The organism is Rhizobium sp. BK512 (assembly GCF_014194915.1).
Taxonomy (GTDB): Bacteria; Pseudomonadota; Alphaproteobacteria; order Rhizobiales; family Rhizobiaceae; genus Rhizobium.
The window spans coordinates 56,882-498,410 of sequence record NZ_JACIAS010000007.1; the positions used below are offsets into that span (position 1 = coordinate 56,882).

Genomic DNA, 441,529 nt, shown 5'->3' on the forward strand with positions numbered 1-441,529 from the left:
TTCGCTGTTAACATCCCTGATTTCTAACCCCATATAGTCCGGCTATACGAATGATTCAAATCATGGCTGTTATCTTTGCCAGTGCCAAGAGGAGCCCGGGCCACTCGGGATAAAGAGATGCGTTTTTCCATGCTGCCGGTTTTCGCGCTGCTTCTGCCGCTTGCCGAGATCGCCGGCTTCGTGATTGTCGGCCGCGCAGTCGGACTCGCCGCGACGCTGGCGCTTGTCCTGCTTGGCTTTGTCATCGGTTCGTTCCTCTTGCGCCGGCAAGGTATCAGCATCCTGCGCCGCATGTCTGCCGAGGGGCGTGGTGGTACCATGCCCGGACGGGAATTGCTCAATCCGGCAATGAACGTGATCGCGGCGCTGCTCTTCATCATCCCCGGCTTTCTCTCGGATATTCTGGCGATCCTGCTTCTTATCCCGCAGGTTCGCAACCTGCTCTGGCGGTCGATTGCGAAGCGTTTCGTCGTCGTCGGCACCAGCGGCGGAGGCTTCTCCGCATCGTCGCGTCCGGATTTTGAGAACCGGCCGGGCAAGCCAAGCGATTCAAAGGTGGTCGATCTCGATGAAGAGGACTATCATCGCCAACCGAACGAAAACTCACCTTGGTCCGGAAAAAGGCTCGGCGACTAGGGCCGAGGCACGTTAACTGCCCCGGAGGCCCAGGGTTGTAAGCCCCTCCCCGAAATGTTAGATGGCGGCACCATCCAATGCCCCTCGAGGAAAAGCCCATGGCAGACGACAACAACAGCAACGGCGCAACGAGCCCGACCCTTTCGATCCTTGCCCAGTACGTCAAGGATCTTTCCTTCGAAAACCCGGGCGCACCGCGCTCGCTTCAGGCCCGCGACAAGGCACCGGCGATCAACATCAATGTGAACGTCAACGCCAATCCGCTGTCCGACACGGATTTCGATGTCGTGCTTTCGCTGATTGCCGAAGCCAAGGAAGGCGACAAGACGGTCTTCCACACCGAGCTCGTCTATGGTGGCGTCTTCCGCGTTGCCGGCTTCCCCCAGGAACACATGCTGCCGGTTCTCTTCATCGAGTGCCCGCGCATGCTTTTCCCGTTTGCGCGCCAGATCATTGCCGACGTCACGCGCAATGGTGGCTTCCCGCCGCTGATGATCGATCCGATCGACTTCGCGCAGATGTTCGCGCAGCGTGTTGCTGAAGAGCAGGCCCGTTCCAAGGTTCAGGCCGTTCCGAACTAAGCCGCTCTTCACAGGCCCTCGAAATCAGATGCCCGGCTTTGTCCGGGCATTTTTATTTTCAATTGAGCTGTTCGTATTTCGACCAAACCGCCTTTTGACCAAGCTTGGCGACCAGGGCCTCATGGGCCTCGGCTTCCGCTTCGCTCAATCGCGGCGCCAGGGGCCGCGGTCTCTCCATGATGGCTGCGACCACAACTTCGTCTGCCTCGGCATTGTCCTTGTTCTGGCTCACAGATCCTGCGACGCCGAGCCCCAGTGCAGCCTGCCGGCCGCCGATCATTTCTATGTAGACTTCGGCGAGAAGTTCGGAGTCGAGGAGAGCACCGTGTTTGGTACGGTGCGAGTTGTCGATGCCATATCGGCGGCAGAGAGCGTCGAGCGAGTTCGGTCCCATCGGATGCTTGCGGCGAGCAAGAGAGAGCGTGTCGATCACGCGATCCGGCAGGATCGGCGGCTGGCCAAGCCTGGCAAGCTCGGCATTCACGAAGCCCATGTCGAAAGTGGCGTTGTGGGCGATCCACTTGCCGTCGTCGCCGAAGAATTCCAAGATCTCCTCGACGACGTCGGCAAAGGGCGGCTTGTCCTTCAGGAACTCGTCTGTGATGCCGTGAACGGCGAGCGCATCCGGATGGACCTTCTGATCACCCGGATTGACGAAAAGGTGAAGCGTCCTTCCTGTCGGGAAATGATTGAAGAGTTCGATGCCGCCGATTTCGATGATGCGGTCCATGCGGTTGTCGAGGCCGGTGGTTTCCGTATCGAAAATAATCTCACGCATGCGGGACTTCTTCCTTCGCTATCCGCTTCTTCAAGTCGGCCACTATATCTGCCACCTGTTCTCTCGTCGTCTCTATGGCGTGGCTGCTATCCACGATGTAGTCGGCCCGACGGCGTTTTTCCGCATCCGACATCTGGCGGGAGAGAATCATATTGAATTTTTCTTCCGTCATGTTCGGTCGCGCAAGCACCCTCTCCCGCTGAATCTGTGGTTCGGCGCTGACAACGACAATGACATCCACCCTCTTTTCCGCGCCGGTTTCAAAAAGCAGGGGGATGTCGAGCACGACCATATCTGCTCCCACCTCTTTCTGCCGTGCCAGGAATTCACTCTCCCGCTTGCGCACCAGGGGATGAACAATCTCTTCGAGCCGCTTGAAGCCAGTTGGATCTCGAGCGAGTTGGCGGCCAAGTTGCTCACGGTCGACGACACCGTTCTTCATCGTACCGGGGAAAGCAGCGTTGACCAAAGGTGCTGCCTCGCCGGCATAGAGATCGTGTACGACAGCATCCGAATCGTTGACCGCGACACCGGCTTCGGCAAAGAGCTTCGCCGTTGTCGACTTGCCCATTCCGATAGATCCGGTGAGGCCGATCTTCAGCATCAGTGTCTTTCCATATCGGCAATGATCAGTGCGCGTAGCGTTTCATCGACGACGGGCCGCCTGCCGAACCATTTTTCAAATCCCGGAACCGCCTGATGCAGGAGCATGCCGAGGCCATCGACGATAGCAAAACCCTGTTCTTCTGCCTGTGCGAGGATCGGTGTTTTCAGCGGCACATAAACAATGTCGGTAACAACCGCGTCCAAAAGCATTGGAGAGAAATCGATGGCGGGCGCTGCCTCGCCGTCCATGCCGAGAGAGGTGGTGTTGATGAAGAGGCCTGCCCCTTTCATCACTTCGCCGAGAGCTGCGGTCGGGTGGGCGTGGACTTTTGAACCGAAGCGATCGGCCAGTTCTTGCGCCCGCTCTACGGTGCGGTTGACGACATGGATTTCCTTGAAGCCGCGGTCGCGGACCGCTTGGATGACGGCGCGACTTGCACCGCCGGCACCGAAGATGACGACCTGGTCATGCCGGTCCCATCCCGGATGGCGCTCATCGAGATTGGCGGTGAAGCCGCGACCATCGGTGTTGGTAGCGAGTATTTTCCCGTCCTCCAGCCACAGCGTATTCGAGGCGCCCAGTTCTTCCGAAAGCTCATCCGGTCTATCAGCGAGTTTGAACGCCATCTCCTTATGGGGAATCGTGACATTGCCGCCGACGAAACCGGCGCTGCCGGTTCTTAAAGAGACGATAAAATCTGCAAAGGTTTCCGGTGCGACCTCATGCGCGCGGTAGCTGCCGGGCAGATCGAGGGTCTTCAACCAGTAGCCATGGATCAATGGTGAGCGGGAGTGCTTGACGGGAAAGCCCGTGACAAACGCCGTCGGCCCATGTGTTTCACGTGAATCATCCATCGATCGCATCCAGTTCCCGGAGTTTTGCAAGGAGGGGCAACATGGGTAGGCCGAGGATCGTGAAGTAATCTCCGTCGATCTTCTCGAACAGTTGGATCCCCTCTCCCTCAAGCTGATAGGCACCGACACTTGCCAGCGCCTTTGATCCGACGCGGTTCAAATGACGCGCAATGAAATCATCAGTCAGCGGGCGCATCGCCAGTTCAGCATGCGCCACATGCTGCCACAAGACCTCGCCGTCTCTGACGATGGCGACTGCGCTATTCAGACGGTGCGTTTTGCCGCCTAGCATGCGCAGATGGTTAGTGGCATCCGCAATGTCCCTCGGCTTGTGAAAGACCTGGGCACCGAGAGACATCGTCTGGTCCGAACCGATGACGAGGGCACCACCGAAGCGCCGGCTGACTTCACCCGCTTTTGCCTCGGCTAGAACGAGTGCCACCTCGTCCGCCGTAGCGCCCGATTTTTCCAGAGGTGCTTCGATTGCCCGTTCGTCAATGTGAGCGGCATGGGCTTCAAAAGCCAAGCCAGCATTTTTCATCAGCATCTGCCGGAACGGGCTCGATGATGCGAGAACGAGCTTCGGTGTCATCCAGGTCCTCGAGAGCGATTCAGTCGTTCAGCGCTTAACGCAGCTTTGGGCGCAGGGCAACGATTGCCGCTGCGGTTTCCTCGATCGAGCGCCGGGTGACGTCGATCATTGGCCAATTGTGGCGAGCGCAAAGGGAGCGCGCATATTTCAGCTCCTCCGAGATTGCGGCACGGTCGGTATAATGTTCCCGGTCGAAACCAGGGGTGGATCCGAGAAGGCGATTTTCCCGGACCTGAGAAATCCGGTCCGTCGTGGCGATGAGGCAGACGATCAAGGGTTTCGTCGCGGTCGCCAAAGCTTCGGGCAAAGGTACGCCATAGACGATCGGGATATTCGCAGTCTTGATGCCACGGTTTGCGAGATAGATGCTGGTCGGCGTCTTCGACGTGCGGCTGATGCCGACGATGACGACATCCGCTTCATTATAATCCTCCGGCATCTGGCCGTCGTCGTGATCCATCGTGAAATTAAGTGCTTCGATGCGCGCGAAGTAGCCGGCATTCATGACGTGCTGCGCCCCGACCCGCCTTCTGGAGGGAGCTCCAAGATAGATCTGGAACGCGCCGATAACAGGTTCCAGCACGTTGACGGAGGCAACGCCCATTTCCGCGCAGCGTTCATCAATGATGCTGGCAAGCTCAGGATCGACGATCGTGTAGAGAACAATGCCGGGTTCACTGTCGATCGCCTGAAGGACAGGCATCAGCTGCTTGCGGTTTCGGATCAGCGGATAGACGTGCTCGATCGGCTGAGACGACTTGAATTGAGCCGAAGCGGCGCGGCCGGCGGAGATCAGAGTCTCCCCGGTCGAGTCAGAAATCAGATGCAGATGGAAGAAGTTCGTTCTGTTCTCCACGCTATTTTCCGCTGCCTGTTGAAAAGACTGGACAGCAAAGAGCTAATGGCGGGGCGGGGATCGAGGCAAGGGAAAACATGCCCGATTATCCACATCCGGAACTTTCGAGTGTCACTCCGGAGACGCTTGTGGACTGTGGGGATGATATTCATGCCTTCCGATATGATGCACAGCTTGTCCACAAGTTGAGGGTCAAAGTGAAAGCTTGGAAGGCTTTGGAATCTTTGCCGGATTCGAAGCGATCACCATTTTCTTCAGAAGTGCAGGAATTTCGATCCTCGTCGGCGCCACGGGCGTGACAAATCGCGCTGTCAGTGGATGGATTTTAGTCCTTGATAGACACCGACTCTAAGAAATAGAAACCTTTTAAAATATCTTTGGATTTTTATAGGGAAGAAGCGCTTGACCGAAACGCGCCGGAAAATCATGCGGGTTCTCGACGGAGAAACCCTGTCGCCCCCTCCCCTCTGGCTCATGAGACAGGCAGGTCGCTATCTGCCCGAGTACAGGGAAACGCGCGCGAAGGCAGGAAGTTTCCTCGATCTCTGTTATTCGCCTGACCATGCAGTCGAGGTGAGCCTTCAGCCGATACGGCGCTACGGTTTTGACGCCGCTATCCTGTTTTCGGATATCCTCGTCATTCCCGATGCGATGAAGCGCAATGTGCGTTTTACCGAGGGGCATGGGCCGGAGATGGATCCGATTGATGAGACAGGTATCGCTGGTCTCGACGGGGAAAATGTCGTCGATTACCTGCAGCCTGTGCTGGAGACGGTAAAGCGTCTGAGGAATGAGTTGCCTTCAGAGACGACGCTCCTCGGCTTCTGCGGCGCTCCCTGGACGGTTGCGACCTATATGATCGCTGGCCGAGGCACGCCTGACCAGGCGCCTGCGCGTCTGTTCGCGTATAGGCATCCGCGTGCGTTCGAGCATTTGCTGATGCTGCTTGCGGATGTCTCTGCCGACTATCTCGTGGCCCAGATCGATGCGGGCGCTGATGCGGTGCAGATCTTTGATTCCTGGGCCGGTGTTCTCGGCGAGAAGGAGTTTGAAGCTTTCGCAATCCGTCCCGTGGCGCGCATGATCGCTTCAATCAGGTCGCGGCGACCGCAGGCGCGGATCATCGCTTTCGCCAAAGGTGCGGGCTATATGCTGAAGACTTACCGGCAGAAGACCGGGGCTGATGCGATCGGGCTCGACTGGTCGGTGCCGCTTGCCTTTGCGGTCGAGCTGCAGAAGGACGGACCAGTGCAGGGCAATCTCGATCCAATGCGTGTCGTGGCTGGCGGTCGCTCACTGGAGGAAGGTATCGACGATATTCTTCAGATGCTCGGAAATGGACCGCTGATCTTCAATCTCGGTCATGGCATTACGCCGCAGGCGGATCCGGAGAATGTACGCCGTCTTGTCGAGCGCGTGCGTGGCGCGAGGGCAGCGTAGTGGAGAAGCAAACGGATAAGCGACCAGGTGTCTATGCGCGCCGGCGCGCCCATTTTGCGCTGATCTTCTTTGCACTTCTGGCCGTCGGGCTTTTCGCCTGGAACCCGGATAATCTCTATCTGTGGATCAAGGCGCTTCACATCATCGCGGTGATTTCCTGGATGGCGGGGCTGTTTTATATGCCACGGCTTTTCATCTATCATACGGATGCGGAGCCCGGTTCGGCGCAATCCGAGACCTTCAAGGTGATGGAGCGGCGGTTGCTCAGGATCATCATGAACCCGGCGATGATGCTGACCTGGATTCTCGGCCTTTATCTCGCCTGGTCAGTGTATGGTTTCCAGGGCGGCTGGCTGCATGCCAAGATTGGGCTCGTGGTTCTTCTGACGCTGGTCCATGTTTTCTTCAGCAGGGCCGTAAGCGCCTTTGAACGTGACGAAAACCGCCGTTCGGCCCGCTATTGGCGCTTCATGAACGAGGCTCCGACAGTCTTGATGATCCTCATCGTTATCCTCGTCGTGGTAAAGCCTTTTTAAGGTCGGAGGCGGCTGCGGTTAAATTTCAGTCATTTTAAGCAGCCCCCTTGCGGGCCGGGTTGTGACTCGCTATTTTCCGCGCATCTCATCTTCGTGGCATGTGTGTAGAGTTCAGTCGCCTGCGAGCCCCTTTCGCAGTACCGAATACGACCCAACATCGCCTTTCCCCTTCTAAAATAAAGAGTATTGGTCACTTCATGGCTGAAATGAAGCTTCAGGAACTTAAGAGTAAATCCCCGACGGATCTTCTGGCTTTTGCCGAATCGCTCGAGGTCGAGAATGCGAGCACGATGCGCAAGCAGGAGCTCATGTTCGCAATCCTCAAGGTTCTTGCCAGCCAGGACATCGAAATCATCGGCGAAGGCGTCGTTGAAGTCTTGCAGGATGGTTTCGGGTTTCTGCGTTCCGCAAATGCTAACTACCTTCCCGGCCCGGACGATATCTACATCTCGCCCTCCCAGATTCGCCGCTTCTCGCTGAAGACCGGCGACACGGTCGAGGGTCCTATCCGCGGTCCGAAGGAAGGCGAACGCTATTTCGCACTCCTCAAGGTCAACACGATCAATTTCGACGATCCCGAAAAGATCCGTCATAAGGTTCACTTCGACAACCTGACGCCGCTCTATCCGAACGAGCGGTTCAAGATGGAACTGGATGTTCCGACGTCGAAAGATCTTTCGCCGCGCGTCATTGATCTCGTAGCGCCTCTCGGCAAGGGCCAGCGCGGTCTTATCGTTGCTCCCCCGCGTACCGGTAAAACGGTTCTCCTGCAAAACATCGCGCACTCGATTACCGCGAACCATCCGGAATGCTATCTAATTGTTCTGCTGATCGACGAACGCCCGGAAGAAGTCACGGACATGCAGCGTTCGGTCCGTGGGGAAGTTATCTCTTCCACATTTGACGAGCCAGCGGTTCGGCACGTGCAGGTCGCCGAAATGGTGATCGAGAAGGCCAAGCGTCTCGTGGAACACGGCCGCGACGTTGTCATCCTGCTCGATTCCATCACCCGTCTCGGCCGCGCTTACAATACCGTCGTTCCTTCGTCCGGTAAGGTTCTGACGGGTGGTGTCGACGCCAACGCGCTGCAGCGCCCGAAGCGCTTCTTTGGCGCGGCCCGCAATATCGAGGAAGGCGGCTCGCTGACCATTATCGCGACGGCTCTTATCGATACCGGCAGCCGCATGGACGAAGTCATCTTTGAAGAGTTCAAGGGCACCGGCAACTCTGAAATCGTCCTCGACCGCAAGGTCGCTGACAAGCGTATCTTCCCGGCCATGGACATTCTCAAGTCCGGTACGCGTAAGGAAGACCTGCTCGTGCCGCGCCAGGATCTGCAGAAGATCTTCGTTCTGCGTCGTATTCTCGCTCCGATGGGCACGACGGATGCGATTGAATTCCTTATCGACAAGCTGAAACAGACGAAGAATAATGGTGATTTCTTCGACTCGATGAATACCTGATTATTAGCCGGATTCCTCAGATTGAGGCTGGTGAGTCGTTTATGCGACCGCCAGCCTTTTCTGTTTCAGATAGATTCGGAAGCGAACCGATAGGCCGAGGTCCATGGAAGCGTGGAACGATACCATATTTGCTCTTTCGAGCGGTGCGCCGCCGTCAGGCGTGTCCGTGATTCGTGTCAGTGGCCCGCAAACCACTGTGATCCTGGAGGCATTGGCTGGTGAGATTCCATCGCCGCGAATGGCGTCATACCGAACGATTCGGACTCGGAACGGTTTTCCCATCGATACAGGTCTGATCCTCTTCTTTCCCGGCCCGGCCTCTTTTACCGGCGAGGATTCAGCAGAATTTCAGATCCACGGCTCAAGAGCCGTTATATCGGCTCTGTCCCAGGAGCTGGCGGAGTTCCCAGATACCCGACTTGCACTGCAAGGCGAGTTCAGCCGCCGTGCCTTTGAAAATGGCAAGCTTGATCTTGTCGAAGTCGAAGGTCTGGCAGATCTTATCGCCGCCGAGACGGAGATGCAGCGCCGGCTGGCGCTCGAACAGAGTTCGGGAGGACTGTCGCGACTATACGATTCGTGGGCGGAACGAATTACGCGTTCTCGTGCCCTAATTGAAGCCGAACTCGACTTTCCGGATGAAGACGACGTTCCAGGCTCCGTTTCAGATCAAATCTGGATATCCCTCACAGAACTTCGCCAAGAGATCCGGGATCATCTTTCGCATGCGGATATGGGTGAAATCGTTCGAGACGGCTTCAAGGTTGTTATTGCGGGCGCACCAAACGCCGGGAAGTCGAGCCTTATGAACTGGTTCGCGCAGAAAGACGTGGCAATCGTCACCGAAATCGCGGGCACGACGCGCGACGTTCTCCATGTCGATATCAATTTGAACGGCTATCTAGTTAGGCTCTATGACACTGCCGGCCTGCGGGATACGGCCGATATCGTGGAGCAGGAAGGTATCAGGAGAGCGCAGGTAGCATTGACCAACGCGGATCTCGTACTTTTTCTGGCAGACATCGGATCATCGAATCCGATAGACGCCGCCGACTTGGAACGCGCACCTTCGCATGTTATTGTCGGGACCAAGCGAGATCTATATCCTTCGGCTGCTTCCTACGATCTTCAGATCTCGACATTGACGGGTGAAGGTCTTCCGGAACTTCGGGACTTCGTTTTCTCCTCTATTGAACAGAAGTTTGGGGGATTGTCCCTTGCTGTTCCAACACGGGAGCGCCACAGGGATTCGCTTGCGAAGTGCCTGACTGCCCTCTCGGTGGCGATCGATCAGACGGAGCAGAGTTTGGAGATCAGAGCGGAGTCGTTGAGGCTCTCGGGTGACTATCTGGGACGTATTACCGGACGAGTGGATGTTGAAGATCTTCTCGGCGTCATCTTCTCTGAGTTCTGTATCGGTAAATGATTCACGTGGAACACGGATCGCAGTAGATGCAGAGTTTCACGTGAAACCTTTTGTGGAGTAGCGCATGAGCGCCTGCAGTTATGACGTTATCGTAATCGGAGGCGGTCACGCCGGATCCGAAGCAGCTGCTGCGGCTGCCAGGATGGGTGCAAAGACTGCCTTGATCACGCATCGACGCGATACAATCGGAATAATGTCCTGCAACCCAGCCATCGGCGGCCTCGGTAAAGGCCATCTCGTTCGCGAGATAGATGCGATGGACGGTCTTATGGGCCGTATTGCCGATGCAGCGGGCATCCAGTTCCGAATGTTGAACAAGAAGAAGGGTGCGGCTGTACGCGGTCCACGCACACAGGCAGATCGTAAACTCTATCGTCTTGCTATGCTGGATGCCATTGAAGCGATCGAGAACCTCGACGTGATCGAGGGCGATGCTTTTGATCTAGACATCAGAGACAATCGAGTCGCCGGCGTAATGATGAAGGACGGGAGGCTCATCGCGAGCCCATCTGTTGTCATAACGACCGGCACGTTCCTTCGGGGGCTCATCCATATAGGAGGCGTAAAGACACCAGCAGGCCGGACGGGAGAGCCGCCGTCGATGGGACTTTCGATGACCTTTCTCCGATTGGGTTTGAAACTGGGACGCCTTAAGACCGGGACTCCAGCTCGACTGAACGGGAAGACGATTGATTGGGAATCAGTCGGGCGCCAGGCTGCGGATGATGAATTGATTCCGTTCTCCTTCATGACGGACCATATTACAAATCCACAGGTCGAATGCGGTGTAACGAGGACCACGGAAGCGACGCATCGGATCATCGTCGACAATCTGCAGAAATCGGCGATGTATTCTGGTCAGATCGAAGGTGTCGGTCCGCGCTACTGTCCATCGATCGAGGATAAGCTCGTCAAATTTGGCGAGAGAGACGGGCACCAGATCTTTCTCGAGCCAGAGGGGCTCGATGACGACACCGTTTATCCGAATGGAATTTCAACATCTCTACCGGCAGATGTGCAGGCCGCGTTTATTGGCACTATCCCAGGCTTGGAGCGCGTGGAGATATTGCACCCGGGCTACGCGATTGAATATGATCATGTCGATCCACGTGAGTTAACGGCGACGTTAGAAGTCAAGAAGCTTCCCGGGCTCTTCTTGGCGGGGCAGATCAATGGAACGACAGGTTACGAAGAAGCAGGTGCCCAAGGCCTTGCCGCGGGCCTCAACGCGGCATTGTTGAGCGGGAACTCGAAGCCTTTCATATTCAGCCGCACAAACTCCTATATCGGTGTTATGATAGACGACCTGACTTCGCGAGGTGTTACGGAACCGTACCGAATGTTCACGTCTCGAGCTGAATATCGATTGACGCTTCGTGCGGACAATGCCGATGCGCGGCTTACGCCCGCCGCAATCGAACTGGGTTGTGTGTCCTCTGAACGCCGCGTTCGTTTTGCGGCATTCCAGGACGAACTGGAGAATGGGAGGGCATTGCTTCAGTCTCTGTCAGTTACGCCGAATGAGGCCCGAAAGGTTGGGCTTAACATTAACTTGGATGGCCAGCGCAGAACCGCCTATGAACTCCTGTCCTATCCCGAGTATACGTTCTCGGATTTGGGACATGTCTGGGGGGATTTGCACGCTTTCTCACGGAAGGTTTCGGAGGCCTTGGAGATTGAGGCGGGTTATTCGGTCTATATGGATCGTCAGGCCGCTGCCATAGAGGCGCAGCGGCGCGATGAGGCGCGAGCGATTCCTATGGACTTTGACTACAGTAGCCTGTCTGGACTTTCGAACGAGTTGAAGAACAAGCTGAACATCCAGAAGCCCGCGAATATAGCGCAGGCTCTGAAGGTGGAAGGCATGACACCCGCAGCGATCTCGCTTCTGTTGGTATATCTGCGCCGCGACGAAAGTGTTCGGACACAAGTCGCCTAATTGCTGCAAGGTTTGAGAGTCTTCGGGAATGGAATTAAACGGATTACGTGTTTCACGTGAAACACAAGAACGTCTGCAGCATTTTGCGGATCTCTTTACGAAATGGGCAAAGGCGATCAATCTTGTAGCGCCTTCCACAATGAGCGATATGTGGAGCCGGCATATTGCGGATAGCGCACAGATATTTCAGATCTCTCCTCAGCCTCAAACCTGGATCGATCTCGGAAGCGGCGGCGGTTTTCCTGGTGTGATTACTGCGATCTTTCTTTCGGAACACCAGCAGGGCTGGGTTCATTTGGTCGAGAGTAACAATAAGAAGGCAGCATTCCTGCGAACAGCGTTGCGAGAAACCGGCGCTCGCGGTGAGGTACATGCGACCAGGATAGAGGATGCGCCAGCAGCAATAGCTGCCTGCGACGCTATTTCCGCCCGTGCATTGGCCGATCTCGATAAGCTGATTGAATATGCGGCGCCCTGGATGGTTGGAACGGAAAATAATCACGCATATTTTCACAAAGGCCGGGATTACCAGAGAGAGATCCAGAAAGCACGTGGTCGCTGGGCTTTTGATCTGCTAGAACACAATAGCGCTGTCGAGCAAGATTCTGTTATTCTCGAAGTATCAAATCTCCGGCGCCTGGTTTAACAACGCGGATATTGCGGCAATGGCTGGCGAACGTAATCGGATTATCACCATCGCAAATCAAAAAGGTGGTGTCGGCAAGACTACCACGGCAATCAATTTGGCAACGGCTCTTGCCGCTATCGGCGAACGAGTACTGATTATCGATCTGGACCCACAGGGTAATGCAAGCACTGGTTTGGGTATTGATCGGCGCAATCGGAAGCTTTCTTCCTATGATCTGATGGTCGGCGAGACTGGCGTCGTCGAAACCGCCTTGGAAACAGCGGTTCCCAATCTCTTTATTGTCCCCTCGACCATGGATCTTCTCGGCGTCGAGATGGAAATCTCCCAGCAGAGCGACCGTGTCTTCAAACTCAAGAAGGCATTGTCTTCAACCGAGGCGAAGTCCTTTTCTTATATCCTTCTCGACTGCCCGCCTTCCTTCAACTTGCTGACGATGAATGCCATGGCGGCTGCTCATTCGGTGCTGGTGCCTCTACAGTGTGAATTCTTTGCACTTGAAGGTCTGAGCCAGCTTCTGGAGACCGTCAACCAGGTCCGCGGGACGGTCAATCCACAACTCGACATTCAAGGCATCGTGCTGACGATGTTTGATGCTCGTAACAATCTGGCGCAACAAGTCGTAAACGACGTGCGGACCCATCTCGGTGAGAAGGTCTATCACACGCTTATTCCGCGGAACGTTCGCGTTTCGGAAGCGCCCTCTTACGGCAAGCCTGCGATTCTCTACGATCTCAAGTGTGCCGGCAGCCAGGCCTATCTGCAGCTCGCATCGGAAGTTATCCAGCGGGAGCGGCAGAGGCTAGCAGCCTGAACGCGTGCATGACAGAGTAAGCGAGTTTTGAACATGAATGATGATACATCGAAAAGACGGCTCGGCCGTGGTCTCGCAGCCCTTATAGGCGAAATGGATCAGCCTGTTCCGGCGGAAACGGAAAGACCTGCGGTCAGCGCAGACCGGATGATTCCGATCGAGTTCGTCACGCGCAATCCTCGCAATCCTCGCCGTTTTTTCGATGACGCTGAACTTCACGATCTTGCGAGCTCGATCCGTCAGCATGGTATTGTGCAGCCAATCGTCGTCAGGACGCTCGCGCGGGATCGTTATGAAATTATAGCCGGCGAAAGACGCTGGCGTGCCGCCCAATTGGCGGGCTTGATTGAAATCCCCGTTATCATCCGGGATGTGGATGATAAAACGGCGCTGGAAATTGCGATCGTTGAGAACGTTCAGCGATCCGATCTCAATGCTCTCGAAGAGGCGCTGGGCTATGAGCAGCTCATTGCCGAGTACGGATATACCCAAAACGATCTCGGTGAGATCATCGGCAAGAGCCGCAGCCATGTCGCCAATTCGTTGCGCCTGTTGAAACTGCCTGATCCTGTTCGTGACATGCTGGCTGCCGGCAGCCTTTCTGCGGGACATGCGCGCGCGCTGGTGTCGACATCAGATCCCGCCGCGCTTGCACGCACAATCGTTTCCAAGGGCATGTCAGTCCGCGATGCGGAAAAGCTTGCGCAGAACGACATCAAGGCTCAGTCAGAGCCGCAGGTGGCTGTTCAAAAGAACCAGAAGGATTCCGATACGCTGGCTCTGGAGCGCACGCTGTCGGATACGCTTGGTCTCGACGTATCCATCAACCACAAGGCCGGTGGTGGTCAGATACGAATTTCCTATAAGTCTCTGGAGCAACTCGAGGAAGTCTGCCGGCTTTTGGAACGCCGCTGATCAGGCTTGTGGTCGCCGTGCCGACTGCAGTGTCGTGGAGAGCAATGTCTGCACAGCGATGCTGTCTTCCAATATTTGACGCTGCCTCGTTTGCAGGATGGCGGCCTGCAGGCGCTTCGTTTCACGGGTGATGGCGTCTGCGCTCCAGCTTTTTAGTGCCTGTTCGATGATCGGCTTACGTCGGAAATGAAGATGCCTGCCCTGCGTCTGCATGATCTGTGCGGGCGGCACTCTCTTTTCATCCATTTCGGCCCGCATTGTGTCGAGAAGCTGAAACTGCCGCAGGCAAGCCTGGAGAACCAGGAAGACCGAGGTCTTGGAACTGGTAATCTTCTGCATCGCATGCAGGAAATTGGTGCTGTTACCGCTTAATATCGCGTCAACTGCATCGTCGACCGAAATGGCGCTGGCGTCGCCAATTATTTCGGTAACGTGATGATCGTCAACCGTTTCCATGCCCCTGCAATAAAGCGCCAGTTTGCGAATTTCGTTTCTGGAAGCAATTCTGTCGCCGCCGATCAGCGCCACGAGAGCTTGCCTCGCAGCAGGCGTTATGCCCAGCCCCTCGGCAGAAAGTTCATTGTCGATCAAGGCGTTTAGAGCGCGGCCGTCGTCGGCATAACAAGGGATTGCCACAGCTGTGCGAGCGGCTTCGACTGTCTTGCGTAACGCCGATCCCTTCTTCAGGTCACCCGCTTCGACGATGATGCTGGCTGCGTCAAGGGAAGCTCCGGACAGAAATGCGACAGCATCGACGAGATATTTCTCGTTTGCGGCTCCCCTCACCCATATCAGCTTTTCGCCGCCGAAAAGACCGATAGACTGGGCTTCATCGACCAGGCGACCGGGCTCTTTCTGCAGATCGCCGACGTCGAGCTTGGTGACGGAGAACGGATCATTCTGATCTATGCCAGTCTTTCCGGCGATCATACCGGCGCGCTCGGAAACAAGTCCGCGGTCGGGGCCATAGATCAGATAGATGCGGTGCAGGCGTGCAGATTTCTGCAGGAATCCGTCGAATTCATGGGATTTGATTTCCGCCACGCCATGACTCCCTTAGCGGCTGAGCGCGGCGGCGAGGTCTGCTCCCACGAATTCAGCGGCCTGGTTGGCGGCGCGATTTTCGGCATCGAGGATCGCGCGCTGCTTGGCGAATTCCTGACGCGGAAAGTCCACCAGGGACGTCGCGTCGCGTCTGCCCGCCTTGATCACTTGATTGTCTTTGGTAGTGCGCAAAATGAAGCTGACCGAAACATTCACGCGCCCCGCGCGAGACGTGTCCGATGACTGAACGAGCAAGGTATCTGCAACGTAGGACGAAACCTGCAATGCAACCATGTATTCCGGCTTCTCGACTTCGCCGGCGCCCCGGGAAGCCAGGAAAATCAGACGATTGCGAACTACCTGTCCGACACGTGTGCCCGCTTCGGAAAAGCCGACGGAGCCGAGCTTCTCGGTAACGCCGGTACTTTCGGAATAGAGCGGCCGAACCTGGCAGGCGGAAAGAAACGCCGTGGAGACAAGGATCGTGACGATGCCGGCGCGACGCGCAAGCTTGCGGGCGAAATCAGACGACAATGTTTACAATCCTCTGTGGAACCACGATGATTTTTTTCGGTGCCTGACCGTTCAAGACATTCTTCACCGCGTCCAATTCCAGCACGGCTTCGGTGACGGCATTCTGATCTGCGTCGCGAGAAATTGTCAATTCGGCGCGCTTCTTGCCGTTAATCTGCACGGGAAGGATCACGTCGTTTTCAACGACCAGAGATGCGTCATAGTCCGGCCAGGCCGCATGGGCGATGAGTTCCTTGTTGCCAAGGGTCATCCAGCATTCCTCGGCCAGATGCGGCGTCATGGGCGCGACGAGCTGGATCAGGATCTCGGCCGCGTTTCGGATGGCAGCCCGATAGGCTGCATCGCCCTCGCCGGATGCCACCTTCGTCAGCGGGCCTGCCAGCGCGTTGACGAGTTCGTAGATGCGGGCAACCGCCTTGTTGAACCAGAGCCTGTCATAGTCGTTCTGGACCGCCTTCAGCGTCTTGTGGGCGAGCTGCGAGATCGCCAGTGCTTCGCCTTCCTTTGCCGGCTTGGAATCGACAACGGAGAGTGCTTCAGCCGCTTCCGAAATCAGGCGCCAGAGGCGCTGCGTGAAGCGATGAGCACCTTCAACACCGGCTTCGGACCAGATGACGTCTCGATCGGGCGGAGAGTCCGACAGTACGAAGAAACGTGCGGTATCGGCGCCGTACGAGGCGATGATATCATCCGGGTCCACAACGTTCTTCTTCGACTTCGACATCTTTTCGATCGAGCCGATCGCGATTTCCTCGCCTCCATCAAGCAGATAGGCGCTGCGCCTGCCGTCTATTTCCTCGATGCGGATATCGGCGGGCGAAATCCATTCGCGATGCATGCCGGCGCCGCGGCTGTAGGTTTCATGAACCACCATGCCCTGGGTGAACAGGCCCTTGAAGGGCTCCTTGACATCCACATGGCCGGTCTCGCGCATCGCCCTGGTAAAGAAACGCGAATAGAGCAGATGCAGGATCGCGTGCTCGATACCGCCGATATACTGGTCGACGGGCAGCCAGCGGTTTGCCGCAGTCGGATCTGTCGGCTGCTTCTCCCAGGGTGCCGTGAAGCGGGTGAAATACCAGCTCGAATCGACGAAGGTGTCCATCGTATCCGTCTCGCGGCGCGCATCCTTGCCGCATTGCGGGCAGGCGACGTGACGCCAGGTTGGGTGACGGTCCAGCGGATTGCCGGGCTGATCGAAAGTCACATCCTGCGGCAGCTCTACCGGCAGGTCCTTCTTTGGAACCGGCACGACGCCGCAATCATCGCAATGAATGACCGGAATCGGGCAGCCCCAGTAACGCTGGCGGGAAATGCCCCAGTCGCGCAGGCGGAAATTGACCTTGCGTTCGCCCTGCGGCGCATTGCCGAACAGCGTTGAAGACAGTTTGTCGGCAACAACCTGGAAGGCTTCGTCCGTCGTCTTGCCATCGAGGAAGCGTGAGTTGATCATCACGCCCTCGCCGTCATAGGCGACATCACCGACGGTGAAGCTCGCCACATCGCCGTCCTTCGGCATCACGACGGGTACGACCGAAAGGCCATACTTGCGCGCAAAATCCAGGTCTCGCTGGTCGCCGGAGGGGCAGCCGAAGATGGCGCCTGTGCCGTAATCCATCAGAACGAAATTGGCGACATAGACCGGCAATTCCCAGGAAGGATCCAGCGGATGCTTCACGCGGATGCCGGTGTCCATGCCCTTCTTCTCTGCCGTTTCGAGGGCAGCAAGAGAGGTGCCGGCTCGGCGGCATTCCTCGCAGAAGGCCTCGATGTCCGCATTTCTTCCTGCCGCTTCCTTGGCGAGTGGATGATCGGCGGCGATTGCCAGGAAGGAGGCGCCAAACAGGGTATCCGGGCGCGTCGTGTAGACCACAACCTCGGTTTCGCCGGCAGGTGCGGTTTCCGGGACGATCTCCCAGCGGATCGTGAGACCTTCAGAGCGGCCGATCCAGTTCTTCTGCATCAGCCGTACTTTTTCCGGCCACTGGTCGAGCGTATCGAGCGCGTCCAGCAGGTCCTGGCTGAAATCGGTGATCTTGAAGAACCATTGCGTCAGCTCGCGCTGTTCCACCAGCGCGCCGGAACGCCAGCCACGACCGTCGATGACCTGTTCGTTGGCGAGAACCGTATTGTCAACCGGATCCCAGTTCACCTTCGACTGCTTGCGGTAGACGAGACCCTTTTCCAGGAAGTCCAGGAAAAGATGCTGCTGTTGCTGGTAGTATTCGACGTCGCATGTCGCGAATTCGCGCGACCAATCCAGCGAAAGGCCCATCGCCTTCAGCTGTGCCTTCATTGAGCCGATGTTCTGATAGGTCCAGGACGCAGGATGCACGCCACGTTCCATCGCGGCATTTTCGGCCGGCATGCCGAAGGCATCCCAGCCCATCGGATGAAGGACATTATAGCCGCGGGCGCGCTTATAGCGCGCCACGACGTCGCCCATGGCATAGTTGCGGACATGGCCCATATGGATACGGCCCGACGGATAGGGGAACATCTCTAGGACGTAATATTTCTCGCGCGGATCGGAGTTGTCAGTCTCGAAGACCTTCTCCTCGTTCCATTTCTGCTGCCAGCGGGGCTCAGCATCGCGCGGATTGTAACGTTCGGTAGCCATAGTATCAGAATTTCCGGAAAATCAGGGGAGGTTGGCCGAGACCTTCACCATGAAACCAACCAAGCGTCAAGTTTTGCGGGCGCTTCATGCGTTCGATCTTGGTATTGGGGCGATTTCAGAGATATCAACCTTGGCAATGCCACGGCAGCCCAGTAGTGGATTGCCGGTGGACAAGCCGGATGTTGGGGCAGAGCGATGGAACTTCAAGAGCGGTTGAACGAAGTACGGTCCAGGATCGATGCGGCTGGGCGGGATGCAGGCCGTCAGGACCGCGCGGTGCAGTTGGTGGCCGTCTCGAAGACCTTTGAGGCCGATACCATTCGGCTGGCAATCGAAGCCGGCCAGCGCATCTTTGGAGAAAACCGCGTTCAGGAAAGCCAGGGAAAATGGCCGGGGTTGAAGGCGGAAACGCCAGACATTGAGCTGCATCTCATCGGTCCGCTGCAATCGAACAAGTCTGCAGAAGCAGTTGCGCTCTTCGACGTGATCGAGACCGTGGACCGCGAGAAGATCGCACGCGCCATTGCCGAGGAGATGAAGCGACAGGGCAAGGCACTGCGTCTCTATGTTCAGGTCAATACAGGCCTGGAACCGCAGAAGGCCGGCATTGCACCTGACGGTACGCCAGCTTTCGTCGACTTCTGCCGCGGTGAACTCGGCCTTGGCATTGAAGGACTGATGTGCATCCCGCCGGCGGATGAAAATCCCGGCCCGCATTTCGCCCTGCTCGCCAAGCTCGCAGAAAAGTGCGGTGTCAAGAAACTCTCCATGGGCATGTCTGGTGACTACGAGACTGCCATTGCCTTCGGTGCGACCAGCGTACGGGTCGGCTCGGCAATTTTCGGCGCGCGTTAACAAATAGCGGAAACTGCTTCTTCGAATCAGAGGATTACTCATGATTCGGACAGGGATCTTGTGGCCGTTGTTTGGAAAGCGATAATATTTATTAATCCGAAAAAAGTTTTAAACGGGCGATTTTTCCCGTTAACGTTTGACCGTGGAGACTCGCTGTAATTCTATAACCTATTTAAATTGCTAGATAATATTTGCCGCTTTCGAGCCTCTTTCAAAACCCGGTCGGGAGCACTTAAAGGCCCTAACAAGAGCTTAAATTAAATTTTCCGCAACGCTAATTGAGGAATTATTAACTATGTTGGGCGCAACCATTCGTTAACGGCAATGACCTGGCTCTCGGGTTTTGCATGAAGCGTCGCCGTTACCGGACTCGTCCGGATGACCCCTTTCACTTTGATTGCGGAAAACGGAACATGACAAGCATCCTCACCAACAACGCTGCCATGGCAGCGCTGCAGACCCTGCGCGGCGTAAATGACAGCCTGAAGGACACCCAGGGCCGCGTCTCCTCGGGCTATCGTATCGACAAAGCTGCCGACAATGCTGCCTACTGGTCGATCGCGACGACAATGCGTTCGGACAACAAGGCTCTCGGCGCGGTTTCCGACGCCCTCGGCCTCGGTGCAGCAAAGGTCGACACTGCCTATACGGCCATGGACAACGCCATCGACGTCGTCACGGAAATCAAGGCGAAGATTGTCGCTGCCACGGAAAAGGGCGTCGACAAAACCAAGATTCAGGAAGAACTCGACCAGCTGCAGGAGCAGCTGGTGAGCATCGCCCAGTCGGCCTCCTTCTCCGGTGAAAACTGGGTTGCCGGCGCTTCGGGCACGAAGAGCGTCGTCTCCTCCTTCGTCCGTGACGGTTCCAATGCCGTTTCAGTCAAGATGACGGATTACATTCTCGATGCGGGTACGCTGGGTAATGTCCTGTTCGGCATGAACAGCAACGGCACGATCCAGACGACGAGCGGCATCATCGGCACCGCATTCAACGGGACCTATGGCAACACCGTTATTGTCATGCCATCGATTTACGCGCTCGATATCACCAACTTCACGCAAGGCCAGCTCGACGGGGCGCTTTCTGGCGTCGAGCTCGTGCTCCAGGCCATGACCAATGCAGGTTCGCAGCTTGGCTCGATTTCGACCCGAATTCAGTTGCAGGAAACCTTCGTCAGCGCCCTGACCGACTCGATCGACTCGGGTGTCGGCCGCCTCGTGGACGCTGACATGGAAGAAGAGTCCTCCAAGCTCTCGGCGCTGCAAACGCAGCAGCAGCTTGCAATCCAGTCGCTGTCGATCGCAAATTCTTCGGCACAGAACATTCTCTCGCTCTTCCGCAGTTAACGCCTGGCAGAAGAACGGAACAAAAAACCCCGCCATCGGCGGGGTTTATTCATTTCAGGAGATGGCGATCTCAGAACTGATCGTCTTCATCCTCGTCCTTCGGCGTCGAGCGCAGCGAGCTCAGCTTGCGGAAGACGGCATCGGCGTCGATTTCCTTTTCTTCCTCGCGCTCGTAGCTCGGCGTCAGGCGCTCGGTTTCCTGAGCAGACTGCAGCGTTGCACCGAGTTCTGCCGCGGTCGGCAGCGGACGGCCCTTGGAAGCCTTTTCCACTTCCATATCGAGATCGATCTGGCTGCAAAGGCCGAGCGTAACCGGGTCCATCGGTGCCAGGTTTGCCGAATTCCAATGAGTGCGCTCGCGGATCTGCTCGATCGTCGATTTCGTGGTGCCGACGAGACGCGAAATCTGCGCATCCTTCAGTTCCGGATGGTTGCGAACCAGCCAGAGAATAGCGTTCGGGCGGTCCTGGCGCTTGGAAACCGGTGTATAGCGCGGACCGCGGCGCTTGGATTCCGGCACGCGGACCTTCGGTTCGGAAAGCTTCAGCTTGTAGTTCGGGTTGCCTTCGGCGCGGGCAATTTCATCGCGGGAAAGCTGGCCGGTGGCGATCGGGTCCAGGCCCTTGATGCCCTGCGCGGCTTCGCCATCGGCAATAGCCTTGACTTCGAGCGGATGCAGTTTGCAAAACTGAGCGATCTGGTCGAAAGACAGGGCTGTATTGTCGACGAGCCAGATGGCAGTCGCCTTCGGCATGAGCAGCTGTTGAGCCATGGATATAGTCCTTCTATCGTCCGCGCCGGTCGCGGTCCGTGGATTGTCACCACAATGTCCGGGAAATATGGCGGTATATAACCGCACTGTCGCAGAATTGCAATTCTTCAGAAATGAAATGACCTTTGTCTAATTGCCGTCATCAGACTACCTGATATGAATTGCGCAATTCGAGTCCCGGTCGATGCGTCGAAGCGTAGGCCGTTGCATAGCCTTGTGAGGAGGAGTTCCCATGTCGGAGAAGATCTATCCGGTTTCCAAACCGGTGAAGACCCCCGCGCTGATCGATCAGGCCAAGTACGAGCAATGGTACGAGGAAAGCATTGAAAACCCCGACAAGTTCTGGGGCAAGCACGGCAAGCGCATCGACTGGTTCAAGCCCTATACCAAGGTCAAGAACACGTCCTTCACCGGCAAGGTGTCGATCAAGTGGTTCGAGGACGGCCAGACCAATGTTTCCTATAATTGCATTGATCGTCACCTGAAGACGAACGGCAACCAGACCGCCATCATCTTCGAAGGCGACAATCCCTATATCGACAAGAAGATCACCTATAACGAGCTCTACGAGCATGTCTGCCGCATGGCGAACGTGCTGAAGAAGCATGGCGTCAAGAAGGGTGACCGCGTCACCATCTACATGCCGATGATCCCGGAAGCGGCCTATGCGATGCTCGCCTGCGCCCGCATCGGCGCGGTGCATTCCGTCGTCTTCGGCGGCTTTTCACCGGAAGCGCTGGCCGGCCGTATCGTCGACTGCGAATCCACCTTCGTCATCACCTGCGACGAGGGCATTCGCGGCGGCAAGCCGGTTCCGCTGAAAGACAATACGGATACGGCCATCCACATCGCCGCCCGTCAGTATGTGGCGGTCAACAAGGTGCTCGTCGTGCGCCGTACCGGCGGCAAGACAGGCTGGGCGCCGGGGCGTGACCTCTGGTACCATCAGGAAATCGCCACGGTGAAGGCTGAGTGCCCGCCGGTGAAGATGAAGGCGGAAGATCCACTTTTTATCCTCTATACTTCGGGTTCCACAGGCAAACCGAAGGGTGTCCTGCACACGACAGGTGGTTACCTCGTCTATGCGGCGATGACGCATGAATATGTCTTCGATTACCACCCCGGTGACGTCTACTGGTGCACGGCCGATGTCGGCTGGGTTACCGGTCATTCCTATATCGTCTACGGGCCGCTCGCGAACTGTGCGACGACACTGATGTTCGAAGGCGTGCCGAATTTCCCGGACCAGGGCCGTTTTTGGGAAATCATCGACAAGCACAAGGTCAATATCTTCTACACGGCGCCGACAGCGATTCGCTCGCTCATGGGTGCCGGCGACGATTTCGTGACTCGCTCTTCGCGCGAGAGTCTGCGCCTGCTCGGCACGGTCGGTGAGCCGATCAATCCGGAAGCCTGGGAATGGTATTACAATGTCGTCGGCGACAAGCGCTGCCCGGTGATCGATACCTGGTGGCAGACGGAAACCGGCGGTCACATGATCACGCCGCTGCCGGGTGCGACCGACCTCAAGCCTGGTTCGGCCACGAAGCCGTTCTTCGGCGTCAAGCCGCAGCTCGTCGACAATGAGGGCAAGGTGCTGGAAGGTGCCGCCGACGGCAATCTCTGCATCACCGACAGCTGGCCGGGCCAGATGCGTTCGGTCTATGGCGACCATGAGCGCTTTATCCAGACCTACTTCTCTACCTACAAGGGCAAGTATTTTACAGGTGACGGCTGCCGCCGCGATGAGGACGGTTATTACTGGATCACCGGCCGCGTCGATGACGTTCTGAACGTTTCCGGTCATCGTCTCGGCACTGCGGAAGTCGAATCTGCTCTCGTCTCGCACAATCTTGTTTCGGAAGCCGCCGTTGTAGGTTATCCGCATCCGATCAAGGGCCAGGGCATTTACTGCTACGTCACGCTGATGGCGGGCAATGAGGGCACAGACGAACTGCGCCAGCAGCTTGTCAAACATGTGCGCGCCGAAATCGGCCCGATTGCCGCACCCGACAAAATCCAGTTCGCGCCCGGTCTTCCGAAGACGCGTTCGGGCAAGATCATGCGCCGTATCCTGCGCAAGATTGCCGAGGACGATTTCGGTTCGCTCGGCGATACTTCGACGCTCGCAGATCCGGCTGTCGTTGACGATCTGATCGCCAACCGGCAAAACAAGGCTACGGCTTGAGACTAAGGGCCGCTCCGCTATCGGGAGCGGCCCTATTCGTCCGCACAAACAACCTGTGGCTTGCGGCCGCCGTCATAGGCGCGGACCAGTCCTTCCGAAAGAAGATCCTGTGCGGGATTGCGCCCGTCCGCGAAGGTGACGTTGGCGAGAATTCGTCCGAAATATTTGTCACCGGCTATCTCTCTCAACTGGATAGTGGCGGCGCCTGATATCATTTGTTCAAGTGCTACTCGTGCCTCGAGAGCGGCTTTCCGGACTTCAGCGCATTTCGAATGGATTTCGGGCGCATCTATACCGCGAATGCGGACATAGACTTCCATGGTTTGCTGCGGCCAGGGTGTTGCCGCAACCAGCAGCGTATCGCCGTCAATGATCCGGATAATCTTCGCCGATACGGGACCTTCAATCTCGTCGCGTGCGGCAAAAGCCGGCACAGACGAAAAAAATAGCAGGACAATTGAAAACAGCTTGAGCATAACAGGAATAAATTCCGATCATGCGGGAAAGTCAATGGGAATATTTACCTAAAAATCGATCGCGCGGCCATTGATTTCATAATCGCCGAAGCGGGAGGGCTCAGCTCCGCCGCGTCCGCCGATCTCCGGCGGGAGTTCGGCAGGCCTGGCGTTCTTCCGGCGTTCCTCAGCTTCGGCCAGCGCCCGCTTGGCAGCTGGAGAGAGCATCTTGCGCGGCGGCTCCGAACCTTCAGGCACCGGAATTTCCACATTGTCGTTATCGGCCGTCTGCATGCTGCACTCCCGCCTGAGAATATTGAAAATGGCTGGCGAATAACCAAATCATAGTGCGTCGGCGCCGGGATTTAAAGCATTACGCCGCAATCTGGAGATGGAGACCTCTGATGAACCTCATGCGTACTGCCATGTTGCTTGCCTTCATGACGGCGCTTTTCATGTTTGTCGGCTTTTTGATCGGCGGCCGGGGCGGCATGATGATCGCCTTTCTCATCGCTGCCGGCATGAATTTCTTCTCCTACTGGAATGCCGACCGGATGGTGCTGTCGGCCTATCGGGCGCAGGAGGTCGATGAGCGCAACGCCCCGGAATTTTACCGGATCGTGCGTGATCTCGCCCGCAATGCCGGCCTGCCGATGCCTAAGGTCTATCTCTATGACAGCCCTCAGCCGAATGCCTTTGCGACCGGCCGCAATCCGGAGAATGCTGCCGTCGCTGCCTCGACCGGCCTGCTTGCCGCTCTCTCGCCAGAAGAGGTTGCGGGCGTGATGGCGCATGAGCTTGCCCACGTCCAGAACCGCGATACGCTCACCATGACGATCACCGCCACGCTTGCCGGCGCGATCTCGATGCTCGGCAATTTCGCCTTCTTCTTTGGTGGCAATCGTGAAAACAACAACAATCCGTTGGGCTTCATCGGTGTGCTCGTCGCGATGATCGTGGCACCGCTTGCCGCCATGCTGGTGCAGATGGCGATCAGCCGTACCCGCGAATATTCGGCAGACAGGCGGGGTGCTGAAATCTGCGGCAATCCATTGTGGTTGGCCTCGGCGCTCGGCAAGATCGCCCGCGGTGCGGCACATGTGCCGAACTATGACGCGGAGCGCAACCCAGCCACCGCGCACATGTTCATCATCAATCCGCTTTCCGGCGAGCGCATGGACAATCTGTTTTCGACCCATCCGAACACCGAAAATCGTATTGCCGCCCTGCAGGAAATGGCACGGGGAGGTTTCGACGTCTCGACGCCGCCGGTTCGCGCTGCTAATCCGACACGCAAATCGCGCTCGGTTCCCAATACCGGTTTCGGCCGCGATGACTCGCAACCGCCGAAGGGTCCGTGGTCTTGAATTCAGACGGCAAGAAGAAGCCAACGCGCAAACATAAGCCTGCTGCAGAAGGCTCAGCACCGGCGCCGGTGAAACCCGGCCTGCAGACGCGTGCGGCTGCCGCCAAGATCCTTGCGGCCGTCGTAGATAAAAAACTGCCGCTCGATGGGGCGCTGGATCATGAGCATGGAAATCCGGCCTACAAGGCGCTTGGGGAAAGCGATCGCGCGCTGGTCCGCGCCATCCTCAACACGACGCTCAGGCATCTGCCGCGCATCGATGCCGCCATTGCCTCGCTGCTCGAAACGCCGCTCCCGGAAGGTGCCCGAGCTTTGCATCATGTGCTTGTCGTCGGTGCTGCGCAGATCCTCTATCTCGACGTTCCCGATCATTCCGCCGTCGACCTCGCCGTCGAGCAAGCCAATCAGGATCCTCGCAATCGGCGTTTCGCGAAGCTCGTCAACGCCATCCTGCGCCGTCTTAGCCGTGAGAAAGAGCGCATACTTGGCGAGATCGCCGACATTCCGCCAATGCCGACGTGGTTCATCGAGCGGATGGCAAAAGCCTATGGAAAAGAACGGGCACTCGCCATTTCCGAATCCCAGCTTGAGCCGGCAGCCATCGACCTTACTGTCAAATCCGATGCCGCAGGCTGGGCGAAGCGCCTGAACGGCGCGGTGATACCCACTGGCGGCGTGCGGCTTTCCGCGTTTGAAGGCAGCATTCCCTCGCTTGACGGATTCGAAGAGGGGGAATGGTGGGTTCAGGACGCGGCTGCCAGCATTCCTGCAAAGCTCTTCGGTGACCTCACCGGCAAGCGCGTTGCCGACCTCTGTGCCGCACCAGGCGGCAAGACCGCCCAGCTCATCCTTGCCGGTGGCCGCGTGACGGCGATCGACCAGTCCGAAAACAGGCTGAAGCGCTTGCGCTCCAATCTCGAGCGGCTTGGTCTTGAAGCCGAAACCATCGCGGTGGATCTTACGAAATTCGAACCATCCGAGCGTTTTGACGCAATTCTTCTCGACGCGCCCTGCTCGTCGACAGGCACGACCCGCCGGCATCCCGACGTGCTCTGGACGAAGGGTGCCGGAGATATCGCCAAGCTCGCGACACTGCAGGAGCGCCTTCTGCGCCACGCAGTTACCTTGCTGAACCCGGGTGGCGTTCTTGTCTTTTCCAATTGCTCGCTCGATCCACAGGAAGGCGAAGAGGTTGTGGCTCGTGTTCTTGAGGATATGAAGAACCTGGAACGAGTGCCAATCGACGCCGCAAAATGGCCCGGCATGGAGCAGGCTATTACGCCGATAGGCGAGTTTCGCACGCTCCCTACAATGCTGGATATGCCAGATGGCTTTGCGTCGGGCCTTGATGGCTTCTACGCTGCGGTACTCAGACGCATCTGATTGCTATTATATTCTAATTTCATCACAAAATAATACATCGTAGCTAATGAAATCGGTTTTGATTCATCTATTCTTAACCACGAGGGTCAATAGACAATTGATATGCAGTCCGGTCGGCGTCTTGCGAGCATATATGTTCGGGAAGCTTGGCGGCGCGGTACGCGCCGTGCCGCGCTTCTGCGTTTGCGCTTCTCGCGCCATGCCATATCGGTACCGGAACGCCTGATCGTTGCTCCGACGGATCTGAGGGGCATCGATTCCCACGTTGCCGAAGAGATCATGGACGGCCGGTTTCCGCTTGCCGGCCGTATGCTGGAAACCGACGGGAAATCGCCCTTCACGCTGACCCTTCCCTCGCGTGCGTTCGCAGTCAGGCTTCACAGTTTCGGTTGGCTACGGCACATGCGCGCCAACAAGAGCGAGCGCGGCTCGGCCGTCGCCCGTGTCATCGTCGATAGTTGGCTCTCGATCCATGGAGGCCGGATCGAAGGCATCGCCTGGGAGACCGACGTCGTTTCGCAGCGTGTCATTGCCTGGCTGGCGCATTCTCCGGTCGTCCTGCAAAACGCCGATCGCGGCTTCTATCGCCGCTTCATGAAGTCGCTCGCCTTCCACATCGGCTATCTGCGCCGCATGGCGCCCTATTCGACTGGCGAAGTCCGCTTCCGCCTGCGCATCGCCCTCGCAACGGCGTCCGTTGCCATGCCCGTGCGTGCTTCGACGGTGCGGCGGGCAGCCCAGGCGCTCGACCGCGAATTCGATAGCCAGATTCTCCCCGATGGCGGCCATATCTCCCGCAATCCACGCATCGGGCTGGAGCTGCTGCTCGATCTGCTGCCTCTCCGGCAGACTTACGTCAATCTCGGCCATGATCTGCCGCAGAAGCTGATCTCCGGTATTGACCGCATGTACCCTGCCCTGCGCTTCTTCCGCCATCAGGATGGTGATCTGGCACTCTTCAACGGTGCGACATCCACGCTGGCGGATGAGTTGATGTCCGTACTGCGCTACGACGAGACGGCGGGTCAGCCCTTCAAGGCATTGCCGCATTCGCGCTATCAGCGACTTGCAGCCGGCAAGACGGTGATCATTGCCGATACTGGACCGCCAGCGCCCGGCTGCTTCAGAACAGCTCATGCAGGCAGTCTCTCCTTCGAAATGTCCTCCGGCCGTTACCGCTTCATCGTCAATTCAGGATCTCCCAAATTCGCAGGCCAGCGCTATGTCCAGATGGCCCGCACTACCGCTGCTCATTCCACCGTGGTCCTGAACGATACATCCTCCAGCCGGTTCTCCCCCTCGGCTTTTCTGGCCCACATGATGACGGAGCCGGTGGAAACGGTTGCTGCCGAGCGCGTGGAAACCGAGGATGGCCGCGAAGGCATCAAGGCCAGGCATGACGGCTATCTCGATGCTTTTGGTGTCATTCATGAGCGAGAGCTGACGCTGAACGCGGCCGGCTCCATCGTGACCGGTATGGACCGTTTCGTGACCGACGACCGGTATCACAGCGAAGGACCGCTGCGCGCGGTTGCCCGCTTCCACATCCATCCCGCCATCGTGCCGCGGCAGAATGATACGGAATCGGTGCTGCTGACGGCCCCGGATGGCGAAAGCTGGCTGTTTTCCTCTCCCGGCAATGAAGTGCTGATTTCGGAGGATATTTTCTTCGCCGACAGTGCCGGCATCAGCAGCTCCGACCAGATAGAGGTGGATTTCGATCTGGCGGAAAAACCCGAAATTCGCTGGTTTTTGTCACGCAAGAGCTAGCGACTGTTTGCGCCGGCTCCAAGCTGTGCTAACGCGGCCTCATCAAAACGTCCCTCGCCCGGATGTCTCCCGCGAAGCCCGAACGGAGAAGGTTCATGGCCGTCATTTCCAAGAAAATCCCCGCCCCCGACAAGGTCGAGATCAAGACTGCGCTGCTTTCTGTCTTCGACAAGACCGGTATTATCGAACTTGCCCGCGCGCTTTCGGCGCGTGGCGTGCGCCTGCTTTCGACCGGTGGCACCTACAAGGCGATCGCGGCCGAAGGACTTGCCGTCACCGATGTTTCCGAAGTGACGCAGTTTCCGGAAATCATGGATGGCCGGGTGAAGACCCTGCATCCGAAGGTGCATGGCGGCCTGCTCGCGATCCGTGACGATGCCGAACACCAGGAAGCCATGAAGGCGCATGGGATCGACGGCATCGACCTGCTGGTCGTCAACCTCTATCCCTTCGAGGATGTGCGTGCGGCCGGTGGCGATTATCCGACGACGGTGGAGAATATCGATATCGGCGGCCCGGCTATGATCCGCGCTTCTGCCAAGAACCATGCCTATGTCACCGTCATCACCGACCCGGCGGACTATTCCGAGCTGACCGAGCAACTGTCGGCCGATGCCGGCAAGACGGTCTATGCCTTCCGTCAGCGCATGGCGGCCAAAGCCTACGCCCGCACTGCCGCCTATGACGCCGCGATTTCCAACTGGTTTGCCGAAGCGCTTTCGATCGATACGCCGCGTCACCGCACCATTGGCGGCGTACTGAAGGAAGAGATGCGCTACGGTGAAAACCCGCACCAGAAGGCCGCCTTCTACGTGACGGGCGAAAAGCGCCCGGGCGTTTCGACTGCCGTCCTGCTGCAGGGCAAGCAGCTTTCCTATAACAATATCAATGATACCGATGCGGCCTATGAGCTCGTGGCCGAGTTCCTGCCGGAGAAGTCGCCGTCCTGCGCCATCATCAAGCACGCCAATCCCTGCGGCGTCGCGACCGGTTCGACGCTTCTCGAAGCCTACAAGCGGGCGCTTGCCTGCGATTCCGTCTCGGCCTTCGGCGGTATTATCGCGCTGAACCAGACACTCGATGCAGCGACGGCCGAAGAGATTATCCAGCTCTTCACCGAGGTCATCATTGCACCTGACGTCACCGAGGAAGCCAAGGCAATCGTCGCCCGCAAGCCGAACCTGCGTCTGCTCTCAGCTGGCGGTCTGCCGGATGCGCGTGCGGCCGGCATTACCGCCAAGACCGTTTCGGGAGGCCTGCTCGTCCAGAGCCGCGACAACGGCATGGTCGAGGATCTGGAACTGAAGGTCGTTACCAGGCGTGCGCCGACGGCTCAGGAGCTTGAGGACATGAAGTTTGCCTTCAAGGTCGGCAAGCACGTGAAGTCGAATGCTGTCGTCTACGCCAAGGACGGCCAGACCGCAGGTATCGGTGCCGGCCAGATGAGCCGTGTCGATTCAGCACGCATTGCGGCGCTGAAGGCCGAGGAAGCGGCCAAGACGCTCGGACTTGCCGTTCCGATGACGCATGGTTCGGCAGTCGCCTCGGAGGCATTCCTGCCCTTCGCAGATGGCCTGCTGTCGATGATTGCTGCCGGCGCCACCGCCGTGATCCAGCCGGGCGGCTCGATGCGCGACCAGGAAGTCATCGATGCGGCAAACGAACATAATGTCGCGATGGTCTTTACCGGCATGCGTCACTTCCGCCACTGAGCAGATAACGGACAGATCCCCGGCTTTGCGGCCGGGGAGTTCTCAGGCGCGGTCCGCCGGATAGGGAGTGCGGATCAGAAGCACCAGACCTCCGGCGAGGAACAGGATCAGCGTCGACATGCCGAGATGCGCCGATCCGGTCAAATAGGTCACGATCGAAAACAGGAGCGTCGCCATGAAACTCGTGGCGCGGCCGGATAGAGCATAGATGCCGAAATAGCGGCCGGCCTCTTCGAGACTGACGCTGCGCGCCAGATAGGAGCGCGATGAGGCCTGCACCGGGCCAAAGGCAAGGCCGATCAACAAGCCATAGAGGATATAGGCCTTTTCCGCCATCGTGCCGAAAAGCCCGCCGCTGTCGGCAGTCGAAAGCGGCATCAGCCCGAAGAAAGTGTAGCCCGGGCCGGTGGAAATAATACCGATCGTGGCCAGCAACAGCATGGTCAGGCTGATGATAACGGTCACCTTGGAGCCTATCCCCCTGTCTACTCGTCCGGCGATCAGGCAGCCAAGGATTGCCACGATGTTGAGGATGATCCCGTAAATGCCGATCTCGATCGTTGCCCAGCCAAACATGCCTGCCGCGAAGGCGCCACCGAGGATCAGCAGGCCGTTGACGCCGTCCTGATAGATCATGCGGGCGATGAGGAAGGTCAGGATACCGCGACGCGTCCTGAGTTCGCCGAGCGTATTGCGCAATTCCTTGAGACCGAAGCGCACCGCAAAGCCGAAAGGCAGGCCTTTGCGGGCATCCGGCGTGAAGAAAAACATCGGCAGGATGAAGATCAGATACCAGACAGCCGAGATCGGGCCGGTGACGCGCGCGTCCTCGCCCGTATGAGGATCGAGACCGAAAAGCGGATCGAGACCCAGAATGGTCTTGCCGCTTTCCGGGCTGCCGGCCAGCAGAGCCACGACGGCGATCAGCACGATCATGCCGCCAAGATAGCCGAGACCCCAGGCGGTGTTGGAAAGCCTGCCAACGTCGTCCTTGCTGACGAGGCGCGGCATCATGGAATCGTTGAAGACGATCGAGAACTCTGCCGAAATCGAGGCGAGGATCATGAAGATGACGGGATAGATGATCGGCGAGCCCGGAGCAGCAAACCAGAGGCAGCAGAGGCTGACGATCTTGATGACCGCGAAGAAGGCGATCCAGGGTTTGCGCGCACCGGACTGGTCGGCAATGGAGCCCAGTATGGGGGAGAGGATGGCGATAATAACAGAGGAGATCGTCGCCATGTTGCTCCACATCGTCTGCGCGGCGACCGGATCGGACGTCAGCCGCGAGACGAAGTAGGGGCCAAAAATGAAAGTCGTTACTACGGTGAAGAAGGGCTGGGCTGCCCAATCAAAGAGCATCCAGCCCCATATGCCCTTCTCCGTGGCTTTCGGCGGCTGCGTTCCTGTCCAGTCTATGCGATTCAAACGTCCGCTCCTTTTTGGGGCGGACTGTCTCATCTCGCCCGGTCGCGCGCAAGATCGGTGAGGATGCCTGCGGCAACAGTGATGCGGGCGAGGTTCGGATCGGCTCCATCGCTGAGGCTTGCAAGCTCCTCGACGATGCGGTTGATGCGCACCCTGTCCTGCGCATGCCAGGCCTGGACTGGCTGCTTTTCCTTGCCGTGATCGGAAAGCGCGGAGATCACGATATCGCGACGGGCGCTGGCGATCTGGTCGATACTGCGGGCAAGAGCGAGGTTTTCATAGTGGTCGGAGGTGATGATGCGGTTGCCCGCAGCCAGCAGCCGGCCGACACGGAAAGTCTGGGTGACAGCAAAGTAGTTTTCGGCTGCGCGCGGCAGCGCCTCGCCGGTGCGAGCGGCGATCTGCATGATCTCCGGTACCAGAGCGAAGGTGGGCAGAGCCGCGATTTCGGCCGCCAGTTTTTCCGGCAGACCGGCCTGTTGGTACTCCTCCTGGCGCGCGGCGACGTCAGCTGCGGCCTGATCGGCGAAGGAAGGCTTAAGTTTCTTCAGCGTCGCCCGAAGCCGGCTAATGATCTCGGCCATGTCGCCCTTGGTCATGCCGGTCTTTAGCAGCAGGCGCGTCAGCACCGTGAAGCTGTTGCCGATCTCTTCATAGATGCGGTTCTGGATCTGGCCGGAAACCTTGTTGTCCAGGGCATCCGTTTCGGCCCAAAGCCGGTTGAGATCGAAGCCGTCGCGGGCAACGATGGCGGCGCGCACGACTTCCGGAGCAGATGCAGCGGTTGCATCCATCATGCTGACGGCAAAGCCCGGCCCGCCGCGGTTGATCGCCTCGTTTGCGAGCACCGTCGCGACGATTTCCCGCTTCAGCCGGTGGCTGTCGATATCGGATGCGTTGGATTTCTGCATCTTCGCCGGGAAGTAATGGAAGAGCGTGTCGACGAAATAGGGATCGTCAGGCAGTTCGCTGGCGATCAGCGCATCGAAGAGTACGATCTTGGCATAGGAGAGCAACACACCGATCTCGGGGCGTGCCAGTGGCCGGCCGGCAGTGTAGCGCTCGGACAGCGAGGCGTCGTCGGGAAGCGTTTCGACCTTGCGGTTCAGCTGTCCCGACGCCTCCAGGACGCTCATGAAGCGGCCGAGTTCAAGGCCGTTTGCCGTTCCCTTGCGGGCTGTCAGCGAGATTGCCAGGGACTGGAGGTAGTTGTTGCGCAGTACGAGCGCAGCCACCTCATCGGTCATGCTGCCGAGAAGCTGGTCACGTTTGGTGCGGCTGAGCCGCTGTTCGTGCATAGCGTTCGCCAGCGCGATCTTGATATTGACTTCGACGTCGGAAGTATTGACGCCGGCCGAGTTGTCGATGGCGTCGGAATTGCTGCGTCCGCCCTTCAGGCCGTAGGCAATTCGGCCTTTCTGCGTGACGCCGAGATTGGCGCCCTCCCCGATCACCTTGGCGCGCACTTCGTCGGCCGTAATGCGGATCGGATCGTTGGCGCGATCGCCGACGTCGGTATCGGTCTCGGATGCCGCCTTTACATAAGTCCCGATGCCACCGAACCAGAGCAGGTCGACGGGGCTTTTCAGGATCGCGGTCATGATTTCGAAGGGCGTGGCGACAGCCTTGTCGATGCCGATCGCGGCCACGGCCTCCGGCGTCAGCGTAACCGACTTTGCCGAGCGCGAAATGATCATCGCACCTTTCGAGAGCACGGACTTTTCGAAGTCCTGCCAGCTCGAGCGCGGCAGGTTGAACAGGCGCTGGCGCTCGGCGAGGGTTTTTTCCATATCGGGATCGGGGTCGATGACGATATCGCGGTGATCGAAAGCGGCGACCAGCCGGATCTTCGGCGAGAGCAGCATACCATTGCCGAAAACGTCGCCCGACATGTCACCCACGCCGGCCACCGTAAAGGGCGTTGTCTGGATGTCGATATCCATCTCGCGGAAGTGGCGCTTTACGGTTTCCCAGGCGCCGCGCGCGGTGATGCCCATCTTCTTGTGGTCGTAGCCGGCGGAGCCGCCGGAAGCGAAGGCGTCGTCCAGCCAGAAACCTGCTTCCTGAGCAAGCGCATTGGCGGTGTCGGAGAAGGTTGCCGTGCCCTTGTCCGCGGCGACGACGAAATAGGGGTCATCGCCATCCAGGCGCACCGTATTGTCAGGCGGGATGATATCGGCGCCGGAGATGTTGTCGGTGATGGAAAGCAGCGTGCGGATATAGGTTTTGTAGGCTTCACGACCTGCGTTGAAGAGTTCTTCGCGGCTGCCGCCGACCGGGAGTTTCTTGGGATAGAAACCACCTTTGGCGCCGACGGGCACGATCACGGCGTTCTTGACCTGCTGCGCCTTGACGAGGCCCAGAACTTCGGTGCGGTAGTCCTCGGCGCGGTCCGACCAGCGCAGGCCGCCACGGGCGACGCGGCCGAAGCGCAGATGTACGCCTTCGACTTCGACGCCATAGACGAAGATTTCACGGAAGGGCCTGGGTTCCGGCAGGCCATCCACCAAGTGCGGGTCAAGCTTGAAGGCGAGCATCGCTTTCGGTGTTCCATCGGCATTGCGCTGGAAATAATTGGTGCGCAGCGTTGCATCGACGATATTGACATAGCGGCGTAGGATACGGTCGTCATCCAGGCTCGGCACGTCGGCAAGCTCGGCTTCGATTGCCTGATGCAGTTCGGCGAGCTTCTTGATACGTGCCTTTTCCGACAGCTTTGTGTCGAGCGTGTCGTGGAACAAGCGGAAGATCGAAGCGGCGATCGCAGGGTATTTGTCGAGGGTGGTTGCGATATAATCCTGCGAGTAGGCGATGCCGGCCTGGCGCAGGTAGCGCGCATAGGCGCGCAGCACATTCGCCTCGCGAGCCGAGAGGCCAGCTGACAGGATCAGCCCGTTGAAGCTGTCATTGTCGATCGTGTCGCTGAAGGCTGCGACGAAGGCTTCTTCGAGCGGTGCGCCAAAACGTGCGAGGTCAATGTCCGCACCGCTGCGGGCCTCGAGTTCCATGTCGTGCAGCACGACGATGTTGATCGCGCCGTCGGCGGCCGGAACTTCGATATCGAAGGTACGTTCGCTCAGGACGTTGAAGCCGAGGTTTTCGAGGAGAGGCACGCGGCGCGACAGCGGCAGCTGCTCTCCGCTATGGAAGATCTTCAGCGACAGGATGCGGCCGCGTTCGTCGTCCTGGCGATAGTAGAATTCGATGCGGATCGGCTCGCCGGCGGCGCATGCGGTGATGTCGGGCAGATCGCCGACCGCTTCATCCGGCGTGAAGGCTTCCTGGAAGGCGTTGCTGACGCCGAGCTTCGGCGCCTTGGGGCCGGCGAGCATCTCGAAACGGCTGTCCCAGCGCGCGGTGATCTGGCGGATCGTCTCCTCGAGCTTGGCCTGATGGATGCGCGGCGTCTTGCCACCCGAGCGGCCGATGATGAAGTGAACGCGTGCGACACCGCCTTCTGGAAAGGCCGGATAGTAGGCGGAAACGCGGCCATCATAGACAGTCTTCAGATAAGTGCCGATGCGCTCTCGCACGATCGAGTCATATTCCTCTCGCGGCACGAAGACGATGACGGAGACGAAGCGGTCGAAATGGTCGATGCGCGGCAGCACGCGTACGCGCGGGCGGTCGGCGAGATCGTTGATCTGCTCGGCGAAGGTCGCAAGCAGCGGGGTATCGATCTGGAAGAGATCATCGCGGGGGTAGGATTCCAGTGTATTGTCGAGCATGCGGCCGGAATGGCTCATCGGGTCGAAGCCGAAATGCTCCTTCACCTTCTCGATCTTGGAGCGCAGCAGCGGAATTTCAGATGCCGAGGAGGTGTAGGCAGTCGAGGTGAAGAGGCCGACAATGCGCAACTCGCCTGTCACATTCCCCTGGGAGTCGAAGCGCTTGACGCCGACATAGTCCATATAGGCGCGGCGATGGACTATGGATTTCACATTGGCCTTGGTGACGATCAGGAAGTCTGGACCGTCGAGGAATGCGAGGATTTCCGGCGTGGTCGTCACGGCGTCCTTGCCGGTGCGCAGCACGAGAACTTCGGGATTGGAGAGAATGCCGAGACCCGTTCCCTTGTCGCGTTCGACATTCGCATCCGGGCCTTTGCCGGAATAAACGTAGTCGCGCATACCGAGGAAAGTGAAGTTCTCGTCGCGCAGCCAGGTCAGGAAGGCGATCGCTTCGTCGCGGTCGACCTTCTTGCGGCTGGCGCTGTAGTTCGAGAGCTCTGAAATGACCTCATCGACGCGGGCGAGCATTGGCTTCCAATCGGAAACGGCAAGTTCCACCTGCTCGAGCACTGCCTTGATCCGCTTGATCAGGTCGGCGGCCTGGGAGGGGCTGAGCGGCGAAACGTGAAGCTGGATGTGGCTAACGCGCTTAGCCGGGTCGCTCGCTACATCAGCGGAATAGAGTTCCGGGGCCTTGCCGTCCTCCAGGATCAGGATCGGATGAACTGCCATGCAGATGTCGCGATAAGTGCTGGTCACCTCGCCCATGACGGATTCGTACAGGAAGGGCTTGTTGTGATCCGTCACCGAAAGGATGGAGACTGCGATGCCATCGGGGGTGACATCGGCGACCGTGTCGATGCTGACACGCGGTGTCTTGCCGCTCCAGGCGGCGATTTCGGCTGCCGAGTGTACGGCGGAAAGCGCAAGCATTTCCGGCGTGTAGAGTTCGAGATCGTCGCCGCTTGCGCGGCCGAAGAGGATTTCGGGATCGAGATGCGGCTCACCGGTCGCGGCTGCGATCTTGCGCGCGCTCTCGATCTGCTTTTCCCGTTTCGGATTGTTTCTGGCGGCCATGGATCATCCCCCCGATTGTTTTGATGTGGGCAAGTTAGCAGAAGGTTCTTCGAAAGAATCTCTAAAAGAGGGCCTCGAAAAGTCGTTTTCGTGCTTTTTTGGCTATGCTTACGAGAGATTTCGAAAGTTTTTGGGTCGTTTCATGCCGACGGACGGTAAAATCACTTTATCCGGCTTTTCCGTCCCGCCGCACATTTCCACGCTCGCATGAAGAATGGTTGACAGCGCCTCGTCAAAAAGATCATCAACGGCAGTCGAAATTCGGAACCGGATGCCATGTCGGAAAACGCAGCGGGCGCAGTCATCGTCATCTCCAGCCATGTCGTGCGCGGGTCGGTCGGAAACCGTGCCGCGGTCTTCGCGCTGGAAACGCTCGGCCACCAGGTTTGGGCGCTACCGACGATCGTGTTGCCCTGGCATCCAGGCCATGGCCGTTCGACACGGCTTACTTTCGCCGAGGCTGATTTCGAAGCCGCGATCGATGATCTCATCCGCGCGCCGTGGATCGGCGAGGTCAAGGCCGTCCTGTCGGGCTATTTCGGAAACGCGGCCCAAGCCCGTTCCGTCGCGAAGCTCGTTGCGTCGTTGCGCGAGAGGAATCCGGAACTGCTCTATGTCTGCGATCCGGTCATGGGCGATCTCGGTGGCCTCTACGTGCCCGAAGCTACAGCCGAGGCGATCCGTGATCACCTGATACCACTTGCTTCGCTCGCCACGCCCAACCGATACGAACTTGCCTGGCTGTCGGGCGCCGCCCTCGATGACAACAACGCGGTCATGGAGGCCGCCCTTTCGCTCGGTCCCTCGCGCATGCTGGTCACATCGGCGGTGCCGATGATGGCGGGCGGCACGGGCAATCTCTATCTCTCCGGTAAGCATGCTCTGCTTGCAGAACATCGTGTCGTCGAGAACGCGCCCAACGGCCTCGGAGATCTGCTGGCCGCTCTTTTCCTCTCTCGTCTGCTCTCGGGGATGGAGGATGAGAAGGCGCTGCAGCTGGCGACCGCCAGCGTGTTCGAAGTGCTGGCGCGCGCCGTCAAGCGCGGCAGTAACGAACTGATGCTGGCAAGCGATGCCTCCAGCCTCTTGACGCCCATGGCGATGGTGCAGATGCGTCATCTCTTCCACCCTGCGCAACGGCGGAAAAAATAGGGCTGATGCTTTTGCAGCGCAGCAGTTGATCTTGGCTCGCTCGCGCGCTAATCCAAGAGCATGACGAGATTTCCCAACTCCCTCCTGGACGGTTATCGCAACTTCATGAGTGGGCGCTATGCCGATGCCCGCGACAGGTATCGGCAACTTGCGGAAAATGGGCAAAGTCCGACAACGCTCATGATTGCCTGTTCCGACTCCCGCGCGGCGCCCGAACTGATCTTCGATGCCGGGCCAGGTGAACTCTTCGTCATCCGTAACGTCGCCAACCTGGTGCCGCCTTATGAGCCAGACGGCCATTTCCACTCCACCTCGGCAGCGCTTGAATTTGCCGTGCAGGCGTTGAAGGTCAAGAATATCGTCGTCATGGGCCACGGCCGCTGCGGCGGTATCCGCGCGGCACTCGACCCCGATGCAGAGCCATTGTCGCCCGGCGATTTCATCGGCCGCTGGATGTCGCTCGTGCGCCCTGCCGCCGAGCAGATCGGCAGCAACGACATCATGACGCCAGGCGAACGACAGACTGCGCTGGAGCGGGTGTCCATTCGCAATTCAATCAACAATCTCAGATCTTTCCCTGAAATCAAGACGCTCGAGGAAGAGGGCAAGCTGGAGCTTCATGGTGCCTGGTTCGACATTTCGACCGGCGAACTCTGGGTGATGGATTCTGAGACACTCGATTTCGTCCGTCCCGAAATCTAGGGATAGACCGCTTTATCGGTTTTTTAAGATATTCCACTAAGCTCGCCTACGAGGAGCAGCTGGACGTGGATTAAACATGAATTTCGAAGCGGTGAAATTCAAGAATATCAGAAGGGCCGTGCTCGCCGCCATTCTGCTGCCCTTCGTCTTCATGATTGTCGAAGGCGTCGTGTTGATCCGCTCCTCGCTCATGCAATACCACGCGCTCGAAAATGACCATCTCTTTGCCGATGTTCTTGCTCGCGGAGGATCGATTGCGGCCAATGAGATCCTAGCGGAACTCGTCGCAACGCGAGCCTATATCAACGATCGCGATGAGATCACCAGGGCGTCGATGATCGAAAGGCGAAACTCACTCGATAGCGAACTCGCGCGTTTCAACGCAAGTCTTCCAGCCGCTGGAGCAATGGATGTCGGTCTGCAGTCGCAGCTTTCCAATCTCCGTCTCGCTTATAGTCGTATCGTTGCGGCACGATCGGCAGTCGATCGCGGCTATTACGGCAAAGGCGGCAACCCCGTTCATATCTATGGGCAGGCTGGATTAAAGCAGCTTGGACTTGTCGAGTCGCTTTCGTCGAGGATCCATGATCCCGTGTTGATGCGCAAATCCAGCGAGCTGATGAGCATCCTTCTCACCTATTACGGCGAGCGGCTGATCGGCAGTCTTGGCCAGCGTTATCTCGACCGGACCGATTTTTCTGCCATGTCGCACGAGCAGCTCGTTCAAGGCGAAATGATGCTCGGCAACGGTATGGATCGCCTGCGCTTTCATTCTTCTTCGCCTGTCATCCAGGAGATTCTCGACTATAGGGCGCAGCCCGATGAAGTCTGGGCCGATACTTTCACCCAGGCAATGGTTTCCGGGGTGCTGCGGCCGGACAAGGCGATCCGGGACAAATGGATCGGCATCCAGAACGAACGGCTGGATTATCTGCGGCAGAAGATCGCGTCCGTCACCGATGACATTCACGTGACTGGGCAGAGGCTGTCGATGCGCTCTCATATCCACATGACGATCGTGCTTGCTCTGTCAGCCGGGCTGGTGCTGCTCGTCGCCCTTATTGCAGCGCTTGCGGTTCGCGGTATCCGTCTCGTCGCCCGCGTTACCGAAGAACGTGAACTGCTCGTCAACGAACTGCGCAATGCCGCCCAGACCGATCTTCTGACAGGCCTTTATAACCGGCGCGGTTTCGAGGCTGCTGCTTTAGCGCTTCTGATGCAGGCTGGTTCACGCTGGATTTCCGTCGTGCTGTTCGACCTCGATCACTTCAAGAAAATCAACGACGTGCATGGCCATGACGCGGGTGATGTCGTGCTGAAGCATGTGGCCGGCGTCGCAAGGGAGAGCTTCCGCTCCTTCGATCTATTGGTGCGCCATGGCGGCGAAGAGTTCATGGCGCTGCTCCCGGACTCGACACCCGAGGATGCGGCCATCGTCGCGGAACGTGTCCGGTTGGCGATCGAAGCTGCCGACATCGAACTGCCCGGCGGCGAGCGCCTGCGGGTTACGGCAAGCTTCGGCTGCGCGGGGCGCACAAATGCCGTAAGCAATCGCAATTTCGATGATCTGGTAAAGCGCGCCGACCTGGCGCTCTATGCGGCCAAGGCCTCGGGACGCAATTGCGTTGTTGCCGGGCCGATTGTTCCTTCCACGGCACCGCAGGAAGAGCGGCGCAAGGCTGCCGGCGGGAGCCACGATATCCGCATATGAAAAACGCCGTATTCGCATGCGGCGTTCCTGACATTTCCTATCGAACGTCTCTTCAGTTGCCGTCGATCTGCTGGCCGATATAGGCGATTGCCTGCTGATAGACCGTTGCGGCATTCCATCCCTCGATGGCGACGAAGTTCGGTTCGCCCGGCTGGTAGCCTGCGCCGGCGCGCCAGCCGTGACCCTTGAGGAAATTGGCAGTCGAAGCCAGTGCATCAGCGCGAGAGCCGACCATGTCGACGCGGCCGTCGCCGTCGCCATCAGCGCCGTAACGCACCACGTTGCGCGGCAGGAATTGCGTCTGGCCGATTTCGCCATGGGCAGCGCCTCGGGCTTGCGGGCTCAGATAACCCTCCGAAACGAGCTGTAGGGCTGCATAAAGCTGGTCGGTGAAATATTCCGAACGGCGGCAGTCATAGGCGAGGGTCGAGACTGCGGACATGGTATGCTGGTTGCCCATATAGCTGCCGAAGCCGGTTTCCATGCCCCAGATGGCAATCAATGGGCCGGCCGGAACGCCGAAACGGCGCTCGATCGAAGCGAAGAGAGCCTGGTTGGCGGCCTTCATCGACCGTCCGCGAGAGATAACGGCGGCACCGCCGCGCTTCTTCATGAAAGCATCGAAGGAGAGCTTGAAGCTCTTCTGGCCGCGGTCGGCCGAAATCGTCGGCTTGTTGTAGCTGACATTGGCGAAGGCGCGGCTCAAGACGGACTGGCTCACACCATTGGCTGCCGCCGTCTGTTTGAAATCGGCGACCCAGGCCTCGAAACCGGCACTGGTGTTACCGCACTGGGCACCCTGCGCGAACGCCGGTACCGCATGGAGGACGCCCATTGCCGCGGCGGCCGCCAGAATCAATTTTGTCATGCGCATTGAGAAACCCCGCTCTCGATCTGCATAGCTTTCAGGCCAGGCAAGAGAATGCCAGTCACCGGCGATTTTGTCACGGTCGCCCTTTAGCGAACGCTTATACGGCGGTATTTGCCCGAAAAAGCCCCGCTCGTCGAGCAGGGCTTTAGCATATTATGGTTTACAAATGGTATCAGGCTGCCTGCTTGCGCGGCTTGACGAGGCCACGATTGATGAGCAGTTCGGCAATCTGGATGGCGTTGAGAGCCGCACCCTTGCGCAGGTTGTCGGAGACGACCCACAGGTTGAGACCGTTCTCGACGGTCGCATCTTCGCGGATGCGCGAGATGTAGGTCGCGTCCTCGCCGGCAGATTCATACGGCGTGATGTAGCCGCCGTCCTCATGCTTGTCGATGACGAGGCAGCCCGGCGCTTCGCGCAGGATATCGCGGGCCTGATCTGCGGTGATCTCGTTTTCGAATTCGATGTTGACCGATTCCGAATGACCGATGAAGACGGGAACGCGTACCGCAGTGCAGGTCACCTTGATCTTCGGATCGAGCATCTTCTTCGTTTCAGCAAGAACCTTCCATTCTTCCTTCGTGTAGCCGTCTTCCATGAAGACGTCGATGTGCGGAATGACGTTGAAGGCTATGCGCTTGGTGAACTTCTTGTTCTCGATCGGATCGGCAACGAAGACGGCACGCGTCTGGTTGAAGAGCTCGTCCATGCCCTCCTTGCCGGCGCCGGAGACCGACTGATAGGTCGAGACGACGACACGCTTGATCTTGGCGAAGTCATGCAGCGGCTTCAGCGCGACGACGAGCTGGGCAGTCGAGCAGTTCGGATTGGCAATGATGTTGCGCTTCGTGAAGAGCGAGATCGCGTCCGGATTTACTTCCGGAACGATCAGCGGCACGTCGGCGTCGTAGCGCCAGGCCGAGGAATTGTCGATGACGACGCAGCCCTGCTGGCCGATCTTCGGGGAGACGCGCTTGGAAACCTCGCCGCCGGCCGACATCAGGCAGATATCGGTGTCAGAGAAATCGTAATTCTCCAGATTGGAGACCTTCAGCGTCCGGTCGCCATAGGAAACCTCGAGGCCCTGGGAGCGGGAGGAGGCGAGTGCTACGACTTCATCGGCTGGGAAACCGCGCTCGGAGAGAATGTTGAGCATTTCCCGCCCGACATTTCCGGTGGCTCCGGCAACTGCAACTTTGAAACCCATTTCTCAAGCTCTCTTTCTCTTCTCTCCTCTTGTCCGGTGAGGGGGGAAGCGCGACATCATCGCGACTTCCTGTCCCCGGCCGGGCCGGGGAGAGAGCGGCAGGCCAGAGACGTCAGACGGTTTTCGTCGTCGTTTTGGCCTTGGTTTTGGAAGAAACCGGAACGGCAAAATCCAGCCCGGCACTTCCTGCCAGGTTGTTGCGCTCAGCGATGGCATGCTCGTGGCGAACCATGGATATTCCTTTTCCGTCGTTGCTCATAAAACGTTTTCCACAGGAGTCAAGGTTTTTGCGTATGTGGCGAGCGGAGGAGAGGGGGTTGCCATGCTGCGGCGTTTTGTCATCCCTCTGTCATTGCCGAGGGGTATCCCCGACCCGTTGTGATGACTGCAACGAAAAACGGGGGTTTTTCCATGCGTATGCTTCTCGCCGCTTTTGCGGCCACCACGATTCTGGCCGGTGCTGCTCAAGCAGCCTCGATCTATCCGCTTGATCGTGCTACGATTCTCGCCGGTTCGCCTTTCGACTTCAAGGTCGAGCTTTCCAAGCAGGTCAAGCCGGAAGACGTGAAGATCACGGTCAATGGCCAGGACTACAAGACTGTCCTCGGGGGCGAGGCACAGTTCGTCGAGCTGGAAAAGGGCAAGGAAGACAAGGCTCTCGGTTCCGCTCTCCTGCTGCGCGGCCTGAAGATTGCCGCTCCGGGCACCTACAAAGTTGAAGTCGCCGCCGGCGACGAAAAGAAGGCCGTGACCTGGGAAGTTTTCGGCACTTCCGCACAGCCGAAAGCCAAGAATATCATTTTCTTCCTCGGTGATGGTCTTTCCGTCGCTCACCGCACCGCAGCCCGTATCATGTCCAAGGGCATGACCGAAGGCAAGGCGAACGGCCGCCTGAACATCGACGATCTCGATCATATGGCCTTTATCGGCACGTCCGCCACCGATTCGGTTACCACCGACAGCGCCAATACGATGTCGGCCTACATGACCGGCCATAAGGGCGCCATCAACTCGCTCGGCGTCTATGCCGACAGGACACTCGACACGCTGGACGACCCGCGCGTCGAAACTTTTGGCGAAGCCCTGCGTCGCCAGACTTCGAAGTCGATCGGCGTCGTTACGACCTCCGAACTTCAGGACGCGACGCCCGCTGCCGTCGTCTCCCATACCCGTCGTCGTGATGACAAAGCCGAAATCACCGGCATGCTGTTCGACGTGAAGCCGGATGTCATCCTCGGTGGCGGCTCGGCCTACTTCCTGCCGCAGGCGACTGCCGGCTCGAAGCGCAAGGACGACAAGGACTATGTCAAGATGTTCCAGGACGCCGGCTATAAGCTCGCGATCGACAAGACGGAACTCGCCGCCGCTGCCAGCACTAACGAAGGCAAGATCCTCGGCCTGTTCCACACTGGCAACATGGATACGACGCTCGACCGCGAATTCCTGAAGAAGGGCACTGTCGGCAAATTCCCGGCCCAGCCCGGCCTTGTTGAAATGACCAAGGTCGCGCTCGACAAGCTCTCGAAGAATCCCGAAGGTTTCTTCCTGATGGTCGAAGCTGCCAACATCGACAAGATGTCACATCCTCTCGATGGCGAGCGCGCTGCCATCGATACGATCGAATTTGACAAGGCCGTCGGTCTGGCGAAGGAATTCGCCGCCAGCAATCCCGACACGCTGATCGTCGTCACCGGTGACCATACGCACGGCATCACGATCGTCGGCACGATCGACGATACGATTGAAGGTACGGAGATGCGAGAGAAGGTCGCTGGCCGCAGCTTCACCAACTATGTCGATGCCAATAATGACGGCTATCCCGACAGCGTTGACGTCTCCAAACGTCTCGCCCTGTTCGTCAGTAATTATCCTGACCACTACGAAACTTTCCGCCCGAAGCTGGATAATCCATACACTCCGGCCATCCAGAACGAGAAGAAGGACTACGTCGCCAACGAAGTCTACAAGGATGTTCCTGGCGCCGTCTTCGTTCCGGGTAACCTGCCGAAGAGTGCGGCCACCGGCGCGCATACCGTCGATGACGTTGTCCTGCAGTCGACCGGCCCCGGATCGGAGGGCTTCAAAGGCTATATGGAACAGAGCGACGTCTACCGCGTTCTCGCCGACGCTTTCGCGCTCGGCGCCAAGCAGACGAACTAAGCACCTGTGTCCCAGGCCGCTTGCCGGTCTGGGACTTTTCATCGATCCTCATCCCGGTCGCTATGCGGCCGGGTATCCGTTTTTGGAGACCGCTATGGAAAGGCTCGCTTTGCTGAATCTCAGCCGCCGTCGCCTCATGGGCGTCATGGCTGCGGTTCCCTTCGCTGTCGCCCGGCCTGTGATTGCCGATGATTCCTCGATCAGCTTCGATGAACTCTACGGAAAATTTGGTGTGCTTGGTCTCGAATTTTCCGACAAGGTAAAGCGCCTTGCTGGCAAGGAAATCAGTATCAAGGGCTTCATGGCGCCGCCGTTAAAGGCTGAGGCGCAATTCTTCGTACTTACGGAGATACCGATGTCACTCTGCCCCTTCTGCTCTTCCGACGCAGACTGGCCGGACAATATCGTCGTCGTTTATCTCGGCGAGAAGCAGACCTTCGTACAGCCGAGCCAGACTATCGAAGTGCGTGGCACGCTCGAGTTCGGGTCGTGGAAGGACCCGGAAACCGGCTTTGTAAGCCTGCTGCGTATCCGCCAGGCCGAATATTCCAGCGTCTGAGCATCGATGCTAGCTCTTGAAATCGAACAACTGGCCATGACGTTTCCTGGCCTTTCGGCACCTGCGCTCGCCGTCGATCATCTGTCGATCGACGCGGGCAGCCGTGTCGTGGTTACCGGCGCCTCGGGATCCGGCAAAAGTACCTTCGTCAATATCGTCACCGGACTGGAGCGGGTTTGCGAGGGCCGTGTCCGCTGGAACGGTGAGAATATTGCCGCGCTCTCCGAAAGTCGCCGTGACCGCTTTCGGGCCGCCAATATCGGGTTGGTCATGCAGGAGTTTCACCTTTTCCCCGGCCTGTCCGCTGTCGAAAACGTGCTGTTGCCTGCGCGTCTCGCGCGTGCCGCGACGTCGACGATAATCGAGCGCGCCCACGATCTCCTCCACACTGTCGGTCTTGAGCGCGCCGCACAGAGGATCGAAACCATGTCGCGTGGCGAAATGCAGCGCGTGGCGATTGCCCGGGCGCTCCTGCGCAAACCCGGTGTCATCGTCGCCGACGAACCGACCGCGAGCCTCGATGCCGACAGCGGCGATGCCGTCGGTGATCTGCTGCTCGATCTTGCCATGGCCGAAGGCAGTACCCTGATCGTCGTGTCGCATGATCCCCGCCTCGCCACTCGTTTCGACCGATGCCTGACGTTTCGTTCCGGCCGCATTATCGACGATTCCGCGATCAAGGGAGCGGCCGCATGATCCGCTTCATCCTTGCCGATCTGCGCCGTTTATGGGCCGGCTCTCTCGTTGTTGTACTGCTCGTGGCGCTTGCGACCGCGCTCGGCGTTTCCGTCATCCTGCAGGAAAGGGCTCTTCGTCTCGGCAGTGCGCGGGCGGCCGACAAGTTCGATCTCGTCATCGGCGCGGGCGGCAGCGAGACCCAGCTCGTGCTCTCGTCCGTTTTCCTGCAGCCGTCCGCGCTGCCGCTAATGTCCGGCGACGTCCTGGCAAAACTCGCTGCCGATCCGCGCGTCGAATGGGCTGCCCCCGTTGGTTTCGGCGATTCCTTCTCAGGCTATCCGATCATCGGCACGACGACAGCGTTGACGGAAACGATTTCCGGCGGCTTTTCCGAAGGTCAAGGTTTCGCCAGCGAGGGCGAGGCTGTCATCGGCGCAAGCGTTAACTTGGCTATCGGCAGCGAGATCAAACCGATGCACGGCACGATCGAAACCGGCGGCCATACGCATACGGAACTTGCCTATCGCGTGATCGGGCGCCTACGACCGACAGGCACAGCATGGGACCGGGCCATTCTCGTTCCGATCCAGGCCGTCTGGCATATTCATGGGCTGGAAGCGGGCGAAGAGCACGACCATGACCACGCCGCCACGGAGGGCGCTCATGAGGAAGCCGACCATCATGCGGAGGCTGAAACCCATGCCGGCCTGAACGAGAGCTGGACTGCGGAAACGCCCGGTCTTCCGGCCATCCTCGTCAAGCCGAAGACGATTGCCGATGCCTACAAACTGCGGCAGGACTATCGCAATGGCACGACGATTGCCGTCTTTCCCGGCGAAGTCCTGACCAATCTTTATGCGACGCTCGGTGATGCCAAGCAGTTTCTTGTTGCCGTTGCCTCTGGTGCGCAGGTGCTGGTCGCAGCCTCGCTGATCCTTGTGACTGTCATCCATATCGGCCAGCGCCGCAGGCAGATCGGTGCGCTGCGTGCCTTCGGTGCTCCCCGCAGTGCCATATTCGGTATTGTCTGGCTGGAGTTTTTTATTCTTGTTGCCGCTGGGGTCGGGCTTGGTTTTACACTCGGCTACGGTGCCGCGCTCATTCTTTCCGGCTTCTTCTCGCAAAGCAGTGGCGTCAACCTGCCCGTCGGCTTCGCCCGTGAAGACGGAGCGCTTGCTATAATGCTTCTTGCCTTCGCCACTGTCCTCGCCGCCTTGCCGGCGGTGCTCGCCTATCGGCAGTCTCCGGCCCAGGCTTTGCGGGGGTGAGCATTGCGGCGGGCCTGTTCCGCCATGCTGTGACCATCCATGCACAAAAATTAGACTAAAGTCATAATCCCAAAGCATCCCTCTTTCTGACTCGTCTTTTCTGTCAAACTCTCGTCAGGCGTGTCGTGGCCAGGGGTATGCTTTGAGGAGAGTAGGCCGCGACCGTTGCTCATCACTCTGTGGAGGACAGACAATGGCAAATGTCGCAAGCGTCGACGGTGCGAAAGCCGGTCCGATGACGGGCGAGGAGAAGAAGGTCATCTTCGCCTCGTCGCTCGGCACGGTTTTCGAATGGTATGATTTCTATCTTTATGGTTCGCTCGCCACCTATATCGGCGCGACCTATTTCACCCAGTATCCGGAAGCAACGCGCAACATCTTCACGCTGCTCGCTTTCGCTGCGGGTTTCCTGGTGCGCCCATTCGGCGCGCTGGTCTTCGGCCGTCTAGGCGACCTCGTCGGCCGCAAATACACCTTCCTGATGACCATTCTCATCATGGGCTTCTCGACCTTCCTGGTCGGCATCCTGCCGGGGGCGGCCTCGATCGGCATTGCCGCTCCGATCATCCTGATCGGCTTGCGTCTGCTGCAGGGTCTGGCACTCGGCGGTGAATATGGCGGTGCGGCGACTTATGTTGCCGAACACGCGCCGAACGGCCGTCGCGGTTATTTCACGTCCTGGATCCAGACGACGGCAACGCTCGGTCTCTTCCTGTCGCTGATCGTCATCGTCTCGGTCCAGTCGATCATGGGACCAACTGCCTTCGCCGCCTGGGGCTGGCGTATTCCGTTCCTTGTCTCCGTCGTCCTGCTCGGCATCTCCGTCTGGATCCGGTTGAAGATGAACGAGTCGCCCGCCTTCCAGCGCATGAAGGCCGAAGGCAAGGCATCGAAGGCGCCGTTGACGGAAGCCTTTGGTCAGTGGCGGAATGCCAAGATCGCGCTGATTGCGCTTTTTGGTGCCACCATGGGTCAGGCGGTGGTCTGGTACGGCGGGCAGTTCTATGCCTTGTTCTTCCTGCAGAACGTGCTGAAGGTCGATCTTCAGTCGGCCAATATCATGGTCGCCATCGCACTCTTCCTTGGCACTCCGTTCTTCGTCATCTTCGGCGGACTGTCGGACAAGATCGGCCGCAAGCCGATCATCATGGCGGGTCTTCTAATTGCAGCGGTCACCTACTTCCCGCTGTTCAAGGCGATGACTTATACGGCAAACCCGGCCCTTTACGAGGCGCAGGCGACGATCCGGGCAACGGTTACGGCCGATCCGGCGGATTGCAAATTCCAGTTCAATCCGACCGGTACGTCGAAATTCACCAGCTCCTGCGATATCGCAACGGCGTTCCTGACCAAGAACTCTGTGCCTTATGACGTGGTGCCGGGTCCGGCCGGCCAGCCTGCAACCGTGAAGGTCGGTGACGATACGATCACCAGCTACGACTCCGTTGCAGCCGGTGCTGATGCGGCCAAGACCGGTGCCGCGTTCGAAAAGGGTGTCAATCTTGCCCTTCATGATGCTGGCTACCCGCTGAAGCGCGGTGCTGCCAAGGTTGCCGATGCCAAGCTCGATGCCTTCATCGCTGCCAATCCGGAGCTCACCCTCAATGCCGATGCGATACGTGCCGGCCAGAAGGAAACGCTGCCGGCCGACAAGCTCGTTGCCGGCAAGCTGCTGACGGCGGATGAAGCAAAAAGCGTGACGGATATGGCGGTCTACACGATCCCCGGTGCCGGTTCGTTCGCAATGACGGCCGATCCTGCCCGCGTCAACTGGGTGGGGACGATCGCCATCCTCTTCGTGCTCGTGTTCTACGTGACGATGGTCTACGGCCCGATCGCGGCACTGCTGGTCGAGCTCTTCCCGACCCGCATCCGCTATACCGGCATGTCGCTGCCCTATCATATCGGCAACGGCTGGTTCGGTGGTCTGCTGCCTGCTACGGCCTTCGCGATGAGTGCTGCCGCCGGCAACATCTATTATGGCCTCTGGTATCCGATCGTCTTCGCAGCGATCACGCTGGTCATCGGTATTCTGTTCCTGCCGGAAACCAAGAACCGCGATATTCACGCAATGGATTGAGACGCGGTGGATATCCTGAAATCAAAGACCCGGCGCCCGAAAGGCGCCGGGTTTTTCATGTGTCATTTTCTCATGCGCATCTCTTATGCGTCCGGGAAGTATCGCTTGGACATCGGCCAGCCGTCCGGCGCGAGCCTGAAAAGCAGGCCGTAGCGGGCATAGACGATCGCCGTCAGCAGCGAGAACCAGGCGCCGAAGGCGAGGCCGGCTATGACATCGCTCGGATAGTGCGCGCCGACCATGACACGCGTCATGCCGAGCCAGATGGCGCCGGCGATGAAGGGAACTCGGTAGCGCGGGAAGAGCAACGCGAAGGCGGCAAAGAAAGCGCCTACCGTGGTCGAATGGCCTGACGGAAAACTCTCCAATGCAGCACGGCCGGAGAAGGGCGTGAAGGAAAGCACGCCGAGATCCTGGAAATGTTCAGGGCGCGCACGACCGATCGTGCGTTTCAGAAGATTTGCAAGCAGGCCGGAAAAGACGACAGTCGTGAACAGATAGGCGCCGATCCAGCTCACATAGAGCGCCTGGGCTCTTGCCTTTGCGCTTTTCAAGAGTTTGTAGCCGGCTCTGCCGTGAAAGAAGAGCAGGACACTGGTGAGGATCAGCCAGGCGGAATCGCCGAAATCGGTCAACATTTCCCCAAAGCGCTGAATGGGTTCCGGCAGGTGACCGGCACCAATCGGTGCATCGAAGATCAGCATGGAAAGGATGACGGCATTCAGGGTAACGAAAAGGCATGCGCGCCAGCGCAATGGTGGCATGACGCATCTATTTCTGCGCCAGCGCCTGTCCAGTGAGACTAAAAGTGCCCGCATCCATACTACCCATATAATCCTTTAGGAGTAGGAATAGGCAGTGAAGATGCACAGGATTACGACAGAGACCGGGTTTGGTCAGATAATTCTCTTCGATCCTGGTAACGACCGCTCTTGGCGCTGATGGATGAGACCGTGCCAAATAAAAGGCCCTCCGCACGGGTGCGAAGGGCCGAAAAACGTTTCACGTGAAATATCAGGCGGAAAGCGCCTTGAATTCGGCGAGGATGGCTTCGCCCATTTCGACGGTGCCGACCTGGCGGCTGCCCTGTGCCATGATGTCGCCAGTGCGGATGCCCTTGTCGAGCACGTTTGCTATCGCCTTTTCCAGGTTATCCGCTTCCTTGACCATGTTGAAGGAGTAGCGAAGGCACATGGCGAAAGAGGCGATCATGGCGATCGGGTTGGCGATACCCTTGCCGGCGATATCGGGCGCCGAGCCGTGCACCGGCTCATAGAGCGCCTTGCGCTTGCCGGTCTTGCCGTCCGGGGCGCCGAGCGAGGCAGACGGCAGCATGCCGAGTGAGCCCGTGAGCATGGCGGCCACGTCGGAGAGCATGTCGCCGAAGAGGTTGTCGGTGACGATGACGTCGAACTGCTTCGGCTGGCGCACGAGCTGCATGCCGCCGGCATCGGCCAGCATATGCTCAAGCTGGACGTCGGAATATTTCGCCTTGTGGGTTTCCGTCACGACCTGGTTCCAGAGCACGCCCGACTTCATGACGTTGCGCTTTTCCATGGAGCAGACGCGGTTGTTGCGAGTGCGGGCCATTTCAAAGGCGACGCCGGCAATGCGCTCGATTTCGTAGGTATCGTAAACCTGGGTATCGATACCGCGCTTCTGGCCGTTGCCAAGGTCGATGATTTCCTTCGGCTCGCCGAAATAGACGCCGCCCGTCAGTTCACGGATGATGAGGATGTCGAGGCCTTCGACCAGTTCCGGCTTCAGCGAGGAAGCGGAAGCAAGCGCCGGATAGCAGATTGCAGGGCGCAGGTTTGCGAAGAGTTCCAAGTCCTTGCGCAGGCGCAGCAGGCCGGCTTCCGGGCGAACTTCATAGGGAACGCTATCCCACTTCGGGCCGCCGACGGCACCGAAGAGCACGGCATCGGCAGCAAGCGCCTTCTTCATGTCGTCTTCGGAGATCGCCGCACCATGCGCATCGTAAGCAGAACCGCCAACGAGGCCTTCATCGGTGACGAAACCGGCATTCATCGCTTCGTTCATGTAAGCGATGATCTTGCGGACCTCGCCCATCGCTTCGGGGCCGATGCCGTCGCCCGGCAGCAGGAAAAGATTGCGCACTGTCATGAAAGCCTCCGCGGAAAAACAAGCTGCGGCTTCTTAGACCCCGGAAATGGGCATTTCAAGCGAGAGAAGGGGTGAATCGGTACGCCTGGCTTGGTGTCATGTGATGTCCGACACGGTTGCTCCCGTGCTCGCAAACGGGCTAGAACGATAACCCTGCCCATTCTTTTTCGGATATTCGTCCATGTCTTTCGCGCCTCTCCATCTCGACACGCCTCTCTTCCAGACGGCACCTGATTACAGCGCCAGTGGCAAGCCGCTCTGGCTGAAGCTCGATGCGCTGCAGCCTTCCGGCAGCTTCAAGCTTCGCGGTGTAGGCCGGCTTTGCCAGCATGAGGTTCAAAACGGCGCGCGGGAGATCTTCTGCGCTTCGGGCGGCAATGCCGGCATTGCCGCGGCCTATGCCGGACGGGCGCTCGGCGTGCCTGTTACCATCGTCGTGCCCGAGACGACCGCGCCGGACGTGCGACGGACGATTGCCGCAACAGGTGCCAAGGTGCTCGTCCATGGATCTGTCTTCGACGAGGCTAATGCGCATGCAATCGCTCTCGCTGAGAGCCGCAAGGCAACCTATGTGCATCCTTTCGATCATCCGCTCCTGTGGGATGGCCATGCCACGCTTATCGACGAGGTGGTGGCGAAAGGGGCCAAATTCGACTGCGTCGTTACCAGCGTTGGCGGCGGCGGGTTGCTTGCCGGAATCGTCGAGGGACTGAGGCGGAATGGGATTTCCGACGTGCCTGTCATTGCCGTCGAGACGGAGGGAGCGGCATCATTTCATGCCAGCCTCAAGGCCAACGAGCGTATTTCGCTACCGGCCATTACATCGATTGCCACCTCACTCGGCGCACGGCAGGTGGCGCAGCATGTTTTCGATCTGCCAAAGCACCATCCGATTGAAAGTGTTCTCGTCAGCGATGCCGATGCCGTTGCCGCCTGCCGGAAATTTGCCGATGCGCAGCGCATCCTGGTCGAACCGGCCTGTGGTGCAGCACTTGCCGTTGCCGATATCCACGCTGGCCTGCTGTCGCGCTTTAATAATCCGCTCATCGAAGTCTGTGGCGGTATCGGCGTGTCGCTCGAAAAGCTTGACCTCTGGAAAGGGAAATTTCTCTGAGACCAGGGCAAGAAAAAGCCGGGCAGAAAGCCCGGCTTGATCTAAAAGCAATTTGATAGGGCTCAGGCAGCCCAGGGGTGCGAAGCGGCGTTCTTCTTTTCGAATTCGTCGATCGCCTTGCCCTTTTCCATGGTCAGGCCGATATCGTCGAGGCCGTTCAGCAGGCAGTGACGCTTGAATTCGTCGAGATCGAACTTGATCGAGCCGCCGTCCGGACCGGTGATTTCGAGGTTTTCGAGGTCGACGCTCAGAACGGCGTTGGAACCGCGTTCGGCGTCGTCCATCAGCTTGTCGAGGTCTTCCTGACTGACCTTGATCGGCAGGATGCCGTTCTTGAAACAGTTGTTGTAGAAGATGTCGGCGAAGCTGGTGGAGATCACGCAGCGGATACCGAAATCGAGCAGTGCCCACGGAGCATGTTCGCGCGAGGAGCCGCAACCGAAATTGTCGCCGGCAACCAGGATCTTTGCCTCGCGGTATGCCGGCTTGTTCAGCACGAAATCAGGGTTTTCGGAACCGTCTTCATTGTAGCGGGCTTCGGCGAAAAGGCCCTTGCCAAGGCCGGTGCGCTTGATGGTCTTCAGATAGTCCTTCGGAATGATCATGTCGGTGTCGATATTGACGACCGGCAGGGGCGCTGCAACGCCCGTGAGCTTCACGAATTTATCCATGACCCATGCTCCATTTCAGCAAAACGTACTTTCTGAATTTGCATCTATTCCAGTTTTCCGCCGAAATGAAGAAGAATCTTTCGCCGATGCAGGCCACGCGACGTTTCGCGTGGCCTGCCGATTGCGTATGTCTTCTTACTAGGCCTTTACTTGGATGGGGCGTTCAGGCCCCAGAGCACGCCGAACGGATCACGAAGCTGGCCGTAGCGATCGCCCCAGAACATCAGTTCGACCGGCATGACCACTTCGGCGCCGGCAGCCACCGCGCGATCCCACCAGAAATCGATATCATCGATGACAAGCTGGATGGCGAAACCTTCATGGCCTTTGAAGGGATGACCGTATTCCGGATAGGCATCCGACAGCATTAGCGAGCTGCCGTTGATATAGAGGTGTATATGCATCGTACGGCCGCTTTCATCGGGCGGCACGATATAGGCCTGTTCGGCGCCGAAAGCCTTCTTGTAGAATTCCGCAGCCTTTGCCGCGCCATCGACCGTCAGATAAGGAAGCAGGCCATTCTTGACCGGCGGCATCTTGGCCTGGTTGCTCTCCATCGCGTCCATGCTCGTCCTCCATTCGTTTTTTGAAGTGCCGGCTGAATGCTCGGCTGCTTCAAGGACGTAGCAAGGGAGTGTGAGCCGACAATGTCGGTCAGAATTTTCAGGAAAAGCGATCAGAGATCGATGATGGTGCCGCGGCCGTCGTTCCAGATGCGCATTTCGCGCTTGCCGTCGGCGCGGGCGCGGACGGGAGCGGGCTTCATCTTCATCGAAAGGGCGCGACCGACCATGAGCACGGTCAGGATGCCGCCAACGGCGAGCGTGACCGAGAAGGTGAGAAGCAGCATGGCTACGAAAACCGTGGCGCCGGCAAGCATGAAGAAGATGGAGCGAATGTTCTGCATTGGTTAGAGACCTTTCTACGGAAAGGAATGTGGTCCTTCTTTTTTCTCTCTGCAAGCCAAGCATGGCTTTTTGTTGTCTTGCCGGGTTTTGCGAAGCTTGGCACTAATAATCCATGAGCCGAACACCACCTCTCCGTTCCCTGCGTCTGCGCCGCTCTGTACTGAGCGTGCCCGCCATCAATGCGCGGGCGCTTGAAAAGACCTATTCCCTTGATTGCGATGCAGTTATTTTCGATCTGGAGGATTCCGTAGCCCCCGATAAGAAAGCGGAAGCCCGAGACAATCTGAAAGCTTTTTTTGCCGGACCGCCGCTTGAGGGCAAGGAAAGGATCATCCGCATCAACTCTTTGTCATCCGGATACGGGCTGGCGGATCTGGAACTGATAAAGACATTATCGCCCGATGCCGTTCTCCTGCCGAAGGTGGACGAACCGCAGGACGTCATGGCCATCGGTGATCTGCTTGCCGAAGCCTATGCGCCGGACGAATTGCGCATCTGGGCGATGATCGAGACGCCGCGCGGCGTGCTGAATGCCGCAGCAATCGCCGAATCCGGCCGCACACCGGGATCGCGGCTCGATTGCCTGGTCGTCGGGCTCAACGATCTGCGCAAGGAAACGGGCGTCTTGCCGCAGCCAGGGCGGACCTATCTCGTGCCCTGGCTGATGCAGGTCGTTCTGGCGGTAAAAGCCTACGGTCTCGATGCGCTCGACAGCGTGTTCAACGATTTCCGGGATGGCAATGGCTTCGATGCCGAATGCGGGCAGGGCCGTGCCATGGGTTTTGCCGGCAAGATGCTGATCCACCCGACGCAGATTGCAGCCGCCAACGTGCATTTCGGACCTGACGAGGAGGAGATCGCGGAGGCGGAGGCCATCATCGCCGCCTTTGCCGACCCGGCGACCGATGGGCTCAACGTCATTAATGCGAACGGGCGGATGATCGAGCGGCTGCATCTTGTCCAGGCGGAAGCTCTGGTCCATAAAGCGCACCTGATTTCCGCAAGAAAGCCCGCCTGATGAAACTCTACCGCTTCCTGACCGGTCCCGACGACGCTTCCTTCTGCCACAAGGTGACGGCTGCGCTGAACAAGGGCTGGTCGCTGTCGGGCTCGCCCACCTATAGCTTCAACGCTGCGACCGGCCAGATGCAGTGTGGCCAGGCCGTCGTCAAGGACGTCGAGGGTAAGGATTATCACCCGGACATGAAGCTGTCCGAGCAATAAGGTCAGCGTTCGGCCGCTTCTTCGGCGCTTGCCTCGATGCGTTCCATGTCATCGTCGCTGAGGCCGAAGTGGTGGCCGATCTCATGGATCAGCACATGGGTGATGATGTCGCCCAGCGTTTCGTCGTTTTCGGCCCAGTAATCGAGGATCGGACGGCGATAGAGGCGGATGCGGTTCGGCATCTCGCCGGTTTCCACGGTAAAGCGCTCCGAAATGCCGCGTCCCTCGAAAAGGCCGAGCAGGTCAAAGGGTGTTTCAAGCGCCATATCCTCGAAAACTTCGTCATCGGGGAAGTCTTCGATTTCGATGGTCAGATTGGTCGTCAGCTTGCGAAATTCGTCCGGCAGATGGCTGTAGGCCTCCATTGCCAGCGACTCGAAGGTGCTGATCGTCGGCGCATGGCGATCCCGCCAATCATCGCTCCGGTCTACGTGGGCCATGAATATTCCTTCCTTTGCCGGCCCATATAGAACCTTTATCGCCGATTTTCGAGTGCGGAATCAAAGGCAGGAATAAATTCTTATAAAATGACGGTTGACTCTTTATTAGAGCTCTGGAATCCATAGGAACATAACAGGAACAAGACGAATGGAGAGACCGCCATGGCGCAGACCGCCCTGGCGCGCGAGCGGCTTTTTGCGCTCCGCGAAACCATTGCCCGACTGGAGGGAAAGTCCGCGCCGGCGCTAGCCGCAGCGGAACGGGAAGCCCTGTCGGAAGGGCGCGAGAGGCGGCAGGGGCGCATTATGCCGCGCCTGCCTTTCGGTGTGGAGCAGTTCGATGACGCCTTGGAAGGTGGCCTTCAGCTCGATGCAATTACCGAATTTCGCGCGGCGAGTTCTTGCGATGCAGGGGCGGCAAGTGGTCTGGCGATGGCCATTGCGGCGCGATTGCAGAAGCAGGAGGAGGAGACCAGCAGGCTGCTGCCGCTGCTCTGGATCGGTGATGTTGTCGGCACATTGGAGGCGGGGCGCCCTTATGCTCCGGGGCTGAGGGATTTCGGGCTGAAGCCGGAGAGGTTTTTCCATGCCGCGCCGCGCAAGCTGGAAGATGCGCTCTGGCTGGCGGAAGCAGCCATCGAAAGTGCTGCCTTCTCGGCCGTCGTCTTCGAAGTGCGCGGCAATCCCCTGCATTTCGGCTTGACCGAAAGCCGCCGGCTCAGTCTCAGGGCGCGTGCGGTGCAGCGTCCGCTCTTTCTCCTCCGGCAGGCGGGAGAGGAGGAAGCGAGCAGTGCCGCCTTCCGCCTGCATGTCGAGCCGGCGCCGTCGGATCTGCGACCGTTGCCGGACGGATCAAAACTTTCCGGCAGCATCGGCAATCCGATTTTCCGTCTCACGCTGGAGAAGAGCCGCAATCCGGCCCCGCTCTCCTTTCTTCTGGAGTGGAACCCCCATGAACGCGAATTTCTCCCCGTCAACGAACCAAGCTTCGCTCGCCCTCCAGGCGAACAATCAACGCATTCTGTCGCTCAGCTTTCCGCATCTGCCAACGGACCGTATCGCCCGCAGGCGATGGGGGCTGTCCTGGCGTTCGAAAGGGCGTCCTGAAGCGGCGGCCCCACTCGTCTGTTCCGGCAAGCTCAACAATGCCATGCGGCTGACGGCGCTGGATGAATTCGCCGAGAAGCTGGGATTGCGGAAGGAGCAGGGCGTTGCCGAGGCGCGCGCCATGTATCCGGCGCTCGATGTCGTGGAAGAGGATCCTGCGGCCGACCGCCGGCTGCTGGAGGCGATTGCTGACTGGTGCGACCGCTATACGCCGATGGTGGCGCTCGACGGCAAGGATGGGCTGTTTCTGGATATTACCGGCTGCGCTCATCTCTTCGGCGGGGAAAGGGCGCTGCTTCAGGATATCCTGTCACGGCTCTTTCATATGGGGCTTGATGCGCGGGGCGCGATCTCCTCGTCGCCTGGTCTTTCCTGGGCTGTCTCCCGTTTCGGACAGGGTGGCGTCGTGGATGACGAGGAGAGTGAGCGCATGCTGATGCCGCTGCCCGTCGCGGCCCTGCGGCTGGAAGGCCAGACTGTCGATGCCTTAAGGAAGCTCGGTCTCAAATATGTCGGTGACGTTATCCATGCGCCGCGGGCGCCGCTGACCCGCCGCTTCGGGCCGGCACTGCTGCTGCGCCTCGATCAGGCGCTGGGCCATGAAGAGGAGCCGATTTCGCCCCGGCTTCCCGTTGCCAGCCTCTCTTCCGAATGTCGCCTGGCCGAGCCGATCGGAACGGAGGAACAGATCCTCGCCGTTACCGGGCAGGTTGCCATATCACTGAAACCCTCTCTGGAAGCGCGTGGCGCCGGCGGGCGGGTGTTCGAACTGGTGCTGTTTCGTGTCGATGGCAGGGTTTACCGCATTTCCGTCGGGGCCTCGCGGCCGCTTCGCGAACCGAAGCTTATAGCGGGATTATTTTCCGAGCGCCTACAGGTGATCTATGACGATATCGACGCCGGCTATGGTTTTGAGATCCTGCGCCTGAATGTATTGCGGCATGATCCGTTCAACGATGCGCAGGGTGATTTCGAGGGAGATCGACAGGGGGAAATCTCGCTTTCGAGTTTTGTCGACCGTGTCGCGGCCCGGCTTGGCGCGGATTGCCTGCAGAGCTTCCAGCTTCGGGAGAGCCACGTGCCGGAGCGCGCCGTCATAACGGTACCGGCAATGGAGAACCTTCCGGCACGGCGCAAATCAGAGCAGAGGCGCGCGCTGCCTTTTCGTGAGGAACGTCCGCTGCGGCTCTTTGCAACGCCGGAGCCGGTCGAGGTCGCATTTGCCGAAGTGCCTGACGGCGCGCCGCAGACCTTCCGCTGGCGGCGCCTGCAGCATCAGGTGGCAAGAAGCGAAGGCCCTGAACGAATTGCCATGGAATGGTGGATCGATGGCGATGATGCCGAAGCGCGGGATTATTTCCGGATCGAGGATGAGGCCGGTCACCGCTTCTGGATCTATCGCCGGGGTCTCTATGGAGACAGCCCCGATCCTCGCTGGTTCATGCATGGGGTCTTTGCATGAAACCCGAACCGGCATTTTTCGAGATCGGCGCGAAGACGAATTTCTCGTTCCTAGAAGGCGCTTCGAAGCCTGAAGAGATGGTCGTACAGGCGGCCTGCCTGAAGCTCGGCGGTCTCGGCATCGCGGACCGGAATTCGGTTGCCGGCGTGGTGCGGGCCCATGCGCAGGCACAGCAGCTTGAGGAGAGATACAGGAACAGGGATGCGATTTTAGCCGAAGCGAAGAAGAAGGGAAAAACGGAGATCATTTTCGATCCTATCCGGGTTCAGCCGGGTGCCCGCTTCGTTTTTTCGGATGGAACACCTGATGTCCTTGCCTATCCGTGCAACCGAAAAGGTTGGGCAAATCTCTGCCGTCTGCTCAGTGCCGGCAATCTGAAGGAAGAAGCGGTCAAGGGAACCTGCATCCTGACGGAAGCGGAGCTTATGGAATGGGGTGACGAGATGATGCTCGCCCTCGTCCCCGATCGGGCTGTCGTAAATGATCCGGGTTGCCAGCCTGCTCTTGAAGAATATCTGGACCGGTTCCGCAAACGGTTCCGCAAGGCGTTTTTCATGGCGCTGTCACCAGCCTATGACGGCCGCGACCGGCAGGCCTTTGCGGTCCTTTCCATGCTTGCCGCCCGCAACCGGGTGCCTCTGATTGCGACCAATCAGCCGCTCTATCATAACACGGAGCGCCGGCCGCTTTCGGATATCGTGATCGCCATACGGGAGCATGTGGAGATATCGGAAGCCGGATTCCTTCTGGCACCGAATGCAGAGCGCTATCTCAAGGATTCACGTGAAATATCGAGGATCTTCCGGGATTATCCGGATGCGGTCGAGAATGCGCAGCTGTTCTTCGGGAAGCTGAGCTTTTCGCTGAATGAATTGAAGCACAATTATCCGCCTGAAAACGATCCTGGCGAAACACCCCAGGAGACGCTTGAGAGGCTTACCAGAGCGGGTGCGATAAAGCGCTACCCTGATGAGGTTCCGAAAAAGGTTGATGAACAGATCGCCTACGAGTTGGATCTGATTAAGCGCAAGAATTACGCCTCGTACTTTCTGACGGTCCATAAGATCATTCATCACGCCCGCCATGTGCTCAAGGTCCTCTGTCAGGGACGTGGTTCGGCGGCCAACTCAGTCATTTGCTATTGCCTTGAGATCACGGAAGTCGATCCTACAAAGACCACGCTTCTCTTCGACCGGTTCATTTCGATGGATCGGGACGAACCGCCCGATATCGATGTCGATTTCGAGCATGAACGGCGGGAAGATGTCATTCAATCCATTTATGAAAGATACGGTCATGAGCATGCCGGTCTGACAGCAGCTGTTACTAGCTACCGCACCCGTTCGGCCGGTCGCGAGGTCGCCAAGGCCTTCGGTCTGTCGGAAGATGTCCAGTCGGCAATCAGCAGTCTGGTCTGGAGTTGGTCCGAGGACAATCTTTCGGAACGGGATGCGAAGGCGGCCGGCCTCGATATGAAGGATCGGGTGACGTGGAACGTGCTGAAATACGCCTCCGAGCTTTTGAGCTTTCCGCGTCACCTTACCCAGCATGTCGGCGGTTTCGTTATTACGCGAGACCGGCTCGATGAGGTGGTGCCGATCATGAAGACGGCAATGCCGGATCGCTACATGATCGAGTGGGACAAGGATGACCTCGATAATGTCCAGATCCTCAAGGTGGATGTGCTGGCGCTTGGTATGCTGACTTGCCTGCGAAGGGCCTTCACGCTGCTTGAACTACACTACGATGTAAAGAAGACGCTCGCTGATCTCGGCAATAAGGAGCATGGAGAGGAGGGTGAGCCCGTCTACGACATGATGGGCCGCGCCGATACGCTTGGCGTTTTCCAGATCGAAAGCCGAGCTCAGATGAGCATGCTGCCGCGCCTAAAACCACGCGTGTTTTATGACCTTGTCATTGAAGTGGCGATTGTCCGGCCAGGGCCAATTCAAGGCAACATGGTACATCCTTATCTGAAGCGTAGAGAGTTGCGGGATAAGAATCTTCCCATCGAATATCCAAGTGAGAAACTAAAAACTGTTCTTGAAAGAACCCTTGGGGTTCCCCTGTTTCAGGAGCAGGCCATGCAGATCGCCATTACCGCAGCAGACTTTGAACCAGCAGAAGCAGATCGGCTCCGACGGTCGATGGCGACATTCAAGAGAACCGGCACCATTGATAGTTTCCAAAAACGGTTCGTGGATGGAATGATCAAAAATGGCTACGACCCTGAGTTCGCGGAGCAATGTTTCAACCAGATCAAGGGTTTTGGTGAATATGGCTTTCCAGAGAGCCATGCGGCCTCATTTGCTCTGCTCGTCTATGCATCCTCGTGGCTGAAAGCCTATTATCCCGACGTCTTCTGCGCGGCGATGCTGAATTCGCAGCCGATGGGTTTTTATGCGCCGGCGCAACTGGTGCGGGATGCACGTGAGCATGGGGTGAAAATCCTGCCGGCAGATGTCAATCTGTCGAATTGGGAGTGTACGCTTGAAGAGGCGGCTTTTGAGCCGGCAGCAATCGATTTTCGCCACGGCGAGATGCGGGATATCATCAAGACTCGCCATGCTGTTCGGCTTGGTCTTCTGCAGATCAAGGGTGTTTCCTCTAAAGATATGGGAAAGCTCGTCGAAAACCGCGGTGAGAGTTACCATTCTGTACGTGACCTCTGGTTACGCTCCGGCCTGCAGAAATCTGTCATCGAACGGCTGGCAGATGCAGATGCTTTTCAATCCATCGGACTATCACGACGCCAAGCGTTGTGGGCGGTCCGAGCACTGGATGTGAAAAGCGCGACTGAGGAACTGCCGCTCTTCGAGAAGGTTCGCCACATCGATCTTCAGCCTGAGCCGGCTGCCAAACTCCCTGACATGCTGCCGGGCGAACACGTCATCGAGGATTACCGCTACCTGTCGCTCTCTTTGAAAGGGCATCCCGTTTCCTTCCTGCGTGAAGAGCTAGGCAGGACGGGCGTCACGCGCAATGTCGATCTGCTTCGCGTTACGAATGGGAGGCGCGTGATCATCGCGGGATTGGTGCTGGTACGCCAGCAGCCGGGTTCCGCGAAAGGTGTGATCTTCATGACGCTGGAGGACGAGACCGGCGTTGCCAATGCCATCGTCTGGAAGAAAGTCTTCGAAAAATACCGCGCCGTGGTCATGGGCGCCCGGCTCGTGAAAATCTATGGCAAATTACAAAGCCAGAGCGGCGTCATCCATACCGTTGTCGAACATATCGAGGATATGACGCCGCTGCTCGGTATCCTTCAGCGAGAGACGAAACGCTTCGGCGTCAGCGAACGCTCGGACGAGGTGTTGCGCGCGACACAGGATCACCGGCAGCGGAAGGAGGCGGATAGCCTGGCGCGGGACAACCTGCTCAGGAAGATCGGCGAGAAAAGACCATCAGAGAGGGCGAGGGACGGTGATATCGCGGAGACCGCGAGCGTGATGCCGCGCGGGCGCAATTTCCACTGATTGATCCTCGCGGCCTGGAAATTGATGTTTCTTAAGGACTTACGAACAAGCTCGCCAGTGTGTGATGTCCCGCGGCGGAATCGTGATCGAATGAGGGTCGCGAATTTTCTTGACAGTTCCTATCTTCTTTTGCAGAAAACACGATAGTAAGTGTCATGTTTGGAATGAAGACGTGCTCGTCTGCAGTTGCAATTACATAACCGACAAGGAAATCCGGGACGTTATCAACAATCTTCTCGATGAGGATTGCTGGCAGCTTATCGTACCTGCGAAGGTCTATCACGCCATGGCCAAGCGCGGCCGTTGCTGCGGTTGCTTCCCGAACGTTGTCGATATCATCATCCAGACAACCGAAGATTATCACGCTCGCCGCCACTCGACGGAAGCGGAAATATTTGATTTCATGTCCCGCCTCAGAGAATTCCATGAAGAAAACAGGAGAGCGGACATTGAAAGGCGACAAAAAAGTCATCGAGCGGCTTAACGAGGCCCTCTTTCTAGAGCTCGGTGCAGTCAACCAGTATTGGGTTCATTATCGCCTTCTTGAAGATTGGGGTTATACCAAACTCGCCAAGAAGGAGCGCGCCGAATCGATCGAGGAAATGCACCATGCCGACCGCCTGGTCGCGCGTATCATCTTCCTCGAAGGCCATCCCAATCTGCAGACGCTTGCACCGCTGCGCATCGGTCAGAACGTCAAGGAAGTGCTGGAAGCCGATCTTGCCGGAGAATACGACGCCCGCACCGCCTACAAGAAGTCTCGCGACATCTGTCATGACGCCGGCGATTACGTTTCCATGAAGCTCTTCGAAGAGCTGCTGGCAGACGAAGAAGGCCATATCGATTTCCTCGAAACCCAACTCGATCTGCTCGAGAAGATCGGTGAAGCCAAATACGGCCAGCTCAACGCAGACTCGGCGAACGAAGCCGAGTAATTCACCATCGACATCCTATCTCGGCCGGTCGCCTTTCAGGCGGCCGGCATCGTTTATTGCGCATCGATGACAGCTTCGTTTGACGCTCAGTCTTCCGGGATCAGGCCGGAAAGATGACGGAATTCCGCCACGACCCGTTCATAGACAGTGCGCTTGAAGGGAACGATCAGGCCCGGCAGTTCCTCCATCGGCTTCCACTCCCAGGCGTCGAATTCCGCCTCATGGCCGCCGGGGGGCGGGTTGATGGCGACCTCGCTTTCATCGCCTTCGAAGCGGAAGGCAAACCAGCGCTGCGTCTGGCCGCGATACTTGCCCCTTAAGCCGATGCCGATCAGTTGCGGCGGCAGGTCGTAATTGATCCAGTCTTTCGCCTCGGCAAGCAGCGTCACGGTCCGGATACCGGTCTCTTCGTAAAGCTCGCGATAGGCCGCTTCCAGCGGGTCCTCACCCTTGTCGATGCCGCCTTGGGGCATCTGCCAGAGCTGCGGCGAGCCGTCATATTCAGAATTGCCGTCAGGGATGCGCCGTCCGGCCCAGACAAGGCCCTCGCGGTTCAGGATCATTACGCCGACGCAGGGGCGATAGGGCAGGTCCTCGGCTCTTACAGTCGCCTGGCTCATGGTTCTCTCCGCTCAGGGATTCTTGGGGTCGTTGACGAGTGCTGCAACGCCGACAATCTCAATGCCGCGCATGGCCGCTTCCTCGCTCCATTTGGAGATCGCGTCAATGCTCTCGTCGAAAGCCGAGGCAACCCCGATTGCCTGGCCGTTGCGGCGAGCGATACGCTCCAATTCGTCGAGTTTCTGCAGGATCGTGTTCACGTCGACCTGGCTGTCCAGTTGCAGATCGGCGAAAGCATAAGGAAGCTCCGTGCCTTTGGCGACCGCAGCCGTCTTGGATTGTGCCGAAGTGCCGTCGTCGAGGAACAGCAGCCCGCGCTTGCCGATATCGCGCATGATCGGCTCCATGGCCTTGGGATCGGAGAGGAAACGTCCGCCAAGGTAGTTCATGATGCCGGTATAGTTCGTGATCTCGCCCATGGATCGGTGCAGGCTTTCGATATTGCGTGCCACTGGCTTCGAGGTCAGTAGCGTATCCGGACCTGGATCATTCGCCGGGTAATCGAATGGTTCCAGCGGCACTTGCAGCAATATTTCATGGCCGCCACGACGGGCATCCTGCATCCAGCGCTGCAGGCTGTTGCCGCTGGCAGCAAAGGCGAAAGTGATTTCTTCCGGCAATTGCTTGATGGCGCGCTGCGTGCCGGTCTGGCTGAGACCGAGGCCGCTGAGGACGATCGCGATGCGTGTGCCGCGCGTGCCGGACCAGGGACGCGCATATTGATCCATCGGCCGTTTGCCGTCGGGGCCCGTGATCGGCAGCCGGCCGAAGGGCGTATCTTCCAACAGATTGTCGTTGGGGATGGCCGCCATGCGGGGATCCTGACCCACCTGCATGGCGTCGACCAGAACCGGGCCGTTGCCGTAGCGTGGGCGCGGACTGTATTTGGTGACGACGGAGCCGTCTCCGGTCACCATGCGTTCCACGTTGGCGCCCGAGCTCGGTTCTGAGCGTGGCATGCCGTTTGCTGTCTGATTGCCCGAGGTCGGCGGTTGCTGGATCGTGTCGGTCGGCGGAGCGGCCGTGACATCCTGCGATGCCGGCGGTATCGACCGCTCGAGGCCATCGTCGTGAAATGCCGTGTAAAGAGAAAACCCGCCGATCGCGACAAGACAGATGCTCGCGACTATCTGCCCGATCCGCAATATGCCGGGGCGTTTGCGCGCAGCCTTGCGGTTGCGGCCTAAGGGTGCATGCAGGTCCGTTCCCAATTCCTTGCCCGCTCCAAAACCGGGAAACAGCAGAAAGCCTCAAGGCCGGACAATCGCCCGGCCTTGAAATCGAAGAATTACTTGGCGACCACGGCCTTTTCAGGGTCCGGCGGGAAGGACGGATCGGTCTTCTTGCCGCGCAGCAGGTCGAGTGCGTAGTTGAGCTGGACGTCGTCCTTTGGATCCGGCGGGACATAGGCGACCGAGCCCGAACCTTCCTCAGTCTCGCTCTGGCCCTTGATGTGGCCGCGCAGGGCGGATTCGCCCTCGGTCACCATCTTGCCTTGGAGATCGGCCGGAAGGGGCTCTTCCACCTTGATGTCAGGCGTAATGCCGGTGCCCTGGATCGAGCGACCCGATGGCGTGTAGTAGAGCGCCGTCGTCAGGCGCAGCGCGCCGTTTTCGCCGAGCGGAATAATCGTCTGGACGGAGCCCTTGCCGAAGGAGCGGGTGCCGAGAACGGTGGCACGACGCAGATCCTGCAGGGCGCCGGCAACGATTTCCGACGCGGAAGCCGAACCGCCGTTGATGAGAACGATGAGCGGCTTGTGGTCGGTCAGGTCACCAGGGCCGGCATTGAAGCGGCGCGTCTCATCCGGATTGCGGCCGCGGGTGGATACCACTTCGCCGCGCTCCAGGAAGGCATCGGATACGTTGATCGCCTGATCGAGCAGACCGCCGGGATTGAGACGCAAGTCAAGAACGAAGCCCTTGAGTTTGTCGGCAGGAACGGTCGCCTTGATCTTCTGGATCGCCTTTTCGAGATCCGGATAGGTCTTTTCGGTGAAGGAGATGACGCGCAGGTAACCGACATCATCCTCGACGCGCGACTTGACGGCCTGGACAGCAACGACGTCACGCACGATCGTCAGTTCGATCGGCTTGTCAGCGCCCTTGCGGATCAGCGTCAGCTTGATCGGCGTGTTGACGGCGCCGCGCATCTTCTCGACGGCGTCTTCGAGCTTCAGCCCGCGGACGGACTGGCCGTCGATCTCGGAAATATAATCGCCGGCGAGAACGCCAGCCTTGGCAGCCGGAGTATCGTCGATCGGGGTGATGACCTTGACGAGCTCGTCTTCCATGGTGACTTCGATACCGAGGCCGCCAAACTCACCCTTGGTCTGGGTGCGCATGTCTTCGGCGTCCTTCGCATTCATGTAGCTGGAATGCGGATCGAGCGAGGACAGCATGCCGTTGATGGCGCTCTCGATCAGCTTGTCCTCGGCCGGCGGCGTTACATATTGCGCACGCACGCGTTCGAAGACGTCACCGAATACCGAAAGCTCCTTATAGGTCGATGCTCCCGCCGCCTCTGCAGGCACGCCTGCGGAGTAAATGACGCTCATCGCGGTCGCGCCCATCAGTGCGCCGACCAGAACAAGAGAAGCCCTACGAATCATTGCGTGCCTTTCCAGTGTCTTTGGCGGTCCACCACGGTCGGGAATCGACCGGTTTACCGTCCTTTCGAAACTCAATGTAAAGCGTTGGCCGATCTGTTTCCAGCGCCAATGCGGTTGCGCTTGCCACTCTTTTAGCACCCATCACGGCCAGCGGTTCGCCGGAGAAAACGAATTTTCCCTGACGAGTGCTGATCGTATCCATGCCTGAGATAACCAGGTGGTATCCGTCGCCAGCGTCGAGGATGATCATCTGGCCATAGCTGCGGAAAGCGCCGGCAAAAACCACCAGCCCGTCAGCAGGCGCAGTCACCACCGTTTCCGGATTGGTCGCAACAGTCATTCCCATGGCCTCGTGTCCGGTGCCATCGGCATCTCCGAACTGGCGCAGAATATCGCCCGCCACAGGCAACTCCAGCTTCGCCTTCAATTCTCCGAAGGGATATGCGGGCGCAATGCGGTTTTTATCGGGCACTCCGCTGTCGGCCAGGGCCTTTGCCTGGGCGCGCTGCTCGTCGGTCAGGAGCTTGCGGTTTTCCTCTGCCTGCCGGGCGGCAGCGGCGGCGTCGCGCACGGAGGCGATCTCCGTTTCCATCGAGGCAACGAGGCTTTCGAGCGTCGTTGCCTTGCTTGCCAGTTCCTGGGATCGCTGCTTCTCGGCTTCCAGTTCGGCGGCATTGGTGCGGCTCAGCTTGTCGTTTTCGGCAAGCAGCAAGTCCATGCGCCGCTCCTCCTCCAGGCTGTTTGCCATGGTGATGGTCAGATCTTCCTTCTCCTTGGCGCTTGCCGTCTGCAATGCTGAAAGATTGGCAAGATCGGCCGCCAGCTTTTCGGTCTCCTTGCGGATGCCCGGAACGACGGCGCCGAGCAGAATAGCGCTGCGGACCGAGGCAAGGGCGTCGTCGGGTGTGACGAGAAGGGCGGGCGGCGGGTTGCGGCCCATACGCTGCAAGGCGGCAAGGACTTCGGCCAAAACGCCGCGGCGCTCGTGCAGCGAACGGCGAATGCCGTCTTCCTTGACGCCGATGTCAGCGAGCTTCTTTTCGCTGTCGAGAATCTTGCCTTCCAGGCCTTTGCGGCGCGCGGCGGAATCGATCAGTGCCTGGCGAATGCTTGCAGTGCTCTTTTCCAGATTGTCGATGCTGCTTTGAAGCTCGCTCACCTTGTCCGAGGAGAGGTTGATCGTCTTCGACAGCTTGTCGAGTTCGGCCCGCGTCTCGTCGCGCTTCTTCGCCAGTTCGGCCGCGGGGTCAGGTGGCGGTTGCTCGGCTGACGTGACCGGGGCGGTCTGTTCGGCTGCTGCGGGCGGAGGCGGCGCGTCCTGCGCCTGTACGGCAAAAGGGTTTCCCGAAATGGCAATGACGGCCGCACCGAGCCCTGCGGCAACGGCCGGCAAAAACAGGCGGGATCGCTTGGGGGCAGCTCTCGTCATGCGTGTCGGGGTTTACTCGTTCAAATCGCCCGGAACCTAAGCTGATTTGGGGCCGTTGGCCAGAAAGTTTGAAGGAGAAGAGGTCGTCACGCAAAACACGGCTGCGTGAGTGTTTTTGGCCGCGTCACACACGATGGTAGGGGTGGCCGGAAAGGATGGTCACCGCCCGATAGAGCTGTTCGGCAATCAGCGTGCGGACGATCTGATGAGGCCATGTCATCTTGCCAAGGCAAAGGGTCATGTCGGCCCGGTCGTAGAGGGAAGGATCGAGGCCATCGGCACCGCCGATCGCGATCGTTAGGTCGCGTTTGCCCTGATCGCGATAGGTGCCGAGGAGATTGGCGAAAGCTTCGCTGTCCAGCGCCTTGCCGCGTTCATCGAGGAGAATGAGGATGCTGCCTTCAGAGAGCGACTTCTGCAGCATGGCCGCCTCCTCACGCTTGCGGGTCTCCGCATTGGAGGCGCGGCTTTCAGCCACTTCGGCGATACGAGAGAATTCCAGGCCAACCGCAGGGCCGGCCTTGGCAAAACGGTCGAAATAGCGGGCCGCAAGATCCTTTTCGGGGCCGGACTTCAGCCGACCCACCGCAAAAAGACCAATCCGCATTCATCCACTCCTGCTATGCCGCGCTTCAAGAAGCGCAATGTGGACTTACCGGCCAGCGATCGAAAGCTGGCCCGGCCAGTTACCACGTCTCAGGCGCCGGGCGAATGCCGGGCTGCCTGTCAGTGCCGCGTTTCCTCGTCCATATCCGGAGCCGCCCACATCTTTTCGATGTTGTAGAACTCGCGAATTTCGGGACGGAACACATGCACGATGATGTCACCGGTGTCGATGAGGATCCAGTCACCGCCTTCCTGACCCTCGACGCGGGCTGTACCGAAACCCTCGTCCTTGAGATCAGTCAGAAGATGATCGGCGATCGCCATGACGTGCCTGTTCGAGCGGCCGGAGACAACAACCATGTAGTCTCCCAGCGCCGATTTTCCGGCAATGTTGATGGTGACGATATCTTCAGCTTTGGAGTCCTCGAGGCTGACGAGGACGGCTTCCAGAGCACGGGCGGCGGCATCGGCGCCACGTTCCGAACCCTTCGGGAGAACGGCAAGCGTTTTTCCCTTGGCGTGTACTGTTGTCAGTGCTTTCCCTTTCCTGGAATGACAAACCATGCACAACACAGATCCGGCGTCACCGGATCATGGTTAAGATAGGCATCAAACCATTAACGTTTCAAGACGCGGCGCAGCGCGCGAACGGCCAAAAGCCGCATTTGGCGTCACGAAATCGAGATTTCGACCCCAGGTCGAATGGAGTTGCGATGTACAGCGTCTGCGGTCGGGCGTAAAGTGCCGATAATGTCTCCAAATTCCGACCGATATGACCGAACCCGCCAAAAATTCCCTTACGCCCGTCCTGCGAATCACCTTTCCCGATGACGATCGCCTCGGCCGCGGCAAGATGGAGCTGCTCGAGCATATCCGCGAGACAGGTTCGATCTCGGCTGCCGGCCGCGCAATGGACATGTCCTATCGCCGCGCATGGCTGCTAGTTGCCGAGATGAATCGCATGTTCAAGGCGCAGGTGGTTGAATCACAGCGCGGCGGCCAGAAGGGCGGCGGTGCGGCATTGACGCCATTCGGGGACCAATTGCTGGCGCGCTTTCGCAACATGGAAAAGACCGTGCGCAGCAGTCTTGCCGATGATCTCACCTGGCTGGAAAATAACCGCAATCCGCAGCCGGACGACCGGCGTTGATCAGGCTTCCAGCGCGACAGTCTTGATAACGGCGAAAGCGGGCATACCCGGATTTAGCCCCAGGCGCTCGCAGGACAGTGCGGTGATGCGGGAGAGCACGGCATCGCCGGCGCAATCGAGGCGGATCTCGACGGTTCCATCCTCCGCCGGTGAAACCTGCGAGATGGTCCCTTCCAGAATGTTGAGAGCGCTCAACCCTTCCGGCTTTTGTATTGCCAGCATCACGTCTCGGGCGGGGATGCGGATGCGCACGGCTCTGCCCGCGGCCGGCGCGGCACCTGGAACATAGAGCCTGCCGGCCTTCAGCAGCACCACCGAAATTCGATTGGTCAAATCGATACTCTCGACTGTGCCTTCCAGCACGGCACCCGCCTCTCTTCGGTCTTCCGGCAGCAGCGAGGAGCGACTGAGGACTTCTGTCGCAAGACCTGCCGCTTCCACCTTGCCGTCACGCATGACGACGACCTGATTTGCGAGGCGCGCGACTTCCGCGATCGAATGGCTGACATAGACGATCGGAATATCCATCTCGTCGCGCAGACGCTCGAGATAGGGCAAGATCTCGCCCTTGCGGGCTTCATCCAATGCGGCCAGGGGCTCGTCCATCAGCAGCAGGCGCGGCGAAGCAAGCAACGCGCGACCGATCGCGACACGCTGCTTCTCGCCTCCCGACAGCTTTGAAGGGCTGCGGTCGAGCAGCTGGCCGATGCCGAGCAGATCGACGACGCGATCGAAATTTTCAGTATGTGCGGATTTCGGCGTGAACCACCGGCCATAAGAGAGGTTCGAGCGGACGCTCAAGTGCGGAAAGAGGCGTGCTTCCTGGAAGACATAGCCGAAGCGACGGCGATGCTGGGGAATGAAGATGCCCTTTGCCGTATCCGTCAGCGCCTCGCCGTCGAGCAGGACCCGGCCATCAGTCGGTCGAGTGAGGCCGGCAATGATACGGATCACGGAGGTCTTGCCGGAGCCGGAACGGCCGAAGAGAGCGGTCACCCCGCGTTCGGATGTAAAGGCGGCATCAAGCCCGAAGGCACCAAGGCGATGTCTTGCTTCGACGATGAGTGTCATTCCGGATCGATCCTCCGGCCGGCGAGATAGGCGAGAAATTCCGAAGCGAGAAGAGCCAGCATGGAGATGGCGATGGAAATAAGGGTAAGCCGCATGGCGACGGCATCACCGCCCGGCACCTGGGTAAAGGTGTAGATGGCGGTCGATAGTGTCTGCGTCTCGCCCGGGATGTTGGAGACGAAGGTGATGGTGGCGCCGAACTCGCCCATCGCTTTGGCAAAGCAGAGGATCATGCCGACGATGACGCCGGGAATGATCAGCGGCAGCGTGATGGTCAGGAAAACCCAGACCGGGCTCGCGCCGAGCGTCCCGGCAGCTTCCTCCAGTTTCCGGTCGACGGCTTCGATGGAGAGACGAATGCTACGCACCATCAGGGGGAAACCCATGACGCCGCAGGCGAGTGCCGCACCGGTCCAGCGGAAGGCCAGTACGATGCCCAGATATTGATCCAGCAGGCTGCCGATCGGGCCACGGCGTCCGAAAAGGACGAGGAGGATAAAGCCGGTAACGACCGGCGGCAGGATCAGCGGCAAGTGGACGATGCCGTTCACTACGGACTTTCCCCAAAAGCGACCGCGCGCGAGCAACAGGGCGACCAGGATGCCGAGCGGCAGGCTCGCCACAGTGGCGACCGAGGATATACGCAGGCTCAGCAGGATCGCTGTCCATTCCTCATCGCTCAAACCAAACATTTCCAAGCGTCATCTTCTCCGAAACAGTGAAGGCCCGCCGAAGCGAGCCTTCACGCTAAGCTCTGGGCGCCAATTGCGCAATTATTTCAGGATGGTGAAGCCCTGTGCAGTGAAGAAGGGAGCAGCCTTGTCCGACTTCAGGAAGTCGAGATAGGCAGCAGCATCCGGGTTCTTGCTCTCGGCAAGCAGGGCGATCGGATAGATGATCGGCGGGTGGGAATCAGCCGGGAAGGTGCCGACGATCGCAACGCCCTTATCGGCGGCCGCATCGGTCTGATAGACGATGCCGTAAGGCGCTTCGCCACGGGAAACGAGGGCGAGGGCAGCACGCACGCTTTCAGAATAGGCCACCTTGCTTTCCACGGATTTCCAGACCCCAAGCTTGTCGAGCGCTGTCTGGCCATACTTGCCGGCCGGAACCGACTTCGGTTCGCCCATTGCGAGCTTGCCATCCCCGATCAGGCTGGCGAGATCGAAGCCCGATTTGATCTCGACCGGCTTCTGCTTGCCGTTTTCGGCGACCAGGACGAGTCGGTTGCCGAGCAGGTTGGAGCGGGTGTCGGCCTTGATCAACTTCTTGTCGGCGACGTAATCCATCCAGTTGAGGTCAGCGGAAATGAAGACGTCGGCTGGGGCGGCGTTTTCGATCTGCTTGGCAAGCGCACCGCTTGCGGCGTAGGAGGCGACGGCTTCCTTGCCGCTTTCCTTCGCCCAGGCTGCGTTGGCTGCGTCGAGCGCATCCTTCAAGCTTGCAGCTGCGAAAACGGTGACCTTTTCGGCGGCTTCAGCGGGCGCGGAAAGCGCTGCTGCGCCAAGCCAGATCGCCGAGATTGCGGCGGTTGCCAGTTTCATCCAGCGGCGGCGATTGTGCATGATTTTCTCCCCAAGAACGAAATATCTAGACGGATATAACGGCAGGTAAGGTTTGGCTAGGGCTGCGTTTCATAAAATATATCGGCAGCAAAAAAGCGTAGGTTTCACGCACGGCTCCTCACGCATTCGTGAGATGCATGGCTCATGGCGAGCCAAAAATTGCCGAGGCATAAATGTGGCAGTTCAGCCTTGCAAATGACAAGCTGAGAGAATGGAAAGCCTAAATCGATCTGTTATTGCTGATTAAAATGGCAGCCGTCGTCGTCGTATCTCGACGAGGCTTGCATGATATGCATTGCTGCAATGCACTTGTATATATTCACCTTCTGAACAAATGTGCTAAAAGACAATCATCCGACGGCTTCTCCTCCTCCCATAGCCGTCCGATAGGATCGACAACACTCCTCCTCCCAGTTGTCGATCAAGTTTTAAGCCCGACGCACCTCCTCCCGCGTCGGGCTTTTCATTTCTGGAAACTTCTAAAACAATCCGATTATTCCGCGGCCTTGTGCTGGTCGCCGTTGCGGATGGCTGTCGAGCTCAAGGTTGAGCGTGGACCGTGAATGAAGGTCCAGGCGGGCGCCGGCTTCTTCCAGAGCACACGGGCGTCATCTTCATCGATGCGCGCAAAGGCAAAGGTCTTGGCCATTTTCGAGGAAAGGTACGAGAGCGTCGAGCCTGGCCGGTCGATGACGGCGATCGGGAAGGTGCGCGCGATATTCTGCCATTTCTGCCAGCGATGGAAATTTTCCATGCTGTCAGCGCCCATGATCCAGATGAAATGCACATGCGGATTGCGCGCCTTCACGCGGGCGAGCGTACTGGCCGTGTAGCTCACGCCAAATGCCTGTTCGAAGGCCGTGACCTTGATGTGTGGGTCGGTGGCGATCGCCTCGCTGCGCGCTATGCGCTCCGAAAGTGGTGCCAGATGATATCGACTTTTGAGTGGATTGCCCGGTGTCACCATCCACCAGAGCTGATCCAGCCCCAGACGGCGAATGGCGATTTCGGCGACCAAGGCATGGCCTTCATGCGGCGGATTGAAGGAGCCGCCGAATAGGCCGACGATCATGCCGCGTTCGCAATGCGGCATGCGCAGATACTGCCGGCCTATATGCTCCGTGGTCACGTCAGGGCCGCGTCTGTCCGTTGCCGCGAACGCGGTATTTGAAAGAAGTAAGCTGCTCGACGCCTACAGGGCCGCGCGCATGCATCTTGCCAGTGGCAATGCCGATCTCCGCACCCATGCCGAATTCACCGCCATCAGCGAATTGGGTGGAGGCGTTGTGCAGCAGGATGGCCGAGTCGATCTCGGTGAAGAAGCGCTCGACGACTTCTGGGTCTTCGGCAAGCACGGCTTCAGTATGGTTCGACGAATATTTCTGGATATGACCGATCGCGCCGGAGATGCCGTCGACGACAGCAACGGAAATGATGGCATCCAGATATTCGGTCGACCAGTCTTCTTCGGTCGCAGGCTTCAAGCCCGGCACGACGTCGATAACGGCGGCCGAGGCGCGAACCTCGCACCCGGCTCGGCTCAGAACCTCGATCAATGGTTTCAGATGCGTGGCGGAGACGGCCTCGTCAACCAGCAGGGTTTCGGCTGCACCGCAGACGCCGGTGCGGCGCATCTTGGCATTGACGATGATATCCTTCGCCATTTCGAGATCGGCGGAGGCATCGACATAGATATGGCAGAGGCCTTCGAGATGGGCGAAAACCGGCACGCGCGCTTCGCTCTGCACGCGGGCAACGAGGCTCTTGCCGCCACGCGGCACGATGACGTCGATCGTGCCATCAAGCCCGCGCAGCATGGCGCCGACGGCTGCGCGATCGGTGACAGGTACGAGCTGGATCGCATATTCCGGCAAGCCGGCTTCCTTCAGGCCCTCGACCATGCAGGCATGGATCGCAGCCGAGGAACGGCGCGAATCCGAACCGCAGCGCAGGATCACCGCATTGCCGGCCTTCAGGCAGAGCGCACCGGCATCGGCCGTGACGTTCGGCCGGCTTTCAAAGATGACACCGATGACGCCGAGTGGCGTGCGGACACGTTCGATCTTCAGGCCGTTCGGCCGGTCCCAGGCGGCGATGACTTCGCCGACAGGATCGGGAAGAGCGGCAATCGCGCGAATACCCTCGGCCATTTCGATGACACGCTTGTCGTTCAGCGTCAGGCGGTCGATGAAGGAGGCGAGCATGTCCGTCCCCTCCACATCCTTCAAATCCTTGGCATTTTCCGAAAGGATACGGGCCTTGTTCGCAAGGATGGCATCCGCCATCGCGTTCAGAGCCTTGTTCTTGGCATCGGTGGAAGCAAAGCCCAATGGTCGCGCGGCGGCCTTGGCCTTGCGGCCGATGTCGTTCATCAGCACGTCAATGTCAGGGCTTAGCGCAACAGTATCAAGCATAGCTTGCGTCCTTCTTCTGCCTTTCCGATTTCGAGCCGATCTGCGCCGTCATTACCATATCGTCGCGATGGACCATGGCGGCGCGGCCGGGATAACCGAGGATTGCCTCGATCTCAGCCGATTTGCGGCCGGCGATCTGGCGGGCTTCCTCTGCGTCGTAGCTGACGAGCCCACGGGCAATCTCGCGTCCGGAGGGAGCGATGATCGCAACTGTATCGCCGCGGGCGAAATTGCCGGAGATGCTGCGCACGCCAGCGGGCAACAGGCTCTTGCCGGCGCCGAGGGCCGTGACGGCACCCTCATCGAGCTGCAGCATGCCGGCCGGCTGAAGCTGGCCGGCGATCCAGGTCTTGCGGGCGGTGACGGGCGTGCCCGAAGGTGCAAACCAGGAGGAGCGCGCACCGTTTTCGATTGCCGACAGCGGACTTTCCGTCTTGCCTGACGCGATGATCATGGCGCAGCCGGAGGTCGTCGCGATCTTGCCGGCATCGATCTTGGTGCGCATGCCGCCGCGTGAGAGTTCCGAGGCCGCACCACCGGCCATGGCCTCGATCTCGGGCGTGATTTCCGCAATGGTCTCAAGGAATTGCGCATCCGGATCGAGATGCGGCGGAGCTGTGTAGAGACCGTCGATATCGGAGAGAAGGATCAGCAGGTCAGCGCCGGTCATGGTGGCGACACGGGCAGCGAGGCGATCATTGTCGCCATAGCGGATCTCGCTGGTCGCGACCGTGTCGTTCTCATTGATGATCGGCACGGCGCCGATCTTCAGAAGTTGATTGATGGTGGCGCGGGCGTTGAGGTAACGGCGGCGCTCTTCGGTGTCGCCCAAGGTCAGCAGGATCTGGCCGGCGACGATCTCATCGTGTGACAGGCTTTCGGACCAGGCACGTGCCAACGCGATCTGACCGACGGCCGCTGCCGCCTGACTTTCCTCCAGCTTCAGGGCGCCGGAGGGTAGATCGAGCACCGAGCGGCCGAGTGCGATGGCGCCTGACGATACTACGAGAATATCGACGCCTTTGGACTTCAGCGCAGCGATATCGGCGCACATGGCATCGAGCCATGATTTCTTCAGGCCGGTCTTGCGATCGACCAAGAGCGCCGAGCCGATCTTGATGACGACGCGGCGATAGCGATCCAGCGGTTTGCGGCTACTCATCGCTCTCGTCCTCGTCGCTGAGGATCATGTCGCGATGGCGCAGCTTGGGGGTCTTGGCCGGCTTTTCCTCGGTATTGGCTTCGACGATGATGTCGCGCAACGCGCGCAGCACTTCCGTCATTCCCTTGCCGGTAACGGCCGAAATCAGGAACGGCGTCTTGCCGCAGGCCTTTGCAAGTTCCTTGGCCTTCTTCTTCAGCGTCGCGTCGTCGAGGACGTCGATCTGGGATAGCGCAACGATTTCCGGTTTGTCGGTAAGGTCGTTGCCATAGGCTTCGAGCTCGTGCTTGACCGTCTTGTAGGCCTTGCCGACCTTTTCCTCCTGGGCAGAGACGAGATGCAGCAGTACGCGCGTGCGCTCGACATGGCCGAGGAAACGGTCGCCGATGCCCACGCCCTCATGCGCACCTTCGATGAGACCGGGAATATCGGCAAGGATGAATTCCCGCTCGTCGATAGTCGCGACACCGAGGTTGGGGTGCAGCGTCGTGAAGGGGTAATTGGCGATCTTCGGCCGGGCGCGGGTCACGGAAGCGAGGAAGGTGGACTTGCCGGCATTCGGCAGGCCGACGAGGCCGGCATCCGCAATCAGCTTCAGGTGCAGCCAAATGGTCTTTTCTTCGCCCTCGAGGCCGGGATTGGCCCAGTCCGGCGCCTGATTGACCGAAGACTTGAAGTGGGAATTGCCGAAGCCGCCATTGCCGCCTTTTGCGAGGCAGAAGCGCTGGCCTTCCTCGGTCAGGTCGCAGATGAGGCTTTCCTGATCCTCCTCGAGGATCTGCGTGCCGACCGGAACCTTGAGTGTCACGTCATCGCCATTGGCGCCGGTGCGGTTCTTGCCCATGCCGTGCATGCCGACCTTGGCCTTGAAGTGCTGCTGGTAACGAAAATCGATCAGCGTGTTGAGGCCATTGACGGCCTCAACCCAGACATCGCCGCCGCGCCCGCCGTCACCTCCGTCGGGCCCGCCGAACTCGATGAATTTCTCACGGCGGAAGGAGACGCTGCCCGCGCCACCATCACCCGACCGGATATAGACCTTTGCTTCATCGAGAAATTTCATTTTACTTCCAGTACTCAGTGCGTTTGGGCGACCCCTCTTGGCCCATTCGATATAGGCGGTTCAGGCGGAGGTCAAAGAATATCGTGATTTTTGCGAGCTATAACATACAGTACGGCTTCGGTCTCGACGGCAGATACGATCCGGAACGTATCGCCGGAAGCCTCGAAGGTGCTGATGTCATCGCGCTCCAGGAGGTGACGAGAGGCTTCGTTCGGAACGATTATGCCAATATGCCGGATATTATCGCGGCTCTGTTTCCCGACCATTTCTGGGTCTATGGACCGGCCTGCGACATGCATGTCGAGGCGCCGAAGGGCCGGATTTCGCTGCCGCGCGATACCCGTTTTCAGTTCGGCAATATGGTCCTGTCGCGCTGGCCTATTCTGTCGACGCGCACGCTGCTTCTGCCGCGCAGCCGTACGATCGACAAGATAAACCTGCAGCGTGCTGCTACGGAAACCGTTATTGCGACCCCCGGCGGCGCTGTCCGCGTCTATTCCGTCCATCTCGATCATGTCTCAATCGACGAACGCCTTGCGCAGCTTCGCCATCTCCGCGAGCGCATCAATGCCTTCGTTCAGGAGGGCGCATCGCTGAGCGGGGGCAGCGAATTCGGGCTTCCAGAGCTGCCGCTGCCGGAGGATTACGTCATCATGGGCGATTTCAACATGGAGCCGGAATCGCCGGAATACTGCGCCTTCGCCGGATCCGTCGACGGATTTTACGGCCGTACGGCGCGGATCGGCACGCCGATCGACGCCTTTGCGGCGCTTGGAGCCTATACGCCCGGAAGCTACAGCTGGATGGATCCGGAAGATCACGGCAAGCGGATGCATATCGATTACTGTTTCGTCAGTTGCGGCCTCAAGGACCGGTTGAAATCCGCTGTCATCGATACGGATTCGCCAGGGTCCGATCATTTTCCCCTGCGGGTCGAGATCGGCGATTGAAAGGACGCCGCCCTTAAAGCGTGCCGCGATCTTTCAGATCGCTCACTCGCCTTAAGGTCTTTGTTTCGTGCATGCCGTTACCGCAAAACCACTGCACGCTTTTGCGCGACAGGCATCATAGCGGCGTCCTTCTATATCAGGCGACCTTTTTCTGCTGCAGAGCGCCAGGCTGCAGCACGGTTTCGATATGGGCGACCATGGTGTTGCGGGCGAAAGAGTAGATTTCGCTGCAGCCGGTCATCCGGAAACCGAGCTTTTCCTGCAGCCGGAGGGATGCAGGATTGTCGGCAAAGACGCCCGAATGAACGGGGACGTCAGGCATGCGCCGCGAGAAACGTTCCAGCACGGCTTCCGCCGCCTCGCTCATATAGCCGCGCTGCCAGTAGTAGCGGTTCAGCCAATAACCGAGGTGCCAGCGGCCGTGACGAAGTTCGATCGACACATTGCCGATATGAACATCATCACTGCCGGTGATCGCCAAACTCCAATCAGGCATTACGCCTGACGTAACCGGGATCAGCCAGTCCAACGCATCCTGCCGGTCGTAGGGGGCGGGAACGCGGGCCAGCATGCGGGTGACCGCGAAATCGGAAAGCGATTCCGCGATCGCCGGAGCGTCACTCAGCCTGTGCGGGCGAAGCGTCAGCCTTGCCGTGGTGATGACCGGCGCAGGGCCGGGCATCATGGGCTTGCTCTTGGGCCGCTGAAGGGTAACCGAACTCATGAGATTGCCCCCCAGCTTCTCAGCGACATCCAGGTCTTGCGGTCGAGCCGGTACCATTCGACCGGCACGTTGCTGCCGAGCGCCAGCGATGCGGCAAGGCCGGACCCCTGGAACTGGAAGCCGCACTTCTGGATGACGCGGCGCGAAGCGACGTTCATGACCCGGCAGCGGGCATCGATCTGCTCGACCTGCTGCCGCGTCCTGAACACCATGTCGACGAGGGCATGGCATGCCTCGGTCATATAACCCTGGTTCCAATAGGGTTCGCCCAGCCAGTAGCCGATCTCGACGGTCTTCTCGTCGGTATGCGGCTCCACCCCGCAGCACCCCATGAAGGCACCGTTTTCGGCTTTGGTGATGGCATAGACGCACTTGCCAATCTCGCCATTTCGCGTACGCCAAACAAAGTCGGCGGCATCATTGGCGGTATATGGGTGCGGCATACGCGATACCATGGTGGCGACTTTGGCGTTGTTGGCGAGATGGGCAAGGGCGTCAATGTCTTCCTCGTGGGGCGCGCGCATGACGAGCCTTTCCGATAACAAGACAGGGCAATCGGTCCTTAACCGCTCCGGCCTCAGCCGTTCCATGGGAGACTTTTGGTCCTCCCTGGTCGACCGTGATTGGTCAACCCTTATCAATTCGCCTTGCATGTTCAGTCCTCCTGTTTGGACAAAGAAAAAGGGGAGATGGCGCCCCATCTCCCCTGTTTTCTGGACTGAATCTGGTACGGTCAGCCGGGTCGATGAGACGCCGGCTGTTTTAGAGCGCTACCGGCTTATTCCGCTGCTTCCGCTTTCGGCATTACAGACACGTACACGCGACCATTGGCCTTCGTTCGGTAGTCCACATTGCCAGCCGTAAGCGCAAAAATAGTATGATCCTTGCCGAGGCCGACATTGGCGCCCGGATGCCACTGCGTACCGCGCTGGCGAACGATGATGTTGCCTGCTACGACATTTTCGCCGCCGAACTTCTTCACGCCGAGGCGCTTGGAATCGGAATCGCGACCGTTACGCGAGGAACCGCCAGCTTTTTTATGTGCCATTGGAGTTCTCCTTTAAACCTGAAACCCGTTGATCTTACTTGGCGGCCACGATGTCCGTGATACGGACAACCGTGTGATGCTGGCGATGGCCGCGCGAACGCTTCGAATTCTGACGACGACGCTTCTTGAAGGCGATAACCTTCTTGCCGCGGGTCTGGTCGACGACTTCCGCCTTGACGGAGGCGCCGGCTACGAAGGGCGCACCGATCGCTGCGTCGGCACCTTCGCCGATCACGAGGACTTCGGTGAATTCAATGGAGTCGCCAGCGGAGGCTTCAAGCTTCTCGATGGTCAGCACGTCATTGGCTGCCACACGGTACTGCTTACCGCCGGTCTTGATGACTGCGAACATTATTTTATCCTTTCATGTTCGATCCAGCTCTCCCCGCAAAGCGCAGGTGGCTGTCTTCTTATCAGTCGAAGTTAAGCAGGGATTTCAGGGAACTAGCCCGGAACTCTGGTCTGCCGGTGAAACCCCGCGCGAGCGCGAGGCGGGCAAGGGGCGGATTACTCCGCTCCTATTGCGGATGCGGGATACGCGAGTGACAGAAAGGTGTCAAGGCAAAAGGATGGAAAAGCTTGAGATTTCGGCTTGCCAGCCTGTCATTTGCTCGTTATGAGAACGCCCGCGCCGAACAAGCGCCGACCAAATATGCGGAGAGGTGGCAGAGTGGTCGAATGCACCGCACTCGAAATGCGGCATACCTGCAAGGGTATCGTGGGTTCAAATCCCACCCTCTCCGCCATTACAAAATCCGGCGATCCGATCACACCGAAAGCCTGCCCAAGGTCCCGGCATTCAACGCGCCGTGCGGACGTCTTCAAATCTCAATCCGAAGCGCGCCAGATATTTCGACAGGCGATCTGCGTCGTTACTGCTCTTTTTTTCAAGGCGTGAGCTTGCGAACAGGGCTCGGCCTGCGGCGCTGATGTTAGCATGTTCCCGGCATATGCGGACGACGGCTGAAAGCTGGGCCGAATCGAAAAGGTCGAGCCCGGCGACCGCGTCTCGGCCGAGGACCTCGATGAGAATATCGTCATTCGACAGGCTCTGGGCCGAATTCCTCCATGAGGCTTTCAGTCGGCGAATTTCGTCCTCGACCGCTTCCACGGTGATCCGTCCTTGTGGGGCAAGCGTCGCCATGCGGGTGATCGAGGCGGAAAGATCGCGGAAATTGGCGCTCCAGAGAGCCTCTGGGCTGTTTGCGAAGGAAAGGTAGCGCTGGCGAGCCTCCTTGTTGAAGGTGATGTTCTGACCTTCCAATTCTAGAAAACGCCGCAGCTCGAATTCGAGGTTGGGCTCTATGTCTTCCCGGCGCTCGCGCAGGGCAGGAAGCCCGAATGTCCAGAGGTTCAATCGCGCAAGGAGATCTTCGCGAAACTGCCCCTTCTGCACGGCTTCGCGCAGATCCCTGTTCGTGCCGGCGAGGAGCTGGAAGTCGGCGGACACCTCTCGGTCCGCGCCAACCGGCAGGAAGCGCTTTTCCTCGATGGCACGCAGGCACATGGCCTGTTCATCTGCACCCAATTCACCGATCTCGTCCAGAAAGAGAACGCCCTTGTCGGCGGATTTCAAGAGACCCGCTCGTTCGCCGGCGGCACCGGTAAAGGCGCCTTTGACGTGGCCGAAGAGGGTGGACATGGCCTGGTCGCCGCGTAACGTCGCGCAGTTCACCTCGACGAAAGGTCCGGTTACCTTACGCTGGGCCTTTTTCAGTTCGTAGATCCGCTTGGCAAGCTGCGATTTGCCGGCGCCTGTCGGCCCTGTGAGCAGCACAGGTGCGCTCGAGCGGATGACGACGCGTTCGATTTCATCGATCATCCGGTTGAAGGCGGCATTGCGCGTAGAAATGCCGGATTTCAGGAAGGAGGTGGCATCGGCCCTTTCCGAGGCAAAACGCTTAGCGATTTCATCGTATCGTGAGAGATCAAGATCGATAATGGCGTGCGTGCCTGCAAAGTCCCGATCCGGTTCGCGGCCGCGCGGCGGCGAGAGCTGTAAAAGGCGGCCTGGAATTATCCGCGCCTCGGTCAGCAGAAACCAGCAGATCTGGGCGACATGCGTGCCGGTAGTGATATTGACGAGGTAATCCTCGCTCTCCGGATCGAAATTATAGTTGCGGGCAAAGTCTCGTAGGCTCGTATAGACCTCGGAGAAATCCCAGGGATCCCTGAGATTGATGATGTTCTGGCGGACTTCGGTTGCCGGTGAGACGGTTTCAATATCCGTAATAATCCCTTTTGCCAGCCATTCCGAATGGTTGTCGTGAATGAGCTCAAGGCGATCGATGAACATTCCGGGCTGCCGGCACAGACCAACGTTCGGCCGCCATCGGGTCCAGCGCTCTTCGTGGCGGCCGAGATCAAGCGTCGTTCCAAGGATGCTGATGGCAACTCGACGTTTCATGGGCTATCCAATTTTATAAGGTTTTATATTTTGAGATAAGATATGAAAACTCGAATGAAATCGCAATTCTAGGCTGAAAGATCTTTCCGAAGTTTTTATCCGTTTTAAAACAATTGGATAGCAGTAAATTTCTGCTGTTTCTGTGCTTTGGGCGTCCAATTGGCACACCACTTGAATTGTATCCGGCGTCACTTTGCGTGACACGCCTTTGGTTAAAGTCTGATGCGAAAAGATCGTCGCCTGGGTGGTGTGGAAAAACGAACGAATAGAAGGACTGCAGAAGCAGAAAAGATAATGGTTAAAGTCGTAAGCGGACAGGATCTGATCGACGCAGGCATGCTGCAGGGCAAGTGGTTTCGCCCGGCGCTCGATGCTGCCAATAAGGTTCTGAGCGAAAATGGTTCGATGGATGAGGCGATGGCGGCTGCGCGGACATTCCAGCCGGGGCCGACGCTCGCGCTGCGCACGTCTGGCGACATCGAGATCTATTCGAACATCCGCGCTGAAAACACTTGCGAGCAGGACAATGTCGAGAAGGTGAATGCGACGATGCGCGAGCTTGTCCGCACGCCCGTCATCCGTGCGGCAGCAATCATGCCGGATGCCTGCCCGGCCGGGCCTGTTGGAACCATTCCGGTCGGCGGTGTCGTCGCATCGGAAGGAATCCATCCGGGCATGCACTCTGCGGATATATGCTGCTCGATGGCGATCTCTATCTTTCCGAGCGTCGATCCGAAATCGCTGCTGGATGCCGTTCATGCCGTGACGCATTTCGGTCCGGGTGGCCGTCCACGCGGTGCGCAGATCAAGCCGTCTGAAGCCACGCTTTCTGCTTTTCAGCAGAATCCGTATTTGAAGGATGGTGCGTTCAGCGCGGGAATTGAACACTTCGGGACGCAGGGTGACGGAAACCACTTTGCCTATGTCGGAACGATGAAATCGACCGGCGAGACGGCTCTCGTGACCCATCACGGTTCACGGGCCCCGGGTGCGCGTCTCTATGATCGTGGGATGAAGGTTGCAAACCGCTTCCGCGAACAGATCTCGCCGGAAACGCTGCGCGATAATGCCTGGATTCCCAGCGATACCGAGGAGGCAGAACTCTACTGGGCGGCACTTCAGACGGTGCGTCAGTGGACGAAGGAGAACCATTATGTCATCCATGACATGGCGGCGGAAAATCTCTCCGCCAAGGTCGCTGATCGCTTCTGGAACGAGCACAACTTCGTTTTCAGGAAGTCCGATGGCCTCTTTTATCACGGGAAAGGTGCGACCCCGGCGTTCGACAAATGGGCGGCAGATGCAACGGATCTGACGATCATTCCGCTCAACATGGCGGAACCGATCCTCATCGTTCGCGGTTCGAATGCCGCGCATGGCTTGGGCTTCTCACCGCACGGTGCCGGCCGTAACTTCTCGCGCAGCGCCCATCTGCGGCGTCTTGCAGAAGAATACGGTGCCGACTCCCGCGGGCTCAGCCCGAACAACATCGCCGATATTCTGGCGAAGGAAGCGGCTGGGATCGACGCGCGTTTCTTCTCCGGCTTCGCGGATATTTCCGAATTGCCGGGTGCCTACAAATCGGCTGCCAATGTCCGGGCGCAGATCGAACAGTACGGTCTTGCCGAGGTGGTCGACGAGGTGATTCCTTACGGAAACATCATGGCGGGCGACTGGCAGAAAAACGCGCCTTGGCGGAAGAAGCGCCGGTAGTCCGGATGTGCGCAGATGTGGCCTGTACAAAGAAAAAGGGCGGAGTAATCCGCCCTTTTGGGTTTTGGATATTAGATTTATCTCGGCGGATACAGGTCGTCGATTTTTAGATCAACATCGAGGTCAGCGGGTTCCTGCCGGGCAGCCGAATTCGGTTGGAGGTTTCCGAGCAGCGAAGAAACCGCGTTGTCTCCAGCAAAGCCCGCTTCTTTCAGAAGCTGGTCGAGGACGGGCTTGTTGGCCTGATAATTCAGCAATTGGCCCGCAAGTCCGTCACCGAGCCCTATGCTTCCGCTTCGGGCGTCGCCGCCGCGTCCCAGCATGCCGCCGGTGTCGAAAATACGGATATCGGAAATCTTCTCGATCGGCTTCACCGCCTCAGCCAGCGCCTGCGGGATGATACGGATACGCTCGCGCAGGATTTCGTAGTCGATGATCGCCGCACTCAACCGGTTGCGTGCTTCGTTCAGCAGGGCTTCGCTTTCGGCCGCCGCCTTGCCGGTCTCCAGAACGCCCTTCGCTTTGATGACCGCGGCGTCTGCCTCTGCCACCGCGAGCGTCTTGATGGCGTCCGCCTGGTCGACTGCGGCCTGTTTTTCAGCTTCGGCACCGACGGTCACGGCCGTCGCGTCGGTTTCCGCCTTCTTGCGGGCGTCGATGACGGCGATCTGACGTTCGCGTTCGGCAATTTCGACGGCCTTTGCGGTCGAAACCTTTTCCTCCGCTGCGATAGCCAGGGCCCTTGCCTGTTCCGCCTTAGCCTTGGCTTCGGACTCCTCGCGGCTCTTGGTGGCGACGGCAATGGCGCTTTCCTGTGAAACGATCTGCAGGTCGCGGCGGGCTTCGGTATCGCGCTGCTGCACGGCGCGGGATGCGTCGATATTCGCGCTTTCGCGGACCTGCTTGGCGAGGGCCTCACGCTCGGCAATCGCCTGCTCGGTGGTGATGCGGGCCTCTTCTTCCGCGCGCTTGGCAGCCTGCTCCTGCTGGGCGGTTTCTGCGCGCGTTGCGGCCGACTTATTGGCGATGTCACGCTCCTGGTTGAGCTCGGCTTCGCGCTTGGTGCGCTCGATTGCCAGTGACTGCTGGCGCGCTTCGAGATCTTTCTGGGCGATGGCGACTTCCGTATCGCGGACGATCTCGTTGCGTTCCTTCTTGCGGCTTTCGGTGATGCGGGTCAGCGTTGCAAGGCCCTGCGCATCGAAGAAGTTGTTGGCATTGAAATGCTTGATGTCGGTCTGGTCGAGGCGGGTCAGGGAGACCGATTCCAGCTCGAGGCCGTTCGATTGCAGGTCAGCGCCGACGGCCTCCTGCACCGCCTTGACGAAATCCATGCGCTGTTCCTGCAGCGCATCGAGGTTCATGGTGGCGGCGACAGAGCGAAGACCGTCCACGAATTTCGCCTCGATCAAAATCCGAAGCTGTTCCGCATCGTTGGTGCGATTGCCGAGGGTCTGCGCAGCGAGCGCGATCGATGAGGCGTCGGGTTTGACGCGCACATAGAATTCCGCACCGATATCGACCCGCATACGGTCCTTGGTAATGAGTGCGTCACCTTCGCCGCGCCGTACCTCAAGCCGCAGCGTCTTGAGATTGACGCGCGCTATCGATTGAAAGATCGGAAGGACGACCGAGCCGCCATCAAGGACAACCTTCTGGCCGCCGAGACCGGTGCGAACATAGGCCTCGTCCCGGCTGGATCGAGTGTAGAGTGTTGCGAAAACCAGGCCGATGCCCAGTATCAGCACAAGGCCGATAATGGCCGGCAATAGCAGATCGAATATCATGGTGATTCCCCGGTATATGTATCTGGCGCCTTCAGCATGTTTGACGGCGGAGTGATGGCTATGAAAACATTGGATTTATGGTCGACAATGAGGACCTGGGCGCCGATCGCCATGGGTCGTTCGTTCGGCGCGGCTCTAGCCCTGAACGTATGCCAATTGCTGTGCCGGTCCTTAATGCGAACACAGCCGGGCAGCCCTTGATCCAACGGGCCGACTGTCACTTCGCCAGTCCTTCCAATGAATTCGGCGAGGTCAACGGCATAGGTCTCATCACGTGGTACGAGCCGCCCGACGATCCTGGTCAGAGATCGGACTTCAGGGATCGCGACAAGAAAAGCAGGCACCGCAGCCGCGAGTGTCGGCAAAGGCAACCAAAGGGTTCGGGCAATCGCCTGGAAAACAAAGCCGTTTATGGCAAACATGCCGAGAAACAGCATCAGCAGCACCAGAACCGGAACTCCACCATAGTTGAGCCATGACAGAAGCCCCGACACGCCGCTGCCGTGATCGTCGGGTAATGCCTTTCCGATCAGCTCGCTGAGCGAAAACCCAATCAAAAGGCAGCACATTTCCAGAAAGGTTAGTGCAGCCAGTATGATTGCCGCAACCGCAAAGGGGGTGGAGTGAGGGTCGAGGAAAAGATCCATCGGCGCTTAATTCTGGCCGGCCTTGAGCTGGGCGAGCCGGGCTTCGATTGCCTGTTCCCGATGCAGACGGTCAAGTTCATCCAGTTCCGCGCTTGCAGCCTTATTCTCTGACGGAACTCCCGTAAGGCGTGAGACGGCCGCGGCCGCGCGGGCTGCCCCGTCAGTCGGCCGGTTTCGGCCGGCTGCAGTGTCGGAAGCCTCATGTAGATGCTGAAGACTACGCTTCAAAGCGGCCAGCTTCTCTTGTGCCTCACGGCGTGTCGCCAGGATTGCCTGAAGCGCTTGCTGGCCCTCATCCAGCTGTGTTCTGGCGGCCGATAGGGCATTGTCGAGTGCAGCAAGCTGCGCCTCCAGATCGATCTGTCTTGCCACGCCCGCCTTCGCAAGGTCATCTCGATTGGCCGACATTGCTGTGCGGATCTTGTCATCGAGGGCGCGCCGATCAGCTTCGATCTCGCTGCGTCGGGTCTGGATGCGATATTCTTCCGCCCGTGATTTGCCGAGGTCCACACGGGCCTCATCGGCAGCAGAATCGATGTCACGAAGCGCCTGTTCGACGACCGCGATTTTGTTTGCTCCTTCGGCCTTGTCGACGGCAGCATTCGCAAGTCCGGCGATAAGGCGACCTACGCGCGACAATATCCCTTCACTTGTCATGATATTGATCTCCCTTCGGTTTGCATGCGGAGTGACGCCGATATCGATCTGAAAGGCACCGTTGGTGGCAACGAGTTGAGCCGCAAAGATGTTGATCGACCCGTTCGAATAGCCCGCCACGTCGTAAGGAACGATCATTCGGCCACGAACGGTCGCGAGTGACAGCGTTGCGGGTCCCTTTATCGAGAACAGTTTTTCATCCAGAGGCAGTTTTGCCGGTGATATCGGATGGTTGCGATTGGATGCGAAGTCGCGCAGACCGAGGGTGACCAGCCTAGCCGGCAGACCGGTTTTCTCCCGAACGGTCTCATACGCCAGTTCGTGAAGCGTAACGAGATTGGCTCCGTCTTCTTCCGTCAGCATCTCGTCGAGCATGGCGAGCATTTTTGCGTAGGCGGCAAAGGTCTCGTCCAGAGCCTGTTTTGCCTCAGGGTCAGGCGAAAGGTCATAGCGCAAAATCGATGTGTGAGCGGTTTGGGCCATGCCTTTAAACATAAAGCACTGCTTTTGTGCTTTCAAGTCCAGGTTTCAGTTTTTAGTTGAAATTTTATTCGGCGAATGAATCCGTAGGTATGTATGGCGCATTCAGGGCCTAAATGATTTTATCAAGCGTGGCGTGTAAGAGGGAGGCTCTCGCAACGATCGGAAAAGAGCTTTTCGCTGAGGAAATCGACAAGCACGCGGACCTTGGGCGAAAGGTGCCGGTTGGATGGCCAGAGCAGGTGGAACTGGGCGGGGGCATCGATATGGGCATCGAGCACCGTGCGCAGCCTGCCATCGGCGAGCGGATCGCGGGCGAGGAAATCCGGCATGCAGCCGATGCCCATGCCGCTGATTGTGGCGCCGCGAAGGGCTTCCATGTTGTTGCAGGTCAGCACCGTGCGGGTTCTGATTTCCGGGTGGTCGGCGGTGAGGCTGAGCGGCCAGGGCTGCAGTTTTCCGGAATTGGGGAATCGGAAGCGGACGCCTAAGTGACCTTCCAGGTCACGTGGGCAATCCGGAGTGCCGTGTTTTTCAAGATAGGCGGGAGCCGCGCATAGCAGGAGCTGGAACGGGCGAAGTGCACGCGACATCAGCCGCGAATCCGGCAAGGTTCCGCTGCGGATGGTGACATCGACGCCCTCTTCGATCAGATCGACAATCCGGTCGTTGAAGTCGAGATCGAGTTCGACCTCCGGGTAGAGGTTCACGAATTCCGGCAGGATCGGCAGGATCAGATGGTAGCTGACCAGCGGTACGCTCACGCGCAACCGTCCTCGAGGGGTCGCAACCGCCTGAGCGAGCGAGGCTTGGGCATCTTCCAGGTCATCAAGGATGCGCCGGCAGCGCTCATGGAACAGGCGACCTTCTTCCGTCAGCCGCAAGCTCCGCGTCGAGCGCTGGAACAGGCGGACGCCGAGCTGTTGTTCAAGCGCGGTTACGGCCTTGCCGACAGCGGAGGGCGAGAGACCAAGCGCGCGGCCAGCGGCAACGAAACTTCCAAGGTCAGCGGTTCTGACGAAGGCTGTCAGGCCACCCAAAGGCTGATCCATCCGCAGATCCTTTCGAGCGATTTATTCCGCTATGGGCGGAACAAACTATAGGTTATCGAAGAATTACACTCAATTTATGCTGCTTTCCGCATTCGAAGTCCAGGCGTTTCGATGCCTGCCTGCGCGAACTTCCCAAGCGCGTCCTCACACTCGAACCAGCGGATATCTTATGACTGCTACCCATAAATCCAAACCAACCGGCATCGCGGAGAGAATCTTCGTTCTGATTGCCGTATGCTCGGCTGCTGCTGCAATGCCTCTTACCTTTACAGGTCCCGCCGTGGCCCTGCCGGCAATCAGTGCCGAACTCGGCGGCAGCCCCATTGCCCACAACTGGGTCACCAATGCCTTCATGCTGACCTTTGGCAGCACGCTGATGGCCGCCGGTGCGCTCGCGGACAGCTATGGCCGCAAACGCATCTTCCTGTGCGGCCTTGCCGCCTTCATCCTGTTTTCCGGCGGGCTTGCCTTTTCGCCTGATATCGTCTGGTTCGACGGCCTTCGCGCGCTCCAGGGTTTCGGCTCGGCCGCGGCTTTCTCCGGCGGGATGGCATCGCTGGCGCAACAGTTCGACGGAAAGGAACGCATGCGTGCCTTTAGTCTCGTCGGCGCGAGTTTCGGTATTGGCCTCGCCTTCGGACCGATGGCGTCGGGCATGATGATCGAAGCCTTCGGTTGGCGGGCGATCTTCGCACTCGTTGTTGGCCTCGCCATCATCGCTTTCATATTCGGTGCGGTATTCCTGACGGAAACCCGCGATCCCGAGGCAAGGGGGCTCGATTGGCCGGGCGCAATCAGCTTCACGCTCGCTCTGTCGCTCTTTACTTATGGCGTGCTGCGGGCGCCGGAGAGCGGCTGGGGCGATGCCTTTACGCTTGGGCTCCTTCTGGGCTCGGCGCTGCTGATGGCTCTCTTCTGCTTCATCGAGCACCTCGTAAAGCGGCCTATGCTCGATCTAACGCTTTTCCGGTATCCCCGTTTCGTCGGCGTGCAACTCCTGGCGGCTGCTCCAGCCTATGCATTCGTTGTCCTGCTGATCCTGCTGCCGGTGCGTTTCGTCGGTATCGAGCGTTTGAGTGCGGTTGCTGGGGGACAGATGATGATCGCGCTTTCCGGCCCGCTTCTCATCCTGCCGATCGCGGCCGGGTTGCTGACCCGGTGGTTGCCGGCAGCGACGATCTGCAGCGCCGGTCTCGTCATCTCGGCTGCCGGTCTCTTCTGGCTCGCCCATATTCCCGTCGGTTCGGACCATGTGGCGCTTGTTGCACCCCTGCTGACGATCGGTATCGGCATCAGCCTGCCCTGGGGTCTCATGGACGGGCTTGCCGTCAGTGTCGTGCCGAAGGAGCGTGCCGGCATGGCAACCGGGATCTTCAGCACGACCCGCGTCGCTGGTGAAGGAGTGGCGCTCGCCATCGTGAGTGCGGTCCTCTCCGCGCTGACGCAGTCCTATCTTGGAACAAGCCATGAAGCGATCGTGGCGGCACAGCGACTGGTGACGGGCGATCTCAAGGGTGCAAGCCAGGCTCTTTCCGGAATGGGCGAACTGGAACTCATCCATGCCTATAATGATGCTTTCGGCCTGCTTCTGTGGTTTCTAACCGGCATCACGGTTCTGACGGCAATCGTCATTTTCACTTTCATGGGACGAGGTGTCGGCAAAGCCGGCGAAGCGGCTGAAGAGCCTATTGCTGTTTGAACGGAAAAGGGCGGACAAACGTTTCCGCCCTTTTAACTATAGCCACTGAAATACTACTCTTTCCGACGCAATTTATCCTGCAATATTACATCCCGCAGTAACGACTCCTAAAGTCCGGGCTGTCACTTTTATTTCCATTGGCATTGCGTGAACATATTTGCTGGCTGGGGTTTTGAAATGAATCGTAATCGGGATGATTGGGTCAACCAGCGGGCATATGCCATCTGGGAAGAGGAAGGCCGGCCGCATGGTCGGGGCGAGAGCCATTGGGCGCAGGCGCTCAGGGAGTTCGAACAGCTCGAAGCTACCAAGGCTTCCGCCGACGGCAGTGATCTCATCGAAAAACTGAAGGCAGCCGGGCGCTTGATGCGGACCTATGACGAGGCCGACGCACAGGATAATCAGAGCAGTAAGCGCAAGACGGCAGGCCGCTAGGTTGAATCCGGCCGCGCGGCAAAAGTGATTTTCATACGAGCTTGTATAAGCCGCCGACCATCAGGCCGGCGGCTTTTGCATTATTGCGCCAGGCTATCCGCAAGCGTGATGTGGACGTTCTTCAGCTCCGAATATTCATCGAAACCATGACGACCGAGCTCGCGGCCGATCCCGCTTTGCTTGTAGCCGCCGATCGGCATTTGCGGCGTGCCGTCGCCCATGCCGTTGATCCAGGTACGGCCGGCCTTGATACGGCGGATCGCCTGCAGGGCAATCGATAGATTGCTCGACCAGACGCAGGCAGAAAGGCCGAAAGGTGTATCATTGGCCAAGCGGATTGCCTCTTCTGGATCCTTGAAGCGGAAGCTGGCAAGAACCGGGCCGAAGATCTCCTCACGAGCAATCGACATATCCGGCTTCACGCCGGTGAAGATCGTCGGCGCGTAGAAGGCACCGCCTTCGCCGAGAATGGTGCCACCGCTATAGATCTGTGCGCCATCCGCCTTGCCTGCGGCCACGTAGCCGGAGACCTTCTCGAGATGGGCTTTGTGGATCAGCGCGCCGACGGTGCTGGAATCGTCGAGCGGATCACCGGTGACGATCCTTGCCGCCAGAGCCTCGACCTTTTCCAGAAGCTTGTCGGCGACAGACTCGTGAACGATCAGGCGACTACCGGCAATGCAGACCTGACCCGAGCAATGAAAGGCGCCGCCTGAAATCTTCGCGGCGGCGGCATCGAGATCGGCATCGGCGAAGACAACCTGCGGACCTTTGCCGCCGAGTTCCAGGCCGACCCTTTTGATGTTCTGGCCGGCAATCGCGCCGATGATGCGGCCGACGCGCTGCGAACCGGTGAAGGTGACCATGTCGACATCGGGGTGCTCGGCGAAGATCTGGCCGACATCGGCGCCAAAGCCTGTTACGACATTCAACACACCGTCCGGCAGGCCAGCCTCGCGGGCAAGCTCTGCGAGGCGGATGGTCGAGCCCGAGGTGAATTCGCTGGGTTTGATGACGACGGTGCAGCCTGCGCCGATCGCCCAGGGAATGCGCTCGGAGCCGATCAACAGTGGGAAATTCCAGGGCGTGATGATGCCGACGACGCCGGCTGGCTCGCGCAGCACGAGACCGAGCGTATTGGCGCCCATATCATTATGCGTTTCGCCTTCCAGGCCCTGTGCGTGGCCGGCGGCATAGTGCCAGAGCGTCGCGGAAAAGCCCATCTCGCCGCGCGCCTGGTTGATTGCCTTGCCGACCTCCAGCGCCTCGATGGTGGCAAGCTCCTCGATGTTCGCTTCGATCAGATCGGCGACGCGGCGCATGATGCGGGCACGCTCGCCACCGGTCATTTTCGGCCAGGGGCCATGGTCGAAGGCTTTGCGGGCAGCCGCAATTGCAGCCTCGGCGTCGGCACGCGAACCTTTCGGAATGGCGCCGACGATATGGCCGGGGTGAGCAGGGCTTTCGCGGTTGATCGTCTCTCCTGACTGGGCGGGAACGCTCCTGCCATCGATCAGCATGGAATAGCGGCGATCCTGCAGAAGGCGCGGATCGTCTAGGCGCGGCGCGATGAAGCGATATTGGACGGTCATGACTTTGTCCTCGATTGCTGAATGGGACTGCTGATGGGCGACTACTGTCGGGCGGCCCAACTGAGGCCGCGCCGGAGAATGAGGGGCATGTAGGGATGGTTGAATTCGGCGGCGACATGGCCGAGTGCCGAATAGAAGATGCGACCCTCGCCGAAGTGCCGCTTGAAGACTACCGGCATCGCGATATTGCGCGCGGCCGGATCGTACTGGCCGGTAAAGGTTGTGGTGGCGAGGATTTCGACCGAAGGATCGTAGTGCAGGTAATATTGCTCCGAGCGGTAGTCGAAATCCGGGATGCCTTCCATCAGCGGATCGTCCTGCCGCGTCACCGCGACCCGGAAGTCAATAATATTGCCGGGATGGGCGACCCAGGTGACGCCTGAGACGTAGCGGAAGGGGGCGCTTTCCTTGAAGGACGTGGCAAGGCAGCCATGATGGCCGCCGAGGCCAAGCCCGCCACGTACCGCTTCAACGAGCGCATTGGCATGCGGTTTTTCCAGCGTCTCGCCGGTGATGACAGGGACCAAAAGGTCGGCTTTTGCAAGCTGCGGAGAGCCGAAGATGTCGAGATCATTGGTGATCTCGACCGCAAAGCCGTCTTCACGCAGCAACTCGCCGACGATATTGGCGCATGGTTCCGGCTCATGGCCTGCCCAGCCGCCCCAGACGATGATCGCCTTCTTCATCCTTCCTCCTTTAGAGCGTTTCCGTTTTTTCTTTTGAACTACGAAAATTCTCTATCTCTTTGTCTTCACGCAATTCCGGAGGTAAGACCGCTGCCTGCTTTCACCGGAATTGCTCTAGGCCTGATGCAGCAGACCTTCGATGGTAACACTATGGCGCAACGGCTCGCCGGCCAGATAGCGTTCTATCTCTTCGACCACGAGGCGGCCAAGACGATGGCGCTCGCATCCGATGGCGCCAGCAATATGTGGCGTCATCAGTACATTCTCCAGCGTATAAAGAGGGGAATCGACCGGCGGTGTTTCCGGCTCCGTCACATCGAGAATTGCCCAGAGCCGGCCACTGACGAGTTCGGCCTCCAGTGCTGCGCTATCGACAATGCCGCCACGGGCGGTATTGATCAGCGTTGCGCCGTCGGGCATGCGGGCCAGCATGCCGGCGTCGATCATGCCGCGGGTGGATGCGAGCAACGGCGCGTGGATGGAAATCGTGTCGCAGCTTTTCATCAGTTCGTCGAGAGGAACAAGCGTTGCGCCCATGCGGCGCGCCTCTGACGCATCGACCAATGGATCGTGCAGCAGGATTTCGATGCCGAACGGTCGCAGAAGCTCAATGACACGACGGCCGATGCGCGAGGCGCCGATGATGCCGACACGCTTTTCCCAATTGCCGGCGTCGCCTTCATACTGCTGGGAAACGCCGATGAAGCTGCGCTTCGACGTATAGTCCCGGCGAAACCGGAAAACCTGCTTGTTCGCAAAAAGAATGGCGGCAAGTGTAAATTCGGCGACAGGAACGGCATTCGCATCCGCAGCATTGGTAACGACCACGCCACGCTCGAAAACTTCCGGCGCGACGAAATGCTTCACCGACCCGGCCGCATGAGCGATCAGCCGCAGTTTGGGTGCAGTGTCGAGGACCGCTGCATCGATCATCGGGCAGCCCCAACCGGTTACGAGGATCTCCGCATCCGCGAGAATCTGCCTTGCTGCAGCGGTAGAGAAATCGCCAATCGGCAATTCGCCTGGCATTCGGCAGGCCTGCTTCAGCCTGGCAGTATCAGCAGCGGCAAAGAGCTTTTCAATGCCAAAGGGTCCGAAGGCGAAAGCAAGGGCCGGGCGGGCTTTCTCTGCGATCGAAGCATCCTGAAGCAATTGCACTCTCCCTTGCGCCAAGAAGAACTTCGCGCAGTACCGGAGCGGTCAAGCCGCCTCCCGCATCAGATCGCATGGATGCGCAAGTTGCGCAAGTTAATTACGCATGTTTCTCAAGTTTGCGCAATTTGCGCAACGGTCTCACCGCGCTGCAAGTTGACGCCGCATTCTATCTGCAGGGGCGTGGCACTGGGATCTGCAAGCCGCCGCTGTACAAGGCCGATGGCCTGCCGGGCCATCTCGGCACAGTCGACGCGCATTGTCGTCAGCCTTGGATGCATGAGCGCGGCATAGGGAAGGTCGTCGAAACCAATGACGGAGATCTTTTCCGGCACGGGAATGCCGGCCGCCCCGAGGGCGTTCATGAGACGGAAAGCACCCATATCGTTGGCGCAGAAAACGCTCGTCCAACCGGCTTCGCCGCGGGCACGCTTCTCCACCTCAGCCAGCAATTCCGCATCGGTGCCGCCAGCAACGCTGATTGCCGTAGAGACCGCATCGGGACAGGCTTCCAGCGCTGAATAGAAACCGCGGCGGCGCTGGGTCGTCGTCCAGCGCGTATGATCATGGATATAAAGAAGATTCCGGTGACCCGCGTTTAGCAGGGTGCGGCCTGCGAGTTCAGCTCCAAAGAAATTGTTGGGCGCCACGCAGTCAAAGCGCATGGCGGGATCATAACCATTGACCAGCACGGCGTGGCGCGTGCCATCGAGGAAATGCGATGCAAGATTTTCGGAGAGGTCGATGCCGACAAAGATCGTCATGTTCGCTTCTTCATTCTCCTGGTCGCGCAGCATGCGCTCTGGACCAAGGGAGGTCTCGTCCACCATGCGGATGGAGAGCGTGAAGCCGCCGTCGCGGGCGCTGCTCTTCAGGCCGGCGATGACAGCTTCGTAGAAGGGCGCAAGGCCGCCCGTGGCAAGGCTTCCCGTCACATAGGCGCGCAGGTGGCGCATTTGCGCGGCCGGCTGGCGTCCGCGTCCGAGATAACCGGCATCCTGCGCAAGTTTGCGGATTTGCATGCGGCGCTCGTCGCTGATGCCTCGCGCATCGGACAGTGCGCGCGAAACCGTGCTGACGGAAACGCCCGCTGCTTTTGCGATCGCAATTTGGTTCGCGTCGGGCTTACCTGATTTCTTCACTACCTGTCCTCCTGAACCCTTCGATCAAACGAGGATTCCCGCGACAAATCCACCCTTTGCCACGCATTTTCAATAGCTCTCCGCAGCTTATCGCAGCGCAAGAGGCGATGTATTGCGCAATCAAATTTGCACAGAACTGAAATTTGCGCAATTGACAACGCAAATTGCGCATGCAGAATTGCGGCCCTGTAGAAGGATGGTCCCGCGGCCGCGCATTGCGTTTGCGCTCAGTCCGGTGCCGTCGATTTCGGGAGGAGGAGTTCCATGACAGACGACATGAAACGCGAATTCATTCAGGCGATGATCAGTCGCCGCCAGCTTCTGCAGGCTGCCGGCGCCGGTGCTACGGCTGCCGCCATGTCCGGCTTCGGCTCGGTTGCGAGCGCGCAGGAGAAGGTGGAGCTGACCATCTGGGCCTGGACGCCTAACACGCAGAGCGAGATCGACCTCTTCACCAAGGCCTTCCCGAATATCAGCGTGAAGCTCGAGAATGCCGGCCAAGGCCCGGATGAATATGTGAAACTGCGCAACGCTATCCAGGCCGGCAGCGGCCTGCCCGATGTCGGTCAGGTCGAATTCACGAACATTCCGGGTTTCCGCCAGCTGCAGGCGCTGCTTGATATGGGCCAGCATGGCGCCAACGAGGTCAAGGACAAGTTCATCGACTGGACTTGGGCTTCTGCTTCGGATGGCGATGCCGTCTACGGTATTCCGTGGGACTCCGGCCCGATGGGTATTCTTTACCGTGCTGACGTGCTTGACCAGCACAAGATTGCGGTTCCGAAGACCTGGGCCGAATTTTCCGCCAACTCCAAGGCGCTCTCCAAGGCCGCGCCCGGCACTTACCTTACCAATTTCGGCGGCACGGCAGACGGCGGCTGGGTGATTGCACTTCTCGCGCAGGCCGGCTGGAAGCCCTTCGAGCTCAAGGGCACGGATCTCAAGCTGAACCTCAACGATGCGATCGCCAAGAAATGGGCCGTCTTCTGGCAGGACCTGATCGATGCCGACGCCGTCGGCGTCAAGACGCCGGTCTGGACCACCGACTGGTTCACCGGGCTCGATGAAGGCACCTATGCGTCGTGGATGACGGGTGCCTGGGGCGCCGTCTTCATTCCGCAGTTTGCCAAGAAGAGCAACGGCCACTGGCGCGCAGCACCTCTTCCGCAGTGGGAAGAGGGCAAATATGTCTCCGCCAATCTCGGCGGATCCACCTTCGCCGTCTTCAACACGACGAAGCATCCGAAGGAAGCCACGCAGCTTGCCGTCTTCCTCGGCAGCAATCCGGAAGTGGCGCGCATGTGGACGACCAAGCAGTTCCTCTTCCCGGTTCTGAAGGAGCTTACCTCCGATCAGGAGCTGATGGGCCACAAGTACGATCTCTATGGCGGCCAGGCCGTCAACGAGGTCTTCGCCGAAAGCGCCAAACACGTCGACTCTTCGTTCCAGTATGCGCCGTTCCAGGATTATCTCGCTGCCCAGGTGCAGCAGGAATTCTCGGCCTCCATCGGCGGCAAGGGCTCGCTCAGCGATGCCTTCGATCGCTTGCAGGAAGGGGTCAGCGCCTATTGCTCCGACCAGGGCTACACCGTCTCCCAAGGATGAGCCGCGGGGATGCGGGATTTTCTTCCCGCATCCTTTTGCATCACGCGCGCCATGCCGGCGCATTTCGCATTGAACTGCCGGAGACGGATACATGGCCGGTTTGAAAAGCCGCAAGCGGCGATACCGGGTGAGCAAGGGAATTGCGCCCTATCTCTTCCTCGCGCCTTTCGCACTGCTTTTCATCGCCTTCCTGATCGCGCCGATGGCCTATGCCTTCACGCTGGCAATCTACAAGACAACAGTGGTTGCCGGGACGAAATTCGTCGGCGCGGAGAATTTCGTGCGCGCGCTCGGCGATCCCAAATTCTGGCAGGGCGTCATCGTGCTGGTGAAATTTGCGCTGATCCAGATCCCCGGCATGGTGGCAGCGGCGCTACTTATCGCTCTCATTCTCGATAGCGGCACGGTTTATGCGAAGAGTTTTTTCCGCATCAGCTTCTTCATTCCCTATGCCGTGCCGGCCGTTATCGCGACGTTGATCTGGGGCTATCTCTACGGCCCGTCGTTTGGACCGTTCACACAGCTTGCCACGGCCATCGGTCTGCCGCCGCCGAATTTCCTCGGGCCGAGCACGATATTGCCGTCGATCGCCAATATCGCGAACTGGGAATATACCGGCTATCAGATGATCATCTACTACGCCGCCCTGCAGGCCATTCCGGCCGATCTCGAAGAGGCGGCCTCCATGGACGGGGCGAACAGCTTTACCTATGCGATGCGGGTGAAATTGCCGCTGATCGCTCCGATGGTCGTCGTCACCATCATCTTCTCGATCATCGGCTCGCTGCAGCTCTTCTCCGAGCCCTATTTGCTGCGCAATCTGGCGCCCACTGTCATCAACAATGCCTTTACGCCGAACTACTACGCCTACACGCTCGCCTTTACCAACCAGCAGTACAACTATTCGGCTGCGGTTTCCTTTGTGCTCGGCGGCGTCACGGCGGTGATCTCCTATGCCTTCATGCTGATCGTCAACCGCGGAGGCCGCAAATGACCATCGTCGGCAAATCGAAACGCTCTTCGGCCTTTCGCCGCAATCGCTGGACGCTGACGGCAATCCTCGCCGTGATCTGGCTTTATACGGCGCTGCCGCTGTTTTACGTCCTGGTGGCGGCGTCCAAATCGAACAACGACCTCTTTACCACGTTCGGGCTGTGGTTCTCGGGCGACTTCCGGCTTTTCGAGAATATCCGCCAGGTCTTTTCCTATCAGGGTGGCATCTTTGCCCGGTGGCTGCTCAATACCGTTTTCTATGCAACGGTTGCCGGCGTCGGCGCGGCACTGTTTTCAACCATGGCCGGCTATGCGCTGGCAAAATATGACTTCCGCGGCAAGCGCCTGATCTTTGCGATCATCCTCGGCGCTGTCATGATCCCGCAGACGGCGCTGGTCGTGCCGCTCTTCCTGCTGATGTCGAAGGTCGGCATGGTCAATACGCCGTGGGCAGTCATCCTGCCGTCGCTGGTCTATCCCCCGGGCGTCTTCCTCATGCGGGTCTATGCCGACGATGCAATTCCGAATGAGTTGATCGATGCCGGTCGAGTCGATGGCGCTGGTGAATTCCATATCTTCTCGGCGCTGACGCTCAGGCTTCTGATGCCGGGCTTTGCCACCGTGCTGATCCTCTCCTTCGTGGCGACCTGGAACAACTACTTCCTCCCGCTCGTGGTGCTGAGTTCGGCCGAGTATTTCCCCGTCACGGTGGGGCTCGCGCAATGGTACGCGACGGCGACCGTCGGTTCGGGCGGCGGGGCGGCTCTCTTCACGCTGGTACTGGCCGGCGCACTCATCAGCATCGTTCCCGTCATCATCGCATTCATCGTCATGCAACGCTTCTGGCAAGGCGGCCTCGGCGCCGGCGGCGTCAAGGCGTGAGGAGACTGGCACATGGCCGTCATTGAACTTCGCAAGATCCGCAAATCCTTCGGTGCACTCGACATCATCGGCGGACTGGACCTCCATATAGAAGACGGCGAATTCGTCGTCTTCGTCGGTCCGTCGGGCAGCGGCAAGTCAACGCTGCTGCGCCTCGTCGCCGGTCTGGAGGAGGCCACCTCCGGCCAAATCCTGATCGACGGCGAGGATGTTACGGAGCTCGGCCCGGCAGACCGCAGTCTGTCCATGGTCTTTCAGTCCTATGCTCTCTATCCGCACAAGACCGTGCGCGCCAATATGGCCTTCGGGCTGGAGGTGGCGCGCACGCCGAAGGCGGAGATTGCGCGGCGCGTGCAGGCGGCGGCGGCGTCGCTGAGGCTCGAACCGTATCTCGACCGCAAACCGAAGGAGCTTTCCGGCGGGCAGCGGCAGCGCGTGGCGATCGGCCGTGCCATCGTGCGCGATCCTGTCGCCTTCCTGTTCGACGAGCCGCTATCGAATCTTGATGCGGCACTCCGCGCGGAAATGCGCATCGAGATCGCCAAGCTGCACCAGCGGCTGAAAGCGACGATGATTTACGTCACCCATGACCAGGTCGAGGCGATGACGCTTGCCGACAAGATCGTGGTCTTGAAAGACGGTGAAATCCAGCAGATCGGCTCGCCGATCGATCTTTACGAGAAGCCGGCCAATCTTTTCGTCGCGCAATTTCTCGGCTCGCCGAAGATGAACGTCTTCGACGCGGAACGCGTGAATGGTGGACTACGCGTGGCCAGTTCGGGGCGCCTCGACCTCGCTTCGGCGCCCGCCAATGCAGCCAAGCTTGGCGTACGGCCGGAAGACATTACCGTGACCGCTGTCGGCCAGGGTAATCTCGACGGCAAGGTGGACGTGGTGGAGCGACTGGGCTCAGATACTTACGCCTATGTCGCCCTTTCCGACGGTGCGCTGGTAACGGTGCGGCTTGCCGGAAATGCCCGGCTCACCGTCGGCGAGGCCATCAGCCTTCAGTTCGACAGGAATGAACTGCATCTTTTCGACGGGACCGGCCAAGCAATCGCCCTGTAAACACGTGCATTTTCATATACAAGCCGCCTCTAATCTTCTTATTTTTGCAGATATGTAACCGAGATAACTTTTTACTGACGTGTAACTTGGCTAAGGTCCGCGCATCTGTGGCTTGCAAAAGGTGAGATGCATGGCAGGTGAAACGGTACTCGTCGTCGGCGGTGCGGGATATATTGGCTCGCATACGTGTCTTGATCTGGCGAACAAGGGTTACAAGCCCGTCGTCTTCGATAATTTTTCCAACGGCCATCGCGAATTCGTCAAATGGGGACCGGCGGAAGAGGGCGATATTCGCGATAGGGCCCGTCTCGATGAGGTGCTGGCAAAGCATAAGCCGTCGGCAATCCTGCATTTCGCGGCGCTGATCGAAGTCGGCGAATCGGTCAAGGATCCGGTCTCGTTCTATGAGAATAATGTCATCGGCACGCTGACGCTGTTGTCGGCGGCGCAGGCCGCCGGCATCAATGCCTTCGTCTTCTCGTCCACCTGCGCGACCTATGGTCTGCCGCAGAGCGTGCCGCTCGATGAGACGCATCGCCAGGAGCCGATCAATCCCTACGGCCGTACCAAATATATCGTCGAGCAGGCGCTTGCCGATTACGACCAGTACAAGAGCCTTCGCTCCGTCGTGCTGCGTTATTTCAATGCCGCCGGTGCCGATTTCGAAGGCCGGATCGGCGAATGGCACCAGCCGGAAACGCATGCGATCCCGCTGGCGATCGATGCAGCGCTCGGCCGTCGCCAGGGGTTCAAGGTTTTCGGCAGCGATTACGAGACGCGCGACGGCACCTGCGTGCGCGACTATATCCATGTTCTCGATCTTGCGGACGCACATGTGCGCGCCGTCCAATATCTGCTTGATGGCGGTGAATCCGTCGCGCTCAATCTTGGCACGGGCACCGGCACGACGGTGAAGGAACTGCTCGGCGCCATCGAAGACGTCTCCCGAAAGCCGTTCCCAGTCGAGTATATCGGTCGTCGCGAGGGCGATTCGCATACACTGGTTGCCAATAACGACAAGGCGCGGGACGTGCTGGGCTGGGTGCCGCAATATGATCTCTCGCGGATCATCCAGTCGGCCTGGAACTGGCATGCGCGATCAAACCATCACTGAACGCGGCTCAAAGCCCAACGTTCTCGTCATCACTGCGGACCAATGGCGCGGCGATTGTCTCTCTTCTGTGGGGCACGCCTGCGTCAGGACGCCCAATGTCGATGCCCTGGCTAAAGACGGGACGCTCTTCCGGCGGCATTACGCCGGTGCCGCGCCCTGTTCGCCGGCGCGGGCCACGCTCTATACCGGCCTCTACCAGATGAACCACCGGGTCTGCCGGAACGGCTCGCCGCTCGACCGGCGTTTCGACAATCTGGCGCTGGCAGCAAGGCGGGCGGGTTACGACCCGACGCTGTTCGGCTATACGGATACGGCGCCCGATCCGCGCGATATGGATGCCAATGACCCGCATTTGACGACCTATGAAGGTGTGTTGCCGGGTTTCACTGTCCGCCAGCTTCTGCCGGAGCATGAGAGGCAGTGGCTCTCATGGCTACGCTCACGCGACCGCGCGGATGCCACCAGCCGCGATGTCCATATTCCGGTCGGGACTGTCGGAGGGGAAATCTCGAATGCGGCGCCAGCCTATTCACGCGAAGAGACGCAGACCGCCTTCCTGACAGGGGAATTCATCCGCTGGATGGGCGAGCAGGATGCGCCATGGTTCGCGCATATTTCCTTTTTGCGGCCGCACCCGCCTTTCTCCGTGCCGGAGCCCTTCAACCGGATGTTCGGGCCTGGGGAAGGCCCTGCTTTTGCGCGTGCGACGGACCGTGAAAGGGAACAGCAAGGCCATCCCTATCTCGCCTATGCCATGCCGCGAACTCAAAAGGGCAGCTTCATCCATGGAGCGGAGGGACCGCTCAGCGATTTGAGCGCTGCCGACTTCGACGCCATCCGGTCGATCTACTATGGGATGATCGCCGAGGTGGATGACCAGCTCGGTCGGATCTGGCAGGCGCTGAAGGATGCGGACGAATGGGACAACACGATCGTCGTCTTCACGTCCGATCATGCCGAGATGGCGGGTGATCACTGGACGCTCGGCAAGGGCGGCTATTTCGAGGGCAGCTATCATATTCCTCTCGTCATCCGCGATCCTCGCGCGGCTTCAGCCGGCGGTATCGTCGAGAGTTTCACCAGTGCTGCCGATGTGTTCCCGACGCTCTGCGATCGGCTCGGCATCAGACCTGCCAATGATATCGACGGGCGCTCGCTTGCGCCTTTCCTCGATGGCGGTATGGCGCAGGGCTGGCGGGATGCGGCGTTCTGGGAATTCGATTTTCGGGATATCGCCCATGGCGAAGCGGAACGGCATTTCGGCCTTCGGCCGAACGAGCTGAATCTTGCCGTCATTCGCGACGAGCGATTCAAATATGTACATTTCACTTCATTGCCAGCACTGCTCTTCGATCTCGTCAAGGATCCGATGGAGCTGCGCAATCTTGCCGATGATCCGGCCTATGCTTCGGTGCGGCTCCACTATGCCGAACGGCTGCTGTCGCTCAGAGCGCGACATCTGGATCAGACGCTTGCCTATACCGAGCTGACGGAAAAAGGGCCGGTGATGTACCGGCCCTGAGCGGCGTCAGAAGTTTCCGAGGAAGTCCCGCTTGCCGACCGGCGCACCCTGATTGCGCAGGATGGCGTGTGCCGTCGTCACGTGGAAATAGAAGTTCGGCAGCGCGAAGAGCGCGACATATTCGATGCCGGGAACGACAGAGCCGTTGCGGCCCGGAACCGTGATTTCCCTTAGATCGCTGCCATCAAGAGCTTCGGCAGAAAAGCTCGCAAGGTAAGCTTCGGTCTTGGCCATACGCTCCCGCAGGTCGGCGATCGTCGTTTCATTATCTTCGAACTTCGGCGCCTCAGTTGCCGTCAGGCGGGCGAGCGCGAACTTCGCGCTATCGCTGGCGCGCTGATACTGGCCGGAAAGCGGCAGCATATCCGGGGCAAGGCGTGCATTTATGAGGATGGCCGGGTCGATTTTCTTTTCCTCGGCATAGGCTTCCGCCTTGTCGAGATAGGTCTTCATACTGGCAATGCCGCGCTGGAACATCGGCACGGTCAAACGATACATCGAAATGGACATTGGTCCTCTCTCCAAATTCTTTAAAAAACGGCTGTGTGCGCAGGCCGTTGGGGCTCCGCCTAGATGGGGATCTCTACGGCTTTCGCAATACGCGCCTGTGACGGTCCTTTCCCATGATGGCCAGATTGCAACAGGCCAATCATGCACAATTCACCTTGGCAGAATGGCTTCTACTCCGCAGCGACAGCGGAAATCGGCAAAGAGACTTGACGTCGTTTCGATAAAATGGAATGAATATTCCGCGAAGCAAATTTTACGGTTTGTTTGTTCCGTTTTAACGGAACCGCCACGGGAGAGGCGGCATGGGATTGAGGTTCGCAGACGGATGTCTGGGACCCCGGCGTGAGGAGGGTGCAGCCGGGCACCGCTTTGTGGAGGAAATGCAATGAAAAGATTTATCCTGGGCACCGCGATGGCGCTCGTCCTGTCGACGGCCGCACATGCGGAAACCGTTGGCGTTTCGATGGCGAAATTCGACGACAACTTCCTGACCGTTCTGCGCAACGGCATGACTGATTATGCAAAGACGCTGAATGGCGTCACCCTGCAGGTTGAAGACGCGCAGAACGACGTTTCCAAGCAGCAGAGCCAGATCCAGAATTTCATCGCCTCCAAGGTCGATGCAATCATCGTCAACCCTGTCGATACCGATGCGACGACGGCAATGTCGAAGCTCGCTGCCGATGCCGGCATTCCGCTGGTTTACGTCAACCGTCAGCCGGTCAACGTCGACACGCTGCCCGAAAAGCAGGCTTTCGTCGCTTCCAACGAACAGGAATCCGGCACGCTGGAAACCAAGGAAATCTGCCGTATTCTCGGCGGCAAGGGCAAGGCCGTCGTTATCATGGGCGAGCTTTCCAACCAGGCTGCGCGCATGCGCACCCAGGACGTTCATGATGTCGTCAAGACGGACGAATGCAAGGGACTGGAGATCGTGGAAGAGCAGACGGCCAACTGGGATCGCACCCAAGGCGCCGACCTGATGACCAACTGGCTCTCCAGCGGCATCGAGTTCGACGCCGTGATCTCCAACAACGACGAAATGGCGATCGGCGCCATCCAGGCGCTGAAGGCAGCCGGCAAGGATATGACCAAGGTCGTCGTCGGCGGCGTCGACGCCACGCAGGACGCGCTTGCCGCCATGCAGGCGGGCGACCTCGACGTCACCGTGTTCCAGGATGCCGCGGGCCAAGGCAAGGGCGCGCTCGACACGGCACTCAAGATTGCCAAGGGCGAAAAGGTCGAGAAGAAGGTCTACATCCCCTTCCAGCTCGTCACGCCTGCCAACGTCAAGGACTTTGTCTCCAAGAACTGAGGCAAACGCCAAGCAGGATGCGGGTTCTGCCCGCATCCTTTCAGCCTGTCCGTATCCGGAGGAGATGATATGGTCGTCAGCCCGTCAACCATGGCCGCCGTGCGCGCAAGCGGCGCAGTTCCGAATGCGGAATATCTCTTGAGCGCAGCGGGCGTTCGCAAGGAATTTCCGGGCGTCGTGGCGCTCGACGATGTGCAGTTCCGGCTGAAGCGCGCTTCCGTGCATGCGCTGATGGGTGAAAACGGCGCCGGCAAGTCGACTCTGATGAAAATCCTCGCCGGCATCTACACGCCCGACAAGGGCGATATCCGCCTGAAAGGGGCGGAAATCCGGTTGAAATCTCCGCTCGATGCGCTGGAGAATGGGATCGCCATGATCCATCAGGAGCTGAACCTGATGCCGTTCATGACGGTCGCCGAAAATATCTGGATCCGCCGCGAGCCCAAGAACCGCTTCGGTTTCGTCGACCACGGCGCGATGCATCGCATGACCGAGGCGCTGTTTGCCCGGCTCAATATCGCGATCGATCCTGATATCGAGGTCCGCTACCTCTCGGTCGCAAACCGGCAAATGGTCGAGATCGCCAAGGCAGTTTCCTACAATTCCGACGTCCTCATCATGGACGAGCCGACCTCGGCGCTGACGGAGCGCGAGGTCGAGCATCTTTTCCGCATCATTCGCGACCTGAGATCCCAGGGCATCGGCATCGTCTACATCACCCACAAGATGAACGAGCTCTTCGAGATCGCCGACGAGTTCTCCGTTTTCCGTGACGGCAAATATATCGGCACGCATGCCTCCACTGATGTCACCCGCGACGACATCATCCGCATGATGGTCGGCCGCGAGATCACCCAGATGTTCCCGAAGGAAGAGGTGCCGATCGGCGAGGTGGTACTGTCGGTGAAGGACCTCAGCCTGTCCGGCATCTTCCGCGACGTTTCCTTCGAGGTGCGCTCGGGCGAAATCCTCGGTGTGGCGGGCCTCGTCGGCTCCGGCCGATCGAATGTCGCCGAAACGCTGTTCGGCGTGACACCGGCAAGCTCCGGCACGATCGAGCTTTTCGGCAAGCAGGTACAGATCACTTCGCCGACGACAGCGATCCGCAATCGCATGGCTTTCCTCACGGAAGACCGCAAGGATACGGGCTGTCTCCTGATCCTCAACGTGCTCGAAAACATGCAGGTCGCCGTGCTGCACGACAAGTTCGTCAAGGGCGGCTTTGTTCAGGAGGGCGCGATTGAGGAAACCTGCGAGGACATGGCGCGCAAGCTGCGCGTCAAGACCCCGACCCTCTATGAGCGGGTCGAGAACCTCTCGGGCGGCAATCAGCAGAAGGTGCTGATCGGCCGCTGGCTGCTCACCAATCCGAAGATCCTGATTCTCGACGAGCCGACACGCGGCATCGATGTCGGGGCCAAGGCGGAAATCCATCGGCTGGTCACGGAAATGGCGCGCAACGGCGTCGCCGTCATCATGATCTCTTCGGAGATGCCCGAGGTTCTCGGCATGAGCGACCGTATCATGGTGATGCACGAGGGGCGCGTCACCGGTTTTCTCAATCGCGACGAAGCAACGCAGATCAAGGTGATGGAACTCGCCGCGCAGTGATTGCGCGTGACAACGATCGCCAAAGGGAGGTTTGACATGACTATCAAGGCAGCAGAGGGCACAGCGCCCCTCGCAACCCGGCCGAGACGGCGGCGTGTGCCGCCGGAACTCAGCATCTTCCTCGTGCTGGTCGGTATTGCGCTCGTTTATGAAATTCTCGGCTGGATCTTCATCGGCCAGAGCTTTCTTCTGAACTCGCAGCGCCTGACGATCATGATCCTGCAGGTCTCCGTCATCGGCATCATCGCTGTCGGCGTCACCCAGGTGATCATCACCGGCGGCATCGATCTTTCGTCGGGCTCGGTCGTCGGCATGACGGCGATGATCGCAACCAGCTTCGCCCAGTCCTCTACCTGGGGACGAGCTGTCTTCCCCTCGCTGACCGACCTGCCCGCTCTCGTGCCGATCATGATCGGCCTGCTGATCGGGTCGGCTGCCGGTCTCATAAACGGCGCGCTCATCGCCTATACGAAGATCCCTCCCTTCATCGCAACGCTTGGCATGTTCGTTTCGGCGAGAGGCGTGGCGAAGTGGTATACGAAGGGGCAGCCGGTTTCCGGGATCACCGAGCAATTCCACTTCATCGGAACTAAGGCGTGGCCCGTCGTCGTTTTTCTGGTTGTTGCGCTGATCTTTCACATTGCGCTGCGCTACACCCGCTACGGCAAGTTCACATACGCCATCGGTGCGAACCCGCAGGCCGCGCGCGTCTCGGGCATCAATATCGAGGCGCATCTCGTCAAGGTTTATGTGATTGCGGGATTGCTTGCCGGTCTTGCCGGCATCGTTACGGCGGCTCGCGCTGAAACCGCCCAAGCCAGCATGGGTGTCGGATATGAACTCGACGCGATTGCCGCGACCGTCATCGGCGGCACTTCGCTCACCGGCGGCGTCGGACGCATCACTGGCACCGTCATCGGCACCGTCATTCTCGGCGTCATGACGTCAGGCTTCACCTTTCTTAGGATCGACGCTTACTACCAGGAAATCGTCAAGGGCGTCATCATCATCGCGGCCGTCGTTATCGACGTCTACAGGCAGAAGAAACGAACCAAGCACTGAACCGGGAAAAGGGGGCTTCGGCCCCCTTCACTGTTTATGGAGAATGGCTGTGGTCACAACGAAGGATCCAGGGCTCCGGATATCTTCAGATGGTGCACGAGTTTCTGGCGATCCCCCAAAATCATCTCGGGAGGAATATCGGCCGGAAAGAAGAGATCGATTTCCAATCCCTCGGCGAGAGCGTCATCTGTCGGTCCAGGCAGTTGTCTTTCAGCTATGCGCGCTTCGAAGACCGCAAGCAGGAAGCCGAAGGTTTCGCCTTTCGGTGAAATAAACTTTTTTCGCTCGAGTTCGATCAGATCCACGCGATCCAGGGACACGCCAATCTCCTCCGATATCTCGCGGCGAAACGCGACCGAAAAATCCTCGCCTTCTTCGACCGTTCCACCCGGCAGGGACCAGCCCGCGTGCATGCCGCTTCTCTTCGCGAGGACGATTTGACCGCTGGCATTGTAGATGATGCCGATCGCCCCGCCCCGCGCCCGACGGGAAAAGTGCTTGTGTTTCTGTGCCTCAAAATCAGCTTCCGGTAGGGGCTGATCAGCCGCCGTCAGCCTGGCATTCGGGTATTGTCGAGTAAGCGCGTGGAAAATTTCCTCACTCATGAAGTTCTTTCAGATCATTGGCAGAAAGACCGTCTGCGGTGATTGAGGCTGCGGATCGCAGCATGCAAGGTATCTGCGGCGCCGCCCTTTTGCATCGCAAAATTGCATGGTTTCCACATTGCGCATTTGTAAAAAAAGAGGTGGCGCTTTCTGTCAGCTTTTCTATTGTTGCCGCTTCGGTCCGCCCGTTCGGGCAGTGCAGGAAAGCAGATGCAACTCGTATTCGACGGTCATAACGACGTTCTCCTTCGACTCTGGTCCCATGCGAAAGACGGAAGCGATCCGGTCGCGGAATTCGCAAACGGTACGACGGCAGGCCATATAGATGCCATCAGGTCAAAGGCTGGCGGTCTGGCGGGTGGCCTTTGTGCCATTTACGTTCCATCGGGCGATCTCGTGTTTGCCGATCCTGATGTGAACGGCCACTATGCGACGCCGCTTGCTGCTCCCCTCGACCCGCTGCCCTCGCTTGCCATAGCCACGGAGATGGCGGCGATTGCGCTCAGGCTCGACCGTGCCGGCGCCTGGCGGCTCTGCCGAACGGTGAAAGATATCCGCAAGGCGATGGCATCGGGCATTTTTGCCGCTGTCCTGCATATCGAGGGCTGTGAAGCAATCGGCGCCGATCTCGCTGCTCTGGATGTTTTTTATGCCGCCGGGTTGCGTTCGCTCGGCCCGGTGTGGAGCCGGCACAATATCTTTGGGCATGGCGTGCCCTTTGCCTTCCCGAGCTCGCCGGATACGGCGCCGGGTTTGACGGAAGCCGGCTTCGCGCTGGTGCGCGAGTGCAACCGTCTCGGAATCATGATCGATCTTGCCCATATCACCGAGAAGGGTTTCTGGGATGTGGCGGAGACGAGCGACCAGCCGCTCGTCGCCAGCCATTCCAACGCCCATGCGCTGACACCGGTCGCCCGCAACCTCACCGACAGGCAGCTCGACGCGATCCGTGAGCGTCGCGGTCTTGTCGGTGTGAACTATGCGACGGCGATGCTTCGTCCGGATGGCCGCTCCGATGCCGATACGCCGCTTTCCGACATGATCCGCCATATCGATTACCTCGTGAACCGGGTCGGGATCGATTGCGTGGCGCTCGGTTCGGACTTTGACGGTGCTACCATTCCGGAAGAAATCGGTGATGCCTCGGGCAACCAGAGGCTGATTGCCGCTCTCCGGCAAGCTGGCTATGGTGCGGAGGACTTGACCAAAATGGCCAGCGAAAACTGGCTTCGCATTCTGGCCTCGGCGTGGAGGGAAGAGGACGCCTGAGACCAAATAATACTTAGTAATCAATCAAAACAGGGGAACAAACCATGATGATTACCAAACTGAACCGCAGCTTCCGCCTTCTTTCCGCAGGGGCGGCACTTTCGCTCCTGATGGTAGCAGCGCCTGCTGCCTTCGCAGAGACGCCGAAGGACACGCTCGTCGAAGGTTTTGCCATCGACGACATCATCTCGATGGATCCGGGCGAGGCTTTCGAGCTTTCGACGGCCGAGGTTACCAGCAACACCTATAGCCTGCTCGTTCGTCTCGACATGAACGACACCTCGAAGATCAAGGGTGACCTCGCCGATAGCTGGACGGTTTCCGATGACGGCCTGACCTACACCTTCAAACTGAAGCCGGACCTGAAGTTTGCGTCCGGCAATCCGATCACCGCCGAAGACGTTGCCTGGTCCTTCGAGCGCGCCGTGAAACTCGACAAGAGCCCGGCCTTCATTCTCACCCAATTCGGCTTGACCGGCGACAACGTCACCGAGAAGGCCAAGGCTGTCGACCCGACCACCTTCACCTTCACTGTCGACAAGGCCTACGCGCCGAGTTTCGTGCTGAACTGCCTGACCGCAACGGTTGCTTCCGTCGTCGACAAGAAGCTGGTGGTGGACCATGTGAAACCGGTCACGGTCGATGCCGACCACAAGTACGACAACGATTTCGGCAATGACTGGCTGAAGACAAATTATGCCGGCTCGGGCGCTTACAAACTGCGTGAGTGGCGCGCCAACGAAGTTGTCGTCATGGAGCGCAACGACAATTATTATGGCGAGAAGGCGAAGCTTAACCGCGTCATCTATCGCTACATGAAGGAAAGCTCGGCGCAGCGCCTGGCGCTCGAGGCCGGTGATATCGATATCGCCCGCAACCTCGAGCCCAATGATCTCGACGCTGTTGCCAAGAACGCAGATCTGGCGACGACCAATGCGCCGAAGAGCACCGTCTATTACGTCAGCCTCAACAGCAAGAACGAGAACCTGAAGAAGCCTGAGGTCCAGGAAGCCTTCAAGTATCTCGTCGACTATGACGCGATCGGTGCGACCCTCATCAAGGGCATCGGCGAAATCCACCAGACCTTCCTGCCGACCGGCCAACTTGGCGCATTGAACGAGAACCCTTACAAGCTCGACGTTGCCAAGGCGAAGGAACTGCTTGCCAAGGCCGGCCTGCCGGACGGTTTCTCGGTCACCATGGACGTGCGCAACACGCAGCCGGTCACCGGTATTGCCGAATCCATGCAGCAGACGCTCGCCCAGGCCGGCGTGAAGATGGAGATCATCCCCGGCGACGGCAAGCAGACGCTGACGAAGTACCGCGCCCGCACGCACGACATGTATATCGGCCAGTGGGGCTCGGACTATTTCGACCCGAACTCCAACGCCGATACCTTCACCTCCAATCCGGACAATTCCGACGCGGGCACGGTGAAGACCCTTGCATGGCGCAATACCTGGGAAGCGCCCGAGCTTGACAAGGAAACCAAGGCTGCCCTGCTCGAACGTGACGCCGCCAAACGCGCCGGCATGTACGAGGACGTGCAGAAGAAGTTTCTCGCCAACAGCCCCTTCGTCATCATCTTCCAGCAGATCGAAGTGGCCGGCTATCGCAAGAGCCTCAAGGACTTCAAGTTGGGTCCAAGCTTCGATACCAACTATGTAGGCCCGATCTCGAAGTGATGAGCCGGTCAGGCTGATCCAGTGAGTATTGTCGAAACAAGACAGGAGGTGCGGCCCCGCAAGGGCCGTGCACTCTCCTTCGCAAAGGCGTTGGGGCGTTTCCTCTTCGCCGCAGTCACCACCTATCTCGGCCTTCTGGCCGTCACCTTCTTCATCGGCCGCGTCGTGCCGATCGATCCCGTGCTCGCCATACTCGGCGATCGCGCGCCGACCCATGTCGTGGAGCGCGTTCGCCGCGAGATGGGATTTGACCTGCCGCTTTACGAGCAGTTCTACATCTATCTGAAAGGCATTCTCTCCGGGGATTTCGGCAATTCCGTGCTGACGACCAATCCGGTCATGGTCGATATCCGCCGCGTTTTCCCCGCTACGCTGGAGCTTGCGACCGTCGGCACGATCATCGGTTCGGTCATCGGTGTCCCGCTTGGCGTACTCGCTGCCGTGCGCCGCGGCAGCATTGTCGACCAAATCGTGCGCGTCATCGGGCTTGTCGGATATTCGGTGCCGATCTTCTGGCTGGCGCTGATCTCGCTCGTCGTCTTTTATGCGCAGCTGCGCTGGGTAGCGTTCCCTGGTCGCATCGACATCGTCTACGAATACAGCTTCACCCCGGTTACCGGCTTCTACCTTCTCGACAGCGCCTGGCAGGGCCAATGGGATGTCTTCTACGACGTCTTCCGTCACATCATCCTGCCGGCCTCGCTGCTCGGTTATTTCTCGCTCGCCTATATCAGCCGTATGACCCGCAGCTTCATGCTGAACGAGCTGTCGCAGGAATATGTGGTGGCGGCCCGCGCGAAGGGGCTTTCGGAAACGCGGGTGATCTGGGGCCATGCGCTGAGGAATGCGGCGGTGCCACTCGTGACCGTCATCGCGCTTTCCTATGCAGGCCTGCTTGAGGGCTCGGTGCTGACGGAGACGGTCTTTTCCTGGCCCGGGATCGGCTTCTACATCACCAACTCGCTGCAGAGCGCAGATATGAACGCCGTGCTTGGCGGCACGATCGTCATCGGCACGGTTTTTGTCGGCATCAATCTCATTTCCGATCTTCTCTATCGGATACTCGACCCGAGGACGCGAAACCGATGACGGTTCCGACCACGCCTTCCACGCCGATCAGCCGCCGCGAGTGGCTTCTGTCCGATCGACCGCAGTCGCGCACGCAGGCCCGGCTCGGCCGCGCCTATGTTACCTGGCGGCAGTTCACCGCCAACCGGCTCGCCGTCGTCGGTCTGCTCATCATCTTGGCGCTGCTGCTTGTCGCTGCTTTTGCCGATGTCATCGCCACGCATAATCCGGTCATGGGGGACTTGAAAAATGCCCGCCTGCTGCCGCCCGGCAGCGCCGGTTATCTGCTCGGTACCGACGACCAGGGTCGCGATATCTTTTCGCGCCTCGTCTACGGCTCCAGGCTGACGCTGCTCGTCGTCGTGCTGGTCGCCATCATTTCCGCGCCGATCGGACTCATCGTCGGTACGGTATCGGGTTATGCGGGCGGATGGGTGGATGCGACGCTGATGCGCATCACCGATATCTTCCTTGCCTTTCCGAAGCTCGTGCTGGCGCTCGCCTTCGTCGCGGCCCTCGGGCCTGGCATCCAGAACGCCATCATCGCGATCGCCATCACCTCCTGGCCCCCTTATGCGCGTATCGCCCGCGCCGAGACCCTGACCGTGCGGCGGTCCGACTATATTTCGGCGGTCAAGCTGATGGGCGCCTCGCCCCTGCGCATCATTGTGCGGCACATCATGCCGCTCTGCATCTCCTCGCTGATCGTGCGCGTTACGCTCGACATGGCCGGCATCATCCTGACGGCGGCCGGCCTTGGTTTCCTCGGCCTTGGCGCTCAGCCGCCGCTGCCGGAATGGGGCGCGATGATTGCTTCCGGCCGCCGCTTCATCCTCGACCAATGGTGGGTCGCGGCCATGCCCGGCATCGCCATCCTCGTCGTCAGCCTCGGCTTCAATCTCCTGGGTGACGGCCTGCGCGATGCGCTCGATCCGAAGGAGGCCGGGCAATGAGTTCGCTTCTAACCGTGAAAAACCTGCGCGTCAGCTACCCGACCCGGACTGGCGTCATCGAAGCCGTGCGTGGTGTCTCCTTCACACTCGGCAAGGAGCGGCTGGGCATCGTCGGCGAATCCGGCTCCGGCAAGTCGCAGACTGGCCGCGCCATCATGGGCCTGACGCCGAAGCACGGTGTCGTCACGGCCGACACACTGGATTTCAGCGGCATGGATCTGCTGAAGGCATCGGCGGCCGAACGGCGCAAGCTGCGCGGCAAACGTATCGCGATGATCCTGCAGGATCCGAAATATTCGCTCGATCCGGTCATGACCATCGGCAAGCAGATTTGCGAAACCCTGCGCACGCATGAGAGGATCGGCAGAGGCGAGGCGCGAGACCGTGCGCTCGACATGCTGGAAGCGGTGCAGATCCGCGATCCCCAACGCGTCTTCGATTTGTATCCCCATGAGGTTTCGGGCGGCATGGGTCAGCGCGCAATGATCGCGATGATGCTGATCGCCGGGCCGGAACTCCTGATCGCCGACGAGCCTACCTCGGCCCTCGACGTAACAGTCCAGCTCGATGTCCTGAGGATCATGGACCGGCTGGTGTCCGAGCGTGGCATGGGATTGATTTTCGTCTCTCACGACCTGAGGCTCGTTTCCTCCTTCTGCGACCGCGTCATCGTTATGTATGCTGGCCGCATTGTCGAAGAGATAGCCGCATCCGAGCTTCGCAATGCGAAGCATCCCTATACGCAGGGCTTGTTGAACTGCATGCCGCAGATCGGTGAAGATCGGCATCCGCTGCCGGTCCTTGACCGTAAGCCGGAGTGGGCAGCATGAGTACAGCGCTGTCTGCAGACCATCTCGGTGTCGTCTATGACCATTTCCATGCGTTGAAAGACGTGAGCGTTTCCATCGAGAGCGGCGAATCCTTTGGCCTCGTCGGTGAGTCCGGCTCGGGCAAGTCGACGCTGCTGCGCGCGGTCGCCGGGCTTGCGCCGGTCAGCGAGGGAACGATCCACATCCATGGCGAGGTGCTTAAAGGCTCGAAGCGAAGCAGAAGCTTCTACCGAGGCGTCCAGATGGTCTTTCAGGATCCCTATGGCTCGCTGCATCCCCGCCAGACCGTCGACCGGCTGCTTCTTGAGCCGCTCGCCATCCACGGTATCGGCGACGGCGAGAAGCGCATTGCCAGGGCGCTCGACGAGGTCGGGCTCGGCAACGGTTTTCGCTTCCGCTACCCACATCAGCTTTCCGGAGGCCAGCGGCAGCGCGTGGCGATCGCCCGCGCCCTGATCGTCGAGCCGTCGATCCTGCTGCTCGATGAGCCGACGTCGGCGCTCGACGCCTCCGTCCAAGCCGAAGTCCTCAACCTTCTGGAACAGATCCGCCGTGACAGGAAACTGACCTTCGTCATGGTCAGCCACGATCTCGGGGTCATCACCCACATGTGCGAGAGGCTTGCCGTGATGCGCGGCGGCGCTGTTGTTGAACGGCTGACATCGGCCGAACTTGCCGCCGGGAGCGTTCACGAGGAGTACACGCGAAATTTGATGATCGCGAGCAAGGGTTTCGTGAAGGCTTGAAGTCCAATGTTTTCAAGCCTTTGAAAAACTTCGCACGGCATCGGCGTTAAGGATAATGTTTTCCTAAAACACGACCATTCGACTAGACTATTGACAGCTGCCTTGGTTCTGTCATGATCCCGTTAACGACCGTTAGCTTTCGTGATCGATGGAGGTTGAGGCATGTTCTTTCTCGGTGGGATGACCATGGGTTACCTCGATCCTCCGGTTAAGGCCGAGCGGAGGGATACCTCCTCTGTGACCATCCCGGCGGAAAAGGATCGCCGGTTGATCGAAACGTCCCCCAATGCACCCCAGAGCGATGGCGCCGTCGAGCGCTCCTGGATCTGGGCATGGCGCACGCTGTGCTGAGTTGACGCCTGGGTGGATTTTCTCTTCCGTCTGCTCTGGACGGAATTTTATCTCTACCTACCTTATAGGGAATATAAGAATATAAATGCGAGCCAGCAATTCGGCCGCAATACAAACAGACGGAGGCGACACATGGCAAATCTGGGTATTTCGCATACTCACGTGAACCAGTACGGATCCGTACCGGCGAAGAAGCCGGTCACCACGCGGCACAGAATCCAGACCGCGATCCATGCAACACTTTTCACGGCGGCTTTCCTTTTCGTCGTCGCCATGGTTTGCGGCGTCGTCGGCTGATGCCGGCACGTCCTCGAGCGCCACTCTGATGGTGCTCGTCTGATCGAGCATATGTCCGTCCGGAACAATTAGGATACATCAGCATTCTCCTGACACTTCGGTGTTCATAGGAGAATGGTCATGAAAGGCATCCTGCTGTGGTTGCTCGGTATTCCGATCCCCATCATCATCCTTCTTTACCTGTTCCACGCAGTCTAGCCCATTGCCGAAAGTAGGCGTGGGGCGCGGATCGCGCCGGGAACGCCGCGCAGGCGCATGGATATGTCCATGCGCCTTTTTCATGCCGACGGCGGAAAGCGCGAGATGGTCACTGCCTTGAATTATTTTGATCGTGTCCAAGTTTCCCCAGTGGCTTCGCAGGGGCGTCGGATAGCCATGACCATCCGCAAAGTCATGCCATGGAGCCGGACGATTTATCGCCGAAAAGTGTGCGAACCGTCTGATGATCCTGCTTTTGCCGGCCGTCGAAGATGACTGACCCGTTCATGCGACAGTCATCGCAAGCAGTGCAGACCTAGCCAAAATCGCAGAGTTGTTTGGATCCAGAACCGAACCCATGAACATTTCCAGCCCGTCTCCAAGCCTATCGCGCGAGTCCGACAAGAAGCAGATCGACCAAGGCGACTCGATCCGCTCGACCTATCTGTCCAACGAAGACATCAGGGTGCTGGGCGAAGATGTAGCCCGCAATGCCGTCAGCGCGCTGCCTGCCTTCGCACCTTTCGACTTCTTCGCGCGCAACAGGGAGAACGAGAAGGAAATCCTCCGCGTCTACCGCACGACCGCAACCGATGTCGAAGCCGGAGAGACGATTACGCCAGCGGCGGAATGGCTGCTCGACAACCATTATATCATCGAAGAGGCCATTCACGAGGTCCGCCGCGATTTCCCGCGCCGCTTTTATCGCGAACTGCCGTTGATGAAGGTCGACGGTGTCGGGATTCCACGCACGCTTGTCCTCGCCTGGCTCTATGTCGCCCATACCCACAGCACCGTCTCAGAGGAAAGCCTGACGGCGCTGGTCGAAGGCTTCCAGCAGCATGAGACGCTGAAGATCGGCGAGCTTTGGGCTTTGCCGACGCTGGTACGCTTCGTGCTCGTCGAAAATCTCCGGCGTATTTCGAGCCGCGTCGAGCGTAGCCGCCGCCTGCGCCGCCGTGCCAATGAGGCCGCGGACGAGCTGGTGCGCCTTGCCGATACGGCAAAGGCCGCTGCCTATCTGAAGACGCTCGAGGAGTTTGCCGAGGACAATACGTTTTCGACGCAGTTTCTCTATCGCATGCGTGATGGCTCGCGGACTTCGAGCCTCGCCCTTTCATGGCTCGATGAGCGGCTCGAGAAACTCGGTCGTGACAGCGAAGAAACGCTGATGGCGGAACACAGCCGGCTCTCCTCCGGCAATGTCATGATGGGTAACATCATCCGCAGTCTGCGGGAGATAAACGATGCGGACTGGTCCGTCTGGGTCGAGCAGGTCAGTCATGTCGACAGGCTGCTCTGGGATCATTCGGATTATGGCGATCTCGATTCCGGCTCGCGCAATACCTATCGCAAACAGATCGAGAAGCTTGCCATGCACTCGCCGCTGAGCGAAGTGGAAATCGCCAAGCTTGCCGTGGACATGGTCGCGGAATCGAGGCTTTCCGATGAGCGACCACTGCAGCAGCCAAATGTCGGCGAGTTCATAGCAGGCACTCAACGCCTGAAGCTCGAGGCGCGCGCAAACTATCGTCCAACGCTGGCGCAACGTCTCGCCCGCTCGGTGCGAAAGTTCAACTGGATGGCTATCGCCGTTCCGATCGTGCTCGTCACCATCGCCGCCATGACCGTCATTGGAAGCTTCATGGTCAGTGCCGGCATGGGGCCGATTGAAATCGCCTTGCTGCTGATCCTCTTCTCGCTGCCCGCTTCCGATGGAGCGAGCGGCCTGTTCAATACCGTCCTCTCTTTCTTCGTCACGCCGGCGCGGCTTGTCGGCTATGAATTCAAGCAGGGCATTCCCGAGGACGCACGCACGCTCCTCGTCGTGCCGTGCTTGATTTCCAATCGCGATAGTGTCGACGAGATGGTACGCAATCTCGAGGTCCACTATTTCGCCAATCCGCGCGGTGAGATCTATTTTGCGCTGCTGAGCGACTGGCCGGATAGCGAGGTCGAGGAAACTTCGGCCGATCTCGAAGTGCTGGAATATGCGCGCCGGGAAGTCGCCAATCTCTCGGCCCGCTATGCCCATGACGGCAAGACGCGCTTTTATCTGCTGCACCGCCGCCGCCTCTATAATCCCTCTGAAGGCGTATGGATGGGCTGGGAGCGCAAGCGCGGCAAGCTGCACGAGCTGAACCTGCTATTGCGTGGTGATCGCGATACGACCTATCTGCCGGGCGCCAACACCGTCCCGGCTGATGTCGAATATGTCATGACGCTCGATGCCGATACGCGCCTGATGCGTGACAGCGTCACCAAACTCGTCGGCAAGCTCCACCACCCGATCAATCGCCCTGTCATCGACCCGGAAAGCGGACGCGTTGAAAGCGGCTATGGCATCCTGCAGCCGCGCGTCACGCCGTCACTGACGACAGGCAAGGATGCGTCGGTCTTTCAACGCATCTTTTCGATCAATCGCGGTCTCGATCCCTATGTCTTTACGGTTTCGGATGTCTATCAGGATCTTGTCGGCGAAGGCACGTTCACCGGAAAAGGGCTCTATCACGTCGATGCCTTCGAGGGTTCACTGAAGGGGCGGATCGAAGAGAATTCGGTGCTCAGCCATGATCTTCTCGAAGGTTCGATGGCGCGTTGTGCGCTCGTCACAGATCTCGAACTCGTCGAGGACTTTCCTATACGCTACGAAGTCGAAACCTCGCGCCAGCACCGCTGGGCGCGGGGCGATTGGCAGCTCCTGCCCTACCTTTTCAATCCGAAATACGGCGTCACCGCGCTTGGGCGCTGGAAAATGTTCGACAATCTGCGTCGGTCGCTGACACCGATCGCCTGGTTTCTTGCATCGGTGCTCGGCTGGTATCTGATGGAGCCTTTCGGGGCATTGATCTGGCAGATCCTTTTGATCTTCTGCCTGTTTGTGGCCCCGACCCTGTCGCTCATCAGCGGCATCATGCCGCGCAGCAGTGATACAGTCGCCAGCGCCCATCTTTATACTGTCTGGTCGGATATCGCTGCCGCCAACGCTCAAGTGGCTTTGCGCATCATCTTCATCGCCGACACCGTCTGCATGACGGTGGATGCGATCGGCCGATCACTCTACCGCCTCTTCGTCAGCCGCAAGCTACTCTTGCAATGGCGTACCGCTGCCAGTGTCGGGGCCGGGAAGCAGGGCACCATCCTCTCCTATTACAGAGCGATTTGGCACGCTCCGGTTCTGGCGATTTTGTCGGTCGCCCTCGCCGCCTTGTCCGGCAGTGACTCTTTCCTTGTCGGCATTCCCTTCGCGCTGCTCTGGATCTGTTCGCCGGCTGTCGCCTGGTATGTGAGCCAGTCGGCCGAGACGGAAGACCGGCTCGACGTGCCGGATTCGGTTTCCAGCGAGTTGCGCAAGATCGCGCGACGCACCTGGCGCTACTTCGAGACTTTCACGACGGCGGAGCAGAACTATCTGCCGCCCGACAACGTGCAGGAAACGCCCCACGTCATCGTCGCGACGCGCACTTCGCCCACAAATATCGGCGTTTATCTGCTGTCCGTCATTTCGGGACGCCATTTCGGATGGTTCTCCTTCCAGGAGACGATCGAGCGCCTGGAGCAGACCATCTCCACGGTCGACCGCATGGAGAAGTTCCGTGGCCATCTTTTCAACTGGTATCACACCGATACGCTTGAGGCGCTTGCACCGCGTTATGTCTCTGCAGTCGACAGCGGCAATCTCGCCGGTCACCTGATTGCCATTTCCTCAGCCTGCCGCGATTGGGCGGAAGCACCTTCGGCGCATGTCCAGGGCAATCTCGACGGTGTGGGTGACACCGTCGGCATTCTCGGTGAAGTGCTGGCCGACCTGCCTGATGATCGCAAGACCGTGCGGCCGTTGCGTCGCCGTCTGGAAGAGCGCATAGCCGGCTTCCAGAATGCGCTTGCTGCCGTCAAACGCGAGCATGAATTTGCCTCCATCCGTGTGATCAACCTTACGGTCCTGGCGCGCGACATTCAGAACCTCGCCGGCAACCTGCATCACGAAGTGAAGTCGAAGCAGACGGAAGAAGTCACGGCCTGGGCGGTGTCGCTGGTCAAGGTCTGTGAGGCACATATCGCCGACAGTACCTTCGACCTTTCCAATATCGATGCATTGCGGCCCCGCCTGGTAGCGCTCCGCGACAAGGCTCGCGATCTCGCCTTTTCGATGGATTTCGGCTTTCTGTTTCGTCCGGAGCGTCGCCTTCTGTCGATCGGTTACCGCGTGGAAAGCGGCGAGCTCGACGCGGCATGCTATGATCTTCTGGCTTCGGAATGCCGTCTTACGTCGCTCTTCGGTATCGCCAAGGGCGATCTGCCGACGGAGCATTGGTACAAGCTCGGCCGCCAGGTCGTACCGGTTGGTGCTCGCGGCGCGCTGGTCTCCTGGTCCGGCTCGATGTTCGAATATCTGATGCCGCCACTCGTCATGCAGGAGCGCGGTGGAGGCATCCTCAACCAGACCAATAATCTCGTCGTTGTCGAACAGATGAACCATGCCCGCAAGCTCGGCACACCATGGGGCATCTCGGAAGCGGCCTTTAATGCCCGCGACCGTAACCTCAACTATCAGTACACGAACTTCGGCGTGCCGACGCTTGGCCTGAAGCGCGGTCTCGGCCACAATGCCGTCATCGCACCCTATGCTTCGCTGCTCGCCAGCCAGTACTATCCGGAAGCATCGCTCGAAAACCTGCAAAGGCTTCGCAAGCTTGGCGCTCTCGGCAAGTTCGGCTTTCACGACGCCGTCGACTTCACGCCGACCCGCGTACCCGAGGGCAAGAAGTGTGCGGTCGTCTACAATTACTATGCCCACCACCACGGCATGTCGATCGCGGCTGTCGCCAACGTTGCCTTCAACGGCCACCTGCGTGAGCTCTTCCACTCTGATCCGGTCATCGAAGCGGCTGAACTGCTGCTGCAGGAAAAAGCACCGCGCGACATTCCGGTCATGAGCGGCAAGGATGAATCCAATACGCCTGCCAGCATCCAGGACGATCTGATGCGCCCCGTCATCCGCAAAGTCGACGATCCGGCTTCGCGCGAACGAGAGCTCGTTTTCCTGTCGAACGGTCATTATTCCCTGATGTTGACGGCAACAGGTGCGGGTTACGCCCGTTGGAACGGTCTATCCGTTTCTCGTTGGAAGCCAGATCCGACCGAAGACCGCTGGGGCAATTTCATTTTCCTGCGCGATACGGAGACCAATGAATGGTGGTCGGCGACAGCGGAGCCGAAGAGCGTGGAAGGTGAGGCGGTCAGAGTGGAATTTGCTGACGAGAAGGCCGTGTTCACAAAGGTTCTTGGCGAGCTCCTGAGCGAGGTCGAATGTATCGTTGCCACCGAGCATGATGCGGAGGCCCGCCGCCTGACATTGTTCAACATGGGTGCCGAAGATCGCTTCATCGAAGTAACCTCCTATATGGAGCCGGTCATCACATCCGACGAGACGGACAACGCGCATCCGGCTTTCGCTCGCATGTTCGTCAGAACGGAGATCGATAAGCGCGGTGACGTCATCCGCGCCGAACGCAACAAGCGTGATCCGAACGAGCCGAACATGAGTATCGCGCATCTGATCGTCGACAACGCCGGCGACACGCGTCACACCGAATTCGAAACCGAGCGGCGGGCGTTCATCGGTCGTGGTCGCAGCCTTTCGAATGCCGCTGCCTTTGATCCGGGTGTCCGCCTTTCCGGCATTGACGGTTTCACGCTGGATCCCGTCCTGTCGTTGCGCCGGACAGTGCGCGTGCCGGCCGGCAAGAAGATCAGCGTGATCTTCTGGACGATTGCAGCACCTGATCGTGCCGAGGTGGACAAGGCCGTCGAACGCTACCGCCACCCGGATGCCTTCAATCATGAGCTCATCCAGGCCTGGACGCGCACACAGGTGCAGATGCGCCATGTCGGTGTCAGCTCGCAGCAAGCGGTAGCATTCCAGCATCTCGGCCGTCATCTCGTCTATCCCGACATGCAGCTTCGCGGCGACTACGGCGCCGTCAGTGCGGGCATGCAGTCGCAGTCGGCGCTCTGGCCGCTGGCGATTTCGGGCGATTTCCCGATCTTCACGCTGCGCCTCGATGACGACATGGATCTTGAAATCGCCCGCGAAGCGCTGCTGGCGCAGGAATATCTGCGTTCGCGCGGGGTGGCCGCCGATCTTGTCATCATGAACGAGCGCGCCTCGTCCTATGCGCAGGATATGCAGCACGCTCTCGACGCCATGTGCGAAAACGTGCGGCGCCTCGGACAGGCCGACGGGTTGCGTCAGCATATTTTTGCGGTCCGCAAGGACTTGATGGAAGACAGTACCTATGAGGCGCTGATCGCCGCCTCACGCGTGACGCTACATGCAAAGAACGGCAAAGTGGTCGACCAGATCAACCGTGCCCGCGTCCTGTCTGTGCCCCTTAAGGAAGTGCCGGAGATCGCGGAAAAAGCCGAGCGTGCCCTAACGCCGGTCAAGCGCATACCGCCACTGCCGGCTCCGTCCATCAAGACCGTTGCCATCGAGGAGGAGGGCGATCTCGACTTCTGGAATGGTATCGGCGGCTTTGCCCGCGACAGCAATGAATATGTCGTGCGCCTGCCGGGTGGACAGGCAACGCCGCAGCCTTGGATCAATGTCATCTCGAACGAGCGGTTCGGCTTCCATGTCTCGACGGAAGGTGCCGGTTTCACCTGGAGCGTCAATTCGCGCGATTACCAACTCACTCCCTGGTCGAATGACGCAGTCATCAACCGTCCCGGCGAGGCTCTCTACCTAACGGATCTCGAAAGTGGCGCGGTTATGACGCCATTTGCGGGCCTTTCCCGTCGTAACGATATTCGTTTCGAAGCGCGTCATGGTCTCGGTTATTCCACCTTCTCCACCACGCAGCACGAGATCGCGCTCGAGGTGACGCAGACCGTAGATCGCGAAAAGCCGGTGAAACTGCAGCGCCTGCGCCTGCGCAACGCCGGTTCTGCAAGCCGCAAGCTCAGGCTCTACGCCTATGTCGAATGGATCCTTGGGAATAATCCGCAGAAGACCGCTTCTTTCATCCTGTCGAAACTTGACGAGGAGACAGGGGCGCTGTTTGCGACGAACCCCTACAGCATCGACTATTCGGGTCGCACCGCTTTCTTCGCCGCAAGCGAGACGATTTCGAGTTTCTCGGCAAGCCGTCGCGAGTTCATAGGCAGGAGCGGGAGGATTGAGGCGCCCGTTGCCGTAACGACAGCTACCGCTCTTTCCGGCTCGGTAGGCCTCGACGGCGATCCGGCGGCGATCCTCGCGATCGATATCGAACTCGGCACCGGCGAGGAGCGCAACATCACTTTCTTCCTGGGTGATGCCTCCACCGAAGAGGACGCTCGCACCCTGCTTACCAATATCAGAGAGTCCTCGTTCGATGAGGCGGTGAAGGCAAACCGGGATTTCTGGCAGGAATTCACCGGCAAGCTGCAGATTTCGACGCCGGATCAGGGCATGAACAAGCTCATCAACATCTGGCTGCCCTATCAGAGCCTCGGCTGCCGCATCATGGCCCGCACGGCCTTCTACCAGGCAAGCGGGGCCTTCGGCTTTCGTGACCAACTGCAGGATACGCTGGCATTCGTGCTGCAGGAGCCTGAGCTTGCACGAAGACAGATTATCAATGCGGCCTCCCGACAGTTCCGCGAGGGCGACGTGCAGCACTGGTGGCTGCCGGGGACTGGAGCCGGCGTACGCACCACTATCTCCGATGATGTCGTGTGGCTCGCCTATGCGATTGATCACTATTGCAGCGTCAGTGGCGACAAGAGCGTGCTCGACGAACAACTCGCCTTCCTCGAAGGTCCGGCGCTGCTGGAAGGCCAACATGACTCCTTCTTCAAACCGGAAGTATCCGAGGATACGGCAAGCATCTATGAGCATACGGCTCTGGGGCTCGATCTTGCCATTGCACGCAAGGGGGCGAACGGCCTGCCGCTCTTCCTCGGCGGCGACTGGAACGATGGGATGAACCGTGTCGGCATAGACGGCAAGGGTACGAGTGTCTGGCTCGGCTGGCTGCTTGCCGGCACGCTGCGCTCCTTCATTCCTTATGCCGAGGAGCGGGGCGACAAACCCCGTGTCGAGCGTTGGAACGCGCATCTCGTCGACCTCAAAAAAGCGCTCGAAACCGTTGCCTGGGACGGCGACTATTATCGTCGCGGCACTTTCGACGACGGTACGCCGCTCGGCTCGAAGGAGAGCCTGGAATGCCAGATCGATTCGATTGCACAATCCTGGAGCGTGCTCTCAGGTGAAGGTGATCCAGGGCGGGCTGCCAAGGCGATGGATGCGGTACTCGACCGGCTGGTTGACGAAGATGCCCGGATCATTCGCCTTTTCACACCGCCTTTTGAAAGATCGCTGAAGGATCCAGGCTATATCAAGGCCTATCCGCCCGGCGTTCGCGAAAATGGTGGCCAGTATACGCATGCCGCGACCTGGGTGGTCATGGCGCTGGCGGAATTGAAGCGGGGCGACGATGCCTTGCGCTGTTTCCAGATCCTCAACCCGATCACCCATTCGCTGAATAAGGCGGCCGCCGAACGCTATCGCGTCGAGCCATATGTCGTGGCGGCCGATGTCTATGGACATGCCCCCTATGTCGGGCGCGGCGGCTGGACCTGGTACACCGGCTCGGCCGGATGGCTCTACCGCGCGGCTGTGGAAGGTATCCTCGGTATCCGGCTAAAGGGTGGACAACTTTTTGTGAACCCGTCGCTCCCTTCCAATTGGGACGGGTTTGCGGCAGAGATCGAACGCGACGGAAGCAAATACCGCATTTCGGTCTCAAAAGCGTCCAATGCTGGCGGCTACAGTGTGTCGATAGACGGCAGCGAAGTCGCCAATCCCCAGGAGGGATATCCGGTCGGGCAACAGCAATCTCCAAGCTGATTTTCCGGCGATTCGTGCGGCCAAACGGGGAACCCTTTTGGCCGGCGTAGCGTTTGCAAAACGGATAACAGGAGAGACACCATGGCAGGTATGCCGACCAAAGCCATTGGCGCCCAACGAACTTCCATGTCAGTAGCGGCGTCCAAGCGTGATACGAGGCTCGACGTCATTCGTGGTCTTGCACTCATAACGATCTTCATCAATCACGTTCCGGGGCAAATTTTCGAATATATTACGACCAAGAATTTTGGTTTTTCAGATGCCGCCGAAGCCTTCGTGCTGATCTCGGGCATCGCAGTCGGCCTTGCCTATGGTTCGCGCTTCAAGGCGGGTAAGCGCCTGGAGGTGGCGATCAAGGCGGCAAAGCGTGCCTTCACACTTTATCTTGCCCATATGATCACCACTTTCGTGACGCTCGCGCTCTTCATCTGCGGCGCCTGGCTGTTTCACCGACCGGGCCTGTTGGTCGAGATCAACATTCTGGCGGTGCTCATGAACCTGAAGGAGGGCATTCCAGCGCTGCTCCTGCTCGGCCATCAGATCGGCTACAACAATATCCTGCCGATGTACGGTGCGCTTATGCTGATGGTGCCGCTGATCCTGCTTCTGAACGAGAAAAGCACGTTGCTGGCGCTTGCCGTTTCCGGAACGGTCTGGCTTCTTGCAGGTATCTATCAGATCGCGCCGCAGAACATGCTGTTCGAGGGAGACTGGTTCCTCAATCCCTTCTCCTGGCAGTTCCTTTTCACGATCGGCATCGTCTCGATGATGCATATAAAGCGCGGCGGCACGCTTCCCCACCATCCGCTGCTTTTCGCGTTGTCGCTGGGCTATGTCGTGCTCTCTTTCATCTGGGTGACGGCACGTCTCTGGGATCTCGGCAACTATCTGGCCGCGCTTGGCCTGCCTGCAGTGCTGACCGGTTTCGACAAGACATTTCTGTCGTTGCCACGTCTTCTGCACATACTGGCGCTGGCCTATCTGGTGATCAACATTCCAGCGGTGTCACAGGCTTTCCGTCGCCCGGCCGATCACCCGCTGACAATCCTCGGCCGCCACTCGCTGAACATCTTCGTCGCCGGCACCATCCTTGCAATGGTCGGCCAAGTGCTGCTCTACATCACCAATCGCGACCAGATCATCGGCCCGATCTTTGTGCTTGCCGGCATCGCAGCGCAGTTCGCCTATGCCTATTATCTTGAATACAAGCGCGAACAGGATAAGGCCCGGCCACTCGCCGGCGGCGCCATCCCGGTGCCGGTCCGCGTCAACCGCACCGTGGATACTTACGGCCACAACAAACGGAAATAGGCAAGGCTTCCTGGGGTCTGAGTAAGCCGGCAGTCGAGAGGCTGCCGGTTCGATGCAGACGGCCACGGGCCTGCCGCGAGACGCGTGCAAGGCTACGATAGAAACCGTGACGACGATACCTCGGCGATCACTATGAGATTTTGATTTTTTCGCTGTTCATCAGGAATGGAACGGCTACGAGCCTCGATCCATCTTTGCTCCCAAAGGCAATGCCAATGATAGGGAGCACGACGATGTACTTCGAACTCAAGGACGCCACCGCCGACATTCTCGCGAAGAGCCGTTGGCGCAACGAACTCTGCGACCTTCCGCTTGATCTGATCTCCTCGGAACGTGAAGCTTACGACATTCAAGCGATTGCGCAGGATGCGCTGGGCTTTGAGCGCAAGGGCTATGCGCTTGTCGGTACCAGCGAGGAATCGCGCCGCGTCCTCGGCCTTGAGAGGCCGATCTACTCCGAGATTCCCGCTTCCGCGCTGCTTGCCGCTACCAAGGAATTCCGGCTTCCGACCGGTACAATCGGTATCCAGTGCGAACTGGTTTTCACGATGTTGCGGGCCTATCCGGAGGCCGGAGAACCGATCAATCTCGATACTGCTGCCGACGCCGTGCTCGACTGCCGGCCGGCCATCGGCATCCTCGGGCGGCGGACGCGGCGTGTCTTCGTGGGAGACAACGCCGCGATCGCCGATTTCGGCCTGCATGTCGCGACCATCTGTGGTGATCATACCGGAGCGTTGTCGCCCGCTGACCTTGCTGCCATCGAGATTACGACTTTCCTGTTCAAGCAGACGGTCTTTGCCGGGACAGCAGCTTCAGTCATGGGCAATCCGCTCAATGCGATTGTCTGGCTGGCAGATCGGCTCTCTGCAAACGGCAGGCAGCTTCAAGCCAACGATATTGTCGCCACGGGATCGTGCACCGCCATTCTCCAGGTCTGGCCCGGCCAGCATCTGGCCGCCGATTTCGGGCCACTTGGACAGGTCGAATGCATCTTCGGGTGACACTCACTTCAATCTGAAAGGACAGATCATGAGGCCGCAGCGAAAGCCGTTCGTTGTCGAGATCAAGAAGACGAAACAGTTTGTCCGCAAGCCCGCTTCGACTGAGACTGGACGGGTAGATGTCGTGCTGCACGCGGGAACCAAGACGACCGCGAGCACGATCATCCGGAGCGGGGGCCGCACCTGATGGTCAGCCGTAATGTCCCACACGAATATTTCCTGATAGACGCGGCCAAGACTGACGGGCCTGTGGTCGGCCATCTTCGCGGCAAACCGATTTCCGCTCTGGTTATAGACAGGAACGGCAGCCGCTACCGCTTCGTTGGCGTCGCTGCGAGAGACGGCCGCGGCAGACTGGATGTCCTGTCTCTCAAGCAGGGTGAATGGATCGTCGCGCCCGATCTTGTCTATGAAGAGGCAGCTTAGGTCAGCTCGGTACTGCGATCGACGTCGCAAATGACGAGTGGGCCTGACGTCAGTGTTTCACGTGGAATTCCAACCAACAAAAAAGCCGGAAGAGCGATGCCCTTCCGGCTTTTTGTCATTCGCTTGCGAGCCGATCAGGCTGCTTCCGTCGCATGAGCCTTGCGGACTTCGTCGTCCGTCAGGATGCCACTGGCGCGGAGCAGAGCAGCGAAGCGGCCGTTCGAATGGCTGAGCTCATCGAAGCTGCCGTGCTCGACGATGCGGCCATTGTCGAGGAACAGCACCATATCCGCCTCGCGGACCGTCGAGAGACGGTGAGCGATGATGAAGGTGGTGCGGTTCTGGCGCAGGTTGTCGATTGCCGCCTTGACGCGCGCTTCCGTCTCGACGTCGAGGGCGGAAGTCGCCTCGTCCAGCACCAGGATCGGCGCATCCTTGAGGATGGCGCGGGCAATCGCAATACGCTGGCGCTCACCACCGGAGAGCTTGTTGCCGCGCTCGCCCACATGGGTTTCGTACTGCTCGTCGCGGTTCTCGATGAAGTCGGCAGCGGCAGCGGCTTCTGCGGCACGGCGCATATCCTCTTCCGACGCGTTCTCGCGGCCGAGGCGGATGTTGTCGCTGATCGAGCGGTTCAGCAGGCCTGCGTCCTGGAAGACGGTAGCGATATAGCGGCGCAGCGACTTGCGCGTGACCTTGCTGATATCATGGCCGTCGACGAGGATCTGGCCGCCCTGCGGGTCGTAAACGCGCTGGAGCAGGTTGACGAGCGTCGTCTTGCCGGCGCCGGTCGGGCCGACGATCGCAACCGTCTGGCCGGCCTTCACCTTGAAGGAGACGTTGTGCAGGCCCTGCGAGCTGTTGGCGAAGCCAAAGGAAACGTCGTTGAATTCGACATCGCCCTTGACGTCCTTGATCTCGCCGTTGCCGGCCGGTTCCTCGCGTTCACGAACGGAATCTTCCAGATTGTAGAAGTCTTCCAGCTTCGAACGGGCTTCGAAGATCTGCGTGGCGAACTGACGCATCAGGTCCAGGCGGGCGATCAGCAGGTTGGCAAAGCCGATGAAGGCAATGACGTCGCCGACACGCAGTTCGCCGTTCTGAACCAGCACTGTGCCAATGACGAGCACGATCATCATGGCGATCGTGGAGGCCATGCGGTTCAGCGCGCTCGCAAGCGCCCACCAGTCGAGCACCGGATACTGCGCCTGCAGCAGGCGGTCGGCAAAGGACTTCAATGCACGCGTTTCAGCATCGATGCGGTTATAGCTATGCAGCACCGATACGTTACTGATGGAATCGCTGACGTGGCCGAAGACGGTATGATAGTGGTTTTCGACCGAAGCCTGGCCGTCCTTGGTGCGGCTCATGACCACGCGGCCGATGATCCAATAGGCGATACCGAGTACGATCAGGACTGCGGAGAGACGCAGATCCATCGACATTGCAGTCGGGATAAGCAGGCCAAGCGCAATGACCGTCGAAAGATGGTTGCGCATGAATTCCAGCCACAGGCCGAACAGGGTTTCACAAGCGCGCAGCAGCGTATGCAGCGCGTTGGATGTGCCCCGCTGGTGGTGCCAGGAAAGCGGCATGGAGATGATGCGACCGAAAGCCTCCGTCAGAAGCGTTGCGCGGCGGCCATGGGCCAGCCTGTCGGCTTCGCGCGCCACGAGAACGAAAGCTATGGTGTTGAAGACGGCAAATGCCGCCCACATCATCAGGATCGGCTTGACTTCACCCTTGCCGGAAATCGCGTCGATGATACGACCGAACAGGATCGGCTCGGCGATGGTGATGGCCGCCAATACGATATTCGCGATAACGACGAGGGATACGCGGAGCTTGTAGGCGCCAAGATAGCGCAGAGCCCTTGCATAGACCTTGAATAACGACACGTCGGGACCTCTTTTGCATCTGCGAAAAACGGGATGGTGCGATGCTACAGAAATCTATCTGAACCGACGATTAACAGGATATTCAGGTTTGGGGTCCGGCTTCGAAATTCGCCTTCTGGCGCAGTCGCCAGTGCGATAACTGGCCATAGTTTCGAAATTGTTGCTTAGGCTTAGATCGTAACAATTTGCGCTTGCATTACCTGGAGCGTCTAGCGCACCATCCAGTTTGTGAACTGTAATTTTTTGTAAAGACCGTTCTGTGGCGGGTTATCAAGGCCTGCTCCGGCGGCCTCATTGGTCCGGGCAAGGGGCATTTTGTGCAAATTCATTCTTTAATTCAATTGCTTGTCACGCTAGAGGAACATTCGGACAGCGAACGTGCTGTCGACGAACTCGACAAGGTGATCCGCGCGAGCGGATTCGATTTCTATGGGCTGCTTCGCCATCCCAAGCAGGGAGACAACCCATGGAGTGTGACTATGGCCAGTCGATGGCCGGACAGGTGGTCACACGTTTATGCAGCAAAAAAATATGTGCTCGTCGATCCGACCGTACGGTATCTTGCTCGTGCGCAACGGCCCTTCCGCTGGCGCGACAGCATGGCCGCCTTTCGCGATGATCCGCATCAGCGCCGCATGGAGCAGATGATGGTCGATGCCTTCGGCCATGGTCTGGAAGACGGCTATGTCTTCCCGATCTACGGACGAAACGGCATCCTCGGCAGCCTCAGCCTCGCTGGCAAGCCCGTGGAGTTCTCACCAGCGGAAATCTCCCTTTTCGAGGCGATTGCGCGCAAGGCCTTCTGGCGGCTGCTCGATCTGCAGGGAGAGGCTGCAGCACTGGAAACGGTGCCGATAACCGATACGCAGCTGACCCGGCGCGAAATGGAAATCCTGCATTATCTCGCCGAAGGCATGACCTCGATGGAAATCAGCAAACATCTGAAGATCTCCAACCATACGGTCGACTGGTATATGAACGGCCTGCAGGATAAGCTCAGGGCGAAGAACCGGCAGCAGGCCGTGGCACTTGCTTTCCGGTATGGTCTGATTACCTGAGATCTGGAGAAATTCTATTTCTTCGAGATGAGGGAAATTGAACTTTCTGTAACAGCACGTTAAGAATTCTCTTCGCGGGTGCAGCATTGCCCGTTTTTTCGTGCTTTGAGGAGAGTACATTGCCCATATCGAAGATCCTTGTCGCCAACCGTTCCGAAATCGCCATCCGCGTCTTCCGCGCGGCCAATGAGCTCGGAATAAAAACGGTCGCGATATGGGCTGAGGAAGACAAGCTAGCGCTGCACCGCTTCAAGGCCGACGAGAGCTATCAAGTCGGCCGCGGCCCGCATCTTTCCCGCGATCTCGGACCGATCGAAAGCTACCTGTCGATCGACGAAGTGATCCGTGTTGCCAAGCTTTCCGGCGCCGATGCCATTCATCCCGGCTACGGCCTGCTTTCGGAAAGCCCCGAATTCGTCGATGCCTGCAACGCTGCGGGCATTACCTTCATCGGCCCGAGGGCCGATACGATGCGTCAGCTCGGAAACAAGGTGGCGGCACGCAACCTTGCCATTTCCGTCGGCGTTCCCGTTGTTCCGGCGACCGAGCCGCTGCCGGACGACATGGCGGAAGTTGCCAAGATGGCCGGTGTGATCGGCTATCCCGTGATGCTGAAGGCATCCTGGGGCGGCGGTGGTCGTGGCATGCGCGTCATCCGCTCCGAAGCCGATCTGGCCCGCGAGGTAACGGAAGCCAAGCGCGAGGCGATGGCCGCATTCGGCAAGGATGAGGTCTATCTCGAAAAGCTCGTCGAGCGCGCCCGTCACGTTGAGAGCCAGATCCTCGGCGACACACATAACAATGTCGTGCATCTCTTCGAGCGCGACTGCTCCATCCAGCGCCGCAACCAGAAAGTCGTCGAACGCGCCCCTGCCCCATATCTTTCGGAAGCGCAGCGCCAGGAGCTTGCTGCTTATTCATTGAAGATCGCGCAGGCGACCAACTACGTCGGCGCCGGCACCGTCGAATACCTGATGGATGCCGATACCGGCAAATTCTACTTCATCGAGGTCAATCCGCGCATCCAGGTCGAGCACACAGTCACCGAAGTCGTCACCGGCATCGATATCGTCAAGGCGCAGATTCATATCCTCGACGGCTTTGCGATCGGGACTGAGGAATCCGGCGTGCCGAAGCAGGCGGATATCCGGCTCAACGGCCACGCGCTGCAGTGCCGTATCACGACGGAAGACCCGGAGCACAATTTCATCCCGGATTACGGCCGCATCACCGCCTATCGCTCGGCATCGGGCTTCGGTATCCGTCTTGATGGCGGCACCTCCTATACGGGCGCGATCATCACGCGTTACTACGATCCGCTGCTGGTGAAGGTGACGGCCTGGGCGCCGAATCCGCTGGAAGCCATTTCGCGCATGGACCGCGCACTGCGTGAATTCCGTATCCGTGGCGTTGCTACCAACCTGACCTTCCTCGAAGCGATCATTACGCATCCGAAGTTCAGGGATAACAGCTATACGACCCGCTTCATCGACTCGACGCCCGAACTTTTCCAGCAGGTCAAGCGTCAGGACCGCGCCACCAAGCTTCTCACCTATCTCGCCGATGTCACCGTCAACGGCCACCCGGAAGCAAAGGACCGCCCGCGCCCGTCGGAGGACGCTGCCAATCCGATCGTGCCCTATATTGATGGCGGCAAGATCCCCGATGGCACAAAACAGCTTCTCGACCAGCTCGGCCCGAAGAAATTCGGCGAGTGGATGCGCGAGCAAAAGCAGGTGCTGCTAACGGATACGACAATGCGCGACGGCCACCAGTCGCTGCTCGCCACCCGCATGCGCACCTATGACATTGCCAAGATTGCCGGCACCTATGCGCATGCGCTGCCGAACTTGCTGTCACTGGAATGCTGGGGTGGCGCCACCTTCGACGTCTCGATGCGTTTCCTGACCGAGGATCCGTGGGAGCGCCTGGGGCTGATCCGCGAGGCGGCACCGAACCTGCTTCTGCAGATGTTGCTGCGCGGCGCAAACGGCGTCGGCTACAAGAACTATCCCGACAATGTCGTCAAATATTTCGTCCGTCAGGCCGCCAAGGGCGGCATCGATCTCTTCCGTGTCTTCGACTGCCTGAACTGGGTGGAGAACATGCGCGTGTCGATGGATGCGGTGGCCGAGGAGAACAAGCTCTGTGAGGCAGCGATCTGCTATACGGGCGATATCCTCAATTCGGCCCGCCCGAAATATGACCTGAAATATTATACGGACCTTGCCGTCGAGCTCGAAAGGGCCGGTGCACATATCATCGCACTGAAGGACATGGCAGGTCTCCTCAAGCCGGCCGCAGCCAAGGTGCTGTTCAAGGCGCTGCGCGAAGCGACCAGCCTGCCGATCCATTTCCACACGCATGATACGTCGGGCATTGCCGCGGCCACTGTTCTTGCTGCAGTGGATGCCGGCGTCGATGCTGTCGATGCGGCAATGGATGCGCTGTCAGGCAATACCTCGCAGCCATGCCTCGGCTCTATCGTCGAAGCGCTGCGCGGTTCCGAGCGGGATCCGGGCCTCGATCCGGAATGGATCCGTCGCATCTCCTTCTACTGGGAAGCAGTTCGCAATCAGTATGCAGCCTTCGAGAGCGATCTGAAGGGCCCAGCATCGGAAGTCTACCTGCACGAAATGCCGGGCGGTCAGTTCACCAACCTCAAGGAACAGGCTCGTTCGCTGGGGCTCGAAACCCGCTGGCACCAGGTCGCCCAGGCTTATGCCGACGCCAACCAGATGTTCGGCGATATCGTCAAGGTGACGCCATCCTCCAAGGTCGTTGGCGACATGGCGCTGATGATGGTGAGCCAGGACCTGACGGTCGCCGATGTGGTCAGCGCCGAGAAGGAGGTTTCCTTCCCGGAATCGGTCGTCTCCATGCTGAAGGGCGATCTCGGCCAGCCGCCGTCGGGATGGCCGGAAGCGCTGCAGAAGAAGGCTCTGAAGGGTGAACAGCCCTATACGGTGCGCCCCGGATCGCTGCTTGATGATGCCGATCTCGATGTGGAGCGCAAGACTATCGAGACCAAGCTGGAACGCGAAGTCAGCGACTTCGAGTTCGCCTCCTATCTCATGTATCCGAAGGTGTTCACCGATTTCGCGCTGGCTTCGGACACTTATGGCCCCGTGTCGGTTCTGCCGACGCCTGCCTACTTCTACGGTCTCGCCGATGGCGAAGAGTTGTTTGCCGATATCGAGAAGGGCAAGACGCTCGTCATCGTCAATCAGGCAATGAGCGGCACCGACAGCCAGGGCATGGTCACCGTCTTCTTCGAGCTCAATGGCCAGCCGCGCCGCATCAAGGTGCCGGATCGGGCCCATGGCGCTTCGGGCGCTGCTGCCCGCCGCAAGGCGGAGCCGGGCAATGCTACCCATGTGGGTGCGCCGATGCCAGGCGTCATATCACGCGCCTTCGTTGTACCGGGCCAGGTCGTCAGTGCCGGTGACGTACTCGTCTCCATCGAGGCGATGAAGATGGAAACGGCACTGCATGCGGAGAAGGACGGGACCGTTTCGGAAGTCCTCGTCAAGGCCGGCGACCAGATCGATGCCAAGGATCTGCTCGTCGTCTACGCGGGATGAGCTCGGAACGGGCGGCCGTTTCCGCGATCACCCGAATGTGTGCGATCGGCCGATCAAAAAGCTGATTTTTCGATAAGTTAGCAGCCTTCTCGCCTTGTCGGGCGGGGAGGCTTTCTCATAGAGTTCGGCTCCCCTCACCGCCCCCAAGACCAATCAGGGATCATTTCATGAGCAAGTTGAAGATTGCCGTCATCGTCGGCAGCACGCGTATTGGCCGTTTTGCCGAGCATCCGGCCAAGTGGATCGCCGAGCTCGTCGGCCAGCGTTCCGATCTCGAAGTCGAAGTTCTCGATCTTCTCGACTACCCCATGCATTTCTTCGGCGAAGAGCGCGCCACTACGGCGGAAAGCGAAACCGCCGAGCGCTGGAAGAAGAAGCTGCGCGAATTCGACGGCTTCATCTTCACGGTCGCCGAATATAACCATGCTCCGACGGCCGTTCTGAAGAACGCGATCGATCTCGGCGAATTCATCCAGAAGCCGGTCGGCTTCGTCGGTTACGGCGGCGTCGGCGGCGCACGCGCCGTCGAGCAGCTTCGCCTGGTCTTCGTCGAAATGAGTGCAGCTTCCGTCAGGACGGGGGTTCACATCGCGTTCAGCGAATATCTTGCCGTTCTGAAGGAAGGCAAGAGCCTCGGCGATTACGCGCATCTGAACGAAGCCGCCAAGAACCTGCTCGATCAGATGACCTGGTGGGGCAACGCGCTGAAGGCAGCGCGTGCCGTCGTTACGTCCGCCTGATCGGAATTCCGTATGCCGGGATGCTCACATCCCGGCATTGGCTCAGATATCGTAGGTATGAGCGGCGTTGATGGTGGAGATGAAGCGCTTGGTGCGTTCCTTCTCCGGTGTATTGAAGATCGCCCTGGCGCTGCCGGTTTCGACCACGCTACCGGCCTCGAGAAAAACCACGTCATTGGCGATCTTGGAGGCGAGGCGAAGATCATGGGTCGCCATGACCATGGTCGTGCCCTCGCGGGCAAGCTGGCCCAGCACGTCTACCACTTCGGCCGAAAGTTCCGGATCGAGCGCGGATGTCGGCTCGTCACAGAGCAGGACACGCGGTGACGGCGCAAGCGCGCGGGCGATCGCCACGCGCTGCTGCTGGCCGCCGGAGAGTGTCGAGGGCCAAGCGTCGGTCTTGTGCGCCATGCCGACCTTGGTCATCAACTCCATGGCGCGTTCGCGCGCCCTTTCCTTTGGCCATTTCAGGACCGTGACCAGACCTTCCATGACGTTTTCGATCGCCGTCTGGTGCGGAAACAGCTGAAAGTTCTGGAACACCATGCCGGTCTGGCGACGGATCTTCTGGATCGCCTGCCAGCCGACACGCTTTCCGGGCGTGAAAGAGAGCGTTTCTTCGCCGAGGCGAATGGTGCCAACGGTGGGGATCTCCAGGAGATTGATGCAGCGGAGCAGGGTGCTCTTGCCGCCACCGGAGGGGCCGACGAGGGCGGTGACGCTGCCTTCGGGGATGCGGATACTGATATCCTTCAGGATGACCGCGTCGCCGAAGCGCTTTTCGATATTGGAAAGCTCGATCATGCATTTGCCTCCAGCATCCCACCATAACGCGCGAAGCGGCGCTCCAGCCGCTGCTGCAGCGCCGAGAGTACGGAGCTCAAGGCGAGATAGATCAGCGCCGCTTCAATATAGAGGATCAGCGGTTCGTAGGTGGTCGCGACGATGCGCTGGGCGGCCTGGAAAAGCTCCGGCACGGTAATGGCGGCAGCGAGCGAGGTGTCCTTCACCAGCGAGATGAAGGTATTCGAGAGCGGCGGCACTGCGACACGGGCGGCCTGCGGCAGGATGGTGCGGCTCATGGCCTGGCGCCAGCTCATGCCGATCGAATAGGCTGCTTCCCATTGACCCTTCGGCACGGAAGATATGACAGCACGGATGATTTCGGAGCTGTAGGCGCCGATATTCAGTGTGAAGCCGATGAGTGCTGCCGGAAAGGCGTCAAGCAGGATGCCGATGCTCGGCAGGCCGTAAAAGATCACGAAGAGCTGGACGAGCAGCGGCGTGCCGCGGATGACCCAGACATAGAAGCGGGCAATGGCTGCAACGGGTCCAGGGCCGAACAGGCGGGCAATCGCAGTGATCAGGCCCAGGATCAGCCCAAAGGCGAAGGAAAGCAGAGTGAGGGGAATGGTGAAGATCAGCCCGGCCCAAAGGAGCGAGGGAAGCGATTCCGCCATCAGTTGGAGCCAGTGCGGCAAGGGCGTATCCTCAAGAAAAGATGCGTCCGGCGAGGGTTCGCCGGACGCTTTTCATGCAGCTATAAAGGATATGGCGGCGGCGGGAAACCGCCTGTGTCGCGACTTACTTGGAAACGTCCTGACCGAAGTACTTGTCAGCGATCTTCTTGTAGGTGCCGTCGGCCTTGATGTCGGCGAGCGCCTTGTTGATCGCTTCGACCAATTCCGGTTCGCCCTTGCGGATGATGATGCCGGAGTAATCGGCATTTTCCTGCTGAGCGACGATCTTTACGGGAGCGTCCGGCTTGTGCTTCTTGAAGTCGAGGAAGGAGAGGCTGTCGTTGATCGTTGCGTCGGCGCGCTTTGTCAGCACGAGCTGGATCGACTGGTCGAAACCGTCGGTGCCCACAAGTTCTGCGCCGGCTTCGGTCGCCAGCTTGCCGAAGTTGCTGGTCAGCGACTGGGCGGACTTCTTTCCCTTGAGATCGGCGAAGGACTTGATGCTGTCGTCGCCGTCGCGGACGATCAGAACGGCCTTGGAGGCGATGTAAGGCTCGGAGAAGTCGTATTTCTGCTTGCGCGCATCGGTGATGCCGACCTGGTTGATAACCGTGTCGTAGCGGTTGGCGTCGAGGCCGGCGATCAGTCCGTCCCACTTGCCCTCGACGAACTGGGCTTTAACGCCGAGCTTGGCAGCGACCGCTTCGCCGATCTCGACGTCGAAGCCGACCAGCTTGCCGCTTTCGTCGTGATAGGTGAACGGGGCGTAGGTGCCTTCCGTCCCGATCTTGAAGACACCGGCAGACTTGATGGCGCTAAGGTTTTCACCGGCATGGGCGGGAATAAGGGCTGCGGCCTGAATAAGGGCTGCGGCGGCGACGGTTTTCAACCAGTTCATTGTTCTTTCCATCCTTGGGAAAAGCTGTTCGGATGGCGATACATCGCAGAAAATTGCGGCGACGGAAGCGTAGAAAACTGCAAATAAAAGCGGCAACTGCGAATATTTTTCTCAAGCAGTCGTTCTAGTCCCGAATTCCGCAGAAACCGGTCTCAGGCCGCGACGCGGCGGCGCAGTTTTTCGCTGACGATAATGATGAAACCCGCGCCAAGGATCATGATCGCTCCGACGATAACGTTGTGCGGCGGAATGTCGGCCCAGATCAGATAGCCAAGGATGAAGGCCCAGACGAGCGATGTATATTCGAATGGTGCAAGCACCGAGACCGGTGCCTGACGCATGCCTTCAAAGAGGGCGAATTGGGCACAGCCGGCCACGACACCGGTGCCGACGAGCAAGCCGAGTTGCGTCAAGGTTGGTGTCTGCCAGGTGTAGACGACAGCGGTGCCTGTCATAATGAGAAAGAAAACATTGGAGACCACAAGCTGGATGATTGTCTTTTCATGCAGCGAGGTCTTGCGCAGCAGCACCATGGCGGAGGCCCAGAGTACGGCTGCCTGCAGCGCCAGATAGACGGACCAGGAGATCGTGAGGCCGGCGGGATTGCACGCAATGAGAACGCCCACGAAGCCGATGCCAACGGCGAGCCAACGCGCGGGTGTCACCTCTTCTCTCAGGATGAACCAGGCAAGTACGGTGCCGACGACGGGAGCGGCGTAATAAAGTGTGGTGACTTCAGCGAGCTGCAGATGGCTTGCGGCGGTATAATAGGAAAGCCACGCGCAAAGCAGCAGAATGCTTCGGGCAATCATCGGCTTGATGATCGGTGAGGTAATTGTCTTATGGACAAGCTGGCCGCGGCCATAGGCGAGGCAGCCGACGAGAATGGTTAGGCTGCGGAAAAACAGGATCTGCCAGACGGGAATGCTCGCCGTCAAAACCTTGACGATCGCATCATGGAAAGTGAACGCCATGTAGGCTGATGTCGTGAGCAGAATGCCCAGGCTGATGGAGTTTTTCACGGAGATGTACCAGAGGCGGGTAACGCCGGCGGGAATCGAGGATGCCCGATCGATAGTCCCGCGCTCGGAGGCGGTCAATATGCGAGATTTCGCCTGCCGGCGGCACTTTGTTTCAGAGCGTCAGAAAATGTGTGGCTGTGCATGTTGCATGCACGATTATCAGTGTTTATGCATGATTTCCGATTCTGAGATATTGATCCGGTATGAACATGCAAGATTTCCTGTTGCGGGAACGCCAGACTGTGATTTCCGAGCGGCTCAAGACGCATGGTCGGGTGCTGGCCGCGGAACTGGCGCTCGAATTCGGCGTCTCGGAAGATACGGTGCGGCGCGACCTGCGTGAGATGGCTGCAGCAGGGCTCTGCGAGAGGGTATATGGCGGAGCCTTGCCGATTTCGCCGGCGCACGGAAGCCTGACCCAGCGCATGAGCTTTGCCACTGAGCGAAAGCAGGCACTGGCGCGTGCTGCTGCGGAGGAAATCGTCGCAGGGACGACGGTGTTCTTTGATGCGGGCAGCACCAATCTGGCGATTGCCAACGCTTTGCCGACTGATCTTGCGCTGACGGCGGCAACCAATGCGCCGGCGATTGCTGCCGCGTTGATCGAGAAGCCCGGTGTCAATGTCATCCTGATCGGTGGTCTGGTGGACCGCCAAACCGGCGGTTCGCTTGGCGCCAAGGCATTGCGAGACATGGAGCAGCTGGCCCCCGATCTCTGCATCCTGGGCGCCTGCGGCGTCGATATCGAGGCGGGATTGACGACATTCGGCTTCGAGGATGCGGAGTTCAAGAGATTCGCCACCTCCAGAAGCAAGCGGGTCATGGTCGCTGCGACATCGGAAAAATTCGGCACGGCTGCACCACACAGCGTCCTGCCGGTCGCTCATTGCGAATGCCTCATCGTAGAGCACGATGCGGATGCCACCATGCTTCGGGAATACCGTGCACGCGGGTGCCGGACGATCATTGCGGACAAGACTGCCTGAGGCCGTTCCGCCTGTTATGGGGATCGGGCACGCATGCCCGATCAAGAGGAAAGACAAGGAAATGGATAGTAGCGTGGGTGCAGTGCCGAGGGCACGGAGCGGTTTCATAACCAAGAGCAGAGCAGCGGTCTCGCTGCTCTTTCTCATGAATGGTTTCGTCGTCGGCTGCTGGGCGCCAAAGATTCCCGACTTTGCCGAGCGGCTGGGACTGACCAAGTTCGAGCTCGGGCTGATGATCCTCGTCTTTGGTTTAGGCTCGCTGGTCATGATGCCGATCGCCGGTGCGCAGATCGCCAAACATGGTTCGCGCGTTGTCGTGCGGGTGCTGGCTCTCTGCGTGCTGCCGCTGCTTCTGGCGCTGACGCTTGCACCGAACGTCATAACCGGGGCGATCTCGCTCTTCCTTTTCGGCGGTTTCATCGGGGCAATGGACGTGGCGATGAATGCCAATGCTGTGGCGGTGGAAAAATCCATGCGACGCGCCATCATGTCGTCCTGCCACGCTTTCTGGAGCCTCGGCGGCTTGATCGGCTCCGGCCTCGGCGGCCTGGTGATTTCCAGACTCGGTATTCTTGGTCACGCGGAACTGGCAACCGTGCTTGCCGCGATCTTCGTTGCTATCGCCTGGCCGATGATCCTGGCCGACCCGCCGCATCCCGAAGACAAGAAGGAAAAGACGCGGTTGCCGATGGTGCCGCTCCCCTGGCTGCTCGGCCTGATGGCCTTGTTCTGCATGGTGCCGGAGGGCGCGGTGCTCGACTGGGGTGCGCTTTATCTCCGGCAGGAAATGGACGCATCGGTCGCGCTGTCCGGCCTCGGTTTTGCGGCCTTCTCGGCGACCATGGCGATCATGCGCTTTGCCGGCGACCTGGTCCGCGATCGTCTCGGTGGTGTGAAGACGCTGCGTATCTGCACGCTGTTCGCGATTGCCGGCATGCTGCTTGCAAGCCTTGCGCCTGACGCCGAGATCGCCATCCTCGGCTTCGCACTCTGCGGTATCGGTATTTCCAACATGGTGCCGATCGCCTTTTCGGCAGCGGGCAACATCCCCGGCTTGAAGCCTGGCATCGGTATCTCCGTCGTCACGACCATGGGCTATTCCGGCATGCTGGTGGCGCCCTCGGTAATCGGCTTCGTCGCCGAGCATGTGGGTTTTGCTGCCGTCTTTATGGCGCTGCCGGTGCTGCTGCTCGTGGTTCTCGCATTCTCCAAACTTGCGCATTATGCCGACGGTGTCTCGGGTGGCGGCCACTGAGCCGCCTCCAAACAAAAGTGATATACGGGGCGGTTGACAAGCTCGCGGGCTTGATCCACCTGAAAGGCTCTGTTTTCCGGGTGTAGAGCTCTTCATGTCTGCTTTCGATTTCGATCCGAAACCGCGCCGCGCCTCCGTTGCTGTCGAGGTCGGCGGCGTCATTGTCGGCGGTGGCGCGCCGGTGGTTGTGCAATCCATGACGAACACCGATACGGCTGATGTGGATTCCACCGTCGCCCAGGTGGCCGCACTTCATCGTGCAGGTTCGGAGCTCGTCCGCATCACCGTCGATCGCGACGAAAGTGCTGCCGCTGTGCCGAAGATCCGCGAGCGCCTCTTGCGCCTCGGCATGGATGTGCCGCTGATTGGCGACTTCCACTATATCGGCCATAAGCTGCTTGCCGATCATCCGGCCTGTGCCGAAGCGCTGGCGAAGTACCGCATCAATCCTGGCAATGTCGGCTTCAAGGACAAGAAGGACAAGCAGTTCGCCGAAATCATCGAGATGGCGATCCGCTATAACAAACCGGTGCGCATCGGCGTCAATTGGGGTTCGCTGGACCAGGACCTGCTGACGCAGCTGATGGACAAGAACCAGGCCGAGGGTTCGCCGCTTTCTGCCCGGCAGGTGACGCACGAGGCGATCGTGCAATCGGCGCTGCTGTCGGCACAGCTTGCCGAAGAGATCGGCCTGCCGCGCAATCGTATCATCCTGTCGGCCAAGGTCAGCCAGGTTCAGGACCTGATTGCCGTCAATTCCATGCTCGCCGAACGCTCAAACCATGCGCTGCATCTCGGCCTGACCGAAGCCGGCATGGGCACCAAGGGCATTGTCGCGTCTTCGGCTGCCATGGGCTATGTGCTGCAGAACGGCATCGGCGATACGATCCGCATTTCGCTGACGCCGGAGCCGAATGGCGACCGCACCCGCGAGGTTCAGGTGGCGCAGGAACTGCTTCAGGTCATGGGCTTCCGTCAGTTCGTGCCCGTCGTTGCGGCCTGTCCCGGTTGCGGGCGTACGACCTCGACGGTGTTCCAGGAGCTCGCACAGAACATCCAGAACGACATCCGCAAAAACATGCCAATCTGGCGTGAGAAATATCCGGGCGTGGAAGCGCTTAATGTCGCGGTCATGGGCTGCATCGTCAACGGACCGGGTGAAAGCAAGCACGCTGATATCGGCATCTCGCTCCCCGGCACCGGAGAGACGCCGGCTGCCCCCGTCTTCATCGACGGCAAGAAGGCCCTGACGCTGCGCGGCCCGAATATCGCTTCGGATTTCGAAGCCCTCGTCATCGACTATATCGAGAAGCGCTTCGGCCAGAAGACAGCAGCGGAATAATCACTCCGCCTTTCATCAGCCTCAGCTCTTGCGCTCGGCTATGAAGTGGGCCGCCGTAATCAATAATGCGGCGTGCTCGCCATAGGGGGCGAGCAGTTCTTCCGCGTCCTCGACATGCCGGCGCAGCTGCTTTTCTGCCCATTCCATGCCGTGAAGCGCCACGAGCGTTCCCTTGCCGCGGGCCGCATCCTTGCCAGTCGCTTTGCCCATTGTCTGGGAATCGGAAGTCAGATCGAGAATATCGTCGGCAAGCTGGAAGGCGAGGCCGATTTTCTCACCGAAGCGGCGTAGGCGCAGACGGTTCTCTGCAGATGCTCCGGCGATGATGGCGCCGGCCTCGCAGGCAAAGCGGATCAGCGCCCCTGTCTTCATCGCCTGCAGGCGGACGATGCCTGCTTCGTCCGGCGCCTGCTTTTCTGCGGCAAGATCGAGCGCCTGGCCGCCGGCCATTCCGCCGAGACCGGCCGCGCGGGCAATTGCCAGCACGAGTTCCGTCTTGCTGCGGTCCGGCAGATCGGTTTCCGGTGCGGCGATAATGTCGAAGGCGTAGGTCAATAGACTGTCGCCGGCCAGAATGGCAGTCGCTTCGTCGAATTTGATGTGTACGGTCGGCTTGCCGCGGCGCAGATTGTCATCATCCATGGCCGGCAGGTCATCGTGAACAAGCGAATAGCAATGGATGCACTCAAGGGCCGCACCGACGCGCAGCGCCGCCTGCCTGTTGCCGCCGAGAAGCGTGGCGCTTTCGACGACAAGAAAAGGACGCAGTCGCTTGCCTCCGTTGAGCACTGCATAGTGCATGGCATTCCGCAGCAGGTCCGGGCGGGCAATCTCATGAGGTAACACGGCGGGAGAGAGCAGGAGATCGAGCAGCGCCTCGATCTCGGCGGCGCTGTTTTTCAACCGTGTCTCGAATGTTTCCCGTTTGGCGTCCATGCGCGCTCTTTGGCACGGCGGAATGGCTGCTGGCAACGGAATTGTCGATCACTGAGCCAAGATTTCCGCTGCACTCTGGCAATGCGGGTTTTCAGGCGGTATGACAGCGAAGAGGGCGAAAACGGACTGGGACATTGGATATAGCGCCGCAGACAGAGGAGAGCGTCGAGGCGCCGGTTCGCCGGCGCTGGCTTGGAGACCGCCAGGTGCTGAAACGCGTTGTTCTTGCCGTTCTGGCGGTGCTGCTTTTGCCCTATGTGCTGATTTTTATCTATCTGCTGCCCTTCATCCATCCCGTTTCGACGCTGATGCTGCGTGATCTGGTGCTTCTGCGCGGTTACGACCGGCAGTGGGTGTCGATCGACGACGTTGCGCCCGTTCTCGTTCAGTCGGTGATGATGTCGGAAGACGGGCAGTATTGCTTCCACGGCGGTGTCGACTGGGACGAGATGCGTATGCTGGTCGAAGACACGCTGAAGGGTCAGGAGACGCGCGGCGGCAGCACGATCCCCATGCAGACTGCGAAGAACCTCTTCCTCTGGAACAGCCGCTCCTTCATCCGCAAGGGATTGGAATTGCCGCTGGCTGTCGGTTCCGACTTCGTCTGGTCGAAGCGACGGCTGATGGAGATCTATCTCAATATCGCCGAATGGGGGCCAGGAATCTACGGCATCGAGGCGGCGGCACAGTATCACTTCAAGGTGCCTGCCTCGAAGCTGACACGCCGGCAGGCATCGCTGCTTGCGGTTTCGCTGCCGAACCCGATCGACCGCAATGCCGGAAAACCCGGGCGAGGGCTGCGCAGGCTCGCGGCGATCATCGAGCGGCGGGCGCAGGGTTCGGGCGATTACATCAAGTGCATCTATGAATGATATCAGAACTTGTCGTTGGAAGCGGCAAGCGTCATCTGACATTCTTGGTTCTGCCATATGGGCGATGCATCAGCAACCAAAGCCCCGAGTCGCCCATGACATCTACGACGCTTTCGCCCGAGCTTCTCCACTATTCGAAGACGCACAATCCCGCTCCGCCAGTGCATCTCGGCTCCCGCTACCACAAACTCGGGGGCTTCCAGCCGGAGCAGGGGAACACGATTGTCTGCCATCCCCCGCGGAGCTCACAAACGCTGCAGGTGCTCATCGAAGCGCGTGAGAAATATCTGGCGATGCCGGAGGCCGCGCAATTCATCTTCACGCCCATCACCAGTCTCCATATGACGCTTTTCGAAGGTGTGATCGAGACCGGCCGCAAGAAGAACCACTGGCCCGATGACATTCCACTCGATGCGCCGATCGACGACATGACGGAGCTCATTGCGGCACGGCTCGAAGGCTTCACGATGTTCGATCCCTTCAAGGTGGCAATCGTCGAAGCTCGTCCGTCCGGCCTGCTTCTCGAGGGGGCGACAGAGGGTGACCGCAAGGTGATGCGCGCCTGGCGCGACGCATTCGCAAATCTCCTGGGTTATCGTCAGCCCAACCATGAGAACTATAAGTTCCATATGACTTTTGCCTACCCGATCGAGCGGCTGGAAGACGAGGCGCTGCCGCGCTGGCAGGCGATGCTTGACGAGGTGACAGATCATATCCGCACCAGGGCGCCTGTGCTGGAGCTCAATCCGCCCGCCTTCTGTGTGTTCGAGGATATGAACCACTTCCACGAAGTGCTGATTTTCGATTTCGAACCCTGACAGGAAAACACCATGCACAAGCTGACGCTTTACATCGCCAACAAGAACTACTCTTCCTGGTCGTTCCGGCCGTGGATGGCGCTAGCGGGCGTCGGCATTGATTTCGAGGAGGTGTTGATCCCCTTCGACTATCCTGATGGTAATCCCAAAATCAAGGCGGTCTCGCCGAGCGGCCATGTGCCCCTGCTGCAGCATGGTTCCCTTAAGATCTGGGAATCCTTCGCGATTATCGAATATGTGGCCGAGCTTTATCCCGAAGCAGGATTGCTGCCCGGCGATCGTGCCAAGCGGGCGCTTGCCCGCTCGGTTTCCATGGAGATGCTTTCGAGCTTCCGGGCATTGCGCAGTGCCTGCCCGATGAATATCCGCCGGCCCAAGGGTAAAATCGCGCTTCCCGACGGGGTTTCCGCCGATATCAGCCGTATCGAGACGATCTGGCGCGATCTTCTGCAGAAATCCGGTGGGCCGTTCCTCTTCGGTGAATTCAGCGGGGTTGATGCGATGTTTGCGCCTGTCGTCAACCGCTTCGATATCTATGATCTCGTCAGCAGTGCCGATATACTGCCTTATATGAATGCGATGAAGGCGCATCCCGCCTGGCGGAAGTGGGAAGAAGCAGCCCGCGCAGAGCCGTGGATCGTCCCGGAAGACGAAGTCTGAGCGGAGAATCAGAGGCATCGCAAAAAATACATATGGGGACTGGTCAAGGCGGCCCCTTGCATGTATAAGCGCGCAAAATTCCGAAATCGCGACATGTCCGTTTCGGCCGCCAGTCTGGCCGCGGATATGTTTTGCCCGCAAGTGGAGTAAGAGAAATGGCTGTACCGAAGAGAAAAACGAGCCCGTCCAAGCGCGGCATGCGCCGTTCGGCCGATGCGCTGAAGGCTCCGACCTATGTCGAAGACAAGAACTCCGGCGAACTGCGCCGCCCGCACCATATCGATCTGAAGACCGGTATGTACCGTGGCCGTCAGGTTCTGACGCCGAAGGAAAGCGCATAATTCTTTATGCGGCTTGTCCGATGAAGTTTTGAAGGCCGGCTCAACGCCGGCCTTTTTCTTTTCGAGATATTATAATCTTCGGTGTCTTGAAGTGAGACGCTGATATCAGGCAGTATTCCCGCGAGATCGGGGAGATATTTCTGCATGATTAACACAATACCGCTGATGGTTATTCCATTTATTCTTTACAATCTGGCGATGTTGGGCCTGATGGGCGGTGGCGGCATTCCGTCGCTCCAGCATGACGTGATCGTACTGTCGATGCTTTCGGGCGCAATCTGGAGTATGGCGCTCGGCGACCTCTTTATCGTCGTAGCGCTCGTCGTCCTCTTCTTCGAGATCCTGAAGGCAACCCGGAACGGTTCCGGCAACCTCATCAACCATATGCTGTCGATGTTGGTCTTCATCGCCTTCCTGGTCGAGTTTCTCCTCGTCCAGGACGCAGCGACCCAGGTCTTCTTCATCCTGATGACCATTGCGCTGATCGATGTGATTGGCGGCTTTGCGGTATCGATCCGCAGTGCCAACCGGGACGTTTCGATCGGCCTATAGGCTGTCGAGCTTGTTCTGCAGCGCGCGAAGCTGTTCCTTCAGCTCATCGATGTCCTTGGCTTCCGCCTTGCGGGTTTCCTTGGGCGGTGGCGTCATGAAGGGCGAGAACATCTGCATGGCCTGCTGAAACATCTCGGTATTCCGGCGGACCTGATCTTCGACCATCTGCATGGGAAGCTGCAGGTTCTTGCCGAGCGGTGTTTCGCCAAAGGCGCGGTTTACCTGCTCGCGGATCTGTGACTGCTGCTCCGTGAAGGCGCGCATGGAATGTTCGAGGAAGCTCGGTACGACCATCTGCATCTGGTCGCCGTAATAGGTGATCAGCTGACGCAGGAAAGAGATCGGAAGCAGCGTGTTGCCGGTCTTCGATTCCTGCTCGAAAATAATCTGGGTCAATACCGAATGCGTGATGTCGTCACCGCTTTTGGCGTCCTGAACGACAAAATCCTCCCCCTTCTTCACCATCTCCGCCAGGTCTTCCAGCGTCACATAGGTGCTGGTGCCCGTATTGTAGAGGCGGCGATTGGCATATTTCTTGATTACGATCTGACCCTCAGTCTTCGCCATATCAGTCTCCCAAACCCCGTCTGATTGTATGGATACTCCCCCGCCAGAGACTGTAGACGCAAAAGAAGGGCGGTGACAATCTCTTTGTGCGATGCGGCAAGCCCTTTCCCTGTACGGATAAATCCATTCGAGGGCGCTGCAGCAAAAGGTGGAACGGTGTTGGCATTTGACTTGCGCCTGCAGCTTTGTCAGTTTCCACTTATATGTGTGACGAGAAACGAGGAAACCACCCCATGAGCAGTTCATCCGTCGTCATCGCCTCTGCAGCGCGCACCGCTGTCGGTTCCTTCAACGGTGCTTTCGGCACAATTCCCGCTCACGAGCTCGGCGCAGCCGCCGTCAAGGGCGCGCTCGAGCGGGCAGGTGTTTCCCCTGAAGATGTGGACGAGGTCATTCTTGGCCAGGTCCTGCAGGCCGGCGAAGGCCAGAACCCCGCTCGTCAGGCAGCAATGAAGGCAGGCGTTCCCAAGGAGGCGACGGCCTGGAGCGTCAACCAGCTCTGCGGTTCAGGTCTGCGTGCCGTTGCCCTCGGCATGCAGCAGATTGCGCTCGGTGATGCGAAGATCATCGTCGCCGGCGGTCAGGAATCCATGTCGATGGCGCCGCATGCGGCGCATTTGCGCGGCGGCGTGAAGATGGGCGACATGAAGATGATCGACACCATGATCAAGGACGGTCTGACCGACGCCTTTTACGGCTATCACATGGGCGTTACCGCCGAAAATATCGCACGCCAGTGGCAGCTTTCGCGTGACGACCAGGACCAATTCGCCGTCGGCTCGCAGAACAAGGCCGAAGCCGCGCAGAAGGCTGGCCGCTTCAAGGACGAAATCGTTCCCTTCATCATCCAGGGCCGCAAGGGTGACGTAACCGTTGATGCAGACGAATATATCCGCCACGGCGCGACGCTGGAGGCGATGACGAAGCTGCGGCCGGCGTTCGACAAGGACGGCACGGTGACCGCGGCAAATGCCTCCGGCCTCAACGACGGCGCTGCTGCAGCCGTCCTGATGAGCGAAGCGGAAGCGTCGCGACGCGGCATCCAGCCGCTCGCCCGCATCGTTTCCTGGGCAACAGCAGGTGTCGATCCCCAGGTCATGGGCACTGGCCCAATCCCTGCTTCCCGCAAGGCGCTGGAAAAGGCCGGCTGGTCTGTCGCCGACCTCGACCTTGTCGAGGCCAATGAGGCCTTTGCGGCCCAGGCCTGTGCCGTGAACAAGGATCTCGGATGGGATTCTGATATCGTCAACGTCAATGGCGGTGCGATCGCGATCGGTCATCCGATCGGTGCTTCGGGTGCCCGCGTTCTCAACACACTGCTCTTCGAGATGAAGCGCCGCGGCGCCAAGAAAGGCCTTGCCACATTGTGCATCGGCGGCGGCATGGGCGTCGCCATGTGCTTCGAAGCAATGTAAATAGCACACGATGTATGTTCATCGAGTGCGACTGAGGGCGAGTTGACAACAAGAGGGAGCGAAGCATGAGCAGAGTGGCTTTGGTCACTGGGGGTACGCGCGGCATTGGCGCGGCGATTTCGATGGCTCTAAAGAATGCCGGCTACAAGGTTGCTGCCAACTATGCCGGCAATGATGAAAAGGCCAAAGCATTTCATGGTGTTACCGGCGTGCCCGTCTTCAAGTGGGACGTCTCAGACTATGTTGCCTGCGGCGAAGGCATAGCAAAGGTCCAGGCCGATCTCGGCCCGGTCGAAATCCTCGTCAACAATGCTGGCATCACTCGTGATGCTATGTTTCACAAGATGACGGCCCAGCAGTGGCACGAGGTGATCAATACCAACCTCACCGGCCTCTTCAACATGACGCACCATGTCTGGAGCGGCATGCGCGACCGCAGCTTCGGCCGCATCGTCAATATCTCCTCCATCAACGGCCAGAAGGGCCAGATGGGGCAAGTGAACTATTCTGCCGCGAAAGCGGGCGACCTCGGATTTACCAAGGCACTTGCCCAGGAAGGGGCGGTCAAGAATATCACCGTCAATGCCATTTGCCCCGGCTATATCGGGACGGAGATGGTGCTTGCGGTGCCGGAAAAGGTACTGAACGAGAAGATTATTCCGCAAATTCCGGTCGGGCGCCTCGGCGAACCCGAGGAGATCGCGCGCTGCGTGACCTTCCTCGTTTCCGACGATGCCGGGTTCATTACCGGTTCGACTTTGACCGCCAATGGCGGTCAGTTCTTCGCCTGAATTATTTCTTGTGGCTGTGAGCGTAGTTGCTCGGGAAGCTGCCGGTTCCGTCATAGGGGCCGGCAGATGCGCCATAGGCGGCAAGCACAATGGTGATGAGGGCGGCGATCGCGATGATCCTGTTCATGGTGATGTCTCCCCGCGGACGAGCGCTCGGATAGTTGCCGTCCGCGGCTTCGGTTTCGTTGATGCTGTCAGGCGTTTGGATTGCGCCGTTTATTGGCTCTGACGGGCACTTGCTGAACGGCGCGGTCGTGGCTGCGGAGAGCGGCGATTGCCGTCGTCAGGAAGGCTGAGGCGAGCAGGATAGCGACGGCGGAATTCAAGAAAATCTGGGCCATGGTAAGCGCTCCTTTCTCTTCGCGGGCGGCACATGCTCTGCCTGCGATCTTGAAAGGGATATGGGCTCAGGTATGCCAAAGCGGTAGATTTGACTTCAGCGACCGATTGTCAACGCCGCGTTGACGACCATAGCGGGCAACAAAAACGGGCGCCGAAGCGCCCGTCCAAAAATTCCGATGGGCCAGGATCGATCAGCGGCAACGCGCTTCGTAGCGGCGACCGTAACGGTCGCGATAGATGCAGTAACCCTGACGTTCGACCGAATGGCCGATCAGCGCGCCTGTCAGACCGCCGGCGACTGCGCCAACTGCCGCGCCACCCCAGCTGTTGGTGACAGCGCCACCGATGATTGCGCCCGTGCCGGCGCCAATCGCCGTGCCCTGCTCCGTCGGAGTGCAGGATGCGAGAGCGCCAATGAGAGCGCAGCTAAGGATGATCTTCTTCATGTCTAAACTCCCCAGGTTATCGGCCTTTAAATTCGGCCCATCAGCACAAGAATGATAATGATGACGAGAACTAACCCCAAACCACCTGAAGGTCCATAGCCCCATCCGCGGCTATAACCCCAATTCGGCAAGGCGCCGACCAATAACAGTATAAGGATAATAAGAAGTATCGTGCCAAGCATGGTATTTGTCCTGCCTCATCCTCATTTCGACTGGACTAGAAACCCACATCGGCGAATTTTGTTCCCGGCTAAGCTCTCAGAATATCACGGCGGCGTTATCAGCTGTTGCAACGGAAGCCGACTTTAGCCGGTTTCGTGGAAAGCAAGTCGGCGAAATGCCATCGGACATTTTCTAAGTATGGTTAAAAATATCTTTTAATACAATATGTTGCGGTGAACAAAGCGGGAAAATGGAGATGTCTCCGATTCGTCAGCGATTCGTTCCGGCTTTGATCGGCCATGACCTTTTACCGGATCGTCGGCACCGGCCGGTTTAATGCTCCGTAAATTTGGCATGTAAAAGATTAATGGCTTCCGGCGGTCCGGAGTGGCCATAGCAAATCCGGAATCCGTATCTTGGGATCGGTGCGAAAATGCGCACAAGATCTCGCCGTGAACGAAAAGGGAAAGCCTCGGCTTTAGCGATTCGTCTCCGGTTCGTTCCGGCTTTGGTCGAAGCGTTAATTTCAGGCTTGACCTTTGCGCCTTTACGATTCGGCAACAAGCGTTAACGGCAGCTGCCGCCACCAGTCCTCAGGTAATGTTGCAGATTCAGTATCTAGTGTAAAAAAGCGATTCAAAATCAATACTTAGCCGTGAACAAAAGCTGAATCAGCCGGAGTCAGCGATTCGTCTCCGATTCGTTCTCAAGCTGTTCCGAATCTTAAATCAAGGACTTAGCGGGCTGTGACTTCTGTGCTCAATCCAAAGTCTATTTCAAATCCGCCCTTGCGTTTGGAGCTTTGGCTGTCCATGTGTTCTCTGCCTCATCCGAAGCTCCGACTTGACCCTGGGCGCTATCGCCTCACTTGCATGGACCATGACCCTGACTTCGCAGCCGATGATACTGAGCGGGCGCGGTGTGACCGCGGTGCTCGGACCGACCAATACCGGCAAGACCCATTATGCAATCGAACGCATGGTGGCGCATGGCACTGGTGTGATCGGCCTGCCGCTCCGATTGCTGGCGCGTGAGGTCTATACGCGCGTGGTCGAAAAGGTCGGCGCCCAGAACGTGGCGCTGGTGACCGGCGAAGAAAAGATCTCGCCGCCGAACGCGCGTTTTTCCGTTTGTACAGTCGAGGCGATGCCGCGGGAAACCAAGGCTGCCTTCGTCGCCATCGACGAAGTGCAGCTTGCGGGCGATCTCGAGCGCGGTCACATCTTTACGGACCGGATCCTGCATCTGCGCGGCCGCGAGGAGACGCTTCTATTGGGCGCCGGCACCATGCGGCCGATCCTGCAGCAGCTCCTGCCGGGAATTACGGTCACGGAGCGGCCGCGGCTTTCTCATCTTCTCTATGCCGGGCAGAAGAAGATTACTCGGTTGCCGCAGCGTTCGGCGATCGTCGCCTTCTCGGCTGATGAAGTTTATGCGATCGCGGAGCTGATCCGGCGCCAGCGCGGCGGTGCGGCCGTCGTGCTCGGAGCGCTCAGCCCGCGTACCCGCAATGCCCAGGTAGCGCTCTATCAGGCGGGCGACGTCGAATATCTCGTTGCGACCGATGCGATCGGCATGGGCCTCAATCTCGATGTCGATCATGTGGCCTTCGCGCAGGATCGGAAGTTTGACGGCTATCAGTTCCGTAATCTCAATCCAGGCGAACTCGGCCAGATCGCCGGTCGCGCCGGTCGCCATGTGCGCGATGGAACCTTTGGTGTAACCGGCCAGGTTTCACCCTTCGACGAGGAGCTCGTGCAGCGCATCGAGGGCCACGAGTTTGACAACGTCAAGGTTCTGCAGTGGCGGACCAAGGATCTCGATTTCTCGACGATACAATCCCTGCGGGCAAGCCTTGAGACCGGTCCCCGCGTGCCGGGCCTGACGCGGGCGTTGCCCGCTGTCGACCAACAGGCGCTTGAACATTTGTCGCGTTATCCGGAAATCGTCGACCTCGCCAATACGCCTGCGCGGGTCGAAAAGCTCTGGGAGGCTTGCGCTTTGCCGGACTATCGGCGCATAACGCCTGCGCAACATGCCGATCTTATTTCTACCCTCTTTTCCGATCTGGTGCGCTATGGCACGGTGAATGAGCAGTTTCTCGCCGAACAAGTTCACCGTTCGGATCGGACAGATGGAGAAATTGACACGCTTTCGGCGCGAATCGCGCAGATAAGAACCTGGACCTATGTATCGAATCGGCCCGGCTGGCTTGCCGATCCGACACACTGGCAGGAAAAGACGCGGGAAATCGAAGATCGATTGTCCGATGCGTTACATGAAAGGTTGACGAAACGCTTTGTTGATCGCAGGACATCTGTGCTCATGAAGCGCCTGAGAGAGAATGCGATGCTGGAAGCTGAAATCAGTGTGAATGGCGATGTCTTTGTTGAAGGACATCATGTGGGGCAGTTGACCGGGTTCCGCTTTACGCCTGTCGGTGGAACGGACGGGCCGGACGCCAAGGCGGTTCAGGCTGCGTCGCAAAAGGCGCTTGGGCTCGAATTCGAAGCTCGCGCCGCGCGCCTGCATGCCGCGGGCAATGCCGATCTGGCGATCGGCTCGGATGGACTCGTGCGTTGGCTCGGCGATCCCGTTGGCCGTCTTTCGGGCAGCGACCATGTGATGCGTCCGCGCGTCATCCTGCTTGCCGACGACCAGCTTACGGGCAACGCGCGCGACCATGTCGCCGCCCGTATCGAACGTTTCGTCAATCATCATATCAGCACGGTCCTGAAGCCGCTCGACGATCTGTCGCGTGCCGAAGACCTGCAGGGCCTTGCCAAGGGGCTTGCCTTCCAGCTCGTCGAGAATCTCGGCGTGCTCTTCCGCCGCGACGTGACGGAAGAAGTGAAGTCTCTGGATCAGGATGCGCGCGCCTCCATGCGTCGCTATGGTATCCGCTTCGGCGCTTATCATATCTTCGTGCCGGCGCTTCTGAAGCCGGCACCGGCAGAGCTCATCACCCTGCTTTGGGCGCTGAAGAACGATGGCCTCGACAAGGCAGGTTATGGCGACCTCATTCCGGTGCTCGCTGCCGGCCGCACCTCAGTGGTCACGGATCCGAGCTTCGAGCGCATGTTCTACAAACTGGCGGGCTTCCGGTTCCTCGGCAAGCGCGCCGTGCGTATCGATATTCTCGAGCGTCTGGCCGACCTCATCCGTCCGCTCCTGCAATGGAAGCCGGGTCAGGGCACGCGCCCGGAAGGCGCATATGACGGTCGCCGCTTCACGACGACGACGGCGATGCTGTCTATTCTCGGCGCGACGCTCGAAGACATGGAAGAGATCCTCAAGGGTCTCGGCTACCGCGCCGATGCCGTGAAGGCTGAGGAAGCGGCCGCATTCCTTGCGACACAGGATGCATCATCTGCCCCGGCGGCGACGGCGGAACCCGCGGCAGAAGAAACGGCTGAAAAGGCCGACCATGATGACGCAGACGGTGCTTCGGAAGAAACGCCGGTCGTCGAAGCTGCATCTGTAGCTGCGGAAACGCCTTCTGTCGCCGAAGGTTCGGCAGAAGCCGGCGAGACCGAGGCTGCAGAACCGAAGCCGGTTCTCCTGTGGCGCCTTGGTGGCCGAAACGAGAACCCGCGGCAGGCACGCGGCCATGGCGATCGCCGTGGCGGACAGAGCCAGGGTCAAGGCCAGGGTCAGGACCGCGGTGAGCGCAACAATCGCCGTCAAGGTGGTGAAGGCGGCGAGGGCCGGGACGGCAATCGCAATCAAAACCGCAACCGGGATGGCGGCAATCGCGACGGCAACCGGGACGGCGTCAATCGCGATGGGGGCAGGCCTCAGAACGCGCGTAATGACCGCAACGAGCAGCGCGGCGATCGCCAGGACCGTGGTGACCGCAAGGATCGCGGTGATCGCAACGACCGTAACAACAATCGCGGCAATTCGCAGCCGCTGCGCTTCGAAGCCAAGCCGCCGCGCAAGGAGAAGCCGATCGATCCGGATTCACCCTTCGCCAAGCTTGCAGCTCTCAAGGAGCAGATGAAGAAGTAATCATGGGCGCAGAGACACAGCCAGGAAGCGGTTCGCGCCAGCGCATCGACAAATGGCTGTTCTTCGCGCGCATGGTGAAATCGCGCTCGCTGGCGCAGAGCCATATCCAGTCCGGCCACGTCAGCATCAACGGTACGCGCTGTGGGCAGCCGAGCCAGACGGTCAAGGTAGGCGATCGGGTGGAGCTGACGCTGGAGCGAAGGGACGTCGTTCTCGTCGTTCGCCTGCCGGGCGACCGGCGCGGACCCTATGAGGAGGCGAAGCTGCTCTATGAGGATCTGTCGCCACCTCCGGATGAGGCAAAACGCCTCACCCCCTATGAGCAGGCCATTCGGGCGACCGGCTCCGGAAGACCGACGAAAAAGGAACGGCGCGCAATTGACAGGCTTATGTCGGACGAGGATTAGAAAACTCTTCCTGCCGTGGGCTTTTCGAAGATCGTTTGTCCTTGAAATCCTGCCGTAAAGTCGATACGTCACACACAACCTGCCGGGTAGCGTGCTTGCCTCCCAAGCCTGTACACGCTTTATCTCCGGCTTAGGGGACAGGCGCGACGTTCCAGGTTGCCCGGCCCCGCCCGCATGGAAAATCCTGGAGTTCTTCATGACCTATGTCGTGACCGACAATTGCATCCGCTGCAAATACACCGATTGTGTTGAAGTCTGCCCCGTCGACTGTTTCTACGAGGGCGAGAATTTCCTCGTCATTCATCCCGACGAGTGTATCGACTGTGGCGTTTGCGAGCCGGAATGTCCCGCTGAGGCGATCAAGCCCGATACCGAGCCGGGTCTCGACAAATGGCTGAAGATCAACGCCGAATATGCGAGCATCTGGCCGAACATCACCGTCAAGAAAGAGCCGATGGCCGAGGCCAAGGAACTGGACGGCGAGGCTGGAAAATTCGAGAAATACTTCTCGGAAAAGCCTGGCAGCGGCGACTGAAAATCGCGGCGTGCAATGCTGTTGAAACCGGGTTCAGCGGCAGGTTAAACGTTTCAGATTACGCGTGAGTCACATGGAGGCTATGTGTTGCCGACATGACTCACGTTAAGCAAATTATTGATTTCCTCATATTTTTGTGATACGTTCACCACACTGTTCCATTTGTGGCATGACGCATGCCCAAAACCATCACGAAAGTAAAACAAATCCGCACGCGGTTTCCGTGACATATCAATAACTTGAGCTGTCGGATCCCAAGATCGCGCGCAAGGAGACCTTTTGCTTCTGTCTGGTGGAACCAGAGTGAAGTCACCCGACGGATTTAACCGTCTCATCCGGGCCTGACTGACCCGGCTCCGGCCGCCGCCGGAAGCGTAACAGGGAGTTTTTGATTAGAATGACCACCCAGCAGAAAAAACCTTCTACCGCACGTCACGGCTTCAAGACTGGTGAATCGATCGTGTACCCCGCACACGGCGTCGGTACCATCACGGCTATCGAAGAGCAAGAAGTCGCCGGCATGAAGCTTGAACTTTTCGTCATCGATTTCGAAAAGGACAAGATGCGTCTGAAGGTTCCGGTCGCGAAAGCCATGAGCATCGGCATGCGCAAGCTTTCCGAGACCGATTTCGTCGAGCGCGCTCTCAAGGTCGTGCAGGGCAAGGCTCGCGTCAAGCGCACCATGTGGTCCCGCCGCGCCCAGGAATATGATGCCAAGATCAATTCCGGCGACCTGATTTCCATCGCAGAAGTCGTTCGTGACCTTTACCGTGCCGAGAACCAGCCGGAGCAATCCTATTCCGAGCGCCAGCTTTATGAAGCAGCTCTCGATCGCATGGCTCGCGAAATCGCTGCCGTCAACAAGATGTCTGAAACCGAAGCTGTTCGCCTCGTCGAGACCAACCTTAACAAGGGTCCGAAGCGTGGCAAGGTAATCGAGGAAGACGACTCGCAGGACGAAGCCGCTTGATAGAGCTTTGTTTTTGCTGACAAAAAAACCCGGCCTTGGAGCCGGGTTTTTTATTGGAACTTTTTTGCCGTTGCGACGTTCATACACAGTAATGCGGACTCACCAGAGCTCATGAAGCTCGGTCTGAAGCCGCTGGAGCTGTCAGCGTTCGATGAGGAGCGGATCATGATTTCCAGAATTTGCCTTTGCGGCAACCTCAAGAAACAGATCCAACCCTGCCGTCTTGCCGGCACATGAAGAGAGATAGGGCCTCCTCCTGAAAAGTCCAGGAGGAGGCCTTTATGCATTCAAGACCCTGTTTTGCTCTGGTTCAGTGATGTTCCGGAAACGGTGTTTGCTTGTTCATTTTTAGGCACGTGGCCCATTTAGGAGAGCGATTATGAAGAACATGTCTGCAGATCGGCGCATGATCAAAATAGCAATGGCGGCTCCCTATCTTGCCCGTGAAGAAGAGCACAATCTGGCGATCCGCTGGAAGGATCACGAGGACCGTGGCGCTCGCAACCAGATTGCCATGGCGCATATGCGCCTCGTCATTTCCATGGCAGGCAAGTTCCGCAATTTCGGCCTGCCGATGAGCGACCTCGTACAGGAAGGTTATGTCGGGCTTCTGGAGGCAGCAGCTCGTTTCGAACCGGCACGCGATGTTCGCTTTTCCACCTATGCAAGCTGGTGGATCCGCGCCTCGATCCAGGACTATATCCTGCGCAACTGGTCGATCGTGCGCGGTGGCACGAGTTCGGCTCAGAAGGCGTTGTTCTTCAATCTGCGCCGTCTGCGCGCCAAGCTCGCCAAGGGCGACACGCAGTTGACGCTGCAATCCATTCATCAGGAAATTGCCGCTGCTCTCGGTGTCAGCCTTGCCGACGTGCAGACCATGGATGCGCGCCTTTCCGGCAACGACGCCTCGCTGCAGGCGCCTTCCGTTTCGGGTGATGCCGACAGTGCCGAGAAGATGGATTTCCTCGTCAGCGATGAACCGCTGCCGGATGAGCAGGTTTCCAACATGATTGATGGCGAACGTCGCCGGATCTGGCTTGCATCTGCCCTCAAGCATCTCAACGAGCGTGAAATGAAGATCATCAGCGCGCGCCGGCTGGCCGAAGACGGGGCGACACTCGAAGAACTCGGCGCTGACCTTGGCATTTCCAAGGAGCGCGTGCGCCAGATCGAAAGCAGGGCGATGGAAAAGCTTCGTACAGCACTCGTCAGCGCCGATCCGCACATGGCAGCCTATGCCTGACCAGGAATTACTCCCCAGCAGCACAGACTGGCCCGGTATAAGCCGGGCCTTTTTTATTCGGAGATGATCTTCACGCGGTCGCCAGGAGAAACGGCAGCGCCCGTCGGCAGGGCGTTGATCAGCTTGAAGAGATCGAGCTTGCGATCGGTGCCCATCATGCGGGAGGCGAGCGTAGTAATATTGTCGCCGGGGCGGACCGTGACCACCCGCACGCGCAGGGGTTTCAGCGAAGCTGCCTCATCCGGCGTCATACGGCGGAAGCTCGTACGTAGAACGTTTGCCGTCGGCTCCAGTGAAGGGTTTCCCTTCGGCACTGCTGTCAGAAAGCGGAAGATCTGGTTGTTGTTTCTGATGACAGTGACGTCGAAGTCCCAGCGGTCGGCAGTGGCGCGCGCGGTCGCAGCCTCCATGCCATTGACGTTGATCGGCTGGATGGTCGAAGGATCGAGGCCGGTAACCCAGCCGCTGGAAATGTAATTCGTCAGGCTCTGGTTCTGGTTGTCCGCCACGCCGTCAAAGCGGATGGCGATATCGTTCGGACCGGTTGCCATGACGGCCTCGACCTTGTTGTCGATGCTGAAGTCGGGCGGCACGTCAAAGCGGATGCCGAGGCCGCCGTGCAGGAATGTCTGGCCGCGCACATATCCCTCTTCCGGGCTGTCGCCATAGAGAAGGCCATCAATGCCATCGAGATAATAGTCACGGCCCTTGTCGCCGACCGAGCCCTCTTGGCCGAAGGCGCGGGCATGGCTGCGGGCAAGCTCGATGCGTTGGGCGGAGTTCGGATGGCTCGACAGGAAGTCCAGGCTCTGGTCGGCCTCGGGATCGACCGACATGAAGCGGCTATAGGCAGCCATGGAATCAAGGAATCGGGCTGCGGCATAGGGATCATAGCCGGCTTCGCCGAGCATGCGTACGCCGATAACGTCTGCCTGCAGTTCCTGCTGACGGGAGAATGCGGCGAGACGCAGCTTGCCGCGGGCAAGCGCCTGTTTGCCGGCTATATCACTCGATAGCACTTCGGCGACGACGCGGCTGGCGATGACTTCCGCCTCTTCGCGCTTTTGCCGTTCGATGCCGTGGTTTGCAGTGACGTGGCCCATTTCGTGCGACAGCACGGCCGCGACTTCCGAGGCGTCGTTGGCGAGCGCCAGCAGGCCGCGGGTGACGTAGAGATAACCGCCTGGCAGCGCGAAGGCGTTGATGGCGGGTGAATTCAGGATGGTGATACGGTAGGACTGGCTCGGATTTTCCGACACCGCCGTCAATGCGCCGGCGATGCGGGCAACAAGACGTTCGGTCTTGGCATCCTTGTATTCGCCGCCATAGCTCGCAACGATGCGCGGATGCTCGCGGGCGCCCATGGCGGCCCGCGGGTCATTCTTCTGCACTTCATCGACGATTTGCGGATTGGACGAAGGACCGACGGTCGGCTGATAGGATTGTTCGATCAGCGATTCGCAGCTGTTCAGTGCGACTGCACAGGCCGACAGCAACAGAAGACGGCGCCCCCAACGGAGCGGCACAAAAATGGCATCACTGGAAAGCGCGGGCGATTTCCACGTCGTCATGCTGTCCAGTCTGTCTCTCCGCACCATCTTAAGTCGCCGGTCTGCCGCGTCTTCGGGCCGGCCGTTGCCAGGAAAATTCAATAGGCTTCCGCCTCGGTTCTCGCACTGCACAATCGGCCCATCCAAGTCTTTGCTGTAGCCGATTTCCGCATGGGTTGCATAGCGAGACTCTATCTAAATGTGGCGCCGTTGCATTTCGGCAATGCCTCGCTTGTCGAGGCACTTCTGGCTCCGATGAAATTATGGCGAAAGTTCCATCGCAAGTGCAGATTCCGGCCGCACTGCGGAAAAAATCGGTCGGTACGGCGACCGATACGGGCAACTATAACGCCTGCGCGAAGAATGCAATTAATGGTTGCTCTGATTTGACTGAGTTGAGCAGACTCAGGGCTGGTCGTGCGCCTCCTGCTTATTCCGCAGCTTCGGCGGTGGCGCTGGCCGGGCTGGCCTTCTGTTCTCCGGCGCGGGGCAACTGTACAGGCTTCAGCATGATGGCGGCGACCAGACCGATCAAAGCAATGCCGCACGAGGTCATGAACAGCGGCGAGAAGGCGGAGGCATAGGCGTCTGCCACGGCCTGACGGCTGGCGTCGGGAAGCGCTGCCATCATTTTCGGTGTCAGTTCCTCGATATTGGCTACACCCGGTATGGAGGAGCCGAGTCTGCCGAGCTGCGATGCAATGATCGCACCGTAGATGGAGATGGCAATCGATGCGCCGCCCATGCGCGACAGCGTCACCGAGCCGGTCGCAGCACCCACATCGCGGGCCGGTGCGGCGTTCTGAACGCCGATGACTGGAACCTGCTGGGCAAGACCGATGCCAATGCCGTGCAGCAGCATGATCGCGCCGATGAAGACAATCGGCGTACCGGCATGAACCTGAGAGATCAGCGCAAAGGCGATGGCGCTGCAGGTCATGCTGGCGATCGCAAAAGGCTTGTAGCGGCCGGTCTTCGAAATGATGCGGCCGGCATTCAAAGAGCCGACGACGAGACCGCCCGTCAGCAGGATGAAGAGCAGACCAGCGCCCGAGGGTGTTAGACCCGTCGTCGTCTGCAGGAAAAGGGCGAGGTAATTGACCATGCCGATGGCAATGCCACCACCCATGATCGAGATCACCAGCAGCAGACTGAACGTGGAATTGCGGAAAAGCGGCAGCGGCACGATCGGCTCCGACGCGCGGCGCTCGACGAAAACCCAGGTGATGGCGCAGATCACGCCGAAGGTGACGATGCCGATGCTCTGCGGCGAGATCAGCGCACCGAAAAGCTCGCTGCTGTCGGTCGCAAGTACGATGCTGGTTGTCGTCAGCGCCAGCAGGAGCGCGCCGGCATAGTCGATCTTCGGTCGGCGATGCGGCTTGCGGTAGGGCAGCATGAAGGCAAGGCCGGTAAGCACGATGAAGCCAATCGGGACATTGACGAGGAAAATCGAGCGCCAACCGAAGAGATCGCTCATCGTGCCTCCGAGGACCGGGCCGATCGCGCCTGAAGCCATCAGTACAAGGCTGGAATAGCTTTGATAACGGGCGCGTTCGCGTGGCTCGAAGAGGTCGGCATTGACGGCGAAGATCGAAACCATGATGCCGCCGCCGCCGAAACCTTGCAGCACGCGCGCAGCGATCAACGTGTTCATGGATACAGCGAGACCGCAGACCGTCGACCCGATCGTGAAGATCGCGATTGCCGTCATCATCACATATTTGCGGCCGAAGAGATCACCGAGCTTGCCATAAAGAGGCATGACGGCACTCAGTGACAGCAGATAGGCCGAACCGACCCAACCGAAGCGATCCAGGTGACCAAATTCGCCGACGATGGTCGGCAGTGCGGTGGACACGATCTGATTATCCAGCGTGGCCATGAACATGGCGGTCATCAGGAAGAAGAAGAGGATGAGCCGTCGACGGGGATCCGTTACGAGCGGTGCGGGGGTGAGTTGCATATCCATGGGATGCCATTTTCATTAGGTCGGCTTTTTATGTGCTAATGTCATGTATTTGTCAATGGCACGTTATTGACATTGGCATATTTTAATTTTGATTCCCGTCTGTTATGGTTCCGTCATGAATGAAACCTTGACCAAGACAAGACCGACCGAGCTTGATGATCCTTCCATGGATAGCGTGCCGCGCATCGGCCGCACCATGACGCGCATGCGTATGATGACGGGCCGCCGGCTGATTGGCCGGCTGGCGATTCAGAGCGTGGCGCCCGATCTGGAACTCTCGCATCTCGATGTGCTCGATGCCGTGAGGCGGGCTCAGGCAAACGGCGAAGCAACTGTTGGTGCCATTGCCGAGACGCTGCGCATCGATCCATCGCGGGCGAGCCGGGTCGTGTCCGATATGGTCGGCCGCAACGTCCTGCGCCGCGAGGCCTCACAGGCGGATGCACGACGGATCGTCGTCGTCATGACGCCGGTCGGGCAGAATTTGCTGGCAGAAATCCAGGCTCAGAAGCTCGCCTTCGTTTCCGAGGTCGTGCGGGACTGGCCACAGGAGGAAATCGACACCTTCTCGCGGCTGTTCGAGAAATTCATCGGCGGCTACGAGACGATCTTCCTTTCCCGCGACAAGGATACGCCGGGCTGAAGAAAATAGTCCGGGCGTTTGATCTCGCTCAAGCTGACCCGTCCGAGGCAAGCCTAAGTCTCTCTCCGTTCGACGAGATCAGGAGAGATTCACATGAAACATCATCCGCTTCGGCTGCGGGGTATTTTCGCCGCCATCGTTTTCGTGTCCTTCGGGCATGCGGCGCTTTCCGCCGATCTGGCGCCTCCACCGGCTGCTGTACAAAGCGCATGGCAGATACGCCTGCGTGCGCTCGGCGTGATCACGCGCGACAATGGTTCGGTCGATGGCATTTCCGGATCCGGTCTGTCCTATTCGGACACAGTGGTTCCGGAAGTGGATATCTCCTATTTCTTCACCGACAATATTTCGGCGGAGCTCATTCTCGGCACGACCTATGCCAATGTGCAAGGCGAAGGCTCGATTGCCGGCCTCGGAAAAATCGGCAAGGCGTGGCTTTTGCCGCCAACGCTGACGCTTCAATATCATTTTACCGATTTCGGTGCCTTCCAGCCCTATCTCGGTGCCGGTGTGAACTATACGGTCTTCTACAACCAGTCCGGCAAGAGCGCCGACAGGCTCGACGTGAAGAACACGTTCGGCGTGGCGCTGCAGGCGGGCTTCGACTACATGTTCGATGAACACTGGGGGGCGAACCTGGACGTGAAGAAGATATTCCTGCGCCCGGATTTCGATGCGACAGTCGGCGGCGCCGATGTCAGCGGCAAGGCAAAACTCGATCCCTGGCTGATTGGCGCCGGTGTAACCTACCGCTTCTAAACTGAAGGCGCCGGATTCGCGCCGCCTCTTCCCCTTCACCCCCCGTTTGCGCTATGGGCAATGCCCATGAGCCAATCCACCTTCACCATCCTGCTCGGCGGGGCACTCAGCCTGACGGATCGTCTGCGTGACGCCGTGCGGGACAGCCGCTTCATCGCGGCTGACGGCGGCATGCGCCACGCAGCGGCGTTGGGGGTGGTGCCGGAATTGTGGGTTGGCGATTTCGATTCCACACCGCCGGATCTCGACGGTGCATTTCCTGACGTGCCGCGCCAGCCCTATCCGGCCGCAAAGGCCGCGACTGACGGTGAAATCGCCGTTTCCGCGGCGATCGATCGTGGCGCCAAACGGCTGATCCTTGCCGGCGCCCTGGGTGGCGAACGCTCCGACCACGCGCTTCAACATTTGCTATACGGTGTCGAACTGGCCCAGGAAGGCTTTGACGTCCTGCTCACGTCGGGCAGCGAGGAGGCAGTGCCTTTGCTTCCCGGCTCGCTCGAGATCGATCTTCCCCAAGGCAGCCTGTTTTCCGTGCCAGGGTTCAGCGAATTGAAGGGGCTATTCATAGAGAATGCCCGCTATCCGCTCGCTGACTTCCATTTGCCCTTCGGCTCGTCGCGCACCATTTCCAACGTGGCGGAGGGCCCTGTGCGCTTTTCGCTCGCCAGCGGCAGGGCCATCGTGCTCGCGCGGCCTTATGATCTTTCCGGAGTCTGATACTTGGCGCCCCCCATTCTGAAACTTGACGACATCTTCCTGAGCTTCGGCGGCACACCGCTCTTGGCAGGCGCCGCCCTGCAGGTGGAAGCCGGCGACAAGATCTGCCTTGTCGGCCGCAACGGCTCGGGCAAATCGACGCTTCTGAAGATCGCTGCCGGCCTCGTCGACGCACAGTCGGGCGACGTTTTCCGCCATCCGGCGTCGACGGTGCGCTACCTGGAGCAGGCGCCGGATTTCGCCGGTTTCCAGACCGTGCAGGCCTATGCCGAGGCTGGGCTCGGACCGGGCGACGATCCCTATCGCGTTACTTACCTGCTATCGCATCTCGGACTGACCGGGGAAGAGGACCCGAATAACCTTTCCGGCGGCGAGGCGCGCCGCGCGGCCCTCGCTCGCGTGCTGGCGCCGGAGCCTGATATCCTGCTGCTTGACGAGCCGACCAACCATCTCGACCTGCCGACCATCGAATGGCTGGAAGGCGAGCTGCAGAAGACGCGCAGTGCGCTGGTCCTGATTTCGCATGACCGTCGCTTCCTCGAAAAAGTCTCGACGGCGACAGTCTGGCTGGATCGCGGTACATCGCGGCGGCTCGACAAGGGCTTTGCGTTTTTCGAAGCCTGGCGCGATCAGGTGCTGGAGGCGGAAGAGCTGGAACAGCACAAGCTCGGCAAGGCGATCGAACGTGAGGAGCACTGGCTGCGCTACGGCGTAACCGCGCGGCGCAAGCGCAATATGCGGCGCCTCGGCGAATTGCAGACGATGCGGGCGCAATATCGCGGTCACAAAGGGCCGCAGGGAACGGTCCAGGCGAGTGCTTCCGACGCGCAGGAATCAGGCAAGCTGGTCATCGAAGCGGACAAGATCACCAAGAGTTACGATGACAGGCCGATCGTCACGCCATTTTCGATCCGCGTGCATCGTGGCGATTGCATCGGTCTCGTCGGGCCGAACGGCGCCGGCAAGACGACGCTCCTGAAGATGCTGACGGGACAGCTTTCGCCTGACAGCGGCACGGTGAAACTCGGCACCAATCTCGAAATCGCCACCCTCGACCAGAAGCGCGAGGATCTGAATCCTGACGATACGCTTGCCAATTACCTGACGGACGGGCGCGGCGAGAATCTGCTGGTCAATGGCGAGCAGCGGCATGTGACCGGCTATATGAAGGAATTCCTGTTCCAGCCGGAGCAGGCGCGCACGCCGATCAAGAACCTCTCCGGCGGCGAGCGCGCCCGGCTGATGCTGGCGCGCATCCTGTCACGACCGGCAAACCTGCTCATTCTCGACGAACCGACCAACGACCTCGACATAGAGACGCTGGATCTGCTGCAGGAGATCGTCACGGGCTTTGTCGGCACCGTCATCCTCGTCAGCCACGATCGCGATTTCCTCGACCGCACGGTGACCTCGACGATTGCGCCTGCCAATCCGGAAACACCGGATGGGCGCTGGATCGAGTATGCCGGCGGTTATTCCGACATGCTGGCACAACGCAAGGGTGCGGCCGAGGAGCGTAGGCGGGCCGAGAAAGCGGCGGAAAAGCCGAAGGCGCAGGAGGTTGCGGCTGCCGCTCCTTCGGCTTCAAAGGGCAAGCTCTCCTATAAGCAGAAATTCGCGCTCGAAAACCTGCCGAAGGAAATGGCCAAGGCGGAAGCGGAGATTGGCAAGCGGGAGGAGAGGATGGCTGATCCGAACCTCTTCACCAAGGATCCGGCGGCCTTCAATCGGCTGGCTGGCGAGATGGAGAAGCTGCGCGAAAGTCTGGTCAAGATGGAAGAGGAATGGCTGGAACTCGAAATGTTGCGCGAGGAGCTGGAAGGCTGATCCGAAAAAAATTCTTCCGTTTGTCGGATCGGGTGGTTTTCGTCCGTCCTTGAGCCGAACGTGATCAACGGCATGGCGCCGTTACACCAAAGGGAGATTTTTCATGCGCATGATTTTCGTGAACCTGCCGGTCAAGGATCTCGTCAAGTCGAAGGAATTCTTCTCGGCGCTCGGCTTTTCCTACAATCCGAATTTTACCACAGACGATGCCGCCTGCATGATCGTCGAGGAAAATATCTATGTGATGCTGCTGACCCACGCCCACTTCCAGCAATTCATCGAAGGCGATATCGCCGATACGTCGAAGGGTAAGGAAGTCCTAACCTGCCTTTCGGCCGGCAGTCGCGGCGAAGTGGATGACTACTTGAAAAAGGCATTAGCGGCCGGCGGCAAGCCCTGGAAGCCGATCCTCGACATGGGGCCAATGTATGGGTGCAGCTTCCAAGACCCCGACGGCCATGTCTGGGAAATCATGTACATGGATATGTCCGCGGCCGGCTGAGGCGGTCTCTGCGGACTCGGGCAACGACCGGTTTGCCGGGGTCCGCTCCCTCACTTTTCCTTGATTCGCACGTGTCGCGACACGCGGCATACACTGCTTTCCGGCAGCCGGGGATTGTGCCGATCAATGGCGATAAGGAAGAGTCACATGTCTCGCAAATCCTATACCAGAATAATCATGGCGCTTGCAGCCAGCAGCTTCCTCGTGCTTGGCCTTTCGCAGGCGGCGAGTGCGCAGGAAAGCCAGCGCTTGCGCGTGCGGGGCACGATCGAGAGCCTCAACGGCGATACCCTTGTCGTCAAGACGCGCGAAGGCAGCGATGCGACGGTTGCGCTCAAATCGGGCTGGAAAGTCGCCGGTATCAAAAATGCATCGGTCGACGACATCAAGGTCGGCGATTTCGTCGGAGTTGCCTCGCTGCCGAAAGGCACCGGTCCCGATGGTGCCATCGAAGTACTGATCTTCCCCGCGTCGATGAAAGGCACCGGAGAAGGCAACCGTCCGTGGGATCTGCAGCCGAATAGCTCGATGACGAATGCGACCGTCAGCAATGCGGTGAAGGCCGTCAATGGACATACGATCACGCTGACTTATCAGGGCAAGGAAAAGACCGTCTCGATTGCCGACGGCACGCCGATCGTCACCTTTGCTCCAGCGACGAAAGCTGATCTGAAGCCGGGTGCCGGTGTCATCGTCATGGCGGAAAAGGCAGCCGACGGGGCCATCTCGGCTTCGCAGGTCACCGTCGGCGTGAATGGTGTGACGCCGCCAATGTGAGCTCGTCCGGAGCTCCCGGACACCAAACGCCGCACATTTTGCAGGAGTTTTGCTAGAGCGCCGGGGCAGGAGCTGCCGCGGCGCTCGATCCGGCCGCGGTTGCCGGTGATTGCTCCTCCGGTTTGGAAGGCAATGCCTGCAGGTGCAGCGTGCGCGGGTGCAGTGCCTCCATATAGGTTTCCGAACGGCCGATATAGATCATGCTGGTCTCCGGCATGGTGGTGAGCAGCTTGTTCATCGTGTGCTGCCATTCGGGCTCCATGCCTTCGAGCACTTCGTCGAAAACGACCCAGCGCGGCTTCACGAGCAGCAGGCGGGCAAAAGCGATTGCCTTCTGCTCATCGGCATCGAGAAGCTTGTCCCAGCGTGCGCGGCTATCAAGGCGGGCTACAAGCGAATGCAAGCCCGCAGCCTCAAGCGCGGCTTCGATGGCCGTCCTATCAAAGGCCTCGGGTTTTCCCGGGAAAGCGATTGCCTCGCGCAGCGTGCCGCCCGGTACATAGGCGACCTGGGGGATGAACAGAATGTCGTCAATCGGGGGCAGGCCGATCGTGCCCTTGCCGCAGGGCCAAAGGCCTGCCATGGCTTGGAAGAGCAGGCGGCGGTTCACGCTGTGATCGCCGTTGATCATGACCTTTTCCCCGGCCTTGATCACCACGTCCGTCTCACGCAAGCGGAAGCCGCCGCAATCATCGATCTCCTCGCCAAGCTTGGCGACGATGACGATATCCTTCAGCGTCAACGTATCAGGTGCGGTTTTCTCATAGACGATGGAATCCTTCAAATCGAAGCCATCATCCATCTCCTGAAGCGCCTGGCGGAAGTCGGTGACACGCATCAATGTCGCGCGCCATTCGGCGATCGGGCCGAAATTCGCGACATACCAGCGCAACGCGGTATTGACCTGGTTGAACGCGCCGACCGACATCATCAGCTGCCCGAAGGTCAGGCCGCCGGAAAAATAAGCGGGCGCGGCGACGATGATCGGAATGACGATGACCAGCCAGCCATAGCCTGCCGAAACCCAGGTCAGGTTGGTATTGGCCATGGCGAGCCGCTTGATGACCGCGAGAACGTTGCTGATATCGTTGTTGATCCGCTTGCGCTCGTTCTCTTCGCCGCGCGCCACTGTGATCGCCGGCATATTTTCGTTGGCATGCATCAGCGCAAAGCGCAACTCGGCTTCCTTGGAAAACCGGTCGGCATTGAGCTTGACGAGCTTGCGGCCGACGACCTGGCTCAATACCGAGGCCGATGCAGCATAAAAGATTGCCGCCCAGACCATATAGCCGGGGATGGTGAAGTTGTAGCCGCTGATCCGGAAGATGAAGCCGCTCGAAAGCTCCCACAACACGCCGATGAAGCTGACGAGCAGAATGGTCGACTGCAGGAGGCCAAGGGCGAGGTTGGTCGTGCTTTCAGCGAGATTGCGAGAATCTTCGTGCAGGCGCTGGTCGGGATTAACGCCGAGGATGCCGATGGTGGAGAGTTTGAGGGCACGCTTGCGCTCCAGCCACTGATCGACGAGATCGCGCGAAAGACCTTCGCGCATGTAAAGCGCCGTCATCTGGTTCAGCCATGCCTGCAGCACGTTGAGCAGCAGCAGCGCACCGGCGATCATCGCGAAGACTTCGAGCTGGCGGAAAAACTCGCCAAGATCACGACGCTCAAGGGAATCGTAGAAAGGGGCGTTCCATTCGTTGAGGATCACCTGTCCATAGGCGGTCGCCAGGATGATGACCACCAGCAGGATCGCAAGCGCGACGACCTTGCCGCGGACCTGCGAATTCCAGAATGCGGAGAACATCACTCCAAGCCGATATGTCAGGCTGAGATCGTATCCCACCCGGTCCTGATTCTGGATGCCCTTCCCCCCTTTGACGTCAGTTTTCATTATTTTTTCCAAAATCGCCCATCACACCATTAATACCATGGGGGCGTTACTGGTCCATCAACAGATTCCACCACCCATAAAGAAAGCGTGATGGTTTGGACAGTTGTTCTTATTGACAGTTGATTCGCGGGCGCACTGGCGTTAATTATGATGTCTCGTGGTGATTTGGCCGGCCGGCTTGCAGCCACGTTAAATAAGTCGCTAAAGGGCCGCGTGCGGACCGGTAGCGATTCTTTCGCCGCCGGTTTTTTATTTTGATCGAGTTGACCGCAATGCCCATCAAAATCCCCGATACGCTGCCAGCCTTCGAAACCCTCGTCAACGAGGGCGTGAGGGTGATGACCGAAACGGTGGCGATCCGTCAGGATATCCGCCCGCTGCAGATCGGGCTGCTCAACCTCATGCCGAACAAGATCAAGACCGAAGTGCAGATGGCGCGCCTGGTCGGCGCTTCGCCGCTGCAGGTGGAATTCTCGCTGATCCGCGTCGGCAACCACAAGGCCAAGAATACGTCTGAAGAACATCTGCTCGCCTTCTACCAGACCTGGGAGGAAGTGAAGCACCGCAAGTTTGACGGCTTCATCATCACGGGCGCGCCAATCGAGACGCTGCCTTACGAGGACGTTACCTATTGGAAGGAAATGCAGCAGATTTTCGACTGGACGCAGACAAATGTCCATTCGACCATGAATGTCTGCTGGGGCGCGATGGCGGGGATTTATCATTTCCACGGCGTGCCGAAGTATGAGCTGAAGGAAAAGGCCTTCGGCGTTTACCGCCACCGCAATCTCAAGCCGTCTTCCGTTTATCTCAACGGTTTCTCCGACAATTTCGAGGTTCCGGTGTCGCGCTGGACCGAGGTGCGCCGGGCCGACATCGAGAAGATCGACGGCCTCGAGATCCTGATGGAATCGAGTGAGATGGGCGTCTGTCTCGTGCACGAGCCGAAGGGCCGGCGGCTTTATATCTTCAATCACGTCGAATACGATTCCACGTCTCTTTCGGACGAATATTTCCGCGACGTGAATGCCGGCGTGCCGATCAAAATGCCGCACAACTATTTCCCGCATAACGACCCGGCGATCGCGCCGCAGAACCGCTGGCGCAGCCATGCGCATCTGCTTTTCGGCAACTGGATCAACGAGATCTACCAGACGACATCCTACGATATCGAAGAGATCGGCTCGGACATCTGAGCGTCACCAGTCAGGTTTAGAAATGACGCCGTCGCATTTCTGCGGCGGCGTTTTGTTTTCCGGCCCTGCCCGGTTGCGGTTTGCGGCGAATGGGGGCAGGTTCCGGTTCCTGAATCCTAGGGATGGAGTGAGCGTCGATCATGGCGGACAAATTGGAACGGGAAGTTTTCGGACAGACGAAGGACGGAGAGACCGTCCATCGTGTCGTCATCCGCGGCGGCGGACTGACGGTCAAGGTATTGAGCTGGGGCGCGGTCATCCAGGATGCGCGGCTGGAGGGTCATGACGCACCGCTCGTCCTCGGCTTCGAGGATTTCGAAGGCTATCTTGCTCATTCGCCCTTCTTCGGCGCGACGCCGGGACGCTGTGCAAACCGCATCGGCGACGGAAAGTTTTCGCTCGACGGCAAGAACTACCAGCTCGAACTGAACGAGAAGGGCGTCACGCATCTTCACGGCGGCAGCAACAATATCGGTACGCTCGTCTGGACGATCGTCGAGCACGAGAGCGACCGTGTCGTGCTGAAGATCGTCGATCCCGATGGCCGCGCCGGTTATCCCGGCAACTGCACGATCCAGGCGACCTATCGCGTGCATGGCAACGGCGAGCTTTCGGTCAACTACGAGACGGTGACGGATCAGCCGACGATCGCCAATGTCTGCCAGCACTCCTATTTCAATCTCGACGGCCGGGACGATGCACTGGCGCATGACATCATGATCGCCGCCGACCACTACCTGCCGACCAACGAGAAGCAGATACCGACCGGCGAGATCCGCTCCGTCGAGGGCACCGCGTTCGACTTCCGGGTGATGGCGCCGATGAAGCGTTTCGACGGTCAGGAGCAGGCGCTCTATGACCATAATTTCTGCTTCTCGCGCGAGCGCACGGCCAAGCGCTCGGTCGTGCTTGCCCGCAGCCTGCACTCCGGCGTCTCGCTGGAGGTGCGCACGACCGAGCCGGGCGTACAGTTCTATGCCGGTTTCAAACTCGGTGTGCCGGTGCCTGGTCTTGGCGGCCGCAAATATGGTCCTTTCGCCGGCTTTTGCCTCGAGACGCAGATCTGGCCTGACGCCATCAACCATGCGGGCTTTCCGAACGCGGTTCTGCGTCCCGGTGAGGTGCTGCGGCAGGAAACGGACTACATCTTCACGAAGAGCTGAGCTCAGCCTTCCGGCCTAGATCAATGAAACCCTCGCGGTGTCTCGCGAGGGTTTTTCTTTTTCGGCGGAATGAATCTGCTTGCCGATTGGTTCTAAATAGGTTCTATTGCGTGTCCATGGATAGAACCAGTCTGATAGCGGAACTGAATGGCCGTGGGCTGCGCGACGAGGCGGCGACTGGACCGCTTTACAAGCGGCTGGCACAGGCGCTCACCGGTCTCATCCAGGAAGGTCTGCTGAAACCCGGAACAGCGCTGCCCGGCGAACGCGACCTGGCGGAAGCCCTGAAGCTTGGCCGGGTGACGGTTCGGACAGCCTATCGCGACCTCATGACATCGGGCGCGCTGGAATCGCGCCATGGCAGCGGCACTTTCGTTTCCAGCAGGGTGGAGCGCATGGAGCAGTCGTTGTGGCGGCTTTCCTCCTTCTCCGCGGACATGCGCTCGCGCGGGCGCTCGCCGGCGGCGAAGATCCTGTCGCGCACCATCAACAATCCCTCCCCGGAAGAATCCTTCCTGCTTGGTCTCGGTGTGGATGAGCCGGTTTTGCGGCTCGATCGCCTTCGTCTGGCCGACGGGCTGCCGCTTGCGATCGAACGCGCCGTCGTGCCGGTCAAATTTCTCGGCGAGGATGCCGGCGGCGAAGGCTCGCTCTATGATGCGCTTGCCCAGAGCGGCCACAAGCCGGTGCGCGCCATGCAGCGCCTGACCGCCGTCACGCTCGATCCTTCATCGGCGGCTATTCTTGCCGTGAAGGCCGGTGCGCCGGCGCTTCTGATCGAACGCGTTTCACGCCTGGAAGACCAGCGTGTCGTCGAATACACCCGCTCGCACTATCGTGGCGACGCCTATGACTTCGTTGCCGAATTGAGAATTGGAGATGACCTATGAGTGAGAACCAGTCGCTGATGCTGCAGGAAGCGGGCCAGTCGCCCGAGGTGGTCGCCACCCTGCTCGAAAAGGAAAAGCCGGCCTTCGCCGAAATCGCCCGGCTGTTCTCGTCCGCTCGCCCGAGCGTCGTGACGACGGCGGCGCGCGGTTCTTCCGACCATGCCGCGACCTTCTTCAAATATCTGTTCGAGATTACTTGCGGTGTGCCGGTCGCCTCGATCGGCCCGTCTATCGCCTCTGTTTATAACGCGCCCCTGCATCTGAAGGGCGGCATCCATTTCACCGTCTCACAGTCGGGCGCGAGCCCTGACATTGTGGCGCTGCAGGATGCGGCCAAGAAGGGCGGCGCAACGACGATTGCCGTGGTCAACGTCACAGACAGCCCCCTTGCGAACCAGGCCGATATCGTCCTCGGCCTCAATGCCGGCGCTGAAAAGAGCGTTGCAGCGACCAAGTCCTTCATTGCATCTGTTGCCGCCCTCACCGGCGTGACGGCTGCGATCGGCAGCAAGGCCGATCTGCAGGCGGCGCTCGAAAAACTGCCGGCCGCACTCGCTGCGACATCGGGCATCGATACGGCTGCTGCCGAGGAAGTTCTGTTCAACGCCGCCTCGCTCTATACCGGTGGCCGCGGCACGGCTTTCGCCATTGCTCTCGAAGCTGCGCTGAAGGCCAAGGAGACTGCCGGCCTTCATGCCGAAGCCTTCTCTCTTGCGGAACTGATGCACGGGCCGATGCGCCTGGTGCAGCCGGGCTTCCCGATTGTCGGCTTCGTGCCTGAAGATGCGGCCTTCGACAACAACGTGAAGGCCCTCGATCGGCTGCAGAAGCTCGGCGCTACCACCGTGCCCTTCTCGACGAAGCCTCTTGCCGGCGTTAATCTGCAGGTTCCGACGACCGGCAACGGTCTCGTTGATCCCCTGGTTTCGCTGCTCGTCTATTACCGTCTGATCGAGTCCGTCACGCGTCGCAAGGGTTTCGACCCCGACAAGCCGGCAAACCTGCTCAAGGTGACGGAGACCGTCTGATGCCCCACAAGATCTTCACCGGCGCTCGTATCTTCGATGGCGAACGCTTCCATGACGAGCGGGCGCTGATCGTCAAGGACGGACGCGTCGAGGCGATCGTCGGCCTGAATGATCTGCCCGAGGGCGATGTCGTGACGTTGGCAGGCGGCATATTGTCTGCCGGTTTCATCGATGCGCAAGTCAATGGCGGTGGCGGCCGCATGCTGAACGACGAGCCGTCGCCGAACTCGATGTACATGATTGCCGACGGACATCGGCCGTATGGAACGACGGCCCTGCTGCCGACGCTTATTACCGATACGGCAGAAGCGACGGCTGCCGCGATCGCGGCGGCAAAGATTGCGGTGAAGACGAACCGGGGCGTTGCCGGCCTGCATCTCGAAGGTCCGCATCTGGCGCCGGCGCGCAAGGGTGCGCATCTCGCCGAGCTGATGCGTCCGGTCGAAGACAGGGATGTCAAATCCTTCATCGCCGCGCGCGAGGAAATCGGCACGCTGCTCGTCACCGTGGCCGCGGAGCAGGTGACGGTTTCCCAGGTGCGCGAACTCAGCGAAGCCGGGGTCATCGTCAGCATCGGCCATTCCGACAGCACGAGTGAGGCAGCCGAAGTGCGTTTCGATGCGGGCGCACGTGGTGTCACGCATCTTTTCAACGCCATGAGCCAGCTGGCGCACCGCGCGCCGGGTCTTGTTGGTGCCGCGATCGATCATCCGTCCGTCTGGTGCGGCATCATTGCCGATGGACATCACGTCGATCCGAAGGCGTTGCGAACGGCACTGCGTGCCAAGCGCGGCGAAGGCAAGCTTTTCTTTGTGACCGATGCCATGTCGCTGGTCGGCTCCGAGATGGATACGTTCACCCTGAACGGCCGTACCGTGCGGCGCGAAAGGGGCGGTTTCTGCTCCAAACTCGTGCTGTCGGACGGCACGCTGGCGGGTTCGGATGTCGATATGGCTTCGACGATCCGTTACGGCGTCACCTATCTGGAGCTGACGCTTGCCGAGGCACTGAGGATGGCGACGCTGTATCCGGCGCGCTTCCTGAAGTTTGCCGATCGTGGTCAGCTCTCGCCGGGCGCGCGCGCTGATCTCGTGCATTTCACCGATGCGATAGAAGTGACGGCAACTTGGCTCAACGGCGAAATGGCGTGAAGGAGAGTGGCCGATGACTGACATTACGGACGCCTATTTCTCCAATCTCATCGGCCGGCTTGAGGAGCTGAAGCGGGCGCTTGCCGCGCCGATGGCGCAGGCTGCCGCTGTAATCCTCGAGGCGGCCCGTGGCGACAAGCGCGTCTATGTCTTCGGCACCGGCCATTCGCATATGCTGGCGGAAGAGGTGCATTATCGGGCTGGTGGGCTTGCCTTCACTGTGCCCATTCTCGTCGGCTCGGCCATGCTGCATGAGGGGGCGGTCATCAGCTCGGTCTATGAGCGCACGCAGGGCCTGGTGCGGCCGATGCTGGAGCGCTACGGCATGCAGCCGGGCGATGTCATTATCATCGCCTCCAATTCGGGCGTAAATGCCGCGCCGATCGAGGCGGCCGACTATGCGCGCGAGATCGGAGCAAAGGTGATAGCCATTACCTCGATCGCCTATTCGACGGCGATTGCCAATGGCCGCCGGCGGCTTGCCGATGTGGCCGACGTGGTTCTGGATAACGGGCTGCCGCCGGGTGACGCCGTCCTCGATCTCGAAGGTACGGGTCTTCGTGTCGGTCCGGTGTCTACGGCGGTCGGGGTGACGGTCATCAACGCCATCTTCGCAGATGTTGCTTCGCAGCTTTCGAAATCCGGTGACGCGCCCGTCTATCTCAGCGCTAATATGCCGGGTGCCGCTGAGATCAATCAGAAGCTGGTGAAGAAGTACCGGCCGCGTAATCCTCATCTCTGAGCAAATAGGCCGGCATGCTGCTGGCCTATTTGCTGTCTGGCCATCGGCAAAAATGAAATCGGCCCGAAGCGGTTGCTTCAGGCCGTTTTAAACTCTGAAAACTGATGCAATCAGTCCTTGGCGCGCTCGACGTAGGAATTGTCTTCCGTCGCGATGACGACGCGGGTGCCGGCATCGATATGCGGCGGAACCGAGGTGCGGATGCCGTTCGAAAGCATGGCCGGCTTGTAGGAAGAAGAGGCCGTCTGGCCCTTGACGACCGGTTCGGTCTCGACGATCTCAAGCGTGACGTGACGCGGCAGTTCCAGCGCCAGCGGATTGCCTTCGTGGATCGACAGGATGCAGGTCATGCCCTCCTGAAGGTAAGCCTTCTGGTCGCCCATGGTTTCGGCGCTGACCACGACCTGGTCGTAGGTGGCCGGGTTCATGAAGTGGAAGCCTTCGCCATCTTCGTAGAGGTACTGGAAGTTGACGTCTTCCACGAAGGCGCGCTCGACCTGTTCGGTCGTACGCCAGCGTTCGGAAACCTTCACGCCGTCGACGATGCGACGCATGTCGACCTGGGTGACCGGCGTGCCCTTGCCCGGGTGGAAATTCTGAGCCGTGAGAACGACGTAGAGCTTGCCGTCGACATCGAGAACGTTGCCCTTGCGGACCGAAGAGGCGATGACCTTGACCATAAGACTTCCTTGTAAGTCGGCTTTCGGCGTCGTAGAGGACAGTCAGAATAGTCCTGAAGACGCAAAATGTTTTTTCTTCGGGGCGGCACTAACCTAAAATCGCGGAAATAGCCACCCCATCCCCGCCGAATCCGGCAAGGAAGCGTTGTATGAACCTCACGAGCGCCAAGGCGTCTCCCTGGTGGACACCATCAGTGCATGCCGATCGCCGTCCGTTCCTTATCGGGCGCAACGCGATCCAGTCAGCGCTGCGGGGTTATTTTGCCCGTGAGGACTTCATTGAGGTCGATACGGCGACGCTGCAGGTGTCTCCCGGCAATGAGGCGCATCTGCATGCCTTCGCAACGCAGGCGCTGACGACGGACGGACAGGCTGCGCCCTTTTACCTACACACATCGCCGGAATTTGCCTGCAAGAAGCTTCTGGCCGCCGGTGAAGAACGCATTGCCTGCTTTGCGCATGTCTACCGCAACCGCGAGCGCGGGCCGCTGCACCATCCGGAGTTCACTATGCTCGAATGGTATCGGGCGGGTGAAAGCTATGAGAGCCTGATGATGGATTGCGTGCGCATGCTTGCGCTCGCTGCCGAGACGGTCAAGACCGCAATGCTTGCCTATCGCGGGACCGAGTGCGATCCCTTCGCCGGGCCGGAGCGTATCAGCGTCGCAGAAGCGTTCGCCCGCCATGCCGGCATCGATCTTCTGGCTTCTGTATCTGCTGACGGCTCGACCGATCGCGCGCATCTTGCCGCCGAAATGCGGCGGATCGGCATGCGCGTTGCCGATGATGATCATTGGGCCGATCTTTTCAGCCGGGTACTGGTGGAAAAGGTTGAGCCGCATCTCGGCTTCGGCCGCGTCACCATTCTCGACGAATATCCTGTTTCGGAAGCGGCTCTTGCGCGACCTTCGGCAGGCGATCCGCGCGTGGCGGAGCGCTTCGAGCTCTATGCCTGCGGGGTCGAGCTTGCCAACGGCTTTGGCGAACTGACCAATGCCGCAGAACAGCGGCGGCGTTTCGAGATCGAGATGAGCGAGAAGATGCGCGTCTACGGCGAGACCTATCCGCTCGACGAGGATTTTCTGGCTGCGCTGGCGATCATGCCGGAAGCTAGCGGCATCGCGCTCGGCTTCGACCGGCTTGTGATGCTGGCGACGGGAGCGTCGCGGATCGATCAGGTGCTCTGGGCGCCTGTTGCGGAGTATGGTCGATGAACGTCTTGCGGCCGATCAAGAGTGTCGACGATCTCGTCAGATCGGGCCTGATCGAGGACGCCGAGCGACTGGCGCTCGATGAGGTTGCTGCCCGCTATGCCATTGCGCTGACGCCTGCCATGGCAAGGTTGATCGATCATGCTGATCCGGCCGACCCGATTGCCCGGCAGTTTGTGCCCGATGCGGCGGAACTGGTGACCACGCCGGAGGAACGGGCCGATCCTATCGGCGACCATGCGCATAGCCCGGTGGAAGGCATCGTGCATCGCTATCCGGACCGCGTGCTGTTGAAAGCCGTGCATGTCTGCCCGGTCTATTGCCGCTTCTGCTTCCGGCGCGAGATGGTGGGGCCGCAGGGGCTTGGCACTCTCGAGCCGGCGGCGCTGGCTGCCGCCTTCGACTATATTCGCGGCCACAGCGAGATCTGGGAGGTGATCCTGACCGGTGGCGATCCGCTGGTGCTTTCACCACGTCGTCTCGGCGACATTCTAAGCGAGCTTGCGGCAATCCAGCATGTAAAAATCGTGCGTTTCCACACGCGGGTGCCGGTTGTCGACCCGCAGAAGATCAATGGGGCGCTGATCGCCTCACTGAAGGCGAGCGGCAAGACAGTTTATGTCGCGCTGCACGCCAACCATCCGCGCGAGCTGACTGCGGAAGCGCGCGCCGCCTGTGCCCGTCTTGTGGATGCCGGCATCGTCATGGTCAGCCAGTCGGTGCTTCTGAAAGGCGTCAACGATGATCCCGATGTTCTGGCGGAACTGATGCGAGCCTTCGTCGAGGCGCGGGTGAAGCCCTATTACCTGCACCATCCGGATCTTGCGCCCGGCACCAGTCATTTCCGCCTGTCGATAGAGGAGGGGCAGAAAATCGTCTCCTCGCTTCGCGGTCGTATCTCCGGTCTTTGCCAGCCCACCTATATTCTCGATATTCCCGGCGGCTACGGCAAGGCCGTGATCGGCGAAAGCGCCGTGCAGGCAGCCGGCGAGGGTTGTTATTCGATTTCGGACTATCGTGGCAACGAGCATCCCTATCCGCCCGCAGTTTGACGTAGCAGCGGGCTCCTGGCGTACCATTTCTGCACTTCGCACGGCTTGAGCGACTTGCTGCCCGATTTCTCGGGCTATATCAAACTATTGATAGAAATGAAGTATTAGGCCCCAACTAAGCATAATCCGTAAAATGCAAAGTATGAGTCTTAGTCATATTTAACTAATTATATTAGCGGAATGTTCTGTTTTCCGCACTAAAAGCACTCCCATGAAAAGGCGATGCATGCCGGCTCAGGATCATGAAAATCTGGAGTGAATGGGATGAACAAGACAGTCCGCGACCTCGTAGCCAAGTTCGGTAAGCTTCCTGTGCCCGTTGATCAGGTTGCCGACGATGCGGATCTCTACGCCGCGGGTCTGACGTCCTTTGCTTCCGTGCAACTCATGCTCGGCATCGAAGAGGCCTTCGACATCGAGTTTCCCGATAATCTCCTGAACCGCAAGTCCTTCGCGAGCATCTCGGCGATCGTCAAGACGGTCGATCTCATCCAGGATAGCCGAAAGGTCGCCTGATGAATTTCCCGGTCAAGATCACGGAAGACAGCCTGGTCGCAAGGGCTGCCCGCGTCGCCGAAATTGCGGCAAGACATGCGGATGCCGTCGATTTCGAAGGCCGTTTCCCGCAGGAAGCCGTCAACGCGATGAAGGCCGAGCGGCTGCTCGGTATCCAGATCCCCCGCCATCTTGGCGGCGAGGCTGCTTCCACGACCGATATTGCCGAATTGTGCTCGATGCTCGGCCAGGCCTGCGCGGCAAGCGCGATGGTCTTCGCCATGCACCATATCAAGCTTTCGAGCCTCGTCGAACACGGCGTCGACAGCGAATGGCATAGCGCTTTCATGCGCCGTATCGCCGCCGAACAGCTTCTGATCGCTTCCGCCACTACCGAAGGGGGGATTGGCGGCAACCTGCGCAACAGCATCTGCGCGATCGAAATCGACGGCGATGTCTGCAGGCTGCAAAAGGACGCGACCGTCATTTCCTACGGCTCGCATGCCGATGCCATTCTGATTACCTCGCGCAGCCATCCGCAGGCCGCTTCTTCCGATCAAGTCCTGACCGCCTTCTTGAAAGATCAGTACACACTCGAAAAGACGCATGCCTGGAACACGCTCGGCATGCGCGGTACCTGCTCCGACGGCTTCCTGTTCAAGGGTGAAGCACCGGCTAAACAGATCCTGCCCAAACCCTTTGCTGAGATCGCTGCCCAGTCGATGCTTGCCTCTTCGCATCTGCTCTGGAGCGGCGTGTGGTATGGTATCGCGGTTGACGCCGTTTCCCGCGCGCAGGCTTTCGTGCGCGCTGCTGCCCGCAAGTCTCCCGACGCTACCCCTCCCGGCGCGCTTCGCCTCGCTGAGGTTTCCAACCTCCTGCAGATGGTGAAGTCGAATGTGGTTGCCGGCCTCAAGGCCTATGAGGACGCCAAGGCTGACGGCGACAAGCTTTCCTCGATGGGCTTTGCCGTGGCGATGAACAACGTCAAGATCGCTTCCTCGGAAACGATCCTGGAGATCGTCAATCATGCCATGCTGATATGCGGCATCATGGGCTACAAGAACGGTACGCCCTTCAGCCTCGGACGCCATCTGCGCGATGCGCATTCCGCGCAGCTCATGATCTCGAACGACCGCATCCTCGGCAATACGTCGAGCATGCTCCTTGTCCATAAGCAGGACACTAGCCTACTGGGGTAAAGCCATGGATATGCAGACTTCGTTTCTGGACCGGCTCTTCGAGTCCGGCCTGCTGATCGATACCGGCGTTGACGGTCTTTATGGCCGCAGCGGCCAGTTCGAAGACGTCATCGCCGCTTTTGAACGGCTGATCGACAGGTTCGGTGGCGCCGATGGCGCCGAAGCGATGCGTTTCCCGCCCGGCATGAACCGTGCGCTCTTCGAAAAGAGCGGCTACATGAAGAGCTTCCCGCAGCTTGCCGGCACGGTGCACAGCTTCTGCGGCAGCGAACTCGACCATATGAGCCTGCTGCAATGCATGGAAGTCGGCGAGGATTGGACCAAGGATCAGAAGGCAACCGATATCGTTTTGACACCGGCCGCCTGCTATCCGCTTTATCCGACAGTTGCCAAGCGCGGCAACCTGCCGGCCAAGGGTGGCCTCTTCGATCTCCAGTCCTACTGCTTCCGCCATGAGCCGTCCAAGGATCCGGCTCGCCAGCAGCTTTTCCGCATGCGCGAATATGTCTGCATGGGCACAGAGCAGCATGTCACCGATTTCCGTCAGAGCTGGATGGACCGCGGCGTCGAAATGATGAAGCAGGTCGGCCTCGATGTGACGATCGATGTTGCCAACGACCCGTTCTTCGGCCGCGCCGGCAAGATGATGGTCAACAACCAGCGCGACCAGAACTTGAAGTTCGAGCTGCTGATCCCGATCACCTCGTCGGCAAACCCGACCGCGTGCATGAGCTTCAACTACCATCAGGACTCTTTCGGTGTGAAATGGGGCCTGAACCTCGAAGATGGCAGCGTGGCTCACACGGCTTGCGTCGGCTTCGGCCTCGAGCGCATCGCGCTCGCGCTCTTCCATCACCACGGCCTCGACGTCAAGGAATGGCCGGCCAGCGTACGGAAAGTCCTGTGGGGCTGAGCGGTTCCATGACCTCGGTTTTTGCGGGTATCGATCCCGATACCTACAAGCCGCATGCGCTGCATTCCGGCGAGCGCATGTGGCCGGAGACCAATTGTTATATCGATCTCTGGATCGAGGTGCTCTCGACTTTCGGCGTCGCACCCGAAGCGATGCTCGGCTTTACGCTGACGCAGGATTTCGAGGGCGACCAGTTCACCTTCTTCAAGGTACCGCTGGAGGATCTCGAAGCGCTCTATGGCATCCGCACCACCGAACTTGCGATCTACGACCGCGTGGAACGGCATGCCGAAGTGCAGATCGCCCGCGGGCGGCTCTGCCTGATCGAGATGGATTCCTTCTATATGCCGGATACGCGGGGCACTGCCTACCGGCAGGAGCACGGCAAGACCACGGTTGCGATCAACCGGCTGGACTTTGCCGGCAAGCGCGTCGACTATTTCCACAATGCCGGTTATTTCCGTATCGAGGGCGAAGATTTCGACGGGCTGTTCCAGTCGCATCTGACAGCTGAGGATGCGCCATTCCTGCCCTATACGGAATTCGCCAAGTTTCCGGAGCAGCCAGTAGGTGAAACGCATTTGCGTGAGGTTTCCCGTCGACTCCTTCACTTCCATCTCGCCCGCCGCCCGGGTGCCAATCCAATCCGCGCCTTTGCAGAAGTCTTCCCGCTGCAGGTTGAAGCGGTGGCTGATCGGTCCTTCGGCTTCTTCCACAAATATGCCTTCAACACGCTCAGACAGGTGGGGGCGAATTTCGAATTAGCGGCCGATCATCTGGCCTGGCTTTCGGCCGGCGAGTTCGGGGTCGCGATCGATGAAGCACGCCGCATCTCGGAGGTCGCGAAGTCTGTTCAGTTCCAGCTGGCGCGTGCTGTCACCCGCCGCAAGTTCGAGCCGTTGAAAGCGGCCCTTGATCCGGCTGCCGATGCATGGGATTCGATGATGGCATCGCTCGCGGAGCGGGCCTGAAGCCGGAGATCTGACCATGCGGGGGCGGTTGGCAAGCATAGGGGCTGAGGAAAGCCTTCTTACCGAAGGCTGGAATCTGGTTCTGACCGAGCCTGATGCTTGTGCGACGCCGCACGATATCCATCTGTCGGCGCAGTTCATTCCGGCACCCGTACCGGGCACTGTCGCAGCTGCGCTGGAAAGAGCCGGGCTTTTTGATCGGGAAAATCCTCAGGCGCTCAACACCAGGGACGCCTGGTATCTGACCCGCCTCTTCGATGCGGAGCCGGGCGAGGCGCTCCTGCGTTTTCAGGGGCTGGCGACGATCTGCCATGTTTTTCTGAACGGCGTTGAGATCCTTTTCTCCGAGAGCATGTTCACCGCCCATGAAATACCGGTGACGCTCGCAGGCGGTGATGAACTGGCGCTCTGCTTCCGGGCGCTCGCCCCGCGCCTTGGAGAACCCGGACCGCGAGCCCGCTGGCGCCCGCAGATGATCACGCCGCAAGGGCTGAAGAACATCCGCACGACGCTGCTCGGGCATATGCCCGGCTGGTGCCCGGAGATCCATGCGGTCGGGCCGTGGCGGCCGATCTCGCTCGTGCGCCGAAACGTCGCCTCTGTCGACAATGTCACGGTGCGTGCCGTTCTGGATGAAATTGGGACAGGACGGCTCAGCGTTTCTCTTCATGCAGATGGCGACGAGCCTGTGATGTTGCTGCGCTGCGCCGGTATCGAGCAGGGTTTCGAGAAGATCGGCGACAGGCATTATTCGGCAATCCTCAAGCTGCCCGAGGTCGAGGCCTGGTGGCCGCATACGCATGGCGCGCCGCATCTCTATGATGTGACGCTGGTTCTTGACGGCGAGGAACAGTCGCTCGGCAGGACGGGATTTCGGCGTATCGAGGTCGACCACGGCGCTGACGGCAGTGATTTCGCGCTTTGCGTCAACGGCGAACGGATCTTCTGCCGTGGCGCAGTCTGGACGACTGCCGACATAGCGCGGCTGCCGGGCGAGCGCGCCGATTATGAGCCCTTTCTGCGGCTTGCTGCCGAAGCCGGCATGAACATGATCCGCATCGGCGGGACCATGGCCTATGAGACGCCGGAATTCTTCGCGCTCTGCGACGAACTTGGGCTGATGGTCTGGCAGGACTTCATGTTCGCCAATTTCGACTATCCGAAGAACGACAAGGCCTTTATCGGCCATGTGCATGCCGAGGTGGAGGAATTCCTCCACGGCGTACAGCTTTCGCCGTCGCTCGCCGTGCTCTGCGGCGGCAGCGAAATCCACCAGCAGGCGGCGATGTTCGGCCTGCCCTCGGATTTCTGGAGCGGGCCGATTACCGACGAGATCATCCCGGCGATCTGCCAGCGCATGCGGCCTGACGTCCCTTACGTGCCGAATTCGCCTTATGGCGGAGCGATGCCCTTTTCGCCCAATGCGGGCGTCACGCATTATTACGGCGTCGGCGCCTATATGCGGCCGCTTGAGGATGCGCGCCGCGCGGAGGTGCGGTTTGCGGCGGAAAGCCTCGCCTTCGCGCATGTGCCGCAGCAGAAGACCTTGCAACGGCATCTCGACGTGCCCTCAGTTCACAGTCCGCTCTGGAAAGAGCGGGTGCCGCGCGACCGCGGCGCTTCCTGGGATTTCGAGGATGTCAGGGATTTCTATCTCGGGCTTCTCTATGACGTCGACCCCGCCAAGCTTCGCCGTGAAGATCCCGAACATTATCTCGACCTGTCGCGCGCCGTCACAGGTGAGGTGCTGGAGGAAACCTTTGCCGAATGGCGGCGCAAGGGATCGACCTGCAATGGCGCGCTTGTCTGGACCCTGCAGGATCTGTTGCCGGGTCCCGGCTGGGGCGTGATCGATTCCACTGGCGAGCCCAAACCTGTCTGGCATGCGATGCGCCGGGCCTTCCGTCCTGCGCAGGCAGTCTTTACGGACGAGGGGACGAATGGCCTCTATGTCCATGTCATCAATGAAACCGACAAGGTGGTGGCTCTCGAACTCGATGTCGCCTGCCTCCGTGAGGGGCGCCAGCAGGTCGCGAGCGGTAGCAAGGCCTTCAATCTCGATCCAAGAAGCGTGGAGCGGATTGCCTGCACCGATCTCTTCGGCGGCTTCTTCGATGCCACTTATGCCTTTCGTTTCGGCGCGCCATCGCATGACGTTAGCGTGGCGTGGCTGCGCTCGACGATGGACGGCGCGCTGCTGGCGCAGGCTTTTCATTTCCCGCGTGGCCGGGCGAAAGCCTTCCACGACGCGACGATCGAGGCGTCCTTCCTGCGTGAGGGCGATGATTGGTTTATCACGCTTACGACCGACAGGCTTGCCCAGTCGGTGCATATCGACGTCGAAGGCTACCGGGCCGAAGAGGACTGGTTCCATCTGGCACCAGGCCCTGCCAAGCGAGTGAAGCTCATCGCCGCTGCGGGCATTGATCGCGATGCATTGCCGGCAGGCGAAATCAGGAGCGTCGGCGCCTTGCGCCGTTTCGCGCTTTAGGGACCAGGGAGCGGTCATGACGATCAGGGTGCAGGCGGAAGAGGCTTTGCGGGGCGTCTATCGAAGCGTGCGTGGGCATCTGTTGCAGCGGCTGATTGTCAAATCGCGGCTTGCCTTCAATCCGCGCCGACCGGTCGAGATCGTCGGTTATCTGTCGATGGCGGCAGGTGTGGGCGAATCCGCACGGCTTTGCACTGCCGCGCTTTCCCAGGCAGGCCGTGAGATCATGCTTGCGGATGTCAGCACACATCCGGATGAAGGCAAGCTGGTCGAATGGACGTCCGAGCAAATCTCCGGCGGACAGCCGGGAAGCCGCATATGGCATCTCAATCCGCCCATGCTGCCGCGCGCGATCCTGAAGAAAGGTCTCGGCAATTTCACCCGTGCGTTCAATATCGGTTATTGGGCCTGGGAGCTGGAAGTTGTGCCGGCGGAATGGCGCAATGCCATGCACTATATGAACGCTGTCTTCGTTCCCTCGGAATTCACCAGGCGGGCAATCGCGCCACATACGACTGCACCTGTCATTGTCGTGCCGCACCCGGTGACCGAGCGGCCGGCTGCTGACGGCATCAGGCAGAAGTTCGGGATTGCCGAGGATGCTTTCCTCGTATCGTTCGTCTTCAGCGCCGGTTCCTCGATCAACCGTAAGAACCCGCAGGCGGCGATTAAGGCCTTCAGGCTCTTCAGCGCCGAATGCCCCCATGCCTTCCTGCTGATGAAGGCGAGTGGCAATCCGGTCCGGGACGAGGCACTTCGCGCGCTCATGCAATCCGTGGAAGGCGACCGCAACATCAGGATCGTTACCGACAATCTGGCGAGTTCGGAGATCAACGGCATCATTCGCGATTCCAATGTCTATCTTTCGCTGCATCGTTCGGAGGGTTTCGGCCTGACGGTGGCTGAAGCGATCATGCATCGCACGTCCGTCATCTCGACCGGTTGGTCAGGCACGGCTGATTTCTGCGATCCCGAGAATATATGGCTGGTCGAGCCGTCGCTTATTCCCGTCGTCGACAGCCATCCGGAATTTGCCGATCTCACGAATGCCGTCTGGGCCGATCCTTCACCCGCGACCGCGGCGGCGCATTTGAAGAGCATCTATTCCAATCCCGAGGCTGCGCAGCAGAAAGCAGAGGCGGCGCGGACCTATCTGGTGCGCCACCTCGCCGAGCATAGCTACGACAAGGCGCTTTCACGGCTTTCTGCGATGCAGGCGAGCTAAGCTGAGCGCTTTACTCCCCTTTATTTTAACATTTCCAATTTAGTGATGACTTGTTTTCGGCCGCGGTGCGGCTTCTGGCGGATGGACGGATGTCGAAGGGCATTATTGCAAATTCGGTGATGAATGCGGCGGCGGGCATGCTGCTTCTGGTAACGGGGTTCGTTTCCTCGATCATAACCGCGCGTCTGCTCGGTCCGGAGGCGAACGGCATAGTTGCCTTTTCGCTCTGGCTCGTCGTCACGGGTGCCTCGATTGCCGAACTCGGCTCCAGCATCACGCTGCTGAAGACGCTGCCGCAGCTTTCGGCACAGGGCTACAGTTTCGAGCAACGCAAGGGGTTTGCCTCGATCCTGGTCGCCTTCATGGTCTGTTCCACGTTGGTGCTGCTGGGGCTCTACGCCCTGTTCTTCCTGACATCGGAGGAAATGCACTGGGCCGACACCGCGCCGTCTGTGGCGCTTGTGACAGGTATGCTCTTCTTCATCCAGGCGATCGGCTCCTTCGTCAAATTCTACCTGATCGGTGAAAAACGGCTCGGCACGTTCTTCCAGCTGACGCTGATCGTCTCGGTTTTCCAGCTAGCGGGCGTGGCGGTCGGTGCCGTCTTCTACGGGGTGGAGGGCGTGCTCGTCGGCTACGCGCTCGGCCAGTTGGTGCTTTTCGTTGCTACTTTGCCGATTCTTTTTGCCCGGCGCGATCGCTGCGGCGTATCGCTCAAATATCTGGCCTCGTCGTCCGTGATCCTGTCGATGCAATTCATCATCGACTCGATCTTCCTCAATCGTATCGAACTGCTTTTCCTGCAGCAGTTCTGGTCGGTGGAAATGGTCGGCTTCTATGCGGCGGGTCTGTCGATCGCCAATATAGCGTTGCAGCTTCCGATCCAGATGAGCGGCAGCCTGCTGCCCTATTATTCGGAACGGCGGCACACCAGCGCCGACTCGAAGTTCCCGGTCGAGGCCTTTGCAGCCGTCATCCGCAGCATGGCCTATATCGTGCTGCCCATGAGCCTCGGGCTCGCCGCAATCTCCAGCGAACTGGTGCACGTGGTCTTCGGCGAAGCCTTCGATCGAAGCGGCGGAGTTGTTGCGCTGCTTGCGCTTGTCGCGCCAGCCTACACGCTCATGCAGGTTCTCAGCCTATACCTGCTTTCAATCGACAAGGCCAATGTACGGTTGAAAATCAGTGTGATAGGTGGCCTTCTTATGGTAGTGGGTTGTTTACTCATCGTACCTAGGCTGGCCGCCGAGGGTGCCGCACTTGTGCGCATCGCCGTATTTGTTGCGATGTCGGTAATGATGGTCAGACAAACGGGCTTCGGAACTCAGCTTTCGGGTCTTTATCTCAGCCTTGCGAAGATTGCGCTTGCGGCGGTATTTTGTGCTTGCGGCGCCATCACTGCGCTTGAGCTCATCCAGGGTCCGATCGGTCTTGTTGCTGCGATGATCGCCGGCGCGTTTGCTTACTTCGCTGCGTTGAAAGTCCTCCGTGCCGTTCCGGTCGAAGATATCCAGGTGCTGCGCTCGATCCTCGACAAGATACCGGCTCTCCTGCAGGGACCAGCAAGGCGTGTCGTCAATTTCATCTCTACGCCGACCCCCGAACGTGGGGAGAAGAAGCCTGATAACGAAGAGTTCTCGCGCGAGCCGGCCGAAGGCGCCGGCCGTGCCGCTGCCCTTCCTGTTGTGTTCGACGGGACGATCGGTCTCTTCATGCCGGAAAAGGCTGATGTTGAAAAACGCTCGGCTGCCGTTCTTTTCGTGAGCCCCTGGGGCTTCGAAGAAATGTGCACGCGGAAATTCTATCGCGTCGCGGCGGAGCATTTCTCTGACATTGGCGTGCCGAGCCTGCGTTTTGACTATACGGGAACGGGTGACGCGCTCGATTTCGGCGATCAGGCACCCGGTCTGGAAATCTGGAAGAATTCCATCCGCGCGGCAGCTTCAAAATTGAAGATGCTCAGCGGTTGCTCGCAGGTCATTCTTGTCGGCCAGGGTCTCGGCGGCACGCTTGCTCATCTGACCTGCCACACGATCGAGGGCGTCGACAGCATCGTGCTGCTGGCGCCTGTCCTCAGCGGCAGGGGGCATCTGCGCGAAATCAACATGTGGTCGCGGATCATTCATGCCGACCTCGGTCTCGGCAAGGAGCATGCGCAAAGCGCCCAGGTTCAGATCGCCGGCCTGACCTTGCCGGACACGATTGCTGCCGAAATCGGCAAACTCAATATCGGTTCGCCGCAGGAGCTTGCGGCGCCGAATTACCTTGTCCTCGAACGCCCGGCTCGGGTTGATGACACGAGTTTCGCGGACGCCCTGAAGGCACTCGGCGGCAATGTCGAGCAGCGCGTTTTCGAAGGCTATGACGAACTGGTCACGAACCCGCTGTTTGCCAAGACGCCGATGGCAGTCATCGAGCTGCTTGCCGAATGGCTTGTCGAGACAACCGCTCCTGCCCCGTCCGTCGGTCGCTCTTCGCAGGAGGTCGAAAACCGGCCGCTCGCAGGTGATGGTTTTGAGGAGATTCCGGTTCGTTTCGGCGCCTTCCAGCATCTGATCGGCGTCGTCAGCCGGCCGCAGGGCGAGATCAAGGGTAACGCCGTGCTCTTCATGTCGACGGCCTATGACCGCCATGCCGGCTGGGGCCGGACGACTGTCGATATGGCGCGCGAGCTCGCTCGCCAGGGCGTCGTTTCGCTGCGCTTCGATTCTGCCAATGTCGGCGACAGCGTTCCGCGTCCGGATGCCCCGGAACAGGTTCTCTATTCCGCGACACAGACGGACGATGCGCTGGCCTCCATCGATTTGCTGGAAAGCTTCGTCGCCGGCCCGATCATGGTCGCGGGTCGCTGTAGCGGCGGTTATGTGGCTTTTCGCGCGGGTATCGAGGACGAGCGCCTGAAGGCGATCGTTTCCATCAATCCCTTCGTTTACTACTGGGATCCGGAAATGCCGGTGCGGCGCGAGCACGTCGTCTCGGTTCCTCGCAGCGTCGACGATTACGGCCAGCGGATGATGCGGCTCGACACGGTCAGGCGGCTGTTCCGCGGGGAGGTCGATGTTTTCGCTGCTTTGCAGAATATCTTTATCGCGGTCGGCCGCCGGCTTTCGCCGCGCATCGCGCCGCTTGTGGAACTCATTCCGGGCCGTCGTCATATCGCACGCCAGGTGCGTCAGTCTTTTGCGGCGCTTGGCAAACGCAAGGTGCCGCTGACGCTGATCTACAGCGAAGGCGATGTCGGTCTCGACCACATGTATTTCCACTTCGGTCCGGGTGGCCACAAGTTCGCCCGGCATCCGAACGTGCGTCTGGTGATGCTGCAGGATGCAGACCACAATCTGACGCCGCCGGAATCGCGCAAGCTGGTACTGGACGAGATCGTCCGGCTGGCGAAAGCCTAGGAATTTCCGGATCTTTTAAGTGGCAATGCCGATTGAGCGGTAGAGGTCGATATAACGGTCCGCAACGGCATCCCACGAATAGGCGTGGGCGGCCTGCATGAGGCTCTCCCGCAAGGACGAACCCTCGACGGTGACGTCGCGATAGGCTTTCTCGATCGCATCCGCCGCGAGTTCCGGCTTCGTGAAGTCGGCAAGGATGATTTCCTCATGCCGTCCTGCGAGCGCGCGATAGGCCTCGTTGATGTTGAGGACCGGCTGCAGGCCAGCGCTCATCGCTTCCAGCGCAACGATGCCGAAGCCTTCATATTCCGATGCCGAAGCCATGAGTGATGCCTCGGCAATGATGCCGCGGATCGCGTGATTGTCCGGCGAAATGGTCAGGGTTACGGATGCTTCCAACGATCTTGCGGCAATCTCCCGCCTGACGTCAGCAGCATCGAGATCGGATTCGGCGCCGACAACGTCCAGATGCCAATCGGGATTGCGTTTTACGAGTGCTGCCACCGCATCCAGCAGAAGATCGAGCCGTTTGTTTACGGAGAAGCGCCCGATCGTGATGATGCGTCGCTCGGGCGTGCGCGAGGCGGCATCGGCGAATTTGCCGATATCGGCGCCATTCTCGATGGTCATGCCATCGGGGACGATCTGGATGAACTGGCTGAGGTCCGACGCGCTGCAGCAGACGACGCGGCGATAGGCGATCGCCGAGAGGCGTGTCAACGTTCGGAACCATATCTTCTTGATAACAAGAAATTTCTTCGTGTGAAAGAAACCGCCATGGGTCGTGACGACCATGGGCTTGCGGTGCCGGAACCTGCCCCAAGCGAGCGCGTCGAAGAAGAAGTCGATCGCATGGACATGGATAAGATCGGCGTCGCCGATATGGCGGAAGACCTGTGGTGCTACCGGATAGCGACTGCTGCCGGACCAGGGGATACGGACAACCTCGATGCCGTCGATGGTTTCGCGCGCGGGAAGCTTGTCGTCGGGAGCGGTGAAGAGGGAATCAAGCGTGACAACACGGACGCGGTAGCCGCGTTTCAACGTTTGCCGGGCAAGATTGGCGACCACATCCTCAAGGCCGCCACGGTTGGGCAGAAACTGCCGTACGACGTGCACGATGAGGGGCGCAGCTTTCGGCTGCGGGCTGTTCTCGACGGTCTCTACCACGGAGAGGGACATTTCCCACCTGTTCTCTATGGGAATGACCAGCCATACCGAGCCTTAAGGTGCGGTATATGAGGAAGTGACCCTCCGGCTTTATTGGTGCGATGGTTAACCGCTTTAGAATGCCTTGAAGGTCAATGTCGTCAGCGAGCGAACGATGCCGGGGATATTGGCGATGTTGTCGTTGATGAATTTGCCGATATCCTGGCCTTCCTCGATGTAGACCTTGAGCAGCAGGTCGTAGTTGCCTGATGTCGAATAGAGCTCCGAGACCAGCTCGGTCTTGTAGATGGCGTCGGCGACCTCGTAGGTCTTGCCGGGGGCGCACTGGAGCTGGACGAAAATCGGCTTCATGGGAATTTCCTGCATCGAATTCTGATGGCGCGCATAATGGTCGAAAGCGCGTCCGCGATGCAAGCCTTCCTTACGTGTCGGAACCCGAATGGGCTTCGGAGACGATCCAGTCGCGAAAAGCGGCAAGCGGCGCGTAATCGGCGCGCTCCGGCGGAAAGGCGAGATAATAACGCTCGCGGCTCTCCATCTCGCGGTCGACGGCAGCAACGAGATCGCCGCGCTCCAGCTCATCCTGGATGAGGAAGGTTGGCAGAAGGGCGACGCCTAGGCCCGCGATGGCCGCCTGTGCTGCGGTGGCAAACTGGTCGAACAGCATGCCATGCACGCTTTCGAAGGCGACGCCGTTATCGGCAAACCAGCGCTCCCAGGCGTCGGAACGGGTCGTCAGATGCAGGAGCGGCACCGAGAGCAGATCTTCCGGCCGGGTGATCTCGTTGCGCTTGAAGAAATCCGGACTGCAGGCGGGCAGCGTGCGCTCCGACATCAGGAAGGCGAGTTCGGCGCCCGGCCAGTGCGGATGGCCGAAGTGGATGGCTGCATCGATGGAATCGAGACGGAAATCGAAGGAGGAGAGCCGGGTGACGAGGTTGATCGTGACACCGGGGTTGGCACCGAGAAAACGGCCCAGGCGTGGCGCCAGCCAGCGTGTGCCGAAGGTTGGCAGGATCGCAAGGTTCAACGTGCCGCCGTGCGGGTTGGCGCGCAGGTTCAGCGAGGCGCTGGAGATGCGTCGCAGCGCTTCCCGGATTTCGCGGGCATAGGCATCGCCGGCAAGAGTAAGGCGCACGGTCTGGCGCTCGCGCAGGAACAGTTCGACCCCAAGATGTTCCTCAAGCGCCTTGATCTGGCGGCTGACGGCGCTCTGTGTCAGGTCAAGCTCGCGGGCGGCAGATGTTACGCTGCCGGTGCGGGCGACCGCTTCGAAGGCGGCAAGATGAGCAATCGATGGCAGAAAGCGCCTTGGTGCAAGCATGATCATTCCATTTTAGAATGAGCTATTTCCGAAACGTCGATATTCACCGCCTAAGAGCCCTTGTAAAGAACTTCATCCTGCAAAATCGGAATGAACGCGGAGTTTTCTTCAATGCCCGGCGCTTTCGTCTCCACGGACCGCATCCGTTCGCTTTTCACCGAAGCCATGTCACAGATGTACCGGACGGAGGTGCCGCAATACGGGACGCTGATCGAGCTTGTGGGGGAGGTCAACGCCGAAGTCCTCGCGAAAGACCAGGAACTTAGCGAGCGGCTTCGGCGTGCAGGTGAGCTCGAGCGCATCGATGTCGAGCGCCACGGTGCGATCCGTCTCGGAACGGCTGAGGAACTCTTCACCATCCGACGGCTCTTTGCCGTTATGGGCATGCAGTCGGTCGGTTATTACGATCTCTCGGTCGCCGGTGTTCCCGTGCATTCTACCTGCTTCAGGCCTGTCGAAGAAAAGGCGCTGAACGTCAATCCGTTCCGTGTCTTTACCTCGCTGTTGCAGCTGGAATTGATCGAGGACGCGGAATTGCGCGCCGAAGCCGCTGATATCCTGGCCAAGCGGCAGATCTACACGCCGCGCGCCATCAAACTCATCGAGCAGCATGAGAAGGCTGGTGGACTGACGGAAGCGGAAGCTGCAGAATTTGTCGCCGAGGCGCTGGAAACCTTCCGCTGGCATGGCGAGGCAACCGTCAGTGCCGAGACCTACAAGCGCCTGCATGACGCACACCGCCTCATTGCCGATGTCGTCAGCTTCAAGGGCCCACATATCAACCATCTCACTCCGCGCACGCTCGATATTGATGAAGTGCAGCGGCGTATGCCGGAGCGCGGCATCACGCCGAAGGCCGTCATCGAAGGACCGCCGCGGCGCAATTGCGATATCCTGCTGCGGCAGACGAGTTTCAAGGCGCTGGAAGAGCCGATTGCCTTCACGGATGCTGCCGGCACGAAGGCAGGCACGCATACGGCTCGATTTGGCGAGATAGAACAGCGTGGCGTTGCGCTGACGGCCAAGGGCCGGGCGCTCTACGATCGCTTGCTCGCCTCGGTGCGCGGCGAAGTGCAGGTCGGCGCATCCGGGGCCAAGGCCGGCGACTATGGTGTCGAGCTCGCGGGACGATTCAAGGCATTGCCGGACGGTTGGGACGAGTTGCGGCGCGAAGGACTGGCCTTCTTCCACTATTCGGCGACGCCTGAAGGTCTTGCTGCGAAGGGCCAATTGCCGTCCGATCCGGAGGCCCTGATCGCCAAAGGTTATCTGCGTTTCGATCCTGTCATCTACGAGGATTTCCTGCCCGTCAGCGCGGCCGGTATCTTCCAGTCGAATCTCGGCACGGACCAGCAGCAGAATTATGCGACACGTTCGAACAGGGCGGCTTTCGAGGAGGCGCTTGGCGCCGACGTGCAGGACGAGCTCGCGCTTTATGCCGAGCGGCAGGCCGCATCGCTTGATATGGCCATGGAAGAGCTCGGCCTTTCGGGCCTGAAGCTGAAGACGGTCGCCTGACAATCGGCCGCTTCCGCAGGGGCGGGAGCGGCGCTAGAGTACCGATTTCGATCCAGACTGGACTGTCCGATGCTCAATGATCCGCGCTCCCACGGCCTGTGGGAAAAGACTGCTCCCCAGCCACCCGTCACGTCTGTACTGTCAGGCGCCGTCGATGCCGATGTTGTCATTGTCGGCGGCGGCTATACCGGCCTTTCTTCCGGCCTGCATCTGGCCGAGGCCGGATCGCGGGTTGTGCTCCTAGAGGCGAAGGAGATCGGCTTCGGCGGCGCAGGCCGCAATGTCGGGCTCATCAATGCCGGCATGTGGGTCATGCCTGATGATCTGCCCGGGGTGCTCGGCCCCGTCTACGGCGAGCGGCTGCTCGACCTGCTCGGCAATGCACCGCGGCTGGTGATGGAGCTGATCGAAAAGCACGGGATCGCCTGTGAGCTCGAAAAGCAAGGTACGCTTCATTGCGCCGTCGGCGTCGACGGTCTGAAGGAAGTCGAGGAGCGCTACAAGCAGTGGTCGGCGCGGGGTGCGCCTGTCGCACTGCTCGATGCCGATGAGACTGCAAAACGCATTGGCACGAATGCCTATGCCGGCTCGCTGCTCGACATGCGGGCCGGCACGCTGCAACCGCTTGCCTATGCGCGCGGGCTGGCGCATGCCGCCCAGAAGGCGGGCGTTGTGCTGCACACGGCAAGCTCTGTCATTGCGACCGAGCGGCAAGGCAGCCGGTGGGTGGTGAAGACGGAGCATGGGCAGGTAACGGCTGATTGGATCATCGTGGCGACGGATGCCTACAGCACCGGCCCGTGGGAACAGGTGCGCAACGAACAGGTATTTCTGCCCTATTTCAATTTCGCCACCGTCCCACTCGGCCATAATCTGCGTCAGTCGATCCTGCCCAATCGCGAGGGCGTATGGGATACGAAGGAAATTCTCTCGTCCTTCCGGATGGATCAGGCTGGCCGCCTGGTCTTCGGAAGTGTCGGGGCGCTGCGCAATACCGGCCTGTCCGTGCACAAGGGCTGGGCCAAGCGCGCGCTGAAGCGGCTCTTCCCCGAGATCGGCGACGCCGAATTCGAGTGCGAATGGTACGGGCAGATCGGCATGACTGACAACGCCCTGCCGCGTTTCCACAAATTCGCCCCCAATGTCATCGGCTTTTCGGGCTATAATGGCCGCGGGATTGCGCCCGGCACGGTGTTCGGCCGCACATTGGCGGAGCATATTCTTGGCCGGATTGGCGAAGCGGATCTGCCTTTGCCGCTGACCGACCCTCGTGAGCAGAGCTTCCGCGCGCTTAGGGAACTATGGTACGAAGCCGGCGCTCAGGTCGCCCATTTCGCCGATGCCCGTTTCTGAGAACAACAAGACTGGAACCACGACAATGAACATCGCCGTCCTCGATCTCGCCACCGAAACCGCCAAGCTGCTCGCCGATCTCGGCGTCGATGCCAGGAGCTATACGGGCGGTACGCTGTCCGTCACCTCGCCGATCACAGGCAAGGAAATCGGCAAGCTGAAGGAGCATTCCGTCGCCGACGCCAAGGCGGCGATCGATGCGGCACACAAGGCTTTCCTCGAATGGCGGGCCGTTCCGGCGCCGAAGCGCGGCGAGCTGGTCCGCCTGCTCGGCGAGGAACTGCGCGCCTCCAAGGTGGCGCTCGGCCGCCTGGTTTCGATCGAAGTCGGAAAGATCACTTCGGAAGGCCTTGGCGAAGTACAGGAAATGATCGATATCTGCGATTTCGCCGTCGGTCTTTCCCGCCAGCTCTACGGGCTGACGATTGCTACCGAGCGGGCCGAGCATCGCATGATGGAAAGCTGGCATCCGCTTGGCGCCATCGGTATCATTTCGGCCTTCAACTTCCCGGTTGCCGTCTGGTCCTGGAATGCCGCGCTTGCCATCGTCTGCGGCAATTCCACCGTCTGGAAGCCTTCCGAAAAGACGCCGCTGACGGCTCTTGCCGTGCAGGCCCTGTTTGAGAAGGCGTTGAAGCGTTTCGTCGCCGAAGGCGGCAAAGCACCGGCAAATCTCTCTACTCTGTTGATCGGCGGCCGCGAGATCGGCGAAGTGCTGGTCGACCATCCGAAGATCCCGCTGGTTTCGGCGACCGGCTCCACCGCCATGGGCCGCGCCGTCGGCCCGCGCCTGTCGCAGCGCTTTGCCCGCGCGATCCTGGAACTTGGCGGCAACAATGCCGCGATCGTCTGCCCAACGGCCGATCTCGACCTGACGCTGCGCGGTGTTGCCTTTGCGGCCATGGGCACGGCCGGCCAACGCTGCACGACGCTGCGCCGTCTCTTCGTGCATGAGAGCGTCTATGACCAGCTCGTTCCGCGGCTGAAGAAGGCCTATGGCTCGGTGACGATCGGCAATCCGCTGGAAACCGGTACACTGGTCGGCCCGTTGATCGATGGTCAGGCCTTCGAGAAGATGCAGACGGCCCTCGTCCAAGCAAGGGCTGCCGGTGGCGCCGTCGTCGGTGGTGAGCGTGTCGACAACGGTTCGGCAGAAGCCTTCTATGTTCGCCCCGCGCTCGTCGAAATGCGGGAGCAGACCGGCCCGGTGGAGCACGAAACCTTCGCACCGATCCTGTACGTCATCAAGTACAGCGATTTCGATGCCGTGCTGGAACTGCACAACGCTGTCCCACAGGGCCTGTCGTCCTCGATCTTCACCAACAATATGCGCGAAGCGGAAACCTTCCTCTCCTCGCGTGGCTCGGATTGCGGAATCGCCAACGTCAATATCGGTCCATCCGGTGCTGAAATCGGCGGAGCCTTTGGCGGGGAGAAAGAGACGGGCGGCGGCCGTGAATCGGGTTCGGACGCCTGGAAGGCTTACATGCGCCGTTCCACCAACACCGTCAATTACGGCAAGACCTTGCCGCTGGCGCAGGGCGTCAAGTTCGACGTCGAATAAGCTGACGCATTGGAACCACAAAAGCGACGCCTCACCGGCGTCGCTTTTTTTTGACGAAATCCGGATTTATTCCCTGCGAAGATGAAAAATTGAGTCAAGATAATGTGATGATTTTTTTGACTTCGAAACTTGAACTAAGCAGTCAACAAAAATATACGCCTGCCATCACCCTTGGGAGCTCGGGTGACATCGCCACGGAGGCCATCATGAAAATTGCTCTTAACCGTCTTTCCGGCGCGTTCGCGCTTGCCGCTTCACTTCTCGCCGCCACCGCGCTCGCAGGCAGCGCCTATGCGCAGGAGTCCGAAGGTATCGTCGTTTACAATGCCCAGCACGAAAGCCTGGGCCGTGAATGGATCGACGCCTTCACCAAGGAGACCGGCATCAAGGTCACCATGCGCCAGGGCAGCGACATGCAATTCGCAAACCAGATCATCCAGGAAGGCGATGCTTCACCTGCCGATGTATTCCTGACGGAAAACTCGCCGGCGATGACGCTGGTCGACGGTGCCGGCTTGTTTGCGCCGATCGAGAAGGACACGCTGGATCAGGTTCCCGAGCAGTATCGACCGGCTGACGGCATGTGGACCGGCATTGCTGCCCGCACCACCGTTTTCGCCTATGACAAGACGAAGCTGACGGAAGACAAGCTGCCGAAGTCGATGCTCGACCTGCAGGATCCGGCCTGGAAAGGCCGTTGGGGCGCGGCTCCCGCCGGCGCCGACTTCCAGGCCATCGTTGCCGCTCTGCTGCAGCTGAAGGGCGAAGACGCCACCAAGGCCTGGCTAAAGGGTCTCAAGGACAATGCCACGCCTTACAAGGGCAACAGCGTCGCCATGAAGGCCGTCAATGCCGGCGAGGTCGAAGGCGCGATCATCTATCACTACTACTGGTTCGGCGATCAGGCCAAGACCGGCGAAAACAGCAAGAATGTCGGCCTGCATTATTTCAAGAACCAGGATCCGGGCGCTTTTGTTTCCGTTTCCGGCGGCGGTGTCCTGAAGTCCACGCAGCACATGAAGGAAGCTCAGGCTTTCATCAAGTATCTGACCAGCAAGGCCGGTCAGGCGGTTCTCAAGGATGGCGATTCCTATGAATACGCCGTCGGCAAGGACGCCGCTTCCAACGACAAGCTCACTCCGCTTGCCGACCTTGACGCGCCGAAGGTCGAAGCCTCGACGCTGGACAGCAAGAAGGTCGTGGAGCTGATGACGGCCGCCGGCCTCATCTAACCTTTCTGCCGCAGGCTTCTTCCGGCCAAAACTATTGCTTTTGGCTCAAGAAAACCTTAGGGCATGACGAAATCCGGCAACCGCTCTTCAAAAGCGGTTGCCTTCCTTTTTCAGCGTGTGAAGGCATCGGCCTTGCTGCAGGACAATAGATTGCTTGCATCCGGCAAGAAGGCGCCGGTGACGCCAGGGGCCGCGCGAATGAGTTTGCCGCGCGGACGCATGCCGCACGCTTCCGTCGTTCTCCTCGCCTCCATCGTCGCGGTCTTCAGCCTTGTGCCGCTCGGCTTCATTGCCTGGGTGACCTATGATGTCGGCTGGGAAACGGTGAAGACGCTGGTTTTCCGCCCGCGCGTCGGCGAGCTTCTCGTCAATACGGTTCTCCTGGAATCGATCACCATTCCGCTGTCGATCGTGCTTGCCGTCACCCTCGCCTGGCTGACGGAGCGGACGGACATCCCTTTCGCACGGTTCTGGGCATGGCTGGCGATCGCCCCGCTCGCCGTGCCGGCCTTCGTGCATTCCTATGCCTGGGTGAGCCTGCTTCCGGGCATGCGAGGGTTGCAGAGCGGCGTTTTCGTTTCGGTGCTCGCCTATTATCCTTTCCTATACCTGCCGGTTGCCGCCGCCCTTCGCCGGCTTGATCCGGCAATCGAGGATGCTGCGGCCTCGCTTGGCCTCGATCCGTGGCGCGTCTTCTTCCGCACGATCCTGCCGCAGCTGCGCCTTGCCATCTGCGGCGGCTCGCTACTGATCGCACTGCACTTGCTGTCGGAATACGGACTGTTCGTGATGATCCGCTTCGACACGTTTGCAACCGCGATCGTCGACCAGTTCCAGTCTTCCTACAACAGCCCGGCTTCCAACATGCTCGGTGGCGTGCTCGTCGCCTGTTGCCTGTTCCTGCTCGGCCTCGAGATCCTGTTGCGCGGCAATGAGCGATATGCGCGCGTCGGCTCCGGTTCGGCGCGCCCTGCCGATCGCCGCCGGCTCGGCTGGTTCGTGGCGCCTGCCTTGGCACTGCCGATCATCCTCGCAGTGCTGACGCTCGGCGTGCCGCTGATTACGCTCGGTCGCTGGCTTTATCTCGGTGGGCTCGGCATCTGGCGCCTCGAGGTCGTGAGCGCCTTTGTGCAGACGATCGTTCTCGCCATTGCCGGCGGCGTGCTGACGACAATCGCCGCTGCCCCCATGGCCTGGCTCTCGGTGCGCGCGCCGGGCCGCCTCCAGCGTATTCTCGAAGCCTGCCACTATTATGTCGGTTCGCTGCCGGGCGTCGTCGTGGCGCTCGCGCTGGTTTCCATCACCGTCCGACTTATTCTGCCGCTCTACCAGACCTTTGCAACGTTGCTCGTTGCCTATGTGCTGCTGTTCCTGCCCCGCGCCATGGTGGGCTTGCGCGCCAGCATCGCGCAGGCGCCTGTCGAGCTGGAGCGCGCGGCAATGGGGCTTGGCCGCACGCCGGGACAGGCAGTGCGCCAGATCACCATGCGTCTTGCAGCGCCGGGGGCTGCCGCCAGCATGGCCCTTGCCGCGCTCGGCATCACCAATGAATTGACGGCCACGCTGATGCTGTCGCCGAACGGCGTCGATACACTCGCGACGAAATTCTGGTCGCTGACCAGCGAGATCGATTATGTCTCGGCAGCACCCTACGCCTTCATGATGGTCGTGTTGTCACTGCCGCTCACCCTCATGCTCTATGCCCAATCGAAACGGACTGCCGGCCAATGACGCTGCTTACCATCGACACTATCAGCAAGCGTTATGGCCCGGTTCAGGCCCTGAAGGATATTTCGCTCGAAGTTCAGGCAGGCAGCCGCACGGCGGTCGTCGGTCCCTCCGGTTCCGGCAAGACGACGCTGCTGCGCATCATCGCCGGTTTCGAACAGCCTGATGTCGGCAGGGTGATGCTCGATGGTGAGGTGCTCGCCGACGGGCCGGCCTGTGTTCCCGCCCACAAGCGCGGCATCGGCATCGTTTCGCAGGATGGCGCTCTCTTTCCACATCTGAGTGTCGCTGAAAACATCGGTTTCGGTTTCGAGCGCGGGGCGCCCGATCGCGAAAAGCGTATTCGCGACCTTCTGGAAATGGTGGAACTGGAAAACAGCATGCTGGATCGCCGGCCGCATCAGCTTTCGGGCGGCCAACAGCAGCGTGTGGCGCTTGCCCGCGCGCTCGGTCGTCGTCCGCGCCTCATGCTGCTCGATGAACCCTTTTCCGCGCTGGATACAGGCCTTCGGGAAAATATGCGCAAGGCGGTTGCCCGCGTCCTGCAGACGGCTGGCATCACTGCCGTTCTCGTGACCCATGATCAGGGCGAGGCCCTTTCCTTTGCCGATCAGGTTGCGGTACTGCGCGAGGGCAAGCTGGTGCAGGCCGGCACGCCGCAGACGCTCTATCTCAAGCCGCGGGATCGCGAGACGGCGCTTTTCCTTGGTGATGCGGTGATGCTGCCCGCTATCATCAAGAACGGCTTTGCCGATTGCGCGCTTGGTAGTGTGCCGGTTGAGGGGGCCCATCAGGGCAAAGCGGAAATCATGTTGCGGCCGGAGCAGATCCGTGTCGTCGTCGACGAGGCCAACGCGAAATACGGCGGGCGTGTCGTGGATGTGGAATTCGGCGGCGCGACTTGCACGGTGGCAGTGTCGCTTGCGGCTGTCGCCCTGCCGCCGATCCTGATCAAGACATCAAGCGTGGCATTGCCGACGCGAGGCGATCTCGTTCGCCTCGATATCGCCGGCAAGGCGCATGTCTTCGTGCGGTAAGTTCAGCCCGCCTTCAGAACCAGCTCTTCGGATCCCTCACCGGCCAGCCAGCCACCGGTAAAGCCGGCACGCTCGAGACCGAGACGGATGACCGGGTTCTTGCGCATCAGCTTCCAGATGAAGTCGGAGCGGTCGTTCTCGACCGTCATGACGAGGAGGCCCTGGTCGATAGCCACGGTGCGGTCGTCGACCCAGCCTTCCGGCCGCTTGGTCTGGACCGTCGGGTTGAAGCCACCGGGAAAGCCGCCTTCCAGAAGCAGGTTCGGATAGGTGGTCAGCAGAGCCTTGGTGCCATCGAGGGCGGCCTGCCGGTCGTAGGGCAGGCAGCCGAGTGGCGCCCAGGGTGCGATCGTGCCGTCATCGGGGCCGAGCGGAGCACCGCGTGCGGCATAACCCAACACTTTCGGGCTACGGCCACCGCGCATCCGGCGTGTCGGCGGCGGGCCATCGCAGGCCGTGAAGCCCCAGATGTCCTTGCTATAGCCGACGAACTGACCGGGATTGCGTTCCGCATAATCGCGCTGGACGTTGATGACGACCTGCGTATTACGGAAATAATCCCAGTTCCGCTCGGCCATCGGCTTGTCCTGGATGCCGCGGAAATCGATCCAGGCATGGGAGAAGAGATGAATGAAGAGCGGGCCGGCATAGAGATAGGGCTGTTCGTTGAAGATCATCCACGAATAGCTTGCCGTGAAGGCATCGTAAGACGACTGCGGGATCGGATGCGTCGGCGATGCCAGCGCCAGCGTATAGAGGATGATCGCCTCGTCGAAACCGTGATAGCGCCAGCGCAGGAAGCCGGAAGAAGGCTTCCAGCCCATCGAGATGCAATCGCCCTTGTTCAGAGCCCAGCGCCAATCGACCCGCTCGTAGATGAATGTTGCGAGCGCGCGGATTTCGGTCTCGGTTTGATCCTCGCCGTCGAAATATTGGGCGGCGGTCAGGATGCCTGCAATGAGCAGAGCAGTGTCGATCGTCGAAAGCTCGCTATTCCAGGCGCGGTTGCCGGTATCCACGTGCAGGAAGTGATAGAAGAAGCCGCGATGTCCGGTCGCGTGACGTTCCGTACCCTGCTTGGCATTGGCGAAGAAATGCAGCGTATTGAAGACGCGCTCGGCGGCTTCCTCACGGCTGATCCAGCCGCGTTCCACACCAACGGGATAGGAGGAAAGCCCGAAGCCGACCGCGGCGATGCTTGCCGGCACGCCAGGGATCGAGGTATCCGGCACGAGGCCGTTTTCGGGATTGGAATATTTCAGGAAATACTTGAACGCTGAGTGCTGCAGCCTGTCGACTAGCGCGGCATCAATGTCTTCAATCCGTTGCAGCATGTGCTCCTGCCCAACTGTTTGATCGCCCCATGCTTCAACATGGTGGCTGTCCCCATGCAAATCAAACCTTTTTGATTCGCAGGGATAAGAGATCACAAACGGCCGCAGTTGGCGTTAATAATCGTCAGTGAAATAATATCTGGAATAAATAATATAAGCGATGCAGCAAAATGGATTAACCGCACCCCCTCGGATGCTATCCACTTCCTGCAATACTTGCGCTCTTTGGCCGTCGCCTAAACCTCCCGGACTAGCTCAAGCGGCTTGCTCCAGGCGCACCAGATGGCCTGCAGCGACCTCGCGATATTGACGCTTTGGCGGAATATAACCCACAGGGCGGACCGGGCTCTTCAATTCGTCAGTGCCGAGGTTGCGGCGGATCCCGCGGCGAGCAGGATCCGGCACGGGCACAGCCGCCATCAGCTTCCTGGTATAGGGATGCTGGGGATTGCGGAAGAGCTCTTCGCGCGGACCGATCTCGACGATCTCGCCGAGATACATGACCGCGACGCGATGACTGACTCGTTCGACCACCGCCATGTCGTGAGAGATGAAGAGGAAGGCGAGGTTCAGACTCTGCTGCAGATCCATCAGCAGATTGCACACCTGCGCCTTGATGGAAACATCGAGTGCCGACACGCTCTCGTCGGCGACGATCACCTTCGGGTCGAGGGCAAGGGCGCGAGCGATGCAGATGCGCTGGCGCTGGCCGCCTGAAAACTCGTGCGGGTAGCGCTTCATCATGTCAGGCTTCAGGCCAACACGTTCGAGCAGGTCGGCAGCCTTTTCACGGGCCTGGGTGCGGGTGCCAAGCCCGTGTTCGGTGAAGGGCTCGGCGACAGCGGCACCGATCGTCATACGCGGATTGAGGCTCGCGAAGGGGTCCTGGAAGATCATCTGGATGCTGCGGCGCATATTGCGCAGGCTGACCGCATCGAGGTTCAGGACATCATAGCCATCGAGGCTGACGGAGCCTGCATTTGGTTGCACCAGACGGGTGATCGAGCGGCCCGTCGTGGATTTGCCGCAACCGGATTCGCCGACGAGCGACAGGGTCTCGCCCTGAAAGAGTTCGAAAGAGACGTCCTCAACAGCATGGATGGCGCCGGTTCTGCGGCCGAAGAGACCGCCGCGAATATCGAAGCGGGTGACGAGGTTCTTCACTTCGAGGATCGGCGTCTTTCGGCGATCGACGGTTTCGGCGACTTCCACCGGATCGCATCGTTCGCCGGTCATCGTGTCGACGACGGGGAAACGCAGCGGCCATTTGCGGCCATCCATCGAGCCCAGGCGCGGCACGGCGGAGAGCAGGGACGCGTATAGGGGTGTTTGCCGCGATTGAAGATATCGTCCGTCGTGCCGGTTTCGACGGCTTCGCCGCGATACATGACGATGGTGCGGTCGGCGATCTCGGCGACCACACCCATGTCATGGGTGATGAAGAGAACGGACATGCCCTCTTCTTCCTGCAGCACTTTGATGAGATCGAGGATCTGGCCCTGGATGGTGACGTCGAGCGCGGTGGTTGGCTCGTCGGCAATCAACAGCTTGGGCCGGGAGGCGAGCGCCATGGCGATCATGACGCGCTGGCGCATGCCACCTGAAAACTGGTGAGGATATTCGTCGAAACGGGATGCAGCATTGGGAATGCGTACCTTCTCGAGAAGTCGGATTGTTTCGGCGCGCGCGTCGGCTTTGCTGATATCACCATGGCATGTCAGCGCTTCGGAAATCTGCCGGCCGATGGTGAAGATCGGGTTCAGGCTGGTCATCGGCTCCTGAAAGATCATCGCGGCATCCTTGCCGCGCACGGCCCGCATCTCCCGATCAGAGAGGGAGAGGACATCGCGGCCGGTCAACGTGATGCTGCCTTCGACGCGGCTTGAGCCCTTGGCGAGCAGGCGCATGATGGAAAGCGAGGTGACGCTTTTGCCGGAACCGCTCTCTCCGACGATGGCGACCGTTTCCCCCGGCATGACATCGAAGGAGACATTACGAACAACCGATCTCCATTCGCCATCGGAGAGAAAGGAAGTTGTCAGGTTCCGGACGGAAAGGACCGGAGAGACGGATGCTGCAGGCTGATCACTCATATCGTTCCCGTGTTCTTTTTGTGCCGGAGGCAGGTTCTTTGCCGGAGAGGCTTCAAGTCTTCAAAGACGTGGCAAGTGAGGCGGACGGTCGTCCTTTCGCAATGCGCGCGGCTTCCAGCGCCGCGATCCTTTCATCGATCTCGCGCCTGTCGATCATTCCATTGGGATTGGCCTTCGTCGCCATCGTTTCGGCAACGTGCATGTAGCGTTCCTGCGCTACTGCATAGAGCCGGCGCAATTCCGCGAGCGGATCGGGATGATCGTCTGCCCTGATGCTGAGCCAGGGATAATCCTGATCACGGTGGACGAGGAGGGCGGCAGACTGTTTGCCACGCTTGTCGCCACCGGCATCCTCGCCGGCCTGCATGGATTCCAGCAGGCGCTCGATGAAAGGCTTGTCCATTGCCTTCTTGTAGGTCGCAAGCGTCTCGGCGACGACTTGAGGACCTGCCAGCATATTGCCGGCGACGGAAACATTATCGTCGACCAGGTGACCGGCCCAATCGATGCATTTGGCGCCGGTGAAGGCCGCGTTGCGGCCCTGGGCATCGATCAGATGAAGTTGGCGCTGGTCGCGGCCGACGTCACGGCCAGTCAGTTCGGCGATGATCTCATTCGGCGCCTTGCCCTCGGCAAGCATGACGAGCCCGTCGGTGCCGTAGAGCGGGCTGACGAATGCCTGGGTGGCGACCGCGCCGATAGCGCCGCGGATATGCGGCACCAAGCCGCCGACCGCAAAGAAGCGGGTAGCGACGGCAATGCCGAGATAGCCTGTGCCGGGATCACGGGCGACGATGGACCATGTCATGCCTATCTCCCGATCGCATAGGCCTGCATGAGGCGTGGCGTTGCAGCGGCACGCAGCAGTCCATCTGCATCGCGGCGCGCGGCGGTCAGGCGGCCGATAGTCCAGGGGTCGGATACTGTGAGCGCGTGGCCGCGGGCGCGCAGGCTCTCGAGCACGTCGGCGCTGAAATTGCCTTCCACCATCAGGCCGCCCGGCTCACGTGTGCGCGGATAGAAGGAGCCAGGGAAATGCGAAGTGTGGAAGAGCGGCTGGTCGATCGCCGCCTGCAGGTTCATCTTGTGGTGCACATAACGCAGGAAGAAGGAAAGCTGCCACTGTTCCTGCTGGTCGCCGCCGGGGGTGCCGAAGGCGAGTGTCGGCCGGCCTTCGTAGAGGGCAAGTGAGGGCGTCAGTGTCGTGCGCGGGCGTTTGCCGGGAGCGAGCGATGTCGGCAGGCCGGGCTTCAGCCAGAACATCTGGGCGCGCGAATTCAGGCAGAAACCAAGACCCGGGATGATCGGCGAGGACTGCAGCCAGCCGCCCGAGGGCGTGACAGACACCATGTTGCCTTCGCGGTCGATGACGTCGATATGAACAGTGTCGCCGCGCTTTTCCCTCAGGTGCGCCATGGTCGGCTCGTAGACGGCCCCGGTCTTGGAATCGGCGCCGAGCATGTCCATCGTCACATCGTATTGCTGCTCGAAGCCGGGCAGCTTCCCAGGACGCAGGTCGAAGGAGGCCTCGTCTGTGATGAGTTTGCGGCGGGCGGCGGCGTAGGTGTCCGACAGAAGCTGATCGAGCGGCACCTCGGCGAATTTGGGATCACCATAGTAGATCTCTCGATCGGCGAAGGCGAGTTTCATGGCTTCGGTCACGGTATGGACGAAGTCGGCTCCATCAGGCGCCATTGCGGCGATGTCCATGCCCTTGAGGATCGACAGGGTCTGCAGGAAAACCGGACCCTGGCCCCAGGGGCCGATCTTAGCAACCGTCCAGCCGTGATAGTCGTAGGTCTGCGGTTCCTCGATCGTTGCCGACCAATTCGCCATGTCGTCGGCCGTCAGCACCGCATTGTGGCTGTTGCCGCTCGCATCCATCACTTCGGCGGTCTTCAAGTAGTTTGCGATCTTTTCGGCGACGAAACCGCGGTAGAAGGCGTCGCGGGCGGCTTCAATCTGGGCCTCGCGACCCTGCTTGGCTTCGGCCTCGGAAATGATGCGCTTCCAGGTCTCGGCCAGAACCGGGTTCTTGAAGTTGGAATTGGGTTCGGGAACGGAACCTCCGGGCACCCAGGTTTCGTAGGAGGTCGGCCATTCCTTTTCAAAGAATTCGGCAAGACCCCTGATGGTCGCGGAGACGCGCGGCAGCAGCGGATGGCCGTTTTCGGCGTAATAGATCGCCGGCTCCAGAACGTCACGCACGCTCAGCCGGCCGTAATCGCGCAGCATCAGCATCCAGCCATCGAAGGAGCCGGGAATGACAGTTGCCAGCAGGCCGTCGCCTGGGATCAGTTTCAGGCCCTCGGACGTATAGTGTTCGATAGTGGCGCCGGCGGGCGCAGGGCCTTGGGCACAAATAACCTCGACCCTGTCCTTTTTCTTGGAATAGATGATTGCCGGCATGTCGCCGCCGGGGCCGACGAGATGCGGCTCCAGGATCTGCAATGTGAAGCCGGTAGCAACCGCCGCATCGAAGGCGTTGCCGCCCTTTTCCAGGATGCTCATGCCAACGGCGGAAGCGATCCAATGCGTTGAGGTAACGACGCCGAATGTGCCCAGAATTTCGGGGCGGGTTGTGAATACGGTCATTTCATATGTCCTTTCGAGAGGTCATGCTTCGCGCGGATCGAGCGCATCGCGCAGGCCGTCGCCCAAAAGATTGAAACCGATAACGACGAGGAAGATGGCAATGCCTGGCCACATCGCCATCCACGGTGCCTGGCTCAGGAAGTTCTTGGCAACATTCAGCATCGAGCCCCAGCTTGGTGCCGGTGGCTGCTGGCCGAGGCCGAGGAAGGAGAGACTGGCTTCGGCGATGATCGCGGTTGCGATCGTCAACGTCGCCTGTACGAGGATCGGCGCGAAGACATTTGGCAGGATGTAGCGGGTGATGATGCTGGAGTGACGCAGACCGATGGACCGCGCACCTTCGATATATTCCTCGGTCTTGACCGCCAGCACTTGCCCGCGCGTCAAGCGTACGAAGATCGGCATGGCCGAAAGGCCGATCGCGATCATAGCATTGCTCAGGCTCGGGCCGAGAAAGGCCGCGAGCGCAATCGCGGTGATCAGGAAAGGCATTGCCAGAAAGGCCTCGGTGATGCGGGAGATGATCATGTCGATCCAGCCGCCGAAATAGCCTGAGATCAGGCCAAAGGGTACGCCGATGAGGACGGCAATCGCTACGGAAAAGACGCCCGCCATCAGCGAGGCCTGCGCGCCCCAGATCATGCGGGAGAGGATGTCGCGACCGATGTCGTCCGTGCCGAGCCAGTGGGCGGCCGACGGGGCCTTGCGGATCGTCGACCAGCTTGTGGCATTCGGGTCGGGGAGCGGCAGGAGTGGCGCGATGATGGCAAGGATTGCGAAGAAGGCGATGATGGCGAGGCCGACGAGCGCGCCTTTGTTGGCCTTGAGCTTGCGCCAAGCGCGGCTTGGCGAGCGTTGCTCGGTCGAGACAACGGGTGTGGCCGCGACTTGATCGATGGCGGTCATAGCGAAGCCCTCATGCGCGGATTGAGGAGAACGTAGAGGATGTCAGCGACGAGGTTCATCAGAATGAAGCCGATGGCCGTGCAGATGACGACGCCCTGGACGACGGCGTAATCGCGATTGAAGACGGCATCGACAATAAGCTTGCCGAAACCGGGAATGGTGAAGATCTGCTCGGTGAGAACCGCACCAGCGAGCAACTCGCCGAAGAGCAGGGCGCTGAGCGTTACGATCGGCAATACGGCATTGCGAAAACTATGCTCCAGCACCACCGAACTCTCCGGCAGCCCCTTGGCGCGGGCCGTCCGGATATAATCAGCGCTCAGGACGCTCAGCATGGCCGAACGGGTGTGGCGCATCAATGTGGCAGCGAGCGCATTGCCGAGCACGAAGGCGGGCATGATCATGGTTTCGATCGAGCGCAGCGGATTGGAGAAGAAGGGCTCGTAACCCGAAGCCGGAAGCCAGCCGAGGTTCACCGAGATCAGCAGGATCAGCATGATGCCGAGCCAGAAATTGGGGATCGACAGGCCTGAGAGAGCGATGATGTTGGCGAGATAATCGATGATGGTGTTCTTCTTGACGGCGGCCAGAATGCCCATCGGCACGCCGATCACGAATGCGAAGATCATCGACATGATCGCGAGCTGAATGGTGACCGGCAGTTTCTCGGCCACGAGCTCGAGAACCGGCTGGTTGGTACGCAGCGATATGCCGAGATCACCCTGAAGCGCGGAGCCTAGCCAGTAGAAATACTGATAGGGAACAGGGTCGTTGAGATGATATTTTTCCCGCAGGAATTCCAGCACCTGCGGATCGCGCTCTTCGCCGGCCATGGCCAGAACCGGGTCGCCCGGCAGAAGTTTCTGCAGGGAGAACACGAAGACCGAAATGATCAGCAAAGTTGGAATGGCGACCAGCAGCCGCTTGGCGATGAACCTGTACATAGGCGCTCCGATACCATCAGCGGTACGCGGCGACAGGCGCCGCGTACCTGACGCGTGTGGCTGTCAGCCTTCCTTCTTCACACCGACGAGGCGGATCATGCCGTCGGGAGAAGCAACGAAGCCGGTGATGTTCTTGTGCAGCGCCCAGATCCAGGACTGGTGGCCAATGAAGATGATCGGCAAATCGTCGTTGAGGATTGCGGTCGCGGCATCGTATTTCTGCTTGCGCACGGAGTCATCCGTGGACTGGCGCGCTTCGGTCAGAAGCTTGTCGACGTCAGCGTTGCAATATTTGCTGTCGTTCAGGCCGGCGCCGCAGGTGACGAACTGCTGGATATTGCCATCGGGATCGACGCGGCCGGACCAGTCAGAGCGGCTGAGCTGGTAGTTGCCGGCGGTCTGCTCATTGAGCAGGGTCGCAAATTCCGTCGCTTTCAGGCTGACATCGAAACCGGCTTCGGCAACCATCGACTGGATGATCTGCATCATCTGCATCGTGACCGGGCTGTTCGGAACCTGCATTTCGACCGGCACACGGTCGAAGCCTGCAGCCTTGACAAGGGCCTTCGCCTTTTCGACATCACGAGCGGGTACCGGGACATCCTTGTCGAACCAGGGGCTGCTCGGCGGGAAAGGTTGGTTGCCGGCAACGCCCGTGCCTTCGAAAACGATCTGCATGGCGGCATCACGGTCGATTGCCAGCGAGAAGGCCTGGCGCAGGCGCTTGTCCTTGCCGATCGGATTGTCCGCACGCGCGCCATTGCCGACATTGGCATAGATGCCGAGCCAGCCGGTGTTGACGACATCCTTGTAGACGAGGTTGGCGTCGCTCTTGACCGTCTCGGCGTCGGTGGCGGCCAGGCGTTCGATCATGTCGAGATCGCCGGAGCGCAGATTGGCCAGGCGTACGGTCGAATCCGGGATCGGCAGGTAAGTCAGCTTGTCGATGAAGACATTGTCCTTGTTCCAGTAGTCCTGGAACTTCTCGAGCACGATACGGTCCTGTTGGACACGTTCGACAAATTTGAACGGGCCGGCGCAAACAGGATGGTCGCCGAACTTTGCGCCGAGTTCCTTTGCAGCCTTCGGCGAGACGATCATGCCCGCGCGGTCAGAAAGCTGGGCGAGCAAGGTGACATCTGGGCTCTTCAGCGTGAACTTGACTTCATATTCGCCTGACGCCTCGACCTTCTGCACGGAGCTCAACTCGCTCTTGCGACGCGATTCCGGCAGGGTCATGTTGCGCTCGATGGTGGCGACGACGGCTTCGGCGTTAAAGGGCGTTTCGTCCTGGAACTTCACGCCCTGGCGGAGCTTCATCGTGAGCTCCTTGCCGTCAGCCGACCAGTTCCATTCGGTTGCGAGCTGCGGCACGATCTTCAGGTCCGGCGAGACGTCAACGAGCTTGTCGCACATCGCGGTATAGACGATGCGACCGACGAAGGTGCGCGACTGTGCGGGATCGAGCACGTCGGCGTCGTCCTGGAGGCCGATCTTCAGTTCGACCGCGAAAGCGGGAAGCGCAAAAAGCGCTGCTGCCGTGGCGGTCGTCAGCAATCTGGCGAGTTTCATTCCATTCTCCTCTTTTATGTTTTTGTTTCACGTCTGTCGTGTCGAGCCGGCGGTTATCTCTGCCGTGCCGATTTCTCCGCTCAGCTGGGCTCCTTCTCGGCCACCAATTCGCCATGGTCGAGAGAGGTGATGCGGATGAGGCTTTCCTGCAGCGTCAGCAGGTGTTGGCGCATGGCTTCGCCGGCCTTTCCTGGATCACGGGCGGCGATAGCGTCGACGATGGCCGTGTGCTGGCCATGGGTGACTTCGCGCGTGCGGCTGGCGCTGCGGGCGCGCTCGCGGATCGCCTGCCAGGCTTCGTCCTGGCGCACGCGGTTGATGACGTCGAAGATCGTGAGAAAGAATGAGTTGCCGGCGCATTGGGCAATCTGGCGATGCAGCGCGCCATCCCAGAGTTCGCGGCCGTCGGCATCCGTGCTTTCGTAGATCTTTTTCACCAGATCATACATGCGCTCTATATCGGCTGCCTTGGCGCGCATCGCGGCAAGCTGTGCGAGCTGCGGCTCAACGCGCAAGCGCACTTCCATGATCTCCATGAGATCGGTGTCGGCGATGATGGAATCGACATGGTTGCTCCAGCCATCCGGCCGCTTGCCGGCAAAGGTGCCGGAGCCTTGCCGGCGCCAGATGCGGCCTTCGGCTTCCAGTACTTCCAGTGCACGGCGGATGGAGCGGCGGCTGACCCCGAGGATTTCGGAGAGCGTACGTTCGGTTGGCAGCTTGCCATCGGCATCGAGACTATCCGACTGCAGGAGAGCCCTTAGCTTCTCCAGCGCATAGTTCGAATTGCCTTGTGCTTCGTCCATGGCTGTCTGAACCAATTTGATATTGGTTCAATGCAAACCAAATCAATGGCATCGTCAAGCGCTTTTTTGTGCAGATAAATACCTGCACGTTTTTTGATCGCATCGCGCAGATTTAGAGCAGGTATAAGGAGTGGATGCACGTTTTCCTGCGTGCTGAATGCTGAGCAAGCCCCCGATACCAAAAATTAATTGGTTCGCTTGTCGTGGTTCAGCGGTTCGTGGAGCGCGCGGAAAGGAAGGTCTGCGGGTCGAAGCTGAAATCCTTGTCGAAAGGATAGGTCGGGTGCGCTTTGCGCAGGCGCGGAAGGCGCTCGACGAATTGATCGACGACGCCGGGGGACAGTGCCATGAGGCTCGGATTGGCAATCGGCGCGATTTCCGGCGACAGGTAGCCTGACTTGACGACAACGATGCTTGCCGTGCGCGGCTCGAGCCCGAGGCGGGTGAAATCGACGATATTGTGGTAGGGGCGGCGCTTGGCCGAGAGGACCAGATCGATGCCGCTGATGGAGACGACAGCCTGGCGGTCGGTAGCGTCGGTGGTCTCGTGCAGGAACTTCACCGTGAACTGTCCCGTCACCGGCTTGCTGCCCTTGGCATCGAGCGAAGCGCCGACCGTCAGCTCCAGCGTCGTGCCGATACCTGCCGCATAACATCTCTCCGTTGCGGCCTTGTCGGCGATGCCGGCAAAAACCACACCGGTGGCGCCTCTTGCGATCAGCTCGGCCAGTACGTCCGCCCGGTCGCCGACGCCGCCGCCGGTCGGATTGTCCCCGGATTCGGCGAGCACGACGGGGCCGGTCGGGCTGGTGATCGCCTTGGCGACGCATTCTTCGACCGAACCGGTTTCGCAGCCGAAGACGAATTCTTCGCGCACATCCCAATAAGCCTTTGCCAGACGTTTTGCCTCGCGCTCCAGTATCGCGCGGTCCGTGCCGGTCATGATGGCGGCAGCCGTGGCCCGCGGCTCGTCGGCCCAGACATAGCCGACCATCAGCGAGGCATCCCAGACGCCGTCGAGCGCATCGATGCCGGGCAGTTCGGCATAAAGGCTCTTTGCCGGTTCATCGACGGTGCTGGTGCGTTCACCCGGCAGGACGACCGGGATCGGCGCCCAGAGCAGGGTGGGTTTTTCGCCCGTCTTCAGGCTCTTCACCAGCATGGCGACAGAACGGCGCATCGTTTCTTCGACATCGATATGCGGCGCAGTGCGGTAGGTGGAATACATGTCGAGCGCGTCGATGATGCGCTGGGTAACATTGCCATGCAGGTCGTAACTTGCCGAGACCATACAATCATCGCCAACGAGCGCACGGGCTGCGCTGATCCAGTCGCCTTCCGCATCTTCCATGTCTTCGACATACATGGCGCCATGCATTGCCAGATAGAGTCCGTCGAGCGGCAGCAGCGGCTTCAAGCGCTCCAGGAAGTCAGCCTTGAAGGCTTCGTAGGTGTGACGGGCGACAGGGCCGCCGGCAATGGCGCGGGCATGGATCGTCGGCAGGAATTCAGCCTCGTAATCCTTCAGAAAGGCAAAATAGGGGGCTGCCAGCAGGTCCTCGCCGCGTACCACCCGGAAGTCTGCCTCTTGGTTCAGGACGGGGTTGTACGTGCTGCATTCGATGTGAATGCCACCGACGGCGATGCGCATGGGAGACCTCAGCTAATATTGGGACCAATCAGAAAATTGTGAGCGGCAATGCTGGCTGCGCCGCGCGACCAGACGTCGCTATCCACGCGACGGGTGCGGATTGGGGTCTGGCCTGCATAACGCGGAAGAACATTGGCCTCGATCGCCTGCTGCACGACCGTGCCGAACAGGCCGTCGAACGAGCCATCGACATGGGTCACCAGGATCATGCCCGGGTCGTTCATCTGGATCAGGTGCGAGATAGCAAGGCCGAGGGCTGCCCCGGCCTTGTGGATGATGGAGATCGCCTCGGCTGTGCCGAGCGAGGCTTCCGCTTCCAGATCGGAGAGCGACGTGCATTTCAAGCCGGCGGCCCGCGCCATCTCCTTGATCGCCTTCATGGAGGCGATCGTATCCAGGCAGCCGCGCTTGCCGCAGCGGCAGGGGGCGCCGCCGGGCTCGATCGTCGCATGAGCGATTTCGCCCGCACCGCCATGATTGCCGCGATAAAGCCTGCCGTCGATGACGTGGGCGCAGCCGATGCCGTCTCCGAGCGACACGACCGAGAAATTCGGCGTGTCGCGAGCAATGCCGAAGAGCTTTTCGCTGACGGCGACCGCCTTGGCATCGTTCTCGATAAAGGTATCGACGCCGCTTGCGTGGCGGATGATTTCGGCAAGCGGCACATCCTGCCAGCCGAGCAGGGTCGACTGTACGCAGGTTGCCTGCCTTTCATCGACGAAGCCCGATAGCGCCACACCGATGCCGGCCAGTTTCGAGCTTGCCTGAGGATGGGCCCTAGGCGATCGCGTTGGCAATGACCTTGGGATCCCGGGAGTAGGGCAGCTGCTGACGGGCGATGATGTTGCCGTTAAGATCGCTGAGGATCATCGGGGCCGGATCTTCCAGAAGCGAAATGCCGATGAAGAACGCGCATTCCGGTTTCAGGTCGAGCAGCACGGAGGGCCGGCCCTGACCGTAGACGGTTTCCGTCTCGTGCAGAACGCCGCGATCAATGAGCTCGCGGGCAATGCCACTCATCGCCGCTTTGCTAAGCCCGATCGCAGAGGCAAGATCTGTCCGGCTGAGGGGACCGGACTCACTTATGACCCGCAGAAGCTCGCGCTGCGATGAATTGAACATAAAAATCCTGATCCTGTCGCCCGTGATCTCACACTGACAATAAGTTCACAAAATGAACTAATCAACCGAAATAAATTACGAAAAATTGATCAAGCCATCGATTGGCCGGTTTCAAGAATCATCGACAGAGTGAACCAATGGAAATCATTCGCAAGAGATTTGTTCGCACGCCAATTCATATTGAGCTGTGCCGTCGCTGGAGCGCGGACATCAAGCGGCCTGGTGGGTTGAACGTCGGCGCGATCTGCTTGAGACGCGAAGTAGCAAATAGATGCAGCGCGTAACATATCGCGCTGGATCGGTCGCCCGCGCGCGCCATCCTGAAGTCTCTCCGTCGCCTGCATTTCACGCTATAATTCGTTCCAGGGGCAAGCGGGGGAGACGAGCATGGGCCAGCAGCAAATTCCGCTCAGGGTGACGGCAACACGGTTCGTCCGCGCGATCAAATTGTTCATGACATCCGATGTCGCCGGGAGCGCCCGGTTCCTTCTCGTCTCTCTGATTGTTCTTTTTGGCAGTATCAGTGCTTTGAATGTCGTCAACAGTTTCGTCGGCCGGCACTTCATGACTGCGATCGCGGAACGGCAGACTGCCGAATTTGTTCGCCAGGCGATCCTCTACACTGGTGCTTTTGCTGCTTCGACGATCGCGTCGGTGTTTGCCCGCTTCGCCGAAGAGCGACTGGCCTTGCTTTGGCGACAATACCTCACCCGTCGTGCGGTCGGCGTTTATATGGCCGACGGTACTTTCTACCGGCTCGGCATTCAGGGCAAAGTCTCCTATCCTGATCAGCGGATTGCCGAGGATATCAAAGCGTTTACGACGACGACGCTCTCCTTCCTGCTCATGCTGCTCAGCAGCGTGCTGACGGTCTTCACCTTTTCGAGCGTCTTGTGGCTGATCAGCCCGCTTCTTTTCTTCACGGCTGTTATCTACGCGGCTTGCGGATCGTTTATGACGATTGTGTTGGGACGGCCCTTGATCCAGTTGAACTATAGTCAGCTCGACAGTGAAGCCGCCTTCCGGTCCGGGCTGATCCAAGTCCGGGAAAACGCAGAATCGATCATGATCGAGGACTCCCAGCAACGCCACGCAGATCGGCTGCTGAGGCAGTTTGATAGCCTTGCCACTAACTTCAGGCGGATCATTGGCATCAATCGCAATGTCGGCTTCTTCGCCACCGGCTACAACTGGATGATACAGATCATTCCGGTCGTCATTATCGCACCGGCCTTCATGCGCGGTGACATGGAATTTGGCGTCATCACGCAGTCGGCGGCAGCATTTGCCATGCTTGTCGGTGCATTCTCGTTTATTGTCGCACAATTCAACTCGATCTCGAACTTCGCGACCGTCGTCGCACGTATCAGTTCCTTTTTGGAAGCGGTCGAGGAGACCCGCCGCCAGACCGATCACAGTGTCGAACTCATCGAGGCTGAGGGGAACCTTGGCTATGAACGCCTGACGCTGACGTCGCGGACAGGAACAGTACTGGTGAAGGATTTGTCCCTTGTCATCCCGCCCGATACACGAGTGATCGTTGCCGGAGAAGACGATGCTGCGGGCGCTGCTTTGTTTCGGGCCACGGCAGGACTGGGTACACCGGGGACTGGGCGCATCGTCAGCCCACCTCGTCAGCATGTGCGGTTTCTCGGCCAGCGGGCCTGTGCGGGTCCGGGAACTCTCCGCCAGATTCTTGCGCCACCGAAGCGCTCGATCGAGACAACGGATGAGCAAATCCTGGCTTTGCTGAGAGATCTCGGCCTTGCACACGATTTGACACTCAGCGACCTGGATAGCGAGCAGGACTGGTCCACATTGCTGTCACCGCGCGAACAGCAACTCGTCATACTTGCAAGCGCGATCATAGCCGCTCCGTCACACATTGTTCTGGAAAAGGCCGATACCATTTTCGGTCACGAGCTTCTGCTCGCAATCCTCGCGCTCTTGGCTGAAAGAAGGATCGCGTGCGTCAACTTCGCCGAGCCGGGTGCGCCGCGCTCGGCCTACGATGCAGTTCTCGAATATGGTTCTGACGGCTCCTGGACGTGGATCGATCAAAAACAGAAGGCCTGACTGCCGCGCAGCCTGGTTTTGAAGACCTGAGCCGCCCTAGACCTGTCGTTCACGGCAAGTCCGTTGCGCGTTGGGAAGCTCGGGCGACTGCACGGTCGTCACAACCAGCCGCCTGAGAACCCCGCTCGTCTTAGTCCGACGACCACCGGCTCGCATCGACGCATAATGTTCCACAGCAAGCCGGTTCGATAGTTTTCGATCATCAGGACGACGGGACCTTGGTCGATCCCGAAATGGTAGGGGCTGACCCACCATCCTTCGTTCCTGTCTTCCATCGCAAAGGTCTGGTTGAACGATGGCCTGAAGCCATAAAGGCGCGTCATGCCAAGCTGCATTCGAGCGAAATTTCGTACGGTCGGAATGACGATTTCCGGAGCGAATGGCAGTGAGGCGACCACGGCCCAGGGAGATACGGTTCCGTCATCCGGCCCATAGGGTGCGCCGCGCGCAACATAGTCGAAGAATTCCCTGTCGATCCCATCGACAGTCCGCTTCGTCCAACCCGGCCCGTCACTTGCAGTGAAACCCCAGCAATGTTCGCCGTAGCCTTTGAAGTTCAGCGGATTGCGGATTGCGTATTCCTGCTGAACGAAAGTGGCGTGGCGGCTGTTGCGAAAATAGTCGCTGTCATGCTCGCGCATGAATTCGTCGCGAATTTCACGGAAATCGATCCACATATGCGAGAGCTGGTGTGTAAAGAGCGGCCCGGAATAAAGGAGTTCGCGACCGAAGATATTCCGCCATTCGTAGCTCTCGGTATACGCTTTGAAGCTTTCCGGAGGCAGCGGGTGGCTCGGTGAGCCCAGACCAAGAATGTAAAGAAGCAGGCCTTCGTCATAGCCGCGCCAACGATAGGGAATGAAGCCGTTTTCCGGTCGCCAGCCGTGGGTAAGCGTGGCGCCGTTGTCGCGCGCCCAGTTCCAGTCCACGCGCTCGTAGAGCGACATGGCAAGTGCGCGTACCTTAGCCTCGTCCTCGGTGTCCGCATCGAAATATGCCGCGACGGTCAAAGCGCCGGCAAAGAGAAAGGCAGAATCGATCGTCGACAATTCGCACTGCCAGACCCGCCGTCCCGTTTCGATGTCCAGGAAATGGTAGAAGAAGCCCTTGTAACCTGATGCGTCCGGTTCCGGCCCTTGATGGCAGGAGATCAGGAATTCCAGTCGCCGCCGGGCGATCTTGGCGGCAAACTCACGAATGACGATACCGCGTTCCACGACGACGGGAATGGTGGCAAGCGCCATACCTACAGCCGCGATGCTTGCCGGGGCGCCGGCCTGCGTCTTGTCGCGCACCAATCCGTTATCCGGATTCGTGCATTGCAGATAGTAGAGCAACGTCGTGAACTGAAGGCGGCCGAGATCTTCATCCGTCGGCATCCGGTTCAGTTCGGGATCGGTGGACAGCAGTTCCGACATCATAGGCAAACCGAAGAAGTCAGATGGTTTCGTCGAGCATCCGGAGGCGCCTCTGATAGGACGCCTGCCGGCATGATTTGTGCGCAACGTGTCGTCTAGGCATTGTCTCCCTCAGTGGAGGTCGCTGCCTTCACTTTTCCCGTGCTCTTAACGCCCCATGTCCAGCCGCTGATCTGTGGCATGTCATCGCCATGCGCCTCGATATATTGCCGGTGCTCGATCAGCCTGCCGCGGATTGCCTGCTTGAAATAGGCCGCACGGGCTCCGAGCTGTGGCAACCGATCGATGACATCCTCAACGAGATGAAAGCGATCGAGCTGGTTCAGAACGACCATGTCGAATGGGGTCGTGGTCGTTCCCTCTTCCTTGTATCCCCGGACATGCAGATTTTTGTGGTTGGTTCGCCGGTAGGTCAGCCGGTGGATCAACCAGGGATATCCATGGAATGCGAAGATGATCGGTTTGTCCTTCGTGAAGAGCGCATCGAAGTCGGGATCCGAAAGCCCGTGGGGATGTTCGCTCGAGGGCTGGAGCTTCATCAGATTGACGACATTGATGACGCGCACCTTCAAGTCAGGAAGGTGCTCACGGATCAGCTGCACAGCGGCGAGCGTCTCCAGGGTCGGCACATCGCCGCAGCAGGCCATAACCACATCCGGTTCCGAGCCGCGATCATTGCTTGCCCATTCCCAGATGCCCAGACCTTCGGCGCAATGTTTGATCGCCTCATCCATCGTCAGCCATTGCGGTGCCGGCTGCTTGCCTGCGACAACGACGTTCACATAGTTGCGGCTGCGCAGGCAATGATCGGTAACGGACAGGAGTGTATTGGCATCCGGCGGTAGATAGACCCGGATGACCTCCGCCTTCTTGTTGATCACGTGGTCGATGAAACCCGGATCCTGGTGAGAGAAGCCGTTATGATCCTGCCTCCACACATGCGAACTCAGGAAATAATTGAGCGATGCGACTGGCCGCCTCCAGGGAATGTGGTTGCACACTTTCAGCCATTTGGCGTGCTGGTTGAACATCGAGTCGATGATGTGAATGAAGGCTTCGTAGCAGGAGAAGAAGCCATGTCGCCCCGTCAACAGATAGCCTTCGAGCCAGCCCTGGCATTGATGCTCGCTTAACACCTCCATGATGCGTCCGTCGGGCGACAGGTGATCGTCCTCTGGATAAATCTCGGCCATGTAGCAGCGATCCGTCACTTCCAGCACGTCCTGCCAGCGATTGGAATTGTTCTCGTCAGGGCTGAACAGCCGGAAGTTCTTGCTGTTAAGATTGAGCTTCATCACATCGCGCAGGAACTTGCCCATGACACGAGCGGATTCCGCGGTCACCGATCCGGGTTTGGGCACCGAGACGGCATAATCGCGGAAATCCGGCATCTTGAGGTCGCGAAGCAACAGGCCGCCGTTGGCGTGCGGATTATCGCTCATCCGTCTATGTCCTGCCGGCGCCAGCGAGGCCAATTCAGCTCGCAGCCTGCCTTCGTCATCGAAAAGCTCTTCGGGTCTATAGCTCTTCATCCAGTGCTGAAGCACCTTGATATGCTCCGGCTTGTCCATGTCGCCCATCGGGACCTGGTGCGAGCGCCAGTAGTCTTCGCATTTCTTGCCGTCGATTTCGGAAGGGCAGGTCCAGCCCTTCGGCGTGCGGAAAACGATCATCGGCCACGCCGGACGGCGGACAATCTTCTTATCCCGCGCTTCTGCCCAGATCTTCTTGATCGTCGCGACGGCAGTATCCATGGCTTCGGCAAGCTGCTGCTGTACCTGATCGGGCTCATGGCCCTCCACGAAGAGGGGTGCATACCCCATGCCCTCGAAGAATTTCATCAATTCTTCCTTGGGAATACGCGCAAGGAAGCAGGGATTGGCGATCTTGTAGCCATTGAGGTGCAGGATCGGCAGAACACATCCGTCGCGGGCCGGATTGAGGAATTTGTTGCCATGCCATCCGGTGGCAAGAGGGCCGGTTTCGGCCTCGCCATCACCGACGACGCAGGCGACGATCAGATCGGGATTATCGAAGGCTGCACCATAGGCATGGCTGAGCGCATAACCGAGTTCGCCACCTTCATGGATGCTCCCCGGTGTTTCCGGAGCGACGTGGCTCGGGATGCCGCCTGGAAAGCTGAACTGTTTGAACAGCCTTTTCATGCCCTCTTCGTCCTGGGCAATATTCGGGTAGAATTCGCTGTAGGTTCCCTCCAGATAGGCATGCGCAACGAGCGACGGTCCGCCGTGGCCAGGGCCGATCACATAGATCATGTTGAGATTGTCGCGCTTGATCACCCGATTGAGGTGCACGTAAAGCATGTTCAGGCCGGGAGACGTTCCCCAATGGCCGAGCAACCGCGGCTTGATATGCGCGCGCGCCAGAGGCTTTTTGAGCAAGGGATTGTCGAGCAGATAGATTTGTCCGACCGACAGATAGTTCGATGCCCGCCAGTAGGCATCCATCAGGCGGAGTTCCTCGGACGAAAGCGGTGCTTTTCCATGCGCTGCCGCCGAGGCGGTTTTTTTCATCACTGCCGTTTCAGGTGAAGCCATCTGAGTCTCCGATCAAAATGACATTGCTGAATTCGCCGGCCCGTTTCGGGCCGGTGCAGTCTCCGGTCGTTACGGCTGCACTATTGAGGAGGAGATTCCGGGAAATGCTCCACCACGCCGCGGACACCGTTGACGCCCTCCGCCAGGATCCGCGCGGCCCTGCGGCGCGCTGCCGTCTCGAGGTTACCCCAAAAATGCACGATACCGTCAGCGACCGTGACGGACAGATCCAATCCCTCCAGGCCGGTGTTTTCGCCGAGCCGAACGAGAATGCTGCGTCGAATCGCTTCGTCACCAGTTGCCGTATCGTCCGGCTTTGCCGAATAAATCACCTGCAGGAGATCGGCGCGGCTGACGATGCCGATCAGCTTGCCGGCCCGAAGAACCGGAATGCGCTTGATGTTGCGGTTCTGCATGAGCTCGGCAACACGAGAAAGGGGGGCATCTTCGTCGATCGTGACAGCATCGGGCGTCATGACATCCCCCACTCTCCATGCGCATCGCTTAACGAAAGCGTTTGCCCTGTCGTCGGGACCAAGTTCCATGTTCGCATTCGGGGCGAACGCGCCGCTTGAGAGTTCCGTTCGACGGATCAGATCACCCTCGCTGATGACGCCTGCCAAGCGCCCTTCATTGTCGACCACGGGAAGACCGCTCACCCGCTGGTCGGACATCAGCTTGGCCGCATGCCGAACGCTATTGTCAGGTGACAATGTGACGACCGCTGTCGTCATGACATCTTTGACAAGCATGTCGATCTAGCTCCGGCTACATTAAACTCATCTCGGCGATCTGGCAAAAATGTCTGCAACGCCTATCGAGGCCGAACGATTGTGAACCTCATTCGCCAGCGCCAGGAAAACCTAGCCAGATACTGGCGTGGTTTGCATTGAGTAAGATCAATCGGGCGCCGCAACTTGTACCGGGAGCGATAGCCGATAACGCGATGAGGAGTGATTTGGCCGGACGCTGTCAGGGCGATCGGATGTCGCCAGTATCTCACGAAGGCAGAAAGCGGAACCACCTGTGATGAAAACACCGGATGCACCCGTGTTGCATCACAAGATCATGTGACGCAACAGCACTTACTGACGTAAAAGGAGAAACTGGAGCGGGCGAAGGGATTCGAACCCTCGACCCCAACCTTGGCAAGGTTGTGCTCTACCCCTGAGCTACACCCGCTCAAATCCGCACCGGTCCGGGGTAGTAAGTAGCGGACCGTGGGCGCCACCTTGCGGCGACGGGCGCTATATCGCCCAAACGATTTTCAAATGCAACAGGGAAATGACGGAAAAACGAAGAAAAGTTCTGGCGGTGGAAAACAGGCTTCGAAAACGCCGCGAATGCAGGGCAAAGCGTCGGTCCTGATGATTGCCAAGCGCATGAGGCGGACGTAAGCAGACAGTCCAATCTGCTTTTCTCCTGTCTGACGGAATGACGATGACCGAAAACAAGCCCAGGACTCGCCAGGATCTTCTCGCTTTTCTCGATGGCCTCGGCATCGTCCACACGACCAAAGACCATGCACCAGTATTTACGGTGGCCGAATCGGTGGCGCTGCGGGACGAGATTCCGGGCGGCCATACCAAGAACCTGTTCGTGAAGGACAAAAAGGACCGTTATTTCCTGCTGACGGTGGAGGAAAATGCCGTTGTCGACCTCAAGCAGGTCCATACTCTTATCGGCGCTTCCGGCCGGCTCTCCTTCGGCAGGGCCGAGAAGCTGATGGAATATCTTGGTGTCATTCCGGGCGCTGTCACCGCGCTCGGCGCGATCAATGATACCGGCAATAATGTCACCTTCGTGCTCGATGCGGATCTGATGCATGACGAGATCATCAACTGCCATCCGCTTTCCAATGACGCGACGACTTCGATCGCCGGCGCCGATCTGATACGATTCATGGAAGCGACAGGGCATAAGCCGCTTGTCTTGAAAGTGACGTCCTGACATACGATTTTAGCGCTATCAGAGACGCCGGCAGATCGGCGCGGCGGGAGATACCTATGAGCGGCAGCGACAATCCTTACAACGGTTCCTTCGGCAACCAGATGTCGGCAACGGCAAGTTATGGCGCAGTATCCCAGCCTGAGGCGGGCGGCAGCCATATCAAGGACACGACGACGGCGAATTTCGGGAAGGACGTCCTAGAGGAATCGCGCAATCAGCCGGTCCTGGTCGATTTCTGGGCGCCATGGTGCGGCCCGTGCAAGCAGCTGACGCCGGTTCTGGAAAAGGTCGTCAATGAAGGTCAGGGCCGCGTCAAGCTGGTCAAGATGAACATCGACGATCATCCCTCGATCGCTGGCCAGCTCGGCATCCAGTCCATTCCGGCCGTCATCGCCTTCGTCAACGGCCGTCCGGCCGACGGCTTCATGGGTGCGGTGCCCGAAAGCCAGGTTCGCCAGTTTATTGATCGGCTCGCAGGTCCTGCGGATGCCGACCAGACCGCAGAGATCGAGGCTTATCTGACGCAGGCTGGCGAATTGCTCGCTGCCGGAAACATCAATGAAGCGGGCCAGCTTTATGGTGCCGTCATGCAGGCCGATCCGGAAAATGCCAAGGCCCTTGCCGGCATGGCCGAATGCCTGATCGCAGCCGACCAGCACGGCGAGGCCCGCCAGATGCTGAGCGAGCTGCCGGAGGAGCTTGGCAAGGATGCCGGAATCCAGGCGGTCCTGAAGAAGCTCGACCAGATCGAAGAGGCCCGCAAGCTCGGCGATCCCGTCGCCCTGGAGCGCGAGCTGGCATCGAACCCTGACCATCACGAGGCTCGGCTGAAGCTTGCCAAGATCCTCAATGTAGAGGGCAGGCGTGAGGAGGCGGCTGAACACCTCCTCACCATCATGCGCAAGGATCGTGCCTTCGATGATGACGGTGCGCGTCGCCAGCTTCTGCAGTTCTTCGAGGTCTGGGGCTTCAAGGACCCGGCGACCGTTTCTGCCCGCCGGAAGCTGTCCTCGATCCTGTTTTCCTGAGTTTGCCGCATCCACCCTTGCGTTTTTGCGCAAGGGCACCACATTTCTCGTGAGGACGGGCGCCGAAGATGCGCCCGCCGAAAGAGTGCGGGACTAGTCTTCATGCAAGTCGGCAATGCGAGATACCTGAAGCCCGGCGATCTACCGGATGAAATTGCAGTTTTTCCCTTGACCGGCGCGCTTCTCCTGCCCGCCGGCCAGTTGCCGCTCAATATCTTCGAGCCGCGTTATCTTTCGATGTTCGATTCCGCCCTGACTGGAAACCGTCTGATCGGCATGGTGCAGCCGGCACACGGCGAGCATGAAGACAAGACGCATGCTCCGGAGCTCGCGGCTGTGGGTTGCCTCGGCCGGATTACCTCTTATGCCGAAACCGGTGACGGGCGTTATATCGTCTCGCTGACGGGCGTCTGCCGCTTCCGGCTGCTGGAGGAGCGATCGCATGGCCAGCCGTTCCGCAGCTTCCGTATCGCGCCGTTCATATCGGATCTTTCTGCCGAGAATGAAGAAGAAGCCGTCGACCGCGGCGCGCTGCTGACGGCCTTCAAGGCCTATCTCGACGCCAACAAACTCGAGGCGGACTGGGAGAGCGTGGAGCGGGCTAGCAACCTTACCCTCGTCAATTCGCTCGCCATGATGTCGCCATTTGGCCCGGCCGAAAAGCAGGCGCTGCTGGAAGCGCCGGACCTCAAGACGAGAGCGGAAACCCTGATCGCCATCACCGAAATCGTGCTTGCCCGCGTCTTCGGCGATTCCGATACCGTGCTGCAGTAGAGGGCGGGATGGACGAAAAACTCAGTCGGGTCGATCCCAAGCTTCTCGAACTTCTCGTCTGCCCGCTCACCAAGGGACGGCTTTCCTACGACCGCGAGCATAATGAACTGGTCTCGGAAAAGGCGCGTCTTGCCTATCCGATCAGGGACGGCATTCCGATCATGCTGGTCTCGGAAGCCAGAAGCCTCGAAGACTAAGCTTCAGCTCTAGATTGCCTCACCTGCGAGCAGCTTCGGATTGTCCTTGGCAGTCGTTCCTGCCGCTTGGCCGATGAAGAAGGACTTCAGGCGGGGCAGGCGATCGACGATGCCGAGGCCGAAATCTCGGGCGATGCGGATCGGGGTCGCGTCATTGGAAAACAGCCGATTCAATACGTCAGTCGTGACGCCCATGCGGAACGTGTCGAAACGGCGCCAGCTCTGGTAACGCTCCAGGATGTTGATGGCGCCGATATCAAGCCCAAGGCGATCAGCTTCCACGATGGTTTCGGCAAGGGCGGCCACATCCTTGAAACCGAGATTGAGACCCTGGCCGGAGATCGGGTGAATGCCGTGTGCGGCATCGCCGGCAAGCGCAAAGCGCGGGGCGACGAAGGAGCGGGCGAGCGTGAGACCGAGCGGGAAGGCGCGCTTGTCGCCGACCACTTTGAGAGCGCCGAGTTTGTGACCGAAGCGTCGTTCCAGTTCCTCCTCGAAAACCAGATCGTCGGCGGCAACAAGGCGGTTTGCGTCATTTGTCCGCTCGGTCCAGACCAGCGACGAACGGTTGTTGCGCAGCGGCAGGATGGCAAAGGGGCCGGATGGGAGGAAATGTTCTTCGGCACAGCCGTGGTGCGGGCGCTCGTGCTCGACGGTGGTGACGATGCCGGATTGGCCGTATTCCCAGGTCACTGTCTTGATACCGGCAAAATCGCGCAGCCTGGAACGTACACCGTCGCAGGCAACCAGCAGGCGCGATTGCAGCGCGCTGCCATCGGACAGGCTGACTTCGATATCGATATCGCTCGTCTTCAGGCCGGTGGCGCTCAGGCCATGGCGGAGCTCGATGCCGAGCCGCTCGCAGGCGCTGCGCAGCGCGCCGACCATAACGACATTCGGGATCATGTGGGCAAAGGGCCGGCCTTCGGCAACTTCGCCGTCGAAGGTCAGGAAGATCGGGCGAACAGGATCGGACATCTTGGAATCTGTCACGATCATCTTGGTGATCGGCTGAGCCTCCGGCTGGATCTCGTCCCAGATGCCGAAGACTTCGAGCATCTTTGTCGCGGCCGCGATAATGGCGGAAGCGCGCATATCTTTCTTCCAGGCATGTTCGGGAGCGGCCTCGACGACCGCGACAGCGAGATGCGGCGCCGCCTGCTTGACCGCCACTGCCACGGACAGGCCGACATAACCTCCGCCTACAACCAGCATGTCCAGCATAGCCCGCTCCTCTTACATTCTACGATCAGATGCGATCTATATAGAGCATCAGGTTACCACTTCCTACCGCCGGGAGCCGAACAAATGACGGAGCAAACGGGCAAGTCCACCGCCATGGAAACATTGATTTCGACGCTCGATATCGAGCCGATCGAGGTCGATATCTTCCGCGGCCGTAGCCCGCAGGTGGGGTGGCAGCGGGTGTTTGGCGGGCAGGTGATCGCACAGGCGCTGATGGCGGCGCAGCGCACTGTGGACGGCGACCGGTTCATTCACTCGCTGCATGCCTATTTCATGCGTCCTGGCGATCCCTCCGTGCCGATCATCTACCAGGTCGAGCGCATCCGGGATGGGGCGAGCTTCAACACACGCCGGGCCGTCGCGATCCAGCACGGCAAGGCGATCTTCGCGCTCTCTGCCTCATTCCAGGTGGAGGAGCCGGGATTCGACCACCAGATCCCGATGCCGCCTGTACCGATGCCGGAAACGCTGCTCGGAGAACAGCAGATCAAGGAGCAGTATCTTGCTCACGCTCCGGCGGCGGTGCGAAAATATTGGGAGCGAGAAAGGCCTATCGAAATCCGTCCGGTCTCGCTGAAGCACTATTTTACGCGTGAGAAGCTCGAACCGCGGCAGGACGTCTGGGTGCGCGCCACCGGGCCGGTGCCGGACAGCAGGCTCTATCAGGCTGCGGTGCTTGCCTATCTCTCGGACATGACGCTGCTTGATGCATCGCTGCATGCCCACGGAACGTCCATCTTCGACCAGAACCTTCAGGTTGCAAGCCTCGACCATGCCATGTGGTTCCACCGTCCCGACAAGCTCGATGACTGGCTGCTCTACACGCAGGACAGTCCGTCGGCTTCGGGCGCACGGGGATTGACCCGCGGCAGCCTGTTTACCCGATCCGGTGTCCTGATCGCGTCGGTGGCGCAGGAGGGCCTGATTCGGAAAAAGGCAAATGAATAAATAGTGTGCATCTTTATAAATTTGCGCATTATTTGTGCGCTTATTGGCCAATCATTTGCCTGTTTATTGGCGCCTCCAATTATAGTCTTTATATTTCAATAACTTATGTAGTTGTCACGAATCTGGCACGCCCTTTGAATGTCTATCGCCGGTCGCTGGTCAGAAACCGTCAGCGGCAAGGAGAGTCGGCTCCGCGCCGAGGATAACGAAGGATGGGAAACCAGATGAAAATTGTGATGGCCATTATCAAGCCGTTCAAGCTCGATGAGGTCCGCGAAGCCCTCACGGCGATCGGCATTCAAGGCCTGACTGTGACTGAAGTGAAGGGCTACGGTCGTCAGAAGGGGCACACTGAAATTTATCGCGGCACTGAATATGCGGTCAGCTTCCTGCCGAAGCTCAAGATCGAAATCGCGGTCGCATCGGAGATCGTCGACAAGGCGGTCGAGGCCATCGCAGCATCTGCCAAGACCGGCCAGATCGGTGACGGCAAAATCTTCGTCTACTCGATCGACCATGCCGTGCGCATCCGTACGGGCGAGACCGATTCAGAAGCGCTGTAAAGAACGGCAGATCAAGGAGCCATTTCCAATGTCAATTTCGAAGTTTTCCTCCAACATCGCACGGATTGGCGCCCTTTCGGCCGCCCTCCTGGCGCCGGTCGTTGCTTTCGCGCAGGAAGCCGCCCCGGCCGCCGCCGATGCTGCAGCCGCTGCTGCTCCGGCCATGACGATGGATAAGGGCGACAATACGTGGATGCTCATCTCCACGGTGCTCGTTCTGCTGATGACCATCCCGGGCCTTGCGCTGTTCTACGGCGGTCTGGTCCGCGCCAAGAACATGCTGTCGGTGCTCATGCAGGTCTTCATGATCACGGCTGTCGTCATGATCATCTGGGTCACATACGGCTATTCGCTCGCCTTCACCGATGGCGGCTCGCTGAACAGCTTCGTCGGCGGCTTCTCCAAGGCTTTCCTGGCAGGCGTCACACCGTCTTCGCTGGCTGAAACCTTCACGAAGGGTGTAGCCATTCCGGAACTCACCTTCATCTGCTTCCAGATGACCTTCGCCTGCATCACGCCGGCCCTGATCGTCGGCGCCTTCGCCGAGCGTATCAAGTTCTCGGCTGTCATGCTCTTCGTCATCCTGTGGGTCACCTTCGTCTACTTCCCGATGGCGCATATGGTCTGGTTCTGGGGCGGTCCGAGCGCTTACACTGCTCCGGCTGGCTTCATTTACTCGCTTGGCGCGATCGACTTCGCGGGCGGCACGGTCGTTCACATCAATGCCGGTATCGCTGGCCTCGTCGGCGCTATCATGCTCGGGAAGCGCACGGGCTATAAGAAGGAAATCATGGCTCCGCACTCCATGACCCTGACCATGGTTGGTGCCTCGCTCCTGTGGGTCGGCTGGTTCGGTTTCAACGCCGGCTCCAACCTAGAAGCCAACGGCTATGCATCGCTCGCCATGATCAACACCTTTGTCGCAACGGCTGCTGCCGCTGTTTCCTGGTGCATTGTTGAAAGCTTCTCTCGCGGCAAGGCTTCCATGCTCGGTGCTGCTTCTGGTGCCGTCGCTGGTCTCGTCGCCGTCACCCCGGCAGCCGGTTTTGCCGGTCCGATGGGTTCGATCGTTCTTGGCCTCATCGTCTCGCCGGTCTGCTACTTCTTCGTCGACGTCGTGAAGAACAAGTTCAACTATGACGACTCGCTCGATGTTTTCGGCGTCCATTGCGTTGGCGGTATCTTTGGCGCCATCGGCACCGGCATCCTCGTCAACCCGGCTCTCGGCGGCGCTGGTATCGTTGACTATGGGACGCCGGACTTTGCGGCAACCTATCTCGGCACCGGAGCTCAGGTATTCAAGCAGCTTCAGGGTGTGCTGGTCACGCTCCTGTGGTCGGGCATTGGCTCTGCGATCCTCTACAAGGTCGTCGATGTCATTATCGGGCTGCGCGTTTCGGTCGAAGCCGAGCGCGAAGGTCTTGACCTCGCAACGCACGGCGAAGCTGCCTATCACGCCTGATCAAAGGGTTTGCGGCGCCCGGCACAAGGGCGCCGCCGCACAGCCCGTCGCGGCCTATCTAACCATAAGCCGCTCTTGGCCCGGACCTCTCAAGGTTCGGGCCCTTTTCTTTTTAGCGATCCGGCATATGCATGGTTAACATCGCTTTAACCCTACTTTGATTAGGTAGAGCGGACGCATTTGGCGCAGCGAAGCATTGGCGATTCGCGTGCCCCCAGGCATTGGACGGGTTTGACATATGGCAAGAAGCACGTCGCCGGCGATGGACGGCCGTCCTGACCGGTTCTCCTTCTCGGCATTCATGCTGCGACAGATCCAGGCTCTCGCCGGCTTTGCGGTCTTCCTCGTCCTGGCGCTCGCGGTTGCGGCGCTTGCGACATGGAACGTCACCGATCCCAGCTATTCCTACGCCACCGGCAACCTGCCGACCAACATTCTCGGTTATAGCGGCGCTGCCTTTGCGGATGTCGCCATGCAATTCCTTGGGCTTGCCAGTGTCGTTTCGATGCTGCCGATCGTCGCCTGGGCGCTGGCGCTGATTTCCGGCCGTCGCATCAGCCGCATTCCGGCGCGCGCCGGCGCCTGGCTTCTAGGCACAGTGCTTTCCTCAGCCGTCATCGGTTGTTTTCCACCGCCGCTCACCTGGCCGATCCCGAATGGCATCGGCGGTGTCATAGGCGACATGATCCTGCGTTTTCCGGCACTCTTCGTCGGCGCCTATCCGACCGGTGTCTTCGCAACCGCCATCGGCTGCATCTTCTCTGTCCCGACTGGGTGGATGATGCTCTTTGCGGCCGGTATCGTCGGCCGCAGCGAGCTCGATGAAGAGGACGAAGAAGAGGATTATGTCGATACGCGCAGCAAGGTGCGTGTCGTCGGCGACGAGGATGAGGACGACGATGGGTCCCGCTGGATGGCCTTTAGCGGTGCCATGACGCATGCCTGGTACATGAACCAGGCGCGTTTCCGGCGGCTCTTCGGCATGGGACCGCGCAAGCGGCGCCAGAGCGATTTCGAATCGCCCTATGATTTCAACGATGACGAATTCGGCACGTTGAACGAACCGGTGCGCGCCAAGCCCGCAGCGCGTGGCGAGCGCACGGATCCTTCCATGGAGCCGCGTGCCGTATCCGCCCGCCGCGTCGTTTCTGCGCCTTCCATCTCTCTGAATGACGATGAGGACGAGGATGACGATCCGCCGTTCGATAGCGACTTGCCTCCGCGTCCGGCCGATATCCTGCCTGATGACGATGATGACGACTGGATGATCCGCGCGCCGGCCAAATCGGCCGGCAAACCCGAGCCGCGCGTCATTCCCGCTTCATCTCGTCCGAAGCCCGGCGCCCGCGTCGAACGCGAGGCGCAAGGCTCGTTCATCCGGCCGGAGGGCTTCCAGCTTCCCTCCATGCATCTGCTTGCCGAGCCGAAGAATGTGGTGCGCGATTCCACACTCTCGGCTGATGCGTTGGAGCAGAATGCCCGCATGCTGGAAGGCGTGCTCGAGGATTTCGGCGTCAAGGGCGAGATCATCCACGTTCGCCCCGGCCCCGTCGTCACGCTCTACGAACTGGAACCGGCACCCGGCATCAAGTCATCCCGGGTCATCGGTCTTGCCGACGACATCGCCCGCTCGATGAGCGCGATTGCCGCCCGCGTTGCCGTCGTGCCGGGCCGCAATGCGATCGGCATCGAGCTGCCAAACCAGTCACGCGAGACCGTCTATCTGCGCGAGCTCATTGCCTCGCGTGATTTCGAAAGCTCCAAGGCGAAGCTCGCCATGGCGCTCGGCAAAACGATCGGCGGCGAGGCCGTGATCGCCGATCTCGCGAAAATGCCGCATCTGCTCGTTGCTGGCACCACCGGCTCGGGTAAATCGGTCGCTATCAACACGATGATCCTGTCGCTGCTTTACCGCATGACGCCGGAGCAGTGCCGCCTCATCATGATCGACCCGAAGATGCTGGAACTCTCCGTCTATGACGGCATTCCGCATCTGCTTTCGCCTGTCGTCACCGATCCCAAAAAGGCTGTCGTCGCGCTCAAATGGACCGTCCGCGAGATGGAAGAGCGCTACAAGAAGATGTCGAAGATCGGCGTTCGCAATATCGACGGCTTCAATACGCGTGTCGAGCAAGCACTTGCCAAGGGGGACACGATCTCGCGCACGGTGCAGACCGGCTTCGACCGGCAGACCGGCGAAGCAGTCTACGAGACCGAGGAATTCGATCTGCAGCCGATGCCCTATATCGTCGTCATCATCGACGAAATGGCCGACCTGATGATGGTCGCCGGCAAGGATATCGAAGGCGCCGTGCAGCGTCTTGCCCAGATGGCGCGTGCGGCCGGGATTCACGTCATCATGGCAACGCAGCGTCCGTCGGTCGACGTCATCACCGGCACGATCAAGGCGAACTTCCCGACCCGCATCTCCTTCCAGGTCACGTCGAAGATCGACAGCCGCACGATCCTCGGCGAGCAGGGTGCTGAGCAGCTGCTCGGCATGGGTGACATGCTCTACATGGCCGGTGGCGGTCGCATCCAGCGTGTCCATGGCCCGTTTGTATCCGACGTCGAGGTCGAAGAGATCGTCTCCTATCTGAAGACGCAGGGCTCGCCGCAATATCTCGATGCCATCACTGCTGATGACGACGAAGATGGTGATTATGGTGGCGGTCCGGCTGGCACCGCAAATCTCGCCGATTCGGAGGATCCCTACGATCAGGCCGTTGCCATTGTCCTGCGCGACGGAAAGGCCTCCACTTCCTATGTTCAGCGCAGGCTCGGCATCGGTTATAATCGTGCTGCTTCGCTGATTGAACGCATGGAGCAGGAGGGCATTATCGGCCCTGCCAACCATGCCGGAAAACGCGAGATTCTCGTGCCCACGGACGGGGATATTCTCGACCGCTGATACAGGAAAATTTTGCAGCGCCGCCCGTCCGACGGAAACCCTGGGCCGTGTAATCCGTTACCTTTCACCGGGCGATCGCGGCGCCTTGAAGACGCCGCCTTTCGGCGGCATGCAGATCGCATACAGGAGGTTCATATGACCAACTCCGCATCCATTTTTTCCGGCCTGCCGGTAAGCCGCCGTGACGTCCTCGGCGTCTTTGCCGCTGCGGCCGTTGCAAGCGCCGTCCCGTTTCCCGCTCTCGCTCAGGTCGCACAGGCGGCCGCACCCGCTGGCAACAACGCTACGGCACAGGCGATCGCCGATCATTTCTCCGCCGTTGCCACGATGCAGGGCGAGTTCGTGCAGTTTGGCCCTCGGGGTGAACAGACCGGTGGCAAATTTTTCATCGAGCGTCCCGGCAAGCTGCGCTTCAACTATGACGATCCGTCGCCGATGCGCGTCATTGCCGACGGCAGGAATGTCGCGATCGGCAACATCAAGCTGAAGACCTGGGATCTCTATCCGCTTTCCAAGACGCCGCTCAGCCTGCTGCTTGCGCCGCGTATCGACCTTTCTGCCGGCATGGTGAAGGGCGTGAAGCAAGAGTCCGATCTGACGACGATCTCGCTCGGCAACAATACTGTGTTCGGCAACTCGACCATCACCATGATGTTCGACCCGAAGACCTATGACCTGCGCCAGTGGACGATCACCGATAACCAGGGCAAGGATACGTCGGTCATGATCTTCAACGTAAAAACCGGCATGGCGTTCGACGAGCGCGTCTTCCGCGTGCCCTACGAGGATATCAAGGGTACCTCGGCGAACCGCGACTGATGCTTTTCGGTTGATCGCCGGCCGCTTTTGCCTGTGGCCGGTTTTCTCGCTTACACCTTTGCTCTAAAGCCTTTTCAGAGGGATCTGAAAGGGCATGGCATGAGCTTTTCCATCACCACCTGGAACATCAATTCGGTGCGGCTGCGCATGCCGATCGTCGAGCAGTTGGTGCTCAAGCACCGGCCCGACATTCTCTGCCTGCAGGAAACGAAGGTTACGAACGATCTCTTCCCGTTGGCACCGCTACGCGCCATGGGCTACGAGCACATCATCATCCACGGCCAGAAGGGCTATCATGGCGTTGCCATCGCCTCCCGCGTGCCGCTGACCGAGGATCACCGGCAGGATTACTGCAATGTCGGCGATGCGCGCCACATCTCGGCGGTCTTCCAGCGCGGCAACCGGCGCATCCGCCTGCATAATTTCTATGTTCCTGCCGGCGGCGACGAGCCGGACCGCACGATCAATCCGAAATTCGGCCACAAGCTCGATTTCATCGAGGAGATGAAGAACCTCAAGGCGAGCGCCGAGCCGAACACATCTGCCATCCTTGTCGGCGATCTCAATATCGCGCCGCTTGAGCATGATGTCTGGTCGCACAAGCAGCTTCTGAAGATCGTCAGCCATACGCCTGTCGAAACCGACGGGCTGCTCGAGGTGATGAAGCGCGGCGGCTGGCATGATCTCATGCGCCAGCACGTGCCTGCCAATGAGAAGCTTTATACCTGGTGGAGTTACCGCGCGAAGGATTGGGAAGCTGCCGACAAGGGCCGGCGTCTCGATCACATCTGGTCCTCGCCCGATCTTGGCCCGCTTCTGCAGCGTATCGAGGTGCTGAAGGAAGCACGCGGCTGGGACCGGCCGTCCGACCACGTGCCGGTGACCGTGCATCTCAATCTCTGAGACGCTTCAACTGAACCGGTGAAATTGGCTTGCGGCCTGCGCCGCAAGATCGGCAATGCTATCGCGGATGCGGTTTTCGATAATGCGTGCCGCCGAGGGATATTCTTCGATCAGGCGGTGAAACAGGGCCCGCGTGATGCGGATGATGCCGGTATCTTCGCGCGCGATAGCAGTGAATTTGCGCTCTACCTGCGTCACCAATGCAAGTTCCGATATCAGCGATCCGGATTCGGCAATGGCTTCGGTCCGCCCCATGCCATCCGAGCCCGTCACGCTGAGTTCGAGACTGCCGCTGGTGATCACATAAGCACTTTCGGCGGGCGAGCCCTGACGGAACAGCATCTGCCCCGCCGCAATCACGCGACGGTCCGCGCCGAAGGCAATAAGGCGCAGCTGGTCGTCGTTCATGTCCTTGAACAGCGGCAGCTGCGCCAGCAGGAGAATATCGTCGGAAAGAGACATTCTACGGGATAATCTTGTAGCCGCCGTTTTCCGTCACGAGGATCTCGGCGTTGGATGGATCCCGCTCGATCTTCTGGCGCAGACGGTAAACGTGGGTTTCCAGCGTGTGTGTGGTGACGCCGGAATTGTAGCCCCAGACCTCTTCCAGCAGCACGTCGCGGGTGACCACCTTCTGTTCGGCGCGGTAGAGGTAGCGAATGATCGCCGCTTCCTTTTCCGTCAGGCGGATCTTCTGGCCGTTATCGGTGGTCAGCAGCTTCTGGCTCGGCTTGAAGAGATAGGGACCAACGGTGAAAGTCGCATCTTCGCTCTGCTCGTGCTGGCGAAGCTGTACGCGGATGCGGGCAAGCAGCACGGCGAAGCGGAAGGGTTTGGTGATATAATCGTTGGCGCCGGCCTCAAGGCCGAGGATCGTGTCGGAATCCGTGTCATGGCCGGTCAGCATGATGATCGGCGCTTTGAAGCCGCCCTTGCGCAACAGCTTCACCGCCTCGCGGCCGTCCATATCGGGCAGGCCGACGTCCATGATCAGAAGATCGACAGGATTGGAGCGGGCGGCCTGGACGCCCTTGCCCGCGGTCGCTTCCTGCAGGACCGTGAATTCCTCATACAACGACAATTGCTCCGTCAGCGTCTGGCGAAGGTCGTCGTCGTCATCCACCAGAAGAATGGTGCGTGCGGTCATGCGGGTGCGTCCTTGCGTTGGTCAGATACTCCTACGCCAAATTCCACATTTGGCAAGGATTGGCGATCTGCTGCTGTTGCTGCCTAAGGCTTCATATGGTTTCAATCGAAGCCCAAGGCAATTCAAGAACATGCGAGAAAAATGGAAAAAGCAAGGCGAGAGCGAAACGGCAAGCCTCCTACGCTCGTTGTGCGTGCCGCTCCGGGCAAAAAGAGCAGGGCTATCATCCGTTGCGGCCCGCTTGCCCTGCCTGCCGCTATCGGCCGCAGCGGCCGGACCGTGATCAAGCGGGAAGGTGACGGGGCAACGCCGATTGCTGCCATGCGACTTCTTTACGGTTTCAGGCGCGGCGAACGAAACGGGCATCTTCCCTCGGAATTGCCGATCCGGCGCATCCGCACCGATATGCTGTGGTGTGATCAATCGGACGATCCAAACTACAACAGGCTGGTGAAGGCGCCGTTCAAGCCGAGCCATGAAGATATGAGGCGTGAGGACGGGCTCTACGACATCTGTCTGGTGCTCGACTGGAACATAACCACCCGGGCGCGCAATCGCGGCTCGGCGATCTTTTTCCATCTCATCCGGCCCGGATATGAGCCGACTGCGGGCTGCGTTGCGATCAGCGCCCGCGACATGCGCCGTCTTCTGCCCCATCTCAGAAAGGGAACGATCGTCCGCGTTCTCTGATTGTATTGCCGACAACCTGTCCTATATGGATTTTTGACCGGACGCGAGGGCTTCGATGTGTCCAGGGAAAACCGCTTCGCGGCTTCAATTCGTGCCCCATTCAATTCATGTCTTTGGCCAATTCTTCAAACTTCCGGAGATCTACTGTGACCACTCAGCCCATCATTACTTTTCACGACGGACACTCCATTCCACAGGTCGGTCTTGGCGTCTGGCAGACGCCGCAGGATATCGCTGCTCCGACCGTGCGCACCGCACTTGCCGCAGGTTACCGTCACATCGATACGGCGTCCGGCTACGACAATGAAGAGGGCGTCGGCGAAGGCATCCGCTCCTCCGGAACCGATCGCAAGGATATCTTCGTCACCACGAAACTGCGTAATACCGACCAGGGCTACGACAATGCGCTGCGTGCCTTCGAGGTCAGCCTGAAGAAGCTCGGAACCGATTATATCGATCTCTATCTCATCCACTGGCCGTCGCCGCACCGTGGGCTTTATCGCGAAACCTGGAAAGCTTTCGTGCGGCTGCGGGAAGAGGGCCGCGTACGATCCATCGGAGTTTCCAACTTCTATCCCGACCATCTCGATCACATCGTCGGCGATACAGGTGTGGTTCCTGTTATCAACCAGATCGAGCTGCATCCGGACTTCCAGCAGAAGGCCGCCCAGGAAGCCCACAAGAAGCTGAATATCGTCACGGAATCCTGGAGCCCGCTTGGCCAGGGCCGCTTCATTTCCAATCCGGTCATCGCCCAGATTGCTGCCAAGCACGGCAAGACACCGGCGCAGGTGATCATCCGCTGGCACATCGATACCGGCCTTGTCGTCATTCCGAAGTCGGTGACGCCCTCGCGCATCGAGGAGAATTTCAACGTCTTCGATTTCAAGCTTGATGGCGAAGACATGGCAGCGATTGCCAAGCTCGATAGCGCCGGCGCTCGCATGGGTCCGGATCCGTACACGGCGACGTTCTAAGCGCCGTCTTCTCAGCTTCGCGCAATTAAGAAAGCCCGGCGCTCGCGCGCCGGGCTTTTGTCATGTCCGATGGGCCAGAAAGATCAGTTCCACTCGCGGATATCGACGAAGTGGCCAGCAATCGCGGCTGCGGCGGCCATGGCCGGCGAGACGAGATGCGTGCGGCCCTTGAAGCCCTGGCGGCCTTCAAAGTTACGGTTCGAGGTCGATGCGCAACGCTCGCCCGGCTTCAGGCGGTCGTCGTTCATGGCGAGGCACATGGAGCAGCCCGGTTCACGCCAGTCGAAACCGGCTGCCTTGAAGATCTTGTCGAGGCCTTCCTGCTCCGCCTGTTCCTTCACGAGGCCGGAGCCCGGAACGATCATGGCGTTGACGGTCGAGGCGACGGTCTTGCCTTCAACGACCTTGGCGACAGCGCGCAGGTCTTCGATGCGGCCGTTGGTGCAGGAGCCGATGAAGACACGGTCAATGCTGATATCAGTCATCGGCGTGCCCGGCTTCAGGCCCATATAGTCCAGCGCACGCCACTTGGAGGCGCGCTTGGTTTCGTCCTGGATATCGTCCGGGTTCGGAACGATGCCCTGTACCGAAATTACGTCCTCGGGCGATGAGCCCCAGGAGACGATCGGCGGCAGTTCGGCAGCGTTGAGCGTGACGACGCGGTCGTAATGCGCGCCTTCGTCGGTCTTCAGGGTCTTCCAGTAGGTGATCGCCTGCTCGAGCGCTTCGCCCTTGGGTGCACGGGGCTTGCCCTTGATATATTCGAAGGTGATCTCGTCGGGCGCGATCAGACCGGCGCGGGCGCCGCCTTCGATCGACATGTTGCAGATCGTCATACGGCCTTCCATCGACAGCGCGCGGATTGCTTCGCCGGCATATTCGATGACGTAGCCGGTGCCGCCGGCAGTGCCGATCTCGCCGATGATGGCAAGGACGATATCTTTGGCGGTAACACCCGGCGGCAGCTGGCCGTCGACCTGCACCAGCATGTTCTTGGCCTTCTTCTGGATCAGCGTCTGGGTGGCAAGAACGTGCTCGACTTCAGACGTGCCGATACCATGAGCCAGCGAGCCGAAGGCGCCGTGCGTGGAGGTGTGGCTGTCGCCGCAGACGATCGTCATGCCCGGCAGAGTGAAGCCCTGCTCCGGTCCGATGATGTGGACGATGCCCTGGCGCTTGTCGTTCTCGGAATAATATTCGACGTTGAATTCGGCGGCATTCTTGGCGAGCTGCTCGACCTGAATGCGGCTTTCCTCGTTCTTGATGCCAAGATGGCGGTCAGCAGAGGTCGGAACGTTGTGGTCGACGACGGCAAGCGTCTTTTCCGGCGCGCGAACCTTGCGGCCGGTCATGCGCAGACCTTCGAAAGCCTGCGGCGAGGTAACTTCGTGGACCAGGTGACGGTCGATGTAGAGAAGACAGGTGCCGTCAGGCTGTTCGTCTACCAGGTGGTCGGCCCAGATCTTGTCGTAAAGGGTACGCGGTGCGCTCATGGCTAATCGTCCGTTTTGGCTGGAGCGTGGAATAAAGGATGTGGCGGAGAGGCTCCGCAGGCCGTCATTCGATCAACGAAGTCGGCTGTTGAGCGCACCGGAAACGGACGCAAAGAAACGTGCCGGCAGGCGATAATGGTCCTGCAGCACGAAAATATGCGCACCGATGCATCTGAACTTGGATTCCATGGCGCTGGATATAGCGATTTTTGATCGAAACGGCAATTCGAATCGTCATGCGCTCTAGCGCCGCGGCATCTGCTTCATCTTCTTCTCGATCCGTCGCAGGAAGAGCGACAGACCGATCGTCAGGATCAGATAGATGTAGGTGACGATCGAATAGGTCTCGAAGAAGCGAAACGAGCCAGAGGCATAGACCTTGCCCATCTGCGTGATGTCGGCGACTCCGAGAACGGAGACCAACGATGAATCCTTTACCATCGAGACGAAGTCGTTCGAAAGCGGCGGAAAGATCACCCGGATCGCCTGCGGAAAGACGACGAGACGGAAGCGGCGGTAACGCGACAAGCCTAGCGACTTGGCCGCCTCGATCTGGCCGATATCGACCGACTGGAAGCCGGCGCGGAAGATTTCGGCGATGAACGAGGAATAACCGATCATCAGGGCAATGATGGCGCGCCACATCAGCGACAGATCACGCACGAGGATAGGCTCGGCAATACCTGCCTGCACCAGGGGTGTGATCAAGAAATTATAGGCTGCGACAACCCCCGGCGCGCCGACGAAGGCGATATAGAAGAGCAGCACGAGGATCGGAATGCCTCGGATGATCTCGATATAGAAGCGGGCGATCTGGCGCAGTACGATATTGTCGGAGAGACCCAGCAGCGCGATGCCCAGACCGAGCACGGTCGCCAGCACAAAGGCGACAAGCGTCACGAACACGGTAATACCGGCACCATTCACGACGGTCCGGAAGACCTGCGCGTAGATATCGTTGGTGACGATGACGACGGCGAGAACGATGCCGATCAGAACAAGGACGACCAGCCACCAGGGACGGTCGTCCTTTTCGTGTCGCGGGGATGGGGGTAATGCCATCTGCGATCGCTCGGGGACTATTGGCCCATCTTGTAGTCGAGGAACCACTTCTTGTTGAGCGCATCAAAGGTGCCGTCCGCCTTCAGGTCGGCGATGGCGGCATTGACGGGGGCGACAAGATCGGAGCCCTTGGGGAAGATAAAGCCGAAGTCTTCGGTGCCGAGCGGTTCGCCGACGACCTTCAAACCGCCATTCGAGGAATCGACATAACCCTTGGCAGCGACGCTGTCGGTGAGGACCAGGTCGACGTCACCGGTCTTCAGGGCCTGTACGGTCGCACCGAAGGTTTCGAAGAGTTTGATGCGCGGGTTCTGTTCGTTGCCGTCGAGGATTTCGTAGACGGCGGTATAGAAAGGCGAAGTGCCGGGCTGGGCGCCGATCAGGCCATCGCTGAGGGCGCCGAAGCTCTTGGCGTCGGTGAAGCGCTTTTCGTCGCCACGAACCAGCATGAACTGCTGCGAGCGCATGTAGGGGTCGGAGAAGTCGACCTTCTGCTTGCGGTCGTCCTTGATGGTGATGCCGGTCATGCCGATATTGTACTGGCCGTCGGACACGGCCTGGATCATCGCGTCCCAGCTGGTGTTCTGGTACTCGACCTTGAAATTCAGCCGCTTGGCGATCTCGTTCATCGCGTCATATTCCCAGCCGATCGCCTTGCCGGATTTGGGATCGACAAACTGCAGCGGCGGATAAGCATTTTCCGTCACCACAACAACTGTCTTGCCGCCGAGGTCCGGCAGGCTGGCGGCGAAGGCTGCGAGCGGCGAAAGCATGACGGCGGTCAGGCCGGCAAGAACGGTGCGGCGAAAGAACATAATGTGGCTCCCCAATATTTGAGTGGCAGAATTGTCATGGAAGATGTGCTCATGGCAAGGCTGCAGGCATCGCCGACCCTTGCAAAAAAGAAAAGGCGGCCCAAAGACCGCCTTCCCCATGCAATGATTTTCGCTTTCGCGAGAAGCTTACTCAGCCGAACCTTCAGCAGCGGCTGCTGCTTCTGCGGCGGCCTTTGCTTCAGCGGCTTCGGCTGCTGCCTTTTCGGCGGCGAGAGCCTGAGCTGCTGCAACCTTTTCAGCTTCGATCCGTGCCTTTTCCTCGGCAAGGGCCTGACGCTCGGCATCGTTGAGCTTGCGGGCGCGGGTGCCGGTGTTCTCGACGATACGAGCCGACTTACCGCGACGGTCGCGCAGGTAGTAGAGCTTGGCGCGACGGACCTTACCGCGGCGAACGACTTCGACGCTTTCGATCAGCGGGGAGTAAACCGGGAATACGCGCTCGACGCCTTCGCCGTAGGAGATCTTGCGGACCGTGAAGTTTTCCTGCAGGCCGCCGCCGGAGCGGGCGATGCAGACGCCTTCATAGGCCTGAACACGGGTACGGTTGCCTTCCGTGACCTTCACGTTGACGCGGACGGTATCGCCCGGGGAGAATTCGGGAAGCGTACGCTTGGCTTCGATCTTGGCGGCCTGTTCGGCCTCAAGCTGCTGAATGATGTTCATCGTCTTAACCTTTGGTTATTCTGAAACAGCCAGAGCGCTCACACTGTCCTTCGGTCTATGCCTCCGGAGTTTGCCCTTGCGGGCGGGAGCGGGTTCGCCATTCTTTGTTTGCTGGCAGACAGGGTTAAACCCCATTTCCGCGTGCGCCAATACACGAAAGACTTCCGCTTGTCATCCCTTGGACGACAAATTTATGAAATCAGCCGCCTTTTCCGGACTTCTGCGCTGCAAGAAGATCGGGGCGTCTTTCCTTCGTCAGGGAGACGGCCTGTTCGTGGCGCCATTTCTCGATCGCGCCGTGATTGCCCGACGTCAGGATCGCCGGAATCTCGCGGCCTTCCCATTCCTGCGGACGGGTATAGTGCGGATGTTCCAGCAGCCCGCCTTCGAAACTTTCATGCAGGCCGGAGAGGTCGTTACCCATGACGCCAGGCAGGATACGGACGATCGCGTCGAGCACGATCAGCGCCGCCGGCTCGCCGCCTGACAGTACGTAGTCGCCAATCGAGACTTCCTCGAGCCCGCGCGCGTCGATCACCCGCTGGTCGACGCCCTCGAAACGGCCGCAGATGATGATAACGCCATCGCCGGCCGCCAGTTGCCGCACACGCTCCTGCGTCAGCGGCTTGCCGCGCGGGCTCATCAGCAGTCTCGGGCGGGTGTCGTTTTCAGAGGTGCTGTCGATGGCGCGGGCCAGCACGTCGGGCTTCAGCACCATGCCGGCGCCGCCGCCAGCCGGCGTGTCGTCGACGGTGCGATGCTTGTCAGTGGCAAAATCGCGGATCTGCACGGCATCAAGCGACCATTGTCCGCGCTCTGCCGCCTTGCCTGCGAGCGAAAATCCCAGATGACCCGGAAACATTTCCGGGTAAAGTGTCAGAACGGTCGCCCGGAAAGCCATGGCGCCTACTTCTTTTTCTTCGGCTTGGCGGGGGTGAGGCCCTTCAGATCGTCGGGATCGTCGATGAGGCCGGCGGCAAGCGGATCAATGAGCAGCTTGCCGGCTTCAAGGTCGATTTCAAGCACGGAGGCTTCCGAAAAGGGGATCAGCACCGGACGCTTGCCGGGGCCCTTGAGTTCCAGAAGATCGCCGGCGCCGAAATCGAAGACTCCGGTCACGGTGCCGTAACTGATGCCCTGATCGTCGAAGGCTTCGAGCCCTTCCAGATCGGCATAGAAGAACTCGTCGTCCTCCAGTTCCTCGTCCGACAGGTTGTCGCGTTCGATGTAGAGTTCCAGGCCGTTCAACGCCTCGGCGGCGTTGCGGTCGTTGACGCCGCGGAAGCGGACGACGACCATATTCTTCATCTCGCGCAATTCGAGAACCTCGAAAATGCGCCCATCCATGCTGTGCAGGTGGCCATAATCGCCGAGCGCGGTCGGGTCGGCCGTGTAGGCTTTTACACGCACCTCGCCGCGAATGCCCTGGGCGCCACCGATGGTCGCCATCAGCACCGGGTTTTCAAGCTTGGTCATGGGGTCCTTCATTCGAGCGCAGGCAAGAAGCCGAGATCACGCTTCTCATAAACGAAGTGCGCGGGAATGGAAACGAAAACGGGCGGCATGTCGCCATGCCGCCCGTTCAGATGGGATCGAAACCGATTATTCGGCGGAAGCAGCAGCTTCAGCGGCGTCAGCAACCTTCTGAGCCTTTTCGGCAGCGCGCTCCTGAGCCTTCTTGCCCGGCTTTGCCTTTTCCGGGTTGTTGCGGGTTTCGCGCTTGGAGATGCCGGCTTCGTCGAGGAAGCGCAGGACGCGGTCCGTCGGCAGGGCGCCCTGATCGAGCCAGTGCTTGATACGCTCGCCGTTCAGCTGAACGCGCTTTTCATCATCCTTGGCGAGCATCGGGTTCCAGGAACCGAGGTTCTCAAGGAAACGGCCGTCGCGCGGGCTGCGGGCGTCAGCGAGAACGACGTGGTAGTACGGGCGCTTCTTGGAACCACCGCGTGCGAGACGAATTTTCAGTGCCATGTTTTACTCCTTAGGCTTTTCTTGAACCGCTTCGTTGAGCGGCATGGTTATCGGGTTGCGGCGCTCTGTTCAGCGTGATCCGCAGCGATCTGCTCATGATGCCGGATGACTTCCTTGATGACGAAGTTCAGGAACTTCTCGGCGAAATCCGGATCCAGATGCGCATCTTCGGCAAGCTGACGAAGACGCGTGATCTGGTATTCCTCGCGCGCCGGATCGGCCGGCGGCAACTTGTACTTGGCCTTGAGCACGCCGACCTCTTTGGTGCAGCGGAAGCGTTCGGCCAGAATATGAACGAGCGCCGCATCGATATTGTCGATCGACTGGCGGTAACTCGAAAGCTGGGCTTTGACGTCTGGATCAATCATGGGGCAGGCGATCCTTTCACTTCTTCTTCGGCAATCCGGGCAGGCCCGGGAAACCACCACCGAGGCCCGGCAGCTTCGCGCCGCCCAGACCGGGCAATCCGCCCGGCAAGCCTCCGCCTAGACCGGGCATACCCCCACCCGGCTTTCCGAGACCCGCGGCTTCCGCCTGCTTCTGCAGCGCTTCGAGCTGCTTCGGGTCGATATTCGAAAGATCAGGCATGCCGCCCATGCCGCCCATGCCGCCGAGGCCCCCCAGCCCCATCTTGCCGGCAAGACCGCCCATCATCTGCTTCATCATGCCGCCTTTGCCCTTGCCGCCCATCATCTTCATCATGTCGGCCATCTGCCGATGCATCTTCAGAAGCTTGTTGATGGCAGCCGCATCCGTGCCGGAGCCGGCGGCGATGCGCTTCTTGCGCGAATGCTTGAGCAGGTCGGGATTGGCGCGCTCGGCCTTGGTCATCGACTGGATGATGGCGATCTGGCGGCCGAACAGCTTGTCGTCCAGGCCGGCAGCGGCCATCTTGTCCTTCATGCCGGCCATGCCGGGCATCAAGCCCATGATGCCGCCCATGCCGCCCATCTTCTGCATCTGGCGCAGCTGGTCGGCGAGGTCGTTCAGGTCAAACTTGCCCTTGGCCATCTTGGCGGCCATGGCAGCCGCCTTTTCGGCGTCGATGTTTTCTGCAGCCTTCTCGACGAGCGAAACGATATCGCCCATGCCGAGGATACGGTCGGCGATACGACGGGGATGGAATTCCTCCAGCTCGCCCATTCGTTCGCCGACGCCGATCAGCTTGATCGGCTTGCCGGTGACGGCGCGCATGGAAAGGGCCGCACCGCCGCGGCCATCGCCATCCATGCGGGTCAGCACAAGGCCGGTGATGCCGACACGCTCATCGAAACTGCGAGCGAGATTGACGGCGTCCTGGCCGGTCAAGCTATCGGCGACCAGCAGGATTTCGTGCGGGTTCGACTTCTTCTTGATATCGGCCATTTCGACCATCAAGGGTTCATCGATATGGGTACGGCCGGCGGTGTCGAGAATGACGACGTCATGGCCGCCGAGCCTGGCTGCCTGAACGGCGCGGGCGGCGATATCGGTCGGAGACTGACCGGCAATAACGGGCAGGGTGTCGATGTTTGCCTGAGCGCCGAGCTGGCGAAGCTGCTCTTGCGCTGCCGGGCGGCGCGTGTCGAGCGATGCCATCAGCACCTTCTTCTTCTCGCGTGTCGTCAAGCGATTGGCGATCTTTGCCGTGGTCGTCGTCTTACCGGAGCCCTGCAGGCCGACCATCATGATGACGACCGGGGCGGCTGCATGAAGGTCGACACCGACACCTTCGCCGCCGAGCATCTCGATCAGCTCGTCATGGACGATCTTGACGACCATCTGGCCTGGCTTGATCGACTTCAGGATCTCGGCGCCGACAGCCTTTTCACGCACACGATCGGTGAAGGAGCGCACGACTTCCAGCGAAACGTCGGCTTCCAGAAGCGCACGGCGAACCTCGCGCAGCGCTGCGGAAACATCACTTTCCGAAAGCGCGCCACGGCCTGTCAGTCCATTCAGGATGGAACCAAGACGGTCCTGGAGGTTCTCAAACATCGGCTCTTCCTTGATACGTTTCGGGGAGTTTTGGGATGTCCCGAACGTCGTGCTTTTCCTTGACGAAAACAAGACGCAAAGCCAAAAAGCACCCGAGGGCGCGACGCGCTGTCGGGTGTTGACCTCCGGAATCCAATGTCCCGGTCGGCGGCTCGGAGTCTTTACTCGTCGCGGATTTGGGGCGATAAACAGGAAAGCTGCGGGAAAGTCAAGGCGAATGCGTCCGGCGACGCCGTGGCGGGCTTTTTCCAAACCCGAACGGCAGGCGTGGTGCGGGATAATACGCCATGCGACCGGTCGCGACGACGGAAGTATATATCTATATATACTAACATATTCGCCTTGGAATTCACTGATGTCTGGTAGAATATTTCTATCGCAGACCCGAATTCGCTCTAAAAGCCAGTTGCAAAATATTCCGCTTCTGATTCTACTTTCTACTTAAGTAAATTCTGTAAAATGATTCGTTAATATCCTTGATGTCGAATGAATCGGCGGAGATATCAAATGATAAACCCAGATATAGAAAGCTGGGCGCTGGCACGCGCCCATAATATAGTTCTGAAGGAAGGCCTGAATCTGGCGAAGGCGGCACAGGACCTGGATCGCAAGCGGTCTCGCTTGTTGGTCTATGAGCTCAGAAAGGTCATTACTGCCGCTATTGTTGAAGCGCATGCGGCGTCCCTCAGTTCCGATGGCCCGGCGGCGCGCTAGATCCGGATTCTGTCTGGTTTTCATAGGTTGGCTTTGTTGTATCCGCCCTGATTTCGCGGACTTCGCCGTTGCGCGTAAGAAGAAGGACGAAGCTCGCCTGGCGCTCACCCACTGGTAATCCCTGAGCATTTCCGCCATATACAGCCGAAACGCAGCGGAAACAGTCAGATGAGCAACACGGTCGAATTCGCGAAGATGAACGGGCTTGGCAACAAGATCCTGGTCGTCGACATGCGCGGGCGGAGCGACAGGGTGACGTCACAGGCTGCCATCGCGCTCAATGCCGATACCGACACGCAGTTCGACCAGATCATGGCGATCCATGATCCGAAGGCGGATGGCACCGATGCCTATATCGACATCCTCAATTCCGACGGATCCAAGGCGCAAGCCTGTGGCAACGGAACTCGCTGTGTCGTGCAGGCGCTCGCCACCGAGACCGGCAAGAAGGCTTTCACCTTCCAGACGGTTGCCGGCATCCTGAATGCCGTCGAACATGAGGACGGCACGATATCCGTTGACATGGGGCGGCCGGTCTTCGACTGGAACCGGATCCCACTTGCGGAAGAATTCCACGATACGAGCCGTATCGAACTACAGATCGGGCCGATCGATAATCCTGTCCTGCATTCGCCCTCGGCCCTATCGATGGGCAATCCGCATGCGATCTTCTGGGTCGATCGCGATCCGATGAGCTTCGATCTCGAACGGTTCGGTCCGCTGCTTGAAAACCACCCGATCTTTCCGGAAAAGGCCAATATCACGCTGGCGCAAGTCATCTCGGACTCGGCGCTGCGGACACGTACCTGGGAGCGGGGTGCGGGGCTGACGCTTGCTTGCGGTTCGGCCGCCTGTGCATCTGCCGTCAGTGCGGCGCGCACCGGCCGCACCGGTCGCAAGGTGACGATCGACGTCGCGTCCAGCCCGATCCGCCAGCCACTGACGATTGATTGGCGCGAAGACGACCATGTCGTCATGACCGGTCCTGCCGAATGGGAATGGTCCGGCACGGTCGACCCGACGACCGGCTCATGGTCACGCGATGCGGTACCCGGAGCGGAAGTGCGGTGAGCGGCGTCGAGGTCATTACCTTCGGCTGTCGTCTCAATATCTATGAATCCGAAGTCATGAGATCGCAGGCCGAAGCGGCCGGGCTCAACAATGCCATCCTGGTCAACACCTGCGCTGTGACCGGCGAGGCCGTGCGTCAGGCCCGTCAGGCGATCCGCCGCGCGCGTCGCGACAATCCACATGCCCGCATCATCGTTACCGGTTGTGCCGCCCAGACCGAAAAGCAGACCTTTGCCGAAATGGCGGAGGTCGATGCCGTGCTTGGCAACGAGGAGAAGCTGAAGGCAGCCTCCTATCGTGCGCTTCCCGATTTCGGCGTTTCAGCCGAAGAGAAGCTGCGCGTCAACGACATCATGAGCGTGCGCCATACGGCGCCACAGATGGTGAGACATATAGACGGTCATGTCCGGGCCTTCATCCAGGTGCAGAATGGATGCGATCACCGCTGCACTTTCTGCATCATCCCCTATGGTCGCGGCAATTCGCGTTCCGTGCCAATGGGTGCAGTGGTCGATCAGGCGCGCAACCTCGTCGACAGCGGTTATCGCGAAATCGTGCTGACCGGGGTCGATGCCACGAGTTATGGCGCCGATCTTCCGGGTGAGCCAACGCTTGGGCTGCTCGCAAAGACGCTCCTGAAGCAGGTGCCCGATATTCGTCGACTGCGACTGTCTTCCATCGACAGTATCGAGGTCGATCGGCATCTCATGGATCTGATCGCAGACGAGCCGCGCTTCATGCCGCATCTGCATCTTTCCCTGCAGCATGGCGACGACATGATCCTCAAGCGCATGAAACGCCGGCATCTCCGGGCCGACGCTCTGCGTTTCATCGAAGACGTGCGCCGGCTGCGGCCGGAGATCAGCTTTGGCGCGGACATGATCGCCGGCTTCCCGACAGAGACCGAAGATATGTTCGAGAATTCTGTGCGGCTGGCCGAAGAAGCCGAGATCGCGCATTTGCATGTCTTTCCCTATAGCCCGAGAGCCAGCACACCTGCCGCGCGCATGCCGCAGCTCGATCGCGCTCTCATCAAGGACCGCGCCGCCCGGCTGCGCGCCACTGGACAGATGCTGCACCAGCGCCATCTGGACAAGATGGTTGGAACGCGGCAGTGGCTGCTGGTGGAAAACAACGGTCTTGCGCATACGGAAAACTTCACGCTCGTCACGGTTCCCGGTCTTCGCCCGCGCGATATCGTCGAAGTGAAGATCACCGGCCACAATGGCAAGTATCTTGATATGCAATTGACGGCTGCTGCGGCAGCCTGACTTCACGGACAACTCATGGCGCTCAGTTTCATCAAAAAGGTCTTCACCTTCGGCAAGCCGACGGACGAGCCCGTGCCGGAGGCCGTGAAAAGGGAGTTGGAGCCGCGCTCGCGTGACGAAGATCTGCCGCTTGCTGCCGATCCAGTTCTTGCCGAAGAAATGGAAACCGCCGGCGGTCCGGCCGCAGATGTCGGGCAGGATGGCGCGATGGACCCGGAGCCCGTTGAGGCCGAGCCGGAATTACTGCCGCCCGTCGATGATCTGGGTGACATGGGCGTCGTACCTTTGTCTCTTCTAGAGGCGGAAGCGGAAGCAAATGCCGATGACGATGCATCGGCGCCCTCCTCTGTCGTCTTGGATCATCTCCCCCACACGGAGGGAGATCGTTTTGAGGATGCCGCTGCCCCTGTAGAGGAAGGCCGGGTCGAGCCCACGGAGGTGTTCCCGGAAGAGTTTCCTGTTCGAGACGCGCAGGAGGCTCCGCTTGAGGTAGAGCCAAGTTCCCGATCCTTGCCAGAGGGGGAAGGTATCGTGTCCGACGAACAAGTCGCGGACCCTGTTCTTCCCAAAGGCTTCGCCACCGGATCCCTCGCCGAACCCGAGCCTCTGGTCACTCCGCAGCCGAGGCTTTCCTGGTTTCAGCGCCTGCGCAATGGTCTGGCGCGGACCTCCTCGCAGCTTACCGGTCAGATTGCAGCACTCTTCACCAAGCGTAAGTTGGATGACGACACGCTGCAGGATCTCGAAGACCTGCTGATCCAGGCCGACCTCGGCGTCGAGACTGCAATGCGCGTCACCGATACGCTCGCTTCCGAACGTTATGGCAAGGACGTCACCGGCGAGGATGTGAGCCGCATCATGGCAACCGAAATCGCCAAGGTGCTGAAGCCCGTCGCCAAGCCCCTGCAGCTCGATCTGTCGCACAAGCCGCATGTCATCCTCGTTGTCGGCGTCAACGGCACCGGCAAGACGACAACGATCGGCAAGCTTGCGGCGAAGCTCTCCGGTGCTGGCCTCAAGGTGATGCTGGCCGCAGGCGATACATTTCGCGCCGCTGCCATCGAGCAGCTGAAAATCTGGGCCGATCGCACCAAATCCGAATTCATCGGTACCAAGCTCGGCGCGGATGCGGCGGGCCTTGCCTATGATGCGTTCGAGCAGGCAAAGGCAAGGAAATGCGATGTTCTGATCATTGATACGGCTGGCCGCCTGCAGAACAAGGCGGAGCTGATGGCAGAACTGGAGAAGATCGTGCGCGTGCTCGGCAAGCTTGACCCCGATGCGCCACACACTGTTCTCCAGACACTGGATGCGACGACGGGCCAGAATGCGCTCAACCAGGTCGAGATCTTCCGCAATGTCGCCGGTGTCAGCGGGCTGATCATGACCAAGCTTGACGGCACGGCGCGCGGCGGCATTCTGGTGGCGATCTCCGCCAAGCACAAGCTGCCGGTCTATTTCATCGGTGTCGGGGAAGGGGTCGACGATCTCGAACCGTTCGAGGCCGAGGATTTTGCCCAGGCTATTGCCGGCATCGGCCAGTGATGCCACAGATTAGCCGTTGATGGCTTGCATGCATTGCAAAAAGCAGGTTTGAAAGAGCATGACGACTGAAAGCGATATTACTCCGAGCGCCGCAGACCGGCATCATCCGCTTCTGAAACTGGCGCTGGAACTCGGGCCGCTTATGGTCTTTTTCTTTGCCAATCTGCGTGGGGAATGGCTCGTCGCCCGTTTTCCGGCGTTGGCTGAGCTCGGCGGTCCGCTGTTCGTGGCGACCGGGCTTTTCATGGGCGCAACCATTCTCTCGCTGGTGGTTTCCAAGGTCGTGCTCGGCCATCTGCCGATCATGCCCTTCGTTTCCGGGATCGTCGTGCTGATCTTCGGTTCGTTGTCGATCTGGCTGCAGAATGAAACCTTCATCAAGATGAAGCCGACGATCGTCAATGCGCTTTTCGGCTTTACCCTGCTTGGCGGCCTCGCCTTCGGCAAGTCGCTGCTCGGTTATGTCTTCAACGCGGCCTTCCAGCTCGATGCGGAAGGTTGGCGCAAGCTGACGATCCGCTGGGGCATCTTCTTCCTGTTCCTTGCGGTGCTGAACGAGGTCGTCTGGCGTAATTTCTCTGACAATTTCTGGATCGCCTTCAAGGTCTGGGGCACGATGCCGATCACCATCATCTTCACCATGGCGCAGATGCCGCTGGTGCTGAAGCACAGCATTTCCACCGAGGCTGAAAGCGAGAAGTGACTGTCATCGACGGCGCCGACCGGTCACGGCATCAGATATTCTGGTTTTCCGCCTGTTTCGCGGTTCTGATCCTCCAGATCATTGCCGAATATATGATGGGCCGGGTTCCGATCTGCACTTGCGGCTACATCAAGCTGTGGGAAGGGACGGTCAATTCCAGCGGCAATTCACAGCATCTGTCCGACTGGTACACGCCGTCGCATATCATCCATGGCTTCCTGTTTTACGGGCTGGCGCATCTCGTGCTTCGCGGCAAGCCGCTTGCGGCGCGCCTGTTTCTGGCCGTTGTCATCGAATCCGGCTGGGAGCTTCTGGAGAATTCACCTCTGATCATCGATCGCTACCGAACCGCGACGATCTCGCTCGATTACTACGGCGACAGCATCATCAATTCGGCGATGGATACGATCTTCATGGCCGTCGGCTTCTTTTTCGCTTCAAGAGCGCCGGTGGCGTTGACGGTGGCAATCGCGATCTTCTTCGAGATTTTCACCGGCTACGTGATCCGCGACAATCTCACGCTGAACGTGATTATGCTGATCTGGCCCGTCGAGGCGATCAAGATATGGCAGGGCGGCGTCTAGGAAACAGGCTTGCCCAGCGCCTTTTCGATTGCTGGAAAGAGGCCTTCCCTGAGGCTGATATCGTCGAAGGGGCCGACACGCTTATAAATGATCGTGCCGTCAGGTGCGACGAGATAACTCTCTGGAATACCGTAGACACCCCAGTCGATCGCCGCCTTGCCGTTCGGATCGATGCCGATGGCGTGGTAGGGATTGCCGAGCTCGCCGAGGAAACGCAAGGCGTTCTCGTTCTTATCCTTGTAGTTGATCGCGACGATGTTCAGCCGCCCGTCCTCGGCAAGCTGCTTGAGAAGGGGATGCTCGTCACGGCAAGGGATGCACCAGGATGCAAAGACGTTGACGAGTGTGAGCTTGCCCTTGATTGCTTCATCCGTCAGTGCCGGCAGGTTGGAGCCCTCGAGCGGCGGCAGGTTCAGTGACGGCGCCTTGGTACCGATCAATGCGGAGGGGATTTCGGCAATGTTCTTGCCATGGAAATCCTGGTCGTAGAGCATTTTAGCAGCCGTTGCGGCGATGCCGCCGAAGACGACGAGCGGGATCAGTGCAAAAGCATAGCGGCTGAACCCGCCGCTCCTCGGCCTACTTTCTTGCGGAGTTTCGGTCATTCGGCATCCTTCGGTCGGGTGGAACGACGGCGGATGCCGGCGGCTTCGAGTGCTGCCAGTTCCTTCTGACGCGCACGCCCGTCAGCCCAGGTCCAGAGCGTCACTGCAAGTGTCACCAGGGCGGCGAAACCATAGGAGCCGTAGACGTAGAAAGCGTAGGAACCCACCGCTATTCCTCCCGGTTTGCCATACGCGCGGCCATGCGACGCTGGGAGGCGATACGGCGTCGCCAGATCTCGTTTCTCATTGCCATCAGATGCAGCGTGAAGAAGAGCAGGGTGAAAGCGATCGCCATGACCAGCAGCGGGCGCAGGAATTCCGGATCGATTGCCGGTCCGTCGAGGCGCAGAACGCTTGCCGATTGATGCAGCGTATTCCACCAGTCTACCGAGAACTTGATGATTGGAATGTTGACGAAGCCGACGAGGATGAGGACGGCAGTGACGCGAGCAGCCTTGGAAGGCTCGTCCATGGCGCGGTTGAGCGCGATCAGGCCGAGATACATCAAGAAGAGAATAAAGACGGACGTGAGCCGCGCATCCCAAACCCACCACGTACCCCACATGGGTTTGCCCCAGAGGGAGCCGGTAACCAGCGCAAGCAGCGTGAAGGCGGCGCCGAGTGGAGCGGCAGCCTTGGCCGCAACATCGGCCAGCGGATGGCGCCAGACCAGCGTGCCGATCGCCGAAATGCTCATGATCGTATAGCACATCATGGAAAGCCAGGCGGAGGGAACGTGCACATACATGATGCGTACCGTTTCGCCCTGCTGGTAGTCGCCCTCGGTCGAGAAACTCAGATAGAGGCCAATGATGAAACAGAGGGCCGTAATGCCGGCCAGCCATGGAATGACGCGCGATGCCAGCGCCAGAAACCGCGTCGGGTTGGCGAGATCGCTGAATTTGCTGATGGCAAGGCTCGTTTCGCTCATATCCGCTTCCTTACCTTGATCCGCTGGGAGCCGCAATCGAAGCGCGGATCAATCCGCCGTGTTTCTAAGTGCCAGTGCGGCGGCAGCCGGTCCTATCACCGCAAAGAAGAGTGTCAGGGCAATGAGTATCAGAAACGGCGGCAGAAAAGGTGACGGTCCAACCACTGCCGCGTAGGTGGCGCTGACACCGAAGATCAGTACTGGGATCGTCAGCGGCAGGATGAGTACCGAGACCAGCAGTCCGCCTCGGGGCAGCGCGACGGCAACGGCTGCACCGACGGCACCGATGAAGGTGATTGCCGGCGTGCCGACGAGGAGGGTGAGCATGGTGGCGCCGATCGCCGTCTCATTCATATTCATGAAGAGCCCGAGCAGCGGCGAGGCAATGACCAGCGGCAGGCTGGTTGCCGTCCAGTGCGCGGCGCATTTGACGAGCACCGTCAGAACCAAGGGTGTGTCCTGCATCAGCATCAGGTCGAGTGAGCCGTCGTCTCGCTCCGCCTGGAACAGGCGATCGAGCCCGAGAAGGGCGGCGAGCAGTGCGCCAATCCAGACGATGGCAGGCCCGATGCGCGAGAGAAGCGCGAGATCCGGGCCGACACCGAAGGGAATGACAGCAACGACAGTAAGGAAGAAAAGAATGCCGACGAGCGCGCCGCCGCCGGCGCGGACGGAAAGCTGGAGGTCGCGGAGAAAGAGGGCGATCATCCCCACACTCCCTGCTCGACGCCGGCAAAGCCGGTCATTCTCATTTCCCTGGCCCTTTCCAGTCCAAGAGGCTGATGCGTCGCGGCGACGACAATCCCGCCTTCCGTCAAATGCGCTTCGATCAATTGCGCAAACAGCCTGTCCGCATTCGCATCCAGCGCTGCGGTCGGCTCGTCCAGGATCCAGACCGGGCGATGGGAAACCAGAAGCTTGGCGAAGGCGAAGCGACGCTGCTGGCCGGCCGAGAGGTAGCCGAAGGGCAAGTGCGTGATGCCGGACAGGCCGACCGCTTCCGCGGCCTCTTCGGTGCCCAGGCCAGTTCTCGTGCCAGAACTCAGGAAGGATCGCCAGAAATCCAGATTTTCTGCAACCGTAAGTTCCGTCTTCATTGCATTCCGATGGCCAAGGTAGTGGCTCGCTTCGGCCGCCGGACGCCTTTCGCCGGCTGGCGAATCACTGACTGTAGCGGAGCCTTTTTCGGGCCTCAAAAGACCGGCCACCACGCGCAATAAAGTGGACTTTCCCGATCCGTTTTTGCCTGTCAGGATCAGTGCCTCGCCGGGCTGCAAGTGAAAGGAAACGTTAACGAAAATCAGATCTTCCCCGCGCCGGGCCGCCAGATTTTCAGCGATGAGATGCATGCATCGGCTCTTTCTTCGTTGGCGCTCTCGGGCGGGCTCAAAAAATGTCCAATTTTGACCTTGTCGCTATGGCAAGTCTTTACGAAATTATCTATAAGACCTGCAACCACGCCAGCGGTCGGCGTGAATATCATCCTTGCGCCGAACTTGAGGTTTCTCCTCACGTGCGGACAGCGGAAATGGCCGTACCCGCATCCTGATGTGCATTAAGTGCATAGGCGTTCGCACGACTGTGTTGGCTATCAGAAACGGGGTCTCTCGTGTCTAAATCTCTTGACAGTTTCAATTGTCGGTCCACGCTTTCCGTTGGTGGAAAGGACTACGTCTACTACAGCCTGCCGAAGGCTGAGGCAAACGGCCTGCCCGGCGTTTCGAAGCTCCCCTATTCGATGAAGGTGCTGCTGGAAAACCTGCTGCGCTTCGAAGACGGCCAGTCGGTTACCAAGGAGCACATCCTCGCCGTCGCCGAATGGCTGAACAACAAGGGCGCCGTCGAGAACGAGATCGCCTATCGCCCGGCCCGCGTGCTGATGCAGGACTTCACCGGCGTTCCCGCCGTCGTTGACCTTGCCGCAATGCGCGACGCGATGGTTTCCCTCGGTGGCGATCCGGAAAAGATCAACCCGCTCGTTCCCGTCGACCTCGTCATCGACCATTCCGTCATCGTCGACGAATTCGGCACGCCGCAGGCTTTCGCCAAGAATGTCGAGCTGGAATACCAGCGCAACGGCGAGCGTTACCGCTTCCTGAAGTGGGGTCAGCAGGCGTTCAAGAATTTCCGCGTCGTTCCTCCGGGCACCGGCATCTGTCACCAGGTCAATCTCGAATATCTCGGCCAGACCGTCTGGACGAAGGAAGAGGACGGCGAGACGATCGCCTATCCCGACACCTGCGTCGGTACCGACTCGCATACGACGATGATCAACGGCCTCGGCGTTCTCGGCTGGGGTGTCGGCGGTATCGAAGCTGAAGCCGCCATGCTCGGCCAGCCGGTTTCGATGCTGCTGCCTGAGGTTATCGGCTTCAAGCTGACTGGCAAGCTCAAGGAAGGCGTCACCGCGACCGACCTCGTTCTGACCGTCGTGCAGATGCTGCGCAAGAAGGGCGTCGTTTCCAAGTTCGTCGAATTCTTCGGCCCGGGCATGGACAACATGCCGCTCGCCGACCGCGCGACGATCGGCAACATGGGTCCGGAATATGGCGCAACCTGCGGCTTCTTCCCGGTCGATGGCGAAACCATCAACTACCTCACGATGTCCGGCCGTACGCATGACCGGATCGCACTCGTCGAAGCCTATTCCAAGGCACAGGGCATGTGGCGCGATGGCGACGGTTCCGACCTCGTCTTCACCGACACCCTGGAACTCGACCTCGGCGACGTCGTTCCCTCGATGGCCGGCCCGAAGCGTCCGGAAGGCCGCATCGCACTCGAAAACATCGCCACCGGTTTCGCCGGCTCGATGGATGCCGACTACAAGAAGCCCGGCCAGCTCAATAACCGCTATGCGGTCGAAGGCACGGATTTCGATCTCGGCCATGGTGACGTGGCGATTGCCGCCATCACCTCCTGCACCAACACGTCCAACCCGTCGGTTCTGATCGCTGCCGGCCTTCTCGCCCGCAACGCCGTTGCCAAGGGCCTGAAGACCAAGCCGTGGGTCAAGACCTCGCTTGCTCCCGGATCGCAGGTCGTCGGCGAATATCTCGCCAAGTCCGGCCTGCAGGCCGATCTCGACAAGCTCGGCTTCAACCTCGTCGGCTTCGGCTGCACGACCTGCATCGGCAATTCCGGCCCGCTGCCGGCGCCGATCTCCAAGACGATCAACGACAAGGGCCTTATCGTTTCCGGCGTGCTCTCGGGCAACCGTAACTTCGAAGGCCGTATCTCGCCGGACGTTCAGGCGAACTACCTCGCTTCGCCGCCGCTGGTCGTCGCCTACGCGCTCGCCGGCACGGTGCAGAAGGATCTGACCAAGGAGCCGATCGGTGAAGACCAGAACGGCAACCCGGTCTATCTGAAGGACATCTGGCCGACCTCGCACGAAGTACAGGACTTCATCCAGAAGTACGTCACCCGCGAACTCTACGAAACGAAGTATGCCGACGTCTTCAAGGGCGACGAAAACTGGCAGGCCGTTCAGGTTCCTCCGGGCCAGACCTATGCCTGGGACGACGATTCGACCTACGTCCAGAACCCGCCGTACTTTGTCGGCATGGGCAAGAAGGGCACCGGCACATCCGACATCAAGGGTGCACGTGTTCTCGGCCTCTTCGGCGACAAGATCACCACCGACCACATTTCTCCGGCCGGTTCTATCAAGGCTGCGTCGCCGGCAGGCGCCTACCTGCTCGGCCATGACGTCGCCGTCGCCGACTTCAATCAGTACGGAACGCGCCGCGGCAACCATGAAGTCATGATGCGCGGCACCTTCGCCAATATCCGCATCCGCAACTTCATGCTTGGCGCGAACGGCAAGGAAGGTGGCTACACCATCCACTACCCGTCCAAGGAAGAGACCTCGATCTACGATGCGGCCATGCAGTACAAGGCCGAGGGCGTTCCGCTCGTCATCTTCGCCGGCGTGGAATATGGCAATGGCTCGTCGCGTGACTGGGCTGCGAAGGGCACGAACCTGCTCGGCGTCAAGGCCGTGATCGCCCAGAGCTTCGAGCGTATTCACCGTTCGAACCTCGTCGGCATGGGCGTCATCCCCTTCGTCTTCGAAGAGGGCACGACCTGGCAGAGCCTCGACCTGAAGGGCGACGAACTCGTCACCATCGAGGGCCTCGAAAACATCAAGCCGCGCGAAAAGAAGATCGCCAAGATCACCTATGCCGACGGCACGGTGAAGGACGTTCCGCTGGTGTCGCGCGTCGACACACTGGACGAGGTTGTCTACCTCAACAATGGCGGCATCCTGCAGACGGTTCTGCGCGATCTCGCAGCCTGATTTTTAAGATACTTGACTGATAATGACCGCCGGAGAGCAATTTCCGGCGGTTTTTCTTTGCGCAAAACAGGTCGGTATCACTGCTCACGCCGATGTGTTTCAGCAGCCTGCGGCCTGGGGCTTCGTCTCACCCGTTCGTGACTTTGCGTTTGGAGCCGGAAGGATTATTCGTACGTTCATATCTCAGAGCCGGCGGTCAGGATTGCCGGCACTGAAAAAGAGGTGCTGGTGAATGTCCCCGCGTTTTATGATCCCGCTGATCGTCGGGCTTGCTTTTGCAGGTCCTCTCATGGCCGAAGACGGCACGCCGAAAGGCGTCGTCGAACTGTTCACGGCACAGGGCTGCGCCTCCTGTCCGCCTGCCGATGCTGCATTCCGCAAGCTCGTCAGCCAGGGCAACGTCATCGCGCTCGCTTATCATGTTGACTATTGGAATTATCTCGGCTGGGCCGACACGTTGAGCTCGAAGGAAAATACCGAGCGGCAGTACGGCTATGCCCGTATGATGGGGCGCAGCAACGTCTATACGCCCCAGGCTATCGTCAATGGCCGGGACCATCTCGCAGGCGCCGATCTTGCCGGTATCAACGGCAAGATAAATGGCTACGCCAACGACGGCAAAGGCCTGACCGTGCCTGTAAGCGCCCACATGCGTGGCGACGAAATGGAGATCAAGCTGGGTGCGGGCCAAGGCAAGGCCAATGTCGTCATGGTCTATTTCGACAAGGAAAAAACGATCGACGTCGAGAAGGGCGAAAACAGCGGCCAGAAGATCTCGTACCTCCACAGTGTCACCGACGTGGAGACCGTCGGCATGTGGGATGGCAAGGCCACAACGCTCACTCTGCCGGCGAGCGTCATGGAAAAACCGGATCTCGAGGGATCAGCGATTCTCTTGCAGTCTGTGACTGACAACGGCGATCCGGGAGCGATCCTCGGCGCGACGGTCGTCATGGCAGGAAAAAATATATAAGGATTTCATTCGCTTGCGGATGAAAGTTAGGCGGCCCGGCAAAGCGTATTCGGGGCTGGGGTTAAGGTCGATACGCTCCGCCGGGCCCTTTGGCGCGCTGGCGCCAAACTGGAGCCTATAGTTCTCTTGCAAATGAGGCGCTGTTTTGTCTGAATTGCGGCACCGCCGAGAAAGCCGGTTTCGTCCCCAGTGTGATGGTCGGCGCCCTTGCAATTTGTCGTGGCTCGGGCAAACTGTCACTCTCCTGTCACACGTGGAGGTCTTGGGAGTCTGATGACAGATACGCCGGATTTGCGACACGGCGAAAGCCGCTCCGTCGACAATAGCTCTTCAACCGTCGTTGATCTCAAGGAATACAGACAAAACAAGGATCCGATGCCGGTGACATTTCACCGGCGGGAACTCGACCAGATTCTGTGGATCTACGGCCGAATGGTCGGCGAGGGCGAGTGGAAAGACTACGCGATCGACCATACCAGGGAGAAGGCGGTATTCTCCGTCTTCAAGCGTTCAGGCGAAATGCCGCTCTTCCGCATCGAGAAGAACCCGAAGCTTGCCGCCAAGCAGGGCGCCTATTCGGTGGTAAACTTCAACGGCGTGATCCTGAAACGCGGCCACGAACTTGGGCCTGTTCTGAAGGTTTTCGACAAGTCGCTGAAGCTCGTCGACAAATAGGCCATATCATCCCTTGAACAGGGTGCCTGGATAGGCCTCGGGATCGGGATGGGTTTCTGTTCCTTCGCCAAGCCTGCGCTGCATCAGTATCGTATCCAGCCAACGGCCGTGCTTGTAGCCGGCACCCTTCATCAGACCGATCTCTTCGAAGCCCAGCGACCGGTGAAGCGCGATCGATGCCGGGCTCGCGCCGCCGATAACGGCTGTCATCTGGCGGAAGCCAGAGACGGTGCAGCGTGAAATCAGCTCTCCGAGGAGCAGCTTGCCGATGCCCTTTCCGCGCGCCTCCGTGCCGAGATAAATCGAATCCTCGACCAGCCAGCGATAGGCCGGACGGGTACGGAATGCCGATGCATAGGCATAACCGAGCAGCGTGCCGTCCTCTGCCGTTGCGGCAATATAAGGATAGGACTGTTCGCGGATAGCGCAGTAGCGGGCCGTCATTTCCGCTTCGGTCGGGGGAACGATCTCGTAGCTCGATGTGCCGTTCAGTACGGACTCGCGATAGATTTCGGTAATGGCAGGAAGATCGGAGGGAAGAGCGTCGCGCAGGAGAGGGGGCATTTCGGATCGATCGGCACGGTTGGATGACAGCCCACGTTGAAGCATTCCAGCGAGGTGCCCGCAACAAAAAAGGCGGCCGAAGCCGCCTTTTCGTGTTTCAGTCCAGCCTGCTTACTTGCGGTTGCCCATGAACTGCAGCAGGAACATGAAGAGGTTGATGAAGTCGAGGTAGAGCGTGAGGGCGCCCATGATGGCCTTGCGACCAGCGACGTCATAACCGTCTGCTTCATAATACATTTCCTTGATCCGCTGGGTATCGTAGGCGGTGAGGCCTGCGAAGATCAGCACGCCGATCACGGAGATTGCGAACTGCAGGGCCGACGAAGCCAGGAAGATGTTGACCAGCGAAGCGATGATCAGGCCGAAGAGACCCATGATCAGGAACGAGCCCATCGCCGACAGGTCGCGCTTGGTCGTGTAGCCGTAGAGCGACAGCGCACCGAAGGACGCGGCGGTCACGAAGAAGGTCTGCGTGATGCTCGACTGCGTGTAGATCAGGAAGATCGACGACAGGGAGAGACCGACCAGTGCAGCATAGATCCAGAAGGTTGTCTGAGCCGCAGCCACGCTCATGCGGTTAATGCGGAAGCTCAGGAAGAAGACCGCCGCAAGAGGCGCAAGGATCACGACCCAGCGCAGGGGCGACTGGTACAGGACCTGGCCGAACTGGGTGAGCTGGCCGTCCTGGACGGCGAAGGTGAATGCGAAATAGGCGGCCAAACCAGTGATCGCCAGACCCAGCGCCATCAGGTTGTAGACCTTGAGCATATAAGCGCGGAGGCCTTGATCAATCACTTCGCCGGTTTGTGCACGGCTTTGGTAGTTACGAAGATCAGCCATAGTTTCCTCTTACAAGCTCCGATGGAAATACGGTGTCGGGTTTACGACCCGGGCGCCGCTGCGGAGCTTCCAGCATGCCTGCTGACAATATGAGGCTTTCGCCCTTTTCAAACAAGGCCTTTGCAATCTGCCGCTCGGTTAAATCGCCGTAAGGTGAAGGGATTTAAGCCCCTTGCCCGTCACAGCTCGCGCAAAACGGGTGCCGCCTTCTGCCCGAGGATGCGCCAGGTGCCGATCAGGCCGATGCCGACGGTCAATACAAGGGCGGTGACAAGCGTGAGACCCGCGACATCAGGCATGAAGCTGGAGGGCAGGCGCATGATGCGACTGACGATGAACCAGGCAGCGACGCCGCCGGCAAAGAGCGCGAAAATCGCAGTGGCCACACCGAGGATGAGATATTCGTAGCTGAAGGCACGGATCAGCATGGCTCTCGTCGCGCCAAGCGTTTTCAGCACGACAGCATCATGAGTGCGCGCTCGATTTCCGGCGGCAAGTGCGCCGGCCAGCACGAGAACGGAGGCGATGAGTGCAACGGATGCTGCAGCGCGGATGGCGGTCGCAAGCTCGCCGACCAACTGGTTGACGATATCGATCGCGTCCTTGACACGCACGCTGGTGATGGTCGGATAGGCATTGGTCACGGATTTCAGGATCGCGGCGTCCTCCGCCTCGGTCGAGGCAGGGTCGGTCAGTGTCGCCAGCCACGCATGCGGGGCACCACGGAAGGTGTTCGGCGAGAAGACCATCACGAAGTTGATCGACAGCGATTCCCACTCGACCCGCCGCAGATTGACGATCTTGGCCGTGATGTTGCGGCCAAGGACGTTGACAGTCACGGTATCGCCGATCTTCAGGCCGAGTTCATGCGCCTCTTCCGCGGAAAAGGAAACGAGCGGCTCGCCACTGTAATCCTTTGGCCACCATTGACCTTCGACAAGTGTCGAATTTTCCGGCGGGCTTTCCTCATAGGTGATGCCGCGGTCGCCGTTGAGCACCCAGCGGCCAGCCGCCGGAACATTCATCTTGGTCACGTCCTGGCCGTTAAAGGCGATGATGCGGCCGCGCAGCATCGGTACTTCCACCAGTTTGCCATTTGGTGACCGGGTGTGGATCAGGTCGCGAAAGGTATCGAGTTCGGCGCCCTGAATATCAACGAAGAAGAAATTCGGCGCGCCTTCGTTCATACGGCCGGTCAATTGCTGGCGCAGATTGCCGTCGATCAGCGTCAGCGTCACGAGCAGCGCAAGGCCGAGACCGAGCGAGAGAACGACCGAGGGCGTCAGTGCTCCGGGGCGATGGATATTGCCGATCGCCAGCCGCAGCGCCGGCGAGTTGACGCGCGGGCTTCTACGCGCCGCCCAGGCGATCAAAGCCGCGACCAGCCGCAGGATGACGAAGGCGAAAATGATGGCGCCGACAAAAACCACAGCGATGAAGCGATCATAGGCGGTAAAGATGGCGAGGCCTGCGAGTGCTGCCATGAAGAGCACGGCCAGTAGCACATAGGGCCAGGAGGGCAGGCGGCGTGCCTCGAAACCCTGTTCGCGGAAGAGTGCGGTTGCCGGCACCTCGCGTGCATGGCCGAGCGGCAGGATGGCAAAGGCAAGCGTCGTGAGCATGCCGAAGAGGGCCGCAAGAAGCAGAGCGCCGGGATAGAGCGTCGGATCGGTGGAAACCGGCAGGAACTGGGCAAGGAACTGCGCAGCCAGCATTGGTGACAATGCGCCGAACACGAGACCGATCAGGATGCCGGCTGCCGCGATAATGCCGATCTGGAAGAGATAGATCCAGACCACGACGGCGGCGGGCGCGCCCAGGCATTTGAAGGTGGCGATCGTCGTCCGTTTGGCATCGAGGAAGGCGCGAACCGCGTTGGCGACGCCGACACCGCCGACGATCAATGCGGTGAGGCCGACCAGCGTGAGGAACTGCGAAAAGCGGGTGATGTTTTCCGTCAGCGACGGGGCGGCGCGATCGCTGGTCCGGATCGACCAGCCGGCTGACGGGAATTCCCTGGTGGCGCGCGCCTGGATGCCGCTCATCGTGCTGCGGTCTTCCAGCTTGATCTTGTAGACATGTTCCACAAGGCTGCCCGTCTGGATCAGGCCGGACGCCTGCAGTGCGTTTCGGCTGATGAGCATGCGAGGGGCGAAGCCGAAACCTTCCGAAAGCGCATCGGGCTCGGTCTTGACCGTGCCCGTGATACTGAGCTTGACGTTGCCGAGGAGCAGTTCGTCGCCGATCTGCAATCCCAACCGCTCCAGCAACAGCGGCGCAACGACCGCGCCGTATGTGCCGCCTTCTCCTGACAGCAGGGAGGAGAGCGGATAATTCGGCTGGGCTTCAAAAGTGCCGTAGAGCGGATAGGCGCCGTCGACGGCCTTGACCTCTACCAGCGCCTGATCCGAACCATCGGGCTTGCGGGCCATTGAGCGCAGACCTGTCGAAACGGAGACCTCGCCGAGGCCGCGGAGGAAATTCATTTCCTCTGGCGTGGCTTCGCGGTTGTTGAGCTCGAAGCGGACATCACCTGCCAGAAGCTCCTGACCCTGCGAGGCGATCGTATCGGTGATCGATTGCGAGACCGAGTTAACGGCAGCGATTGCGGCGGTGCCGAGTGCGATGCAGGCGAGGAAGATGTAGAAGCCCTTCAGGCCGCCGCGCAGCTCGCGCAGGGCCAGACGGAAGGCGAGCGAGATATGCGGCGTGACGATCGTCATGCAATCGCCGCCTCGGACTGGCGGACGGCGCTGTCGCCTTCGATGCGTCCGGAGCGGACGCGGATCTGGCGCGAGCAGCGATTGGCGAGACCAGTATCGTGGGTGACGAGCAGCAAGGTCATGCCGCGTTCGGCCTGTTTGGAAAACAGGAGATCAGCGATCTGCCGTCCGGTATCGGTATCGAGATTGCCGGTTGGTTCGTCGGCGATCAGCAGGGCAGGTGACGGCGCGAGCGCACGGGCGATTGCAACACGCTGCTGTTCACCGCCGGAGAGCTGACCAGGATAGTGGTTCAGACGTTCGGCGAGCCCGACGGATGCCAACTCACGGCGAGCGATCTCGAAGGGATTGGGTACATTGGCGAGCTCGAGGGGGACCGCGACATTTTCCAGCGCCGTCATATTGGCGATCAGATGGAAGGACTGGAAGACGATGCCGATGTTGCGGCCGCGGAAATCGGCGACCTGATCCTCGCTCAGCGCGTGGAGGGGCGTATCGTTGATATTGATTTCGCCGCTGTCGAGTTTCTCAAGGCCTGCAAGCACCATCAACAGGGTGGACTTACCGGAGCCCGAGGGACCGACGATGCCGACGGATTCGCCGGCGCTGATCTCCAGATCGATGCCTTTCAGCACATGCACGGAGGCAGCAGCATTACCGAGCGTCAAATCGGCGTGTTTCAGATCGATGATGGTTTTGGCCAACAGAAATCGCCCTATATAGTTCCGTAACCGAATGGCCGCATAACGGCACCTAGCCAATCTAGGGAAAGCATTATGAGATTTAAAGTTGCCGCCCTTCACTTCGCTGTCATCATCTTCTCCCTGATTTTCTCGACGGTTGCGCAAGCACGCACGATCAATCTGGTCGGTTTCGGCGACAGCCTGATGGCGGGCTACCAGCTGCCGCCGGGCGACGGCTTTCCCGAAAAGCTGCAGGCGGCTCTGAAGGCCAAGGGGATCGACGTTTCGATCACCAATGCCGGCGTCTCCGGCGACACAACCACGGGCGGGCTCGCGCGAATCGATTGGTCCGTTCCTGATGGAACCGATGGGGTGATTCTCGAACTCGGGGCCAATGATGCGCTTCGCGGCATCCCGCCGGATCAGAGTGAAAAGAATCTCGACCAGATGATAAGCCGGTTAAAAGAGCGCGGCATTGCCGTATTGCTCGCCGGCATGATGGCACCCCCGAACATGGGGGCGGACTATGCCGAACGCTTCAACCCGATCTACCAGAAACTTGCGGAAAAACATGGGGTTGAACTCTACCCATTTTTTCTCGACGGCGTGGTCCTGGATGCTGGCCTGAAACTCGACGATGGCATGCATCCCAACGCCAAGGGGGTGGACGTGATGGTGGAAAAGATGGAACCAGCTGTCACGAAATTCGTTGGAACGATTTCTTCTGTGAAGAAATAGGGGCTTGCACAGGTTTGTAATGCGTGATTCCGTGTGAGCACCTGCAAAAGATTCGGGGAGTGCTCGTTATGCCGAGACTATTTACCGCCCTCGAAATTCCGCGCAATGCGGCGATGAGCCTGTCATTGTTGCGCGGTGGTCTTCCCGGAGCTCGATGGATCGATGTGGAGAATTACCACATCACACTTCGCTTCATCGGCGATGTCGACGGACGCACGGCAGACGAAATCGTCGAGCGCCTCGATCGTATCGACCGGCCGGAATTCCAGCTCCGGCTTGAAGGCATCGGCTCCTTCGGCTCCAAAAAACCCCACTCGATCTGGGCCGGAGTTTCTCCGTCGCCGGAAATGTACGCCCTGCAGGGCGAGATCGAGCGGATCTGCCAGCGTATCGGCCTGCCTCCGGACCCGCGCAAGTTCACGCCGCATGTCACCCTTGCCAGGCTGAAATATTCCCGTGTCGATGATGTCGTCCAATACCTCGCCGGCCGCGGCAACTTCCAGACCTCGACCTTCACCGTGCCGCGCTTCGTGCTTCTGTCGTCTCGCGAATCGGTTGGCGGCGGACCCTACCTCACCGAGGAGGTGTTCCCACTCCACGAACCGCTGATGGCGCCGAGCCTCTCGACCAGCGTGCTGCAGCCATTGAAGAGCCTAGCGTAAACGAACTCGAAGTCTTCCCGGTCGCCATAATAGGGATCGGGAATCTCTTCCCCGGTGTCGAGCGCGAAATCGCCGAAAAGGTGGATATTTTCCCGGTCGGGGGAACGCCGGCGCAGTTCAGAGACATTCGACCGGTCCATGGCGAGGATCAGATCGAAATCGTCAAAATCCTCGAGCAATATCTTGCGGGCGCGTTGCCCGGAAATGTCGATGCCATGTGCGCTTGCGGCGGCGATCGAGCGTCGGTCGGGAAGTTCTCCCTGATGCCAGCCGCCAAGGCCGGCGGAATCGATGCGGAACGCATCGCCAAGGCCTGCCTCATCCGCGATATGGCTGAATATTCCCTCGGCAAGTGGAGAGCGGCAGATATTGCCCATGCAAACAAAGAGGATGCTGATACGTTTCATCTGAAAACCTGGCGAAGGATGGAAGGAGCATGGCATGAAAAGGGAAAAGCTGGAAAGACCGGTGATCAGCCAATTGCTTGGCGAGCTCAAGGGCTGGACACTCGATGATGCGGCGGGCTCGATTTCGAAGACGTTCAAATTCGGCAGCTTCGTCGAAGCTTTCGGCTTCATGGCCGAATCGGCACTTGCTGCGGAAAAACTCAACCATCATCCGGAATGGTTCAACGTTTATTCCCGAGTCGAGGTCAAGCTCAACACGCATGATGTCGGCGGTCTGACTGAGCTGGATTTCAAGCTTGCAAAGGCCATGGACAAGGCTGCAGCGCCGCGAGTTGATTGAAACGGTTTCGGTCGTCACCATATGTTCGGAGCGACCACAAGGGATATCGGGATGGACGAGGTCAAATACGGAGAAATCCTGTTGCCGGGCGACGAGGATACGCAGAACCGTCGTGAAAAGACGGTGCGGCAGAAATTCTGGCCGACCTTTCGCCGTGCCGTACGTCAAATTCCATTCTCACGCGATGTGGTTGCCGGTTTCTATTGCGCGCTTGATCCGCAGACGCCAACCAGGGTGCGCGGCGTTCTCCTGGCAGCGCTTGCCTATTTCGTCATGCCGGTCGATATCATCCCCGATATCTTCGCCGTAATCGGCTTTTCGGATGATGTCGCCGTCCTGTCGGCGGCCTTTGCCATGGTGAGGGGCAATATCCGGCCAAGCCATTACGAGGCGGCCGATCGCGTTCTCGCCGACCGTTCCGAAGACGGGATGAAGACGATCTAAAACGCGTCGCGGTTTTTCAGACCCTCCAGCTACGCCGGGTCTTTGTTTTGACGCCTGTCGTTATCGCAAACCGCCGCACTTCAGACCTCTTCCCGCTCCAGCAGGTTTCTCAGCTTGCCGAAGGCGAGCCTGATGCGCGATTTTACCGTGCCGAGTGGCAGGCCGGTCGCGTCAGCGATTTGCGAATGCGACTGGCCAAGAAAGAAGGCAGCCTGGAGAAGTGCCCGCTGCTCCTCGGGCAATTGACTGACGGCGTCGCGCACCTGCGCATCGCGATCGTCATTGGCGACAATTTCGTCGGCGCGCATCTCCTCGGGCGGCTGCAGCGTCGGATCCTCGCCATCGAGAACACGAACCCGGGCGCGGCGCTGCTGATCGATGCGGCGGTTCCGCGCGATGCGGAAAAGCCAGGTGGAAAGCGAGGAGCGGCTGGGATCGTAGAGAGCGGCCTTGTGCCAGAGAACGATCATGATCTCCTGAACCAGTTCCTCGGCCTCGCCTGATGTCATCTTCTGGCGCATCAGCCATGATTTCAGGCGCGGTGCGAAATAGTCGAACAGAACGGAGAATGCGGACTCGTCGCGCTGATCGGCAACGGCCTTTGCGAGGGCAGCGAAACGCTGTCTTTCCTCGGCATCCATATCCCCTCACGCACTCCCTAAGACACAGATTTCGTCCTGAATTTCCACACCTTAATGAGGTACAACGGATTTGAGAAAGGTCAAACTCTTGCCTGAATCTTTGTGTCTTAAATTCACCCGAACCGATGGCTCAGCCCATCACGACAGAGCGTGACACAGGCGCCGCTGTCGGGTTCAGACGTTAACGGTCGGGCGAAAATGAAACAGGCAGATACAATTCGCAGCCATTGTTGACCATTTGGTAACCTGAATTAAGTCAAAATAAAGCAGATCGTGATTATGCGCCGCCCGCAATGATCGCTTCGGGCCTTGAACCGCAAGAACCGGCAGGAATTCCATGTTCGTAAAAAGTATCGTATCCGCTTTCGCCCTCACAGTTGCTATGACCGGAGTGGCGGCAGCGCAGCAGGCGGCAGCAGCACCGACCCGCATCCAGCAGTTCCAGGCATGGGGCGCCTATTCCTACAAGTCAGGTGCATCCACCGTCTGCTACGTGCTTTCGGTACCGACTGCAAAGCAGCCGGCAAGCGTCGACCACGGCGACAATTTCTTCATCGTGTCGCAGCGCCCGGGCCAGAACATCTCCTATGAGCCGCAGGCTATGATGGGCTATTCGCTGCAGGAAAACTCCAAGGTGAATGTTGTCATCGACAACAAGACCTTCGTGATGTTCACCAAGGACAAGGCTGCGTGGGTCGAGAACGCCGCGCAGGAGCCGGCGCTCGTTGCAGCCATGAAGACGGGCCATTCGATGACCGTCAACGCTGTCTCGCGCAAGGGCACCGGCACGTCCTACAGCTATTCGCTCTCTGGTATTTCGGCTGCACTGAAGCAGATCGAAAGCTGCAAGTAAGTTCGATTGCTTGAGGCAATGTTTCAAAGGCCGGCCTTGCGCCGGCCTTCGTCGTTTCCATCTATAGGGGCGCCTCCATCTCTCATGACGCGGGTCTAGTGACGTGGAGGCAAAATGATGCTAAAGCGGCGCGCAACTGCGGAAGGATGGCGAATTCATCGCCGCTCCGCCCATTCATTTCTGCAATCATGCGTCAACGGCCCCGCAAGTCTTCCGGCTTTCCGGGATGGTTGCCATGTTGAGTTCGGGATTAGAAGATTATGTCCGTTATGGATGCGATGACCGTTGCCAAGCCCGCCGGACGGGCTCCTCTCGGTACTGAGCTTTCGCCAAAACCCTCGCTGATCGGATTGACGCGCGAGGAAATGGGTGCGGCGCTGCGCGAAAAAGGTGTGCCGGACAAGCAGATCAAGATGCGTGTCTCGCAGCTCTGGAACTGGATCTATGTGCGCGGCGTCTCCGACTTCGACCACATGACGAATGTCGCCAAGGACATGCGCGAGATGCTGAAGCAGCATTTCACCATCGCCCGGCCCGAAATTGTCGAAGAGCAGATTTCCAACGACGGCACGCGCAAATGGCTGTTGCGTTTTCCGCCGCGGGGTGCTGGCCGTCCGGTCGAGATCGAGGCCGTCTATATTCCCGAGGAAGGGCGCGGCACACTCTGCATTTCCAGCCAGGTCGGCTGCACGCTCACCTGTTCCTTCTGTCACACCGGCACGCAGCGGCTGGTGCGCAACCTGACGGCCGAGGAAATCCTCTCCCAGCTTCTGCTCGCCCGCGACCGGCTCGGCGATTTCCCCGATCGTGACGTTCCTGTCGGCGCCATGGTGCCGTCGGAAGGCCGCAAGGTCAGCAATATCGTGATGATGGGCATGGGCGAGCCGCTCTATAATTTCGATGCCGTCAAGCAGGCGCTGCTGATCGCTACCGACGGTGATGGTCTTTCACTGTCCAAGCGCCGTGTAACGCTTTCCACGTCTGGTGTCGTACCCGAGATCCTGCGCACCGGCGAAGAAATCGGTGTGATGCTGGCGATCTCGCTGCATGCGGTGCGTGATGACCTGCGCGACATTCTCGTGCCGATCAACAAGAAGTATCCGCTGAAGGAACTGATCGAAGCCTGCAGGAACTATCCCGGTCTTTCGAATGCGCGGCGCATTACGTTCGAATATGTGATGCTGAAGGACGTCAATGACAGTCTGGAAGACGCCAAGGGGCTGATCCAGCTCCTGAAGGGCGTGCCGGCGAAGATCAACCTCATCCCCTTCAACCCCTGGCCGGGCACGAACTATCAGTGTTCCGACTGGGCGCAGATCGAGAAGTTTGCCGATTTCATCAATTCGGCGGGTTACGCTTCGCCGATCCGCACGCCACGCGGCCGCGATATTCTCGCCGCCTGCGGTCAGCTGAAGTCGGAATCCGAACGCATGCGCAAGACCGAGCGTCTTGCCTTCGAAGCCATGATGATCGCCAACCACGGCGCAGACGACTGATCAGCAAGTTTGATCGTCGCAACAAATCTCTGCGATTGATTAACGGGGGCGCTTTTTCTAAAAGTGCCCCCAAAATCATTCTGGAGGACACCCCATGCGTTCAATTCTTCTGGCCTGTGCCGCAACTTTGGCCCTTACCCTACCGGTCAAGGCCGCTGACGTCACGGTTGCCGTCACCGCAATCGTCGAACATCCGGCGCTCGATGCCGCGCGTAAAGGCGTGCTCGATGCGCTGACTGCTGCCGGCTATAAGGAAGGCGAAAACCTCAAGTTCGTCTTCGAATCCGCGCAGGGCAATCCGGCAACGGCCGCCCAGATCGCCCGCCAGTTTGCCGGTGACGAACCCAACGTCATCGTGCCGATCTCCACGCCGTCGGCCCAGGCCGTCGTTTCCTCGACGCGCGATATCCCTGTCGTCTTCACGGCCGTTTCCGACCCGCTCGGCGCGCAGCTCGTCAAGAACATGGACAAGCCTGGCGGCAACGTGACGGGCCTTTCCGACATGTCGCCGGTCGGCGAACACATCGCGCTCATCAAGGAAATCCTGCCTAATGTGAAGACGATAGGCTACCTCTACAATTCCGGCGAAGCCAACTCGGTCTCGCTTCTGGCGGCACTGAAGGCTGAAGCCGAGAAGGCCGGCATCACCGTTGTTGAATCGGCCGCGACGAAGTCCGCCGAAGTGCAGGGCGCTGCCCGCGCGCTCGTCGGCCGCGCCGATGCGATCTACATCCCGACCGACAACACGATCATCTCGGCGCTGGAAGGTGCGGTTGCCGTTGCAGAAGAAAGCAAGCTGCCGCTCTTCACCGCCGATACGGATTCCGTTTCTCGCGGCTCGATCGCAGCGCTTGGCTTCAATTACTATGATGTCGGCAAGCAGACCGGCGAGATCGTCGTTCGCGTGCTGAAGGGCGAAAATCCCGGTGATATCGCGGTGAAGACCGCGGCCGGCAGCGATCTCGTCATCAACAAGGCAGCTGCGGCCAAAATGGGTGTCACCCTGCCGGAAAGCGTTGTCTCGCGCGCCAACAAAGTCATCGAATAATCGACTGTCGTTCCAAAGTCTTAGCTACGATCAGCCGCTCCCGTTTGCGCGGGGGCGGCTGAATATATTAAAAGGCTCCCGTTTCGCGACGGGCGGAACGGAAACAAAAGGGGCTGAAAGCCTTGAGCCAAATTGCATTCTGGGGGGCCGTCGAGCTCGGTCTGGTTTATTCCTTCGTCGCGCTCGGCGTCTATCTTGCGTTCCGCGTTCTCGATTTTCCGGATCTGACGGTGGACGGTTCGTTCCCGCTCGGTGCAGCCGTGACTGCGGTGCTGATCATCGCCGGCGTCAATGCGTGGCTCGCAGCACTGATCGCGATGGCAGCGGGGGCCGGAGCCGGAATGGTGACGGCGCTCCTCAATGTGCGGTTCAAGATCCTCAACTTGCTCGCCTCGATCCTGACGATGATCGCGCTCTTCTCGGTCAATCTACGCGTCATGGGCAAGCCGAATGTCGCGCTCATCAATGCCGATACGATGATCAGTCCCTTCTTCGGGCATGGGCTCAGGGATTTCTACGTTCGGCCGCTCTTCGTCGGCACCCTCGTCGTTATCGCCGTCATCGTCGTCTGGCGCTTCCTTGAAAGCGATGCCGGGCTTGCGATGCGCGCGACCGGCGCCAATGCCCGCATGGCCCGCGCCCAGGGTGTCGATACCAGCCGGCAGATCTATCTGGGCATGGCGATTTCCAATGCGCTGGTGGCGCTTGGCGGCGCGCTCTTTGCGCAGACCAACGGGTTTGCGGACGTCACCTCGGGTGTCGGCACCATCGTGGTCGGCCTTGCTGCAGTCATTATCGGCGAGACGCTGCTTGGGCGGCGGGGGCTGCTGATTGCGCTTATCGGATGCGTGTTCGGCTCGATCATCTACCGCATCGCCATCCAGCTTGCGCTGTCGAGCGACGTCATCGGCCTGCAGGCCTCCGACCTCAATTTCGTGACGGCGGTTCTCGTGACTGTCGCGCTCATTCTTCCCCGCCTTCGCGGAGGTGCCGCATCATGATCAGCGTCAAGGACATCAAGGTTGTTTTCGGGCGTGGCACGCCGCTGCAGAAACAGGCGCTGAACGGCGTCAGCCTGACAATCGACGAAGGCTCTTTCGTCACCGTCATCGGCTCCAATGGCGCCGGCAAATCGACACTGCTCGGCGTGCTCGCCGGTGATGTCATGCCGAGTGAAGGCTCGGTTCTGATCGGCAAGGCCGACGTGACGCGCAGGTCTACATCGGCCCGCGCCGGTCTGGTGGCGCGCGTTTTCCAGGATCCATTGACCGGAAGCTGCGGTGCGCTGTCGATCGAGGAGAACCTTGCTCTGGCCGCCCGGCGCGGTGAAAAGCGCGGGCTTGGCGCAGCTCTCGGTGGAAGCCGCCGCGACTATTTCAAGGAGCGGATCGCCGAGCTTAATCTTGGGCTGGAAAACCGGCTGAGAGACCGTATGGACCTGCTGTCCGGCGGTCAGCGGCAGGCCGTCTCGCTCGTCATGGCGACGCTTGCCGGCTCCGAAGTGCTGTTGCTCGACGAGCATACGGCGGCGCTCGATCCCGGTATGGCCGAGTTCGTCATGAACCTGACGCAGAAGATCGTTTCCGAACGCAAGCTGACGACCATGATGGTGACGCATTCCATGCGTCAGGCGCTGGACTACGGCCACCGCACGATCATGCTGCATGGCGGCGAGATCGTGCTCGACGTGGCTGGGGACAACAGGAAGAACCTGCAGGTCGAAGATCTGATCGCCATGTTCCGCAAGATGCGTGGCCAGACGCTCGACGACGATGCGCTGCTGATCGGTTAGGCCGACAGCGTGCTGATCATTGATCAGCGCGCCTGTGTGAGCAGGATCTTGGCGGCGAAAACCGAGAAGACGCCAGCGAAGGTATAATCCATGCCGCGCAGCACCTTCCTGTTGCTCTGCAGCCAGCTCGACAGCCAGTCGGCAGCCATGACGACAGCCGCGTTGACCGGCATTCCGACCAGGATGAAGCAGAATCCGAGGAAGAGCAGCTTGTGCGTCACGGCGGGATCACTCGCATCGACGAACTGCGGCAGGAAGGTCATGAAGAAGATGATGACCTTCGGGTTCAGCAGGTTGACCCAGAAGCCCGAGGAAATGTTCGAGAGGATCGTGCCCCTTGGGCCTTCAACCTTAGCGACCGTCAGCTTCGAGCCGTAGCGGATTGCCTGCACTGCCAGCCAGAAGAGATAGGCGGCGCCGCCGGTCTTCAGGATCAGGAAAGCGGTCGGAGAAGCGGTGATCAAAGCCGATATGCCGAAGGCGACCAGCATCGTGTGCACGACGATGCCGAGGCTGGTGCCAAGAACAACGAAAAGGGCTGCCTTCTTGCCCTGTGCCAGCGCACGGCTGATCGACAAGGTCATGTCAGGGCCGGGGGTTGCCGCCAGCAACAAAGTGGCGGCGGCGAAGGCAATAAGCGTCGGAAGGCTTGGCAGGAACTCCATGGTATACTCTGAAAGCCGGAGAAAGATCCGGCGATCTCTTACGCGGCTTTCAGAAATTTACCAATCAAACCTTGTGATGGCACCGATTACTTCTGTTCGAGATAGGCCTTGAATTTGTCAGCGTAATCCTTGTGCCAGCGTGACAGTGGCGGGCGGTTCTCGATGATATCGCCCATCGCCCAGGCCATGCGGCGTTCATCGACAGGACGGGCTACGTCGTTATCGGGGCATAGGATGTAGAAATCGCCGCGCTCCAGGCTTTCGACCATGAAATCGACCGTCTGTTCTGGCGTCCAGGCCGCGGCAGGCTTTTCCTGGCGATCGCCTTTGGTGAGGCCGGTAAAGACGAAGCCGGGGATCAGCAGATGCGCGGAAATACCGGCACCTTCGATATTGCGCAGCTCATGCTCGAGCGCTTCAGTGAAGACCTTCACACCGGCCTTGGAAACATTGTAGGCGGGGTTGCCAGGCGGGGTGGTGATGCCCTGCTTGGAGCCGGTATTGATGATAAGGCCGGGTTCGCTATGAGCTATCATGCCCGGGCCGAATGCCCTGACGCCGTTGACGACGCCGAGAAGATTGACCGCAAGAATATTGTCCCAGCCGGCCTGCGGACTGAAGATCGAGGTTTCCGGGCCGATGCCGGCATTGTTCATCAACACATGCACGCGGCCGAAGCGCTGGATGACAGCGCGCTCGAGGGCTTCGATCTGCTCCTTCTGCGAGACGTCGGTCTCGACAGCCATCACATGCTCCTGGCCCGCGATCGCCTCCAGTTCGGCGCGGGCGCTGGCGAGCCTGTCGCCACCGAGATCGGCGATCACGACGCTCATGCCGGCCCTGGCGAAGTATTTTGCGGCGGCGAGGCCGATGCCGGATGCGCCGCCGGTGATGACGGCAACATTGGATTGTTTGAAAATGTCTTGAATATTCGTCACGGGACTGGCCTCTCCTCGGAGCATTGTTCGGACGGTGCCGAATATGGGCTCTGCTTTTGCGCTGTCAAACCTTATCGGGGTACCGCTGGCGCCTCGTTGCCCTTGCGTCACGCGCCAATCTCGCTAAAAGTGCCGCGATACCGGGCTTTGCGGGTGTGCCGCGGCCTTCATGCAACGGACCTCATCATCATGGCATCATACAAAGACGTGAAGAAAGTCGTGCTCGCTTATTCGGGCGGTCTCGATACCTCGATCATCCTGAAGTGGCTGCAGACCGAACTCGGCGCTGAAGTCGTGACCTTCACCGCCGACCTCGGCCAGGGCGAAGAGCTGGAGCCGGCGCGCAAGAAGGCCGAGATGCTCGGCATCAAGGAGATCTATATTGAGGACGTGCGCGAAGAATTCGTGCGCGATTTTGTCTTCCCGATGTTCCGCGCCAATGCCGTCTATGAAGGTGTCTACCTGCTCGGCACGTCGATTGCCCGCCCGCTGATCTCCAAACACCTCATCGATATCGCCCGCAAGACCGGCGCCGACGCGATCGCACATGGCGCGACCGGCAAGGGCAACGACCAGGTTCGCTTCGAGCTTTCTGCCTATGCGCTGAATCCCGACATCAAGATCATCGCGCCGTGGCGCGACTGGTCCTTCAAGAGCCGTACCGATCTGCTCGAATTCGCCGAAAAGCACCAGATTCCGGTCGCCAAGGACAAGAAGGGTGAGGCTCCCTTCTCGGTCGATGCCAACCTGCTGCACTCCTCTTCCGAGGGCAAGGTTCTGGAAGATCCGGCGCAGGAAGCGCCTGAATATGTACATATGCGCACCATCTCGCCGGAGGCAGCCCCCGACAAGGCGACGACCATCAAGGTTGGCTTCCGCAAGGGTGATGCTGTCTCGATCAACGGTGTCGAGATGTCTCCGGCAACATTGCTCGCGACCCTCAACAATTATGGCCGCGACAACGGTATCGGTCGCCTCGATCTCGTCGAGAACCGCTTCGTCGGTATGAAGTCGCGCGGTGTCTACGAGACCCCCGGCGGCACGATCCTGCTGGCAGCGCATCGCGCGATCGAGTCGATCACGCTCGATCGTGGAGCGGCACACCTCAAGGACGAGCTGATGCCGCGTTATGCCGAGCTCATCTATTACGGCTTCTGGTTCTCGCCGGAGCGCGAAATGCTGCAGGCCCTCATCGACAAGAGCCAGGAGCATGTCGAAGGCGAAGTGACGCTGAAGCTCTATAAGGGCAATGTCATGGTCACCGGCCGTGAGAGCGAAAAGTCGCTCTATTCCGACAAGCTCGTCACCTTCGAAGACGATCAGGGCGCCTACGACCAGAAGGATGCCGCCGGCTTCATCAAGCTCAATGCGCTGCGCCTTCGCACGCTCGGCAAGCGTAACCTGCAGAAGTAACGCTCGTCGAACCGATCCGAAAGAGCCCGCCGGCCCCGCCGCGCGGGCTTTTTTCTTTCCCGGCCGATACAACGTCCACCAGTGTCTTGACGGGACGAGGTCATGGCATAAGCTGCACCGGTTATCATCGGAGCCTTTCCATGCCGCTTTCCCTGCTTGTCGGCGCCTTTCTGGCGGCGCTTTTCTATGTGCTCATCCCCGGTCCGGCCTTCCTGCAGCTTCTCGGTATTGGCGCCGGGCAGGGTCGCAAGGCGGGCGCCTTCTTCATGATGGGGCATCTTGTCGGCGATCTCGTCTGGTCGGGTCTGGCGCTGGTTGCGATCGTCGGCGCCAAGACGATCGGCACGTTCGTTTTCGACCTGCTGGGGCTTGCCTGCGGCTTCTATCTCGCCTGGATCGGCTGGAGCGCCATCAATGCCAAGCCGAAGGCCGAGGGACAGGCGCTGCTCGTCGTGGAACGGCCGTTCCGCCGCGGACTGATTTTCGGGGTCACCAACCCGAAGGGCTATCCGGTGGCGCTCGCCACGTTCACGGCGCTGGTCGCAGGCTCTGCAAGTGCGCTCGACTTTCAGGCCCTGCCGATGCTGCTCAGCGTCTCCTTCGTCGGTTTCATCACGGCCGACATCATCCTGATCGGGATCATCGGTGCCGGCGTCGTACGCCGCTTCTACCGCGCCCATGAAAGGCTGATCGTACGTTGCTCGGGCGTGCTCTTCATGGGTTTCGCCGTTCAGGCCCTGTGGCATGCCACGCCCGGTCTGCTCGGTTGGCGCAAGGCCTGATCAGGCCTCGCTGCCGAGGAAGCCGACGACTGATCTCAGCGTCTGAACCTCATTCGGGTCGCCAATCGACATGGCGATCTGAAGCTGGTCCTTGTAGTAGTCCAGGAAGTTGAAACTGGTGCCGTCGGTGACATTGGACAGATCGATGACGTTGCCGAGCGGATCGATCGCGTGCATGGGCAATGGTTCGGATATTGCGGCAAAGGTACTCTGATCAATCAAGCCATTGTCGAGGCTTTGCCGGGCATAGCTGCGCAATTCGCCTGCACTGACGGCCGTGAAATCGATCGCCTGGCGATTATCAAAATCTTCGATCTGGAATGAGCCTTGAGCAATGCCGTGCTTAGGCTCGATTACAATATCAGCGGTCTTCGAACTTTTTGCGTTATTGTTTGTATTATTTTTGAATAGCAAACTCTGAGAAGACCGCAGGGAAAAAATTTCCATGCGCATGTCCTCTTACTTGAAGATAAGGGAAACTAGCGTCTCGAGCCGATTCGCGTCAATCGTTAACGATTGGTTAATTTTTATGTATCAATTCTTGCCCACAAGAATTAGCCGGGCGGACAAAAGTCACGGCCGACCACATATCAATTCCGTGGCGACCTTCCTATATTATCGATCCACTTGCCGGCATAAAGGACTTTCATATGTCTTCTTCCACTCAATTCAATCAGGCACTTGTCAACTGGAATGGCCTTCATGGCCTGCCGCGTTTTGACGCCATTGCCGACAGCGACTTTGCCGCGGCCTTCGAGGCCGCGCTCGCCTTGCACGAAAGAGAGATCGACGCGATCGCCGGCAGCAAGGAAGAGCCGAGTTTCGACAATACAGTCGTCGCGCTCGAGATTGCCGGGGATGAACTATCGCGTATTTCCTCTCTCTTCTGGAACCGGGCCGGCGCGCATACCAATGATGTCATTCAGGCGCTGGAGCGGGATATTTCGCCGAAAATGTCCCGGCATTACTCGAAGATCGGCATGAATGCCGACCTCTTCAAGCGTATCGACGCACTCTGGGAAAAGCGTGAAAGCCTCGGCTTGACGCTGGAGCAGACACGCGTGCTGGAGCGGCATTGGAAAGGCTTCGTCAAATCAGGCGCCAAGCTGCCGAAGGCGGAGCAGGAGAAACTTGCTTCGATCAACGAAAAGCTTGCCGGCCTCAGCACCGGCTTCGGACAGAACGTACTTGCCGACGAAAAGGGGTGGTCGCTGATCCTCTCCAGCGAAGAGGAACTTGCCGGCATTCCCGATTTCCTGCGCGACGCAATGGCAGCTGCTGCCCGCGAGCGCGGCGAGGACGGCAAATATGCTGTAACGCTGTCACGCTCGATCATCGAGCCGTTCCTCACTTTCTCCGAGCGCCGGGACCTTCGCGAGCAGGCCTTCAAGGCCTGGGTGGCGCGTGGTGAAAATGTTGGCGAGACGGATAACCGCGGCATTATCAGAGAGACCCTTGCGTTGCGTGACGAGGTGGCGAAGCTTCTCGGCTACGCCAACTTCGCCGAGCTGAAGCTCGACAACACCATGGCGAAGACGCCAGAGGCCGTGAATGATCTGCTGCGCGCCGTCTGGGCAAGGGCGGTGAAGCGCGCTCACGAGGAAGAAGCGGATATCGCCGCGCTGATCACCGCGGAAGGCAAGAACCACGACGTCATGCCGTGGGACTGGCGTCACTATGCGGAGAAGATCCGGGCGCAGCGGTTCAATTTCTCGGAAGCGGAGCTGAAGCCCTATCTGCAGCTCGAAAAGATCATCGACGCCTGCTTCGACGTTGCTGGTCGCCTGTTCGGCATTCATGCCGTCGAGAAGAAGGGCGTTGCCGCCTATCATCCGGACGTCCGGGTCTTCGAGATTCGCGACCGGGACGACAAGCTGGTCGCGCTTTTCCTCGGCGACTATTTCGCCCGCAGCTCGAAACGTTCGGGCGCCTGGATGAGCTCCTTCCAGTCACAGCACAAGCTGACGATGAAGAACGGCCACCATGGCGAGATGCCGATCATCTACAATGTCTGCAATTTCGCAAAGCCCGCGGAAGGAAAGCCGGCGCTGCTTTCGCTCGACGACGCGCGTACGCTGTTCCATGAATTCGGCCATGCGCTGCACGGCATGCTCTCCAACGTCACCTATCCCTCTGTATCGGGAACGGGGGTCTCGCGCGATTTCGTCGAGCTTCCTTCGCAGCTCTACGAGCACTGGCTGACGGTTCCTGCCATCCTCAAGGAATATGCCGTGCATTTCGAAACCGGAGAGCCGATGCCCCAGGCGCTGCTTGACAAGGTGCTCGCTGCCCGCACCTTCAATTCCGGCTTCAACACCGTGGAGTTCACCTCTTCGGCGCTGGTCGACATGGCCTTCCATACGCGCGACAAGGTGGAGGATCCGATGGCCGTTCAGGCCGAGGTGCTCTCGGAGATCGGCATGCCGAAATCGATCGTCATGCGTCACGCCACGCCGCACTTCCAGCATATCTTCTCCGGCGGTTATTCGGCGGGCTATTATTCCTACATGTGGTCGGAAGTGCTCGATGCCGATGCCTTCGCCGCCTTCGAAGAGACGGGCGATGCCTTCAACGGCGAAATGGCCGCAAAGCTTCGGAACAATATCTACTCCACGGGCGGCTCCGTCGATCCGGAAGACGCCTACAAGGCTTTCCGCGGCAAGCTGCCGAGCCCGGACGCGATGCTGGTCAAGAAGGGCCTTGCGACCTTCGAGGAATTGACAGGCAGTGACGCTTAAGACAGTTTGATGACATAGAGCAAAGCGGCATGGTGATAGCCATGCCGCAGCTTTCGCGTGCCACCCCCTTTCGCAATCGCGAAAAAAACGGTATGAGCGCGCCAAACATAAATGGCGCGTCCACTAAGCGTAGCGCCCCAGCCTCAGAGATTATGACAAATGGCACTTCGCAACATCGCGATCATCGCGCACGTTGACCATGGCAAAACGACCCTCGTCGACGAGCTTCTGAAACAGTCCGGTTCGTTCCGCGAGAACCAGCGCGTTGCAGAGCGCGTGATGGACTCGAACGACCTCGAAAAGGAACGCGGCATCACCATTCTCGCCAAGGCAACCTCGGTGGAATGGAAGGGTGTCCGCATCAATATCGTCGACACCCCCGGCCACGCCGACTTCGGCGGTGAGGTCGAGCGCATCCTGTCGATGGTGGATGGTGCGATCGTTCTGGTCGACTCTTCCGAAGGTCCGATGCCGCAGACGAAGTTCGTCGTCTCCAAGGCGCTGAAGGTCGGCCTTCGCCCGATCGTCGCGATCAACAAGATCGACCGTCCTGATGGCCGCCATGAAGAAGTCATCAACGAAGTCTTCGACCTCTTTGCCAATCTCGACGCGACCGACGAACAGCTCGACTTCCCGATCATGTATGGCTCGGGCCGCGACGGCTGGATGAACGTCAATCCTGAAGGCCCGAAGGACGAAGGTCTTGCGCCGCTTCTCGATCTCGTGCTCAAGCACGTTCCGGAGCCGAAGGTCGAAGAAGGCCCGTTCCGTATGATCGGAACGATCCTTGAAGCCAACCCCTTCCTCGGCCGCATCATCACCGGCCGTATCGCATCGGGCTCGATCAAGCCGAACCAGGCCGTCAAGGTTCTGGGCCAGGATGGCAAGCTGATCGAAACCGGCCGAATTTCGAAGATCCTCGCCTTCCGCGGCATCGAGCGTACCGCGATCGAAGAGGCCCATGCGGGCGATATCGTCGCGATTGCCGGCCTGTCCAAGGGTACTGTCGCTGATACGTTCTGCGATCCTGCCGTCTCAGAAGCCATGAAGGCGCAGCCGATCGATCCGCCGACCGTCACGATGTCCTTCATCGTCAACGACAGCCCGCTGGCGGGCACTGAAGGCGACAAGGTGACGAGCCGCGTCATCCGCGACCGTCTCTTCAAGGAAGCCGAAGGCAACGTCGCCCTGAAGATCGAAGAAGCCGAAGGCAAGGATTCGTTCTACGTGTCCGGCCGCGGTGAACTTCAGCTCGCCGTTCTCATCGAAACCATGCGTCGCGAAGGCTTCGAGCTCGCCGTGTCGCGTCCGCGCGTCGTGATGCACAAGGATGAAAGCGGCCAGGTTCTCGAACCGATCGAAGAAGTTGTCGTCGACGTCGACGAAGAGCATTCCGGTGTGGTCGTGCAGAAAATGTCCGAGCGCAAGGCCGAGATGGTCGAGCTGCGTCCGTCGGGCGGCAATCGTCTTCGCCTGCGTTTCTACGCACCGACCCGCGGCCTCATCGGCTACCAGTCGGAGCTGCTGACCGATACGCGCGGCACGGCGATCATGAACCGCCTGTTCCACGACTACCAGCCCTACAAGGGCGTGATCGGTGGCCGCGTCAACGGCGTGCTGCTCGCCAACGGTTCCGGCGAAGCCGTCGCCTATGCGATGTTCAACCTGGAAGACCGCGGTCCGATGATCATCGAGCCGGGCGAAAAGGTCTATGCCGGCATGATCATCGGCATCCATTCGCGCGACAACGACCTTGAAGTGAACGTCCTGAAGGGCAAGCAGCTCACCAACATCCGCGCCGCCGGCAAGGACGAAGCCGTGAAGCTTACCCCGCCGATCCGCATGACACTCGATCGTGCTCTCTCCTGGATCCAGGACGACGAGCTGATGGAAGTGACGCCGAAGAACATTCGCCTGCGCAAGATGTATCTCGACGCCAACGATCGCAAGCGTTTCGAAAAGTCGAAGGCTGCTCTCTAAGAGCTTCGCCTACTCCTTCAAAACCCCGGCCTTCGCGCCGGGGTTTTTTATTGTGCGCTGCGTCGATTCCGTCTTGTGACAATCGTTAAAAAAGCGTTAAATTTTCTCTGTCGTCCACATATCAAGTCTGTGGGCAATCGATCACGATGCGGCTGCCGCATATGGTTAATTGCTTCCGGCAGGACCAGAGTAAGCGTTATGAAGACGTTGTCGATCGATGTCCGGCGGGCTGAACCGCATGATGCCCGAGCCATTTCGGAAGCCCACCGGCTTTCATGGCAGCATACCTATGCCGGCATCATTCCGCATCGTGCTCTGACGCAGATGATCGAGCGCCGCGGCGAAAACTGGTGGCGCAAGGCGACGCGCGGTCCGGCGACATTGCTTGTTCTGGATGTGGCAGGAACTGTCGCGGGTTATGCAACCCTCGGCCTCAATCGCGCTCGCGCATTGCCTCAGGAAGGCGAAATCTACGAGCTTTATTTGCGCCCGGAATATCAGGGTATCGGCCTCGGAAAACTGCTTTTCGGTGAAGCCCGGCGGTTGCTGAAATCTCTCGGCTGTAACGGTATGGTCGTCTGGTGCCTGGAAGAAAATGAGACCGCAGCCGGCTTTTATCGCGACCATGGCGGTGTCGATTTCTGCGAAGGTATGGAAAATTTCGACCATAAGCAGATCAAAAAGATCGGCTTCATCTGGAACTGATTGCGGTACCGCAATCGGTGCATCTTTCATTAGAAAAATTATATATTTTGACGTCCGCGCGCATTAAGCATTGCTTGCGAGGCATGTTGCGTTGCGTCATGAAACCGATTAACTGGCTTCGAGCAATTCAACCTCCCGGGAGTTTCCTATGCGCATCGACGCCGTTTCAATCGGTAAGAATCCACCTGAAGACGTCAACGTTATCGTCGAGGTTCCGGTCGGCGGTCATCCGATCAAGTATGAAATGGACAAGGAAGCCGGCACGCTGGTCGTTGACCGTTTTCTCTATACACCGATGACCTACCCGGGCAACTACGGCTTCGTGCCGCATACGCTTTCCGAAGACGGCGACCCGATCGACGTGCTGATCGCCAGCACCCGTCCGCTGGTTCCGGGCTGCGTTATCAACGTGCGCCCCATCGGCGTTCTGAAGATGGAAGACAATTCCGGCAAGGACGAGAAGATCATCGCCGTCCCTTCGCCGAAGCTGACGATGCGCTATGACAAGGTGAAGGATTATACCGATCTTCCGGACATCACGCTGAAGCAGATCGAGCATTTCTTCGAGCACTATAAGGATCTGGAGCCTGGCAAGTGGGTGAAGATCTATGGCTGGGGCGACTCCAAGGAAGCAGGCGAGCTGATCCTTGAAGCCATCGAGCGCGCCAAGAAAGAAAAGGCCTGATTCCGGCCTTTACGCAATTTCGGATGCAAAACCGCTGCACATCTTTGCCGGAATTGCTCTAGCCGAATAGCGTTTCGAGCTTGTTGATCAAATCCTCCGGATTGCCATCGATCCGGAGGATTTTTTTGCGCGATGTATCGCCGGCAGCAAGGCTGACCAAGGACTTTGCAATACCCAAAGACTTGGCGACGAGCGCTATGAGGGCCTTGTTGGCTTTTCCCTTTTCCGGGACGGCGGTGACACGCGCCTTCAAGAACATGCCGCCTTCGCCATCTGGTTCGATACCGTCGATGGCATTCTGCCCGCCATTCGGCGTCAGCCTTACGGCAAGACGCACGTGATCACCGGAAAGCCTCCAGGGACGGCTCAAACGACCAGCGAAAATAGGAAAGGCTTGATCGGATTGTTGAGTATGGCCTGTATGAACAGGATGATCAGCAACAGAACAATCGGAGAGATGTCGATGCCACCCAGATTGGGCAAAAAGCGGCGTATCGGTCGCAATGCAGGTTCGGTGGCGTTATAGAAGAACATACCCAGCTGGCTCACAAACTGGTTATGCGAATTGATGACGTTGAATGCGTACAGCCACGAGAAAATGGCGCTGGCAATGATCACGTACCAATAGAGGTTCAAAGCCACATTGATAATCAAAAAAATGGCTTCAAGAATTCCCGCCATTACCGTCTCCAGTTCGTTGTTGACAGATATGTAGACATTGGCGATTAAACGAGCAAGGGCCGTGTGGAGACGCATGGCAAATCATGTTTAACGGGCCGCTTCGCAGGCAATTCTGCGCCCGCTCTCTCGGAAAAAGCTTCATGTCGCTTTCGCCCACCGGAGACCGTTTTGCCGCGTTCCGGCATCCGTCCTACACCCGCTTTTTCTTCGCGCGGTTTCTGCTTTCCTTCTCGCAGCAGATCGTCAGCGTCGCCGTCGGCTGGCAGATGTATGACCAGACCGGCAGCGCCATTTATCTTGGCCTGATCGGGCTTGTGCAGTTCCTGCCGTCTCTCGCGCTGATCCTCGTTACTGGATCGGTGGCCGACCGGCACAATCGCCGTGCGATCGCCTCGATCTGCTCGCTTGTCAGCGCGCTCTGCACGCTTGCACTCCTGGGGATGACGATTACCGGCAGCTTTTCACCAATTCCGGTTTTCGCGGTGCTGCTGATCTTCGGCATAGAACGCGCCTTCATGACGCCGGCCGTGCAGTCGCTTGCGCCGAACCTCGTGCCGGAGAAGGACCTTTCGAACGCGATCGCCTGGAATTCCTCCTCATGGCAGCTTGCGGCCATCACCGGCCCCGTGCTCGGCGGTCTGCTTTACGGCGTCAGCGCTTCGACGGCCTATATGGTCGCAGTCATCTTTTCTGCGCTGGGCGCGATCCTGCTCTACACGATCCCGAAACCGCCGCAGAAGACGACGGGTGAAGCCAAGAACTGGGACATGATCCTCGGCGGTTTCCGCTATATAAGGGAAGAAAAGGTGGTGCTTGGGGCCATCTCGCTGGATCTCTTCGCCGTTCTCTTAGGCGGCGCCACCGCGCTGATGCCGATCTTTGCGCGTGATATCCTGACGCTCGGGCCATGGGGCCTCGGCCTGCTGCGTTCGGCGCCGGGCGTGGGCGCCATCATCATGGCGATCTTCCTTGCCGCCTATCCGCTGAAGCATAAGGCCGGCCTGTATATGTTCATCGGCGTGGCGATTTTCGGCCTCGGCACGATCGTGTTCGGCTTCTCTACCAATACCGAGGTTTCCATCGCAGCGCTCGCGATCATGGGCGCTGCGGATATGATTTCCGTCTATGTTCGCGAGAGCCTGATTGCGCTCTGGACGCCGGACCATCTGCGCGGTCGCGTAAACGCCGTCAATATGGTCTTTGTCGGCGCGTCCAATGAGCTCGGCGAGTTCCGAGCGGGCACCATGGCCTCGGCCTTTGGTGCGGTTCCGGCCGTCATCATCGGCGGGGTCGGTACGCTTGCTGTCGCTGCGCTCTGGGCAAGCGGCTTTCCGAAGCTCAGGAAGATCGATACGCTCGACGCGCCTATACGAGAAGCGCCCTAGTCGTCCTGGCCATGGTCGGCTTGCCTTCGAAGACGACATCGAGAAATTCGTCGAGCCAGGCTCTCAGCGGCGCATCGAACAACATGCGGCCTTCGAGATGTTCGCGTCCCTGCTGTGCATTCGGCAGGATGAAGCGATGGGCGCCGTGCACGACCCAGCGATGCATCATCACCCGCGTCAGCTCCGCATGGAATTGCAGGCCCCAGGCGTTGCCGTTGTAGCGGAAAGCCTGGTTGGGGTAAGCGTCGCCGGATGCCAGCAGCTCGGCGCCATGCGGCAGTTCAAATCCTTCCCGGTGGAAGTGATAGACCATCTTCGGCCAGCGCATCAGCAGCCGGCCCTTCTCCGTCGTATGGAGTGGATACCAGCCAATCTCGGTAGACCCGTCGCAATTGGCCGCGACCTTGCTGCCGAGTTGGCGCGCCAGTATCTGTGCGCCGAGGCAGATGCCGAGATAGGGACGGTTTTCCCTGAGGGGGATTTCCAGCCAGTCGATTTCCGCCTTGACGAATTCATCGGGATCGTTGGCGCTCATCGGGCCGCCGAACACCACTGCACCCGCATGGTCGTCGAGCGTCGAGGGCAGCCGGTCGCCAAGCACGGGGCGCCGGATATCGAGGTCGTAGCCTTTCTCGACAAGAAGTTGGCCAACACGGCCGGGGCTTGAGCGCTCCTGATGAAGAATGATGAGAATGGGACGCTTGTCGCGTCTCACTATCCTGTCAGTCGCCATCGTCCTGCACCACCTGTGCGTTTGTCACTCGTGCCGCCGCCTCCTGCCGCTTCTGAATACGCTCACGAGAGGACACACCCAGGAGATCGGCGATCCGCCAGATCACATGGTCTTCCATCTCGCTGCGCTCGCCGTCGGCATAGACGATATCCCAGAGAATGCCGATCAGCTCCAGACGCTGCTCGGTATTGAGATGTCTCTTTAGATCGGAGGTGAAGCGGAAATAATCAACTGCCGTGCTTTCGGCTTCCAGCCCCGCGGCCATCAAGGCGTCGAGCTGTTTGCCGTCGAGCGCGTATTGCTCCTTCAGAAGCTTGCGCAGCCGCTTCTTCTCGCTGTCCTTGATCTGACCGTCGGCCTCCATGACCTGCATACAGAGCGCGGCCACCGCGATGCGCGGGTCATCGGGCGCAAAGCCTGATTTCGGGCGGTCGGCGGTCAGATTTTGGAAGAATGCCTGAAAGCGTTCGAACATGCGGTTTTTGTTCCATTTCAGAAAAGGCGGAGTCGCGTCTTGGTTTCCGGCTCCATCTTGGGATCGCGCACGCCGGGGTCATCCGGCAGGCCACCAAAGAAGGGCTTTGGTTCAGACGCAGCAGGAGCCGGTCGGGAGGTGGACGGTTCATTGGCTTTTGCCGGTGTGGGGGCTGGAGTTGCTGGCCGCACGGCTTCCGCAATCGTTGCGGCTCGTTCCAGCTCGATAATGCGGTGGTCGTTGACCACGCTTTCCGGCCGGGTATGGCGCAGCGGCGGCAAGGTCTTCAGCGCCGTTTCGATCGGGGCGGTCGACCCTTCCTCGACTGGTCCTTCGAGCTGGCCGAAAGGTGCCTTCCACTCGAAGGCGTCGAGACGGCCGGTCACCGGCGAGACCGGCAACCATTTGTCGGAAACGAAACCATCGGCAACCCAGGCCGGATCGCGCGGCGCCTTCAGCGCCTGTGCCAGCCAATGGCGCACGCGACCCTGATCGCCGGTCTCTGCTTCCTCGATGTCCGCGAGCAGCAGAAAGGCCGCCTCGCGGGGTTCGATACGGGCGGCTGCTTCCGCCTTGGCACGCGCCTTGGCGAATTGCTGTGCATCGAGTGCGGCCTGTGCGACGACGAGGAGAGATTCGACATTGTTCGGTCGCATGCCTTCCAGCCGCTCGGCGCGCTTCAGGCGATCGAGTGTCGAATCGCCGCTGCGGGCGCGGACATAGACGCGACCGATCTCCGGATGTGGCGCGGCCTTCCATGCCTGTTCGAGAATGGAGGCAGCCTTGCGTATGCCGTTCTCGCGGAACAGCGCCTTTGCGGCGATAAGTGCGGCGGGCACGAAATCGGCTGAAAGCTTCAGCGCCTGGAGGGCATCGTCACGAGCGCCGGCGGCATTGCTTTCCAGCTTGTCATCGGCGCGCGCCGTCAGCAGCACTGCATGCAGACGGTTGGCCTCCGCCTTTTCGACAACCTTGGCGGCCTTCTGCTGTTCCAGCAGGCGGATGGCGTCGTCCCAGCGGCCGGACTGGCTGCGATATTCGAGCGTTGCCTGTGCTGCCCACGGCAGGTATGGCGCATTGTCGGCCGCTTTTTCCGCGTATTGGCGGGCGGCTTCGTTTGCGCCGAGACGCCTGGCCTCCAGGTAAAGGCCGCGCAAGCCAAGCTCCCGAGTCTCGGGATCGTTGGCCATCGCTTCGAACTTGGAGCGTGCCTCGTCGTAGCGGCCTTCGATGAGAGCCGCCTGTGCTTCCAAAAGATTGATGAGCGGTTCCTGATCGGCGCGGATAAGACCGCGCGAGCGGGCCGCCATCTTGCGGGCGAGCAGGGCATTGCCGGCGCCGGCTGCAATGAGGCCGGTCGACAGCGCCTGGTAACCGCGGTCGCGTTTACGGGCGCGAAAGAAGCGCGTCACCGAATGCGGAGAGGTCCATATCAGTCGGACGAACCACCAGGCCACCATGACGGCAGCGATCAGCGCAATGATGGCGCTTGCCGCCACGATCAGCTTGGTCTGGTAGATCTGGCCTTCCCAGATCAGCGACAGATCGCCGGGACGATCGGCAAGCCAGGAGAAACCATATGCGAGAACGAGGACGAGGAGCGCGAAGATAACCAGGCGGACCATACTCATCCTTCCTTGCCGGTGCCGGAAACGGCCTTCGAGAGAGCGCCGCCAACGAGATCCTCGACGCGGATACGAGCTTCGAGCGACTGCTTGAAGGCGGCGGAAGCCTGCTTGGCAGCAGCAGGCAGGCTGTTCCATTCAGTAGCTGCACCGGGCAGATCGCCGTTCTTCACTTTGTCCTCCATACGCGCGGCGATCGCCTCAACGCTTTCGCCTTCGACATTTCCGACGGGGCGGACCGAAACCAGGGATTTGGCGCTCGACATCAGCCGGTCGGACCAGCTCTGGTTGGGATCGGGCTGGTTGACGGACTCGACGATCGCTGCGGCAACGTCGGGAACCTGACGGATGAGCTCGGCGCGGGAGGGCACGCCGGTTTCGGCAAAGCCGCGCAGATCGGTTGCAGCGGGATCGTCGGGTGCTACGCCGGCAAATGTATCAAGTTCGGCGATGAAGGGGCCGCCGCGGTCGATCGCGGCCTTGAGCGCCGCGGCTGCGATAGCCCGGGCGACGGCGACATCCTCGCGCGGTTCATTCAGCTTCTTTTCGGCTTCGGCAAGGCGGCTGGAAATATCGGCGCCGCTGGAGGCCTGCTGTTCGGTGGTCTGCGTAAGGCTCGTCTTCAACTGCTCGATCTGAGCAGTCAGATCTGCAATCTTCTGGTTGAGCGCTTCAACACCGCCAGGCTCGGTCGCTGTGCCGGATGCCGGCGTCTGGGGAGCCGCTTCGAGAGCCGCGACGCGCTTTTCGAGAGCACTTGTATCGGCGGCCGGCGGCGGATTGGCGGCAAGGCTTGCGACCGATTGCTTGAGCCCTTCGATCTCGCCGGCGAGATCGGCCATATCGGCTGAATTCGTCTGCGAGGTTGAGGAACCCGGCAGATAACCGGCATATTGAATGGCTCCGGCGCCGAGCAGTGCGACAAGGCCGCCGAAAATGCCCGCGGCGATCAGACCCGACGTGACCGCTCCCTTCTGCGGCGGCGGCGGTTGCACCGGTTCCGAGAGCGGGGGTTCCTTGGAGAAGGACCCATCCTGCGCGCCGGCGGCGCGTTCGCTTTCGTGTTCGGACAGCGGTTCACCCGCGGCTTCTGCAGCGGAAACGGCCTCGGCGACAGGCGCATCATCGATGGCTTGTGCGGCTTCTTCAGCAGGCTTTTCAGGATCAGTCGCCGAGGCGAAGTCCTGCGCGTCCAGGTCAATGGTGACCGGCTTGTCGGAGCTCTTCGAGTGGCGTGGCGGATTTCCCGATACCATGAGGTCCTCATTATCCTGCATTGCAACGAAACTAGACAGGGACGGCAGTTAAGGGAAGAGGTTAGATCAAATTTGGGCGGCTAAAGCCTTCAAAGCAGCGACAAAAGGCTTTTTTCATCCGGCATCGGCGAAATCTCCAAGGCTGTGCTCAAAAGAGATGGAACAGCTTCCGCTACAGTGTTGCTGAGACAAATGAGACGGATTTTCGGCAGCTGCAATAAAAGGGACTCTACCTGCGGGATCTGAAAGAAATTTGCGGCCGTTTGGCGGGAGTAGAAAAGAACAGCATCAGGAGGATTGCGCATGAGGAAGGTGGCGACCGTCCCGGGGTCGAGAGCGATAGATTCCATCCGGTAACATTCGGCCACTGAGAACTGACGCCCCAGCTCGGCCAGCCGCGTCTCGAAGGCCTCGGCACGCGGAAGGCCGGTGAGATAGACAAGCCCGCCGGTATTGTTTGCCGCGATCAACTCGGCCAGTTCGCGGCCGCTGCCAGACGATGCCGTGACGGAGCGGAATCCCAGCTTGCGGGCCTCCTCAGCCGTCGCCTCGCCGACGGCAAAGAGACGGCGCGAAAGGTGGGGTGTCAGCGAGTCATCCAGAGATTGTAGCGTGCGCACCGCCTCCGCGCTCGTTATCGCTATCGCCCCAGTGGTTGTTTCGAGACCCCGGCGAGCGGCTGCCGCATCGTGAATGGGACGGGTCAGCGGCAGCAATAGTGGCTCGTGGCCTAGCTCGCGTAAACGTTGAGCGGTTCGCTCGCCCGAATGTGCCGGACGGGTGACGAGCACGCGCATGCCGGCTAGCTCCAGTCCTCAAAGAAGCTGCTTCCTGCTCTTGCGCGGACATCCTGTCCGGCGCGGGTGCCGAGTGCAGCGGCATCGCGGCGATTGCCATCTATGGTGATCGCATGCTGATGGCGGCCGTCAGGGGTAATGATGAGACCCGAGAAACGGATCTGATCACCCTCGCAGATGGCGTAACCGCCAATTGGCGTGCGACAGGAGCCATCGAGGGCGGCAAGGAATGCGCGTTCGCAGGAGACCGTGTCGAAGGTCGGCGGATCGTTGATCGGCGTCAGCAGTTCGTCGATCCTGTTGTCGCCGATACGGCTCTCGATACAGATTGCGCCCTGTGCGGGTGCCGGCGGGAAGCTATCGGGGTCGAGGATATCGGTGATCACCTCGACCTTGCCAAGACGCTTGAGGCCCGCAAGCGCGAGAAGCGTCGCGTCGACCTGACCTTCCTGCAGTTTGCGCAGGCGCGTGTCCACAAGGCCGCGGAAAGTGATGACGTTGATATCCGGCCGCATGCGGCGAATGAGCGCCTGACGGCGAAGCGAGGATGAGCCGACGGTTGCGCCATGGGGCAGGTCGATCAGCTTCGGAGCGGTGCGGCCGACGACCGCGTCGCGAATGTCTTCACGCGGCAGATAGGCCGAGAGACAGAGACCTTCTGGCAGGTTGGTCGGCATGTCCTTGCTCGAATGCACGGCAAAATCGAGATCGCCGGCTGTAAGCTGCTGCTCGAGCTCTTCCGTGAAAAGTCCTTTGCCGCCGATCTCGGCCAGCGAACGGTCGGTAATGCGGTCGCCCTTGGTCGTCAGAACGACGATTTCGAACATTTCCTCTGGCAGATTGTGGGCTGCCATCAGCCGATCTCGGGCTTCGTGGGCCTGTGCGAGCGCCAGCGGGCTGCCACGCGTGCCGATACGGAAAGGTTTTGTTTGCATCCGCTTTGTTCCGTTGTTACCGGAGTTCTCGTAAACAGGTTTAACCCCTATCGCAATCAACGAACAGATTTCATGGCTCCCTTTCTGCGCATCCTCGGCATCGAGACAAGCTGCGACGAGACCGCCGCTGCGGTCGTCGAGCGCGATGCCGAAGGCCGCTCCAATGTCCTGTCGGATGTCGTTCTTTCCCAGCTCGACGAGCATAGCGCCTATGGTGGCGTGGTGCCGGAGATAGCGGCCCGCGCCCATGTCGAGGCGCTGGACGAGCTGATCGACGAAGCCCTGAAGCGCGCCAATGTGTCGCTCTCGGATGTCGACGCGATTGCCGCGACATCGGGGCCTGGCCTGATCGGGGGGCTGCTTGTCGGGCTAATGACCGGCAAGGCGATCGCCAAGGCGGCGGGCAAACCCCTTTATGCCGTCAACCACCTGGAAGGCCATGCGCTGACGGCGCGGCTGACGGATGGTCTTTCCTTTCCTTACCTGATGCTGCTCGTTTCCGGCGGCCATACGCAGCTCATCCTCGTGCGCGGCATCGGCGAGTACGAGCGTTGGGGCACGACGATCGACGATGCGCTGGGCGAAGCTTTCGACAAGACGGCGAAATTGCTCGGCCTTCCCTATCCCGGCGGACCGGCGGTGGAGAGGATGGCGCAGGGTGGCAATGCCGATCGCTTCAATTTCCCGCGGCCGCTCGTTGGCGAAGCGAGGCTCGATTTTTCCTTCTCGGGCCTGAAGACGGCCGTGCGCCAGGCGGCGACCGAGATCGCGCCACTGACGGATCAGGATGTCGCCGATATCTGCGCCTCCTTCCAGAAGGCGATTTCCCGCACGATGAAAGATCGCATCGGCCGCGGCCTGCAGCGATTCAAGGCGGAATTTCCGGACCTTCCCGAAAAGCAGGCGCTGGTGGTGGCCGGCGGCGTCGCAGCGAACCAGGAGATCCGCAGCACGCTTCAGGCGCTCTGCGACAAGAATGGCTTCCGTTTCATCGCGCCGCCTCTTCACCTCTGCACCGACAACGCCGTTATGATTGCCTGGGCCGGACTTGAGCGGATGGCGAAGGGCGTAGTGCCAGACGATCTCGATGTGCAGCCGCGCTCGCGGTGGCCGCTCGATTCCAAGGCCGGGACCGTGCTCGGATCCGGAAAGCGGGGAGCCAAGGCATGAGCGAACGGATCGCTGTGGTCGGATCGGGAGCTTTCGGTACGGCGCTTGCATCCGTCATCGCGCTCACAGGGCGCAATTCGGCAATTCTCGTCGGCCGCGATCCCGCGCTGATCGAAGATCTCAGGTCCGAACGGCTTCACGACGCTGTTCTGCCTGGCATCCCACTGCCGGAAACGCTGGAATTCTCCGCTGAGGCAGATGCGATCGCCGACGCGGGCATCGTGCTCTTTGCCATGCCGTCACAAGCGCAGGCAGACGCCGCTCGGCAATATGGTCCTTATCTGGCCACGGATGCCGTCGTGGTCACCTGCGCAAAGGGCATCGAACGGCAAACAGGTGCGCTGCTGACCGACATGCTGGAGCGGGAATTGCCCGATCATCCGGTTGGCGTACTCTCCGGCCCGGGCTTTGCCGCCGATATCGCCAAGGGGCTGCCGACGGCCATGGCGATCGCCGCGGCCGACATGCAGGTTGCCGAGCGGCTGGCACAGGCGATCTCCGGCCGCACCTTCCGCCTCTATGCCTCGGCAGACCGCATCGGTGTGCAGCTTGGCGGTGCGTTGAAGAATGTACTGGCGATTGCCTGCGGTATTGTCGAAGGCGCCGGCATTGGCGATTCGGCGCGCGCGGCATTGATTGCCCGCGGGCTTGCCGAGATGTCGCGCTTCATCGTCGCCAAGGGCGGCAATGCCGATACGGCGCGCGGGCTTTCCGGCCTTGGCGATCTGGTGCTGACGGCAACCAGCCATCAGTCGCGTAACCTGCGTTTCGGCATTGCGCTCGGACGCGGCGAAAAGGTCGATCCTTCGCATGGCGAGTTGGTGGAAGGGGCCTTTGCTGCTGCAGTTGCCTCGCGACTTGCCGAGGAACTCAGCGTCGAGATGCCGATTACCGACGCGGTTTCCGCGATCATCGACGGCAGGCTCGGCATACCCGAAGCCATCGAACAATTGATGACACGTCCGATTACGACCGAATAGGAGACAGACATGCTTTTCGCCCTTCTCTGCAAGGACAAGCCCGGCCATCTCAATGTGCGCATGGAAACGCGCGCGACCCATCTGGATTATCTCAACAAGCTGAATGCCGAAGGCAAACTCGCCATGGCTGGCCCGTTTCTCGATACGGAAGGCAAGCCGAATGGCAGCCTCGTGATCGTCCATGCCGAAACGGCTGATGACGCCACGGCGCTCGGCGCTGCCGACCCATATGCGCTGGCCGGTCTTTTCGAAAGCGTCGAGGTGAAGCCCTTCAACTGGGTCTTCAACAAGCCGGAGGCTTGAGGGGGATGGCGCATTGGCTTTATAAATCCGAGCCCGCGGCCTGGTCCTGGGAGCAGCAGAAGGCGGCCGGCGAGAAGGGAACAGAATGGACCGGTGTGCGCAACTACCTTGCGCGCAACAACATGCGGGCCATGCAGATCGGCGACAAGGGTTTCTTCTACCATTCCAATGATGGGCTGGAGATCGTCGGCATCGTCGAAGTCTGCGCGCTCTCGCATCCGGATTCGACGGCGAAAGGTGACGATCGCTGGGATTGCGTCGATATCCGCGCTGTCATGGACGTGCCGAAGCCGGTGACGCTGAAGGACATCAAGGCAAACGAGAAACTGTCCAAGATGTCGCTGGTCACCTCGATGCGGCTTTCGGTGCAGCCGGTGACCGACGACGAATGGGCCGAGGTTTGCCGCATGGGCGGTTTCGACAACCCGCCGCGCTGAGCAGTTTTGAAAACTGACCCAGAAACCTTCATCCGCGCCAATACGAGCCTGCTTGCGCCGCCGCATGTGCCGAAAATCCAGCTTTATCTGGCCAGCGAAGCCCATGAGCTCTGGCTGAAGACGGAAGAGGAGCTGGAGGCGATCGGCCTGCCGCCGCCTTTCTGGGCCTTTGCCTGGGCGGGTGGTCAGGGGCTGGCGCGCTACGTTCTCGATCATCCCGAAACGGTCAAAGGAAAGCGCATACTGGATTTCGCCAGCGGTTCCGGATTGGTGGGAATTGCCGCAAGCCAGGCTGGCGCGGCCAAGGTGACGGCCTCCGATATCGATCCGTGGTCACAGACGGCGGTGCGGCTGAATGCGGCCGCCAATTCGGTCTCGCTGGACTTCAACGAGACCGATCTGATTGGTCAGAACGTCGATGCCGATGTGGTTCTCGCAGGCGACGTTTTCTACGACAAATCCTTCGCCGGGGCGCTCGTGCCTTGGTTCGAGACGCTCGCGGCCGAGGGCAAGGACGTGCTGGTCGGCGATCCCGGACGCACCTATTTACCGAAGGATAGGCTGGAATTCTGCGCCGTCTATGAAGTGCCCGTCACCCGGGCGCTTGAAGACAGCGAGGTCAAGAAGACGACTGTCTGGCGGTTCAGGCCTTAGGGTCTGATGACGCAGACATTGGCCTCATAAGAGCAGGGATCGTCGGCAATTCCGACATCGATCACCTTGGCCTTCGGGGCAAGGTTGCGCTCCGGCCCGGCCAGACGATAGTACCCGTCGCCGCCGACATAGGTCCCGCCATCCGTCTGATAGGCATAGGACGATCCGGCGTAGACGCCGTTGCTCCCGTAATTCTGATCATAATTCTGGGGCTGGGATGTGATGACGACGATGTTGTTGCGGCCGTAACGGCTTGTCCCCGGATAGTTGAACTGCCTGAGAAAAGGGGTGCGCGGGCGATAGCGGATGACGTTGTCACGTGTGAAATGCAGGCCACTGTCCCAGTGTGTGCGCCTGCCGAGGAAGACGCCGTCATTAAAGCCGTTGTGGCGCGGAAAGCGATGATCGAAGTGGCGTTCTCCAGCTGCGGCTGGCAGTGCTGCCAGCACCGCGATAAGAGCAAGGGCAGCCTTGGGCAGACTGGGAAACATGGACCAAACTCCGAAACGCTAACAAATCGTTAACGCCAGATTGCGCCAAAAGGCCGATGTTGTCCACGCAGGTGTGCAGTCAGGTTAAAAATAGAGCGAAAGAGACGAGTTTCGCGGCCGTGAAAACTTCCCGGTAACGCGAATCGATTAAATTAAAAGCAGGCAGCAATTATGCTTGTCGTCAGGGGTTTCGGTGATTAAACGTCGAGATTGATGCAACGCACACAGAATTTTGTCATTCGTGTGGTTGACTGAGAATGCCCCTGACATCAAGGGCAAAGAGAAGACGCCGCGAGGTTCTGATGGCGAATGTGACAAACCGGCCCCTGTCGCCGCATCTGCAAATTTACAAGCCAATCCCCACAATGGTCATGTCGATCGTTCACCGTATCACCGGTGGCGCTCTCTATTTCGGCACGCTGCTGATTGCCTGGTGGCTGATCGCGGCCGCCACCGGCCAGGCCTATTACGACTGGGCCAACTGGGTGCTTGGCAGCATTATCGGCAAGCTTGTCCTGCTCGGTTATACCTGGGCATTGATCCACCACCTGCTCGGCGGCTTCCGCCACTTCATGTGGGACCTTGGACATGGCTTCGAGAAGGAATTCTCGACCAAGCTCGCAATCGCCAATATCATCGGATCGCTCTGTCTGACCGTGCTGGTCTGGGTGATCGGCTTCATCATTCGCTTCTGAAGGTCGCACTCATGGATATGCGCACTCCTCTGGGCAAGGTTCGCGGTCTCGGCTCCGCCAAGGAAGGCACCGATCATTTCTGGCGCCAGCGCCTGACGGCCGTCGCCAATGTGCCCCTCATCATCTTCTTCGCCATCTTCATGATCGTCTATGCCGGCGCGCCTTATGCCGACGTGGTTCGAGCACTGTCGAACCCGTTCGTCGCCGTCATCATGGGCCTGATGGTCATCTCCGGCACCATCCATATGAAGCTCGGCATGCAGGTCATCATCGAGGACTACGTTCACGGCGAGATCGGCAAGTTGCTGCTGCTGATGCTGAATACGTTCTTTGCGGTGCTGATCGCAGGCCTCTGTCTCTTCGCCATTCTGAAAATCGCATTCGTAGGATAACCGTATCATGGCAACGTCTTCACCCGCTCAGAATGGGAAGGCCTACACCTATGTCGACCATTCCTATGACGTAATCGTCGTCGGCGCCGGCGGCGCCGGCCTGCGCGCCACGCTCGGCATGGCCGAACAGGGCTTCCGCACGGCCTGCATCACCAAGGTATTCCCGACCCGATCGCACACGGTTGCCGCCCAGGGCGGCATTGCCGCCTCGCTGCAGAACATGACGCCCGATAGCTGGCAGTGGCACCTCTACGATACCGTCAAGGGTTCCGACTGGCTCGGTGACGTCGATGCCATGCAGTATCTGACCATGGAAGCGCCGAAGGCGGTCTATGAGCTCGAGCATTACGGTGTGCCCTTCTCGCGTAACGAGGAAGGCAAGATCTACCAGCGCCCGTTCGGCGGTCACATGCAGAATTTCGGCGAAGGCCCGCCGGTACAGCGCACCTGCGCCGTTGCCGACCGTACCGGCCATGCCATCCTGCATACGCTTTACGGCCAGTCGCTGCGCAACAACGCCGAGTTCTTCGTCGAATATTTCGCTCTCGACCTCATCATGTCCGATGACGGCAGCCGCTGCACCGGCGTCGTCGCCTGGTGCCTCGACGACGGCACGATCCACCGCTTCGCCGCCAAGATGGTGGTACTAGCGACCGGCGGTTACGGCCGTGCCTATTTCTCGGCAACCTCTGCCCATACCTGCACCGGTGACGGCGGCGGTATGATCGCGCGTGCGGGCCTGCCGCTGCAGGACATGGAATTCGTGCAGTTCCACCCGACCGGCATCTACGGCTCCGGCTGTCTGATCACGGAGGGCGCTCGCGGCGAAGGCGGCTATCTCGTCAATTCCGAAGGCGAGCGCTTCATGGAGCGTTATGCGCCGTCGGCCAAGGACCTCGCCTCGCGCGACGTCGTTTCGCGCTGCATGACGCTGGAAATCCGTGAAGGCCGCGGTGTCGGCAAGAACAAGGACCACATCTTCCTGCATCTCGACCATCTCGATCCGGCCGTACTGCACGAGCGCTTGCCGGGTATTTCCGAGAGCGCCAAGATCTTCGCCGGCGTCGATGTGACCCGCGAACCGATTCCGGTTCTGCCGACCGTCCATTACAATATGGGCGGTATTCCCACGAACTATTGGGGCGAAGTGTTGAACGCCGACAGCTCCAACCCGGAACGTATCATCCCCGGCCTGATGGCCGTCGGTGAAGCCGGCTGCGCCTCGGTTCACGGCGCAAACCGTCTTGGCTCCAACTCGCTGATCGACCTCGTGGTCTTCGGCCGTGCTGCGGCGATCCGTGCCGGCGAGATCATTGATCGCGACGCACCGGTGCCGGCGCTGAACAAGGCTGCCTGCGACAAGATCATGGACCGTTTCGACGGCCTGCGTTACGCCAGTGGCGGCACGCCGACGGCGGTGCTGCGCGAGAAGATGCAGCGCGCCATGCAGGAAGACGCAGCCGTGTTCCGCACCCAGGAATCGCTGGAATCCGGCTGCCGCCGTCTTTCGGAAATCTGGGGCGAACTCAAGGACATCAAGGTCACCGACCGCTCGATGATCTGGAATTCCGACCTCGTCGAGACGCTGGAACTGAAGAACCTGATGGCAAACGCCATCACGACGATCTACGGCGCCGAAGCCCGCAAGGAAAGCCGCGGTTCGCACGCCCGCGAAGACTACACGTCAGGTCCGTTCGCAGGCCGCGACGACGTCAACTGGCGCAAGCACACGCTGGCCTGGGTGAACGAGGCGGGCGACGTGAAGCTCGACTACCGGCCTGTCCACACCGACCTCATCGCAGACGGCATCGATCCCCACAAGATCGAGCCGAAGGCCCGCGTATACTGATCAGAGGAACCTGACATGGTTGAACTCGCTCTCCCTAAAAACTCTCAGATGCGCGAAGGCAAGGTGTGGCCGAAGCCGGCGGGTGCCAAGAACACCCGCGAGTTCCGCGTCTATCGCTGGAGCCCGGATGACGGCCAGAACCCGTCGATCGATACATTCTACATCGATGTCGATGATTGTGGACCGATGGTTCTCGATGCGCTTCTCTACATCAAGAACAAGATCGATCCGACGCTGACGCTGCGCCGTTCCTGTCGTGAAGGCATCTGCGGATCCTGCGCGATGAACATCGACGGCACGAACACGCTCGCCTGCACCAAGGGCATGGACGACATCAAGGGCACGGTGAAGATCTACCCGCTGCCGCATATGCCTGTCGTCAAGGATCTGGTTCCCGATCTCAGCAATTTCTATGCCCAGCACCGCTCGATCGAGCCCTGGCTGAAGACGGTTTCGCCGACGCCAGCCAAGGAATGGAAGCAGAGCCACGAAGACCGTCAGAAGCTCGACGGCCTCTATGAGTGCATTCTCTGCGCCTGCTGCTCGACCTCCTGTCCGAGCTACTGGTGGAACGGCGACCGTTATCTCGGACCGGCCGTCCTGCTCCAGGCTTATCGCTGGCTGATCGACTCCAGAGACGAAGCGACCGGCGAACGCCTCGACAATCTCGAGGATCCGTTCCGCCTTTATCGTTGCCACACGATCATGAACTGCGCGCAGACCTGCCCGAAGGGTCTGAACCCGGCCAAGGCGATCGCCGAAATCAAGAAGATGATGGTCGAGCGTCGCGTGTGAGTGCTGACGCTTCAGCCGGCATCGAGGAGTTTGATTCCGAGGCGGTCGCCGAAATCCGTTCGCGGCTTGCCTCTGTCAAACAACAGGGTATCCGCATCGGTTTTGCGATCGAAAGCGGAAGCCGTGCCTGGGGCTTTCCCTCACCCGACAGCGATTATGATTGCCGTTTCGTCTATGTCCGTCCGGTCGCCGACCATATCGGACTGATCTCGCATCGAGATGTGATCGAGTTTCCGATCGTGGGTGATATCGACACTGGCGGTTGGGATCTGCGCAAGGCGCTGCTGCTCGCCCTCAAAGGCAATGCCGTTGTCGTCGAATGGGTAAAATCGCCAATCGCCTATGAAGAGGAGCCCGGATTTCGCAGCCGTCTTTCCAACGTGCTTGACGAGATCATGTTGCCGCTGAAGGTCGCGCTGCACTATGTCGGTCTGCCGCGCAGTCACTGGCAGACGCATGGGGACGGTCCGATAAGGCTCAAGAAGCTGCTTTATGCGATCCGTCCGGCAATTGCGCTCGAATGGATGCACTCGAACGGGTTTCAGAAGCTGCCGCCGATGAACATGATGCAATGTCTGGCCGCAGTCACCATCGATGAGGACTTGCGCAAGGCGATTCATGAATTGGTGATCGTCAAAGGCCGGACCCGCGAGATGGGCGAGGGCCTGCCGCCCAAGCGCATCCAATCCTTTCTCGCGGCATCAATTGAGCGTTATCAGGACCTCGCCGATCGAATCAAACTTTATCAGGAAGCGGACGCCCGGGCACAACACCTTGCTGACATATTTTACCAGCAAGAAGTCCGGCGAGCGGTTGGTTGAATTGTGCCGGCTTCGCCATAGGTGTCTCGAAGGCTGATTTGTATTGTGCTGACTTGATTAACCAAAGTGAAATACGGTAATTCGAACCCAGAATTGAAATATCTCTGCGGTTGAGGCGGACATTCGGGAGCTTGATGATGCAGTTGCGATATGTGGTGACGGGTCTAACGGCCGCTCTGGCCTTGGCGGGATGCCAGCGCACCTCATATGATTACAGCAGTAACAGTGCGCCTCCGCCGCTGACTGCGCAGCCGGTACCTTCCGTACAGGGCGGCCAGCTGCCTCCTCCGGCCGGACAGTTTCCTGCCGCCCCGACCTCGACGGCGCCGATGGCGGGTGTCCAGCCGGGTGGTGCTGCACCAGCGACTTCGCTTGATGTCACCAAGGAATCGATGGTCGGCAGCTGGCGTGTCAACGGCACCTGCGACATGTTCCTGACGCTCACCAATCTCGGCAGCGGATCGCGCGGCGGTACGCGCGGTTGCGTCGGCGAGTTGACAGCCATGGGCTCCTGGGAAGTGTCCGGCAAGCAGGTTCTGCTCAAGGACCGCAGCGGCAACCAGATCGGTTCCGTCTACAAGGTTGCCGACAACAGCTTCAATGGCCAGACCTCGACCGGGCAGCCGATCACCCTCAGCCGGTAAGTCAGTCCGGCGGGGTTCCGCCGGTTACGCATAGGCGGACAAGCCCTCATGCAGCCGATGCCAGACTATTCGCTCAGCGTCACCGAGCAGCTCAAATCGCTGACCGCATCGGGGACGTTGCAGGTTGATTCTGCCCAGATGGATGTGGCCAAGTGCCTCGACCGGATACTTGCCGCTCTCAAGCAGAAGCGGCCTGCGGCCAAGAGCAGCGCACTCGGTTGGTTATTCGCATCCAAGAAGAAGGCGGAGGCCGGCATCAAGGGCCTCTATATCCATGGCAGCGTCGGGCGCGGCAAGACGATGCTCATGGACATGTTCTTCCAGATGGCGCCATGCCGGAAAAAGCGGCGCGCGCATTTTCATGAGTTCATGGCCGATGTGCACAATCGCATCGCCGCCCATCGGCAGAAGCTGAAGAACGGCGAAACGAAGCAGGCCGATCCTATGCCGCCTGTCGCCGCCGCTCTTTTCGAGGAAGCGGAGCTGCTCTGCTTCGACGAATTCACCGTCACCGATATCGCCGATGCGATGATCCTGTCGCGGCTGTTTTCCGAGCTCTTTGCGCGCGGCTGCGTGCTGGTGGCGACCTCGAATGTCGAGCCTTACAATCTCTACAGGGATGGCCTCAATCGCGGCCTCTTCCTGCCCTTCATCGATCTCCTGAAGAAGCATGTCGAGATCGTCACGCTCGATTCGCCGACCGATTACCGGATGGAGAAGCTGAACAGCCAGCCGGTCTATCTCGTGCCGATCGATGAGCGCACCGACATGGCGATGGATGCGTCGTGGACGCAGGCGCTGCACGGCCGCAAGGCCTTGCCGACGCAGATCGCTATGAAGGGACGAGCGATCGATGTGCCGCTCGCCGTCGATCGCATGGCGCGCTTCTCCTTCTCGGATCTCTGCGAAAAACCGCTGGGCGCTGCCGATTTCCTGGCCATCGCGGGGCGCTTCGATACGATCTTCCTTGATCACATTCCCTTGCTCGGCCCTGAAAAGCGGAACCAGATCAAGCGCTTCATCATTCTGATCGATACGTTCTACGATCACGGCGTCCGCCTTTGCGTTTCCGCTGCCGCCATGCCTGAAGATCTGCTCGCCGAAAGGCGCGGAACCGAAGGTTTTGAATTCGATCGCACGGTGTCTCGCCTTTTCGAAATGAGAAGCGCCGAATATCTCGCAGCGCATCATCAACAGCGGGCTGCCGAGTAACACTTTGGTGACAATTGATCTTACGTTTACGTAAGAATTTTGATATCTAAACGATTGAAATTGCTGCACCAAAAATAATGCATTGCCATTTTTTGGCTTTAGGTCTATGCGATTGCGACATTGGGCGATGCCCGCGCGTCGCCCGACGGATTTTGATCGCAAAGGAAAAGCGAAATGGCGCGTAACAAGATCGCACTCATCGGTTCTGGCATGATTGGTGGCACGCTGGCGCATCTCGCCGGCCTGAAGGAGCTGGGCGATATCGTTCTCTTCGACATTGCCGACGGCATTCCCCAGGGCAAGGGTCTCGATATCGCACAGTCCTCCCCGGTCGAAGGCTTCGACGCCAACCTGACCGGCGCCAGCGACTATTCCGCCATCGAAGGCGCTGACGTCTGCATCGTCACTGCCGGTGTTCCGCGCAAGCCGGGCATGAGCCGCGACGACCTTCTCGGCATCAACCTCAAGGTCATGGAGCAGGTCGGCGCCGGCATCAAGAAGTATGCCCCGAACGCTTTCGTGATCTGCATCACCAACCCGCTCGACGCCATGGTCTGGGCGCTGCAGAAGTTCTCCGGCCTTCCGGCGAACAAGGTTGTCGGCATGGCCGGTGTTCTCGACTCCTCGCGCTTCCGTCTTTTCCTCGCCAAGGAATTCAACGTTTCCGTTCAGGACGTCACGGCCTTCGTTCTTGGCGGCCACGGCGACACGATGGTGCCGCTCGCCCGTTATTCGACCGTCGGCGGCATTCCGCTGACCGATCTCGTGACGATGGGCTGGGTCACCAAGGAGCGCCTCGAAGAAATCATCCAGCGCACTCGTGACGGCGGCGCCGAAATCGTCGGCCTCTTGAAGACCGGTTCGGCCTATTACGCTCCGGCTGCTTCTGCGATCGAAATGGCTGAATCCTACCTCAAGGATAAGAAGCGCGTTCTGCCCTGCGCTGCTCACCTGACCGGCCAGTACGGCGTCAAGGACATGTATGTCGGCGTTCCCACCGTTATCGGTGCTGGTGGCGTCGAGCGCATCATCGAGATCGATCTCAACAAGACCGAGAAGGAAGCCTTCGACAAGTCCGTCGGCGCTGTCGCCGGTCTTTGCGAAGCCTGCATCAACATCGCGCCCGCTCTCAAGTAATCGGTGCGCTGACGTTATCGAAATAGGGATAAACCCATGAACATTCATGAATATCAGGCCAAGGCTCTGCTGAAGGGCTATGGCGCGCCGGTCGCGCAGGGTGTGGCTATCCTCAAGGTTGAAGAAGCCGAGGCTGCCGCCAAGTCGCTTCCCGGTCCGCTTTATGTGGTCAAGAGCCAGATCCATGCGGGCGGCCGCGGCAAGGGTAAGTTCAAGGAACTCGGCCCGGATGCCAAGGGCGGCGTTCGTCTCGCCAAGTCGATCGACGAAGTCGTCGCTCATGCCAAGGAAATGCTCGGCAATACGCTGGTGACCGCACAGACCGGTGAAGCCGGCAAGCAGGTCAACCGCCTCTATATCGAAGATGGCGCCGACATTGCCCGCGAGCTCTATTGCTCGCTCCTGGTCGACCGCTCGGTCGGCAAGGTGGCCTTCGTCGTATCGACCGAAGGCGGCATGGACATCGAAGCTGTCGCTCACGACACGCCAGAGAAGATCCACACGATTGCGATCGATCCGGAAGCAGGCGTTACGGCTGCCGACGTTGCCGCGATCTCGAAGGCGCTGCAGCTCGACGGCGCGGCCGCAGAAGATGCCAAGACGCTCTTCCCGGCGCTCTACAAGGCGTTCGGCGAAAAGGACATGGCCCTGCTCGAGGTCAATCCGCTGATCGTCATGAAGGACGGGCATCTGCGCGTCCTCGATGCCAAGATGTCTTTCGACGGCAACGCTCTTTTCCGTCATGACGACGTCAAGACGCTGCGCGACGAGACGGAAGAAGACGCCAAGGAAATCGAAGCCTCCAAGTGGGATCTCGCCTACGTGGCGCTCGACGGCAACATCGGCTGCATGGTCAACGGTGCTGGCCTTGCCATGGCGACGATGGACATCATCAAGCTCTACGGCAAGGAGCCGGCGAACTTCTGCGACGTCGGCGGTGGTGCCGGCAAGGAGAAGGTTGCTGCGGCCTTCAAGATCATCACGGCAGACCCCAAGGTCGAAGGCATTCTCGTCAACATCTTCGGCGGCATCATGAAGTGCGATGTAATTGCCGAGGGCGTCATTGCCGCGGTCAAGGAAGTCGGTCTCAAGGTTCCGCTCGTCGTGCGCCTCGAAGGCACCAATGTCGAGCTCGGCAAGAAGATCCTGAACGAGTCGGGTCTGGCCATTACGGCTGCCGACGATCTGGATGACGCGGCCAAGAAGATCGTCGCTGCGATCAACGGTTGAGAACGGCCATGGCTTCCCAGTCCACGCCCAGTGCTGCTCATTTCCGCCTGGAGGCCTTTGCCGGCCTCTGGGAAGGGGAAGAGCATGTCGCGGCTTCGGCCTGGACGAAGGAAGGCAAGGCCAGCGCTTCGCTCTCTGGCGAGGCGCTATTCGGCGGTTTCTTCGTCGAGCAATCCTACCGCCAGATGCGTGACGGAGAAATTTCCTTCGAAGCCCGCAATGTTTTTGGCTTCGACGGATCGGACCAGAGCTACAAGCTCTACCAGTTCGACAGCGTCGGTTTTGCTCCGCCCTCACCGGCTTCCGGAGAGTGGAATGGCAATGAACTGGTGCTGATGAAGGCTTCGCCGCGCGGCAGACAGCGCACCGTATTCACATTTGAAAATGAAGACTGCTACCGGATGGGCGTCAGCTTTTCGCCTGCAGGCAGCGATACTTGGCAGGAGGTCGTCAGCGGCACCTATCGTCGCGCGTCCCTCACGTCTTCCAACCTCTCCTAAACAAAGGCCTCGCATGTCCATTCTCGTCAACAAAGACACCAAGGTTCTGGTTCAGGGCCTAACCGGCAAGACCGGCACGTTCCACACCGAACAGGCGCTCGCTTACTATGGCACGCAGATGGTCGGTGGTATTCACCCGAAGAAGGGTGGCGAAACCTGGACCGGCTCCAAGGGCGAAAGCCTGCCGATCTTCGCAACTGTTGCCGAGGGCAAGGAAAAGACCGGCGCCAACGCGTCCGTCATCTATGTTCCGCCGGCAGGTGCCGCCGATGCGATCATCGAAGCGATCGACGCCGAGATCCCGTTCATCACCTGCATCACCGAAGGCATTCCGGTCATGGACATGGTTCGCGTCAAGGCCCGCCTCGACCGTTCCAAGTCGCGTCTGCTCGGACCGAACTGCCCGGGCATCCTGACGCCGGAAGAATGCAAGATCGGCATCATGCCGGGCTCGATCTTCCGCAAGGGTTCCGTTGGTATCGTTTCCCGCTCGGGCACGCTGACCTACGAAGCCGTCTTCCAGACCTCCAATGAAGGTCTCGGCCAGACGACGGCTGTCGGCATCGGCGGCGACCCGGTCAAGGGCACCGAATTCATCGACGTGCTCGAAATGTTCCTGGCCGACGAAGCCACGACCTCGATCATCATGATCGGCGAAATCGGCGGCTCGGCTGAAGAAGACGCGGCACAGTTCCTCAAGGACGAAGCCAAGAAGGGCCGCAAGAAGCCGATGGCCGGCTTCATCGCCGGTCGCACGGCGCCGAAGGGCCGCACCATGGGCCATGCCGGTGCTGTGGTTTCCGGCGGCAAGGGCGACGCGGAATCGAAGATCGCGGCAATGGAATCGGCAGGCATCAAGGTGTCGCCATCTCCGGCTCGCCTCGGCAAGACGCTGGTTGAAGTCCTCAAGGGCTAATCCAACTTATATACCCCGGGCGGAGGAACGGCATCCCGGCCTCCGCCCGGCTCTTCATTTCAAAGCGGATGCGCCGCGGACAGGCGGCAATCGGAATGCGGCAGCCGGCGATGAAGCCGGCAAATTCATCTAAGTCAGGAGGCGGGCGGAAGCGTCCGCGTAACACCATGGCACGGCAAGAAGCCAACGAGCAATTTCAGATCACCTCGTTTTTGGATGGCGCCAACGCTGCCTATATCGAGCAGCTCTACGCCCGTTATGAAGACGATCCCAACTCGGTAGACGACCAGTGGCGGTCTTTCTTCAAGGCGCTCGAAGAAGACCCCGCTGATGTGAAGAAGGCGGCCAAGGGCGCTTCCTGGCGCAAGAAGAACTGGCCGCTGCAGGCAAGCGGCGATCTGGTCTCGGCGCTGGATGGCGACTGGGGCATCGTCGAAAAGGTCATCGAGACCAAGGTCAAGGCGAAGGCCGAAGCCGCTGGCCAGCCGGCAAATGCCGCCGATGTGCTGCAGGCGACGCGCGATTCCGTCCGCGCCATCATGATGATCCGCGCCTATCGCATGCGTGGCCACCTGCATGCCAAGCTTGATCCGCTCGGCATCGCCGCCCCGGTGGATGATTATCACGAGCTTGCGCCCGAAAATTACGGTTTCACGGCTGCAGACTACGATCGCAAGATCTTTATCGACAACGTGCTCGGTCTCGAATACGCGACCATTCGCGAGATGATCGAGATTCTCGAGCGTACCTATTGCTCGACGCTCGGCGTCGAATTCATGCATATCTCCAATCCGGAAGAAAAGGCATGGATTCAGGAACGTATCGAAGGTCCGGACAAGGGCGTTGCCTTCTCGGCCGAAGGCAAGAAGGCGATCCTCGCCAAGCTCGTCGAAGCCGAAGGCTACGAACAGTTCCTCGATGTCAAGTTCAAGGGCACCAAGCGCTTCGGCCTCGACGGCGGTGAATCGCTGATCCCGGCGCTCGAACAGATCCTGAAGCGCGGCGGCCACCTCGGCCTCAAGGAAGCCGTCTTCGGCATGGCCCATCGCGGTCGCCTGAACGTGCTCTCCCAGGTCATGGGCAAGCCGCACCGCGCCATTTTCCACGAATTCAAGGGCGGCTCCTACGCGCCTGACGAAGTCGAAGGTTCCGGCGACGTGAAGTACCATCTCGGCGCTTCCTCCGACCGCGAATTCGATGGCAACAAGGTGCACGTCTCACTGACGGCAAACCCGTCGCATCTCGAAATCGTCGACCCTGTCGTCATGGGCAAGGCCCGCGCCAAGCAGGACATGAGCGCTACGGTATGGGACGGCGACATCATCCCGCTGTCCGAGCGCGCTAAGGTTTTGCCGCTCCTGATTCACGGCGACGCGGCCTTTGCCGGCCAGGGCGTCATTGCTGAAATCCTCGGTCTTTCCGGGCTTCGCGGCCACCGCGTTGCCGGTACGATGCACGTCATCATCAACAACCAGATCGGCTTCACGACGAACCCGGCCTTCTCGCGCTCGTCGCCCTATCCGTCCGACGTTGCCAAGATGATCGAGGCGCCGATCCTGCACGTCAACGGCGACGATCCGGAAGCCGTGGTCTACGCAGCCAAGATCGCGACCGAATTCCGCATGAAGTTCCACAAGCCTGTGGTGCTCGACTTGTTCTGCTATCGCCGCTACGGCCACAACGAAGGCGATGAGCCGTCGTTCACGCAGCCGAAGATGTACAAGGTCATTCGCGGCCATAAGACGGTTCTGCAGCTCTATGCTGATCGCCTCGTCCGCGAAGGCCTGCTTACGGACGGCGAAGTCGAAAAGATGAAGGCCGACTGGCGCGCGCATCTCGAGCAGGAATTCGAGGCCGGCCAGCACTACAAGCCGAACAAGGCCGACTGGCTGGACGGCGAGTGGTCGGGCCTGCGCACAGCTGACAATGCCGACGAACAGCGCCGCGGCAAGACCGCCGTGCCGATGAAGACGCTCAAGGATATCGGCCGCAAGCTGTCGGAAATTCCTGATGGCTTCAACGCGCACCGCACGATCCAGCGCTTCATGGAAAACCGCGCCAACATGATCCAGAGCGGCGAGGGCCTCGACTGGGCGATGGCGGAAGCGCTTTCCTTCGGTTCGCTCGTCGTCGAGGGCCACAAGATCCGCCTCTCCGGTCAGGATTGCGAACGCGGTACCTTCTCGCAGCGCCATTCGGTTCTCTACGATCAGGAAACCGAAGAACGCTACATCCCGCTGGCAAACCTGTCGCCGACGCAGGCCCGTTACGAAGTCATCAACTCGATGCTTTCGGAAGAAGCCGTTCTCGGCTTCGAATACGGCTATTCGCTCGCTCGTCCGAATGCGCTGACACTCTGGGAAGCCCAGTTCGGCGACTTCGCCAACGGTGCGCAGGTCGTGTTCGACCAGTTCATCTCGTCCGGCGAACGCAAGTGGCTGCGCATGTCGGGCCTCGTCTGCCTGCTGCCGCACGGCTATGAAGGCCAGGGTCCGGAACACTCTTCCGCCCGTCTGGAACGTTATCTGCAGCTTTGCGCTGAAGATAACATGCAGGTCGCCAACGTCACGACGCCGGCGAACTACTTCCACATCCTGCGCCGGCAGCTGAAGCGCGACTTCCGCAAGCCGCTGATCCTGATGACGCCGAAGTCGCTGCTGCGCCACAAGCGCGCGGTCTCGACGCTTGCCGAAATGGCCGGTGAATCCTCCTTCCACCGTCTCCTGTGGGACGATGCCGAGGTCATCAAGGACGGCCCGATCAAGCTGCAGAAGGACGCCAAGATCCGTCGCGTCGTCATCTGCACCGGCAAGGTCTATTACGACCTTCTGGAAGAGCGTGAAAAGCGCGGCATCGACGACATCTACCTGCTGCGCATCGAACAGCTCTATCCGTTCCCGGCCAAGGCGCTCATCAACGAGCTGTCCCGCTTCCGGAACGCGGAAATGGTCTGGTGCCAGGAAGAGCCGAAGAACATGGGCGCCTGGTCGTTCATCGACCCGTATCTGGAATGGGTTCTTGCTCATATCGATGCGAAGTATCAGCGCGTTCGCTACACCGGCCGCCCGGCCGCCGCTTCGCCGGCAACGGGCCTGATGTCCAAGCACCTGTCGCAGCTCGCAGCATTCCTCGAGGATGCGCTGGGCGGCTAACAAAAAAGGGGAAGCGCGATGGCATATTTCTTCATGAAACTTGTGCCGCCGCGCTCCGCGTTCCCGCACGACGGGACCGGGGAGGAGATGGCGGCGATGAAGCGCCATGCCGAATATTGGCACCAGAACGCTCTAGCGGGATCGGCGATTGCCGTCGGCCCCGTCTTCGCGGGCGAAGGGGCATTCGGCATCGCGATCGTCGAGGTTGCGGACCAGGCGTCGGCGCAGGAGCTCGCCGATGCCGACCCGATCGTCTCTTCCGGCCTCGGTTTCCGTTTCGATGTCTCGCCAATGCCCTCAATCATTCTCCGGCCGCAAACCGGGACCGCTATCTAACACGATAACAAGCACAATCAGGATTTGAACAATGGCCACAGAAATCCGCGTTCCAACACTCGGTGAGTCCGTCAGCGAGGCAACCGTCGGCACCTGGTTCAAGAAGGTCGGCGACGCCGTCAAGGCTGACGAGCCCATTCTCGAGCTTGAAACCGACAAGGTGACCATCGAAGTTCCGGCGCCGGCATCCGGCACGCTCTCGGAAATCGTCGCCCAGGCTGGCGAGACGGTTGGTCTCGGCGCGCTTCTCGGCCAGATCGCCGAAGGTGCGGCTGCCGCCGCTGCGCCCGCTGCCGCCGCCCCGGCTGCAGCCCCTGCGGCTCCGGCCCCGACGCCGGCTGCTCCGGCAGCAGCTGCCGCTGCTCCCGCCGCGTCGGTATCGTCCATGCCGCCGGCTCCGGCTGCGGCAAAGATGCTCGCAGAAAACAATCTGTCGGCAGAGCAGGTCGATGGCAGCGGCAAGCGCGGTCAGGTTCTGAAGGGTGATGTCATCGCTGCCGTCGCCAAGGCTGCCGCCGCTCCGGCCGCTGCTGCTCCGGCGGCACCCGTTGCCGCGCGCGGCCCGTCGACGGTCGAAGATGCTGCCCGCGAAGAGCGCGTGAAGATGACGCGCCTGCGCCAGACGATCGCCAAGCGCCTGAAGGATGCACAGAACACGGCTGCCATGCTGACCACCTATAACGAGGTGGACATGAAGGCCGTCATGGACCTGCGCAACAAGTACAAGGATGTCTTCGAGAAGAAGCACGGCGTGAAGCTCGGCTTCATGGGCTTCTTCACCAAGGCCGTCACGCATGCCCTGAAGGAACTGCCGGCGGTCAACGCCGAAATCGACGGCACCGACATCATCTACAAGAACTACTGCCACGTCGGCATGGCCGTCGGCACGGACAAGGGCCTCGTCGTCCCGGTCATCCGCGACGCCGACCAGATGTCGATTGCCGAAGTCGAGAAGGAACTTGGCCGTCTCGCCAAAGCAGCTCGTGACGGTTCGCTCTCGATGGCCGAAATGCAGGGCGGCACCTTCACCATCACCAATGGTGGCGTTTACGGCTCGCTGATGTCCTCGCCGATCCTCAATGCACCGCAGTCGGGCATTCTCGGCATGCACAAGATCCAGGAACGTCCGGTCGCCATCGGCGGTCAGGTCGTCATCCGCCCGATGATGTATCTGGCGCTCTCCTACGATCACCGCATCGTTGACGGCAAGGAAGCCGTGACCTTCCTCGTGCGCGTCAAGGAAAGCCTGGAAGATCCGGAACGTCTGGTTCTGGACCTCTAAGCGGAGCGATCTGCCATGCGAGACCGGATCATGCGAGCGGCAGGCGCAGCATTCTGTGCCACGGTTGCCTTCATGCCGGTCTCGGCTCTCGCTTTCGACGTGAACAAGGCGAGCAGCAATTTCGACCTCGTGTCGCTTAGCGATGCGGAGCTTTCCGCACGCTCTCTCAAGACGGTTGATATGGGCAATGTCGAGCTCACGTCCGGCCATATCGTCGCCGCTGATCCGCTGGCGCAGCCGGACCGGCCGGCCTTCGCGAGAACGGTTCCTGCGGGCGACTATCCGGTGCGGCTCTATGAGGCTTTCGGGCGTGTTGCCGCCGCCAGCATGCGTTTCGGCGAAGGCAAGCCCGATCATTGGGAGCTTGCGACCGTTCCCGGTCAGGATATCGCGACGCTCAAGGATGACGAGATCTTCGGCTACCCCGTCGATGCAGGCCTCGGCAGCTACATGGATGCCGATACGCTCGACCTGATCGGGGAGCGCGAGCAGCAGGTGCAGACCCAGAAGCCCGATTCCGACGTGAGTTACTATAACGACGTGCTCGCCGCGGAGCTTGATGCCAACAAGGGTGTCTATGCCCTGCACCGGCCGGTGGCCGGCAAGAAGGGCAATGTCGCGATCTTCTGGAGCGGCTCGGGCGACGGCTTCTATCCGGTGTTCTGGGGCATGGACAAGGAAGAGCATCCACTGGTGCTGCTGACGGATTTCCAGGTGATCGAAAACGCCGACGGGCGCAGAAAGCCGAACTTATAATGAGTGGGGAGCACATGGCGACGAAACGGAAAGGTCTGGCAGCGATCGTCGTCGCCGCACTGTCCTGCGCGCCGGTTTCCGCCGTCGCTGCCGAGTGCAAGCAGGCCAGCGCGATCTATGGAGATCGTGATGGTGCCTATGAACTGCGCTTTTCGCCCATTACCTCCGAGGCCATGACCTCGACCCATCAGTTCAAGCTCAGCGCCTTGAAGAGCCCGGTAGTCATGAATGGCTATGTCATGTCTTCCGACGATCCGGAGCGGACCATGGGCATGGTGATGTTCAACTGCCCGGATGGCGATGTCACCGGTGCCGATCTCGATGCCTGTATGGTCTGGCAGGGCTTCGTTTATCGCGCAAGCGCCAATGGCGGGCTCGATAATCTGCAGTCCGGCGACAGCCTGGCGGCGGAGAAGATCGTCTTTCCCGGCCTCGGCCCGGCGATACGCCAGTCTTCGGCCTGGGGTGACGGCAAGGCAAAGGTCGCGCCGTGGGATGTTCTCGATTTCAAGGGATGTGCACAATGACTGATGGTCCCGTTCTGCTCGTGACCGGCGGCAGCCGCGGCATTGGTGCTGCCGCTTGCCTGGTTGCTGCGCGCCATGGCTGGCGTGTTGCGGTGAACTACGCCTCGAACGAGGCTGCGGCAAATGCCGTCGTTTCCGAAATCAAGAAGGCCGGCGGCGACGCGATCGCGATCAGGGGTGATGTCGGCAATGCCGCCGATATCGTCTCGATGTTCGAGGCGGTCGACAAGCATTTTGGGCGACTGGACGGGCTGGTGAACAATGCCGGCATCGTCGACTACACCGCGCGTGTCGATGAAATGTCGGCCGATCGTCTCGAACGGATGATGCGGATCAATGTAACCGGCTCCATCCTTTGTGCCGGTGAGGCGGTGAGGCGCATGTCCTCCAGGCATGGCGGGCAGGGCGGCGTGATCGTCAATATCTCCTCGATGGCGGCTGTCATTGGCGGGTCCACACAGTATGTCGACTATGCCGCCTCCAAGGCAGCTATCGACACCTTCACGATCGGTCTTTCCAGGGAAGTCGCGGCCGAAGGCATCAGAGTGAATGCGATCCGCCCCGGCATCATCGAGACGGATATCCATGCCTCCGGCGGGCAGCCGGACAGGCCGAAAGAAATGGCTTCATCGATCCCGATGAAGCGAGCCGGAGAGGCGGAAGAGGTGGCCGACGCAATCGTCTACCTGCTGTCGCCGTCGGCATCCTACATAACAGGCGCGATCCTCAATGTGAGCGGCGGGCGCTAGTCAATAACGTAAAGGGAAAAGCAATGTCCTATGATGTGATTGTTATTGGAACCGGCCCCGGCGGCTATGTCGCGGCAATCAAGGCTGCGCAGCTCGGCCTCAAGGTCGCAGTCGTGGAAAAGCGCGCGACCTATGGCGGCACCTGCCTGAATGTCGGCTGCATTCCATCCAAGGCATTGCTGCACGCTTCGGAAATGTTCCACGCAACACATCACATGGAAGAGCTTGGCATCGAAGTCGCTGCTCCGAAGCTCAATCTCGACAAGATGCTGGCGCACAAGGATGCGACCGTGAAGTCCAACGTCGACGGTGTTGCTTTCCTCTTCAAGAAGAACAAGATCGATGCGTTCCATGGCACCGGCAAGATCGTCTCCGCTGGCAAGGTTTCCGTGACCGCCGAAGACGGCTCGGTTCAGCAGATCGAGGGCAAGAACATCGTCATCGCCACCGGGTCCGACGTCGCCGGCATTCCGGGCGTGAAGGTCGATCTCGATGAGAAAATCATCGTATCCTCCACCGGCGCCATTGCGCTGGAAAAAGTGCCTGAAACGATGATCGTCGTCGGGGGCGGTGTCATCGGTCTCGAGCTCGGTTCGGTCTGGTCGCGCCTTGGCGCAAAGGTGACCGTCATCGAGTTTCTCGACAAGATCCTCGGCGCGATGGATGCCGATGTCTCCAAGCAGTTCCAGCGCATGCTCGGAAAGCAGGGTATCGATATCAAGCTGAGCTCCAAGGTGACCGGTGTCGAAAAGGCTGAAAAGGGCGCCAAGGTGACGTTCGAGCCGGTCGCAGGTGGTGCGGCCCAGACGCTCGAAGCCGACGTCGTGCTGATCTCGACCGGCCGCATTCCCTACACGGCGGGCCTTGGCCTGGAAGAAGCCGGCGTCAAGCTCGACAATCGTGGCCGCGTCGAAATCGACGGCCACTTCAAGACCAATGTCGAGGGTATCTACGCCATCGGCGACGTTGTGAAGGGACCGATGCTGGCGCACAAGGCCGAAGACGAAGGTGTGGCGCTTGCCGAAATCCTCGCCGGCCAGCACGGCCACGTTAATTACGACGTCATTCCGAGCGTCGTCTATACGCAGCCGGAAGTTGCTTCCGTCGGCAAGACCGAGGAAGAGCTGAAGGCCGCCGGTATCGCCTACAAGGTTGGCAAGTTCCCGTTTACGGCAAACGGCCGTGCTCGTGCGATGCTGGCAACCGATGGTTTCGTGAAGATCCTGTCGGACAAGGAAACCGACCGCGTGCTCGGCGGCCATATCGTTGGCTTCGGTGCCGGCGAGATGATCCACGAGATTGCCGTGCTGATGGAATTCGGCGGTTCAGCCGAAGACCTCGGCCGCACCTGCCATGCGCATCCGACCATGTCTGAGGCCGTGAAGGAAGCAGCACTCGCCGCCTTCTTCAAGCCGATCCATATGTAAGATTAAATATCAGCAATCATTCATAATGCCGCTTGCCTTCGGGCGGGCGGCATTTTCATTTGGTGGGCAACACCTGCCGACTATTTGATGAGAGACAAGAAAATGAGTGATCGTGTCGTTGTCGGTTACAGCCTCTCCCAACGGTTCCTCCACTGGGTGACCGTGCTCCTGGTCCTCTTCAATCTACTATTTCCTGACGGCATGAATACGTGGCGGCGGCTTGTCCGCCATGGCGGCACGCCGTCGCCAGAACAGATCACTTCAGCCAACATCCATGCCTATGTCGGTATCGCGATCCTGATCGCGACGGTCCTCAGGCTCGCCCTGCGCTTCGTGCAGGGTGTACCGCCTGAAGCTGCGGAGGAGCAGGCGATCTTTCGGCTCGCCGCGCGGCTGGTGCATGCGAGCCTCTATCTGTTGTTGCTCGCTCTGCCTGCTTCAGGCATTGCGGCCTATTATTTTGGTGTCGAGGCACTGGGTTCGCTGCATGCCGACGTCCTGAAGCTCGTTCTCTGGATCGTCATCGTCACGCATGTCTTCGGCGCGCTGGTTCATCAGTTTTACTGGAAGACTGATGTCTTGCGGCGAATGACTGCCGGCTAAAGGCGGTCAGTTAAACGCGGTGACGGTGAAGCCCTGCTGGCGCAGCAATTCGATGACGCCTTCCTTGCCCGGCAGGTGAAGGGCGCCGACGGCCATGAAGACGTTGCCGTTGGCGAGGATCGGTACGGCACGTTCGGCCATCACCTTGTTGCGGTCGAGGATGATGCGTTGCTCGAAGGCGGCATAATCGCTGTCTTCTTCGCTGCCTTCGGGCGTGACGGTCTTCAGCATGGGCATGGTCATGCCGATATCGCCGGAGAGATAGATGTCGGTCATGGTCTCCACAACATCATTCATCTTGGCTCCGAGTTCCAGGGTTTCGATCAGCGACTTCAGATGAAACTCGGTCGGCAGCTCGGCCATGGCCTGCAACTGTTCCGCCAGGGTTTCGAGCCCCTTGACCTGTTTACCCTCCGCGGCCGCATCGGCCGCGATCTTCTGGTCGAGAAACTGCACGCCCTTGGCCTTGCGGGCCATCTCACAGGCGGGAAGTGCGACGGCGCTTGCGATCATCCAGGGACGCATGCGCGAAACGGCCGAGAGCGGGATGCCACGCTGCTTCAGTCCGTCCTCGAGGCGGGCATAGTCTTCGGGCGAAAGGAGCTTTTCGATAGTCGTGCCGTCCGTGAACATCATCAAGTCCGGCCTCATCAGAAGCGATGCCGTGGCCTTCTTCTCATTGAGGATTTCGTCGGATTCAATGACGATCGTGTCGGCGCCATCATGGGCCTCCTGCGCGCGGGGCGGCAGGTTCAGGACGCGTGGATCGGTGACGTGCATGGTGCCGAGCAGCCAGGAGGGCTTAAGACCGGGCTTCTCGATCTTCCAGAAAATACCTTTACCGTTCGGCGTGGCATCTGCCTCTTTCACCGCTTCGGCATAGCGGGCCGGTTCGTTCTGCCGCAGCTCGCTGAGAAGGTCTTTTCCGTTGCAGTTGTCTTCAGCAGCATCGGCTGGCGTGACCGAGAAGATGACTGCAAGCAATGCAGCGGCCAGCAGCATGTGAAAGGCGGCGATCAGCCAGAGCAGGATATTGCCCGACTGCGCGATATGGAAAGTGCGGTGGCCGATGGATATCGTCATGATGGTAATCCGGTCACATGTGCTTCAAGCCTCATGCTCTACGCCGGGCTTGCGCATATTCCTTTAAGAGACAGCGTTAACGAAGGCTTATGCGCGTGGATGCGCCCTATCATATACCTCCAGGAGCCTTGACGCATCGACGCCGGTATAGACCTGTGTGGTGGAAAGACTGGCATGGCCGAGCAATTCCTGGATGGTACGCAGATCGCCGCCACCGGCCAGCAGATGCGTGGCGAAGGAGTGGCGCAGCGCATGCGGGGTGGCAGTCTCGGGCAGGCCAAAGGCGCCGCGCAGCTTCTGCATGGCCCGCTGAATAATCGCTGGCTGCAGTTTGCCGCCGCGGGAACCACGAAAGAGCGGCTCGCCTTCGTCAAGATGAATAGGGCAGAGCTGCCGGTATTTAGCGACAGCTTCAAGGACGACTGGCAGCAGCGGCACGAGGCGCGTCTTGTTGCCTTTACCGGTGATGCGCAGCGTGGTGGTGCCGGTCCTGACATCGGCGGGCGTCAGGTCGAGCGCTTCAGAAATGCGCAGGCCGCAGCCGTAAAGCAACGTCATGACGGCGGCGTCGCGCGCGGCAATCCATGGCTCGTCATGGAGCTGCGATTCATTGCTGACCGCGGTGATGGCCTGTTTGTCCGACAGGGGCTTCGGGAGAGATTTCGGTTGCTTCGGTGAGCGCACCGCGCTCGCCCCTGCTGCATTGACGAGACCCTTCTTTTCAAGGTGACGCAGGAAAGAGCGAATGCCGGCGAGATTGCGAGCCACGGAACGGGCACCGGAACCTTCTTTGCGGCGGGCGGCCAGAAAGGCGCGGAAGTCTGCCGGGCGCAGCGCCTCGACGTCGCGCAGAGTCGTGGGGCCGCCGAGGTGACCGGTCATGAAGGTCAGGAACTGGCGTGTGTCGCGCTCATAAGCATCGAGCGTATGTCCGGAAAGACGGCGTTCGCGGGCCAGGTTTTCGAGCCAGGCGCGGCGTTCCGTCATCAGGTGCGGATCGGCGATGATCAGGAGTTCATTCATGGCCAGGGCTCTTGAATTTGATTTCCATAATGCCAATTCTGGAACAGTGGCGTTATGGAATTGCTAATGCTTGCCAAACCCTTGTCATGTATCGATCATAATTCGCTGAGATAGCTTACAGCTCCTATAAGACAGGAATTTTTATGGCACGGCGCGACTCCATGACGGCTTTCGGACAGCTTGCGGAAGCGATCGCCCTGGTCTCACACGGAAAACCCGGCCATATCGTCGATACGCTGATTGCCGAGCGTGGACAGAAGATCGTCCGGCATCCGCTCTGGCCGGTCCTCCGGCCGTTTCTCTATACTCTGCTGCGCTATAACAGGGCGATCGAATTCGCCAGCGACGTTGCCAATATGCCGGGCTTTCAGTCGTTCGAATATATGAGCAACCTGCTGAAGCTCGACATCAATGTCACCAATGGCGAGCGCATTCCGGCGTCCGGCGGTTTCATCCTCGTCAGCAACCATCCGACCGGTATTGCCGATGGCGTGGCTGTCTTCGATCTCCTGAAGACGCGCCGGCCGGATATGATGTTCTTTGCCAATCGTGATGCGGTGCGCGTCAATCCGCGCTTTGCGGAAATAATCATTCCGGTCGAGTGGCGCGAGGAATTCAAGAGCAAGCTCAAGACACGCGAGACGCTGCAGCTGACCAACCATGCTGTGAAGGAAGGCAAGGCGACGGTGCTGTTTCCTTCCGGCCGCATCGCCTACTGGGCGAACGGAAGGCTGAACGAGCGACCGTGGAAAACCTCTGCTGTCGGTCTCGCCCGCAAATACGGCCTGCCGATTCTTCCCGTTCATGTGACGGCGCGCAACTCCGGTCTGTTCTACTGGTTTGCCAAATGGTCGACCGAGTTGCGCGATATGACCGTCTTCCACGAGCTTCTGAACAAGAAGGGCGATCGCTTCGATTTCGTCATCGGCAATCTCATTCCTGCCGAACAGCTTGACGGCGACCTGACCGAGGTGACGAAGGCGCTGGAAAAGCTCACGGTCCACGATATGGCGGCTGATGGGAATGCGCAGTTCGTGCCCGTCTCCGCTCAGCCGTTGCGGGAGCCCGTTGCCGCCCATTCTTTTTAGCGTTGCTTTGCGCTAAAGCGAAGACATGCGTCTTCGCTCCATGTTTGCCAAGAATTACCGGTCGCTGCGCTCGATCCGCATGGATCTGGCGGACACCACGCTGTTCCTCGGCGAAAACGGCGCCGGCAAGTCCAATCTCTATCGAGCGCTGCAGCTCGTACAGGCGGCGGTTCGCGGGCGGCTGGGCTACGAACTAGCCGCAGAGGGTGGGATGTTATCGGCCCTCTGGTCAGGATCACGCCGCACGTCCGATGGGCCTGCTCGAATCCGTCTCGAGGTCGAGATCGTCGACGAGGAGCGCGCCGTCACATTCCGATATCATGTCGAGGCAGGGCTGCGTCCGCCGGCGGCGGCCGGATTCGCGCTGGAGCCGCAGATCAAAGCCGAAGAACTGTCCGTCGAAACCGGTCGACGCGCAGTGACGATGATGAGACGTGCCGGTCCTGGCATCTCCGTCCGTGATGTTGCAGGACGGATGCAGGATTATCCGGACGAAGCCCTGACCTCTGAAACCGCGATCGCGCTCCTCGGCGATGCCGGCCATTTCCCCGAGGTTGCCGCCTTCCGTCGCATTGTCAACAACTGGCGCTTCTTCCACGGTTTTCGTACCGACAGGGCGTCTCCGCTTCGCCATCCCTGTCTCCCGGTCACTGGACCGATGCTGGATGAGGACGGATCCAATCTCGCCGCCGTCTTTGCAACGCTTGCACATATCCGGCAGGATACGGTCGAGCTCGACCGCATCCTGGCATCTGCGCTCGGTGGGGCGAGGCTTGTCGTGTCGGAACCGGGCGAGACGGCCGAGTTCGGGTTGATGCTTCCGGATTTTCCGCACCGCGTCTTCCATCCGCGCGAGCTTTCCGATGGCCAGATTCGCTTCCTTGGCCTTGCGGCCGCATTGCTCTCTTATCGTCTGCCGGCGCTCATCGCCCTGAACGAGCCGGAGGCGAGCCTGCATCCTGATATGCTCGTGCCGCTTGCCGATATGATCGCCGAAGCGTCGAAAAGCACTCAGGTCTGGATTGTCACCCATTCGGTGCAACTGGCCGAGGCCGTGCGCGAACGCTGCGGCGTTCGCCCGCGAAAGGTAATCCGCGAGAATGGCGCCACCTGGATCGAAGGCATGCGGCTGACGGGAGCGATCGCCGGTGACGACGATGATGACGAATAAGCCTCATCGTCGGCGGGTTCCATTTTTCGGCCGTTGCGGGCATGGTCTGCCGCGATGAGCACAGATTCGTCCGATCTCTTTGGCGCGCTTTTCGAGGCCCCGCCCGTGAACCGCACGGTTCCGGTACTGGTGCCGATGCCGGCGCCAAGGCCCTATTCCTATTCGGTGCCCGATGGCATGGCGGTCGAGCCTGGCTCGGTCGTACAGGTGCCGCTTGGGCCACGCCAGGTGATCGGCGTCGTGTGGGATGGCGGTGAAGACGGCGTCGATCCGAAGAAGCTCCGACCCATCACCCATGTCTTCGATTGCCCGCCACTCAACAAGGAGATGCGGGATTTCATCGACTGGGTGGCCGCCTATACGCTTTCGCCGCCGGGACTTGTGGCGCGCATGGCGCTGAGGGCGCCGAATGCCTTCGAGCCGGAGCCTATGGTGGAAGGATTGCGCTTCGTCGGCGGCGAGCCGGAGCGGATGACGCCAGCGCGCGCCCGCGTGCTCGATACCGCTGCGGACGGGCTATCCTGGACACGCATCGGCCTTGCGCATGCTGCCGGTGTTTCCACCAGCGTCGTCGATGGGCTGATCGCGCAGGGCATTTTCGAGACCATCTTCCTGCCGCCGCCACCTGTCGTTGCCAGACCCGATCCTGATTTTATCGGCTCCCGCCTTGAGGGGCCGCAGAAGGAGGCGGCCGACGAAATCCTGGACGAAGTGCGCAAGGGGGAATTTGCGGTATCGCTGATCGATGGCGTAACCGGTTCGGGAAAGACGGAAGTCTATTTCGAAGCGATTGCCGAGACGCTGAGGCGGGGCCAACAGGTGCTGATCCTGCTGCCGGAAATCGCCCTCACTGCCAGTTTTCTCGAACGTTTCCAGGATCGGTTCGGTGCGAAACCGGCCGAGTGGCATTCCGATCTTGCACCGCGTATGCGTGAAAAGGTCTGGCGGCAGGCGGTGACAGGCGAGGTGCGGGTCGTGGCCGGTGCGCGCTCGGCGCTGTTTCTGCCTTTCGAGGATCTCGGCCTCATCATCGTCGATGAAGAGCACGATCCTGCCTACAAACAGGAAGACCGCGTCTATTACAATGCGCGAGACATGGCGGTCGTGCGGGCGCGGATCGGCGATTTTCCACTGGTGCTCGTTTCGGCGACGCCCTCGGTCGAAAGCCAGGTTAACGGCCAGAGCGGACGCTACAGCACTATCCATCTGCCGACTCGTTTCGGCGATGCCGCACTGCCCGACCTACATCTTGTCGACATGAGACGCCATGCGCCGGAGCGCGGCGGATTCCTGTCGCCGGTTCTGATCCGGGCGATTGGCAAGACGGTGGAGAAGGGCGAGCAGGCGCTGCTCTTTCTCAATCGCCGCGGTTATGCGCCGCTGACGCTCTGCCGTGTCTGCGGCCATCGTTTCCAGTGCCCGCAATGTTCGAGCTGGCTGGTGGAGCACCGGTTCCGTCGGCAGCTTCAATGCCATCAGTGCGGTTATTCCGAACCGACACCCGAAGCCTGCCCGGAATGCGGAACGCTCGACCATCTCGTCGCCTGTGGTCCCGGCGTGGAACGTATCGCCGAAGAAGTAGAACGACATTTTCCGGATGCGCGCACCATCGTGCTCTCGTCCGACATCATGGGTGGGGTGAAACGGCTGAGGTTGGAACTCGACGCCATCGCCAAGGGCGAGGCGGATATCGTCATCGGCACGCAGCTTGTTGCAAAGGGCCATAACTTTCCGCTGATGACACTGGTTGGCATCGTCGATTCGGATCTTGGCCTCGCCAACGGCGATCCGCGTGCTGCGGAGCGGACTTTCCAGCTTCTTTCGCAGGTCACTGGACGCGCCGGGCGAACCGGCCTTAAGAGCCATGGGCTGCTTCAGACCTATCAGCCGCAACATCCGGTCATGCAGGCAATCGTCTCCGGCGACGCGCGAGCCTTTTACGAACGCGAGATCAGCGAGCGCGAGCGCGCAATCCTTCCGCCCTTCGGCAGGCTCGCCTCCATCATCGTTTCAGCCGATACGCGGCACGATGCTGAAAACCATGCGCGCGGCATGCGCAATGCCGCACCGCAGGTTGCGGGCATTTCCGTTCTCGGCCCAGCAGAGGCGCCGTTGGCGCTGGTGCGCGGACGCCATCGTTTCCGGCTGCTGGTCCATGGGCGCCGGAACTCGGACATGCAGGCCTATCTGCGGGCAATGCTGTCGCAATCACCGAAGGAGCGAGGTTCGATTCAGGTGCAGCTTGACATCGATCCGCAGAGCTTCCTGTAGATCGTTACAGTCTCAGCGTTTCCGGATGCCGTCGATCATGGCATAAACGCCGAATCAACTGGCGATTAGGGGCGCGGCATGGAATTCTACTTCCCGACGGAATTTAGCGAACAGCTTGCCTTTGGTGCAGCGGCCTTCACCGCCCTTGCCGGCTTCGTCATCATGTTCGCGCCCGGTCTTGCCATGCGGGCTTTCGGGCTCGCACCGCGCGGCGAACGGCGCGAGGGCTTCGGCGAAATGCGATCGATGGGCGGCCTCTATCTCGGCCTCGGCGTTGCCGCGATCATGCTGGCGCAGGACTGGACCTATCTGGCGCTCGGAGCAGCCTTCGCGATGGCGGCTTTCGCGCGCATCATTTCCATCCTGTCAGATAAGGGGAGCACGCTCCTCAACTATTTACTTCTGGTTGTGCAGGCGGCCGTGGCCGCATTGCCGCTGCTACACGTATTCGGCTTCCTGCAGGGCTGATCCGAAGCCGAAATTATAGCGTTTCGCGGGCCACTTCAGGACGTTTCAGTAATTTTGCTGACAGAAAATCATGCGAAACACGTATTCGGGCGTTACGCGTGTTGCGAGTCCCGATATCCTATGTTAGACGGACCCCGAATTTCGGAAGAAGCAAGAGGCTTCTCTTGCGATTTCTGGGGGAAATCAAAACGAATTCAAGATCATAGACTCGGCGCCCGTCGGAAGTCGGATTTTGAATTGAAATCAGGGAAATTTGTGCCCGTGGCAGACACGTCCCAGCTTACTTCTGGTGTTGCCGAGCGCTATGCCTCGTCGCTTTTCGAGCTGGCGCTCGAAGAACGCGCGGTCGACAGCGTTACCGCCGATCTTGACCGTTTCCAGGCCATGCTGGACGAAAGCGAAGACCTGAAGCGCTTTGTCCTGAGCCCGGTCTTTTCCGCGGAAGATCAGCTCAAGGCGATCGTCGCTCTTAGCGAAAAAGCTGGCATCTCGGGTTTCTTTGCCAATTTCCTGAAGGTCGTGGCGCGTAACCGCCGCCTGTTTGCCCTGCCGGGCATGATCAAGGCCTTCCGCATCATTGCTGCCAACCAGCGTGGCGAAATTTCTGCCGAAGTTACTTCGGCCCATGCTCTCTCGGCAGAGCAGGAAAATGAATTGAAGGCGGCGCTCAAGGGCGTCACCGGCAAAGACGTGGCGATTGCTGTCACGGTTGATCCGTCAATTCTTGGTGGTCTGATCGTCAAGGTCGGGTCCCGTCAGATTGACACGTCTCTTCGTACCAAACTCTCTACCCTTAAGCTTGCATTGAAAGAGGTCGGCTGATGGATATCCGCGCTGCGGAAATTTCCGCAATTCTTAAAGACCAGATCAAGAACTTCGGCAAAGAGGCAGAAGTCTCGGAAGTCGGTCAGGTTCTCTCCGTTGGTGACGGCATCGCTCGCGTTTACGGCCTGGACAATGTTCAGGCTGGTGAAATGGTCGAGTTTCCCGGCGGCATCCGCGGCATGGCGCTCAACCTTGAATCCGACAATGTCGGTGTCGTTATTTTCGGCGCCGACCGCGACATCAAGGAAGGCGACACCGTCAAGCGCACTGGCGCTATCGTTGACGTTCCGGTCGGTCCGGAACTGCTCGGCCGTGTTGTCGACGCTCTCGGCAACCCGATCGACGGCAAGGGCCCGATCAATGCGACCCGCCGTTCGCGCGTCGACATCAAGGCTCCGGGCATCATTCCGCGCAAGTCGGTTCATGAGCCGATGTCGACCGGCCTCAAGGCCATCGACGCCCTCATCCCGGTTGGTCGCGGCCAGCGCGAACTCGTCATCGGCGACCGCCAGACCGGCAAGACCGCGATCCTGCTCGATGCCTTCCTCAACCAGAAGGCCATTCACGAGAGCGGTCCGGAAGGTGAGAAGCTTTACTGCGTTTACGTCGCCATCGGTCAGAAGCGTTCGACCGTCGCGCAGTTCGTCAAGGTGCTCGAAGAGCGCGGCGCGCTGAAGTATTCGATCATCGTTGCCGCCACGGCTTCCGATCCGGCTCCGATGCAGTATCTGGCACCGTTTGCCGGCTGCGCCATGGGCGAATATTTCCGCGACAACGGCATGCACGCGCTGATCGGTTACGACGACCTGTCCAAGCAGGCCGTTTCCTACCGCCAGATGTCGCTGCTGCTGCGCCGCCCGCCGGGCCGCGAAGCCTATCCGGGCGACGTTTTCTACCTGCACTCGCGTCTGCTCGAGCGCGCTGCGAAGATGAACGACGACCAGGGCGCCGGCTCGCTGACCGCTCTTCCTGTCATCGAAACGCAGGGTAACGACGTTTCGGCCTTCATTCCGACCAATGTGATCTCGATCACCGACGGCCAGATCTTCCTTGAAACCGACCTTTTCTATCAGGGTATCCGTCCGGCCGTTAACGTCGGTCTGTCGGTTTCCCGCGTCGGTTCCTCGGCTCAGATCAAGGCCATGAAGCAGGTTGCCGGCTCGATCAAGGGTGAACTCGCGCAGTATCGTGAAATGGCTGCCTTCGCCCAGTTCGGTTCGGACCTTGACGCTGCTACTCAGCGTCTGCTGAACCGCGGCGCACGCCTGACCGAACTCCTGAAGCAGCCGCAGTTCTCGCCGCTGAAGACGGAAGAGCAGGTCGCCGTGATCTTCGCGGGCGTCAACGGTTACCTCGACAAGCTGCCGGTCGCTCAGGTCGGCAAGTTCGAACAGGGCCTGTTGTCCTATCTGCGTTCGGAAGGCTCTGCCATCCTCGATGCGATCCGCACGGAAAAGGCTATCAGCGACGCGACGAAGGGCAAGCTCACTGCTGCTCTCGACAGCTTCGCCAAGTCTTTCCAGTAACGGGCCCTAGGTTAGGACGGATAACGGATGCCTTCACTTAAGGATCTGAAAAACCGGATCGCCTCCGTCAAGGCGACGCAGAAGATCACCAAGGCGATGAAAATGGTCGCCGCGGCGAAGCTTCGGCGTGCGCAGGAGGCGGCCGAGGCCGCCCGGCCTTACTCGCAGCGTATGAATGCGGTCCTGGCGAATATTGCCAAGGCCGTTACCGATGCGGACGGTGCCCCGGTTCTGATGACCGGCACCGGCAAGGACCAGGTGCACCTGCTCGTCGTCTGCACGGCCGAACGCGGCCTGTGCGGCGGCTTCAATTCGCAGATTGCGCGCTTTGCTCGCGATCACGTTCGCAAGCTGGTCGCCGAAGGCAAGACGGTGAAGATCCTCACCGTCGGCAAGAAGGGCTATGACATCCTGCGTCGCGAATTCGCGTCGCTGATCGTCGAGCGCAAGGAACTGCGCGAAGTCAAGAAGATCGGCTTCGAGAATGCCGACCAGATCGGCAAGCGCATCATCGAGATGTTCGAAGCCGGCGAGTTTGACGTCTGCACGCTGTTCTACTCCGAGTTCAAGTCGGTCATCAGCCAGGTTCCGACCGCACAGCAGCTCATCCCGGCCAAGGCTCCGGAAGCCGTTGCCGTAGATGAAGAGCATGCTGGTGCCGTTTATGAATACGAGCCGGATCCGGCGTCGATCCTCGAAGAGCTGATCCCGCGCAACATCTCGGTCCAAATCTTCCGCGCTCTCCTCGAGAACGTCGCGGGTGAAATGGGCGCCAAGATGAGCGCGATGGACAATGCGACGCGCAATGCTGGTGAGATGATCAACAAGCTGACGTTGAGCTACAACCGTCAGCGTCAGGCTCAGATCACCAAGGAACTGATTGAAATCATTTCGGGCGCGGAAGCGCTCTGAGGTTAGGAAAAGAGGGTCAGAAAATGGCTGAGGCAGCTACCCCCAAGACCGGCTCTGTCGGCAGAGTCACACAGGTTATCGGCGCCGTCGTCGACGTTGCTTTCGAAGGCGAACTGCCGAAGATCCTGAACGCGTTGGAAACCGACAATAACGGTAACCGTCTGGTTCTCGAAGTTGCTCAGCACCTCGGCGAAAACGAAGTTCGTACCATTGCGATGGACTCGTCCGAAGGTCTCGTTCGCGGCCAGCAGGTTACCGATACCGGCGCTCCGATCTCGGTTCCGGTTGGCAACGAAACGCTCGGCCGTATCATGAACGTCATCGGCGAGCCGGTCGACGAAGCTGGTCCGCTGAACACCGCTCACAAGCGCGCCATCCACCAGGACGCTCCGGCTTATGTCGAGCAGTCCACGGAAGCGCAGATCCTCGTCACCGGCATCAAGGTGGTCGATCTTCTTGCTCCCTATGCAAAAGGCGGCAAGATCGGCCTGTTCGGCGGCGCAGGCGTCGGCAAGACCGTTCTCATCATGGAACTGATCAACAACGTCGCCAAGGCGCACGGTGGTTACTCGGTCTTCGCTGGCGTGGGTGAACGTACCCGCGAAGGCAACGACCTCTACCACGAAATGATTGAATCGGGTGTCAACAAGCATGGCGGCGGCGAAGGCTCGAAGGCTGCGCTCGTTTACGGCCAGATGAACGAACCGCCGGGCGCCCGCGCTCGCGTCGCTCTGACCGGTCTGACGGTTGCTGAACACTTCCGCGACCAGGGTCAGGACGTTCTGTTCTTCGTCGACAACATCTTCCGCTTCACGCAGGCTGGCTCGGAAGTGTCGGCTCTGCTCGGCCGTATCCCTTCTGCTGTGGGCTATCAGCCGACGCTCGCAACCGACATGGGGCAGATGCAGGAACGCATCACCACGACGACGACGGGCTCGATCACCTCGGTTCAGGCCATTTACGTTCCGGCCGACGACTTGACCGACCCGGCGCCGGCAACCTCGTTCGCCCACTTGGACGCAACCACGGTTCTGTCGCGCTCGATCGCTGAAAAGGGTATCTATCCGGCCGTCGATCCGCTCGACTCCACCTCGCGCATGCTCGATCCGCTGGTCGTCGGCGACGAACATTACGAAATTGCCCGTAAGGTTCAGTCGACCCTGCAGCGCTACAAGGCCCTGCAGGACATCATCGCCATCCTGGGCATGGACGAACTGTCCGAAGAGGACAAGATCGCTGTTGCCCGCGCCCGCAAGATCGAACGCTTCCTGTCGCAGCCGTTCTTCGTTGCCGAAGTCTTCACCGGTTCGCCGGGCAAGCTGGTTGCTCTCGAAGACACGATCAAGGGCTTCAGGGGCCTCGTCAACGGCGATTACGACCACCTGCCCGAAGCTGCTTTCTACATGGTTGGCTCGATCGAAGAAGCCATCGAGAAGGCCAAGAAGCTCGCTGCCGCTTGATGAGCGACGCTCAGGACGAGATATTCTGCTGCGACACGCTCAAAAGTGTCGTGGCAGAACTTCCTGAACCGGCCGCGCCGACCATCTACCGGGCCGATAATGGGGTGATGATGATGGTTGTCGGACTGGCTCAGACCGAGGAAGGTCTCGGTTATCTCGATCATGCGATGATGCACTGCCCGTTCTGCGGGACCAAATTGCAAGATGCAAAGGCCATAGCCGAGAAGGTAAGTCACTGATGGCTGACAATTTCAACTTTGAGCTCGTTTCGCCGGAGCGCCTGCTGCTGTCGGAGATGGTGACCGAGGTCGTCATTCCCGCCACTGAAGGCGAGATGACGGTCATGGCCCACCATGCCCCGACGATGACGACCATCAAGCCGGGCATCGTGAGTGTTCGTTCTTCTTCAGGCTCGAAGCAGGATTACGTTGTGTTCGGCGGTTTTGCCGACATCCTGCCGACGGGATGCACGCTCCTTGCTGAATCTGCCCTTCCGGTAGAGGAACTCAACAAGGACGAACTGACCCGCCGCATCGAAGCTGCGAAGCAGGAACTTGAGGATGTCGTGCATCATGAGCACAAGTCCAAGCTTGAGCATTTCATCATGGAAATGACCCGTCTGCAGGGCTTGGTCGGCCAGGACTGATCGGTTCAGGTAGACGTTCTGGATTGAACAAGAAAGCGGCCTTCAAGGCCGCTTTTTTTATCCGGAAACAAGATGCATTTATGCTGAGGCGTGCTTGCAAAAACAAAAGGCGGTGTTTCGCCGCCCGCCTGATCGATCTGGTCTGTGGAAACTCGGTATCTCAGAACCCGGTGCCGCCGCGCAGCTCGGAGAGCAGCGTGCCAAGCAGGATCTTCATATCCAGCCAGAGGCTGAAATTCCTGATGTAATAGATATCGCTGGCGATGCGAGCGCGCGCCTCCGTCGGGCGTTCCGTCGGACCGCGCCAGCCGCGCGTCTGGGCAAGGCCGGTAATACCTGGCCGCATCAGATGGCGGTAATGATATTCAGGCAACAGTTCCTCGTAGAGCATGCCTGCCGCGCGCATGTTGATGGCGTGGCAACGGGGACCGACGAGCGACATATCGCCCCTAATGACATTGAGAAGCTGGGGCAGTTCATCGATATTGGTCTTGCGCAAGAAGGCGCCGATCCGCGTCACACGCCGATCACCCTTGACGGTTTGTTCGACGCCGGTGGGATCGCAGAGATCCGCCCGCATGGAGCGGAACTTGTAGACAGTGATCTTGCTACCCTTCCGGCCCCAGCGAATCTGCCGGAAAAACACAGGCCCGCCATCGTCGATCACGATGAGGAGGGCGATCGTCAGAAGGACGGGGAACAGGATGATCAGCGCGCTCGTTGCTCCAAAAATGTCGAAAGCTCTCTTCAAGCCAAGCTGAAGCCAGCCTCCGCCATCCAATGAGGCAAAGCTTTCCGGCTGGCGAATATTGGAATTCGCTGCGTCGGGAGCCTTCATCTTCACTGTCTTTACTGAGAAAGCCGTGTCTTGAAGCTTATTTGAAGTAAACACGTTCATTAAGCAACGTCCGTGGAAATACTGGAATAGTGCGTCGCGCTGGCACAAATACATGGACAGGGTCGGTTTGTCACCCGCTTCTTTAATGTTTTCCTTACCCTAATTGAGCCAAATTTGGGAGTATTTCGAAATATGTCCCTGATATTTTTGGCTGGTTGGGAATTAACTATATTGCGTAAAGGCTTAATTCTTGCGCGTTATGCGTGCGGCACGTCGTATTGCATGCCGCTCGAGAGCGAAATAACTGAGGCTTGCGAGAAGAAAGACAATCGTCGTCGCAAGGGCAGAGCCAATAAGCCAATCGCGCAGGGGGGTGTCCTTACCGATCCCGAATATGGCCGGCGAGATCGTCTGCATCGTGGTCAGTACGATGTCCTGCCAGATATAGATGCCGAATGAGACGGTTGCCGTGAAGCGTACGAAGGCGTTGTCGAGCAACGCCGCAAGCAGGGTGGAGCGCGAGAGGGCAACGAGCGCAATCGCGGTCATGAGTGGGAACAGCGGAAAGACGTAGGGGATGCCGAGCCATCCATAGGCTTCCCACGGGCCTCCCGCCGAAAGCGGCAGCTGGAAGGCGGCGATGACCAGGCAGGCGAAGGCAATGATGTCGAACAGGATCTGACGCTTTCGCGGCAGTATCGTGTGAAGGCCCGCCGCGAGTGCACCGAGCGCAAAAATCGCGAAGAACCCGAAGGGATTGTAGTTCGGCATCCACTCCTTTGCACCGCCCTGCATGCCATATTGCCAGCCACGGTCAATCTCATCGGGTGGAACAAGCGTGCGGAAAGTCTCATGGGCAAGCAGCGCCACAGCAATGATGGCGAGCCAGGCAAGGCGCGTGATCAGCGGAGTGCGACGTTTCTCCGGGATAGCGAAAAGCCAGAGGAAACCAAGCGGCAGCAGCACATAGCTCGTTACTTCGAAGGATATGGACCAGAGCGGGCCGTTGCCCTCGACAGGAAAGAAGGTGCGCCAGTGCCACTGGCTCATGAACAGGAGACCGCTCGCATAACGCATGACGAGTTCCGGCGTCAGCGCATGCCCAAGCAACGTGATGCTGAGGATAAAACCTGCGGTCAAAGCTACCCAATAGCCGGGCACGATGCGGGCCGCTCGACGCAGCACATAGGTGCGCAAGTCAGGCATTGCATAACCGGCATCAAGGGAATGCCAGAACGGCAAGGCCAGCAGGAAGCCGCTGAGGATAAAGAAGATCGCGACGCCGAAATTGCCGAAGCGCAGTGCGGTCAGCGCCGGCTGAAGCCCTTCGGTCTTGTTAAGGTCGATGCGCAGAACAAGGTGGTGGATGAGGACAAGCAGGCAAGCGGTTGCACGCAAGAAATCTGCTCCGGCTACCCGGTCCTGCTGCTGCATGTCACTCCCTCGCTCCTTGCCGGACTTTGCAGCGGAAAGCTGCTGCCGGCAAGGGCGGGGTCATCTCAGCCAAGCAGATCGTTAGTGTAATAGGCGGAAAAGTCGGGCTTTTCCTTCAGCGCCGCACCATTGGCATCGAGCAGGATGCCATGGTCGAACAGGAACGTGCCGATCGCTTCGGCCTTGGCCGGATCGATGATGCCGATCGCGCCGTTGTCACCCTTGAGGAAACGACCTTCGACCAGGGCCTTTTGCGATGCCTTGACCAGTTCGGTATTCAGCAGCGCGCCGTTGCTGCCGGCAATCAGGAGATCGCAGGCCTCGTCCTGATTGTCGACCGAATAGGCATAACCTTTGAGTGTTGCCTGGACAAAGGCGCGGGCATTTTGCGGATTGGCCGAAAGATAGGCATCGCTGGAAGCGATTGCGGTCGTCTGTTCGTCGGGAATTCCATGGTCGCTATAGCGCCAGCGTCCGACCTGCCGGTTCTCCAGCTGGGCGGCAATACCCTCCCAGGTGTAGATTTCCAGTGTAAAGTCCACCGCGCCGTTGTCGAGCGCCTCATAGGCCGAGGTGCCGAGCGTGACATTCTGGAAGGTGCCCTTGCCGCCGTCGTTGCGGATCATCGCAGAGACGAGTGCCTCCTCCCATGCGCCGCCAAAGCCGCCATAGGTCTTGCCATCAAGATCTTTCGGACTCTTGATGTCGTTGCGGCCGCCCTTGAAGATCAACCTGCCGGTTTCCGTCTGCACGACGGCATAGACGAGTTTTACATCGGCGCCCGCGGCGCGCTGGGTAAAGGTCTCGATTTCTCCGCAAATCCCGAAATCGGCAACACCATTTGCGACCAACGTGCCGGCACTCGTATCGGCATAGGGCAGGATCTCGACATCGATGCCGGCTGCCTCATAGAAGCCCTTCGCCTTGGCGACATAGATGCCGATATGGTTGGTGTTCGGCGTCCAGTCGAGCGCGATACGCACCTTGTCGGAGGATTGCGCGAAGGCGGTGCGGCCGGCAAGGCTTGCGGCCATGGCGGCAAAAAGGGTCTGTCGGCGGGTGAGAAGCATCAGGACCTCCTCAGGTTCTTTGCGGATGCAGCAATGTTTGAAGAATTTCAGTTTCGATTGCCTGAGCAGCCGGGGAGCCGAGATCTGCAAGCGTCCGCGGTCTTGCGAGCGGCACCTCGAATTCCCTGATCACGGCAGCCGGACGGGCGGACAGAACATAGATACGATCGGACAGGAAGACGGCTTCCCGTACGTCATGGGTAATCAGCAGGGCCGTCCATCGATGACCGGTCCACATGCCCTGCAGCCATTCCTGCATCTGGGTGCGGGTTAGCGCATCGAGTGCCCCGAAAGGCTCGTCGAGCAGCAGCATGTCCTGCCGCTGGATCACTGTGCGCAGCAGGGCCGCGCGCTGGCGCATGCCGCCCGAAAGGGCCGCGGGATAGTGATTTTCGAAGCCGGCAAGTCCGAAGCGTTCAAAGAGCGGGGCGGCCACAGCCCGCGCCTGGCTGCGGCGCATGCCGTGCACTTCGAGGCCGAGGATCGCGTTGTCGATGACGCTTCGCCACGGCATCAGCGCATCGCGCTGAGGCATGAAGGCGAATGCATGCGCGGCCTGCGAGAGCTGGATGCCGTCGAAGACAATCTCTCCCTTGTCGGCCTGCAGCGCCTGTGTCAGCAGCCGCAGGATCGTCGACTTGCCGGAGCCGGATGGGCCGACGATCGAGACGAATTCACCTCTGGCGATATGAAGAGAAATGTCCCTCAGCACTTCCATGCCGTCGAAGGACTTCGACACATTCTTCAGCTCGAGCATCCCGTTCATCGGCGTTTCTCCGCAGGGGATTGCCAGGGCATGACGAAACGCTGCACCGCCAGGGTGAGACCGAAGAGGCAAAGGGTCAGAAGGGCGCTGACGACGACGGCGGCGAGGACGAGATCCGGCCGGAAGTTGTTCTTGGCGTTGAGGATATAGATCCCGAGGCCGCGCGCGGCGCCCGCATATTCGGCGAAGATGGCGCCGACCACGGCATAGGTGATCGAAATACGCAGGCCGGCAAAGAAGAAAGGCATGGCGGAAGGGAGCCGTGCCAGGCAGAAGATGCGCCAGCGACTTGCCTTCATGGAACTCAGAAGCTCGGCAATATCCCGGTCCGTCGCTTCATAGCCCTGAAGCAGGGCGACCAGCAGCGGAAAGAAGGTAACGAGAGCGACGAGCAGAAGCTTCGGCAGCAGCCCGAAACCGAACCAGAGTACGACGAGGGGAGCGATCGCGACCAGCGGCAATGTCTGGCTGACGATGAAGAGCGGCAGCAGCGCACGGCGCATGAATGGCACGAAATCCATCAGTACCGACGAGGCGAAGGCGAAGACGAGCGACAAAGCAAAACCGCCGAGCGTCGCGCCGAGCGTCGGCCAGGTGTTGTCGAGCAGCGCCTGCCTGTTCAGCCAGCCCTGTGTAAGGATACGCGAAGGTGAGGGCAGGATCGAGGGCTTGATGCCGGAGAGATCGACATAGAACTCCCAGATAGCCAGGAAGGCAAGCATGGCGAGAATGGCGGGCAAGGCCCGCCTCAGTGGCGCAAATGTCGAATCCGGTTTCGATAGGGTCATGCCGTCAGGCGTCTCAGGCTTTGCTCGGGCTGTTCGCGGAGACCGTGATATCCAGTGTCACATGACCTTCGGGATCGCCAAAGCGATAGAAAGCTTCATGGATGGTCGCGAAGATCGCGCCGGCGTCACCGCGCAGCTTGGTGCAGAAATTCTTCGAGCGGTCGAATGTGCCCGAGCGCTTCAGGAAGTCGATGCAGCCGTAAATCTCGTCCATATGGGTGCCCGTTCCCATGACATAGAGAGAAAATTGGGCGGCCGTCGGTTGACCAGTCTCGGTCGTATCCCTGACTGCTGCGATCGCTGCCTCCACGCGCTCGGCGAGCGGCTCGGAGCGGCTTGAGGACGGGCCGGCGCCGCAGATCGCATCATCCGGTTCGCCGGGGCAGCCCCGCGAGATCGCGGCGGACAATACGCAATGCTCGCCACTTGCGGCAGCCGAAACGAAGAGATCGCGCATGGCGGCAAACAGCATATCAGGCGGGCCGACCAACAGCGTGGAAATATCATCGGTTTCGATGCGAAGATGATCGCGATAGGGCTCGAGGGCCTTGATCGCGTCAAGGATGATGCCGACGAAATTGCCGGACATCGGATATAGAGACACTTGTGCGCCGGAAAACATTTGGACCTCGCTCCGCTGGCATTACCCAGATCAGCTTTAAAGGGTCCGGAGGCATGCGCCTCACATCTCAGCCCCGGCAATTCGGAGCTCCCCCGTGAAATTGTGGCGGAAGCTATCACCGGGCCTGCGATACCGCAACCGTAAAATTCCTACCCGGCTATGCGGTCGGCAAGAGGCGCGTGCAGTCCAGGCGCACTTTGTGAGGTGCCCGAGGGAAACACCCGGACGGAGGTCCTGTCCGGGTGTCCAGCCGGTCCGTACCTGCCAGAGACGGAGCCGGATGTCTTCGTCTCAGGCGGCGACGCCGGCATAGGGCGTGTCGCTGCGGGCGGCGACCAGCGCCTCAGTCCACCACTGCAGCTGGGACATCATTCGGGAAAGCCTGCGCAGAGCGTCCTGCGGATCCTGCAGCCGGCCCTCATTGTCGAAACGGCGCCAGGGGGAATTGAAACTCACGGCATCGCAGATCGTGACGGCGTGAAGCTCCGCAAAAACGAGGCGAAGTTGTTCGACTGCGCGCAATCCGCCGGATATGCCGCCATAACAGACGAAGGCGATCGGCTTTCCGTGCCAGGGTTCGGCGAAGAGATCGATGAGGAATTTCAGAGAAGCGGTAAAGCTGTGGTTGTACTCCGGCGTGACGAGGATGAAACCATCGGCCTGATGAAGCCTGTCCGCAAGCCGCCTTGCCTCCGGATGATGCGGTAAATGCTCTCGCGGCAGTGAAAATGCCAGCGGGTCGATGATGTCGATCTCGAATTGCGGAAAGCGGGCCAGCTCTCTTTCGAGCCACTTCACCACCCTGTCGCAGATGCGTCCCTCGCGCGTGCTGCCGTAGATGACGGCAAGCCTCATGGGTTTGTGCATGCATTGCTCCTTCTTATCTCGGCTTTACGGCCTCGGGAGCGCAGTCTATAAAACCTCAACTAATATTGAGGTCAATGGGTCATGCAGCAGAATCCGGGATTCTCCTTGAGCAAACTTCTGACGGTGGGCGAGGTTGCAGAGCGCAGCGGACTTGCGGTTTCCGCCCTGCACTTCTACGAAGCGAAAGGGCTGATCTTCAGCATTCGCACGCGCGGCAACCAGCGGCGCTACGGCCGCGATGTGCTGCGGCGTCTCGGCATCATCAAGGTGGCGCAACGCGTTGGCATTCCGCTCTCCGAAATTCAGACTGCGTTCGAAACCCTGCCGCAGAGCCGTACGCCGACAGTCGAGGACTGGCAGAGGTTATCGACGCTCTGGAAGGACAATCTCGATATCCGCATCAGGCAGCTCAGCCTGTTGCGCGATCATCTGACGAGCTGCATTGGCTGCGGTTGCCTCTCTATTGACGCCTGCCCGCTGCGCAATCCCTTCGATGTACTTGGCAGACAGGGCGCCGGTGCGCGGCTGCTCGACCCGGGTGCCTAGACCTTCGGGCTTTCTTTTGGCTGATGCCCGCATATGTTAGGCGTGATAGCGCAAGCGGCGGACCGGCCCGCAAATGAGGAGAACTTCGTGTTTCATCCCAAATTATTCGAAAACCGCAATGTCGTCGTGACGGGTGCCGGCCGCGGTATCGGCCTCGAAGTTGCCCGACAGTTTCTGGATTGCGGTGCGCGCGTGCTTGTCCATACCGGGCGCGACGGGGAGCGCGAACTGCCGGATTTTCTGCTGACTGCCGAATCGGAACGCCGGGCCCTGCTTTTGCCGGCGGATTTCCTGCAGCCGGGCGGGGCTGCAAAGTTTGCACGAGAGGCGCTCGATTTCTTCGACAAGGTGCATGTGCTGGTCAACAATGCCGGCACGATGCATGGGCGTTTTCCCGCCGGTGAACTGACCGATGCCGATTATGAGACCGTCGTGCGCCTCAACCAGACGTCGGTGGTGGAGCTCACCCGGGCCCTGCTTCCCGCGCTCCGGGCAGCGCAGGGTGCCGCCATCGTCAACACGGTCTCGATTTCCGCGATAACGGGCGGTAGTCCCGGTTCGGCGATCTATTCCGCATCAAAGGCCTTCGTCGCGACCTATTCGAAGGCGCTTGCCCGTGAGCTCGCGCCTGACGATATAAGGGTTAACTGCGTCTCGCCCGGTACGATCGATACCGATTTCCATACACGCTATTCATCCCGCGAAAAACTGGAACAGACACGCAAGTCGATCCCGCTGCAGCGGCTTGGAACGTCGGAAGATTGCGCTCCGGCCTATCTCTTCCTGGCCGCACCATCGTTGTCCGGCTACATCACCGGTCAGGTTCTGGAGATCAATGGCGGCCAGCTTATCTGCTGATTTGGTTGGACTTTTTTTGGTATTTGACGACTTTTGACCAATTCGCTTCTGCGAATATGATATTGTACTGATCTACCCTGTTACCTCCTTCCGAGAAGCAAATGCCATTGCCTAAACCGAAGCTGGGCATGACCAGCCAGGACTTGCAGAAGCTTGCTGATAAAGCCCACGAGGCAAGTGATCTCCTGAAGGCGCTAGCCCATCAGACCCGGTTGCTCATCCTCTGTATCCTTTCGGAAGGGGAAAAAACGGTTGGCGAGATCGAGGATATCCTTGGTATACAGCAGGCTATGGTGTCTCAGCAGCTTGCGCGACTGAGGCTCGAAGGCCTCGTCAACACGCGTCGCGAAGGACGGCTCGTTTATTACAGCATGGGAAACGAAAGCGTTCTGGCTTTCCTCGAATCACTGTTCAGTCTCTTCCCGGTTGTTGAAAAGGTCTGAAGCCGCAGCTCTTGCGAAGCGGCCCTCAAGCCGCAAAGATAGGCCTCATCCCGAATTCGGCAGGAGGCCGGATGATCGACAAGCTGGAATTCTTCATCGCACTCGCCAATGAGAAACATTTCGGTCGTGCGGCAGAGGAATGCGGCGTTTCCCAGCCCACGCTCTCGGCCGCCATTCGCCAGCTTGAAGATCAGCTGGGGGTCATGCTGGTGCAGCGCGGCTCCCGCTTTCAGGGGTTGACGCCCGAGGGCCAGCGCGTGCTCGAATGGGCCCGGCGCATCGTCGGTGACACGCGCACCATGCGCGAGGAAATGCGCGCCGCCCGCACGGGTCTCTCCGGCCATCTGCGCCTGGCTTCCATTCCGACCGCGCTCGCCATGCTGTCGCGAATCACGACGCCCTTCCAGGAACGGCATCCCGACGTCACCTTCTCCATCGTCTCGCGCAATTCACTGCAGGTGCTGAGCATGCTCGAAAATCTCGAGATCGATGCCGGCATCACCTATCTGGAAAACGAGCCACTCGGACGCGTCACCTCGGTGCCTCTCTATGCGGAACGCTATAATCTCATCACTGCCGCCGGCAGCCCGCTCTCGGATCGCGAGAGTGTGACGTGGCGTGAAGTGGGCGATCTTCGGCTTTGCCTATTGACGGCTGACATGCAAAACCGGCGTATCATCAACCGACATCTGGCCGAAGCAGGCGCGACAGTCCATCCGACGCTCGAATCAAACTCGATGATCGTGCTTTTTTCACATGTGCGGACCGGCCGCTGGGCGAGCATCATGCCGCATAACGTCGCGAAATCATTCGGTTTCCCTGTGGAGATCCGAATGATTCCGATCACCGAGCCGGAGGCGCACCATCTTGTTGGCCTTGTCGCTCCCTTTCGAGAACCTTTTACGCCGCTCGTCTCCGCCTTGTTGCACGAAGCAAGAACACTCGTTGAAGACGCCGAATTTTGATAGAAAAAAGCTATCAATCAACGAGACTGCTTTATTGATTGCGACCAGCTTCCCTGAGACAGTTCGACAGAATTCGCAATGACATGGGGAGTTTTGCGGTTTTCAAGGAATTCGCAGGTCGCAAGGGAGAGCTGCTGATGAACATACGTGTCGCCCAGGGCGATATCACCGGACGTATCCGCTCGATCGTTGACGATCTTCGATCCCTCGAAGGACCACTCCTTCCTATTCTGCATGAAATCCAGGAGCAGTTCGGATACGTGCCGCAGGAAGCCTTGCCGGTTATCTCCGAGGAGCTCAACCTTTCCCGCGCCGAGGTCCACGGCGTTGTAACTTTCTATCATGATTACCGCGATCATCCCGCCGGCCGGCACGTGCTGAAACTCTGTCGCGCCGAGGCTTGCCAGTCGATGGGCGGCGATGCACTGGCCGAGCGTATCAAAGCCCTGCTCGGCATCGATTTTCATCAGACGACACTCGACGGCAGCGTCACGCTTGAGCCGGTCTACTGTCTTGGCCTCTGTGCCTGTGCGCCAGCCGCCATGCTGGATGGCGAAGTGCATGGCCGGGTCGATGGCGAACTGGCCGCTGAGCTCGTTGCGGAGGCACGTCGATGACTGTGAAGATTTATGTTCCGCGCGATGCCGCAGCGCTCTCGCTCGGGGCCGAGAAGGTGGCAACGGCGATTGCCCAGGAGATCGTCGCCCGCGGCCTTGATGCGACAATCGTGCGCAACGGCTCGCGCGGAATGTTCTGGCTCGAGCCATTGGTTGAGGTCGAGGTTTCCGGGAAACGGATCGGCTATGGGCCGGTCAGGACGAAGGATGTCGCCGATCTCTTTGATGCGGGATTGATGGAAGGCGGGATGCATGCGCTCTGTCTGGGGGAGGTCGAGGACCTCCCGTTCCTGAAAGGCCAGACCCGTCTCACCTTTGCCCGCTGCGGCATTACCGATCCGCTTTCGCTTGACGATTATGAGGCCCATGGCGGGCTTGCCGGCCTTCGCCGCGCCATTTCGATGCAGCCTGCCGATGTCGTCAAGGAAGTGACCGATTCCGGTCTTCGTGGTCGTGGCGGCGCGGGCTTTCCGACCGGCATCAAATGGAAGACGGTGCTCGATGCTGCCGGTTCTCGCAAATATATCGTCTGCAATGCAGATGAGGGCGACAGCGGCACCTTCGCCGACCGGATGATCATGGAAGGCGATCCCTTCGTGCTCATCGAAGGCATGGTGATTGCCGGGCTTGCGACGGGAGCGACGAAAGGCTTCGTCTATACGCGCTCGGAATATCCGCATGCGATCGCCACGATGAGGGAGGCGGTGGAGATTGCCCGCAAGGCTGGCATCCTAGGCGCTTCGGTGCTCGGCTCCGGCAAGACCTTCGACATGGAGATCCGCACCGGTGCAGGCGCCTATGTGTGCGGCGAGGAAACGGCGTTGCTCAACAGCCTGGAAGGCAAACGGGGCATCGTGCGCGCCAAGCCGCCGTTGCCGGCCCATAAGGGATTGTTCAACTGTCCGACCGTCATCAACAACGTGATCTCGCTCGCATCCGTGCCCGTGATCATGGACAAGGGGGCGGCCTTCTATCGCGATTTCGGCATGGGTCGGTCGCGCGGCACCATTCCGCTGCAGATTGCCGGTAATGTGAAATATGGCGGGCTCTATGAAACCGCCTTCGGCCTGTCTCTCGGCGATATCGTCGAGAAGATCGGCGGTGGTACGGCATCGGGACGGCCGGTGAAGGCGGTGCAGGTGGGCGGGCCGCTTGGTGCCTATTTCCCGCGGGCTCTCTTCGACACGCCATTCGACTACGAAGCTTTTGCGGCCAAGGACGGATTGATCGGCCATGCCGGCCTCGTCGTTTTCGACGATACCGCCGATATGCTGAAACAGGCGCGCTTCGCCATGGAGTTCTGCGCGGTGGAAAGCTGCGGCAAGTGCACGCCCTGCCGCATAGGATCGACGCGCGGCGTCGAAACGGCGGACAAGATTGCCCAGGGCATAGAGCCTGAGAAGAACCGGGAACTGCTCGCCGATCTCTGCAATACGATGAAGTTCGGCTCGCTCTGCGCGCTCGGCGGGTTCACGCCCTATCCTGTGATGAGCGCCATGACGCATTTTCCGGAAGATTTTGCTCCGGTCCCTCTCATTGAAGCGGCGGAATAGGCCATGTCTCTCATTCATGAAATCGACTACGGAACGCCGGCTTCGAAATCCGAAACGATGGTGACGCTGACCATCGATGGCCGGCAGGTGACGGTTCCCGAGGGAACCTCGATCATGCGCGCCTCCATGGAGGCCGGCATTCAGGTGCCGAAGCTCTGCGCGACCGATATGGTCGATGCCTTCGGTTCCTGCCGTCTCTGTCTGATCGAAATCGACGGCCGCAATGGAACGCCCTCCTCCTGTACGACACCCGTGGCGTCCGGCATCGTCGTCCATACGCAGACGGAGCGGCTGAAGAATATCCGCCGCGGCGTCATGGAGCTTTATATCTCCGACCATCCGCTCGACTGTCTGACCTGCGCGGCCAATGGCGATTGCGAGTTGCAGGACATGGCGGGCGCCGTCGGCCTGCGCGATGTGCGCTATGGCTATGAGGGTGACAATCACGTCAAGGCGCGCAACAGTGGCGAGATCAATCTGAAGTGGATGCCGAAGGACGACTCCAATCCGTACTTCACCTATGATCCGTCGAAATGCATCGTCTGCTCCCGCTGCGTTCGTGCCTGCGAGGAAGTGCAGGGCACCTTCGCGCTGACAATCGAAGGACGCGGGTTCGGCTCGCGTGTTTCGCCCGGTATGCACGAGCATTTCGTCGATTCCGAATGCGTCTCTTGTGGTGCCTGCGTGCAGGCCTGTCCGACCGCGACGCTGACCGAAAAATCAGTCATCCGCATCGGTCAGCCGGAACATTCGGCCGTCACAACCTGTGCTTATTGCGGCGTCGGCTGCTCCTTCAAGGCGGAAATGCGCGGCGAAGAGCTGGTGCGCATGGTGCCGTGGAAGGATGGTCAGGCAAACCGCGGCCATTCCTGCGTCAAGGGCCGCTTTGCCTATGGATATTCGACCCACAAGGACCGCATTCTCAATCCGATGATCCGCGAGAAGGTGACGGATCCCTGGCGCGAGGTGACCTGGGACGAGGCCTATGCGCACGTCGCTTCCGAGTTCCGCCGCATCCAGTATCAGTATGGCCGTGAAGCGATCGGTGGCATCACATCGTCCCGCTGCACAAACGAAGAGACTTACCTTGTCCAGAAGCTGATACGCGCCGGCTTCGGCAACAACAATGTCGATACCTGCGCCCGCGTCTGCCATTCGCCGACTGGTTATGGGCTGGGCCAGGCCTTCGGCACCTCGGCCGGCACACAGGATTTCGACAGCGTCGAGCATTCCGATGTGGTCATTATCATCGGTGCCAATCCGACCGATGGCCATCCAGTCTTCGGTTCGCGCCTGAAGAAGCGGTTGCGGCAGGGCGCCAAACTCATTGTCATCGATCCGCGTCGCATCGATATCGTCCGCTCGCCGCATGTCGAGGCCTCCTTCCATCTGCCGCTGAGGCCTGGCACCAATGTTGCCGTCATGACGGCGCTGGCGCATGTGATCGTCACCGAAGGCCTTTACGACGAAAGGTTCATCCGTGAGCGTTGCGACTGGTCGGAGTTCGAGGATTGGGCGGCTTTTGTCTCCGAGCCGCAGCATAGTCCGGAAGCCGTCGAGAAATTTACCGGCGTCAATCCGGAAGATGTGCGCGGCGCTGCACGGCTTTTTGCGACCGGCGGCAATGGCGCCATTTATTACGGTCTGGGCGTCACCGAACACAGCCAGGGTTCCACGACGGTCATGGCGATCGCCAATCTTGCTATGGCGACCGGTAATATCGGCCGTCCCGGCGTCGGTGTGAATCCGCTGCGCGGCCAGAACAACGTGCAGGGGTCCTGTGACATGGGTTCCTTCCCGCATGAGCTGCCGGGCTATCGCCATATCTCGGACGATGCGACGCGCGATATTTTCGAAAAGCTCTGGGGTGTGAAGCTCAACAACGAGCCGGGCCTGCGTATTCCGAACATGCTGGATGCCGCCGTCGATGGCTCCTTCAAGGGCCTCTACATTCAGGGTGAGGATATTCTTCAGTCCGATCCGGACACCAAGCATGTCGCCGCCGGCCTTGCCGCCATGGAATGTGTCGTGGTGCAGGATCTCTTCCTGAACGAGACTGCAAATTATGCGCATGTCTTCCTGCCGGGTTCGACCTTCCTGGAAAAGGACGGCACCTTCACCAATGCCGAGCGCCGCATCAACCGTGTGCGCAAGGTCATGACGCCACGCAACGGCTATGCGGACTGGGAAGTGACACAGAAGCTTGCTCAGGCAATGGGCCTCGACTGGCACTATACGCATCCGTCCGAGATCATGGACGAGATTGCCGCAACGACTCCGAGCTTCGCATCCGTCTCCTACGACTATCTCGAAAAGATGGGTTCGGTTCAGTGGCCCTGCAACGAGACACATCCGCTCGGCTCGCCGATCATGCATGTGGATGGATTCGTGCGCGGCAAGGGCAAGTTCATCCGTACGGAATATGTAGCGACCGACGAGCGTACCGGCCCGCGCTTCCCGCTGCTTCTCACGACCGGCCGCATTTTGAGCCAGTATAATGTCGGTGCGCAGACACGCCGTACCGATAACGTTGTCTGGCACTCGGAGGACCGGCTGGAGATCCATCCGCATGATGCCGAACAGCGCGGTATCCGCGATGGTGACTGGGTGAAGCTCGGCAGTCGCTCGGGCGATACCACACTTCGCGCATTGATTACGGATCGCGTGGCGCCCGGGGTCGTCTATACGACCTTCCATCATCCGGATACGCAGGCAAACGTCATCACGACAGACTTCTCCGACTGGGCGACGAACTGCCCGGAATACAAGGTGACGGCAGTGCAGGTTTCGCCCTCCAACGGCCCGTCGGAATGGCAGGTCGAATATGACGAGCAGGCCCGCCAGTCCCGCCGCATCGCCGGCAAGATGGAGGCGGCGGAATAATGACGGAACGGCCGACCCGCATAAGCGTGACGGAAGTCGCCCGGAGAGGCGGTATCATGGCACGGGGCGAGCGTATCGTGCCCGAGGAAGTGCCGATCGCCTTTTCCTATGGCGGCAGTTCGCATGCGGTCATGATGGGCACGCCTGACGATCTCGAGGATTTCGCTGTCGGCTTCAGCCTGACCGAGGGCATTATCACTGATCGCAGCCAGGTCGCCGGTATCGAACTCCTGGAAGACGAGAAGGGTATCGACGTCCAGGTGACCCTCCTCGACGACGTCGAGGATGCGCTGCGAAGGCGCAGGCGGAGCATGGCCGGACCCGTCGGTTGCGGCCTCTGCGGTATTGAGTCGATCGAGCAGGCGGTCCGTACCGTACCGGACGTGTCCAAGGCTGAGCTGTCGCTGTCGCATGCCGATATCGTGCAGGCGGTTGCGTTGCTCAACGAATCTCAGCCGCTGCATCGCGAGACGCGGGCCGTTCATGGCGCCGGCTTCTACATTCCCGGCAAGGGATTGATCGCCGTGCGCGAGGATGTCGGCCGGCACAATGCGCTCGACAAGCTTTGCGGTGCCGTTATCAGAGCCGGTGAAACAGGCGCTTCAGGCGCCGTTGCCGTCACAAGCCGCCTGTCCGTCGAGATGGTTCAGAAGACGGCGATCCTTGGTGCTCCCGTGCTGATCGCCATATCCGCGCCGACAGCACTTGCCATCCGCACGGCTGAGGAAGCCGGCATGACGCTTGTCGCTCTCGTGCGCGGAGAGGATTTCGAGATTTTCACCCACCCACATCGCTTGTCGCCCGGAAGCATCGCCGATGTCGCATGATACCAAGACCAAGCTTGTCTATATGGCAAACCAGATCGCAACCTTTTTCAAGACGCAGCCCGAAAGCGAAGCTGCGCAGGGAGTTGCGACGCACATCAACAAATTCTGGGAGCCGCGCATGCGGCGGCAACTCTTCGAAATTCTGGAAAAGGAAGAGAACGGCCTCGACGCACTCGTGCTGCAGGCTGTGCCCCTGATTCGCAAACCGGAACCGGCGGAACAGCCAGTTCGATAGACCAATATCAGAGGGGCCGTTCTTCCCGGCGTCGGCCAAAGGTCATGATCGTACAGAGCTCGTGCCGCTCTTGCGGCGGCACGAGCTATCCGAATGAGGCCTGATCAGAATTCTTCCCAGCTTTCGGCAGACGTCACCGCTGCGCCACGGGTTCTTGCGGCGCGGGCGACAAGATGCAGGGCCGGAGAAGTAGCTGGCTTCGTCAGATGCCGTGTCGCGGCGATATTGCCGCCGGGGAGCTGGAACTGCGAGACCAGCGTCCGCAGTGCATCGGCTTCCGCGGCAAGGTTCTGGCTGGCGGCCGTGCTCTCCTCCACCATGGCGGCGTTCTGCTGCGTTGCCTGATCGAGGGTGTTGACGGCCTGATTGATTTCCTTGAGGCCGGTCGCCTGTTCCCTGGAGCCTTCGACGATCGCTGCGACGTTTGAATTGATGCTGGCAACCTGAACGACGATTTCCTCCAGCGCCTTGCCGGTCTGTCCTACCAGTTCGACGCCGTTTTTCACCAATTCGCTCGATGTATTGATCAGCGCCTTGATCTCCTTTGCTGCACTGGCAGAACGCTGTGCGAGTTCGCGGACCTCCTGGGCGACGACGGCAAAACCCTTGCCGGCTTCACCGGCACGAGCCGCTTCGACGCCGGCGTTGAGCGCCAGCAGGTTGGTCTGGAAGGCGATATCGTCGATGACGCCGATGATATTGGTGATCTCGCGGGAGGATTGCTCGATCTGGTCCATGGCCGAAACTGCCTTGCGCACGACCGTGCCGGATTGTTCCGCACTCTGTTTTGTCTGTCCGACCAGGCGGCCCGCCTCGTCGGCACGCTGGCTGGAATCGTTGACGGTGGTGGTGATCTCCTCCAGAGCTGCCGCCGTTTCCTCGACCGAAGCGGCCTGCTGTTCCGTCCGCTTGGAGAAAGAGTCTGCCGAGGAACCGATCTCGCGGGAACTGTCGGCGATAGCGGTGGCGTTCTCGCCGATTGTCTTCATCGTCCTGGAGAGTTTGTCGATCGTCGCATTAAAATCGTGGCGCAACTGCTCCATCGAAGGGACGAAGGCCGTGTCCAGCGTCCGCGTCAGATCGCCTTCTGAGAGCTGCCGCAGGGCCGTGCCGAGAAGGGAAATTGCGCTCATGCGCTGTGTCACGTCGGTTGCGAACTTAACGACCTTGTAGATCCTGCCATCCGCGTCGGCGATCGGATTGTAGGCGGCCTGGATCCATATTTCCTTGCCGCCCTTACCGTAGCGGACGAATTCGTTGGCGATGAACTCGCCCTTTGCCAGTCGCGGCCAGAACTGCTTGTATTCGTCGCTTCGGGCATAGGCTGGATCGCAGAACATGCTGTGGTGCTTGCCAACGATCTCGGACAGCGAATAGCCAAGACCATTGCAGAAGTTCTCGTTGGCCGTGAGGATGTCGCCTGCGGGGGTAAATTCGATGACGGCCTGCGAGCGTGAAATTGCCTCGAGCTTGCCGGCGTCCTCGACGGCGCGTTTCTTGGCCTCGGTGATGTCGGAGGCGATTTTCACGACCTTGAAAGGTTTGCCATGCTTGAAGACAGGGTTGTAAGAGGCCTGTATCCAGATCTCGCGACCGCCTTTTGCCTGGCGTTTATAGGCGCCGGCATCATATTCGCCACGGCCGAGGCGGGCCCAGAAATCCCGGTAGCTGGCGGTTGCCGCGTAGGCCGGTTCGCAGAACATGCTGTGATGTTTGCCGGCAATCTCGTTGAGCTCGTAACCGAGCGCTTTGCAGAAATTCTCATTTGCCGTGAGAATGGCTCCGGTCAGGTTGAATTCGATAATCGCCTGTGACTTCGAGATAGCATTGAGAACATATTTCGAACTGGGTGATAGACCAAGCATTCCCGTCCCCTCTGAATAGAACGCGTATTTCGCGCCCAACCCCTGAATTGAAGACCAAACAAGCATGGGTCCGCGGCGTGAAAATACGGCCGGGCAACAACCGTTATTTTCACCTATCACAAATCGTATCTTCTTGATGCTTCACAACCGATGATGATGGTGGACGGTAAATTTTCTGTATAAAAGGCAATACTAATAAATATATATTTTCGGGAGAAAATTACACGTTCAGATCGCATCCGGACTTGAACAAAAAACCGCCCTTGTGGGGCGGTTCTTGTCTCGGTCAAAACTGCCTGGCGTGGCGATCAGGCGGCCAGTTCGTCCGTCTCGTTTTCCTTGAACATTTTTGCAAGGTTCAGGAAGCAGATCATGCCATTTTCAGAGGCGATGATACCTTCGCAGAAAGCGCGGTCGAAGGACGCGGTCACTTCAGGAACGGGTTGCACCTGGCTGGAAGAAATCGTCAGGATGTCGGAAACCCGATCGACTAGCATGCCGATGACCATATTGTGCACTTCGGCAACGACGATGGCGCTGCGCTCATTGGCGACAGTGCTCTTCATGCCGAGCTTGTAGGCGAGGTCGATGATCGGAATGACCGAACCGCGCAGGTTCATGACACCGATGACGTCGGCCGGAGAGTGCGGGATCGGCGTCGACGGCGCCCAGCCACGGATTTCGCGGATGGTCGTGGTCTTGACGCAGAATTCCTGATCATGGAGGCGGAAGGCAATGATTTCGAGCGTATCGCCGCTAAAGCTAGTGGAATTGATTGTGGCCATTAGAATTCTTCCCAACTGTCATAAGCCAGGGCAGAAGCGGATGCGCCCCCATTAGCGCGGACGAGCTTTGCCTTCACACCATACGATGGCTTTGCACCTTGCGAAGCATCGTTACGGTTATGGATGACATTAACGGAAGAGTGTTGCGCAAATCTAAACTGTGCAACGAGATTGCGGAGGTTTTCAGTCTCGGACGAAAGTCGGGCACTTGCCGCCGTCGTCTCCTCCACCATGGCTGCATTTTGCTGCGTGCCCTGATCCATGATGTTGACGGCCTTGTTGATTTCGACAAGTCCGGTCGACTGCTCTCGGGAGGACTCGACGATCGCTGCGACATTGATGTCGATATTGCCGACCTGCGTAACGATGCGTTCCAGCGACTGGCCGGTCTGACCGACCAGATCGACACCGCTCTTCACATGCTCCGAGGAAGCAGTGATCAGCGCCTTGATTTCCTTGGCGGCGCTGGCCGAGCGCTGGGCGAGCTCGCGCACCTCCTGGGCGACGACGGCAAAACCCTTGCCGGCCTCACCGGCACGCGCCGCCTCGACGCCGGCATTCAGTGCCAGCAGGTTGGTCTGGAAGGCGATCTCGTCAATCACGCCGATGATATTGCTGATCTCGCGTGAGGATTTCTCGATCTGGCCCATGGCGTCGACCGCCTTGCGGACGATGCTGCCGGAATGTTCCGCACCGCGTTTCGTTTCCGCAACGAGGCTGCCCGCATCGGCGGCGCGTCCGGCGCTATCGGCAACGGTCTGGGTGATTTCATCGAGTGCGGCAGCGGTTTCCTCTACTGTCGCAGCCTGCTGTTCGGTGCGTTTGGACAGCACGTCGGCTGCTTCCTTCGTTTCGCGCGCACCGCTGGCGATCGCCTCGGCGTTGAGGAGGACCGTACGCATGGCGCTGCCGAGCTTGTCGATCGCGGCGTTGAAATCGGTGCGGACCTTTTCCAGCGCGGGCGGGAAAGGATTTTCGACCCGCTTCGTCAGATCGCCTTCGGCAAGTGCGGTCAGGCCAGTGGCCAGATCATCGACGGCGCGGACACGCTCGGTGACGTCGGTCGCGAATTTGACGACCTTGAAGACGCGGCCGCTCATGTCGAAGATGGGGTTATAGGATGCCTGGATCCAGACGACCTTGCCGCCCTTGCCGATGCGCATAAACTCCGCGGCGACGAACTGGCCGGCGGCTAGCTTCTTCCAGAATTCCTTATAGGCGTCCGAGCGCACATAGGCCGGGTCGCAGAACATGCCGTGATGCTTGCCGCGGATTTCCTCCAGCCGGTACTCCATGACTGAGAGGAAATTGTCGTTCGCCTCCAGGATTTCTCCATCAGGTGTGAACTCGATGACGGCCTGAGCCCGCGAGAGAGCGTCGATCTTGCCTTCGGCATCAGCGGCTTTCAGCTTGACGGCGGTCACGTCGCTTGCCAGCTTGACGATCTTATAGGGTTTGCCGCCCGACATCAGCGGATTGTAGCTCGCCTGGATCCAGACTTCGCGGCCATCCTTGCCAATGCGCTTGTATTCACCGGTATCGAATTCGCCTCTGCCGAGCTTCTGCCAGAATTCCCGGTAAGCCGGGGAGGCAACATAGTCCGGCTCACAGAAAATGCTGTGATGCTTGCCGACAATGTCGCTTAGCTTGTAGCCCAGCGCTCGGCAGAAATTCTCGTTCGCATTCAGGATCTTTCCCTGCAGGTCGAATTCTATCGTCGCCTGCGACTTCATGAGAGCTGTGACAATCGCGCGTGAATCCGGCGTCGCACCCAGCGAAAACAATGACATTCCGACCCTCCGATATGTGGTTGCTACCAGCCGATCTCTCGGAGAATGGACCGGATTTGAGTAATGCGGACCTGCCACAACATCGCAGTATATCCGACAATACTTGGAGTCTGTCCTGCTTCAAAAACGAGGTGAATCGGTATCAATGTTATCGTGAATCTCGATCTGTGGCTCCAAGGCTCAGGATTATCTACATTCACATCGATTAAGTATGATTTTCAGGATTAATAATGAGTAACCAAATCCAGATTTAATCGGATTATTGCGCCACTTTTACAAATTTTTATGGAGGAGAATTAGTTTTTCTCCTCCGGTAGATAGTAATGGTTGTAAGATAAATCTGGTTTTACTTTAGGTTATCGACTTTTCGATTTGCGAGACGGCCCAATCGACCTCTTCCCTGGTGATGACCAGCGGCGGCGCGAATCGTATCGTATGGTCGTGCGTATCCTTGGCGAGCAGGCCGCGATCTTTCAAGTCGTAGCAATATTGCCGGGCGCCACCGGCTTCCGGCTCCAGTTCGATCGCGAGCATAAGACCACGTCCGCGCACCTCCTTGACGATGTTGGAGCGGATCGAGCGAAGACCTTCGAGGAAATAGTTGCCCATCGTCTCGGCGTTCTCGATCATCCCTTCTTCGGTCAGCACTTTCAGCGCCGCGCGGGCGACCGCGCAGGCCAGCGGGTTGCCGCCGAAGGTCGAGCCGTGCTGGCCGGGCTTGAGCACGCCGAGGACTTCCGAATTCGAAAGCACGGCTGAGACCGGATAGAAGCCGCCGGAAAGCGCCTTTCCGATGAGCGTCACGTCGGCTTCAATGCCTTCGTGTTCCTCGGCGAGCAGCTTGCCAGTGCGCCCGAGACCGGTCTGGATTTCATCGAGGATGAGCGTGACGTTGTTTGCCGTGCAGAGTTCACGCACGCGGGTGAAGTAACCGGCCGGAGGGATGATAACGCCAGCCTCGCCCTGGATCGGCTCGATCAGTGCCGCGACGGTATTCGCATTGATGGCCGCTTCGAAGGTCTCGGCATCGCCGAAGGGAACGACGCGAAAGCCCGGCGTATAGGGCCCGAAGCCGGTACGGGCATCAGGGTCCGTCGAAAAGCTGATGATGCTCAGCGTACGGCCATGGAAATTATTGGCGCAGACAATGATCTCCGCCTTGCCTTCCGGCACGCCTTTTACCTCATAACCCCATTTGCGAACCGCCTTGATGGCGGTCTCCACGGCTTCCGCGCCGGAGTTCATCGGCAGGATCTTGTGGGAACCTGTGAGTGCAGCCAGCTCTTCATAGAGATAAGCGAGCTGGTCGTTGCGGAAGGCGCGCGAGGTGAGCGTCAGGCGGCCAGCCTGCTCGACCATCGCGGCAAGGATCTTCGGATGGCAATGGCCTTGGTTGACGGCAGAATAGGCCGAGAGGCAATCGAGGTAGCGCTTGCCATCCGTATCCCAGACATGAACACCTTCTCCTCGCGTCAGCACGACATCGAGCGGCTTGTAGTTGTTGGCTCCAAGACGCTGTTCGGTGGCGATGAGGTTCGATGAGATGTTCATGGCCGGTGCTCCCTTATGCGGCGCGTGTAGGACGATCGAAGATGCGGCGACCGAAGAGGCTTGCCGTCATCTCCACCATGATGCGGGCGCTCTTGCCGCGATCATCAAGGAAAGGATTGAGTTCGACGAGGTCGAGCGAGGAGACGAGGCCGCTGTCGGACAGCATCTCCATGATGAGGTGCGCTTCGCGGAAGGTGGCGCCGCCGGGAACGGTGGTGCCTACGCCGGGCGCAAAATCCGGATCGAGGAAATCGACATCGAAACTGACATGCAGCAGGCCGTTCGCCTTCTCGACCGTTTCCAGAATCTGGCGAAGGATCACGGCCACGCCCTGTTCGTCGAGTGAACGCATATCGAAGACATTGACGCCGTGCCTGCGGATTTCGACCCGCTCGGCCGCATCGACTGAGCGGATGCCCACCTGAAAGATCTTCTTCGGATCGACGAATGCGCGGTCCTTCGGCAGGATCTCTGCAAAATCCGCCAGGCCGCAGAAGAAGGCAACGGGCATGCCGTGAATATTGCCCGACGGCGAGGTCTCGGGCGTATTGAAATCCGAATGGGCGTCGAGCCACAGGACGAAGAGCGGGCGGCCTTTTTCGGCGGCATAACGCGCCATGCCTGAGACGCTACCCATGGAAAGGCTGTGGTCGCCACCGAGGATCAGCGGGAAATGGCCGGCTTTCGCTGCGTCATATGTGGCTGCTTCGAGCGCGCGCGTGTAGGCGCCGACCACGCGGAGATTATGCGCTTTCGGATGATTGGGAAGGTCCCTGGCCGGGACGACGCTGAGATCGCCCGTATCGACGACCGTGTGGCCGAGCTCGGCCAGAGCCTTGTCGATGCCTGCGATGCGCAATGCTGTCGGCCCCATGCCCGCGCCTCTGCGGCCGGAACCCTCCTCAAGGGGAACACCGATGAGGGCGACAGATTGAGATTGTACTTCCATTCGTAGGGCTCCGTTGTGAGGCCTGTTTTGGCCGATAGTGGGATAAAGTCGCGGCGGCAAATAGATGGAAAAGTGTCAGAAATGGATTATGATTACGCAGATTGATAAAGCTAATTTGACAAAGTGAAATCATGGACGACCTCGACAACGAGCTTTTGAGTGCGCTTCGGCACAATGCGCGAATCTCCGTTTCGTCGCTTGCGGCGCTGACCGGCGCTTCGCGTGCAACGGTGACTGCCCGCATCGACCGGCTCGTGGAAAACGGGACGATCGCCGGCTTTACCATCCGCACCGGTCATGAGACACGTTCGGCTGGCGTTCGGGCGATCGTCATGATCGAAGTGCATGGCAAGCTTGCCGACAAGGTTGCTGCCCAATTGCGTGGCCTGCCTCAGGTGCGCGCATTGCACAGCACCAACGGCAAATGGGATTTCGTCGCCGAGCTCGAGGATCGGGACCTCGCCTCTTTCGACGAAACGCTGCGCCGGATACGCCTCGTCGACGGTATCAACACGACCGAAACCAACATTCTGCTCAAGACCAGCAAGACGAGTTTTTAGCCGGTCTCAATACTCGTGTTCGTAGACGATCCCGGCTTCGCCCGATCCGTTGCCGCCGGCGGCACCGCGCAGCTTCACGCCGCGGCCGACATCGAGATTGATAATCGCCTTGGCACCGGCTTCTCCGCCCTGTTGCAGCTCGAAATAGGTCCGCTCGTTGAGATAGCGGCCGACGCTGACACTGGTCTGGCCCTTCGAGTCGGTGCTGATGTCGAGATCATCGACGCCGAGCTGGTTGCGCAGACCTTCGAAGAGCGAGGTCGAGCGGTTGCCGGCGAGCTGGCTGACGGCATCGGCAAGCTGGGCGATCTGCACCGGAGAAAGGCGTGACATGGACTGGCCGAAGATCAGCTGAGCCAGCACTTCATCCTGCGGCAGGGCGGGCGAGGAGGAGAAGGTGATAGCGGGGTCAGTCGCAAGGCCGGCAACATCGACTGTCAGCGTCGTACTGCCCGAGGTGGAGGTTGCTTCCATGTCGAGGGCGGGCGTCAGGTCGCCGGCGAAAGTGATGCGGCTGCGGTCGGAGAAATCGAGGCGGCGGTTGAGGATCGTCAGACGCCCGCGGCGCATGGTGAAGGCGCCGGCAACTTCGGGTGCTGCGGCCGAGCCGCGGATCGTAATGTTGCCGCCGACTTCCGCGTCGATGCCACGGCCGCGCACGAAGATCTGCGAGGGCGCGTCGAGCTGGATATCCAGCATTATGGTCGAAGACTTTTCCCGTGGCTGCTGCTGCGCATTGTTTTTGAGCTGGGCAAGCACGGCAGGCGGCGCGTGGATGTGGCGTATATCGATTTCGCGCAGGGACGTCGGCAGTCTCTCCGGCACGGTGATCGACGCCTTGTCGATGTGGAGCTTACCATTAAGCATGGGATTGGAGAGCAACGGTCCCTTTAGTCCGAGTGCCCCGTCCACGGTTGCGACAACCAAAGTGCCGTCGACATAGACTGCATGATCCAGACGAATGGAAAGGTCGGCGGGGAAGGTGCCGCTGATGCCGACCGAGCCGCTGGCCGAAATAGAGCCGCCGCTTGCGAGCCTGCCGTTCAGCCGAGAAATGACGGCCTGCTGGCCGTTGAAGGTAATAGTCGCGCCGAGGCCTTCGAGGGCGAGGTTGCGGCGCACGTCGATCAGCTTTGCGCCATCCGTGGTGACCGTGCCGTTGATAACAGGGGCGGCCGTCGTACCGCTGACTTCCAGGTTCACATTGGCGACGCCTTCGGCAACGAGACCTTGCTGGGCGAGTTGTGCGCCGAGAACGGCGAAGGGAAGGCTGCCGTTGAAACGCATCGACATGGCGCGGTTGCCTGTCATTGCGAGATTGCCGCCGCCTCTCAGCGACAATCCGCCGTCGCCGGCAAGGCTGGTGTCGACCGTCAGGCGATTGTCGGCCAGCTTGCCGCTTGCGCCGATGGTGAGCGGGGCAAGGCCGGCGCTCCTCGTCTGGCTCGTTTCGGCATTCTTCCAGTCGACCTTGAAATCAACCGAGGGAAGGGGAAGTGCGCCGGAAGCAGTTGCGGTTGCGGAGATGGCTCCGGCCGCACCAAGGTTCGGAACAAAACCGTTGGCTACGGCAGCCGGGAGATTGGTGACGTCGGCCTTGGCGTTGACGCCCTTGATGGTCGTTCCGGCTATATCGAGATTGCCGGATGCCTTCAGCGAGACGCCGCCGCTGCCGTTGAGATTGGCATCGAAATCCAGCCGATACTTATTGAGTTTGCCCGAAGCGGCGAGCGCTAGGCCGGAGAGGCCGGCAGTTCTCGTCTGTTTCGTCCCGGCGTTTTTCCAGTCGATCTTGAAATTGGCTGTCGGGGCGGTCAGTGATCCCGAGGCCGTGGCCGTCGCTGTGATGATGCCTTCGGCTCCAATATCAGGGACGAAACCATTGGCGACGGCGGCGGGCAGGTTGGTGATATCGGCCTTTGCATCGATGCCCTGGATCGCGGTGCCTGCCAGCGCGAGATTGCCGGCGGCTTTCAGCGACATGCCACCCTTGCCATTGAGATTGGCGTCGAAATCCAGGCGGTTGGTGACATATTTGCCGGAAGCGGCAAGCGCGAGGCCAGAAAGACCGGCGGTCTTGGTTTGGCGCGTTGCCGCGTTCGTCCAGTCGAGCTTGAAATCGACCACCGGCTCCGTCGGCGTGCCTGAGGTGACTGCAGTGCCGGAGATTATGCCCTCGGCGCCAAGACCGGGCACGAAGCCATTGGCGAGGTTTGCGGGCAGTCCGGCAATGTCGGCGTTGACGGCGAGGTCGCGAATGGCGGTGCCGTCGATCGTCACGCCGCCGTTCGCCTTCAGCAGCGCGCCATTGCCACTGCCGAGATTGGCGTCGAAATCGACCCTGTTGTTTTCATATTTGCCGGTGGCCCGGGCGGAAAGATCGGTGAGGCCATTGCTCTTTGTCTGGCGCGTTGCCGCATTGGCCCAGGCGAGATCGAAGGTGACAGCCGGTGTCGGCAGCGAGCCCGAGGCCGACGCCTTGCCGGAAATCGTTCCTTCGGCGCCGAGATCGGGAACGAAGCCGTTGGCGAGATTGGCAGGAAGGTTTGCCAGATCGGCGTCGACCTTGAGATTGCGCACCGCCGTCCCCGCAAGCTCGATATTGCCCGCCGCCTTCAGCGACAAGGTTTTCGGTCCGGTGAGGCTGGCATCGAAATCGAGTTTCTGGTCGGCAAAATGGCCTGTTGCCGCAAGATCCAGTCCGGTCAGGCCGGCGGTCTTGGTGTGGCGTGTCGTGGCATCCCGCCAACTGAGCTTGATATCCGCAGCCGGTGCGGCAAGCGTCCCCGATGCCGAGGCGGTGCCCGAAATCGTTCCGCCGGCGTCCAGATCTTTCACGAAACCATTGGCGATATTGGCGGGGACATTCGCAAGCTCGGCATCGACCTTGATGTTGCCGATCGTGGCTCCGGTAATCGCGACGTTGCCGAGAGCTTTCAGCGATAATTTGCCCTTGCCGGTGAGTGCCGTATCGAAATCGAGCTTGTTATCCGCAAACCTGCCGGATGCGTTGAGCGACAGACCGGCAAGTCCGGCGCTCCTTGTCTGGCTTGTCGCGGCGCCTTTCCAGTCCAGCTTGAAATCGGCCGCTGGTGCCGCGGGCGTGCCCTTCGCGGTGACCGTCCCCGACACCGTGCCTTCGGCAGCAAGATCGGGAACAAAACCGTTGGCGAGCTTTGCCGGCAGACTGACGATGTCGGCGTTGATATTGAGAGTTGGACCGTTCGGATCCGCCAGGCCAACGTCACCACCAGCCTTCAGGGAAAGACCGTCAGCGCCGCTAATGCCGCCGTCGAAAGTCAGCTTGTTTTCGGCGAACGTTCCTGATGTGGAGACGCCAAGAGGGGCGATGCCGGCACCCTTCGTATGGCTGGTGGCCGCATCCTTCCAGTCGAGCTTGAAATTGACGACGGGCGCGGCTGATGTGCCGGTCACGTTGACCGTCCCTGAGATCGCGCCGTCAGCGGCGAGATTGGGGACGAAACTGTTGGCGAGACTTGCGGGCAGGTCGGTGATGACGGCGTCGAGCTTCAGTGTCTCACCGGCAGAACCGGTAATCGATACCGAGCCGCTGCCGGTCTTCACGGTCAGACCGTTCAGACTGGCAACTCCCTTGGTGACGTTGACCTGCGCCGGTGATGCCAGTTCGACCGGAATGTTGCGCGGCTTTGCGGCGAAATGGTCAAGGCTGAGATCAAACATGCCGCCTGCGGACTGCACGCTGCCGCCCGCCTGCAGTGGATTGCCGTCATAGCCGGCATTCAGATTGAAGTCGGTGCGGGTTTGTTGCTGGGCGAAATCAAGCGCAAGGCCGGTAAGCTTGTTGGTACCGATGCCGAATTCGTCGGCCCGTATTGTGCCGTTGGCGGCAAAAGCCTGGATATCGCTGACGGTCACGTCGATCGCAGGCATTGCGATCGTCAGCGTGTCGCGGCGAATGCCATTGCCGTTGGCGGCAATCTTGAGGGCGATCTTGCCATCATTGCCGGTGATATCGACAGAGCCCTTGAGGTCGCCTTCCGCCTTCTGGCCGCCGAGGGCTGCAAGCAGGCCGATATCCGGGAAGTCAAAGGTCAGCACACCCGCCGGTGTCATGCCCGAGGAAAGCGTGAGATTGCCCGTCAGGCGATTGCTGCCGACATCGGCTGTCAGCGCGGGGATAGAAATCGTTCCGTTTTCGGATCTGACATCGCCGTTAATGCCAATCGGCTGGCCGTCGATCGTGCCCGTTGCGGCTACGCGGCCCTGCGGAGCGGCGGGATCGGCAGAGCCCGTCAGGTCGATGTTGAGATTGCCCACCTTGCGATCGGCCATCTGCAGGCTGGCGGCTTTTACATTGGCGGTGAGCGCAAGCGCCGGAAGCGTGCCGCTGGCTCTGACGCTATAATCCGCTTCCCCACTCGTGCCCGAGAGCAGCTTGCCGATGTCGGGAAGCTTGCCGGCGAGATCGGCTGTCAGCACGTCATCCTCGAGCGCAACGTTGCCGCCTGCCTCGATGGTCGGAGATTTGATCGTGATGTTCGACAGCGCCACCTTTGAGGGGATAGTGCCGGCGACCTGGGTCTCGAGATTGATCGGCGCATCGAACTTTTCAGCGACGGCCGGCGGTAGCGCGGCCGGCTGTACGACAAATTTCGCATTGCCGGTCAGTGTATTGTCAGCCAGGCGATAGGAGCCATTGAGATCGGCGCCGATATTGGCGCTTTCGATCGTCGTGCCGTTGAAGCCGATGCCGTTGCGTGAAATCTGAAGCGGAGCGACGAGTGTGATCGGGCCGCGAACGGCGCGGTTGAGGTTGGGCTCGGTGAATGTCGCGTCCCCGGCGACGAGCCGCAGCTGGATATCGCCGGCGCCATTGGCGAGATTGAAGGCATCGCTCTTGGCCGTCAGCTTGACATTGCCGATGTCGGCTTGCGGCATTGTGGCGGAATCCAGCGATCCGCTCGCATTGATGCGCACGGCCTGTGCCTGTCCGGTCATCGCCAGGTTGAGGCCTGAAATCATGAAGCGTGCTTCACCATCGGCAAGCGGCCAACGGAAATCGACAGGGCCCGAGGTGCCCAGCACATTGGCATTCAGGCTGTTGTTGCCGGCAGGATCGAGTGTGCCGGATGCGGCGATAACGACGCTGCCGGTGGCGAGATTGCCGGTCTGAATATCGATCTTGCCGTGATCATCGAAGGTGGCGGATACATCGATATTCGTCTGGCCTGCAAAAAGCGGCCGGAATGCCATGGGGAGCAACGAGCTCACATCGCCGCCGCCCTTGAGGTCGAGATGATGCAAGCCGTCGGGCGTAATCGCGTGCTTGCCTTCCAGTGAGGCGCGCTGCTGGCCATCGAGGGCTGCCTGCAGCTTGCCGTTCCAATCGGAAATCGGGCCTTCGCCATTGAGCGCTATGTTAACGGCCGGGCTGCCGGGCAGACCGAGAAAGCCAGCAAGCAGGCCGCCCTGCGGTTCTGCAAGCTGGGCATTCAGCCGCAGGTGGCTGTTTGCCGGGGTAAAGGCAACGTCGGCGGAGAGTTTGGCGTCGGGAACCTGATGGCGGTTGACGTTGATATTTGCCTCGCCGCCATCGCCATCGGCTCTGAGATTGCCGGTAGCGGCAAGCGAGAAGGCGCGTCCGGTCAGGGGCGCCGCGAGTGAAATATCCGGCAGGGCGATATGCTCGATATCGATCTTTATAGGTAGCCGAAAACCACTGCTGCCTTGTTCCTCCGAGGGCGCCGGCCTGGAAGGCAGAGTGCGTACCGGTTTACGGCGCACATCGATGGAGGCAACAGAGACCTGTTTGGCGCTGAACGTTCCGGTCAACAGCGCCAGAGGATTCCAGTCGATGGCAATACCACGGACTTCTGCGAATGTGCCGCGCGTGTCCGAGAGGGTAATCTCGGCAGCGCGCAACCCACCGGTCAGCAGGCCTTCGGGTTCCCGTACCGAGATCGTCATATCGCGGTTGGAAAGTGCCGAAGCGACATTTTCGGTGATGATGCGGGCGCCGAATGAGGTGAAGCCGAAAATAGCAAGAGCAATGACGGCAAGGATGAGCGCAGCGCCGAGGCCGTACCCGACAAGCCGCATTATCCAGTTCATGATTTTCGCCAACATTTGCATAAGAGCGGACACTATCCCGTTTTCATGACAGCTCACAGGTCGGAAAACACTGCGAAATCGGCATTCCAAAGGCATTCCCGTTTCCGGTCGCGGAAATACTCCATCATTTCTAGAATGACTGGCCTATGCCGGCATAAATTCCATATTCAGTTCCACCGTCGTACTTGTTCAGCGGTACGGCAAAATCAAGCCGAAGGGGACCGAAAGGCGTTGCATAGCGGATACCGGCGCCCGCACCGGCCCTGATATCGGAAAAATCAGGCGCAATACTGTCCGAAACCGTGCCGACATCGATAAAGGGCACGACGCCGATCGTATCGGTAATCCTGATGCGCGCTTCGAAGGAGCCGATTACATAGGAGCGGCCGCCAGTCGCCTCGTCGTTTTCGTTGTAGGGCGAGATTTCCTGATAACCGTAACCACGCACGGAACCGCCACCGCCGGCGAAGAAACGCTGGGTGGCGGGAATATCCTGAACGCCGTCGCCGCCGATCAGCGTGCCGGCTGCAAGCTTGCCGGCAAGTACGACGCCGTCTTCGGCGCCGAGACCGAGATAGCCTGATATCGAGCCCTCGAAGGCCGAATAGACCGTGCCGTTCATGAACTCATAGCCCGGCTTTGCCGACAGCGTGGCGTGGTAGCCGCCGGTCGGATTGAATTTGTCATCACGGGCATCGCGATCATAGGTGATCGGCAGCGTGAAGGTCAGATAATTGTTGTTGCCGAAAGCGTCGTCGTCATTCTCGAAGCTCACCTCGCCGGCTGCCGAGATGGTGTCCTGATCCGTCAATTCATAAGAGAGGCCAAGCGAGGCGGTGATAAGCTTTGCATTATAGGCATCAGGATTCTGCGTCTTGGCGACGATGCCGGCCTTCAGCGTGGCGGACGGATGGATGAAGCCCGGTTTCGTGAAGAGGATGCCGGCGGAGTAATCGAGATCGCCGAGGTCGGACGCTTCGCCGAGGCGCGAGACGGCGCCTTCGATGCGCAGCGATTCGGCCCCGCCGAACAGGTTGCGATGGCCCCAGTAGCCGTTGACGCCGAAACCGTCGATCGTCGAATATTGCGCGCCGATGCCGAGGTAGCGCCGCTTGCCTTCGGAAACCTCGATTGTCATGGGCAAGGTACCATCGGAAGCCAGTGCGTCGCTTTCGTGGATCGTCACGCTGGAGAACACGCCAAGCGCGCGCAGGCGCTCGCCTGCCTTCCTCAGCGCCTCCGGCGAATAGGCTTCGCCCTTCTGCAGACGGGAGTAGCGCTGGATGAATTCCGGCTTGACCCTTTCCTCCCCGGTCACGCCGACGTCGCCGATCGGAGCAACCGGACCACCTTCGGCAGCGAGAACGATATCGACGGTGTTCTTGCTGTGGTCGGCGACCACGCGCCGCTCGGTCAGCTTGGCAAAGGGCCTTCCTTCGCTCTTCAACTGGTCGACGATCGTATCGCCAGCCTTGATGATGGCGAGCGAGCCGGCTTGCTCGCCCGGTGCGAGATCGTAATCGGCGGGATTGCGGTGCGCAGCATCGCCGCCGAATTGGACCTCATCCACGGTGAAGACCGGACCAGGGGCTATATCCACTTTGACCGGAACCGGCTTCGAGCGATCAAAAGTCGGGTTGGGCGGGAGATCGTCTATGTTGCGGCCATCGATGGTGATCGTCACAACGCCGCCGTAACGCGCCTTTTCGTAAAGTGTCGCGATCAGCCTCTCGCGGTCGTCACGCGCTTTGACGACAATGCCAAGATCGCCTGAAACCGGCCTGCTCTTGTCACCGACAAGGCGAGAGCTGTTTTCCAGCGCCTCTTTCAGGTCGCTATCAGCTGTGCCGGTCTCAAGGTCGATGTCATAGCGCACCGGATCGGGGACCTGCAGGTTTTCGTCCTCGTCCTTGCCGAATATGGTGATGCCGAAAAGCTTGAATGCGTAAGCATTGCCCACGAGAACTGGTGAAAATGCAGCCGCCGCTGCGACCACCACCATGGCGCCTGCTCGATACGCAATACCCGTTCTCAGGCCCGTCCCTCTAATCCGCATCCGCCGCTTTTTGGTTACATTAAAATGAAGCTCTGCGTTGCCCAGCCGATAACAAGCTTAGCGGCAAAATCGCGCCACGTGTACCAATTTAAACTGTTGGCGCACTAATTTAGTACAAAAAAATCCCGGACGAGGGTCCGGGATTTCCATTTTTCCCATTCTGATTGCAGATCTCAGCGGCAATCATCGATGTAGCGGCGACCATACCGATCTCGATAGTAGCATTGGCCGGGCTGCTCTGCGACCCTGCCGATCAATGCGCCTGAAACGCCGCCGATTGCTGCGCCGACTGCCGCGCCGCGCACGTCGCCGGTGACCACGCCGCCGATAACGGCACCAGACGCTGCGCCGATGCCGGCACCTTGTTGCGTGGGTGTGCAGCTTGCGATCGAAAGGCCGATCAATGCGAGTACGAGGACTTTCTTCATTCTTCTCTCCGAGGTTTTTGGCGCCCCAGCGGGCGGATGTCGTCCCTAACCTGTTTTTTCGCCAGGCTAGCCCGAAAACTATGTCGCAAGAAGGTCTTGTCCACCATCATCGAGCTTTTTTCGAAAGGCGCGGGTTTCTTTCCACGAGTAAAAGCGAATTTATTTGCCGGAATTGACGCCGATCAATTTCCCCGATCACGGCTCGCATATTTTTTATCTGGAATCATTCAAAAGTCTGCGCCTTTTGCCGCAGTTGATGTTAAATCAGGGACGTAAGGGTTGACGTGCGGTTGCGGTCTCAGCAAGAAACAGCCGTACGAACTGGAGCATATGATGGATTTCGAAGCGTTTTTCAAAAGCGAGCTGGACGGGCTTCACGCTGAGGGCCGTTACCGCGTTTTTGCCGATCTGGAGCGCCATCGCGGTAACTTTCCGCGGGCTACCCGTCACACGGCGAACGGCGAACAGGAAGTGACCGTCTGGTGCTCCAACGACTATCTCGGCATGGGCCAGCACCCCAAGGTGATCGAGGCGATGAAGGAAGCCATCGATCACTGTGGCGCGGGTGCGGGAGGCACCCGGAATATCTCTGGCACCAACCACTACCATGTTCTGCTTGAGCGGGAGCTTGCCGATCTGCACGGGAAGGAAGCCGCGCTGACCTTCACGTCAGGCTATGTTTCCAACTGGGCAGCGCTTGGTACGCTCGGTTCCAAGATCCCCGGCCTCATCATCTTCTCAGATGCTTTCAACCATGCCTCGATGATCGAGGGCATTCGCTACGCCAAGTGCGAGAAGGTCATCTGGAAGCACAATGACGTGGCCGATCTCGAAGCCAGGCTCGCTGCCGCCGATCCCAAGGCGCCGAAGCTCATCGCCTTCGAATCCGTCTATTCCATGGATGGCGATATCGCGCCGATCAAGGAAATCTGCGATCTCGCCGACAAGTATGGCGCGATGACCTATCTCGACGAAGTGCATGCCGTCGGCATGTACGGTCCGCGCGGCGGCGGCATCGCCGAGCGCGAAGGCCTGATGGATCGTGTCACGGTTATCGAAGGCACGCTCGCCAAGGGTTTTGGCGTCATGGGCGGCTACATCGCTGCATCTGCGGCGCTCTGCGATTTCATCCGCTCTTTTGCATCGGGCTTCATCTTCACGACGTCGCTGCCGCCGGCGCTTGCTGCCGGCTCGGTCGCTTCGATTCGGCATCTAAAGGCAAGCCCGTTCGAGCGTGCTCGCCATCAGGATCGGGTGCGGAAGCTGCGCATGCTGCTTGACCAGCAGGGCATTCCGCACATGCCGAACCCGAGCCATATCGTGCCGGTCATGGTCGGCGATGCCGCCAAGTGCAAGTGGATCTCGGATCTGTTGCTCGACAATTTCGGTGTCTACGTGCAGCCGATCAACTATCCGACGGTGCCGAAGAAGACAGAGCGCCTGCGCATCACGCCCACACCGCTGCATTCGGACGCGGATATCGAGCATCTCGTCAGCGCGCTGCATTCGCTCTGGTCGCGCTGCGCGCTTGCCCGCCACGTCGCCTGATTTTTCAGGAGCAGGTTTTTATTGGATCAGCCCGGCAGCCCGTTGCCGGGCTTCCTTGTCTGCGGCGAACACATCGTCCATCGTCGCGGCCGCTGGCAGGCTGATGAGATCGTCCATCACCTTTTCGGTGATCTCGGCCATCGCGAGAAAGGGAAGGCGGCCGTCGATGAAGGCTTCGAGCGCCACTTCCTTGGCCCCGTTCAGCACCGCTCCCTGGACGCCGCCGCGCGTCATCGCCAGCCGGGCAAGCCGCAGGGCAGGGAAACGTTTTTCGTCCGGAGCCTCGAAGTCCAGCCGCGCGAGCTTGGCGAAATCCAGCCGTTCGATCGGTAGATTCGCCCGGCGCGGATGGGAAAGGGCGTAGCCGATTGCGGTGCGCATATCCGGTGCACCGAGCTGCGCCAGCACCGAGCCATCCGTATAGCCGACCATCGAATGGATGACCGACTGTGGATGGACGATCACCTCCACCTGCTCGGGGTGCAGGCCGAAAAGATGCTTCGCCTCGATCATTTCGAGCGCCTTGTTGAACAGCGACGCACTGTCGATGGAAATCTTCAGGCCCATCGACCATCTGGGATGAGCGCGTGCGCTCTCCACCGTAACGTTGGCCATCTCCTCCAGCGAGGAGGTGCGGAAGGGGCCGCCCGATGCCGTCAGGATCACACGCTCCACGGCATGGCGCTGGTTTTCCTCCAGCACCTGGAAGATCGCATTGTGTTCGCTGTCGACGGGCAACAGCTTGCCGCCGCCGTTCCTCACGGACTCGACGAAAAGATCGCCGGCCGAAACAAGACATTCCTTGTTGGCGAGCGCGATATCGGCGCCACGGCGTGCCGCGGCAAGGGTGGGTGCGAGCCCCGCCGTGCCGACGATGGCCGCCATTACCCAGTCAGCTTCGCAGTCTGCTGCTTCCATCAGGCCGGATTTGCCGGCAGCGACTGCAATGCCACTGCCGGAAAGTTCGCTCTTCAGTGATTCGTAGTGCCGGTCATTTGCGATGACCGCCAGCCGCGCGCCTGATGATTTCGCCTGTTGGGCCAGCAATTCCACATTGCCGTGGCCGGTCAGAACGGAAATTTCGAAATTGTCCCGGCCGCCCATATGGTCGATGACATTCAGCGTATTCTGGCCGATCGAACCTGTCGAACCGAAGATACTGAGGCGCCGAGGCGCGATTTTGCCCGTCATCATGGTCGATTTCGCAAGAAATTGCATATTCGGCATCGGCTCTACAGGGGATCGCGGGAGGCAGCAAGTGTGCGGTGCAGCAAATTTCAACCCCAGAGGGGTTTACATGCCCCTGCCATGATGTGATCCTGATAACAGTCCCCAAGGGGATGATCATTTGCTGCGGCTGATTACGGTCGAAAAAGGCAAATCCGCTGGGCACTGATGTGTCCGACGAGCAACCGGCAATTTATGCCACTGGCCACGGGCCAAACAAAAACCGGGCCAACAAAAATCGAAGACTGAACCGGGATTGCGTGTCCACGCCATCCTTCATTGCGTTCGATGCGAGCGCTTCCACGTCTGCTCTGCGCCTATCGGCGCGCCCGGCGTGCTAGTTCAAAACGATGCGATATTATGATGAAGATAAAGATTGCCTACTTTGTTTTTGCCCTTCTGCCGCTGGCCAATCCGGTATTTGCGGATGATCTGCTGATCTGGTCGCCGGTGAAGGTGTCCACCCGTTCCTACAAGACGACGGTCGGGTTTCGCCTGCCGATGGAATGGGAGACAAGTGCCGGCGCCGATCTCGCGCTCGCCTCCAACAAGGGCGGCGCGCCGCTGCCGGATTCCGGCCAGGCAATGCTCTGGGGCAAGCTGCAGAAGGTGAGCGTTACACCGGCCGGCCGCGCACAGCAGGATGTGACGCTGCAGGTCGATACCTTGCGCGGCAGCGGTGCGCTTATGCTCAGCCGCTCGCGGAGCTGGATATTGTCTGACACACTCGACATGCAGACGACACGTGCGGTGAGCTTCGGTTACAACGCCGTCGATGCACGGCAGGCAACAGTATCTGCCTCGCAGGCGGTCAAGCTGATCTATCCATGGACCGGCACATCGATTTCGGCCGGCAGCAGCATCGGGGATGCGAGTGGCGACTTTTCCAGCACGGTTGCCGTCAGCCAGAATATCCTGCCCAATCTCGGGCTGAGTGCGTCCGTATCCGATCCGCTTTCGACGGGCCGGACAGGAAATGTCAATTTGAATTATCAGCTTCGCTGGTAGGCGAAACCAAAGCTCCTTCCTCTGCGTTTCTTCCTCACAGTCAAGGAGGAGAGAACGATGGTGTTCAAGGAACAGACATTTCACGGCCAACAGCCCGAAGCTGAGGCAGAATACGCCAACCGCGCGACGCTGGAATCTGCGGTCGCCAATGCGCTGGCGGTCGCTGGCGGTATCGACGCATCCGATGTCGAAGTTACTGCCGAAGGCGACGAAATCGTGTTGAGCGGCAATGTCAGTACTGTTGATGAAATCGAGCGGGCAACAGTGATCGCAAGAACAGTCGAGGGCGTGCATACGGTTCGCAACCGTATTTTGCTTGCGAACTCGATGGTTAACGTTCGCCATTAACTATTAACCGAACATTAACTTTATGTAAGTTTATCCGTGCCGACCCCTGACCTAGGTTTGGACCTATTCCAGCCCCCGAAAGTCAGGTATCTCGATGCATCAGATGGAAATGATCAATCGCCGAACGTGGAGCAGCCCACTCTCCCGACGCGACTATCGCAATAGCAGCGGGTTCATCAATGAAGGCGAGCGTATGGTGCTTGGTATTGGGATTGCCAATGCCAGGGGCGGTCGCGTGCTTGATATCGGTGTCGGCGGCGGCCGTACGGCTGCACTTCTCGCCGGGGAGGCCAGCGAGTATGTCGGCGTCGACTATACGGCAGAGATGGTGACCCTCGCACGCTCCAACCACCCGGGTTTTCGTTTTGAGAATATGGATGCGCGCGATCTTTCGGCCTTTGCCAACGGCTCCTTCGATCTCGTCGTCTTCAGCTACAATGGCATCGACTCTGTCGATGCCGATGGACGCAGATCGGTCCTTCGTGAAGTCTCGCGCGTTCTGAAGGCCGGTGGCACGTTTGCTTTTTCGACCTTCAATCGCAACTGGCATGGTTTCGGTGAGAACCGCGCCCGCTCGTCCATTATCTGGTCCAACCATCCGGTGAAGCTGAGTTTTCGGCTTCTCAAGCATGCAATGGGTCTGGTTCGGGAGCGTCGTTTTGCGCCGCTGGAGCAGCGCGACGGCGAACATGCAATCCTGCTGCATCGCGCCCATGATTTCGGCATCATGGTCTACGCCACGACACCCGGCCAGCTACGCTCACAACTTACCGAAAGCGGTTTTATCAGCGAGCCACTGCTCTTTTCGGTCGATGGACGCCCGCTTGGCGGCGAGACGCTGGCAGACGAGGAATATTTCCACGTCGTCGCGCGCAAACCGTCGCTCAGTTGATCAGCCGAAACGTTCGGTCAGGAACCCGGCTGGAGCCTTTTCGCCAACGAGCCGATCGGTCTTATGTGCGGTGATGGAGCCTTGCGGCTGATAGCTGATGGCGATGAGCAGACCGCAAACGATTGCACAGCCAATTGCAAGCAGGGTCATTCGAATATGCATGACGGATACTCCTGTTTACCGGTAAAACGCGGGAAAAATTCCGAAGTTCCTCATGCTTCAGAACTCAAGACCCCAGCCGGTTTTCCGGCCGGGGTCGTCACATCTTAGCGGCAGACACGGGTCTTCTTGATCACGGTCTCGCCGTGGCTATGAATGCGTTCCGTGCGGGTGAAGCAATCATGCGAAACGCGGCGCGGCGGCAGGTGATGACGATAATAGGGACGGTCCGTCATGCGATGGTGTCCGTATCCGCCGTTGTCGGTTGTGATGGTGACGCTGGCAGCCTGGGACGGCAGAGCGCTGGCAAAAATCGTGGCCGCAGCAAATGCGGAAGCAATGACATAATTCTTCATAACAAGCCTCTCTTTCTAAGTGGGTCGGGAGATGAACTCGAACGAAGCGTAATCAGTTCAATCACATAGCGTTACCAATTGTGTCAGTGGCAACCTTTGCCCGTTCGAAATCGTTCTCGTGTCGGAACAGCCGGAGACATGGTGATGGGACAGATTGGAAGGGGCGTCATACTGGCCGTTGGACTGGCCGGCGGCACGCTTTTCTCGCAGGCGCCGGAATTCGCCCAGCAGTATCGGCAACGTATCGGCGGGGCGATCGACGAGCTCAGGATCATCGTCGACGATTTCACGAAACAGGCTGCCGACCATCATCTCGATCGCCAGCAGGCACTCGATGTCTATGCCCGTTCCCCCGACGATTTCCTGCGTGATCGCGGCCTTTCCATGCACAGCACATTGGAACGCTACGAGCGCCTCGTGACCCAACAGTCAGATCTCGGCCGCGCGGCGCCGGTCGCAAAGCCCTTCATTCTCATGCGCAATGCCGACGACAGTATCCTTGCCAGTACCTGGCAGGACTTCGTACCGGGGGTCCCCGTCAGCTTCGCCGGTTTTGCGTGGGCGGCAATCGGGTTCGTCGGCGGATGGATCGTCGCGGCACTGCTGCGGGTTGGCGCAAAACGCGCTGTGCAGTGGCGACCTGGATATCGGTGAGAGAATGGTGATCCCGACGCGATTCGAACGCGTGACCCCCAGATTAGGAATCTGGTGCTCTATCCTGCTGAGCTACGGGACCACTTGGATGCCATGCATACAAAAGGCTTGGCATTAAGCCAAGCCTTTTTGCAGTCTCTCATGTCGTTTCGGTTCAGGCGCCGAGGCGCTGTTCGGCAAGGCGCACCCAGTAGGAAATGCCGTGGGCGATGGCCTCATCGTTGAAGTCATAGGCGGGGTTATGCAAGCCGGCGGTATCGCCGTTGCCGATGAAGATGAAGGCGCCGGGGCGAGCGTTCAGCATGTAGGAGAAATCCTCGCCGCCCATCATCGGATCAATTTCCGGATCGACGTTGGCTTCGCCGGCAATGTCGGTGGCGATGGCGACAGCGTGTTCCGTTTCATCCGCATGATTGAAGGTCACGGGATAGTTGCGGTGGAAATTGATATCGGCTTCTGCGCCGTGTGCGGCGCAAATGCCTGTCACGACTTCGCGCAGGCGCGCTTCAGCCTGATCACGCACCTCGTCATCAAGCGTGCGGATCGTGCCGGCGAAGGTCGCATCGTTGGGAATGACGTTATGGGCGAAACCGGCATTGAATTTGGTGACGGAGACGACGACCGAGCGCAGAGGATTGACGCTGCGCGAGGCGATCAGCTGCAGGTTTGTCACGATCTGCGAGCCGATGGCGATCGGGTCGATCGTACGGTGCGGCTGTGCCGCGTGGCCACCGCGGCCCTTGATGGTGACGGTGAACTCGTCGGTTGCCGCCATGATCGGCCCCTTGCGAGTGGCGAACTGGCCGACGGGAAGACCCGGCAGATTGTGCATGCCGTAGACCTCTTCGATGCCGAAGCGCTCCATCATGCCGTCCTTGACCATCAGATTGCCGCCACCGCCGCCTTCTTCGGCCGGCTGGAAGATGACAGCGACATTGCCGTTGAAGTTACGGGTTTCCGCAAGATATTTTGCTGCGCCGAGCAGCATGGCGGTGTGGCCATCATGGCCGCAGGCGTGCATTTTGCCAGGTGTTTTCGAGGCCCAAGGCTTGCCGGTGATTTCGGTGAGCGGCAAAGCGTCCATATCGGCGCGCAGGCCAACCGTGCGGCTGCCTTCACCCTTGCCCTTGATGAGGCCGACGACGCCGGTGCGGCCGATGCCGGTGACGATTTCGTCGACGCCGAATTCCTTAAGCTTTTCAGCAACGAAGGCAGCCGTATTTTCGACCGCGAAGAGAAGTTCCGGCCGCGCATGGATGTGGCGGCGCCACTCTGCAACTTCGTCCTGAAGTTCGGCGGCTCTATTCAGAATCGGCATTCTTGGCTTCCTGTGAATGAAATGCGTGGGGCCCGTCTGAAAGCATCACAAGGGCGTGATGCCTTGGAAATAACTTAGTCAATGACCTTTGCCATGTCATAGCCATATAGGGTAAATAGGGGAAGGTTTCGAGATAATTCCCTGAAGGACGAGCACTTGTCGACGCGCCACGATCGTTTGTTCGCCGCTTTGCGGCCCTTTTCTTTTATAGCGACAGCAACAGCGGTTCTTGTCTCGTCCGTTACACTTGCTCACGCCAATCCGCATATTCTCGTCGACGTGCAGACCGGCCGGGTGCTGGAGCACGAGGAGGCTTTTCGCAAGTGGTATCCGGCTTCGCTGACCAAGCTGATGACCGTCTATACCGTGTTCGATGCGATCCGCTCCGGCCAGATCAGCCTCGACACGCCCGTCGTCATGAGCAAGCGGGCCGCGTCCGCGCCGCCGGCCAAGATGGGCTTCAAGCCGGGCCAGAAATTCACGCTCGACAGCGCGTTGAAGATCCTTATGGTGAAGTCGGCCAATGACATCGCCGTTGCCGTTGCGGAAGCGGTCGGCGGCACCCAGGAAGCTTTCGTCGTGCGCATGAATTCCGAGGCGGCGAAGCTTGGCATGTCGGATTCGCATTTCGTCAATCCGAACGGCCTGCCGGGCAACGGCCAGTATACGACGGCCCGCGACCTTGCGATCCTGACGGTGGCGCTACGCCGCGACTTCCCGCAATATGCCGGTTATTTCTCGCTGGAAGGCTTCACGAATGGCAAGCAGAACGTCCCGAACATCAACATGCTGATCGGCCGCTTTGCCGGCGCCGACGGCATGAAGACCGGCTTCATCTGCGCTTCGGGCTTCAACCAGATCGGTTCCGCGACGCGTAACGGCCGGACGCTGGTTTCCGTCGTGCTCGGTACCGACAGCCTGGCGGCTCGCGCCGACGCCACTGCCAATCTGCTGCAGAAGGGCTTCACCACGCAGTTTGCGGCAAATGATACATTGGGTTCGCTGAGGCCTTATGGTCCGGGGCAGGACCAGGTGAATGACATTACAGCCGACATCTGCAGCGCCAAGGGCGCGAAGATACGCAGCGAAACACGTGACGAGGTCGGCCGCATGAAGGTGCAGTCGCCCTATATTCACGAAATGGATCACGAGCCGCAATTCGTGTTTGCCGGCCTCATTCCGGGGCAGGATCCGCAGCCGGTTGCGCAGAACGACAAGATCGCCAAGGGCGACGCGGTCGAGGCGCTTGCCAATGTGCCGGTGCCGCTCCCGCGGCCGAAATCCTTCTGAGGAAACATCATGAGCACGTTCAGCGACAAGATCCCGGTCACCATCCTGACCGGCTTCCTCGGTGCCGGAAAATCGACGCTGCTGAATCGCATCCTCAAAGATCCTGCCATGAAGGATGCGGCCGTCATCATCAACGAATTCGGCGATGTCGGCATCGACCATCTGCTGGTCGAAAGCTCCGGTGATTCCATTATTGAGCTGTCCGATGGCTGCCTCTGCTGCACTGTGCGCGGGGAACTGGTCGATACGCTGGCGAACCTCATAGATGCCGTGCAGACGGGCCGGGTGAAACTGGTCAAGCGCGTGGTCATCGAGACCACCGGTCTTGCCGACCCGGCTCCCGTCATGCAGGCGATCATGGGCAATCCGGTCATCGCGCAGAATTTCGAGCTCGACGGCGTCGTCACCGTCGTCGATGCGGTGAACGGTCTGCAGACGCTCGATAATCATGAGGAGGCGCGCAAGCAGGCGGCTGTTGCCGATCGACTGATCGTTTCGAAGCAGAGCATAGCCGGCGGCACGGATGCACTGATGGCACGTCTGCATGGCCTCAATCCGCGCGCCGCCATCATGAATGCCGACAGCGATGAGGCAGGCTCAGCGCGTATTTTTGTTAACGGGCTTTATGATCCCGGTACAAAGATCGCCGATGTCCGCCGATGGCTTCATGATGAAGATGAGCATGAGCACGAGGGGCATCATCATCACGACCATGGGCACGATCACGGTCATCACCACCATCATCATGATCATGGCCACGAGCATCAGGACCCGCACGACGTCAATCGTCACGATGCTTCGATCCGCTCTTTCTCGATCATCGAGGAGAAGGCAATCGATCCGATGGCGCTCGAAATGTTCATCGATCTCCTGCGTTCGGCGCACGGGGAAAAGCTTTTGCGCATGAAGGCGATCATCGCGACGTCCGACCGGCCGGAGCGACCGCTGGTGCTGCATGGCGTTCAGAGCATCTTTCATCCGCCGGTGCGGCTTCCAGCCTGGCCGGATCCCGAGGACCGGCGCACGCGCATGGTGCTGATCACGAAGGATCTGCCTGAGGCTTTCGTGAAGGATCTTTTCGATGCGTTCTTGGGCAAGCCGCGGATCGATACGCCGGATCGGGCAGCGCTCAGCGACAATCCGCTCGCCATTCCGGGGGTGCGGATCTAACTGCGAAAAACCCTATCCCTTGCGGATCAGGAAACGATGGCCGCGTTCGGTCTTTTCCGTGCTGACCAGTTCGTGGCCGTCCTCATTGCAGAAATGCGGGATGTCGATGATGGCAAGCGGATCGCTGGTATCGACGAGGATCGTTGCGCCGCTCGGCATAGTCTTCAGTTTCTTGCGTGTCCTGATAACGGGAAGCGGGCATTTCAGCCCGCGCAGATCGTAGAGAACGGCGTCCAAGCCGGTCAGTTCCTGGCCCAGAACTTCCAGAACGGCTTCTTGGTTGCGTCAGCGGTTTCTTGCGGCGCGGGTTCGGGCGCTGCATAGGCCAGCGGGTTCTGCATTGGCACCGGAATATTGGCCGGCAGCGCGGCGGCAACGGTCGTGGCCTGCGCCTGTGTCGTCGGCGTCGCAGTCGCTACGGTCTTTGCAGCAACGCTCTTTGCGGCCTGATTGGCCATCATGTCTTCGAGTTCGGCAACCTTGACCATGCGGCCGGCCTCAAGCGACGTGCCGGTTGGAGCATAGGCGAGTTCACGACCCTTGCGCTGCTTGGCGACCACAGCCTTGCGTTCTGCTTCCGTCGGGTCGTACCAGGCAAGCCCGTCATATTTCTTCAGCGCCGTCTGATAATCGGCATCATAGGTCTTGCCATAGGAGGCGAGCGCTGCCGTCAGCGCCGGCGGCGTCGACATGGCCGGGCAGGCGCCGGCCGGATTGAAGCTGCCGCCGTTCGTGGCCTGCTGGTTGAAGACGTATTTCTTCTCGCAGACATTCACTTCCGGCGGACGCTTGGTAACTTCGAAATTGTCGTAGCCGACCTTCAGCATCTTCCAGAAATCGTAATTCTGATCGAGACGGTGCTTGACCATGTTCTCGGCGGTCATGCGGAAGGGGAAGGCCTGAAGCTGCACGCTTTCCTGGCCGCCCTTGAAGGCGTCACGGGCGAAGGCGTAGATTTCCAGAACCTGCTGGTCGGTCATCGAGTAGCAGCCGGACGACGAGCAGGCACCGTGGATCATCAGGTCGCTGCCGGTGCGGCCGTTGACAGCATCATAGCGGTTCGGGAAACCGGTGTTGATCGCCAGATAATATTTGGAATTGGGGTTCAGGTTGGCGCGGCTAAGGTTGTAGAAGCCTTCCGGCGCCTGCCGGTCGCCGGTCTTGACCTTCGGACCGAGCTTGCCGGACCAGGCGCAGATCTTGTAACCGGCGATCTTCTCGAACCGATTGTCCGTCTTCGCCTTCCAGACTTCCAGCGCACCTTCTTCCTTGAAAATGCGGATCATGATCGGCGAGTTGCGGTCCATGCTCTTGGCGGACATGTCGGCAAGGATATGGGCGGGAAGCGGCTGCTCCACCTTGTTCTTGACGGTCGAAAGGTCGATGCCTTGAGCCGATTCCAATGCATCATTGCAGCCGGTCAGAGCCAGCGCCATGAGCGAAACATAGGCAAAATGACGTATGCGCATTCAATCAGCCCATTCAATAATGCGACCCAACCCGCTTACGGAAACCGGGCGTAGCGCGGAATCATAGGCGGCTTATACTTGATAAATCCTTACCAGCCTATGACTTGCGCGGACGTGTCCCGCAAGCGCAATGTTACAGATAACATTATTGTGGCCAAGATTTGGCCCCAATCAGCTCTATCGGCCTGTGGAATTTACAGATTGCGGCCCATGGCGAGGAATTTCTGGCGGCGGTCGTTGCGCAATTGTTCGCCGGAACGGGGAGCCATTTCGGCAAGCGCATTGGCGATGACATCGCCGGTTGCGGCGATAACGCTGTCGGGATCACGATGCGCGCCGCCGAGCGGTTCGGGGATGATGCCGTCGATGACACCGAGCCCCTTCAGGTCCTCGGCGGTGATCTTCATATTGGTTGCCGCTTCCTTGGCGCGGGTGGAATCGCGCCAGAGGATCGAAGCGGCGCCTTCCGGCGAGATGACACTATAGATCGAATGCTCGAGCATGTAGACGCGGTTGCCGGTGGCGATCGCAATCGCACCGCCTGAGCCGCCTTCTCCGATGACGATGGAGATCAGCGGCACCTTGACGCCGAGGCACATTTCCGTCGAGCGGGCGATGGCTTCGGCCTGGCCGCGTTCTTCGGCGCCGACGCCGGGATAGGCGCCTGCGGTGTCGACGAGGGTGATGACAGGAAGCTGGAAGCGGTCAGCCATCTCAAGGATGCGGATCGCCTTGCGGTAACCTTCCGGACGGGCGCTGCCGAAATTGTGCTTCAGGCGGCTCTTGGTGTCGTTGCCCTTTTCCTGGCCGATGACGGCGACCGGCTGGCCACGGAAGCGGGCAAGACCGGCCTGGATGGCGGCATCCTCGGAAAATTTGCGGTCGCCGGCAAGCGGCGTGAATTCCTGGAAGAGCGTCTTGGCATAGTCGACAAAATGCGGACGCTGCGGATGGCGCGCGACCTGCGTCTTCTGCCAGGCATTGAGCTTGGAATAGATCTCGACGATCGCCTCGCGGACGCGGACTTCGAGCCTGCCGACTTCGTCGGAGGTGTCGATGCTTTCGTCTTCCGTCGCCAGCTTCTTAAGCTCGATGATCTTACCTTCGAGGTCGGAGATCGGCTTTTCGAAGTCGAGATAGTTGTGCATGAGGTGCGTTTCCGTTCCTTGTGCTCGGGGCAGTTTCCTGGTTCCGCCCCTTGTCGCCGGTCCTATTCGTGCTTTTTCGCCTGTTTTGCAAGGGGGTGGTGCGTATGGACGAGCTGCTGCAGACGTTCTTCCAGAACATGCGTATAGATTTGTGTCGTCGAAATGTCCGAATGGCCGAGGAGTTCCTGCACGACACGCAGGTCCGCACCATTTGCCAGAAGATGGCTCGCGAAGGCGTGTCTCATGACGTGCGGCGAAATCATCGACGGTGTGAGACCCGCGCGGATTGCCAGATTTTTGAGATCGCGGGCGAAGACCTGGCGGGGCAGGTAACCTTCCTTCGAGGCGGCAGGAAAAAGCCAGGGACTGTCCTGAGGCTGTTTTGATGCTGCGTTCTCGACTGCCAGCAGGCGACCGTAGGCTTTCAGCGCGGCAATGGCGGATTGGGAAAGGGGTACCAGCCGCTCCTTGTTGCCCTTGCCGCGGATCATCAGAAAGCGGCCCTCCTGATCGAGAACGCGGGCGGGAAGCGAGACGAGTTCGCTGACGCGCATGCCGGTGGCGTAGAGCAATTCCAGCAGCGCCAGCATGCGCAGGCGATGAAGCTGGCCGGGGGCCGGGTCAGCTGCTTCGGCCTCCGCCTGGGTGAGCAGCTTCGTTACCTCGCCGACGCCCATGGTCTTCGGAAGCGCCCGGCCTTTCTTCGGCGCATCAAGAATGCCGGTCGGATCGTCTGTGCGCAGGCCCTCGGCATAGAGGAACTTGTAGAACTGGCGCATGGCGGCAAGCCGGCGAGCCTGCGAGGAGGGCTTGAAACCCTGCGCGGATAGCGAGGCGAGATAGGCGCCGAGATCACCCGAACCTGCCTCGGTCAATCGGATGCTGCGACCGTGCAGAAAAGAGCGTAGGTCATCCAGATCGCGTTCGTAGGATTTCAGCGTATTGACCGCTGCACCCCGCTCGGCGCTCATCATTTCCAGAAATGATTCCACATGGACGCGGCCGAGATCCTTCATCGCGTCATTTCTTCGTGGTGTTGATCGTGCCGGTCGAAGGCGGGTTCACCCGTTCGGAGGGAATGCGGATCGTCACGTCCCGCTCCTGCGGCTCGACGAAGGTGACGAGCGCCCACATCGCTCCATAGATCAGTCCGGCAATGACCGCCAGGACGGACAGGAAACGGATCAGGGTCGGCATCCGACTACTCCTTAGAACTCTGCTTCTGTTATAAGAAGCATATTTGCAAGCGCAAGAAGCGGCATGGGTGTCATGATTCCCTTGCCCGCGACTTGACGCTACACCCGCATTTGTCGATACCGTTTGCAAACAAAGTGTGAATGGACCGATGAGTGAACCGCCAGTTTCCGTTGCAGACAGCCTGAGAGACAGAGCTCGCGCCGCGCTCGGTTCACGCAATCTGATCCTCGTCGGCCTTATGGGAGCCGGAAAATCCTCGGTGGGCCGCCTCGTTGCGCACCAGCTCGGCGTTCCCTTCATCGACAGCGATATCGAGATTGAGCGCGTTTCGCGCATGACGATCACGGAACTTTTCGCTGCCTATGGAGAGGAGGAGTTTCGCGCGCTCGAAGCGCGGGTCATGAAGCGCCTGCTCAAGGGCGGTCCGCGCGTCGTCTCCACCGGCGGCGGCGCCTTCATCAATGCCCGAACGCGCAGACATATCAAGAAGGGCGGCCTTTCGGTCTGGCTGAAGGCCGATCTCGAGGTCCTCTGGGAACGGGTCAACAAGCGTGACACACGCCCGCTCCTGAAGACTGAAAATCCGAAGCAGACGCTCGAAAATCTGATGAATGCCCGCTACCCCGTTTATGCCGAAGCCGATCTGACGGTGCTTTCGCGCGACGTACGCAAGGAAGTCATGGCCGATGAAGTGCTGAGGGCCGTGGTCGAGGCGCAGAAGGAAAGTGCAGTATCATGAACGCGATAACCCCCGGTTCCGCTGTCCGCAAAGTGCATGTGCCGCTTGGCGAACGCGCCTACGATATTATGATCGGGCCAGGGCTGATCGCCGGCGCAGGTGCCGAGATTGCCTCGCGGCTCAAGGGGCGCAAGGCCGCCATCATCACCGACGAACATGTGGCGCCGCTTTATCTCGACGCTTTGAAGGCAAGTCTGGATGCTGCAGGCATCGCCTCGGCGTCAGTCGTCTTGCCGGCCGGCGAGAAGACCAAGAGCTTCGAGCATCTGATCAATGTCTGCGACAAGGTTCTGGAAGCGCGCGTCGAACGCAATGACTATGTCATCGCACTCGGCGGCGGCGTCATCGGCGACCTCTCGGGTTTTGCTGCCGGTATTGTCAGGCGGGGTGTGCGATTCGTGCAGGTGCCGACCTCGCTGCTGGCCCAGGTGGATTCCTCCGTCGGCGGCAAGACCGGCATCAACAGCCGCCACGGCAAAAACCTCATCGGCGTTTTTCATCAGCCGGACCTGGTTCTCGCCGATACCGATGTTCTGAATTCCCTGAGTGAGCGCGAATTCCGTGCCGGCTACGCCGAAGTTGCCAAATACGGCCTGATCGACAAGCCGGATTTCTTTGCCTGGCTGGAGAACAACTGGCAGGCAGTCTTTGCCGGTGGCTCTGCGCGCATCGAAGCGATTGCCATCAGCTGCCAGGCAAAGGCGGATGTCGTCGTCGCCGACGAGCGTGAAAACGGCCAGCGGGCACTGCTCAATCTTGGCCATACGTTCGGCCATGCGCTGGAGGCTGCGACCGCCTATGACAGCAGCCGGCTTGTTCATGGCGAAGGCGTTTCAATCGGCATGGTGCTGGCGCATGAATTTTCGGCGCGCATGAACCTTGCGAGCCCGGACGATGCCCGCCGTGTCGAGGCGCATCTGAAGGCGGTCGGCTTGCCGACCCGCATGTCGGAAATTCCGGGCACTCTTCCGCCGGCCGAAGCGCTGATGGATGCGATCGCGCAAGACAAGAAGGTCAAGGGGGGCAAGCTCACTTTCATTCTCACCCGCGGCATCGGCAAGTCTTTCGTCGCCGACGACGTGCCGGCTTCCGAAGTGGTCAGCTTTCTCAAGGAAAAACATCCCTGATGTCAGTCGAGGGCACCCTGGCGTTTTTGTCGGTCTACTGGCCGGAGATCGTTTCGATCGTGGCCCTGGTGTTGATGTCTGCCTTCTTTTCGGGATCCGAGACCGCGCTGACTGCCGTTTCGAGAAGCCGGATCCATACGCTGGAAGCCAATGGCGATGAGCGTGCCGGTCTCGTCAGAACCCTCATCGAGCGCCGTGACCGGCTGATCGGTGCGCTGCTGATCGGCAATAATCTCGCCAACATCCTGTCGTCGTCGCTGGCGACAAGCGTGTTTCTGGGGATCTTCGGCAATTCCGGCGTGGCACTGGCAACGCTTGCCATGACCATCATTCTCGTAATCTTCGCGGAGGTTCTGCCGAAGAGCTGGGCGATTTCCAAGCCGGAGCGCTTTGCGCTCAACGTTGCAATACCGACACGGCTCTTCGTCGCCGTGGTCGGCCCACTCTCTTCCTTCGTCAATGCGATCGTGCGCAAGATCCTTGGTCTTTTCGGGATCAACCTGTCGCGCGAAGTCTCGATGCTGTCAGCCCATGAGGAGCTGCGTGGCGCAGTCGACCTGCTGCATCGCGAGGGTTCCGTCGTCAAGGCCGACCGTGACCGTCTCGGGGGCGTGCTCGATCTCGGCGAACTCGAGCTTTCGGATATCATGGTCCACCGCATGGCGATGCGGGCGATCAATGCCGACGATCCGCCGGAGGCGGTGGTCCGGGCGATCCTCGAAAGTCCCTATACGCGGATGCCGCTGTGGCGCGGTACGATCGACAACATCATCGGCGTCGTACACGCCAAGGATCTGCTCAGGGCGCTGGCCGAGCCGAACATGGAACCGCAGCAGCTCGATATCGTGAAGATCGCCCAGAAGCCCTGGTTCGTGCCCGACAGTACCAATCTCGAAGACCAGCTCAATGCCTTCCTTCGCCGCAAGCAGCATTTCGCCGTGGTCGTCGATGAATATGGCGAGGTGCAGGGCATCGTGACGCTCGAGGATATTCTCGAAGAAATCGTCGGCGATATCTCCGACGAACACGATATCGACATGCAGGGCGTAAGACAGGAGGCCGACGGTTCGATCGTCGTCGATGGCGGCGTACCGATCCGCGATCTCAACCGCACATTGGACTGGAACCTGCCGGATGAGGAGGCGACGACGATTGCCGGCCTCGTCATCCATGAATCGATGACCATTCCCGAGGAGCGGCAGGCCTTCACCTTCTACGGCAAACGCTTCGTCGTCATGAAGCGGGAGAAGAACCGCATCACCAAGCTTCGCATTCGTCCCGCCGAGGAAGACGAAACGAAACCCGCCTGACCAAGATTTCCGTTGCCGGGCATCTGGAGATCTCCTGATGCCGGCTCATTCCGCAGGATCTGACATGTTCGACATCATCTGGCGCTCCGTCGTCATCGGCATCGGGGCAACCATCCTCATGGATCTCTGGGCGATCTTGCTCGCAAAGCTCGGCGTGACGCCGTCGCCGAACTGGGCGCCGGCCGGCCGCTGGTTCTGGCATCTCGGCAAGGGCAAGGTCTTCCATGACAATATCGGTGACGCCGCGCCATATGCCAGCGAGCTGGCGCTCGGCTGGATCGGTCACTATGTCGTCGGCATCCTCTACGGCATCCTGCTGGCGATCTTTGTCGGCCCGGCCTGGTTTGCCGCCCCGACATTCCTGCCGGCCTGGATCCTCGGTATCGTCACCGTCGGAGCGGGCTGGTTTCTGATGCAGCCTGGCCTCGGCCTCGGGTGGGCAGCTTCGAAGACGCCGAACCCTACCAAGGTTCGCGTGCTTAATTTGCTGGCCCACACCGTGTTCGGTTTCGGCCTTTACGCGACCGCGCTGATTATTCGCTAAGGATTACCAGCGCGTCGGTTCGCCGGGCGCTGCCGGTTCGACGGCCAACGCGTGAAGCCCGGCATCCAGTTCGGGCTTCAGGAGGTCGGTGATTGCCCTATGCCGCTGCAGCCGAGACATGCCGACGAATTTTGCAGAGACGATGCGCACCCGCATATGTGTCTCGCCCGCGCCTGTGATGTCCGGCTGGTGGCCGGCATGCAGATGGCTCTCGTTGATGACGGAAAGGCGTTCGGGTGCGAAGGTCGCCTTGAGCTTCTCTTCGATGCTGGTCTGGAGTGTCATCACCGGGTCTTCTGAGTTCACGAAAAAGGTTCCCACCAAGCCAGCAACATTCCCGTTTGTCAATTCTTGTTGTCATCGGTCTGCAGCCCCATAATTAGCGCCGTCATGAGACTTGATTCCAAATACTTCGATCGCATCCGTACGCGCCGCAGGCGAGAGCAGGAGCCCGAGCAGGCGCCTCCAACTTGCCAGTGGGACGGCTGCGACAAAAAAGGCACGCATCGCGCTCCTGTGGGACGCAATGCGGAAGGCCAGTTCTTTTTGTTCTGTTTCGAGCACGTCAAGGACTACAACAAGGGATACAATTATTTCTCCGGCCTCTCGGACGGCGAAATCGCGCGCTACCAGAAGGAGGCGATAACCGGTCATCGCCCCACCTGGACGGTCGGTGTCAACAAGGATGCCAAGAACAGCCCGCTGCATGCCGAAGTTCGCTCCGGCTCCTATTCACGCGTGCGTGATCCCTTCGGCTTCGTGAAGGAAGGCGGCGGCAAAGGCAGCGGCCCGCGTTTCCCGCAGGCCCGCAAGCTGAAATCGCTGGAAGCCAAGGCTTTCGATACGATGGGACTTGCGGCGAACGCCACCTCCGCCGAGATCAAGAGCAAGTACAAGGAACTGGTCAAGAAGCATCACCCCGATGCGAATGGCGGCGATCGCGGCTCGGAAGAGCGTTTCCGCGCCGTCATCCAAGCCTATCAATTATTGAAGCAGAACGGTTTTTGTTAATTCCCGTCCTTGCTCTTGAGCTTCAATCGGGTATGGTCCTCATCGGCTGAGGCCGCAGGCAACCGCGGCATACATATTTGTGCGTTTTCCCGACATCGCCTCTGCCGACCTTCCGGACGCGGCGTTTCTTGTCCGGGACTCTTTCAAGAATGCTCGCCAGCGGTCATCATCCCGCCGAGGTTTCGTTTCAGTCCCGGAGAAGTATCGCCGACGTTCCAACCTGACGGGCGCGGGACAAATATCGCGGCGTCGCGGTTGTGAAATGGCCTGAGACAGTATGGTCGGGTGCCACCGCCCGCCTTGGAGACATGATGAGCAAGATCGAACTTGATATTTCCGAACTGCCCGATACCACCGTTTCGGTCCGTGAGGCCTTCGGCATCGATTCCGACATCCGCGTTCCCGCCTACAGCAAGGGCGACGCCTATGTGCCTGATCTCGATACCGACTACCTCTTCGACCGTGAGACGACGCTCGCGATCCTCGCAGGCTTTGCCCATAACCGACGCGTGATGATTTCAGGCTACCACGGCACGGGCAAGTCTTCGCATATCGAGCAGGTCGCCGCGCGCCTCAACTGGCCGTGCGTGCGTATCAACCTCGACAGCCATGTCAGCCGTATCGATCTCGTCGGCAAGGATGCAATCGTCGTCAAGGATGGCTTGCAGGTCACCGAATTCAAGGACGGCATCCTGCCCTGGGCCTACCAGCACAATGTCGCACTCGTTTTCGATGAATACGATGCCGGCCGCCCGGACGTGATGTTCGTTATCCAGCGCGTGCTGGAATCCTCTGGTCGCCTGACGCTGCTCGACCAGAGCCGCGTCATTCGCCCTCACCCGGCCTTCCGCCTGTTTGCGACTGCCAACACGATTGGCCTCGGCGATACGACGGGCCTCTACCATGGCACGCAGCAGATCAACCAGGCGCAGATGGACCGCTGGTCTATCGTCTCGACGCTGAATTATCTGCCGCACGACCACGAAGTGAATATCATCGCCGCCAAGGTGAAGAGTTTCGGCAAGGACAAGGAAGGCCGTGATACGGTTTCCAAGATGGTCCGCGTCGCCGACCTGACACGCGCTTCGTTTATGAACGGCGATCTGTCGACCGTCATGAGCCCGCGTACCGTCATCACCTGGGCCGAGAATGCCGAGATCTTCGGCGACATCGCCTTTGCCTTCCGGGTAACCTTCCTCAACAAGTGCGACGAGCTTGAGCGTCCGCTGGTGGCCGAGCATTATCAGCGCGCCTTCGGTGTAGAGCTGAAGGAAAGTGCAGCCAACATCGTGCTGGGGGCATAAGGCCAGTCGATCATGGCATCTCGCGGTGACAATTCGAAAGCAAAGCCCGGCGCGCCTGTCGATGTCGAGCCGTTGCGGCGTGCGATAACCGGTTGCGTGCGCGCAATCGCCGGTGACGACCAGGTCGAGGTGGCTTTTGCCAATGAGCGTCCCGGCATGACGGGCGAGCGTATCCGTCTGCCGGAGCTTTCCAAGCGGCCGACAGCGCATGAGCTGGCAGTGACGCGTGGGCTTGGCGATTCCATGGCGCTTCGTATCGCCTGCCACGACGAGAAGGTCCATTCGACCATGGCGCCGCAGGGCTCCGATGCTCGGGCGATCTTCGACGCTGTCGAACAGGCGCGGGTGGAATCGATCGGTTCGCTGCGCATGGAAGGCATGGCTGCAAACCTGCGTTCCATGACGGACGAGAAATACGCGAAGGCGAATTTCTCCGGCATCGAACGACAGGAAGATGCGCCGATCGGCGAGGCTGTCGCCATGATGGTGCGCGAGAAGCTCACCGGTCAGAAGCCGCCGGCCTCGGCTGGCAAGGTGCTCGACCTGTGGCGTTCCTTCATCGAAGACAAGGCCGGCAGCGAGCTCGACAATCTCTCCGGCGTCATCAACGACCAGCAGGCCTTCTCGAAGGTCATCCGCAATATGCTTTCAGCCATGGAGATGGCTGAGGAATATGGCGATGACGACAGCAATTCGGATGACGACGATCAGTCCAACGACAATGATCAGCCGACCGGTGACGAGCAGAACGAGGATGAAGTCGACGAGGATGCCGGCAGCGATGCCGCACCTGTCGAGGACAGCGAAGTCTCCGATGAGCAAATGGAGGACGGCGAGACTGAAGGCGCCGAAATCTCCGACGACGACATGATGGAAGAGGGCGAGGACGATTCCGAGACGCCGGGCGAAACCCGCCGTCCGAACACGCCGTTTGCCGATTTCAACGAGAAGGTCGATTACCACGTCTATACGGAAGAGTTCGACGAAATCATCACGGCCGAAGAGCTGTGCGATGCCGCCGAACTGGAGCGCCTGCGCGCCTTCCTCGACAAGCAACTGGCGCACCTGCAGGGCGCTGTCGGTCGCCTTGCCAACCGTCTGCAGCGCAAGCTGATGGCGCAGCAGAACCGTTCCTGGGATTTCGATCTCGAGGAAGGCTATCTCGATACCGCCCGTCTGCAGCGCATCATCATCGACCCGACGCAGCCTCTCTCCTTCAAGATGGAGCGCGATACGCAGTTCCGCGATACGGTCGTGACGCTGCTGATCGACAATTCCGGCTCAATGCGCGGCCGGCCGATCACGGTTGCGGCGACCTGCGCCGATATTCTGGCGCGCACGCTCGAACGTTGCGGCGTCAAGGTGGAAATCCTCGGCTTCACGACGAAGGCCTGGAAGGGCGGTCAGGCGCGCGAGAACTGGCTTGCGAATGGCAAGCCGCAGACACCAGGCCGACTCAACGACCTGCGCCATATCGTCTACAAGTCTGCCGACGCCCCGTGGCGGCGCGCGCGCAGCAATCTCGGCCTGATGATGCGAGAAGGCCTGCTCAAGGAAAACATCGATGGCGAGGCGCTGATCTGGGCGCACAATCGCCTGCTGGCACGGCGCGAACAGCGCCGCATCCTGATGATGATTTCAGATGGTGCGCCGGTCGATGATTCCACGCTGTCGGTCAATCCGGGCAATTATCTGGAGCGACACCTGCGCGCCGTGATCGAGCAGATCGAGACGCGTTCTCCGGTCGAGCTTCTGGCAATCGGCATCGGCCATGACGTCACGCGCTACTATCGCCGTGCCGTGACGATCGTCGATGCCGACGAGCTTGCCGGCGCCATGACCGAGCAGCTAGCCGAATTGTTTGAGGATCATGCCACACAGCCGCGCGGTGGCCGTCTGCGCCGCGCCGGTTGATATAGTCTCGGGGAAGCTCCGTATGGCGTTTGAAAACCTGTCTCGCGTGGCTCTGGTCGCCCTCTGCCTCGCGACAGGGTACTCAAGCGCGCAAGCGGGTGCGGGCGAGCCTGCGAAGATCGTCAGCCGCAAGATTTCGGATTTCCATATCGGTCGCGACGAAACCCGTTTCGGTCCGCTGGAGTTTATCGGCGGGCTGGAGATGGTGTCGAGCAATTCGCTCTTCGGCTCGCTTTCTTCCATCCGCATGCGCCCTGACGGCAAGAGTTTCGTTGGCGTTCTCGATACCGGGCACTGGCTGACGGGCAGCATCGAACGCGATGCCAATGGCAGGCTCTCCGGTCTTTCCGGTGTCGAGATCACGCCGATGCGGGATCGGGTCGGCCGGACCTATGAGGGTAAGGGACATATGGATGCCGAGGGCCTCGCGCTGGATGGCGACCGGCTTCTTGTGTCCTTCGAACAGTATCATCGCGTCGACGTCTATCCGGATCCAGGTTTTCTCGACTCACGATCCCTGTCGACGGTCGGGATCCTCGTTCCCCGAGATGAGATGCGGTCGAACCGTGGAATTGAAACTGTCGTCGTGGCCCCTGCCTCAGGCCCGCTGAAGGGCGCGCCCCTGATCGTGACCGAGCGTAGCCTGGACGAGGACGGCAACCGGCTTGCGGCTATTCTGGACGGGCCGTTGAAAGGGCAGTTTACCGTCGAGCAGGACGGCAGCTTCGATGTGACTGACGGCGCCTTCCTGCCGGACGGCGATCTGCTTCTTCTGGAGCGGCGCTTCAACATGGCCGAAGGCATCGGCATGCGGATCCGCCGTATCAAGGGGGCGGATATCAAACCTGGCGCCATTGTGAATGGGGAACTGCTCGTCGAGGGCAATTTCAACTACAACATCGACAATATGGAAGGGATCGATACCTTCCAGGCAGCCGATGGCACGACGCATGTCATCCTGGTGTCTGACGACAATCACTCCATCCTTCAGCGCAATCTGATGCTGGAGTTCAGACTGATCGATTGAGTGGCCGTCGAATGGCTGTCACAACTCTGCGCTATTCGGTCCGTCCCTTGCGGATATCACCCCTTACGAGAGCGTATCATGCACATCCATATCACGGGCGCTTCGGGCTCCGGCACGACCACGCTCGGCCTGGCGCTGGCCGACATACTCGGCATCCGCCATCTCGATACCGACCATTTCTTCTGGATGCCGACCGATCCGCCCTTCACGACGCAGCGCGAAGTGAGCGCTCGCGTCGCGATGCTCCAACAGGAAGCGCGGCCCGATGCTGGCTGGGTGCTTTCCGGCTCGGCCCTGAAATGGGGTGCGGACTTCGAGCCGCTTTATGATCTGGTGGTTTTCCTGACGATCGATCCAGTCTTGCGCATGGAGCGCATCCGCATGCGCGAGGATTCCCGCTATGGCGAGCGGATCAGGCCCGGCGGCGACATGGCCGTGCAAAGCCGCGCCTTCATGGATTGGGCCCAGAGCTATGATACGGCCGGACCGGAACACCGCAGCCTCGTTGGGCATGAAGAGTGGCTAAGGACCGTGACGAGGCCAGTCCTGCGCCTCGACTCATCGCGTCCCCTGGGAGATCTTGTTGCTGACGTACTGAACCACCCGGCGGTGATTGCAAAGCGCCCTCGGGCTTCGTGAATCCGTGGCCGGTGCTGGTTGCTATCGGCGCTCGGACTGGCTGCAGCAAAGCCTGCAGCCAGTCCGTCCAGCATTCATGGTCAGAGCGTTTTCCTGGGTCGCTCGACCAGAAACAATGTCCATCCAAGCGGGAGCAGGGTGACGGCTGATCGTGCGGCGGTATTTACCGTGCCGCAGCGGACTGCATCGGACGCAGCACGTTCATGAGTGCGCCGTAGGGCAGCAGCATTACCAGGCCGACAAGCATCTTCACCAAGAAATCACCCAGTGCCCACGAGATCCAGCGTGGGGCTTCCGTTGAAAGGACACCGAGGATCGGTGCGTTTTCCAGCGCGAACGGTTCGTTCGGGCCAAGGAAGACAAAGAAGGCGGCGAAGGACAGCGAGAAGAACATCACCGTGTCCAGCGCCGAACCGATCAACGAGCCGACGAGCGGGGCGCGCCACCAGGCCTGACGGCGTAGACGGTTGAAGACGGCGATATCGAGAAGCTGGCCAGCAAGATAGGCCGAGCCGGAGGCGATCGCGATACGCGGAACCGAGGTGAAGAAGGAAAGGGCGACACCGACGACAAAGCCGGCGAAAACTACTTTACGCGCAGCCTGTGGGCCGAACTGGCGGTTCGTCAGGTCGGTGATCAAGAAGGCGATCGGATAGGAGAAGGCGCCCCAGGTCAGAATGTCGGCAAGATTGATACCGGCAATCGTGGCGTTCAGCGGAAACTGGACGAGAAAATTGGAGGCGACGACGACAAGCGTCATCAGGGCGACATAGGCCAACGTATAGCGGGTCTTCAGCATTTTTTTATCCTGGGTGATGCCACCAGTTGGAGTAAAATTTAGGCCTAAAGGCTGGCAAAGCAAAAGGCCTGTCCGGATGTTATCCGTGCAAGCCTTTTGAAGCTTTCGAAAGACGTCGTCGAAGCTTAGGCTGCGACAGCAGCGGCTTCAGCGGTCTTCTTGACGATCTGACGGCGCAGCAGACGAGCGCGCATCGAAAGTTCGTTTTCGCTAGCCTTCAGCAGGAAGGCATCGAGGCCGCCACGATGCTCAACGGAACGAAGAGCAGCAGCCGAAACGCGAAGACGGTAACGCTGACCGAGCGCGTCGGAGATCAGCGTAACCTGGCACAGGTTCGGGAGGAACCGGCGCTTGGTCTTGTTGTTGGCATGGCTGACATTGTTACCAGTCAGGACTGCCTTGCCGGTCAATTCGCACATGCGGGACATGGAACACCTATTCTTGTTTTTCTCGGGCCATTGGATGACAATCCGGCAACAACCAGCTGCGCAATCCATCAGGCCATGATTGGAAAGTTGCGGTTCTATAGTCAGACAGGCCGCGCCCGTCAAGCCAAACCTTGGCCTTTCCCGCAATTCTGTCAAAAAGCTGCTGTTTTCTTCGCGTTGCGGCAGGAGTATAGACCGCAATGCAAGGGCGCAAGCGGCCCAGCAAGACAAGGCTCTCACTATGGCTCATCTCGGCAGACGAATAACGGCTTCGGCATTTGCGGCGCTTCTGGCCTTGCCAGCGGGTGCAAGCGAGATACAGCACCGTACGGAGTATAAGGTCGCCCTTGCAGGGCTGACGATCGCGCGGGCAGCCTTCCTGACCAAGATCGAAGACGATCACAGCTACAATATTGACGGGGATATCAAATCGGCCGGTCTTGCCGATCTCGTCACCGATATTCTTGCCAAGACCAGTGTCAGCGGCGTGGTGCGAAACGACCGCTTGCAGGCAGCAAAATACGTTCTCTATTACAAGACCGGCAAGAAGGTGCGGACCTATGAGGTCAGCTATCGCAACGGCAATATCGTCTCTGCTACCACCACTCCCGAGCCGCGGCGGCCAAAGAACTGGATTCCGGTGACGCAGGGCGACATGCGCTCCGTGCTCGATCCGATTTCTGGCCTGATCTTCACTGGCGATACCAATGTGTGCGCCCAGAAACTGCCCATCTTTGACGGCGAGACGCGGATGGACCTCGTGCTTTCGCCGAAAGGCGACGAGGATTTCTCGACGGATGGGTTCAAGGGCAAGGCGACCGTCTGCAGCGTACGCTTCATTCCGCGCTCCGGCTACAAGAAGGGCCGCAAGGATCTCGACTATCTCAGCAAGAGCAATCGTATGGAGATCTGGTTTGCCAAGGCTGAGGCGGCGAATGTATATGCTCCGGTCTACGTCCGCATTCCCACGGAATACGGAACGGTGACAATCACTGCTGTGAAATACGGCGTGTGAGCAACTGACGGAGCTTTGACAAGTCTCCGCAAGGGGGACAGGTGAAACTTCGGGCAACGCTGATCGGTTTTACGGCCATTCTGATGTGGTCGTTCCTGGCACTCTTTACGGCCGCCTCCGGCAAGATGCCGCCGTTCCAGCTTTCCGCCATCTGCTTTGCCATCGGCAGTATTCCCGGCATTCTCGTGCTCGCCTTCAACCCGTCGCGCATCGCGCTCCTGAAGCAGCCGGCAAAGGTCTGGATAACAGGCATTGCCGGTCTGTTCGGCTACCACTTCCTCTACTTCACTGCACTGAGAAATGCGCCGGCGGTTGAGGCTGGGCTGATTGCCTATCTGTGGCCGCTGCTGATCGTCGTCGGTTCGGCGCTGCTGCCGGGCGAGAAGCTGCGCTGGTACCACATCGTCGGCGCTCTGGCGGGGCTGTGCGGCACCTTCCTGATTGTTGGGCGCAACGGCATCGATTTCGACGGCGCATATGCGGTCGGTTATGGCGCGGCCTTCCTCTGTGCCTTCACCTGGTCCGGCTATTCACTGCTGACGCGGCGTTTCGATGCTGTCTCGACCGATGTGGTCACCGGCTTCTGCCTTGCGACATCAATTCTTTCGCTGCTGTGCCATCTGGGACTGGAGACGACGGTCTGGCCGCAAACGGGCTTCGAATGGATTGCGGTGGTCGGTCTCGGTCTCTTTCCGGTCGGCGCGGCCTTCTATGCCTGGGATCACGGGGTCAAGAACGGTGATATCCAGATTCTCGGCGCTGCAAGCTATGCCGCACCGCTGCTTTCGACGCTGATACTGACAGTCTTCGGAATTGCCGAACCGAGCTGGCGTATTGTGCTCGCCTGCCTGCTGATCACGGGTGGCGCGGTGCTCGCCGCACAGGAGATGTTCCGCCGCAAGCCACAAATGCAGCCTGTGGCGGAGCAGATCTAGGAACCGGGTTTCCAGTCGGGCGGCGCCATTTCGAATTTGGAGAATTCGAAGCCGGGCGCAACCGTGCAGCCGACCAGCGTATAGTCGCCCAGGGTTTCGGCCGATTGCCACCAGTTGGCGGGAATGATTGCCTGCGGCCGCTCGCCGCCGGCGATATCCGTGCCGAGTTTCAGCGTCTCGCTGCTGCCACCATCTTCGGAACGATGGAGAGCCAGCGGCGCGCCGGCATAGTAGTGCCAGACCTCCGCAGCGTCATGCACGCGATGCCAATGCGAGCGCTGCCCTTTGGCCAGCAGATAATAGATTGCCGTCGAATGGCCGCGCTCGCCGCCATTCGTGTCGCGGAAAGTCTGGACATACCAGCCGCCTTCGGGATGCGGCTGCATGCCGAGCTCGTGGATAATCTCCTCGGGGGACAGGTCCGTGCCAGCCATGTCCTAGAAATTGTCCTTGCGCTTGCGGATTTCGGCGAAGACCTCTTCGTTGGTCTTTCCTTCCATCAGCAGATTGCGGCGGATGGCAGGATCGGCGGCGCGCAGGAAGGGGTTGGTTTCCTTTTCGAGCCCCAGCGTCGTCGGAATGGTGAACTTGCCTTCGGCCCGCAGCGCTTCGATTTCTGCGGCGCGGCTCTTCAGGCGCTCGTTGTCAGGGTCGATGGTTACCGCAAAACGGGCGTTCGAGAGCGTATATTCGTGGCCGAAATAGACGGTGGTCTCATCCGGAAGGACGGCAAGCTTCTGCAGTGAGTGCCACATGTCGGCGGCCGGCCGTTCGAACAAGCGGCCGCAGCCGAGCGCAAAGAGCGTATCGGCTGCGAAGAGCAGCTTGTCGTCGGGGAAGTGGTAACAGATATGGCCTGCCGTGTGGCCGGGCGTTTCGATGACATTGACCGTGTGGTCGCCAAAGAGGAAGCTGTCGCCGTCGCCCATCGTCTTGTCGAGGCCGGGAATGGCTACAGCCTCGTTGATCGGGCCGATGATCTCAAGGCCGTATTGTTCTTTCAGCGCCAGATTGCCTTCCACATGGTCGATGTGGTGGTGGGTCGTGAAGATATGGGTGATGTTCCAGCCGCGGCGCGCAGCAGCGGCTTCGACAGCTGCCGCATCGGGCGCGTCGATCGAAGCGGTCTGCCCAGTCTCCGTGTCATGGATCAGAACACCGAAATTGTCGCTGCGGCAGAGAAAAACATCTAATTCCAAAGGTTTCATCGCTCAAATAGTCCCTTATCCCTCGAACTGACCGGGAATGTAGAGGTTCCGGCCTTGAAGTCCAACCGGTCATTGATAACATTTGAGATAATGCACGCCGATATCGTCGATCTTCGCCAATTCTATCATTCCGAGCTTGGGCGCATGGCCGAGCAGTCGATTGCCATGGCGCTATCATCGCTGTGGGTCCGGCTGCCGCAGGAGCGGCTTGTGGGCATCGGTTATTCCGTGCCCTTCCTCGACCGGTTCCAGGCCGATACGGAACGCACCTTCGCCTTCATGCCGGCCGGGCAGGGGGCGGTGAACTGGCCTGTCGGCTCGCTCTCCTCCACTGCGCTGATCTTCGACGAGGAGTTGCCGCTGCCGGATTCTTCGATCGATCGCGTGCTGATGGTGCATTCGCTAGAATTTGCGGAAAGTCCGCGCGAGACCCTGAAAGAGCTCTGGCGGGTGCTGGCGCCCGGCGGACGCCTCGTTATCGTCGTGCCGAACCGGCGCGGTGTCTGGGCACGGATGGAACATACGCCTTTCGGTTCGGGCCGGCCCTATTCGCGCGGTCAGCTGACCCATCTGCTGCGCGAGACCAATTTCACGCCAGGCGCCACGGCCGAGGCTCTGTTCTTTCCACCGTCGAAACTGCGTGCCGTCTTGCGCCTGCGCCGCGGTTTCGAGCGGATCGGCCGCGCACTCTGGCCGGCTTTTTCCGGTGTCATTATCGTCGAGGCACAGAAGCGGCTTTATCAGGGCCTGCCGGTTGCTGCCCGCGCGTCCCGACGTGTCTTCGTGCCGGTGCTCGCGCCGCACGGCGTGCCGACGACGCGCAGCCGCTAGCACACCGCAGTACTCGACAAAAACGCCATTCCGCTTTAATGCCACTCGAGTCTTTCGCCGGCTTTCCGGCGATTTCGAAGGTCGATCCATGAGCGTTGAGATGAGCAAACCCGTTCCGCGTCCCGGTATTCTTGATATCGCTGCCTACGTGCCGGGCAAGGAACATGCGCCGGGTGTCGCCCGCGTCTACAAGCTCTCCTCCAACGAGACGCCGCTCGGCGCGAGCCCCAAGGCAATCGAGGCATTCAAGGCAGCCGCAGGCAATCTTGAGCGTTATCCAGATGGACAGGCTCGTGAGCTGCGCGAGGCGATTGCTTCAGTGCATGGCCTCAACCCGGCAAATATTCTGTGCGGCAACGGCTCCGATGAGCTGCTTGCGCTGCTCTGCCATGTCTATCTCGGCTCCGGCGACGAGAGCATCGTCACCGAACACGGTTTCCTGATCTACAAGATCCAGACCATGGCGGCGGGAGCGACGCCTGTCGTGGTCAAGGAAAAGGATCATACGGTCGATGTCGATGCGATCCTTGCGGCGGTGACCGAGAGGACGAAGATCGTCTTCATTGCCAATCCTGGCAATCCGACCGGAACCTATGTCCCGGTCAGCGAAATCCGCCGCCTGCAGGCTGGGCTGCCGCAGCATGTCATGCTCGTGCTCGATGCGGCCTATGCGGAATATGTCCGTCGCAACGATTACGAATCCGGTATCGAGGTCGTTTCCTCGAATGCCAATGTCGTGATGACCCGCACGTTCTCGAAGGCTTATGGCCTTGCTTCCTTGCGTATCGGCTGGATGTACGCGCCGGCTGCGATCGTCGATGCACTGGACCGCGTGCGTGGGCCGTTCAACATGAATGCTCCGGCCATTGCGGCGGGGGCCGCGGCGATCCGCGACCAGGCTTTCATTCAGGAGGCCGTGTCCTTCAACCGGATGTGGATCGAGAAGCTGACGGATGCATTTCAGGCGCTCGGCCTCAAGGTTACGCCCTCGGTGACCAATTTCGTTCTCATCCATTTTCCCGATGTGGATGGAAGGCGCGCAGCGGATGCCGATGAATTCCTGACCAGCCGCGGTTATATTCTGCGTGCGGTGCGCGGCTATGGCTTCGCCAATGCGCTGCGCATGAGCGTCGGTCCGGAAGAGGCCAATCGCGGCGTCATCGAAGCACTTGGCGAATTCATGGGACGCAAGGCATGACTGTGCAGTTTGATCGCATCACCCTCATCGGCATCGGCCTGATCGGCTCTTCGCTCGCCCATGACATCAAGCGTCTGGGCTTGGCCAAGGAAGTGGTCGTCGCCACGCGCAGTGCAGAGACGCTGAAGCGGGCCGAGGAGCTTGGTCTTGGAAACCGCTATACGACCTCCTCGGCCGAAGCGGTCAAGGATGCCGATCTCGTCATCGTTTCGGTGCCGGTCGGTGCCTCCGAAAGTGTGGCGAAGGAAATTGCCGGCACGCTGAAGCGCGGCGCCATCGTCACAGATGTCGGCTCGACCAAGGCGTCTGTTATCGCGCAGATGCAGCCGCATATGCCTGACCACGTGCATTTCATTGCTGGTCATCCGATTGCCGGTACGGAAAAGTCCGGTCCGGATGCCGGATTTCCGGGCCTTTTCGAAGGGCGCTGGTGCATCCTGACGCCGCTCGAAGGAACTGATCCGACAGCGCTGAAGACGCTGCGCAATTTCTGGGAAACACTTGGCTCCCGAGTAGACGAAATGGACGCCCAGCATCACGACAAGGTGCTCGCCATCGTCTCGCATCTCCCGCATCTCATAGCCTACAATATCGTTGGCACGGCCGACGATCTGGAGACGGTGACGGAATCGGAAGTCATCAAATATTCCGCCTCCGGCTTTCGCGATTTTACCCGACTTGCCGCATCCGACCCGACGATGTGGCGCGATGTCTGCCTGCATAATCGCGACGCGATCCTGGAAATGCTGGCGCGATTCTCGGAAGACCTCGCCTATCTGCAGCGGGCGATCCGCTGGGGTGAGGGCGACAAGATTTTCGAATTGTTTACTCGCACCCGCGCGATCCGCCGCTCGATCGTCCAGGCAGGCCAGGATGTGGATGCGCCGGACTTCGGTCGCCCGCACCCGCTGGAAAAGAAATAGTCATGGTGGAGATCGCCAAGGCTGGCCAGTCGGACAAGGAGTGGCTGCTTCGCGAGGATCATCGCGTTGGCGAAACCTGGGTTTCGCGTTGCATCGACCTCGGCGAATATTTGATTGCCCGCGAAGAGGGCGAGATCGTCGGCTTCCTGCGCTTCTCCCGCTTCTGGGGCAGGATCCCCTATATGGAGATGATCCGCGTTCTGGATGGCCATCGCCGGTCCGGCGTCGGCACGGCGCTGTTTCTCATCTGGGAAAAGGAAATGCGCGACAGCGGCGCGCGCCTTTTGATGACCTCGAGCGAGTGCGATGAAAGCCGTCCGCAGGATTGGCATCGCCGTAATGGCTTTTCTGAAACCGGGTCGATCGAACTGCCCGGCATTCAGCTGGTGCCCGAGGTCTTCTTTCTCAAGAAGCTCGATTAAACCGGTGGGATCTTGCCGAGAGGGATAAAGCCGCTCACCGTCGCATTTCCGTGATCGACGACGAGATCGACCGACACCTTGTCGCCTCCGCCGGCAAGCGCCTTCAACAGCTTGGTTGCGGTATCGACCGTCGAGGCGATATCGGGGAAGGCCTCTTTGATGGTCTTACCCCAGGGACCGAGCTGTTCGATCTCCAGCTTGAACTTGCCTGACAGGAAGCCGTTCTCGTCGAAGGTGAAGGGGCCGGAGACGGTCATCACCTTGCCATCGCCGATGTCGGCGACGATGCGGCGGAGTTGGCCCTGAGAGCCGTGGATGCCTTGTTCGTCAGTGCCGTCGATCATGCCGGCCCTTCCAATCAGCGTCAGGTCGGCGCTGGCGGAGAACTTCGGGAAGATCTGCGGCCAGTCCTTGAGGATCGCATTGGCGTTTTCGACCGAGATCGCGCCGTCAAGATCCGCTCCGTTCTGCCGAAGGTGGATTTCGGTGCGGGCGGCATCGAAATTGACGGTCTGTCCGGTAAAGGACGAGATGGTGACGGCCTTGAGCCCGTTGATAACGGTCGAGGTGCGGTCGATGCCCTGCGCCTTGGTGACGAGGCTCGATTGCAGATTGTCCCATTGGGCATTGATGGTCAGGCCCTGCGCGGTGCGGATTTCAGCCGGCGAGTCGAGTTCCCAGACGATATGGCCGGGGGCATAGACCTGGGCAGCAGAACGAAGCGCGCCGAAGGTGGCCGAGATGCCGTTGACGTTGTCGTCCACATCCACCTTGGAGCAGAAAAGCCCGATGCGGAAAGGAAAGCCGCGGAATTCGATATCGGAGCACTCGCCGCTGACGCCGGTGTCTGCGCGGGGAGCAATCGCGCTCAGCACGGTCTGTTTCAGCGCAGAGGCTGCATAGAACCAGCCGCCCGTATAGAGAGCGATCACCAGAAGGATAGCGCCGCCCAGCAACCAGAATTTCTTACCGCTGTTATATTGGCCGCTGCCGGATTGGCTTGACGCTGCCATGATGTTCTCCAATGGTGAGAGCGAAATCTGATTTGATCTGGCGTGCGATATGGACGAATTTTGGGTATTTGGCTACGGCTCGTTGATGTGGAATCCGGGCTTCGAATTCGTCGAGCGATCGCAAGCCCTGGTTTACGGCTATCGGCGCTCTCTTTGCGTCCGCTCCTTCGTACATCGCGGCAGCCGGGAAAACCCCGGTCTCGTTCTCGGCCTCGACAGAGGCGGCGCCTGCCGCGGCATGGCTTTTCGCGTGGCGCCGGATAAGTGGGATGAAGTGATCGACTACCTGCGCGCCCGCGAACTCGTCACCAATGTCTATCTCGAACGGCATCTGCCGCTGCAGCTTCCGGATGGCCGTAGCGCGCGCGCTGTCGCCTATGTGGTCGATCGCGCCCATGAGCAATATGCCGGCGCACTCGACGCATTCGCTGCGGCACGTGTCGTCAACGTCTCGGTCGGCCAGTCGGGGCCGAACGATGCCTATGTCTTCAACACGCTCGCGCATCTCAAGGAGATGGGCATTCGCGACCAGTGGCTGGAGCAGGTCGCAGAGGAAGTCACGCGGCTGCGGGCTGCAGCTTAAGCCGTGACCGCTTTTGCCTTGCGCAACTCGGCCAGCCGTTCTGCCGCTGTCGGCGGCAACGGCACATGCGGGTTGCGTTCGACCGTATCGATCAGGAGCTGATCGCTGGCGCTTTCCGTCACGTCGATCAGATGGGCGAAGAAAGCGTCAGGATCCATGCCGGGCATGATGGGCGGCAGGATCTGTACCTTGAAGTGACCGGGATAGCGCATGGTGCTGCGGCGCGGCCAGAACAGACCGGGATGCATCACGATGGGTACGACCGGCAGCTGCAGGTCGCGGTACATGCGGGCGATGCCGTATTTGTACAGCGGCTCGGCACCTGGCGGGCGGCGTGTGCCCTCAGGGTAGATGATGAGCTGGCGGCCGGTGGCAAGCTCTTCCTTGGTGCGTTTCAGGACCTCGACCATCACCTTGCCGCGGGCGCCGCGGTCGACCGGGATCATTCGCTGCTTCTTGGCGTACCAGCCGAAGAGCGGGATCCACATGAGTTCGCGCTTGAGGATGTAGACCGGATCGTCGAGGTTGGGCAGCAGCGCATATGTATCCCAGAAGGACTGATGCTTCGGCGAAATGATGTAGCTGCCATGGGGCAGGTTCTCGATGCCCTCGATCTCGAAGGTCGTTCCCACGATCACCCGCATCAGCCAGTGGTTCGAGCGCGCCCAGTTCTTGGGAACGCTGTAGGCGAGCTTGCGCGGAATGATGAAGTAGATCGGGGAGAGCACGATCATCCGCAGGATGAGGTTTGCATAGAAGATCGTGTTGAACAGAACGGAACGCAGGGCGATCATGAAACTTTCCCGAGGCACGGTCACGGGACCGGCCTACACGATATTGCCCGTCGGAAAAAGCGTCTGATTGCCTGAGCGCGCAAAAGTCTCAGCTTTGGCCCGCCAGGCTGGCGGAACGCAGGCCCGTATGGCGCAGGCCGACAATGTTGCGTGCACCGGCCAACAGGACCTTGGCATATTCGGCCAGCATGACGCGCAAGGCGTTCGGGTCAGTGAACCAATCGCGCGTCTTCAGATCGGAATTGACGACAGGATAGGCGATGAATTGGGTGTCGGGATCGACATAGGCGAGTTCGGCGAGGCTGCGCGGCATGTGGTAGTTGTTGGTGACGACGAGGATGCTCTTATAGCCCCTGGCATGAATCCAGTTCGACGCCTCCTCAGCATTGCCGATCGTATCGAGCGCGTCGTAGCCTATGTCGACACAGCAGGAAAAGAGATCGGCAGAGCCTTGGGTCATCCTGCGGATCTGCGCTGGCGTGGTGGAGGGATGCGCGCCCGAGATCAGCAACCGCTTGCCCGCACCTTTCTGCAGGAGCTCGACGGCTTGATCGATACGCTGGTAGCCCCCGGTCAGCACGATGATCGCGTCCGCCCGCGGCTCGGCAGGTGGCTTCAGGGTCGTCACCGAATCGGCAAAACGCAAAAAACCGCCGAAGATCAGCGCAGCAATCAACACGCAGGAAAAGCCCGTCCAACGCAAGACGCGACGGATCGGGCTACGCCGCGCCGAGACGCTCTCGGGGCGTTCAATCTCCGGGTCCGGGCGAATCGGATTGCGTGTCGTATGGCCCATCGTCATGAGTCGTGATTATACGCTGATTGCGGCGCAGAACAGACGCTTTCATGGCAAATCGGCATGCTGCGACTAATTCACGATGCCGTCCGCGCGCGTCGGATCGGAACGCAATGTATCGATTTCATAGATCGTGCGCATGACAGTGAGCCGCGCCGTCAACGTCGTGAGCAACGCAATCACGATCATCGTCGCCAAGATGCCGAGATAGCCGAGGGCACCGACCGAAAAAGTGCCGAAGAGGGCCGTTGCCTGATCGGTCTCCGGCGTGGCGATCGTCCTGCTCTGCAAGAAGCCGGCGCCGGCAAAAAAGAGGGCGGCCAGCGCACTGCCGATTGCCGAACCCTTGAGGCTGATTTTCAGGAAATGCTTCTGGAATTCCGTCGCGACGAACGAGCTCTCGGCACCGACGAAATGCAGGACTTCGACGATGTGGCGATTGCCGGAGAGTACGCCGCGCGTGGCAAAGACCACCGTCAGTACCATGGCGGCGAAAACGAGCAGCAGAATGCCGGTGCCGATCATGACCGTCGTGCGAGCCATGGCAACCAGCCGGTCGACCCAGGTACGGTGGTCATCAAGGAAGGCTTGCGGGATACTTTCCTTCAGAAGGTCGCGCATCGCCGCAAAGTCGGGTGGATGGCTCTCGTCGATGGTGATGATCACCAGACGCGGCACGGGAAGTTCCTTGATGTCCAGACCGCTGCCGAGCCACGGCTCCAGAAGGCGAGCAGTGGCGGCTTCATCGACGATCTGACCGCTCTTCGTGCCAACGAAGGTGAGCGCGATATCGCGGGCCTGAACGAGGGCCTTTTCCATGTCCAAGTTATCGTCGGGCTTGATCTGGATGGTGACTTCGCGGGAGATCTGGCTTTCCCAGCTTGCTGCAGTCGAACGGACCATGCTGACGCCACCGAGTGTCAGGCAGGCAAGGAATGCCATGATGGCGATGACAACCATCAGTGCATTGCCCTGGATGTTCGATGGCGGCAGGATCGGTGCCGTGGGGCGCACGCGCATCTCCGGCCGCTTGGGCTGCTGGGCAGGGGCAGCGGCGGGCGCCTTTGCGCGGGTCCTGGTGGGCGGTTTAGTCATAAATATCGAGATGCCCTTCCGAGAGGATCATGCGGCGGGCTTCCACCTGGTCCATCAGCGAGAGATCGTGAGTGGCAATCACCACCGCGGTGCCTAGGCGATTGAGCTCCATGAAGAGGTTCAGCAGGCGCTTGGCCATCGGCGGATCGACATTGCCGGTCGGTTCGTCGGCAAGCAGCACTTCCGGCCGGTCCATCAGTGCGCGGGCGATTGCTGCGCGCTGCTTCTCACCGCCCGAGAGCACTGGTGGCAACACGTTGATGCGTTCGCCGAGGCCGACCCATTTCAAAAGTTCCAGCACATCGGTCTTGTAGGTGCTCTCATCCTTGCCGCGCACGCGTAGCGGCAGGGCCACATTCTCATAGGTCGTCAGATGGTCGAGAAGGCGGAAATCCTGAAAGACGATGCCGACCCGGCGGCGCAGCAGCGGCAGCTCGGGCCGCGGGATCTCGGATATGTCGCGCCCGAACATGCGGATCAGGCCGCGGGTCGGCTGCAGCGACATGAAGAGCAGGCGCAGGAGCGTGGTCTTGCCGGCGCCGGACGGGCCAGTCAGAAACTGGAAGGACTTTTTCGGGATGTCGAAAGTCAGGTCCCGGAGGATTTCCGGGCCCATACCATATCGCAAACCGACATTCTCGAAGTGGATCAACGGGGCAGCTCAGTCTTTCGTGGTTTCGCCGCATGACTTGTTAACCAACACCGTTAACAGCGGGTAAATTTTGCCGGAAAGACGCCCGTTTGATGGCGATCTTTGCGAAGCATTAACCATTGAAATTTACGACTGGGCTGGATTCGTTTCAATGCCAAGATTGTCTTGGGCAGCGAAACCATGTGGACATCCGAGAGGTCGCCACCATGGAAGCATCCTACTTCAGAAGACAGGCCGCCGGCCAGACCTATGATTTTCTGCCGCCGGATCCGGTTATTCGCCAGCCTCGGCGCATGCCGCGCAGAGATGACGTTGCCGATGCCGAGTTCGTTGTTGTCGGCAAAGCACGGCAGCAAGGTGGGTCCGGCAATGCCCGCGATACGACCCACAATCCCCGTCGCAGCGCCCCGCCCAGGGACCAACCTCCAATGCCGCGTTCTACCGTCACCGCGGTCGTGCGCAACATTGAGGTCTGGCTACAACAGGCGTCGCTGCAGGGCTTTGCTGCATTGGTCGCCTCGCTCTTCGTGCTGGTGTTCGGACTTGCCGGTGGATTTTCGTTTCTTTCGGAAAGTGGAGGGCCGCCGGCTGCTGCGCTCCACTTCTCGCATGTGACGATTACCCCACGCGACGCCAATGGCATGCGCATCCTGCTGATCAATGGCATCATCGAGAACGACAGCGGCGTGACGCAGCAGGTCAAGCCGATCCGCGCTGATCTCGTCACCGACGACAGATTGACCGCCAGTATTGTCATCGAGCCACCGGCCGATGCCATTTATGCAGGTCAGAGCCGTGGCTTTTCAGCCCGTGTGCAGCATGTCGGCGGAAAGGTGCCGGATCTGCGGCTTTCCTTCATGCCCTGAGCGCCAGGGGCGTTTTTGAGTTGATCGACGGGAAAACGTGCTTCTGCGGGGTGTTTCGCCGGGATTAATGTGCTAACGGCTTACCCTTCATTTTACGGAGCAAGCCTTTATGCCTGTCGTGCGCGGAAAAAACATCGAACCGCTCTTCACTGCCGAGCAGATCGCCGAGCGCAATCATTCCCTGGCGCAGGATATCGCAGCCGGTCCGACCAAGGACCTGCTGGTCATCGCCGTGCTCAAGGGTTCCTTCATTTTTGCGGCCGATCTGCTGCGCGCCCTGCATGATACCGGCCTTGCTCCCGAGGTCGAATTCATCACGCTTTCGAGCTATGGCGCGGGCACGGTTTCGCAGGGCGTGCGCATCGTCAAGGATATCGACAGCGACGTGAAGGACCGCGATGTCCTGCTGATCGACGACATTCTTGAATCCGGCCGTACGCTGCGGTTTGCCAAAGAGCTGCTCTATGAGCGCGGTGCGCGCAACGTGACGATCGCCGTGCTGCTCGACAAGCGCGTGAAGCGCAAGGAAGAACTGGAAGCGGACTATGTCGGCTTCGAATGCCCCGACTATTTCGTGGTCGGCTACGGCATGGATGTCGCCTATGCCTTCCGCGAGCTGCCCTTCGTCGGCGTGGTTACCGGTGACGCATAAGCCGTCCTGCTTCAAGACGGCTTGTTAACCATTCCGTCGATCGGCCTGACATGTTTACCGATCGAAAAGGAACCGCATGCGATCTCCGTCGCGGGGCATGACGACGGAGCAATGCACAGATGGCAAAAATTCTGATCACGGAAGACGAGGATTCCCTTCGTACTTTCGTAGCCCGGGCACTACGCCTCGACGGTCATGAGACCGATGAAGCCGCCGATGGGGCGGAAGGGCTGGAAAAGCTGAAGGGCGGCAGCTACGACCTGCTGCTTTCCGATATCCGTATGCCGGTCATGGACGGCATCGAACTGGCGCATCAGGCGAAGGATGCCTTTCCGGCGCTGAAAATCCTGCTGATGACGGGTTATGCCGAACAGCGCGAACGCGCTGACGATCTGGCTGAAAAAATTATCGATGTCGTGCCGAAACCGTTCGCCTTGCCTGACATCCGCAAGGCCGTGGCGCGCGCCCTGGTCGCATAACATCTTGCGGCGCGGCGTGCCCAAAAGGCACGCCAACCACCCTCACTCCTCTCAGCATCACTGAATATCCAGCAGCCGCTCGAGATATTGACGCTCGATCGCCTGGGTCGGATTGTTCCCGAGCTTTTCGCGGATGGCGTCGAGAATCTCCCGGGCACGCTGGACGTCGATCTCGTCGGGTATCTTCACGTCGTTGTTCATATCGGGGCCGAGATCGGTCTGGCGCGGGCGGCCGAGCGGATCGCGGCCGTTCTGGTTGCCCTGGCCGAGCTGGCCGTTGGGCCCCTGTTGTCCTTGCTGACCCTGCTGTGCCTGCATCATCTGGCTCATCATGTCACGCGCGCCCTGCCGCAGGGCTTCTAGAGCCCGTCCCTGGCCTTCCACAGCGCTGCTGCCGTTGCCCTGGCCGAGGTCGCGGCCGGCGCCTTCCATTTCCCGCTGCGCCTGACCGAAGCCTTCGCCAGGCTTCATACCCATATCGCTGAGGCTCTTCTGCAGTTCCTGCAACTGCTTGCCAAGCGCATCCTGCTGGGAGCGCAACTGCTTCAATGCGTCACGCAGCTGCTCGGCCGTCATCTGGTCACCGGGCTGCTGGCCTTGCTGCTGCTCCTGCTGGCCCTGCTGCTGTTGCTGCTGGCCTTCCTCGCCCGGCATCATGTCGTCCATGTTGGGGTCACCGCGCTGCATGCGGTCGCGAAGCTGCTGGTCGAGACGGAACGTCTCGTCCATCAGCTTCTGCTGGTCGCGCAGGATCTTGCCGAGCTTGTCCATCTGCTGCGTCAGCTGGCTGTTTTCCTGCTGCTGGCCGCGTTGCGGGCGGGCTGTCTGCAGATTGTTCATCAGTCGCTGCAGTTCTGACAGCATCTGCTGGGCGGCATCACGATTGCCGGAGCGCGCCAGGTTTTCGATCTGGTCCATCATGCGCTGCAGATCCTGCTGGCGCAGGAAATTCTGGGCATTCTGGTTCGGCTGCATCGGCATGTTCTGCAGGCGCTGGGCGAGCTCGTTCATGTAGTCCTGCATCGCCTTGCGCAGTTCATCCATCAGCTTCTTGATTTCGGCATCAGGAGCATTGCGGTTCAGTGCATCGGCAAGGTTCTGCTGGGCGTCGCGCAACCGCCGTTCGGCCAGCGAAAGATCCCCTTCCTCGATACCGAGGGCGATGTCCCAGAGATATTGGGCGGTATCCTTGAGCTGCTCATCACCTTTGGCGATTTTCATGCGGGTCAGCGCGGACTCGATCAGCAGGAAATGGGTGGTGTTCGGGATCGTCTCCTCGGGCCGGATCGTCAGGGCTTCGTTGAGCGCGATTGCTTCCTTCATCTTGCGAGTATCGAGAGCAAACGTCTGGCGCTCTTCGGCGACGGCTGCAGCCAGCGGCTCGCTGAAGGGGCGCGACGGCATGATCATTTCATAGGGCGGGCTGCGACCCGTCTGTCCGGCGGCGTCCTTGGCGACGAGCATGATGCGTACGCGTTTGCCGGCCAGCGGATGCTCGGTCAGGTTCTTGCTCGTCAGGCCCTTGCCGTCACGCGCATTGCGGCGAGGAATGTCCAGCCGGAATTCCGGCAGCGGATAGAGCGGCGTTGCGGCCGGGTCGGATTCGACCGGCACGATCTCGGCATGAGCCTCTTGCACGCCGTAATCGTCCTTCACCGTAAAGCCGATCTCCAGAGCACCATTGACGGCGCGGCGCGGCATGCCGTCGAAGGCGATTTCCGGGGCCTTGTCGGGCAGCACGTCGAAATTCCAGGTGCGGCCGTTCGCTTGCAGTGCGCCGTTTTCCTCGAGCTTCATGATGTGCGTCTGCGCCATCAGTTGAGGTGCGACCGGCGCACCGCCCGAGGGCTGTTCGGTATTGGGATTTGCGGCCGGTTGCGGCCGGGTGTCTTCCTGAACAGCAATTTCGTGGCTTTCGCCGTTGGCCTTCCTGAACAGCACCTTCTCGTCCGATTGACCGCCGCTGACACGCACCGTCAGGCTGGAAAACTGCGGAACGCCGATCGGTGTCTGTTCACTGCCATCGGCCGTCAGATAGATCGGCGCGCGGCCGGTATAGGAAGGTGGGGTCACCCAGGCGTCGATACGCACGGCCGGATTGCTCGTAACCTGTGCGGGCGCAGGCTCAAATGCATCGGCGACGGAACCGCCGTTGATCGACAGCGAATAACCGAATGCTGTGACGACAAGCAGTGCCGGAATGGCGCGCAGTGCGAAGCGGTCGTACCGCGCGATATCGGGTCGCGGCAGACCGGCGTCCAATGTCGCGATCTTCCGCGCCATGCGCGTCTGGTGTTCACGCCACAGGGCGCGGGAGAAGGGTGTGTCGAAGGCGGGCTCATCCTCCTGCACCATGACCGGCTGATGCGGCAGGCCATTGCGCTCTTCCAGCATGCGGTCGGCGTCGACAACGCGGGGCCAGCGAAGATTGCGGAACGGCAGGAGGGAAACGAGGAAGCCTGCAGCAAAGACGGTCAGGAAGAGGATGCGCAGCCAATCGGGTACGATGCGGAAGAAGCCGAACCAGGAGACCGAGAGATAAATCGCCACAACGGAAAGGGCGGGTACCAGCAGCGGAAGAACCTGCTCGGCAAGAAGCACGATCCGCGCGAGGAAACGTTTTGCTGCCACAAGCCGCGCAAGAGAGGGTTGAAGCGCGAATGCGCCTTTCTTCTGCCTTGCGGGGCTTGTCATCAATCCGGTCTCCGCGATCTGGCGTTCAGGGAACAGAGGGCGCTTCCGGCGATTGCTGGGCAATACGCTCACGAAAGAAAAGGATAACACTCTTTGTGGCGAAGGCGAGGGCGAGGGCCCTTCAATACCGGTTTTTCACGTGCGGTCGCCAAAAAGTGATTGCGACCTTTAGTCCAGCCAGGCCGGGACGGAATCGAGACTGATCAGCTCCGAATAGGTGCGGCGGGGGCGAATCACATGGAATTCGTCGCCCTTGACCAGAACTTCAGGCACGAGAAGGCGGCTATTATAGGTGCCCGCCTGGACTGCGCCGTAAGCGCCGGCCGTGCCGATGGCCAGGAGGTCGCCCGGCTTCGGGGTCGCCATTTCGCGGTCGAGCGCGAGGTAATCGCCGGTCTCGCAGACGGGGCCGACAACATCGGCCCGGATGCGCGGCGCGTTGGCAGCCGAAATCACCACGGGGCGGATCTCGTGATAGGCCTCGTAGAGTGTCGGGCGGATGAGGTCGTTCATCGCGCCGTCAACGACCACGAAAGTCTTTTCGCCGCCGTCCTTCAAATAGATGACCTCGGTGACGAGGATACCGGCATTGCCGACGAGCAGGCGGCCCGGCTCAGTGACGATCTTGCAGTTCAGAGAGCGAAGCTGGTTCTTGACGACAGCGGCATAGGCTTCCGGCGAGGGTGGCGGGTTGTTGTCGTCCTTATAGGGGATGCCGAGACCGCCGCCGATATCGACGTGATGGATATCGTGACCATCGGCGCGCAACGTGTCGACCAGATCGTGCAACAGCTTGAACGCATCGTCGAAGGGCTGCAGCTCAGTGATCTGGCTGCCGATATGCATGTCGATGCCGGTAACCTCGATCCCGGGCAGGCTGGCGGCGCGAGCATAGATCGTGCGGGCGCGCTCCCAGGAGATGCCGAACTTGTTTTCCTTCTTGCCTGTCGAAATCTTCGCATGGGTACGGGCGTCGACATCCGGATTGATGCGGAAGGAAACAGGCGCCTTCTTGCCGGCGCGCACGGCACGCTGGTTGAGAACTTCGAGTTCCGGTTCGGATTCGACGTTGAAGCAGTAGATACCGGCTTCGAGTGCGTAGTCCATCTCATTCGGTGTCTTGCCGACGCCGGAGAACATGATGCGGTTGGCGGGAATTCCCGCGGCAAGCGCGCGGCGCAGTTCGCCCTCAGAAACCACGTCAATGCCGGCACCGAGCCGGCCGAGCGTTTTCAGCACGGCCTGGTTAGAATTGGCCTTCATTGCGTAGCAGACCATGGAATCGACATCGCCGAAGGCGTCGGCGAAGACGCGGTAATGGCGCTCGAGCGTTGCAGTCGAATAGACGTAGAAGGGCGTACCGACCGCTTTGGCGATCTCGGGAACGGGAACGTTCTCGGCGTAGAGAATGCCGTCGCGATACTGAAAATGGTTCACTGGAGTCCGGCCTTAGAGAAGGGGATCGAGAATAAAGGGCTTGTCGACGGAGCCTGGCCGTTGCGTCGGTTTGGAAACATCGCCGCCCTTTGTCGCGTTTGCGCTCGGCGGATCGAGGTCACCCTTGCGACCACACCCGGCAACGGCGAGGCCGATGACGGCAAAAACCACCGTAAGTCGGATGAAATGCGGCAAGCTGGTCTGCATGGATATCCTCGTATCGGACACTGGGCGGGCACTGACTGGCATCTTCATAGCGAAGTTTGACAGCCTTGTGCACCCCGATTGTTGACGCTTTGTCCAGTGCGTGTTTCCGAGCGGGAGACCGTTCTCCATTTCGCCTGGAAATGCCTTAATTGCGCGCGCGCCAATAGGCGATCTGCTTCCTGACTTCCGAAGGTGCGGTGCCGCCAAAACTCTTGCGACTGGCGACCGAAGCTTCGACCGTCAGCACGTCATAGACCTTGTCGGTAATGGCAGAATTGATCCCCTGCAGATCGGCGAGCGGAAGCTCCGACAGATCGCAGCCCCTGCTTTCGGCAAGGGCGACGGCGCGGCCGGTGACGTGGTGAGCATCGCGGAAGGGAAGGCCCGCCTCGCGCACCAGCCAGTCGGCAAGATCGGTTGCGGTCGAGTAGCCGGAACCGGCGGCCGCCTTCATGCGGGCTGTATTGATCGTGAGGTCGCGCACCATGCCAGTCATGGCGGCAATCGCAAGTTCCAGGCTCTCGGCTGCGTCGAAGACCTGTTCCTTGTCTTCCTGCATGTCCTTGGAATAGGCGAGCGGCAGGCCCTTCATGATCGTCAGCAGGGCGATCAGCGAGCCATTGATGCGGCCGGTCTTGGCACGCACCAGCTCGGCCGCATCCGGGTTCTTCTTCTGCGGCATGATCGAGGAGCCGGTGGAGAAGGCGTCGGAGAGACGCACGAAGCCGAATTGCGGCGTCGACCAGATGACGATCTCTTCTGCAAGACGCGACAGATGCACGGCGCAGATTGCGGCAATCGCCAGGAACTCGATAGCAAAATCACGGTCGGAAACGGTGTCGATCGAGTTGCGGGTCGGCTCACGGAAACCGAGAGCCTTGGCCGTCATGTGGCGGTCGATCGCATAGCCGGTGCCGGCGAGCGCTGCCGCACCGATCGGGCTTTCGTCGAGATGTTCGATTGCGTGGCGAACACGCGAGCGGTCGCGGCCGAACATTTCCACATAGGCCATGCAATGGTGGCCGAAGGTCACCGGCTGGGCTGTCTGCAAATGTGTGAAACCAGGCATGACGCTGTCTGCATGTTCCTCGGCGCGATCGAGGAAGGCTGCGATCAAATCGGTCAGCATGGCCTCGGTTTTTTGCAGTTCTTCCTTCACCCAGAGGCGAAAGTCGAGCGCTACCTGGTCATTGCGCGAACGGGCCGTGTGAAGGCGGCCGGCGGCCGGGCCAATCAGGGTCGCAAGCCGGGCCTCGACGTTCATGTGAATGTCTTCGAGCTGGCGGGAGAATTCGAAATTGCCGCTTTCGATTTCTGACAGGATCGTGTTTAGCCCGTGAACGATCTTGTCCTTATCGTCGCCGGAAATAATGCCCTGATGGGCGAGCATCGTGGCGTGGGCGATCGATCCGCGGATGTCCTGGGCAAACAGCTTCTTGTCGAAACCGATCGAGGCATTTATCTCCTCCATGATCGCATCGGGGCCGGAGGCGAAACGTCCGCCCCACATCTGGTTGGAGGATTTGGTGTCCGTCTTGTCCTCGGCCATGGAAGATGCCCGTCCTGGAGAATGAAATGACGACGAAAAAACCCTTCGGCCTGCCGTCCGTGAAACTGATCGCAATCGCTGCCCTTGCTGGCATCGTTGCCGGTGCGGCAGCGGTATACGTGAAGGAGACGGGCATTGGCAATGGCGTCGGCGATACGGCTTCGGCCGAGTGCCCGCTGACGAAGGAGCGCAGTGCCAACCTGAGCTCCCTCATGAAAGGCCAGGTTGCCGCCATGGTCGCCGCCAACCAGCCGAAAAAACTTCAGACAGTCGCGTTCAACGGCCCTGACGGCAAGCCGATGACGCTCGATCATTTCGCCGGCAAGACCGTGCTTCTCAATCTCTGGGCCACATGGTGCGTGCCCTGCCGCGAGGAGATGCCGGCACTGAACGCGCTGGAGAAGGATATGGGCAGCGACAAGTTCCAGGTCGTGCCTGTCAATATCGATAGTGGTGACGATGAGAAGCCGAAGGCGTTCCTGAGCGAAATCGGTGTCGATGCGCTGCAGCTTTACCGGGACAATACGATCGGCGTCTTCAATAGCCTGAAAAAGGAAGGACTTGCCTTCGGTCTTCCGGTCACGCTGCTGCTCGACGAAAAGGGTTGCCTGATCTCGGCCATGAACGGTCCGGCCGCATGGGATAGCGACGATGCCAAGGCGCTGATCAAGGGGGCGATCGGGTCGTAAGGACGCGGCTCAGGGGTCACCGGCGCCGCGGATAAGGAACACACCTGCCAGTCCGATCAGGACGCAGCACTGCAGCAGAAACATCGGCAATTCGCTCGACATGTTTTTTCCTCCCATTCACGGCAGGAAAGCATGTCGCGAGCCTTTGTTCCATTCGCCTATTTTAGTGATCAGGGACTTATCGGGTCGGAACCGGGGTTTCGCCGCGATAGTCATAGAAGCCGCGGCCGGATTTGCGGCCGAGCCAGCCGGCCTCGACATATTTCACCAGAAGCGGGCACGGGCGGTATTTGCTGTCGGCGAGGCCGTCGTGCAGCACCTGCATGATTGAAAGGCAGGTATCGAGGCCGATGAAATCGGCAAGCTGCAACGGTCCCATCGGATGGTTGGCGCCGAGCTTCATGGCGGTATCGATGGCATCGACCGTGCCGACGCCTTCGTAGAGCGTATAGATCGCTTCATTGATCATCGGCAGCAGAATGCGGTTGACGATGAAGGCCGGGAAATCCTCGGCGACCGTAACGGTCTTTTCCAGCGATGCGACGAATTCCCTGGCGGCGGAAAAGGTTGTTTCCTCAGTCGCGATGCCGCGCACCAGTTCCACGAGCTTCATGACCGGAACCGGGTTCATGAAGTGGATGCCCATGAAGCGCTCGGGACGGTCGGTCGCGGCTGCAAGACGCGTGATCGACAGCGAGGAGGTGTTGGTGGCAAGGATCGCTTCCGGCTTCAGTACCGGACAGACCTGAGTATAGATCTTGCGCTTGACGCTTTCATCTTCGGTTGCCGCCTCGATCACGAGATCAGAGGGGGCGAGATCGTTGACATTGGCCGAGCCGGTAATATGGGAAAGCGCTGTGCTGCGCTCTTCATCGGTCATCTTGCCGTTCGTCACCTGACGCGCAAAATTGCCGTTGATGGTGGCAAGGCCGGACTCGATACGGTCTTGCGACAGATCGTAGATATGAACCTTGTATCCTGCGGCGGCCGAAACATGCGCGATGCCGCAGCCCATCTGGCCCGCACCAATGATACCAATATTCTTCAACACCGCGCTCATCTCCAACCCCCGCCCGGCATACACCCCCGCGCCGCCGGTATTTTTATATGAAATTGCCGGACGAAAGATCGCCCGGCAAAAGTAGTAGACCGATAGAAGACAATTTTCCAGTCATTCGCAAGTGCGAAAAGAAGGCAATCTGACCGATCAGAGGGCTTTTTCGAGCTCCGGCAGGACGTCGAAGAGATCGGCGACAAGTCCATAGTCGGCGATCTGGAAGATCGGGGCCTCTTCGTCCTTGTTGATCGCGACAATGACCTTCGAATCCTTCATGCCGGCGAGATGCTGGATGGCGCCCGATATGCCGCAAGCAATGTAGAGCTGCGGGGCGACGACCTTGCCGGTCTGGCCGACCTGCCAGTCGTTCGGGGCGTAACCGGCGTCGACGGCGGCACGCGAGGCGCCGACGGCTGCACCGAGCTTGTCGGCGACCGGCAGGATGACTTCCTTGAACTTCTCGGCGGAACCGAGCGCGCGGCCACCGGAGATGATGATCTTGGCGGAGGTCAGTTCCGGACGTTCGGAGGCCGAGAGCGCGTCGGACACGAAGTTCGAAAGGCCCGGATCGGAGACGGCGGGGATTGCTTCGACGGCGGCCGCGCCGCCCTCGGAGGCGGAGGCGAAGGAAGCGGTGCGCACGGTGATGACCTTCTTGGCGTCGGTCGCCTGCACCGTCTGGATCGCGTTGCCGGCATAGATCGGGCGCTTGAAGGTATCCGGCGAAACCACTTCGATGATTTCGGAGACCTGGGCGACATCGAGGAGAGCGGCGACGCGCGGCATGACATTCTTGCCGGTGGAGGTCGCCGCGGCGACGATCGTGTCGTAGCTCCCGGCCAGAGAGACGATCAGGTCGCCAAGCGGCTCAGCAAGATTGTTGGCGAGTTCATCGCTTTCGGCGAGCAGCACCTTGGAGACGCCAGATAGCGTGGCAGCCGCGTCGGCGGCGGCCTTTGCGCCCTTGCCGGCGACGAGAACGTGGATGTCTCCGCCAATCTGTGCGGCAGCCGTCAGGGCCTTGGCGGTCTGGTCGGAAAGGGTTGCGTTGTCGTGGTCAGCCAGAAGAAGAATGGCCATGGTCGTAATTCCTTTCTCGAACCTTAGAGGACGCCGGCTTCGTTCTTGAGCTTGTCGACAAGCTCGGCGACCGACTTCACCTTGACGCCCGCCTTGCGGCCGGACGGCTCTTCCGTCTTCAGCACCTTGAGGCGTGGAGCGGTGGAAATACCGAAATCGGCCGGGCTCTTCTTATCGAGGGGCTTCTTCTTCGCCTTCATGATGTTCGGCAGGGTGGCGTAACGCGGCTCGTTCAAGCGCAGGTCGGTCGTGACGACCGCGGGTAGCTTGACCTTGATCGTCTGCAGGCCGCCGTCGATCTCACGGGTAACGGTGGCATTGTCGCCCTCGATCGCGATCTTGGAGGCGAAGGTCGCCTGGGCGGAGCCGAGGAGGGCTGCCAGCATCTGGCCGGTCTGGTTGGAATCGTCGTCGATCGCCTGCTTGCCGACGATGATCAAGCCCGGCTTTTCGGCGTCGGCAACACCCTTGAGGATCTTTGCCACGGTGAGCGGTTCGACGGCGTCATCGGTTTCAACGAGGATGGCGCGGTCGGCGCCCATTGCGAGCGCGGTGCGGAGCGTTTCCTCGGCCTTGGCCGGGCCGATCGAGACGACGATCACTTCCTCGGTCTTGCCGGCTTCCTTCAGGCGAAGGGCCTCCTCGACCGAAATCTCGTCGAACGGGTTCATCGACATCTTGACGTTGGCAAGGTCGACGCCCGATCCATCCGGCTTGACGCGGATCTTCACGTTGTAATCGACAACGCGCTTGACTGGGACGAGAATTTTCATGGGGTCCTTCCTTCGAACAGAGATGGGCCTTCAACAGAGACTTCTGGGAAAATGCGCGCTTGGGCGCCGCTCCGATTGTCGAATGGCGACATGGATACGCGTTTTTCCTCCAAATACAACGCTTCCGTGACGCAGCCGGTCGATTTGGATGGCAATATATTAACGTTTACGTTCACGTCAATATTAAAGCTTGTCCCGGCCCCAGGGCAGGCGCGGTGGCACGGGCATGCCCGAGGCAGTGACGCGAATGGGGATCGGCCGATCCTTGACGGCGCGCGGCGTCACGATCTGCCGGTCGAACAGCGGCACGCCCGGCCGGCGCATGACGAAAATGAGCAGGGCACCCGCGATGATGCCTCCGACATGGGCGCCCCACGAGACATTGCCGTCGGAATCGATCAACAGCATGAAGAACTGCTGGCCGACCCAGAGCAGGAGCGGGATGAAGGCGGGTAGCGGCAATGGCACGCGGAAAAAAACCAGCACCCAGACCCGCACGCGCGGATGCAGCATCAGATAGGCCGCCACCACACCTGAGATCGCCCCGGATGCGCCGACGAGCGGGGCTTCCGATGTCGTCGACAGCAGGCCGTGGCAGAGGGCACCGGCGGCGGCGCAGGCGAGGTAGAAGATGAGGAAGCGCAGATGCCCCATTGCATCCTCGACATTATCGCCGAAGACCCAGAGGAAGATCATATTGCCGGCAAGATGCCAGAAACTCGTATGGATCAGGGAATAGGTAACGTAGGTGGCTGTCTCCGGCACGATTTCCAGTCCCGGCGCCAGCACCGCATGGCCGAAGACGATGGCCGGGATATAGCCGAGGCCGATAGTCGCGGCCTGGGCGACCTGCTCGGTTTCGACCGTCGTGAAGATCCAGGCGGCGATATTGACCGCCATCAGACCGAGTGTGACCCACTGAACCTTGATGTGTTTCAGCGTATTGGCATCGTGCAGAGGTATGAACATGAAAGCCTGCCCCCGGCGATCGTGACGGCTGCGAACCTACCTGTTTTTTCCGGGAACCCAAAGCACATCCGCCTTGCCGCCATCATTTGCATGGCGGGCCGCAACGAACAGCAAGTCGGAGAGACGGTTGACATATTTGAGGGCCGCGACGCCCACGATCTCTCCCTCGCCGCGGGCAAGCGCAACCATCAGCCGTTCGGCACGGCGCGCCATCGTCCGGGCAAGGTGCAGATGAGCGGCGGCAGGGCTGCCGCCGGGCAGCACGAAGGATTTCAGCGGGTCGAGATCGGCATTCAGCCTGTCGATATCGCGTTCCAGCCGGGTGACCTGGCTTTCCACGATGCGTAGCGGCTCATAAGCCGGCGGCTCGTCGGTTTCAGGCGTAGCCAGATCGGCACCGAGGTCGAAGAGGTCGTTCTGGATCAGCATCAGCATGGCATCGAGTTCGGGCAGGTCCGCCGTATGCAGCCTTGCGACGCCGATTACCGAATTGGTTTCGTCGATGGTGCCGTAGGCTTCGACACGCAGGTCATGCTTGGCACGTCGCGGGCCGGAGACGAGCGCGGTCGTGCCGTCATCGCCGGTTCTGGTGTAGATCTTGTTGAGCTTTACCATTGACGGCTTTCGGATCAGCTCGGGCGTCCGCCACCGGTCAACCAGAGCGTCAGCATGATCAGGATGACGGCGATTGCCTGCAGCAGCACGCGCAGCTGCATCAGCTTGTTGGAAAGGTTCGGATCGCCACCCTTCATCATGTTGAACAGGCCGCGGATCAGCACGAGGGCGACGAGACCCATGACGATGATCGCAATGACGTAGGTGACTGTGGACATGGCAGTCTCTTTTCTTTTCAGTCCGTCCAGCGCATCAGGCGGTAGAAGAGGTCGGACGGAAGCAGCCTCTTCAACAATATGCCCTGTTTAGCCGGAGTCGTTACGGGATAATGTGGCTTCGGATTTTTCGAGTTCAATGCACGTGTCAATACTGCGTAGACCGCCTCGGGGCCAAGCTTGTGGCGGTTGACCGGGCCTGAGCCTTCAAGGCGGGCGAGTTGCCGGCGGTATTCGACCGCATGGGGCGAGTTTTCCAGGTCGATATGTTCTTTGATCTTCGCCAGCGCGTTTGTGGTGAAGCGGCTGGTGATCGGTCCCGGCTCAATCAGGCTCACATGAATGCCGCTTCCCTGCAGCTCCATGCGCAGGGTGATGCTCAGGCCTTCGAGCGCGAATTTCGAGGCCGTGTAAGCACCGCGATAACGGTAGGGCACGAGGCCGAGGATCGAGGAGCATTGGACGATGCGACCCTGGCCGCGCCGGCGCATGAAGGGAATAACCAGCCTGGTCAGTTCGTGCCAGCCGAAGACATTGGTCTCGAACTGGTCGCGCAGGGCCTGCGTGGAGAGATCCTCGACTGCGCCCGGCTGCCCATAGGCGCCATTGTTGAACAAGGCATCGATCCTGCCGCCAGTGCGCTCGGCCACTGCGTCCACCAGCGCCGAGATCGTTTCAGGCTGCGTGTAGTCCATCAGCACGGCTTCGATGCCGTCGGCTTCGAGCGACGACAAATCCTCCGCCTTGCGTGCTGTGGCGAAGACACGCCAGCCGTCGGCTTTCAGGGCGCGCGCGCAATAAGCGCCGATGCCGGAAGAGCATCCGGTCACGACGATGATGCGCGGGTCAGCCATTCAATGATTCCTGTACAAAATGGGACTCGTTTCCCATATTCGCGGAAAGGATACAATTGGGAAGCAGAATGCCGAAATTCCTGCGCACGTTCTACGATGTGGTGTACGACGCCATCTGCCACCTTATCGAGGACGATGGCTTTGCGATGGCAAGCCATGTGGCGCTTTCCACCCTGCTTGCAGTCTTTCCCTTCCTGATCTTCGGCACGGCGCTTGCCAATTTTCTTGGTGCCGACCAGTTTTCCACCACGGCCATCCATCTGATCTTCGATACGTGGCCTGAAGCGATCGCCAAGCCGCTGGCCGACCAGGTGGTGGAGGTCTTGACGATCCCGCGCGGCGGGCTGCTGACCATCTCCGTGCTTGCGGCTGCCTATTTCGCCTCGAACGGTGTCGAGGCACTCAGGATCTCGCTCAATCGCGCCTATCGCGTGCAGGAGACGCGCCCTTGGTACTTCACCCGCCTTGCGAGCCTCGGTTATGTCCTCATCGCCGTGATCATCTTTGCGGTCATCAGCATTCTGCTCGTGGCAGTCCCTGTCGGTCTTGATTATGCCCGCGACTGGCTGCTGCACAACGACTCGCTCGAATGGCTTCCCGTCACCATCCGCCAATGGCTGCCCGCCATCGTCGACACACTCGAAATTGTCTTCAGCTGGCGCATCTACGGCACGCTCGTCATGCTGACGATTGCCCTGCTCGTCGTCCATCTCTGGCTGCCCTCCGGCAAGCGTCGCGTATTCGACGTCGTCCCGGGCGTGTTCCTGACCTTGATATTCTGGCTCATCGGTGCGCTGATCTTTGCCTATTATCTTGCGACCTTCGCCAACTACACAGCCACCTATGCCGGTCTGGCGTCCGTCATGATCGTGCTGATCTTTCTCTATATGGTGGGTGTCATCTTCATCGTCGGCGCAGAGATCAATGCGGCGCTCATGAAGTTCCGGGTGTTGCGCAATTTCTCGCGAACCTTCTCGGTGGTCGGACGTGACCACGCCGCCGATTCAAAGCCCGACAAGACGGCGAATATCGGCGGCTGACAGCCCCCTGGCACGCAGTTCCGCAAGGCCGGTATCGCCCTCACTCTTGGAAAGTTTGCGGCCTTCTGAATCCACGATGAGGCGGTGATGGTGATAGACGGGCTGCGGCAGGTTGAGCAGCTTCTGCAGCAGCCGGTGCACCGAGGTGGCGTGGAAGAGGTCGAGGCCGCGCACGACGTGGGTCACGCCCTGCAGCGCATCGTCGATGACGACGGAGAGATGATAGCTCGAGGGCGCGTCCGAGCGTGAGAGAACGACGTCGCCCCAGGCGACGGGCTCGGCCAGGATGTCGCCCTTACGCTCATCGCCTGTCTCCATCCAGAACAGCGGTTCGCCGATCAGGTCCAACGCCCTGCTCATGTTCAGCCGCCATGCATGTCTGAGACCGGAGCCCAGCATCGCGTCGCGTTCTTCCTCGCTGCGGTCACGATCGTCGGCTGGATAATGCGGCGTGCCATCCGGATCGCGCGGCCAGGGTTCGCCCATCCGCTCATAGGCGGTAACGCGTGCCTTGACCTCACCGCGCGTCAGAAAGGAGGGATAGACCAGCCCGCGTTCGATCAGCGAATGAAGGGCTGCTTGGTATTCGGAAAAATGTTCCTGCTGGCGACGGACCGGCTGTTCCCATTCAATGCCCAGCCACCTGAGGTCGGCGAATATGCCGGCCTCGAATTCCGGTGTGCAGCGGGTCAAGTCTATGTCTTCGATACGCAGCAGCAGCCGACCGTCTGCGGCCCTGGCCATGTCGTTGTTCAGGAAAGCCGACAGCGCGTGACCGAGATGCAGCAGCCCATTGGGGCTTGGAGCGAAACGGAACACGGGCTTTTGACGCGGAGTCGTGATCATGCTTTCTTCTCGCATGGATTTGAAGCGATCGCGAGGCAAGGTGCGAGTCATCAGCAATGAAAAGGATATTGAGGAGGGGCTTGCCGCTCTCTTCGTTCTCGATCCGCGGCTCGTGGCAATTGCCAGGGAGGCAGGCCCCGTTCCGCTCAGATTACGCGAGCCAGGATTTGCCGGCCTTGCCCATATCATCGTTTCGCAGATGGTATCGCGGGCGAGCGCCGAGGCGATCTGGCGGCGGATGCAGCCAGAGAGCGGAATGCTGAGCGCGCAATCTTACATGTTGCTTCATCCCGATGCCTGGCGCGAGTTCGGTCTCTCGCGCGCCAAGGCCGATACACTGACGCGGATTGCGCAAGCGGTTGCTTCCGGACGAATCAATCTGGAGGCCATGATCCAAAAACCACCCGGCGAAGCGCTCGCAGAACTGACGGCTCAGAAGGGAATCGGGCCATGGACGGCGGAGGTCTATTTGATGTTCTGCGGCGGTCATGTGGATGTGTTTCCAACTGGCGACGTGGCGCTTCAGGCGGCGGTCGCTGCGGCATTCGGTCTCGCTGAACGCCCGCAAGCCAAAGTCCTTGCAGGGCTTGCGGAAATCTGGTCGCCATGGCGTTCGGTCGCAGCCCGGCTTTTCTGGGCTTATTACGCTGCAAAAATGCGTCGGGACGTGCTGCCGGTCGTCTGACGGACGCCCTCCCTCAATTTGCCTTTATCCCCTGAATTTATTGGACTTCACAATCCTGTAACAACCGGCCTAATATACAAGTGCAGATGCCGAATCGATCCAGGAGGGCTCCTTGACGATTGCAGTCTCACCACAGGCCCTGCCAGCGCTCGTCCTGAACGCTGACTACCGGCCGCTGAGTTATTACCCCTTGTCGCTCTGGTCCTGGCAGGACGCGATCAAGGCGGTATTTCTCGACCGTGTGAACATTATCGCAGAATATGAGCATGAGGTTTCCTCACCGAGCTTCTCGATGCGGTTGCCGAGTGTCGTGTGCCTGAAGACTTACGTTCAGCCGTCCCGCAATCCCGCCTTCACCCGCTTCAACGTCTTCCTGCGCGACAGGTTCGAGTGCCAGTATTGCGGCGCTCACGACGATCTGACTTTCGACCATGTCATCCCGCGCGCTCACGGCGGCGAGACAACCTGGGAGAATGTCGTGGCAGCCTGTTCTCCCTGCAATTTGCGCAAGGGCAGCAAGCTTCCGAAGCAGGCTGGTATGCTCCCGGCGCAAAAGCCTTATCAGCCGACCGTGCAGGACCTGCACAATAACGGTCGGCTCTTCCCGCCGAACTACCTGCATGACAGCTGGCTCGACTACCTCTACTGGGACACCGAGCTGCAGCCCTGATCGAACGACTACGCAGTCTTCTTCACGCTCCAGAAGGCGAAGGCTGCGAGGACCAGGCTTGCGATCACATTCCAGCCGGCGAAGGACAAGCCCAGGACCCGCAGCGCTGCATCCGTGCAGGACGGGCCCTTGATCGTATTCAGTTCGCCCAGGAGATCGCCGGCATTGGTGGTCATGCTGCTGGCCGTGGTCGAGCAGGTGGCCGGGCCGGGCCAGAAATGCCACTCGACGCCGGCGTGATAGACGCCCATGCCGGCGCCCACCAGCATGAGGATGCCGACGGCGAGGATGATGGCGCGCGTCATCCAGTTCGGCAGGCCGACGAGAGCCGCAACAGCGCCGACTACAGCGATTGGAATGCCATAATAATAGGGCTGGCGCTGCAGCAGGCAGAGCGCACACGGAATATATCCGCCGATATACTGGAAGCCGAGCGCCGTGCCGACGACCACTGCCATGGCAATGGCGAGCAGCAGCGAGAGGGTGAAGCCCGGGCGGGCAAGCGGCGAGGTGGGGGCATTCATGGCGGAACTCCGCGAAGTTGGCTCAGTGGGCAAAATATCGATAGGCTAGATATAGCACGATCACGACTGCCGCGCCGACGCCGACGATCTGGCCGAGGCGCTTCTCGATGAAGTGGCGGATCGGCTCGCCATAACGGCGCAGCAGCCAGGCAAGGAAGAGGAAGCGGGCGCCGCGGGCGATGATTGCCGAAACGATGAAGAGCGGCAGGCTGACGTGGATGACGCCGGATAGAATCGTGACGATCTTGATTGGCGGCAGGTGCGCCAGACCCGATGTGACGAGAAGCAGGAGGATCGTCTCGTAGGTGACGTAGGACTTCATCTGCTCGAATTGATCGAGCTTTCCATAGAATTCCAGCACCGGGCGCGCGACAGCCTCGTAGGCATAATAGCCGAGCGCCCAACCGGCGATTCCGCCCAGCACCGATGCGATGGTAGCGACGATCGCGTAGCGATAGGAGCGTTCGGGCTTGGCAAGTGCCATCGGCAGGAAGAGCACGTCCGCGGGAACCAGAAAGACGGAGCTTTCGACGAAGGCGATGACGGCGAGCCAGACTTCGGCCGATTTCTTAGAGGCCAGAGACATGGTCCAGTCGTAAAGTCTGCGGAGCATCCGTTTCCTTTCCTTGTTGCGACGCACAAAGCATTAGGGGGCGATCGTGACGCTGTAAATGCTTGGTCTTCGGCTTGACGACGTTCGCGCTGAAAATTTTCGTGATTGAAATGGTCCCCCTCCCAAGATTTAGCAGGATGGCAAGGGGGCGAATCTGCGGCAAGCTACCGGCAGATCGAAATATTGACGGCATCCGATGAGATTGAAGGTCATAGATGGCGGGCTCAGCGCCGCCAAAGAATGGGACAAGGAAGCGGAGCACCGCCGGCCGGAACATGCGGATGTTCGCCGCGAGGCCGAGCGGCGTCTCGGTGCCAGTGGATATCACCGGTCACGGGTCATGGAATTTGCCATTGGTGTGCCGATGCCGTCATCACTCAGATACCTCGCCATGCAGATCGAATATGCTGCCGAGGCAATGTGCCGTCTCGATCATATTCCAGCTGATTTCGATTCAGACCTGTACTGGCCGGCGCTGGACAGCACTACGACAGCGTGACAGGGGTTTGGCAACGACTAGCCGCCGGAGCGCTTACGACAGGTCCATGGATTTTTCCCACTGCTGGCGCATGACGTTCATTTCGGTGCGCTTCTGGGCCATTTCGCTGACGATGGCCCGGAGGTTTGGATGACGCGACATGAACATGTTGAAATCGCGGCGCTCCAGCACTTCGAATTGGCAGAAATCGACAGCGATGACGTCAGCCGTACGGCGACCGCCACTGAGTAGCGCCATTTCACCGAAGAAGGCGCCGGGCTCCAGGCGAACCGAGCCGCTTGCCAGCCTCACTTCGACCGCGCCGGAAGAAATGAAATACATGCTGTCGCCGCGGTCGCCGCGTCGGATGACACGTTCACCGGGTGGAGCAAGTCTAGCCTGGAAGAGCAACAGCAGTTCCTCCAGTGCATCCTCGTTGACCTCTGAAAAGAGCGGGAAAGTATCGATCAATTGCTGGATGCGCAGATGGTGCTGGCGTTCACGCTCCTCGCCGATTGCACGGATCTTCTCGAGTTCGCGGCTGAGAGTGTCCTGATTCTTGCGGCCGTACGTGTCGTAGACGCGCGGCCATTTCGTCTTGATATGGCGGTTCAGGTTTTCCGCTACGAAGATGACCAGCGGATTAAGGGTGATGGAGAGGATCGCGGCAGCGAGGATCAGATCCTGCCCCTCATGCGGCAACAGACCGAGGGAGACACCGAGTCCAGCGAGGATGAATGAGAATTCGCCGATCTGAGCAAGGCCACCGGCGGCCGTCAGGCCCATGCCGATCGGATAGCGCAAGAAAGTTACGATGCCGAAGGCGATAATCGCCTTGCCGATGATAATCAGCGCCAAGGCACTGATGACGGCAAGCGGCTGCTTCACGATGATCGATGGATCGAAGAGCATGCCGACCGAGACGAAGAACAACACCGAGAAAGCGTTCTGCAACGGCAGGGAATCGGCTGCCGCTCGATGGCTGAGATGGGATTCGCTCATGACCACGCCGGCAAAGAAGGCGCCGAGCGCGAAGGAAACGCCAAAGATCGCCGCCGAGCCAAAGGCGATGCCAAGTGCGATGGCAAGCACCGCAAGAGTAAAAAGCTCACGCGAGCCGGTGCGGGCAATCAGCGTCAGAAGCCAGGGCACGATACGCGGGCCGAGGAAGATCGCCATGGCGGCAAAAGCTGCGACCTTCAGCAAGGTCAGCGCGATCGTGGCCCAGAGAGGCAGGTCGAGGCCGTGCCAGGCTTCACCCGCATGGCCACCCAAAAGCTCGGCCAGCGCCGGCAGAAGCACGAGCGCCAGCACCATTGCAAGATCCTCGACGATCAGCCAGCCGACGGCAACACGCCCACCGGCGGTGTTGACGAGGTTGCGTTCTTCCAGCGCTTTCAGAAGTACGACGGTACTGGCAACCGAAAGGCTGAGGCCGAAGACGATGCCGGCGCCGAGGCTCCAGCCCCAGAGTTCTCCGAGGCCGATGCCGAGCAGGGTGGCAAGGAGAATCTGGCCAATGGCCCCGGGTATTGCGATGCCGCGCACGGCAAGAAGATCGGATGCCGAGAAATGAAGGCCGACGCCGAACATCAGCAGGATCACGCCCATTTCGGCAAGCTGGCTCGCAAGCTCGGTATCGGCAACGAAGCCCGGCGTAAAAGGCCCCATGACGACCCCGGCGGCAAGATAGCCGACCAGTGGCGGCAGCCTCAACCTGTCCGCGCCGTAGCCAAGAATTACCGCAAAGACGAAGCTTATGGCTACCGTCGCAATGAGTCCCGTTTCCTGGTGCATCAGCCCTCTCAAAATGCCGCAAGGCCGGCACTTTAGGACGAAGCGTCGGCAAAGTTAAAGAGTTGATTTGAATAGAATTGGCTTAAAGGACTGCCTTTTTGGGCGGAACCACGAAGCTCCTGGGTCGTTGCCTATGCATGAAGACGAGGAGAAGAGATATGCGAAAGATCATCATCAACTGTGCAATCGCTGCCCTTGCCTTGGGCTCTGCTGCGGCGCCTGCAATGGCAGACAGCGTTACAGTCACACGCGAGCGCGCCTATGACGGTTATGATCGCTACGGCCGTGACCGAGACCGGGTCCGCCCCGGCGTTACCATCAGTGATCGCGGTATTACGTTCGGCGCGGTGCGCGAACGTGATCGTTATCGCGATCGGGACCGTGACCGCTGCTACACGCGCAGCGTGACCCGCGAGACTGACGAAGGCACTGTCACAAAAACCGTAAGACGGTGTGACTGAGCAGCAGGCTAAGGTCCTGCACTTTGTGGAACCTCAGCATCGTCGGCCACGGATGGTGCCTCGCCCTTCAGGGCGGGGCAAACATACTAGATCTGATATTTAGAGATATTTGGTGCCCCATGCCGGGGTCGAACCAGCACTTCTTTCGAAACTCGATTTTGAGTCGAGCGCGTCTACCAATTCCGCCAATGGGGCAGCGAAATACGAGGCGGCTGTCTAACATGCGTTCGCCCGCGCGTGCAAGACGGCGGGCGAAGTTTAGCCGCTTCGAATTTTGTGTTTAGTGGGCCACAGTTGCGCTTGCGCCGGTTAGGCCTGATTTCTTCAGCGTGATCGCCAGAACCGAGGCCAACAGGCAGAAGGCACCGGCAATGAAGAAAGCCGGCAGGTAGCTTTCCAGCGCCGTACGCGACAGGCCGGCGCCGTAAGCAGCGGTTGCCGCGCCAAGCTGGTGGCCGGCGAAGACCCAGCCGAAGACGAGGCCGGCTTTTTCACGGCCGAAGCGGTCAGCGGCAATCTTGACGGTCGGCGGCACCGTGGCGATCCAGTCGAGGCCGTAGAAGACCGCGAAGATCGACAGGCCGTAGAACGAGAAATCGCTGAAGGGCAGGAAGAGCAGCGAGAGGCCGCGCAAGCCGTAATACCAGAAAAGCAGCCAGCGATTGTCGAAGCGGTCGGAAAGCCAGCCGGAGCCGATCGTGCCAAAGAAATCGAAGATGCCCATGACGGCAAGCACGCTGGCGGCTGCGACCGGCATAATGCCGTAGTCACCGCAAAGGGTCACGAAATGCGTCTGGATCAGGCCGTTGGTGCTGAGACCGCAGATGAAGAAGGTGGCAAACAGGATCCAGAAGGTCGAAGTCGTCGAGATTTCCCTGAGAACCGTGATCGGCGTTGCAAGGGCGGCGGCGAGTGTGCCGCGGGCGGGGGGCGGCGTCACCTGAGTTTCGCCGACCGAGGGCAGGTTTACGTCCGAGGGGCGGTCACGCATGAAAAGCAGCACGAGAAGAGCAGCAACCATGATCATCGCGCAGACGAAGAAGACCGTGGCGCGCCAGCCGTAGCGTTCGGTCAATTCCGCCATCAGCGGCAGGAAGACGAGCTGGCCGGTCGCCGAGCTTGCCGAGAGCATGCCGACGACAAGGCCGCGATGCTTGACGAACCAGCGGGTGGAAACCGTGGCTGCCAACACCATGGCAGTCAACCCGGTTCCGAAGCCGACGACGATGCCCCAGAGCGCCAGCAGATGCCAGAGCTTGGTCATGAACAGCGAGCCGACGAAGCCCGCGCCGATCAAGGCAAGGGCAAAGACAATGACCTTGCGGACACCGAAATAATTCATGAAGGCGGCCGCAAACGGTCCCATCAGGCCGAAAAGGATCAGGCGGATGGCAAGTGCGGAGGAAATCTGCGAAGTTTCCCAGCCGAACTCGTTCTGCAGCGGCTTGATGAGCACGCCCGGCGCGCCCATTGCGCCGGCGGTTACCAGCATGGTCAGGAAGGTGGCTGCGACGACAACCCATCCATAGTGGATGTTTCGCCGAGCAAGGGTTGAAGCAAGTACAGCAGAGACCATGGGCAAATTCCGTTTGTGAAGTCGGGACCATACAAGGCCATTTTACATGACGACCATCATATTTGTTGCATATTGATGATGGACATCATATAAATTGTCAAGCGACCATTTCCGGAGACGAAAAATGCGGGTTACCCGCGAGAAATTTGCAGAAAACCGCGAGAAGATCCTGACGGCAGCCAGCGTGCTCTTCCGCGAGAACGGGTTCGACGGCGTCGGCGTTGCGGACATCATGAAAGCCGCTGGTCTGACGCATGGCGGGTTCTACGGTCATTTCGAATCGAAGGACGATCTTGCCTTGGAGGTCAGCCGCAAGCTGATCGAGCGGGTGGAGGAACGCTGGCGTGAGTTGATTGTCGGCCATCCAGACCGTCCGCTTCAGGCGCTGCTCGATCATTACATCCATTGGCGCACGGTCGACGATCCCGGTGGAAGCTGCGTCTTTGCGTCGCTGATCCAGGAGGTCAGCCGCAGCGAAGGGGCGGTTCGTGCGACCTTCAGCGAGGGCTTGTCCACGCTGGTCGATGTGTTGAAGGAAGTGGTGCCCGGCGCGACTGAGGAAGAGCGCCGTGCCAATGCGACGACGACGCTTTCATCGATGATGGGGGCCGTCATTCTTGCCCGCGCGGTCGAGGACCGGGCGCTCGCCGAGCAATTTCTGGTCACGATGCGCCGCAGGCTCGATCCGGCGCAATCATCCTAGGGCATTCGCGCATTCCCGTTGCAAAACGGCTCCGCGCTTTTGCTGGAGTTGCTTCAGTCTCGGAAGGCGATCATCGCAAGGCCTTCGACGATTTCAGTAAAGGTGCCGTTCGGCGAGAGCGCTGCGAGTTCGCTGCGGAAGGCTGCCTCGAATTCTTCTGTCTTGTCGCCCAGCGCCTGTGGAGAGGTGACGGACATGGAGAAGGCGCGGCCGATTATGTCCTCCGTCCCGATTATCCGTTCGTTCACGATGCCAATGCGTTCGAGGTTGCGGAAGGGGGAGTGCAGCAGGACCGTCTCGTGGGGTCCGAATTCCGGCGCGCGGCGCAATTTGCGTTCGGCGTTTTTTTCCGGCGAATAGGTTTCTGACAGCTGATGCAGGACATCACGCCAATCCGGTGCGGCCGCGATATGCCTGTCGGAGAAGAGAACGACAGCGCCATCGCGAGCGATGAGCTTATCGAGTGCTGCAAGCGTTGCCGGGCGGTCCATCCAATGGAAGGCGCGGCCCATGACTGCAAGCTTCAACGGTGCCAGATCCTGGCCGAGATCGTAAGAGGAACCCTGGATAAGCCTTATAGTGACCGCGGCTTCGGACGCATTCTCGCGTGCTGCATCCAGCATTTCCGGCTCGGGATCAATCCCGATTACATCGGCGCCGGCGAGGCGTGCAAAGGCGATGCCGAGCGGTGCCGGGCCGCAGCCGAGATCAAGCAGACGATCACCGGGTTTCAGGCCGGTTCGTTCGGTAACGCGTTCGATCAACCTGTCCGGATAGGGGACGCGGAAGCGGCTATAGTAGGTAGCGGTGGTGCGGAAGCGGCGAGCTTCGTAGGGAAAGATGGTCATGCGGTGGGCCCTCTGTTTGCCCGAAACGGCTAAGGCCTAAGTGTGACCAGCTCGTGATGATCTGCCTCGATGTCGTGACCCAGCTGAGCACTGATATTCCATGCGCGGCGCTCGCCTGAAAGTCCCGACTTTGGAAATTGAAAGGGTCTCCCTCCGCACCAGCAGAGGGAGATTGCCGGGGCGTGTTATTTAAAGCCCGCAACATTGTGCGGGATATAGGGGGCTTCGAGTGCGGCAATGTCTTCGGCGCTGAGTTTTACGGTCAGCGAGCCGACGGCATCCGTGAGGTGTTGCGCCTTGGATGCGCCGATGATCGGCGCGGTGACGGCACTTTTCTGCAGGATCCAGGCGGTGGCGACCTGCGCGCGGGAGATGCCATGGGCCCTGGCAATGTCGGCGACCTTCTCGACGATCTTGCGATCGGCATCTTCAGCCTGCTTGTAGAGCGTCTTGCCGAATTCATCGGTCTCGCTGCGGTTGGTCTTATCGTCCCAGTCACGGGTCAACCGGCCACGGGCAAGCGGGCTCCAGGGAATGACGCCGATCATCTGGTCTTCGCAGAAGGGCAGCATTTCGCGTTCTTCCTCGCGGTAGAGCAGGTTCAGATGGTCCTGCATGCTGACGAATTCCGTCCATCCGTTGAGGCGGGAGGTATAAAGCGCCTTGGCGAACTGCCAGGAATACATGGAGGAGGCGCCGATATAGCGCGCCTTGCCGGCTTTCACGACATCATGGAGAGCTTCGAGCGTTTCCTCGATCGGTGTTGTGTAGTCCCACCGGTGGATCTGGTAGAGGTCGACATAATCGGTGCCGAGGCGGCGCAGGCTGTTGTCGATCTCGTCGAAGATCGCCTTGCGCGACAGGCCGGCGCCGTTCGGGCCGGGGCGCATGCGATTGAAGACCTTGGTGGCGAGAACAATATCCTCACGCTTGGCGAAATCCTTGATGGCGCGGCCGACGATCTCCTCGGACGACCCATTGGAATAGGTGTTGGCCGTGTCGAGGAAATTGATCCCGAGTTCGATCGCCTGCCTCAGCAATGCGCGGCTTCCTTCTTCGGGCAGGCTCCAGGCGTGGTTTCCACGGTCCGGATCGCCATAGGTCATGCAGCCGAGGCAGATCTTCGATACTTCGAGACCGGTTTTCCCGAGTTTTACATATTCCATAAAAGTGCTCCGTGATGAATTTCAGCGGCTCCCCAGGCGCATGCGCATGATGTAGTGCAGAAATTGACGAAGTCTCAGTGAGTAGGCGGAGAATGTCTTCTGCAGTTAGCGCAATAATACGTGATGCGCAGGCGGGATGTCGTCTTATCCTTGCGGATTACAATGCTTGCACATTCGACCGGTGAGGTGTTAGCTGGTGCAGCATTTTACTGGATCATGCGTATGAAACTGCCGCCCGGCGATCGATATGACACGCTCTACCGCGATTTTTCCTGGCAGATATCAAAGGATTTCAATATCGGCCGTGCCGTCAGCGACGATTGGGCCGCGCGTGATCCCGATCGCGTCTGTCTCGAACATTTTAGTCCCGACGGCCACCATCTGTCTTTGACATATGGCGAGCTTGCCGCCCGCTCCTCATCCTTCGCCAATGCGCTGTCAGCACTTGGCATCGGCAGGGGGGATCGGGTTGCGCTACTCCTGCCGCAATGTTTCGAGACGGTCGTTTCGCATGTCGCGATCTACAAGATGGGCGCAATCGCGCTGCCGCTGGCGCTGCTCTTCGGGGTCGAGGCCCTGGAATACCGGCTGAAGGCTGCGGGCGCGACAGCCGTCGTCACCAACGGCTTCGGGCTTGCGCGCATCAACCAGATCCGCGACCGGCTGCCTGACGTCAAGCACGTCGTCTCGATCGAGGGAGAATCGGCTGGTACGCTCGGTTTTGCCGAGCTGGTCTCTGCCTATTCTTCCGCTTTCGAAATTGCGTCGTCAGGCCCGGACGAGCCAGCGCTGATGATCTTCACGTCGGGCACGACGGGGCCGCCGAAGGGCGCACTGCATGGTCACCGGGTTCTCGCCGGCCATATTCCCGGCATGCAGTTTGCCCATGAGGGCTTTCCGCAGGCCGGAGACAAGGTCTGGACGCCATCAGACTGGGCCTGGGCGGGCGGGCTGCTCAACGCGCTGCTGCCGAGCCTGCTGCTCGGCGTGCCTGTCGTCTCCTCGCCGGCCCAGAAATTCGATGCCGACATGGCCTATCGCATCATGGCCGAGATGAGGGTGCGCAATGCTTTCATTCCGCCGACGGCGCTCCGGCTCCTGAAATCCGTCGAGGAGCCGCGCTCGAAATACAATCTCGTGCTGCGCACCATCGGTTCGGCAGGTGAATCGCTGGGGCGCGAAACCTACGAGTGGGCGCGCCGTACGCTTGGCATTACCGTCAATGAATTTTACGGGCAGACGGAGTGCAATTTCGTGCTGTCTTCGAGCTTTGGCTTCGGCGTGACCAAAGCTGGCGCGATCGGGCGCGCCTCACCTGGTCATAGGGTTGCTGTTGTCAGCGACGAAGGTGACGAACTGCCGGTCGGAGAGCAGGGGCAGATCGCAATCGCCAGCCCTGATCCAGTAATGTTTCTCGGTTACTGGAACGATCCCGATGCGACAGAGAGGAAATATGCCAAGGGTTGGCTGCTGACCGGCGATATCGGCCGGCAGGACGCGGAGGGTTATGTCACCTTTGCGGGTCGCGACGACGACGTCATCACCTCATCTGGTTACCGTATCGGGCCTGCAGAGATCGAGGACTGTCTCATCGGCCATCCGGCCGTGCAGCTTGCTGCGGCCGTCGGAAAGCCCGATGCGCTGCGCACGGAGATCGTCAAGGCCTATATGGTGCTTTCGCCGGGCTACAACCCGAGCGCGGAACTGGCAGCGGAAATCCGGGACTGGGTGAAAACCCGGCTTTCGATGCACGAATATCCGCGCGAGGTCGAATTCGTCGATGCCCTGCCGCTGACGACGACGGGCAAGGTCATCCGGCGCCTGCTGCGGGAAAAGGCTGCGGCGGAAGCTAAAAGCTAACCGCGGCCGGCGAGCGACATGATCTTCTCGCGTAGCATCTTCGCCATGTTGCGGGTGCTGCGGTACATGTGAAGCTGAGCCGCGACCTGTCGCATGTCGCGGTCACCGTTCTGGGTGAGGCCGATCACCAGTGTGCCCATCTCCTCGCGTTCCTGCCAGAAGCGGCTCATGATCGGATGATCCGAGACCGCGCAGGAATCTGAGCGTACGACATTGGCATCGTCGAGATGCCATTCGGTCAGTTCGCTCATTAGCAGCTTGCCTGGCGAATAACGGGAGTAGCTTTCGTCGTAGGCAGTCTTCCAGGTATAGGCCTCGCCACCCATCATCAGTACGACCACGGCAGCAATCGCCTTGCCGTTGATGTCGATCGTGTGGATGCGGACGGCATCGACTTCCGCCAGATTGGAGACGGCCTCGCGGGCGAACGCGGTGTGATAGCGGTCGGTCACCAGCGCACTGCGGCGCTTGCCCTTCCAGCCGCCGGCCTCAAGCGCGAGGAACTCCTCGAAGCGCAGGTGGATTTCGCGTGGCTGGCGGGCAACGGTGTGGACGACATTGCCAAGCTCCTCGAGAAGCCGCCACTGACGACGCATCTCGCGCTGGTGAGAGGAGGATATGGTGCGGCCGAGATAGACCATGGCGTCGTCATCGCTTTGCAGCATCGGCCGCTCATAGGGATTGGCAACTGTCAGCGGCAGGTTGCGGCTGAGGGCCACCGCCTTTGCCATCCGTACGAAGATGCCGTTCAGCCGTACATCCGGCAACACCAGTGTGCCCGGCAGGCCGAGGTCCGGCGTGACAAGGCCTTCGAAGAGGTTGTCGAGCGTCTCCGCCGCTTCCTCTGCATCGACCAAGGGGGTGCCGAGCGGACCGAAACTGTTTGCCCAGCCGCGGATGATCGACGGGCCAACGGCAAAGCCGGGCTTGTCGACCGAGAAGGGCATGAGCAGGCGCATGCGGCTGCGATGTTCGTTCTCGTCGCGGATGATGGCGAAATTCACCTGCCGGTCTTCCAGACGCGGCATGGCAGGCGCCAGGAAACGGCCGCTGAAAAAGACGTTCGGTTCCATCGCGCGGTTGGAGAGGAAGTCCAATTCTTCCTGCAGATCGTAACCCAGCCTGCCGGGGTAAAGGCAGAGCTCGCGCCCCAGCCGGCCGATTTCGATCCGTGCTTCAGCCTGCGGCGCCTCGAACTTGAGCGCGGCGAGATCGTGAACCATGCGGTTCGCGTTGCTGTCGGTGCTCTCGGTGATGGGTGGTACACGTACCATCTATCGGGCTCTCATTTCTGGCGTTGCGATGGAAGGGGTTGCGAAGGCGAAAAGGGCGAAGCCGAGCGCACGACGGACAAAGACATGCAGCAGGATCGCTTCCACGGCCATGGCGGAGGTCGTGGCGATTGCCGTGCCGACAATGCCGTAGTGAGGGATCAGCAGGAGATTGAGGCCGACATTGGCGGCGAGTGCTCCGGCGTAAAGGGCGACACAGAGGTTCTGCTTGCCCGCCATCATCAGCAGCGTCTCGGCGGGGCCGACCAGCGCCTTGGCAAGGATACCGGCCAGCAGGATCGCCATCAACACATAACCGGCTGTAAAGGCGCCGCCGAAGAGTGACAAGAGCATATGACCGGCGGCCAGCACCGCGAGACCGGCACCAAGCGCAGGCCAGAAAGTCCAGCGCGCGGCATCGATAGCCGCAACTGCGAGATCGGCGTGGTTGCCCTCGGCAATGATCGAGGAGAAGCGCGGGCCGGCGGCGGCCTTCACCGAGAAATTGATGAAATGTACCAGCGCCATGGTCTTGGCCGCTGCGAAATAGATCGCAACGTCGTGCGGCTCCAGAAAGATGCCGACGACGACGACATCGGAATTGGTCAGCAGGAAGCTCACGCCTTCGATGAGGAAGATCGGAAATGCGACACCGAGCCATTCCACGAAATCGACCTTGCGCGGGCCGGCATCGTAGTGTTTGCGCATCCGATAGAGCGTTGCGGCATATTGGCCGAGTGCCGTGACGAAGGTCGCCGCGAGCGCTGCCTGCATGGCGGTGACTGCCGTATGCGGCGCGTCGAAGAAAATCGCAGCCAGCATGAAGAGGATGATGAGGATCGGCCTGACAATATAGACCGGGCTCAGCGCCATGACGGGCCAATGATTGGCCCGCGACGTGCCCTCGAGGATGTCGCCGAGCGCGATCATCGGCATCGCCATGAGGCCGAGGAAGATCGGAACCAGATAGTAGCTCTCGATCCTGTCGCCGAAGAAATGCAGGCCAAGCATGCCGGCGATGAGAACGGTCGTGCCCGAGACCATTGCAAAGATGCGCGCAATACCCGTCAGGCCGCGGATTTCGGCGAAGGCGCCGGCAGCGCGATATTGCGGCAGGAAGCGGACAATCGCGGTGTGGAAACCGAGGCAGGAAAGATCCCCGCATAGAACGACCAGCACCCAGACGAAAACGAAGATGCCGTATTCATATTCTCCCATCAGCCGGGCAAGTATGATCTGCGACAGGAAGGCGAGGGCCGCACTCAGAATGCGGATCGAAAAGGCGATCAGCGCCATACGCTGGGCGGCGGCCTTGTCGCCCCGTTCGGTCAGGACCGCGGCAAGCATGCGCCGCGCCCGGCCGGCGATCGGCCGCAGCCCCGCGGGCAGCATCTTTTCCGCTGTTTCTATGACCGCCATTCTGAACACGCAAAACTCTAAGGGCAGGGCATTCGCACGGCCAAGTCTTGCCAGACCAGGGTTAAGAAACGGTATGCCCGGCGAGGAGGTCTTGCCTGTCGCGGTGATCCATAATTGGGCGGAATTACCCAAGAAAAATGGCGCCCGAGGGCGCCATTCTCAAACCTGTTCGAAAGCACCGTGGCAGTGCTTGTATTTCTTGCCCGAGCCGCAGGGGCAGGCTTCGTTGCGGCCCACCTTACCCCAGGTCTGGGGATCGTCAGGATTGCGATTTTCCGGCGCCACGATCACTTCCTCTGCCTGGTAAGTCGTGTTGGCGAACTCGTCCTCGCCCGTCGTCGGGTCGAGGTGATGCGCCTGCATGAGCGGCGGTTCCGGCTGCGGCGGAGCCTGCTGCACCAGCTCGACGCGCATCAACTGCGCGGTCACAGCCTGGCGCAGATTGTTGAGCAGCGATTGGAAGAGCTCGAAGGCTTCAGACTTGTATTCCTGCAGCGGGTCGCGCTGGGCGTAACCACGGAAGCCGATGACCGAACGCAGGTGATCGAGATTGACGATGTGCTCGCGCCACAGATGATCAAGCGTCTGCATGACGACCTGACGCTCGACATAATGCATGATGTCGGGGCCAAAACGCTCGACCTTCTCGTTGAAGGCGGCGTTGGTGGCTTCCGTCAGGCGCTCGCGAATATCGTCCTCGCCGATCCCTTCCTCCTTCACCCAGTCCTCGACCGGCAGATCGAGATTGAGGATGTTGGTGACCTGTGTCTTCAGGCCTGCGGCATCCCACTGTTCGGCATAGGCGCGCTCGGGGATATGGGTGGTCACGAGATCGTCGACGACTTCGCGGCGCATATCGGACACAGTCTCGGAAATGTTCGGCGCTTCCATCATCTCGACGCGCTGTTCGAAGATGACCTTGCGCTGGTCGTTCAGAACGTCGTCATATTTCAAGAGATTCTTACGAATATCGAAGTTGCGGGCTTCGACCTTCTTCTGGGCGCGTTCCAGAGCCTTGTTGATCCAGGGATGGACGATCGCCTCGCCATCCTTGAGGCCCAGCTTCTGCAGCATGCTGTCCATGCGGTCGGAGCCGAAGATGCGCATCAGGTCGTCCTGAAGCGAAAGATAGAACTTGGAGCGGCCGGGGTCGCCCTGACGGCCGGAACGGCCGCGCAACTGATTGTCGATGCGGCGGCTTTCATGGCGCTCGGTGGCGATAACGTAGAGACCGCCGGCGGCAAGCGCCTTTTCCTTGAGCGCCTTGATTTCCTCGCGGATCGCCTCGACTTTCGCGTCGCGCTCGGCGCCCGGCTCGATTTCGGCGAGCTCATGCTCGAGACGCATGTCGAGGTTGCCGCCGAGCTGGATGTCGGTACCGCGACCGGCCATGTTGGTGGCGATCGTCACCGCACCCGGCACGCCGGCCTGGGCGACGATATAGGCTTCCTGTTCATGATAGCGGGCGTTCAGGACCTGGAAGTTCGTGAAGCCCTGCTTGCGCATCAGCTCGGCCAGGAATTCCGACTTTTCGATCGAGGTTGTACCGACAAGCACCGGCTGGCCGCGCTTGTGGGCGTCCAGGATCTCGGTGATGATCGCCTTGTACTTTTCCTCGACAGTCCGGTAGACCTCGTCGTCTTCGTCGATACGCTTGATCGGGAGATTGGTCGGCACCTCGAGAACGTCGAGATTGTAGATGTTGCCGAATTCTTCCGCTTCCGTCTGAGCCGTACCGGTCATGCCGGCAAGCTTGGCATACATGCGGAAGTAGTTCTGGAAGGTGATCGAAGCCAGCGTCTGGTTTTCCGGCTGGATTTGCACCTTTTCCTTGGCTTCCAGCGCCTGATGCTGGCCTTCCGAATAGCGGCGGCCCGGCATCATGCGGCCGGTGAATTCGTCGATGATGACGATCTCGCCGTTGCGGACGATGTAGTCCTTGTCGCGCTGGAAGAGCTTGTGAGCCTTCAGCGCATTGTTGATGTGGTGAACGATCGCGACGTTTTCGATGTCGTAGAGCGAGGCGCCCTTCAGGAGGCCGGCCTGCTTCAGCAGGTTTTCCAGCTTCTCGGTGCCGACTTCGGAGAAGTTCGCCGAACGCTGCTTTTCATCGATCTCATAGTCTTCCGGCGTCAGTAGCGGAATGTAAGTGTCGATGGTGTTGTAAAGGTCGGAGCGATCGTCGAGCGGGCCGGAGATGATGAGCGGTGTGCGCGCTTCGTCGACCAGGATCGAGTCCACTTCGTCGACGATCGCGAAGTTATGGCCGCGCTGGACCATCTGGTTCGTCTCGTACTTCATGTTATCGCGCAGATAATCGAAGCCGAGTTCATTGTTGGTCGCGTAGGTGATGTCGCAATTGTAGGCGTCACGGCGCTCCTCGTCGGAAAGGCCATGGACGATGACCCCCGTTGTCAGGCCGAGGAAGCCGTAGAGACGGCCCATGGTCGCTGCGTCGCGCTGAGCGAGGTAGTCGTTGACGGTGACGACATGCACGCCTTTGCCGGCGAGTGCGTTCAGATAGACCGGCAGGGTCGCGACCAGCGTTTTACCTTCGCCGGTCTTCATTTCGGCGATGGCATTGGAATGCAGGATCATGCCGCCGACGAGCTGTACGTCAAAAGGTCGCATGCCGAGAACGCGGCGCGAGGCTTCGCGAACGACCGCGAAGGCCGGAATCAGGATGTCGTCCAGTGACTTGCCTTCTGCGAGGAGCGCGCGGAACTCCACCGTCTTTGCGGCAAGCTGCTCGTCCGTCAGCGCCTTGGTCTTCTCTTCAATAGAGTTGATTGCGGCGACGTTCGGCTGGAAGGACCGCACGCGGCGATCGTTGGCTGAGCCAAATAACTTGCGGGCAATACCGCCAAAGCTGACCATATGACTGGTCCTTTCTGAATATTCTTCCCCGACGTTTCTTATTCGCCACCCAGCCGAAAAACAGGCGCACGCTTGAAAACGCCCGGAAACTGTTCTGGACGCGAGGTTGCGTGACAGATAAGAGGGGGGGCAAATGATGTCAACGGATTTGGCTGATATAGAAAGGCCACATTCCGGTGTTGAAGGCTGTTTTCGGGTTGGATTCACGAAAGCTGAAGCCGGCGGCTATAATTGTGAAGGGTTATTTGATGTTGAGCAGTAAAAAACTTGCCGCGCTGGCGTTTACCGCCCTCGTGGCGTTTCAGGCTCCCGCCTTTGCCGATGACGCTGTCGTCGCCAAGGTCGGCAATCTGGAAATCCATCAGTCGGAACTCGATCTGGCTGTCGCCAATCTCGACCCACAGCTCGCGCAGCTTCCCGATGACCAGAAGAAGGTCGCCGCACTTTCGGCCGCCATCGACGTGAAGCTTCTGGCTTCCGACGCGACCGCCGAGAAGCTCGACCAGACCGACGACTTCAAGAAGCGCATGCAGTACCTGACCGACCGCGAGCTTCACAACGCCTACTTCAAGAAACATGTCGTCGATACCGTGACCGATGCCGACGTCAAGGCGCGCTACGACAAGGAAGTTGCCGCCCTGCCGAAGCAGGAAGAGGTTCACGCCCGCCACATCCTCGTCAAGACCGAGGACGAGGCCAAGGACGTCATCAAGCAGCTCGACGCCGGCAAGGATTTTGCCGAGCTCGCCAAAGAAAAGTCCACCGATCCGAACAAGGATGACGGCGGCGACCTCGGCTACTTCACCCGCGGCCGCATGGTCAAGGAATTCGAGGATGCTGCTTTCTCTCTCGAAAAGGGCACCTATTCCAAGACACCCGTGAAGACCGACTTCGGTTATCATGTGATCAAGGTCGAGGATAAGCGCGACGCTCCGCCGCCGCCGTTCGAACAGGTACAGGACCAGGTTCGTCAACTCGTCATGCGTGACAAGTATCTTGCGCTTCTGAACGATGCGAAAGCCAAGGCCAAGGTCGAGATCACGGACGAAACGCTTCGCAAGGGTTACGAAAACGCGAACAAGCAGCCAGAGCCGGGCGCCGAGCCCGTGCCGGCACCGGCGCCGCAGCAGTAATCATCAGCATTTGGGCCCGGTTCTTCCGGGCCCTTCACTATCATCGTCGCATTTCCGGATGGCGGACCGGCTTCCACTTCGCCTGGAAATGCATATTGGCAGGTCTCATTCTATGTCCGCTACCGTTTCTCCGCTTGCCCCGAAAACATTTGCCTCGCTGCCCGCGCTTCGCGGCGTGCGCATGGCGACCGCTTCCGCCGGCATCAAATACAAGAACCGGACGGATGTGCTGATGATGGTCTTTGATGCGCCGGCTGCCGTTGCCGGCGTTTTCACCAAGTCGAAGTGCCCTTCCGCTCCGGTTGATTTCTGCCGGACCAACCTGCCGCACGGGACGGCACGCGCCGTCGTCGTCAATTCCGGCAATGCCAACGCCTTTACCGGCCTGAAGGGCCGCGCCGCGACCGAGCTCACGGCAAAGTCCGCAGCTGCCGCCGTCGGCTGCGGCGAAAATGAAATCTTTCTCGCGTCGACCGGCGTCATTGGCGAACCGCTCGACGCCAGCAAATTTGCCGGTGTGCTCGACAAGATGCACGCCGATGCGACGGGCGATTTCTGGTTCGAGGCCGCCAAGGCGATCATGACCACCGACACCTATCCGAAGGTCGCGACCCGGACGGCTGAAATTGGCGGTGTCGAGGTGACAATCAACGGCATCGCCAAGGGAGCCGGCATGATCGCGCCCGACATGGCGACCATGCTCTCCTTCGTCGTTACCGATGCTGCGATCGATTCCTCCGTCCTGCAGTCGCTCTTGTCTGCAGGCGTCGAACCGAGCTTCAACTCCATGACGGTTGATAGCGACACCTCGACCTCGGACACGCTGATGTTGTTTGCGACAGGTGCAGCAGCGACCGACGGACAGGCTCGGATCACGAGCGCGAACGCTCCGCAGCTCGGCGCATTCCGTTCGGCGCTCAACGACCTTCTCAAGGACTTGGCAATCCAGGTCGCCCGCGACGGCGAGGGGGCGACGAAGATGCTCGAGATCACCGTGACCGGCGCCGAGAGCGATGCCGCCGCCAAGACGATCGCCCTTTCCATCGCCAATTCGCCGCTGGTCAAGACTGCTGCTGCCGGCGAGGATGCCAATTGGGGCCGGATCGTCATGGCTGTCGGCAAAGCCGGCGAAATGGCCGATCGTGACCGGCTCGCCATCTGGTTCGGTGATGTGCGTGTTGCCGTCAATGGTGAACGTGACCCCAGCTATTCCGAGGATGCTGCCTCGGCTGTCATGAAGAAGCAGGATATTCCTGTGAAGGTCGACATTGGCCTCGGCTCCGGCAAGGCCACGGTCTGGACCTGCGACCTCACCAAGGAATATGTTGCGATCAATGGCGACTACCGGAGCTGATCGTTCGTTGATGCAGGCATCCCTTCAGAAGCAGAACCTGCCGCTGGTCCGGCGGCTGGAGGCCGTGGGCTTTCGCGCCTGGCCGGCCGCTTCCGTGCAATATGACGGAAGCTGGCAGGTTCGCCTAACCGCCGGCCATCCCTCCAACCGCCTGAATTCCATCGTGCCGCTCGATCCGTCCGACCATCGGGACGTCGAAATCAGGCTGGAGAAGGCAAGCCGTAAATTCGAGGCCTATGGCCGCTCCGCCGTGCTGCGCGAGACACCGCTTGCATCGCCTGTTCTGATCGACATGATCAAGGAACAGGGTTGGAAACGTTTCGATGAGACGGCCGTCATGGTCTGCGATCTCTCGCAGGCCGATCTGCCCGATACGCTCGATCACCTTCCAACACATGATGTTGGCCGGTTCGTCGATGCCAATCTCGCCGTCGACCAGGCATCACCTTCGATGAAGCCGGCGCTTGCCGAGATCATTTCTGCAATCAAGCCGCCGTCCGGTCTTTTCATGATCGAGGATACAATCCAAGGCTCGCTGGCAACGGTCCTCTGCGTGCAGGACAATGACCTTGCCGGCATTATGTCGCTGTCGGTCGCCGACAGCCATCGCCGCAAGGGGCTTGGTATCGAGATCCTGACGTCGGCTTTGCGCTGGGCGAGGATGCGAAGCGCCCGTACAGCCTGGCTGCAGGTGAAACTCTCCAATGCGCCGGCAATTGCTCTCTATGAGCGTCTCGGCTTCCGTGATGCCTATCACTATTGCTATTGGCGGGAGCGTTGCGAATGAGCGAAGCCGGAAGGAAATTGCTCCTGGTCGCAGCCTGTGCGCTGATCGATGCGGATGGGCGGATCCTTCTGGCGCAGCGGCCGGAGGGCAAGTCGCTTGCCGGCCTGTGGGAATTTCCCGGGGGCAAGGTCGAACCAGGCGAGACGCCCGAGGAAACGCTGGTGCGCGAACTGAACGAAGAGCTCGGTATCTCGACGAAGGTGCCATGTCTTGCGCCGCTGACCTTCGCAAGCCACAGCTACGATACGTTCCACCTGCTTATGCCGCTCTATGTCTGCCGCCGCTACGAGGGCATTCCGCATGGTCGTGAGGGCCAGGCAATCAAATGGGTGCGCCCGCAGGCACTGCGCGATTATCCGATGCCGCCGGCCGATGAACCGCTCATTCCGGTGTTGCAGGATTTACTTTAGCTTTTGTTGATTATTGGGACGAAACGTCGATTTCGCCTGTGGATATTAATCGATCATTTAGCACCTTCTGGCAATGATCGGCCTCACTCAAGCAACTGGCGTGTGTGTATTTAAGGGCTTGACGTCATGGACGACGATTTCTGGAAAGCTGTGCGCGAAAAGGAACGCGCTTCTTCGTCTGCTTCACGCAGGACGGGGGCGCTCAATATTGCCCTTCTCTTCGGTACCGCTGTAGTGGCGCTGACCCTTATCCTGACGCCTATGCTGGCGGATTCTTCCAAGAAGAGCGTGCTTGCCAGCGCGCCGGCTGATTTCGACACGATCACCACCGGTTCCATTCCGAAGGTGGAGAATGGCGCGAAGAGCGAGAACGGCAAGCGCTATACAATCCGCCGCAGCGTGCTCCAGGATACGCCTGGCTCTGTCTGTGTCGTCCAGGGCTACGGTGTTGGCGCCGGCTGCTGAGGAAATCAGGCTTCCGTCGCCGGGGCTTGCGAATGTCGTTGCTGTCTTGCGCGCAAAAGGGTTGGGTTGATGGATTTGCTGAAGAAATTTCTGACGGACAGAAGCGGTGCGACGGCGATCGAATATGGATTGATCGCAGCGCTGATGGCGGTTGCCCTTATTGGAGGCCTCGGTGTGTTCACCGATGGCCTGCGCGGCGTGTTCAATACCGTCGAGAATAACCTGACGATCAACTGAGCCATCCGTCAGGCCTCACTGCTTCAGTTTCTGCTCTTCCACCTTCAATGCGTCAGCAAGCCGTGCCTTGGCCGATCCCGGTTTCAGGGGCTGCTGCTGGCTTTCATGCGGTGCCCATCCAGACACATAGATTACTGAAAATGTTGCGCGGATACGGCCGTCCGGGTCTGAATAGCGCTCGGCATAGATTTCCGCTGCGCGCAGGAAGAAGGCACGCGTCAGCGGCTTGCGGCTGCGAGCAGATAGCGGATTCGTCATGCCCATCGCTTTCAGGTCACGCATCAGCGGAAACAGTGAATCATAGCGGACAGTGTAATTCTCCGCATCGATGACGGGCAGCGCAAAGCCTGCTCGCTGCAGCAAACCGCCGACATCGCGCACATCGGCGAAGGGGATGACGCGCGGGCTTGCCCCACCGGTCATCTCGATTTCGGTTGCGAGCAGCACCTCGCGCAGTTCCTGCAGCGTGCCGGCGCCAGGAATGGCGGCCAGGAACAAGCCGTCCGGTTTCAATGCGCGGCGAATCTGGATCAAGACACCGGGTGTGTCGTTGGTCAGGTGCAGGTTGAGTGGTGCAATCACCAGATTGGCTGATTGGGGCGCGAGCGGCACGTCTTCGAGCGGTGCTTCGAGAAAAGATTCACCGGGCGCGACATAGCGAATGTCGCTTTCCACGCGGGTGAGGCTGCCGACCTTGCCGGTCGCGATCGCCGCATGGGCGGCCGCACCCGTCGTGCCGTGCAGTTCTACCGCATGTTCGAAGCTGCGCTCCACGACGGCGAGGCGGTCTGCCAGTTCCTCGGCGGCGATATCGAGCAGGAAGCCTGCTTTCGGGTCGTTATTTGAGAGTGCGCGCCGACGGTTTGCGGCGATCTGCGCCTTGTCGAAGATGATATCCATGGCGATGTCCATATTCCCCCGTCCGGCAGGCGGCAAGGCGATTTTCCTCTGGCGCGACGCGCCAACGCGTCTCGCGGCCCTTCAGATCAGCCTGCCACACTTTGGGTCTTCGTTTTTACGCATGTCACTCTCGCAAAACCGCTACACACTTTTGTGCGACATGCTTTAGTCTGCCTCATATGGGGACGATCGGGATGAAAAGTGAGGCAGTGCGGATATGGGCGCAGTTTCTGCAGCCGTTTTCGATGCTTGCCGATCTTGTCTATCCGCCGGCCTGCGCGGCTTGTGGTGTTTCGACAGGCGGTCACCGCGGGCTCTGTGCCAAATGCTGGTCCGAAGTCCGCTTCATCGAGCGCCCTTATTGCGAGGTGCTCGGCCTTCCCTTTTCTCATGATCTCGGCGCCGGCATCCTGAGTGCCGAAGCGATCGCCAATCCACCTCCCTTCGATCGACTGCGTTCAGCAGCCACCCTCGATCACGCCGTTCGAACCTTGGTCCATGGTCTGAAATACCGCGATCGTACGGATCTCGCACCGATGATGGCCGCCTGGATGCTGCGCGCCTCGGACGGCATGGTCGAACGCTGCGACGCCATCATTCCGGTTCCCCTCCATCGCACCCGCATGGTCTCGCGCAAATTCAACCAGGCCGCAGAGCTTGCCCGACATTTGGCGGGGCTTGCCGGAAAGCCGCTATTGCCGGCAACGCTCCTGCGTGTGAAGCGGACCAGCCAGCAGGTCGGCCTTGGTTTGCGGGCGCGCGAAGACAATGTCCGTGGCGCTTTTGCAGTTGCCGCGGGCAGGGAAAGCGATGTCTTCGGAAAACGCATCGTGCTTGTCGATGACGTGTTTACGACAGGAGCGACAGTTGGTGCGGCAACGCGCGCGCTGCGCAAGGCGGGGGCCTCCGATATAACGGTTTTGACCTTTGCAAGGGCTATCGCAGAAACTATATGACAGAAAGAAAACAGCACTGTCTGGAGAGCTTCATGGTACCCGTTACCATCTATACGCGCCAATTCTGCGGCTATTGTGCACGCGCCAAATCTCTTCTTGAAGAGAAGGGCGTCGACTATGTCGAGCATGACGCGACCTTCTCGCCCGAGCTTCGCCAGGAAATGCTTGGCAAGTCGAACGGCCGCACGACCTTTCCGCAGATTTTCGTCGGCAGCACGCATGTCGGCGGTTGCGATGATCTCTACGCGCTCGATCGGGCAGGCAAGCTCGATCCGCTGCTGGCTGCCTGAGGAAGAGCGATGAGGTTCACGGCCGCCGCCATCCAGATGTGTTCCGGTGTCGATCCGGAACGGAATGCCGCTTCGATGGCGCGCCTCGTCCGAGCAGCTGCCGCGCAGGGCGCCACCTATGTGCAGACGCCGGAAATGACCGGCATGCTGCAGCGTAACCGGGCTGCGGCAAAAGAAGTGCTGCGCGACGAGAGCAATGATATCATCGTCAAGACCGGCTCGGCGCTTGCGGCTGAGCTCGGCATCTATATGCATGTCGGCTCGACGGCAATTGCGCTCGATGACGGCAAGATGGCCAATCGCGGTTTCCTCTTCGGACCTGACGGCAAGATCCTGAACCGCTACGACAAGATCCATATGTTCGACGTCGATCTCGACAACGGTGAGAGCTGGCGCGAAAGCGCAGCCTATCGCCCGGGGTCAGAAGCGCGCGTTCTGTCTCTGCCTTTCGCCGAGATGGGTTTCACTATCTGCTACGACGTGCGTTTCCCACAGCTTTTCCGTGCGCAGGCGGTTGCCGGTGCCGAAGTGATGACCGTTCCGGCCGCTTTTACGAAGCAGACCGGAGAGGCGCATTGGGAGATCCTGCTGCGGGCGCGTGCCATCGAAAACGGCGTCTTCATCATCGCGGCAGCGCAGGCTGGCCTGCACGAGGACGGTCGGGAGACATTCGGTCATTCCATGATCATCGACCCCTGGGGCAAGGTGCTCGCGGCGGCCGGCCCGACTGGCGAGGCCGTCATTTTGGCAGAGATCGATCCGGCGGCTGTGAAGGTCGCGCATGACAAGATTCCAAACCTTAAGAACGGACGGGAGTTTTCCATCGAGAGGATTGCGGGGGGAATCTCGGGAGGCGTCGCAGCTTGATCCGCTATTCCCTCATTTGTGAGAATGCCCATGAGTTCGAAGGCTGGTTTTCAGAAAGCGCGGATTTCGACCGGCAGGTCGCAAGCGGGTTTCTGACCTGTCCCGTCTGCAATTCCGCCTCCATCTCGAAATCGCTGATGGCGCCGTCGGTCTCGACTGCACGCAAGAAGGACGAGATACAGTCTGTTGCCATGGACGTGGCTCGCCGCGAAGCCTTCCTGAAGCTCAAGGAAGCGGTTGCAGCGGTCAAGGCGAATTCGGAGGATGTCGGGACGCGTTTTCCCGAAGAAGCCCGCAAGATCCATTATGGCGAGGCGGATGCTCGCGGCATTATCGGCCAGGCGACACCCGATGAAGCGCAGTCGCTGGTCGAAGAGGGCATCGAGATTGCTGCCCTGCCGATCCTGCCTGAAGACGTGAACTGATATGGAGACTGCGCGGCTGGCCTTCTATAATTTCGGCCTGCATGTCGCACCTTCTGACAGCAGGGCCGTCGAAGGCTTCGTTCTTCGTGAACCTCCGAATTTCGAAGCTGCCGCCCGGGCGTGCGGCTTTATTGGCCGCTCAGGCTATCCCGGATATCCCGGCCCCAGAAGCTGGGGGCCGCAGGTTTTTCCGCGTTACATCGAGGGCAGCGGTTTCACCTCCGCGCCATCTTCCCTGTCATTATGGGCCGATATCGAGTCTCTGATGGCTTTCACCTATAATGGTGTTCATGCCGACGCCCTGAAACATGCCCGCAACTGGAATGTGAAGCAGACTTGGCCGCCGCTCGTCCTCTGGTGGGTTTCAGCCTATCATCGGCCGGACTGGCAGGAAGGTGTGGAGCGTCTCGAATATCTTGCCGACCACGGCGCAAGCCCGAAGGCCTTCAACTTCAAACAGCCCTATGGGCCTGACGGGGCGGAAATTGTGATCGATCGCGACCACGTTAAAGAGATTGCCGCGCGCAATGCCGAGACGCAGAAGGATCTGCTCGCTTTCGTCCAAACTTTGAAAGTCTAGACCGTCGGGATCAAGCCGGCCGCTTTGCCAGCAACATATAGTTCACATCCATGTCCTTCGACAGGTTCCACTGGTTTGCCAGCGGATTGAAGAAGACGCCTGTGCGGTCGATGATTTCGAGGCCGTTTGCGACGAGCGGTTTTTCCAGCTCTTCGGGGCGCACCAGCTTTTCATATTGATGCGTGCCGCGCGGCAGCCAGCGCAGGACATTTTCGGCGGCAAAAATGGCAAGCGCGGCCGCCTTCATGGTGCGGTTGATGGTGGCGACGAACATCAGGCCGCCCGGCCGGACCATGCCGGCGCAGGTATTCATGAAAAGCTCGACATCAGCCACATGCTCCACCACTTCCATGTTGAGCACGATATCGAAGGCCTCACCGGCCTCGGCGAGCTGCTCGGCGGTGACGGCGCGATAATCGACCGTAACACCCGATGCCTTGGCATGGGTTGAAGCGATGCCGATGTTTTTTTCGGAGGGGTCCGCGCCGACTACTTCGGCCCCCATACGGGCAACCGGCTCCGACAGAAGGCCGCCACCACAGCCGATATCGAGCACGCGCAGGCCTTCAAGCGGTTTGGCACTCTTCGGATTGCGAGAAAAATTCTCCGCTGCCTTGTCGCGGATATAGGCCAGGCGAACAGGATTGAACTTGTGCAGCGGCTTGAACTTGCCGGTCGGGCTCCACCACTCGGCTGCCATGGCGGAAAAGCGATCGACTTCGCTCTGGTCGATTGTTGTTTTGGCCGCTTCGTTCATCTGCCGCTCCTTCATGTCCTGTCAGTGAAGTCGGATGATCGAGACGATAAGTCAAGGGCGCTCAGGCTGCACCGGAAGCTTGGGATAGATCTTAAAAAACGAGCGAGCCTCAAGACATTACAAAACCCCGCGTCTTCGCGGGGTTCGTATCAAAAGTCATGCGGGTTCAGCGGCACTGACGGCGCGGGCCGTATGTGGGCTGGTAGGTGTTGTCATACGCGCGGTATGAGCGATAACGGCTGTAGCAGTAATCGGCATGCGAGTTGCCCGTCTGCACGCGCGGCTGCGAGGCTATAATGCCACCGATGAGTGCGCCGGCGGCCAGGCCCCCGATAATGGCGCCGGTATTGTCATGGTGCCGATAATACCGGTCGCGGTAGTATCGGTCGCCATAGTAGCGGCGGTCCCTGTCCCATCCGCGATCATAGCGATAACGGTCCGAATAGCGGTAATTGCGGCCCCAACCTTGATTATAACGAGGGCATTTCGTGAAGTTGTTGCAGCCCACCTGAAGAAGCTCGGCCTGGTCGCCGTCGGCTTGGGGTTGCACTGTCGACTGGACAGGGTTTGCCGTATAGGCCGGCCCCGCCCAAGCGGGCATTCCGGAGAATGCGGTTGCTATCGACAGTGCAATTATCGCTAATCTTCTCATTCTGCTCACCAGCTTTCTTGATGTATCTATTGCTGTTTAAACGCATTTCGGACCACTAAGTTCAATCGCCTTCGTGTTCCGGTTTGACGGGTATGGTGAGAGGGATGTTTGGCAGGGGCGGCGCGGGTCGTTTCCGGCGAACTCCTGTCGTCTCCACTTCACCCTTTCCCCGCCCTTGCCACCCCTTGCCAAACTCGCTAAGAGACGCGCCAACTTTCGTCCTTGGTTGGCGGGGCTAGAAGCGTTCCAGAAACCAGTATTTCCGGGCTCTTCGGCCATTCGGCAGCCGGGGTTTTCTGATGCCCGGGAGGGCAATGCGTCTCCCGGCGGTTTGTGAACGCGTGGCGTACCGGAGAAGCAAATCCCGTTTCCGGCAGTCGCGCGCGGGTCGTGGTAGAGGCTTATGGCACGCATCGTTATGAAATTCGGCGGAACCTCCGTCGCTGATCTGGACCGCATCAAGAACGTTGCCCGCCATGTGAAACGTGAAGTCGACGCCGGCCATGAAGTGGCGGTCGTTGTTTCCGCCATGTCCGGCAAGACCAATGAGCTCGTTGGCTGGGTGCAAGGCACGCCGAAAGTGATCGGCGCGAACTCGCCTTTCTACGACGCGCGCGAATATGACGCCGTGGTCGCCTCAGGCGAACAGGTCACGTCAGGCCTTCTGGCGATCGCGCTGCAGAGCATGGGCATCAATGCCCGTTCCTGGCAGGGCTGGCAGATTCCGATCCGCACAGACAACGCGCACGGCGCCGCGCGCATCATGGAGATCGACGGCACCGATATCATCAAACGCATGGGCGAGGGTCAGGTCGCAGTCGTTGCCGGCTTCCAGGGGCTTGGCCCCGATAACCGCATTTCGACGCTCGGGCGCGGCGGATCGGACACGTCGGCAGTGGCGATTGCGGCCGCAGTGAAAGCCGACCGCTGCGACATCTATACCGATGTCGATGGCGTCTATACGACCGATCCGCGCATCGAGCCCAAGGCCCGGCGCCTGAAGAAGATCGCCTTCGAAGAAATGCTGGAAATGGCATCTCTCGGTGCCAAGGTTCTCCAGGTACGCTCGGTGGAGCTTGCCATGGTGCACAAGGTACGCACCTTCGTGCGTTCGTCTTTCGAGGATCCCGATGCTCCGGGCATGGGTGACCTCTTGAACCCGCCCGGAACGCTGATTTGTGACGAGGATGAAATCGTGGAACAGGAAGTAGTCACCGGCATCGCCTATGCCAAGGATGAGGCTCAGATCTCGCTTCGCCGTCTTGCCGACCGGCCGGGCGTTTCCGCTGCGATCTTCGGTCCGCTTGCCGAAAGCCACATCAACGTCGATATGATCGTTCAGAACATCTCCGAAGATGGTTCGAAGACGGACATGACCTTCACCGTTCCCTCGGGAGATGTCGAGAAGGCCATCAAGGTCCTCTCCGACAACAAGGCGAAGATCGGCTACGACGTTGCACAGAGCGAATCGGGGCTGGTGAAGGTCTCGGTCATCGGCATCGGCATGCGCAGCCATGCGGGTGTTGCGGCGACCGCCTTCCGGGCACTTGCCGAAAAAGGCATCAACATCAAGGCAATTACAACTTCGGAGATCAAGATTTCGATCCTGATCGACGGTCCTTACGCAGAACTCGCTGTCAGAACTTTGCATTCCTGCTACGGTCTGGATAAGAATTGATTCCCAGCGGGCGGCCTGCCCCTTCAGGTTGAAGATGCGGCCGGTTCTTCTGTCCGCACCAAGCGTTTGTTTCGGGGAGCTTGAGACGCAATGAGAGACCTTTCCGGCGGTCCGCGCGTATTGCTCAAGCGGCTGCGCGAATTGATGGCGGAGCCGCTGGAGCCGCAGGAGCGACTCGACCGGATCGTGCGCCAGATCGCCAGCAACATGGTGGCAGAGGTGTGCTCCGTCTACGTGCTGCGGGCTGACGGCGTTCTCGAGCTCTATGCGACAGAAGGTCTCAAAAAAGAAGCCGTCCACCTTTCGCAACTGAAGATGGGGCAGGGTCTCGTCGGCACGATCGCCGCATCGGCCCAGCCGCTCAATCTTTCCGACGCACAGTCGCATCCTGCTTTCCGCTACCTGCCGGAAACGGGTGAAGAGATCTATCATTCTTTCCTCGGTGTGCCGATTCTGCGGACCGGCCGCTCGCTCGGCGTTCTCGTCGTGCAGAACAAGGCGAGCCGCAATTATCGCGACGAGGAGCTGGAGGCGCTCGAAACGACGGCGATGGTTCTCGCCGAGATGATCGCGACCGGCGAACTGAAGAAGATCACCAAGCCGGGTCTCGAACTTGATCTCACCCGTTCGGTCACAGTCGACGGCGATACGTATAATGACGGCATCGGTCTTGGTTACGTCGTGCTGCACGAACCGCGCATCGTCGTTACCAATCTCCTTAATGAAGATGCGGAGAAGGAAATCCGGCGGCTGGCGGAAGCCATGGGTTCGCTCAGGATCTCGATCGACGACATGCTGTCGCGGCGCGATGTCTCCATGGAAGGTGAGCACCGCGAGGTGCTCGAAACCTATCGCATGTTCGCCCACGACCAGGGCTGGGTGCGCAAGCTGGAAGAAGCGATCCGCAACGGCCTGACGGCGGAAGCGGCGGTCGAGAAGGTCCAGAGCGACACCAAGGCGCGCATGATGCGCCTGACCGATCCGTATCTTCGCGAGCGGATGCACGATTTCGAAGATCTGGCGAACCGGCTGCTGCGCGTATTGACCGGTTATACAGGTCGCACGACGGCTGAAGGCTTTCCGACCGACGCGATCATCTTGGCGCGTGCCATGGGGGCGGCGGAGCTTCTCGACTACCCGCGCGCCAATGTGCGCGGCCTGGTGCTGGAAGAAGGCGCGGTGACGAGCCATGTGGTGATCGTTGCACGCGCTATGGGCATTCCGGTCATCGGCCAGGCGGCGGGTGTCGTCGCTCTTGCCGAAAATGGCGATGCCGTCATTATCGATGGTGACGAAGGGCATGTGCATATCCGACCAATGCCCGAGCATCAGCGCTCCTATGAAGAAAAGGTTCGCTTCCGCGCCCGCCGGCAGGAGCAGTTCCGGGCATTGCGTTCCGTCGAGCCGGTCACCCGAGATGGTCAGCGCATTCAGCTTCTGATGAATGCTGGCCTGCTGGTCGACCTGCCGCAGTTGGCGGAATCGGGTGCGGAGGGCATCGGTCTCTTCCGCACCGAGCTTCAATTCATGATCGCGTCAACCATGCCGAAAGCGGAAGAGCAGGAGATGTTCTACCGCAATGTGCTGAAGCAGGCGGCGGGCCGTGTCGTGACTTTCCGTACGCTCGATATCGGTGGCGATAAGGTCGTTCCTTACTTCCGCGGCCACGAGGAAGAGAATCCGGCGCTCGGCTGGCGCGCCATCCGCCTGTCGCTTGATCGTCCGGGGCTGTTGCGCACCCAGCTGCGCGCCATGCTGAAGGCTGCGGCAGGCGCCGAGCTGAAGCTGATGGTGCCGATGGTGACCGAGGTTTCTGAGCTCAGGCAGGTGCGCGAACTTCTGCAGAAGGAAGTGCAGCATCTTTCGCGTTTCGGCCATGGCCTGCCGCGCAAGCTGCAGTTCGGCGCGATGCTGGAAGTGCCGGCGCTGCTCTGGCAGCTCGACGAGCTGATGGATGCGGTCGATTTCGTCTCGGTCGGTTCCAACGATCTCTTCCAGTTCGCCATGGCGGTCGATCGCGGCAACGCGCGGGTGTCGGAGCGCTTCGATCCACTGGAACGGCCGTTCCTGCGGATTCTGCGCGATATCGTGCGCGGTGCCGATCGCAACAAGACACCGGTGACCCTCTGCGGTGAGCTGGCAGGAAAGCCGCTTTCGGCTATGGCGTTGCTGGGCGTCGGTTTCCGATCCATCTCCATGTCGCCGGCTTCGATCGGGCCGGTCAAGGCGATGCTGCTGGGCCTCGATGCCGAGGCTCTTACTAAGGCCGTTAATGAGGCGCTCGACGACCGAAATGCGACCGTGCCGATGCGCGAAGTGCTTGCCCGCTTCGCCGAGAGCCACAATATTCCCCTTTAGACATATATAAGAAGAATTGGAGCAAGGGGTGGCGAAGCTTCCCATTGAAAAGATGCGCGAGCTTGAGCGCCGGTTCGGCGAGATCGAAGCGCGCATGTCGGCCGGCCCTTCGGCCGATGTTTATGTAAAGCTCGCGTCCGAATATTCAGAGCTGCAGCCGGTCGTCACAAAGATCCGTGCCTATCAGAAAGCAGTCAGCGAACTTGCCGATCTGGAGGTGCTGCTCGAGGATAAGTCCGTCGATCGCGACATGCGCGAGCTCGCCGAACTCGAGCTGCCTGACGTGAAAGAGCGGATCGAGGCGCTGGAGAACGAAATCCAGATCCTGCTGCTGCCGAAGGATGCGGCCGATGAAAAGAGCGCGATCCTGGAAATCCGCGCCGGCACCGGCGGTAACGAGGCTGCGCTTTTTGCCGGTGACCTTTTCCGCATGTACGAGCGCTACGCGTCGACACATGGCTGGAAGGTGGAAGTGCTGTCGTCAAGCGAGGGCGAAGCCGGCGGCTTTAAGGAAATCATCGCTACAATCACCGGCAAAGGTGTCTTTGCCAAGCTGAAGTTCGAATCCGGCGTGCACCGTGTGCAGCGTGTGCCGGAGACGGAAGCCGGTGGGCGCATCCACACATCGGCGGCGACGGTTGCGGTCCTGCCCGAGGCCGAGGAGATCGATATCGAAATCCGGCCAGAGGATATCCGCATCGATACGATGCGCTCGTCGGGTGCGGGCGGCCAGCACGTCAACACGACGGACTCGGCGGTGCGTATCACGCACTTGCCGACAGGTATCGTTGTGACCAGCTCGGAAAAATCGCAGCACCAGAACCGCGCCAAGGCCATGCAGGTGCTTCGGTCGCGTCTTTACGATGCCGAGCGGCAGAGGGCCGATAGCGAACGGTCTGCCGACCGCAAAAGCCAGGTCGGATCCGGCGACCGTTCCGAGCGCATCCGCACCTACAATTTCCCGCAGGGTCGTGTGACCGACCATCGTATCAACCTGACGCTTTATAAACTCGACCGGATGATGATCGGCGAGATCGACGAAGTGGTGGATGCGCTGCTTGCCGATTATCAGGCGAGCCAGCTCGCGCAGCTTGGCGAACAGCAATGACCGCATCCGGGCCGACGGTTTCCGAAATGCTTGCCGAGGCCCGGCGCCGTTTCACGGAAGCCGGCATAGCTGATCCGCAGACCGATGCGCGGCTGCTGATTTCGGGATTGTTGAAGCTCTCGCCGACCGAGATGCTGACCGCAGGCCGTGACGTGGTTTCGGAAGAGCAGGCGGGAACCATCGGTCGGGCGATCGAAAGGCGGTTGAAACACGAGCCGGTGCATCGCATTCTCGGAGAGCGGGAGTTCTACGGCCTGCCGCTTTCGCTGTCCGCCGGCACGCTGGAACCGCGACCGGATACGGAAATCCTCGTCGATACGATCATTCCTTATCTGCGCGACCTTGCAAAGACGGAGGACAATCTCCACATCCTTGATCTAGGAACCGGGACCGGAGCGATTTGTCTTGCGCTCCTGAGTGAATGCCCGGAAGCATCAGGCATCGGCAGCGACATTTCGACCGATGCACTTGAGACGGCAAGATCAAACGCAGAAAGAAACGGATTGCAGGATCGATTCACGACCATTCGGTCGAACTGGTTCGAGAACATCCACGGGACGTTTCATGCGCTTGTCTCAAATCCGCCCTATATTGCTTCCAATGTTATTCACGATCTCGCTCCCGAAGTGACGAAATTTGATCCAGCTGCAGCTCTGGACGGCGGCTCGGATGGGCTTGACGCCTACAAAGCCATAGCAAAAGATGCCGGAAGGTTCGTACGGCCAAATGGGATCGTCGGACTTGAAATAGGCTATGATCAGCGAAACGATGTGACGGCGATCTTTGAAGCGGAAGGCTTCAAGTGCCTCAAATCCGTGAAAGACTATGGTCAGAATGACAGAGTGCTCGTGTTCTCGCCGGCATGACTGGCGACAAATTGCAGCATCGAACTGGACATTGTTGCTATTGCGAAGAAAAAGGCTTGGATTTCCCGAGGAAGCAATATAGGTTGCCCTCACGCGTTGGGCGCATAGGAATGAACGAGATTCGTTCGGTACTTGCTCAGCTTCGGGGGTCTGCTCTTTTAAACGAGAGTTTCAAAAGTTGAACACGACCCAATGCGTGAATCAGTCAAACTGACTTGAAGACAAGCGGCAGGTCGGCGCGAAGGCGCACTATGCTTGCGGCACGAAGGCCCTGATCCGGATAGACCGGTCTTGGCGGTTGGTGCCATGTATCCAATCACAAACAGAGAATTCAGGTGAACGATCGATGAGGCCAGGACAGCAGAACAAGCGCGGTCGAGGGCGTGGCAATAACAACAATAACAATGGCGGCGGCGGAAATAACAATAACAACAATTTCAACCGCAAGGGCGGCAATCCGCTGACCAGGACTTATGACAGTTCCGGTCCCGATGTGAAGATCCGCGGCACTGCCCAGCACATCGCTGAGAAATATGCGCAGCTCGCCCGTGACGCCCAGAGCTCCGGCGACCGCGTCATTGCCGAAAATTACCTGCAGCACGCCGAACATTACAACCGCATCATTGCCGCCGCGCAGGCGCAGATGCAGGAGCGCTTCCAGCGCGACGACCGCAACGACTATAATGATCGTGACAATGCGGACCGCGATGGTGACGATCTGGATACGGGTGACAATGACGATGTCGTCATCGTTCAGCCGCCGCACCAGCAGCAGCGAGAAGAGCGACAGCCGCAACGCGAAGAGCGTCAGCAACAGCGTGAAGAGCGTCAGCCGCGTGAACAGCGCCAGCCACGTGAACAGCAGCCGGCCGCACCGGTGCAGCAGGCGGAGGCCATCGACGGAACCGGACCGCAGCCGGAGATCGAAGGTATTCCGGCGGAAGTTGCCATGGAAGAAGAGGGTGGTGCAGCGCAGCCTGTTGAACGCCAGCCCCGTCGCCGTGCCGCAGGCGCCCGCCCCCGCCGTCCGCGCCGCTCCGCTGAAGGCGAAGCAGCAGGCGAAGAGGGCGCTTCCAGCGAGGCACCTGCTCTGGCCGAGGCAGCTTCGGAGTAAGCTCGTTTCAAATATCCATGGACCCGAGAAGCCGCCCCCTAGGCGGCTTTTTCTTTAGGGGCACGGGCCGCGTGTCACGCCGGATCATTCTCGCGCCTGTCTTTGCCCATCGCGGTTGGAACCCGACTTTCAGATCAAGCGAATCTGACCAGGCGGCAAAATTGGAGAGGTTTGCGAAGCGGCCTATGACGCGTGGTTTTTCCCGTGTCCCGCCCTTTAAACTCTCCGGATTCCCCACCATATCCACCTCAGTTTCGTTTGCCGCAAATCTCAATGGCGACAAACAAGGGCTTGCCTTTTGAGGGAGCTCAATCTCAATCATCGGTCTGTGCCTTATGAAGGGCAGGGCGATTCATGGAGGTGACATATGAATATCGAAAAATACTCCGAGCGGGTGCGCGGTTTCGTTCAATCCGCCCAGACCTATGCGCTTGCGCAGGGGCACCAGCAATTCACTGCGGAACATGTGCTCAAAGTCCTGCTCGATGACGATCAGGGCATGGCCGCTTCGCTGATCGAGCGCGCCGGCGGCGATGTAAAAGCCGCGCGGCTCGCCAATGATGCCGCGCTTGCCAAGCTGCCGAAGATTTCCGGCGGCAATGGTAACATCTATCTTGCCCAGCCGCTTGCCAAGGTCTTCTCCACTGCCGAAGAAGCTTCAAAAAAGGCCGGCGATAGCTTCGTGACGGTCGAACGTCTGCTGCAGGCACTGGCGATCGAAACCTCTGCCTCGACCTATCAGTCGCTGAAGAACGCCGGTGTGACCGCGCAGGCGCTCAATCAGGTCATCAATGAAATCCGCAAGGGCCGCACCGCCGATACAGCGAGCGCCGAGCAGGGTTTCGACAGCCTGAAGAAATATGCACGCGACCTGACAAGCGATGCCCGCGAAGGCAAGCTCGACCCGGTTATCGGCCGCGACGATGAAATTCGCCGTACGATCCAGGTTCTCTCGCGCCGTACCAAGAACAATCCCGTTCTGATCGGCGAGCCGGGCGTCGGCAAGACCGCGATCGTCGAAGGGCTTGCGCTGCGTATCGTCAATGGCGACGTGCCTGAGAGCCTGAAGGACAAGAAGCTGATGGCGCTCGACATGGGCGCCCTGATTGCCGGCGCGAAGTTCCGCGGCGAGTTCGAGGAACGCCTTAAGGCGGTGCTGAACGAGGTCCAGTCTGAAAATGGCGAGATCATCCTCTTCATCGATGAAATGCACACGCTTGTTGGCGCCGGCAAGGCTGACGGCGCGATGGATGCCTCGAACCTGCTGAAGCCGGCTCTTGCCCGTGGCGAACTGCATTGCGTCGGTGCGACGACGCTCGACGAATATCGCAAACATGTCGAGAAGGATCCGGCTCTTGCCCGCCGCTTCCAGCCGGTCATGGTCGAAGAGCCGACGGTCGAGGATACGATTTCGATCCTGCGCGGCCTGAAGGAAAAGTACGAGCAGCATCATAAGGTTCGCATCGCCGATGCCGCGCTGGTTGCCGCTGCGACCCTTTCCAACCGTTACATCACCGACCGTTTCCTACCGGACAAAGCTATCGACTTGATGGACGAGGCGGCTGCGCGCCTGCGCATGCAGGTGGATTCCAAGCCGGAAGAGCTCGATGAGCTCGACCGCCGCATCATCCAGCTGAAGATCGAACGCGAGGCGCTGAAGAAGGAAACCGATGTGGCTTCCGCCGACCGGCTGAAGCGGCTGGAAGGTGAACTGACCTCGCTCGAGGAAGAAGCGGATGCGTTGACAGCCCGCTGGCAGGCGGAAAAGCAGAAGCTCGGTCTTGCCGCTGACCTGAAGAAGCAGCTCGACGATGCCCGCAACGAATTGGCGATCGCCCAGCGCAAGGGTGAATTCCAGCGCGCTGGCGAGCTTGCCTATGGTGTGATCCCGGGTCTCGAAAAGCAGCTTGCCGATGCCGAAAGCAAGGAAGACAACAGCCGCAACGCGATGGTCCAGGAGGTCGTGACCCCCGACAATATCGCCCACGTCGTCTCCCGGTGGACCGGCATTCCTGTCGACAAGATGCTGGAAGGCGAACGCGACAAGCTGCTCAGGATGGAAGACGAGCTGGCGAAATCGGTGATCGGCCAGGGCGATGCGGTTCAGGCTGTATCCCGTGCCGTGCGTCGTGCCCGTGCAGGCCTTCAGGATCCGAACCGGCCGATCGGCTCGTTCATCTTCCTGGGCCCGACCGGTGTCGGCAAGACGGAACTTACCAAGGCGCTTGCCCGCTTCCTTTTCGACGACGAGACGGCAATGGTGCGCATGGATATGTCCGAGTATATGGAGAAGCACTCCGTTGCCCGGCTGATCGGTGCGCCTCCCGGCTATGTCGGCTATGACGAAGGCGGTGCGCTGACGGAAGCCGTCCGCCGCCGGCCCTATCAGGTCGTGCTGTTTGACGAGATCGAGAAGGCGCATCCCGATGTCTTCAACATCCTGCTGCAGGTGCTTGACGACGGTCGCTTGACTGACGGCCAGGGCCGGACGGTCGACTTCCGCAACACGATGATCATCATGACCTCGAACCTTGGTGCCGAATACCTGACGCAGTTGCGTGAGGGTGAGGACAGCGAGACTGTTCGCGAGCAGGTGATGGACGTGGTTCGCGGTCATTTCCGGCCGGAATTCCTGAACCGTATCGACGAGATCATCCTCTTCCATCGCCTGAAGCGTGAGGAAATGGGCGCGATCGTCGATATTCAGCTGAAGCGGCTGATTTCGCTGTTGTCCGAGCGCAAGATCGTGCTCGACCTCGATGAGGACGCCCGCAACTGGCTGGCGAACAAGGGATACGATCCGGTCTACGGCGCGCGTCCGCTGAAGCGGGTGATCCAGAAATTCGTCCAGGATCCGCTTGCCGAGCAGATCCTCTCGGGCCAGGTGCCGGACGGATCGACGGTGAAGATCACCAGTGGATCGGATCGCTTGTTGTTCCGGTCAAAACAGTCGGTGAACGAAGCGGCGTAAGGTTGCGTTGACGAGAATTGAAAATGGCGGCCTTCAGGCCGCCGTTTTTGTTTCTGCAGACGGAGGATTACTTGCTGGCGACCTGGTCCGACGCCGGCTGGTTGTTCAGCAGCGTGTCGATGCGTTTGCGCTCGTCCTCGAACTTGGCGAGTGCATCGCCCTGGAGCGACTTGCCGCCCGGCAGGCGAATGCGAAGCGGGTCGACCTTGGTGCCGTTGACGATCAGTTCGTAATGCAGATGCGGGCCGGTGGATTCGCCTGTCGTGCCCACCCAGCCGATGACCTGACCCTGTCGCACCTTTGCTCCGGGCACGATGCCCTTGGCGATGGCGCTCTGGTGGTTATAGGAGGATTCATAGCCATTGGCGTGGCGGACGATGGTTTGGTTGCCGTAGCCGCCGGAATCCCAGCCGGCTTTTTCGACCGTACCATTGCCGGCTGCGATGATCGCCGTTCCGCGCGGCGCTGCCCAGTCTACACCCGTATGCATGCGCGCGAAGCCGAGGATCGGATGGCGGCGCATGCCGAAGCCGGACTTGAAAATGCCGTTCGGGACAGGATTGCGCAACAGGAACTGCCGGATGCTCTTACCCTCCTGATCGAAGTAGTCGATCGTGCCGTCTTCCGGGTCCTGAAAGCGGTAGAAGCGCGTCAACGTATCGCCGAAGCGGGCGTTGACATAGAGAAGGTCGGAATCCTCGGTCGCCTGGCCGTTGCTGTCAGCCACCGAGAAGAAGGCTTCGAGGTAGTCCGTCGGCTTCAACTGCGCCTGGAAATCTACGTTGGCGGCAAGCAGCTTGATGATCAGCGCGGTCATATCCTTGGTCATGCCGTAGGAAAGGGCTGCGCGGTAAATGCCGTCGTAGACGCGCGGCAGATTCTGGCCGGCGGGCGGAGCGAAGGAATTGTCTTCGAAAGCGGTGGCGATCGCATCCAGCATCGGTGGTTCGCTGCCGGCCACGAAGCGGCCCTTGTCATCGAGGGCGACAGTGATGAGATGGCGCGTATTGCGATAGATGCTGGCCCGAATGATCTTCGCCTGCTCGCCCTTCTGAATGATACCGATGCGCAGGACGTCGCCCTTGGAAAGCGTATCGGTGCCGAGCACCGGGGTGATATAACCGGACATGCCATCTGCCTGTGGCTGCGGATAGCCGGAATCGGCGAGCGCCTTGGCAATTGTCGTGTCCTGGCGCACCGGCAGAATATCGTCGGCGAATTCCTCGGTCTGCGGTGTGATGGATTCCGGTGCCGAGACGGTCATATTCTGTTCGAGCACGCGTGCGGCAAGGCCGGCCGTCAAATCGACGTCATTGTCCTCGGCGGAGAAGCGGCGCGGATCCACATAGTAAAGGGCCGCGAGCTGGGCATTTCCATCCGTCAGAACGGATCCGTTGGAGCGGACGTTTTCCTCAACCTCGTCAAGCGACAGGCCAGGGGCCATGTTGAGATTGGATTTGCCGGTGGGGAAGGGGACGGTCTTCAATGCCACTTCGGATTCGACATCGGAGCCGTAGATTGCGCCGGTACGGCTTTGCGGTGCCGGCTGGGGCTCGTCGGCTGAGAAGATCGCCAGCGGATCGAAGTCCGGATAATCCTCAGTTGCCACGTGATTGGCAGCCAGCATCATCTTCACATGAGAGAAGGGCTGGCGGCGAACGACTTCCTTCTCGCCGTCATGGACAACGGTCGAGACCTCCATGATGGCACGGTCGGATGGTTTGGCGGCGATGACGGGGGCGATCAGACGACCGCCGCGGGTAACAGATGTATCCTGATGTGCGTCTGCCGATGCGCTTGCATAGGCTTCGGCCGGGATTGCCAGCTGCTGCCTGCCGTCGAGCGCAGCAAAGAGTGCGACACCCATGAGGATTGAAGAGGTAATGCCGGTGAGGAACGTGCCCGAAAGCCAGCGAAGCGAAACTTCGCGTCGGTCGGGCGCGCGTCGCCCGTCTGCCAGAAGCGGAGGCTCGCTGCCGAGCGAGCGGATCATCATTTTCTCCGTCATCATGGCAGTGGAGTTCGCATCCTTACATTCGATGTCGTTCTGAGCATCCGCGGGCCATCCTGGCTGGGGCGAAAGATGTGCATATTTTGGGCACTGAAGTCAAATCACACCGGGAATGGCACCTTACGTGCGCATGCCTGCGTGAATCCTGCGTGTTTCCTCTGACCAGCAGAATGTGATGATGTCGGGGCGAAGAGGGGCATAATCGTATCTTCCACAACAAAACCGACAAACAGTCATGTTTTTCAGGCTTTCCAGCGTGATCAGAATCCGGGAAATCGACGAATTCCAATGGCCTCTATAAAATCTCGTGAGAAAACAACAGGATACGAGAAAGATGATTTTTTTGAAAAAGGCCTGTTGACTGTTTCGGTGTGTGAGGATTATAAGCCCACTCACTGACGAGGGCGGCGGCGCTGCTGGCGACGAAGTCTCTCGTTCTAAAGAAATCAA

The 441,529-nt window shown here is 59.7% G+C and carries 416 protein-coding genes, 4 tRNA genes, 2 pseudogenes and 2 riboswitches; of the genes and pseudogenes, 239 read left to right on the forward strand and 183 right to left on the reverse strand.

Features of this window, described 5'->3' with window-relative positions; translation table 11 throughout:
- Positions 1–117: 117 nt before the first annotated feature.
- Both FHX06_RS23685 and secB read left to right on the forward strand, forming a co-directional pair.
- Positions 118–636, forward strand: a complete 519-nt coding sequence (locus FHX06_RS23685; protein WP_112970669.1) for an FxsA family protein — start codon at positions 118–120, stop codon at positions 634–636.
- 98 nt (positions 637–734) lie between these two features.
- A complete protein-coding gene (secB, locus tag FHX06_RS23690) occupies positions 735–1,217 on the forward strand; it encodes a protein-export chaperone SecB (protein WP_112544967.1) in 483 nt (160 codons plus the stop codon).
- A gap of 58 nt (positions 1,218–1,275) precedes the next feature.
- Here secB and dnaQ read toward each other — a convergent pair whose 3' ends face one another.
- From dnaQ to FHX06_RS23715, 5 genes are read right to left on the reverse strand one after another with little or no spacing between them, the layout of a single operon-like run.
- Positions 1,276–1,995 (reverse strand): DNA polymerase III subunit epsilon, encoded by a 720-nt coding sequence (dnaQ, locus tag FHX06_RS23695; protein WP_112970670.1) that lies wholly within the window; start codon positions 1,993–1,995, stop codon positions 1,276–1,278.
- The gene (gene coaE, locus FHX06_RS23700) at positions 1,988–2,599 is read right to left on the reverse strand and encodes a dephospho-CoA kinase (protein WP_112970671.1); all 612 of its coding nucleotides are present in this window, start codon (positions 2,597–2,599) and stop codon (positions 1,988–1,990) included. The genes dnaQ and coaE overlap by 8 nt, the downstream gene beginning before the upstream one ends.
- The gene (locus FHX06_RS23705) at positions 2,599–3,456 is read right to left on the reverse strand and encodes a shikimate dehydrogenase (protein ID WP_112970672.1); all 858 of its coding nucleotides are present in this window, start codon (positions 3,454–3,456) and stop codon (positions 2,599–2,601) included. The genes coaE and FHX06_RS23705 overlap by 1 nt, the downstream gene beginning before the upstream one ends.
- On the reverse strand, positions 3,449–4,048 hold the full coding sequence (locus FHX06_RS23710; RefSeq protein ID WP_112970673.1) for a Maf-like protein: 600 nt from the start codon (positions 4,046–4,048) through the stop codon (positions 3,449–3,451). The genes FHX06_RS23705 and FHX06_RS23710 overlap by 8 nt, the downstream gene beginning before the upstream one ends.
- A 34-nt stretch (positions 4,049–4,082) precedes the next feature.
- Positions 4,083–4,904: a pyruvate, water dikinase regulatory protein gene (locus tag FHX06_RS23715; RefSeq protein ID WP_112970674.1), complete on the reverse strand. Its 822-nt coding sequence runs from the start codon at positions 4,902–4,904 to the stop codon at positions 4,083–4,085.
- A gap of 402 nt (positions 4,905–5,306) precedes the next feature.
- On the opposite strand from FHX06_RS23715, the gene hemE reads away from it, so the two are divergent.
- The 8 genes from hemE (at position 5,307) to FHX06_RS23755 (ending at position 14,083) form a co-directional block, all read left to right on the forward strand.
- Positions 5,307–6,344 (forward strand): uroporphyrinogen decarboxylase, encoded by a 1,038-nt coding sequence (gene hemE / locus FHX06_RS23720; RefSeq protein WP_113209809.1) that lies wholly within the window; start codon positions 5,307–5,309, stop codon positions 6,342–6,344.
- Positions 6,344–6,880 (forward strand): protoporphyrinogen oxidase HemJ, encoded by a 537-nt coding sequence (gene hemJ / locus FHX06_RS23725; protein ID WP_029868908.1) that lies wholly within the window; start codon positions 6,344–6,346, stop codon positions 6,878–6,880. The genes hemE and hemJ overlap by 1 nt, the downstream gene beginning before the upstream one ends.
- A gap of 197 nt (positions 6,881–7,077) precedes the next feature.
- On the forward strand, positions 7,078–8,343 hold the full coding sequence (gene rho / locus FHX06_RS23730; protein ID WP_029868909.1) for a transcription termination factor Rho: 1,266 nt from the start codon (positions 7,078–7,080) through the stop codon (positions 8,341–8,343).
- 103 nt (positions 8,344–8,446) lie between these two features.
- Positions 8,447–9,769: a tRNA uridine-5-carboxymethylaminomethyl(34) synthesis GTPase MnmE gene (gene mnmE / locus FHX06_RS23735; protein WP_113209808.1), complete on the forward strand. Its 1,323-nt coding sequence runs from the start codon at positions 8,447–8,449 to the stop codon at positions 9,767–9,769.
- A 64-nt stretch (positions 9,770–9,833) separates the two neighbouring features.
- Positions 9,834–11,708 (forward strand): tRNA uridine-5-carboxymethylaminomethyl(34) synthesis enzyme MnmG, encoded by a 1,875-nt coding sequence (gene mnmG, locus FHX06_RS23740; protein WP_113209807.1) that lies wholly within the window; start codon positions 9,834–9,836, stop codon positions 11,706–11,708.
- A 28-nt stretch (positions 11,709–11,736) separates the two neighbouring features.
- Positions 11,737–12,354 (forward strand): 16S rRNA (guanine(527)-N(7))-methyltransferase RsmG, encoded by a 618-nt coding sequence (gene rsmG, locus FHX06_RS23745; RefSeq protein WP_112970678.1) that lies wholly within the window; start codon positions 11,737–11,739, stop codon positions 12,352–12,354.
- A gap of 19 nt (positions 12,355–12,373) precedes the next feature.
- Complete coding sequence (locus tag FHX06_RS23750) at positions 12,374–13,168, forward strand: ParA family protein (protein WP_183881108.1); 795 nt, start codon at positions 12,374–12,376, stop codon at positions 13,166–13,168.
- Positions 13,169–13,201: 33 nt separating this feature from the next.
- A complete protein-coding gene (locus tag FHX06_RS23755) occupies positions 13,202–14,083 on the forward strand; it encodes a ParB/RepB/Spo0J family partition protein (RefSeq protein WP_029868805.1) in 882 nt (293 codons plus the stop codon).
- On the opposite strand, the gene holA is transcribed toward FHX06_RS23755, so the two are convergent.
- The 3 genes from holA to leuS are packed head-to-tail and all read right to left on the reverse strand — an operon-like array spanning position 14,084 to position 18,281.
- Positions 14,084–15,127, reverse strand: a complete 1,044-nt coding sequence (holA, locus tag FHX06_RS23760) for a DNA polymerase III subunit delta (RefSeq protein ID WP_183881110.1) — start codon at positions 15,125–15,127, stop codon at positions 14,084–14,086.
- A gap of 12 nt (positions 15,128–15,139) precedes the next feature.
- Positions 15,140–15,661, reverse strand: a complete 522-nt coding sequence (locus FHX06_RS23765; RefSeq protein ID WP_113209805.1) for an LPS assembly lipoprotein LptE — start codon at positions 15,659–15,661, stop codon at positions 15,140–15,142.
- Complete coding sequence (leuS, locus tag FHX06_RS23770; protein ID WP_113209804.1) at positions 15,651–18,281, reverse strand: leucine--tRNA ligase; 2,631 nt, start codon at positions 18,279–18,281, stop codon at positions 15,651–15,653. Before leuS ends, FHX06_RS23765 begins: the two co-directional genes overlap by 11 nt.
- Before the next feature lie 195 nt (positions 18,282–18,476).
- Here leuS and FHX06_RS23775 point away from each other — a divergent pair, with 195 nt between their 5' ends.
- The gene (locus FHX06_RS23775) at positions 18,477–19,136 is read left to right on the forward strand and encodes a YggS family pyridoxal phosphate-dependent enzyme (RefSeq protein WP_113206071.1); all 660 of its coding nucleotides are present in this window, start codon (positions 18,477–18,479) and stop codon (positions 19,134–19,136) included.
- Between the two features lie 413 nt (positions 19,137–19,549).
- Positions 19,550–20,485, forward strand: coding sequence for a flagellin (locus FHX06_RS23780; RefSeq protein WP_112544953.1), 936 nt, complete (start codon positions 19,550–19,552; stop codon positions 20,483–20,485).
- A 70-nt stretch (positions 20,486–20,555) separates the two neighbouring features.
- Here the strand turns inward: FHX06_RS23780 and FHX06_RS23785 are convergent, their stop codons facing one another.
- On the reverse strand, positions 20,556–21,257 hold the full coding sequence (locus tag FHX06_RS23785; protein ID WP_112544952.1) for a DUF1013 domain-containing protein: 702 nt from the start codon (positions 21,255–21,257) through the stop codon (positions 20,556–20,558).
- A 232-nt stretch (positions 21,258–21,489) separates the two neighbouring features.
- On the opposite strand from FHX06_RS23785, the gene acs reads away from it, so the two are divergent.
- Positions 21,490–23,445, forward strand: a complete 1,956-nt coding sequence (gene acs, locus FHX06_RS23790) for an acetate--CoA ligase (RefSeq protein ID WP_183881112.1) — start codon at positions 21,490–21,492, stop codon at positions 23,443–23,445.
- 32 nt (positions 23,446–23,477) lie between these two features.
- Here acs and FHX06_RS23795 read toward each other — a convergent pair whose 3' ends face one another.
- Positions 23,478–23,921 carry a thermonuclease family protein gene (locus tag FHX06_RS23795; protein WP_183881114.1) on the reverse strand — a complete coding sequence of 148 codons (444 nt, stop codon included), beginning with the start codon at positions 23,919–23,921 and terminating at the stop codon, positions 23,478–23,480.
- 48 nt (positions 23,922–23,969) lie between these two features.
- Complete coding sequence (locus FHX06_RS23800) at positions 23,970–24,194, reverse strand: DUF1674 domain-containing protein (RefSeq protein WP_183881116.1); 225 nt, start codon at positions 24,192–24,194, stop codon at positions 23,970–23,972.
- Between the two features lie 110 nt (positions 24,195–24,304).
- Between FHX06_RS23800 and htpX the strand changes: the two genes are divergently transcribed.
- From htpX to purH, 4 genes are all read left to right on the forward strand, one after another.
- Positions 24,305–25,267 carry a zinc metalloprotease HtpX gene (htpX, locus tag FHX06_RS23805; protein WP_113013447.1) on the forward strand — a complete coding sequence of 321 codons (963 nt, stop codon included), beginning with the start codon at positions 24,305–24,307 and terminating at the stop codon, positions 25,265–25,267.
- Positions 25,258–26,649 carry an RsmB/NOP family class I SAM-dependent RNA methyltransferase gene (locus FHX06_RS23810; RefSeq protein WP_183881118.1) on the forward strand — a complete coding sequence of 464 codons (1,392 nt, stop codon included), beginning with the start codon at positions 25,258–25,260 and terminating at the stop codon, positions 26,647–26,649. The genes htpX and FHX06_RS23810 overlap by 10 nt, the downstream gene beginning before the upstream one ends.
- Positions 26,650–26,751: 102 nt before the next feature.
- The gene (locus tag FHX06_RS23815) at positions 26,752–28,419 is read left to right on the forward strand and encodes a heparinase II/III family protein (protein WP_183881120.1); all 1,668 of its coding nucleotides are present in this window, start codon (positions 26,752–26,754) and stop codon (positions 28,417–28,419) included.
- A 95-nt stretch (positions 28,420–28,514) separates the two neighbouring features.
- Positions 28,515–30,131, forward strand: a complete 1,617-nt coding sequence (gene purH, locus FHX06_RS23820; RefSeq protein WP_183881122.1) for a bifunctional phosphoribosylaminoimidazolecarboxamide formyltransferase/IMP cyclohydrolase — start codon at positions 28,515–28,517, stop codon at positions 30,129–30,131.
- Between the two features lie 42 nt (positions 30,132–30,173).
- Here the strand turns inward: purH and FHX06_RS23825 are convergent, their stop codons facing one another.
- Positions 30,174–31,592, reverse strand: coding sequence for an MFS transporter (locus tag FHX06_RS23825; protein ID WP_183881124.1), 1,419 nt, complete (start codon positions 31,590–31,592; stop codon positions 30,174–30,176).
- On the reverse strand, positions 31,589–36,367 hold the full coding sequence (locus FHX06_RS23830) for an NAD-glutamate dehydrogenase (protein ID WP_183881126.1): 4,779 nt from the start codon (positions 36,365–36,367) through the stop codon (positions 31,589–31,591). Before FHX06_RS23830 ends, FHX06_RS23825 begins: the two co-directional genes overlap by 4 nt.
- Positions 36,368–36,643: 276 nt before the next feature.
- On the opposite strand from FHX06_RS23830, the gene pdxY reads away from it, so the two are divergent.
- The 3 genes from pdxY to FHX06_RS23845 all read left to right on the forward strand — a co-directional run bounded on the left by pdxY (position 36,644) and on the right by FHX06_RS23845 (position 39,932).
- Complete coding sequence (pdxY, locus tag FHX06_RS23835) at positions 36,644–37,519, forward strand: pyridoxal kinase PdxY (RefSeq protein WP_113204259.1); 876 nt, start codon at positions 36,644–36,646, stop codon at positions 37,517–37,519.
- 60 nt (positions 37,520–37,579) lie between these two features.
- Positions 37,580–38,221 carry a carbonic anhydrase gene (locus FHX06_RS23840; protein ID WP_112544942.1) on the forward strand — a complete coding sequence of 214 codons (642 nt, stop codon included), beginning with the start codon at positions 37,580–37,582 and terminating at the stop codon, positions 38,219–38,221.
- Positions 38,222–38,312: 91 nt separating this feature from the next.
- The gene (locus tag FHX06_RS23845) at positions 38,313–39,932 is read left to right on the forward strand and encodes a GGDEF domain-containing protein (protein ID WP_183881294.1); all 1,620 of its coding nucleotides are present in this window, start codon (positions 38,313–38,315) and stop codon (positions 39,930–39,932) included.
- Between the two features lie 52 nt (positions 39,933–39,984).
- Here the strand turns inward: FHX06_RS23845 and FHX06_RS23850 are convergent, their stop codons facing one another.
- The 3 genes from FHX06_RS23850 to FHX06_RS23860 form a co-directional block, all read right to left on the reverse strand.
- Positions 39,985–40,806, reverse strand: a complete 822-nt coding sequence (locus FHX06_RS23850) for a lytic transglycosylase domain-containing protein (RefSeq protein WP_112544941.1) — start codon at positions 40,804–40,806, stop codon at positions 39,985–39,987.
- Positions 40,807–40,975: 169 nt separating this feature from the next.
- Complete coding sequence (locus FHX06_RS23855; protein WP_112544940.1) at positions 40,976–42,010, reverse strand: aspartate-semialdehyde dehydrogenase; 1,035 nt, start codon at positions 42,008–42,010, stop codon at positions 40,976–40,978.
- Positions 42,011–42,122: 112 nt separating this feature from the next.
- Positions 42,123–42,305 (reverse strand): hypothetical protein, encoded by a 183-nt coding sequence (locus FHX06_RS23860; RefSeq protein ID WP_112970689.1) that lies wholly within the window; start codon positions 42,303–42,305, stop codon positions 42,123–42,125.
- 116 nt (positions 42,306–42,421) lie between these two features.
- Here FHX06_RS23860 and FHX06_RS23865 point away from each other — a divergent pair, with 116 nt between their 5' ends.
- The 5 genes from FHX06_RS23865 (at position 42,422) to FHX06_RS23885 (ending at position 48,755) form a co-directional block, all read left to right on the forward strand.
- Positions 42,422–44,170 carry an alkaline phosphatase gene (locus FHX06_RS23865; protein WP_183881128.1) on the forward strand — a complete coding sequence of 583 codons (1,749 nt, stop codon included), beginning with the start codon at positions 42,422–42,424 and terminating at the stop codon, positions 44,168–44,170.
- 94 nt (positions 44,171–44,264) lie between these two features.
- Positions 44,265–44,729 (forward strand): hypothetical protein, encoded by a 465-nt coding sequence (locus tag FHX06_RS23870; protein ID WP_113206081.1) that lies wholly within the window; start codon positions 44,265–44,267, stop codon positions 44,727–44,729.
- Positions 44,730–44,735: 6 nt separating this feature from the next.
- Positions 44,736–45,425 (forward strand): ABC transporter ATP-binding protein, encoded by a 690-nt coding sequence (locus FHX06_RS23875; RefSeq protein ID WP_183881130.1) that lies wholly within the window; start codon positions 44,736–44,738, stop codon positions 45,423–45,425.
- Positions 45,422–46,675: an ABC transporter permease gene (locus FHX06_RS23880; protein ID WP_183881132.1), complete on the forward strand. Its 1,254-nt coding sequence runs from the start codon at positions 45,422–45,424 to the stop codon at positions 46,673–46,675. The genes FHX06_RS23875 and FHX06_RS23880 overlap by 4 nt, the downstream gene beginning before the upstream one ends.
- A gap of 193 nt (positions 46,676–46,868) precedes the next feature.
- Positions 46,869–48,755 (forward strand): MFS transporter, encoded by a 1,887-nt coding sequence (locus FHX06_RS23885; RefSeq protein ID WP_112544935.1) that lies wholly within the window; start codon positions 46,869–46,871, stop codon positions 48,753–48,755.
- Positions 48,756–48,838: 83 nt separating this feature from the next.
- On the opposite strand, the gene lpxE is transcribed toward FHX06_RS23885, so the two are convergent.
- Both lpxE and leuB read right to left on the reverse strand, forming a co-directional pair.
- A complete protein-coding gene (gene lpxE, locus FHX06_RS23890; RefSeq protein WP_183849690.1) occupies positions 48,839–49,573 on the reverse strand; it encodes a lipid A 1-phosphatase LpxE in 735 nt (244 codons plus the stop codon).
- Between the two features lie 196 nt (positions 49,574–49,769).
- Positions 49,770–50,882: a 3-isopropylmalate dehydrogenase gene (leuB, locus tag FHX06_RS23895; RefSeq protein WP_112970695.1), complete on the reverse strand. Its 1,113-nt coding sequence runs from the start codon at positions 50,880–50,882 to the stop codon at positions 49,770–49,772.
- A 181-nt stretch (positions 50,883–51,063) separates the two neighbouring features.
- Here leuB and FHX06_RS23900 point away from each other — a divergent pair, with 181 nt between their 5' ends.
- Positions 51,064–51,996: a pyridoxal-phosphate dependent enzyme gene (locus FHX06_RS23900; protein ID WP_113209799.1), complete on the forward strand. Its 933-nt coding sequence runs from the start codon at positions 51,064–51,066 to the stop codon at positions 51,994–51,996.
- Positions 51,997–52,058: 62 nt separating this feature from the next.
- On the opposite strand, the gene leuD is transcribed toward FHX06_RS23900, so the two are convergent.
- The 3 genes from leuD to FHX06_RS23915 form a co-directional block, all read right to left on the reverse strand.
- Complete coding sequence (gene leuD, locus FHX06_RS23905) at positions 52,059–52,667, reverse strand: 3-isopropylmalate dehydratase small subunit (protein WP_112970697.1); 609 nt, start codon at positions 52,665–52,667, stop codon at positions 52,059–52,061.
- 146 nt (positions 52,668–52,813) lie between these two features.
- Entirely contained in the window at positions 52,814–53,233 is a 420-nt protein-coding gene (locus FHX06_RS23910) for a VOC family protein (protein WP_112544930.1), read from the reverse strand.
- Between the two features lie 110 nt (positions 53,234–53,343).
- Positions 53,344–53,574 carry a hypothetical protein gene (locus FHX06_RS23915; protein ID WP_007824784.1) on the reverse strand — a complete coding sequence of 77 codons (231 nt, stop codon included), beginning with the start codon at positions 53,572–53,574 and terminating at the stop codon, positions 53,344–53,346.
- A 113-nt stretch (positions 53,575–53,687) separates the two neighbouring features.
- Between FHX06_RS23915 and FHX06_RS23920 the strand changes: the two genes are divergently transcribed.
- Together FHX06_RS23920 and FHX06_RS23925 are read left to right on the forward strand one after the other, a co-directional pair.
- Positions 53,688–54,593 (forward strand): HpcH/HpaI aldolase/citrate lyase family protein, encoded by a 906-nt coding sequence (locus FHX06_RS23920; RefSeq protein ID WP_113115902.1) that lies wholly within the window; start codon positions 53,688–53,690, stop codon positions 54,591–54,593.
- Positions 54,593–54,799, forward strand: coding sequence for a DUF1737 domain-containing protein (locus FHX06_RS23925; protein WP_112970700.1), 207 nt, complete (start codon positions 54,593–54,595; stop codon positions 54,797–54,799). The genes FHX06_RS23920 and FHX06_RS23925 overlap by 1 nt, the downstream gene beginning before the upstream one ends.
- Positions 54,800–54,801: 2 nt before the next feature.
- On the opposite strand, the gene FHX06_RS23930 is transcribed toward FHX06_RS23925, so the two are convergent.
- Entirely contained in the window at positions 54,802–55,239 is a 438-nt protein-coding gene (locus FHX06_RS23930; RefSeq protein ID WP_007824789.1) for a metallopeptidase family protein, read from the reverse strand.
- A 162-nt stretch (positions 55,240–55,401) separates the two neighbouring features.
- On the opposite strand from FHX06_RS23930, the gene FHX06_RS35665 reads away from it, so the two are divergent.
- From FHX06_RS35665 to bfr, 5 genes are all read left to right on the forward strand, one after another.
- Positions 55,402–56,346, forward strand: a complete 945-nt coding sequence (locus tag FHX06_RS35665) for an ImuA family protein (RefSeq protein WP_246715624.1) — start codon at positions 55,402–55,404, stop codon at positions 56,344–56,346.
- On the forward strand, positions 56,318–57,808 hold the full coding sequence (locus tag FHX06_RS23935) for a Y-family DNA polymerase (RefSeq protein WP_281413442.1): 1,491 nt from the start codon (positions 56,318–56,320) through the stop codon (positions 57,806–57,808). Before FHX06_RS35665 ends, FHX06_RS23935 begins: the two co-directional genes overlap by 29 nt.
- Positions 57,805–61,284: an error-prone DNA polymerase gene (locus FHX06_RS23940; RefSeq protein WP_183881134.1), complete on the forward strand. Its 3,480-nt coding sequence runs from the start codon at positions 57,805–57,807 to the stop codon at positions 61,282–61,284. The genes FHX06_RS23935 and FHX06_RS23940 overlap by 4 nt, the downstream gene beginning before the upstream one ends.
- Before the next feature lie 109 nt (positions 61,285–61,393).
- Entirely contained in the window at positions 61,394–61,768 is a 375-nt protein-coding gene (locus FHX06_RS35670; RefSeq protein WP_112544925.1) for a (2Fe-2S)-binding protein, read from the forward strand.
- Positions 61,734–62,219, forward strand: a complete 486-nt coding sequence (gene bfr, locus FHX06_RS23950; RefSeq protein ID WP_027512212.1) for a bacterioferritin — start codon at positions 61,734–61,736, stop codon at positions 62,217–62,219. Before FHX06_RS35670 ends, bfr begins: the two co-directional genes overlap by 35 nt.
- 86 nt (positions 62,220–62,305) lie before the next feature.
- Here the strand turns inward: bfr and FHX06_RS23955 are convergent, their stop codons facing one another.
- From FHX06_RS23955 to rsfS, 6 genes are all read right to left on the reverse strand, one after another.
- On the reverse strand, positions 62,306–62,839 hold the full coding sequence (locus FHX06_RS23955) for an RNA pyrophosphohydrolase (RefSeq protein ID WP_113204266.1): 534 nt from the start codon (positions 62,837–62,839) through the stop codon (positions 62,306–62,308).
- A gap of 12 nt (positions 62,840–62,851) precedes the next feature.
- The gene (locus FHX06_RS23960) at positions 62,852–64,051 is read right to left on the reverse strand and encodes a divergent polysaccharide deacetylase family protein (protein ID WP_113209795.1); all 1,200 of its coding nucleotides are present in this window, start codon (positions 64,049–64,051) and stop codon (positions 62,852–62,854) included.
- Positions 64,052–64,128: 77 nt separating this feature from the next.
- Positions 64,129–65,451 (reverse strand): S41 family peptidase, encoded by a 1,323-nt coding sequence (locus tag FHX06_RS23965; RefSeq protein WP_112544921.1) that lies wholly within the window; start codon positions 65,449–65,451, stop codon positions 64,129–64,131.
- Positions 65,441–66,850 (reverse strand): murein hydrolase activator EnvC family protein, encoded by a 1,410-nt coding sequence (locus FHX06_RS23970; RefSeq protein ID WP_113209851.1) that lies wholly within the window; start codon positions 66,848–66,850, stop codon positions 65,441–65,443. The genes FHX06_RS23965 and FHX06_RS23970 overlap by 11 nt, the downstream gene beginning before the upstream one ends.
- Before the next feature lie 154 nt (positions 66,851–67,004).
- Positions 67,005–67,487 (reverse strand): 23S rRNA (pseudouridine(1915)-N(3))-methyltransferase RlmH, encoded by a 483-nt coding sequence (gene rlmH, locus FHX06_RS23975; RefSeq protein WP_112544920.1) that lies wholly within the window; start codon positions 67,485–67,487, stop codon positions 67,005–67,007.
- 119 nt (positions 67,488–67,606) lie between these two features.
- On the reverse strand, positions 67,607–68,050 hold the full coding sequence (gene rsfS, locus FHX06_RS23980) for a ribosome silencing factor (RefSeq protein ID WP_018114199.1): 444 nt from the start codon (positions 68,048–68,050) through the stop codon (positions 67,607–67,609).
- A gap of 208 nt (positions 68,051–68,258) precedes the next feature.
- Here rsfS and FHX06_RS23985 point away from each other — a divergent pair, with 208 nt between their 5' ends.
- Positions 68,259–68,636, forward strand: a complete 378-nt coding sequence (locus FHX06_RS23985; RefSeq protein WP_018114198.1) for a winged helix-turn-helix domain-containing protein — start codon at positions 68,259–68,261, stop codon at positions 68,634–68,636.
- Here the strand turns inward: FHX06_RS23985 and modC are convergent, their stop codons facing one another.
- The 7 genes from modC to obgE all read right to left on the reverse strand — a co-directional run bounded on the left by modC (position 68,637) and on the right by obgE (position 75,911).
- Positions 68,637–69,707, reverse strand: coding sequence for a molybdenum ABC transporter ATP-binding protein (gene modC, locus FHX06_RS23990; RefSeq protein WP_113209794.1), 1,071 nt, complete (start codon positions 69,705–69,707; stop codon positions 68,637–68,639).
- Positions 69,704–70,405, reverse strand: coding sequence for a molybdate ABC transporter permease subunit (gene modB / locus FHX06_RS23995; RefSeq protein WP_113209793.1), 702 nt, complete (start codon positions 70,403–70,405; stop codon positions 69,704–69,706). Before modB ends, modC begins: the two co-directional genes overlap by 4 nt.
- A gap of 75 nt (positions 70,406–70,480) precedes the next feature.
- Positions 70,481–71,272, reverse strand: coding sequence for a molybdate ABC transporter substrate-binding protein (gene modA / locus FHX06_RS24000; protein ID WP_113115909.1), 792 nt, complete (start codon positions 71,270–71,272; stop codon positions 70,481–70,483).
- Positions 71,273–71,765: 493 nt separating this feature from the next.
- Positions 71,766–72,365 carry a nicotinate-nucleotide adenylyltransferase gene (locus tag FHX06_RS24005; RefSeq protein ID WP_246715634.1) on the reverse strand — a complete coding sequence of 200 codons (600 nt, stop codon included), beginning with the start codon at positions 72,363–72,365 and terminating at the stop codon, positions 71,766–71,768.
- A gap of 37 nt (positions 72,366–72,402) precedes the next feature.
- Positions 72,403–73,686, reverse strand: a complete 1,284-nt coding sequence (locus FHX06_RS24010) for a glutamate-5-semialdehyde dehydrogenase (protein ID WP_113209791.1) — start codon at positions 73,684–73,686, stop codon at positions 72,403–72,405.
- Entirely contained in the window at positions 73,679–74,848 is a 1,170-nt protein-coding gene (gene proB, locus FHX06_RS24015; RefSeq protein ID WP_113209790.1) for a glutamate 5-kinase, read from the reverse strand. Before proB ends, FHX06_RS24010 begins: the two co-directional genes overlap by 8 nt.
- A complete protein-coding gene (gene obgE / locus FHX06_RS24020) occupies positions 74,841–75,911 on the reverse strand; it encodes a GTPase ObgE (RefSeq protein ID WP_018114298.1) in 1,071 nt (356 codons plus the stop codon). Before obgE ends, proB begins: the two co-directional genes overlap by 8 nt.
- 83 nt (positions 75,912–75,994) lie before the next feature.
- Here obgE and FHX06_RS24025 point away from each other — a divergent pair, with 83 nt between their 5' ends.
- Positions 75,995–76,861: an endonuclease/exonuclease/phosphatase family protein gene (locus FHX06_RS24025; protein ID WP_113115914.1), complete on the forward strand. Its 867-nt coding sequence runs from the start codon at positions 75,995–75,997 to the stop codon at positions 76,859–76,861.
- Between the two features lie 136 nt (positions 76,862–76,997).
- On the opposite strand, the gene FHX06_RS24030 is transcribed toward FHX06_RS24025, so the two are convergent.
- The 4 genes from FHX06_RS24030 to rplU form a co-directional block, all read right to left on the reverse strand.
- Positions 76,998–77,585 (reverse strand): GNAT family N-acetyltransferase, encoded by a 588-nt coding sequence (locus FHX06_RS24030; protein ID WP_113206096.1) that lies wholly within the window; start codon positions 77,583–77,585, stop codon positions 76,998–77,000.
- Positions 77,582–78,238: a GNAT family N-acetyltransferase gene (locus tag FHX06_RS24035; protein WP_113209788.1), complete on the reverse strand. Its 657-nt coding sequence runs from the start codon at positions 78,236–78,238 to the stop codon at positions 77,582–77,584. The genes FHX06_RS24030 and FHX06_RS24035 overlap by 4 nt, the downstream gene beginning before the upstream one ends.
- 125 nt (positions 78,239–78,363) lie before the next feature.
- Positions 78,364–78,633 (reverse strand): 50S ribosomal protein L27, encoded by a 270-nt coding sequence (gene rpmA / locus FHX06_RS24040; protein ID WP_007824841.1) that lies wholly within the window; start codon positions 78,631–78,633, stop codon positions 78,364–78,366.
- Positions 78,634–78,667: 34 nt separating this feature from the next.
- The gene (gene rplU, locus FHX06_RS24045) at positions 78,668–78,985 is read right to left on the reverse strand and encodes a 50S ribosomal protein L21 (RefSeq protein WP_007824851.1); all 318 of its coding nucleotides are present in this window, start codon (positions 78,983–78,985) and stop codon (positions 78,668–78,670) included.
- A gap of 304 nt (positions 78,986–79,289) precedes the next feature.
- Between rplU and FHX06_RS24050 the strand changes: the two genes are divergently transcribed.
- Positions 79,290–79,379: transfer RNA gene (locus FHX06_RS24050), tRNA-Ser, on the forward strand.
- Positions 79,380–79,432: 53 nt separating this feature from the next.
- On the opposite strand, the gene rtcR is transcribed toward FHX06_RS24050, so the two are convergent.
- The gene (gene rtcR / locus FHX06_RS24055) at positions 79,433–81,040 is read right to left on the reverse strand and encodes an RNA repair transcriptional activator RtcR (RefSeq protein WP_113209787.1); all 1,608 of its coding nucleotides are present in this window, start codon (positions 81,038–81,040) and stop codon (positions 79,433–79,435) included.
- Between the two features lie 294 nt (positions 81,041–81,334).
- Between rtcR and FHX06_RS24060 the strand changes: the two genes are divergently transcribed.
- On the forward strand, positions 81,335–82,753 hold the full coding sequence (locus FHX06_RS24060; protein ID WP_183881136.1) for an RtcB family protein: 1,419 nt from the start codon (positions 81,335–81,337) through the stop codon (positions 82,751–82,753).
- A gap of 77 nt (positions 82,754–82,830) precedes the next feature.
- On the opposite strand, the gene FHX06_RS24065 is transcribed toward FHX06_RS24060, so the two are convergent.
- The 4 genes from FHX06_RS24065 to FHX06_RS24080 all read right to left on the reverse strand — a co-directional run bounded on the left by FHX06_RS24065 (position 82,831) and on the right by FHX06_RS24080 (position 87,376).
- A complete protein-coding gene (locus tag FHX06_RS24065; protein WP_113209785.1) occupies positions 82,831–84,540 on the reverse strand; it encodes a flotillin family protein in 1,710 nt (569 codons plus the stop codon).
- Positions 84,537–85,187, reverse strand: coding sequence for an OB-fold-containig protein (locus FHX06_RS24070; RefSeq protein WP_113209784.1), 651 nt, complete (start codon positions 85,185–85,187; stop codon positions 84,537–84,539). The genes FHX06_RS24065 and FHX06_RS24070 overlap by 4 nt, the downstream gene beginning before the upstream one ends.
- Before the next feature lie 6 nt (positions 85,188–85,193).
- A complete protein-coding gene (locus FHX06_RS24075) occupies positions 85,194–86,339 on the reverse strand; it encodes a PspA/IM30 family protein (protein ID WP_113209783.1) in 1,146 nt (381 codons plus the stop codon).
- Between the two features lie 110 nt (positions 86,340–86,449).
- Positions 86,450–87,376 (reverse strand): LysR family transcriptional regulator, encoded by a 927-nt coding sequence (locus tag FHX06_RS24080; protein WP_183881138.1) that lies wholly within the window; start codon positions 87,374–87,376, stop codon positions 86,450–86,452.
- Positions 87,377–87,545: 169 nt separating this feature from the next.
- Between FHX06_RS24080 and FHX06_RS24085 the strand changes: the two genes are divergently transcribed.
- Both FHX06_RS24085 and FHX06_RS24090 read left to right on the forward strand, forming a co-directional pair.
- Positions 87,546–89,075: an MFS transporter gene (locus tag FHX06_RS24085; protein ID WP_183881140.1), complete on the forward strand. Its 1,530-nt coding sequence runs from the start codon at positions 87,546–87,548 to the stop codon at positions 89,073–89,075.
- A gap of 177 nt (positions 89,076–89,252) precedes the next feature.
- The gene (locus FHX06_RS24090) at positions 89,253–89,510 is read left to right on the forward strand and encodes a DUF2934 domain-containing protein (RefSeq protein ID WP_183881142.1); all 258 of its coding nucleotides are present in this window, start codon (positions 89,253–89,255) and stop codon (positions 89,508–89,510) included.
- Between the two features lie 80 nt (positions 89,511–89,590).
- Here the strand turns inward: FHX06_RS24090 and FHX06_RS24095 are convergent, their stop codons facing one another.
- From FHX06_RS24095 to FHX06_RS24110, 4 genes are all read right to left on the reverse strand, one after another.
- Positions 89,591–91,102, reverse strand: a complete 1,512-nt coding sequence (locus tag FHX06_RS24095) for an aldehyde dehydrogenase family protein (RefSeq protein ID WP_246715625.1) — start codon at positions 91,100–91,102, stop codon at positions 89,591–89,593.
- 41 nt (positions 91,103–91,143) lie between these two features.
- Positions 91,144–91,788: a ThuA domain-containing protein gene (locus FHX06_RS24100; RefSeq protein ID WP_112544877.1), complete on the reverse strand. Its 645-nt coding sequence runs from the start codon at positions 91,786–91,788 to the stop codon at positions 91,144–91,146.
- A gap of 114 nt (positions 91,789–91,902) precedes the next feature.
- A complete protein-coding gene (locus tag FHX06_RS24105) occupies positions 91,903–92,940 on the reverse strand; it encodes a hydroxyacid dehydrogenase (protein ID WP_246715626.1) in 1,038 nt (345 codons plus the stop codon).
- A 113-nt stretch (positions 92,941–93,053) separates the two neighbouring features.
- Entirely contained in the window at positions 93,054–94,082 is a 1,029-nt protein-coding gene (locus FHX06_RS24110) for a LacI family DNA-binding transcriptional regulator (RefSeq protein WP_183881144.1), read from the reverse strand.
- Between the two features lie 264 nt (positions 94,083–94,346).
- Here FHX06_RS24110 and FHX06_RS24115 point away from each other — a divergent pair, with 264 nt between their 5' ends.
- The 6 genes from FHX06_RS24115 to FHX06_RS24140 all read left to right on the forward strand — a co-directional run bounded on the left by FHX06_RS24115 (position 94,347) and on the right by FHX06_RS24140 (position 101,266).
- Positions 94,347–95,687, forward strand: a complete 1,341-nt coding sequence (locus FHX06_RS24115) for an ABC transporter substrate-binding protein (RefSeq protein WP_183881146.1) — start codon at positions 94,347–94,349, stop codon at positions 95,685–95,687.
- 91 nt (positions 95,688–95,778) lie between these two features.
- Positions 95,779–96,681 carry a carbohydrate ABC transporter permease gene (locus FHX06_RS24120; RefSeq protein ID WP_112970722.1) on the forward strand — a complete coding sequence of 301 codons (903 nt, stop codon included), beginning with the start codon at positions 95,779–95,781 and terminating at the stop codon, positions 96,679–96,681.
- Entirely contained in the window at positions 96,678–97,562 is an 885-nt protein-coding gene (locus tag FHX06_RS24125) for a carbohydrate ABC transporter permease (protein WP_112970723.1), read from the forward strand. The genes FHX06_RS24120 and FHX06_RS24125 overlap by 4 nt, the downstream gene beginning before the upstream one ends.
- A 12-nt stretch (positions 97,563–97,574) precedes the next feature.
- Positions 97,575–98,630: an ABC transporter ATP-binding protein gene (locus FHX06_RS24130; RefSeq protein ID WP_113209780.1), complete on the forward strand. Its 1,056-nt coding sequence runs from the start codon at positions 97,575–97,577 to the stop codon at positions 98,628–98,630.
- Between the two features lie 130 nt (positions 98,631–98,760).
- On the forward strand, positions 98,761–99,744 hold the full coding sequence (gene galE, locus FHX06_RS24135; protein WP_113209779.1) for a UDP-glucose 4-epimerase GalE: 984 nt from the start codon (positions 98,761–98,763) through the stop codon (positions 99,742–99,744).
- Positions 99,722–101,266: an alkaline phosphatase family protein gene (locus FHX06_RS24140; RefSeq protein WP_183881148.1), complete on the forward strand. Its 1,545-nt coding sequence runs from the start codon at positions 99,722–99,724 to the stop codon at positions 101,264–101,266. The genes galE and FHX06_RS24140 overlap by 23 nt, the downstream gene beginning before the upstream one ends.
- Positions 101,267–101,272: 6 nt before the next feature.
- Here the strand turns inward: FHX06_RS24140 and FHX06_RS24145 are convergent, their stop codons facing one another.
- Positions 101,273–101,776, reverse strand: a complete 504-nt coding sequence (locus FHX06_RS24145) for a DUF1993 family protein (protein WP_113209777.1) — start codon at positions 101,774–101,776, stop codon at positions 101,273–101,275.
- Between the two features lie 385 nt (positions 101,777–102,161).
- Here FHX06_RS24145 and FHX06_RS24150 point away from each other — a divergent pair, with 385 nt between their 5' ends.
- From FHX06_RS24150 to FHX06_RS24160, 3 genes are all read left to right on the forward strand, one after another.
- The gene (locus tag FHX06_RS24150; RefSeq protein ID WP_112544868.1) at positions 102,162–103,091 is read left to right on the forward strand and encodes a sugar ABC transporter substrate-binding protein; all 930 of its coding nucleotides are present in this window, start codon (positions 102,162–102,164) and stop codon (positions 103,089–103,091) included.
- A 69-nt stretch (positions 103,092–103,160) separates the two neighbouring features.
- On the forward strand, positions 103,161–104,702 hold the full coding sequence (locus tag FHX06_RS24155; RefSeq protein ID WP_113209776.1) for a sugar ABC transporter ATP-binding protein: 1,542 nt from the start codon (positions 103,161–103,163) through the stop codon (positions 104,700–104,702).
- A gap of 36 nt (positions 104,703–104,738) precedes the next feature.
- Complete coding sequence (locus FHX06_RS24160; RefSeq protein ID WP_029869141.1) at positions 104,739–105,764, forward strand: ABC transporter permease; 1,026 nt, start codon at positions 104,739–104,741, stop codon at positions 105,762–105,764.
- A 53-nt stretch (positions 105,765–105,817) separates the two neighbouring features.
- Here the strand turns inward: FHX06_RS24160 and FHX06_RS24165 are convergent, their stop codons facing one another.
- Positions 105,818–106,369, reverse strand: a complete 552-nt coding sequence (locus FHX06_RS24165; protein ID WP_113209775.1) for an NUDIX hydrolase — start codon at positions 106,367–106,369, stop codon at positions 105,818–105,820.
- Positions 106,370–106,579: 210 nt separating this feature from the next.
- Here FHX06_RS24165 and FHX06_RS24170 point away from each other — a divergent pair, with 210 nt between their 5' ends.
- The 8 genes from FHX06_RS24170 (at position 106,580) to FHX06_RS24205 (ending at position 113,568) form a co-directional block, all read left to right on the forward strand.
- Positions 106,580–107,638 (forward strand): dipeptidase, encoded by a 1,059-nt coding sequence (locus tag FHX06_RS24170; protein ID WP_113209774.1) that lies wholly within the window; start codon positions 106,580–106,582, stop codon positions 107,636–107,638.
- Positions 107,639–107,682: 44 nt separating this feature from the next.
- A complete protein-coding gene (locus tag FHX06_RS24175) occupies positions 107,683–109,323 on the forward strand; it encodes an ABC transporter substrate-binding protein (protein ID WP_113209773.1) in 1,641 nt (546 codons plus the stop codon).
- A gap of 21 nt (positions 109,324–109,344) precedes the next feature.
- Complete coding sequence (locus FHX06_RS24180) at positions 109,345–110,412, forward strand: ABC transporter permease (protein ID WP_113209772.1); 1,068 nt, start codon at positions 109,345–109,347, stop codon at positions 110,410–110,412.
- The gene (locus FHX06_RS24185; RefSeq protein ID WP_112970731.1) at positions 110,409–111,344 is read left to right on the forward strand and encodes an ABC transporter permease; all 936 of its coding nucleotides are present in this window, start codon (positions 110,409–110,411) and stop codon (positions 111,342–111,344) included. Before FHX06_RS24180 ends, FHX06_RS24185 begins: the two co-directional genes overlap by 4 nt.
- Positions 111,341–112,174 (forward strand): ABC transporter ATP-binding protein, encoded by an 834-nt coding sequence (locus FHX06_RS24190; RefSeq protein WP_112970732.1) that lies wholly within the window; start codon positions 111,341–111,343, stop codon positions 112,172–112,174. The genes FHX06_RS24185 and FHX06_RS24190 overlap by 4 nt, the downstream gene beginning before the upstream one ends.
- A complete protein-coding gene (locus FHX06_RS24195) occupies positions 112,171–112,920 on the forward strand; it encodes an ABC transporter ATP-binding protein (protein WP_112545021.1) in 750 nt (249 codons plus the stop codon). Before FHX06_RS24190 ends, FHX06_RS24195 begins: the two co-directional genes overlap by 4 nt.
- A gap of 162 nt (positions 112,921–113,082) precedes the next feature.
- A complete protein-coding gene (locus FHX06_RS24200; protein ID WP_112544859.1) occupies positions 113,083–113,271 on the forward strand; it encodes a hypothetical protein in 189 nt (62 codons plus the stop codon).
- Between the two features lie 132 nt (positions 113,272–113,403).
- On the forward strand, positions 113,404–113,568 hold the full coding sequence (locus FHX06_RS24205; RefSeq protein WP_167669464.1) for a hypothetical protein: 165 nt from the start codon (positions 113,404–113,406) through the stop codon (positions 113,566–113,568).
- Positions 113,569–113,646: 78 nt separating this feature from the next.
- Here the strand turns inward: FHX06_RS24205 and FHX06_RS24210 are convergent, their stop codons facing one another.
- Positions 113,647–113,907 (reverse strand): hypothetical protein, encoded by a 261-nt coding sequence (locus FHX06_RS24210; protein WP_162738443.1) that lies wholly within the window; start codon positions 113,905–113,907, stop codon positions 113,647–113,649.
- A gap of 217 nt (positions 113,908–114,124) precedes the next feature.
- Between FHX06_RS24210 and FHX06_RS24215 the strand changes: the two genes are divergently transcribed.
- The 5 genes from FHX06_RS24215 to FHX06_RS24235 all read left to right on the forward strand — a co-directional run bounded on the left by FHX06_RS24215 (position 114,125) and on the right by FHX06_RS24235 (position 125,403).
- Positions 114,125–122,662 carry a GH36-type glycosyl hydrolase domain-containing protein gene (locus FHX06_RS24215; RefSeq protein WP_183881150.1) on the forward strand — a complete coding sequence of 2,846 codons (8,538 nt, stop codon included), beginning with the start codon at positions 114,125–114,127 and terminating at the stop codon, positions 122,660–122,662.
- An 81-nt stretch (positions 122,663–122,743) separates the two neighbouring features.
- Positions 122,744–123,973 carry an OpgC family protein gene (locus FHX06_RS24220; RefSeq protein WP_113209770.1) on the forward strand — a complete coding sequence of 410 codons (1,230 nt, stop codon included), beginning with the start codon at positions 122,744–122,746 and terminating at the stop codon, positions 123,971–123,973.
- A 233-nt stretch (positions 123,974–124,206) separates the two neighbouring features.
- Entirely contained in the window at positions 124,207–124,977 is a 771-nt protein-coding gene (locus FHX06_RS24225) for a 2-keto-4-pentenoate hydratase (RefSeq protein ID WP_113209769.1), read from the forward strand.
- 28 nt (positions 124,978–125,005) lie between these two features.
- On the forward strand, positions 125,006–125,164 hold the full coding sequence (locus tag FHX06_RS24230; protein ID WP_162738442.1) for a hypothetical protein: 159 nt from the start codon (positions 125,006–125,008) through the stop codon (positions 125,162–125,164).
- On the forward strand, positions 125,164–125,403 hold the full coding sequence (locus FHX06_RS24235) for a hypothetical protein (RefSeq protein ID WP_112544855.1): 240 nt from the start codon (positions 125,164–125,166) through the stop codon (positions 125,401–125,403). The genes FHX06_RS24230 and FHX06_RS24235 overlap by 1 nt, the downstream gene beginning before the upstream one ends.
- A 134-nt stretch (positions 125,404–125,537) precedes the next feature.
- Here FHX06_RS24235 and FHX06_RS24240 read toward each other — a convergent pair whose 3' ends face one another.
- On the reverse strand, positions 125,538–127,301 hold the full coding sequence (locus FHX06_RS24240) for a glucan ABC transporter ATP-binding protein/ permease (RefSeq protein WP_112544854.1): 1,764 nt from the start codon (positions 127,299–127,301) through the stop codon (positions 125,538–125,540).
- Positions 127,302–127,618: 317 nt separating this feature from the next.
- On the opposite strand from FHX06_RS24240, the gene FHX06_RS24245 reads away from it, so the two are divergent.
- From FHX06_RS24245 to FHX06_RS24255, 3 genes are all read left to right on the forward strand, one after another.
- A complete protein-coding gene (locus FHX06_RS24245) occupies positions 127,619–128,359 on the forward strand; it encodes a LuxR family transcriptional regulator (protein WP_113209768.1) in 741 nt (246 codons plus the stop codon).
- A gap of 119 nt (positions 128,360–128,478) precedes the next feature.
- A complete protein-coding gene (gene pyc / locus FHX06_RS24250; protein WP_113209767.1) occupies positions 128,479–131,943 on the forward strand; it encodes a pyruvate carboxylase in 3,465 nt (1,154 codons plus the stop codon).
- A 167-nt stretch (positions 131,944–132,110) separates the two neighbouring features.
- The gene (locus FHX06_RS24255; protein ID WP_113209766.1) at positions 132,111–132,683 is read left to right on the forward strand and encodes an NADPH-dependent FMN reductase; all 573 of its coding nucleotides are present in this window, start codon (positions 132,111–132,113) and stop codon (positions 132,681–132,683) included.
- Positions 132,684–132,725: 42 nt separating this feature from the next.
- On the opposite strand, the gene FHX06_RS24260 is transcribed toward FHX06_RS24255, so the two are convergent.
- The 4 genes from FHX06_RS24260 to FHX06_RS24275 all read right to left on the reverse strand — a co-directional run bounded on the left by FHX06_RS24260 (position 132,726) and on the right by FHX06_RS24275 (position 136,063).
- Positions 132,726–133,487 carry an amino acid ABC transporter ATP-binding protein gene (locus FHX06_RS24260; RefSeq protein ID WP_112970739.1) on the reverse strand — a complete coding sequence of 254 codons (762 nt, stop codon included), beginning with the start codon at positions 133,485–133,487 and terminating at the stop codon, positions 132,726–132,728.
- On the reverse strand, positions 133,484–134,164 hold the full coding sequence (locus FHX06_RS24265) for an amino acid ABC transporter permease (RefSeq protein WP_112970740.1): 681 nt from the start codon (positions 134,162–134,164) through the stop codon (positions 133,484–133,486). The genes FHX06_RS24260 and FHX06_RS24265 overlap by 4 nt, the downstream gene beginning before the upstream one ends.
- A gap of 103 nt (positions 134,165–134,267) precedes the next feature.
- Positions 134,268–135,041, reverse strand: a complete 774-nt coding sequence (locus FHX06_RS24270; RefSeq protein ID WP_112970741.1) for an amino acid ABC transporter substrate-binding protein — start codon at positions 135,039–135,041, stop codon at positions 134,268–134,270.
- 152 nt (positions 135,042–135,193) lie between these two features.
- Complete coding sequence (locus FHX06_RS24275) at positions 135,194–136,063, reverse strand: DMT family transporter (RefSeq protein ID WP_113209847.1); 870 nt, start codon at positions 136,061–136,063, stop codon at positions 135,194–135,196.
- 209 nt (positions 136,064–136,272) lie between these two features.
- Here FHX06_RS24275 and FHX06_RS24280 point away from each other — a divergent pair, with 209 nt between their 5' ends.
- From FHX06_RS24280 to ispG, 3 genes are all read left to right on the forward strand, one after another.
- Complete coding sequence (locus FHX06_RS24280; RefSeq protein ID WP_112545019.1) at positions 136,273–137,049, forward strand: DeoR/GlpR family DNA-binding transcription regulator; 777 nt, start codon at positions 136,273–136,275, stop codon at positions 137,047–137,049.
- Positions 137,050–137,110: 61 nt separating this feature from the next.
- Complete coding sequence (locus FHX06_RS24285; RefSeq protein ID WP_113209765.1) at positions 137,111–138,304, forward strand: MFS transporter; 1,194 nt, start codon at positions 137,111–137,113, stop codon at positions 138,302–138,304.
- A 94-nt stretch (positions 138,305–138,398) separates the two neighbouring features.
- A complete protein-coding gene (gene ispG, locus FHX06_RS24290) occupies positions 138,399–139,646 on the forward strand; it encodes a flavodoxin-dependent (E)-4-hydroxy-3-methylbut-2-enyl-diphosphate synthase (protein ID WP_113209764.1) in 1,248 nt (415 codons plus the stop codon).
- A gap of 21 nt (positions 139,647–139,667) precedes the next feature.
- Here the strand turns inward: ispG and FHX06_RS24295 are convergent, their stop codons facing one another.
- Positions 139,668–140,582, reverse strand: a complete 915-nt coding sequence (locus tag FHX06_RS24295; protein ID WP_113209763.1) for a polyprenyl synthetase family protein — start codon at positions 140,580–140,582, stop codon at positions 139,668–139,670.
- 134 nt (positions 140,583–140,716) lie between these two features.
- On the opposite strand from FHX06_RS24295, the gene mtgA reads away from it, so the two are divergent.
- The 5 genes from mtgA to FHX06_RS24320 all read left to right on the forward strand — a co-directional run bounded on the left by mtgA (position 140,717) and on the right by FHX06_RS24320 (position 143,825).
- Positions 140,717–141,454, forward strand: coding sequence for a monofunctional biosynthetic peptidoglycan transglycosylase (gene mtgA / locus FHX06_RS24300; RefSeq protein ID WP_112544845.1), 738 nt, complete (start codon positions 140,717–140,719; stop codon positions 141,452–141,454).
- 95 nt (positions 141,455–141,549) lie between these two features.
- Positions 141,550–142,272, forward strand: a complete 723-nt coding sequence (locus FHX06_RS24305; RefSeq protein WP_113209846.1) for a DUF1868 domain-containing protein — start codon at positions 141,550–141,552, stop codon at positions 142,270–142,272.
- A 12-nt stretch (positions 142,273–142,284) separates the two neighbouring features.
- Complete coding sequence (locus FHX06_RS24310; protein WP_113209762.1) at positions 142,285–142,932, forward strand: glutathione S-transferase family protein; 648 nt, start codon at positions 142,285–142,287, stop codon at positions 142,930–142,932.
- A gap of 155 nt (positions 142,933–143,087) precedes the next feature.
- On the forward strand, positions 143,088–143,273 hold the full coding sequence (rpmF, locus tag FHX06_RS24315; RefSeq protein ID WP_003543812.1) for a 50S ribosomal protein L32: 186 nt from the start codon (positions 143,088–143,090) through the stop codon (positions 143,271–143,273).
- Positions 143,274–143,417: 144 nt separating this feature from the next.
- Positions 143,418–143,825, forward strand: coding sequence for a hypothetical protein (locus tag FHX06_RS24320; RefSeq protein ID WP_112970746.1), 408 nt, complete (start codon positions 143,418–143,420; stop codon positions 143,823–143,825).
- On the opposite strand, the gene phaR is transcribed toward FHX06_RS24320, so the two are convergent.
- On the reverse strand, positions 143,820–144,392 hold the full coding sequence (gene phaR / locus FHX06_RS24325; RefSeq protein WP_112544842.1) for a polyhydroxyalkanoate synthesis repressor PhaR: 573 nt from the start codon (positions 144,390–144,392) through the stop codon (positions 143,820–143,822). The two genes, FHX06_RS24320 and phaR, sit on opposite strands and share 6 nt — an antisense overlap.
- A gap of 233 nt (positions 144,393–144,625) precedes the next feature.
- Between phaR and FHX06_RS24330 the strand changes: the two genes are divergently transcribed.
- Together FHX06_RS24330 and FHX06_RS24335 are read left to right on the forward strand one after the other, a co-directional pair.
- Positions 144,626–145,807 carry an acetyl-CoA C-acetyltransferase gene (locus FHX06_RS24330; RefSeq protein WP_113209761.1) on the forward strand — a complete coding sequence of 394 codons (1,182 nt, stop codon included), beginning with the start codon at positions 144,626–144,628 and terminating at the stop codon, positions 145,805–145,807.
- Between the two features lie 65 nt (positions 145,808–145,872).
- Entirely contained in the window at positions 145,873–146,598 is a 726-nt protein-coding gene (locus FHX06_RS24335; RefSeq protein ID WP_112544840.1) for a beta-ketoacyl-ACP reductase, read from the forward strand.
- A 1-nt stretch (position 146,599) separates the two neighbouring features.
- Here FHX06_RS24335 and FHX06_RS36075 read toward each other — a convergent pair whose 3' ends face one another.
- The 4 genes from FHX06_RS36075 to FHX06_RS24350 all read right to left on the reverse strand — a co-directional run bounded on the left by FHX06_RS36075 (position 146,600) and on the right by FHX06_RS24350 (position 147,568).
- Entirely contained in the window at positions 146,600–146,725 is a 126-nt protein-coding gene (locus FHX06_RS36075; RefSeq protein ID WP_281413437.1) for a hypothetical protein, read from the reverse strand.
- Between the two features lie 67 nt (positions 146,726–146,792).
- Positions 146,793–146,939: a hypothetical protein gene (locus FHX06_RS24340; protein ID WP_183881152.1), complete on the reverse strand. Its 147-nt coding sequence runs from the start codon at positions 146,937–146,939 to the stop codon at positions 146,793–146,795.
- A gap of 192 nt (positions 146,940–147,131) precedes the next feature.
- Positions 147,132–147,386: a YMGG-like glycine zipper-containing protein gene (locus FHX06_RS24345; protein WP_112544839.1), complete on the reverse strand. Its 255-nt coding sequence runs from the start codon at positions 147,384–147,386 to the stop codon at positions 147,132–147,134.
- A gap of 26 nt (positions 147,387–147,412) precedes the next feature.
- Complete coding sequence (locus FHX06_RS24350) at positions 147,413–147,568, reverse strand: DUF3309 family protein (RefSeq protein WP_007825451.1); 156 nt, start codon at positions 147,566–147,568, stop codon at positions 147,413–147,415.
- 859 nt (positions 147,569–148,427) lie between these two features.
- Here FHX06_RS24350 and FHX06_RS24355 point away from each other — a divergent pair.
- The 5 genes from FHX06_RS24355 to FHX06_RS24375 all read left to right on the forward strand — a co-directional run bounded on the left by FHX06_RS24355 (position 148,428) and on the right by FHX06_RS24375 (position 154,714).
- Entirely contained in the window at positions 148,428–151,559 is a 3,132-nt protein-coding gene (locus FHX06_RS24355) for a helicase-related protein (protein ID WP_113209845.1), read from the forward strand.
- A gap of 2 nt (positions 151,560–151,561) precedes the next feature.
- On the forward strand, positions 151,562–151,966 hold the full coding sequence (locus FHX06_RS24360) for an RNA-binding S4 domain-containing protein (protein ID WP_029868973.1): 405 nt from the start codon (positions 151,562–151,564) through the stop codon (positions 151,964–151,966).
- Between the two features lie 196 nt (positions 151,967–152,162).
- A complete protein-coding gene (gene fdxA / locus FHX06_RS24365; RefSeq protein ID WP_029868974.1) occupies positions 152,163–152,501 on the forward strand; it encodes a ferredoxin FdxA in 339 nt (112 codons plus the stop codon).
- A 397-nt stretch (positions 152,502–152,898) separates the two neighbouring features.
- The gene (locus tag FHX06_RS24370; RefSeq protein ID WP_007825443.1) at positions 152,899–153,471 is read left to right on the forward strand and encodes a CarD family transcriptional regulator; all 573 of its coding nucleotides are present in this window, start codon (positions 152,899–152,901) and stop codon (positions 153,469–153,471) included.
- 379 nt (positions 153,472–153,850) lie between these two features.
- On the forward strand, positions 153,851–154,714 hold the full coding sequence (locus tag FHX06_RS24375; RefSeq protein ID WP_029868975.1) for an RNA polymerase factor sigma-32: 864 nt from the start codon (positions 153,851–153,853) through the stop codon (positions 154,712–154,714).
- A gap of 53 nt (positions 154,715–154,767) precedes the next feature.
- Here FHX06_RS24375 and FHX06_RS24380 read toward each other — a convergent pair whose 3' ends face one another.
- Together FHX06_RS24380 and FHX06_RS24385 are read right to left on the reverse strand one after the other, a co-directional pair.
- Positions 154,768–156,312 (reverse strand): M48 family metalloprotease, encoded by a 1,545-nt coding sequence (locus tag FHX06_RS24380; RefSeq protein ID WP_113209760.1) that lies wholly within the window; start codon positions 156,310–156,312, stop codon positions 154,768–154,770.
- Between the two features lie 382 nt (positions 156,313–156,694).
- Complete coding sequence (locus FHX06_RS24385; protein ID WP_113209759.1) at positions 156,695–158,236, reverse strand: MDR family MFS transporter; 1,542 nt, start codon at positions 158,234–158,236, stop codon at positions 156,695–156,697.
- Between the two features lie 115 nt (positions 158,237–158,351).
- On the opposite strand from FHX06_RS24385, the gene FHX06_RS24390 reads away from it, so the two are divergent.
- The 6 genes from FHX06_RS24390 to FHX06_RS24415 all read left to right on the forward strand — a co-directional run bounded on the left by FHX06_RS24390 (position 158,352) and on the right by FHX06_RS24415 (position 163,461).
- Complete coding sequence (locus FHX06_RS24390) at positions 158,352–158,879, forward strand: MarR family winged helix-turn-helix transcriptional regulator (protein ID WP_112970928.1); 528 nt, start codon at positions 158,352–158,354, stop codon at positions 158,877–158,879.
- A gap of 93 nt (positions 158,880–158,972) precedes the next feature.
- Positions 158,973–159,638 (forward strand): OmpW/AlkL family protein, encoded by a 666-nt coding sequence (locus FHX06_RS24395; protein ID WP_113209758.1) that lies wholly within the window; start codon positions 158,973–158,975, stop codon positions 159,636–159,638.
- A 60-nt stretch (positions 159,639–159,698) separates the two neighbouring features.
- The gene (locus tag FHX06_RS24400; RefSeq protein WP_246715627.1) at positions 159,699–160,355 is read left to right on the forward strand and encodes a thiamine diphosphokinase; all 657 of its coding nucleotides are present in this window, start codon (positions 159,699–159,701) and stop codon (positions 160,353–160,355) included.
- A gap of 3 nt (positions 160,356–160,358) precedes the next feature.
- A complete protein-coding gene (locus tag FHX06_RS24405) occupies positions 160,359–162,182 on the forward strand; it encodes an ABC-F family ATP-binding cassette domain-containing protein (RefSeq protein ID WP_113013353.1) in 1,824 nt (607 codons plus the stop codon).
- 103 nt (positions 162,183–162,285) lie between these two features.
- Positions 162,286–162,684 carry a VOC family protein gene (locus tag FHX06_RS24410; protein WP_112544830.1) on the forward strand — a complete coding sequence of 133 codons (399 nt, stop codon included), beginning with the start codon at positions 162,286–162,288 and terminating at the stop codon, positions 162,682–162,684.
- A gap of 147 nt (positions 162,685–162,831) precedes the next feature.
- Entirely contained in the window at positions 162,832–163,461 is a 630-nt protein-coding gene (locus FHX06_RS24415) for a hypothetical protein (RefSeq protein WP_112544829.1), read from the forward strand.
- A 52-nt stretch (positions 163,462–163,513) separates the two neighbouring features.
- On the opposite strand, the gene FHX06_RS24420 is transcribed toward FHX06_RS24415, so the two are convergent.
- Positions 163,514–165,355 (reverse strand): ABC transporter ATP-binding protein/permease, encoded by a 1,842-nt coding sequence (locus FHX06_RS24420; protein WP_183881154.1) that lies wholly within the window; start codon positions 165,353–165,355, stop codon positions 163,514–163,516.
- 147 nt (positions 165,356–165,502) lie between these two features.
- Positions 165,503–165,580: riboswitch (SAM riboswitch) on the forward strand.
- A 47-nt stretch (positions 165,581–165,627) separates the two neighbouring features.
- Between FHX06_RS24420 and metA the strand changes: the two genes are divergently transcribed.
- The 6 genes from metA to FHX06_RS24450 all read left to right on the forward strand — a co-directional run bounded on the left by metA (position 165,628) and on the right by FHX06_RS24450 (position 171,525).
- Positions 165,628–166,551: a homoserine O-succinyltransferase gene (metA, locus tag FHX06_RS24425; protein WP_112544827.1), complete on the forward strand. Its 924-nt coding sequence runs from the start codon at positions 165,628–165,630 to the stop codon at positions 166,549–166,551.
- Positions 166,552–166,691: 140 nt separating this feature from the next.
- On the forward strand, positions 166,692–167,714 hold the full coding sequence (locus FHX06_RS24430; protein WP_113206120.1) for an aldose epimerase family protein: 1,023 nt from the start codon (positions 166,692–166,694) through the stop codon (positions 167,712–167,714).
- 116 nt (positions 167,715–167,830) lie between these two features.
- Positions 167,831–168,604, forward strand: a complete 774-nt coding sequence (locus FHX06_RS24435; protein WP_112544825.1) for a GntR family transcriptional regulator — start codon at positions 167,831–167,833, stop codon at positions 168,602–168,604.
- Positions 168,601–169,632, forward strand: a complete 1,032-nt coding sequence (locus FHX06_RS24440; protein ID WP_113013349.1) for an SIS domain-containing protein — start codon at positions 168,601–168,603, stop codon at positions 169,630–169,632. Before FHX06_RS24435 ends, FHX06_RS24440 begins: the two co-directional genes overlap by 4 nt.
- Positions 169,632–170,783, forward strand: coding sequence for an N-acetylglucosamine-6-phosphate deacetylase (gene nagA / locus FHX06_RS24445; protein ID WP_113209757.1), 1,152 nt, complete (start codon positions 169,632–169,634; stop codon positions 170,781–170,783). Before FHX06_RS24440 ends, nagA begins: the two co-directional genes overlap by 1 nt.
- A gap of 13 nt (positions 170,784–170,796) precedes the next feature.
- Positions 170,797–171,525: an SIS domain-containing protein gene (locus tag FHX06_RS24450; protein ID WP_113209756.1), complete on the forward strand. Its 729-nt coding sequence runs from the start codon at positions 170,797–170,799 to the stop codon at positions 171,523–171,525.
- 110 nt (positions 171,526–171,635) lie between these two features.
- Here the strand turns inward: FHX06_RS24450 and efp are convergent, their stop codons facing one another.
- Positions 171,636–172,205, reverse strand: a complete 570-nt coding sequence (gene efp, locus FHX06_RS24455; RefSeq protein WP_112544821.1) for an elongation factor P — start codon at positions 172,203–172,205, stop codon at positions 171,636–171,638.
- Between the two features lie 149 nt (positions 172,206–172,354).
- On the opposite strand from efp, the gene epmA reads away from it, so the two are divergent.
- From epmA to FHX06_RS24500, 9 genes are all read left to right on the forward strand, one after another.
- Positions 172,355–173,419, forward strand: coding sequence for an EF-P lysine aminoacylase EpmA (epmA, locus tag FHX06_RS24460; RefSeq protein ID WP_183849613.1), 1,065 nt, complete (start codon positions 172,355–172,357; stop codon positions 173,417–173,419).
- A complete protein-coding gene (locus tag FHX06_RS24465; protein ID WP_183881156.1) occupies positions 173,416–174,468 on the forward strand; it encodes a lysine-2,3-aminomutase-like protein in 1,053 nt (350 codons plus the stop codon). The genes epmA and FHX06_RS24465 overlap by 4 nt, the downstream gene beginning before the upstream one ends.
- Positions 174,469–174,732: 264 nt before the next feature.
- Positions 174,733–174,984 (forward strand): acyl carrier protein, encoded by a 252-nt coding sequence (locus FHX06_RS24470; RefSeq protein WP_112544818.1) that lies wholly within the window; start codon positions 174,733–174,735, stop codon positions 174,982–174,984.
- Positions 174,984–176,165, forward strand: a complete 1,182-nt coding sequence (locus FHX06_RS24475; protein WP_113144940.1) for an acyl-CoA dehydrogenase family protein — start codon at positions 174,984–174,986, stop codon at positions 176,163–176,165. The genes FHX06_RS24470 and FHX06_RS24475 overlap by 1 nt, the downstream gene beginning before the upstream one ends.
- Positions 176,166–176,169: 4 nt before the next feature.
- A complete protein-coding gene (locus tag FHX06_RS24480) occupies positions 176,170–177,078 on the forward strand; it encodes an amino acid--[acyl-carrier-protein] ligase (protein ID WP_112544816.1) in 909 nt (302 codons plus the stop codon).
- A gap of 8 nt (positions 177,079–177,086) precedes the next feature.
- Positions 177,087–178,049 (forward strand): DUF1839 family protein, encoded by a 963-nt coding sequence (locus FHX06_RS24485; RefSeq protein ID WP_210300615.1) that lies wholly within the window; start codon positions 177,087–177,089, stop codon positions 178,047–178,049.
- A 16-nt stretch (positions 178,050–178,065) separates the two neighbouring features.
- A complete protein-coding gene (locus FHX06_RS24490; RefSeq protein ID WP_183881160.1) occupies positions 178,066–180,540 on the forward strand; it encodes a glycoside hydrolase family 2 protein in 2,475 nt (824 codons plus the stop codon).
- A 46-nt stretch (positions 180,541–180,586) separates the two neighbouring features.
- Complete coding sequence (locus FHX06_RS24495) at positions 180,587–181,765, forward strand: glycosyltransferase family 4 protein (protein WP_183881301.1); 1,179 nt, start codon at positions 180,587–180,589, stop codon at positions 181,763–181,765.
- An 89-nt stretch (positions 181,766–181,854) separates the two neighbouring features.
- Positions 181,855–185,166, forward strand: a complete 3,312-nt coding sequence (locus tag FHX06_RS24500; protein ID WP_183881162.1) for an oligosaccharide flippase family protein — start codon at positions 181,855–181,857, stop codon at positions 185,164–185,166.
- A 15-nt stretch (positions 185,167–185,181) separates the two neighbouring features.
- Here the strand turns inward: FHX06_RS24500 and FHX06_RS24505 are convergent, their stop codons facing one another.
- The 3 genes from FHX06_RS24505 to FHX06_RS24515 all read right to left on the reverse strand — a co-directional run bounded on the left by FHX06_RS24505 (position 185,182) and on the right by FHX06_RS24515 (position 187,666).
- Entirely contained in the window at positions 185,182–186,348 is a 1,167-nt protein-coding gene (locus FHX06_RS24505; RefSeq protein ID WP_183881164.1) for a glycosyltransferase family 4 protein, read from the reverse strand.
- Between the two features lie 102 nt (positions 186,349–186,450).
- Positions 186,451–186,687, reverse strand: coding sequence for an Lrp/AsnC ligand binding domain-containing protein (locus tag FHX06_RS24510; protein ID WP_007825394.1), 237 nt, complete (start codon positions 186,685–186,687; stop codon positions 186,451–186,453).
- A gap of 70 nt (positions 186,688–186,757) precedes the next feature.
- Positions 186,758–187,666 carry a LysR family transcriptional regulator gene (locus tag FHX06_RS24515; protein WP_112544812.1) on the reverse strand — a complete coding sequence of 303 codons (909 nt, stop codon included), beginning with the start codon at positions 187,664–187,666 and terminating at the stop codon, positions 186,758–186,760.
- Positions 187,667–187,771: 105 nt separating this feature from the next.
- Between FHX06_RS24515 and FHX06_RS24520 the strand changes: the two genes are divergently transcribed.
- From FHX06_RS24520 to FHX06_RS24545, 6 genes are all read left to right on the forward strand, one after another.
- Entirely contained in the window at positions 187,772–189,178 is a 1,407-nt protein-coding gene (locus FHX06_RS24520) for a VOC family protein (protein ID WP_183881166.1), read from the forward strand.
- 69 nt (positions 189,179–189,247) lie between these two features.
- Entirely contained in the window at positions 189,248–190,531 is a 1,284-nt protein-coding gene (locus FHX06_RS24525; RefSeq protein ID WP_112970763.1) for an NAD(P)/FAD-dependent oxidoreductase, read from the forward strand.
- 25 nt (positions 190,532–190,556) lie between these two features.
- On the forward strand, positions 190,557–192,095 hold the full coding sequence (locus FHX06_RS24530) for an aldehyde dehydrogenase family protein (protein ID WP_183881168.1): 1,539 nt from the start codon (positions 190,557–190,559) through the stop codon (positions 192,093–192,095).
- A 206-nt stretch (positions 192,096–192,301) separates the two neighbouring features.
- The gene (locus FHX06_RS24535; RefSeq protein WP_112545013.1) at positions 192,302–193,327 is read left to right on the forward strand and encodes an iron ABC transporter substrate-binding protein; all 1,026 of its coding nucleotides are present in this window, start codon (positions 192,302–192,304) and stop codon (positions 193,325–193,327) included.
- A gap of 63 nt (positions 193,328–193,390) precedes the next feature.
- A complete protein-coding gene (locus FHX06_RS24540; protein WP_183881170.1) occupies positions 193,391–195,058 on the forward strand; it encodes an ABC transporter permease in 1,668 nt (555 codons plus the stop codon).
- On the forward strand, positions 195,055–196,092 hold the full coding sequence (locus FHX06_RS24545; RefSeq protein WP_112970766.1) for an ABC transporter ATP-binding protein: 1,038 nt from the start codon (positions 195,055–195,057) through the stop codon (positions 196,090–196,092). The genes FHX06_RS24540 and FHX06_RS24545 overlap by 4 nt, the downstream gene beginning before the upstream one ends.
- 2 nt (positions 196,093–196,094) lie before the next feature.
- On the opposite strand, the gene FHX06_RS24550 is transcribed toward FHX06_RS24545, so the two are convergent.
- The 12 genes and pseudogenes from FHX06_RS24550 to FHX06_RS35680 form a co-directional block, all read right to left on the reverse strand.
- On the reverse strand, positions 196,095–197,426 hold the full coding sequence (locus FHX06_RS24550; RefSeq protein ID WP_112545699.1) for a glucoamylase family protein: 1,332 nt from the start codon (positions 197,424–197,426) through the stop codon (positions 196,095–196,097).
- A 255-nt stretch (positions 197,427–197,681) separates the two neighbouring features.
- Positions 197,682–199,519 (reverse strand): annotated as a pseudogene (locus FHX06_RS24555) (ABC transporter ATP-binding protein).
- A gap of 52 nt (positions 199,520–199,571) precedes the next feature.
- Positions 199,572–200,327, reverse strand: a complete 756-nt coding sequence (locus tag FHX06_RS24560; RefSeq protein ID WP_183881172.1) for a DUF1028 domain-containing protein — start codon at positions 200,325–200,327, stop codon at positions 199,572–199,574.
- A gap of 2 nt (positions 200,328–200,329) precedes the next feature.
- The gene (locus tag FHX06_RS24565; RefSeq protein WP_112545696.1) at positions 200,330–202,114 is read right to left on the reverse strand and encodes a gamma-glutamyltransferase family protein; all 1,785 of its coding nucleotides are present in this window, start codon (positions 202,112–202,114) and stop codon (positions 200,330–200,332) included.
- 21 nt (positions 202,115–202,135) lie between these two features.
- Positions 202,136–203,020, reverse strand: a complete 885-nt coding sequence (locus tag FHX06_RS24570; protein ID WP_112545695.1) for an ABC transporter permease — start codon at positions 203,018–203,020, stop codon at positions 202,136–202,138.
- A complete protein-coding gene (locus FHX06_RS24575) occupies positions 203,017–203,964 on the reverse strand; it encodes an ABC transporter permease (RefSeq protein ID WP_112970771.1) in 948 nt (315 codons plus the stop codon). The genes FHX06_RS24570 and FHX06_RS24575 overlap by 4 nt, the downstream gene beginning before the upstream one ends.
- A 63-nt stretch (positions 203,965–204,027) precedes the next feature.
- Positions 204,028–205,536: an ABC transporter substrate-binding protein gene (locus FHX06_RS24580; RefSeq protein ID WP_113204317.1), complete on the reverse strand. Its 1,509-nt coding sequence runs from the start codon at positions 205,534–205,536 to the stop codon at positions 204,028–204,030.
- 80 nt (positions 205,537–205,616) lie between these two features.
- Complete coding sequence (locus tag FHX06_RS24585; RefSeq protein ID WP_113204318.1) at positions 205,617–206,342, reverse strand: FadR/GntR family transcriptional regulator; 726 nt, start codon at positions 206,340–206,342, stop codon at positions 205,617–205,619.
- A 208-nt stretch (positions 206,343–206,550) separates the two neighbouring features.
- Positions 206,551–207,993 (reverse strand): M81 family metallopeptidase, encoded by a 1,443-nt coding sequence (locus FHX06_RS24590; RefSeq protein WP_183881173.1) that lies wholly within the window; start codon positions 207,991–207,993, stop codon positions 206,551–206,553.
- Positions 207,994–208,001: 8 nt separating this feature from the next.
- The gene (locus FHX06_RS24595) at positions 208,002–208,790 is read right to left on the reverse strand and encodes an ROK family protein (protein WP_246715628.1); all 789 of its coding nucleotides are present in this window, start codon (positions 208,788–208,790) and stop codon (positions 208,002–208,004) included.
- Entirely contained in the window at positions 208,771–209,013 is a 243-nt protein-coding gene (locus FHX06_RS35675; protein WP_246715640.1) for a hypothetical protein, read from the reverse strand. The genes FHX06_RS24595 and FHX06_RS35675 overlap by 20 nt, the downstream gene beginning before the upstream one ends.
- A gap of 12 nt (positions 209,014–209,025) precedes the next feature.
- Positions 209,026–209,115, reverse strand: a pseudogene (locus tag FHX06_RS35680) (hypothetical protein); the annotation flags it as partial.
- A 387-nt stretch (positions 209,116–209,502) separates the two neighbouring features.
- On the opposite strand from FHX06_RS35680, the gene FHX06_RS24600 reads away from it, so the two are divergent.
- Entirely contained in the window at positions 209,503–211,191 is a 1,689-nt protein-coding gene (locus FHX06_RS24600) for an ABC transporter ATP-binding protein/permease (RefSeq protein ID WP_183881174.1), read from the forward strand.
- A gap of 98 nt (positions 211,192–211,289) precedes the next feature.
- Here the strand turns inward: FHX06_RS24600 and FHX06_RS24605 are convergent, their stop codons facing one another.
- From FHX06_RS24605 to FHX06_RS24620, 4 genes are all read right to left on the reverse strand, one after another.
- The gene (locus FHX06_RS24605) at positions 211,290–212,609 is read right to left on the reverse strand and encodes a glucoamylase family protein (protein ID WP_112545714.1); all 1,320 of its coding nucleotides are present in this window, start codon (positions 212,607–212,609) and stop codon (positions 211,290–211,292) included.
- A gap of 95 nt (positions 212,610–212,704) precedes the next feature.
- Positions 212,705–215,167: a phosphoketolase gene (locus FHX06_RS24610; protein WP_162710123.1), complete on the reverse strand. Its 2,463-nt coding sequence runs from the start codon at positions 215,165–215,167 to the stop codon at positions 212,705–212,707.
- Between the two features lie 80 nt (positions 215,168–215,247).
- Positions 215,248–215,919 (reverse strand): CBS domain-containing protein, encoded by a 672-nt coding sequence (locus tag FHX06_RS24615; RefSeq protein ID WP_113144927.1) that lies wholly within the window; start codon positions 215,917–215,919, stop codon positions 215,248–215,250.
- A 355-nt stretch (positions 215,920–216,274) separates the two neighbouring features.
- Positions 216,275–216,349, reverse strand: a tRNA-Gly gene (locus FHX06_RS24620).
- Positions 216,350–216,607: 258 nt separating this feature from the next.
- On the opposite strand from FHX06_RS24620, the gene FHX06_RS24625 reads away from it, so the two are divergent.
- The 4 genes from FHX06_RS24625 (at position 216,608) to FHX06_RS24640 (ending at position 219,116) form a co-directional block, all read left to right on the forward strand.
- Positions 216,608–217,117 (forward strand): prolyl-tRNA synthetase associated domain-containing protein, encoded by a 510-nt coding sequence (locus FHX06_RS24625; RefSeq protein WP_183881176.1) that lies wholly within the window; start codon positions 216,608–216,610, stop codon positions 217,115–217,117.
- 56 nt (positions 217,118–217,173) lie between these two features.
- Entirely contained in the window at positions 217,174–218,145 is a 972-nt protein-coding gene (trxA, locus tag FHX06_RS24630) for a thioredoxin (protein ID WP_112545686.1), read from the forward strand.
- A gap of 102 nt (positions 218,146–218,247) precedes the next feature.
- Positions 218,248–218,919, forward strand: coding sequence for an LON peptidase substrate-binding domain-containing protein (locus tag FHX06_RS24635; protein WP_112545685.1), 672 nt, complete (start codon positions 218,248–218,250; stop codon positions 218,917–218,919).
- Between the two features lie 8 nt (positions 218,920–218,927).
- Complete coding sequence (locus tag FHX06_RS24640) at positions 218,928–219,116, forward strand: Trm112 family protein (RefSeq protein WP_112545684.1); 189 nt, start codon at positions 218,928–218,930, stop codon at positions 219,114–219,116.
- 9 nt (positions 219,117–219,125) lie between these two features.
- Here FHX06_RS24640 and FHX06_RS24645 read toward each other — a convergent pair whose 3' ends face one another.
- The gene (locus FHX06_RS24645) at positions 219,126–220,340 is read right to left on the reverse strand and encodes a ubiquinone biosynthesis hydroxylase (RefSeq protein ID WP_183881178.1); all 1,215 of its coding nucleotides are present in this window, start codon (positions 220,338–220,340) and stop codon (positions 219,126–219,128) included.
- Positions 220,341–220,424: 84 nt separating this feature from the next.
- On the opposite strand from FHX06_RS24645, the gene tesB reads away from it, so the two are divergent.
- From tesB to FHX06_RS24675, 6 genes are all read left to right on the forward strand, one after another.
- Positions 220,425–221,309: an acyl-CoA thioesterase II gene (gene tesB / locus FHX06_RS24650; RefSeq protein ID WP_113115438.1), complete on the forward strand. Its 885-nt coding sequence runs from the start codon at positions 220,425–220,427 to the stop codon at positions 221,307–221,309.
- 212 nt (positions 221,310–221,521) lie between these two features.
- Positions 221,522–221,872, forward strand: a complete 351-nt coding sequence (locus tag FHX06_RS24655) for a P-II family nitrogen regulator (RefSeq protein ID WP_007814595.1) — start codon at positions 221,522–221,524, stop codon at positions 221,870–221,872.
- Between the two features lie 28 nt (positions 221,873–221,900).
- The gene (locus FHX06_RS24660) at positions 221,901–223,334 is read left to right on the forward strand and encodes an ammonium transporter (RefSeq protein ID WP_183881180.1); all 1,434 of its coding nucleotides are present in this window, start codon (positions 221,901–221,903) and stop codon (positions 223,332–223,334) included.
- Positions 223,335–223,572: 238 nt separating this feature from the next.
- Positions 223,573–226,245 carry an FtsK/SpoIIIE family DNA translocase gene (locus tag FHX06_RS24665; protein WP_183881182.1) on the forward strand — a complete coding sequence of 891 codons (2,673 nt, stop codon included), beginning with the start codon at positions 223,573–223,575 and terminating at the stop codon, positions 226,243–226,245.
- A gap of 135 nt (positions 226,246–226,380) precedes the next feature.
- Positions 226,381–227,064: an outer membrane lipoprotein carrier protein LolA gene (locus tag FHX06_RS24670; protein WP_112545679.1), complete on the forward strand. Its 684-nt coding sequence runs from the start codon at positions 226,381–226,383 to the stop codon at positions 227,062–227,064.
- 99 nt (positions 227,065–227,163) lie between these two features.
- Entirely contained in the window at positions 227,164–227,967 is an 804-nt protein-coding gene (locus FHX06_RS24675; protein ID WP_112545678.1) for an exodeoxyribonuclease III, read from the forward strand.
- A 6-nt stretch (positions 227,968–227,973) separates the two neighbouring features.
- On the opposite strand, the gene FHX06_RS24680 is transcribed toward FHX06_RS24675, so the two are convergent.
- Positions 227,974–228,429 carry a cyclic nucleotide-binding domain-containing protein gene (locus FHX06_RS24680; protein WP_112545677.1) on the reverse strand — a complete coding sequence of 152 codons (456 nt, stop codon included), beginning with the start codon at positions 228,427–228,429 and terminating at the stop codon, positions 227,974–227,976.
- Position 228,430: 1 nt separating this feature from the next.
- Complete coding sequence (locus tag FHX06_RS24685; protein ID WP_112545676.1) at positions 228,431–229,114, reverse strand: response regulator transcription factor; 684 nt, start codon at positions 229,112–229,114, stop codon at positions 228,431–228,433.
- A 141-nt stretch (positions 229,115–229,255) separates the two neighbouring features.
- On the opposite strand from FHX06_RS24685, the gene FHX06_RS24690 reads away from it, so the two are divergent.
- Together FHX06_RS24690 and FHX06_RS24695 are read left to right on the forward strand one after the other, a co-directional pair.
- Positions 229,256–229,804 carry a L,D-transpeptidase gene (locus tag FHX06_RS24690; protein WP_183849577.1) on the forward strand — a complete coding sequence of 183 codons (549 nt, stop codon included), beginning with the start codon at positions 229,256–229,258 and terminating at the stop codon, positions 229,802–229,804.
- A 146-nt stretch (positions 229,805–229,950) separates the two neighbouring features.
- The gene (locus FHX06_RS24695) at positions 229,951–230,781 is read left to right on the forward strand and encodes an aldo/keto reductase (protein WP_183849575.1); all 831 of its coding nucleotides are present in this window, start codon (positions 229,951–229,953) and stop codon (positions 230,779–230,781) included.
- Positions 230,782–230,864: 83 nt separating this feature from the next.
- Here FHX06_RS24695 and leuC read toward each other — a convergent pair whose 3' ends face one another.
- The 9 genes from leuC to ffh all read right to left on the reverse strand — a co-directional run bounded on the left by leuC (position 230,865) and on the right by ffh (position 238,783).
- Positions 230,865–232,274 carry a 3-isopropylmalate dehydratase large subunit gene (gene leuC / locus FHX06_RS24700; RefSeq protein WP_112545673.1) on the reverse strand — a complete coding sequence of 470 codons (1,410 nt, stop codon included), beginning with the start codon at positions 232,272–232,274 and terminating at the stop codon, positions 230,865–230,867.
- 243 nt (positions 232,275–232,517) lie between these two features.
- Positions 232,518–233,336 carry an amino acid ABC transporter permease gene (locus FHX06_RS24705; protein WP_113013320.1) on the reverse strand — a complete coding sequence of 273 codons (819 nt, stop codon included), beginning with the start codon at positions 233,334–233,336 and terminating at the stop codon, positions 232,518–232,520.
- A gap of 17 nt (positions 233,337–233,353) precedes the next feature.
- Positions 233,354–234,151 (reverse strand): basic amino acid ABC transporter substrate-binding protein, encoded by a 798-nt coding sequence (locus FHX06_RS24710; RefSeq protein ID WP_112970787.1) that lies wholly within the window; start codon positions 234,149–234,151, stop codon positions 233,354–233,356.
- A 147-nt stretch (positions 234,152–234,298) separates the two neighbouring features.
- A complete protein-coding gene (rplS, locus tag FHX06_RS24715) occupies positions 234,299–234,835 on the reverse strand; it encodes a 50S ribosomal protein L19 (RefSeq protein WP_112545670.1) in 537 nt (178 codons plus the stop codon).
- A gap of 199 nt (positions 234,836–235,034) precedes the next feature.
- A complete protein-coding gene (gene trmD, locus FHX06_RS24720; protein ID WP_183849573.1) occupies positions 235,035–235,736 on the reverse strand; it encodes a tRNA (guanosine(37)-N1)-methyltransferase TrmD in 702 nt (233 codons plus the stop codon).
- 5 nt (positions 235,737–235,741) lie between these two features.
- Positions 235,742–236,311, reverse strand: a complete 570-nt coding sequence (rimM, locus tag FHX06_RS24725) for a ribosome maturation factor RimM (protein WP_112545711.1) — start codon at positions 236,309–236,311, stop codon at positions 235,742–235,744.
- 126 nt (positions 236,312–236,437) lie between these two features.
- Positions 236,438–236,806: a 30S ribosomal protein S16 gene (gene rpsP, locus FHX06_RS24730; RefSeq protein WP_112545668.1), complete on the reverse strand. Its 369-nt coding sequence runs from the start codon at positions 236,804–236,806 to the stop codon at positions 236,438–236,440.
- A 47-nt stretch (positions 236,807–236,853) separates the two neighbouring features.
- The gene (locus FHX06_RS24735) at positions 236,854–237,174 is read right to left on the reverse strand and encodes a chorismate mutase (RefSeq protein ID WP_183849571.1); all 321 of its coding nucleotides are present in this window, start codon (positions 237,172–237,174) and stop codon (positions 236,854–236,856) included.
- Between the two features lie 16 nt (positions 237,175–237,190).
- Positions 237,191–238,783, reverse strand: coding sequence for a signal recognition particle protein (gene ffh / locus FHX06_RS24740; protein ID WP_183849569.1), 1,593 nt, complete (start codon positions 238,781–238,783; stop codon positions 237,191–237,193).
- 486 nt (positions 238,784–239,269) lie between these two features.
- Between ffh and FHX06_RS24745 the strand changes: the two genes are divergently transcribed.
- From FHX06_RS24745 to FHX06_RS24770, 6 genes are all read left to right on the forward strand, one after another.
- Positions 239,270–239,497, forward strand: a complete 228-nt coding sequence (locus tag FHX06_RS24745; protein ID WP_183881184.1) for a hypothetical protein — start codon at positions 239,270–239,272, stop codon at positions 239,495–239,497.
- A gap of 168 nt (positions 239,498–239,665) precedes the next feature.
- Entirely contained in the window at positions 239,666–240,568 is a 903-nt protein-coding gene (gene dapF / locus FHX06_RS24750; RefSeq protein ID WP_183849567.1) for a diaminopimelate epimerase, read from the forward strand.
- On the forward strand, positions 240,565–241,839 hold the full coding sequence (gene mtaB / locus FHX06_RS24755) for a tRNA (N(6)-L-threonylcarbamoyladenosine(37)-C(2))-methylthiotransferase MtaB (protein WP_183849564.1): 1,275 nt from the start codon (positions 240,565–240,567) through the stop codon (positions 241,837–241,839). The genes dapF and mtaB overlap by 4 nt, the downstream gene beginning before the upstream one ends.
- Positions 241,840–241,854: 15 nt before the next feature.
- Positions 241,855–243,384, forward strand: a complete 1,530-nt coding sequence (ftsY, locus tag FHX06_RS24760) for a signal recognition particle-docking protein FtsY (RefSeq protein WP_113144915.1) — start codon at positions 241,855–241,857, stop codon at positions 243,382–243,384.
- A 58-nt stretch (positions 243,385–243,442) separates the two neighbouring features.
- On the forward strand, positions 243,443–244,087 hold the full coding sequence (locus FHX06_RS24765) for a septation protein A (protein WP_112545661.1): 645 nt from the start codon (positions 243,443–243,445) through the stop codon (positions 244,085–244,087).
- Positions 244,084–244,671 (forward strand): DUF2585 domain-containing protein, encoded by a 588-nt coding sequence (locus FHX06_RS24770; RefSeq protein WP_112545660.1) that lies wholly within the window; start codon positions 244,084–244,086, stop codon positions 244,669–244,671. The genes FHX06_RS24765 and FHX06_RS24770 overlap by 4 nt, the downstream gene beginning before the upstream one ends.
- Here the strand turns inward: FHX06_RS24770 and FHX06_RS24775 are convergent.
- From FHX06_RS24775 to ccmA, 5 genes are read right to left on the reverse strand one after another with little or no spacing between them, the layout of a single operon-like run.
- Positions 244,668–245,276 (reverse strand): DsbE family thiol:disulfide interchange protein, encoded by a 609-nt coding sequence (locus FHX06_RS24775; RefSeq protein ID WP_112545659.1) that lies wholly within the window; start codon positions 245,274–245,276, stop codon positions 244,668–244,670. The two genes, FHX06_RS24770 and FHX06_RS24775, sit on opposite strands and share 4 nt — an antisense overlap.
- Complete coding sequence (gene ccmD / locus FHX06_RS24780; RefSeq protein WP_113013312.1) at positions 245,273–245,443, reverse strand: heme exporter protein CcmD; 171 nt, start codon at positions 245,441–245,443, stop codon at positions 245,273–245,275. Before ccmD ends, FHX06_RS24775 begins: the two co-directional genes overlap by 4 nt.
- A gap of 2 nt (positions 245,444–245,445) precedes the next feature.
- Positions 245,446–246,207, reverse strand: a complete 762-nt coding sequence (locus tag FHX06_RS24785) for a heme ABC transporter permease (RefSeq protein ID WP_113013311.1) — start codon at positions 246,205–246,207, stop codon at positions 245,446–245,448.
- A gap of 48 nt (positions 246,208–246,255) precedes the next feature.
- Positions 246,256–246,915, reverse strand: coding sequence for a heme exporter protein CcmB (gene ccmB, locus FHX06_RS24790; protein ID WP_183881186.1), 660 nt, complete (start codon positions 246,913–246,915; stop codon positions 246,256–246,258).
- Positions 246,912–247,556 (reverse strand): heme ABC exporter ATP-binding protein CcmA, encoded by a 645-nt coding sequence (ccmA, locus tag FHX06_RS24795; protein WP_183849558.1) that lies wholly within the window; start codon positions 247,554–247,556, stop codon positions 246,912–246,914. Before ccmA ends, ccmB begins: the two co-directional genes overlap by 4 nt.
- Before the next feature lie 260 nt (positions 247,557–247,816).
- Here ccmA and acnA point away from each other — a divergent pair, with 260 nt between their 5' ends.
- The 3 genes from acnA to FHX06_RS24810 all read left to right on the forward strand — a co-directional run bounded on the left by acnA (position 247,817) and on the right by FHX06_RS24810 (position 252,155).
- Positions 247,817–250,507, forward strand: coding sequence for an aconitate hydratase AcnA (gene acnA / locus FHX06_RS24800; RefSeq protein WP_112545654.1), 2,691 nt, complete (start codon positions 247,817–247,819; stop codon positions 250,505–250,507).
- 232 nt (positions 250,508–250,739) lie between these two features.
- On the forward strand, positions 250,740–251,480 hold the full coding sequence (locus tag FHX06_RS24805) for a DUF1223 domain-containing protein (RefSeq protein WP_112970795.1): 741 nt from the start codon (positions 250,740–250,742) through the stop codon (positions 251,478–251,480).
- Positions 251,481–251,753: 273 nt separating this feature from the next.
- On the forward strand, positions 251,754–252,155 hold the full coding sequence (locus tag FHX06_RS24810) for a DUF2794 domain-containing protein (RefSeq protein ID WP_112545652.1): 402 nt from the start codon (positions 251,754–251,756) through the stop codon (positions 252,153–252,155).
- Positions 252,156–252,161: 6 nt separating this feature from the next.
- On the opposite strand, the gene FHX06_RS24815 is transcribed toward FHX06_RS24810, so the two are convergent.
- The 4 genes from FHX06_RS24815 to FHX06_RS24830 form a co-directional block, all read right to left on the reverse strand.
- Positions 252,162–252,719: a GNAT family N-acetyltransferase gene (locus FHX06_RS24815; RefSeq protein ID WP_183881188.1), complete on the reverse strand. Its 558-nt coding sequence runs from the start codon at positions 252,717–252,719 to the stop codon at positions 252,162–252,164.
- A gap of 111 nt (positions 252,720–252,830) precedes the next feature.
- Positions 252,831–253,559, reverse strand: coding sequence for a Bax inhibitor-1/YccA family protein (locus FHX06_RS24820; RefSeq protein WP_112545650.1), 729 nt, complete (start codon positions 253,557–253,559; stop codon positions 252,831–252,833).
- A 179-nt stretch (positions 253,560–253,738) separates the two neighbouring features.
- Positions 253,739–256,282: an ABC transporter permease gene (locus FHX06_RS24825; protein ID WP_183881190.1), complete on the reverse strand. Its 2,544-nt coding sequence runs from the start codon at positions 256,280–256,282 to the stop codon at positions 253,739–253,741.
- Positions 256,279–256,986 carry an ABC transporter ATP-binding protein gene (locus tag FHX06_RS24830; RefSeq protein ID WP_029868945.1) on the reverse strand — a complete coding sequence of 236 codons (708 nt, stop codon included), beginning with the start codon at positions 256,984–256,986 and terminating at the stop codon, positions 256,279–256,281. The genes FHX06_RS24825 and FHX06_RS24830 overlap by 4 nt, the downstream gene beginning before the upstream one ends.
- Positions 256,987–257,058: 72 nt before the next feature.
- Between FHX06_RS24830 and FHX06_RS24835 the strand changes: the two genes are divergently transcribed.
- Positions 257,059–257,703 (forward strand): arylesterase, encoded by a 645-nt coding sequence (locus tag FHX06_RS24835; RefSeq protein ID WP_112545647.1) that lies wholly within the window; start codon positions 257,059–257,061, stop codon positions 257,701–257,703.
- A gap of 68 nt (positions 257,704–257,771) precedes the next feature.
- Positions 257,772–258,365 carry an RNA 2',3'-cyclic phosphodiesterase gene (gene thpR, locus FHX06_RS24840; RefSeq protein WP_112545646.1) on the forward strand — a complete coding sequence of 198 codons (594 nt, stop codon included), beginning with the start codon at positions 257,772–257,774 and terminating at the stop codon, positions 258,363–258,365.
- Here the strand turns inward: thpR and FHX06_RS24845 are convergent.
- Complete coding sequence (locus FHX06_RS24845) at positions 258,272–258,772, reverse strand: low molecular weight protein-tyrosine-phosphatase (RefSeq protein ID WP_183881192.1); 501 nt, start codon at positions 258,770–258,772, stop codon at positions 258,272–258,274. The genes thpR and FHX06_RS24845 overlap by 94 nt on opposite strands.
- 34 nt (positions 258,773–258,806) lie before the next feature.
- Here FHX06_RS24845 and FHX06_RS24850 point away from each other — a divergent pair, with 34 nt between their 5' ends.
- Entirely contained in the window at positions 258,807–259,112 is a 306-nt protein-coding gene (locus tag FHX06_RS24850; RefSeq protein ID WP_183881194.1) for a 4a-hydroxytetrahydrobiopterin dehydratase, read from the forward strand.
- Between the two features lie 51 nt (positions 259,113–259,163).
- Positions 259,164–259,556, forward strand: coding sequence for a YkvA family protein (locus FHX06_RS24855; protein WP_029868950.1), 393 nt, complete (start codon positions 259,164–259,166; stop codon positions 259,554–259,556).
- 80 nt (positions 259,557–259,636) lie between these two features.
- Here the strand turns inward: FHX06_RS24855 and FHX06_RS24860 are convergent, their stop codons facing one another.
- A complete protein-coding gene (locus tag FHX06_RS24860) occupies positions 259,637–260,197 on the reverse strand; it encodes a sigma-70 family RNA polymerase sigma factor (protein ID WP_112545643.1) in 561 nt (186 codons plus the stop codon).
- 337 nt (positions 260,198–260,534) lie between these two features.
- On the opposite strand from FHX06_RS24860, the gene FHX06_RS24865 reads away from it, so the two are divergent.
- From FHX06_RS24865 to FHX06_RS24885, 5 genes are all read left to right on the forward strand, one after another.
- On the forward strand, positions 260,535–261,050 hold the full coding sequence (locus FHX06_RS24865; RefSeq protein ID WP_029868777.1) for an invasion associated locus B family protein: 516 nt from the start codon (positions 260,535–260,537) through the stop codon (positions 261,048–261,050).
- Positions 261,051–261,310: 260 nt separating this feature from the next.
- Positions 261,311–262,546, forward strand: a complete 1,236-nt coding sequence (gene rlmN / locus FHX06_RS24870; protein WP_029868778.1) for a 23S rRNA (adenine(2503)-C(2))-methyltransferase RlmN — start codon at positions 261,311–261,313, stop codon at positions 262,544–262,546.
- Positions 262,547–262,640: 94 nt separating this feature from the next.
- Positions 262,641–263,594 carry an ABC transporter substrate-binding protein gene (locus FHX06_RS24875; protein WP_029868779.1) on the forward strand — a complete coding sequence of 318 codons (954 nt, stop codon included), beginning with the start codon at positions 262,641–262,643 and terminating at the stop codon, positions 263,592–263,594.
- A 122-nt stretch (positions 263,595–263,716) separates the two neighbouring features.
- Positions 263,717–264,595: an ABC transporter permease gene (locus tag FHX06_RS24880; RefSeq protein ID WP_112545640.1), complete on the forward strand. Its 879-nt coding sequence runs from the start codon at positions 263,717–263,719 to the stop codon at positions 264,593–264,595.
- Positions 264,592–265,386, forward strand: coding sequence for an ABC transporter ATP-binding protein (locus FHX06_RS24885; protein WP_183881196.1), 795 nt, complete (start codon positions 264,592–264,594; stop codon positions 265,384–265,386). The genes FHX06_RS24880 and FHX06_RS24885 overlap by 4 nt, the downstream gene beginning before the upstream one ends.
- Before the next feature lie 23 nt (positions 265,387–265,409).
- Here the strand turns inward: FHX06_RS24885 and FHX06_RS24890 are convergent, their stop codons facing one another.
- Both FHX06_RS24890 and FHX06_RS24895 read right to left on the reverse strand, forming a co-directional pair.
- Positions 265,410–266,051, reverse strand: coding sequence for a LysE family translocator (locus FHX06_RS24890; RefSeq protein ID WP_183881198.1), 642 nt, complete (start codon positions 266,049–266,051; stop codon positions 265,410–265,412).
- An 86-nt stretch (positions 266,052–266,137) separates the two neighbouring features.
- Entirely contained in the window at positions 266,138–266,989 is an 852-nt protein-coding gene (locus tag FHX06_RS24895) for an SDR family NAD(P)-dependent oxidoreductase (protein WP_183881200.1), read from the reverse strand.
- 189 nt (positions 266,990–267,178) lie between these two features.
- On the opposite strand from FHX06_RS24895, the gene FHX06_RS24900 reads away from it, so the two are divergent.
- Positions 267,179–268,402 (forward strand): argininosuccinate synthase, encoded by a 1,224-nt coding sequence (locus FHX06_RS24900; RefSeq protein ID WP_029868784.1) that lies wholly within the window; start codon positions 267,179–267,181, stop codon positions 268,400–268,402.
- Positions 268,403–268,542: 140 nt separating this feature from the next.
- Positions 268,543–269,184 carry a LysE family translocator gene (locus FHX06_RS24905; protein ID WP_183881202.1) on the forward strand — a complete coding sequence of 214 codons (642 nt, stop codon included), beginning with the start codon at positions 268,543–268,545 and terminating at the stop codon, positions 269,182–269,184.
- On the opposite strand, the gene FHX06_RS24910 is transcribed toward FHX06_RS24905, so the two are convergent.
- Positions 269,185–269,631 (reverse strand): hypothetical protein, encoded by a 447-nt coding sequence (locus FHX06_RS24910; RefSeq protein WP_183881204.1) that lies wholly within the window; start codon positions 269,629–269,631, stop codon positions 269,185–269,187. It abuts the gene before it with no gap.
- A 203-nt stretch (positions 269,632–269,834) separates the two neighbouring features.
- Here FHX06_RS24910 and FHX06_RS24915 point away from each other — a divergent pair, with 203 nt between their 5' ends.
- From FHX06_RS24915 to ppa, 4 genes are all read left to right on the forward strand, one after another.
- Positions 269,835–271,922, forward strand: a complete 2,088-nt coding sequence (locus FHX06_RS24915) for a M3 family metallopeptidase (protein ID WP_113204340.1) — start codon at positions 269,835–269,837, stop codon at positions 271,920–271,922.
- Between the two features lie 159 nt (positions 271,923–272,081).
- Positions 272,082–273,902 (forward strand): translational GTPase TypA, encoded by a 1,821-nt coding sequence (gene typA / locus FHX06_RS24920; RefSeq protein ID WP_029869162.1) that lies wholly within the window; start codon positions 272,082–272,084, stop codon positions 273,900–273,902.
- 198 nt (positions 273,903–274,100) lie between these two features.
- Positions 274,101–274,607 (forward strand): GNAT family N-acetyltransferase, encoded by a 507-nt coding sequence (locus tag FHX06_RS24925; RefSeq protein WP_112545633.1) that lies wholly within the window; start codon positions 274,101–274,103, stop codon positions 274,605–274,607.
- 148 nt (positions 274,608–274,755) lie between these two features.
- Positions 274,756–275,292, forward strand: coding sequence for an inorganic diphosphatase (gene ppa / locus FHX06_RS24930; RefSeq protein WP_112545632.1), 537 nt, complete (start codon positions 274,756–274,758; stop codon positions 275,290–275,292).
- 58 nt (positions 275,293–275,350) lie between these two features.
- Here ppa and FHX06_RS24935 read toward each other — a convergent pair whose 3' ends face one another.
- Complete coding sequence (locus tag FHX06_RS24935) at positions 275,351–275,662, reverse strand: DUF167 domain-containing protein (RefSeq protein ID WP_113209731.1); 312 nt, start codon at positions 275,660–275,662, stop codon at positions 275,351–275,353.
- On the reverse strand, positions 275,659–276,048 hold the full coding sequence (locus FHX06_RS24940; protein ID WP_112545630.1) for a YggT family protein: 390 nt from the start codon (positions 276,046–276,048) through the stop codon (positions 275,659–275,661). The genes FHX06_RS24935 and FHX06_RS24940 overlap by 4 nt, the downstream gene beginning before the upstream one ends.
- Before the next feature lie 65 nt (positions 276,049–276,113).
- Between FHX06_RS24940 and FHX06_RS24945 the strand changes: the two genes are divergently transcribed.
- Positions 276,114–277,358 (forward strand): MFS transporter, encoded by a 1,245-nt coding sequence (locus tag FHX06_RS24945; protein WP_113209730.1) that lies wholly within the window; start codon positions 276,114–276,116, stop codon positions 277,356–277,358.
- Here FHX06_RS24945 and FHX06_RS24950 read toward each other — a convergent pair.
- From FHX06_RS24950 to hemC, 6 genes are all read right to left on the reverse strand, one after another.
- Positions 277,339–278,091, reverse strand: a complete 753-nt coding sequence (locus FHX06_RS24950; RefSeq protein WP_113209729.1) for a glutamine amidotransferase — start codon at positions 278,089–278,091, stop codon at positions 277,339–277,341. The two genes, FHX06_RS24945 and FHX06_RS24950, sit on opposite strands and share 20 nt — an antisense overlap.
- Positions 278,081–278,566 carry a TerB family tellurite resistance protein gene (locus FHX06_RS24955; protein WP_112545627.1) on the reverse strand — a complete coding sequence of 162 codons (486 nt, stop codon included), beginning with the start codon at positions 278,564–278,566 and terminating at the stop codon, positions 278,081–278,083. Before FHX06_RS24955 ends, FHX06_RS24950 begins: the two co-directional genes overlap by 11 nt.
- 17 nt (positions 278,567–278,583) lie before the next feature.
- Positions 278,584–280,191, reverse strand: a complete 1,608-nt coding sequence (locus FHX06_RS24960) for a heme biosynthesis protein HemY (RefSeq protein ID WP_113209728.1) — start codon at positions 280,189–280,191, stop codon at positions 278,584–278,586.
- A 2-nt stretch (positions 280,192–280,193) separates the two neighbouring features.
- A complete protein-coding gene (locus FHX06_RS24965; RefSeq protein ID WP_183881206.1) occupies positions 280,194–281,468 on the reverse strand; it encodes a COG4223 family protein in 1,275 nt (424 codons plus the stop codon).
- A gap of 68 nt (positions 281,469–281,536) precedes the next feature.
- On the reverse strand, positions 281,537–282,244 hold the full coding sequence (locus tag FHX06_RS24970) for a uroporphyrinogen-III synthase (RefSeq protein ID WP_113209726.1): 708 nt from the start codon (positions 282,242–282,244) through the stop codon (positions 281,537–281,539).
- A 5-nt stretch (positions 282,245–282,249) separates the two neighbouring features.
- Positions 282,250–283,179, reverse strand: a complete 930-nt coding sequence (hemC, locus tag FHX06_RS24975; protein WP_113209725.1) for a hydroxymethylbilane synthase — start codon at positions 283,177–283,179, stop codon at positions 282,250–282,252.
- A gap of 72 nt (positions 283,180–283,251) precedes the next feature.
- On the opposite strand from hemC, the gene tsaD reads away from it, so the two are divergent.
- The 5 genes from tsaD to FHX06_RS25000 are packed head-to-tail and all read left to right on the forward strand — an operon-like array spanning position 283,252 to position 286,723.
- Positions 283,252–284,349, forward strand: a complete 1,098-nt coding sequence (gene tsaD, locus FHX06_RS24980; protein ID WP_113209724.1) for a tRNA (adenosine(37)-N6)-threonylcarbamoyltransferase complex transferase subunit TsaD — start codon at positions 283,252–283,254, stop codon at positions 284,347–284,349.
- Positions 284,346–285,329 (forward strand): NAD(P)H-dependent glycerol-3-phosphate dehydrogenase, encoded by a 984-nt coding sequence (locus tag FHX06_RS24985; protein ID WP_113209723.1) that lies wholly within the window; start codon positions 284,346–284,348, stop codon positions 285,327–285,329. The genes tsaD and FHX06_RS24985 overlap by 4 nt, the downstream gene beginning before the upstream one ends.
- A 9-nt stretch (positions 285,330–285,338) precedes the next feature.
- Positions 285,339–285,632 (forward strand): YciI-like protein, encoded by a 294-nt coding sequence (locus tag FHX06_RS24990; protein ID WP_113209722.1) that lies wholly within the window; start codon positions 285,339–285,341, stop codon positions 285,630–285,632.
- 5 nt (positions 285,633–285,637) lie between these two features.
- Positions 285,638–286,069: an EVE domain-containing protein gene (locus FHX06_RS24995; RefSeq protein ID WP_037101755.1), complete on the forward strand. Its 432-nt coding sequence runs from the start codon at positions 285,638–285,640 to the stop codon at positions 286,067–286,069.
- Positions 286,070–286,075: 6 nt separating this feature from the next.
- Complete coding sequence (locus tag FHX06_RS25000; protein WP_183881208.1) at positions 286,076–286,723, forward strand: class I SAM-dependent methyltransferase; 648 nt, start codon at positions 286,076–286,078, stop codon at positions 286,721–286,723.
- Here the strand turns inward: FHX06_RS25000 and FHX06_RS25005 are convergent.
- On the reverse strand, positions 286,720–287,214 hold the full coding sequence (locus FHX06_RS25005) for a hypothetical protein (RefSeq protein WP_113013288.1): 495 nt from the start codon (positions 287,212–287,214) through the stop codon (positions 286,720–286,722). The genes FHX06_RS25000 and FHX06_RS25005 overlap by 4 nt on opposite strands.
- A gap of 302 nt (positions 287,215–287,516) precedes the next feature.
- On the opposite strand from FHX06_RS25005, the gene sdhC reads away from it, so the two are divergent.
- The 19 genes from sdhC to FHX06_RS25100 all read left to right on the forward strand — a co-directional run bounded on the left by sdhC (position 287,517) and on the right by FHX06_RS25100 (position 306,237).
- On the forward strand, positions 287,517–287,909 hold the full coding sequence (sdhC, locus tag FHX06_RS25010) for a succinate dehydrogenase, cytochrome b556 subunit (protein ID WP_112545617.1): 393 nt from the start codon (positions 287,517–287,519) through the stop codon (positions 287,907–287,909).
- 11 nt (positions 287,910–287,920) lie between these two features.
- Entirely contained in the window at positions 287,921–288,301 is a 381-nt protein-coding gene (gene sdhD / locus FHX06_RS25015) for a succinate dehydrogenase, hydrophobic membrane anchor protein (protein ID WP_112545616.1), read from the forward strand.
- Positions 288,302–288,308: 7 nt separating this feature from the next.
- On the forward strand, positions 288,309–290,150 hold the full coding sequence (gene sdhA / locus FHX06_RS25020) for a succinate dehydrogenase flavoprotein subunit (protein ID WP_113209720.1): 1,842 nt from the start codon (positions 288,309–288,311) through the stop codon (positions 290,148–290,150).
- Positions 290,151–290,165: 15 nt separating this feature from the next.
- The gene (locus FHX06_RS25025) at positions 290,166–290,945 is read left to right on the forward strand and encodes a succinate dehydrogenase iron-sulfur subunit (protein WP_112545614.1); all 780 of its coding nucleotides are present in this window, start codon (positions 290,166–290,168) and stop codon (positions 290,943–290,945) included.
- Positions 290,942–291,766 carry a DNA polymerase beta superfamily protein gene (locus tag FHX06_RS25030; protein ID WP_183881210.1) on the forward strand — a complete coding sequence of 275 codons (825 nt, stop codon included), beginning with the start codon at positions 290,942–290,944 and terminating at the stop codon, positions 291,764–291,766. Before FHX06_RS25025 ends, FHX06_RS25030 begins: the two co-directional genes overlap by 4 nt.
- Before the next feature lie 137 nt (positions 291,767–291,903).
- Positions 291,904–292,410, forward strand: coding sequence for a protease inhibitor Inh/omp19 family protein (locus tag FHX06_RS25035; protein ID WP_112970822.1), 507 nt, complete (start codon positions 291,904–291,906; stop codon positions 292,408–292,410).
- Between the two features lie 48 nt (positions 292,411–292,458).
- A complete protein-coding gene (gene zapE / locus FHX06_RS25040) occupies positions 292,459–293,622 on the forward strand; it encodes a cell division protein ZapE (RefSeq protein ID WP_183881212.1) in 1,164 nt (387 codons plus the stop codon).
- Positions 293,623–293,796: 174 nt separating this feature from the next.
- Positions 293,797–294,759, forward strand: coding sequence for a malate dehydrogenase (gene mdh / locus FHX06_RS25045; RefSeq protein WP_007822364.1), 963 nt, complete (start codon positions 293,797–293,799; stop codon positions 294,757–294,759).
- Positions 294,760–294,795: 36 nt separating this feature from the next.
- Positions 294,796–295,989 (forward strand): ADP-forming succinate--CoA ligase subunit beta, encoded by a 1,194-nt coding sequence (gene sucC, locus FHX06_RS25050; protein ID WP_112545612.1) that lies wholly within the window; start codon positions 294,796–294,798, stop codon positions 295,987–295,989.
- Positions 295,990–295,997: 8 nt separating this feature from the next.
- Entirely contained in the window at positions 295,998–296,489 is a 492-nt protein-coding gene (locus FHX06_RS25055) for a DUF1579 family protein (protein ID WP_112545611.1), read from the forward strand.
- Positions 296,490–296,502: 13 nt separating this feature from the next.
- On the forward strand, positions 296,503–297,405 hold the full coding sequence (gene sucD / locus FHX06_RS25060) for a succinate--CoA ligase subunit alpha (protein WP_112545610.1): 903 nt from the start codon (positions 296,503–296,505) through the stop codon (positions 297,403–297,405).
- A 167-nt stretch (positions 297,406–297,572) separates the two neighbouring features.
- Positions 297,573–300,557: a 2-oxoglutarate dehydrogenase E1 component gene (locus tag FHX06_RS25065; protein WP_112970825.1), complete on the forward strand. Its 2,985-nt coding sequence runs from the start codon at positions 297,573–297,575 to the stop codon at positions 300,555–300,557.
- 18 nt (positions 300,558–300,575) lie between these two features.
- Positions 300,576–300,893 (forward strand): YciI family protein, encoded by a 318-nt coding sequence (locus FHX06_RS25070; protein WP_113209718.1) that lies wholly within the window; start codon positions 300,576–300,578, stop codon positions 300,891–300,893.
- A gap of 31 nt (positions 300,894–300,924) precedes the next feature.
- Positions 300,925–302,175 carry a 2-oxoglutarate dehydrogenase complex dihydrolipoyllysine-residue succinyltransferase gene (gene odhB, locus FHX06_RS25075; protein ID WP_112545607.1) on the forward strand — a complete coding sequence of 417 codons (1,251 nt, stop codon included), beginning with the start codon at positions 300,925–300,927 and terminating at the stop codon, positions 302,173–302,175.
- 15 nt (positions 302,176–302,190) lie between these two features.
- Complete coding sequence (locus FHX06_RS25080) at positions 302,191–302,931, forward strand: DUF4241 domain-containing protein (RefSeq protein ID WP_183881214.1); 741 nt, start codon at positions 302,191–302,193, stop codon at positions 302,929–302,931.
- Positions 302,932–302,945: 14 nt separating this feature from the next.
- Complete coding sequence (locus FHX06_RS25085; RefSeq protein WP_246715629.1) at positions 302,946–303,458, forward strand: hypothetical protein; 513 nt, start codon at positions 302,946–302,948, stop codon at positions 303,456–303,458.
- Positions 303,455–304,207, forward strand: a complete 753-nt coding sequence (locus tag FHX06_RS25090) for an SDR family oxidoreductase (protein WP_113144888.1) — start codon at positions 303,455–303,457, stop codon at positions 304,205–304,207. Before FHX06_RS25085 ends, FHX06_RS25090 begins: the two co-directional genes overlap by 4 nt.
- Before the next feature lie 23 nt (positions 304,208–304,230).
- Positions 304,231–305,634, forward strand: coding sequence for a dihydrolipoyl dehydrogenase (lpdA, locus tag FHX06_RS25095; protein ID WP_112545603.1), 1,404 nt, complete (start codon positions 304,231–304,233; stop codon positions 305,632–305,634).
- A 102-nt stretch (positions 305,635–305,736) separates the two neighbouring features.
- The gene (locus FHX06_RS25100; RefSeq protein ID WP_183881216.1) at positions 305,737–306,237 is read left to right on the forward strand and encodes a cytochrome b; all 501 of its coding nucleotides are present in this window, start codon (positions 305,737–305,739) and stop codon (positions 306,235–306,237) included.
- Positions 306,238–306,243: 6 nt separating this feature from the next.
- Here the strand turns inward: FHX06_RS25100 and FHX06_RS25105 are convergent, their stop codons facing one another.
- Entirely contained in the window at positions 306,244–307,320 is a 1,077-nt protein-coding gene (locus FHX06_RS25105) for a TraB/GumN family protein (RefSeq protein ID WP_113209714.1), read from the reverse strand.
- A gap of 87 nt (positions 307,321–307,407) precedes the next feature.
- Positions 307,408–308,343: a tyrosine recombinase XerC gene (locus FHX06_RS25110; protein WP_113013280.1), complete on the reverse strand. Its 936-nt coding sequence runs from the start codon at positions 308,341–308,343 to the stop codon at positions 307,408–307,410.
- A 143-nt stretch (positions 308,344–308,486) separates the two neighbouring features.
- Here FHX06_RS25110 and FHX06_RS25115 point away from each other — a divergent pair, with 143 nt between their 5' ends.
- From FHX06_RS25115 to FHX06_RS25160, 10 genes are all read left to right on the forward strand, one after another.
- Entirely contained in the window at positions 308,487–309,431 is a 945-nt protein-coding gene (locus tag FHX06_RS25115) for a GNAT family N-acetyltransferase (RefSeq protein ID WP_113013279.1), read from the forward strand.
- Positions 309,432–309,456: 25 nt separating this feature from the next.
- Positions 309,457–310,602, forward strand: a complete 1,146-nt coding sequence (locus tag FHX06_RS25120) for an AAA family ATPase (protein ID WP_113209713.1) — start codon at positions 309,457–309,459, stop codon at positions 310,600–310,602.
- 54 nt (positions 310,603–310,656) lie between these two features.
- A complete protein-coding gene (locus FHX06_RS25125; protein ID WP_113204359.1) occupies positions 310,657–312,873 on the forward strand; it encodes a primosomal protein N' in 2,217 nt (738 codons plus the stop codon).
- 78 nt (positions 312,874–312,951) lie between these two features.
- A complete protein-coding gene (locus FHX06_RS25130) occupies positions 312,952–313,341 on the forward strand; it encodes a DUF4345 domain-containing protein (RefSeq protein WP_112970837.1) in 390 nt (129 codons plus the stop codon).
- Between the two features lie 255 nt (positions 313,342–313,596).
- Complete coding sequence (locus tag FHX06_RS25135) at positions 313,597–314,163, forward strand: F0F1 ATP synthase subunit delta (protein ID WP_112970838.1); 567 nt, start codon at positions 313,597–313,599, stop codon at positions 314,161–314,163.
- Positions 314,163–315,692: a F0F1 ATP synthase subunit alpha gene (gene atpA / locus FHX06_RS25140; RefSeq protein WP_112545595.1), complete on the forward strand. Its 1,530-nt coding sequence runs from the start codon at positions 314,163–314,165 to the stop codon at positions 315,690–315,692. The genes FHX06_RS25135 and atpA overlap by 1 nt, the downstream gene beginning before the upstream one ends.
- A gap of 27 nt (positions 315,693–315,719) precedes the next feature.
- Entirely contained in the window at positions 315,720–316,604 is an 885-nt protein-coding gene (locus FHX06_RS25145) for a F0F1 ATP synthase subunit gamma (RefSeq protein ID WP_113013274.1), read from the forward strand.
- 23 nt (positions 316,605–316,627) lie between these two features.
- Complete coding sequence (gene atpD, locus FHX06_RS25150) at positions 316,628–318,064, forward strand: F0F1 ATP synthase subunit beta (RefSeq protein ID WP_112545593.1); 1,437 nt, start codon at positions 316,628–316,630, stop codon at positions 318,062–318,064.
- Entirely contained in the window at positions 318,064–318,303 is a 240-nt protein-coding gene (locus FHX06_RS25155) for a hypothetical protein (protein ID WP_112545592.1), read from the forward strand. The genes atpD and FHX06_RS25155 overlap by 1 nt, the downstream gene beginning before the upstream one ends.
- Complete coding sequence (locus FHX06_RS25160; protein WP_183881218.1) at positions 318,303–318,710, forward strand: F0F1 ATP synthase subunit epsilon; 408 nt, start codon at positions 318,303–318,305, stop codon at positions 318,708–318,710. The genes FHX06_RS25155 and FHX06_RS25160 overlap by 1 nt, the downstream gene beginning before the upstream one ends.
- 160 nt (positions 318,711–318,870) lie before the next feature.
- On the opposite strand, the gene FHX06_RS25165 is transcribed toward FHX06_RS25160, so the two are convergent.
- The 7 genes from FHX06_RS25165 to FHX06_RS25195 form a co-directional block, all read right to left on the reverse strand.
- Positions 318,871–319,608, reverse strand: coding sequence for a sugar transferase (locus FHX06_RS25165; protein ID WP_409564436.1), 738 nt, complete (start codon positions 319,606–319,608; stop codon positions 318,871–318,873).
- A gap of 183 nt (positions 319,609–319,791) precedes the next feature.
- Positions 319,792–320,982, reverse strand: a complete 1,191-nt coding sequence (locus FHX06_RS25170; protein WP_113209711.1) for an acyltransferase family protein — start codon at positions 320,980–320,982, stop codon at positions 319,792–319,794.
- A 65-nt stretch (positions 320,983–321,047) separates the two neighbouring features.
- Positions 321,048–322,055 (reverse strand): ABC transporter substrate-binding protein, encoded by a 1,008-nt coding sequence (locus FHX06_RS25175; RefSeq protein ID WP_113209838.1) that lies wholly within the window; start codon positions 322,053–322,055, stop codon positions 321,048–321,050.
- Between the two features lie 7 nt (positions 322,056–322,062).
- Positions 322,063–322,818 (reverse strand): ABC transporter ATP-binding protein, encoded by a 756-nt coding sequence (locus FHX06_RS25180; protein WP_183881220.1) that lies wholly within the window; start codon positions 322,816–322,818, stop codon positions 322,063–322,065.
- Positions 322,815–323,606 (reverse strand): ABC transporter permease, encoded by a 792-nt coding sequence (locus tag FHX06_RS25185; protein WP_113115389.1) that lies wholly within the window; start codon positions 323,604–323,606, stop codon positions 322,815–322,817. Before FHX06_RS25185 ends, FHX06_RS25180 begins: the two co-directional genes overlap by 4 nt.
- Before the next feature lie 13 nt (positions 323,607–323,619).
- Complete coding sequence (locus FHX06_RS25190) at positions 323,620–324,228, reverse strand: YkoF family thiamine/hydroxymethylpyrimidine-binding protein (RefSeq protein ID WP_113209710.1); 609 nt, start codon at positions 324,226–324,228, stop codon at positions 323,620–323,622.
- Positions 324,219–324,332: riboswitch (TPP riboswitch) on the reverse strand. (Overlaps the previous gene by 10 nt.)
- A 187-nt stretch (positions 324,333–324,519) precedes the next feature.
- Entirely contained in the window at positions 324,520–325,095 is a 576-nt protein-coding gene (locus tag FHX06_RS25195; RefSeq protein WP_113209709.1) for an NADPH-dependent FMN reductase, read from the reverse strand.
- Between the two features lie 81 nt (positions 325,096–325,176).
- On the opposite strand from FHX06_RS25195, the gene soxR reads away from it, so the two are divergent.
- From soxR to FHX06_RS25240, 9 genes are all read left to right on the forward strand, one after another.
- Entirely contained in the window at positions 325,177–325,641 is a 465-nt protein-coding gene (gene soxR, locus FHX06_RS25200) for a redox-sensitive transcriptional activator SoxR (RefSeq protein ID WP_112545585.1), read from the forward strand.
- Between the two features lie 87 nt (positions 325,642–325,728).
- Positions 325,729–326,499, forward strand: coding sequence for an SDR family NAD(P)-dependent oxidoreductase (locus tag FHX06_RS25205; RefSeq protein ID WP_183881222.1), 771 nt, complete (start codon positions 325,729–325,731; stop codon positions 326,497–326,499).
- Positions 326,500–326,600: 101 nt separating this feature from the next.
- Positions 326,601–326,942: an ArsR/SmtB family transcription factor gene (locus FHX06_RS25210; RefSeq protein ID WP_112545583.1), complete on the forward strand. Its 342-nt coding sequence runs from the start codon at positions 326,601–326,603 to the stop codon at positions 326,940–326,942.
- A gap of 71 nt (positions 326,943–327,013) precedes the next feature.
- Positions 327,014–327,907 (forward strand): LysR family transcriptional regulator, encoded by an 894-nt coding sequence (locus FHX06_RS25215; protein WP_112545582.1) that lies wholly within the window; start codon positions 327,014–327,016, stop codon positions 327,905–327,907.
- Between the two features lie 137 nt (positions 327,908–328,044).
- Positions 328,045–328,524 (forward strand): formate dehydrogenase subunit gamma, encoded by a 480-nt coding sequence (locus tag FHX06_RS25220; protein WP_113209837.1) that lies wholly within the window; start codon positions 328,045–328,047, stop codon positions 328,522–328,524.
- Positions 328,521–330,077: a formate dehydrogenase beta subunit gene (locus tag FHX06_RS25225; RefSeq protein WP_183881224.1), complete on the forward strand. Its 1,557-nt coding sequence runs from the start codon at positions 328,521–328,523 to the stop codon at positions 330,075–330,077. The genes FHX06_RS25220 and FHX06_RS25225 overlap by 4 nt, the downstream gene beginning before the upstream one ends.
- 3 nt (positions 330,078–330,080) lie before the next feature.
- Positions 330,081–332,960, forward strand: a complete 2,880-nt coding sequence (gene fdhF, locus FHX06_RS25230; protein WP_183881226.1) for a formate dehydrogenase subunit alpha — start codon at positions 330,081–330,083, stop codon at positions 332,958–332,960.
- Positions 332,960–333,787: a formate dehydrogenase accessory sulfurtransferase FdhD gene (fdhD, locus tag FHX06_RS25235; RefSeq protein ID WP_113013267.1), complete on the forward strand. Its 828-nt coding sequence runs from the start codon at positions 332,960–332,962 to the stop codon at positions 333,785–333,787. The genes fdhF and fdhD overlap by 1 nt, the downstream gene beginning before the upstream one ends.
- The gene (locus FHX06_RS25240) at positions 333,777–334,022 is read left to right on the forward strand and encodes a formate dehydrogenase subunit delta (protein WP_112545578.1); all 246 of its coding nucleotides are present in this window, start codon (positions 333,777–333,779) and stop codon (positions 334,020–334,022) included. The genes fdhD and FHX06_RS25240 overlap by 11 nt, the downstream gene beginning before the upstream one ends.
- 104 nt (positions 334,023–334,126) lie before the next feature.
- On the opposite strand, the gene FHX06_RS25245 is transcribed toward FHX06_RS25240, so the two are convergent.
- The 5 genes from FHX06_RS25245 to rocF form a co-directional block, all read right to left on the reverse strand.
- Positions 334,127–335,887 (reverse strand): methyl-accepting chemotaxis protein, encoded by a 1,761-nt coding sequence (locus FHX06_RS25245; protein WP_183881228.1) that lies wholly within the window; start codon positions 335,885–335,887, stop codon positions 334,127–334,129.
- A gap of 308 nt (positions 335,888–336,195) precedes the next feature.
- Positions 336,196–336,672: a chemotaxis protein CheW gene (locus tag FHX06_RS25250; RefSeq protein WP_029868938.1), complete on the reverse strand. Its 477-nt coding sequence runs from the start codon at positions 336,670–336,672 to the stop codon at positions 336,196–336,198.
- Entirely contained in the window at positions 336,672–338,462 is a 1,791-nt protein-coding gene (locus tag FHX06_RS25255) for a methyl-accepting chemotaxis protein (RefSeq protein WP_183881230.1), read from the reverse strand. The genes FHX06_RS25250 and FHX06_RS25255 overlap by 1 nt, the downstream gene beginning before the upstream one ends.
- A gap of 351 nt (positions 338,463–338,813) precedes the next feature.
- Complete coding sequence (gene rocD, locus FHX06_RS25260) at positions 338,814–340,013, reverse strand: ornithine--oxo-acid transaminase (RefSeq protein WP_183881232.1); 1,200 nt, start codon at positions 340,011–340,013, stop codon at positions 338,814–338,816.
- A gap of 13 nt (positions 340,014–340,026) precedes the next feature.
- On the reverse strand, positions 340,027–340,962 hold the full coding sequence (gene rocF / locus FHX06_RS25265) for an arginase (protein WP_112545574.1): 936 nt from the start codon (positions 340,960–340,962) through the stop codon (positions 340,027–340,029).
- A 131-nt stretch (positions 340,963–341,093) separates the two neighbouring features.
- Between rocF and FHX06_RS25270 the strand changes: the two genes are divergently transcribed.
- A complete protein-coding gene (locus FHX06_RS25270; protein WP_029868942.1) occupies positions 341,094–341,522 on the forward strand; it encodes an Lrp/AsnC family transcriptional regulator in 429 nt (142 codons plus the stop codon).
- A gap of 6 nt (positions 341,523–341,528) precedes the next feature.
- Here the strand turns inward: FHX06_RS25270 and FHX06_RS25275 are convergent, their stop codons facing one another.
- The 3 genes from FHX06_RS25275 to FHX06_RS25285 form a co-directional block, all read right to left on the reverse strand.
- On the reverse strand, positions 341,529–347,636 hold the full coding sequence (locus FHX06_RS25275; protein WP_183881234.1) for a translocation/assembly module TamB domain-containing protein: 6,108 nt from the start codon (positions 347,634–347,636) through the stop codon (positions 341,529–341,531).
- Between the two features lie 109 nt (positions 347,637–347,745).
- The gene (locus FHX06_RS25280) at positions 347,746–349,671 is read right to left on the reverse strand and encodes an autotransporter assembly complex protein TamA (protein ID WP_183881237.1); all 1,926 of its coding nucleotides are present in this window, start codon (positions 349,669–349,671) and stop codon (positions 347,746–347,748) included.
- 173 nt (positions 349,672–349,844) lie between these two features.
- On the reverse strand, positions 349,845–350,099 hold the full coding sequence (locus FHX06_RS25285; RefSeq protein WP_007822262.1) for a YMGG-like glycine zipper-containing protein: 255 nt from the start codon (positions 350,097–350,099) through the stop codon (positions 349,845–349,847).
- A 333-nt stretch (positions 350,100–350,432) separates the two neighbouring features.
- On the opposite strand from FHX06_RS25285, the gene hemA reads away from it, so the two are divergent.
- Positions 350,433–351,647, forward strand: a complete 1,215-nt coding sequence (hemA, locus tag FHX06_RS25290) for a 5-aminolevulinate synthase (protein ID WP_183881305.1) — start codon at positions 350,433–350,435, stop codon at positions 351,645–351,647.
- 18 nt (positions 351,648–351,665) lie between these two features.
- On the opposite strand, the gene dxr is transcribed toward hemA, so the two are convergent.
- Positions 351,666–352,841: a 1-deoxy-D-xylulose-5-phosphate reductoisomerase gene (gene dxr, locus FHX06_RS25295; RefSeq protein WP_183881239.1), complete on the reverse strand. Its 1,176-nt coding sequence runs from the start codon at positions 352,839–352,841 to the stop codon at positions 351,666–351,668.
- A 393-nt stretch (positions 352,842–353,234) separates the two neighbouring features.
- Here dxr and FHX06_RS25300 point away from each other — a divergent pair, with 393 nt between their 5' ends.
- From FHX06_RS25300 to FHX06_RS25310, 3 genes are all read left to right on the forward strand, one after another.
- Positions 353,235–353,882 (forward strand): hypothetical protein, encoded by a 648-nt coding sequence (locus FHX06_RS25300; protein ID WP_183881242.1) that lies wholly within the window; start codon positions 353,235–353,237, stop codon positions 353,880–353,882.
- Between the two features lie 57 nt (positions 353,883–353,939).
- Positions 353,940–354,230, forward strand: a complete 291-nt coding sequence (locus FHX06_RS25305; protein ID WP_183881244.1) for a BON domain-containing protein — start codon at positions 353,940–353,942, stop codon at positions 354,228–354,230.
- A gap of 103 nt (positions 354,231–354,333) precedes the next feature.
- Entirely contained in the window at positions 354,334–355,122 is a 789-nt protein-coding gene (locus tag FHX06_RS25310) for a class I SAM-dependent methyltransferase (RefSeq protein WP_246715631.1), read from the forward strand.
- Here FHX06_RS25310 and FHX06_RS25315 read toward each other — a convergent pair whose 3' ends face one another.
- Positions 355,123–355,284 carry a hypothetical protein gene (locus FHX06_RS25315; RefSeq protein ID WP_183849500.1) on the reverse strand — a complete coding sequence of 54 codons (162 nt, stop codon included), beginning with the start codon at positions 355,282–355,284 and terminating at the stop codon, positions 355,123–355,125. It lies immediately after the preceding gene.
- A gap of 104 nt (positions 355,285–355,388) precedes the next feature.
- Positions 355,389–355,637, reverse strand: a complete 249-nt coding sequence (locus FHX06_RS25320; protein WP_183881248.1) for a hypothetical protein — start codon at positions 355,635–355,637, stop codon at positions 355,389–355,391.
- A gap of 144 nt (positions 355,638–355,781) precedes the next feature.
- On the opposite strand from FHX06_RS25320, the gene FHX06_RS25325 reads away from it, so the two are divergent.
- Positions 355,782–356,291: a DUF2937 family protein gene (locus FHX06_RS25325; RefSeq protein ID WP_183881250.1), complete on the forward strand. Its 510-nt coding sequence runs from the start codon at positions 355,782–355,784 to the stop codon at positions 356,289–356,291.
- Between the two features lie 5 nt (positions 356,292–356,296).
- Here FHX06_RS25325 and FHX06_RS25330 read toward each other — a convergent pair.
- Both FHX06_RS25330 and FHX06_RS25335 read right to left on the reverse strand, forming a co-directional pair.
- Positions 356,297–356,373, reverse strand: a tRNA-Arg gene (locus FHX06_RS25330).
- 72 nt (positions 356,374–356,445) lie between these two features.
- Positions 356,446–357,609, reverse strand: a complete 1,164-nt coding sequence (locus FHX06_RS25335; RefSeq protein ID WP_112545566.1) for a M20 aminoacylase family protein — start codon at positions 357,607–357,609, stop codon at positions 356,446–356,448.
- Between the two features lie 156 nt (positions 357,610–357,765).
- Between FHX06_RS25335 and FHX06_RS25340 the strand changes: the two genes are divergently transcribed.
- Both FHX06_RS25340 and FHX06_RS25345 read left to right on the forward strand, forming a co-directional pair.
- Complete coding sequence (locus FHX06_RS25340) at positions 357,766–358,899, forward strand: D-alanyl-D-alanine carboxypeptidase family protein (protein WP_112545565.1); 1,134 nt, start codon at positions 357,766–357,768, stop codon at positions 358,897–358,899.
- A gap of 9 nt (positions 358,900–358,908) precedes the next feature.
- Positions 358,909–360,069, forward strand: coding sequence for a CobW family GTP-binding protein (locus tag FHX06_RS25345; RefSeq protein WP_183881252.1), 1,161 nt, complete (start codon positions 358,909–358,911; stop codon positions 360,067–360,069).
- A gap of 12 nt (positions 360,070–360,081) precedes the next feature.
- Here FHX06_RS25345 and FHX06_RS25350 read toward each other — a convergent pair whose 3' ends face one another.
- The 5 genes from FHX06_RS25350 to FHX06_RS25370 all read right to left on the reverse strand — a co-directional run bounded on the left by FHX06_RS25350 (position 360,082) and on the right by FHX06_RS25370 (position 363,883).
- The gene (locus FHX06_RS25350) at positions 360,082–360,306 is read right to left on the reverse strand and encodes a sulfurtransferase TusA family protein (protein ID WP_183881254.1); all 225 of its coding nucleotides are present in this window, start codon (positions 360,304–360,306) and stop codon (positions 360,082–360,084) included.
- A 5-nt stretch (positions 360,307–360,311) separates the two neighbouring features.
- Entirely contained in the window at positions 360,312–361,538 is a 1,227-nt protein-coding gene (locus tag FHX06_RS25355; RefSeq protein ID WP_112545562.1) for a murein L,D-transpeptidase family protein, read from the reverse strand.
- A gap of 194 nt (positions 361,539–361,732) precedes the next feature.
- A complete protein-coding gene (locus tag FHX06_RS25360; protein WP_112545561.1) occupies positions 361,733–362,686 on the reverse strand; it encodes an acetyl-CoA carboxylase carboxyltransferase subunit alpha in 954 nt (317 codons plus the stop codon).
- A gap of 62 nt (positions 362,687–362,748) precedes the next feature.
- On the reverse strand, positions 362,749–363,702 hold the full coding sequence (xerD, locus tag FHX06_RS25365) for a site-specific tyrosine recombinase XerD (RefSeq protein WP_183881256.1): 954 nt from the start codon (positions 363,700–363,702) through the stop codon (positions 362,749–362,751).
- Between the two features lie 4 nt (positions 363,703–363,706).
- A complete protein-coding gene (locus FHX06_RS25370; protein ID WP_183849492.1) occupies positions 363,707–363,883 on the reverse strand; it encodes a hypothetical protein in 177 nt (58 codons plus the stop codon).
- Positions 363,884–364,031: 148 nt separating this feature from the next.
- Between FHX06_RS25370 and FHX06_RS25375 the strand changes: the two genes are divergently transcribed.
- The 4 genes from FHX06_RS25375 to FHX06_RS25390 all read left to right on the forward strand — a co-directional run bounded on the left by FHX06_RS25375 (position 364,032) and on the right by FHX06_RS25390 (position 367,603).
- A complete protein-coding gene (locus FHX06_RS25375) occupies positions 364,032–364,622 on the forward strand; it encodes a shikimate kinase (RefSeq protein WP_113013246.1) in 591 nt (196 codons plus the stop codon).
- Positions 364,619–365,749, forward strand: coding sequence for a 3-dehydroquinate synthase (gene aroB, locus FHX06_RS25380; protein ID WP_183881258.1), 1,131 nt, complete (start codon positions 364,619–364,621; stop codon positions 365,747–365,749). The genes FHX06_RS25375 and aroB overlap by 4 nt, the downstream gene beginning before the upstream one ends.
- A complete protein-coding gene (locus FHX06_RS25385) occupies positions 365,749–367,059 on the forward strand; it encodes an HlyC/CorC family transporter (RefSeq protein ID WP_183881260.1) in 1,311 nt (436 codons plus the stop codon). Before aroB ends, FHX06_RS25385 begins: the two co-directional genes overlap by 1 nt.
- A 64-nt stretch (positions 367,060–367,123) precedes the next feature.
- Positions 367,124–367,603, forward strand: a complete 480-nt coding sequence (locus FHX06_RS25390) for a DUF2938 domain-containing protein (RefSeq protein WP_112545556.1) — start codon at positions 367,124–367,126, stop codon at positions 367,601–367,603.
- Between the two features lie 3 nt (positions 367,604–367,606).
- On the opposite strand, the gene FHX06_RS25395 is transcribed toward FHX06_RS25390, so the two are convergent.
- Positions 367,607–367,888, reverse strand: a complete 282-nt coding sequence (locus tag FHX06_RS25395; protein WP_112545555.1) for a BolA family protein — start codon at positions 367,886–367,888, stop codon at positions 367,607–367,609.
- Between the two features lie 105 nt (positions 367,889–367,993).
- Here FHX06_RS25395 and FHX06_RS25400 point away from each other — a divergent pair, with 105 nt between their 5' ends.
- From FHX06_RS25400 to FHX06_RS25420, 5 genes are all read left to right on the forward strand, one after another.
- Complete coding sequence (locus FHX06_RS25400; protein WP_112545554.1) at positions 367,994–368,614, forward strand: J domain-containing protein; 621 nt, start codon at positions 367,994–367,996, stop codon at positions 368,612–368,614.
- Positions 368,615–368,925: 311 nt separating this feature from the next.
- Positions 368,926–369,918, forward strand: a complete 993-nt coding sequence (gene cobS / locus FHX06_RS25405) for a cobaltochelatase subunit CobS (RefSeq protein WP_112545553.1) — start codon at positions 368,926–368,928, stop codon at positions 369,916–369,918.
- Between the two features lie 12 nt (positions 369,919–369,930).
- The gene (cobT, locus tag FHX06_RS25410) at positions 369,931–371,832 is read left to right on the forward strand and encodes a cobaltochelatase subunit CobT (protein WP_113209694.1); all 1,902 of its coding nucleotides are present in this window, start codon (positions 369,931–369,933) and stop codon (positions 371,830–371,832) included.
- A gap of 22 nt (positions 371,833–371,854) precedes the next feature.
- Positions 371,855–372,859 (forward strand): esterase-like activity of phytase family protein, encoded by a 1,005-nt coding sequence (locus FHX06_RS25415; RefSeq protein ID WP_113013242.1) that lies wholly within the window; start codon positions 371,855–371,857, stop codon positions 372,857–372,859.
- A 75-nt stretch (positions 372,860–372,934) separates the two neighbouring features.
- Positions 372,935–373,498: an AAA family ATPase gene (locus FHX06_RS25420; protein WP_113209835.1), complete on the forward strand. Its 564-nt coding sequence runs from the start codon at positions 372,935–372,937 to the stop codon at positions 373,496–373,498.
- A gap of 163 nt (positions 373,499–373,661) precedes the next feature.
- Here FHX06_RS25420 and FHX06_RS25425 read toward each other — a convergent pair whose 3' ends face one another.
- Entirely contained in the window at positions 373,662–374,297 is a 636-nt protein-coding gene (locus FHX06_RS25425; RefSeq protein ID WP_112970876.1) for a VUT family protein, read from the reverse strand.
- Positions 374,298–374,422: 125 nt separating this feature from the next.
- Positions 374,423–374,725 (reverse strand): 50S ribosomal protein L28, encoded by a 303-nt coding sequence (rpmB, locus tag FHX06_RS25430; protein ID WP_112545549.1) that lies wholly within the window; start codon positions 374,723–374,725, stop codon positions 374,423–374,425.
- Between the two features lie 241 nt (positions 374,726–374,966).
- On the opposite strand from rpmB, the gene FHX06_RS25435 reads away from it, so the two are divergent.
- Both FHX06_RS25435 and FHX06_RS25440 read left to right on the forward strand, forming a co-directional pair.
- Complete coding sequence (locus tag FHX06_RS25435) at positions 374,967–375,740, forward strand: DUF3108 domain-containing protein (RefSeq protein ID WP_112545548.1); 774 nt, start codon at positions 374,967–374,969, stop codon at positions 375,738–375,740.
- 41 nt (positions 375,741–375,781) lie between these two features.
- A complete protein-coding gene (locus tag FHX06_RS25440; protein ID WP_113204383.1) occupies positions 375,782–376,675 on the forward strand; it encodes a DMT family transporter in 894 nt (297 codons plus the stop codon).
- On the opposite strand, the gene FHX06_RS25445 is transcribed toward FHX06_RS25440, so the two are convergent.
- Both FHX06_RS25445 and gloB read right to left on the reverse strand, forming a co-directional pair.
- Positions 376,672–377,094: a cupin domain-containing protein gene (locus FHX06_RS25445; protein ID WP_113204437.1), complete on the reverse strand. Its 423-nt coding sequence runs from the start codon at positions 377,092–377,094 to the stop codon at positions 376,672–376,674. The two genes, FHX06_RS25440 and FHX06_RS25445, sit on opposite strands and share 4 nt — an antisense overlap.
- Positions 377,095–377,112: 18 nt before the next feature.
- The gene (gene gloB, locus FHX06_RS25450; protein ID WP_112545546.1) at positions 377,113–377,883 is read right to left on the reverse strand and encodes a hydroxyacylglutathione hydrolase; all 771 of its coding nucleotides are present in this window, start codon (positions 377,881–377,883) and stop codon (positions 377,113–377,115) included.
- 54 nt (positions 377,884–377,937) lie between these two features.
- Between gloB and FHX06_RS25455 the strand changes: the two genes are divergently transcribed.
- The 4 genes from FHX06_RS25455 to FHX06_RS25470 all read left to right on the forward strand — a co-directional run bounded on the left by FHX06_RS25455 (position 377,938) and on the right by FHX06_RS25470 (position 381,257).
- Entirely contained in the window at positions 377,938–378,714 is a 777-nt protein-coding gene (locus FHX06_RS25455) for a class I SAM-dependent methyltransferase (RefSeq protein WP_112545545.1), read from the forward strand.
- A gap of 100 nt (positions 378,715–378,814) precedes the next feature.
- The gene (hisC, locus tag FHX06_RS25460; protein ID WP_183881270.1) at positions 378,815–379,912 is read left to right on the forward strand and encodes a histidinol-phosphate transaminase; all 1,098 of its coding nucleotides are present in this window, start codon (positions 378,815–378,817) and stop codon (positions 379,910–379,912) included.
- On the forward strand, positions 379,891–380,835 hold the full coding sequence (locus FHX06_RS25465; protein ID WP_312866594.1) for a prephenate/arogenate dehydrogenase family protein: 945 nt from the start codon (positions 379,891–379,893) through the stop codon (positions 380,833–380,835). Before hisC ends, FHX06_RS25465 begins: the two co-directional genes overlap by 22 nt.
- A gap of 2 nt (positions 380,836–380,837) precedes the next feature.
- On the forward strand, positions 380,838–381,257 hold the full coding sequence (locus tag FHX06_RS25470) for a GNAT family N-acetyltransferase (protein ID WP_113144853.1): 420 nt from the start codon (positions 380,838–380,840) through the stop codon (positions 381,255–381,257).
- Here FHX06_RS25470 and FHX06_RS25475 read toward each other — a convergent pair.
- The gene (locus tag FHX06_RS25475) at positions 381,254–382,270 is read right to left on the reverse strand and encodes a DUF2125 domain-containing protein (protein ID WP_183881272.1); all 1,017 of its coding nucleotides are present in this window, start codon (positions 382,268–382,270) and stop codon (positions 381,254–381,256) included. The two genes, FHX06_RS25470 and FHX06_RS25475, sit on opposite strands and share 4 nt — an antisense overlap.
- A 49-nt stretch (positions 382,271–382,319) precedes the next feature.
- Here FHX06_RS25475 and FHX06_RS25480 point away from each other — a divergent pair, with 49 nt between their 5' ends.
- Positions 382,320–382,853: a gamma-glutamylcyclotransferase gene (locus FHX06_RS25480; protein ID WP_113144851.1), complete on the forward strand. Its 534-nt coding sequence runs from the start codon at positions 382,320–382,322 to the stop codon at positions 382,851–382,853.
- Here the strand turns inward: FHX06_RS25480 and FHX06_RS25485 are convergent.
- From FHX06_RS25485 to ftsE, 4 genes are all read right to left on the reverse strand, one after another.
- Positions 382,850–383,647 (reverse strand): lysophospholipid acyltransferase family protein, encoded by a 798-nt coding sequence (locus FHX06_RS25485; RefSeq protein WP_112545539.1) that lies wholly within the window; start codon positions 383,645–383,647, stop codon positions 382,850–382,852. The genes FHX06_RS25480 and FHX06_RS25485 overlap by 4 nt on opposite strands.
- A gap of 88 nt (positions 383,648–383,735) precedes the next feature.
- Positions 383,736–384,449: a YdcF family protein gene (locus tag FHX06_RS25490; protein WP_112545538.1), complete on the reverse strand. Its 714-nt coding sequence runs from the start codon at positions 384,447–384,449 to the stop codon at positions 383,736–383,738.
- Between the two features lie 66 nt (positions 384,450–384,515).
- Positions 384,516–385,538 carry a cell division protein FtsX gene (locus FHX06_RS25495; protein ID WP_113208554.1) on the reverse strand — a complete coding sequence of 341 codons (1,023 nt, stop codon included), beginning with the start codon at positions 385,536–385,538 and terminating at the stop codon, positions 384,516–384,518.
- A complete protein-coding gene (gene ftsE, locus FHX06_RS25500; RefSeq protein ID WP_007825071.1) occupies positions 385,531–386,190 on the reverse strand; it encodes a cell division ATP-binding protein FtsE in 660 nt (219 codons plus the stop codon). The genes FHX06_RS25495 and ftsE overlap by 8 nt, the downstream gene beginning before the upstream one ends.
- Before the next feature lie 206 nt (positions 386,191–386,396).
- Between ftsE and FHX06_RS25505 the strand changes: the two genes are divergently transcribed.
- From FHX06_RS25505 to FHX06_RS25515, 3 genes are all read left to right on the forward strand, one after another.
- Entirely contained in the window at positions 386,397–387,056 is a 660-nt protein-coding gene (locus FHX06_RS25505; protein WP_183881274.1) for a hypothetical protein, read from the forward strand.
- 109 nt (positions 387,057–387,165) lie between these two features.
- Positions 387,166–387,708 carry a hypoxanthine phosphoribosyltransferase gene (hpt, locus tag FHX06_RS25510; RefSeq protein WP_112545535.1) on the forward strand — a complete coding sequence of 181 codons (543 nt, stop codon included), beginning with the start codon at positions 387,166–387,168 and terminating at the stop codon, positions 387,706–387,708.
- A gap of 119 nt (positions 387,709–387,827) precedes the next feature.
- Positions 387,828–388,187 (forward strand): response regulator, encoded by a 360-nt coding sequence (locus tag FHX06_RS25515; RefSeq protein WP_112545534.1) that lies wholly within the window; start codon positions 387,828–387,830, stop codon positions 388,185–388,187.
- 57 nt (positions 388,188–388,244) lie between these two features.
- Here the strand turns inward: FHX06_RS25515 and FHX06_RS25520 are convergent, their stop codons facing one another.
- The 4 genes from FHX06_RS25520 to argH form a co-directional block, all read right to left on the reverse strand.
- Positions 388,245–390,881: a TIGR02302 family protein gene (locus FHX06_RS25520; protein WP_183881276.1), complete on the reverse strand. Its 2,637-nt coding sequence runs from the start codon at positions 390,879–390,881 to the stop codon at positions 388,245–388,247.
- Between the two features lie 168 nt (positions 390,882–391,049).
- Positions 391,050–392,318 (reverse strand): diaminopimelate decarboxylase, encoded by a 1,269-nt coding sequence (gene lysA / locus FHX06_RS25525; RefSeq protein WP_113209687.1) that lies wholly within the window; start codon positions 392,316–392,318, stop codon positions 391,050–391,052.
- Positions 392,319–392,330: 12 nt separating this feature from the next.
- Positions 392,331–392,525, reverse strand: coding sequence for an LPS translocon maturation chaperone LptM (gene lptM / locus FHX06_RS25530; RefSeq protein WP_112545531.1), 195 nt, complete (start codon positions 392,523–392,525; stop codon positions 392,331–392,333).
- 145 nt (positions 392,526–392,670) lie between these two features.
- Positions 392,671–394,074 carry an argininosuccinate lyase gene (gene argH / locus FHX06_RS25535; protein WP_183881278.1) on the reverse strand — a complete coding sequence of 468 codons (1,404 nt, stop codon included), beginning with the start codon at positions 394,072–394,074 and terminating at the stop codon, positions 392,671–392,673.
- A gap of 26 nt (positions 394,075–394,100) precedes the next feature.
- Here argH and tlpA point away from each other — a divergent pair, with 26 nt between their 5' ends.
- Complete coding sequence (tlpA, locus tag FHX06_RS25540) at positions 394,101–394,763, forward strand: thiol:disulfide interchange protein TlpA (RefSeq protein ID WP_113209834.1); 663 nt, start codon at positions 394,101–394,103, stop codon at positions 394,761–394,763.
- 178 nt (positions 394,764–394,941) lie between these two features.
- On the opposite strand, the gene FHX06_RS25545 is transcribed toward tlpA, so the two are convergent.
- The 7 genes from FHX06_RS25545 to FHX06_RS25575 all read right to left on the reverse strand — a co-directional run bounded on the left by FHX06_RS25545 (position 394,942) and on the right by FHX06_RS25575 (position 400,326).
- Positions 394,942–395,823 (reverse strand): 3-hydroxybutyryl-CoA dehydrogenase, encoded by an 882-nt coding sequence (locus FHX06_RS25545; protein WP_112970886.1) that lies wholly within the window; start codon positions 395,821–395,823, stop codon positions 394,942–394,944.
- A 147-nt stretch (positions 395,824–395,970) separates the two neighbouring features.
- The gene (locus tag FHX06_RS25550; protein WP_113209685.1) at positions 395,971–396,900 is read right to left on the reverse strand and encodes an electron transfer flavoprotein subunit alpha/FixB family protein; all 930 of its coding nucleotides are present in this window, start codon (positions 396,898–396,900) and stop codon (positions 395,971–395,973) included.
- Between the two features lie 23 nt (positions 396,901–396,923).
- Positions 396,924–397,673, reverse strand: coding sequence for an electron transfer flavoprotein subunit beta/FixA family protein (locus FHX06_RS25555; protein ID WP_113209684.1), 750 nt, complete (start codon positions 397,671–397,673; stop codon positions 396,924–396,926).
- A 183-nt stretch (positions 397,674–397,856) separates the two neighbouring features.
- A complete protein-coding gene (locus FHX06_RS25560) occupies positions 397,857–398,642 on the reverse strand; it encodes a rhomboid family intramembrane serine protease (protein WP_112970889.1) in 786 nt (261 codons plus the stop codon).
- 36 nt (positions 398,643–398,678) lie between these two features.
- Entirely contained in the window at positions 398,679–399,257 is a 579-nt protein-coding gene (locus tag FHX06_RS25565) for a cob(I)yrinic acid a,c-diamide adenosyltransferase (RefSeq protein WP_113209683.1), read from the reverse strand.
- A 14-nt stretch (positions 399,258–399,271) separates the two neighbouring features.
- Positions 399,272–399,475 carry a twin transmembrane helix small protein gene (locus FHX06_RS25570; RefSeq protein WP_037101578.1) on the reverse strand — a complete coding sequence of 68 codons (204 nt, stop codon included), beginning with the start codon at positions 399,473–399,475 and terminating at the stop codon, positions 399,272–399,274.
- 17 nt (positions 399,476–399,492) lie between these two features.
- The gene (locus FHX06_RS25575; RefSeq protein WP_112970891.1) at positions 399,493–400,326 is read right to left on the reverse strand and encodes an SDR family oxidoreductase; all 834 of its coding nucleotides are present in this window, start codon (positions 400,324–400,326) and stop codon (positions 399,493–399,495) included.
- A gap of 68 nt (positions 400,327–400,394) precedes the next feature.
- Between FHX06_RS25575 and FHX06_RS25580 the strand changes: the two genes are divergently transcribed.
- Entirely contained in the window at positions 400,395–401,366 is a 972-nt protein-coding gene (locus FHX06_RS25580; RefSeq protein ID WP_112545523.1) for a YihY/virulence factor BrkB family protein, read from the forward strand.
- On the opposite strand, the gene gluQRS is transcribed toward FHX06_RS25580, so the two are convergent.
- Positions 401,331–402,212: a tRNA glutamyl-Q(34) synthetase GluQRS gene (gluQRS, locus tag FHX06_RS25585; RefSeq protein WP_113209682.1), complete on the reverse strand. Its 882-nt coding sequence runs from the start codon at positions 402,210–402,212 to the stop codon at positions 401,331–401,333. The two genes, FHX06_RS25580 and gluQRS, sit on opposite strands and share 36 nt — an antisense overlap.
- Here gluQRS and FHX06_RS25590 point away from each other — a divergent pair.
- Together FHX06_RS25590 and FHX06_RS25595 are read left to right on the forward strand one after the other, a co-directional pair.
- Positions 402,211–402,897 (forward strand): DNA-3-methyladenine glycosylase family protein, encoded by a 687-nt coding sequence (locus FHX06_RS25590; RefSeq protein WP_113209681.1) that lies wholly within the window; start codon positions 402,211–402,213, stop codon positions 402,895–402,897. The genes gluQRS and FHX06_RS25590 overlap by 2 nt on opposite strands.
- 112 nt (positions 402,898–403,009) lie before the next feature.
- Positions 403,010–403,567, forward strand: a complete 558-nt coding sequence (locus FHX06_RS25595) for an HNH endonuclease (protein ID WP_112545520.1) — start codon at positions 403,010–403,012, stop codon at positions 403,565–403,567.
- 8 nt (positions 403,568–403,575) lie between these two features.
- Here FHX06_RS25595 and FHX06_RS25600 read toward each other — a convergent pair whose 3' ends face one another.
- Both FHX06_RS25600 and FHX06_RS25605 read right to left on the reverse strand, forming a co-directional pair.
- Positions 403,576–404,091 (reverse strand): disulfide bond formation protein B, encoded by a 516-nt coding sequence (locus tag FHX06_RS25600; protein ID WP_112545519.1) that lies wholly within the window; start codon positions 404,089–404,091, stop codon positions 403,576–403,578.
- A 22-nt stretch (positions 404,092–404,113) separates the two neighbouring features.
- Complete coding sequence (locus tag FHX06_RS25605) at positions 404,114–404,704, reverse strand: YqaA family protein (RefSeq protein WP_112545518.1); 591 nt, start codon at positions 404,702–404,704, stop codon at positions 404,114–404,116.
- A gap of 196 nt (positions 404,705–404,900) precedes the next feature.
- On the opposite strand from FHX06_RS25605, the gene FHX06_RS25610 reads away from it, so the two are divergent.
- Positions 404,901–405,203: a hypothetical protein gene (locus tag FHX06_RS25610; protein WP_113209680.1), complete on the forward strand. Its 303-nt coding sequence runs from the start codon at positions 404,901–404,903 to the stop codon at positions 405,201–405,203.
- 33 nt (positions 405,204–405,236) lie between these two features.
- On the opposite strand, the gene FHX06_RS25615 is transcribed toward FHX06_RS25610, so the two are convergent.
- Positions 405,237–406,979 carry a cation:proton antiporter gene (locus FHX06_RS25615; RefSeq protein ID WP_112545516.1) on the reverse strand — a complete coding sequence of 581 codons (1,743 nt, stop codon included), beginning with the start codon at positions 406,977–406,979 and terminating at the stop codon, positions 405,237–405,239.
- Between the two features lie 158 nt (positions 406,980–407,137).
- Between FHX06_RS25615 and FHX06_RS25620 the strand changes: the two genes are divergently transcribed.
- Positions 407,138–407,440: a hypothetical protein gene (locus FHX06_RS25620; protein ID WP_113209679.1), complete on the forward strand. Its 303-nt coding sequence runs from the start codon at positions 407,138–407,140 to the stop codon at positions 407,438–407,440.
- A gap of 110 nt (positions 407,441–407,550) precedes the next feature.
- Here FHX06_RS25620 and FHX06_RS25625 read toward each other — a convergent pair.
- Positions 407,551–407,635 (reverse strand) — tRNA-Leu (locus FHX06_RS25625).
- 85 nt (positions 407,636–407,720) lie between these two features.
- Positions 407,721–409,016: an MFS transporter gene (locus tag FHX06_RS25630; RefSeq protein WP_112970896.1), complete on the reverse strand. Its 1,296-nt coding sequence runs from the start codon at positions 409,014–409,016 to the stop codon at positions 407,721–407,723.
- 124 nt (positions 409,017–409,140) lie between these two features.
- On the opposite strand from FHX06_RS25630, the gene FHX06_RS25635 reads away from it, so the two are divergent.
- Positions 409,141–409,719 (forward strand): TetR/AcrR family transcriptional regulator, encoded by a 579-nt coding sequence (locus FHX06_RS25635; protein WP_112970897.1) that lies wholly within the window; start codon positions 409,141–409,143, stop codon positions 409,717–409,719.
- A 53-nt stretch (positions 409,720–409,772) separates the two neighbouring features.
- Here the strand turns inward: FHX06_RS25635 and FHX06_RS25640 are convergent, their stop codons facing one another.
- Together FHX06_RS25640 and FHX06_RS25645 are read right to left on the reverse strand one after the other, a co-directional pair.
- Complete coding sequence (locus FHX06_RS25640; protein WP_113209678.1) at positions 409,773–410,567, reverse strand: class I SAM-dependent methyltransferase; 795 nt, start codon at positions 410,565–410,567, stop codon at positions 409,773–409,775.
- Positions 410,568–410,752: 185 nt separating this feature from the next.
- On the reverse strand, positions 410,753–411,733 hold the full coding sequence (locus tag FHX06_RS25645) for an aldo/keto reductase (protein WP_113209677.1): 981 nt from the start codon (positions 411,731–411,733) through the stop codon (positions 410,753–410,755).
- 222 nt (positions 411,734–411,955) lie between these two features.
- On the opposite strand from FHX06_RS25645, the gene FHX06_RS25650 reads away from it, so the two are divergent.
- The gene (locus FHX06_RS25650) at positions 411,956–413,593 is read left to right on the forward strand and encodes an AMP-binding protein (protein ID WP_113209833.1); all 1,638 of its coding nucleotides are present in this window, start codon (positions 411,956–411,958) and stop codon (positions 413,591–413,593) included.
- On the opposite strand, the gene FHX06_RS25655 is transcribed toward FHX06_RS25650, so the two are convergent.
- The 3 genes from FHX06_RS25655 to secA all read right to left on the reverse strand — a co-directional run bounded on the left by FHX06_RS25655 (position 413,590) and on the right by secA (position 419,160).
- Positions 413,590–414,867 carry a GNAT family N-acetyltransferase gene (locus tag FHX06_RS25655; protein WP_112545133.1) on the reverse strand — a complete coding sequence of 426 codons (1,278 nt, stop codon included), beginning with the start codon at positions 414,865–414,867 and terminating at the stop codon, positions 413,590–413,592. The genes FHX06_RS25650 and FHX06_RS25655 overlap by 4 nt on opposite strands.
- Complete coding sequence (locus FHX06_RS25660) at positions 414,868–416,283, reverse strand: lipopolysaccharide biosynthesis protein (RefSeq protein WP_113209676.1); 1,416 nt, start codon at positions 416,281–416,283, stop codon at positions 414,868–414,870.
- 159 nt (positions 416,284–416,442) lie between these two features.
- The gene (secA, locus tag FHX06_RS25665) at positions 416,443–419,160 is read right to left on the reverse strand and encodes a preprotein translocase subunit SecA (protein ID WP_113144836.1); all 2,718 of its coding nucleotides are present in this window, start codon (positions 419,158–419,160) and stop codon (positions 416,443–416,445) included.
- A gap of 248 nt (positions 419,161–419,408) precedes the next feature.
- On the opposite strand from secA, the gene FHX06_RS25670 reads away from it, so the two are divergent.
- From FHX06_RS25670 to FHX06_RS25695, 6 genes are all read left to right on the forward strand, one after another.
- Positions 419,409–420,293: a peptidylprolyl isomerase gene (locus FHX06_RS25670; RefSeq protein WP_112545155.1), complete on the forward strand. Its 885-nt coding sequence runs from the start codon at positions 419,409–419,411 to the stop codon at positions 420,291–420,293.
- 112 nt (positions 420,294–420,405) lie between these two features.
- Positions 420,406–421,647 (forward strand): bifunctional glutamate N-acetyltransferase/amino-acid acetyltransferase ArgJ, encoded by a 1,242-nt coding sequence (gene argJ, locus FHX06_RS25675; RefSeq protein WP_113144835.1) that lies wholly within the window; start codon positions 420,406–420,408, stop codon positions 421,645–421,647.
- Complete coding sequence (locus FHX06_RS25680) at positions 421,628–422,434, forward strand: GNAT family N-acetyltransferase (protein ID WP_112545137.1); 807 nt, start codon at positions 421,628–421,630, stop codon at positions 422,432–422,434. Before argJ ends, FHX06_RS25680 begins: the two co-directional genes overlap by 20 nt.
- Complete coding sequence (gene mutT / locus FHX06_RS25685; RefSeq protein WP_112970903.1) at positions 422,431–422,844, forward strand: 8-oxo-dGTP diphosphatase MutT; 414 nt, start codon at positions 422,431–422,433, stop codon at positions 422,842–422,844. The genes FHX06_RS25680 and mutT overlap by 4 nt, the downstream gene beginning before the upstream one ends.
- 126 nt (positions 422,845–422,970) lie before the next feature.
- Positions 422,971–423,309, forward strand: a complete 339-nt coding sequence (locus FHX06_RS25690; RefSeq protein ID WP_112545139.1) for a hypothetical protein — start codon at positions 422,971–422,973, stop codon at positions 423,307–423,309.
- 69 nt (positions 423,310–423,378) lie between these two features.
- Entirely contained in the window at positions 423,379–423,546 is a 168-nt protein-coding gene (locus tag FHX06_RS25695) for a Flp family type IVb pilin (RefSeq protein WP_112545140.1), read from the forward strand.
- Between the two features lie 15 nt (positions 423,547–423,561).
- Here the strand turns inward: FHX06_RS25695 and FHX06_RS25700 are convergent, their stop codons facing one another.
- Entirely contained in the window at positions 423,562–424,446 is an 885-nt protein-coding gene (locus tag FHX06_RS25700; RefSeq protein ID WP_183881280.1) for a methyltransferase domain-containing protein, read from the reverse strand.
- Between the two features lie 194 nt (positions 424,447–424,640).
- Between FHX06_RS25700 and FHX06_RS25705 the strand changes: the two genes are divergently transcribed.
- The 5 genes from FHX06_RS25705 to FHX06_RS25725 are packed head-to-tail and all read left to right on the forward strand — an operon-like array spanning position 424,641 to position 427,564.
- Entirely contained in the window at positions 424,641–425,402 is a 762-nt protein-coding gene (locus tag FHX06_RS25705; protein ID WP_409564437.1) for a ComF family protein, read from the forward strand.
- Positions 425,403–425,434: 32 nt separating this feature from the next.
- Complete coding sequence (gene grxC / locus FHX06_RS25710) at positions 425,435–425,692, forward strand: glutaredoxin 3 (protein WP_112545142.1); 258 nt, start codon at positions 425,435–425,437, stop codon at positions 425,690–425,692.
- 9 nt (positions 425,693–425,701) lie between these two features.
- Complete coding sequence (locus tag FHX06_RS25715; protein ID WP_183881282.1) at positions 425,702–426,559, forward strand: carbon-nitrogen hydrolase family protein; 858 nt, start codon at positions 425,702–425,704, stop codon at positions 426,557–426,559.
- Positions 426,556–426,984: a DUF1178 family protein gene (locus FHX06_RS25720; RefSeq protein WP_112545144.1), complete on the forward strand. Its 429-nt coding sequence runs from the start codon at positions 426,556–426,558 to the stop codon at positions 426,982–426,984. Before FHX06_RS25715 ends, FHX06_RS25720 begins: the two co-directional genes overlap by 4 nt.
- Position 426,985: 1 nt before the next feature.
- Positions 426,986–427,564, forward strand: coding sequence for a DUF3291 domain-containing protein (locus FHX06_RS25725; protein ID WP_183881284.1), 579 nt, complete (start codon positions 426,986–426,988; stop codon positions 427,562–427,564).
- Positions 427,565–427,574: 10 nt separating this feature from the next.
- On the opposite strand, the gene ubiG is transcribed toward FHX06_RS25725, so the two are convergent.
- Entirely contained in the window at positions 427,575–428,321 is a 747-nt protein-coding gene (ubiG, locus tag FHX06_RS25730) for a bifunctional 2-polyprenyl-6-hydroxyphenol methylase/3-demethylubiquinol 3-O-methyltransferase UbiG (RefSeq protein ID WP_183881286.1), read from the reverse strand.
- 166 nt (positions 428,322–428,487) lie between these two features.
- The gene (locus tag FHX06_RS25735) at positions 428,488–428,973 is read right to left on the reverse strand and encodes a BA14K family protein (protein ID WP_183881288.1); all 486 of its coding nucleotides are present in this window, start codon (positions 428,971–428,973) and stop codon (positions 428,488–428,490) included.
- Positions 428,974–429,376: 403 nt separating this feature from the next.
- Here FHX06_RS25735 and FHX06_RS25740 point away from each other — a divergent pair, with 403 nt between their 5' ends.
- The 6 genes from FHX06_RS25740 (at position 429,377) to clpB (ending at position 439,068) form a co-directional block, all read left to right on the forward strand.
- Positions 429,377–430,651 (forward strand): aspartate kinase, encoded by a 1,275-nt coding sequence (locus FHX06_RS25740; protein ID WP_112970910.1) that lies wholly within the window; start codon positions 429,377–429,379, stop codon positions 430,649–430,651.
- 90 nt (positions 430,652–430,741) lie between these two features.
- On the forward strand, positions 430,742–433,009 hold the full coding sequence (gene ptsP / locus FHX06_RS25745; protein WP_112545149.1) for a phosphoenolpyruvate--protein phosphotransferase: 2,268 nt from the start codon (positions 430,742–430,744) through the stop codon (positions 433,007–433,009).
- Positions 433,010–433,037: 28 nt separating this feature from the next.
- Complete coding sequence (gene prfA / locus FHX06_RS25750) at positions 433,038–434,117, forward strand: peptide chain release factor 1 (RefSeq protein WP_112545150.1); 1,080 nt, start codon at positions 433,038–433,040, stop codon at positions 434,115–434,117.
- Positions 434,114–434,983 carry a peptide chain release factor N(5)-glutamine methyltransferase gene (gene prmC / locus FHX06_RS25755; protein WP_112970913.1) on the forward strand — a complete coding sequence of 290 codons (870 nt, stop codon included), beginning with the start codon at positions 434,114–434,116 and terminating at the stop codon, positions 434,981–434,983. The genes prfA and prmC overlap by 4 nt, the downstream gene beginning before the upstream one ends.
- 346 nt (positions 434,984–435,329) lie before the next feature.
- A complete protein-coding gene (locus FHX06_RS25760; protein WP_112970914.1) occupies positions 435,330–436,097 on the forward strand; it encodes a DUF4167 domain-containing protein in 768 nt (255 codons plus the stop codon).
- Positions 436,098–436,464: 367 nt separating this feature from the next.
- Positions 436,465–439,068 (forward strand): ATP-dependent chaperone ClpB, encoded by a 2,604-nt coding sequence (gene clpB, locus FHX06_RS25765; RefSeq protein WP_183881290.1) that lies wholly within the window; start codon positions 436,465–436,467, stop codon positions 439,066–439,068.
- A 67-nt stretch (positions 439,069–439,135) separates the two neighbouring features.
- On the opposite strand, the gene FHX06_RS25770 is transcribed toward clpB, so the two are convergent.
- Positions 439,136–441,079, reverse strand: coding sequence for a M23 family metallopeptidase (locus tag FHX06_RS25770; protein WP_113017251.1), 1,944 nt, complete (start codon positions 441,077–441,079; stop codon positions 439,136–439,138).
- Positions 441,080–441,529 lie beyond the last annotated feature (450 nt).

Coding starts and splice junctions, on each gene's coding strand:
- FHX06_RS23685 (WP_112970669.1), top strand. CDS start 118: ATGCGTTTTTCCATGCTGCCGGTTTTCGCGCTGCTTCTGCCGCTTGCC.
- secB (WP_112544967.1), top strand. CDS start 735: ATGGCAGACGACAACAACAGCAACGGCGCAACGAGCCCGACCCTTTCG.
- dnaQ (WP_112970670.1), bottom strand. CDS start 1,995: ATGCGTGAGATTATTTTCGATACGGAAACCACCGGCCTCGACAACCGC.
- coaE (WP_112970671.1), bottom strand. CDS start 2,599: ATGCTGAAGATCGGCCTCACCGGATCTATCGGAATGGGCAAGTCGACA.
- FHX06_RS23705 (WP_112970672.1), bottom strand. CDS start 3,456: ATGGATGATTCACGTGAAACACATGGGCCGACGGCGTTTGTCACGGGC.
- FHX06_RS23710 (WP_112970673.1), bottom strand. CDS start 4,048: ATGACACCGAAGCTCGTTCTCGCATCATCGAGCCCGTTCCGGCAGATG.
- rho (WP_029868909.1), top strand. CDS start 7,078: ATGGCTGAAATGAAGCTTCAGGAACTTAAGAGTAAATCCCCGACGGAT.
- mnmE (WP_113209808.1), top strand. CDS start 8,447: ATGGAAGCGTGGAACGATACCATATTTGCTCTTTCGAGCGGTGCGCCG.
- mnmG (WP_113209807.1), top strand. CDS start 9,834: ATGAGCGCCTGCAGTTATGACGTTATCGTAATCGGAGGCGGTCACGCC.
- rsmG (WP_112970678.1), top strand. CDS start 11,737: ATGGAATTAAACGGATTACGTGTTTCACGTGAAACACAAGAACGTCTG.
- FHX06_RS23750 (WP_183881108.1), top strand. CDS start 12,374: ATGGCTGGCGAACGTAATCGGATTATCACCATCGCAAATCAAAAAGGT.
- FHX06_RS23755 (WP_029868805.1), top strand. CDS start 13,202: ATGAATGATGATACATCGAAAAGACGGCTCGGCCGTGGTCTCGCAGCC.
- leuS (WP_113209804.1), bottom strand. CDS start 18,281: ATGGCTACCGAACGTTACAATCCGCGCGATGCTGAGCCCCGCTGGCAG.
- FHX06_RS23775 (WP_113206071.1), top strand. CDS start 18,477: ATGGAACTTCAAGAGCGGTTGAACGAAGTACGGTCCAGGATCGATGCG.
- FHX06_RS23780 (WP_112544953.1), top strand. CDS start 19,550: ATGACAAGCATCCTCACCAACAACGCTGCCATGGCAGCGCTGCAGACC.
- FHX06_RS23785 (WP_112544952.1), bottom strand. CDS start 21,257: ATGGCTCAACAGCTGCTCATGCCGAAGGCGACTGCCATCTGGCTCGTC.
- acs (WP_183881112.1), top strand. CDS start 21,490: ATGTCGGAGAAGATCTATCCGGTTTCCAAACCGGTGAAGACCCCCGCG.
- FHX06_RS23795 (WP_183881114.1), bottom strand. CDS start 23,921: ATGCTCAAGCTGTTTTCAATTGTCCTGCTATTTTTTTCGTCTGTGCCG.
- FHX06_RS23800 (WP_183881116.1), bottom strand. CDS start 24,194: ATGCAGACGGCCGATAACGACAATGTGGAAATTCCGGTGCCTGAAGGT.
- htpX (WP_113013447.1), top strand. CDS start 24,305: ATGAACCTCATGCGTACTGCCATGTTGCTTGCCTTCATGACGGCGCTT.
- FHX06_RS23815 (WP_183881120.1), top strand. CDS start 26,752: ATGCAGTCCGGTCGGCGTCTTGCGAGCATATATGTTCGGGAAGCTTGG.
- purH (WP_183881122.1), top strand. CDS start 28,515: ATGGCCGTCATTTCCAAGAAAATCCCCGCCCCCGACAAGGTCGAGATC.
- FHX06_RS23825 (WP_183881124.1), bottom strand. CDS start 31,592: ATGAGACAGTCCGCCCCAAAAAGGAGCGGACGTTTGAATCGCATAGAC.
- FHX06_RS23830 (WP_183881126.1), bottom strand. CDS start 36,367: ATGGCCGCCAGAAACAATCCGAAACGGGAAAAGCAGATCGAGAGCGCG.
- pdxY (WP_113204259.1), top strand. CDS start 36,644: ATGTCGGAAAACGCAGCGGGCGCAGTCATCGTCATCTCCAGCCATGTC.
- FHX06_RS23840 (WP_112544942.1), top strand. CDS start 37,580: ATGACGAGATTTCCCAACTCCCTCCTGGACGGTTATCGCAACTTCATG.
- FHX06_RS23850 (WP_112544941.1), bottom strand. CDS start 40,806: ATGCGCATGACAAAATTGATTCTGGCGGCCGCCGCGGCAATGGGCGTC.
- FHX06_RS23855 (WP_112544940.1), bottom strand. CDS start 42,010: ATGGGTTTCAAAGTTGCAGTTGCCGGAGCCACCGGAAATGTCGGGCGG.
- FHX06_RS23865 (WP_183881128.1), top strand. CDS start 42,422: ATGCGTATGCTTCTCGCCGCTTTTGCGGCCACCACGATTCTGGCCGGT.
- FHX06_RS23870 (WP_113206081.1), top strand. CDS start 44,265: ATGGAAAGGCTCGCTTTGCTGAATCTCAGCCGCCGTCGCCTCATGGGC.
- FHX06_RS23875 (WP_183881130.1), top strand. CDS start 44,736: ATGCTAGCTCTTGAAATCGAACAACTGGCCATGACGTTTCCTGGCCTT.
- FHX06_RS23880 (WP_183881132.1), top strand. CDS start 45,422: ATGATCCGCTTCATCCTTGCCGATCTGCGCCGTTTATGGGCCGGCTCT.
- FHX06_RS23885 (WP_112544935.1), top strand. CDS start 46,869: ATGGCAAATGTCGCAAGCGTCGACGGTGCGAAAGCCGGTCCGATGACG.
- lpxE (WP_183849690.1), bottom strand. CDS start 49,573: ATGCGGGCACTTTTAGTCTCACTGGACAGGCGCTGGCGCAGAAATAGA.
- leuB (WP_112970695.1), bottom strand. CDS start 50,882: ATGACAGTGCGCAATCTTTTCCTGCTGCCGGGCGACGGCATCGGCCCC.
- FHX06_RS23900 (WP_113209799.1), top strand. CDS start 51,064: ATGTCTTTCGCGCCTCTCCATCTCGACACGCCTCTCTTCCAGACGGCA.
- leuD (WP_112970697.1), bottom strand. CDS start 52,667: ATGGATAAATTCGTGAAGCTCACGGGCGTTGCAGCGCCCCTGCCGGTC.
- FHX06_RS23910 (WP_112544930.1), bottom strand. CDS start 53,233: ATGGACGCGATGGAGAGCAACCAGGCCAAGATGCCGCCGGTCAAGAAT.
- FHX06_RS23915 (WP_007824784.1), bottom strand. CDS start 53,574: ATGCAGAACATTCGCTCCATCTTCTTCATGCTTGCCGGCGCCACGGTT.
- FHX06_RS23920 (WP_113115902.1), top strand. CDS start 53,688: ATGAGCCGAACACCACCTCTCCGTTCCCTGCGTCTGCGCCGCTCTGTA.
- FHX06_RS23925 (WP_112970700.1), top strand. CDS start 54,593: ATGAAACTCTACCGCTTCCTGACCGGTCCCGACGACGCTTCCTTCTGC.
- FHX06_RS23930 (WP_007824789.1), bottom strand. CDS start 55,239: ATGGCCCACGTAGACCGGAGCGATGATTGGCGGGATCGCCATGCGCCG.
- FHX06_RS35665 (WP_246715624.1), top strand. CDS start 55,402: ATGGCGCAGACCGCCCTGGCGCGCGAGCGGCTTTTTGCGCTCCGCGAA.
- FHX06_RS23940 (WP_183881134.1), top strand. CDS start 57,805: ATGAAACCCGAACCGGCATTTTTCGAGATCGGCGCGAAGACGAATTTC.
- FHX06_RS23955 (WP_113204266.1), bottom strand. CDS start 62,839: ATGAGCCAGGCGACTGTAAGAGCCGAGGACCTGCCCTATCGCCCCTGC.
- FHX06_RS23965 (WP_112544921.1), bottom strand. CDS start 65,451: ATGATTCGTAGGGCTTCTCTTGTTCTGGTCGGCGCACTGATGGGCGCG.
- rlmH (WP_112544920.1), bottom strand. CDS start 67,487: ATGCGGATTGGTCTTTTTGCGGTGGGTCGGCTGAAGTCCGGCCCCGAA.
- rsfS (WP_018114199.1), bottom strand. CDS start 68,050: ATGGTTTGTCATTCCAGGAAAGGGAAAGCACTGACAACAGTACACGCC.
- FHX06_RS23985 (WP_018114198.1), top strand. CDS start 68,259: ATGACCGAACCCGCCAAAAATTCCCTTACGCCCGTCCTGCGAATCACC.
- modC (WP_113209794.1), bottom strand. CDS start 69,707: ATGACACTCATCGTCGAAGCAAGACATCGCCTTGGTGCCTTCGGGCTT.
- modA (WP_113115909.1), bottom strand. CDS start 71,272: ATGCACAATCGCCGCCGCTGGATGAAACTGGCAACCGCCGCAATCTCG.
- FHX06_RS24005 (WP_246715634.1), bottom strand. CDS start 72,365: ATGCCGCATTGCGAACGCGGCATGATCGTCGGCCTATTCGGCGGCTCC.
- FHX06_RS24010 (WP_113209791.1), bottom strand. CDS start 73,686: ATGCTTGATACTGTTGCGCTAAGCCCTGACATTGACGTGCTGATGAAC.
- proB (WP_113209790.1), bottom strand. CDS start 74,848: ATGAGTAGCCGCAAACCGCTGGATCGCTATCGCCGCGTCGTCATCAAG.
- obgE (WP_018114298.1), bottom strand. CDS start 75,911: ATGAAATTTCTCGATGAAGCAAAGGTCTATATCCGGTCGGGTGATGGT.
- FHX06_RS24030 (WP_113206096.1), bottom strand. CDS start 77,585: ATGAGTTCGGTTACCCTTCAGCGGCCCAAGAGCAAGCCCATGATGCCC.
- FHX06_RS24035 (WP_113209788.1), bottom strand. CDS start 78,238: ATGCAAGGCGAATTGATAAGGGTTGACCAATCACGGTCGACCAGGGAG.
- rpmA (WP_007824841.1), bottom strand. CDS start 78,633: ATGGCACATAAAAAAGCTGGCGGTTCCTCGCGTAACGGTCGCGATTCC.
- rplU (WP_007824851.1), bottom strand. CDS start 78,985: ATGTTCGCAGTCATCAAGACCGGCGGTAAGCAGTACCGTGTGGCAGCC.
- rtcR (WP_113209787.1), bottom strand. CDS start 81,040: ATGAAACGTCGAGTTGCCATCAGCATCCTTGGAACGACGCTTGATCTC.
- FHX06_RS24060 (WP_183881136.1), top strand. CDS start 81,335: ATGGTTAAAGTCGTAAGCGGACAGGATCTGATCGACGCAGGCATGCTG.
- FHX06_RS24065 (WP_113209785.1), bottom strand. CDS start 84,540: ATGATATTCGATCTGCTATTGCCGGCCATTATCGGCCTTGTGCTGATA.
- FHX06_RS24070 (WP_113209784.1), bottom strand. CDS start 85,187: ATGGATCTTTTCCTCGACCCTCACTCCACCCCCTTTGCGGTTGCGGCA.
- FHX06_RS24075 (WP_113209783.1), bottom strand. CDS start 86,339: ATGTTTAAAGGCATGGCCCAAACCGCTCACACATCGATTTTGCGCTAT.
- FHX06_RS24080 (WP_183881138.1), bottom strand. CDS start 87,376: ATGGATCAGCCTTTGGGTGGCCTGACAGCCTTCGTCAGAACCGCTGAC.
- FHX06_RS24085 (WP_183881140.1), top strand. CDS start 87,546: ATGACTGCTACCCATAAATCCAAACCAACCGGCATCGCGGAGAGAATC.
- FHX06_RS24090 (WP_183881142.1), top strand. CDS start 89,253: ATGAATCGTAATCGGGATGATTGGGTCAACCAGCGGGCATATGCCATC.
- FHX06_RS24095 (WP_246715625.1), bottom strand. CDS start 91,102: ATGACCGTCCAATATCGCTTCATCGCGCCGCGCCTAGACGATCCGCGC.
- FHX06_RS24100 (WP_112544877.1), bottom strand. CDS start 91,788: ATGAAGAAGGCGATCATCGTCTGGGGCGGCTGGGCAGGCCATGAGCCG.
- FHX06_RS24115 (WP_183881146.1), top strand. CDS start 94,347: ATGACAGACGACATGAAACGCGAATTCATTCAGGCGATGATCAGTCGC.
- FHX06_RS24120 (WP_112970722.1), top strand. CDS start 95,779: ATGGCCGGTTTGAAAAGCCGCAAGCGGCGATACCGGGTGAGCAAGGGA.
- FHX06_RS24125 (WP_112970723.1), top strand. CDS start 96,678: ATGACCATCGTCGGCAAATCGAAACGCTCTTCGGCCTTTCGCCGCAAT.
- FHX06_RS24130 (WP_113209780.1), top strand. CDS start 97,575: ATGGCCGTCATTGAACTTCGCAAGATCCGCAAATCCTTCGGTGCACTC.
- galE (WP_113209779.1), top strand. CDS start 98,761: ATGGCAGGTGAAACGGTACTCGTCGTCGGCGGTGCGGGATATATTGGC.
- FHX06_RS24140 (WP_183881148.1), top strand. CDS start 99,722: ATGCGCGATCAAACCATCACTGAACGCGGCTCAAAGCCCAACGTTCTC.
- FHX06_RS24145 (WP_113209777.1), bottom strand. CDS start 101,776: ATGTCCATTTCGATGTATCGTTTGACCGTGCCGATGTTCCAGCGCGGC.
- FHX06_RS24150 (WP_112544868.1), top strand. CDS start 102,162: ATGAAAAGATTTATCCTGGGCACCGCGATGGCGCTCGTCCTGTCGACG.
- FHX06_RS24155 (WP_113209776.1), top strand. CDS start 103,161: ATGGTCGTCAGCCCGTCAACCATGGCCGCCGTGCGCGCAAGCGGCGCA.
- FHX06_RS24160 (WP_029869141.1), top strand. CDS start 104,739: ATGACTATCAAGGCAGCAGAGGGCACAGCGCCCCTCGCAACCCGGCCG.
- FHX06_RS24165 (WP_113209775.1), bottom strand. CDS start 106,369: ATGAGTGAGGAAATTTTCCACGCGCTTACTCGACAATACCCGAATGCC.
- FHX06_RS24170 (WP_113209774.1), top strand. CDS start 106,580: ATGCAACTCGTATTCGACGGTCATAACGACGTTCTCCTTCGACTCTGG.
- FHX06_RS24175 (WP_113209773.1), top strand. CDS start 107,683: ATGATGATTACCAAACTGAACCGCAGCTTCCGCCTTCTTTCCGCAGGG.
- FHX06_RS24185 (WP_112970731.1), top strand. CDS start 110,409: ATGACGGTTCCGACCACGCCTTCCACGCCGATCAGCCGCCGCGAGTGG.
- FHX06_RS24190 (WP_112970732.1), top strand. CDS start 111,341: ATGAGTTCGCTTCTAACCGTGAAAAACCTGCGCGTCAGCTACCCGACC.
- FHX06_RS24195 (WP_112545021.1), top strand. CDS start 112,171: ATGAGTACAGCGCTGTCTGCAGACCATCTCGGTGTCGTCTATGACCAT.
- FHX06_RS24200 (WP_112544859.1), top strand. CDS start 113,083: ATGTTCTTTCTCGGTGGGATGACCATGGGTTACCTCGATCCTCCGGTT.
- FHX06_RS24205 (WP_167669464.1), top strand. CDS start 113,404: ATGGCAAATCTGGGTATTTCGCATACTCACGTGAACCAGTACGGATCC.
- FHX06_RS24215 (WP_183881150.1), top strand. CDS start 114,125: ATGAACATTTCCAGCCCGTCTCCAAGCCTATCGCGCGAGTCCGACAAG.
- FHX06_RS24220 (WP_113209770.1), top strand. CDS start 122,744: ATGGCAGGTATGCCGACCAAAGCCATTGGCGCCCAACGAACTTCCATG.
- FHX06_RS24225 (WP_113209769.1), top strand. CDS start 124,207: ATGTACTTCGAACTCAAGGACGCCACCGCCGACATTCTCGCGAAGAGC.
- FHX06_RS24230 (WP_162738442.1), top strand. CDS start 125,006: ATGAGGCCGCAGCGAAAGCCGTTCGTTGTCGAGATCAAGAAGACGAAA.
- FHX06_RS24235 (WP_112544855.1), top strand. CDS start 125,164: ATGGTCAGCCGTAATGTCCCACACGAATATTTCCTGATAGACGCGGCC.
- FHX06_RS24255 (WP_113209766.1), top strand. CDS start 132,111: ATGAGCAAGTTGAAGATTGCCGTCATCGTCGGCAGCACGCGTATTGGC.
- FHX06_RS24260 (WP_112970739.1), bottom strand. CDS start 133,487: ATGATCGAGCTTTCCAATATCGAAAAGCGCTTCGGCGACGCGGTCATC.
- FHX06_RS24270 (WP_112970741.1), bottom strand. CDS start 135,041: ATGAACTGGTTGAAAACCGTCGCCGCCGCAGCCCTTATTCAGGCCGCA.
- FHX06_RS24280 (WP_112545019.1), top strand. CDS start 136,273: ATGCAAGATTTCCTGTTGCGGGAACGCCAGACTGTGATTTCCGAGCGG.
- FHX06_RS24285 (WP_113209765.1), top strand. CDS start 137,111: ATGGATAGTAGCGTGGGTGCAGTGCCGAGGGCACGGAGCGGTTTCATA.
- ispG (WP_113209764.1), top strand. CDS start 138,399: ATGTCTGCTTTCGATTTCGATCCGAAACCGCGCCGCGCCTCCGTTGCT.
- FHX06_RS24295 (WP_113209763.1), bottom strand. CDS start 140,582: ATGGACGCCAAACGGGAAACATTCGAGACACGGTTGAAAAACAGCGCC.
- FHX06_RS24305 (WP_113209846.1), top strand. CDS start 141,550: ATGACATCTACGACGCTTTCGCCCGAGCTTCTCCACTATTCGAAGACG.
- FHX06_RS24310 (WP_113209762.1), top strand. CDS start 142,285: ATGCACAAGCTGACGCTTTACATCGCCAACAAGAACTACTCTTCCTGG.
- rpmF (WP_003543812.1), top strand. CDS start 143,088: ATGGCTGTACCGAAGAGAAAAACGAGCCCGTCCAAGCGCGGCATGCGC.
- FHX06_RS24320 (WP_112970746.1), top strand. CDS start 143,418: ATGATTAACACAATACCGCTGATGGTTATTCCATTTATTCTTTACAAT.
- phaR (WP_112544842.1), bottom strand. CDS start 144,392: ATGGCGAAGACTGAGGGTCAGATCGTAATCAAGAAATATGCCAATCGC.
- FHX06_RS24330 (WP_113209761.1), top strand. CDS start 144,626: ATGAGCAGTTCATCCGTCGTCATCGCCTCTGCAGCGCGCACCGCTGTC.
- FHX06_RS24335 (WP_112544840.1), top strand. CDS start 145,873: ATGAGCAGAGTGGCTTTGGTCACTGGGGGTACGCGCGGCATTGGCGCG.
- FHX06_RS36075 (WP_281413437.1), bottom strand. CDS start 146,725: ATGAACAGGATCATCGCGATCGCCGCCCTCATCACCATTGTGCTTGCC.
- FHX06_RS24340 (WP_183881152.1), bottom strand. CDS start 146,939: ATGGCCCAGATTTTCTTGAATTCCGCCGTCGCTATCCTGCTCGCCTCA.
- FHX06_RS24345 (WP_112544839.1), bottom strand. CDS start 147,386: ATGAAGAAGATCATCCTTAGCTGCGCTCTCATTGGCGCTCTCGCATCC.
- FHX06_RS24350 (WP_007825451.1), bottom strand. CDS start 147,568: ATGCTTGGCACGATACTTCTTATTATCCTTATACTGTTATTGGTCGGC.
- FHX06_RS24355 (WP_113209845.1), top strand. CDS start 148,428: ATGACCCTGACTTCGCAGCCGATGATACTGAGCGGGCGCGGTGTGACC.
- FHX06_RS24360 (WP_029868973.1), top strand. CDS start 151,562: ATGGGCGCAGAGACACAGCCAGGAAGCGGTTCGCGCCAGCGCATCGAC.
- fdxA (WP_029868974.1), top strand. CDS start 152,163: ATGACCTATGTCGTGACCGACAATTGCATCCGCTGCAAATACACCGAT.
- FHX06_RS24370 (WP_007825443.1), top strand. CDS start 152,899: ATGACCACCCAGCAGAAAAAACCTTCTACCGCACGTCACGGCTTCAAG.
- FHX06_RS24375 (WP_029868975.1), top strand. CDS start 153,851: ATGAAGAACATGTCTGCAGATCGGCGCATGATCAAAATAGCAATGGCG.
- FHX06_RS24380 (WP_113209760.1), bottom strand. CDS start 156,312: ATGGTGCGGAGAGACAGACTGGACAGCATGACGACGTGGAAATCGCCC.
- FHX06_RS24385 (WP_113209759.1), bottom strand. CDS start 158,236: ATGGATATGCAACTCACCCCCGCACCGCTCGTAACGGATCCCCGTCGA.
- FHX06_RS24390 (WP_112970928.1), top strand. CDS start 158,352: ATGAATGAAACCTTGACCAAGACAAGACCGACCGAGCTTGATGATCCT.
- FHX06_RS24395 (WP_113209758.1), top strand. CDS start 158,973: ATGAAACATCATCCGCTTCGGCTGCGGGGTATTTTCGCCGCCATCGTT.
- FHX06_RS24400 (WP_246715627.1), top strand. CDS start 159,699: ATGCCCATGAGCCAATCCACCTTCACCATCCTGCTCGGCGGGGCACTC.
- FHX06_RS24410 (WP_112544830.1), top strand. CDS start 162,286: ATGCGCATGATTTTCGTGAACCTGCCGGTCAAGGATCTCGTCAAGTCG.
- FHX06_RS24415 (WP_112544829.1), top strand. CDS start 162,832: ATGTCTCGCAAATCCTATACCAGAATAATCATGGCGCTTGCAGCCAGC.
- FHX06_RS24420 (WP_183881154.1), bottom strand. CDS start 165,355: ATGAAAACTGACGTCAAAGGGGGGAAGGGCATCCAGAATCAGGACCGG.
- metA (WP_112544827.1), top strand. CDS start 165,628: ATGCCCATCAAAATCCCCGATACGCTGCCAGCCTTCGAAACCCTCGTC.
- FHX06_RS24430 (WP_113206120.1), top strand. CDS start 166,692: ATGGCGGACAAATTGGAACGGGAAGTTTTCGGACAGACGAAGGACGGA.
- FHX06_RS24435 (WP_112544825.1), top strand. CDS start 167,831: ATGGATAGAACCAGTCTGATAGCGGAACTGAATGGCCGTGGGCTGCGC.
- FHX06_RS24440 (WP_113013349.1), top strand. CDS start 168,601: ATGAGTGAGAACCAGTCGCTGATGCTGCAGGAAGCGGGCCAGTCGCCC.
- nagA (WP_113209757.1), top strand. CDS start 169,632: ATGCCCCACAAGATCTTCACCGGCGCTCGTATCTTCGATGGCGAACGC.
- FHX06_RS24450 (WP_113209756.1), top strand. CDS start 170,797: ATGACTGACATTACGGACGCCTATTTCTCCAATCTCATCGGCCGGCTT.
- efp (WP_112544821.1), bottom strand. CDS start 172,205: ATGGTCAAGGTCATCGCCTCTTCGGTCCGCAAGGGCAACGTTCTCGAT.
- epmA (WP_183849613.1), top strand. CDS start 172,355: ATGAACCTCACGAGCGCCAAGGCGTCTCCCTGGTGGACACCATCAGTG.
- FHX06_RS24465 (WP_183881156.1), top strand. CDS start 173,416: ATGAACGTCTTGCGGCCGATCAAGAGTGTCGACGATCTCGTCAGATCG.
- FHX06_RS24470 (WP_112544818.1), top strand. CDS start 174,733: ATGAACAAGACAGTCCGCGACCTCGTAGCCAAGTTCGGTAAGCTTCCT.
- FHX06_RS24475 (WP_113144940.1), top strand. CDS start 174,984: ATGAATTTCCCGGTCAAGATCACGGAAGACAGCCTGGTCGCAAGGGCT.
- FHX06_RS24480 (WP_112544816.1), top strand. CDS start 176,170: ATGGATATGCAGACTTCGTTTCTGGACCGGCTCTTCGAGTCCGGCCTG.
- FHX06_RS24485 (WP_210300615.1), top strand. CDS start 177,087: ATGACCTCGGTTTTTGCGGGTATCGATCCCGATACCTACAAGCCGCAT.
- FHX06_RS24490 (WP_183881160.1), top strand. CDS start 178,066: ATGCGGGGGCGGTTGGCAAGCATAGGGGCTGAGGAAAGCCTTCTTACC.
- FHX06_RS24500 (WP_183881162.1), top strand. CDS start 181,855: ATGTCGAAGGGCATTATTGCAAATTCGGTGATGAATGCGGCGGCGGGC.
- FHX06_RS24505 (WP_183881164.1), bottom strand. CDS start 186,348: ATGTCCCTCTCCGTGGTAGAGACCGTCGAGAACAGCCCGCAGCCGAAA.
- FHX06_RS24510 (WP_007825394.1), bottom strand. CDS start 186,687: ATGAAGCCGATTTTCGTCCAGCTCCAGTGCGCCCCCGGCAAGACCTAC.
- FHX06_RS24515 (WP_112544812.1), bottom strand. CDS start 187,666: ATGATCATGCTTGCACCAAGGCGCTTTCTGCCATCGATTGCTCATCTT.
- FHX06_RS24520 (WP_183881166.1), top strand. CDS start 187,772: ATGCCCGGCGCTTTCGTCTCCACGGACCGCATCCGTTCGCTTTTCACC.
- FHX06_RS24525 (WP_112970763.1), top strand. CDS start 189,248: ATGCTCAATGATCCGCGCTCCCACGGCCTGTGGGAAAAGACTGCTCCC.
- FHX06_RS24530 (WP_183881168.1), top strand. CDS start 190,557: ATGAACATCGCCGTCCTCGATCTCGCCACCGAAACCGCCAAGCTGCTC.
- FHX06_RS24535 (WP_112545013.1), top strand. CDS start 192,302: ATGAAAATTGCTCTTAACCGTCTTTCCGGCGCGTTCGCGCTTGCCGCT.
- FHX06_RS24540 (WP_183881170.1), top strand. CDS start 193,391: ATGACGAAATCCGGCAACCGCTCTTCAAAAGCGGTTGCCTTCCTTTTT.
- FHX06_RS24545 (WP_112970766.1), top strand. CDS start 195,055: ATGACGCTGCTTACCATCGACACTATCAGCAAGCGTTATGGCCCGGTT.
- FHX06_RS24550 (WP_112545699.1), bottom strand. CDS start 197,426: ATGCTGCAACGGATTGAAGACATTGATGCCGCGCTAGTCGACAGGCTG.
- FHX06_RS24560 (WP_183881172.1), bottom strand. CDS start 200,327: ATGACATGGTCCATCGTCGCCCGTGATCCCGGCACAGGCTATCTCGGC.
- FHX06_RS24565 (WP_112545696.1), bottom strand. CDS start 202,114: ATGACCGTATTCACAACCCGCCCCGAAATTCTGGGCACATTCGGCGTC.
- FHX06_RS24570 (WP_112545695.1), bottom strand. CDS start 203,020: ATGACCGCCATCGATCAAGTCGCGGCCACACCCGTTGTCTCGACCGAG.
- FHX06_RS24575 (WP_112970771.1), bottom strand. CDS start 203,964: ATGTACAGGTTCATCGCCAAGCGGCTGCTGGTCGCCATTCCAACTTTG.
- FHX06_RS24580 (WP_113204317.1), bottom strand. CDS start 205,536: ATGAAACTCGCCAGATTGCTGACGACCGCCACGGCAGCAGCGCTTTTT.
- FHX06_RS24585 (WP_113204318.1), bottom strand. CDS start 206,342: ATGGACGAAGCACAAGGCAATTCGAACTATGCGCTGGAGAAGCTAAGG.
- FHX06_RS24590 (WP_183881173.1), bottom strand. CDS start 207,993: ATGCGCATCGCCGTCGGTGGCATTCACATCGAATGCAGCACGTACAAC.
- FHX06_RS35675 (WP_246715640.1), bottom strand. CDS start 209,013: ATGAGTGGCATTGCCCGCGAGCTCATTGATCGCGGCGTTCTGCACGAG.
- FHX06_RS24600 (WP_183881174.1), top strand. CDS start 209,503: ATGGGCCAGCAGCAAATTCCGCTCAGGGTGACGGCAACACGGTTCGTC.
- FHX06_RS24605 (WP_112545714.1), bottom strand. CDS start 212,609: ATGTCGGAACTGCTGTCCACCGATCCCGAACTGAACCGGATGCCGACG.
- FHX06_RS24610 (WP_162710123.1), bottom strand. CDS start 215,167: ATGGCTTCACCTGAAACGGCAGTGATGAAAAAAACCGCCTCGGCGGCA.
- FHX06_RS24615 (WP_113144927.1), bottom strand. CDS start 215,919: ATGCTTGTCAAAGATGTCATGACGACAGCGGTCGTCACATTGTCACCT.
- FHX06_RS24625 (WP_183881176.1), top strand. CDS start 216,608: ATGACCGAAAACAAGCCCAGGACTCGCCAGGATCTTCTCGCTTTTCTC.
- trxA (WP_112545686.1), top strand. CDS start 217,174: ATGAGCGGCAGCGACAATCCTTACAACGGTTCCTTCGGCAACCAGATG.
- FHX06_RS24635 (WP_112545685.1), top strand. CDS start 218,248: ATGCAAGTCGGCAATGCGAGATACCTGAAGCCCGGCGATCTACCGGAT.
- FHX06_RS24640 (WP_112545684.1), top strand. CDS start 218,928: ATGGACGAAAAACTCAGTCGGGTCGATCCCAAGCTTCTCGAACTTCTC.
- FHX06_RS24645 (WP_183881178.1), bottom strand. CDS start 220,340: ATGCTGGACATGCTGGTTGTAGGCGGAGGTTATGTCGGCCTGTCCGTG.
- tesB (WP_113115438.1), top strand. CDS start 220,425: ATGACGGAGCAAACGGGCAAGTCCACCGCCATGGAAACATTGATTTCG.
- FHX06_RS24655 (WP_007814595.1), top strand. CDS start 221,522: ATGGGAAACCAGATGAAAATTGTGATGGCCATTATCAAGCCGTTCAAG.
- FHX06_RS24660 (WP_183881180.1), top strand. CDS start 221,901: ATGTCAATTTCGAAGTTTTCCTCCAACATCGCACGGATTGGCGCCCTT.
- FHX06_RS24665 (WP_183881182.1), top strand. CDS start 223,573: ATGGCAAGAAGCACGTCGCCGGCGATGGACGGCCGTCCTGACCGGTTC.
- FHX06_RS24670 (WP_112545679.1), top strand. CDS start 226,381: ATGACCAACTCCGCATCCATTTTTTCCGGCCTGCCGGTAAGCCGCCGT.
- FHX06_RS24675 (WP_112545678.1), top strand. CDS start 227,164: ATGAGCTTTTCCATCACCACCTGGAACATCAATTCGGTGCGGCTGCGC.
- FHX06_RS24680 (WP_112545677.1), bottom strand. CDS start 228,429: ATGTCTCTTTCCGACGATATTCTCCTGCTGGCGCAGCTGCCGCTGTTC.
- FHX06_RS24685 (WP_112545676.1), bottom strand. CDS start 229,114: ATGACCGCACGCACCATTCTTCTGGTGGATGACGACGACGACCTTCGC.
- FHX06_RS24690 (WP_183849577.1), top strand. CDS start 229,256: ATGGAAAAAGCAAGGCGAGAGCGAAACGGCAAGCCTCCTACGCTCGTT.
- leuC (WP_112545673.1), bottom strand. CDS start 232,274: ATGAGCGCACCGCGTACCCTTTACGACAAGATCTGGGCCGACCACCTG.
- FHX06_RS24705 (WP_113013320.1), bottom strand. CDS start 233,336: ATGGCATTACCCCCATCCCCGCGACACGAAAAGGACGACCGTCCCTGG.
- FHX06_RS24710 (WP_112970787.1), bottom strand. CDS start 234,151: ATGTTCTTTCGCCGCACCGTTCTTGCCGGCCTGACCGCCGTCATGCTT.
- rplS (WP_112545670.1), bottom strand. CDS start 234,835: ATGAACATCATTCAGCAGCTTGAGGCCGAACAGGCCGCCAAGATCGAA.
- trmD (WP_183849573.1), bottom strand. CDS start 235,736: ATGGCTTTCCGGGCGACCGTTCTGACACTTTACCCGGAAATGTTTCCG.
- rimM (WP_112545711.1), bottom strand. CDS start 236,311: ATGACCAAGCTTGAAAACCCGGTGCTGATGGCGACCATCGGTGGCGCC.
- rpsP (WP_112545668.1), bottom strand. CDS start 236,806: ATGGCACTGAAAATTCGTCTCGCACGCGGTGGTTCCAAGAAGCGCCCG.
- FHX06_RS24735 (WP_183849571.1), bottom strand. CDS start 237,174: ATGATTGATCCAGACGTCAAAGCCCAGCTTTCGAGTTACCGCCAGTCG.
- ffh (WP_183849569.1), bottom strand. CDS start 238,783: ATGTTTGAGAACCTCCAGGACCGTCTTGGTTCCATCCTGAATGGACTG.
- FHX06_RS24745 (WP_183881184.1), top strand. CDS start 239,270: ATGAATCGGCGGAGATATCAAATGATAAACCCAGATATAGAAAGCTGG.
- dapF (WP_183849567.1), top strand. CDS start 239,666: ATGAGCAACACGGTCGAATTCGCGAAGATGAACGGGCTTGGCAACAAG.
- ftsY (WP_113144915.1), top strand. CDS start 241,855: ATGGCGCTCAGTTTCATCAAAAAGGTCTTCACCTTCGGCAAGCCGACG.
- FHX06_RS24765 (WP_112545661.1), top strand. CDS start 243,443: ATGACGACTGAAAGCGATATTACTCCGAGCGCCGCAGACCGGCATCAT.
- FHX06_RS24775 (WP_112545659.1), bottom strand. CDS start 245,276: ATGACCGAAACTCCGCAAGAAAGTAGGCCGAGGAGCGGCGGGTTCAGC.
- FHX06_RS24785 (WP_113013311.1), bottom strand. CDS start 246,207: ATGAGCGAAACGAGCCTTGCCATCAGCAAATTCAGCGATCTCGCCAAC.
- ccmB (WP_183881186.1), bottom strand. CDS start 246,915: ATGATCGCCCTCTTTCTCCGCGACCTCCAGCTTTCCGTCCGCGCCGGC.
- ccmA (WP_183849558.1), bottom strand. CDS start 247,556: ATGCATCTCATCGCTGAAAATCTGGCGGCCCGGCGCGGGGAAGATCTG.
- FHX06_RS24805 (WP_112970795.1), top strand. CDS start 250,740: ATGTCCCCGCGTTTTATGATCCCGCTGATCGTCGGGCTTGCTTTTGCA.
- FHX06_RS24810 (WP_112545652.1), top strand. CDS start 251,754: ATGACAGATACGCCGGATTTGCGACACGGCGAAAGCCGCTCCGTCGAC.
- FHX06_RS24815 (WP_183881188.1), bottom strand. CDS start 252,719: ATGCCCCCTCTCCTGCGCGACGCTCTTCCCTCCGATCTTCCTGCCATT.
- FHX06_RS24820 (WP_112545650.1), bottom strand. CDS start 253,559: ATGGCTGATCTTCGTAACTACCAAAGCCGTGCACAAACCGGCGAAGTG.
- FHX06_RS24825 (WP_183881190.1), bottom strand. CDS start 256,282: ATGACGATCGTCACGCCGCATATCTCGCTCGCCTTCCGTCTGGCCCTG.
- FHX06_RS24835 (WP_112545647.1), top strand. CDS start 257,059: ATGAGATTTAAAGTTGCCGCCCTTCACTTCGCTGTCATCATCTTCTCC.
- thpR (WP_112545646.1), top strand. CDS start 257,772: ATGCCGAGACTATTTACCGCCCTCGAAATTCCGCGCAATGCGGCGATG.
- FHX06_RS24845 (WP_183881192.1), bottom strand. CDS start 258,772: ATGAAACGTATCAGCATCCTCTTTGTTTGCATGGGCAATATCTGCCGC.
- FHX06_RS24850 (WP_183881194.1), top strand. CDS start 258,807: ATGAAAAGGGAAAAGCTGGAAAGACCGGTGATCAGCCAATTGCTTGGC.
- FHX06_RS24855 (WP_029868950.1), top strand. CDS start 259,164: ATGGACGAGGTCAAATACGGAGAAATCCTGTTGCCGGGCGACGAGGAT.
- FHX06_RS24860 (WP_112545643.1), bottom strand. CDS start 260,197: ATGGATGCCGAGGAAAGACAGCGTTTCGCTGCCCTCGCAAAGGCCGTT.
- FHX06_RS24865 (WP_029868777.1), top strand. CDS start 260,535: ATGTTCGTAAAAAGTATCGTATCCGCTTTCGCCCTCACAGTTGCTATG.
- rlmN (WP_029868778.1), top strand. CDS start 261,311: ATGTCCGTTATGGATGCGATGACCGTTGCCAAGCCCGCCGGACGGGCT.
- FHX06_RS24875 (WP_029868779.1), top strand. CDS start 262,641: ATGCGTTCAATTCTTCTGGCCTGTGCCGCAACTTTGGCCCTTACCCTA.
- FHX06_RS24885 (WP_183881196.1), top strand. CDS start 264,592: ATGATCAGCGTCAAGGACATCAAGGTTGTTTTCGGGCGTGGCACGCCG.
- FHX06_RS24890 (WP_183881198.1), bottom strand. CDS start 266,051: ATGGAGTTCCTGCCAAGCCTTCCGACGCTTATTGCCTTCGCCGCCGCC.
- FHX06_RS24900 (WP_029868784.1), top strand. CDS start 267,179: ATGGCATCATACAAAGACGTGAAGAAAGTCGTGCTCGCTTATTCGGGC.
- FHX06_RS24905 (WP_183881202.1), top strand. CDS start 268,543: ATGCCGCTTTCCCTGCTTGTCGGCGCCTTTCTGGCGGCGCTTTTCTAT.
- FHX06_RS24910 (WP_183881204.1), bottom strand. CDS start 269,631: ATGGAAATTTTTTCCCTGCGGTCTTCTCAGAGTTTGCTATTCAAAAAT.
- FHX06_RS24915 (WP_113204340.1), top strand. CDS start 269,835: ATGTCTTCTTCCACTCAATTCAATCAGGCACTTGTCAACTGGAATGGC.
- typA (WP_029869162.1), top strand. CDS start 272,082: ATGGCACTTCGCAACATCGCGATCATCGCGCACGTTGACCATGGCAAA.
- FHX06_RS24925 (WP_112545633.1), top strand. CDS start 274,101: ATGAAGACGTTGTCGATCGATGTCCGGCGGGCTGAACCGCATGATGCC.
- ppa (WP_112545632.1), top strand. CDS start 274,756: ATGCGCATCGACGCCGTTTCAATCGGTAAGAATCCACCTGAAGACGTC.
- FHX06_RS24940 (WP_112545630.1), bottom strand. CDS start 276,048: ATGCGTCTCCACACGGCCCTTGCTCGTTTAATCGCCAATGTCTACATA.
- FHX06_RS24945 (WP_113209730.1), top strand. CDS start 276,114: ATGTCGCTTTCGCCCACCGGAGACCGTTTTGCCGCGTTCCGGCATCCG.
- FHX06_RS24950 (WP_113209729.1), bottom strand. CDS start 278,091: ATGGCGACTGACAGGATAGTGAGACGCGACAAGCGTCCCATTCTCATC.
- FHX06_RS24955 (WP_112545627.1), bottom strand. CDS start 278,566: ATGTTCGAACGCTTTCAGGCATTCTTCCAAAATCTGACCGCCGACCGC.
- FHX06_RS24960 (WP_113209728.1), bottom strand. CDS start 280,191: ATGGTCCGCCTGGTTATCTTCGCGCTCCTCGTCCTCGTTCTCGCATAT.
- FHX06_RS24965 (WP_183881206.1), bottom strand. CDS start 281,468: ATGCAGGATAATGAGGACCTCATGGTATCGGGAAATCCGCCACGCCAC.
- FHX06_RS24970 (WP_113209726.1), bottom strand. CDS start 282,244: ATGCGCGTGCTCGTCACCCGTCCGGCACATTCGGGCGAGCGAACCGCT.
- hemC (WP_113209725.1), bottom strand. CDS start 283,179: ATGCAAACAAAACCTTTCCGTATCGGCACGCGTGGCAGCCCGCTGGCG.
- tsaD (WP_113209724.1), top strand. CDS start 283,252: ATGGCTCCCTTTCTGCGCATCCTCGGCATCGAGACAAGCTGCGACGAG.
- FHX06_RS24985 (WP_113209723.1), top strand. CDS start 284,346: ATGAGCGAACGGATCGCTGTGGTCGGATCGGGAGCTTTCGGTACGGCG.
- FHX06_RS24990 (WP_113209722.1), top strand. CDS start 285,339: ATGCTTTTCGCCCTTCTCTGCAAGGACAAGCCCGGCCATCTCAATGTG.
- FHX06_RS24995 (WP_037101755.1), top strand. CDS start 285,638: ATGGCGCATTGGCTTTATAAATCCGAGCCCGCGGCCTGGTCCTGGGAG.
- FHX06_RS25005 (WP_113013288.1), bottom strand. CDS start 287,214: ATGTTTCCCAGTCTGCCCAAGGCTGCCCTTGCTCTTATCGCGGTGCTG.
- sdhC (WP_112545617.1), top strand. CDS start 287,517: ATGGCGAATGTGACAAACCGGCCCCTGTCGCCGCATCTGCAAATTTAC.
- sdhD (WP_112545616.1), top strand. CDS start 287,921: ATGGATATGCGCACTCCTCTGGGCAAGGTTCGCGGTCTCGGCTCCGCC.
- sdhA (WP_113209720.1), top strand. CDS start 288,309: ATGGCAACGTCTTCACCCGCTCAGAATGGGAAGGCCTACACCTATGTC.
- FHX06_RS25025 (WP_112545614.1), top strand. CDS start 290,166: ATGGTTGAACTCGCTCTCCCTAAAAACTCTCAGATGCGCGAAGGCAAG.
- FHX06_RS25035 (WP_112970822.1), top strand. CDS start 291,904: ATGCAGTTGCGATATGTGGTGACGGGTCTAACGGCCGCTCTGGCCTTG.
- zapE (WP_183881212.1), top strand. CDS start 292,459: ATGCAGCCGATGCCAGACTATTCGCTCAGCGTCACCGAGCAGCTCAAA.
- mdh (WP_007822364.1), top strand. CDS start 293,797: ATGGCGCGTAACAAGATCGCACTCATCGGTTCTGGCATGATTGGTGGC.
- sucC (WP_112545612.1), top strand. CDS start 294,796: ATGAACATTCATGAATATCAGGCCAAGGCTCTGCTGAAGGGCTATGGC.
- FHX06_RS25055 (WP_112545611.1), top strand. CDS start 295,998: ATGGCTTCCCAGTCCACGCCCAGTGCTGCTCATTTCCGCCTGGAGGCC.
- sucD (WP_112545610.1), top strand. CDS start 296,503: ATGTCCATTCTCGTCAACAAAGACACCAAGGTTCTGGTTCAGGGCCTA.
- FHX06_RS25065 (WP_112970825.1), top strand. CDS start 297,573: ATGGCACGGCAAGAAGCCAACGAGCAATTTCAGATCACCTCGTTTTTG.
- FHX06_RS25070 (WP_113209718.1), top strand. CDS start 300,576: ATGGCATATTTCTTCATGAAACTTGTGCCGCCGCGCTCCGCGTTCCCG.
- odhB (WP_112545607.1), top strand. CDS start 300,925: ATGGCCACAGAAATCCGCGTTCCAACACTCGGTGAGTCCGTCAGCGAG.
- FHX06_RS25080 (WP_183881214.1), top strand. CDS start 302,191: ATGCGAGACCGGATCATGCGAGCGGCAGGCGCAGCATTCTGTGCCACG.
- FHX06_RS25085 (WP_246715629.1), top strand. CDS start 302,946: ATGGCGACGAAACGGAAAGGTCTGGCAGCGATCGTCGTCGCCGCACTG.
- FHX06_RS25090 (WP_113144888.1), top strand. CDS start 303,455: ATGACTGATGGTCCCGTTCTGCTCGTGACCGGCGGCAGCCGCGGCATT.
- lpdA (WP_112545603.1), top strand. CDS start 304,231: ATGTCCTATGATGTGATTGTTATTGGAACCGGCCCCGGCGGCTATGTC.
- FHX06_RS25100 (WP_183881216.1), top strand. CDS start 305,737: ATGAGTGATCGTGTCGTTGTCGGTTACAGCCTCTCCCAACGGTTCCTC.
- FHX06_RS25105 (WP_113209714.1), bottom strand. CDS start 307,320: ATGACGATATCCATCGGCCACCGCACTTTCCATATCGCGCAGTCGGGC.
- FHX06_RS25110 (WP_113013280.1), bottom strand. CDS start 308,343: ATGAATGAACTCCTGATCATCGCCGATCCGCACCTGATGACGGAACGC.
- FHX06_RS25115 (WP_113013279.1), top strand. CDS start 308,487: ATGGCACGGCGCGACTCCATGACGGCTTTCGGACAGCTTGCGGAAGCG.
- FHX06_RS25120 (WP_113209713.1), top strand. CDS start 309,457: ATGCGTCTTCGCTCCATGTTTGCCAAGAATTACCGGTCGCTGCGCTCG.
- FHX06_RS25125 (WP_113204359.1), top strand. CDS start 310,657: ATGAGCACAGATTCGTCCGATCTCTTTGGCGCGCTTTTCGAGGCCCCG.
- FHX06_RS25130 (WP_112970837.1), top strand. CDS start 312,952: ATGGAATTCTACTTCCCGACGGAATTTAGCGAACAGCTTGCCTTTGGT.
- atpA (WP_112545595.1), top strand. CDS start 314,163: ATGGATATCCGCGCTGCGGAAATTTCCGCAATTCTTAAAGACCAGATC.
- FHX06_RS25145 (WP_113013274.1), top strand. CDS start 315,720: ATGCCTTCACTTAAGGATCTGAAAAACCGGATCGCCTCCGTCAAGGCG.
- atpD (WP_112545593.1), top strand. CDS start 316,628: ATGGCTGAGGCAGCTACCCCCAAGACCGGCTCTGTCGGCAGAGTCACA.
- FHX06_RS25155 (WP_112545592.1), top strand. CDS start 318,064: ATGAGCGACGCTCAGGACGAGATATTCTGCTGCGACACGCTCAAAAGT.
- FHX06_RS25160 (WP_183881218.1), top strand. CDS start 318,303: ATGGCTGACAATTTCAACTTTGAGCTCGTTTCGCCGGAGCGCCTGCTG.
- FHX06_RS25165 (WP_409564436.1), bottom strand. CDS start 319,608: ATGAACGTGTTTACTTCAAATAAGCTTCAAGACACGGCTTTCTCAGTA.
- FHX06_RS25170 (WP_113209711.1), bottom strand. CDS start 320,982: ATGCAGCAGCAGGACCGGGTAGCCGGAGCAGATTTCTTGCGTGCAACC.
- FHX06_RS25180 (WP_183881220.1), bottom strand. CDS start 322,818: ATGAACGGGATGCTCGAGCTGAAGAATGTGTCGAAGTCCTTCGACGGC.
- FHX06_RS25185 (WP_113115389.1), bottom strand. CDS start 323,606: ATGACCCTATCGAAACCGGATTCGACATTTGCGCCACTGAGGCGGGCC.
- FHX06_RS25190 (WP_113209710.1), bottom strand. CDS start 324,228: ATGTTTTCCGGCGCACAAGTGTCTCTATATCCGATGTCCGGCAATTTC.
- FHX06_RS25195 (WP_113209709.1), bottom strand. CDS start 325,095: ATGCACAAACCCATGAGGCTTGCCGTCATCTACGGCAGCACGCGCGAG.
- soxR (WP_112545585.1), top strand. CDS start 325,177: ATGCAGCAGAATCCGGGATTCTCCTTGAGCAAACTTCTGACGGTGGGC.
- FHX06_RS25210 (WP_112545583.1), top strand. CDS start 326,601: ATGCCATTGCCTAAACCGAAGCTGGGCATGACCAGCCAGGACTTGCAG.
- FHX06_RS25215 (WP_112545582.1), top strand. CDS start 327,014: ATGATCGACAAGCTGGAATTCTTCATCGCACTCGCCAATGAGAAACAT.
- FHX06_RS25220 (WP_113209837.1), top strand. CDS start 328,045: ATGAACATACGTGTCGCCCAGGGCGATATCACCGGACGTATCCGCTCG.
- FHX06_RS25225 (WP_183881224.1), top strand. CDS start 328,521: ATGACTGTGAAGATTTATGTTCCGCGCGATGCCGCAGCGCTCTCGCTC.
- fdhF (WP_183881226.1), top strand. CDS start 330,081: ATGTCTCTCATTCATGAAATCGACTACGGAACGCCGGCTTCGAAATCC.
- fdhD (WP_113013267.1), top strand. CDS start 332,960: ATGACGGAACGGCCGACCCGCATAAGCGTGACGGAAGTCGCCCGGAGA.
- FHX06_RS25240 (WP_112545578.1), top strand. CDS start 333,777: ATGTCGCATGATACCAAGACCAAGCTTGTCTATATGGCAAACCAGATC.
- FHX06_RS25245 (WP_183881228.1), bottom strand. CDS start 335,887: ATGCTTGGTCTATCACCCAGTTCGAAATATGTTCTCAATGCTATCTCG.
- FHX06_RS25250 (WP_029868938.1), bottom strand. CDS start 336,672: ATGGCCACAATCAATTCCACTAGCTTTAGCGGCGATACGCTCGAAATC.
- FHX06_RS25255 (WP_183881230.1), bottom strand. CDS start 338,462: ATGTCATTGTTTTCGCTGGGTGCGACGCCGGATTCACGCGCGATTGTC.
- rocD (WP_183881232.1), bottom strand. CDS start 340,013: ATGAACATCTCATCGAACCTCATCGCCACCGAACAGCGTCTTGGAGCC.
- rocF (WP_112545574.1), bottom strand. CDS start 340,962: ATGGAAGTACAATCTCAATCTGTCGCCCTCATCGGTGTTCCCCTTGAG.
- FHX06_RS25270 (WP_029868942.1), top strand. CDS start 341,094: ATGGACGACCTCGACAACGAGCTTTTGAGTGCGCTTCGGCACAATGCG.
- FHX06_RS25275 (WP_183881234.1), bottom strand. CDS start 347,636: ATGCAAATGTTGGCGAAAATCATGAACTGGATAATGCGGCTTGTCGGG.
- FHX06_RS25280 (WP_183881237.1), bottom strand. CDS start 349,671: ATGCGGATTAGAGGGACGGGCCTGAGAACGGGTATTGCGTATCGAGCA.
- FHX06_RS25285 (WP_007822262.1), bottom strand. CDS start 350,099: ATGAAGAAAGTCCTCGTACTCGCATTGATCGGCCTTTCGATCGCAAGC.
- hemA (WP_183881305.1), top strand. CDS start 350,433: ATGGATTTCGAAGCGTTTTTCAAAAGCGAGCTGGACGGGCTTCACGCT.
- dxr (WP_183881239.1), bottom strand. CDS start 352,841: ATGATGACGGGCAAAATCGCGCCTCGGCGCCTCAGTATCTTCGGTTCG.
- FHX06_RS25300 (WP_183881242.1), top strand. CDS start 353,235: ATGATGAAGATAAAGATTGCCTACTTTGTTTTTGCCCTTCTGCCGCTG.
- FHX06_RS25305 (WP_183881244.1), top strand. CDS start 353,940: ATGGTGTTCAAGGAACAGACATTTCACGGCCAACAGCCCGAAGCTGAG.
- FHX06_RS25310 (WP_246715631.1), top strand. CDS start 354,334: ATGGAAATGATCAATCGCCGAACGTGGAGCAGCCCACTCTCCCGACGC.
- FHX06_RS25315 (WP_183849500.1), bottom strand. CDS start 355,284: ATGCATATTCGAATGACCCTGCTTGCAATTGGCTGTGCAATCGTTTGC.
- FHX06_RS25320 (WP_183881248.1), bottom strand. CDS start 355,637: ATGAAGAATTATGTCATTGCTTCCGCATTTGCTGCGGCCACGATTTTT.
- FHX06_RS25325 (WP_183881250.1), top strand. CDS start 355,782: ATGGGACAGATTGGAAGGGGCGTCATACTGGCCGTTGGACTGGCCGGC.
- FHX06_RS25335 (WP_112545566.1), bottom strand. CDS start 357,609: ATGCCGATTCTGAATAGAGCCGCCGAACTTCAGGACGAAGTTGCAGAG.
- FHX06_RS25345 (WP_183881252.1), top strand. CDS start 358,909: ATGAGCACGTTCAGCGACAAGATCCCGGTCACCATCCTGACCGGCTTC.
- FHX06_RS25355 (WP_112545562.1), bottom strand. CDS start 361,538: ATGCGCATACGTCATTTTGCCTATGTTTCGCTCATGGCGCTGGCTCTG.
- FHX06_RS25360 (WP_112545561.1), bottom strand. CDS start 362,686: ATGCACAACTATCTCGACTTCGAAAAGCCGATCTCCGACCTCGAAGGT.
- xerD (WP_183881256.1), bottom strand. CDS start 363,702: ATGAAGGATCTCGGCCGCGTCCATGTGGAATCATTTCTGGAAATGATG.
- FHX06_RS25370 (WP_183849492.1), bottom strand. CDS start 363,883: ATGCCGACCCTGATCCGTTTCCTGTCCGTCCTGGCGGTCATTGCCGGA.
- FHX06_RS25375 (WP_113013246.1), top strand. CDS start 364,032: ATGAGTGAACCGCCAGTTTCCGTTGCAGACAGCCTGAGAGACAGAGCT.
- aroB (WP_183881258.1), top strand. CDS start 364,619: ATGAACGCGATAACCCCCGGTTCCGCTGTCCGCAAAGTGCATGTGCCG.
- FHX06_RS25385 (WP_183881260.1), top strand. CDS start 365,749: ATGTCAGTCGAGGGCACCCTGGCGTTTTTGTCGGTCTACTGGCCGGAG.
- FHX06_RS25390 (WP_112545556.1), top strand. CDS start 367,124: ATGTTCGACATCATCTGGCGCTCCGTCGTCATCGGCATCGGGGCAACC.
- FHX06_RS25395 (WP_112545555.1), bottom strand. CDS start 367,888: ATGACACTCCAGACCAGCATCGAAGAGAAGCTCAAGGCGACCTTCGCA.
- FHX06_RS25400 (WP_112545554.1), top strand. CDS start 367,994: ATGAGACTTGATTCCAAATACTTCGATCGCATCCGTACGCGCCGCAGG.
- cobS (WP_112545553.1), top strand. CDS start 368,926: ATGAGCAAGATCGAACTTGATATTTCCGAACTGCCCGATACCACCGTT.
- cobT (WP_113209694.1), top strand. CDS start 369,931: ATGGCATCTCGCGGTGACAATTCGAAAGCAAAGCCCGGCGCGCCTGTC.
- FHX06_RS25415 (WP_113013242.1), top strand. CDS start 371,855: ATGGCGTTTGAAAACCTGTCTCGCGTGGCTCTGGTCGCCCTCTGCCTC.
- FHX06_RS25425 (WP_112970876.1), bottom strand. CDS start 374,297: ATGCTGAAGACCCGCTATACGTTGGCCTATGTCGCCCTGATGACGCTT.
- rpmB (WP_112545549.1), bottom strand. CDS start 374,725: ATGTCCCGCATGTGCGAATTGACCGGCAAGGCAGTCCTGACTGGTAAC.
- FHX06_RS25435 (WP_112545548.1), top strand. CDS start 374,967: ATGGCTCATCTCGGCAGACGAATAACGGCTTCGGCATTTGCGGCGCTT.
- gloB (WP_112545546.1), bottom strand. CDS start 377,883: ATGAAACCTTTGGAATTAGATGTTTTTCTCTGCCGCAGCGACAATTTC.
- hisC (WP_183881270.1), top strand. CDS start 378,815: ATGAGCAAACCCGTTCCGCGTCCCGGTATTCTTGATATCGCTGCCTAC.
- FHX06_RS25470 (WP_113144853.1), top strand. CDS start 380,838: ATGGTGGAGATCGCCAAGGCTGGCCAGTCGGACAAGGAGTGGCTGCTT.
- FHX06_RS25475 (WP_183881272.1), bottom strand. CDS start 382,270: ATGGCAGCGTCAAGCCAATCCGGCAGCGGCCAATATAACAGCGGTAAG.
- FHX06_RS25480 (WP_113144851.1), top strand. CDS start 382,320: ATGGACGAATTTTGGGTATTTGGCTACGGCTCGTTGATGTGGAATCCG.
- FHX06_RS25485 (WP_112545539.1), bottom strand. CDS start 383,647: ATGATCGCCCTGCGTTCCGTTCTGTTCAACACGATCTTCTATGCAAAC.
- FHX06_RS25490 (WP_112545538.1), bottom strand. CDS start 384,449: ATGACGATGGGCCATACGACACGCAATCCGATTCGCCCGGACCCGGAG.
- FHX06_RS25495 (WP_113208554.1), bottom strand. CDS start 385,538: ATGACTAAACCGCCCACCAGGACCCGCGCAAAGGCGCCCGCCGCTGCC.
- FHX06_RS25505 (WP_183881274.1), top strand. CDS start 386,397: ATGGAAGCATCCTACTTCAGAAGACAGGCCGCCGGCCAGACCTATGAT.
- hpt (WP_112545535.1), top strand. CDS start 387,166: ATGCCTGTCGTGCGCGGAAAAAACATCGAACCGCTCTTCACTGCCGAG.
- FHX06_RS25515 (WP_112545534.1), top strand. CDS start 387,828: ATGGCAAAAATTCTGATCACGGAAGACGAGGATTCCCTTCGTACTTTC.
- FHX06_RS25520 (WP_183881276.1), bottom strand. CDS start 390,881: ATGACAAGCCCCGCAAGGCAGAAGAAAGGCGCATTCGCGCTTCAACCC.
- lptM (WP_112545531.1), bottom strand. CDS start 392,525: ATGCAGACCAGCTTGCCGCATTTCATCCGACTTACGGTGGTTTTTGCC.
- argH (WP_183881278.1), bottom strand. CDS start 394,074: ATGGCCGAGGACAAGACGGACACCAAATCCTCCAACCAGATGTGGGGC.
- tlpA (WP_113209834.1), top strand. CDS start 394,101: ATGACGACGAAAAAACCCTTCGGCCTGCCGTCCGTGAAACTGATCGCA.
- FHX06_RS25545 (WP_112970886.1), bottom strand. CDS start 395,823: ATGAGCGCGGTGTTGAAGAATATTGGTATCATTGGTGCGGGCCAGATG.
- FHX06_RS25550 (WP_113209685.1), bottom strand. CDS start 396,900: ATGGCCATTCTTCTTCTGGCTGACCACGACAACGCAACCCTTTCCGAC.
- FHX06_RS25555 (WP_113209684.1), bottom strand. CDS start 397,673: ATGAAAATTCTCGTCCCAGTCAAGCGCGTTGTCGATTACAACGTGAAG.
- FHX06_RS25560 (WP_112970889.1), bottom strand. CDS start 398,642: ATGTTCATACCTCTGCACGATGCCAATACGCTGAAACACATCAAGGTT.
- FHX06_RS25565 (WP_113209683.1), bottom strand. CDS start 399,257: ATGGTAAAGCTCAACAAGATCTACACCAGAACCGGCGATGACGGCACG.
- FHX06_RS25570 (WP_037101578.1), bottom strand. CDS start 399,475: ATGTCCACAGTCACCTACGTCATTGCGATCATCGTCATGGGTCTCGTC.
- FHX06_RS25575 (WP_112970891.1), bottom strand. CDS start 400,326: ATGGCTGACCCGCGCATCATCGTCGTGACCGGATGCTCTTCCGGCATC.
- FHX06_RS25580 (WP_112545523.1), top strand. CDS start 400,395: ATGCCGAAATTCCTGCGCACGTTCTACGATGTGGTGTACGACGCCATC.
- FHX06_RS25590 (WP_113209681.1), top strand. CDS start 402,211: ATGCTTTCTTCTCGCATGGATTTGAAGCGATCGCGAGGCAAGGTGCGA.
- gluQRS (WP_113209682.1), bottom strand. CDS start 402,212: ATGATCACGACTCCGCGTCAAAAGCCCGTGTTCCGTTTCGCTCCAAGC.
- FHX06_RS25600 (WP_112545519.1), bottom strand. CDS start 404,091: ATGAATGCCCCCACCTCGCCGCTTGCCCGCCCGGGCTTCACCCTCTCG.
- FHX06_RS25605 (WP_112545518.1), bottom strand. CDS start 404,704: ATGCTCCGCAGACTTTACGACTGGACCATGTCTCTGGCCTCTAAGAAA.
- FHX06_RS25610 (WP_113209680.1), top strand. CDS start 404,901: ATGAGATTGAAGGTCATAGATGGCGGGCTCAGCGCCGCCAAAGAATGG.
- FHX06_RS25615 (WP_112545516.1), bottom strand. CDS start 406,979: ATGCACCAGGAAACGGGACTCATTGCGACGGTAGCCATAAGCTTCGTC.
- FHX06_RS25620 (WP_113209679.1), top strand. CDS start 407,138: ATGCGAAAGATCATCATCAACTGTGCAATCGCTGCCCTTGCCTTGGGC.
- FHX06_RS25630 (WP_112970896.1), bottom strand. CDS start 409,016: ATGGTCTCTGCTGTACTTGCTTCAACCCTTGCTCGGCGAAACATCCAC.
- FHX06_RS25635 (WP_112970897.1), top strand. CDS start 409,141: ATGCGGGTTACCCGCGAGAAATTTGCAGAAAACCGCGAGAAGATCCTG.
- FHX06_RS25640 (WP_113209678.1), bottom strand. CDS start 410,567: ATGACCATCTTTCCCTACGAAGCTCGCCGCTTCCGCACCACCGCTACC.
- FHX06_RS25645 (WP_113209677.1), bottom strand. CDS start 411,733: ATGGAATATGTAAAACTCGGGAAAACCGGTCTCGAAGTATCGAAGATC.
- FHX06_RS25650 (WP_113209833.1), top strand. CDS start 411,956: ATGAAACTGCCGCCCGGCGATCGATATGACACGCTCTACCGCGATTTT.
- FHX06_RS25655 (WP_112545133.1), bottom strand. CDS start 414,867: ATGGTACGTGTACCACCCATCACCGAGAGCACCGACAGCAACGCGAAC.
- FHX06_RS25660 (WP_113209676.1), bottom strand. CDS start 416,283: ATGGCGGTCATAGAAACAGCGGAAAAGATGCTGCCCGCGGGGCTGCGG.
- secA (WP_113144836.1), bottom strand. CDS start 419,160: ATGGTCAGCTTTGGCGGTATTGCCCGCAAGTTATTTGGCTCAGCCAAC.
- FHX06_RS25670 (WP_112545155.1), top strand. CDS start 419,409: ATGTTGAGCAGTAAAAAACTTGCCGCGCTGGCGTTTACCGCCCTCGTG.
- argJ (WP_113144835.1), top strand. CDS start 420,406: ATGTCCGCTACCGTTTCTCCGCTTGCCCCGAAAACATTTGCCTCGCTG.
- FHX06_RS25680 (WP_112545137.1), top strand. CDS start 421,628: ATGGCGACTACCGGAGCTGATCGTTCGTTGATGCAGGCATCCCTTCAG.
- mutT (WP_112970903.1), top strand. CDS start 422,431: ATGAGCGAAGCCGGAAGGAAATTGCTCCTGGTCGCAGCCTGTGCGCTG.
- FHX06_RS25690 (WP_112545139.1), top strand. CDS start 422,971: ATGGACGACGATTTCTGGAAAGCTGTGCGCGAAAAGGAACGCGCTTCT.
- FHX06_RS25695 (WP_112545140.1), top strand. CDS start 423,379: ATGGATTTGCTGAAGAAATTTCTGACGGACAGAAGCGGTGCGACGGCG.
- FHX06_RS25700 (WP_183881280.1), bottom strand. CDS start 424,446: ATGGATATCATCTTCGACAAGGCGCAGATCGCCGCAAACCGTCGGCGC.
- FHX06_RS25705 (WP_409564437.1), top strand. CDS start 424,641: ATGAAAAGTGAGGCAGTGCGGATATGGGCGCAGTTTCTGCAGCCGTTT.
- grxC (WP_112545142.1), top strand. CDS start 425,435: ATGGTACCCGTTACCATCTATACGCGCCAATTCTGCGGCTATTGTGCA.
- FHX06_RS25715 (WP_183881282.1), top strand. CDS start 425,702: ATGAGGTTCACGGCCGCCGCCATCCAGATGTGTTCCGGTGTCGATCCG.
- FHX06_RS25725 (WP_183881284.1), top strand. CDS start 426,986: ATGGAGACTGCGCGGCTGGCCTTCTATAATTTCGGCCTGCATGTCGCA.
- ubiG (WP_183881286.1), bottom strand. CDS start 428,321: ATGAACGAAGCGGCCAAAACAACAATCGACCAGAGCGAAGTCGATCGC.
- FHX06_RS25735 (WP_183881288.1), bottom strand. CDS start 428,973: ATGAGAAGATTAGCGATAATTGCACTGTCGATAGCAACCGCATTCTCC.
- FHX06_RS25740 (WP_112970910.1), top strand. CDS start 429,377: ATGGCACGCATCGTTATGAAATTCGGCGGAACCTCCGTCGCTGATCTG.
- ptsP (WP_112545149.1), top strand. CDS start 430,742: ATGAGAGACCTTTCCGGCGGTCCGCGCGTATTGCTCAAGCGGCTGCGC.
- prmC (WP_112970913.1), top strand. CDS start 434,114: ATGACCGCATCCGGGCCGACGGTTTCCGAAATGCTTGCCGAGGCCCGG.
- FHX06_RS25760 (WP_112970914.1), top strand. CDS start 435,330: ATGAGGCCAGGACAGCAGAACAAGCGCGGTCGAGGGCGTGGCAATAAC.
- clpB (WP_183881290.1), top strand. CDS start 436,465: ATGAATATCGAAAAATACTCCGAGCGGGTGCGCGGTTTCGTTCAATCC.
- FHX06_RS25770 (WP_113017251.1), bottom strand. CDS start 441,079: ATGATGACGGAGAAAATGATGATCCGCTCGCTCGGCAGCGAGCCTCCG.